Source organism: Phyllobacterium sp. CCNWLW109, from assembly GCF_037203905.1.
Taxonomy (GTDB): domain Bacteria; phylum Pseudomonadota; class Alphaproteobacteria; order Rhizobiales; family Rhizobiaceae; genus Phyllobacterium; species Phyllobacterium ifriqiyense.
In genome coordinates this window covers 399,918-854,231 of the sequence record NZ_JBBCBK010000003.1, presented here as the reverse complement: position 1 = coordinate 854,231, position 454,314 = coordinate 399,918, and the positions used below count along the sequence as shown (strand labels likewise).

The window sequence follows — 454,314 nt, the reverse complement described above, 5'->3', positions numbered from 1 at the left end:
CGCGAAATCGTATTCAGGCGCTGATAGGCGGCGGTCAGGTAACCATTGACGGCAAAGTCATCAGCGAGACCAAATATAAGCTTCGCGACGGCATGAGCATTGAGATCATAATTCCAGAACCGGAAGATGCAGCGCCATCCGGGGAGAACATTCCTCTCGATATTCTTTATGAAGACACAGATCTTATTGTTATCAACAAGCCGGCTGGCCTTGTCGTTCATCCCGGCAATGGCAACTGGTCCGGCACGCTCGTCAATGCCTTGATACACCATTGCGGGGATACGCTATCAGGCATTGGCGGCGTAAAACGGCCCGGGATTGTTCATCGCCTCGACAAGGAAACCAGTGGTGTCATCGTGGTCGCTAAGAACGATCTTGCCCACCGGCATTTGAGTGCACAATTTGCTGATCATGGCCGCACCGGAGACCTTGAGCGTGCTTATCTGGCAATAGTCTGGGGCACGCCCGACAGAACAACTGGTACGATAGATGCCCATCTTGGCCGCTCGCACCGAGACCGGACCAAACAAGCTATTGTTCACGAAGAACGGGACGACGCCCGCCATGCTGTCACGCATTTTGAAGTGCTTGAACGTTTTGGTGCTCGCGAAGATTCCACAGCGCTTGCATCCTTGGTCGAATGCCAGCTTGAGACCGGCAGAACACACCAGATCCGCGTACATATGACTCATATCGGCCATCCGCTGGTAGGCGATATGGAGTATGGCGGTGCGTACAAAACCAAGGCAAATAAATTTGATGAGCCATTGCAATCTATTGTCAAAGGCTTCAATCGCCAGGCATTGCACGCGCGGCTTCTGGCCTTTGAACATCCGGTGACAGGCGATCTTATGCGTTTTGAAGCCCCGCTTCCCACCGATATGGCTGAACTGCTTGAGGCATTTCGCGGATATCAATAACAAGGGAACCTTTCGGCTTCTGGCGCGTTTGGCTCGGTGAACATATATGACACGATTGTTCACATTTATGTGACGCTTTGTTTCATGACGAAATGCACCGTGTTTTTGACAAAATGATACCTATATATGCATAGCATTAATCTGCTCGCGCCAATGTTTCTGGGCGGGTGGTTGCTGCGAACCTGCCGATAATGGAGGTTCATTTCAAAATGAGGAGGGGTGCTCTGTGGCCCAAAATCTTCCAAGTATTCTAGGCGGTGACGGCGGACTTACCCGTTACCTAGAAGAAATCCGCAAGTTTCCAATGCTTGAACCGCAGGAAGAGTACATGCTCGCCAAGCGGTATCTGGAGCATACTGATGCTAAAGCCGCCCATAAGCTGGTAACAAGCCATCTGCGTCTCGTTGCAAAAATTGCGATGGGTTATCGCGGATATGGCCTGCCAATCGGCGAAGTTATTTCCGAAGGCAATGTCGGCCTGATGCAGGCCGTCAAACGCTTCGAGCCTGAGCGTGGTTTCCGTCTGGCGACCTATGCCATGTGGTGGATCAAAGCTTCCATTCAAGAATATGTCCTGCGCTCCTGGAGCTTGGTCAAAATGGGAACGACCGCCAATCAAAAACGCCTGTTCTTCAACCTGCGTAAGGTAAAGAGCAAGATTCAGGCGCTGGATGATGGCGATCTGAATCCTGAACAGGTCAAGGAAATCGCAACCCGCTTGAGCGTGTCCGAGGATGAGGTCATCTCGATGAACCGCCGTCTTTCCGGCGATGCGTCACTTAATGCGCCAATCCGTTCTTCGGATGGCGAGGCAGGTGGCGATTGGCAGGATTGGCTGGTTGATGATCACGACAGTGCCGAAACCATGCTCATCGAACAGGACGAGCTGGAAAATCGTCGCGAAATGCTCTCCGGCGCCATGTCGTCCTTGAATGATCGTGAACGCCGGATTTTCGAAGCCCGTCGATTGGCGGACGATCCAATTACGCTCGAAGATCTGTCTACCGAATTTGGCATCAGCCGCGAGCGTGTCCGGCAGATCGAAGTTCGCGCTTTTGAAAAAGTTCAGGATGCTGTGAAGGCTGCAGCCATTCGCCAGCAGAAAGCGCTGGTTTCCAGTGGTGCCGACGCAAACTGACAGACATCTTTACTCAATTAAAAAAGGCCGCTTAAGCGGCCTTTTTTATACCTATTAACCGCCGACCTTTGTCGCCCATGATTTGAGCACGTCATCAAAGGCCCGTTCGCCCGGCAAACCCTTTTCAAGGGTGATAAGCGCGCGGCGGCCAGTCTTGTATGCGATAGGAATATCAATCCAGGACATGCGCCGCATCAGCGAAGTGTTGGTATCGACAGCCGTTTTTGCATCGTTCATCGCAATAATGAAGAAATTATCCGCGATCTTGGCTGGAATGGCGACAAGCGGGCTGCCCGGCGCTTCTTCCCTGTCCTTGAAAGTCATGCGGGAAACATTGTCGATAGAGCCACCGGCAAAACCTTCAGGCACCGTGAAAATCATCTCGATGAGATGGCTTGCAGGCAGGGTCTTGTCACCATTGCGGCGGATAATCATGCGCAACTTGATCGCAAGCTCCGGAATCGTCACTTCAGCGCGAATCGCAGGCTCCGGCGGCAGATCATTGCCGGGAGATTCCTGGACGACGGACCATACGACGCCACCTTCTTCGCGTCTTTGCGCATCCTGCCCGGATCGTTCCTCATAGAAGAACGCCTTTTGACCAATCGGCAAGGCCGCAGGAGGTTGGGTCTGTCCTGAAGGTTGCTGACCTGACGTTTCCGGTTGCGCTGCCGGATCGGATGTAGAGGTCGCTACAGACGTACCTTCGCCCACTGACGGCGTGTCATTGGCACGGCCGGGATCGATCTCCTGCCCATCAGGCAACAGCCTTTGCGTGAGCTTTGGCTCACCCTTCGGCTCCGTTGAGTTGGGTGTTGCCGTGGGCGTCGTTGCCGGTTGCGTGGGTTTGGCTGGCTGTTGTGGCGCAGGCTGATTGGCAGCCGTCTCAGCCGGATTTGTGGCCGTTTCGGGCTCAGAGCTGGTCATCAGGCTGGCAATATAATCTTTGGCGGCAACAGCCTGCTTCGAGATATCTTCTCGCCAAGTATAACCCGCATAAGCTACACCGGCGACGACAGCGAGCAGGGCAACGATGCTCAAGAGCGGCGCAAAGGACCGTTTCGGCTCAGCTTGTTTAAGCGGCCCGCGGGTATAGACTCCATAATCATTGCGTGAATCTTCAACACTGCTGATGCCAAATTCTTTCTCGTCAATCTCATTGCGAGAAAGGTCCGAACGGGCAGGCGCGCCTGGGAAGTTCTCTTCTTCGTTATCGGCACTTGGCTTGTCCTGGCTGGAAAGAAAATCTTCAAGCGCGTCTGGTTGCGATTCGATCGGCGTAAAGACTGGCGCAGCGGCAACCGGCTCGCTCCGTGACCACGAAGGGGCAGCTTCCTGCCTTGTGTTTGCAGTGGGGGGCGGTGCAAGATCTGGAACGGGTGGTGGTGGAGCAACCGGCAGCGGCTCCGGAATGGTCACTGCCTTTTCCTCCACCGGTGCGAAACTGGCTTCCACTTCGGCAATGGCATCATCAATCGCAGCGATCTGACGCTTCGACACGGCTTCAGGCGCATTCAATGTGACAAGTTTTTGCTCGATCGTTGCACGAGCCTTTGCATATACACGTTGACGGAGCTCGGGAGTTGGGTCCGCAAGCCCGTCAATTGTCTTCCTCAGTACTGCAACGAAATCTGCCATTCACCCAAACCTATGGTTTTGTTGTGAGATTAACCTCAAGCCACCCGCACGACTCTAATCATGAAACGGATCGGTAACAAGTATCGTATCGTCCCGTTCCGGGCTGGTCGACAAAAGTGCGATCGGCGCACCGATCAATTCTTCCACGTAGCGGACATATTTGATTGCCTGTGCAGGAAGCTCGCTCCAACTGCGAGCACCAGCCGTGGTATCTTTCCAGCCTTCCAATGTCACATAGATTGGCTTGACGCGAGCCTGCTGGCCTTGGCCTGCCGGAAGATAGTCAATGACCTCGCCATCCAGTTCATAACCGGTGCAAACCTTGATCTCATCAAGCCCGTCAAGGACGTCGAGCTTGGTAAGAGCGATACCGCTGATGCCGTTATTTGCCACAGCCTGACGAACCAAAACCGCATCGAACCAGCCGCAGCGCCGCTTGCGACCTGTGACCACGCCAAATTCATGGCCGCGCTGACCGAGGAACTCGCCGACCTCATTTTGCTGCTCGGTCGGGAAAGGCCCCTCGCCTACGCGCGTGGTGTAAGCTTTCGTAATGCCAAGCACGTAATGCAGCGAACCGGGTCCGATGCCTGAGCCAGCCGATGCCTGACCTGCCACGGTATTTGACGAGGTAACAAACGGATAAGTACCATGGTCGATATCGAGCAATGTTCCCTGCGCGCCTTCGAAGAGAATTCGCTCACCTGCGCGCTTCTTCTGGTCAAGGACGTACCATACGCGGTCCATGAATGGCAGAATATGCGGGGCTGCATCTTTCAGTTCGGCTAGAAGCTTTGCTCCGTCAACTTCTTCAATGCCAAGGCCACGGCGCAGCGGATTATGATGTGCGAGCAGACGTTCAATCTTTGCAGGCAGTGTATCGGGATCGGCCAAGTCAAGAACGTGAATAGCGCGACGTCCAACCTTGTCTTCGTAGGCAGGTCCAATGCCACGGCCCGTCGTGCCGATTTTGGTGCCCGAATTCGAAGCTTCGCGGCGGCGGTCCAACTCACCATGGATTGATAGAATAAGCGTCGTATTTTCGGCAATCTTCAGCGTCTCTGGCGTAATTTTAACGCCCTGCGCTTCCAGTTTTGCCTTTTCCGCGATGAAGGCGTGAGGATCAAAAACGACGCCATTTCCGATAATGGAAAGCTTGCCCGTACGAACAACGCCCGAAGGTAAAAGCGAAAGCTTGTAGGTGACGCCATCAACAACGAGCGTATGGCCGGCATTATGCCCGCCTTGAAAGCGAACGATGACATCAGCCCGCTCTGAAAGCCAATCGACAATCTTGCCTTTGCCTTCGTCACCCCATTGCGAACCGATCACGACAACGTTTGCCATTCAAAACTCCTTGAGTCGAATCCTACCAACGCATTTTGCTTAAATGCGGTGCTTCTATACAGGCTGGTTTGAAAAAGCGCGACTATTCTTTACGCTTTGCGAGCGACTATTTGGCTTTCTGTGACGAATAAACCTAATGTTGCTCCAAATGGTTGTAGCAATCGTGCAAACAGAAAAGCTGATCCCATGCATCGTACCGCCTATATCTATCTTCTGATCACTGCTTTCCTCTGGGGTGGCAATGCAGTTGCTGGGAAATTTGCCGTTGGACATATTTCTCCAATGCTTTTGACCGTGCTGCGCTGGCTCTTTGCTTTTCTGATCGTTGCCATTATCAGCAACCGCCAATTGCGGCAGGATTGGCCTGTTCTGCGCAAATACATGCCTTTGCTTGCCGCACTCGGTGCTTTCGGATTTACTTTCTTTAATATGGCCCTCTACAGCGCCTTGAATTACACGTCGGCTATCAATGTCACCATTGAGCAGGCAGGTATTCCGATGGTGATCTTCATTGCCAATCTTATCCTGTTTGGGACACGTGTTCGCCTGGGGCAAGTGCTCGGCTTTAGCCTGTCGCTCATCGGCGTCGCATTGACAGCTGGCCATGGCGACCTTGCCAGCCTATCGGGCTTGAAGGTCAATCTTGGCGACGCCTTGATGCTGATCGCCATTCTTGTTTACAGCGGATATACGGTGGCGCTACGTTTTCGCCCGGAGCTAAACTGGCAAAGCCTGATGGCGGCGATGACCTTTTTCGCCTTCCTGACCGCAGTTCCTTTTGCATTTTGGGAATGGCAAGTCGGGGCGGCAATGCTGCCGGACACAACGGGCTGGACTGTCGTGATCTATACAGCCGTGTTGCCTTCAATTGTAGCACAGGTGCTTTTCATCAAGGGTGTCGAATATATCGGCGCAAATCGCGCCGGGCTTTTCATCAATGCCGTGCCAATATTTGGCACTTTTCTCGCAGTCTTTCTGCTCGGTGAAGCGTTCCAGCCTTACCACGCCGTGGCTCTCATACTCGTTCTTGGCGGCATATGGATTGCGGAGCTTAGTGGCCGCAAACATGCAACAGTCAGCCCAGATATCGCACCATGAAACGCGCATCGTCAGAATAGGTCCGAAGCTTCGTTTCGAGCTCCGGTCGATCATCCGGTTCAAATCCCTGCTTTTGCCAGAATCCTGTGGAGCCATTTACCGCAATCAAGGACATTGTTGCGAATCGGGACCTTTGCGCATGATCAGCAAGAATAGACACGATTTCTCGCGCAGCGCCGGTGCCTCGGGATTGAGGCAGCAAAGCTATGTCGTGCAGATAGTACGTCGTGGGTTCGCTGGGTAATTGATCAAGCAGGCTATTGAGCGCCGGCATTCTATAGAGAAGCCATGGATGGGTAAGAGCATATCCAATCAGCTTCCCATCGCCATCCTGCAGGACATGACATCCATCCGGATAAAGCTGCAGCCGTTCTTGATAAACGGCATCCGCCTCGAAGAAATCCGTATGGATAATATTTGCCATGGCGCTGACAGAGGCAAGATCGCTCACCTTCATCGGGCGCCATTGCAATATTTGTGAACCGGATACCATAAATGGCTTCTATACTATCAGGAAACGTCGAACTCCAGCGGCTTGGCGGAAACGATCGCTTTATTGTCGATCAATTCCTGCAGAACTGCCTCTGGAATACGTTCGTCAAGATAAAGCAGTGCGATCGCATTGCCGCCTGGATGATCGCGGCCAAGCGAAAAGTTCGCAATATTGACTGCGTTCCTGCCGCAAATAGTTCCCAACGTGCCAATCATGCCAGGCGTATCATTGTTGGTTGTATAGAGCATGTGTTGGCCCACTTCCGCATCGAGGTTGATTCCCTTGATCTGAATGAATCGGGGCTTGCCGTCAGAAAAACAGGTTCCAGCAATTGAACGCGTGAGTGACGCGGTTTTAACTGTGAGCTTGATATAACCATCGAATACGCCCGACTTGTCGCGGCGCACTTCAGACAGCACAATCCCACGCTCTTTTACCATAACTGGCGCGGAGACCATGTTGACGTCGGCGACCTGCGGGCGGATCAAACCAGCCAGGGCCGCACTGATCAGCGCGCGTGTGTTCATCGCGGCTGTTGAACCATCGAAAAGAACTTCAACTTCCTCAATAGGCTCTTCGGTAACCTGGCCGACAAATGCGCCCAACACTTCCGCCAGTTTGACAAATGGCTTCAGTCGAGGTGCCTCTTCAGCGGTGATCGAAGGCATGTTTATCGCATTGGATACTGCGCCCTTGACCAAGTAATCCGCCATCTGTTCGGCAACCTGCAAGGCGACATTTTCCTGCGCCTCACTGGTTGAGGCACCAAGATGCGGCGTGCAAACCACGTTTGGAAGATGGAATAATTCGTTTTCAGTCGCCGGCTCAACTTCAAAAACGTCAATACCGGCTCCGGCAACCTTGCCGGATTTCAAAGCTGCGACGAGATCTTTCTCCACGATCAGACCGCCACGTGCGCAATTGATAATGCGAACACCATCTTTCATCTTGGCGATAGCATCAGCATTGATGATGCCACGGGTCTTGTCCGTCATCGGCGTATGTAGACTGATGAAATCTGCGCGCGCCAGAAGCTCATCCAGTTCAACTTTCTCAACACCGAGTTCCTCGGCGCGTCCCTCCGAAAGGAATGGATCGAAAGCTATGACATGCATTTTGAGGCCAACACCACGCGTGGCCACGATTGAACCGATATTGCCGCAGCCAATGACACCGAGGGTCTTGCCGGTAATCTCGACACCCATGAAGCGGTTCTTTTCCCACTTGCCTGCACGTGTCGATGCATCAGCTTCCGGCAATTCGCGAGCAACGGCAAACATCAGCGCAACGGCGTGTTCTGCCGTTGTGATCGAGTTGCCGAACGGCGTATTCATCACAATGATACCGCGGCGGGATGCAGCCGGAATATCAACATTGTCGACGCCAATACCAGCGCGTCCGATGACTTTGAGGTTCTTGGCGGCAGCTATGAGCTTTTCCGTAACCTTGGTCGCAGAGCGGATAGCAAGCCCGTCATACTGATCAATGACGTCGAGCAATTTGTCTTTGTCCTTGCCAAGATCAGGAAGGTAATCGACTTCAACGCCGCGATCCTTGAATATTTGCACGGCAGTTGGAGAAAGCTTGTCGGATACGAGTACGCGTGGTGCCATGATGGCCTCCATCTTAAGATCACATGATTGAATGGGAATGGCCGCATGGTTGCGGCCACCACTGAATGAAATCAGGCTGCCTGCTTCAACGCGGCTTTCTGTGACTGGAAAGCCCAGTCAAGCCACAATGTCAGAGCCTGGAGATCCGAAGCCTCAACCGTCGCACCCGCCCATATACGCAGGCCTGAAGGCGCATCGCGATAGGCGCCAATATCGAAAGCGACACCCTCTTTTTCCAGTGCCGTCACGATGTTCTTGGCAAAGGTTGCCTGCGCGTCTGGTTCGAGAGCCGTGATTTCTGGGTCAATAATCATCAGGCAAACTGAAGTGTTGGAGCGCGTTGATGGGACAACAGCCAAATTGCCAAGCCATGGCGAATTTTCAACGAAGGCATCAAGCACCGCAAAATTTGCGTCGGCGCGGCCAACCAGACCATCGAGCCCGCCGATAGACTTTGCCCAGTTCAACGCATCGAGGTAATCCTCGACGCAGAGCATTGAAGGCGTATTGATCGTTTCGCCGGCAAAAATGCCTTCGATCAGTTTGCCGCCAGATGTAAGGCGAAAAATCTTTGGCAGAGGCCATGCGGGCTTATAGGTCTCAAGACGCTGTACGGCACGCGGGCTCAAGATAAGCATCCCGTGCGCGCCCTCGCCGCCAAGCACTTTTTGCCATGAGAAGGTCACGACATCGAGCTTGTCAAAATCCAGACGCTGCGCAAATGCAGCCGATGTTGCGTCACAAATCGTCAAGCCTTTGCGGTCAGCGGGAATGAAATCGCCATTCGGCACACGCACACCCGAAGTTGTGCCATTCCAGGTAAAGACCACATCGCGGTCAAAATCCACCTTGGAAAGATCCGGCAACGCGCCATAACCTGCTTCGATAAGACGGGTGTCGGCAAGTTTCAACTGCTTCACGACATCTGTAACCCAGCCAGAACCAAAGCTCTCCCAGGCAACCATGTCGACACCGCGCTCACCGAGCAGCGACCAAAGTGCCATCTCGACAGCACCGGTATCTGAGGCAGGAACAATGCCGATACGATAATCGGCAGGCACCTGCAGAATTTCACGGGTAAGATCAATTGCCTGTTTCAGCTTGGTCTTGCCGACCTTCGCGCGATGCGAGCGACCAAGCGGTGCGTCGGCGAGCGCTTGGAGCGACCAACCGGGACGTTTGGCACAGGGACCTGATGAAAAATTGGGGTTAGCCGGGCGCTGCGCCGGCTTGGAAAGCGTCGTCATGTTTTCTCCTATCCTCTCAGATAGCTTGCCTCTCGTTGGGGAGAGGTGGCCCACTGCGGGAATTAGGAGAAATGTCGTTTGCAGTCAAGAAATATGTTTAGGTGCGACACAGAAAACAAAAACGGCGAGCCATCCGCCTCGCCGCTTTGTTGAGATTAACCGGTTCTATCAGAATGCGTAACGCACGCCGAGCTTGAAGTCATGCGAAGTAATATCCTTGAACTTCACTGACTCACCACGATTTGATCCATTATTATTGTAGAACGTGCCCGTCTTGGCATCACCGAGATCGACGTAACTATAGCCAAGATCAATAGTCATGCGTTCAGTCGCCTTGATGCCCACACCCGCATGCAGGGCCCATGCAAGGTTCCATTCCGATTCACTAGCTGCATAACCGCCGCCATTTGTCACAACATTGACATCCCGGAACCCGGAGATTGTGTTGCGCGATGCACCGATACCAGCACCGAGGTAAGGTGTTATGCCCGCATAGGTTCCAAGATCGGCATAGGCATTGGCGAGGAACAGCCATTCGGATTTTTTCGCGCTATAATCATTGGTGCCATTATCGCCACCACCAGGAACGCCGTCTGTATCGTAGTAATCCTGCGCACTGAAATCGGTTTTCCCGCGATACTGCGCCGTGACGTCTGCACGAAGCCAATCATTGAACTGATAGCCGACACCGATCTGACCGGTCATCCCAGCGTCAAACTCGCCATCATTGTTCCACCCGAAATCCTCGGGACCAGAAAAAGCTGAGTAGCTGAGGCCTTTCAACCGCTGGTTGCTCATACCGAGATCGCCGCGCAGATACCAACCACCGAATTGCTCTACCTCGACGATGGGTGCCTCCTGAATATCCGCAGCGAAGGCCGGGGCAGCCCCCAGGCAAAGAAGTGCTGCGCTCAGTGCAGCATATTTGTTAAAGGCGCTCATTTCTGTTCCCTCATAGGCCAAAGTCATCGCAGCGGATGCCACCAATAGTTGTGATCCGTACTATGAGTGGAAAAAGTTAAATCACGCTTAACCGTGTTTATTCACCATATCTATTAACGTTAATAAATTCTCACCGCGACAACGGACAATAAAAAAGGCCCACAAGGGGCCCTTTCTTAACTTGGTGAAATTCACATTCTATGCAGCTGACGAAATGACCGAAATAATGTCATTTACAACTGACTCCACCAGCTTGCGATCGTCCCCTTCCGCCATGACGCGGATCAATGGTTCTGTGCCAGACGGTCGAATGACAAGGCGGCCCGATGTGCCCAGACGACCGCGTGCGTCGTCAATCGCGCTTTTCACGTGCTTGTTCTCAAGCGGCTTTGTTCCCGTCGTGCGAACGTTCTTGAGAAGTTGCGGGACAGGTTCGAATTTGCGGCAAACCTCACTGACAGGTTTTTGCAATTGTTGAACGACTGCAAGTATTTGCAAGGCTGATACGAGACCGTCACCCGTGGTCGAGAAATCTGAAAGTACGATATGCCCCGATTGCTCACCACCAATATTGAAACCATGGTTTCGCATATGTTCAACGACATAACGATCCCCCACTTGCGTGCGCGCCAGCGTCAGGCCCCGATTGTCAAGGAAGCGTTCAAATCCAAGATTTGACATGATAGTAGCGACAACCCCGCCCCCGACAAGGCGGTCCGATTCCTGCCATGACTGGGCAATCACTGCCATCAGCTGATCGCCATCAATGATCGCGCCGTTTTCATCAACAATAAGCACACGGTCTGCATCACCATCCAGCGCAATACCAATATCGGCGCGAACCTCATGCACCTTCTTGATTAGGCCCAAAGGATGGGTGGAACCGCAATCTTCGTTAATATTTGTGCCGTTCGGTTCATTGTTGATGGTAACAACCTCGGCGCCCAGCTCCCACAGGGCGGCCGGTGCCACCTTGTAAGCTGCGCCATTGGCACAATCGACAACAATGCGCAGACCAGCCAGCGAGATATTCTTGGGCATGGTACGCTTGGCAAACTCGATATAGCGATAGATGTCACCATCCACACGCTTGGCACGCCCAAGCGCTTCGGAAGCAGATAGCCGATCGGCAAGATTTTCATCCATCAATCGTTCAATTTCGAGTTCGATAGCATCTGAAAGCTTGAACCCGTCCGGCCCGAACAGTTTGATGCCGTTATCCTGAAACGGATTGTGCGAAGCCGATATCATTACACCTATGTCAGCGCGCAACGACCGGCACAGCATCGCCACTGCGGGCGTCGGAATCGGGCCCAGAAGGAAAACATCCATTCCGGTTGACGTGAAGCCAGCCACCAAAGCGTTTTCGATCATATAACCGGAAAGTCTGGTATCTTTGCCGATAACGACGCGATTGCGATGCTCACCGCGTTTGAAGGCGAGTCCGACAGCCATGCCAACTTTCATGGCGATATCGGGTGTCATGGGATAGGCGTTTGCCTGTCCACGAATGCCATCGGTGCCAAAATATTTGCGAGCCATATAAGGTTATCCAGTTGTTGCGACACGTAGGCGTATAACGGCTACGATTATGGTTGAGTGATCTTGCTTATTGCAGAAGGACATCTCTTTCGCAGTTCACAAATTGTGTGAGGATTATACTAGAGCAAGTTTCGTTCACAAATCCCTCCTGCAGAACAATTCTAGTTAAGCAAGAAGGACTCTAAATACCGAGGCCTAAACAATTCGTGCAAAAGCGGCCGGTTTTCACCAGCCGCCTTTTTCATTCTTGTTGCAATCACGATTGCGGTTGAGGTTCTAGACCTTTGTCCGGCTCATCGCCTTTACGTGGTTTCTTGGCTCCGGCCTTGGGCACAGCCGATCCACGCGAAGGCGGTGTATCATCCCCAAGGTCGCGGGCAGGCTTGTTGCCAGCCATCAATGCCTTGATTTCTTCGCCGGTCAGCGTTTCATATTCCAAAAGGCCTTCCGCAATCGCAATCCATTCCTTTTTCTTCTTCGTCAAAATGGTGCGAGCAGCGCTATAGGCATCGTCAATCAGCTTACGCACTTCCGCATCAATCAACTGCGCTGTTTCTTCAGAAACATTCTGCGTGCGAGCGACTGAATGGCCGAGGAACACTTCTTCCTGGTTCTCGCCATAAGCAACCTGTCCGAGTTTGTCGGAGAAACCCCAACGCGTAACCATGGCACGGGCAAGCTTCGTTGCCTGTTCAATATCTGACGAGGCACCGGAGGTGATGTTTTCCTTGCCGAATTTGAGTTCCTCAGCAATTCGTCCACCCATCATGATTGCAAGGCGGGAAATCATCCACTTGTAACTCATGGAATAACGATCCGCTTCCGGCAACTGCATGACCATTCCAAGAGCCCGACCGCGCGGAATGATCGTCGCCTTATGCAAGGGATCTGCCAGTGCTACGTTCAGCGCCACGATAGCATGACCTGCTTCGTGATAGGCGGTCAGTTCTTTTTCTGCCTGCGTCATCGCCGTCGAGCGGCGTTCGGCCCCCATCATGATCTTGTCTTTAGCGTCTTCGAATTCCTGCATGGTGACAAGGCGTTTATTGCGCCGTGCAGCCATCAAAGCACCTTCATTGACAAGATTCATCAAATCGGCGCCCGAAAAACCCGGCGTACCACGTGCCAATACTTTAAGATCGACATTTGGTGCCAAAGGTACGTTGCGCACGTGAACCTTGAGAATTTTCTCACGACCGGCAACATCAGGATTTGGAACAACGACTTGTCGGTCAAAACGACCCGGACGCAGCAATGCTGGATCAAGAACATCCGGACGGTTGGTGGCGGCGATCAGGATAACACCCTCATTGGCCTCAAAACCATCCATCTCGACCAGCAACTGGTTCAATGTCTGTTCGCGTTCATCATTACCGCCACCAAGACCTGCACCACGATGGCGACCTACCGCATCGATCTCGTCGATGAAGATAATGCAAGGAGCATTCTTCTTGGCTTGCTCGAACATGTCGCGAACGCGGGAAGCACCCACACCGACAAACATTTCCACAAAGTCCGAACCGGAAATGGTGAAGAACGGCACATTGGCTTCGCCGGCAATGGCGCGGGCAAGCAAGGTTTTACCGGTACCGGGCGGCCCGACGAGCAGGACACCGCGTGGGATACGTCCGCCCAAGCGCTGGAATTTTTGAGCGTCACGCAGGAACTCGACGATTTCCTCAAGATCTTCCTTGGCTTCATCGACACCAGCTACATCCTGGAAAGTAACCCTGCCATGCGCTTCGGTTAGAAGCTTGGCCTTGGATTTGCCAAACCCCATAGCGCCACGCGAGCCGCCTTGCATCTGCCGCATGAAGAAAATCCACACGCCGAGAATAAGGATCATCGGCAGCCAGGAAATCAACATACCAACCAATGAGGTCGAACCGTCAGATTCAGGGCGGGCAGCGATCTGAACATTCTTGCTTTCCAGACGGCCGACCAGACCCGGATCGCCGGGTGAATAGGTCTGGAAGTTGGAGTTGTTGTCCGTATACGTGCCTGTGATGCGATCACCAGTGATGGTTACCGACTTCACGCGTCCGCTGTTCACATCAGTGATGAATTGCGAATACGGCACATCACTCGATGCTGAACGCGATGTAGGGCTTTGGAAAAGATTGAACAACGCAATCAGAAGCAGAGCTATTATCGCCCACAGCGCGAAGTTCCGGTAGTTAGGATTCATGTCAGGTCCCATCAATTGCACCCGCAAACGCGGAATTTGCATGTAACATAGGTTCGAAGCGCGCCCTTGCCAAGGCTAGCATTCGACTTCAGCTCAATTCTTGTTAATCTGGTTTACAGGATAGCGCTTGTAAGCCGGTATTTTGAGCATTGTAGCAACGCATTGCGCCAATAATTGGTCGTATCCTACGAGAATATTGTCAAACAAGCCAACATAACGCTCGATTATCAATCCTTCAGGCAATTTACCGTGATCATCGAAGACAGGACTGTGCCTGACGCCGTTCATGACAATAGCCGGGCTCGACTGGGCTGACGGACCATGAACATTGTCCATCCGGCTTTTCAATTCAGCAAGTCCCTGCACGCCGCAAGCATCAATGATGACAGAGCGCTTTCCGGCATTGGTCAATCTATAGCGTCCGTCCCAGATCACGGACATTCCCGGCTCAACGGTCAGCGTAGGAATTGAACGCATTTCGCGATAGAGCAAAGTATTTTCTGGTCTCGTTTCAATGATGCAACGCCCGATCGAGAGCTTGCTATGCGTGTCAGCCTCTTCGATAAATTTCAGTGCTTTTCTGCATGATGTTGCAGAGGGCAAAAAAGATTGGCCTCCCATGATAGCAAGCAGCACGCCAACAGCCAATTCTTGCACTTCCAGCTTCTGCTGATCCCAATTTTCCCGGTTGATCTGCGCCTTGATGCCGCCCAATACCGTTATACAGCTCGGCAATGCCGTCGTTACCTCCGCGTTGAGATTCAGCCGCTTTGATGCCTTGTGCTTGATTTTTGATTGAAGTTCGTCGAGATCATTTTCCTGAATGCTTTTTCTAACCCGGACACGTTCATATTTAAGACTATCGTTCGAGGGGTCGTCTTTCCACGTCACTCCAAGCATCCGCAGATAGTCTCGAAGCTCTTCACGGCGCATGTTCAACAGCGGTCGCACCAGCCACACTTCGCGCTCCAGCAAGGTCGCAAGCGCCATGCCTGCCTGCCCACGCTCGCTGCTATCAGCAACGCTGCGATCAGAGCGCATCAGGAATGTTTCAACCTGATCATCAAGCGTATGGCCCGTGAGGATTATCCCTGCTCCGGCATCGCGCGCTGCATCACACAGAAGCTTGTAACGTATCTCACGCGCCTTGGCAGAAAGGCCCGTGTCTGGTTTTTGTCCGTGCCATGACAATATCCGATGGGAAATTCCTGCTTTTTGGCAAAGTTCTCCGACATAATTTGCTTCATCGCGGGATTCTGGTCGAAGCCCATGATCAATTGTTACAGCTACTATTTCGGGAAAGGACGGCCGGGATTTACGATACTCGAGAAGCAGATGGAGCAACGCCAAAGAGTCACTACCGCCGGAAACCGCAACGACGATCGATAGCGAGCCTTCAAAATCAATTGCCGAGAAGATGCCGTTCAGATCGATCGTTTTTTCAGCACTTGTTGGCAGCACGCTCATTCTTCACGCGCTCTTTGATCGCCGCCGAAATGTTTGGATACCTGGAAGTAACAGATGCAAATGTCGCGCAAGCCACATCATGATCTTTCATTTTTGCCAGCGTCATGCCTAGTTTGAGCAGATTCTCCGGACTTTTCTTTGAATCCGGAAATTGCTTGTGATTGTCCAGAAAAACCGATGCAGCCTGTTGGTAGCGGCCCTGCCCGAAAAGCGATTCTCCAAGCCAGTAGCGGGCGTCGGCATCAGCTGGATCATTGGGAAAGCGATCGACATGGCTACGGAATGCAACCTCTGCGCTGCGATAATCGCCCGACAGGAAAAGTTGATAGGCCTGGCTGTACAGCGCTTTCGGGTCATCGGTCTGCGGTAGAGCAGCGACAGTTGTGTTATCCGCCTGCTCAGGATTTTCGTTGCGCGTTCCACCGATTACGTTGCCATTGGCATCAAATTGAATCTGTCCGAGCGTTTGTGGCGGTACGCCAAACACCGAATTGTTGGAAGGATCAATCTGTGGGTCAATAGCAGCGGAATCGGTGGAGGCATCTGTCGATGCCTCCGTATTATGCGGAGCGCGGGGAGCTTCGGCGACCGTCCGGTCGCCCTTGCCGCCAGCGTCGGAACGCTTGCCCTTTTCAAGTTCCTGAAAGCGGAACTCATTATCGTCCTGAACTTTCCGCATTTGCTCTTGCATTTGCAGAAGCTGGAAGTTCAGTTCTTCGATTTTACCGGTCAGTTGCCTGATCTGCTCTTCCAACTGGCTGACACGAGGATCACCCGCTTGTGCCATGAGAACAGGCGCATCCATAGCGCCGACCGTCGCCTTGGGAGCTGGCGGAAAAACCCCGCCGCCTCCACTGGCCGCGTGGCTCGCGCCGGTTGCCAATAATGGCACCAGCGTCATCGCCACTACAAAACTCTTCAATCGTTTGTTCATTCCTTTACCGCCCCTGATATGGGAATTTAACACTGCAACCTTTTGCAGCAGCCCTATCTATCATGAGCAAGGCGACTTCGGCCAAATTTTGTTTCAACATGTTATAAAATACAAAAAGCGGCCCTAAAGCCGCTTTTTATCAACTTTTAACAGTAGGCTTAGCTGCCAGCGCCACCGAGAACGGTGATTGCACGACGGTTCTGCGACCAGCAGGATTCCGAATCGCAAACCGCGACAGGGCGTTCATTACCGTAGGACAGTGTCTTGATGCGCTGGGCTGGAACTCCGCGCGCCGCCAGGAAGTTGCGGGTAGCGGCTGCACGGCGCTGGCCAAGGGCCAGATTGTATTCGCGAGTGCCGCGCTCGTCGGCGTGACCTTCAACAGTGATTGCATAGTTAGGATAACGCTGCAGCCATTGCGCCTGCTTTGACAGGGTCTGCTGAGCATCAGCACGGATAACTGACGAGTCAACGTCAAAGAAAATACGGTCGCCAACGTTAACTGTGAAGTCCTGCGTCGAACCGGGCGTTGCAGCGCCGGCACCCAGGCCGAGGTCGCCGGCACTGTTGACTGGCTTCTTGGCGCAACCCGCGATAGCGAGCGACAGGAAGAGGGCGACGAAAACTGGACTGCGAGCGATCATTTCGAAGCGGCGCATGAGCCTGAACTCCTTGAGAATTGGATTTGTTTCGGTGAACAAGCAGTAACCATATTGAGGTTAAGACCAATTCAAGAAACAGGGTTAATCCACTCTTAACATCAGGATTAACGGCGAAACTTAATGGTTGTGCCGCATCCTTAATGCAAGGAATGCGGCGGAAAAACGACATTCCCGGCGATGTTGGAAAACAACGCCGGGAATCGCCTTAATTCATCAAAACAGGTGCCTTTATTCCAGCAATGGCGACCAAGCCGGGTCAGAAGCCAGATTTGGAGTCTGGATTTGCCGCAAGTTGCGTCCTGTCAGATCGACGGTCATGAGATGCGGACTGTTTGAGCCGGGAGGCATGCGGAAGAACATCAGCACGCGACCGTTTGGCGCCCATGTAGGACCTTCATCATGATAACCGCTTGTCAGAATACGCTCGCCGGAACCATCGGTTTTCATCACACCGATGGAAAATTGTCCGCCGGATTGTTTGGTGAAGGAAATAAGATCACCGCGAGGAGACCAGACCGGAGTTGAATAAGAACCGTCGCCAAATGAGATACGCTGCGGATTGGAGCCATCGGCGCCCATCTTATAAATCTGCGGGCGTCCGCCGCGATCAGACTCGAACACGACCTGCGTTCCATCTGGCGAGTAGGATGCGCCGGTATCGATTGCAGAAGTACTCGTCAGACGTGTCGTCGTGCGGCTGCGCAGATCCATCGCATAAACATTGGCACTGCCGTCTTCCTGCAGAAGACTCATCACAACCTTTTGCCCATCTGGCGAGAAGCGCGGCGCAATCGTCATGCCGGGGAAATTTCCGACAAGTTCGCGCTGGCCGGTCTCAAGCTGCAACAAGTAAATCTGCGGCTTGCCACCTTCATAGGACATATAAGTGATTTCCTGACGGCTTGGTGAGAAGCGCGGTGTCAGAACGAGGTCCTTGCCATTGGTCAGGTAGCGCACATTCGCGCCATCCTGATCCATGATTCCAAGACGCTTGATGCGTTTTTCCTTGGTGCCGGATTCATCAACGAACACGATGCGCGTATCAAAGTAGCCTTTTTCACCCGTCAGCTTTTCATAAATCGCATCGGCGATAATATGAGCAACACGGCGCCAGCTGTCAGGAGCGGTAAAAAACTGCTGACCTTCAAGCTGTTGGCCGGCAAATGTATCCCAAAGCCGGAACTCTGCCTTCAGCCTGCCATCACCTTGCTTGGTCACGCGGCCGGTGACCAGTGCTTGCGCATTGATAACCTTCCAGTCTTCAAAACGGGGTGCAGCATCTGGATTGGATATCTTCTCGATGAAGGCTCCCTTGTCGACCGGAGCAAACAATCCTGAGCGTTCAAGGTCAGCAGCGATAACGCCGGAGATTTGAGCGCCAAGCTGATCGCCGGACAGAAAATCTGTAATCGCGATGGGCATAGGCTCCACAACACCTCTGGTGATGTCGAGTTTAAGCTCAGCGCGGGCTGGCAAAGTTGCAATCATGGACGTCGCCATGACCAGCGCAACTGCGGAGAGGAATAAACGGGATAATTTCAGCATTAGTTCAGGGCCCTCTTTTGGCTGGCCTATGGTGATTTTCAGGTTGCACCCGGATAGAATGTCAATTCGACAGTCGACCAGGTATCATACTTGTCTTGCGGCAGGTTGAACGGCGCAGATCGCATAACAGCTCGCAATGCGCTGCTCTTGACTGCATTCAAAAGTCCGGCATCCGCTCCAGTGCCGCTAACTTCAGGGCTGCCGTCAATCTGGCCGTCCTGAGTAAGGCGGAACCGCACAATAATCTTCATATCCGGCGATTCTTCCGCGCCAACCGGCTTGTTCCAATTGCCTTCAATGATACCACGCAATGCGTCCATCTCGCTCTGGCTGAGAGAACTGCCGCCCGTCGTTTTACTTGCACCCAGCGAAGCTTGGTCGGTTGAGCGTTTTGCCCCGCCAGCTGATGCTTTTTGCTTGTTGAGCAAATCCGCAACTTGATCCGCGATACCGTCCTTTTCCTTTGATGGGGTCGAAGCGGTCTGCGTTTTCGGTTTCTCAGGCGTTTCCTTACGATCAGGTGTCTTGGCGGTCTGCGCTGGCGGCGTTGGCTTGGCTTGCGGCATCGCAACCTTTTCCGGCAACTTGAACTCTTCTTCGGCAGGCTTTTCGGCTTGCGGAGCAGGTTCAGCCTTTGGCGTTTCAGCGGGTGCCGGTACAGGTTTCACATCATTAATTGCTTCCGCAACAGGATCAGGCTTGACCTCCTGCTTGGGCTCCGGCTCTGGCTTGACTTCTGTAGCGGGTACAGGTGTTGGCTTCGGCTCAGGCTTTACTTCCGGCTTTGGTTCAGGCTGAGGGTCCGGTTTGGCGACAGGCGTTTCCGAAGGCTTGGGCGCTTCTGCCGCCTCTACAGGCTTCGCTTTTGTCTCGGTTGCGGGTTTGGTTTCCACATCCGTCTCGCTGTCACCGACATTTTGTGCGTCAGGAATCGTTTGCGGCTTCTGTGTCGGCTTTGGTGCCGGCTTCTCGTTCTTCTCGGCTTTCTTATCGCCTTTTTGCAGCTGGCTCACATCGGACACAATATCAATGGGCATAGATTCCGAGTTAGCCATATCCATCGGGGTTGGCGCAGAAAACGACAACAGACCCCAGCCGAGCAAAGCGGCGTGGATTATTGCTGAAGATGTGATGCTGCCCCGCATAATGGATTAGTTACCTTCCGGCAGACTTACGAGACCGATGTTCTTGAAACCCGAACCCGATATCTGTGCCATAACCTTCATGATCGTACCGTAGTCAGCAGCCTTGTCGCCCTTGACGAAAATGCGTTCTTTATAGCCTGTCTTGGCGATTGCCTGCAGTTTGGGCACGATTTCTTCAAGAGGAATTTCTGTTTCCTGGAGATAGATCTGACCTTGCTGGTTGATCGTTACATAGATCGGATCCGCTTCGCTATTCAGCGTCTGCGCCGATGTTTCCGGCATATCGATCGGCACACCAACGGTCATCATCGGTGCGGTTACCATGAAGATGATCAACAGCACGAGCATGACGTCGACCAACGGTGTCACGTTGATCTCGCTCATCACGCCCTTGCTGTGCCGACCGCGACGGCGGCGACTACCACCAGAACCATTATTTCCTATAGACATGCCCATGGCATCAATTCTCGCAATTGCTGTATCTGTTGCGCAGGCTTATGTACGCGGCAGTTTCTCATCGATTTGCCGCGATAGTATGGCGGAAAACTCATCGGCGAAGCCTTCCATGCGGGCGGTCAATTTACCGGCATCACTTGAAAGCTTATTGTAGGCAATAACCGCAGGAATAGCGGCGACGAGACCAATTGCCGTCGCCAAAAGCGCCTCAGCAATACCCGGTGCGACGACAGCCAAACTTGTCGACTTTGAACCCGCAATACCCATGAACGATGTCATGATACCGATAACAGTTCCGAACAGACCAATGAATGGACCGGCGGAACCGATGGTAGCGAGCGAAGTCAGCCGGGCAGCGAGATAATCGCTTTCGCGGGCAAGTGCCACGTCCATCGCCTTGTCGATACGCATCTGCAAAGCAATGGGTGAGCGGGCGCCCTTTTCGAACGACTTCTTCCATTCGCGCATCGCAGCGATGAAAATAGCGCCCATTCCCGTTGTGCGCTTATCGCCAAGATTGCGATAGAGTTCCTCAAGCGATTGGCCGGACCAGAAAACCTGCTCGAAGCGGTCAAATGCACGTTTGGCCCGCCCAAAGCCGAGACTCTTGTCGAGAATGATACCCCAGGTCCAGATTGATGCACCCAGCAATCCCACCATCACGAGCTTGACGATAAAACCTGCCTGCCAGAACAATCCCCAGAGGGAAACATCTGTATGAACGGCAACGGCTGTTAGATCTTCCATATTTATCCTCGAATCCGAAAACCCGGCTTGTTGACCGGGGCACAATCGTTTCAATCCAGATGAGCCACGTTTAAAAACCGGATTTATTTCCAGTAACCTTAACGCGGCTTCTTTACGTTAATTTTGGTAAAACGAAGGCGTTAACGCCAAACGCCCCGTTTCATAGCCTTATTCATGATTTGTTATGGTTAAGGATCAGTTATGATTCATGGGACTGATCAATATAAATGGCAATATCTTATGTCCGTGGATTGAAAAGCTTGACCCACTCTGCCGGAAATCTTCGCGGACGACCTGCATTATTGACCATCGCTGCCTCGACAACAGCCGAGATGAGCAAATCACCGTTGCGTTTTATAGCCTGATGCATTTCCACCCGTGCTCCCGATATGGCGGCAGTGTGAGTTTCAACCGTTAATACATCGTCGATGCGGGCGGGCGATCTGAAATCGATTTCCATCCGGCGAACGATCCAGACGAGATTTTCACCGAGTTTTCCTTCGGCAAGTTCCGTATGGTGTACCCCCAGCAAGCGCAGATAATCCGTGCGACCGCGTTCCAGAAACTCCAGATAACGCGCGTGATAGACGACACCTGAGAAGTCCGTATCGGCATAATAGACCCGGGCCTCAAGCCTGTGCCCCTCATCTGTCAGCGCGCCAGCCAACCCGCTCATCAGTTGTCATCCTGAAAAAGCGCGATCTGCTGCTGAACAATGTCGGCAGGCGCGGTCAATCCCAGATGTTTCCAGGCATTCACGGTCAATACCCGTCCGCGCGGCGTGCGTTGGAGAAAGCCCTGTTGGATCATGTAGGGCTCAATGATATCTTCAATAGCGTCACGCGGCTCTGAAAGCCCAGCGGCTATTGTTTCAATGCCCACAGGCCCGCCACCAAAATTATGGGCGATCATCGCCAGATAGCGTCGGTCCAGCTGGTCAAGGCCAAGCCTGTCGACTTCCAGCCTTAATAGCGCCGAGTCGGCAGTTTCACGGTCGATCTTGTCTTTACCATCGACAATGGCGAAGTCCCTCACCCGGCGAAGCAAGCGTCCGGCAATGCGCGGTGTCCCGCGTGAACGCCGGGCAACTTCCAGTGCGCCATCATCCGTCATGCCGATTCCCATGATACGCGCACCGCGACGCACAATGTGCTCCAGCTCCTCAACGGTATAGAAATTCAACCGGACGGGAATCCCAAAACGATCACGCAAAGGCGTTGTCAGCAAGCCAAGCCGGGTGGTCGCGGCAACAAGTGTAAATTTTGCAAGATCAATCTTCACGGATCGGGCCGCTGGTCCCTCGCCAATAATCAGATCGAGCTGATAATCTTCCATAGCAGGATAGAGGATTTCCTCGACTGCAGGATTCAACCGATGGATTTCATCAATGAAAAGAACGTCATTTTCTTCCAGATTGGTCAGGAGCGCCGCAAGATCGCCTGCCTTGGCGATCACTGGTCCGGAGGTCGAGCGGAAATTGACGCCAAGTTCTTTGGCCATGATCTGCGCCAATGTTGTTTTGCCGAGACCGGGAGGGCCAACAAAGAGCACATGATCCAGCGCTTCACCGCGCGACTTGGCAGCTTCGATGAATACTTTCAAATTGGCGCGCGCCGCTGCCTGACCCACAAAGTCGGCAAGGGTTTGCGGGCGCAGCGAAGTATCAAGATCTTCCCCGCGCTTTTCCGGTGTTATCAGACGGCTTGCATCACTCATGCGCCTGTCCTCGCATAGACCGAACGTTCAGACAATGCATCACCGCGACAGCTCTTTCAGCCCCAACCGTATCAATTTTGCCGAATCCGCATCCTCGCCGGCATTTTTTAACGCGGCGGCAATGGCATTGGCAGCCTGGTCGCGTGAATAGCCAAGATTGGTCAGCGCTGAAACAGCATCTGTAACTGGCGCAGGGGCGACGCCCTCACCCAGTTCCTGTTTGAGCCCGATGGTTCCCATTGCTTCACCCGCAAAGGCGGGAGCTTTGTTCTTCAGCTCCGTCACGATTCGCTCGGCAACACGCTTGCCGACGCCGGGGGCTCTTGAAACCATCGCAATGTCACGCAGCGCGATCGCGTTGGCAAGATCAGATGGCGTCAGAGTGCCGAGTACACTCAAAGCAACCTTGGCACCAATTCCCTGAACGCTCTGCAAGAGCCGAAACCACTCGCGCTCGAGAGCGGTTCCAAAGCCGAACAAGCGGATAAGGTCTTCACGCACATAGGTTTCAATCAGGAGCACAACCGCTTCACCAGCCGCCGGGAGATTGGACAAAGTGCGCATTGAGCAAAATACAACATAACCAACACCGTGCACGTCGACGATCACGTGATCTTCGCCAATTTCGTCTACAGTACCCTTGAGTTTACCAATCATGCCATTGCCGCCAATTTTTGTTCGATCAAAAGACGGCCGATTGCGCTCTGTCGGTGATGTGCATGGCAAATGGCGACGGCTATAGCATCGGCCGCATCATCCGTATCGAACATTGCCTTCGGCATCAAAACCTTGACCATCATATGAATTTGCTTCTTCTCGCCATGGCCGACACCGATGACGGCTTTCTTGACAGCGTTGGGAGCGTATTCCGCAACCTTCAGTCCTGCAAGCGCGGGAACGAGAAGAGCAATCCCTCGTGCCTGCCCCAGTTTCAGCGTAGCAGTCGCGTCCTTGTTGACGAAAGTGTGCTCGACAGCCGACTCGTGCGGTTTCTGATCGTGGATGACACCGGCAAGCCCATCATGCAACTGGCAAAGCCGGGAGGCGAGATCAAGTTTCGCATCGGACAAAATCGTCCCGGAAGCAACGAAACGCAGCGAATTACCCAGCGTTTCAATGATGCCCCAGCCTGTGCGGCGGAGGCCGGGATCAATACCGATGATGCGAATCGCTTCTTTCATTGCCAAACCTTATCTGCGTGTCATTTAACATGACAGCACAAAGGTGAACAAAAGCGAAACAAACGTTGGAAAAATTATCGATGCCCGAAAGCAGTTGCCAAAAGGCTGATTTGATCCGACACGGGATTCGTCGACATGAAGCGATCATGCTCAATGCCCGCTCCGTCATTGTAGATTTCATCATCCATCTGGCGAACACGCGCTTGCAGTCTCAATGAACGATGAACAATCTCGCAGTAGGAAAGCGGAATCTCATCCCAGCCCTCCACTGTTTCAGGTGCCGAATCCGTATCAAGCCGAACCTTGGCTTTTTCTGACATGACTTGTTCAAGCGTCATCTCGCCACTGCGCGACGCCCTTTGCAGCAAAAGCCACGAAGCGACCTGCATCAAGCGTGTCGTCAAGCGCATCGATTCGGCAGCGTAAAGCGTGGCTGCGGTCCGTGAAAGCCGACGCGCGGCCTCGCGACCCTCGCCGTCAAGATAGGCCGCCGCCTCCTCAACAAGGTTCATTCCTTCATCGTAGATGTGATTGAAACTTTCGGAGCGAACCATACGATCTGCAAGCCGGATCGTGTTGTCTGCCTTGAATTCCTGTTCACCCATCATGTGCCCTGTCATCTAAAATATGCGCTGCCGCAATCCGCTATTTTCGTCAAAGCAGTAGCCCCTTACTGAAGGAGGAGCCGGAACAGCACAACGGTCGGCGGGCAGTAATCCCCGCAACCTGCCCGTATGTGCACAGTGACGCAAGTTTATCCTTAATAAAGGGTTAACGGCAGGGCGATCAGCGAATGGACAGAGGATATAAACATAAAAAAAGAGCCGCAAAAACGAGGCGGCTCTCAGGAGTCTAACAGGGAGGCGTCAAACAAAGTGGCCAAACCACTTGGTAAGAATCCAGAAAACTGGATGACTTATTTATAGATTGTAATGCTTAACGAGTGGTTAACCTGAACAAGTCGAGAAAATTTGCCTAAAAAGCTGCATTCGTTGCTGCTGGTTACAGATCACCTATTTCACGTGCCCTTTTGCGCAATTCAAACTTTTGGATTTTGCCGGTTGATGTTTTGGGTATTTCCTCAAACACCACATGCCTGGGACATTTATAGCCCGCCAGCAACCCTTTACAATGAGCCATCAACTGCTCGGCAGTCGCTGTATATCCCTGTTTCATTTCGACAAAAGCCAAGGGGGTTTCGCCCCACTTTTCATCAAGTCGGGCCACTACGGCACAGGCACCCACACCCGGAAATTTATAGAGCGCGTCTTCTACTTCTATGGAGGAAATATTCTCTCCGCCCGAGATAATGATGTCCTTGGAACGATCCTTAAGTTGAATATACCCATCCGGATAGGTCACGCCCAAATCGCCGGAATGAAACCATCCGCCCGCAAAGGCTTCATCGCTTGCTTGGCGATTTTTCAAATAACCTTTCATAACGATATTGCCGCGAAACATGACCTCGCCAATAGTTTCGCCATCTGCCGGCACTGGCTCCATGGTTTCCGGATCGAGCACTGCAAGGTTCTCCAGCGCTGTATAACGGACCCCTTGCCGTGATTTCTTGACAGCCTGTGACGATGGAGAAAGCAGGTTCCATTCATCCTGCCATTCATTCACCACCGCAGGGCCATAGGTCTCCGTAAGCCCATAAAGATGCGTCACTTCAAACCCTGCCTCTGCCATACCGGCCAGTATGGATTCAGGCGGCGAAGCTGCCGCGGTGTTAAACGAAACCGTCTGGGGGAATGTCCTTTTATCGCTCTCGGCGGCATTGATTAAGGTCGACATGACAATGGGTGCGCCACAAAGATGCGTGACGCCATGATCGGCAATCGCATCGTAAATCGGCTTTGCCCTGACCCAGCGAAGACAGACATGGGTCCCGAACTGCAACGCCAACGTCCAGGGGAAGCACCAGCCGTTGCAATGAAACATTGGCAACGTCCAGAGATAAACGGGATAACGCCCGAGCCCTGAGGCAACAATATTGCCATAACCCATCAAGGCTGCGCCGCGATGATGATATACCACACCCTTGGGATTGCCCGTGGTGCCGGATGTATAATTGAGCGTTATTGCATCCCACTCATCATCAGGCATCGACCAGAGATAGTCCGGATCGCCGCTTTGAACGAAAGCCTCATAGTCCAGTTCGCCAATCCTGGGTCCCTGTGCATGAGGCGCATCCTCGGCATATTCCGTATCCACGAAATCAATGACAATGGGCTTAACCTTCGCCAGCTTGAGCGCTTCGTTGAATACCTTTGAAAACTCGGTATCGACAATCGCGATCTTCGTTTCCGCATGGTCGAGTTGAAAAGCAATAATCGCCGGATCCAGCCGCGTGTTCAGTGAGTGCAATACGGCTTTTGTCATGGGCACGCCAAAATGTGCTTCAAGCATAGGCGGCGTGTTGGAGAGCATCACCGTAATGGTGTCACCTTTACCGATGCCCTTGTGGGCTAAGGCGGAAGCAAGTTGGCGCGTCCGTCGATAAAAAGTGCCGTAATCAGTCTTTTGCGAGCCATGGATTATGGCAGTTCTGCCAGGATAAACACGCGCCGCACGCTCCAGATAGGAAAGCGGCGTCAACGGCTGATGGTTTGCCGGGTTGCGATCCAGATCCTGCTCGAAAATATTGCCCATACAGGTCGCCTCCCACAACGATGAAGCCATCTTAACTTAGCTTTGTCGGCGGGGGCTAGAGCCTTTCCTGCTTAAATGGAAGCAGTTCTGTTTCTAGTTAAACAGGAAAGGCTCTAGTGGCCACGCTCACAACAAAATTACGAGCGCGATCTGATTGGGCTTGGCTGCTTACGTCACGACCTTCAAAGTGGTCACGGCCATGGTTTTTCCGACCAGCACAGGTTTTGCCGGACTCGGTTTTTGAACCGGACGCCCGCCCCAACCAATGCGGGGCAACCATTCCAGATAATAGGCAAGGGCAAATTGGGCCATGATACCACTGGCGACCAGCAATGTGTCATCCAGCAGCCCACCTGGGTTCATGACCTTGACGACCTGGGCAACCATGGCAAGGATCGTCCCTGCCACAAACACTGGCAGTGAATGTTTACCCAGGATCGCTAGTGGATGATCCTGCGAGGTGCGTGCAAGATTGGAAAGCGCAGGCACCGAGACGATCACATAAGCAAGCGCCAGAACATGAGCCAAGCGGGTCAAAGACAAGAATGTCTTGTCAAAGCCTGTCAGAACCATGGGCAGTCCAAGCGACGTATCCACGCCCCAAAGCGGCCAGCGCACCCAAACCAGCGCGATCAGAATATAAGCGATCGACAGACCAAACAGATATTTGTTGAAGGCAATGGCGCCGCCACGACGAACATGCATGACACCCGCAATACCGATGACGAACAGGAATTGCCACGACAGCGGATTGAGGAACCACACACCATCCGTCGGATAGTTTGGTGGTGCGATCTGATAGATACCTGAAACCAGCCACAACACGCCCGAAACACCAATCATGGCGCTCAGACTGATGCTGCCAATTGCCAAGAACAATGGCAGCATCAAAAGCAGCACGCCATACATGGAAAGAATATTATTATAGCCTAGCTGATGGCCCATCGTTGCCAGCCCGATCAGCGCCTTTGCAGGCTGATCCATCAGCGGTCCGATATTGATAAAGGACATGAATTCAGGACGTTTCAAATAAAGACCTGCGGCACAGAAAACGGTGAGCGTCGCTATCGTCGTCAGAATATGTGTGCTGTAGAGCGTGGCCGCGCGCCGCCAAGCCTTCAACGTCATAAGCATACGATTGCCTGGCTCGAATTTGGAGCCGTAAGCTAAACCAACGGCGATACCTGAAATCAGAACGAATGCCTCTGCGGAATCGGAGAATCCCAGATTCTTATGCGTCAAATGCTCGAAAATAGTGCCCGGAATGTGATTGACGAAAATGGTCAGCAGCGCCAAAGCCCGAAAGACGTCAATGCGGGTATCCCGCTGTTTTGTCATGGACTGTGTCATGAAATTCACCATTTCCTATCAATACTATGCAAGCATTGCGTTCCCGGCCTCGTTGGGAACGACTCATTTGGGCAGTTGCGATTTGATAATGCCTAGGTAAGGCAAAAGTTGCGGCAGCGCCGATCAACTTTGGTTCACGAATATAACAACGAGGCAATTCCGTCGTATGTTAACTTGAGCCCCATCAGCAAAATCATCCCATACATGAAGGGGTAAAACACCTCCGGCCGCATGCGTTTGACGATCCATGCTCCCGCAAAAGTCGCCAGTGGCGCGAGCGGCATGAGAACCGCCGATGCTTCAAGATTCGTCGCATCAAATTGCCCAAGCGCGAAATATGGTATGACTTTCACCGCATTCACGACAGCGAAGAAAATCACGCTGGTACCATTATAAACCTTGGGATCTTGACGCAGAGGGAGAGCGTAAACCTGATAGGGCGGCCCCCCGGCATGAGCGACAAAACTTGTGAACCCGGCTATGGCTGACCAGAAAGTCGCTGCTATCGTATTGTGAGGCTGCGCCTTGGCTCGCCGTTCAGCGCTGGCAAAAACATATCGCGCAAAAAAGATGATCGCGACCAGGCCGACGATAAGTTTAACCATGTCGTCAGTTACGACAGAAGCCGTCAGCCAGCCGATTCCAATGCCAAGCAAGCCGCCTGGCAGCATCAGCTTGAGCGTTTTAGCATCGCTGTGGCCGCGCCATGACCAGAGGCTGGCAACATCCATGACGATCAGTATGGGCAACATGATTGCTGCGGCCTGAACCGGCGGCATGACTAAAGCCATGAGCGGCACGCCCACTTGCCCCATAGCGCCACCAAGACCGCCTTTTGACAATCCTATGAGAATAGTCGCAGGCACGGCAGCGGCATAGAACCAAGGGTTTAATAAAAGATCGGACATGGCAGGAAGACCCGTAGAGAGGAGATTTGTCTTAATCCTGATCGCAGATATTGAGAAATGCTTTCTCCGGAAAATCACCGAAAAAAATCAACTTGCCGTTTTCAGAAACCGCGCAGGGTCTGTTCAAAGCACACACCATCCTTTATGCCCGAATTCGATCATGATTTAACAGTTAAAGAAGAACGATAGTCGGGGTAACAGATGAACAGCGAACCGAATCTAAAGCGTTGCCGTATTGTTCTGGTTGCGCCCAATGCCGCCAGTGTCAACGAGCTTGTAGCAAAACTCGGCGCGGCGCTGAGTGGCGGTGACGTGGCTTCGGTGCTGTTGCCTCCCTATGAAATGGACGAAACCACATTCCAGAATTTGGCCGAGGCTGCGGTTCCGCTGATTCAGGAATCGGGAGCGGCTGCCATTATTGTTGGCAACACCCAGATTGCGGGCCGGGTCAAAGCTGATGGGTTGCATTTTGAAGGCCCCGTTGCCGAGCTTGCCGACACTATTACGCGGCTTTCGCCCAAGATGATCGTTGGGACAGGCAACATCAAAAACCGGCACACCGCGCTTGAAATTGGCGAGGCAGCTCCAGATTATGTGCTTTTCGGCAAAATTGGTGCCGACAATAAACCGGAAGCGCATCCGCGAAATATTGATCTGGCTGATTGGTGGGCGTCGATGGTCGAAATCCCCTGCATCATCCAGGCGGGGAACACGCTGGAAAGCATCCCGGATGCAGTTGCCACGCGCGCCGAATTTATTGCTTTGGGTGCCGCGATATTCGACGGTGCGGACCCTGCCGCAGCGATTAAAGAGGCCAATCGCCTGCTTGACGAGCACGCACCCGTATTTGAAGACGGAAACTGATGAAGGCGAAGCAGGACTGATGGAATTGAAGCGCGTTGCTCTCTTAAGTTTTTTTTCGGCAGCTTTGATGGCAGTGCTGGCAGGCTCTGGTTTTGCGCAGCAAACGCCTGACCCATCGCCATCCATCACTAGCCCCACTCAAAATCCAACCGATCCTGCACCCGCACAGCTTGAATCACCCGACACAACTCCCAAGCAAGATAAGCCCAAACCTTTGGGCGCTCCCGTTACCGAACCAATTAATCCCACCCGTTTTGGTAAAGGCGCCGAGGACGAAGCTTTTGGCGCTTATCAACGCGGGCTTTACAAGACCGCCTATAATCTGGCGATGCCGCGTGCCGAAGCTGGCGATGCGACAGCGCAGGTACTCGTTGCAGATATTCTCGCCAGAGGCTTGGGTGTTCCCGCCAGTCTTGCTGAATCGGCAAAATGGTATGCCAAGGCGGCCGAGCAGGGCCAACCGGAAGCACAATTTCGCTACGCAGGCATTCTGCTTGAAGGCAAATATGCAACTAAAGATCCCGTCAAAGCCAAGGAACTAATGAAAGCGGCAGCCAATGCGGGCAATGCCGCAGCGCAGTTCAATCTTGGACAGATTCTCATGCAGGAGCATCCGGGCGAAACCGGGCTGGACAATGCTTATCCGTGGTTCCTGCAGGCCGCAGAAAAGGGCCTCGCTGATGGCGAGTATGCCGTCAGCCAGATTTTAGCCAATGGTACAGTCAAGATTCAACGCGATGAGCCTAAAGCGCGCCAATATCTGATAAAGGCTGCCATTAAGGGTTATGATACCGCCCAGATGGACCTTGGAACATGGCTTGTGGAAGGGCGCGGCGGCAAACGCGACTATAAGTCCGGTTTCGGCTGGATGCTTCGTGCTGCGGTGGGAGGCAATGTTGCCGCACAGGCACGGCTTGCAAAACTATATCGTGATGGCTTGGGCGTGGAAGGCGACAGCATCAAGGCAGCAGCATGGTACATCGTGGCACGACGTGCCGGACTGAACGATCCTGATCTGAATTCTTTCATGGATGGGCTGGATGACGATCAGATGAAAGCAGCAATTACCGAGGCAAATAAGCTCCGTTAGTAGCTGTTTTTGCGCTTTCGCTTGCCTATTGCGCGAATTTGTGGTCTTGGAGCGCCATTATTGGACGCCGCTTTTCATGTTGGCGCCAACTCTCAACTTCAATCCGGATAGACAAATGAAAATCAACGGTAATGAAATCCGTCCTGGCAATGTGATTGAACATGATGGCGGACTTTGGGTCGCGGTCAGAACAAACCATGTCAAACCCGGCAAAGGCGGCGCCTATAATCAGGTAGAGCTGAAGAACCTGATCAATGGCACAAAGTTGAACGAGCGTTTCCGTTCCGCTGAAACAGTTGAAAAAGTTCGCCTTGAACAGAAGGACTTCTCCTTCCTTTACGAACAGGGCGATGCCCTGGTCTTCATGGACACAGCCAGCTACGAACAACTGGAACTGCAGAAAGATTTCGTTGGCGACCGCGCCGCTTTCCTTCAGGATGGCATGATGGTTACCGTCGAGCTTTATGATGAGCGCCCGATTGGTATTTCCCTGCCAGATTATGTCACGCTTGAAATCACGGAAGCTGATCCTGTCGTCAAGGGCCAGACCGCTGCGTCCTCTTATAAGCCTGCTGTCCTCGAAAACGGAATTCGCGTTCTTGTGCCGCCATTCATTTCGTCCGGTGAACGTATCATCGTCGACACCAATGAACTGACATATGTTCGTCGGGCTGACTAAGACCGGACACAAGCGGCAGCACATTGAAAGCGTGTTGCCGCACTCATTCTATACTACGGAGAAATAAGTCGAATGGCGCGTTCAGCGATACTCAATGTGATGGTTCAGGCTGCGATGAAGGCAGGCCGGTCGCTCGCTCGTGATTTTGGCGAAGTTCAGAATTTGCAGGTATCTCTTAAAGGCCCCGGCGATTATGTTAGTCAGGCCGATAGGAAAGCCGAAGAAATCATCTATACCGAGCTGAAGCGTGCCCGCCCCGATTATAGTTTCCTGATGGAAGAAACCGGCGCGGTCGAAGGCACTGACGGACAGCATCGCTGGTTGGTTGATCCATTGGACGGTACGACAAATTTCCTGCATGGCATCCCGATGTTCGCCGTTTCAATCGCGCTTGAACGTCAGGGCCAGATCGTTGCCGGCGTAATCTTCAATCCAGCCATGGATGAGCTTTATACCGCAGAACGTGGCGGTGGAGCATTCCTCAATGATCGCCGGCTGCGCGTTTCGGGACGCACAAAACTTGTGGACTCCATCATCGGCACAGGTGTTCCTCATCTTGGCCGTGGTGACCACGGCAACTACCTGCTCCAATTGCGCAACATCATGGGTGAAGTTTCGGGCGTTCGCCGGATGGGCGCTGCTGCACTTGACCTCGCCTATGTAGCCGCCGGACGTTTTGACGGCTTCTGGGAGGACGGCTTGAACCCTTGGGATATCGGCGCAGGCATCATCATGATCCGGGAAGCTGGCGGCTATGTGACCGACCTTAATGGCGGTCAGGATGTGGTTGAGAGCAAAGCGATCGTGGCTGGCAATGAAGCAGTCCAGAAGGCACTGGTAAAAGCCCTCAAGAAGCCCATCTGATCCGAACCACCGCCTGCGTCACTCGAATGGAATTTATTGTTCCATCGTTGCCCTATTGCGTCTTTCAATTGCAGCGCATTTTCGGTTAGGGTTCGCAGAAATCGATTTGGCACGCGCTTGAAGCGCGCAGCCAACCGAACCGCGGAGACGATATGATGGCTGATTTCAGTTCGACCCGCCAAGGGCTGGACCACGATGATTACGATCCCTACCGGCTTTCAAGCCCAAGGTTCGTTCTTTTGTCGATGGCGATTTTCCTGGTCATCGTTGCATTTCTGGGCGCCATCCTCTTTCGCCAAATATCCGGGTTTTTCACCACCAATCCCGGCTTGAATGGTCTCATCATCGGCGTGCTCGTTGTCGGCATCCTTCTAGGCTTCGGTCAGGTCATCCGTCTGTTTCCCGAGGTGCGGTGGGTCAATTCATTCCGGCGCGGCAATGTTGATCCGGATGCACGACCTGTCATGCTTGCGCCAATGCGCGCGCTGATCGGCCGGCGTCAATCCATGGCTCTTTCAACAAGCGCCATGAGTTCAATGCTTGACTCCATTGCAGCCCGGTTGGACGAAACGCGGGATATTTCGCGCTATCTCATTGGGCTTCTGGTTTTTCTCGGTCTGCTCGGTACATTCTGGGGTTTGCTGGAAACGATCGGTTCTATTGGAACAACCATTCAGTCTCTCGACCCGCGCGCGGGCGACGCCAATAGTGTTCTGGATTCCTTGAAGGCTGGTCTTGAGTCGCCGCTACGCGGCATGGGCACAGCATTTTCCTCATCCCTCTTCGGTCTTTCCGGCTCATTGATCCTTGGTTTTCTCGACTTGCAGGCCGGGCGCGCCCAGAACCGTTTCTATACCGAGCTGGAGAACTGGCTTTCCAGCGTCACTGATCTCGGTTCCGACCTGCACGCAATTGATGCGGTGAACAGCGGGACATCCGACGAATTGCGCGCCCTTTCCGAGCGCTTGCAAAACATCCAGGAAACCGGCGGTTCAAGTCAGCGAACGACGGCTGCCTTGGCCAGCCTTGCCGAAGGTATTCAGGGCCTCGTCAAAAACATGCGGGCAGAACAACAAATCATGCGCGATTGGGTTGAGAAACAAGCCGACGAGCAAAAAGCCATCCGCAAGACGCTCGATAAGCTCGGCGATTCTATCGAACGCAACAAGGCAAGCTGACGATGGGTCTTGGTCGCAAACGCCGCCCCATCCGTCATGTGGATTATTGGCCGGGCTTCGTTGACGCTTTGTCGACGCTTCTGCTCTCCATCATGTTTCTGCTGTCGGTCTTTGTTCTGGCTCAATTTCTCTTGAGTCAGGAAATTACGGGCAAGGACGCGGTACTCAACCGGCTCAATTCTCAGATCAATGAATTGACGCAGCTGCTTTCGCTTGAGCAAGGCAATAAGCAGGATCTGGAAGACACGATCGCAAATCTGCAGGCATCCTTGACCAATGCGCAAAGCGAGCAATCGCGTCTGCAATCATTATTGTCGCAAGGTGCTGGTGCCGGTGCCGCGGCAGAAGGCAAGATCAACGAACTGTCGACCGGGCTGGAGAATGAAAAACAGATCAGCGCCCGCGCACTGTCCCAGGTGGAATTGCTCAATCAGCAAATTTCGGCCCTTCGCAGACAAATCGGTGCGCTCGAAGAAGCACTGAACGCCTCTGAATCGCGTGATAAAGAGTCTAATGCGAAGATCGCTGATCTCGGCAAACGGCTCAATGTTGCCTTGGCACAGCGTGTACAGGAGTTGAATCGCTATCGTTCTGACTTCTTTGGACGGTTACGCGAAATCTTGTCGGATCGTGAGAATATTCGCATTGTTGGCGATCGTTTTGTTTTCCAATCCGAAGTGCTGTTCCCCTCGGGCGCTGCTATCTTGAACCCCGCCGGTTCGGAAGAAATGAAGAAACTGGCGTTGGCGCTGATCGATCTGCAAAAGGAAATTCCCGACGATATCAATTGGGTCCTGCGTGTGGATGGTCACACGGACGATATTGCATTGTCCGGCACAGGCCAGTTCAAGGACAATTGGGAGCTTTCTTCGGCACGCGCAATTTCAGTGGTAAAATTTCTGATCGCGAATGGCGTACCTGCAAACAGGCTTGTAGCAGCCGGTTTTGGCGAATTCCAACCGCTTGAGCCGGGAGAGACACCTGAAGTACGCGCAAAGAACCGCCGTATCGAACTGAAACTGACTGAGCGTTAAATCCCGAACAGGGTAGCCAACAACGCCAGAACGGCTGGGAGAGCCTGTACATAGAGTATTTTTCGGCCGACTGTTGCCGCGCCGAAAAGACCCGCAACGACCACGCAGCCAAGAAAGAATATCTTGATTGCAAAACCATCTTCGCCGAGCCACAGCCCCCAAACAAGTCCAGCAACCAGAAAGCCGTTGTAAAGCCCCTGATTCATCGCCAACGCTTTGGAGGCGGTAGCAAACTCCTGTTTAAGGCGAAATGTTTTTAAACCCAGCGGCTTGTCCCAAGCAACCATTTCCAAATACATGAAATAGATATGAAGCAGCGCCACCAGCGCGATCAGAATATTGGCAATCATCACTCATCCCCTGCTTATTCGGCTGCACCTTTGAAGGCATCCGCCCCGGCTTCAAACTGCAGTTTTGCAAGATTGGCATAAATGCCATTCTTTTTCACAAGCAACTGGTGCGTTCCTTCTTCGACTATACGGCCGTTTTCCATCACCAGAATACGATCTGCTTTCAGCACGGTTGCAAGCCTGTGAGCGATCACCAGCGTCGTGCGTCCTTCCATCAGGTGATCAAGCGCCTTCTGCACGAGCATTTCGCTTGCAGCATCAAGTGCGGAGGTCGCCTCATCGAGCAGCAATATCGGCGCGTTGCGCAAAATCGCGCGGGCAATTGCCACGCGTTGGCGCTGCCCACCTGAAAGCGTTACGCCGCGCTCTCCGACTTGCGTATTATAACCATGATCCAAAGCGCAAATGAAATCATGTGCCAAGGCCGCTTTGGCAGCAGCTTCAATATCAGCCTCGCTCGCACCGGGACGGCCGAAACCGATATTCTCACTGACAGTGGCCGCAAAAATAGTTGTGTCCTGCGGGACAATGGCAATGCGGGCGCGCAAAGCCACAGGATCAACATCCCGAATATCAACGCCATCGACTTCGATCCGCCCAGAAAGCGGATCATAATAGCGAAGCAACAGTGAGAAGACCGTGCTTTTTCCAGCGCCGGAGGGGCCAACAATGGCGACTGTCTCACCGGGCTGGATGGTAAAGTTGAGTCCTCTTAGCGCAGGAGCATCAGGGCGGGCCGGATAGTTGAATTGGACATCACCAAAAGTCACCGAACCCACAGGCGGTTGCGGCAAGGCAACTGGATTGACTGGCGCTGCAATAGCAGGCTGTTCGTTGAGAATCTCGGTCAAGCGTTCCGCGGCACCGGCTGCCTGCGATAATTCTCCCCAGACCTCGGAAAGTGCACCCAAGGCACCTGCAGCAAAAACGGAATAGAGCAGAAACTGCCCCAATGTACCGGGTGTTATGACGCCGGACAGCACATCGCGTGAGCCAAACCAGAGCACCGCGACAACGCTGGAGAAAATCATGAAAATTGCAAACGCCGTCAGCACTGCGCGCGCCTTCACCGACGCCCGCGCCGCCAGAAACGCATCCTCCACCGATGCGCCAAAACGCGATATCGCCAGTTTTTCATTGGTGAAAGCCTGCAATGTTCGCACAGATACAATGGATTCGCTGGCATAGGCTGTGGCATCGGCAAGTGTGTCCTGTGCCCGGCGCGAGCGCCTGCGCACGGAACGGCCAAAGGCTATCAGCGGAATAATGATCACGGGAATCGCCGCGATGACCAGACTGGAAAGTTTTGGGCTTGTGATCACCATCATGAAAATAGCGCCAAGGGCGAGTATCAGATTGCGCAAGGCTATGGATGCTGTTGCACCTACCGCTGACTTGATCTGCGTTGTATCGGCAGTCAGACGGGAAACGATCTCGCCCGATTGCGTGCCGTCGAAGAACGCTGGAGAAAGCCTGGTCAAATGCGCGAATACATCACGGCGAAGGTCGGAAATAATCCTCTCGCCTAATGTGATAACGAAATAATAGCGCCCGGCCGAAGCGACCGCCAGCAAAGCGGCGAGGAGCACCAGCATTCCAAAGTAATTGTCAATGAATGCACCATTGGCGCCGGTGAAGCCGTGATCAATCATGCGCCGGACTGCAAGCGGCAACGTCAATGTCGTCACGGCGGCGAGTATCAGGGAAGCCAAAGCTCCTGCCAGCATGCCTTTATAACGGGACATATAGGGGAAGATCCGGCTCAGCGGCTTTAGCGAGCGGCGCTTTCTCTCTGTCTCATCAAGGCGAGATTGAGCCGAATCTGCCATTAATCAATATCCTCACATCGCTTTGGCGACTTTGCAGCCAGATGGCCTTGTTATTGCTTGAAGGCTGATGTATAGGCTCGCCAACAGTTTTGGAAGCCCCAACCGTCTGCAGTTTCTGTGGCGTTTGGCTTCATCTTTAACAATCGGCTCCTGACCAGCACTACCACAATCAAAGTGGTGCCGGTTTTGCGCCCTCCAGTTTAGGACACTACCGATGAAAGCCAACATTCATCCTGACTACCACAACATCAAAGTCGTCATGACCGATGGTACAGAATACATGACCCGCTCCACATGGGGCAAGGAAGGCGATACGATGAACCTCGATATCGATCCATCCACACATCCAGCATGGACTGGCGGCAATGCGCAGCTTTCCGATCGCGGCGGCCGTGTTTCCAAGTTCAAGACACGCTTCGGCAATCTCGGCATATAATTCTTTTTGCCTTTATGGCATCTTTAAACGGCCCTGCTCTGCGGGGCCGTTTTTGTTTGCGGATTTTTTCGGGGGACACCATTCGTGAAAATTGCTCTGCTGCATACCGCCGAAAGCAATATTGCGGGCTTCGAAGAGGCTGGCATGAAAATCGGGCTTTCTGCCGGGACACTTATGCACAAAGTGCGGGCCGATCTTTTGCAGGCCGCGCGTGAGGCAGGCAAGCTGACGCCATCTATCGCACAGGAGACGGCAGCGGCATTGCAAACCCTGACCGGGGATGCCGACGTGGTTATGCTGACTTGCTCCACACTCGGCCCTTCAGTTGAACAGCTTGGATCAACCGGCGTCCCTGTCCTGCGCGTCGATGCGGAACTGGCAAAACGCTCTGTCCGCAACGGCGGCTTGGTGGTTGCGCTTTGCGCTCTCGATACAACGATCGAGCCAACGACGCGGCTTTTTACACAAGCTGCGGAGGGTACTGATGCAACGATTGATGTGCGCTTGATTCCGGAAATCTGGGACCTTCTTCTGGCCGGTGATCACATCGCCTATTGCGCGGCAATTGCCAAGGCAGCGGATGCTGCATATGAAGCGGGAGCCGATATTGTGGCCTTGGCTCAAGCATCAATGGCGGGCGCAGCCGGCAATGTTACCAAAGGCCCAAGACCTTTCGATTCGCCAAGTTCAGGGCTGGCGGCAGCGATTGCCGCTTGTCGCCCCAGCGTTTGACAAGCTGCTGTTTCGCCAATAGCTTTTCTCATACATCTGCGTGCATAGGGAGGGACCATGCAATGACTGACGTGACTTCCGGAGCCAGCACAGTGCCTGGCGCGAAGATTGAGCCAAGCTTGCATAGGGTGATGGGACCTTGGCTTCTCCTGCTTTTCATTGTTGGCGATATTCTCGGCACAGGCATTTATGCATTGACCGGACAAGTCGCAAAACAGGTCGGCGGCGTAGTCTGGCTTCCATTTTTGATCGCTTTCGTTGTCGCCGTTGTCACGGCATTCAGCTATCTGGAACTGGTAACAAAATATCCGCGGGCTGCGGGGGCAGCTCTCTACACGCATAAAGCCTTCGGAATTCACTTCGTTACATTCCTCGTTGCCTTTACGGTCATGTGTTCCGGCATCACCTCGGCGTCGACAGCCTCGCGCGCATTTGCCGCCAATCTCTCCGGTGCATTCCAACTCAATCTTGAGTCCGGGATAGGTATCTCGCTCGTTGGCCTTGGTTTCATGGCGCTGGTTGCAATCGTCAATTTTCGCGGTGTCGGAGAAAGCGTGAAAGCCAATGTGGTTCTCACAATAGTTGAGCTTACCGGCCTTCTGATCATTATTTTCATAGGCTTATGGGCCATCAGCGCCGGTCAAGGCGACGTTTCCCGCATCACCCAATTTGCCAGCACCCCAGATTCCAGCATCTTCTGGTCAGTCATGGCAGCGACCACCCTGGCATTTTTTGCAATGGTCGGCTTCGAGGATTCCGTCAATATGGCTGAGGAATGCAAAAACCCTTCCGGGATTTTCCCGAAAGTACTCCTCACCGGGCTCTTCATTACCGGCGCCATCTATGTGTTGGTTTCGATTTCAGCCATCACACTCGTTTCGCCTGCCGATCTTGGCGAAGGCGAAACACCTTTGCTCAAAGTGGTACAGGCTGGAGCTCCCAATTTCCCGCTTTGGATTTTTGGTTTCATAACAATGTTCGCAGTAGCCAATAGCGCCTTGATCAATATGCTCATGGCAAGCCGATTGGTTTACGGTATGAGCCGCGAACATGTCCTGCCGCCCATATTCGGTAAGGTGCATCCAACGCGTCGTACGCCCTATCTTGCCATCGGCTTCACGACCCTTCTGGCCTTTGGGCTCATCCTGTTTGTCGGCGAGGTCCCTGCACTGGGCGGGACAACCGCGCTACTGCTGCTGTTCGTATTTACAATCGTCAATATAGCCGTTCTGATCTTGCGCCGGGAGAAAGTCGAGCATGAGCATTTCCGCACACCGACCTTCCTTCCTGTTATAGGTGCCATCTCCTGCGCTTTCTTCGCAGGTCCATGGACTGGCCGCGATCCGGTTCAATACAAGATCGCCGGAGTTTTGATAGCTGTTGGGGTTGTGCTGTGGATCGTCACAGTACTCGTCAATCGCGCTACCGGCGTTACGGAAAAGTCCGACCTCAGTGCTTTGGGCGGCGACGGACCAGTGAACTAAGTTAAATGCAAAAAACCCTGCCGGATTTTCATCCGGCAGGGTTTTTAGCTTGTACGGAACCTCAAATCAGGCGGCGCTTAACTTGGCGAGAACCTCGTCACTAACCTCGAAATTCGCATAAACATTCTGCACGTCATCATCATCGTCCAAGGTCGCAAGCAGACGCAGCACAGACTGTGCCTTCTCTTCATCGACCGGAGCCGTTGTTGCAGGCTTCCAGATGGCCTTGACGGATTCAGCTTCGCCTAGTGCCGCTTCCAGAGCCTTCGATACGTCGCCAATGTCTTCAAAGGCGCAGATAATGACATGGCCTTCTTCATCGCTTGTAACATCTTCAGCGCCAGCTTCGATGGCTGCTTCCATAACCTTGTCGGCGTCGCCAACATCAACCTTGTAGGTGATTTCCCCAACTCGGTTGAACATGAAGCCAACCGATCCGGTTTCACCCAACGCACCGCCCGCCTTCGTAAAGGCTGCACGCACATTGGACGCTGTGCGATTCCGGTTATCTGTCAGCGCTTCGACGATGACAGCAACGCCGCCCGGGCCGTAACCCTCATAGCGCACTTCATCATAATTCTCGGCGTCGCCACCGGATGCCTTCTTGATGGCCCGCTCGATATTATCTTTTGGCATTGATTGCGCGCGGGCGTTCTGTACAGCCAGACGCAGGCGTGGGTTCATCAGCGGGTCAGGCAGACCCTGCTTGGCAGCGACAGTGATTTCGCGACCCAGCTTGGAAAAGATTTTCGACCGCACGGCGTCCTGACGCCCTTTGCGGTGCATGATGTTCTTGAATTGTGAATGGCCTGCCATGGCACCCCTGCATGCTTGTCTGCGGTTTTGGAATGGGGGCCCTTATAAGTAAAAACAGCCGCGCCGTCCAGCACCGCCAAAATTCATTCAACAATGTGCAGTTTTACACTGTCATAGCCGTCTGCGGATACCGTCGTACAAAGTTCGAACCATTCGCAGCCTACACAGGCCGTGCGCGTCGTTCCACCAGCAAAGCTTTGGCGCAATCCTTCAAGCGTCGAAAGATTTATCTTGAGCCGGTCACCGACCTGCAATGTCCGCCCCAGCAGCTTGCCAACGTCGAGCAGCGCTTGCGTATCGCGCTCTGTTACACTCACATTGTGGCAGTGTGGCTCAGTAGTTTCGAGAAGGGGCTGACAAATCTCGTCCGGCCCCTCCCCGATAATTATTTCTTCGCCCCCAGCCAGCCTTTCGATGACCCTGTCGTAATTGTCGGTAAAGGCCTGACTATAGCCTTTGCCGACATAGGTCAGCATGCAAAGCAGATGGTGCGAACGAAGCTTTACCGTCAAGACAAGCGGATACCCGAACGACGCACAGCTTCAAGCATTGCAGCAGCCAATGCAGATTTGAGAACACCGCCAAGAATGAATGGCGCAACGCCCGAAGCCCAGGCGACATCAAATCCAAAAAGACCTGCCAGCCACAATCCGCCGACAGCAAGGCAGAGCGCATTGCCCATAAGCATGACCACTGCCGAACTGAACGGGTTGCGTGTAAACCCGCGTTCAGCCAGATAACCAACCATCGCGGCAACAACTGGGAATGCAAACAAGTAACCTGCCGTGGGCCCGGCGAAGGCCAGTTGGCCGGGCATCCCTTCGGCGAGAACCGGCAGTCCGATGAAGGATTGCAGAAGCCATGCGACCACGGTAATTCCGCCCAAACGCCAACCATACAGTGCGCCAACCATGGTGACCGCAAAGGTTTGCATCGTTATCGGCACGGGAATCATGGGTACGGATATCCATGAACTTACGGCCAGAAACATCGTACCTATAACAACCGCCAAAGCTTGAAAGCCGAGCGAACGATTGGCAAGCTTCAAAGGCACGAAGGCTTGAGCAGGATTAGTCTGTGTCATTTTCACTTTTCCCCAGTGAGGTTGAATAAAGTTCAATGCTTCTTGCGGCGGCGCGCAAACATATTGAGCGCCTCGACAAGAGCAGAGAAGCCCATCGCGGCATAGATATAGCCCTTCGGTACATGGAAGCCGAAACCATCCGCAATCAGTGTCATACCGATCATGAGCAGGAAGCCCAAGGCCAGCATGACAATGGTTGGATTATTGGCGATAAACTTCGACAAGGGCTCCGCTGCAAAAAGCATGACAGTAACAGCAGCAAGAACCGCGATAACCATAATCACGATCTCGTCGGTCATACCCACAGCCGTGATGATTGAGTCGACAGAGAAAACCAGATCGAGCAATAGAATCTGACCAATGGCGGCGCCCATGGTCAAGGTGACCTTTCTACCGATAATGTCATCCTTGGCGTCTTCATGATCGACCGTATGATGGATTTCCTTCGTAGCTTTCCACACAAGGAAGAGACCACCGGCGATCAGGATGAGATCTCGCCACGAGAACCCATGGCCGAAAGCTTCGAAGACCGGTTCTGTCAACTGTACGATAATCGATATGGTAAACAGCAGCGCAATGCGCAGAACCAGCGCGGCGCCAATACCAAGACGGCGGGCGCGGGCCTGCTGTTCTTTCGGCAATTTGTTGGTGAGGATCGAGATAAAGATCAGATTATCGATCCCGAGCACAATCTCCATGACGACCAGCGTTACAAGCGCGATAAGGCCTGCTGGTTGATAAATGAAATCGAAATAAGAAAGGAAGGTTTCCATGGGGTCGTATGTCCCTTGTTAAATGACCGGATGGGATGCAAATATCAATTCACTCCACTGGGAGTGTACGGAACCAAACGTCAACTTATTTCCAGAATGCGGGAATTGTTTCTTCAAGTCGCGGACCGATACGCAATGGAGCGATCTTTTCGGCAAGTCCCGTCCTATCAGAAATTTCAACACCGACACCACATATTGTAGCCTTGCCGCTCGCCGCTTCAAATCGCCCCTTTGGCACCTTGGAAAGAAACCGGTTCAGCGGCTCTTCCTTGTCCATGCCCAGTGACGAGTCGTAGTCGCCGCACATGCCCGCATCAGACATATAGGCCGTGCCGCCATTCAATATCTGTGCATCAGCAGTCGGCACATGAGTATGCGTACCCACAACAAAGCTGGCGCGACCATCAACGAAATGGCCGAAACATTGCTTCTCGCTGGTGGCTTCCGCATGAAAGTCGAAGATCACGGCATCGGCCTGTTCACCCAGAGGGCAGGCTTTGAGAATTTCCTCGGCTATCGTAAACGGGTCATGCAGATCGGGATGCATGAAAACGCGACCCATAATGTTGGAGACAAGAACACGCGCGCCATTCTTGGCAAGAAATACACCAGAACCCTTGCCTGCTGTGCCAAGCGGAAAATTGGCGGGGCGCAGAAAGCGTTGCTCCCTATCGGCGAATATCAGGGCTTCGCGTTGATCCCACACATGATTTCCGGTGGTGACGACATCTGCGCCGGCATTGATCGTATCGTGGAATATTTCTTCGGTGATACCGAAGCCGCCCGCGGCGTTCTCACCATTGACGATGGTAAAGTCGAGTTTCAGATCGGAAATCAAACCGGGCAGTTGTTCGTAAACTGCTGTCCGCCCGGACCGGCCCACCATGTCACCAAGAAAAAGTAATCTCACGCATACATCCTGAATTTCGTTAATTGGCTTTATCGATACTGCCAAAGCTGCGCAACCCGCTTTCCGTCAAGATTGCTTCGAGCGGCACATCATGCGGCTCGTCAGGCACAATTTCGACTTTCTGGCAGTCAAATGCGACCCCAAGCAAGGTGGGATTGGCGCCGAGTGCCAGTAATCTTGCTATTGCCCTGTCATAATAGCCCGCACCATAGCCGATACGATGACCGCGCTCGTCAAAAGCAGCCAAAGGCACCAGCATAAAGGAAGGGTCGACGACAGGTGCATCGTCAGGCGGTCCCGACGTTCCAAATCCTGTTTCAATCATCGGCGCGTCTTGGGTCAGCTCCCGAAATATGATCGTCTGCTTGTCGATAATGACTGGAAGGCAAAGCCGGGCACCCTTATCGCGCAAAGCAAACAACAGCGGACGCAGATCAACTTCCGAACGTATCGGCCAGAAACCCGATACAATTTCGCCCGGTTGCAGCGAGATGCCCGACAGGCCGTGGGTGGCAAGCTGTAATGATGCGTTGCTCCTATAATCTGCGGACAAGGCATCGCGGCGCGCCAAAGCTTCGAGACGCAGCGCTTTCTTCAGTTCTTTGATCGGGGATTGGGTTTGCAAAGCGATAATTTCATGAGGCGCCGGAAACCAGCTCGGGATGAAACAGTGGCGTCCACACAACCGATGGAGAAGTCGATCCCGGGAACCTACAAAGTAGGTGGGTGCCGTGTGAAGAAGCCCACGGGCCTCTCCAGGGACAGCTCCCTAAGGGATCATTAAGGCCCCGGGGAATATGTCTCTCCTGTCGTGAGGCGCAGAGCGCCGATCCGAATATAGGACGCCTGTAGCAATAGCGCCAGTAGATCGAACACGATTTTCTGTTCCTGACACAACATTGTCTGTACCCATGTTGTTGATAGCCGCCTGTCGCGATAGTTTGTGCGCGTTGAGGGGGAGACTCGATATATGACGATCACAATGTACCAGGCATCCGTTCCGGTTTTTCAGCGATTGCTGGATAATTGCATAGCGATTCTCAAGAAGGCCGAGGCTCACGCCATTTCAAGCGGCGGTGACACACGGCAAATGATCGAGGCGAAGCTGGCCTCCGATATGTTTCCGTTGAAAGTTCAAATACAAATCTTGGCCGACGGCGCACGCGGTTGCGTGGCGCGACTTGCAGAGCAGGCTTTGCCTTCACCGGATGCCGGGCAGTTTGCGGTGTTCAACCGCGGGTATCATCAGGATTTCGTCGAGTCCCATCAGACCTTTACATCACTGATTGCCTATCTTCACGACGCAATTGATTATCTGGATGCCATTCCGCCGGCTAAGCTGGAAGGCAGCGAAACCACACCCGTTGAGGTTACATGGCGCGGCAATACCCGCTATTTTCACGGGCTGCCATTTCTTCGCGATTACGCGCTGCCGAACTTTTATTTTCATTTGACAATCAGCTACGCGATCTTGCGTATTGCCGGAGTTCCTCTGGGGAAACAGGATTTCGAAGGCACCCCCGTCTATTCCACCGGGCCAGCAGGCCCACACCAGACTTGGCAGCATTAAGGATGCATGATCATGAGCGTTCAAATACGCCCGTTGCAAAAATCGGACGAAGCAGAATGGCGCCGTCTATGGACCGGTTATCTCGATTTCTACGAAACGAAAGTATCGGAGGACGTTTACCAAACCACCTTCGCCCGTTTGAACTCCGGTGATGATCATGAATATAGCGGCCTGATCGCTGAGGTTGATGGCAAGCCGGTCGGCCTTACTCATTATCTGTTTCACCGGCATAATTGGAGCATTGAAAATGTCTGCTATTTGCAGGATCTCTATGCTGACCCTGAAATACGCGGCAAAGGCGTTGGCCGGGCATTGATCGAAGCCGTTCACGCTGAAGCAAAAAAGGCCGGTGCCCATTCGGTTTATTGGCTGACCAATCAGAACAACGACACCGCTCGCCAGCTTTATGATCGGATCGCGAAAGTAACGCCCTTTATCAAATACGTTAAATCAATCTGACTGAACTCCTCACCTAAGAATTCCAAGCAGTAGTAATCGCCCACCTTGACGCGGGCGATACCCAAGCATATTAATCAAGTCATCAGATGACTTGAGGACTTTGGAATGCAACCTGCCGCGCGAACAAATCTAGCCGACAATGCGGTCAGTAATATACGGGCTGAAATTACCGCCAAACGGTGGCAGGTGGGCGAGCGCATTCCCAATGAAGCGACGCTGGCGGACATGCTGGGCGTCAGCCGCGGAACCGTACGTGAAGCTGTCCGCGTTCTCGTTGCGCAGGGCTTTCTCGATACGCGGCAGGGCTCTGGCACCTATGTCCAGTCTATTACCGGATCGGAAGACCGTCTTTTGCGTATCCGCCGCACGGGCCTGCGTGATCAGGTCGAAACCCGCTGTGCTTTGGAGGTTGAAGCGGCCCGGCTGGCTGCCACGCGCTTCACGCCGGAAACAATCATCAAGCTACGCGACATACTTGCAGATCGCGGCGAGTATAATTCTGCCGCTCATGATCGTTACATTGAGCGTGATCTGAAGTTCCACAAGGCAGTGGTGGCCGCATCGGGCAACCGGGCTTTGATGGAAGTCTATGATTTCTTTTCGCTGTCCATAGGGGAAATCATCAAGGCAACCGTCACGGGCGAATTGCCCGAACCTGATATGGCGGCTCATGCCGCGATCATCGACGCCATTGAATCGGGAAATCCCGAAAAGGCCGAAGCCACCACACGCGCCTTCATGGCACCTATCCTTGCTGAACTTGATCGGCTTCTCACATCATGAACCAACATATGCCTTCCAATGACGCTCAGCCCGCAACGATCGAGCAGTTGATCGACGCCGAAATCGATTCCACGCCAACACCGCGCGCACCGGTTTTTGCAAGCAGGACGATTGAGATCATAACCGGCATGAGTCTCGTCCTGATCGCATTCAACCTGCGACCTCTATTTTCCAGCGCCTCCGCACTCCTGCCGGAAATCATTGCGCAAACCGGATTATCGTCATTCGGCGCTGGCGTTCTGACAACGCTTCCCGTTGTTTGCCTTGGTGCGTTTGCACCCATAGCGCCGAGATTGGCACAACGGATTGGCGCGGAGCGCACATTGCTTGGCGTTCTCCTTTTGCTGGCCTTGGGCACGGCCTTGCGTGGCTTCTCCTCCCTGCCCTTGCTTTTCATTGGAACTGCGCTCGCCGGTGCATGCATAGCCGTCGGCAATGTCCTGCTTCCGGGATTGGTGAAGCGTGACTTCGCCAGCCGCACCGGCATGATGACCGGCCTGTACACAATGGCACTTTGTGCAGGCGCGGCAAGTGCCGCAGGCGTCACAGCACCATTGCAGCATGTATTTGGCGGGTCCTGGTCTTTAGCACTGGGTGCTTGGGCGGTACCGGCTTTGGTGGTTGCGCTCATCTGGTTCCCGCATGCATTTTTCCGTAAAGTTCGAACCAAGCATGCGGGATTTCGCGTTGAAGGTCTTTGGCGCGACCGCCTCGCCTGGCAGGTCACCCTCTTCATGGGCCTGCAATCATCTCTTGCCTATTGCATCTTTGGCTGGCTGTCGCCGATCCTGCGTGATCGGGGAATGGACGGCGTTACGGCAGGTGTGGTGGTTTCAGTTTCCATCATGGCCCAAGTGGTCACGTGCCTTGGCGTTCCCTCCGTCGCCGTCCGGTGCAAGGATCAACGGCTTGTCAGCGTCACTCTCGTCGCATTTGCTCTGATTGGGCTACTGGGAATGCTGTTTGCACCATTGTCAGGCGTATGGCTCTGGGCAGTCATCCAAGGCATAGGCCAAGGTGGTTTGATCGCACTGGCTATGACGATCATCGTTCTGCGCTCTCCGGATTCTCACATTGCTTCTCATTTGTCAGGCATGGCGCAATGTGTTGGCTATACACTTGCTGCGATAGGACCATTGCTTGTTGGCCTCATCCACAAATTGACAGACAGCTATAGCGCCACATCGGTACTATTTGTTTTGCTGGCTCTGGGTGCTGCCTTTTTCGGTTGGGGTGCCGGTCGTGCACTCCATGTCGGCGCGCGCACTGTCGAGCTTTCTGGCAAGCCATCCAATAAGTAGGCGCTTGGAACAAAAACTCCTTACCCGCATTCTTCCAAATGGCGTGTAAGGAGTTGAGCTTTGGCACCGAGAGCAAATTGGAAGGGCTATTTGAAAGTTGGCGAACTGACTTGCCCTGTCGCGCTCTATACCGCGGCTTCGACATCTGACCGCATCGCCTTTCATACCCTTAACCGCACGACCGGCAATCGCGTCCATCGCCAATTCGTTGATAGTGACAGCGGTAAGCCTGTTGGACGGGAAGATCAGGTAAAAGGCTACGAGGTTGGCGACAATGATTATATTGTGCTTGAACCCGAAGAAGTAGCGGCCGCCGTACCCGAAAGCGACAAGACCCTTTCGATTGAGGCATTTGTCGGAGTTGACGATCTCGACGACGTCTATTTTGACAAACCATATTATCTCGCGCCAAGCGATAAAAACGGGGAAGAGGCTTTCGCTTTGATCCGGGAAGGAATGAAAGCCAAGAAAGTTGTCGCTCTTGCCCAGACAGTGATTTTCCGACGCGCTCGAACACTCCTCATTCGGGCTGAAGATCAGGGCCTGATCGCAACAACCTTGAATTTTGACTACGAAGTCCGTTCCGCCAAGGATGCTTTCAGCGATATTCCGGAAATGAAGATCAAGGGCGAGATGCTCGATCTCGCAAAGCATATTATCGAGACCAAAAAAGGCTCATTCGACCCGTCAAAATATGAAGACCGCTACGAGGCAGCCTTGGCCGAACTGGTGAAGGCAAAACTTGAGGGCAAGAAGATCGAAGCCAGAAAACCGGTCAAGTCCGACAAGGTGGTGGACCTCATGGAAGCGCTGCGCGAGAGCGCCAAAGCGCTGGGCGGCAAAAAGCAAGCCACTGCCAGCAAAACCAAAGCCAAAACCAAAGCAGAACCGGCACGACGGAAGGCAAGCTGATCCATGGTTGCGCTTGAAACATACCGCAAGAAACGCGACTTCAACACAACATCGGAGCCTAAAGGACGCAAAGCTCGCAAAGCCGGAAACAGCTTTGTCATACATAAACATGACGCCACGCGGCTGCATTATGATTTACGTCTGGAAATGGATGGCGTTTTGAAAAGTTGGGCAGTGACACGGGGCCCAAGCCTTGTACCAACGGAAAAGCGGCTGGCGGTTCATGTCGAGGACCATCCGCTCGAATATGGCGATTTCGAAGGCACAATCCCAAAAGGCGAATATGGGGGCGGTACTGTCATCGTGTGGGATCGCGGCACATGGGAGCCCATCCATGATCCCGAACGCGGTTATGCCAAAGGCCATTTGGAATTCGAGTTGCATGGCGAAAAACTGAAGGGACGCTGGCATCTTGTACGTATGCATGGAAGGCCGCGCGAAAAACGCGAAAACTGGCTGCTGATCAAGGGTGACGACGATGTGGCCCGTACTTCCAAAGATCCCGATATTTTGAAAGAACAGCCCAATTCTGTGAAGACCGGTCGTGACCTTGCCGCTGTGGCGGGGGAAGAACCCGGCTGGTCATCCAAGACGGGCAAAATTGAAAAGAAGAAACCAACAAAATCCAAAACTGCAAAAGCCGCAAAAACAGAGCTTGTCCAACCCGATGTGCCAGACCCTTCAGATGTTAAAGGTGCCAAAAAGGCTCCGCTTCCCGAATTCGTCGAACCCACTCTTGCAACGCTAACCGCAAAACCGCCGGAGGGAGACCGCTGGATTCATGAGATAAAATATGACGGCTATCGCCTCCAAGCGCGCATTGAAGCCGGACGCGTTAAACTGCTCACGCGCACCGGCCTCGATTGGACAAAGAAGTTTGGCAAAGAGGTTGTCGGCGCATTTCAGGATTTGCCGATAGGTACAGCGATGATTGACGGCGAACTGGTGGTCGAAACCTCTGCTGGCGCATCAGACTTTTCCTCATTGCAAAACGATTTGAGCGAAGGTCGCACCGACCGTTTTATATTCTACGTGTTCGATCTGCTCTATCTCGATGGTTATGATCTACGCGCACTTCCGCTCATTGAGCGCAAGGCAATGCTGGAACAACTCGCGGCCAATTCAACGGACCCCATTCGCTACAGCGGTCACTTCAACGAAAATGGTGCCACCGTCCTCAGTCATGCTTGCCGTCTTAGCCTCGAAGGCATTGTCTCAAAATTGCGAGACGGCCCTTATCGTTCCGGGCGCGGCAAAAGCTGGATGAAGGCAAAATGTTCGTCGCGGCAGGAGTTTGTCATTGCTGGTTACGTCCCTTCAACAACTTCCCGCAGAGCCATCGGTTCATTGGTCATGGGCGTCTATAATGGTAAGAAGCTCGAGCATGTGGGCCGCGTTGGCACAGGCTATAGCGTCGCCGTGGCAGAAGACCTGTTCAAACGGCTTGAGCGCATTCGCTCCCCGGAAAGTCCCTTTGCCGAGCGCTTGAGTGCTGATGCGTCAAGAAAGGTCCGATACACCAAACCACAGCTTGTTGCCGAGGTGGAGTTCCGTGCCTGGACCGGCGACGGTAACCTGCGTCATGCTGCTTTTCGCGGTTTGCGGGAAGATAAAGTGCCAACCGATGTGGTGCGGGAAATACCGAAATCCGCAGTCACTTCACAATCTCAACCTAAGAGGCGCACCGTGAGACTCACCCATCCGGATCGCATTTACTGGCCAGAGGAAGGCGTGACCAAGGAAGGTCTCGCCGATTATTACACCGATATATGGAAATATATCGAGCCATTCATCACCAAAAGGCCCTTGGCATTGCTGCGCAGTCCTGAGGGTATAAATGGACAGGCTTTCTTCCAGAAACATGCGTGGAAAGGGCTGAACCCCAATATCACGCTGGTCAAGGATCCAAAGGACAAGGATGACGAGCCCCTGATCAGCATTAATGATCTCGATGGTTTGATCGGTCTGGTCCAATCCGCAGTTCTTGAAATCCACCCGTGGGGCTCGACCGTGGCGGATTGGGAGCACCCGGATATGATCATCATGGATCTTGATCCGGGCGAAGGTGTGGATTGGGAAACAGTCATTGCCGGAGCTTATGAAACCCGCGACCGGTTACAGCAGGCTGGACTGGCCGCCTTCGTCAAGACATCTGGCGGAAAGGGCTTGCATGTCGTCTCGCCAATCAAGCCCAAAGCAAATTGGCCCGATGTAAAGGCTTTCACCAAAGCTATTGCAGACAGTATGGCAGCCGACAGTCCTGATAAATATGTTTCGACCATCACCAAGTCGAAGCGTAAAGGCAAAATACTCATTGATTATCTGCGCAACCAACGAGGCATGACTGCGGTAGCACCGTATTCCACACGCGCAAGGCCCGGCGCGGCCGTGTCCATGCCGCTCGCATGGGATGAGCTTACCCCCGGGATCGGCCCTGCCTATTTCACAGTGTTGAACGCGCCGACCCGAATGGCATCGATCAAACGCGATCCTTGGGCTGACTTTCGCGCCGCCGCAGCACCAATCGAGAAGACCAAGACCACGCGAGGCAAGAAGCAGGCTTAGCTCTTTTTCTTGCCCTCGCTGGCAATGCTCTTGCGCAGCGCATCCATAATATTGATGACATTGCTCGGCTTCTCGGCCTCGACCTTGGGTTTTAGCGGACGCTTCTTACCCTTTTTCTTGGCTGCGATGATCTCAAGCAATCGATCTTGAACCGGATCATCGACCATTTTTGGGTCCCAAGGCTTGGTACGCTCATCGATGAGGGTTTTGACCAGCGCCATCATCTTGCTCTCGGGCTTGCCATTCTTGGTATCGCCAAAATATTCATCGCGACTGCGAACCTCGTCGCCATATCGCAACGTCCATAAAATGATGCCTTTGCCGCGTGGTTCCAGCATGACTGCCCGCTCGCGCCGGTACATGACAAGTCTTGAAATGCCAACGCGCCCCGTTGCTTCCATGGCATCCCGGATTACTGAAAAAGCCTCCTCGCCGACGGGATCATCCGGCGTCAGATAATGAGGCTTGTCATACCATATCCAATCGATGCTATCGCGCGGGACAAACATTTCAATATCAATGGTTCGGGTGCTCTCCAGACCAACGGCGTCAATTTCGTCCTCTTCGAGCATGACATATTCATCTTCGCCGCGCTCATACCCCTTGACCTCGTCATCCTCGTCGACGGCCTTGCCGGTAACGCCATCCACATATTGGCTGACGACGCGGTTGCCCGTCTTGCGGTTCAAAGTACGAAACTTGACCTTTTCATTGTCGGTCGTAGCCGGAGCCATGGCGACGGGACATGTCACCAGCGAGAGCTTCAGGTAACCTTTCCAGAATGAACGCGGTGCCATGAGCGCAAACCTTTCCCATACGTTTCACGCAACGGATTCATCCTGCATTTTGTTCCGGCAATGGTTTTTTCCAGCTGGCGGAACAGCAGGACCGGATCAGCGTTACACTCCGGCGACAAGGGGAGATAATATGCAGTTCGACCACGCTTACTACGCGAAAAAATTGGGATTGAAGCTGGTCGACCCGGAAACTTTTACACTCAAACGCGAAACGGCAAAAAACGGCGCCCGCTACATTCGCGTGGATGGCCGCCCTGCCGCAAAGAAGCATATTGAACGTATTCTCGCCCTTGCTATCCCACCGGCCTGGACCAACGTTTTATGCTGCGACGACGATTGCGGACATATTCAGGCCATCGGCTACGATGTCCTTGGGCGGCGTCAGTACATCTATCATCCAAACTGGGAAGCTGTCCGCAATAGCACGAAGACCCATCGCCTGCTGGCATTCGGCAAAGCACTGCCGCGAATCCGCAAACGGATTGCGCGTGACATCCAGCGTGCCCCCACATCAGGTAAATCTCTTGCAGCCCTGGCCGTAAAGCTCATCGACAAGAAGGCTTTTCGGGCCGGGCATGAAAAATATGCCAAGGATGGGGGACGCGGCATTGCCACGCTCAAAAGCAGTGACTTGAAGATCAACGGCAATATCGCCAACTTTATTTTCGCCGGGAAATCAAAGAAAACGAACAAGATTTCCATCGCGGATCGCTCTGCCGTCAAGCGCTTGAAGGCGCTGAAACGACGTGGGCGATTGTTTCAGTACAAGGACAATAAACGATGGCGCAGCCTTCATGCTCAAGAGCTCAACGATTATTTACGCGAAGTTTCCGGCTCAAAAGTTAGCACCAAGGATTTTCGGACATTCCACGGATCTGCACGCGCACTGGCATTTCTTGCGGAAGTGGAAGCTGAAACCGATACGCAGAAAAAACGTGCGGTCGCGGCAGCCATGCGCGATGTAAGCAACTTCTTGCGCAATACCCCAGCGGTTACCCGCTCAAGCTACGTCCATCCCCTGGTCACGGAGAGTTTCTTTGCCGGCGAACTGGATCGTTCCTTGCTGCGCGCGCCCCATCGCAAGGGCCTGACAGGACCCGAAACCGGCCTTATGCGCCTCCTTGAGAAAGCTGGCACTTAACCGAAAAAACAGGCCACGCTAAATTTTCTGTTCGGCCGGAAATTTTGCATTGCGGTAAGTAGCGCACAGATAAAGCAAATTAAATGCAGTTTGCGGGACGTGAGAAAATACGCTTAGCTTGGCAGGATTGCCGAGCATCAGGGACGTGTCCCACGTACGCTTGATATGTGCTCGCGCCCAACAATGGAGGCGTATGATGGCACTATTAGATAGAGACAGGCGCATATTTGCAACCAGTGACTGGGAGGTCATGCAGCGAGCACACGACAAGGCTTCGCAAATGTTGGACCGCTGCCCGAAAACCCATTCCCGCTGCAACGAATTGGCGAGAACCGTTATGGCGCTCTTTGACAGTGGTATTCGAGATGTCGACGAATTGGCGGCAATGGCCGCCAATCGTGAACTCGGTCATCTGGCCGTAACGGGCTATTTTCAAAAGCCCTTCGCCTTCAAATCATCATCGGTGATAAGCGAGAATCGTCATTAAAAAGACTGCTGCAGACGGAACATACGATGATTGAATCTTGCCAGCAAGATTCAATCATATTTGCCTGACGTTGAAACGACCATATCAGACAATTCATCCGGACCCCGACATCCGTTGAGGCCCTCGGTCGGCTATTTCACCCTCCCCCTCGCATTTTCACCGCCTCAAGTGCCTTTTCGCCAAAGATTAGTCCGTCTTCCCCCAATATCTTCAGCCGGAAAACTGGTTTGGAACAAATTCTCTGCTACATGCAATTGAACGGCTAAATTCAATACAATCATTGGGGGTGATTACATGCCGACACTTTACTCGATAAAACCGGCTTTTCAGAATTTGCTCCGCCCCTTGGTTGGACGTCTTGTGGCAATCGGCGCCACTGCAAATCAGGTCACTGTCGCCGCTACGCTCATCTCCGTGGCGACAGGTGTTGTGATCGCGCTTTTCCCCGATAACACATTGTTGTTCTGGCTGTTGCCCTTGGTACTTTTCGTTCGCATGGCCCTTAATGCGATTGATGGAATGATGGCGCGGGAATTTGGTCAGGCATCGAAGCTTGGTGCCTATCTTAATGAGATCGGCGACATTGTTTCGGATGTAGCTCTTATACTGCCGTTTACGTTGGTATGGCCCTTCGAACCTGTCGAGGTTGTGGCGTTCGCCATTACCGCAATCATAGCAGAATATGCAGGTGTGCTGGGGGTGATGACAGGCGGTGGCCGCGCCTATGACGGCCCATTCGGAAAAAGCGACCGCGCTCTGGCGCTGGGCATTATCGCCGCCTTGATCGGCAGCGGTCTTGATCTACCTTCGTGGTTTGGCTGGGTCTTCCCGGCTATGGCGCTTCTATCTGTCTTTACCATGATAAATCGTATCCGCGCCGGTCTTCGCCGCGCCAATTCCTGAAATCACCTCTGCCGGAGCAAACCCATGTCCGTTGACTCAACTCTTGATCCCGCAACAGATGGCGTCGAGGAAACTACCTTTCGCACCCACGACGGAACCGAGCTCTTCTATCGCAAGTGGCCAGCGAAATCCAAAAAGCCGAAGGGTGCGATTGTCCTTCTGCACAGGGGGCATGAACATGGTGGCCGTGTTTCCCATCTGGTTGAGGAGCTTGGTCTGAGTGACTTCGCATTCTATGCCTGGGATGCCCGTGGTCATGGCCGTTCACCTGGCGAACGTGGTTATTCTCCATCCTTTGCGGCCTCTGTCCGCGATCTCGACAGCTTTGTAAAACATATATGCGAAACGGGTGGCTTTGCAGTCAAAGATATCGCGGTCATTGCGCAATCAGTGGGTGCCGTTCTGGCGGCAACATGGGTCCATGACTATGCGCCGCCGATCCGCGCGCTGGTGCTCGCATCCCCGGCTTTCAGCGTGAAACTCTATGTGCCATTTGCGCGTGAAGGCATCTGGCTCTGGCAGAAACTGAAGGGGCAGTTCTTCGTAAACTCTTACGTTAAAGCCAAATTTCTCACCCACGATCCAGCGTGTATTGCCTCATTTGACAATGACCCGCTCATCACTCGCGCTATTGCCTCCAATATATTGCTTGACCTGTACACAACTGCCGAACGCGTTGTGAACGATGCGCGCGCCATCATTGTGCCAACGCAAATGCTTATTTCCGGCAGCGACTGGGTGGTCAGACATTCTCCCCAGCATCGGTTCTACGAGAATCTGGCCCATCCTTTAAAAGAACGGCATGTGCTTAAGGGCTTTTACCACGATACTCTTGGCGAGAAAGACCGCGCAATCGCCGTTGCCCATGCAAGGCGGTTCATACTTGAATGTTTTGATGTAAAGCCAGAGGCGCTTGATGTCACAAAAGCCCATCAGACAGGTTTTACCCGCGATGAACAGGACAGATTGTCATCGCCGCATGACCTGCTTTCCTTGAAAGGCCTTTACTGGGCGCTCTATCGCGCCTCCATTCGCTTTAGTGCACTTTTTTCAAAGGGCTTGAAAACAGGCGTTGATACCGGTTTCGATTCCGGTTCCACACTTGATTATGTCTACGAAAATGAACCGCGTGGCATGGGTCCCGGCGGCAAATTAATCGACAAGCAATTTCTGCAAGCCATCGGCTGGCGAGGTATCCGCCAGCGCAAAGTGCATCTGGAAGAGCTTATCGACACTGCTCTGTCAAAGTTGCAGCAAGCAGGCCGAAGCACCAATATTCTCGATATTGCTGCTGGTCATGGCCGCTACGTGCTTGATGCGATTGCTAAATCCACGCTGAAACTGACAAGCGTCCGGCTGCAGGATTATTCGCCGATTAATGTGGATGCCGGGCGGAAATCCATCGCAGAGCGTAAGCTGGAAGAGATCGCAAGTTTCCATCAGGCTGACGCTTTTGATGGCGAAAAACTTGCCGCGATCCAGCCCGCGCCGGATCTGGCGATTGTCTCCGGTCTCTACGAGCTTTTTCCGGATAATGCCCTCATCGAACGCTCGCTTGGTGGCCTTGCCAAATCCATGCAGGCTGGCAGTCTTCTGATCTACACCAACCAGCCATGGCATCCTCAACTTGAAATGATTGCACGAGCGCTCACTTCGCATCGTGGCGGCGAGGCCTGGGTCATGCGCCGCCGCACTCAAGCGGAAATGGATCAACTGGTCGCGGCGGCTGGTTTCAGGAAGATTGACCAGCGCATCGATGAGTGGGGCATCTTCACTGTTTGCGTCGCCGAACGCATATGACGGAACAAACCACACCCATCGGAGCATGGCGCTTCGACCAGACTGTCGCCAAACGGGCACTGATCTGGCTTGTTTGTCTTGCGCCCTTGTTTTATGCAAGTTACGGAACTGCCAATTGGCTGGCATCGCAGCGTGCAGATGTTCCCAACATCACCTTTGCCTGGGAACATGCCATTCCCTTTATTGCATGGACGATCTTTCCCTATTGGTCGATCAATCTGTTTTATGGCCTTTCGCTGTTTTTCAACGACACCCCACTTGAAGTTGATCGTTTGGCAAAACGCTATTTAACAGTGCAACTCATCGCCGTTGCCTGCTTCATCGCATTCCCACTGACCGCAATCTTCCAGAAGCCCGCCACCAGCGGCGCTGCCGGGTTTCTTTTTGATATGCTTGGAGGCTTCGACAAACCATTCAATCAAGCGCCATCGCTGCACATCGCCCTTTTGGCGATTATCTGGTCGCATTGGCGCATACGACTGTCAGGCATCACCCGCTGGATTTGGCATATCTGGTGTGCATTGATTGGGCTTTCGGTTCTCACCACCTACCAGCACCATTTCATCGACATCCCGACAGGACTGCTTCTGGGCCTGTTTGCGCTATGGCTCTTTCCGGCGCGGGCTCCTTCACCTCTCGCGGCGTTCCGCCTGACCAATGATACCAAAGCGCGACGCATTGGCACTTATTATGCAGCGGGGAGCCTGTTGTTTCTGCTAGCTGCCATTTTTGGAACGGCATCATCGCCCGCATCTCTGTTTTGCCTGTGGCCAGCTCTTGCACTCGCAATAGTGTCTCTTGGCTATTTGGGTGCAGGGCCCGATGTCTTTCAAAAGAATTTTCAGGGCACGTTTTCTTTTGCCAGCAAATGGCTGCTGGCGCCCTACCGCTTCGGCGCGATCATCAATAGTCGCATCTGGACACGCAATCTTACGGCCTCTGTTGCCATTCGCAAGAACATTCATCTGGGCCGGCTGCCGCGAAGAGACGAGCAGTCGCGATTTGCAACAATCATTGATCTCACTGCTGAGCTGGCAAAGCCTTCCGGTATAAATGTTGACTGGCAATCAGTCCCACTTCTGGATCTCGTTTCACCGCCATCCGCTGAATTGCAGCGAGCAGCTGACGCTATAGAGTTCGCCCGAAACAAGGGTCCCGTTCTTGTTTGCTGCGCTCTCGGCTTCCAGCGCAGCGCTGCCGCAATTGCCATGTGGCTCATGCAGTATGACGGCGCCAAAACTGCTGCCGATGCTATCCAGATAGTCGCATCCAAAGGCAGGCGCATTCATCTAACAGAAGACATGCTTTTTTCAGCGCCAAATCCGCATGAATGAGCGAGCCGCAGCCTTTGCTTCTCGCCTCCAGCGCCAAGGCATGGGTTTTGGCATCGTCACTATTTGCCTGATGCTGATCCTTCTTTTTGGCGAAGCGCAGCGATGGGGTCATATCGCGACTGCCGCCAGCGGCTTCATCGTCTTGTTTCTCGCCGCCTATATGCTTTTTGAAGCCGCTCTTTTCAGGCTCATAGCTTCAAAGCCAAGCGAAGAAGAAGGCTGCCGTGCCGTGGATAAATTGCTGGCAAAGCTGCATTTGCGAAGGTTTCCGCAGGCGACACGCATGCTGGATGCGCGAATGGCGGGCACAAACCGCCTCTTGTTAAAGCTGCATCTTGCATTTGTTGTTTTTCTTGTTCTATTCGCTGGCATTACAACCTATGGGTTGTGGGGGCACATATGAATTTAAAAGCAATGATGAGACGAAGCTGCGCAATGCTGCTGGCCGGGCTGGCACGCGGTATCACGGGTGTTCGTCCAATCTGGCAAGGATGCTCACCATCAGATCGCCAGCGCATCTATTTCGCCAACCATTGCAGTCACGGCGACTTTATCCTGCTTTCTTCCAGTCTGCCGCCGCGTGAACGCGAGCGCACACGTGCTGTTGCCGGGGCCGACTACTGGAAGCGCAATAAATTGCGGCACATTCTGGCAAAGGACTTGCTGAATACGGTGCTGGTTGATCGCAATTGGGTCGAGCGTGCGGATGATCCGATGGTCATCATGCTCGATGCACTTGCGCAAGGCAGCTCGCTGATTGTCTTTCCCGAAGGCACGCGCAACATGACGGAGGAACCGCTGCTGCGCTTTCGCTCGGGGCTTTACAATCTTGCCCTAGCGCGCCCCGATGTTGAACTCGTGCCCTGCTGGATCGAAAACATGTCACGCGTCCTGCCCAAAGGCGCATTTTTGCCAGTCCCGCTACTATGTCGCGTGGTCTTTGGCACGCCAGTAGTGCTTGAGCCGAATGAGGACCGCAAGGATTTCCTCGCGAGAGCACGCCAATCCCTGCTCGATCTTTCGCCGGAACGGCAGAAGGTGCTTAATCATGGCTGAAACGGTCTGGCTCTTTATCGGCTTGCTCGGCGTGCTCACGCTTGCTAGCGCCATTGCGACCATGCTGACCTGGAAAAGTCGGCGCACAGCGGATGTTCTGCCCTCCACACTGGTCAACCTCAACTCGCGCATCAAGGCGTGGTGGATCATGATTGGCGGCATTTCCGTCGCCTTCCTGTTTGGCAAACAGGGCGTTATCCTCCTGTTCGCTTTCGTCTCATTCGCGGCTTTACGCGAATATGTGACCCTTACCCATACGCGCCGCGGCGATCATCATATCCTCATCGGCATGTTTCTGGTTATCATTCCCATCCAATATTACCTGCTGTGGATTGAATGGTACGGCCTCTACTCAATCTTCGTGCCGGTTTATTGCTTCCTCGCCATGCCAGCCCTGACTGCGATTTCCGGTGATACGGAGCGCTTTCTTGAACGTGTCAGCGAGCAGCAATGGGGCATCATGCTGTCAGTCTATTGCATCAGTCATGTACCCGCGCTGCTGACATTGCCGATCCCAGGCTTTGAAGGCAAAGGCCTGCTTCTCATCGCCTTCCTGATCGCCACAGTCCAAGGCAGTGACGTGCTGCAATATGTATTTGGCAAGCTGTTTGGAAAGCACAAGGTTGCGCCCAAAATCTCCCCTTCCAAAACTTGGGAAGGTCTGATCGGCGGCATTATCAGCGCTTCATTGCTGGGAGCGTCATTGGCGTGGCTGACACCATTCACCGTGATTCAAGCCGGTCTGATGGCCGGTCTTGCCTGTATCATGGGATTCTTCGGCGGCCTCGTTGCTTCAGCTATCAAGCGGGATCGCGGCGTCAAGGATTGGGGCCATATGATTGAAGGCCATGGCGGCATGCTCGACCGGGCGGACAGCCTGATTTTCGCCGCCCCGGTCTTTTTTCACATCGTTCGCTATTTCTGGGTTCCCTAGGTCAGACCCTAGAGCAAATCCGCCTTGGCGAGATCACGCAATAAATGGCTTGTTCCGTAAGTCCAGGCTGCACACTCGGTCGAAAGCCTGACACGGTTCGACAATGTACCCAACGTCGGCGTGGAAATTGAAACCACGTCATTCATCTTATGGGTGAAGCCCTTGCCCGGGCCATCGCGGTCTTTGACCGGTGCGAACATGGTACCGAGATAGAGCACCAGACCGTCCGGATATTGATGGTGTCTGCCAATAGTCGCTTCCACCAGCGATTCCGGCGTGCGCGAAATCTTGGCCATGTTCGACGCACCATCCAGAACAAAGCCATCCGTGCCCTCGACACGCATGCTGAGCTCGGCGTTCTTCACCGTTTCGATTGTAAAATCTCCATCGAAAAGACGAATGAGCGGCCCGACTGCCCCTGATGCATTATTATCCTTGGCCTTGCCGAGAAGCAGTGCCGAACGACCTTCTACGTCGCGCAAATTCACATCATTGCCAAGCGTCGCACCGACAATCCTCCCGGCACTCGAAACCACCAGCACAATTTCCGGTTCCGGATTGTTCCAGCTTGAAATTGGATGGAGACCCACATCAGAACCGTAGCCGACTGTCGACATCGGCTGGCCTTTGGTAAAGATTTCCGCATCGGGTCCAATTCCCACTTCGAGATATTGGCTCCACGCGCCTCGGGCAATCAAGGCTTCCTTGACCTTCATGGCTGCCGGGGAACCTGGCACGATCTGTGATAGATCCGCACCAATCAGATTGAGAACATCGGAACGCAGCGAATCCGCCTTTGCCTTGTCGCCTTTGGCTTGCTCTTCAATGACACGTTCAAGCATTGATGCCACAAAGGTAACACCTGAAGCCTTCACGGCCTGCAAATCGATTGGCGATACCAGAGACGGTGCGCCTGAATTGCTGGTTTCCGACCAGCTGTTTTCAACAATCGTGTTGATATCGCCGATTTCCACGCCTTCAGCCTGCGCCACATAAGCTGCGGGGTTTTCCAGTTCAGCTATATCGCGAACCGTTGGCGCTGATTTACTCGTTATATCGAAGACTGTCCCCCCACGCACAGTGATGACACGCGGATAGTTGCAACCCGGCAATTTGGCTCTACCGAGTAGAATACCCTTGTCAGGAACAGTTGCACTGGACATGGCTCGACTTCCTTCAGACTTGCAATAAGAATTCATGGGCGGGGATAGGCTGGTATCATTTATGCGGCACAAGACTGCGCCAATCAAGGCCGCAGCGTAAACTTTGCCAGAAGCAGATCTGCTGACACCGATATGTCAGCAGGCGTGAGTTTGCTGCTGCCGCTTCATTGCATGTCCAGTCGAACCCGGCTCTAATTGTTTTGGATATACGACAGATGGAACAACCAGAATGATATCTCCATACCGGCTGGGGCTGATATTTGTAACGGCTTCTGCAATCGCCTGGAGCCTTGCCGGATTGTTCACCCAAATCATACCCCTGGACAGTTGGACCATCCTGTCGTGGCGAGGCATATTTGGTGCTATCGGCCTTGCCGTGGTGATCTTGATCACCGAGCGCGGCAAGCATTGGAAAGAAATCTTCCGTATCGGCAAGCCGGGCTGGCTCTTTGTAATTGTGTCGGGCATCTGCATGGTCTTCTTTATAAATGCACTCAAGGAAACCACCGTTGCCCATGTGGCGGTAATCTACGCGACAATTCCTTTCTGTGCGGCGACGCTAGCTTGGCTCGTTATGGGCGAGCAGCCGGAAATCCGCGCGATAGTGGCCAGCTTGGCCGCGCTCGCTGGTGTGGTCATCATGGTCGGCTTGGGCACTGAAGGTACACTCTTCGGCGATCTTCTTGCTTTTGGCATGACGTTGGGAATGGCAGTCCTCATGATTATTGTCCGCCGTCATCCAGATATCGCCGTCATGCCTGCAACTTGTCTATCTGCCCTGTTCAGTTCGGTCATATGCTGGCCGTTTGGCGATGCTCTTGCAGTATCCAATCAGAATCTGCTGCTGATCGCCCTCTTTGGACTGATGGTGTCCGCGGTTGGCGTTGCTCTCTTCGCGCTCGGCGCCAAGCATCTTCCACCCATTGAAACAGCCCTTATCGGGTCGCTGGACGCGCCACTCGCTCCGCTCTGGATATGGATCGCATTCGGAGAAATACCGGGCAGCAGCACCTTGATTGGCGGCAGCATTGTCTTTGGCGCTGTCATGCTTCACATCATTTTCAACGCGTCGAAAAGCAAGCCAGCACCCATTCTAAGTTGAACATCCCTGCTCTCAACGGTTGACGATTGGCCGCTCTCCGGTCATTCCTGAAGCATATCCTACTTGGTGCCAACCGGCGCCTCAGCGTACTGGCAGACAATAATGGCCGCGACCAACATTTCCTTCGCCCGCTCTACCTTGATCATGCTCACCGTGGGGGTTCTTATCCTGCTCGGTATCGTTGCCTCGACGATCTGGCTGGTTACCGAAAGCCGCCAGCGCTTCGATAATGTTGTCGCTGCGCGCAGCATTCGCAGCAACTCAGCCGATCTTCTCTCAACCATGCAGGATGCCGAAACAGGTCAGCGGGGCTATCTTCTCTCTCAAGAGGACAGTTTTCTAAATCCCTATAAAACCGCATTGGCAACCCTTACCGCACGGCAGGAGGCACTGGGGCGAAGCGTTAAAAACAGCCCGAAATTTGCCGCCCGCCTGCCGGAGTTGAACAGGCTCATCACGCTGAAGACAGAAGAAATGAACCGGACATTGGAGCTAGCCGGTAGCGGCAAGACAGCCGAAGCCATTGGCATCGTTCGTGCAGGCTCCGGGCAGAGGTCAATGGACGGCATCCGGGAATTGTTAAGTGCGCTCATGGTCGAGTCTGAGCTTGATCTCCAGCGCGGAATGGACGAGCAGTCCAGTGCGATCGCGGCATTGCAACGGGCGACAATAGTGGGCGCAGTAGCCATTGTGGCTGTACTTGGCGGCGCGATCTTTATTATTTTCCAGCATGTCCGCGACCTGTCGACGGCCCGCCGCGAGGTTGAACTTCTCAATACCAGCCTTGAGGAACGCGTCAATGAGCGCACCGAAGACCTCATTCGGGCCAATCAGGAAATCCAGCGATTTGCCTATATTGTTACCCATGACCTGCGCGCGCCGCTCGTCAATATTATGGGCTTCACCAGCGAACTTGAAACCTCTCTCAAGGCGATCCAGGGCTATATTCTGAACGACGGCGAGCCATTGACTGAAGAAGACGCAAAACTTGCACGGATCGCAGCCAGCGAAGATTTGCCGGAAGCCATTTCCTTTATCAGGTCATCAACGAAGAAAATGGATGGGTTGATCAACGCGATCCTTAAAATCTCCCGCGATGGCCGCCGTGAATTGAAGCCGGAGCCAATCGATCTCAAGGCTCTGCTGGAAGTGAGCGCAGCCAGCATAAACCACCAGATCGCTGAACTGGACGGCAAGGTGGATATCTCTGGTAAAATGCCAAAGATCACAACTGACAGGCTGTCTCTTGAGCAGATTTTTGGAAACCTGTTCGACAATGCCGTTAAATATGCCAGCCCGGACCGACCACTGGAATTATCAGTCCGCGCCTATAATGACGGATACAAATTCATACGCGTAGACGTTTCCGATAATGGACGCGGCATTTCCGAAGACGACCTTGAACGTGTCTTCGAACTGTTCCGACGTTCGGGCCAGCAGGACAAGCCAGGAGAAGGTATCGGACTTGCCCATGTACGCTCTCTTATCCGAAAGCTTGGCGGCGATATCTTCGTAAAATCAACATTTGGAAAAGGCAGCACCTTTGTGCTACGGCTTCCCTCGGATTTGGCTAAAGTAGTAGGAGTTTAGCGGCGTGCAAGGTACTGGCAAAGAAGTCACTATCGTTATGATCGAAGATGATGAAGGTCACGCACGCCTCATCGAAAAGAATGTTCGGCGTGCTGGCGTCAACAATCCGATTGTTCCCTTTTCCGACGGCAATTCCGCGCTCGATTTCATTTTGGGCAAGGAGCGTACCGGCGAAGGAAACAAAAATAATTATCTTCTTATCCTGCTGGATCTCAACCTGCCCGATATGTCTGGCATTGATATTCTGGAGAAAATAAAGAGCAATCCGCATACCAAGCGGTTGCCCGTGGTTATTTTGACGACAACCGATGATGAAGGCGAGATCCAACGCTGTTACGACCTCGGGGCGAATGTCTATATAACCAAACCAGTTGAATATGACAGTTTTGCCAATGCCATCCGGCAGTTGGGTCTATTCTTCTCCGTCATGCAAATTCCTTGATCGATCCGAAAATCATGCCGGGCAAAATTCTCTATGTTGATGATGATCCAGCGCTCGTTCGTCTGGTGCAAAAAGCGCTGGGTCGTTCGGGTTTCGAGATCGTTCATGCCGATAATGTTGCTACCGGGCTGGAAATACTCGGCCAGGGCGACATCGACGTCATAGTCCTTGATCATTATTTGCAAACCACGACTGGCACCGAATTTCTGAAAATACTGCGCGAGAACGGGATAACTGTTCCTGTTGTTTACGTGACAGGGTCGAGTGAAGCGAAGATCGCCGTTGATGCCCTGAAGGCGGGCGCTGCCGATTATGTCATAAAGACAGTCGGCGAAGAGTTTATGCCCTTGCTTGAAAGCGCCGTAGCGCAGGCTATTGCAACTGCGGAATTACGCCGTGACCGTGAGCGGGCCGATATGGAAATTCTACGCGGTAAGGAACGTGCTGAGGTACTGCTTGCCGAAGTCAATCACCGTGTTGGCAACAGCCTTGCTCTCGTTGCGGCCCTGATACGATTGCAAATTTCAAGCATCGACAATGAGGAAGTCAAGCACGCGCTGACCGAGGCGCAAGCACGCATCACGGCCATTGGCGGGATGCATCGCAGTCTCTACAGTTCCGATGACGTGCGTCAGGTTGAGATGGACAAATACCTCGCCAGCCTCACCTCGGAACTTCGCAGTTCGTTGGAACACGCTGATCGTAAACTTGTGATTTCGCTCGATGTGCAAGACATCCGGCTTTCGTCGGATCAGGCTGTATCTGTCGGCATGGTGGTAACGGAACTGGTCACAAATGCCTATAAATACGCGTATCCCGGAACCAATGACGGTGAGATCAGAATATCGTTTCTTCGCTCCGGAGACGACAAGGCAGTGCTGGCTGTCGAAGATGATGGCGTTGGCTTGAAACAAGGCGACCAGCCAAAGGGCACTGGACTTGGCACCCGCATCGTCAAGGCCATGGCTGCAAGTCTCGGTACTAAAATAGATTACACTGCACGCGATAAGGGAACGCGGGCCGAAATGGCCGTCAACGCTGCTGGCTGATCGAAACGCTCGGATTCCGTCATTGCATCGTGCAAATCCATGGGTTAACTCTGTACTCCGCAAAAGCCCCGCTGATATCCGCAAAGGAACTGTGGGCGGCAATAGCGCAGCAAATTCGAGGATCTGCGTAACTGATATGGGAGGGGCCTGAATGTCACCGTTGCTGACTGTCACCGGTTGGATCGACGAACTCAGTCGTCGGATAGGTATTGTTGCGATTTATTTCGTTCTCTTTGCCTCATTGGTTTGTGCGTTTAATGCCTTCTTGCGCTACAGCATCGGAGGCCTGATCTGGCTGGAACAGAATGTGGGCGGTGCCGGGCTTTTCCGCGGAATTCTGGGCGTTTATGGACGCAATTCCAATTCGCTTTCCGAGGCGCAATGGTACCTTTTTGCCGGAATGGTCATGTTAGGCGGCGCTTGGACCTTCAAGCTGAATGAACATGTCCGCGTCGACCTCGTTTATGGTTCGGTCAGCGAAAGAACCAGAACATGGATCGATCTTCTCGGTGGGATCTTCTTTTTGCTGCCGATCTGCGCCTTGATGATCTACTTCACCTGGCCGTGGTTCGTTCTTTCATGGGTCACCAATGAAGCATCGTCAAATTCTGGCGGCCTGCCACTTTGGCCGGTCAAGCTCAGCCTGCCCGTAGGATTTGCGCTCGTGGGCCTTCAGGGCATCTCGGAAATAATCAAATGCTATCTCGCCCTCACATCCGATTACGTGCGTGAATTCGCCTACGAGAAGCCTGTTCAATGATAACATTTTTTGCTGATAATCTTGCCCCGTTGATGTTCTTCGGGCTGATCATCTTTATGGTGATCGGCTATCCTGCCGCCTTCTCTCTTGCAGCTGTTGGCCTGTTTTTCGGGTTCATCGCCATCGAGATGGGGGCTATCGGTCCGGACTTCCTTGGAAACCTGACCTATCAGATGTTTTCGGTGCTCTCCAACGAGTTGCTCCTCGCTATCCCGTTCTTTACCTTCATGGGCGTGATTCTCGAACGATGCGGCCTTGCCGAAGATTTGCTCGATGGTTTCGGACAATTATTCGGCGGCGTACGCGGCGGCCTTTCCTATGCGGTCATCCTTGTCGGCGCCATCCTTGGCGCAATCACCGGCACGGTGGCTGCCTCTGTCATCGCCATGGGCCTCATATCGCTGCCTGTCATGGCAAAATATGGCTATAATATCCGGCACGCCACGGGTGTCATCGCGGCATCCGGAACAATAACACAGCTCATTCCACCGTCGCTCGTCCTGATCGTTCTTGCTGACCAGCTCGGCAAGTCGCCCGGTGACATGTATATCGGCGCCACCGGCGCCAGCATCGTTCAGGTTCTGTTGTTTGCCGGTTGGGTATTCATCCTCAGCATTATCAAGCCGCATTACGTTCCCGCACTTCCTCCGGAAGCTCGCACCCTGCGCGGCTGGCCGCTATTTGTTCGTTGTGCACGCGGCATGATCCCCTCGCTTGCCCTTATCTTCATCGTTCTCGGCACCATTTTCATGGGCCTTGCTACGCCGACAGAAGCTGGCGCGATGGGCGTTGTTGGCGCCATGCTCATGGCTTGGCTGAACAGCCGCCTCACATGGAAACTCGTCTATGAAGCAATGACCATGACCATGCGGCTAACCGCCATGGTTGTCTTCATCCTTCTCGGCGCGCGCGTTTTCAGCCTGGTTTTCCAGGGTGTGGGCGGCAGTCACTGGATCGAAGGCATGCTGACATCCTTGCCTGGCGGTGTTGTCGGCTTCCTCATCTTCGTCAATATCTTTATCTTCGTCATCGCGTTTTTCCTGGATTTCTTTGAAATCGCCTTCATCATTATTCCGCTTTTGGCCCCCGCCGCCAGCGCATTGGGCATCGATCTGATCTGGTTCGGCGTCATGATCTGCGCCAACATGCAGACCAGCTTCATGCACCCGCCATTCGGCTTTGCACTGTTCTACCTGCGAGGTATTGCACCCAAATCAATCAAGACCAGCGATATTTATATGGGCGCAATCCCATGGCTGGTGCTGCAATTGATTCTGGTTGGCCTCCTCATTGCCTTCCCCGGCATGGTGACCTATTTCCTTGATCCTGCTGTGGCCGTGGATATGGAGAACTTCAAGATCGAGCTGCCCAATGCGCCAGCGAATGATCTTGGCAACGCACCATCATTTGACCTCGGCCAGCCACCCTCGTTCAAATGATTGCTATAAACCGGCGAAGTATAAATTTCGCCGATTTAACCTTCCGCAAATTTTCTGCTGAGGAAGCGGGAGCTCTTCGCGCCAAACCGCCAAGGCGTTTCCGCGCCCTTTGTGATGCCGATACGCGGTCCGATGCTTAGTTCAATCGGATCCGCGCGCTGTTCCAGAGAAAAGGGCGCTTCCAGAATAGGCAAACCATCGTGGGACTTGGTAACACCGAGGGCCTGCGCAACCCTGCCCGGCCCCGAGCACAATAGTCGTGGATTGTCGGTTGACCGTCTCTCACTCATCGTCTCCATACCCAGCAAAGGCTCCAATGCTCTGATCAAAACTGCGGAGCCGGGCAGGCAGACAATGTTCAGGCACCAATGAATGCCGTATGATCGGTAGACATAGGCGTTTCCCGCTGGCCCGAACATTGCCTTGTTGGAAGGGCCAGGGCCTCTGAAACTATGCGATGCCGGGTCGTCTTGCGTATAGGCTTCAGTCTCGACAATCCGTCCGCCGACACCATGAAGAAAGAGCTTCGCGCCAATAAGATCTCTTGAAACTGTAACCGCGTCACGTTGAAAGAACTCCGGCGTAATCATCGCACCTCCTTTAAATTAGCCGCCACAGTTTTCATCCTTCAACGCTTTGAAAAAAATTTAAGAGCACTTGTAGGAGATATTACCCATGGTTCGTCCTTGAGGCACTACATCACACTCAAAAGGACGAACGAAGATGGAAAATATCGCATATGCCGGCAACATTTCCGGCAAGAGCCTGTGGGCTGGCCGTATCCTCAGCGGCATTTTTATACTGTTCATGATCTTTGATGGCGGCATCAAGCTCGTACCACTGGATATTGTTATCCAGACAAGCGCTGAAATCGGGCTTCCAACCACGGTGGCATTCGCGCGCGGCCTTGGTATTTTGGGTTTGGTCTGTACCGCTCTCTATGCCTGGCCGCGCACTTCCATACTGGGTGCGATCCTGCTCACAGGCTATCTCGGCGGCGCAATCCTCACACAATTGCGCATTGGCAATCCGCTGTTTACGCATCTGTTCTTCGGCGTTTATCTTGGCCTGATCATGTGGGGAGGTCTTTATCTGCGTGACCGTCGCCTTCGGGCTCTTATCCCATTCAATTAGGAGTGGCGCAAACTTTCGATCGCGTCAGAAATCGGACTTCCCGGCCATTATCCAGCGAGAACATTCCGCCGCGGCCGGGAACCACATCGATAATAAGCTCGGTATGCTTCCAGACATCATATTGCGACGCGCTGATATAAACCGGCGCACCGCCAATCTCACCAAGCTTCACATCATTATCGCCGATGATAAAGTCACCCTGCGCATAGCACATGGGAGACGAGCCATCGCAACAGCCCCCAGACTGGTGAAACAGGATTGGGCCATATTCGGATTGCAAAGTTGCGATCAACTCAAGCGCCGCTGGTGTCGCGCTCACCTTGTTTTCAACCATATGGTCCATGCACACCTCCAACCTCTCCTCGGCTTACCAATCCGGTAGTAAAACCATTTGAGAATTCAGCCTGACAAGGCATGGTACGCCCGTCAGGCTGTATTCACATCGGTTTTTTAGAAGAAGCCGAGTTTCTTTGGACTATAGCTTACCAGCATATTCTTGGTTTGCTGATAGTGATCAAGCATCTTCAGGTGGTTTTCACGGCCGATGCCCGATTGCTTATATCCGCCAAACGCGGCATGAGCCGGATAGGCGTGATAACAATTGGTCCAGACGCGACCGGCCTGAATGGCGCGGCCAAATCGGTAGCACCTGTTAGCATCACGGCTCCAAATGCCTGCGCCGAGGCCGTAAAGCGTATCATTGGCGATAGACAGGGCTTCGTCATCATCTTTGAACGTCGTCACTGAAACGACAGGGCCAAAGATTTCTTCCTGGAAAATCCGCATCCGGTTATGACCCTTGAACACGGTCGGATGCACGTAATACCCCCCGGCAAGATCGCCGGACAGAACATTGCGTTCGCCGCCGATAAGAACCTCAGCGCCTTCCTGTTTGCCAATGTCCATATATGACAGGATTTTTTCCAGCTGTTCACTGGATGCCTGCGCACCAATCATGGTCGCTGGATCAAGCGGATCGCCCTGTACGATGGCTTCCACGCGCTTAAGGGCACGCTCCATGAAACGATCATAGATTGACTCGTGAATGAGCGCGCGGCTCGGGCAGGTACAGACCTCGCCCTGGTTAAGCGCAAACATGACGAAACCCTCGATGGCCTTGTCAAAGAAGTCATCATCCTCAGCCACCACATCCTTGAAGAATATATTTGGTGACTTGCCGCCCAGCTCCAGCGTAACGGGAATAAGGTTCTGGCTGGCATATTGCATGATCAGACGACCCGTCGTGGTCTCGCCGGTAAAGGCGATCTTGGCAATGCGCGGGCTCGACGCGAGCGGTTTTCCTGCTTCCAGACCAAAACCATTGACGATGTTGAGAACACCCGGCGGCAGGATATCGGCAATCAGTTCCGCAAGTACCAGAATGGAGGCCGGGGTCTGCTCGGCAGGTTTAAGCACCACGCAATTGCCCGCCGCCAATGCCGGGGCGAGTTTCCACACAGCCATCAATATTGGGAAATTCCACGGAATGATCTGTCCGACAACACCGAGCGGTTCGTGGAAGTGATAGGCCACAGTATCGTGGTCAATCTCTGAAATTCCGCCTTCCTGCGCACGGATGGCACCGGCAAAATAGCGGAAGTGGTCGATTGCAAGCGGCATGTCGGCTGCCGTCGTTTCGCGGATAGGCTTGCCATTGTCCCAGGTTTCAGCCTGCGCCAACACAGCAAGATTATCTTCCATTACCTGTGCAATCTTGTTGAGCATGACGCTGCGCTCAGCGGCACTTGTCCGGCCCCAGGCATCCTTTGCAGCATGAGCGGCGTCCAACGCGGCCTCCACATCGCTGGCATCAGACCGGGCAATTTCGCACAGCACCTGCCCGTTGACCGGCGATGTATTCTCGAAGTAACGGCCTGCCTTCGGCTCGACGAATTTCCCGCCAATGAAGTTGCCGTAGCGTTTCTTGAAGTTGGGTTTGACGGTTCGGTTGAATTCTACCTTGTTCATTGAACTTCCTCCCTGAAGCAACGCGTCAGGGTAAGGACCGGACGCATTGCACGATTTCCATACCGCCTCCTCGCGGCATATTCAGAGGATCGCGCTTTACAGCTTGAGTGTCATCCCTGGCAGGCAAAGCGAATGCAGGATTTGTCGCAATATTGAGACACATGAAAGTCTCAGTTCAAGCCAAGCCGTTTAAGCTTGCGATGCAGGGTAGCTCTGCTCATGCCCATCATGTTCGCGGCAATGGAAACATTGCCATCTGCTTTTCGCAGAACTCGCTGGATCACGCTGCGTTCGGCGGCTGCAAATCCTCGTTCCGCATCGGTATCCTGCCCGAGCAGATTCGCCGCCGGCAACGGACTGTTCAGGCTTTCGTCAGTCAGCCCGAGAAGTGCACGCGCCGAACGCGATGCGCCAACCACAAGATCGTCTTCGTCCACTGCAATTAATGCGTTCAAAGCCCGGTCATGGCCGCGTTCGCTACCCTGTGCCATGACGATGCGCGCTTTGGGAAAGGCCAATCGGAAATTTTCTGCTTCCACCCGCCGGGCGGCATCCACCACAGCCATGGCAATGAGTTTGACAAAGCCCTCGGTCAGATCGGAACGTGCCGACGATACGTCAATCGCCGCCATCAGCCGCCCGCGATGATCGAAAATCGGTGCTACAGTACAAGAAAGCGCTGTGTTGCGACTGCGGAAATGCTGGTCGCGGTGGATCGTCAGGGCACGTTGTTCAGCCAGCGCTGTGCCAATGCCATTGGTGCCCTCGCACTCTTCGCTCCAGACTGCTCCCGTCCAAAGTCCCGCCTTGCAAAAGGTGGCATCATCGCCCTCATAGCCCCGGCGGTCGACAGGAACACCATTCTTATCTGCCAACAGGACGCAACATCCCGCACCACCCACCGCCGAATAAAGCCGGTCGAGTGCGATTTCTGCGGTTTCTATGAGAGATCCCAGCTCTTCACGCGCTTCACGCAATTCCTGATCGGTTAGCATGTTTGGCGGCGTGCCCTCATCAGGCTTCAAGCCGTAGAGACGCATTGAACGCCCCCACGATGCAACAACCGCTGACTGCGCAGCAGCGTCACCTGTCACGGCAGATTGGATATGCTCGGCATGTAAGCCGTCATCCTGCGTTCCCATGGTCCTCCTCCGAAGTCCATGCACAGGGTGACGCCTGTTCTCGCCTACGTCAAGTCACCTATTGATGGCGGCAACCGGGGCTGCTCTACCGACGCGATTTAAGGGCGTAGGTCCAAAACGCCCCCGGTTATAATCGCAGCTATTCTCCATTCTCGTCATATGACCTTTTCAGCAAATATGTATCCATGATCCAGCCCATTTGTGCGCGCGCAACATTTCGCAACCGCTCAATATCGTCAACGACATCGCGCAGTTTGCCGGACATGAGAATCTCGTCTTCCGTTCCTATGTAAGCACCCCAATAAATATCGACGTCTTCATCAATTGCCTTGAACGCGCCCTCGCCATCGAGCATCACAATCACGCTTTCCGAATTGTTCGGAAAACCTTCGGCAAGCTTGCGCCCTGTGGTTATCGTAATGGAGTCGCCGATTCGATTGAGCACAACCTTATGCTTTGCCGTGAGCGCCTGAATGCTGGTAATGCCGGGAATGACATCATAGTCCAGTTCGAAATTGCCCTTGGCGTTCAGCCGGTCGAGAATACGGATCGTGCTGTCATAAAGCGACGGATCACCCCAGACGAGGAATGCGCCGCATTCATCATCGCCCAGTTCCTCCATCAGCAGATGCTCATAGGTTGCCTCCACCTTATCATGCCAGTCATTGACACTCGCACGATAGGTCGAGGAAGGCTTCTGGCGCAGCGGTGTTTCAAAATCCACCATGCGGTAGTGGGGGGCGGTGATGAAACGCTCGCAAATTTCCCGACGGATGCGGGACAGCTGCTCTTTCTCAGCTCCCTTATCGGGAATGAAAAACACATCGACCTGATTGAGCGCATTGACTGCCTGTATGGTCACGTAGTCTGGGTTGCCCGCGCCAATTCCGATGATGAGCACTTTGCGTTTCACTGGGGCACACGCGAGGCCGACGATAGTTCCGGCCTTTGACTCTCTTCGATCAAAGCACAGAACAGTTCGTGGAGGCGTTTTGCCCCCGCATGTTTTCCGGCAAAGGCCTCAAGCTTTATAAACTCCTGACTTGCAGCTGCAACGATATTGGTGCCGCGAGGCCGGGAAAGCAGCCAGGCAAAAAACACGTCTTCCGGCACAGTTGCCGCGTTGACCGATTGTGGGTTGTTATATTGATTAGTATTGGCGCCGAGTATCATGCTTAACCCCGATTGTTGGGAACAAGGGTCAAGCGCGAAGATTGCAGATAGTCAGCCTGCGGCAAACCATTGCAAGCGACACACCGGGACACCCCGCCCGTGGACGTTCATCATGTTTCGGCAGGTCTCCTGGCTCACAGGTCAGTATTGCTGTCTTGCCTTCCCGGGAAATCCCAGTGACCTTTTGCCTGAACGAATTCAAGCGACAGCAACTCGCTGTTTACAGTTGCGGGGGCAGCGCCGGCATTGGTGAATATCACTTCACCGGCTTCCCTCTTAGCTCCCGGCTTTGCAGCACGGGAGAACCGGAACACTCTTATATGAACCCAGCCCACCTATTGAGGTCAACAGGCAGGCGTAAATTTATCGGGGGGAAACCGGTAAACGGCTGAATGCGGCGCATCACCAATAGAAAATGGCGCAGGCTGGTGCCCGCGCCATTCCAAACTATTCAAACAAGATCAAGCGGCGAGAACTTCTTCCGCATCTTCCGGCACTTCAGAAATTGTCCGCAGGATTTGCGACGCGATCTGGTAGGGGTCGCCCTGCGAATTCGGACGGCGATCTTCAAGATAACCGCGATAGCCATTGTTTACAAAGCTGTGCGGAACGCGGATTGATGCACCGCGATCAGCAATGCCGTAGCTGAACTGGTGGATCGACTGGGTTTCATGCTTGCCGGTAAGGCGCATATGATTGTCCGGTCCATATACGGCGATATGGGCAGCGCAATTCTGCTCAAATGCCGCCATGACCTTTTCGAAGTAATCCTTGCCGCCGACTTCACGCATATAGGTGGTGGAGAAGTTGGCATGCATGCCCGAACCATTCCAATCAGTATCGCCGAGCGGCTTGCAATGATATTCGATATCGATGCCGTATTTTTCAGTCAGGCGCTGCAGGAGATAGCGTGCAATCCAGACCTCATCGGCAGCCTTCTTGGAACCTTTTCCGAAAATCTGGAATTCCCACTGGCCTTTTGCCACTTCAGCATTGATGCCTTCATGGTTGATGCCGGCATTCAGGCAGATATCGAGATGTTCTTCGACGATCTTGCGTGCGATATCCCCAACATTGCTGTAGCCAACGCCTGTATAATATGGGCCCTGCGGCGCAGGAAAACCTGTCTCAGGGAAGCCGAGCGGGCGGCCGTTCTTGTAGAAGAAATATTCCTGTTCGAAGCCGAACCATGCGCCGTCATCATCAAGAACAGTTGCGCGGGTGTTGGAAGGATGCGGTGTCTTGCCATCGGGCATCATGACTTCGCACATGACGAGAACGCCATTCTTGCGTTCACTGTCCGGATAAAGAGAAACAGGCTTCAATACGCAATCCGAGCTTTTGCCCTCTGCCTGCATTGTCGAGCTTCCATCGAAGCCCCAAAGCGGCAATTGTTCCAGCGTCGGAAATACGTCAAATTCCTTGATCAGCGTCTTACCGCGAAGATTTGGCGAAGGGACATAACCGTCGAGCCAGATATATTCGAGTTTATATTTTGCCATTCCGTTTCTCTCATATTTTATTGTGCAGACCGGTTGCGAGGCCTGCATCGTGGAGCGCAGTTCGCAGATAGAATTGACAATGCAAACAGCGTGCCAATTCGCTCAGCCGGATCGCAAAAATTTGAAAAACATATTAGCCGGATATTTTTAGCGGTGCTTTTTGCAGTTTGAAGCTGCCATTGCTATGCTGACGGCTCAGAAAACCGCTTTTACCAATCGCCACGTTGATGCATTTTTAGGCAGGTGCGGAATTTCTAGGCATGATAAGGCGCAAATTCTGTCGCGAGCTTGGAACCAATAACTCACTTCCGGATTAACGATCTGGAATGAACGAAATGGAGAGTATTATGGAAAGTGCCGGAATCGGGTGGATCGCAGCAATCATCATTGGTGGCGTTGCGGGCTGGCTTGCAGAGATGTTCATGAAGAGCAACATGGGCGTCATCATGAACATCATACTCGGGATCGTGGGCGCGATAATCGCCAACGCGATCCTTTCCATGGTCGGCGTCGTCCTTACAGGCTGGCTGGGCTATTTGATTGCAGGCTTTATCGGCGCCTGTATTCTTATCGCTGTTGCCCGCATGTTCAAACGAACAGCCTGATTTGATTAATGAGAAACGGCAGCGAGTATAGCCTCGCTGCGAATTTCCTCGGTCAATTGAAGCCGTATCCGGGCAAACTCGGGTGCGGCTTTAACCGTGTAATGGCGCGGATGTCCCAGCGGTACCGGCGTGATCGACTTGATACGGCCCGGCCGCGCTGACATCGTAACCACGCGTGACGCCAGAAAAATCGCTTCTTCAATATCGTGCGTGACAAAGATAACTGTCTTTTGTTCCCGCTCCCAAATACTGAGCAGCAGTTCCTGCATCAAGCCTCGCGTCTGGTTATCCAGCGCTCCGAAAGGCTCATCCAGAAGTAGTATTTTCGGATCATTCGCCAAGGCGCGGGCAATTGCCGTGCGCTGCTGCATGCCACCGGACAATTGCTTTGGCCAATGGTTTTCAAATCCTTTTAGTCCCACCTTGTCGATGTAAGAGGCGACAATTTCAGCTTTTTCCTTTGCGCCGACGCCGCGTTCTGTCAGGCCGAAACCGATATTCTGTTCGATCGTCAGCCATGGAAACAGCGTATAGGACTGGAACACGACACCGCGATCTGCGCCTGGACCTTTCACCTCTTTGCCATCAAGCGTGACCGTGCCCGTGGTCGGCCGGTCAAGCCCCGCAACAATACGTAACAGCGTGGATTTTCCGCAGCCGGATGGTCCGAGGATGGACACGAAATCATTGTGCGGAACAGTCAAATCCGTCGGTTGCAGCGCCTGCACAGGCTGCCCGCCGCGAACACCCGGAAAGACACGGCTCACGCCTTTAATGATGAGCGTGCTCATGCGAGCCTCCATGCAAAAAGGCGGCGATTGACCGACTTGAACAGGAAATCTGAAATCAAACCGATAATGCCGATAACAATAATGCCGAAAATAATCTGACCTGTAGCGAGCAGCGCCTGACTGTTGATGATCATATACCCGATACCGGAGGATGCGCCGATCATTTCAGCCACGATGACATAGGTCCACGCCCAGCCCAGAACCAGCCGCAATGTCTCAGCCACGTCCGGGGCATTGGCAGGAATAAGCACGCGCTTGACCACACCTCGGTCATTGGCGCCGAGTGTATAGGCCGCTTCCACCAGGTCTCGCCTTGTATTGGCAACGGCAACGGCAACCATGAGAATGATTTGAAAAACGGCACCGATGAAAATCACCAGCAGCTTTTGCAATTCGCCGATACCCGCCCACAAAATGAGAAGCGGAATAAATGCCGATGCAGGGAGATAACGCGCGAAGGATACAAATGGCTCAAGAAGGGCTTCGATCGGTTTGTAAGCTCCCATCGCAATGCCAAGCGGCACGGCGATAATGGCAGCAATGATGAAGCCGCCAACAACACGCCAGATCGTCATTCCGATATCATAGAGAAAGTTCTGCTCCGACAGCAAAATCCAGCCATCATTCACCATGGTCAGAGGGTCTGCAAGAAAGGTGCTGGATACAAAGCCGCCGAAAGTCGCAAAAGACCAGCCACCGACAAAGAGAATGAAAAACAGAATACCCAGAAGTATCCGCGCTTGCGCCCCGATGGGCTGTAAAGGTCTGAACATAAAGTCCCCTTGGCAAAAACGAAGAGCGGACAATGCCCGCTCTTCGCGCAAGCCTCATTATTGTATGAAGCTGGTATCTACAATTGTTGAAAGATCGGGCTTCTTTTTGATGATGCCAATTTCAAGCAGCAATTCTGCAGCTTCCTCAGAAAAGGTCATGAATTCCTTTTCGAAGAAGATCTTGTTTGCAGCCTGATCCTGCCACTTCAGGTATTGGGCAGATTCTGCGAACTTTGCACCGGACTGCTTTACATCTGCTCCCATGATCTCAAAGGATTTATCCTTGTCTGAAGCAATCAAGGCCAATGCATCAAAATAGCTTTTGGCCAGCGCTTTTGCAGCTTCAGGATTCTTCTCCAGAAACTCATTCGTGCAGCCGAAAGTATCCATCACAGCCGGATAATCCAATGTGGTGGCGATGATCTTGCCCTTGTCTGGCGCAGCGCGAACAGTGGACAGATATGGCTCATAGGTCATGGCCGCGTCATTCTGCCCAGCGACAAAAGCCTGTGCCGCCGGTCCAGGTTCCATATTGACTACTTTCACGTCTTTGATCGAAAGACCATTCTTCTTCAGCATCCATGCCAGCACGAAATAAGGCGAGGTGCCAGGTGCAGAGGCCGCAACAGATTTGCCCTTGAGGTCAGCAATCGCGTTGACATCGCTGCGTACCACCATTCCGTCCGCGCCAAAGGATTTGTCCATCTGGAAAATCTGCTTCGTCGCGACACCATTGGCATTCCACGAAATCCATGTTTCCACGGTGGTTGCCGCGCATTGAACATCGCCGGAAGCAAGCGCCAGATGACGGCTGGCTTGCGGAATTTTGGTCAGCGTCACATCAAGACCGTTCTTCTTAAAAATTCCGGCCTGCTTTGCCAGCGTCAGCGGCGCGAAACCTGTCCATCCAGAAAGGCCGACGGAAACTGCTGTTTCTGCAAGTGCAGCGGTGGGAAAAAGTGCAAAAGCAACAGACGCGATTGCGATGTATTTTTTTAAACTCATCGTGACAAAACCCCTTTGTTTATTTTTTTGGCAAGCAGATATCTGACTATATGATAGGCAGGCCGGGTTTCTTTTGTCTACACATATTCGAAGAATTTATGTTAACCCAACTCACCCGAGCCGCGGCGCATAACTTGCAGGATCAATATTTTCTGGCCTACCTGTAAGATCAAGCGCGCTCACCTTTGCCGGTGTTTTCGCGATCACTTTGCCGCCCTTTATAACAGCAAGGCGGGTTGCCTTCAGGCGTATGGCTTCTATCGTATCGGCGGCTTGCAGCAGCACCATGTCGGCCTTGCAGCCGACATCAAGCCCGTAGCCTTCAAGATTCAAAATCTTGGCCGGCTCTGTCGTCACCGCAGCAAAGCACTGGCGCATGGCGTCGCGGCTGGTCATCTGCGCCACATGCAGTCCCATGCTGGCAACGTCCAGCATATCGCCCTGCCCCAGCGAATACCAAGGATCCATCACGCAATCATGGCCGAAGGCGACAGTAACGCCATGAGCCAGAAGTTCCGGAACGCGTGTCATTCCGCGGCGCTTGGGATAGGTGTCATGGCGGCCCTGAATGCCAATATTGATCAGCGGATTGGCGATTGCGGCCACACCAGCTTCTGCAATCAGCGGCAAGAGCTTGCTGACATAATAATTATCCATCGAATGCATGGATGTCAGGTGCGAGCCTGTCGAGCGACCGCCAAGTCCGAGCCTTTGCGTTTCATAGGCCAGAATTTCGATATGGCGTGACAGCGGGTCGTCAGTCTCGTCGCAATGCAGATCGATCATCAGCCCGCGCTCAGCAGCGATTTCGCACAAGGCCCGAACGCTTGCTGCACCATCTGCCATGGTGCGCTCGAAATGAGGAATGCCGCCGACAACGTCGACACCCAAATCCAGTGCGCGCTTAAGCAGATCGACCGCACCGGGATAACGATAGTAACCATCTTGCGGGAAAGCCACGAGTTGCAGATCAATATAGGGCGCAACGCGCTTTTTAACCTCAAGCAAGGCTTCGACGCCAAGCAGGCGCTCATCGCAAATATCGACATGGGTGCGGATAGCAAGCAGCCCTTGCGTGACCGCCAGATCGCAATAGCGCATTGCGCGCTCAATCACGGCTTCATGCGTCAGGAGCGGCTTCAACTCACCCCATATCTGAATTCCGTCCAGCAGCCTGCCGCTCTCGTTCAGACGCGGCTGACCCAGCGACAGCGTTGCATCCATGTGGAAATGGCAGTCGATGAAAGGCGGCGATACCAGGAGACCGGCCGCATCGATCACCTCACCCGCGTCGCCGGTCAGATTGGCTTCAACCGCTGCAATACGCCCGGATATTACGCCGATATCCATGCCTGAGCGACCATCAGGCAGGGTTGCATTGGTTACTTTCAGATCGAACATAATGAAACCTTTATCTTTGACCCTTGAACCAGGGCACGAGCAATGAACGCGGATAGTCAGCCTTGCGGGCAACCAGAACCAGCGCCAGAATGGAAAGGAGATAGGGCATCATCAGGAAAACCTGTCCTGGAACGAATGCTCCCACTTCGGTTTGCAGCCTGATTTGAAACGCATCAAATGCGCCAAACAGCAAGGCTCCGAGTAGCGCTTTTCCGGGTTGCCATGACGCGAATACGACGAGCGCAATGCATATCCAGCCACGTCCGTTGACCATGCCGAAGAAGAAAGCATCAAAGGCTGACATTGTAAGGAATGCACCGCCAAGAGCCATAAGCGAAGATCCGGCAATTACCGCACCTATGCGCAGGCCGCGCACCGAAAGGCCCTGCGCTTCCACTGAGGATGGATTGTCGCCAACAGCCCTCAATGCAAGGCCAAGCGGCGTGCGGTAAAGCAGCCACGCGACCACGCCGACCAGGACGAAAGCCAATAGGGTCAATGCTGTCTGTTGAAACAGCACCGGACCAATAAACGGGATATCGGAAAGAACCGGGATATCAAGCGGCTGAAACGGGACAATGCGCGGTGGCGTCGAAACATTGGGCAGGGCCGTGCGATAGGTGAAATATCCCATGCTTGTTGCCAGCAGCGTTATGCCAATGCCGGAAACATGCTGCGACAGACCCAGCACCACCGTCAGAATTGCATGCAGCAATCCGAAGATTGCTCCTGCCAGCGCCGCGACCAGCACGCCGGTCCATAGGCCGCAGCCCATCCAGACCGCCATCCACCCGGCCATCGCGCCAGCAGTAAAAATGCCTTCAATGCCGAGATTGAGCACGCCGGCACGCTCACAGAGCAATGCTCCGAGCACGCCAAAAATCAATGGCGTTGCGATGCGGATGGCTGCCGCCCAGAAATTTACTGTCAACAGGATTTCGAGAATTTCCATTCTACTCTCCTGCCTGCAGGGGCGAAATGCCACGTTCGAATTTCAAACGGTAGCGCAAGAAAAATCCACCCACGAGAACACAAAGCAGCGACAGCGCGACCACCAGATCAGCAAGATAATTGGACACACCAGTCGCCCGGCTCATGGAATCCGCGCCGACAAAGACTGCCGCCACAAACAGTGCCGCAAGGACGACGCCAAGGGGATGCAGACCAGCAAGCATCGCAACGACAATGCCGGAGTAACCGAAACCGGGAGACAGATCGGCTGAAAGATAACCTTTGACCCCAGCCACCTCGCTCACCCCTGCCAGACCCGCAAGCCCACCGGAGATCAAGGCCACTTTCAGCACAGTCGCATTTACAGGCACTCCGGCAAATCGCGCCGCTGGCTTGTTTTCACCCACAGCCCTGATTTCAAAACCGAGAACAGTTTTGGAAACGGTAATCCACAAAATGAGCGCTGCGACCAAGCCGATAATCAGCCCGCCATGGACACGCATGCGTGCAAACAGCTTGGGAAAGGCAGCTGCATCGGCCAATGGCACCGATTGTGGCCAGCCCAACGCAAGCGGGTCCTTGATCGGCCCCTCTATCAGCATCTGAACGAAGAGTATGACGATGAAATTGAGCAGCAATGTCACCACAACTTCATCGGCACCAAAGCGTAGTTTCAGCAGCGCAGGAACGATCATCAGCAGACCACCGGCAATGATACCGGCAAGGATGATGGCGGGTATCAGCAAAGGTCCCGGCAAGGATAAAAGCCCGCTGCCCACACCAACTGCCGCGAGAGCTCCGGCATAAAGCTGGCCCTCCGCACCAATGTTCCAGAGCTTGGCACGGAATGCGATGGCAGCGGCGAGGCCGGTCAAAACGAGCGGTGTTGCCCGGGTAAGCGTCTCGGAAAAGGCAAATATGGAGCCGAACGAGCCCTTGAACATGAGCCAATAGGCCGTCAGCGGCGATACGCCCGCAAAACTCACCGGCACAGCCACCAAGGCAAAAGCGGCAAGCGCAGCTATAACGGAAATGATGATGCGCGCATTGAGCGAAACATCATTACGAGGCTGCAACGATATCCGCATCACGATGCCACCTGTAGGGTATGTCCCGCCATCATCATTCCTACTGATCCCCGGTCCAGTCCTTCTGCTGGTCCTGCATCCATCACTTCGCCCGTATGCACCACGAGCAGCCGGTCGGAAAGTGCAAACAACTCATCCAGATCTTCCGAGATCAGAAGCACGCCTGCACCACGATCCCGGGCAGCGAGAATACGCTGATGGACCTCCGATTGGGCGCCAATATCGAGGCCGCGCGTTGGTTGATTGGCGAGGATAAGTTTGGGAGAACGCTCCAATACACGCGCCAGAATGAGCTTTTGGATATTGCCGCCCGAAAGAAGCCGCGCCTGTGCATCTGGTCCCTGGCAGCGTATGTCATAGGCCTTGATGGCATCGCTCGCCCTTTTGCGCATGGCCTTGCGCTTGATGAATCCGGCGGTCTGAAACTCTTTGCCGTGCAGATCTTCTATAGCAATATTTTCGGCCACCGACATGGACCCGACCACACCATCATGCTGGCGATCTTCCGGCATGCGTGCAACGCCCGCCGCAACCAAAGCGCGCGGATCGCCAGTTTTCATGGGCTTGCCATAGAGCCGTACCGAACCTTTATCGACTGTCTCAAGGCCTGAAACCAAAGCCGCAATTGCCGATTGGCCATTGCCTGACACACCCGCCACGCCGACAATTTCCCCTGCCTTGATGAAAAAGGAAACCTCGTTGAGCGATTGACGCACCGATCCGCGTTTCAACGACACTTGATCAAATTCCAGCACTGCCGCGCCAATCTGCGATGGCTTGCGCTGCAATGGCGGCACAGCGCGCCCGACCATCATATCAGCGATCGAACGTTTATCCGCAGAAGCCGTAGTCAATTCTCCGGCCTTCTTGCCGCCCCGCAACACCGCGATGCGGTGTGAAACCGCCAATACTTCACCCAGCTTGTGCGAGATGAAAATAACGCCCAATCCGCTTGCAGCAAGCCGGCGTAGAATAATAAAAAGCCCGTCCGCTTCCTGCGGCGTCAATACTGCGGTCGGTTCATCCAGAATCAACACCCGCACATCGCGGTAAAGCGCTTTAAGAATCTCGATACGTTGTTTTTCACCGACACTCAGTTGCGCGGTTTTCACGTCAAGATCGACGGTCAGTCCGCTTTCATGCATGATTGCGTCGATCCGTTTGCGCAAGGCACGACGGCTGCGCCAGACCTGCCATAGCGATTCCGTGCCAAGCACAATATTGTCGAAACCCGTCAGATTTTCGGCCAATGTGAAATGCTGATGCACCATGCCGACACCAGCATCCAGAGCTGCACTCGGCGAGCCTTTGGGCAATTCATGCAGAACACCTGAATCATCCGCGACACGTATCGCCCCCTCTTCCGGTACATAATGCCCGAAAAGAACGTTCATCAATGTCGTCTTCCCGGCGCCATTTTCGCCGAGAAGCGCGAGTATCTCACCCCGTTTGAGGGAAAGGCTCAAATCATCATTGGCAACGAGAGAACCGAAGCGCTTGGTGATGTTGTCGAGAGCCAGGACGACAGAGCCATTCTCCGCCTGTCCTTTTGTCTGTGTCATGTCTCTGCCCCACCAAAAGCGATCTTGTCCATTTCCCATATTATCCTTGGCATACACATCATGCGTGGTTCGACAAGCTCACCATGAGGAAGGTGGCGTTTGGCAAGAAGCAATGATTTGCACAGTCGCGATTATCCACGCAATCAACCCACCTCCCTCATGGCGAGCTTCCTGAGCTTGTCGAAGGGCGAACCACGCAGCGCAAACTGTGCAATTAATCCACCCTCTTCAATGCGTTATAGTCTGCCTTGATTGCCCTATTTCGTCGATTTGGGTTCCGCGTCATTGATCTCGATCTTCAGCGTCCCCGCCTTGATCTCGGCTTCCTTGGCTTTTGCGATCGTGATTGATTCCGGGGTTGCAAGCTTTTCATCGACGACGATGCTGCCGCCGCCGGCACCGAGGAATGAATAGATCCCGAAATCAGCCGCTTTGAAGCTGCCCGCCTTCACCTCCGCGATCGCCTTGTCGGCCGTCGGCTCAAAATGCCAAAGCGCGCTGGCAAGAACTGTTCCGGGATAATCCTTGGATGTATCGATCACATTGCCAATGGCCAGAACGCCGCGCTCCTTGGCAGCATCGGACACGCCGAAGCGTTCGGCATACATAATGTCCGCACCGGCATCGATCATCGCGAATGCCGCTTCCTTGGCCTTGGGCGGATCATACCAGGAATTGATAAAGGTCACGAGGAACTTGACGTCAGGATTGGTTTCCTTGGCGCCTTGAATAAAGGCATTCATCAGCCGGTTAACTTCCGGAATTGCATAGCCACCGACAAGCCCGATTATATTGCTTTTGGTCTTGGCGCCAGCAATGAGCCCGGTCAGATAGGCAGGCTCCTGAATGAAATTATCAAAGGTGGCAAAGTTCGGCTCTACCGGCGGTAGCGAAGAACCCATGAGGAATTTGATATCTGGATATTCGGCGGCAACAGCGCGCGAGGGCTTTTCAACGCCAAATGCCTCGCCAACAATCAGATTTGCTCCCTGTTCGGCATATTCGCGCATAACGCGCTCATAATCCGTATTGGAGACATTTTCCGAGTAGGAATAGTCAATATCGCCACGCTCCTTGGCGGCATTTAGCGCCAGATGAATCCGGCTAACCCATTGTTGCTCAATCGGAACCGTGTAGATGCCAACCACTTTGATTTTTTCCTGAGCTGCCGCCGGTCCAAAAGCGGCCATTGTCAAGGCAGCGCCAGCGACGAGCCCGATGAAAGCCCTGCGGCCTAATTGGAAAACAGTTTTCATATCATTCCCCTTATTGTTTATTTTTTGATCACAACCCCATCACCGCTACTTAATAGGCAATGGCAGTTTTTCGCAATGTGAAAGGGAAAATGACAAGAGGATTATCTAGATTCTGCACAGCTCAACTGCGCAAGAGCACCAAAAGAAATTGGCGCCGTGTCGGGCAGGACAGGCGCCATCTCATGCCGGAAGGTCCGGTATATCATGCAGCTCTATTTCGGGCAGCACATTGAACGCTCTGCCGCACCCGGACGATAAAGCCAATTGGGTGGCATTTTCAGAACGTGAAATGCGCGTTCCTGTCTTTGCGGTGCCTGGCTCAGCCTGCCGACGCGCGCCATTAATGTGCGAACCTCATCCGACTTCACGCCATCACTCGCCATCATTTGACGGATGATCGGTTCAGCCAGCAATTCGTTCAGTGTTGGTTCAATCGCTTCCAGCATGATTCTCTCCTCAAATGATGACAGTGCTGGCAATCTGACCGCGCTCAATGTCGCTTGCATGTCGTTATTATGGCAGTTGTAAGAATTGCTTCGGGCGATCTGGAAAATCTCGCCATAAAGTGGAAAACCCCAAAAGCAATCAATGGACGCATGCCCATGCATCATTTGAATTTTGCTGCCAAGCGGCTTAGGGTCAGGGCTTGTCGCTATAACCAAAAGACGCCCGAAACGGCATATTTTCCCGCAGTTCGAATAATTCAAAGACTGTTCCATGCTCCGTAAGTTTACATTGCGTCGTCTCGGCGTCTTCTCCATTTTTCTCGCACCGAGCCGCTTGCGTGCCTTTGCACGAAGTCATGAAGCAGGTCTTGTTCTGGTGGCCGTACTCGTCGGCATTGTTTCAGGTTTCGTCGTGACTGCGATGAGCCGCATCGCCCAATATCTGCACTTGGTGATCTTCAACCTGCAACCCGGTGAACGTCTGTCATCATCAATGTCCGCAAGTCATACGGCGCTCTTTTTCGCTCCAATTGTGGGAGGCGCTATTCTTGGTGTCCTGCTCTTCCTTCTGGCGCTCTACCGTAAAAAGCCGATTGTCGATCCGATTGAGGCGAATGCCCTGCATGGTGGCCGGCTCTCACTCAATGACAGCATCATTGTCACCGTCCAGAATCTGATTTCCAATGGCTTTGGCGCTTCCGTGGGACTGGAGGCAGGTTATACCCAGCTCGCCTCCGGTTTGGCGTCGAAGTTTGGTCTGTCCTTGCGCTTGAGACGTTCGGATATGCGCATCCTCGTTGGTTGCGGCGCTGCCGGCGCTATCGCCGCCGCGTTCAACGCTCCGTTGACTGGCGCATTCTATGCCTTCGAGCTGATCATTGGTTCCTATACTATTTTAAGCCTGACACCCGTTGTTGCCGCCGCACTTGTATCCAATCTTGTCGCGCGGGCACTTGCCGGTGATAATTTCGTTATCGACATTGGCGAGTTCGGCACCGTTGTTCCCGCCGACTATGTCCCGGCGCTTCTCCTCGGCTTGCTTTGTGCCGGTGCTGGTATCGCGCTCATGAAGGGCGTCGCTTTCGTTGAAGAACTCGCCCGCAAAAGCTTCATCCCATTCTGGATGCGACCCGTCCTTGGCGGTGCGGTTGTCGGCGGACTGGCCTTGATTTCACCGCAGGTGCTGTCGGGAGGTCATGGCGCGCTGCATCTCAATCTGGATTACACAGGACCTATTGCCGGCATTATCGGTATTATCCTGCTGAAAGCGCTTGCGTCCGCCATTTCCATCGGTTCGGGTTTTCGCGGGGGCCTGTTCTTCGGCTCACTTTTCCTAGGTGCACTCCTTGGCAAGCTCTTTGCTTTTTCCGCACCCTATGTCTTTGCCCACGCAACCCTGACGCCGGTGACCTATGCGGTTGTCGGCATGAGCGCTCTGGCAGTCTCGGTGATCGGTGGCCCTTTGACGATGACCTTCCTCGCATTGGAAATCACAGGGGACTTTCCGATAACGGTTCTCGTGCTTGCCGCTGTCATTGCGGCATCCATTACAGTCCGGAATACATTCGGCTACTCCTTTGCCACATGGCGCTTTCACTTGCGGGGTGAAAGCATCCGTAGCGCCCACGATGTGGGTTGGATTCGCAATCTGACAGTGGCCAAGCTGATGCGTACAGATGTGCGCACGGCTTCCGACAAGATGAGGATCAGCGAATTCCGTCAGGAGTTTCCGCTCGGCTCAACGCAACGTGTCATCATTGTCAGCGATGAGAATAAGTATGTCGGCATCATAATCGTTGCGGAAGCGCATTCAGGCATCACGGAGACAACCGATGAAGCGCAACCTATTGGCCCATTGATCAAATATCAGGGTGAGTATCTACAACCGCAAATGAATGCGCGACAGGCCGTACGCCTGTTCGACAATGCCGAAGCCGAAGCTTTGGCCGTCGTTAATGACATTGTGGAACTGAAGGTCGTCGGGCTTTTGAGCGAAAGCCACACGCTGCGGCGATACAGTGAAGAGCTCGACCGGCAACGCCGACACGTCTCCGGCGAAATCTGATCGCTCATCATATTCGCAAATTTTAACCCCATTTTAACCACGGTTTGTTGCAATGCGTAACATTGTGTTACTGTAATTGGAATCAAACCGGGGCAATCTCTTGCAATCAGGCACCAAGTCAGTTGGGAAATCATCTCCCGTCAACGGAAACTCCGCATTGGCATCAATGTGCAGCTTCTGGGGACTGCTTAGGGCGTACTGGACCTCCGAGCGCTGGGTTGAAGCCTGGACGCTGACAATCGCCATTGCGCTTTTGACCGCCGCAGCCAGCAAGGCCAGCGTCTGGATGGCGATGGCGTCGGGCGAGTTGATCAACTCGCTGGTCGATATACACGACCCTTTTGTCGTTAATCCGCTCAATGTGATCCTCGCAAATGCCGGTATTCTCGTTGCAATTGTTGCAGTCAAGGAAATTGGCTTCATCGGTGTCCGTCATCTCCTTTCGACAACCTTGCATCGTAAATGGCGCGGCTGGCTCAATGGCCGCTTCGGTGAGGCGCTGCTTGATGAACAGCACACACATTATCATTTGCAGCAGGGAAGTTCGGCGGAGCAGACTCCCGACAATATCGACCAGCGCATTCAGGAATCCATCAAGGGAATGACCGGCGGCGCCATTGGGCTGGCCATGGGCGTGCTGGGCGTCACAATGTCCATTCTTTTCGTGGGCCAGAAACTCATTGAACTTTCAACGCCAATACCCGGCCTTGATTTTCTTGGAGATTATGGCAGTGCCACGCTGGCCTTTACGGCCATTGCGCTCTACGTGCCGGTCAGCACATGGATTGCCATGCGTATTGGCCGCGCTCTTGAAAAACTCACCCTCGCCATGCAGCAATCCGAAGGCAGTTACAGAAGTGAGCTGACCACATTGTTGCGCCGCAGCTTTCAGGTTGCCGCTGCCAATGGCGAGACTGTTCAAAAGTCGTTAAATGACAAGCTCTACAGAAGCGTCGACAATAATTGGGGGCGTTTCAATGTGTTCGATGCCTGCTATATGTCGTTCACCTCGATCTACAATTTCTTTTCCGCCCGTATTGTCGCCTATATACCCGGTCTTCTGCCCTATATGGGTAATACGATCAGCTTCAAGAACTATATTACCGGTTCCGAGCTTGTTGGTTCGATGATCAATGAATGCTCCTGGTTTATCCATGTCATGCCCGCAATTGCCAATTTGAAGGCAAATGCACGGCGCGTTACCGAATTGGCCCAAGCGGTCGAGCGTGTCAGCCAGCCCTCGGAATATTATCGGTCCACCGGTGTCAGTGAGTTCAAATTTGCAACACAGCATGAAGCCTTTGGCGTCTCGGTGCGGGGACTTGAATTGATGCACCGCGACAGCGAGGCCAAAGCTTTTCTCACGCTTGGAAATATGCGGTTGCGCAAGGGCCAATGGGCTTACATCAAGGGTGATTCCGGTAGTGGAAAAACCTGTTTGCTCAAAGCAATGAACGGGCTTTGGGGCTATGGCCGTGGTGAAATCTTTTACCCGAAAGATGCGGCAACAATGTATGCGGCGCAGGAGGTCAAACTTCCCGGCGTGTCGCTGAAACAGCTCGTATGCCTCCCAATGGATGAAAGCCGTTTTGGCGATTCCTCCGTTGCGGCCGCCCTGCACCGCGCCGGCATGGGCGACTTTATTGAAAACCTTGGTGAAGAATGCCGCGATGGCACGTCTTGGGACCAGCTCCTATCGGGTGGCCAGAAGCAGAAACTGGTGCTTGCGCGCATATTGCTGCACAAGCCTGCGGTTTTGTTTCTTGATGAAGCAACCGGCGCGCTGGACCCGGACTCCAAGATCGCCTTCCATCAGGCCATCAAGGATCATTGTGCCGGAACCACCGTTATCAGCGTGATGCATGAGATCGAAGCGCCACGCTCGGTTTCCGGCGAAAACTTCTATACGCATATTTTGGAGATCAATGGCGGCACAGCTATCCAACGGCCACTTCTGGAGACATTGGTCGAGCCAGATCCGCTACCAACAACAAACTTCCCGCTGATTGCCGCCGAATAGCCCTTTTCGGAACACGGCGCTTTTTGTCCGGTAGAAGCAGTTCTGTTTAAATGAGACTACCGGTCATTTGCGCAAGCCATCTCTAGCGCAAATTGGCTCATATAACGCCGATTCTGTTCCCGACCGAGACATAAAGAAAAACGCTCTTTAATCCTATCCGAAGGAATAGCCTGCACCGCGCACGGTCCGGATCGGATCAAGCGATCTGCCAATATTGATTGCCTTACGCAAACGGCCAACATGCACGTCAACCGTGCGGTCATCGACGTAAATATCCGCGCCCCATACATTGTCCAAGAGCTGTCCGCGCGAGAACACCCGGCCCGGAGACTGCATCAGGAATTCCAGCAGGCGAAATTCTGTCGGTCCGAGCTTGAGTTCACGCTCTTTGCGGAAAACCCTGTGCTGTTCGCGGTCAAGTTTCAGATCTCCAAAGCTCAACACATGCGACAAGAGACTTGGATTGACCCGGCGTAGCATGGACTTGATGCGTGCCAGCAATTCCGGTGTCGAGAACGGCTTGACCATGTAATCATCCGCACCGGTTGAAAGACCGCGAACACGCTCGCTTTCTTCACCGCGCGCGGTCAACATGATGATCGGCAGGATTTCTGTCTCGCGCCGAGCACGCAGGCGGCGGCAAAGTTCAATACCGGAAAGGCCTGGAAGCATCCAATCGAGGATCAGCAGATCCGGCACCTTTTCGCGCAAGGCGATTTCGGCTTCGTCACCACGGCTGATGGTTTCGACAATATAGCCTTCTGCCTCCAGATTATAACGCAGGAGAACACTGAGGGCATCTTCGTCTTCAACGACTGTGATTCTGGGAGCTATAGGCATGGTCTGCTTCCGGCAATTATGGCGTTACTGGCTCGTCAAGAATAACGGTATGCGACTGATCTTCCTTCGGGCGTTCCGCCGGAAGCTGTGTTCCCGTTACAATGTAATAGACCGTCTCGGCGATATTGGTGGCATGGTCACCGATGCGCTCAATATTCTTGGCGCAGAACAAAAGATGCGTGCAAGCGGATATATTGCGCGGATCTTCCATCATATAGGTCAGGAGTTCGCGGAACAGCGACGTGTAAAGCGCATCAATCTCATCATCGCGTTCACGGACGATATTGACCTGTGCCACCGAGCGTGTCGCATAAGCGTCGAGAACATCCTTAAGTTGTGTCAATGCCAGTTCTGCGATGGTCTGCAGGCCGCGATAGACAGAGAGCGTCTGGCGCGTATCGTTGACGGCTACGACACGCTTGGCAATGTTCTTGCCAAGATCGCCGATACGCTCAAGATCGGATGAAATGCGGATCGTGCCGATTACTTCGCGCAAGTCGATCGCCATTGGCTGGCGCTTGCCGATGATGGTGATCGCCTTTTCGTCAATCTCGCGCTGACCGGCGTCGAGGATAAGGTCGTCAGAGATCACGCGCTGGGCAAGCGCATTGTCCGAATTGACCATGGCCGACACAGCCTGTTCGACCATGCGCTCCGCATGTCCGCCCATCTCTGCAATCTTGTGCGTCAGAAACTTCAGTTCATCGTCATAAGAGCGGACGGTGTGTTGTGCTGTATCAGTCATTGTCTAACCCTCTTCCCGTGAGATCAACCGAAACGTCCGGTAATGTAGTCCTGCGTGCGCTTTTCGGTAGGGCTGGTAAACATCATTTCAGTGTCACCGACTTCAACAATATTTCCAAGATGGAACATTGCCGTGCGTTGCGACACGCGTGCCGCTTGCTGCATTGAGTGCGTGACGATGACGATCGTATAGTTCTGGCGCAATTCGTCGATCAGTTCTTCAACCTTTGCCGTCGCGATAGGATCAAGCGCCGAGCAAGGCTCGTCCATCAAAATCACTTCCGGGCTGACCGCAATGGCGCGCGCGATGCAAAGACGCTGCTGCTGTCCGCCGGAAAGACCGGTGCCAGATTCATGCAGACGGTCTTTCACTTCCGCAAACAGGCCTGCACGCTGCAGGCTTTTTTCCACGATTTCGTCGAGATGACTCTTGCTTTTGACAAGACCATGAATGCGCGGGCCATAGGCAACATTTTCGAAGATCGACTTCGGAAATGGATTTGGCTTCTGGAATACCATGCCGATACGGGCGCGCAACTGAACCACGTCGATCTTGGGATCATAGATATCGCGCTCATCAAGCGTGATATTGCCCGTGACCCTGCAGATCGAAATCGTATCATTCATGCGGTTCAGGCAACGCAGGAAAGTCGACTTGCCGCAACCGGATGGTCCGATAAGCGCGGTGACTTCCTTTTCCCTGATATCGAGACTGACTTCAAAGAGCGCCTGTTTGGCTCCATAAAATACGGAGACGTTTTCGCCCTTCATCTTTATCGCAGGCTGGTTCGAGGAGTTATGCAATTTCTTTTCCACATCAACTTCGGATAACATGTTCATGTCCTTGTACCTCATTACCAGCGACGTTCAAAACGTCGGCGCAGCATGATCGCCGCAGCATTCATCACGAATAGGAACACCAGCAACACCAGAATGGCTGCGGCGGTCTTTGCCTGGAAGGCGACTTCAGGAAGGTCGGACCACAGATAAATCTGCACCGGCAGCACCGTCGAAGCGTCGGTTATCCCACCAGGAATATCGACGATGAACGCGACCATGCCGATCATCAGCAGCGGAGCCGTTTCGCCCAGAGCATGCGCCATGCCGATAATCGTGCCGGTCATGATGCCGGGCATGGCCAGAGGCAGCACATGGTGGAAGATGGCCTGCTGATGCGATGCACCGACGCCCAGCGCCGCTTCCTTGATTGAAGGAGGTACGGAGCGAAGTGCAGCGCGCGATGCAATGATGATTGTCGGCATTACCAACAGTGCCAGCACCAGCCCGCCAACCAAAGGGGCGGAACGTGGAAGGTCAAAGAAATTCAGGAACATCGCCAGTCCGAGCAAGCCGAAGACAATTGATGGAACGGCTGCAAGATTGTTGATATTGATTTCAATGATCTCGGTCACGCGGTTTTTCGGCGCAAACTCTTCAAGATATATGGCAGCGCCGACCCCTAGTGGCAGGCAGAGCAGCAATGTTACGGCGAGCGTCCAGAGCGTTCCGGTCAATGCACCGCGAATACCTGCAAGTTCAGGCTCACGCGAGTCACCCGAGGTGAAGAAGCGGGTCGCAAAAGCACGTTCCACCAGGCCCTCGGACTTCATCTTTGTGAGCCAGATTGCAGCCTGATCCTGCACGCGGCGGTTTGATTCCGGCGTGACAAGCGTCAGCATGGACCAGCTGCCGGGAGCAGCAGCTTCGGCGCTTGCAGGTGTTATCAGCTTGACGCCATCAATACCCGAGGGGCTGATCTGGCTCGCCTTGATCGTCCCGCCATTAACGTTGACAAGCAGGCTTGGCAGCTTCTCATCCAACTCAATAGCGACATTAGCGTCGGTGATGCGGGCATTCAGCGTCTGCGCCTCTGCTTTGATCGCATCGATCTGGCTTTGCAACGAGCTTGCTGCATTTGCATCAAGGCCAGGGATCAGCTTTTCAAGACGTGCGGATTCTGTCGTCAACTTTTCCAGACGCTCAAACAGAAAACCCTGCATTTCCTGAAAAGCCTTGGCGAAATCATCACCCGATGAACGCAGCGAATAGGTCTCGCCGTTAAGGGTCTGGGAAAGCGTTCCCGTACCTTCCAGCACGATTTCCGATGTCTGATAACCCTTCAGGAACTGATCTGCATCATCTGAAAGCAGAACAGGGACGGTCACTTCCTGACCGATCAGCGAAGGATTACCCGAAATCATGCGGCGGAAATCGTCGGATGCACCTGAACTGAGCAGGCCATTCAACGCGCGACGTTCCGCACGGGTTGAAACATCAGGAAACTGAGCAGCCAATGCGTCACGAATGATCTTGTCGTAATTACCAGCAAGAAGCGTCACAGGATCGCGGGTATTTTGCGGGTCCAATGCCGCCTGATCTGCGGTAACCTTCAGATCCACCCGATATTCTGAAAACGCGGGCAAGCCCTTGAACAGAACATCGAGCAGAACAACCGACAGAAACAGTGCCGTCAGAATAATTGCCGCGATCCCGTAAAACTTGAAGCGCCGCTCTGCGCGGTAGCGCTTCTTGACCAATGCATCGCGTGGGTAGTCGGTAACGGGAATGCCGTTGGATATGGTGATGTCAGTCATATTGTTCCCGATATCTCTTGACGATCTGGAGCGCGATGAAGTTGAGGACAAGCGTGAAGAAGAAGAGCACGAAGCCGAGAGCGAAAGCCGAGAGCGTTTTGGCACTGTCGAATTCCTGATCTCCAACCAGAATGGTCTTGATCTGCACGGTAAAGGTCGTAACCGCTTCGAGCGGATTGAATGTGAGGTTGGCAGCAAGTCCGGCTGCCATGACCACGATCATCGTTTCGCCGACTGCACGGGAAATTGCCAGCATGAATGCCGACACGATGCCCGGCAAAGCCGCAGGAAGGATAACCTTCTTGATGGTTTCAGACTTTGTTGCGCCCATCGCATAGGAACCATCGCGCAGGCTTTGAGGCACGGCATTGATCACATCATCCGAAAGCGAAGACACGAAGGGGATAATCATCATGCCCATGACAAGCCCGGCAGCGAGTGCCGATTCCGACGAAACCGAGAGACCAAAGGTTTCGCCCCATCCGCGGATGAATGGCGCGACTGTCAAGGCAGCGAAGAAGCCGAGCACAACAGTAGGCACACCGGCCAGAATTTCGAGAATAGGCTTCACAATTGCACGCGTGCGCGGGCTGGCATATTCAGCCATGTAGATCGCTGCAAACAGGCCGAGCGGACCAGCAACTGCAATAGCGATCACAGTGATCAGCAGTGTGCCGACCACCAGCGGCACAATGCCAAATGCGCCGGATGAACCGACCTGATCAGCCCGGATCGCCGTTTGCGGCGACCATTGCAGACCAAACAAAAAGTCGATCGGCGATACTTTGGTGAAGAACTGGATGGTTTCGAAAACCACGGAAAAAACAATGCCGATTGTCGTCAGGACAGCAATGGCCGAACAGGCCAGCAAGACATATTTGATCAGTCGCTCGACGCTGTTTCGCGCGCGAAACTGCGGCCCGATCAGACGAAAACCCATCATTGCGGCGGCCAATGCAAGGGCAACGCCGCCAATCAGCAATAACCAGCCAGTAAGGCTGACAGCGCTTGAATAGGCCGATGCGGCATTGGCCAGTTCGGGCGAGGCAGTGCCTGCATAAGTACCGGCAAGAATTGAATGAATATCGCGAAACACCGCGCTGCGGCCAAGACCATCAGCAATAGTGGCCGGGTCAATACCCGCAAGTGCCTGCGCCTCGACATATCGATTGGCAAGCGGCGCTCCCAGAACATAGACCAGAAGCATGGACAGCGCGATCAAAGCCGCAAGAAACATGCCGTGATAGGACGGAAGCGAATGGAGAGACGAAGGCTCCGCTCCGGCAAGGGATGACGCCCTTTGGCGACCCACCAGAAACAGCGAGACTGTCAATAGCGCGAGTATCAGGAAATATGTTGCGGTCATAGGCCTACCGATCCAGGTCCAAGGCTTGGCTTCAATGTATTTGAATGGCAGCCGGTCAGATCACCGGCTGCCATTCTTGATATAAAGCTTATTTCAGCTTGTCGCCGTTGATGGTCTCCATGGCCAGAACAGCCTTGGCAGCTTCAGCATGGCGCTCTGCTGGCAGTGGCACGAGGCCCTTTTCGGAAAGGTAACCTTCTTCGCCGCTTGCAGTGTCCGACACGTATTCAGCAGCAAACTTGTCCAGACCCGGGATAACGCCGACATGGGCCTTTTTGATATAGACGTAAAGTTCACGAGAAGGCTTGTAAGTACCGTCGGAAATTGTTTCGAAGGTCGGAACAACACCGTCGATTGGCACACCGGCCAGCTTCGATGCATTTTCCTCAAGGAAGGAATAGCCGAATACGCCAAATGCCTTTGGATTTGCTTCAAGCTTCTGAACGATCACATTGTCGTTCTCGCCTGCTTCCACATAGGCGCCATCTTCGCGAAGTGACTTCCAGACAGCTTCAAATGCCTTGGCGTCCTTACCCTTCAATTCCTTCAGAGCAGGAATTTCAAGCGCACCGGCTTCCATGAAAAGCTCATGCATGGAATCGCGTGTGCCGGATGTTGGAGGCGGGCCAAGTACTTCGATCTTCTCGTTAGGCAACGAAGGATCGATTTCAGACCAATTCTTGTATGGGTTGGCAACGAGCTTGCCATCAGCACCCGGAACTTCCTTGGCAAGAGCGAGGAAGAAGTTCTTGCGCGAAAGCTTCAGAGGAATACCGGCCTTTGCCTGGGCAACGGTCAGACCATCAAAGCCAACAAGAATTTCAACGATGTCCTTGACGCCGTTCTTGTTGCAATCGGCAAATTCGCTCTTCTTGATTGCGCGCGATGCATTGGTTGCATCCGGGAACTTTTCGCCAACGCCTTCACAGAAAAGCTTCATGCCGCCGCCTGTGCCGGTGGATTCGACAACTGGCGTCTTCATGCCGGATGTCTTGCCGAAATTTTCTGCAACAGCAGTGGTGAAAGGATAAACCGTCGAAGACCCGACGATGCGGATTTGATCGCGTGCAGATGCAGTGCCGAGCGAGGCTGCAATGCCGATGGCCGCAATTGCCACCGTTGAAAAAAGCTTGTTCATGGGTTTTACTCCTGTTTGAAAACTTTTGAAGTCACCGCTATCTACAGAAGGTTTATAACAGTCATGTGACACTAATATTACGGTTTGATCACAATGAGCGAGCCGCAAAAGCGTTACGATTAAACATTTGTATTTATTATATATTTTAGCCACGCTTATTCCCGTGGCAGCAAATGAAACTTCGGCGGCGAATTTCAACCCTGTTGAATTATATCACGATATCCGGAGCCCGTCGAAAGGGGATGCAGCTCTCCATTTGATGGATGTCCGTTCTTGTCCTGCGCAATGCTGGCAAAAATTTCAGGCCCGTTTTCGCCCTGCCGTTGATATGATTTACAAATTTCCTATTTAAGGATATTGATTATCCTTAAATCGAGCATTTGAGCCCTAAAACTGTCACGGGCAGGATTGAGCAATGATACTGAAAAGTCAGGTCGAATGGGTACTCCATTGCTGCGCCCTTCTGGCCGGGCTGCCGGAAAACCATTATCTTTCAACCAAGACATTGGCTGAGTTTCATGGTGTTCCCAAGGAATATCTATCGAAGGCGCTGCAAAATCTTTCGCAGGCCGCGATTGTCGAGACGACACTTGGGCCAAGCGGTGGCTACCGGCTTGCAAGACCGACCTCAGAAATTACATTTCTCGATATTGTCGAGGCTGTTGAGGGAAAAAGCCCGACCTTTGTCTGCAATAATATCAGAGAGAACAATCCTTGCCGCTCCGTAGACCATTGCGATACGAAGCCATGCTCCGTGGCTCGCATCATGTGGGATGCTGATGAGGCGTGGCGCAGCAAGTTGCGCAGTGTAACGCTGGCCAGCCTGGTCGAAACACTCGCTAAGGACGTTCCAGCTGATCTTTGGAAAAAGAGTTCCGAATGGGTTATGGCCCGCACGTAGATAACATGCGGGCCAACCCGGTTCGGCGTGATCGGCTATTATATCGACAAGAATGTTACTTGATCGGGGTGGTCAAAGGGGTTTTCTCGTTGGTATCGACGACAAATACGGCAAGCAGCCGTGCCGGGTCGGTTTTACTGTCATTCGCGCTCACACCATGGCGATCACCCGGCATTTCAGAAAAGTTTTCCCCGGCTCGATAGACCTTCACGGGGCCGTCATTGACCTGGCTGCGAATGGCCCCTTCCAGAACCGTCGCATAGATAAAGGCGGAGTTCGGGTGGGTATGTCCCGGCGAAGACCCGCCCGGCCCATATTCCACAAGAATGCCCTTAATGCTTTTACCCGGCACATTCGGCAGTTCATGTTCGTAAACAATAGTAACCTTGGCATCCGTCCCGTCGGCATGTGTGGCAGCGCTGTTCATGAGCAGCAAGCCAAGCGCCAATGTGGTGATTGAGGTTTTGATCATTTCAGTCTCCTTCGATTTTCGCTGTCTGGCGGCTCACTTGCGGCGGGGCGCCGTTGCGAACCATTCTTCAAAACCGATGGATCCAAGCCGCGGATCAAGGCCGGGCACGAGCGATTCATCGTTGAGTTCCGCGCCGAAATATCTGGCGTGAGCATCGACCACGACCGACCTTGGATCATTGGTTGCTTTCAGGTAACGGCCAACCAGATCGCTCAGCCGGACCTTTTCCGGGCCTGCGATTTCCACCGTCCCCATGACCGGCGGTGCAAGCGCCACTTCAGCCATGGCGTCCGCCACATCATCAGAAGCAATAGGCTGTACATAGGCAGGTGATAAATGCACCTTGTCGCCGACCGTCCCGGATTCTGCGATGCCGCTGAGAAACTCGAAGAATTGCGTTGAGTGAACAATCGTATAGGGAATCGGCGACTTTCTGATCAGTTCTTCCTGCGCAAGCTTGCCGCGAAAATAGCCGCTTTCCTGCAAACGTTCGGTGCCGACCACGGAAAGCGCGATATGGTGCTTCACGCTTGCCGCTGCTTCGGCTGCAAGCAGGTTCTTACCGGAGGTCTGGAAGAATTCGAGAACATCCCTGTCCGCGAAGGATGGCGAATTGGCCAGATCAAGGACGATATCCGCACCGGCAAGCGCCTCGGTCAGGCCTTCTCCGGTAATCGTGTTGACCCCGGTATTCGGCGAGGCGGCGACCACCTCATGACCCTTCTTGCGCAGGCGTTCAACGGTCTTCGATCCGATCAGACCAGTTCCCCCAATAATAACGATTTTCATGGCAATTGTCCTTCGATGCCCGTTAATCCGGGTGTTAAGAGATCAATGTTCAAAGGTTTAGTTCAGGCCAGCCTTATCGAGACCAAAGGCCTTGTCCGATGATCCGGGCACAGTCCTGAAGGCCACATTGGCGCGGTTCCAGGCATTGATAGCCATGACCGTATAGGTTAGATCAGACAGCTCCTTCTCGGAGAGCTGGCCGCGAACGCGTTCGTAAACATCATCCGGAACGCCCTGCTCCGGCAGCTTTGTCAAAATCTCGGCCCAGGCCAAAGCTGCGCGCTCGCGCGGGGAGAACAGTGTCGATTCCCGCCAAATAGCAATGTGGTAAAGACGAAGCTCGGTCTCCCCATGCATCTTGGCCTGCTTGACATGCATATCGAGACAGAAGGCGCAGCCGTTCATTTGGGAGGCGCGGATATGTACGAGATCCTCGATCTTCTCTTCAATGGCACTGTCCTTGAGCGCCAGGCTGAAATCCATGAACTTTTTGAAAAACTCGGGCGACTGCTGAATGTAGTTAAGGCGTTGGCTCATATGTCTCTCCATTCGTCTATTACGGATATTTGTTATCCTTAAGGATATTTAATATCCTTAATAGAAAAAATGTAAAGTGGGGCGCCTGCAATAAATTGCGCCTGCGCTCGCTCAGCTGCCCACATTTCACGTAAGTATTTGATTTAACGAACTATCGGCGATCCAAAAAATTGCCATCAAGCCGGTTGTTTTAGACCTGTGCCTCCGTCAGTCGCCCTCACGCCTTCGGGATGCTCTATTTTTCACCAGCCGGTCCTGTGATGCATGGTGCCTACAGCAATCAAAGGCAGGCGACATTGAGAGGCCGCCGAAGCGCTGGACAAAGGTTGTGGCTTTGTATTGCTTGAAAGCTTTTAATGGTTGGAACCAAAATTCACCGACACCGGTTACTTTTCGAAAGGAGGTAACCGTAATATCTTTGGCTTTTTGTTGTGCTCGGCGGACCCATTATTCTCGGGATAATAAGGGCCTATGGCATGCTCAGACGCCGGCGGTTGACCCCGTCCGAAAAAGAAACTCGCAACCGGAAAACCAGACAGCTTTACCAGTCGAAAAATTAGACGGATACGACGATGCCAATTGATCCAATTCCGAGATCCAGCTTTTTGTGCCTGATGAAATCACCACTTCGAATGTCATGACATTTACGACCGCTGCGGAAGCATTCGCGGATATTCATTCGGTGTGGAAAGTTCACATCAATGATCATGGTCCCATGACACCGGACGAACTCAAAACCGAGTGTCTGCGATGGAACTGATCGCTATTACGCTCGTTTCGGGACTGCCAGATAGCTGCCACTGGCAGGCAAGCATGAACGGGCTCAGGGCATTGATGTAATGGGTAAAGTCTACAATGAATTTATCGAAAGACTCCGTCTGGCCGTTCAGGAGCATGAAGAGCGCATTGTCCGGTTGGAGGAAGGTGTCGAAAAAGCCTTTCGTAAATCGCGGTCAGGCGAGAAGGAAGACATTTCCCTGCAAACTGCGGACCATTACCGCCGCCTCGCTCACCATCTGCGGGAAGTCATTTCACGGCACGACCTGAAGCTTGCGCAAAAATCTGAACCCGAAGCCCAAAAGAACGCCGCTCTACCGCGAAGGACAGAGCGGCGTTGATCGATTTTTGAAGCGGAACAACTCGTCCGCTCATCTCCACGCCCCTTGAGGGAAAAAACGGAACTTTTGGTGAATTTCAGTGGTGGTAAATTGTTACCGAAGGCCTTGTTATATCCGGCGACAGGGTTGAGCAGCAAAAACACTATTAAATTGGGCCGTCCTGAAGCTCTCTGAGGCGGAGGACATCGTTGGAACTATCGATGCTGGCGAGCAATACCAGTTTATTCGTGTAGGCCGAAGCGGAGCGGGCGATCAAACCCGCGACACCTATCTGAAGGCTCTGCGCGACATTACCCATCTCGAACTGCTGATCGAAACATTGGACGTTTCTCAACCTTTTCAGGAGGCAACCATCCTTTCAACTGCAAGTGCTGACACCGTCCAAGTGAGTCAAGGAGACCGCTATGGGCCAGATTGAAAATCCAAAACTTCCTATGGGAAGAACTTTCGGGCTGTTTTGTTGTTTGGGGCGACAGTGGTCACATCAGGGATGATTTCACTACCAAAGAGGACGCCACTTCATCCCTAGCGCCGCGCCCAAGCAAAAGGACCGTGCATCGCACGATCCCGCATCGTTCACTAAAACCCAACCCGCAGGCTGGCTATCATTCCATACCCAAGGCGTTCATATAAAGTTCAAGGATCGCTTCTTCTTCCTTGCGCTCATTGGCGTCCTTCTTGCGCAGGCGAACAATGGTGCGGATGATCTTCGTGTCGTAGCCGCGGCCTTTGGCTTCAGCCATCACTTCCTTGATATCATCGGAAAGCGTGGTCTTTTCTTCTTCGAGGCGCTCAATGCGCTCGATGAATTGACGCAATTCTGCTGCCGCTACACCTTCGACACCGCCCTGTGCGCCCAAATCATCCATGCTCATATTTCACTCCGTAAAACGTAACTGGCGACTCGGGGTTAAGCCGCGCGGAGCGTTCCGATGCCCGACGAAGGGCTAGGGAGTCAAGGAAATAGAGTCTGCGACCGCAGCCATCCGGACCTTTCAATGCCCGGGCTTGTTTGTCTCGAAGGCTGCCTTGGCTGCGTCACTTGCTTCGCGTTGATATTTTGCCTGCCAATCGGCATAGGGCTCGCCATAGATGATCTCGCGCGATTCATCCTTGCTGATCGCGATGCCGGAAGCTTCCGCCGCTTCGCGATACCAGTTGGAAAGGCAGTTGCGGCAAAACCCTGCCAGGTTCATCAAATCAATATTCTGCACATCGCTGCGGGCGCGCAGATGCTCCACCAAACGCCGGAAAGCCGCCGCCTCCAATTCGGTTTGCTGTTCCCGGCTTAAATCAGTCATGGATGATCTCCTCAATTATTCCCGTTCTTGAGCCATAATGCCGAACCTCATGCATATCGGGTACTGCATTCATGCCTTCAAGGATCGGCCCCAGACGCTCAGCCCATAAGGTCGTGCCCGCATCATCGCCAATCAGGTCCTGGCGTACCTCAATCAACGCATGGGCATAACCCGGCAGGATGCAATGCGTATACATTGTGTCGCCCTTGAGTGCCCCGTCATAGGGCTCATTATCGCCAACGACCAGCAGGGGATCTGCCCGTAAACCCGCCAATAAAGGCAGCACAGCGCGTGGATCCTTGTCCCAAAGTATGCCGGCGTGCCAGGGCCTCGGCGTCGCTTTCCAGAATGCGGTAAACGAGTGAATGGAAATAACCAGGGGCGCCTTGCCGCTCTGTTCCACCGTTTCCGCGATCGCCGCGGCAACCGCATCATGATAGGGCCTGTAATATTGGTCTATGCGCTTCTTCCGCTCATCTTCAGGCATTGGATTGTTGCGCGGTATCACGGCACCATCAGACAGACGCATGATCAGGGTTGGATCATCATCGCCGCGATTTGGATCAATCAACAGCCGCGAAAACCCGCCAAGCACCGCTGGCACACCAAGCATGGCGGCAAGTTTGCGGGTCAACTGCTCGACGCCAATATCATACGCAATATGCCGCTCGAATTGCGCGGCATCCAACCCCAGCGAGCCATATTCTTCCGGCAGCGCGCGGCTCGCATGATCGGCAAGCAGGACAAGGCCCTTGGCATAATCGCCATCAACCAGATGATAGGGAGAAAAGGACATGAAGACAGGCTCTTGCAACGGTGAATCTGACCGCTTTTGTCTTTCATGCCCTAGGCAGCAATGCAAGGCAGATTGTTCGCCGGCCTATTGGAACCACAAGAGCAATAAAGATTGGAGCACGATATGTTACTTCCATTGCGGCGGGTAAGAAGATAATAGCACTGCATGTCCAGTCGAATATCATCGTTAGAAAACGCCACTAAATATCTCACGCCTGCGGACAGAGATCACTTCTTCAAAATAAAACGTGAGATGGAAAAATCCGGAGCCTCGAAGAAGGATATCGAGGAGCGCTTGCACGCCTTTATGTGGAACATAATTGAGTCTGACGATGAAGACGAAGAGGATGAAGTGACCACGGACAAGGCGCCATAACAAATCGATTAGATCGCAGCCTGAGCCGGATCGTCCCAAAAACACCACAGCCGATCACAATCTTGTCGTGGTACCCCTCTACGACTTATTCACGCGTTGACAATGCGCGCGAAACTACCGAAAAGGAACCTCGTCTACCTGCCCTGAAGCCATTGGCTTAATTTTGGTGCTGGCAGGACCCTAAAAGACCGGACGGAGGCAATATTGAGTATGAGCATAAAGCTAAGATGGGGAAGCTTCCTCGCGGCATTTCTGTTCATATTCATTTCGGGAAGCGTTTTTGCGCCGACCCAGGCCCATGCCGATTTCCGCGTGTGCAATTCCACCCAAAATCTGGTCGGCGTTGCTCTGGGCTACCGCGCCAAGACTGGCTGGATCACGGAAGGCTGGTGGCATGTCAACGCCTCTTCCTGCACCACCTTGGTTGTCGGACCGCTGACATCGCGCTATTATTACCTTTACGCCGAAGATGCTCAAAGCGGCGGGCGCTGGGACGGCAAGATCAACATGTGCGTTGCCGAAAACCAGTTCAAGATAACCGGTATCAATGACTGCTTCGCACGCGGTTTCCAGCGTTCCGGATTTCAGGAATATGATACGGGCGAGCAGACGAGCTGGATGGTCCAGCTGACAGAAGAAAATCCTCCCTCATCTCCAATTGTAACGGATACCCCTCCTCAATGAGACGTCGCCGCAAGGTCAAAATTCTCGCCACGCTCGGTCCTGCTTCCTCCGACGAAGGCATGATTCGCAAACTGTTCGAAGCCGGTGCCGATGTCTTCCGCATCAATATGAGCCATGCCAGCCACGACCTGATGCGTGAACTTGTGCGCCGCTTGCGCAATGTGGAAAAAGAGGTCGGACGGCCAATCGGCATTCTCGCCGATTTGCAGGGACCCAAGCTGCGTGTGGGCAAATTTGCCGAAGGCAAGGTGGAACTCGTTGCAGGCCAGACCTTCACCCTCGACAACAATGAAGCGCTTGGCGATAACACCCGCGTTTACCTGCCGCATCCGGAAATTCTCAAAGCCGTTGAGCCGGGTCATCGCCTGTTGATCGACGATGGCAAGCTGGCGCTTGTCGCTGAAGCATCCGATGGCAAGCATATTCGCTGCCGGGTTGTTTCAGGAACGAGTATTTCCGACAAGAAGGGCGTCAGCCTGCCTGACACCACACTTGATGTCGGCGCTCTGACCGAGAAAGACCGCCGCGACCTTGATGCCGTGCTGCAGGAAGAAATCGACTGGGTTGCCCTGTCCTTTATCCAGCGGCCGGAGGATCTTGCCGAAGTCCGCAAGATCTCGCGCGGCCGCGTTGCTCTTCTCTCAAAGATTGAGAAGCCACAGGCCGTTACCCGCCTTGATAAGATCATCGAGCTTTCCGATGCGCTTATGGTTGCGCGCGGCGATCTCGGCGTTGAGATGCCGCTGGAATCAGTGCCTGGCATCCAGAAGCAGATCATTCGTGCTTGTCGCCGGGCAGGTAAGCCCGTTGTCGTCGCCACGCAGATGCTGGAATCGATGATCACTGCCGCCGTGCCAACCCGCGCCGAAGTGTCCGACGTTGCCACAGCCGTGTTCGAAGGTGCCGATGCGGTTATGCTTTCGGCAGAATCTGCAGCTGGCGATTATCCTGTAGAAGCCGTCGCAACAATGGCGCGCATTGCCGAACAGGTGGAGCGCGATCCAAACTTCCCCGGCATCATCCATGCCCAGCGCCCCGAGCCCAATGCGACCGGCGCCGATGCAATTTCGCTCGCCGCCCGCCAGATCGCCGAAACGCTCAATCTTTCTGCTATCGTCACTTATACCGCCTCGGGAACCACTGCCTTGCGCGCCGCGCGCGAACGGCCACTTTTACCCATCATCGCGCTGTCGCCTGTCGTTGAAACCGCCCGCAAGCTAGCGCTCGTCTGGGGGTTGCATTGCGTTGTAACCGACGAGGCCTATGATCTTGATGAGATGGTCGATCGTGCTTGCCACATTGCCTATCAGGAAGAGTTCGGTAATCCGGGTGATCGCATCATCATCTCGGCTGGCGTGCCCCTGCGTACCCCAGGTTCAACGAATATGCTGCGCATCGCCTATATCGGCTCCGACGGTCTGACGAGCGTCTGACGTCTAGCACTGCAAGCAGTTGATTATAAAAATTCCGGCATGCGTAAGCATTGCCGGAATTTGCAATTTTAAGCTGAGTGTATTGCTGGTTGCTACTATAACGAAAGCCACGGCAGAAAAGAGTGCGGACGGCATTGCAACGAGCCGCCAGCGCATCAGCTATGGAGCTTCCCGCTCATTTTCAGCATCTTAAGCAAAATACCCGCAAAGCTAAATGATTTTCCCGAAAAAACGGGCAAATTTGCCGAAGAATTACAATCGATAGTGGTGATTTAGTTGTGATTAGTTGCAATCACCGAAATTACGTGCGTTGGCCGGTTAATTCATCTGCCAGTTCACCGACTTCTTTCTGAGCCTGACGCATCATCGGATAGACATTCAAAACCTGCTCGAATGCGCCCAGCGCTGCCTCTTTGCGGCCCGTTTCCTTGAGAATGGAAGCCATACCGGCCATGGCTCCAAAGTGCCGTGGTTCCAATGTCAGCGTCTTGTGAATATCAGCCATGGCACGGCCGTAATCATTCATCACATAGTTCAATGTGGCGCGGCGGTTCCAGCCTTCCGCATAGTCCGGCTTCATGACGATGACTTGATCGAGAAAATCCAGCGCAACGGAATACTTCTTATCTTCCATGGCCTTAGAGGCCCAGCCCATCATCAGATCGATGCTTGCGCTGCCGGAATTCTGCCACTGGGCTTGGATTTGCGAGGCAATCCGCGATGCTTTCATCGCGTTGGTTTCCCGCTTCAATTGACCGAAAAGCTCATCCAGCCGGGCGGCACGCTTTTCCGCCAATGTTTTGCCGGGCAATGCGGCCTGTTGCGGAGTGAGGGCCTGGCCTTCAGCAGGTTTCCCCTGCGTATCAGCCCTGTCTTCCGTTCCGGTTCTTTCTTGCGCCCAAGCGCTGTCCGCCATTGAAATCATTGGCGAAAGTACCGTTGAGAGCCCGAGTAAAATAGCAAAGACGTTCCGCATGACACGAATGTTAGTCCGTATCAGCAAAACGTCAAATGCAAATAACCGTGAAACGGTAAAGATCAGCCCTGGCGTGCTTTGAAGCGCGGAGCAGTCTTGTTGATGATGTACATGCGGCCCTTGCGACGGACCAGCTGATTGTCACGATGACGGGCTTTGAGGGCCTTAAGGGAGTTCTTGATCTTCATTTCAGCACCGGTATCTTTCGCCCGAAACCGGGCACCAATAAAAAGCGCGCCTTTTAAGCGCGCCGGAAACACGTTGCGGGGAAATAGCCAAGGAATGCCTGCATTGTCAACTCCCATCCCACGATTCATCGCATGATTCAGCGAGAAAACTTATCTTTTCCAGCATTCAGAGGCGTTTGGTTATGCGAGTCACATGCCCCATCTTGCGCCCCGGACGCGCTTCGGCCTTGCCGTAAAGATGCACCACGGCTCCGCTTTCTTTCAATATCTCTGGCACGCGGGCAATATCATCGCCAATGAGATTTTCCATCACACAATCGGAATGCCGCCTCGTATCGCCCAGAGGCAATCCTGTAATGGCGCGTATATGCTGCTCGAACTGTGAAACGGCGCAGGCTGCTTCTGTCCAGTGGCCGGAATTATGCACGCGCGGTGCAAATTCATTGGCAAGCAAAGTTCCATTGGCAAGCGCAAAGAACTCCATGCCGAGCACGCCGATATAATTCAATCCTTCCAGCAGCTTGCGGGCCGCATCCGCTGCCAGGCCCGCCATTGTCGAAGACACGGAAACAGGAACTGTCGAGCTTGCGAGAATTCCATCCTTGTGAACGTTCTCGGCAATGTCATAAACCCGGATATTGCCGGCCTTGTCACGCGCCGCAATGACCGATATCTCGTGAGTAAAGTCCACCAGCGCCTCAAGAATGGAAGGAGCATTGCCAACGGCGGCAAATCCGGCCTTGGCCGTTTCGCCCGGCACGCCGGAAAACTTCGCCTGGCCTTTTCCATCATAACCGAAGCGCCGGGTCTTAAGGATGCCCTTGCCGCCAAAAGCAAGCAGGGCAGCTTCCAGCTCCACCTCATTTTCGACGACGCGCCATTGTGCGGTCTGAATGCCGAGCTTGTTGAGAAACCGTTTCTCGGTGACGCGATCCTGTGAGACTTTCAGTGCCTCTGCTGGCGGAAATACTGACTTCGTTTCACTCAAAAGTTCCGCTGAGTCGACGGGCACATTCTCAAATTCGTAGGTAATGACGTCGCTTAGTTCAGCCAATCGCTCCAACGCGTCATGATCATCATAGGCTGCGGTAATAACTTCATTGGCAACTTGCGCTGCGGGGCAATCTGCTTGCGGCTCCAGTATCACTGTTCTGTAGCCGAGACGTGCAGCAGCTATAGCCAGCATGCGTCCGAGCTGACCACCACCGATTATACCAATCGTCGAACCTGCAGAAATCATTCTCAAACCTCGTCGGAAGGCCGCATCGCAACCTTCTCGCTTTGTGCCTGCCGGAAAGCATCAAGTCGTTTTGCCAGTTCCTTATCGTGCAGAGCCAAAACCGCTGCTGCCAGCAATGCGGCATTGACCGCGCCTGCCCGGCCAATTGCCAATGTCCCGACGGGTATGCCCGCTGGCATTTGCACTATGGAAAGCAGCGAGTCCTGGCCGGAGAGAGCCTTCGATTCAACAGGTACGCCAAAAACCGGCAAAGGCGTCATGGACGCAGCCATGCCTGGCAGATGTGCAGCACCGCCTGCACCCGCAATAATGACCTTGAAACCAGATTCTCTCGCGCTTTTGGCGAACTCGACCAATCGATCCGGCGTTCTGTGCGCCGAAACGATCCGGTCATCATGAGAAATTCCAAGGCTGTCCAACGTTTCAGCCGCATGACGCATGGTCGACCAATCGGACTGGCTTCCCATAATGATTGCTACGTCAGCACGTGTATCAGCCATTGAGCATCCTCTAATAATGGAATGGGGGAATTAGTGTAAAAGCAAAGAGCCTGCAAGCATAAGTCACAGCACCGCAGATTGCTCTTTGATATCAGGCGATTATGTCGGGGATGATTTTGTCTTCCAGCTCGATGAGCTTATCTTTGATGATGAGTTTCTTCTTTTTCATGCGCTGGATACGCAGCTGGTCGCAACCAACTTGGATCATTGCCTGGATAGCTGCATCGAAGTCCAGATGCTCTTGCTTCAATCTTGCGACTGCCAATCGAATGTCAGCCTGATCTTGATCGGACATGCAGTGATTCCCGGTATTTTGCTGTAGAATTATCAAAAGCGGTCCGGAGTAACACTGTCACTTGCCGGTATGCCGCAATATCACATTTCATGTGACAATAAAATCCTGCGAAACATATTCGACAATTGCTTCAAGTAGTGGCAGAGTGTCACGGCTCTGTCATAAAGCCGCTACTTGGCTGACAGGGCATTACGAGCAAGGAAATTAACCAAGGGAGAAGCCGCATGGCCATTGAGTCTCATCTTGAAACGCTTGAACGTAAGCATGGAGCACTTGAGAAAGAAATCTCCGATGCAATGCTAAGTCCAGCTACGGACGATCTTAAGATTAGCGACCTCAAGCGTCGCAAGCTTGTGCTGAAAGAGCAGATCGAAAAAATTCGTACGCTCGTTACTCACCACTAAAACGACTCCGGGTCGCAAGGCAAGATAGACCCCGAATTCCGCCTGAGTATATCACGCGGCAGATCCGAAAACCCGGCACGTCTGGTCAGACAGCCGGGTTTTCATGTCTTTGGATTAGTTTTCTGCCGGTGCTATGGCGGATTATTCATTCCAGAACTGATCAAGCCACAAATTCAAATGGAAAAAGCCGCTATCGTCGACTGCGTAGATGCGGCGGGTGCCTTCTGATTTCACCGAAACCAGTTGCGCATCAAGCAGTGCTTTAAGGTGCTGGGAGACCGCGGGGCGCGATATAGGAAGACCGGACGCCAACTCATTCACGGTTTTTGGACCCCGCCTCAATTCCTCAAGAAGGTATCGGCGGTTGGGATCGGAAATTGCAACAAAAGCATCTGTTTCGACCATGTTGCAGTTTCGGTTTAAACCGCCAGCAATGTCAACGGATTTGTCGCTATTCGGGCAGGGTTTCCGCACGTGGATCAAGCTTTACACCTTCGGGTGTTGCACGTTCCGAATGCACCGTCTGAAAATTATCCCGCAGTTCGATTGGCACCGGTGCGCGCATTCGCGAGCGAATGATTGCATGACACATGATTGCCGCATGAGCCAGTGCCGTGATCGCAAACAATCCTTCGGCTCCGATGGTCTCCATCGCCCAGGCGCCCAGTACCGGGCCGATCATCGTGCCAAAACCATAGAGCAATAACAGGCCACTCGTCACTTTGACGAAGTTTTCGGAGTCCGAAAAGTCGTTGGCATGCGCAACAGCCACGGGATAGAGCGTATAGGCCAAGCCACCATATATCGCCGTCATGATGAGAATGATCGTGGCATGCCTTGGAGCGATGAAGAAAATCAACAGCCCGATCAATGCCGCAGCACCGCCAACGAAGGCCAATACATAACGCCGGTCGGTTCGATCAGACATACGCCCGACCGGAATCTGCATCAGCGCGCCGCCGAGCACCGAGGCGCTCATCATCAAGGCGATTTCACCGACCGAAATCCCTGTCGCAGCGCCATATACAGCGCCCAGCGTACCGAATGCGCCATTGGCAACGCCAATAAGTATGCAGCCAAGAAAGGCCACCGGCGAATTACGGTAAAGCGCACGCAAATCAAGCTGCACTTCCGTCAATGGTTTTGGACTGCTGGCTGTTGAAATAGCTGTCGGAATCAATGCGAGACAGAACAATATGCCGGACAGCATAAAGAACGTGCCATTGTGCACGTCGCCAAAACCGATCATCAGCTGGCCAACCGTTATCGACCCGAAATTGACCACCATATAGAGACCGAATATTTGGCCGCGATTGGCGTTCGTGGCCCGCTCATTAAGCCAACTCTCAATCACCATATAGGAGCCTGCCATGGCAAATCCGGTGAGGGCGCGCAGGACAATCCAAGCCGTTGAATTAACGAGTATTCCGGTCATCAGCGCAACGATTGCCGCAATCGCGGCAAAGGCGCTGAATGCACGAACATGTCCGACTCTTCTCACCAGTCGCGGGGCAAGAAGGCAGGCTGTTATAAAACCACCTGCCCATGCTGTTCCCAGCAAACCGAGCGATGTCGTTGAAAACCCTTCGGCGCCGCCGCGCAAGGGTAGCAATAATCCATGCAGGCCTGAAGCCATGACGAGAAAAGATGTGCCGCAAAGAAGCGCAAAGACCTGAATGAATGAACGAAACACGAGATATCCTTCGGACGAGCGGGGGAAGACGGCTCTGTATTGATAGGGATGCAGCTTTCTCTCGGTTATCAATGCGGAAACTTGATGGCACCTGCACCAAATTGAAATCAATCAGCGAAAGAGCGCCTCTGCAGCAACCTTGCTATCTCCCTTTCGCGAACGCTCCTCCTCAAGACGTACAATCTCCGCACGCAACAAGCCTATACGCTCATCAAGTTCTGCAACAGATAGCAAAGACAAATCCTGGCCGATATCATGAACAGTCTTGCGCCGGGGCTCTTCATCGAAAAGTGACATTTCTTCCCTCCACTTGTCGCCTCCGCGTAGTAAGATACATTCCAACCACTTGGAATTGCAAATTATTCCAATGAATCAATATCAGGGAAGTTCATAATGGCAGAAGAGATTCCAACAGTGATGACGGCGATTGAGATCAGTTCTCCAGGTGGCCCAAGGGTTCTCAAAGCGGGCGAGAGACCCGTTCCTGCGCCCAAATCCGGGGAGCTTCTTGTGCGAGTGCGGTCCGCCGGTGTTAATCGTCCCGATGTTTTGCAACGGCAAGGCCATTATCCACCGCCACAAGGCGCTTCAGACATTCCGGGGTTGGAAATTTCCGGGGATGTTGTCGCAACAGGGGAAGGTGTAACCCGTTTCCGCCTTGGTGAACGTGTTACGGCACTCGTGGCCGGCGGCGGCTATGCCCAATATTGTACGGTTCATGAATCCAACGCCCTGCCGATCCCGGCAGGCTACGGCTACATAGAGGCCGCCGCAATTCCCGAAACATTCTTCACCGTCTGGCACAATGTTTTTGAAAGGGGCGCCCTGCAAAGCGGCGAGACATTTCTCGTCCATGGCGGCTCGTCCGGTATCGGCACGACAGCGATACAGCTGGCCAAGGCCTTCGGGGCGCGCGTATTTACAACGGCTGGATCAGGCGACAAGTGCGAAGCATGCGTCAAGCTTGGAGCCGATCACGCAATCAATTATCGCGAAGAGGATTTTGTCGAGGCTATTAAGCGACTTACGGACGGCAAAGGTGCCAATCTGATCCTCGACATGGTTGGCGGCGACTACGTCGACCGGAACTATGACGCGGCGGCTATTGATGGCCGTATCGTGCAGATTGCTTTTCTCAACGGGGCAAAGGCAACAACCGATATGACCAAGCTGATGGTCAAGCGACTGCAACATACGGGATCAACGTTAAGGGCCCGAACAATCGAGTTCAAAGCCGGAATTGCCCGCGAGCTTGAACTTAACGTTTGGCCACTATTGGCTGAGCGTAAAGTCGCGCCGGTGATCGATATGGTCTATCCACTGCATGAAGCCTGGCGCGCGCATGAGCGTATGGAAGATGGCCAGCATATTGGCAAAATTGTTTTAGATGTAAGCTGAACCAAGACTGTAAAGGCCGCTATATGCGGCCTTTATCTTATTTCCGGTTTTATCAGTTTGTAGCCTGGACCTTACCGATGCCGAAAAACAGGGTTTCCCCCGATGAGTCATCGACACCATCATTGTCAGTAACGGCATAACCATTGCCATCAACGTCAATAGCGAACCCTTCAAGCTTTTCCGAAATGTAGCCATTGGCGCTCTTGAGATCGTCAATGAAATCATGTGCCAGCACCTTTTCAACGACGGGTAGCTTTTCGCCGATCTTGGCAGGTTTCAAACCCTCTAGCGCCACACGATATAACCGTTTGTTGGCAGCCTTATCACCAATCTGGTTATCGCGTTCAACGATATAAAGCTGACCGTCATGAGCGGTAATTTCGGAAAGACCGACCCAACCTGCTCCGCTTTTATCGAGCGGATAGGAAACAGCAGTCCAGGATTTATCCTTGATGTTGTAGTTCAGCAGTTTGACGAAACCTTTTTCGTCATCCTTCCACTCGCGCTGGATCGCCATCCACAATGTGGCGTCATCACCTTCCCCAACACGCGTAATCCCTTCCAGGCCGAAACGAACCTGGTTTGGCAGAAGTTCTTCGGGAAGTGCTATTTCCTTTTTGATCTCGCCTTTCCCGTTTACGTTGAGAATTGCATGGGGCACGAGCTTGGCCTGGTCGCCTTCATTGGCGAGCCAGAAACCGCCATCGCCATCCGTGGTGATGCCTTCAAGATCAAGTTTCTGTGCCGGTTGCCCACCGCGTTTGACGACCAGTGCTTTGGTGATTTTTGCCGGGCTTTGGTTCGCATCAATCGTGAAGATCGAAGGCGCCGCGGAGTAGAAGGAATCCGATACGGCATAGAGCTTGCCCGCTTCCTTTAGATCAGCAACCAATCCCGATAGAGCGCCCCAGCCAAGCGGCGTTCCATCATCCTTCATCGTCGAAACGATCTGCGGATAATTCGGCTTCTGATCCTTGAGTTCATAAATCATAACATGCGAGCGTACGCCGCCATCTTTAATCAAATCAGCCTCATTGGCTGTTACCAGCAGATTGCGTGATGGGATTGCCAATACACCTTCGGGGGCGATGCCTGATGGCAGCAATTGAACAAATTCCGGCTCAGCGCCCGTGTCCTTGTAGACACCGACAATCGAAGCACGCTCACTGGCAACAAACAGGTAGTTTGTATCGCCGAATTTGCCGACCTCAGCCCCTTCAAGCTCAACGCCCTTCTTGTTGCGCTTATCGGGATAGTGACCAGCTTCAGCAATCTTATGCTCAAGCGATGCGCCGGATTCGTAGGCAACTTTTCCGTCTTTGGTGAATATTGTAAAGCTGCGCGATCCGCCTTTGTAATCGCCTTCATTGGCAACAATCACGCGGTTATTGTCGAGCCATTTGATCGTGTCAGGCTCTCTCAGAACACCTTTTGCACTGCCATCAAACTTGAGAGCGCCATCTTTTTCCACGTCGATTTTATCCAGATCGACAGTGCCGGCAGAGAAATGATTTGTAATTTTTCCGCTCGCCGCATCGATAATTGCGATGTGGTTGTTTTCCTGCAGTGTTACCGCAATCTGATTTTCCCGGTTGATGGAGACAAACTCAGGTTCGGCATCTTCCGGTGCGATTTCGGAAAGTCCGGTAAGTTCAACGGTTTTCGCTGTTGCGCAATCCGGAGCACCATCCTTCAGCGAAATTATTTTGATATTACCGCTTGGAAGCTGGGGTATTTCTCCATCATTCAACTCTTCATCACGTTCATTTTCGATTGCTATGGCAGCAAAAGTCTTGTCGGGAGAGATAGCGACAGAATCGGGCTGTCCACCGAGATCACATGTAGCAATCACCTTGCGGGAGGCCAGCTCGACCACATCGAGGCGGCCTGAAGGATTGGCCTTGTCCTTGGAAGTATTGACCGCGGCAAGGACGTTTGCACCGACGGCTGCTACCGATGTCGGTTCGCCGTCCAGCTTAAGTTGTCCCAGCGGCTGCGGCTTGCCTGCTTCAGTGATATCAATAAAACCGATCGCACCATTTGGGCTGTCAGAATAAACCAATGTCTTGCCATCTTCTGATGCTGTGATGATCTCGGAAGAAGTAACCTGCGAGAGATCGGAATCCTTTGGCAGGTTGGAAATCACGGGAAAGCTTGCAATGCGGTTGAACACTGGTTCTGCCATTGCAGGTATTGCTGTGGATGCAGCCAGAATGGTCCAAAGACCGATGGTGAGAAAACGATGCGACATTGGAACAATCTCCGATTGAATTGAAGAGACTGATCGCGTGCGTCTGTTGCAGTGTCATGACATTTACATGACAGTTTGATGAAACACTTGCCCGAGGGAATGTGCGGTTATTTGGAACATGGCATGAATCCCCAAAGCGATTCTTGCTCATCGATTAAAATACCGCTATATAACGGCTCGAAATCCCGGAAATTGTGGTTGAACCCACGTCCCGCCCCTCCGGAGCGGACGAACAAGAGGACTATATCTATGGCCACCCAGCTTCTAATGCCAAAGGCAACGGCCGTCTGGCTTGTCGATAATACGGCCCTGTCTTTCGATCAGATCGCTGCTTTCTGCACGCTCCATCCGCTTGAAGTTAAGGCTATCGCGGACGGTGAATCGGCCCAAGGCATCAAGGGCCTTGATCCATTGATCACCGGACAGCTATCCCGCGAAGAAATTGCCAAGGGCGAAAAAGACCCGAACCATAAGCTCAAGATTTCGGACCCCAAGGTTCGCGTTCCCGAGACCAAGCGCAAGGGCCCTCGCTATACGCCGTTGTCCAAGCGTCAGGATCGTCCGAATGCTATTCTCTGGCTCGTTCGCAATCATCCAGAGCTCAAAGATGCGCAGATTTCGCGCCTGATCGGTACGACCAAATCGACAATTGAACAGATCCGCAACCGCACCCATTGGAACTCCAACAATCTGCAACCAATGGACCCGGTTACACTGGGCCTCTCGTCGCAGATTGATCTGGATATCGAAGTCGAGCGTTCTTCGCGCGGGCGTCCCGTACAGCCGGGCGAAGGTGGCGATACACTTCTGCCAGCTTCCGCGACTGAAAATCTCGACATTCAGCCAACGGTTCGTGAAGAAGACCAGGAGCTTGACGCAGACAAGGTTTTCGCCAAGCTTTCGTCGTTGAAAGGCCGTCAGGACGACGAAGACGAGGAATAATCGTCTCCGCACCATTCGACTGACTATGTAGCAAAAGCCTCGTCCGTGACGAGGCTTTTTACGTCAAGGAGTGAGCAATGCTTCCAGGTTTTGAAACTGAACGTTTGCTGTTGCGACCTCGGACCATGGATCATTTCGAAGATTGCATTGCCATGGATCGCGATCCCGCTGTGACAAAGTTCATCCCCGGTCCATGGACCGATGACACCAGTCACAGACAGTTTCTGACGGATCGGATATTAACCGATTTCGGTATCGGCCTTGGCTACTGGTCAATCTTCGAGAAAACCCGTTCGGATCAATTTCTTGGCTGGGTGCTGTTGATTCCCCATAATGCTATCGGGCCCGATGTGGAAATCGGCTGGCGTCTCAACCGTCTGGCTTGGGGCAAAGGAATCGCAACGGAAGCAGCCAAGCCTGTTCTTGAACATGGTTTCAAGGCGACCACCGTGGATCGAATTATCGCCGCTATTGATCCTCGCAACAGCGCATCAGTCCGAGTCGCCGAAAAGCTTGGAATGGAGCTGATGGGCGAAACTGAGGAGGACGGCTATCATTTCGTAACCTACGCAATACTGCGCGCAACTTTCCAGACCGCCATTGATCAACTGCCCAGTTAAAAGGCTTTATGAAGCACGGGCTTCGGTATTTGGTGTTTCGCTAAGTTCCACCCTGCGGTAGAAATCGGCAAGCGTCCTGCCGCGCTCCTGACGGAAGATGCGATCAGCCTTCTCAACCTTCGTGATGCGATCGATCCGGAAGGTCCGAAAGTCATTACGCAGCTCGCACCAGCTGATCAATGTCCAGACTTTTCCCCAAAACCACAGACCGAGTGGCCTGATATCCCGCGTACTGTCCTTGCCCTCAAGGTCGGTATAGGTGATCGAAAGCACACGGCATTGTTCGGCAGCATTTTCTGCCAGATCAATCAAAGCGCGTGCGCTATCACTAATATTGGTGCCCGATGCGTGAATATGTGTGTTGGTGATACGCGGGCGATCCTCCTTCGGCAGGACGGCTCCGATCTTTATAATCGCCTCTTCGGCCGCGCGCGCCATGGAAGCACCGCCCCAAGCAGTTATCAGCCGCGCGCCAGCAACAAGCGCTACCACCTCATCCCGGGTGAACATCAAGGGTGGGAGGTCAAAACCTTCCCGTAAAATATAGCCAACGCCCGCTTCGCCATCAATGGGAACACCCGTAGACTGCAAATCGGCAATGTCGCGATAGATCGTACGTTCTGACACTTCAAGCTTTTCGGCAAGTTGCCTTGCCGTTACAAGTCGCCCGCCACGCAGCTTCTGCACAATCTGGAAAAGTCGGTCTGCTCTACGCATCGCTCAAGCCTTCTCACTCCGGGAAGTAAATTCTCTTGCAATCATTTCACGCATCTCGGCGATTTGGGGCGCTTGTTCGGGAAAGAGCGCTTCGAGGAAGACGATGGCAAAGGTTCCGGGCGCAGTTCCCGCCGCGCTTACAACATGCCCATCGCGTACTGCATAGGGCACATCCTGATAATGCTCAGACCCGGCATAAGTATCCAGACGCGATTCGATCCAACCGGCTCCATTGCTGGTATGCTTGCGGCCTGAAAACAGGCCCGCACGCGCCAGTGCAAGAGTACCGGCACATATGCCACCGACAATTCCGCCACGCGCCAAAACATCCTTTAACAAGGGCGCAATGTCAGGAGCGTCGGGCTCTGACCATGTGTCCGATCCAATGACGGCAACCGCATCAAGATCAAGATTGTCTGATGGATCGACACCGCGATCCGGGAGCATGCGAAAGCCGCCAATTGATTTTAGCGGACCCGGAGAAGGTGAAAGGCAGACGGCTCGGCCACCAAACCACTCATTGACCGAGCCGGAAAGCATGCCAAATTCCCAATCGGCAAAGCCTTCAACGAAAACAAATCCAACTGTTCGTTTCTTTTCCATTGAAGCCCTCCTCCATGGCAGTCAAATTCAACATCCCAGCTCTAAGGGGCTGGATTTGCGAGCTTTTAAGCTCTCATAGTGTTTTGGCCAATCCAACTGCCATGGCGTAAGCTCATCACTGGTGGCAGGCACGGCAGTGTCGTCTTCGCCTAGGGAATTGCGTTTTGCCAATCGTTCAGCATAGGCATCCGGCCAGCCAATGTCTTTCAAGAGATGCTCGGGAAGCGAGTTAAGATGCCGTTCCGTACGCAGCTCCTGCCGGTGAATTGCAAACTCGGAAAACCAATGCTTCACACTCTGTACGATATCAAAATCGAGGTAAGCCATATCCCTGTCTCCTTCTGACTACGGGAACATAATGGCATACCCCTCCTGACAACCTTCTGTCAGTAGGATGTCAACAGCCTAAAAAATCATCCATTGACCGGCACTGTATAATTCAATGGTAATCGACCACCATCGGCATAGATCGTTTGCCCCGTTATGTAGCTCGCATCATCTGAAGCCAGGAACGCCGCCACAGCAGCTATTTCGGAGGGCTCTCCCACCCGGCCCAGCGGTGTACGGGACAATATCCGCTGTTTTGCGGCCATATCCGAATTGACCGTATCCAGCATCTGGGTTTTGATCGAGCCTGGACCGATTGCGTTCACGCGAATCCCATAGGGTGCGAGCGAAAGAGCCATGACTTTGGTCAATTGACTGACGCCACCCTTCGAAACCGAATAGGCAATTTGCTCCGGCAAACCGACGACTGCATTGATTGACGACATATTGACTATGGAGCCTGCATTACCTCCGTCTTTTATCTTTTTGACCATATACCGGGCTACAGCCTGACCACAAAGAAACGATCCTTTTAGATTAACCCGCAGAACCCGATCAAAATCATCCTCGTTCAGGTCGAGAAAATCGGCCGTGTGTACAATACCAGCATTATTGACCAGTATATCCACATCACCGAATGCCTCGATTGTTCCAGCCACGAGATTGTGCACATCCAGCCTGCTGCTGACATCTGTTGAGGAAAAGCGGACTTTACCCAAAGGGGACAGCTCTTTTACCGCCGCGGCTCCCTGAGCATCATTGATGTCAGCAAGCATAACACTGGCCCCATCTTGAAGAAAGCGCCTTGCAATGGCCAGCCCGATACCCTGAGCGCCACCCGTTACAATTGCGATTTTGCCATCCAATGCCATTGCCAGTCTCCAATTTGACAACAGAGCTTAACCTTGGATGGCAGATGGTCAACCAGTAACCAGACCAATTCCTCGTGCATTGAGCACCAACTGGATTTCCTCAAGAATCGCTGGATCGTCAATCGTTGCAGGCATATTCCACGGCTCCTGATCGGCAATCTTCTGCATGGTGCCCCGCAATATTTTACCGGAGCGCGTCTTGGGCAGACGTTTTGCCGTTATGGCCATTTTAAACGCAGCAACCGGGCCAATCTTCTCCCGCATCAAAGCAACGCAATCTTGCTCAATATCGGCTTCGCTCCTTGTAACGCCGGATTTCAGCACAATGAACCCGCAAGGAACCTGACCTTTCACACTGTCGGCAATGCCGATAACAGCGCATTCGGCAACATCCGGATGGCTGGAAAGAACCTCTTCCATCGCCCCGGTCGACAGGCGATGACCGGCAACATTGATGATGTCGTCGGTGCGGCTCATAATATAGATATAGCCGTCCTCGTCCATGATGCCTGCATCTGCTGTCTTGTAATATCCCGGAAACTCGCTGATGTACGCCTCGCGAAACCTCTGGTCCGCATTCCACAATGTCGGCAGGAATGCCGGCGGCAAGGGCAGTTTGACCACGATATTGCCAAGCTCGCCGCGCTTGACTGGATGACCTGCATCGTCAAGAACCTGCACGTCATAACCGGGCATTGGGACCGTCGGCGAGCCATATTTTACCGGCAACATTCCAAGCCCCGCCGGGTTGGCTGCCATGGGCCAGCCGCTTTCGGTCTGCCACCAATGATCTATGACCGGAACGCCTAGTTTTTGTTCGGCCCATTTGATCGTATCCGTATCGGCGCGCTCTCCCGCCAGGAAAAGATACTTCAACGAAGAAATATCATATCTGCCTATAAGCTCGCCCTTGGGGTCTTCTTTCTTGATCGCCCGAAATGCGGTCGGCGCGGTAAATAGTACCTTGACCTTGTGGTCAGCGATTACGCGCCAGAATGTACCAGCATCGGGCGTTCCAACCGGCTTGCCTTCATAAAGAATGCTCGTCGCCCCAACGAAAAGTGGCGCATAAGCGATATAGGAGTGGCCGACGGCCCAGCCTATGTCCGAAGCCGCCCAGAACACATCTCCCGGGTAGGTGTCATAGATTGCGCCCATCGACCACGCCAAGGCGACCAGATGGCCGCCATTGTCGCGAACAACGCCTTTTGGCTGTCCCGTCGTACCTGATGTATAAAGAATATAAAGCGGATCAGTCGATTTAAGAGGCTCACAGGGAACCTTACGCCCCGCAGAGGCGGCAACTGCTTGGGCATAGTCAATATCCCGCCCCGAAACCAGTTCATGCGGCTGTTGCGGGCGCACAAGGATCAGACAAGTAGCCACTTTGTGCTGGGCCTGTTCGATAGCCTTGTCGAGCATCGGTTTGTAAGCAACCACCCTGCCCGGTTCCAGCCCGCAGGACGTAGCGATAATCATAACCGGCTTGGCGTCGTCTATCCTTGTTGCAAGCTCGTTAGCGGCAAATCCTCCGAAGACAACCGAATGAACTGCACCAATGCGCGCGCATGCGAGCATTGCAACAACGGCTTCAGGCACCATCGCCATGTAGATAATGACGCGATCCCCCTTCCCCACCCCTTTATCGACCAGCACCGACGCCAATGCCTCGATTTCGGCCTGTAAATCACTATAACTTATCTTGCGAACCGTACCTGTTATGGCGCTATCATGGATCAGCGCGTCCTGATCGCCACGCCCTGCGAGAACATGCCTGTCTACGGCGTTGTAACAGGTGTTGCATTCAGCTCCCGCGTACCAACGGCCATAAGGGCCACTGTCTGGATCAAAAACCGTATCCCACGGCTTGATCCAATCGATGGCTACTCCTGCTTTGGCCCAGAATGCCAAGGGATCGGTCTGCCAATCCTGATAGACCTGCGCATATAGTGATGTCATGAAATTCCTCCCGTAAGAAGCATCCTAAATCCGGAAGGCGGAGTCAAAGGGCGAATTGACAATTCTCCGCGCTTGGCACACTGCTCAATTCAATCAACAGGATATTGCAGACAGATCATCCATGACCAAAATCCTGTCCTTTGTTTTCATCGTCATTATGGCGCTGCATCTATTCAAGCCGCTCGGCTTGCCCGGATTGAAAAAGCGCAAGGATTTCTGGAAAATCGCCGTCGGAGCAGTGCTGGCTATTTTGGTCGTTGGCGTCTCAAGACACGTAGGATAGTGCGTTTAGCCGCCAGCGGGGGAAGCGGCATCCTTCTCATCGACCTGGGGGCGATTGAGGATGTAGGGGACGAGATGTTTTGCCCAAGCATCATAGCCCAATGCCGAAGCGTGAAAGCCGTCCGTGGAAAAACCTTCGGCAGATTCCACTGGTAGGCGAAGCGCTGGAATAGCCATTCGCTCGCGGCACAATCTTTCGCCGAGCTTGTTGATTGCGACAGCGCGTCCTTCCAGAATACGCCCGAGCAATGGAGGCATAGCCGGAACATCGCGAAAATCGATCACCTGTGACCATACCACGTGGGCCTCAGGCCATTTCGCTCTCAGTGCATAAAGAAGCCCGCCAAATTCGCGCTTGAAGCGTGGCAGCGAGTGAAAATTCTTTGTGTCATTTGTGCCGGTTGATAGCACGATATGCGTCCACATTCCGCGTTCAAGATTTGGCACGACATGATCGCGCAATTGTCCCGATGTTGCTGAATTGAACCCTGCAGCACGCCAGATGACCTTACGGCCTGTCCGGCCCTGCAGATAGACCGCCAACCGTACACAAAGCCCCTGCCATGCATCAGTGACACCCACCCCTGCGGCAGACGAGTCCCCCAGAACAAGCAGCCGGATAGCCGGATCTTTGCCCGCAATTTCCCCCACGGGCAGGCCAACAGGCGGAATCATTCGCTCTGTCTTCAATCGTACATTTATCCCCTGCCATGCATAGACAGGATAAAGAAACCAACTCAGCAAAGGATGGAATGGCGCAGGTTTCATTCGTCTCTGGTTGTCCCATAAAAAAGCCCGGGCTGATTCCCCGGGCTCCATGAGATACGCTTTTGGATAAAAAATGCTTAAAGGACCCTTAAGCAGCCTTTTCCAGGTCTTTCTTCCAGCCGCCAGTGGCAGCAAGACCATTCATTTTTGCACGATGTGCAAAGGCGCGCTGACCTGCTGCAACATTTTCTGACTTCCCGTTCCAGGCGCTCAACGCTGCTGCCTGCAAGGCACGACCATAGGAGAAAGTCAGCTTCCAAGGCATGGTGAAATTAGCGTTCATCGCCGATAGATGCGCTGTTGCTTCTTCTTCCGTCTGACCGCCGGACAGGAATGCAATGCCTGGTACAGCGGATGGAACAGTCGACTTCAACAGGCGCACAGTCAGCTCAGCAACCTGCTCGACGGAAGCCTTCTGGGCCTTCTGTCCTGCAACGACCATGTTCGGCTTGAGGATCATGCCTTCCAGAACAACGCGTGCATCATAAAGCTCGTCGAATACGGTCTTCAGAACCCATTCGCTGACTTCATAGCAGCGTTCGATCGAGTGATTGCCCGGTGTGCCGTCCATAAGCACTTCCGGCTCAACGATTGGCACAATTCCAGCTTCCTGACAAAGCGCGGCATAGCGTGCCAAAGCTTGGGCATTCTGCTTCACGGCACCCCATGTTGGCAGACCCTCGGAAATCGAGATAGCGGCCCGCCACTTGGAGAAGCGTGCGCCAAGCTTATAATATTCCGCTAGACGCTCGCGAAGACCATCCAGACCTTCTGTGATGGTTTCGCCGGGAAACCCAGCAAGCGGCTTGGCGCCTGCGTCAACCTTGATGCCTGGAATGCAGCCTGCATCCTGCATGATCTTGACGAGCGATGTTCCGTCCTTGGCATTCTGGCGAATGGTTTCATCGTAAAGGATGACACCGGAAATGTAGTTCTTCATCGCCTCATCGGAGCGGAACAGCATTTCACGATAGTCGCGGCGGCTATCGGCGGTGGATTCCAGCCCGATACTATCGAACCGCTTTTTGATTGTTCCTGAACTTTCATCGGCGGCAAGGAGGCCCTTGCCATTGGCAACCATTGCAACCGCTATATCTTCCAGACGTTCGCTCATAGACTGATGTACTCCTTTTTCCCTTATCCGCCCCATAACAGAAGCCTATGACAAACGAAACGGTGCACCAAGTAACTGAAACGATTGAAATTTTTTCAACCGATTTAACCGGATAACATTTTCTTATAATTGGTAATCAAGCCCGATTTCCGGGCTTGATTAGGGAGCAAAACTTACTTCTTCAGCACATCGACGCCGGGCAATGGCTTGCCTTCCATCCATTCAAGGAAAGCGCCTCCGGCAGTTGAAACATAGCTGAAATCATCGGCGACTCCGGCATGATTGAGCGCCGACACGGTATCTCCGCCGCCAGCAACCGAAACCAGATGTCCGGCCTTGGTACGCTGCGCAACGTGACGGGCTGCGGCCACCGTTGCCTTGTCGAATGGCGTCAGCTCAAAGGCACCAAGCGGGCCGTTCCAGACGAGGGTGGATGCATCATCAATTGCCGCCTTTACGCGCTCAATGGATTGCGGACCCACATCAAGGATCATGCCATCATCGGGGATCGCATCGAGCCCATAGGCGTGGAATGGGGCATTGGCCTCAAAATGCCAAGCCACAATGGCATCCACCGGAAGAATGATTGTGCAGTTAGCTGCTTTCGCTTTTGCCATGATCTCGCGCGCGGTTCCGGCCAAATCGTGTTCGCACAGCGATTTGCCGACCTTGACGCCCTGCGCCGCCAGAAATGTATTTGCCATGCCGCCGCCAATGACCAGTGCATCGACTTTTTCTACCAGATTGCCGAGCAGATCCAGCTTGGACGAAACCTTTGCGCCGCCGACAATGGCCACGACAGGGCGTTTCGGTGCGCCGAGACCCTTTTCCAGCGCTTTAAGCTCTGCTTCCATCGTTCGTCCGGCATAGGCTGGCAGAACACGAGCCAGACCTTCTGTCGAAGCATGGGCACGGTGCGCAGCAGAAAACGCATCATTCACATAGAGATCGCCATTTGCAGCAAGCGCTTTGACATATTCCGGGTCGTTCTTTTCTTCGCCTTTATGAAAACGCGTATTTTCCAAAAGCAGCACATCGCCATTCTTCAACTTGCCGACAGCTTCAGCAGCCTTTTCACCGATACTATCGGCAGCAAAATGCACACTGTGGCCAATTATCTTTGCGGCGGCATGGGCGATCGGCTCCAGCGAAAACTGTGGGTCCGGGCCATCCTTCGGGCGACCGAAATGGGCAAGCAAAATGACCTTTGCGCCCTTTTTCGATAGTTCCTGGATAGTTGGAGCTACGCGTTCTATCCGTGTCGCATCTGTCACGACGCCATCGCTCACCGGAACATTCAGGTCAACGCGTACGAGAACACGCTTTCCGGCAACATCAGCATCATCAAGCGTTTTGAAATTTGTCATGAAACTCACCTCATCTGCACACAGCCGCTTGGGAAAGCCCGTATAGCCGACTGTATAACCATCAAAAACAAAAATGGCGGGTGTGTCGACCCGCCATTTGAAATCAAATCACTTCAAAGCCGGTCAGATCAACTTGCCGAAAGCAACGGCTGTGTCGCTCATGCGGCTAGAGAAGCCCCACTCATTATCATACCAAGAAAGGACACGAACAAATGTGCCGTCCATAACCTTGGTCTGGTCAATGTGGAATATCGATGAATGCGAATCGTGATTGAAGTCAATTGACACGTTCGGGGCATCGGTAAAGCCCAGAATGCCCTTCAGCTTGCCATTGGCCGCCGACTTGATCGCATCATTGATTTCCGCAACGCTAGTGGATCTCTTGGCAACGAATTTGAAGTCGACCACAGACACATTCGGCGTTGGAACGCGAATGGAGCTGCCATCGAGCTTGCCATTGAGTTCAGGCAATACCAGACCGACAGCCTTGGCAGCACCGGTCGAAGTCGGGATCATGGACAGGGCAGCTGCGCGTCCACGATAGAGATCCTTGTGCATAGTATCCAGCGTTGGCTGATCGCCCGTATAGCTATGGATCGTGGTCATGAATCCGTGATCAATACCAACGGCTTCATTCAGTACATAAGCAACCGGCGCAAGGCAATTTGTCGTGCAGGAAGCGTTGGAAATGACCATATGGTCTTTGGTCAACTTGTGATCGTTTACGCCAAAAACGACAGTCAAATCGGCGCCATCGGAAGGAGCCGAAACAATAACGCGCTTTGCGCCAGCTTCAAGATGCGCTGCAGCCTTGTCGCGGGCCGTAAAAATGCCTGTGCATTCCAGCGCAATATCGACATTCAACTCTTTCCAAGGCAATTCGGCTGGATTGCGAACAGCGGTGACTTTGATCGGGCCACGGCCCACGTCAATTGTGTCGCCAGCCACTGTTACCGTACCGGGAAAGCGTCCATGAACGCTGTCGTAACGCATAAGGTGAGCATTGGTCTCGACAGGACCCAGGTCGTTGATGGCAACAACCTCGATGTCGGTACGGCCTGATTCTACGATAGCGCGAAGAACGTTGCGGCCAATGCGGCCAAATCCGTTAATTGCAACGCGAACTGTCATGTTTTTTCTCCTGAGGGGTATGGAGCCCTTGAATGGATCATAGAGGAACGAGATGGATTATTTCAACTTTGCTTCAGCAGCAGTGACGATATGTGACGCCGTAATGCCAAAATGCTCGTAGAGTTCTTCAATCGGACCGCTCGCGCCAAAGCCGTTCATTCCGATGAAAATCCCGTCCGTGCCGATAAACCGGTCCCAGCCCATGCGGATCGCAGCTTCAACAGCCACCCTGACCGGCGCATCGCCAATCAATGTGCGCTTGTATTCTTCACTCTGAGCTTCGAAGAGCTCAAAGCAAGGAACCGAAATCACCCGCGTTGGATGTCCGTTTTTCTCAAGCTGTGCTCTTGCACTGAGAGCGATTTCGACTTCCGAACCGGTTGCGAATATGGTCACTTCAGCCTTGCCGCTTGCAGTGGCAAGTTCATAGGCGCCGTAAGCGCATTTATTCTCATCAAAATGCACGTCACGAACCGTCGGCAGATTCTGACGGGTCAGTGCGATGGTTGATGGCGTGGTGCGTGACTTGAGTGCAATTTCCCAGCACTCAGCTGTTTCAACAACGTCCGCCGGACGGAAGACATAATTGTTTGGAATTGCACGCAGGGCTGCCAGATGTTCGACCGGCTGATGCGTCGGGCCATCTTCACCAAGACCGATGGAATCGTGGGTCATGACATAGATAACGCGGATACCCATCAGGCTCGACAGACGCATGGCGCCGCGTGCGTAATCGGAGAAAGTCAAAAAGGTACCAGAATATGGAATGAGTCCACCGTGAAGTGCGATACCGTTCATCGCTGCTGCCATGCCATGTTCCCGGATACCGTAGTGAACATAGCGCTGGCCGTAATCCTCAGGAGTGATCCCCTTGGTCTGGCTGGTCTTGGTGTTGTTCGAACCTGTCAGATCGGCGGAGCCACCAATTGTTTCAGGAACCACGCCATTGATAACCTCAAGCGCCATTTCAGAAGCTTTGCGGGTCGCAACCTTTGGCTTTTCTTCAGAAAGCTTCTTCTTGTAAGCTGTAATTGTTGCTTCGAAGTTCCCCGGCAGATCACCGCGCATGCGCCGCTCAAACTCCGAACGGATTTCCGCGTCAGTCGCATTCAGACGCTCAGTCCATGCGGTATGTTCCTTGGCAGAACGCAGACCGGCAAGGCGCCATTCGTCGAGAGTTTCTGTAGGTACGACAAAAGGCTCCGAAGTCCAGCCCAACGCTTTGCGCGCACCGGCGAGTTCTTCGGCACCAAGCGGCGAACCGTGAACCTTGTTCGTCCCAGCCTTGGTCGGAGCACCAAAACCGATTGTGGTTTTGCAGGCGATCAGTGTCGGCTTGTCGGATTTCTTGGCGCGCTCGATAGCGGTGGCAATCGCATCCTGATCATGGCCATCGACGCTGATTGAATTCCACCCAGAAGCCTCGAAACGGGCTGGCTGATCGGTATTGTCGGCCAATGTAACCGGACCATCGATCGAGATGTTGTTGTGGTCCCAGAAAACGATAAGCTTGTTCAGCTTGAGATGACCAGCAAGTGAAATCGCTTCCTGGCTGATGCCTTCCATGAGGCAACCATCACCGGCAATGACATAGGTGTAGTGATCGACCAGAGCATCACCGAAATGCGCATTCATGATGCGTTCGGACAAAGCCATGCCAACAGCATTGGCAAGGCCCTGACCCAATGGACCAGTTGTTGTTTCAATACCGGCAGCATGACCATATTCGGGATGCCCAGCGGTACGGGAGCCAAGCTGGCGGAAATTTTTGATTTGGTCGATGTCAATATCTTCGTAGCCGGTCAGATAAAGCAGCGAATAAAGCAGCATCGAACCATGACCTGCGGACAGTACGAAACGGTCGCGGTCCGGCCAGTGCGGAGCCTTTGGATCGAATTTCAGGAACTTTGTATAAAGGACGGTCGCAATGTCGGCTGCGCCCATGGGAAGTCCGGGATGGCCGGAATTTGCTTTTTCCACTGCATCCGCAGATAGAAAGCGGATTGCGTTGGCCATTTGATTGGATTTTTCAGAATTGGTCATAGTCACCGTCTTTCGAAGTGGAAAAGAGATGCCGTTTCTGGATGCCGGTTAGACAATATCCAAAAGGCACGCGACAAATAGCAGGTGTCGAGAGGGAGTCAACAAAAGCTGGCCAAATTGGGACGGTATTGCAGGAAGACATTCATTGGAGCACATTATTATCGGTGCATGAGTGCCACGGCGCCGTTCGGATTGATTGACGCAGCATTAATGTAACCACTAGACTCTCTGTCATAAGTCGTTCTTCTTTTTGCGATTCGCTGAAAAGATTGAGACACAGGGGAAACGTCGAAAATGGCATCTGAAGCCACCCTCAAACAAGTACTGGAAAGATTGGCCAAATCCCTCTCCACGCTTGAGAATGCAGTTGAAATGCGTCTTGAGCATGAGGGCGATTTTGCTGAAGCGGAAGAAGAGGTCCAGCGGATGAACATGGACCGGCGTAAGCTGGCTCAGGAGCTTGATGCGTCTGAAGGGCGGGCTGAGCGTCTTGAGGCGGCAAACAAAGAAGTTTCCCGCCGCCTTGTCGCTGCGATGGAATCCATCCGCACGGTCCTTGATCGATAGAACAGGAAGAAACAACCATGGCTACCGTTACCGTAACGATCGATGGCAAAGCCTACAGAATGGCCTGTGACGAGGGTCAGGAACAACATCTGACCGGTCTGGCAGAACGTTTTGATCGTTACGTGACACACCTGAAATCCTCGTTCGGCGAGATTGGCGATCTGCGCCTGACAGTTATGGCCGGCATCATGGTTACAGACGAACTCCATGAATTGCAGTTGCGTCTGACCGGTCTGGAAAACGAAGCGGAAGCCTTGAGAAAGAGCCGGGACGAGGCGTTAGCCAAGGCCGACAAGAATGATTCGGCTATCACTGGCGTCCTGTCCGAGGTGGCTGGACGCATCGAAACGCTTGCAGCGCGTCTCGCTCCGAAGGCCAATTGACGGATTTCCTGCCCTCCTCAAAGACAGCTCCATGACAGATTCTTCCCGCAGCCTCTGAAGGCTTTGTACAAAAGTGCAGAGCAAGGGAGCTTTCAGGGAGGAAATACATGAAACTTCGCACGCTTGCTTTTGCGCTGGCCTTTGGCATGGCCTCATCGGCTCAGGCCGACGCGGTAAAGAATATCGAAATCATCGCTCCGGCAGGTCCGGGAGGCGGCTATGATCAATTGGCACGCTCGACACAACAATCGCTTCAGGACCTCGAGCTCGCTGGCGACATCCAGGTTGTTAATCGACCGGGAGCCGGTGGCACTATTGGCCTGGCCGAATTTGTTTCGAAGAAATATCCCGATACGGGCCTCATTGTTACGGGGATCGGCATGGTTGGCTCGATCCTGACCAATAACGCACCCGTGACAATGGACCAGACCAAGCCCATCGCGCGGATGACAGGCGAGTATCTTACGCTGGTCGTCCCGGCAGATTCGCCATTGAAAAATATGGATGATCTGGTCAAAGCCTTCAAAGCTGATCCGGGATCAGTATCGTTGGGCGGTTTCGCCGCCGGTGGTGTCGACCATTTGCTGTATGGCATGATCGTCAAGGCAATTGGCGGCGATCTTTCCAAGATGAATTACGTCGCCATCGGTGCCGGAGGTGAGATGCTCGGACAGGTAATGGGAGGGCATATTTCCGTTGGTGCAGGCGGCTATTCCGAGTTTGCCGGACAAATTTCAGCCGGAACAGTGCGAGCACTCGGGATTTCTTCTGCAACGCGGCTCGAAGGCATTGATGTGCCAACGATGAAGGAACAAGGGGTCGATGTTGAGTTGGTCAATTGGCGCGGCTTCCTCGGACAAGCCAACCTGTCGGAAGAACAGACGAAGGATCTTGATGCAGCCTTTTCTAAAATGGCGCAAAGCCCGGAATGGCAAGCAACATTGAAAAAGCATGGTTGGGTTGATCTTTACCAGCCATCCGCCGAATTTGCCGCTTATATCAAAGAACAGCAGGCGACGGTCCTCACAACATTCCGTGAGCTGAAGCTCGTAGAATAAACGCTTATTTATGCTGTCTTTCAAATCGGAACGAGAACTGGAATCCCGGTTTTTCGTTCCGATCATTGGGCACAATTGCGAGTTTAATCTAGCCTTCGATTTCCTCGCGCAGCATTTCAAGCTCCAGCCATTCGTGCTCGAGCGCTTCGTGACTTGCACGCTTCTTGCCGATCTCCTCAACCGTCTTGTTGAACAAGGCCGGATTCTTTGCAAAAAGATCGGGATCGGCCAGCTTCTTTTCCAGATTGATAATTTCGCTATGCAGCGCTTCAATTTTAGCTGGAAGCGTTTCGAGCGCAAATTTCTGCTTGTAGGAGAGTTTGCGCTTTTCATCGCGTGCAGCAGGCGCCTTTTCAGCAGCCACACCAGATGAAGCCTGCGGCTTGGCGGCTTTCAATTCCTTCCGGGTCGCAATGGCAGTTTCCTTGCGCTGCGCCAGCATATCCGTGTAGCCGCCGGCATATTCCAGCCATTTCCCACTGCCCTCGGGAGCAATGACTGACGTTACGGTACGGTCAAGGAAATCGCGATCATGGCTGACGAGCAGCACTGTCCCGGCAAAGCCAGCAACCAATTCCTGCAACAGATCCAACGTTTCCATGTCGAGATCATTCGTCGGCTCATCGAGAACCAGCAGATTGGCAGGTCGCGCCAAGACCCGCGCCAGCATCAGACGTGCGCGCTCACCACCCGATAGCTCGCGGATTGGCGTGCGCAACTGCTCCGGTTGAAACAGGAAGTCTTTCATGTAGGAGGCAACGTGGCGCTGCTCGCCATTGACGATAACATTCTCTCCGCGCCCGTCGGTCAAATAGTCTGACAAGGTTTGTTCAAGATTTAGACTGTCCCGCCGCTGATCCAGCACCGCAATCTCAAGATTTGTTCCCAGTTTGACAAAGCCGCTATCCGGCTTGAGCAATCCTGTCAGCATGGAGAGGAGCGTCGTCTTACCCGCTCCATTCGGCCCGACAAATCCCACGCAATTTCCGCGTTGTATACGGGTGGAAAAATCATCCACGAGAATGCGGTCATCATAGCTCTTGGAAAGATGTTCCGCCTCGATAACAAGCTTGCCAGATTCCTTGGCATCGCTGGCCTTGAGAACCGCCTTGCCCTGCGCGCCACGATGGTTACGAAACTCGCTGCGCATGGATTGCAGGTCGCCGAGCCGACGCATGTTACGTTTGCGCCGTGCCGTAACGCCGTATCGTAACCAATGTTCCTCGCGTACAATCTGACGTCCAAGTTTGTGCAGGTCGCGCTCTTCTTCTTCCAGAACCTTGTCGCGCCACTCCTCGAACGAGCCAAACCCTTGATCGAGCCGTTTCGTAACGCCTCGATCAAGCCAGATGGTAGAACGGCTGACATTCTCCAGAAACCGCCGGTCATGCGATATTACCACGATGGCCGAGCGTATCTGGCGCAACTCACTTTCCAGCCATTCAATGGTTGTCAGGTCAAGATGGTTGGTCGGCTCGTCAAGCAGAAGGATATCCGGCTGCGGTGCAAGAACCTTTGCCAAAGCAGCACGACGTGTTTCTCCTCCCGAAAGATTTTCCGGCTTTTCCTCGCCCGTCAGTCCCAGATGCTCAAGCAGGTAACTGACACGGTAAAGATCATCTGCCGGTCCAAGTCCCGCTTCGACATAGGCCCGCACATTGGCAAATCCATCCATATCGGGTGCCTGAGCCAGATAGCGTACCGTAACGGCCGGATGTTTGAAGACTTCGCCGTCCGTTGGGACGACAAATCCGGCGGCGATTTTAAGCAGTGTCGATTTGCCCGAACCGTTGCGTCCTACAAGCGCAATGCGATCATTCTCGCTGACAGAGATGGCCGCATCGGTCAAAAGGGGCGTGCCACCGAAAGTCAGGGCAATTCTATCAAGGCGTAACAGTGGTGGAGCCATCAAACGTATCAATCCGGGAGTTCGAGCAGGTTTTGTCAGGGCTTGTCGATGAGAATATCTGTTCTGTCAAACGAAACAGGCCGGAAATTCCGGCCTGCTTGCGCTAAATCGATATTCTGTGATCAGTAATTGTCGTCGCGGTATGGGTCGGAACTATACCGGCGGCGCTCAGACCGGTATCCATCATCATCCGGATATCGTCCATTTCCATAGGCACCTCCGCCATTGCCTTGGCAGGGAGCATTGTAAATCGATCCGTCAGGCCGCTGATAACGGCATAGATTCTCGTTTCCACCGCGCGGTGTCGTGGCTGTACCAACAGCCGCGCCAAGCAAAGCGCCACCCGCAGCACCGATCACCGTGCTTTTCGTATCACGCCCCAAAGCCTGTCCGGCCAGGGCACCAGCGCCAGCACCAATCAATGCACCCGTCCCGGCACGTTGATTTTGCTGGCTCGTCTCACATCCGGCGATCGTAAATGCCAGAAGTGCTGTGGCTGCTATGGCAGCAAAACGAATTTTCATAATAACCTCTCCATTTAAAAAGTGCGGGAAAATCCTGCTTCCTCAATACGGCAGAAGAAAGATCAACGGAACACGCGTCCGGTACGCACAAAAAAACAGGCCGGAAAACCGGCCTGTTTTTCGAAAACTCTAGCTGCTTAACGGCAAGGTGCGCGATAGCGCTCGCCGTAGCGATTTTCATATGTGCAGTAACGGCGTCCGCCGTCCGATGTGGCTGCGCCAACGACAACGCCTGATGCCCCGCCGATTGCCGCACCGGCCAAAGCACCACGACCACCACCGATAGCGCCACCTGCCAATGCACCAAGTGCTGCACCACCGACACCATATCCGGCTGTCCGCTGTTCACTCGTTGTACAACCAGCAACCGAGAATGCCAAAACTGCGGCAACTGCAACTGTAGATAAACTTTTCAACATGGAAGACCTCTCCCGTTTCTAAAACCAAACTTACCAGCTTGCGTCCCCAATGCTGTGCTGCACACATTACACTTTCCGCTTATATTGACAAGCGTCAGGCAACTGGCGGCGCTGCAATCAGGATTGCTTTGCCCGAATGGAGCGATACGTGGAGGGTTCCACATACGGCATTCGAGACAGTAAGCGATGAACCGAAAGAAAGTTCCACATTTTCAAGCGGCCAGCGTGCTCCATCGATAAAAAGTCCGTGTAATTGCGAAAATGCAACAATGCTGAACTGCGTTTTATCGACGAAATCGAAAGCATATTCACCGCCCACAAGTGGGTGGGCTTCTTCGCTTCCGCTGGTGAGGATGATCTTATGTCCCTGCGCCGCATGGGCGGTCGCCATCGTCAAATGCAGAAGCGTGTGATCGGTGCGCACTCCACCAAATGCACCGCAAAGTACAAGCTCGGTCGCCCCCAGTCGATATGCCTCGTTCAAGGCCAGTTCGCCATCGGTCATATCCTTTGCTGCCGGAAAAACCTGGCGCGGCACATGCGCATATTCTTTTTCCAGCTCGGGCGATGTCGAGTCGAAATCGCCTAGCCAAAGCTCAGGCGTGAGGCCCAGTGGTGCGGCATGGGCGATACCACCATCAGCCGCCAGAACCCTGGCTCCGGCTACCTGTTTCAAAAGGCGATCGGTGACATGGACGGAACCGCCCAAAAGAAGAACGAATTTGCTCATGACCCGCCCATAGCATGCGTCAAACGCTTCCACCAGACAGCTCTGCGTCCGATATCAAACGCTTGCAAGCGCGATAGCAATGCCCTGTCCAACGCCAATGCACATTGTCGCCAGAGCGAGTTTTCCCTCGCGCAATTGCAATTCAAGCGCTGCCGTTCCCGCAATGCGTGCTCCTGACATGCCCAGCGGATGCCCCAGGGCGATAGCGCCGCCATTCGGATTTACGTGTTCCGCATCATCGGGAATTCCAAGATCGCGCAATGTTGCAAGTCCCTGCGAGGCAAAAGCTTCATTGAGTTCGATAATGTCAAAATCAGCTGGCACCAAACCGAGGCGCGCGCAAAGCTTCTTCGTCGCAGGCGCTGGGCCAATTCCCATAATACGGGGTGCCACGCCCGCCGTCGCCCCGCCCAGGATGCGCGCGATGGGATTGAGGCCGTACTTTTTTACAGCCTCTTCGGAGGCAATGATGAGCGCGGCCGCGCCATCATTAACACCGGAAGCATTTCCTGCCGTCACAGTTCCGCCGGATCGAAATGGCGTCGGCAGTTTGGCCAGAGCCTCAATTGTTGTTTGGGGGCGCGGATGCTCGTCTTTATCAACGATAATGGGCTCGCCTTTTCTTTGCGCGATGCGAACCGGGATAATTTCGCTGGCAAGCCGACCATTCTCCTGAGCCCGACCGGTTCGCTGCTGGGAGCGCACAGCAAAAGCATCCTGATCGGCGCGGGAGACAAGAAACTCTTCGGCAACATTTTCGGCGGTATCAGGCATGGAATCCACACCATATTGCTGCTGCATAAGTGGATTGATGAACCGCCAGCCGATTGTCGTATCGTAAATTTCTGCATTGCGGGAAAAGGCGCTGTCTGCCTTGGGCAGCACAAAGGGCGCGCGCGACATGGACTCGACACCGCCAGCAATGGCAATGTTCATTTCACCGGCGCGAATGGCGCGTGCGGCTGTGATGATGGCATCCATGCCGGAACCGCATAGGCGGTTCATCGTGGTGCCGGGCACCTCCACGGGCAATCCCGCAAGCAGTGCCGACATGCGGGCGACATTGCGATTGTCTTCGCCAGACTGATTGGCGCATCCATAAATCACTTCATCGATTGCTGCCCAATCGACCGATTTATTACGCTCCATCAATGCCTTGATTGGAATAGCCCCAAGATCATCCGCCCTAACTCCAGCCAGTGATCCACCAAAACGGCCAATGGGCGTCCGGATATAGTCGCAGATAAATACGTCACCCATCATGCTGCCTCATATGCTTTTTTCTTGCCTGTTGATTTGAGCCGGTCTGTTGCCGCTTCATCAATAGATAATTATTCGGCGGTTGATCGTCCCTGATCATTCATTCTACAGAACCGTACGCACATATCATTCTGGATAAAAGGGAGAGCAAGGTGCAATTTGCCGATATAAATGGTGTGACGCTGCATTATCAGCTGATTGGCGGACCAGCGTCAAAACCTGTGATCGTTTTTGCCAATTCTCTGGGCACTGACTTCCGCATCTGGCGCGATGTCATTATTCGCCTGGCGGGTGATTTTGCTATCGTCACCTATGATAAGCGCGGCCACGGGCTTTCGAGTGTCGGCACGTCTCCCTATTCTCTCGACGATCATGTCGGCGATCTGGCAGGTCTGCTGGATTTCCTCAATGTTAAAAATGCAATCATTTGCGGTCTTTCTGTCGGCGGACTGATTGCGCAGGGGCTTTATGCTTCCCGTCCCGATCTGGTTCGGGCACTGGTCTTGTGTGATACCGCGCACAAGATTGGCAATGCCGATTCCTGGAACGCACGTATTGCCGCGCTTGAGGAAAATGGTATTGAAAGCATCGCCGACACGATCCTCGAACGCTGGTTTACCCCGACATTTCATCGTGAAAGCAGCCCTGCCTTAACCGGCTACCGGAACATGCTGATTCGTCAACCATTGGCCGGATATGCCGGAACCTGCGCAGCAATTCGTGATGCAGACCTGACAGAAGACGCAGGCCGAATATCGGTTCCAACAATCTGTATTGTGGGGGATCAAGATGGTTCGACACCGCCGGACGTCGTGCTTTCAATGGCTAAATTGATTCCGGGCGCGCGCTACGAAGTCATCAAGGATGCCGGGCATATTCCCTGCGTGGAACAACCCGAAATGCTCGTCGCGATCATTCGCGCCTTTATCGATGAGTTCAAACTTGAGGGCAATCCAATTTTGAGCAACTCAACCCTCAACTAGCTCAAGATGACTCGCCGCGAGTGAGGTGGATAAGCTGCATTCGATATAATGCGTGGTTCGACAAGCTCACCATGAGGGAAGTTTTGTGGGTCGCAGCGACAACTTGCTAGCCTTGCAAGAGTTGGCGCCCTGCAATCAATCGACCTCCCTCATCCTGAGCTTGTCGAAGGACGCACTTAGCTTGTGCAAATCAGACTTTCCAAAAATAATCTCGACAAACTTATCCAACAGCACCCGCTCTGCATTATTCTGTTCCTGTCCTTCCCGCGGGGAACAGCTTCCGGAGCCGTTCGAAGTTTGGGGAAGGATGGGCGCCTCCGATGGCGGGTTACGGACCCGCCATCCGGGGACGTTCTGTCCAAGGGTTCCCCTGCCGTTACTAGGAACGGCGCGTGCTGGACGAGCACTTTAAGGGGCGCAAGGCTAACGCATGGCGCGCCGCAAATGGCACTCCTTGGGTAGCCGAGGCCTCCCAAGCGGAACGGACAGAATGCAAAATCGCCGGACGGGCGGTCTTCGGATCGCTTAACCTACTACAAAGACGCGCTTCGATGACCGCCCGTCTTTCCCACCATCTCAATAGCCAGACGCAAAAGCGGGCGTGGCAAGGGGAAGGCATAACAAAAACAACCAGCTAGGCGATGGGCGCTTGCGTTGGCAGGACACAGTCACTAATCTTGCTTTGCTCTAACGGGGTGCCTGCATCAACAGGCTGAGAGACTGGAACCAATCCAGTCAACCCGCGGAACCTGATCCGGTTTGTACCGGCGGAGGGATTAGATGCGGCTTCACAAGCCGGCGCACCTATCCTTTTGAAGTTCAACTTTAGGAGGCGCCTATGCAGCCACTCGAATTTATGAAATTTGCCCTTGTTTCCAGCGCATTGGCATTTGGCCTTTCCAGCCCAGCAAATGCGGATGGCAAGCTGACAGTCTACACCTATGAAAGCTTTACCTCTGAATGGGGGCCAGGGCCAAAAGTCAAAGAAGCCTTTGAGAAGCAATGCACCTGTACTGTTGACTTTGTAGCAGTCGCCGATGGCGTTGCGCTGCTTAACCGTCTGAAGCTTGAAGGCGCATCGACAAAGGCGGATATTGTTCTCGGTCTGGATACGAACCTGACTTTTGAAGCTCAGCAAACCGGACTTTTTGCGCCGCATGGCATAGATACAACTGCTATCGACATTCCTGGTGGCTTCAAGGACAGCATTTTCGTTCCCTATGATTATGGCTACTTCGCTGTCATTTATGACACAGAGAAAGTCAAAGACGCACCGGTTAGTCTGAAGGATTTGGTTGATGGCGATCCGAAGCAGAAGATCGTTATTGAAGATCCTCGCACGTCTACACCGGGCCTTGGTCTCGTATTGTGGATGAAATCAGTTTACGGGGACAAGGCCAGTGAAGCCTGGGCCAAACTCAAGGATCGCGTTTTAACCGTCACGCCCGGCTGGTCAGAAGCCTATGGGCTTTTTACCAAAGGTGAAGCGCCCATGGTGCTTTCCTATACTACGTCGCCCGCTTATCATCTGATCGCGGACAAAACCGATCGGTACAAGGCAGCATCCTTCGATGAAGGACATTACCTGCAGGTCGAGGTTGCAGCGCAAACTGTAAACGGAGCCAAGAACCCGCTTGCTGCGCAGTTTTTGACATTTGTTACCGGCACGGCATTTCAGGATACTATTCCCGAAAACAATTGGATGTATCCTGCAGCTAAAACCTCAAATCCGCTCAATCCAGCCTTTGACACATTGGTAAAGCCAGCAAAGACACTGACTTTCACATCTGAAGAAGTGGCGAAAAATCGCAAAGCCTGGATCGACGAGTGGCTTGAAGCCATGAGCAAGTAGCATAGATGGCCGCCTCTTCGATGAAACCCTTGGCGGGAGGTCTCGCTCTCGCCTTTCTGGGCGTATTGGCGGGCGGCTCTCTCCTCAGTCTCGCCATTGAAGCTTTCCGTGGAAGCACGGAGGGCTTTGCTACTTTTGACAGCTACATTTGGCGGATTGCACGCTTCACAATCCTTCAAGCGCTCCTTTCCCTGGTATTTTCTGTCGGCCTTGCCATCCCGCTTGCCCGTGCATTGCATGCGCAGCAGAGCTTTCCGGGACGCGCAATGCTCCTGCGTCTGTTTGCCTTGCCTCTGGCGCTGCCAGCGCTCGTTGCCGTGCTCGGTGTCACCAGCATTTACGGACGAAACGGTTTGCTGGCTGCTATCCTCGGATGGCTGGGGCTTGATTTGGTTCCCGATATTTACGGGCTGACGGGCATTCTTCTCGCCCATGTATTTTTCAATTTGCCATTGGCGACACGGCTCATTCTCTCAGGTCTGGATTCCATTCCCGAAGATTATTGGAAACTCTCCTCACAACTGGGGATGAGCAACTGGACACAGTTCAAATTAATCGAATGGCCGGTCATTTTACGCAGTATATCGGGTGTGGCTGGCTTGATCTTCATGCTGTGCATTACTTCATTCACCGTGGTGCTGACACTCGGCGGAGGGCCTCGCGCCACGACACTCGAAGTTGCAATATACCAGTCGCTTCACTTCGATTTTGATATAGCCAGAGCGGTGTCCCTGACGCTTCTTCAGCTTTGCCTGACAATTATCGTGCTCGGCCTTCTATCGCTCGCTGGGCGTCCGACAGAAGAAGGCTTCAGCTTGCGTACCACGACCCGCCGCTTCGACATGCCTTCATTGCCGCAAAGACTATGGAACATTACTCTGATTATATCCGGTTTTCTGTTCGTAACCTTGCCCATGGCAGGCACTGTCGTTTCCGGCTTGTCGGCAGATATTACCCGTCTCCTGTCCGAAACAACCGTCTGGCGCGCAATTGTCACCAGTCTTGTTCTTGGCGCAATCGCGGCCGCACTTTCACTGATAATTTCGCTTAGTCTTGTGATTACGCGGGAGTTTTTGGCAACCCGGCGGCGCTACGCCAGAGCTGGAGTATTTGAGCGCTCGCTTGATCTTGGCGCGAGCTTGATCATGGTGGTGCCGCCTATCATCATTGGTGCGGGATGGTTCATTCTTTCCCGCCACTTTGTCGATCCATTCAGCCTCGCACCCTTCATGGTAATATGCGTCAATGCCGCTATGGCCATCCCTTTTGCGTTCCGGATTCTTCGACCGTCATGGGATACAGCGGCAAGCCGCCACAACAGACTGTGCGAGCAATTGGGCATTGCGGGTTGGAACCGGCTCCGAATTATCGATTGGCCAATTTTAAAACATCCGCTCGGCGTAGCCTTTGCCTTTGCCATGGCTTTGTCCCTTGGTGATCTCGGAACAATTGCCCTGTTTGGCAACGACACCGTTCTGACCCTGCCCTATTTGCTGTTGCAACGCATGGGAAGCTATCGTACCGCCGACGCCGCCGGGTTGGCACTAATTCTTGCTGCGCTGTGCCTCATTCTCATGATCATCGCCGATAGAGGCGCAATTCGACTGGCCAAAAGGGACAGCAGTGCAAATGGCTAAGCCCGCAAAAACAAATGGCGTCTCTGTTCGTCTCAACGCCGTGCGTTTCGACTATGGTGACATGGCAATGCACTTTGATGTGTCCATTCAAGCCTCCACAATAACCGCCGTCATCGGCCCGAGCGGATCGGGAAAATCGACGCTGCTTAATCTCATTGCCGGGTTCGAGAAGCCCGTTGGTGGCTCGGTACTAATCAATGAGGTTGACGTGACCAATCTTCCGCCATCGCTCCGGCCAGTCTCCATGGTGTTTCAGGACAATAATCTTTTTTCCCATCTGGATGTAATGTCCAATGTCGGATTGGGCCGCCGTTCGGATTTGAGGCTTGATGAAGTCGACAAAGTGGAAATTCAGGCAGCGATTCGGAAAGTCGGGCTTGCCGGAAAAGAGGGAAGGAAGCCCGAAGCTCTTTCCGGGGGAGAACGTCAGCGCGTGGCAATCGCCCGCGCATTGGTGCGCAACCGTCCCGTATTGCTTCTGGATGAAGCTTTCGCTTCCCTTGGCCCTGCTTTGCGTCACGAAATGCTGGAACTTATTGAGAATCTTCAAAAAGAAACCGGAATGACAATTATCATGGTTACGCATCATCCGGACGACGCTTTGCGGCTGGCATCGACGCTGCTCTTCGTTGATAATGGGCACATTGCTGCTTCCGGCCCGGCCAAGGATCTGCTGTCAGACGATGGCCCTGCCCTGTTGCGAAATTACCTCGGTAGCAAAGAGTCTGGTCTTTGACATATTTTCGACGCCTTGCCCCGGTCAGGAAAACAATGAAATTCTTGCTCCGGGCCGCACATCGGGCTAGCAAGAACAAAGACATACGAGTCTCCTGGCACTTAATACAAAAAGGATATGATTCTGGGTTCGCACACGTCTCCCTTGAATACAGGATGGTTTCAAGCAGCTAAGCAGGGCAGAAAGCCGGCGCAGCTCATGCTGATGCTTGCCTTTCTCTCAGGTTGCCAAGTGCTGAATATTAGCAAGGAAGATGCGGCGCTTGGCCCGTCATCGAACCCGGTCACGGTAGACAATGTTAATAAGAACGACCGACTCGCCAAACTTAGCGCTGAGCAGCATCCCCGTATTCTCGCGACCTATGGCGGCGAGTATAAGGATGCAAAACTGGAGCGCATGGTCGCCAAAGTCGTTGGCAATCTGACAACGGTTTCGGACAACCCGACCCACACCTATCGCATAACAATTCTCAACTCGCCCAACATCAATGCCTTTGCCTTGCCGGGCGGATATCTTTATGTCACCCGCGGCCTTCTCGCCCTTGCCAATGACAGCGCGGAACTGTCCGCCGTCATTGCTCACGAAATGGGCCACGTAATCGCCAATCACGGTATAGAGCGCCAGCAGCGCGAACAGGAAGCCGTTATTGCCGGACGCGTCGTATCGGAAGTTCTGCAGGGCGACACCGCCGGACAGGAAGCCTTGATCCGCGGCAAGCTGCGGATGGCGCAGTTTTCACGCAATCAGGAACTTCAGGCCGACGCGATCGGCATCAAGATGATTGGCGAAGCGGGGTATGATCCATTTGCTGCGCCACGTTTCTTGCAATCCATGGCTTCCTATGCCGATTTCCGTAACGTGTCCGGCGCTACCGATGCCAGCCTCGATTTCCTTGCCAGCCACCCCTCGGCACCGCAGCGAATTGAACTTGCGCGTGGGCATGCCCGCCGTATCGGTGCCCCCGGCGTTGGCACGACCGACCGCGAATCGTTCCTGCAGGGTATAGACGGCATCCTATATGGCGATACGCCGGAAGAAGGCTATGTGCGGGGCCGCAATTTCGTCCATCCACTTCTGGGCGTGAGCTTCACTGTTCCTGAAGGCTTCACCATCGACAACAGCGCCGATGCCGTTATGGCGACGGGCCCGGGAGAAGTAGCCGTCCGGTTTGATGGGACACAAATATCCGGCAATCCGTCAATGACCGACTACATGCGCAGCGGCTGGGTGACCGGGCTTGTCGACGCCAGCGTTACCGCTACGACCTTTAACGGCATGCCTGCGGCCAGCGCCAAGGCAAAGGCCGATCGCTGGGAGTTTGATATTTTCGTGATCAATGCCGGTAATCGCATTTATCGCTTCCTGACTGCGGCTCCAGCGGGAAGCTCAGCGCTATTACCCGCCTCGCAAACGGTTGTTCAGAGCTTCAAGCTCCTGACGCCTGAAGAGAAAGCCGCGATAAAGCCTTTGCGCATCCGCGTTGTGACAGTAAAGCCCGGCGATACTCTTTCATCACTTTCAAGCAAAATCCTGGGTACAGACCGCAAGCTTGACCTCTTTCGCCTGATCAACGCGATGCCGCCCGGCGGAACCGTATCTGTCGGCGACAAGGTGAAGCTTATCAGCGAATAATAAAAAGCCCGGCATCGCTGCCGGGCTGTGTTTTGGCGAGAAAGACAGCTCTTATGCTGCCTCTTCCTGCTCGTCTTCAGCAACTACATCTGCTTCAACTTCTGCCTCAGCATCATCGGCCTTAGCACCGCGCTTAGGACCCTTAGCGAGATTTACCTCGATAAGACGGACAGCTTCGGTTTCTGACATCTTGTTGACGGCAGAAATTTCACGAGCCATGCGATCAAGTGCTGCCTCGTAAAGCTGGCGTTCTGAATAAGACTGTTCCGGCTGATTGTCGGCACGGAATAGATCACGCACAACTTCCGAAATCGAAATCAAATCGCCTGAATTGATTTTCGCATCATATTCCTGCGCGCGGCGAGACCACATGGTGCGCTTGATACGGGCCCGTCCCTGGACGACCTTCAATGCGCGCTCTACATAATCTGTTTCAGAAAGTTTCCGCATGCCGATGGCTGTTGCTTTGGCAACTGGCACTTTCAGACGCATCTTGTCTTTCTGGAAATCAATAACAAACAGTTCAAGCTTGTGGCCCGCAACTTCCTGTTCTTCAATATTGACAATTTGACCAACGCCGTGTGCCGGATATACAATAAATTCGCCCGTTTTAAATCCAATACGCTGGGCGGCTTTTTTCTGCGGAACTACTGTCATGCGCTTCATTACTCCCTGCTGCGCCCGGCAAAACGCACCGGTTAAACCAACCACTGGAAACCGGAACCCGGTTTGTCGGTCGTCAATAGTGTCGCGCAAAAGCAATCCGGACGGATCAGTTGGGCTGAATGACAAACAAGCATACCCTGAACTGTTGCGTCCGAAAAAAATCTAGCCAAGTGGTGATTTATACTTTAGCGCCACGAAATTGACGTCCAATGATCAACATATTTCAGCACCATAACATGAAAACCGCGTAGAATCAAATTTTTGCTGCAATTGCTCAAAAAATGGGGCTCAAAGCCTTGCTTATTGCACCAACTCCAGTTTAGCCAAGTCTGATTCCTGGGCTATTAATCGCCTTCGCCAGGCTCCGGAGAAAAGAATTTCTCGAATTTGCCTGCCACACCGTCCATTTCCTTGGCATCCGACGGGGCGTCGCCCTTTGTGGAGATATTGGGCCACTTCTCGGAATACTCGGCATTCAGTTGCAACCAGCTGTCCAAACCTGGCTCAGTGTCCGGCTTGATAGCTTCCGCTGGACATTCAGGTTCACAAACACCGCAGTCGATACATTCGTCCGGGTGAATGACGAGCATGTTTTCACCTTCATAAAAACAGTCGACCGGACAGACCTCAACGCAATCCATATATTTGCAGCGGATGCAATTGTCGGTCACAACATAAGTCATTTACTGGCTCCAGAAGACACCACGATCAGCGGGGTACAATCGTGAGGTAACGATTTGCTGCCAAACTGACAAGAGGTAAGAACAAGACTGCGGCACCAGAACGCGGGCGTTGGTTTACCGGCGAGCCTTTGATCGCATTGTTCGCACCTTCAACAAGCGCAAACAAGCAATTCATTCCCGGCGAATGGTGTATTATCGGTATAGTGTACTCTACTTAGGTCAAAACCGAGAAAATTTATTTCGATTAAACGTTGGCCACATTATGAGTTGGAATCATCGTTTTTGCCCTGCATCAAACGATCAACTTGCCGGCGCTCCCTTTTTGTTGGTCGGCCGCTACCGGCATCACGCTTTGGCAAAGCGTCCAGACGGCTAATTTCTTTCGGCATGGGCGGCGGAGACAGATCCCTGTAGAGTTTCTTCGCCTCTTCAGCTGGCCCGCGCCTTTCTCCACCCGCAACAACTTCATAAACCAGGACACGACGGTCCAAGGAAATTGTCAGCACATCGCTTACTTTGACATTCTGCGATGGCTGATCAATTTTCACTTTGTTTAGACGGACATTCCCGCTGGATACCAGTTTGGCCGCAAGGGAGCGGGATTTTACCACCCGCGCAAAGAACAGCCATTTATCGATGCGCCGTCCTTTCTTTCCTTCGTTATCGGCCTCTGCCATCATTTTATTTTTTCATTTGTTCCTTCAAAGCGAGCAGCTTGGCAAAAGGCGAGTCCATGTCGATTTTAACTGGACGTTCCTCACGCTCGGGACGCTTGGTTGGAGCCTTATGTTGTCCCTGTGGTTTTCCGCCATGTTTCGCGCCATCCTGTTTAAAGCGCTCATTGCCTGCGGGCTTGCCTTTGCCCCGGAAATGTTCCTTGCGTTCACCACGTTCATTCTGCGGCGCAGCCGGGCGGTTGGGCTGGGCAGCTCTCTGCTCAGATTGGCCGTTTCGTGCTTGCCCACCGCGCTGATGATCGCGTTTCTCGTGATTTCCACGATTATTGCGATTATCGAAACGTGCCTGACGCCACAAGAGAATTGGCTTTGGTGCTTCTTCCGGCACCGCTGGCGTTGCTGTTTCAGCAGTCGGCTGGGATGGTTTGGCTACAGCTTGCACCACTGGTGCATTTGCAAACCCTGGACCAACCGGTTCTGCAGCAGGCACTGCAGTGTCTTTCGTTGGTGCAGCACTTGCGACCGCTTCTAGCTCCGCCAATTTGGCAGCAACAATCGCAGGTTCAACGGCCTCCTGACGATAGCCAAGATTTTTGAGGATCTCCTCCATATCATCGGCAGTTGCACCGAGGATCGACATCATGGCTGGGATTACCAGAAAGCGTGATCCGTCATAGGCGCCATCGGGACGAGTGCCCGTGCCGGGCTTCCAGGCCAGCGCAGGACGGATGAGATCCGCCAGACGTTCAAGGATGTCGATGCGGACAGCTCTGCGACCAAGCAATCTATATCCTGCCAGACGATAGAATGCGGGATCAAAGCTTGCATCGGTCACCACAGAGGTTCTGCCTGCGGACAATACCTGAACGACGTCGCCATACCCGGGACGGTCCTTGGCATCTTCTTTGAGCGCCCAGAGCAGCGTCAAGAGACCAGCAGGGGCCGGTTTCAGCAGAGCCGGCAAGAATACGTGATACGCGCCGAAGCGCACGCCGAGACGGCGCAAGGCTGCTCGGGAGTCCTGATCCAACCCGCGAACTTCTTCTGCAACATCCCGGCGCTGCAAAACACCGAAGTTTTCGACCAGCCGGAAGGCAAGACCTTTCGTGATTCCAACCAGCGCATCCGCATTGGCAAGATCAACAAGCGGCTTTAACACCGTGTCTATATGGTGGTTGAGAAAGCGATCAACCCGCGCGGCAACCTTGTCGCGAGCCGGGCCAGTGAGCTGCTCATCAGCCAGCAATACGGCGCGCGGCTTGAGCGCTTGCTCTCCGGATACAACGGAAGCAATAGTCGCACCGATCCAGCGCAGCGTCCCATCTGACGCCAAAGCAAAATCGCCATTGGCGGATGCCGAAAACCGCTCAGCGCGATTTTCGAACTCTGCCGCCAGCGCTTTTTGCGCTGCAGCTTTGATCGCCTTGGCGTCCGCTCCATCATCTTGAGCATCCGCAGTGAAACGGAACCCGTCTAATCGTCCAACATGGTGCCCCTCGACAACAACGTCCCCGGCAGGGCTAATTTCGGCTTCTAGCATTGTATTCTCTCTCAGGCGCCTCATAAGCACGCTTGTCCTGCGGTCTACGAAGCGTTTCGTCAACCGTTCATGCAGTGCATCGGATAATCTGTCCTCAATTTCACGCGTCTTTTCTTGCCAATGTGCCTGATCTGCCAGCCAACCGGGTCGATGAGACACAAATGTCCACGTTCTGATCTGGGCTATACGCCGCGAAAGAGCGTCGATATCGCCATCAATGGAATCAGCCCGCCGAACCTCTTCTGCCATATAATTTTCGTTCACATGACCTTTTTCAACAAGATCAGTATATACGGACGCAATGATGTCAGCGTGTTGCGCCGGTGCAATCTTGCGATAATCCGGCAAGGCGCAGGCGTCCCATAAAAGTGCTACACGTTCGGGCGTATTTGCGAGTGGAGCAATATCGGGATCACGCGAAAGAAACTCCAAAGCTTGCTGGTCAACCGCCGGAAGAGCTCTGGTCAGACCATCAATCGGTGCCGGAGTGTCAATGGAGCGCTTCAGCGCATCGAGGCTGGAATAGTCAAAATGAGCACTCCGCCACTGCAAAATCTTCACTGCATCGAAAGCATGGGATTCAACACGTTGAACAAGCGCTTCGGAGAAACCTGACACATGGCCCGTCACGCCAAATGTTCCGTCACGCAAATGGCGCCCGGCTCGCCCGGCTATCTGACCGATTTCTGCCGGTGAAAGATCGCGGAACTGATATCCATCAAATTTCCGGTCCTGTGCAAACGCAACGTGGTCCACGTCGAGATTGAGCCCCATACCAATGGCATCGGTTGCCACCAGATAGTCCACATCCCCGGACTGATAAAGCTCCACCTGCTTGTTTCTCGTTCGTGGGCTTAGCGTTCCCATGACCACCGCAGCGCCACCATTCTGCCGCCGGATCAATTCCGCGATTGAATAGACTTCTTCCGCCGCGAAAGCCACAATCGCCGTGCGCGGTGGCAGGCGGGTAATCTTTTTCGAACCGGAATAGGCGAGATTGGACAATCTTGGCCGTGTAACCACGGATATGCCCGGCAAAAGCTTCTCCAGAATGCCACGCATCGTTGCAGCGCCCAGGAGGATTGTTTCCTGACGCCCGCGGAGATGCAGAATGCGATCCGTGAAAATGTGGCCACGCTCAAGATCGTTGGCAAGCTGAACTTCGTCAATGGCAACAAAATCCATATCCGTATGGCGCGGCATGGCCTCTACGGTGCAAACTGAATAACGGGCGCCAGGCGGACTGATTTTTTCTTCGCCGGTAATCAGCGCGACATTGGCAATGCCTGCTCGCTCCACGACACGATTATAAACCTCGCGCGCCAAAAGCCGCAGCGGCAAACCGATCATACCGGATCGGTGCGCGAGCAGGCGCTCAATCGCAAGATGAGTCTTGCCAGTGTTTGTGGGCCCCAAAACTGCCGTAACATCGCGGCCAGTCAGTGTGAGAGGCAGTTCGGTCTTGGGCATAAGGTTCATCAACTACAATCCAGTACCGCCCAAATGAGCAAACCAAAGTTTGGCGTTCATCCAAACAGCATTCTCAGCATCTACAGAACGTAAGTGGCTCAATCCAGATAAACAATCATTAATCGATTCACGGAATATACCGTTAAGAAATAGAACGCGAGCAGAACGAATCGGCTACGAATCAGCTTTAGGCTCATATTCCCGATTTGTTCACGGCGATATATAGATTTTTTCCAAGCATAATCACTACATGCTGAATCACTCAACTTGTTGGAGGCCCACATCGCGCAAAAAAATTAACTTTTGCGCATCGCCGCGAATTATCAGTTTTCATCAAGAGTCAAGCACCTCTGCCGACTGGATTCTCCAGCCGGCAGAGCGCCTGCAGTAAAAACGGTCTTAGCTCAGATATTGTCCGCCATTGGCTGAGAGCGTTGAGCCGGTTATGAAACCGGATTCGTCTGAGGCCAGGAAAACGACACAGCGCGCCACCTCTTCAGGCTCGCCAAGACGACCGACCGGAATCTGCGGGATGATGCGCTCGTTTAAAACCTTTTCATCAATTGCACGCACCATTTCCGTTCCGATGTAACCGGGACAGATCGCATTGACAGTAATGCCAGCCCGTGCACCCTCTTGTGCCAGTGCCTTTGTAAATCCTATATCGCCCGCCTTGGCAGCCGAATAATTGACCTGTCCAGCCTGACCCTTTTGCCCGTTGATCGACGATATATTGATGATGCGTCCAAATTTGCGGTCTCTCATCCCCGTCCAGAGCGGATGAGTCATATTAAACAGGCCATTCAGATTGGTATTGATGACATCCGTCCACTGCCCTGGTGTGAGCTTGTGAAACATAGCGTCGCGCGTGATACCGGCGTTATTTACGAGCACCGAAATGGGTCCCAGATCGGCCTCCACCTTGGCAATACCGGCTGTACATTCTTCGTAACTCGACACATCCCATTTATAGGTCGCTATACCGGTTTCATCACTGAATTTTTTTGCCGCTTCATCATTGCCTGCATAGCTTGCTGCGACTTTGTAGCCTGCATCTTTCAAAGCGATGCTGATTGCAGCACCAATACCGCGCGTACCACCGGTTACGATAGCTGTTTTTGTCATGTTTCCCCTCCCTGAAATAATCTCTCGTAAATGCAGTCAATAAATCACAAGTGTGAAGTGCACGACGCACCGCAGAAACGCCGGCCCCGCTAAGCGCAGAGCCGGCAAAATTTGGTTTAATCCTTGATGCGTTCGACGCAGAGAGCGACGCCCATACCGCCGCCAATGCAAAGTGTGGCAAGACCCTTGGTCCCGTTGCGCCGCTTCAATTCAAAAAGCAATGTATTCAACACGCGCGCACCGGAGGCACCAATTGGATGGCCTATAGCGATCGCCCCACCATTGACGTTGACGATATCCGGGTTGAAACCCAGATCCTTATTGACCGCGCAGGCTTGGGCCGCAAAGGCTTCGTTTGCTTCTACAAGATCAAGGTCTTCTGCCTTCCAGCCAGCCTTTTCCAGTGCTTTGCGTGAGGCCGGAATTGGCCCTGTTCCCATAATGGCCGGATCAACACCTGCCGTTGCCCAAGAAACAATGCGCGCCAATGGCGTGATGCCACGGCGCTTTGCCTCGTCCTCGCTCATGAGGACAACAGCCGCGGCGCCATCATTCAGCCCCGATGCATTACCGGCGGTGACTGTTCCCTCTTTATCGAAGGCAGGGCGCAACTTCGACAGCGACTCCAGCGTTGCGCCGTGACGAATATACTCATCATCGGCAACGACCACATCGCCCTTGCGGGTCTTGATGGTGAAGGGCACGATTTCATCCTTGAATCGTCCGGCTTTTTGCGCAGCCTCAGCCTTGTGTTGAGAGGCCAAGGCGAAATTATCCTGCTCCTCCCGCGTCAACTGCCATTTCCGGGCGATGTTTTCCGCAGTAATGCCCATGTGATAGCCATGAAACGCATCAGTCAAACCGTCCTTGATCATGGTGTCGATCATCTTGAAGTCGCCCATTTTGACGCCTCCGCGCAAATGGGCGCAATGGGGCGCCATCGACATGGATTCCTGTCCGCCAGCCACAATGATGTTGGCATCGCCGGTGGCGATTTGCTGCATGCCCAAGGCGACAGCCCGCAAACCGGAGCCACAAAGCTGGTTCAACCCCCAAGCTGTGGCCTCCTGCGGGATTCCTGCTTCCATCGCAGCCTGCCGCGCCGGATTTTGCCCTTCGCCCGCGCCAAGAACCTGACCCATGATCACTTCATCCACGTCTGCACCATCAACCCCAGCGCGGCTGAGCACCTCTTTGATAACCGCTGCCCCCAGCTCATGCGCGGGCACATTGGCAAATGCACCATTGAAAGAGCCTACCGGGGTGCGCGCTGCACTGGCGATAACGATGGATTGGGTCATAAACGTTTCCTCATTTTTTAATGCTCAATTCAAAATACTTCTGCCGAACAGAATTCCCTCCCTTCGTACATTTGACAAGGCCCAATCCAGCTAGAAGTAGATTTATCCTTCCCGCAGTGCAGCATAAGTTTGGGTGTAACCGGTTGTATGCAGTGCACAAAACACTTTGAAATGATGCGCTTTGCCCCTATCCTTTATTTCTACCGTCAAGCTGGCGCGTGAGTTCGGCAATGGGATATGCTTGGGGAGTTAAGTAATGGCAGCGAAGACCGGCGAAATCATCATCAAGAAATACGCTAATCGACGTCTCTACAACACCGGCACAAGCACTTACGTGACGCTTGAGGACCTGGCTGGCATGGTTAAGCGTAATGAGGATTTCACGGTGCAAGACGCCAAGACAGGTGAGGACATTACTCATTCCGTCCTGACCCAGATCATTTTTGAATTGGAAAACAAGGATGGGCAGAACATGCTTCCCATCCCTTTTCTTCGCCAGCTGATTGCATACTATGGCGACCAGATGCAGGTCGTACTTCCAACTTTCCTCGAACAATCCATGTCTGCCTTTGCCAAGGAACAGGAGCGCATGCGGGAACAGCTGACAACCGCTTTTGGCAAGTCGCCGATTGATATGATGAATGTCAGCACGCCGATTAAACTGGTCGAGGAGCAGGTGCGCCGGAACACTGAGATGCTGCAGCACGCGATGAAGATGTTCACCCCGTTTCCGCTCAACAAGTCCACGAATGCGGTTGAGGCGGACGAAAGTTCCGCCACTGAGAAACCGGCCGATACATCCGGGTTGAATGAACTAAAAGAGCAGATTGCAGCGATGCAGCGCAAACTGGATTCTCTCGACAAATAATTTTCAAAGCACGTGCGGGAGGAAGAATGACCGGGTCAGCCAAAGCAACCGTTTTCATCGATAATGAAAAAGTCATTGTAACCGAATATCGGTTTGACATTGGGGATAATACCGGCTGGCATCGTCATGGCCATGACTACGTTGTCGTGCCATTGATGGACGGAAAAGTGAAACTCCTCACCAAAGACGGAGAATCAATAGCCGAGATGAAGAAGGGCGTTCCCTATTTTCGATCCGAGGGCGTGGAACACGATGTTGTAAACGCCAATGAAGGCGAATACGCCTTCATTGAAATAGAGCTGAAGTAGCCGCTTCTAGCGAAAATTCACGTCGCGGCCCGCTGACCGAAGAGATACGGTGAAGCCCGCAAGAATATCAAAAAACGCCATCGCCATAAGAATGAAGAAGAGTGAGTGCGAAGCGCTTGGCACGAGCAAAAACTCTACGAGAAACGCCACAAACACAAATGTAGAGAGCAGATGATCGACAACTGAGGCATTGCTCGTGCGCGTTGACTTCATGATCTCAAAGAACAGAAGCGCGAGCGACAAAACGATCATCAGGTCGCCGAGCGTCATGACCCAATTGCCACCTGACAGCATCTGCATTGAATAAAGCTGGGTAGCCCAAGGATCAGCGCCACCAATGCCAGCCAATCCGGCAATAACCAGATTGAAGACAATGAGCGGCACGATCATCAACGGTATATTTGAAATCACGAAGCAATCTCCCACAAAAGCCGCTGGCCCCAAAATAAAAGGACCGGCACATGGCCGGTCCTTTTAGCATGCTTTCGAAGGAAAGATCAGCCTTCTTTAGGCGTCAAAACCTGACGGCCACGATACATGCCGGTCTTTAGATCGACGTGATGCGGGCGACGCAGTTCGCCTGAATTCTTGTCTTCGACGTAAGTCGGTGCCTTCAACGCGTCAGCGGAACGGCGCATGCCGCGCTTCGACGGAGAAGTTTTTCGTTTAGGTACAGCCATTGTTCCAGCTCCAGTAATCAGTCAAAATCCGGCACTGGCCCAACTGAGCCTGTCACAATGGACAAAAATCCGGAAAGTTCGGCTGGGCTATACACCGCCAAAGAGCTTTTGACCAGCATGAGTCTCATATTTTTTGTCATGAAGCTGTTAAACGAGGCATTTGACCGCTATTGGCGCCTAACCGATGCATCCGACATAGGCTCCTGCGGCCCGCGCGCGCCGCTCATTCACCCTTGCCAGCATTTGCAAGCCACGGCCAGGTTTAGCCGGGTTTCGCATAATAGGATTAGGAAGCGTGACCGCGAGATAGGCGGCCTGACGTGCAGATAGTTTTGCGGCGCTGGTATTGAAATGGTGCTGTGCCGCAGCCTCTATTCCGTAAATCCCCGGCCCCCACTCTGCAATATTGAGGTAAATCTCCATCAAGCGCCGTTTAGGCAGTATCAGATCTGTCATGACTGCCAGCGGAACTTCCAGCCCTTTGCGAATAAATGAGCGGCTGTTCCACAAGAACAGGTTTTTCGCAGTTTGCATTGGAATGGTCGAAGCGCCTCGCGTTTGCTCCCCATCGATTGTATCGGACACGACCGAATTTAATGCGTCCCAATCAACACCGGCATGCGAGCAGAACTTGGCATCCTCGGACATCATGACTGAATTGACGAGGGTTGGCGATATATCGTCAATGGAAACCCACTGACGGTCATAACCGGAGAACGTCACGAGGTCTTTGACCATCAAGGTGGAAATCGGATGGACAAAGGGCAATCTGTACAAACACAGCAGAATTAAAGGCAGCATCACCAATACAATGCCGATCAGAATCACATAGCGCATGATGCGCCCTAAAGGCGAGCGTCCCGGATCGACAAGATATCCCCTGCCCCGCTTGTTTCTGACCAAAACCCTTGCCACGTAGACCTTCCGCTTGAATTGCCTCCACGGACATAGAGCATCAGGAAGAAGAAGGGAATTCTTTCTGCAAGAATCTGCATAGCATTTGCCAATTGAGCAGAAAATTTATCTCATGCTTGACCAAAAGACCATTTATTGGTCATTGGGCAACCATGCACGATAATGATTTCTCACTTTTTCAGCTAAGTTTGCAGCAACGGGCAGCATCTGTGGAGATGTTGCTGTCAGAGCTCTTATCCGACCGTCCGCAGAGCGGTGAGATTACGCGCCCACCAAGATTGCTCGCGGCAATGAGACATGGGGTTCTCAACGGCGGAAAACGGCTTCGGCCTTTTCTGGTCATGGAAAGCGCAGCATTGTTTGGCGCCGACAATTCGGCGGCTTTGCGGGTTGCAGCAGCGCTGGAATGCATCCACAGCTATTCGCTCGTTCACGACGATCTGCCTGCTATGGACAATGATGATTTGCGCCGGGGACAGCCCACTGTTCATCGTAAATTTGATGAAGCCGCAGCGATACTTGCCGGTGACAGCCTTCTGACTTATGCCTTTGAACTCGTCGCAAGCGAGGCAACCGAAATCAGCGCTCAGGCGCGCCTCTCGCTCATAACAGAGCTGGCGCGTTCCGCAGGAATTGGCGGCATGACAGGCGGTCAGACGCTTGATTTGGAAGCTGAAAAAGTGAAGCCTGATGAGCAGGGTATCATTCGGCTTCAAGCAATGAAAACCGGAGCCCTTATCAGGTTTGCGTGTGAAGCGGGTGCCATTATTGGCAATGCTGACCAGCGCGAGCGCGAATGCCTTGCCGAATATGGCTCTGCAATCGGTCTGGCATTCCAACTTGCCGACGACCTGCTGGACGTGACTTCTGATGCTGGCAATATGGGTAAGGCGACAGGGAAGGACGTGGCAGCCGGCAAAGCCACACTTGTTTCCATTCATGGGATCGAATGGACGAAGCGCCAGCTATCAGGTCTTGTCGAGCAAGCGCAGCTTTTGCTTGAACCTTTCGGCGAGAAGGCCGGGCTTTTAAAGGAAGCGGCCCGCTTTATTGCCGAGCGGAAGAACTAGCCGCCTTTCTATTCGGCGGCCTGGCTGCCCTGTCCAAATCGATTTTCGATATAATCTGCAACCATTTTCTGGAATTCTTGAGCGATGCCTGCACCACGTAGTGTTGCAACTTTCTTGCCATCGACAAACACTGGTGCGGATGGTGTTTCACCGGTTCCGGGCAATGATATTCCAATATCAGCCATTTTGGATTCGCCAGGACCATTGACGATGCAACCCATGACGGCCACGTTCAAAGCTTCAACGCCGGGATATTTCTCGCGCCAGATCGGCATGTTTGTCCGGATATCGCTTTGAATAGACTGCGCCAGCTCCTGAAATACTGTTGACGTTGTGCGGCCGCAGCCGGGACAGGCAGCAACGATGGGAATAAACTGACGAAAGCCCATCGTTTGTAGCAGTTCCTGCGCCACCTGTACTTCCCGCGTACGGTCTCCGCCAGGCTCGGGTGTCAATGAAATGCGTATCGTATCGCCAATACCCTGCTGCAAGAGAATGCCCATGGCGGCTGATGAAGCCACTATGCCCTTTGTTCCCATGCCAGCTTCAGTTAGCCCCAAATGCAATGCATGGTCACATCGGCGTGCCAGCTCAGCGTAGACAGCAATCAAATCTTGGACTTGGCTCACCTTCGCCGAAAGAATGATCTTTGAGCGCGGCAAACCAATTTCTTCCGCCAATTGCGATGAGATCAAGGCAGACTGGACAATCGCCTCGCGCACAACGGCTTCGGCTGTCAGCGGCGAACCTGCCTCACTGTTTTTATCCATCAGGACTGTGAGCAGTTCCTGATCGAGCGATCCCCAATTAACGCCAATACGCACAGGCTTGTCATAGCGGACTGCCATTTCGATAATGGCACCGAATTGCGCATCTTTCTTATCTTTAAAGCCCACATTTCCGGGATTGATCCGGTATTTTGCCAATGCTTCGGCGCACGCCGGATGATCGGCCAGTAATTTATGCCCGATATAATGAAAATCCCCGACAAGTGGCACATTCAAGCCAAGCCGATCGAGTCTCTCCCGAATACGTGGAACAGCCGCAGCGGATTCATCACGATCTACCGTAATGCGCACAATCTGCGAACCTGCACGTGATAGCGCGGCAACCTGTGCAACAGTTCCATCCACATCCGCTGTATCGGTGTTTGTCATGGACTGAACGACAACCGGGGCACCGCCGCCAACCATAACGCCGCCCACATCGACACCAATCGACGAGCGCCGGGCAAAAGGTTGCGAAATATAGTCGGACATCATCAAGCTCCAAAGATGTTGTTCAGGTGGCGCAGACACGGCCATTTGTCAACACCAAGCAACATTAGCCTATTGCCTCAATGGCTGGCAAAAAAACCGCATGACAAAGTGTTCATGATCGCAATCTAGTAATTTTGCTGCAATGCAATATATTCCCCGAACGGGTCGCAGAAACCTATTGCAGTTCAGGAAGCTTAAATCATGGCCAAAAAGACAGCTATTATTACCGGTTCGAATTCAGGCATTGGCCTTGGGGCAGCACATGCGCTTGCGGCGGCGGGTTATAATGTCGTGATAAATTCGTTTACCGACCGGCCAGAAGACCATGCACTCGCCCAGGAACTTGCTGAAAGATACTCAACTGGTGTTGTTTATATCAAGGCCGACATGTCCAATGGCGCCGACTGCCGCGCGCTGGTCGAAAAATCAGCCGAGAAATTTGGCACTGTCGATGTGCTGGTAAATAATGCTGGTATTCAGTTTGTTGCCCCGGTCGATGAATTCCCCGTTGAAAAATGGGATGCAATCATTGCGATCAATCTGACATCTGCCTTCCACACCACTGCCGCCGCCTTACCCCGTATGAAGAAGGCTGGCTGGGGCCGGATCATCAATATCGCATCCGCTCACGGGCTGCGTGCCTCGCCTTTCAAATCCGCCTATGTTGCTGCCAAACATGGTGTCATCGGCTTTACCAAGACTGTGGCGCTCGAAGTTGCTGAACAGCACATCACCAGCAATGCGATTTGCCCCGGTTATGTACTTACTCCTTTAGTCGAAGCGCAGATTCCAGACCAAATGAAAGCGCATAACATGGATCGTGAAACCGTTATTCGCGACGTTATGCTTGAGAAACAGGCAACCAAGGAGTTTGCGACGGTAGACCAGATCGGTGCTACAGTCGTGTTTCTGGCCAGTGATGCCGCCGCACAGATTACAGGAACATCTATATCTGTCGATGGCGGTTGGACTGCTGCATAATGGCCAAGCCCAAAACCATCAATGTTGCCTTACAGGGTGGCGGTTCTCACGGGGCCTTCACCTGGGGCGTTCTTGATCGCATTCTTGAAGACGGCCGGCTGACTATTGAAGGCATCTCCGGCACCAGCGCCGGTGCCATGAATGCCGTAGCACTTGCCGACGGATGGTCACAAAATGGTCCCGAAGGCGCGCGGGCCAAGCTTCACGAGTTCTGGCGGGCGGTTGGTCGTAGCGGGCGCTTCAGCCCTGTGCAACGCACGCCATGGGATGTCTTCTTCGGCAATTGGTCTGTCGAAAACGGCATTGGTTACAATATTTTCGAGAATATCACCCGGATGTTCTCGCCTTATGAATACAATCCGCTCAATCTGAACCCGCTTCGCGATCTGGTGGAGAAAGAAATAGACTTCGAACGGGTGAAAGCCTGTTCGGCGCTTAAGCTTTTCATTTCTGCGACGAATGTCGAAAGCGGACGATTGCGGGTTTTCTCACAGAGTGAGCTCAATGCCGATGTCATCATGGCATCCGCATGTCTTCCCTATATTTTCCAGGCTGTGGAAATTGACGGCCAACCCTACTGGGATGGTGGTTATGGTGGCAACCCGGCCTTGTTTCCGTTTTTCTATTCCGGCGCCAGTGAAGATGTACTCCTGATCCAGATCAATCCTATCGAGCGCAGAGGAACACCGCAGACGGCCCGCGATATTACCGATCGCATTGACGAGATTACCTTCAATGCCGCGCTTTTACGGGAGTTCCGCTCAATTGCCTTTGTCAACTCGCTGATCAAAGCGGGCAGAATCGAGCATGGGGAATACCGCAACATTCGCATGCACAGGATTGATGCGGACGAAGCATTGGCAGGCCTTTCGGCCTCATCCAAAATCAATGCGGAATGGGCATTTCTCGAATATCTTCGCGATCTTGGCCGGGCAGCGGCCGAAGACTGGCTTGAAGAACATTTCGACGCAATCGGCGAACACGAAACACTTGACCTTTCAGATGAACTTGCGCCGGAAATGAATATTGGCTTGAAGAAGAAGAAGCCTGGCAGACGGGTTACCGACTTCCTCATTCAGCGCAAAAAGCCAGCCGCCTAGAGCAGTGTTTGGCGAGGTTTCATAAACTTGCTCTAATTCTTTGCCCGATCGGCGGTAGCGGCAAGGTTAGCCATCAGAAAAACGACAATGAGCAGCGCGGCAAGCACCATATAGATAGGGCCGAAACCTGTGCGTCCACCGACGAATCCGATCGCTGAAGGCGCTACCAATATTCCCGAATAGCCCATCAGCGTTACCATGCTAAGCGCTATGCCGGATGATGTGCCCGGTTGATTGCCTGCGGCGGAAAAGGCGATCGGTACCATATTTGCAATGCCGAGGCCCGAAAATGCAAAGGCGAGAATTGCTATCCATGGCGTCGGTGCAATGCTCGCGACCAAAAGTCCGGAAGCGCCAATGAGAGCGGAGATGCGCAAGGTTCTCACAGCGCCAAAACGGTTACGCACGCCATCGCCAAGGAACCTCATAATTGACATTGTGCCCGAGAATGCAGCGAATGCGAGTCCGGCGGTTGCTATATCCGCCCCTTTTTCCTGCTGCAGATAGAGGGCGGCCCAGTCGAGAACCGATCCCTCAGGGACCATGGAGAACAAGGCCATCAGTCCAATAAGATAAATCAGCGGATTGGTGGGGAAGGAGAGCTTCTGCTTTTCATGAACGACCGGTTTATCTTCAGTGATCATATGCCGGAACGCCACCAGTCCCAGAACAATTGCAATCGCCGTCACCACAATTGCGTGGATCAAATGTCCCTGCGCTTCGATGAGGAAGCCGCCGAGAGCACCTCCCGCAAAACCGCCAAGACTCCAAAAGCCATGCGAGGATGACATGACGGCACGCGATAGTTGTTTTTCGACCTCAACTGCATTGGCATTCATCGCAACATCCATGGCGCCAATGACGGCACCAAAAAGGAAGAGCGCCGGTGCTGCGGTGATGAGATTCGGCGCCAAGGCAACCAGAAGAAGCGAAAACGAACAAAAGAAGGCAAAGCCTTTAACGACGGCACGCGAACCAAACCTGCCTATCAGATAGCCGCACCAAGGCATGGCAACGAGCGCGCCAACTCCGAAAATCAATATCATCAGACCGAGCGTAAATTCACTAATATTCAAACGCGTCATGAATACTGGTATTTGTGGTGCCCAACTGCCGACGAGGAAGCCATTGAAGAAAAACGCGCAGGCAACAGCCCAACGGCCATATATGGCACGTTTGCGATAAACAGAAGCATCCATTGATTTCACAGCCATAAGAAAATTGCGGTCGCCCGAACTTTTAAATCGATTTAATTTCCTGTCAAATCACTCTTTTTGATCATATATGAACAAATTGAGATGAATTCTGCGCAAACCGACTCATTCATAGACGATCATAAGGTCCTTTGCATCGATTTGATCGCCTGAACGAACAAGCACTTCTGCGACCACCCCGTCACGCTCCGCACGCAGTGCAGTTTCCATCTTCATCGCTTCAATCGATAGAAGAACGTCACCCGCATTAACTTTTTGGCCTGCCGAGACGCCAACAGTCGATACAATGCCCGGCATTGGCGCGCCAACATGCTTCTCATTGGTAAGCTCTGCCTTACGTCTTACTCCGGCACCGCTTGCCCCGTGGGTTCTGTCAGGAACTTTGACGCGCCGCGGTTGGCCATTCATCTCAAAGAAGACCGTGCGCATGCCCTTTTCATCCGTCTCGCCCACGGCTTGATTGCGCACAACCAAGGTCTTCCCACGTTCAATGGTAAGAAAGACTTCCTCTTCCTGTCCCAGACCATAAAAATAGACAGGCGTTGGCAAGACGCTGGTTGGACCATATGTATTGTGCGTCACAGCAAAATCAGTGAACACTTTGGGATACATCAGATAGGACGCAAATTCCTGATCGCTGATTTTGCGCTCCAGCTTCTCTTCGATTTCCTTGCGTTCCGCAGCAAGATCCGCAGCCGCCAGCAACGCGCCGGGACGCTCGGTAAAAGGCTTCTCGTCCTTCAATATCTTTTTCTGGATTTCCTTTGGCCAGCCTTGTGGCGGTTGGCCCAGATCACCGCGCATCATCGAGACAACGGAGTCGGGAAAAGAAATATCCTTCTCCGGATTCTTCACGTCTTCGACCGAAAGATCCTGGCTCACCATCATCAGAGCCATATCACCAACAACCTTCGATGACGGCGTCACTTTGACGATATCGCCAAACATCTGGTTGACGTCCGCATAGGCTTGCGCGACTTCGTGCCAGCGCGTTTCCAAGCCAAGCGAGCGGGCCTGTTCTTTGAGATTGGTAAACTGGCCACCCGGCATTTCGTGCAGATAGACTTCCGAGGCAGGCCCCTTCAAGTCACTCTCAAATGCGGCATACTGCGTGCGCACAGCTTCCCAATAGAACGAAATCCGGCGAATCCATTCTGGATCAAGACCGGGATCACGTTCCGTTCCTTTCAGCGCTTCCACAATGGAGCCAAGGCAAGGCTGCGAAGTATTACCTGAAAGCGCATCCATAGCGGCATCGACCACATCGACGCCAGCATCCACCGCCGCCAGAACAGTGGCCGCGGCAATGCCGGACGTGTCATGGGTATGGAAGTGTAATGGCAAGTCCGTAGCTTCTCGCAAAGCCTTGAAAAGCACCTTGGCAGCGCCTGGCTTCAATAGACCAGCCATGTCCTTGACCGCTATGATATGCGCTCCGGCCTTCTCCACCTGCTGTGCCAGATCAACATAATATTTGAGATCATATTTCGGTCGGGCGGAGTTTAGAATATCGCCCGTGTAGCAGATCGCGGCCTCACAAAGCTTGTTCTCCTCCAGCACCGCATCCATGCTCACACGCATGTTTTCGACCCAGTTCAAACTGTCGAAAACGCGGAATACATCAATTCCACCGCGTGCGGCCTGTTGGACAAAATATTTTACAACATTATCCGGGTAACTTTTATAGCCAACCCCATTGGCTCCCCGCAGCAACATCTGGAGCAGGATGTTTGGCGCCTGCTCACGGATTTCCGCCAGCCGCTCCCAAGGATCTTCCGTCAAAAACCGCATTGACACATCAAACGTCGCGCCGCCCCAACATTCCAGTGAGAAAAGTTGTGGCAGAGCGCGCGCATAAGTGCCTGCGACACGCGCAATATCATAGGTGCGCATACGTGTAGCAAGCAACGACTGATGGCCGTCGCGCATGGTGGTATCGGTGAACAAGACGCGTTTTTCGTTGCGCATCCATTCCGCGAATTTTTTCGGCCCTAACTGATCAAGAAGCTGTTTTGTCCCATCCGGAATAGGCGTTTCGATAAATGGAACGCGCGGCAATGCTGCCTCGGCAGGCGGGACTGCCCGTCCTTTGGTTTCTGGATGGCCGTTCACAGTCACATCAGCAAGGTAGGTTAGAAGCTTGGTCGCACGGTCCTGACGTTTAACTTGCTCAAACAGTTCTGGCGTCGTGTCGATAAACTTCGTTGTGTAAGTATTATCCGTGAACTTGGGGTGCGTAATGATTGCTTCTAGAAATGTCAGGTTCGTTGCAACACCGCGAATGCGGAACTCCCGCAAGGCACGATGCATGCGGTGGATGGTTTCCTCAGCGGTTGGAGACCAGGCGGTTATCTTCTCGAGCAGCGGGTCATAGAAGCGTGTGATGACCGCGCCGGAATAGGCAGTTCCACCATCAAGACGTATGCCGAAGCCCGTTGCCCCGCGATAGGCAGTGATACGGCCATAGTCGGGAATGAAATTCTGCTCCGGATCTTCCGTTGTGATGCGGCATTGCAAGGCATGACCATTTAGCCGGATATCTTTTTGGGCAGGAACCCCGGATTCCGGCGTACCAATCGTTGCGCCCTCAAGAATACGGATCTGCGCTTTGACAATATCAATACCGGTTACTTCTTCAGTAACCGTGTGTTCGACCTGAATACGCGGATTCACTTCGATGAAATAGAATTCATTGGTATCTGCATCCATCAGAAATTCGATGGTTCCAGCACCGATATAGGCCGTCTCCTTGGCGATCTTCAGGCCGTAATCGGCGATCTCCTTGCGCTGTTCCTCACTGAGATAAGGCGCTGGGGCACGTTCAACCACTTTCTGGTTACGTCTCTGAATCGAGCAGTCGCGTTCGAACAGATGAACCGCATTTCCATGCGTGTCGCCCAATATCTGTACTTCAACGTGTCTGGCGCGCTGGACCAGTTTTTCCAGATAAACTTCATCTTTGCCAAAGGCTGCTTTGGCCTCGCGTTTGCCTTCGGTGACTTCACGGGCAATATCCTCCGGCTTGAAGATGGCCCGCATGCCGCGACCGCCGCCGCCCCAAGAAGCTTTGAGCATCACCGGATAGCCGATCTTCTCCGCCATCTCCTTGATGGTATCCATGTCATCCGGCAAAGGTTCCGTTGCAGGCACAACCGGGACACCAATTTCAATTGCCAGATTGCGGGCAGCAACCTTATTGCCAAGGCGGCGCATGGTTTCAGGCTTTGGGCCGATAAATGTTATGCCGGCTTCTGCGCACGCATCAGCAAATTCCGGGCTTTCTGACAAAAGTCCGTAGCCAGGGTGGATTGCATCAGCACCCGACAGCCGCGCTACCCGAATTATTTCTTCAATCGACAGATAACTCTCGATTGGTCCCATATCCTTTGCCAGATGCGGACCACGACCAACCTGATAGGATTCATCAGCCTTGAATCGGTGCAAGGCAAGTTTGTCCTCTTCCGCCCATATCGCCACGGTTTTCATGCCAAGCTCATTGGCCGCACGGAATACGCGGATGGCAATTTCTGATCGATTGGCGACGAGGATTTTCTTGATGGGCAAAATGAAAACTCCGGGCGAGAAGCAAATCAAAATTGATTTGAGGTTTTTAAGACGGCTGAAAGATTGCTGCAGTGCAAACAATACATATTGATCACAGGAACAGGAAATTTCCAATAGCAAAATGCCCGGTACAAGACCGGGCATTCGCTAATGTCAAAAGCAGGAAAATTACTGCTGTGTATAGGTATACTTGCCGTCTTCGCCCTTCTTCCATTCGTACATGACGTAGCCTGGAAGCTTTGGATCGCCCTTTTCGTCGAAAGCAATATCACCGAGCACAGTCTTGAATGGTCCCTTTTCCTTCATCGTCTTGGCGACGGTTTCAGGATCATTGGACTTGGCAAGTGTTGCTGCTGCGGCAATAACCTGCGTCGCTGCGTAGGAATACAGCGTGTAAGCTTCTGGTTCGAAGCCCTGTGCGCGGAATTTCTCAACGAGTTCCTTGTTTGCAGGATCCTTGCTTGGATCTGGACCGAACGTATTCAACGTGCCTGCAACTGCATCACCAGCAATTGAAGCCAATTCGTTCGACACGATGCCGTCACCGGAAATGAATGTAACTTTCAGGCCCTGATCGGCGAGCTGGCGAATGATCAGACCAGCTTCCGTGTGCAGACCGCCCCAATAAAGAACAGTTACACCAGCTTGTTTCGCCTTGGCGATAAGCGCGGAGAAATCCTTGTCGCCAACATTGACACCTTCATAAAGGGCTTCTGTTACACCCTTTGCATTCAGTGTCTTCTTGGTTTCGTCAGCAAGACCCTGGCCATATGGTGTCTTGTCATGAACGACAGCGATTTTGGCATCCTTGAACTTTTCGGCAATGTAACCGCCGGCAACGACGCCCTGCTGGTCATCACGGCCGCATGTACGGAATGTGTTCCACAGACCGCGTTCAGTGAATACCGGGTTGGTCGCAGCTGGTGTGATTTCCAGAATGCCGTTTTCCGCGTAAACTTCAGAAGCCGGGATTGAAACGCCGGAGTTGAAGTGACCGACAACAAACTTCACGCCGTCTGCAACAAATTTATTGGCAACCGAAATACCCTGCTTTGGATCGGAAACGTCATCGCCGAGCGAAAGCTTGATCTGCTCGCCATTTACGCCGCCAGCGGCATTGATTGCCGCAACGGCTGCCTCTGCGCCCTTCTGTAGCTGCGCACCAAATGCAGCATTCGGGCCGGTCATTGGGCCACCAACACCGATTAGAAGGTCAGCATAGGCGTTGCTGCTCAGAGCGAGCATCGCAGCGAATGCAACGCCTGAAAACAGTGACTTCTTCATTTGAAAACTCCCATTTTTCTAGGTACTTACCAAACCCCTCGCGACGATTTTTGGCATCGCTTAAGACTACATTTGCCGATTTTCCGGCGGTTGTCACGCTGATTCATTTCGCATCAGCGGGATAGATCAGGCTCCTGTTCTTTCCTTCCAATTGAAAGGAGAAACTTTTTCGTAGAGCCAGTGATATTGCCTCACCATCTGGTTTGTTCTTGTGTACTTATACCCCAGTGTTCCGATGATGATGAGAACGATAGTGTCGATGATGTAATAGTGCAGCGTGACCATTGTGCCGCCGAAAAGGGCAAAATGGATGAAGCGTACGCCGACGCCCAGCAGCAGCATGTAGAAGACAAGGATAGCGATTGGCCGCCACGTCTTGGCGCAAGCCCGTCCAGCCATCCATGCGGCCCAGCCACCCATGACGCAGGTGACCAGAATGAACAGCCAGATGGAAGGTTCTTCGTATAATATGCCCTGCATGGCGAAGTTCTCCTTGCGGCCCTTTTGAGCCGTCTTGTCTTGTCAGTGACGCCCGCCTTCGAGATAGGCCGCCCGCACTTCCGGATTGGCCAGAAGGTCCTTGCTCGCGCCGCTCATCGTGACAATGCCGTTGACCATCACATAACCGCGGTCGGCAAGCTTCAACGCACCAAAGGCATTCTGCTCGACCAGAAACACGGTCAGGCCGGTTGTCTTGTTGAGTTCCTTGATCGCCTCGAAAATATGCTTGATGATCAGGGGAGCCAAGCCAAGCGAAGGTTCATCCAACAGCAGCAGCCGGGGCCGGGCCATCAGCGCGCGGCCAATGGCGAGCATCTGCTGCTCACCACCCGAAAGCGTTCCGCCACGTTGATTGATACGTTCCTTGAGACGCGGAAACAGGTCGAAGACCTTGCGCACGTCCTCATCGAAATATTCCAGCTTGTCGAGACTGGCACCCATCTGCAGATTTTCCTGCACGGTCATGCGCGGGAAAATCCGTCTGCCTTCAGGAGATTGTGCAATGCGCAGCCTTGCGATCTCATGCGTCGGCAACTGCGTGATATCCTTGCCATCGAACATGATGCGGCCCGAGCGCGCGCGGGGCATGCCGAAAATCGTCATCATCAGCGTTGATTTGCCTGCGCCATTGGCGCCGATCAGCGTGACGATCTCACCCGCATCCGCATGAACGGTCACACCGCTCAGCGCACGGATATTGCCATAATAGGTCTCGACATTCTCGATGCTGAGAAGAGCTTTATTCTCCGCCATTATTCAGCTCCTCCGCTCTTCTTGGGTGCCGGTTTCTTTTGGCTTGCCTTGGCCATGGCCTTGGCTTGACCAATCCAGTCTTCGCGAGCAATGCGCCCGTCAAATGCCAGATAGGCCTCGGCCGCAATAACATCCGCTTTCTTCCAGGAAGCAATCTGATCGAAGTGAAATATGCCGTGCTCGTTGAGCTTGCGCTCATTAACCGGCCCAATGCCCTTGATATCGATCAATCTGTCGGCTTTCCCGCCACGTGGTGCCGCCAGCGCATTGGCTGTCGCGCCTGCCTTGATTTGTGAGGCCGAAGCGGCAGCTTTGGCTGGCGCCTTTGGTGCAGGCTTTTTTGCAGCCGCTGGTGCTGCCGCAGCGGGGGCGGCTTTCTTGGGTGCAGCGGGCCTTGTAGCGACGGGTTTTGCTGGTTCAGCTTTGGCTGGTGCAGCTTTCACTGGCGTTTTCTTCGCCGCTGGCTTGGCTTCTGAAGTTCCCGTCGCCGTGGACGCCGTTGTCCGTGCCGGCTTGGCTACAGACTGTTTTTTCGCTGCTGCGGGTTTTGCCGGGCGAGCCGGTCCCGTGGTAACGAGGCTGACAGCCGCCGCATCCGGATGGGTTTCTTCCAATTCATGAATAGCTTCGCTCGACATGAGATCGACGGCAGCAGTCAGGTCGTCAACACCAGCAGCTTCTGCTTGCTCTAGCATCTCGACGATTTCTTCGTCTTCAACGCCGAGATAGGCCGCAATAACCTTTGGATCGTTCTTCACGCTATCCGGCGTGCCGTCAGAAATCTTGGTGCCATATTCGAGCACGACAACATGATCGGAAATTTCCATCACAACCGACATATCGTGCTCGATCAAAAGGATGGATGTGCCTGTCTCGTCGCGAATGTCGAGCAGAAGCTTGTTAAGCTCAGCCGATTCACGTGCATTGAGGCCAGCAGCTGGTTCATCAAGGCAAAGCAATTCCGGTTCGGTGCACATGGCACGCGCAATTTCCAGACGGCGCTGCGCACCATAGGGAAGATCGCCAGCAGGATCATCGGCTCGATCCACAAGATTGATCTTTTCCAGCCAGAACCTGGCTTTCTCAATCGCGTCAGCCGCGGCCTTTTTGTAGGTCGGAAAGCCGAGCAACCCGAGTATCGTATAGCCCGATGACAGCATCAAAGGATTGTGCTGGGCAACGAGCAGATTCTCCAGAACAGTCAGGCCGGAAAACAGCCGGATATTCTGGAAAGTACGCGCCACTTTCGCCTTCTTGGTGATGACAAAATCCGCCATGCGTTCAAGCAGATATTCCTCACCATTCTGGCGGGTCATGGTCAACATGCCTTCAGTCGGCTTGTAGAAGCCGGTGATGCAGTTGAAGACCGTTGTCTTGCCTGCTCCGTTGGGGCCGATCAGTGCGGTGATGGCACCGCGCTTTGCCTCGAAGTTCAGATCGTTGATGGCGATCAGGCCACCAAACTTCATTGACAGGCGCTCTACACGCAAAATTGCGTTGTTATTTTTTTGCACTTCCGAAACCATCAGCCGTGCCCTTCTTTGGTGAATTCGCTCGATACCAGTTTTCGTTTGTGCAGGAATGCACTTGGTTCACGGTTACCCACGAAACCTCGCGGCTTCCACACCATGACCACAATCATGGCCAAACCGAACAACAGCATGCGGTAGAGCTCCGGCGTAAAATCATTGCCGAAAATGTGCTTGAGGAATTCAAGCTCGCGCAATAGTTCCGTACCGCCGATCATGACAGCAGCAGCAATCGCAATACCGACGAGCGAACCCATGCCGCCCAGAACCACAATCGCCAGAATAATTGCAGATTCGAGGAAGACGAAACTTTCCGGGCTGACAAAGCCCTGACGCGCGGCGAAGAACGATCCGGCAAAACCGCCGAACATCGCGCCTGTGGCAAAGGCCGTCAGCTTGGTGGTCGTGGTATTGATACCGAGCGAGCGGCAGGCGATTTCGTCCTCGCGCAAAGCTTCCCATGCGCGACCGATCGGCATGCGGCGCAGGCGTATGGTCACCCAGGCCGTCAAAAGTGCCAGAAGCAGGATCAGGTAATAGAGGAATATTTTGTAATAGACGCCGGAATTGGGCAGGCCGAGCAAATTGGCGAAGCCGCCGGGTCCGGGCGTGAACGGAATGCCGAACAATGTTGCCTTGGCGATACCGGAAATACCGAATGTACCCTTGGTAACGACGGTCCAGTTGATCAGCACAAGGCGAATGATTTCACCGAAGGCCAGGGTTACGATGGCAAGATAGTCGCCGCGCAGGCGCAGGACCGGAAAGCCCAGCACGATACCCCACAATGCAGCGAAGATACCTGCCATGGGCAAGAGAAGCCAGAATGACAGACCAAAATGCGACGACAGCAGCGCGTAGGAATACGCCCCGACCGCATAGAAGGCGACATAGCCAAGATCCAGCAGCCCGGCCAGTCCGATAACAATGTTCAGACCCCATGCCAGCATGACGTAGATGAGAATCTGGATACCGAAATTGTCGACATATTTGAGCGAGCCCTGCAGTCCGCCCATCATTGAGCCATTATAAAGCGCGAGCGTTCCGATCACCAAAAATGGATAGACAAACAGCAGCGCAAGACCGATTTTGGGAAAGCTCTTGCGAAAGGCAGACTGTTCTTTTGCCTCTTTTGCCGCAACGGTTCGCTTGCTCAGCGCGCGTGCTGCATTCCAGGGCGTGACATATGCCGTCAGCAGAAACCGGCCGACACCAGCAACCAGAACAAATATCGCAAGCAGGCCCCAACGCTGGTTTAGCACAAGCTCATTGCGAATATTCTGATCCGTGCGAAAGCCGACAATGAGAAGGAACAATCCCAAGGCAAGGGCGGCAGCGACCAGTCCTTCTTTCACCGCTTTGGCGAAATTAGATTCCGGGTTAGACGTTTGTACATCGGCCATATGCTTAAACCTTTTCGACTTCGGGCCGGCCGAGAATGCCCGACGGCAGGAAGATCAGAACGATCGCCAGGATCGAGAATGCCGCAACATCCTTGTAGTCGATAGAAAAATAGGCCGACCAGAGAGCTTCAATCAGGCCAATCAGCAGTCCGCCGATCACCGCGCCCGGCAAAGAGCCGATACCGCCAAGAACAGCCGCCGTGAAAGCCTTTACACCGGGCGTAAAGCCGTCCGTGAAGGAAATGACGCCATAGAACATCAGGTATAGCGTACCGGCAACGGCTGCGAGCATCGCGCCCATCACGAATGTCATGGAAATTGTTTTATCAACGTCAATGCCAAGCAAGGCGGCCATCTTGCGGTCCTGCTCACAGGAGCGCTGGGCTCTGCCTAACGTCGTCTTGTTAACGAGGTACCAGAAGGCAACCAAAAGGATTGCGGTAACAATGATGATCACCATCTGCTTGTAAGCAATGCTGATATCGGTACCAGGAATTATAATGCCGCCATTGACCAGCGGTGGAATTGGCTTGTTGCGAGGGCCCTGTGTAACTTGCACAAAATTGGACAGCGCAATCGACATGCCGATAGCGGTGATCAATGGTGCCAGCCGGAAGGAACCGCGCAAGGGCCGATAAGCTAATCGCTCGATTGTCCAGCTCCAAAGGCCGGTCAACAGCATGGCGACAAGCATCATCAATAACAGCGCCAGCACAACCGGAACGCCACCGATAAATGTTGTTAATGCAAGAAAAACAATCATCGCCATAAAGGCGCCAAGCATGAATACATCGCCATGGGCGAAATTAATCATACCGATGATCCCATAGACCATCGTGTAACCAATGGCGATCAGGCCGTAAATTGAACCAAGCGTCAACCCATTGATCGATTGCTGGATGAAATACTCCATTGCAACGATACCCCTCGTTTTATTGGGAAGTTTCTTGTCCGGTTTTTTTATCCGGTTACTGTTGCCCCAACATTATTACACCTAGCGCGTGCAATACAGAAAGCAAATGCTTTTTTGCGACCCGCCACACACTTTATATTTGCTGGCACAGATTCTCCAGAATTTTGCACCAAATTTGTCCCAATCCTTGGCGTTTTTTACAGCGTATCCGTCCATTTTAGCAGAAATCACCACCTGAGCCATAATTTTGCAATGCAGCGAAAAGCGTTACTTCACCACAAAACCGTGGGCAAACGGGTCCCGGTCATCTATAAAAATTGTATTGTAGCCGGTCATGCGCGCCCATCCCGCCACGGACGGAACAATCGCTGGCTTTTCTCCCACTGTCACCGCCTCTTCAACCCGCCCATGAAACAATGAGCCTATGATCGATTCGTGCACAAAATCATCGCCCGGCTTGAGTTTTCCCTTGGCCGCAAGCTGCGCCATGCGTGCTGATGTGCCCGTGCCGCAGGGTGAGCGATCAATCGCTTTGTCGCCGTAAAAAACAGCATTCCGCGCATGAGCCTCCGGATGAATCGGGGCTCCGGTCCACAGGATGTGGCTGAGTGTATTGATCCCGGGATTCTGCGGATGAACGAATGTGTAACGCTCATTCAAGCGCTCCCGCAACACAGGACTCCACCCGATCAGATCCAGCGCCCTGTAATCAGCCATATCCCTATAATGGGCCTGAGGTTCTACGATAGCGTAAAAGTTTCCTCCATAAGCCACATCGACAAGGAGCGTCCCCAGATCCGGACACTCGACTTCCAAACCCTCCTCATAAAGGAAGGCAGGTACGTTGGTGATTCGCACGCTCGTTACATATTGCCCCTCTTGTGTATATTCGGCGACGACAAGACCAGCTGGCGTGTCCAGCCGCAAAATACCCGGCACTTTTGGAGTAACCAGTCCATGCTCGATCGCCATGGTCACGGTCCCGATCGTTCCGTGACCGCACATGGGAAGGCATCCGGATGTTTCGATAAACAGGATAGCGATATCGCAATCATCCCGTGTTGGAGGATAGAGTATCGAGCCCGACATCATGTCGTGTCCGCGAGGCTCAAACATTAAACCGGTTCTGATCCAGTCAAATTCGCTGAGAAAATGCGCGCGCTTTTCCATCATGGATGCGCCCGTCAGGTTTGGGCCACCGCCAGCCACCAGCCGAACTGGATTTCCGCAAGTATGGCCATCTATACAGAAGAATGAATGACGTGCCATCTGAGCTAACTCCTGAAGCGTTTGGGACTGTAAGGGTCAATCGATATAGAGGAAGCATGACCACCAATCAGATCGCTGATCAGCCGGGCTGTTACCCCAGATTGGGTAAGTCCGAGATGGCCATGCCCAAAAGCGTAGAGAACATTATCCGCCAATCGGGAAGTACCTATAACAGGAAGTGAATCTGGCGTCGAAGGCCGGTATCCCATCCATTGACGCCCACCCTTTGATTGCAATCCCGGCATGAATTGCTCAGCTTTACTCAACATGATTTCAGCGCGCTTGTAATTGGGTGGCAATTTCAAGCCGCCCAGCTCCACAGCACCACCAACACGCACACCTGTTTCCAGCGGAGTAACCACAAACCCATGCCCGGAAAAGATCAATTGCCGTTTCAGATCGAAGGCGCCAACGGGCAGCGTCGTATTGTACCCACGCTCCGTTTCCAGCGGTATCCGATCACCAAGATTTTGGGCCAGATGATGTGACCAGGCTCCTGCAGCAACCACGATCTTGGCAGCATTGATTGTGCGCCCATCGGCAAAATGCGCAATTGCGCACTGCTCGCCTGCACTTATTGAGGCAACTTCCCCTTGGTAAAAAATCGCACCATTCCGCTGCGCATAATTCCACAGACCTTCACCGACATGTTTTGGGTCGCTGACGGTCTTCCACCCAGGCACAAACGTTCCGGCAATGAACCGGGGGGAAAGGCCCGGCTGACACTCTCGCAACTGACTGCCCCGCAAATGCTCAAAGGCAATCCCGGCAGCGCGTCTCGCATTCCATCCGGATAACGACGCATTCAGTTCATCTTCACTCTCGTAAAGCTCCAATGAACCATCTTCACGGACCATCCGGCCGAGACCGGCGCGCTGCATCAGCCCGAGCATTTCAGGCTCAGCGAGACGCATCATCGCCCCTTGCGCCCGTACTGTATGCTCAAGCATGTCGGCGCTGCTGGCCCGCCAGAATCGATACAACCAGGGCAAAAGTTTTGGGAGGTATGACGGGCGGATAGTAAATGGACCAAGCGGGTCCATAAGCCAGCCAGGGACTTTTGCAAGCACGCCCTTCGAGGCCATCGGCAATATATCCGAAAAAGCCAAAGCTCCGGCATTGCCGGAGCTTGTTCCTTCGCAAATACCCTGACGGTCGACGACGAGTACTTTGCGACCACTCTCTGCAAGAATAGCTGCTGTCGCTACACCGACAATACCGGCGCCGATAATCAGAATATCGATATTGTCTCTTGGCATGATCAATAAAGTGACACGAAACTCAAAGCGACGGCAACGCTGGACGTGAAGCTATTGCATCTCTCACTGTCTTTTCAACGGATGCTCGGCGTTCTCCGCGCAGAGGTTGACGCGGCAAGCGTACACGATCATTCGTTCCAATCTCCAGCACTTCTGCCAGCTTGATATTCTGCACAAGATAGGTTGAAACATCGAGATCCAGAAGCGGGCGGAACCAACGATAGATTTCCAGCGCCTCAGCGTAACGCCCCGCGAGCACAAGCTTGTAGATGGCTACTGTTTCTTTCGGGAAGGCCGTTACGAGACCTGCAACCCAGCCAACAGCACCAGCAGTCAATGCCTCAAAAGCAAGATTATCGACACCCGTGAACAGATCGAAACGTGTGCCGAACTCATTGATAATGTCCGTCGTGCGGCGAATGTCGTCTGATGACTCTTTGATCGCAACAAAATGATCATCCGAAGCAAGCTCGGACAAGATCGCGCTGGTAACGTCGACGCGATAGGCGATACGATTTGAATAAATCATCACTGGAAGATCGCCCGCAGCCGCAACGGCTTTCAATGTGGTGACCGTCTCTTCCGGGTCGGTATGATAGATGGGGCTTGGAACAAGCATCAACCCGTCTGCACCTGCCTTGGCAGCGCGTTTTGCAAGAGCTGCCCCGTCGCGGGTCGCGGCCTCATTGATTGTGAGTAGAACCGGCTTACCCTTGGCTACACCTTGCGCTATTTTCAGAACTTCAAGTTTTTCATCATGGCTAAGCATAGGGCCTTCGCCAAGCGAACCGGCAACAATCAGACCATCGCAGCCAGCTTCCATCAACAGGGAGAAGCAACGTTCCATTTCGCCGTGATCAAGCCTATCATCATCGGTGAATTTGCTGGTAACTGCGGGAAGAACACCTGACCACATGATTATACTCCTTGTTGATATATCAGAAATATATCTGTAGGATGCATTACTGTCAATCGTTTCATTGAAAGATCCTTGCACATGTTTCAAACCACTGCACATACACCCGTCCAATCAGGTGAAAGCCTCGCAGAACTGGCGTACCGGCAGATTGAAGAAATGATCGTCACGCTCAGCCTTGAGCCCGGCGCGATCGTCAACGAACGTGCGCTAACCGATATAACGGGAATGGGGCGCACACCTGTTCGGGAAGCGGTGCAGAAGCTTGCATGGGAAGGGTTGATGGAAATCAGACCCCGCTCAGGGATAGCGATTGCCGAACTGAATCCGCAGGATTTTTCCAAAGTTCTCGATGCCCGTGAAGGGATAGAACGCGTGTTGGCACGCGGTGCAGCGCAATTTGGTGCGCAGTTGCATCACCGCAGGTTAAGAGAAGCCTCCGATGCGATGAGCAAAGCGGTGAGCTCGGAGGATGTTGCCGGGTTTTTGACAGCCGATAAGACGTTCGACACTGTATTGGGTCAGGCCGCTGGAAATCCATTTGCAGCTCGCCTTGCCTCGCCCTTGCAAACCCATAGCCGGCGTTTCTGGTTTCGCCTGCAACGACCCGGCGGACTGCAACAGTCAGTCGCAGCGCATAAAGCGCTGATTGAAGCGATCATCAACCGCAATCCGGAACGTGCCGAAGATGCGGCAAGCAAGCTGATCGAACATCTCAGGGTACTTGCACCATAAAAAAAGCCGCCGGCAAAATTGCAGGCGGCTTGATACTATTCCAGCAAAACAGCTTAATTCATTGTTGGAATAACAAATTCCGCACCATCCTTGACGCCCGAAGGCCAACGAGATGTGACCGTCTTTGTCTTGGTATAGAACCGGAATGCGTCCGGACCATGCTGGTTCAAATCACCAAAGCCTGAACCTTTCCAGCCACCGAATGTATAATAGGCGATTGGAACCGGGATCGGCACATTAATACCGACCATGCCGACTTGCACACGTGATGCAAAATCACGCGCCGCATCGCCATCGCGGGTGAAGATAGCGACGCCATTGCCATATTCATGCTCGTTAGGCAGACGAAGTGCATCTTCATAAGTGTCGGCGCGGACAATACCGAGCACCGGCCCAAAGATTTCCTCCTTGTAGATGCGCATGTCAGGCGTCACATTGTCGAAGAGGCAGCCACCCATATAGTAGCCATTTTCATAACCCTGCATCTTGAAGCCGCGCCCATCAACGACGAGGTTCGCGCCTTCTTTCACGCCAAGATCAACATAGCCCTGGATACGCTCAAGCGCCTGTTTCGTTACAACTGGACCGTAATCTGCCGTCAGGTCAGTAGACGGCCCGACCTTCAGAGCCTCAACGCGTGGAATAAGCTTTGCAACGAGACGGTCTGCTGTTTCCTTGCCCACTGGAACCGCAACCGAAATCGCCATGCAGCGCTCGCCAGCCGAGCCATAACCTGCACCGATCAGCGCATCCACTGTCTGATCCATATCAGCATCGGGCATGATGATCATATGGTTCTTGGCGCCGCCGAAGCACTGTGCACGCTTACCATTTGCCGTGGCACGGCTGTAAATATATTGAGCAATCGGCGTGGATCCGACAAAGCCAACTGCTTTGATGTCCGGGTCGTCGAGCAGCGTGTCCACCGCTTCCTTGTCGCCATTGACAACGTTGAAAATGCCTGCGGGCAATCCAGCTTCGATAAAGAGTTCTGCAAGACGCATCGGCACGCCGGGATCACGCTCTGAAGGCTTCAGGACGAATGCGTTACCCGAGACAATGGCGGGGCCAGCTTTCCACAGCGGGATCATCGCCGGGAAGTTGAAGGGTGTTATGCCTGCAACGACGCCAAGCGGCTGACGCATCGAGTATACATCAATGCCCGTGCCTGCACTGTCGGAAAATTCGCCCTTGAGCATGTGAGCCGCACCCAGGCAAACTTCAACAACTTCCAGACCGCGCTGGATATCGCCTTTGGCATCAGGGATGGTCTTGCCATGTTCGCGGGCAAGGAGTTCAGCCAATGAGTCGTATTCCGCTTCAACAAGTTCAAGAAACTTGCGCATGACACGAACGCGGCGCTGCGGATTGGTTGCTGCCCATGCAGGCTGAGCTGCTTTGGCGTTTTCCACGGCTGCGCGTACTTCGGCCGGAGTGGCCAGTGCAACCGTTCCCTGAATTGTACCATCCATGGGCTGAAAAATTTCGGTCGTGCGACCGCTTGTGCCAGCGACATGCTTGCCACCGATAAAATGTCCAACTTCGCGCATTGCGAGCAACCTCCCTTTGATGATCTTCGTATGCGGCATCATAGGCGCTTCAAAATGTTAAATGCAAGACGTGCAAAAGCGCATCCGTTGTGCAAAAAACAATGTAAGATACATTAGGAGGTGGTTGATGAACTGGGATGATGTCCGCATTTTCCTGAGCGTAGCACGTTCAGGCCAGATACTCGGCGCAGCGAAAAGGCTGGGCGTCAACCACGCGACGGTAGCAAGGCGACTAACGGCTCTGGAGACAGCGCTCAACACCAAGCTGCTGACCAGACGCACAAATGGTTGCGAACTGACGCGCGCGGGAGAAGAGTTTCTTCTTTCAGGCGAGCGTATGGAAGCGGAAATGCTGGCTGCGCGCTCTTCCCTCGGTGATGCCGACGTGGCCATATCCGGTTCAGTTCGCATCGGCGCGCCGGACGGATTTGGCGTAACTTTCCTGGCACCGCGGCTTGCCCGGCTAACGGCGAATTATCCGGATCTCAAGATTCAGCTTGTTCCGGTTCCACGTTCTTTCTCACTGTCACGACGGGAAGCCGATATTGCGATTACCGTGGACCGTCCCGACCAGGGTCGGCTGGTCGCAAGAAAACTCGTCGATTACAGTCTGTGCCTCTACGCCAGCCGCGCTTATCTAGCCGCTCATCCCGCACCCCAATCAATCGAAGAACTACCCCAGCACCGACTGGTCGGCTATGTCGATGATCTGGTGATCAGCCAGTCACTGAATTATGCGCCGGAAATTACCCGCGAATGGCACCCCGGTTTTGAGATATCGAGTGCTTTGGGGCAGGTCGAAGCGGTCAAGGCTGGTGCTGGGATCGGCATTCTTCATACTTTTATTGCGCGCGAGCATGAGGAACTGGTAGCCATTATGCCAGAACGAAAAATCCGCCGCTCCTATTGGCTTTCCTATCACGAGTCAGTGCGTACTCTTCGCCGCATAACCGCAGTATCAGGTTTTATTTCCGATCTGGTTCACAGTGAAGCGAGCCGCTTTTCTTGATCTATTCTGAACTCAAGGCAACCGCCGGCTGTAGCTTGGAGGCGTTTCTGGCCGGCAGATAACCAAAGACCAGACCCGTGAGAAACGAACAGGCAAAGGCCAGCGCAACTGGCCCAACGGTGAAGCTGATGGGCGCGCCCATCAGCTTTGCCAGAACTCCTGTGCCAAGACCCGCTACAACGCCAATGGCTCCGCCTACCGCCGAAACGACCAGCGCCTCTATGATGAACTGCAGCAGAATATCGCGCTGTCGCGCGCCCGTAGCCATACGCACCCCAATCTCGCGCGTCCGCTCACTGACGCTGACGAGCATGATGTTCATCACGCCAATTCCGCCTACCAGAAGCGAAATGGCCGCCACGGCGCCAAGAAACAATTTCAGCGTATTCGAAGTCTCTGTCACAGCCTCACGAATTGAAGCCATATTGGTAATTTGCGTGTCCTGCTTTTTGTGACGCTCATCCAGCAATTGCTGGATAGTCGTTTGCGTGGCGTCTATGAGCGAGCCATCTTTAACCTGCACAGTGATAGAGCGCACATTCCGTTGGCCGAATAGCCGCGTGCTACCCGTCGTCAGCGGCACGATAATCGTATCATCCTGATCATTTCCGCCCGGCCCTGCTCCCATTTCACTCATTACACCAATGATCTGGAAAGGGATTTTGCTGACGAGGACATATTTTCCAAGCGGGCTTTCACCGTCCGGAAAGAGCGTCTTGGCGACCGTTTGGCCAAGTACGGCCACCGGCGCATAATTGGTCATATCCTGTTGATTGATGAACTCCCCCGCTCCGACTTTCCATGATTTGGCATCGGTAAATTGCGGAACTGTCCCATTGGCTGACGTCTGATAATCAACATTCCCATAACGAACAGTCACTGTACTGGTCATTTCAGGAACGGCGAATGACACATTTGGAACGTCCAGAATTGCATCGGCATCGGCCGGAACCAGCGTTACAATGCTGCCGCCCTGCCCCCCGCGAAAATTCGCCATGTTCGGTCGCACAACCAGCAGGTTTGAACCCATTGATGAAATGCGGTCCAGAACCGAGTTTTGGGCCCCCGTGCCAATCGCCAGCATTGCCACCACTGAGCCGACTCCGATCACAATGCCCAGCAGGGTGAGAATTGTGCGAAACAGATTTGCGCGCAAAGCGCGAACCGCCATCTTGATTGCTTCGGATACGTCTGCGATCGCGGCAACCCCATCAACCGCCTTCTGCTTCAAACCAAAAGCCGCTTCAGGATTGCTGCGTCCTTTTTTGGTACGATCAGAGACGACGTGTCCGTCACGCAGTTCGATTAAACGATCCGCCTGCTCGGCCACTTCTCGCGAATGCGTAATAACAATAATCGTGTGGCCGCTCTCGTTCATTTTTCGCAACAGCGCCATGACCTCTTCGCCACTTTGGCTATCCAAAGCGCCGGTTGGCTCATCTGCCAGAATGATCCTCCCGCCATTCATCAAAGCCCGTGCAATCGAAACGCGCTGCTGCTGTCCACCGGACAGTTGGTTCGGCCTGTGATCCAACCGATCACCCAGGTTGAGTGTGTTCAGCAGCGCTTCCGCCCTGTCGTGCCGGTCTTGTGCCGAAGCACCGGCATAGACTGCGGGCACCTCAACGTTTTCTTGCGCACTGGCAGTGGGAATCAAATTATAGCTTTGGAAAACGAAGCCAAAGGTTCGTCGCCGCAATCCGGCCAGTTCATCTGGCTCAAACCCCGAAACACTCTCTCCATCCAGCTGATAACTGCCACTGGTCGGCTGATCCAAACAGCCCAGAATATTCATCAGCGTTGATTTGCCCGACCCGGACTGCCCGATAATGGCAACGAACTCACCCGCCTCTATATCGAGTGAGATGCCATGCAGAACCTCGACTGAAAGGTCGCCATTATAGTAGGTTTTGCTGATGTCCTTGAGCGATATGAGCGCTGTCATATCTAGAACATCCGTGGCATGCGTTGGCCGCGCTGCGAGCGATTGCCGGAACCATTTGCGGCATTGGTGGAATCGCTTGCCTGACCGACAACAACAAGATCGCCTTCCTTCAGGCCGCTCTTGATCTCCACATTCACGCGATTGCGAATGCCAACTTCAACATCGCGTGTGGATGTTTTTCCGGAGGCATCAACGACGCTGACCTCGAACTGGCGTTTGTCATCCGCAGCCGTGCTGGAACCTTTTTTCACGCGAATTGCCGAGCTCGGAACCACCAGCACATCTTTCGCCGCTGATTGCAGGAAGAAGACCTGTGCGCTCATTGAAATCATAAGGTCGCCATCAATATTGGGCACGTCGAATAGCGCATAGTAAAGTACGACGTTGTTTTCAATGTCAGGCGTAGGCTGTATCTGGCGAAGCTTGCCGGTATATCGTTTGCCCGGTTGCCCGAGCAGTGTGAAATATGCGTCCATTCCCAGCTTGAGTTTGCTGACATCGGCTTCTGAAACCTGTGCCTTGACCGTCATCGTAGAAAGATCGGCGATTGTCACAATAGTCGGCGCTGTCTGGCTGGCGTTCAGCGTCTGCCCCTCTTTGACCGGGACGGCTGCGATGGTTCCAGCCATTGGCGCATAAATCTTCGTATAGCCGAGATCGACCTGATCACCGTCCAGGGTCGCCTGTTGCTTTCGGATTTGCGCTTCGAGCGCATTCACATCAGCCTCCGCCGTCGCCAGATCAGCAACAGCCTGATCGAGCGTCGATTGCGAGACTGAGCGGGTTGCCACCAAGTTACGCTGCCGTTCGATATTTGCCTGTTTCAGCACAAGCTGAGCCTTTTTTGACACGAGTTGCGCTTGTAGGTTGGCAAGCTCCGCCTGATCGATCTCAATCCGGTTTTGAATGGTTGCCGGATCGATCTCACCAATCAGTTCATTCTGGGTTACCTTGTCACCGATTTCGACATGCAGAGCTTTCAACTGACCAGAAACCTGCGCACCAGCATCGACTGACTTAATCGAATCCAGCGTGCCAACAGCAGTGACTGCGTTCTCGATGTCGGCTCTCACAACGGGTTGGGTGATCACAGCGGTTGTTGATGTGGAAGCACTGTAAGACGTCCATGCATAGTAACCGGCGCCTGTTGCAAGGATAGCGACGGGCAACCACATCCAAAGACGCGAGCGCTTTTTCTTGCGTCCTGGGGGAACCGCGCCTGGGATAAACGTTACGTTCGAGTCTTCCAGCGTTGGCTTCTCATGACCGGTCACCTTGGCAATTTTAGTCATCGACCCATTCCACCTTCTTCGCAGATGAAGCACTCCACCTCGATTGATACTATCAAGAAATGGACAGGAGTGGTTCGTTCGAAAAGCCTTGAGATCATTATATTTTTGTAATGATCAAGAGCGCCTATTATGAAGTGCTCAGATGAATGATGGCTGAATTACTTATTTGTAATGTTTTTACTCAAAATCTCGCGTCTAAACGCGGTGATACGGGTGACCTGACAGTATTGTTGTGGCCCGATAAAGTTGTTCGGCGACAAGAATACGGACGATTTGGTGCGGCCAAGTCATAGCACCAAGCGCGAGAACGAGGTCCGCACGCTCCCTCAACGCAGCATCATGACCATCCGGCCCGCCAATCGCCAGCAGCAGCTGCCGTTTCCCCTCATCGCGAAATTTGGCGATGCTGGATGCAAATACCTCAGACGCCATGGTTTTTCCGCGTTCGTCGAGAAGCACCAACACACCACCAGCATCAAGAGCTTTCAATAACTGAGCAGACTCTTCCTGTTTTCGCAGGTCTGCCTGCTGCGCACGGCTTTCCACTATTTCCGTCACAGACGAAAATTCGAGGCCCAATGAAGCGCCTGTCTTTTTGAACCGGTCGAGATAGCGGTCCGCCAGCTCACGTTCCGGACCGGACTTCATGCGGCCCACGGCAAACACACTGATACGCATGATACTCCAGTCCGGCAGACCTAAAACTGCTCAACCGGACCTTTCGCCGGCTAAAAAAACACCAGAGCTATTCGGCGCTAGTGTACGGTTTCACCGTCAAGTTCCGGAGCCTGCCACATCTTTTCGATGTTGTAGAACTCCCGCACTTCGGGGCGGAAAATATGGATGATGATATCGCCCGTGTCGATCAGCACCCAATCACCGCTGGTAAGACCTTCGACCTTGGCATTATTGCCATATCCGTTCTCTTTCAGAGTCCGAAGGAGCTGATCCGCAACCGCCGTGACATGGCGATGCGAACGTCCGGACGCGATGACCATATGGTCAGCGATGACAGATTTGCCGCGAAGGTCGATGGGGACAATTTGTTCAGCCTTGGAGTCATCGAGACTGTCAAGCACTGATTTGAGGGCACGAGCGACGGTATTGATACCGCTGATCTCTGCCGTTGAAGGAGCCAAAGCTTCCTTCTTTTGAATTGCTGTTCTCAGTGTAATTCCTTTCCCTTTAAGAACAACGCGCCGCAGCTACTAAACTCACTGCACACGTATAAGATAGGCAGAGTCGCATGGCAGTTTCAAGACGTCATCTTGATCTAACCCGCAACAGGTTCTTTTAGCCGCCTGTTTTCATATTCCCATTGCGTATTTCAGTGGATGAAAGCAATGACCTTGGCCCATGAATGAACGTCCACGCCGGCGCTTGAGCTCGCGCGAGAATGGGCGCATCATCCTCGTCGATACGGGCGTAATCAAATGTCTTGGCCATGCGCGACGACAGAAATGCCAGCGTTGATCCGGGGCGATCAATAACGGCAATCGGAAATGTCGTGGCAATTTGCTGCCATCGCTGCCAATGATGAAAGTCCGCCAGACTATCCGCACCCATTATCCATACGAAATGCACGCCGGGATTCCGCAGTTTTATCAAAGCCAGCGTATCCGCCGTGTAACGAATGTGGTGAGCCGCTTCAAATGCCGTGACCTTCACCCGGGGATCATGAATCAACGCTTCACATTTTTCCAGGCGATCGGAGAGCGGCGCTAGTTCCCGCTTGTCCTTCAGGGGATTTCCCGGCGTGACAATCCACCAGAGCTGATCGAGTTTGAGCCTGCGCATCGCGATTTCTGCAACAAGCGCGTGACCCGCATGCGGGGGATTGAACGATCCACCGAACAAGCCGACAGCCATACCCTTTTCAACAAATGGCATACGCAGATGCGCATCGCTAATGCCGGGGATACTCGCCGGTGTAAATATCACGGACGTATCTGACCCGTGCCGCGGACGAGATATTTGAATGAAGTCAGTTGTTCAACTCCAACAGGACCCCGCGCATGCATCTTGCCGGTGGCGATACCGATTTCTGCACCCATGCCGAACTCACCGCCATCGGCAAATTGCGTCGATGCATTGTGCAACAGAATCGCTGAGTCGATTTCATTGAAGAACCGCTCCACGACACTTTCATCTTCGGCGATGACCGCTTCCGTGTGATGCGATGAATAGCGATTTATATGGTCCAGCGCACCCTCAATACCATCGACCAGTTTCACGGAAATGATCGCATCCAGATATTCAGTTGACCAATCCGCTTCCGTCGCAACTTTCGCTTTGCCGTAAAGCTTGGTCACCTGCTCGTCTCCGCGAATTTCGCAGCCCGCTTCAACAAGATCATTCAATAGCGGCGTGAGATAAGTCGGTGCAATAAGCCGGTCGACCAGAAGCGTCTCCGCGGATCCGCAAACGCCTGTCCGGCGCATTTTAGCATTCACAACAATCTTGCGCGCCAGATTAAGGTCGGCCGATCCATCAATATAGACGTGGCAGAGCCCCTCCAGATGCGCAAAAACCGGAACACGTGCCTCTGCCTGCACTCTTGCAACAAGGCTCTTTCCGCCACGTGGGATGATTACGTCGAGATTGCCATCAAGCCCTTTGAGCATCTCTCCAACGGCGCTACGATCGGTTGTCGATACGAGTTGGATTGCGTCGCGCGGCAAACCCGACAACTCCAACCCCTCTGAAAGGGCCGCATGGATCGCCCGTGAGGAATGCACTGAATCCGAGCCGCCACGCAAAATTACGGCATTGCCGGACTTTAAACACAGCGCTCCAGCATCCGCTGTAACATTCGGTCTGCTTTCATAGATGACGCCGATAACGCCGAGCGGAGTACGGACACGCTCAATATGCAAACCATTCGGGCGGTCCCACTCTGCAATAACCTGACCGACAGGATCAGCCAAGTCGGCAATGACACGGATACTGTCGGCGATACCACTGATCCGTTTGTCATCAAGCTTGAGCCGGTCAAGCAGCGCAGGCGTCATTCCCGCAGCTGCGCCATTGGTCATATCCTGCTCGTTGGCTTGAAGAATTTCCGCTTTGCGGCGTTCAATGCAATCCGCCATTGCCAAGAGCGCAGCCGTTTTGACTTCCGGCGATGCTATAGCCAATGGACGCGCGGCCGCTCGTGCCTTGCGGCCTGTCTCTGCCATCAATTCAACTATGGCTTCAGCCTCTGGAGTGTTTGCACCTGTACGTGTCAACATGTTCTACTCCTTCGCAACAGCAAGCTGTTTTGCTGCGCGCACCACCAGATCATCGCGGTGTATCATCGCTGAGCGGGCATCATAACCCAATATTTCCGCAATCTCGCTCGTCTTGCGGCCAGCAATTTTTACGGCATCTGCCGCATCATAGGCAATCAGCCCCCGTGCCGCCTCTTTGCCATCGGGCCCCACGACGGCAACAGTATCACCGCGCATGAATTGTCCGTAAACCTCGCGAACCCCTGCCGACAGCAGCGATTTGCCTGATTTCAATGCCACCAGAGCCCCATCGTCGATCACCAGTCGGCCTGATGGTTCCAGATTGCCGGAAATCCATGTTTTCCAGGCATTTACCGGTGATGTGCTTGCCCGGAATAAAGTCGAGCGTTCGCCACCGTCAATGGCCGCAAGCGGGTTCAACCGCGTGCCCGAAGCTATGATCATCGCCGTGCCCGCAGCATTTGCAATCTTGCCCGCATCAAGCTTGGTTTTCATGCCGCCACGCGAATATTCGGAAGCTGCGGCTCCCGCCATGGCTTCGATATCAGGCGTAATCGCCTCAACCATTGGTATGAATTGCGCGTCAGGGTTCTGATGCGGCGGAGCCGTATAGAGCCCATCAATATCCGAAAGCAGGATCAGCAAATCTGCGCTCATCATCGTTGCAACACGCGCCGCAAGCCGGTCATTGTCGCCATAACGGATTTCCGTTGTGGCAACCGTGTCATTCTCATTGATCACAGGCACGGCCTTCAATCGTAACAATGTGCTGAGAGTCGCACGTGCATTAAGATAGCGGCGCCGCTCTTCCGTATCAGCTAGCGTAAGAAGGATTTGCCCTGCCCGCAAACTGTGACCACTCAGGACCTCGGCATAGGCCTTGGCAAGTTCGATCTGTCCGGCTGCTGCGGCGGCTTGACTTTCTTCCAGCCGCAACGCGCCTTTTGGCAAACCCAGCACATTCCGTCCAAGAGCGATGGCACCCGATGAGACGATCATCACTTCCACGCCTGAAGCGGCAAGCGCGGCAACATCCGCGCCCAGGCTTTCCAGCCACTGCCTCTTCAATCCGCTGGTCCGGTCGACAAGCAATGCCGAACCGATTTTCACAACAATACGCCGATAGTTCCGCAGCGTTGGCGAAGCGCCCGCTGCGCCATGCTCATTATCACTGCGGTGTTGTGTGGATTTCACAGACATTGCGATACTCAATATTTGTAGCGGTTATCGACCTCTACAGGCGCTTCTGATTTTCGCGATTCAAGAATAATCGCTGACAATGCCCGCAAGACTTGCTCGACGCCCTCGCGGCTGACTGAAGACAAGAGCATCGGCTCAACACCGGATGCTTTCTTCAGCGCGGCAATCTTCTTTTTGCGTGCTGCGGCGTCCAATGTATCGATTTGGCTCAAGGCAACGATTTCCAGCTTTTCCGCCAGTCCTCCGCCATAGGCTTTCAATTCATTGCGCACAGTCTTGTAGGCCTCGGCAACATTTTCTTCCTGAGCTGAGACCAGGTGCAAAAGGACACGTGTCCTCTCCACGTGACCAAGGAACCGGTCGCCGATCCCTACACCTTCATGAGCGCCTTCGATCAAACCGGGAATATCGGCAATAACAAACTCGCGAGCGTCAACACGCGCGACCCCCAAATTGGGATGGAGCGTTGTAAACGGGTAGTCAGCGATCTTGGGTTTAGCAGCTGTGACACTGGCAAGGAATGTCGACTTGCCCGCATTGGGCTTGCCCAGCAATCCAGCATCGGCAATGAGCTTAAGCCGGAGCCAAAGATTACGCTCCTCACCCTCTAGACCGGGATTGGCACGTCGTGGAGCCTGATTGGTTGAGGTTTTGAAATGCGCATTGCCAAAGCCGCCATTACCGCCCTTGGCCAGACGATAGCGCTGCCCCACCACCGTGAAATCGACGATCAGCGTTTCATTGTCATTTTCGAAAATCTGCGTGCCGACCGGCACTTTCAAAACGACATCCGCGCCCTTACCGCCGGTCATGTCCCGGCCCATGCCGTGCATGCCTGTCTTGGCCTTGAAATGCTGCTGATAGCGATAGTCGATCAATGTATTCAAGCCATCGACGGCTTCGGCCCATACATCGCCACCGCGACCTCCATCCCCGCCATCAGGGCCACCAAATTCCAGGAATTTTTCACGGCGAAAAGATACCGAACCGGCACCACCGTCGCCGGAGCGGATATAGACTTTCGCCTGATCGAGAAACTTCATGGAAATTCAGTCCTTTTGTGTCGCTTGCAGGCAATACAGCAATTCCAGCGAGAATAAAACTGGCCAGTTCCCGTCAGTTTGAGCATTCGGGAACCAGCGCGTTGAGTTTTTATTGTCAGCGCTGGAGGTCGAAAATACCTCCAGCACCATCTTACTTCATCCAGGGCGTTAGGAAGTCCAACTCCGAAGACCAATCCAGGTACGTCTATCGAGCATATAGCGCTCCACTGGAACATTGCCCGCATTGATGGAATCCATCATACCCGTATTCGTATACTGGAATCCGCTCTTATAGAGCACCCGGCGCGATGCAATGTTCGACACACGGCACGAAGCGTAAAGCTTTTCGACCTGCGTTGCGCGGAACACCAGATCCACCAGCGCATGAGCAGCTTCGGTCGCATAACCCTTGCCCCAATGCGGCTCGCCAAGCCAGTAGCCTATTTCCAGTTCATCCTTGCCGGCGCCACGTCGATAATTGATTCCGCAACAACCAACGAAGGTTCCATTTTGAGCAAGGGTAATGGCATAGACGCATTTGCCAATCTCGCCCGCATTGGCGCGGCGCACGAAATCAACCGCATGGGCTTTCGTGTAGGGGTGCGGCATGCGTGACAGCATTTCTGCCACGCGCAGATTATCGGCAAGATTGGCAATTGCGTCCACATCCTCAATATGAGGCGCCCGCAAGATAAGGCGGTCCGTAACGAGAACCGGACAGTCTATCAGATCAAGCCGTTCATCATCTTCTTCAAGTATATCAGCAACCATTTTTCATTCCTCCAGATACGAAAAGGGAGACGGGTAGTGCCCCATCTCCCTTTGATCTTTTGGCGGTTGCCATTTTTCACCGGGTCCGATGGGACGCCGGTGCTTCAAGCATGACCGGCTATTCTGCTGCTTCGGCGATCGGGGTGACGATCGACACGAAACTACGGCCGTTGGCTTTGGTACGGAAAGAAACTGTGCCTGCTTCAAGCGCAAACAGAGTGTGGTCCTTACCAAGACCAACATTGACACCGGGGTGCCATTTGGTGCCGCGTTGACGAACGAGAATGTTGCCAGCAAGCACGCGCTCGCCGCCGAACTTCTTTACGCCAAGGCGCTTTGATTCTGAATCACGACCGTTGCGTGACGAACCACCAGCTTTTTTGTGTGCCATGGGATTGCTCCTTTAAACCTGTTCTTATTCGCCCGAAGCGGGCTTCTCAGCCTTGGCAGCAGCCTTCTTGGGCGCAGCTTTGGCCTTTGGGGCGGCTTTGGTCTCTGTCGCGTCAGCAGCAGCAACTTCAGCCTTTGCAGGCTTCTTGTTGGCCGGCTTTTCAGCGGCAGTCTTCGAAGGCTTGGCACCACCGGTAAGAATCTCAGCGATACGGATCGTTGTCAATTCCTGACGATGACCGCGTGTACGCTTCGAATTCTGGCGACGGCGCTTCTTGAAGGCAATAACCTTGCGTGCGCGGCCCTGTTCAACGACTTCGGCTGTGACCAGCGCGCCGCTGACTACAGGAGCGCCGATTGTTGCGTCAGCACCGACGCCAACCATCAGAACTTCTGCGAACTGTACGATATCGCCGGCATTGCCGGAAACTTTTTCGACCTTGAGTAGGTCATTGGCGGCAACGCGATACTGCTTACCACCGGTCTTGATGACTGCGAACATTTTGTGCCCTTTCGGCGTTCGGTTCGGTTTTCTGCCAGTTTCCCGGCAATAACCGTCTTTTTGTCAGTCGTGACAGATTGATCGAAAGGCACTTTTATCCATAAGAACGAAGGCACCCGAATTCAAAAACAAACGGCGCGGAGAATCCCCCACGCCAGTCGTTGCGCGCTTATAAGATCAGGAGCGAGGCGGAGTCAAGAAATTTAACGCAAAATTGCTCTTGTATCTGCGCGCTTTGCCCGCTATCTAGCGCGTCGCACGCTCAAGCCAAGCCCTTTGGGGCATCGCAGCACTAAAAATACGGGTCTTTACGTGGACCCTATATGCGGAGAGGTGGCTGAGTGGTTGAAAGCACCGCACTCGAAATGCGGCATGGGGGCAACTCCATCGGGGGTTCAAATCCCTCCCTCTCCGCCATTTACATTGCGCCAGCAGGCGCGTTCAGAGAGCTCACTTATCACTTGCCTGAGACGTAGTCGGATCGGTCAATCCCGTGACGCTGCAGCTTGTCGTAGAAGGTTTTGCGCGGGATACCGAGCGCCTGGATCGTGGAGCGCACATCCCCGCCATTTGCTGCCAATGCTTGCTGGATAAGCCGCGCCTCATATCGTTCCATGGCTTGCGGCAAACTTGAACCGTCGCTTTCAATATCTGATTTTGTTGTTTCAATACCATCAAGACCAAGTGCAGCACGTTCGGCAAAATGCACCAGCTCGCGCACATTTCCGGGCCAGTCATGCTGCATGAGATAGGAGCGCTGCGCGGCTGTGATCTCTGGCACATCTGTTTTGAATCTTGCCGAAGCGCGATGCAGAAAATGGGTAAACAGAAGCATGATATCATCGCGCCGCTCACGCAGCGGAGGAATTGAAACAGTCACGACATTGAGCCTGTAGAACAAATCCTCGCGAAAATTGACGCGCTGGTCGGCGCTCCCAAGGTCAACCTTGGCCGCGGCCACCACGCGCAAATCGACGGGCCGGTGTTCGTTGGTGCCAAGCGGTGTAATTTCCCGGCTTTCCAAAACGCGTAGAAGTTTTACCTGCGTTGAAAGAGGCATGCTCTCAATCTCATCGAGAAACAAGGTTCCGCCACTAGAGTGCTCAATGCGGCCAACACGCTTCTTTTGTGCCCCCGTGAAAGCTCCGGCTTCGTGGCCAAACAATTCGCTTTCTATGACTGTTTCCGGCAAAGCCCCGCAGTTCAGCGCAACGAAGTTCCCCTGTTTGCGCCTGCTCCATTCATGCAAAAGTCCGGCAACAACCTCTTTCCCCGTCCCTGTTTCACCGGCGATCAATACGTCGACATCGGCACCTGCCACATGGCGCAGGGTCTTTCGAAGGTTTTGCATAACGGGCGTTTGACCGATCAGCGGCAGTGATTCATTGGTGTTTTCCACCGCCAAACGCAATTCGCGGTTCTCCATGACGAGCCGGCGTTTCTCCAATGCTCGCATTATGCTTTGCACAAGGCGATCGGCTGGATAGGGCTTGGCGATAAAATCATAGGCGCCCTTATGGATCGCCTCGACAGCCATATCGATATCACCATGTCCGGTTATAAGGATGACGGGCAGATCGGAGTCCATTTCACGCAAACGGCGAAACAGCTCAAGCCCGTCAATGTGAGGCATCCTCACATCGGTCACGACAACACCCGGAAAGTCCGGCGTCAGGAATCGCAAAGCGAGCATTGCATTGGGAAATGGCTGCACGTTGAAGCCTGCCAGTTCAAGCGTCTGGCAATTTGCAGCACGCAGGTCGTCATCATCTTCAACAAAGGCAATTTGATTTGAATCCATGGTCAGACCACCTTTTTCAGATGCACGGTAAACTCGGTCCCGGCAGAGCTGCTTTCAACCTCGATGCGCCCCCCATACTCCGCAACAATGTCATGGCAGATCACCAGACCAAGCCCCAGGCCCCGATCCTTGGACGTGTTGAAGGGTGTAAAGAGCATCTGCATGATTGAATCGGGTATTCCAGGACCATTATCAGCAACAATCAATCGCAGTTCCTCTTGGTCAACGGAACAGCGCACGCTGATCTTGCTGGCGGGTCCACCTTCCGTCGCTTCAAGCGCATTTTGCATGAGATTGATCAGAACTTGTTCGAGGCGGATGCGGTTGCCATAGACCTTCACTTCGGGAGGAGGCATTTCAGTCAGGATTTGTCCGGCACGCTGGCGAAATCTGCTTCCGAGAAGCAGCATCGCACCTTCGATGATATCACTGACACTGACAGGCCCAGAATCTCCCGTGCCTTTGCGGGAAAAGGTCCTGAGTTCGTCGGTGATGCTTCCGATGCGTTCCGTCAGCCCGGCAATAGTCTTCAAATTGTCTTTGGCGGAATCGACCTGATTGCGCCCCAAAAACGTTGCCGCATTATCAGCATAGGATCGAATGGCCGCCACAGGCTGGTTAATCTCATGCGCCACCCCTGCAGTCACCTGACCGAGAATTGCCAGGCGGTTCGCCTGCACAAGCTCCAATTGGACGGACTGGAGTTTTGTTTCCGTCTTTTGACGTTCTTCCGCCTGCATGACCAGCTCGGCATGCGCCGCACTCAAATCCGCAGTGCGGGCAGCAACACGGCGCTCAAGTTCAACCCTCGCCACTTCCTGTTCGTGCGCCCGGCGCAATGCCAGTCCGCGCCGGCGAAGAATAAAAGCAGTGAGACCCAGCAAGGGAGCAAGAAAGAGCAGTGTAATCAACTGAGCGGTACGGACAGACTCGGTCACCGTTGGTGCGGCAGGCGTCAATGATTGCAATTTCCAACTCGTGGTCGGAACCGAGGTTTGAACCCGTACGAATTCTCTTCGGGACGGGGCGCCCGGCAACCTGGCTTGAACAATATCCGGCTGCGCCGTTGGCATGGGCGGAGAAATATCCAGCGGCTCCAATGGCGCGCCGCCAAATTGCAGACTCTCGCGAAGCGGCCCCATTCGCTCGGCGGGGATGACACTTTCTGTCATAAAACGCCAGTCGGGAAAGCTTGTGACCAGCACGATACCGCGTTGATCAACCACCAAGGTCGGATCGCTGTTGCGGCGCCAGTCCGCTTCGATTTCATCAAACTCCAGTTTGACAACAATGACGCCTAGTGGTCCAGCCGGGCTATCAATGCGCTTTGAAATATAAAGTCCCGGCCGCTTGCTGACAGTGCCAAGGGCGTAATGTTCTGCGCTGCCATTTCTGATGGCGCGTGTGTAATAGGGCCGAAAACTGTAATTGGTTCCGACGAAACTGATCGGCTCGTTCCAGTTGCTCGCAGCGATTGCCAGTCCATTTGCATCAAGCAGGTAAATTACAGCAGATCCGGTGCCATCGATAAGGCTTTCAAATTTATGATTGAGACGTTGGAGCTGGCTCTCGCTGCGAGTGGAAAGCGCACTCATAACATCCCTGTCTTGGGACAGGACAAAAGGAACCGCTCTTTGCTTTTCGAGCACGGTGCGCAGGAGAACTGCATTTAATTCAGCTGTGCTTTTCGCACGGTCCATCACGATCTGATACCCGCGTTCGCGGCCAATATTGCCCGCCACGAAAAGCGCCGCAAAAATTATGATTACAGCAAAGGTGGCTAGAACAGCCTTGCTGGCCCAACCAGATCGCGCTGTCGGGGTGAGGATTTCAGAGGCCTTTTGTGGATGATCATCCATGAACATAGGTGTGCATATATCCGCACAAAATACAATGAATCTGTGCGGCATACCACACAATTTGAGGCGGAGTCGAAGCTTATGAATAAAAAAATGTATTAATTTCAAATAGTTATAGAATTACCAATAACTGGCACGCCATTTGCATTCCATGGCTGCAGACGGTCGGTCCGTCTGTAATTGAGCCTGGGAGGCTAGCAGGTTGGTCCTGTCAGACGAGGCTCGCATCATGGAGGAAGTCATGAGTCCGGTGACACTAACCACGGCCAATGCTGGCCTGCAGCCATCAAAAAAGGCTCCGATCTATAGCCATTTATATTTTCAGGTACTTGTCGCAATCGCCATCGGCATCGCGCTTGGGCATTATTATCCTGACCTTGGAACCAGTATGAAACCGCTTGGCGATGCTTTCATCAAGCTGGTAAAAATGATCATCGCCCCTGTCATTTTTCTGACCGTATCCACCGGCATTGCCGGTATGAGCGATCTTAAGAAAGTCGGCCGCGTTGCTGGCAAGGCCATGATCTACTTTCTGACGTTTTCGACGCTTGCCTTGATCGTCGGACTGGTCGTTGCCAATGTTGTTCAACCTGGTGCAGGCATGAATATTGATCCTGCCTCGCTTGATCCAAAAGCGGTTGCAACCTACACGCAGCAGGCGCATGAGCAGAGCATCATTGGATTCCTGAACAATATCATTCCGACCACGATCGTCGGCGCTTTCGCATCCGGCGATATTCTGCAGGTGCTGTTCTTCTCGGTGCTGTTTGGTCTTTCGCTTGCCATGGTCGGTGAGAAAGCCGAGCCAGTCACCAACTTTCTTCTGACGCTTTCGGCACCGATCTTCAAACTTGTTGCCATCTTGATGAAGGCAGCGCCCATTGGCGCATTCGGAGCAATGGCGTTCACCATCGGGAAATATGGCATCGGGTCTGTCGCCAATTTGATCATGTTGATCGGCACATTCTATTTGACATCACTCCTGTTCGTGCTTGTCATTCTCGGCGCGGTTGCCTGGTATAATGGTTTTTCCATTTTGGCTCTGATCCGCTACATCAAGGAAGAGCTCTTGCTGGTGCTTGGTACCAGCTCTTCGGAAGCAGCGCTGCCAACCCTTATGGCCAAGATGGAAAAAGCGGGTTGCAAGAAGTCCGTGGTCGGCCTCGTTATCCCGACCGGCTATTCTTTTAATCTGGACGGCACAAACATTTATATGACCCTGGCCGCCCTGTTCATTGCTCAAGCAACAAACATCCATTTGAGCATGTCGGATCAAATTCTGCTTTTGCTCGTCGCCATGCTGAGTTCCAAAGGCGCTGCCGGTATCACCGGTGCCGGCTTTATTACCCTTGCGGCGACGCTTTCTGTTGTGCCGGCGGTTCCCGTTGCGGGCATGGCGCTAATCCTGGGTATTGATCGCTTCATGTCAGAATGCCGTGCCTTGACCAACCTTGTTGGCAATGCTGTTGCAACGATTGTCGTAGCGCGTTGGGAAGGCGAGCTCGACAAAGACAAACTGGCCCAGGCGCTTAACGGCGAACTGGCCGAAGAAGAAGCACTGGTCTTGGCAAACTGATTATTCAGTTTGATCTCTTGTCCATGTAATAAAAGTCCTGCGGTGTGCCATTTCCTTTGGTGTCGCCGCAGGCGCTGGGAGGCATCATGAAAACACTTCTTTATGCACTTACATTGGTTGCAAGTGTTCATAGCGGCGTTGCAATCGCTGCAGAACAACCACCGAGGGACGAATTCTTCTGGTTGGGCATGATCAACAAGGCGACGATCATTATCAATTCCGACGAAGGATTGCTCGACAAAGACCTCACGCCAAAGATCGCCGCCGGGCTGAAGAAGGTCCTTGCAGATGGGGCTCAACCTGGAGCAAAGCGGCCCTCAACCGTAATATCATTTGAGCCTTTGCTCATTGAAGCAGCAGGCCCGGAGGTCACGTTAATCCATGCCGGGCGTTCGAGCCAGGATATGCATTCGACCTACAGGGCCGCCATCATGCGGGATGATCTACTAAGACTTGCACATCAGCTGGATAAAACAACAAGCGCCCTCGTTGATCTTGCAGAGCGCCACGTCGATACGATCGTACCCAACTATACCAACGGCGTCGCGGCGCAACCCAATAGTTTCGGACACTACCTGCTTGGCCATGCAGCAGGTCTGGAGCGAGATGCTCAGCGTATCAGGGAAGCCTATGCCCGTGTTGACAGAAGCCCGATGGGAACCACCGTACTGAACGGCACAAGCTGGCCACTCAATCGAACTCGAATGGCGGATTATCTCGGCTTCAGTGGCGTCGTTGACAATGCATATGACGCCTCACAAATATCCCCGGTAGATGAACCGGTCGAAGTTGGAGCGATCGTTACAAGTATCGCACTCCATACCGGACAGTTCATTGAAGATATCATGACGCAATATGCGCAGCCCCGCCCGTGGATATTGCTGCAAACAGGGGGAGGCAACACATATGTGTCCAGCGCGATGCCCCAGAAGCGCAATCCTGGAATTCTCAATTCCACAAGGCAAGCTGCTTCCACCGCAGTGACATTGGCTATGGGACCCATTATCCAAGCGCACAACATTACGCCCGGCATGCCGGATGCAAAAGACGAGGATGCCAACACAGAAATTGTCGAAAGCGCGATCAAAGCGCTGGAAGGCTGGGAAAAAATACTCGGCTCGCTCGTGATCGACCCGAACCGTTCCCTTGAAGAGCTGAACAGCGACTGGACTGCTTCGCAAGAACTCGCGGATGTTTTGATGCGCAAATATAAACTGCCTTTCCGCGTCGGGCATCACTTTGCGTCCGAGATCGTGGATTTTGCCAAATCACAAAATATCAAGCCACTCGACTTCCCCTATGCCGATGCGCAGCGAATCTACAAGGAAGCTGTCAAGGGATCGAGCTTTTCAGACCAGCTCCCTATGAACGAGGAAGAGTTTCGAGCAACGCTCGACCCAGTCGCAATCGTTAGGAATCGAGCCACTAGCGGCGGGCCGCAGCCCAAGGAAATGGCGCGGATGATCAAAACGGCCAAAGAAAAAATCGCCTCGCAAGAAGCTTGGGTCGCAGACAGACGGCGCGTCGTAACCACAGCGCTTAAACGGCTGGATGAGGATTTCGACAAGCTTTCCACAAGCCCAAATTAACAGCATTGGCTGACAGATAGAGCCCGGCGAGTTTGGAATGCTCGCCCGGCTGCAAACGGGCTATTCATCATCATTGATACTAAGATTTTCCAGATCTTTCTGGCCAGCAGCGAGAGCTTGGTCTTCGGTATCGTGCGGCCCCATCAAGGCGCCTGTCTCACTATCGATAACGACGACATAATACCATTTGCCGTCGCTTTTCTTGTCGGTGTGCACATAGCATCTCTGTTCGCTTGTCATGCAGCATTTTCATGTATTGCAAGGCCAAAAGCAAATTGTATAGCGCCCTGGGACGGGCGCACCTTGTCAATAAACGGAGCGGTCTCCATAAATGCCGCTTGGATCGTACATCTGGAACATTTCCAGCTCCACCGCGCTGAAAAACGCCCCGACTTCTTCATCCTGCTCGTCTTCGGAAAGGCCGATCCGAGCCAGATGTTCGAACAGGCCATCAGCGACCTTGTTTCGATAGGCTTCAGCTTGGCGACCGTTTTTTTCCTTCAGCGTGGCCGCAACTTCGCGAACCGTAGCTAGTCTCTTCGTCATCGGAAAAGGGATTATTTGGCAATTCGTAGCAGGGTTAACTTTTTGCATGCTCGCTTATTCCCGGACGGCATTTGCCGCGTTTGCATTGATTCGTGAGCAAGAATACGAGCAAGGTTCCTAACAATTTGTTCAGCATAAATTTTCAGCAAAAAATTCAATGTTTTCAAACGTTACGTAACATTTAACCACACTTTATTGGGCAACAGATTTGTGCGTAACACCTCCTGAATCTTGCCCGTTACGGCATGCAGGCCTATCACAGGTGGGGTAAGTGATTCGTTTGTTAACGGCGTAGACATTCATACATGGCACTGAGCAACGCAGAACGACAGAGACGGCACCGCGAACGGCAGAAGCAAAAACTGGCCGCGGTAGCTCCCGATATCGCCATGCAGTATGAAAATGTGGGAGCCGATCTGCGAGAAAAACTTTATGCTCTGATCGATAAAGAGAATGCTGCACGGCAGCGCGCAGCCGCAGGAAAACCGATCGAGCTTACAGATTTCCGGCGCGTTATACTCGACATCGCCCTCAATGAAAATCAGTCGTCGATAGTCGACGAAGCGCGAATGATCCTTTTGAAAGCACTTTCAATGGGAGAGAGTTCGGAAAGAGAAATCATTGAGGCCCGGCGTCTGAAGTCTGCAAAGGCAGTTATCAAGCCTGAGACGCGGGTGTCGCCAGAAAGCCGCCTGCCCAAGGAACAAATAACCCCGCTTCCTCATTATCTGCGTGTGCCCAATTTCGGCTGATGGCCTCGTAAGTTCAACGCCTTGAAAAGCTCCTTCATTTCGCAACGCATTTGAGGACGACTGTCATGAACCATCCCGCTTTATCCCCGTCCAATGTTGCCGTAATTACTGGAGGGGCCTCGGGTATCGGTCTGGCGGCGGCAAAGCGTTTTGCTGGTTTGGGAATGAAGGTTGCCATTGCCGATCTGGGCGGAGAGAGGTTGGAGCAGGCGTGTCGGGAAGTTGCAGATTTGCAGCCAGCTCATCCGGATGCCGTCATCGCAGTTGCTACAGACGTGACACGCCCCGACGATCTGCGGAATTTGAAACAGATTGTCGATGAGAAATTCGGCCAGACCGACATTTTAATGAACAATGCCGGCATCCAACCTGGAAGCAGCGTCTTCGACGGCAGCAATTGGGATCGCATTATTGCAACCAATTTGATGGCCGTGGTTCACGGCTGTCAGATATTCGGCCCGTCAATGATCAAGCGTCAGACGCCGGGTTTGATTATCAACACGGGATCGAAGCAAGGCATAACCACTCCACCGGGTGACCCCGCCTATAACGTTTCCAAATCAGGGGTAAAGACCTTTACGGAGGCGTTGCAACACGAGTTACGTAACACGAAAGACTGTCACGTAACCGCACATCTGTTCATTCCGGGCTTTGTTTATACGGCCCTTACAAAGGGCGACCGCGTTGAGAAACCCGCTGGCGCGTGGACACCGGAACAGACAGTTGATTTCATGCTGGAGAGCGTGGCGGCTGGCGACTTTTACATTCTGTGCCCTGATAATGACGTTACTCGCGCTTTGGACGAGAAGCGAATTCTCTGGGCAGCAAATGATATTATCCAAAACCGTCCGCCGCTTTCGCGGTGGCATCCGGATTTTGAATCCCGGTTTGCCAATTTTCTCAAACAAAATGCCTGAGAAATCAGTCCGGCGTGTGGGCTGAATAAATCCACACTACCGACTTGAAGAGGGCGGTAAACCCGCTTTATGTTGACGCAAACTTTTTAACCGCATGGGTATATTATGAATTCATCTCAAAAGATCCCTTCCATCGACCCAGTCAAACTCGATCGGCTGGGCGAGGTTGCCGTGAAAATCGGTTTGCAATTGCAGCCGGGACAGGACCTTTTGATCACAGCACCGCTTGCCGCCCTTCCTCTTGTTCGCCGCATCACTGAGCATGCCTATAAGGCAGGCGCGGGATTGGTCACGACCTTTTACAATGACGAAGAAACAACGCTGATGCGTTATCGCAATGCGCCAGAGGATAGTTTCGACCATTCCGCAGGCTGGCTTTACGAAGGGATGGCAAAAGCGTTTTCTGCCAATACGGCGCGCCTCGCCATTTCTGGCGATAATCCCATGTTGTTATCGGCAGAAGATCCCGAGAAAGTCGCGCGGGCGAACAGGGCGCAATCGAAAGCCTATCAACCAGCGCTGGAAAAAATCACTGGCTTCGACGTTAACTGGAACATCGTCTCCTATCCCAACCCCTCTTGGGCTAAGCAGGTTTTTCCCGATCAGGACCCCGATGCAGCTGTCATAATGCTTGCCGATGCCATTTTCTCTGCTTCCCGTGTGGATATTGATGATCCGGTCAGCGCCTGGCGCGACCACAATGCCGCATTGCTCAAGCGCAGGGAGTGGCTGAACGGCCTGAACTTTGCTTCCCTGAACTTCAAAGGCCCCGGCACAGATCTGACCGTAGGGCTGGCCGATGAACATGAATGGCAAGGTGGCGCTTCAAGGGCCAAGAATGGCATCACCTGCAATCCGAATATTCCGACCGAAGAAGTATTCACCACCCCGCATGCTCTTCGGGTTGACGGTCACGTATCCAGCACCAAACCATTGTCATATCAGGGTACTTTGATCGAAAATATTCAGGTTCGCTTTGAAGCTGGAAAGATCGTCGAAGCCAAGGCGACACGCGGCGAGGAAGTATTCAATAAAATTCTCGGTACGGATGAAGGTGCCCGCCGCCTCGGTGAAGTGGCGCTTGTCCCGCATTCTTCGCCGATTTCTGCTTCAGGGCTGCTGTTCTTCAACACGCTGTTCGATGAAAATGCTGCAAGCCATATAGCACTCGGTCAATGCTACTCGAAATGCTTCATCAATGGCGGAACGTTGAGTCCGGAGGAGATAGCATCAAAGGGCGGAAATAAGAGCCTTATTCATATCGACTGGATGATTGGATCTGGAGAAATCGATGTGGATGGCATCCATAAGGATGGCTCGACTGTTCCCGTTATGCGCAATGGCGAGTGGGCATAGTTAAACCACGCAATTCAATCGCCACCGCGAAGGCGGTGGCGATCTATTTGATCTCAAATACTATTAGGCAACGAGACGCCCGGCAGTCTCGGTCTGGGCATAGGCCTTGCCGAAACGGTTAGCCAGAAATGCATCAAGTGCGATGTCTTCCTGTTTGATGAAGCCCTGCTGTGGCAGGTCACCCTTCGCAAGCATGTCCACAACAGCGCAAATGGCCGATGCTGTGGTGATCTGGATACCGCTATAAAGCTGCGATCCGATATGGCCGCTATAGACCTTGTTTGCATAAGTTTCCTGCAACAGGCGCCCCTTCTTGCGGCCGCTGACCGTTACGAAGATCACAACCACGTCCTGCGTGGTTGATGGCAGGGCGTTTTCAAGAATGTCCTTGAAAACATCCCGGCGATCGCGCAGTCCGAGATCGTTCAGCAACGCCTTCATGATGGCGGCATGGCCGGGATAGCGGATCGTACGATAATTGAGCGTACGCACCTTGCCCAAGAGACTCTCGCACAATGTGCCAAGTCCGCCCGATGTGTTGAATGCCTCGTAGGTTACGCCATCGAGCGAAAATTCTTCGCGCTCTTCAAGCGGTGGAACTTCGGTCAGTTCACCGTCGACAATCGCTTCACATGGCTCGCAATATTCATTGATCACGCCATCCGTCGACCAGGTAAGATTATAGTTGAGCGCGTTGGATGGATATTGCGGCAGCGCGCCAACGCGCATGCGAACGCTTTCCAGCGTATCGAAGCGCTTGGCCAGATCATTGGCAACGATGGAGATAAACCCGGGCGCGAGACCACATTGCGGAATGAACGCAGTCTTTGCTGTTGTCGCCAATTGCTTGACAATGCGCGTGCTGGCAACGTCTTCCGTCAGATCGAGATAGTGGACGCCGGATTTGGCAGCGGCCTCAGCGATGCGTGTGGTCAGATGGAACGGTGCCGCGCTCAGAACAGCGAACTTGCCGTCCAGCACTTTTTCAAGCACGCCCGCTTCAGCAATTTCAATACAGCTGGTAGCCACATGCGCTGAAACCTCAAGTGCATCCAATTGTGTCTGCGCGCGATCAACGACAGTTACGTGATATTCCCCTGTCTCGCTCAGCAAATTGGCAATCGTTCCTCCGATTTTGCCTGCCCCTACAACGACGATCTCTTTCATGTGATTCCCCTGAATATGCATAAACCTTTCGGAATTTTCTCATATTGCTCGGCGAAATGCAGTGTATATACTGACGATATAACTCTTAAGTTTAACTAATATGCCGAGTGGATTTGTCATTATGCTGACACAAGCTGATCATGCCCTGCTTTCCCTGCTCCGGGAAAATGCCCGGGCCTCCACAGCCGACCTTGCGCGTAAGCTCGGGCTGTCACGCACCACAGTGCAGAGCCGCATCGAACGGCTCGAAAATCGGGGAATGATCCGCGGATACAGCGTCCAGCTATCGCCGGAATATCAGCAGAATTTGGTCAAGGCGCATGTGCTGGTCACTGCCTTGCCCAAATTTGCTGTACGGGTCGAAGCTTCGTTGCGCAAAATACCATGGGTCAGAACCCTGCATTCGGTTAGCGGGCAGTTCGATATGATTGTTATTGTTGAGGCCCCATCAATCCAGGAATTGGACAGGTTGCTCGACGAAATCGGCGCATTGGAAGGCGTCGAAAGAACGATGTCGTCAATCATCCTTTCCACACGCATAGAACGCTGATCAGACCTATTTCTCAGATTTAGCCAGTGCAACCCTGTCGACCGCGGCAATCATGCACACTTCGAGATCACCCAAACCATCCTTGATCTCAGCTTCGGTGATACCCGCAGCCTCGGCATCGGCAGCACAACGTTCCGCGAGACGCTGAGGGCGACGATCGTGATGCTCCATATCAACTGGCTTGTTGGTATCGATATTAGCTTCAATCCAGTTATTAACGAAATCAATAGCTCGCTGACTCATTTTGTGCTCCTGGAATTATTGCCCGTCGATCCAGTAAAACAATTAGATAGCGATAAGGTTGCGCATTAAAGCATCGGACCGAAAAGTGGGATCCCGGTTTTCGGATAATCCGATGCTAAAATAAAAGGATAGATCGCCATGTTGAGTCCATGAGGACGTCCGGCGATCTAGCGGGCTTCCTTCGCCCATACCTTGAACTTCGTCAGCAAATTCGGGCCAAAAATATTGGTCAAAGGCACGTCTGCCGCGTCTCGGCCATGCGCTACCTTTATCCGGCCGATACGAGGCTTATTGTTGCGCGGATCAAATGCGTGCCAGGCACCGCCAAGATAAACTTCCATCCAGGCACAAAAATCCATCTCGGCATGTGGCGGCGGCACGCCGATATCGGTGATATAGCCGGTGCAGTAGCGGGTTGGAATGTTCAGGCACCGGCAAAATGCAACGGCCAAATGGGTAAAATCACGGCAAACACCACGCCCTTCATAATAGCCAGACGAAGCTGTGCGGGTCGGATTGGAAAACTCATAGCCAAAGGTGATATGGTTGTGCACAAAGTCGCAGACAGCCTGCACCCTCTGCCATCCCTCCGGCGTATTGCCAAACAAGCGCCAGGCCTCGTCACTCAGCAGATCGGTTTCGCAGTATCGGCTACCCATGAGATATACGAGCGTTTCATCCGGCAGGTCCTGTACGCGATGTTGGACAGCATCCAGCACAACAGGGTCCGGCAACCCGCTATCCCGCACAAGAGCATTCGTAGAACAGATAAAGGTGCCTGGCATGGCGACAATGCGGTTGCACCAATTACCGAATTGATCGTGATAGCCTGTGATCGTTGAATCAAAGTTTGTCTGAAAAGTTTCGATACCTTCCAGATCGTCAAAACGTGAATGATGGACATTCAATATCGCTACAAGGGGTGTTTCCTGCGTGAACTCAAATGTTAGCTCGCACCCTACATGTAATATCATCCACGGTTCCCTTGATTATATTTGTGTTGAAACAGCATCGGCAGAGTCTGGCGCAAAAAGCAACCGGCCCAAAAGCGGACCGGTTAAACTTTTCACATTCTTGGACTATCAAGCCTTGTCGACGACCTTCTTAACGGCGTCTTTTGCCTTACCCTTGGCTGATTGCACATCGCCTTTCAGCTCCTGCGCCTTTCCCTCAGCCTCCATCTTCTTGGAACCAGTGGCCTTGCCGGCTGCCTGTTTTACATTACCGGCCATCTTGTTGGCCGCGCCGGAAATCTTGTCGCTAGTGCTACCCATTGGATACTCCCTGAAAGCTTTTTCAACTACATCACTAAACGGGCTTCACGCAGGATTGTTCCCAGAGAAAATCAATTAAGCTATTGATATAAATAGATAAAATATTCGAATAACGAACGACCCGGCACCCACGGGGGAACAGGCACCGGGTCTTATGTTACCGATCAAAGGCTCGATCAGCTTGTGAGAAACGCTGCAGCTATATCTTGGTTCCGCTGAAATCCGTCCCGAAAAAGAAATACATAAAACGACGGCTCAGGAACATAGTTCGCCGATCGCATCCTCGATCGAAGAGGCAAAAATGCAGTTGCGTGTGGAGCCGACAATCTTTGCAGCGTCCACATTTTCGGCATCCTCACCCCAAAAACCGATTATGATTTTTATTCGTGCGTTCCGCCGCCTGATCCGCCGTATCAAATATCGCGCATGGGCAATGGATGAGGTGTTAAGGTAGCTGATGCAGATAGCGCTCACACCGGCAAGTTCGAGCTTGGCGATATTCGCAGCCTCGAGCTCGTCATGGGTGATGTCGTCAACCTCACAATCATTGCGCTCAAGGATGTCACCCATAATAACAGCGGCAGCGTCGTCCAGATTGCCGCGTCCGCCAGCCGATATGATGGTCTTTGGTTTGGTCGGTTCTACCTTTTTAGTCTTTGCCTTGGCGGTTTTGGCTTGCTCATCTACCTTGATCTCTTCTTCGAGAATTTCATGATAGTCAGACAGGTTTTCAACGAGAAACACCATGCTTTGCGCAACGCGATTGCGTCTGGGAGCATCCAGCACCCCGCGCCCGCGATCATGTTCGGCTAATAGAAGTGCAGGAACGGCCACAGACGAATAATAATCGACGATGGAGTTTGACTGGAGGTATTCCTCCGCTTTCTCTGTTGCCTCATCGGGATCCCCCGACAGCAATCGTTGATACAATTGCTGTGGTGGCAAAAGCACAGGCTCGTTGCCAAGCAGCACATCTAGAAACTCAAACTTCGGCACATGCCTGCCGAGGACCACAAGACACACGGTCAACGGCGTCGAAAGAATAAGACCGATAGGTCCCCAAATCCATGTCCACACGATTGCCGCCATGAGAATGGCAACGGGCGAAAGGCCCGTCTTCGACCCATAGAGCAATGGCTCCATAATATTATTGCTGATCAGCTCAAGCACGATGAAAAGGGCTGCGGTCCAGACCAGCAGCATCCATCCCGGATCAACGGCAAGCGATAGCATCAAGGGGAAAAACGCCGCCATAATGGGACCGATATAGGGCACAAACCGCAAGACAATTGCCAGCATGCCCCACAACATCGGATTGGGAATACCTATCAGCCATAGCCCGATCCCAATCGGCACGCCAAAACTGATATTGATGATAAGCTGCATCAGCAAATATTGCCCCACACGTTTGCCGGCATCGTGCAGTGCTGTCGTCGTTCGGTGAATATCACTTGCTCCGACCAGCTTTATGAAGCGATCCCGCAAATCTTCTCGGCGCATGAGCATGAAGATAACCACGACAATCACGATACCGATGGTTGCCAAGGGCTGAATCAACGGTCCGGCAAATGTCTGCAAAAGGCTCAGCGGATCAGGCGGAGGATAACGGATTTCGACGGGCACAGGCTTGTTCGGATCTTGTGCTTTCAGTGGAGTGCCGATTTCCTGATTTTGTACTTCGACATTTTCCGGTGGTTTGCGTGCCTGATCCCGACTGTCAGGGCCATTGTCGACGGGAAAACGCTCCACTTCATCCGATCGCCCGATCTCTTCACTGAATTTTTTGAACATGCGGGCGCCGCGGTCGAAGATGCTGTTACCAGATTGAGCATCCTTGATCGTCCGGATCTTTGTTTCGATATTATACTGATAGCTTGGCAGGTTCTGCGCCAAAACCGTTAGCTGGCTCACGACAATTCCGACAAATATGGCAATCACCATAAAGGCCGTGACAACCACGCTGATGACAGCCGCGGCTTTTGGTATGCCGTTACGATGCAACCGCGTTACCAGCGGCGAAAGAGCAAATGTCAGAAGCAATGCCAATGCCAATGGCACAAAGACATCACTGGCCAGATAAAGCGCTGCAACAATAGCTATGGCGACGATAATTGGTGGAAACTGCGCTCGGGTATCCACTCCAACAATTGCTGGTGAAGAGACAGACTTTCTCGTCACGCGCTCCACGGCACGCGGCGACCGCCCGCTGAAATCTTCAGAAGGCATGAAATACCCCTAATCCAAAATGCATAGAACGCACCTCTCCATTAAATCCCGCCACTCCAACGCCGCCTGAGCAAATTGGTTGCATCGGCATCGGCGTTTCATCTTTAACTGCAAAGGTTTGGAACGAAATTCGCTGTCGCGGTGTTTATTATCCGAAGAATAAATCGGAGGGTTTGAACATGTCGCTAACAACAATTCTTGTCGTCATCCTCATCCTTGCATTGATTGGCGTGTTTCCCACTTGGCCCCATGCACGCAATTGGGGTTATGGCCCTTCCGGTCTTCTTGGCATCGTTCTGGTAATATTACTGGTTCTGCTGCTGATGGGCCGTATCTGATATAAACGAAAAGGAGATTAAACCCATGATGCGTGGCGCTTTACTTTGGCTTATCGGCCTGCCGCTTCCAATAATCATCATTCTTTGGCTGATGGGCTATCTTTCATAAAACCATTCAAATTCAGTCATTTACAAAAACACCAGCTCCCCGTGGGCTGGTGTTTTCCCTTCCGGTGCAAAGGAACATGAATGTTAAAACGACTTATCTCCAGTTCTGCCATAGTGGTGGCTCTCACTATCACGGCAGCAGCACAGGATGGATCCGACATATTTGGCCAACCAATCGTGGCAGCACCCGCACAGGATCGATATCTTGTAGCGGCCCCAGGGCAGGTATTGACCGCCGGTCTTATCGGTCAGACGGTCTATAATAGTTCGAATGACGATGCGGCTTCCATTGGCGAGATCAAAGATGTTGTGCTCAATCCTGAAGGGCGCGCTGAAAGTGCCGTCATTGCTGTGGGTGGATTTCTCGGCGTCGGCCAGAAAGAAGTGGCGGTAAGTCTCGATCAGCTTTCATGGGCGGAAAAGCCGGATAATAAACGGTGGTTGGTAATCGCCGCCAGCAAAGAAGAGCTGGAAAAAGCTCCTGCCTATGACCGCTCCGTATTGTTGACAGATGGCGCCTCGGATCCCGCCAAGGCGCCTGAACCAGCCATCAACGCGACGGAACAAGACATAAAAAAGTCACCCGCTAAACTTCGCAGCGCCCTGAAAGCGGTGCCCTCAAGTGCAATGAGCGCCGATAAGCTGATCGGCTCGGCGGTTTATGGACCGGAAGACGAAACACTTGGAAGTGTTGGTGACGCGCTGATGACACCGGACGGTCAAATTGAGGCCTTTGTAGTGGATGTGGGAGGATTTCTGGGCCTGGGCAAAAAACCTATCGCCGTCTCCATTGAAAATCTCGATTTGCTTGCCGATGACAGCGGCAAAATCTCGGTTTTCACGCCCTTCACAAAAAAGGAACTGGAGGCGCAGCCCGCTTACACCCCAGAAGCCTATAAGGCCGACAGCGAGAAAATTCTGTTACGGGGCACTGCCGAATAATAAAAGCAGTTGCTTTGCGATAACGGCCCGGTCATCGCCGCTTGCGGTGGCCGGCTTCGCATGGAACAAATAGTTTCGAGCAACGTTTCGAAATCATATGCATCTATTTTCCAAGGAGTTATCGTATGGCCACAGTTTCCTCGAAAATTAAAAAAGCAGTCGATGATGCCACCGAAACCAACCCTGATTTGCAGGCGCAGGTCGCGGCGCTGAAGGAAGATATTGCAAATATTGCTGCAACGCTTGCAAAAATCGGTAAAAATTCGACCAAGGATGCGCGCGCCAATGCTGCAAATTCCTTTGAAACAGCCAGGGTTCGCGGCGAGGAAGTGTTCGAAGAACTGAAATCGCAAGCTTTGGACATTGAAGATCAGTTGGCCGAAACTATCCGCGACAAACCGCTGACATCTATAGCAGTGGCAGCTGGAGTCGGCTTTCTTCTCGCTTTGATGTCACGTCGCTGATCATGATGAAACTGCTGACTCCTTTTTTGACCAGTCTCGCCGCCGGTGAGATTGGCCTGACCCTCAGTCGCGTCAAGCGAAGCGCAATCTTCCTGAGCATTATCGGAATATTCGGCGCCATCGGTGCCGTCTTTTTGCTGGTCGCAGCCTATATTGCCTTGTCGGATCGTTTCGGTGAATTGCGGGCTGCCCTTTATATTGGCGGCGGCGCAATCGCTGTGGCGATCATATTGTATATCATCATGAAAATATCCGACGCCATCATTCGAAAACGCCAGCGTGACCGGGCAAAAACCGACACAACAGCCCTATTGACTGTCGCTGCCATCGCTGCTGCACCAATGCTCCTGCGTTCACGTGGCTTGCTGATGCTGGCGCTACCCGTGCTTGCTTTTGGCGGTCTGTCGATGCTCGGGAAAAAACCCAAAACACGGCAACGGCGCCGCCGCGATGTATCAGAGGAACTCAGGGACTGAATTATCCTTGATGGGCATGGAGATAATCGCCTCCATGCCGCTTTCCGAGTAACTTAACCTGACGCTGCTCGATATCACCTTATCAAGGCTCCGCTCAATGAGACGCTCGCCCAGTCCACGTGTCGCAGGTGTGGCTACGGGCGGCCCGCCCGCTTCTATCCAGTGAATAATCACGCGTGATCCGTCCAGTCCCTGCTCAATCTCCCAAGAGATGCGCACCTGGCCCCCAGCCACTGAGAACGCACCATGCTTGGCCGCGTTCGTCGCAAGCTCATGCAGGGCAATACCCAGACCCAAGGCGTGATCAGGCGGCAGGATGACATCTTCGCCAACCAGCACCATTTGACCGGCATCGTAGATCGCATAGGGTTCAACCTGTCTCGTGATCAAATCGACGAGGTTGATTCCACTCCATTCGCGGTCGGACAAAAGCGTGTGCGCTTCAGAAATGGCGCGCAGCCGACCTGAGAAGGCTTCCATGAATTCGGCTGGGTCAGCTGTCCGATTTAAGGTCTGGCGTGCCAGTGATTGCAGCATGGCCAAAGTATTCTTGACGCGATGATTGAGCTCACGAAGCAAGAGCCGTGTTTTCTCGGCAGCATTTTTTGTCGCGGTTATGTTGATGTTTACACCGACAGCAACAGTAGGGCGGTCTGATTCATCGCGTTCAAAGATCCGTCCTCGACCCAGTAGCCATTGGCCTGAAGAGGCGGCGCGGAATTCTCCCGCATAATCCTGGTCATGTGCCAGAGCGCGGGTGATTGACGACTTCATCATTGGAAAATCATCCGGATGCATTGCCCGGAAAACGTCCTCGCCTGTAACGGGGCTGTCTTCGCTCAAGCCCAGCATGGAATAAGCCATCTTATTGCCGGTAAAGATTCCGGTTTTCAAATCCCAAACCCAACTGCCGACGTTTCCCACCTCCAGCGCCATGGCATTGCGATCTTCTTCGAGGTGCAGTTTTTTGACAGCGGTTTCATCAAGGCGGGAGTTGCGCTTCAACTCCATAAGCGATCCCGCCAGACGGGCCAGTTGTATCAATTTTTGTTGCTGCTCATGGGTAAATTCGGAATGCGGCTTGAGCGACAGAATGCTTAGAGTGCCGACACGCTCATTTGCTACATGAACTGGCGCAATAGCCAGAAACCTTATGCGCGGTGCCTGTACGACTGCGCTGGTTTCAGCAAACCGCACATCCCCGGAAGCATCCGGAACAACGAAACATGGTTCCGATGCAGCAATTGAATGCGCCTCGAGCGTCCATATATCGATATTACCTAAGAGCCCGCAAAAAGACAAAACGTGGCTTTGATCGCTGTCAACCAGAGACAAGCGCGCCCCATCAACATTGAAAATCGATAATGCCAGCTCCGTTAGATTGTCCAGATCGCTATCATCTTTGCCTATAGGCCGGAGCGTAGAAAGAACCTCACGACGCGACGATTCCGCCAGGAACAGAAAATTACTCTCGGAAGTGTCGGTCAACTTCATATCCCACGTGACAGCCCGTCTGAAAGGCGCCCCTACTTCACTAAGTTATATATCCAACGACTTCAACGCCGCCACGTTGGCATTGTTCCTCACAGGGAACATTTAATCACCCCATTCGTTTTTAATCTGCCATTACAAGGAGGACAAAATGCTCAACGCAAACGACATTCTATCGGACGCGGGCCTTAGCAAAGTCCAAAAAATTGCAAAGTTGGAAGAACTTCTGTCGGAAGCCCGCGGACTGCAGAGAGCGGCCACTGAGGGCGGGATGGACCCCGATGACGGAGTCACCAGGGATCTGCGTGATATTGAACTTGCTCTGGATCAATTAAACGCGGAGAAGCCTGAAACCGGTGCCGCCACCCTCTGAAATGGAGGTGCCCTTAGATATAAGGCCGGGGTGCAGGCGGTAACCCCTGCCATTTGGCAATATCCAGAAGAATTTGATGATCAATGACTTCACAACCCCGATCAAGCCAACGCAATGCGCCTTTGGCTGCAAGTTTCTTCAAGGTCTTATTCGTGTGAACAATTGATAGACCCAAAGTATCGGCAACATGCTGCTGGCGAAGCGGCACCATCAGCGTGTTGTTTTTCACCATTCCGACCGATTTGGCGCGCTGATATATGAATGCGAAAAGATAGGCTGCCCGCTCGAGCGCCGACCGGCGACCAACGCTTAGCAATATCTCATCAAGCATCTGCTCCTCGCGTGAGGCTAACCAGGTAATGTCGTAGGCGATTGTTGGATAACTTTGAAACAGGGCTGGCAGTTTGTCTCGCTGAAACATGCACATCACCAAGGGCGATAACGCCTCGACCGAATGTTGCATTTCTTTCATCAATGAGCCTTGCAGGCCAATCAGGTCGCCCGGCAACACATAATTCAGAATTTGCCGGCGGCCATCTTCGAGAGTTTTATACCGGAACGCCCAACCGGAAAGGACGGTGAAGAGATGCGCGCTGCTTCTGCCCTCGCCAAGTACGGTCGTGCCGACATCGGCAACCAGCTCGCCCATCTTGAACCCGGACAGAAACTCGACTTCATCTTTTTCATGCTGCTGGAAATGCGGATAATTTTGTAAAGGGCACCTTTCGCAAGGATACTGTCTTACCGTCGATGCTCCATTATTTTTCATTGTTTGTCCGGTTTTTGTTGGGCGCAAGCTAGGGTCCGGACCCTAGCATGCCTTCAAAAATTCATATGAGCTTTCTTCGCAATTGATATGTCTTTGTTAAATGACAGAACTGTCAAGCCAGCCCCATAACCAACTCCAAATTGGAGTATTGGAATATGGAATTGGCTGGCAAACGCCTTTTGGTGCTCGAAGACGAATATTTGATAGGATTGGAACTTGAGCGAATCGCAGAAGAGTGCGGCGCCAAATCTGTTCATGTTGTTTCTACGATCGACCAATTGATGAGCTGGATAAATAGCGGTCAAATATGCGATCTCGCAATACTTGAAGTAGAAGCCCGTGGTGTGTCCTCCCTTAAAGCCGCCTCATTGCTTCGGACGCGTGACATACCTCTCCTGTTCACCAGCGCCTATGATGCCGATCTGAGTGGTATTGCCGAATTCGCAGGTACTCCTGTTGTGGGAAAACCCTACGGCAGAAGCCAGATTATACGGGCAGTCGCTTCGCTCAGTGGCTCTGCAAACGATCAATCGTCGAGCAAAGGCAATTCATCAGGCGAACTTGTTTGAAGTAACCTGTGTAGCGATCGCGTCCGGGCCGTAGTCGACCTCCCCCTCAATTTCCAGAAGTTCCTGCAGCCGGGTTCGGGCACGGCTGACGCGGCTTTTGATCGTTCCGACGGCACATCCGCAGATTTCAGCGGCTTCCTCATAGGAAAACCCAGAGGCTCCAACTAGAATGATTGCTTCGCGTTGATCATCGGGAAGTTTTTCCAAAGCCTTTCGGAAATCCTGCAGATCCAAGGACCCGTATTGCGCAGGGTGAACCGATAATTGTTCCGTGAAAATCCCGTCTGAATCCTGCACTTCTCGACCGCGTTTGCGCATCTGACTATAGAACTCATTACGCAGGATTGTGAAAAGCCACGCCTTGATGTTGGTGCCAAGCTCAAACGAATCCTGCTTGGCCCACGCCTTCATAATCGTGTCCTGAACGAGATCGTCTGCTCTGTCAGGGTTGCCGATCAACGAAACCGCGAAGGCTCGCAATTTAGGCAACGAGGCAATCAGATTTCTTTTGAAGTCCTTCGATTCATGTACCATTCAAGGGCCCGCTTACTTCGAGGATCGCGAATGCAGGCGTTCAGCCTCGTCGAGCTTTTCAAGAAGATCGAGAAACCGCGCCGGTATCTCTTCTTCTTGTACTGACGCATATAGCGCCCTGAGCTTTAAACCAATTTCCGTTTCAGCATTTTTTGCATCGCGGCGAAGAACACGCGCCTTGGCGGACGCAGGGGATGTTTTCATTTTTGCGTTCATTGCTAAATCTTTGCTGATATGTCGACGCGATGTCTATAGGCACATTAATGCCGATAATGTCTGAATGCAGAAAAAGTTCCGAGCGGGGGAACTTTTTTTTTGGATAAGTGTTGTAGGACGGAACTCTCTTTCTATTCTGATCAATATCGCCTGAACAGGAACGCTCACGAATGTCATTATCCACCCGGATAGCCCCCCACCTGCCTTATCTCCGCCGCTTCGCCCGTGCCATCACTGGCTCGCAGTCTTCAGGCGATGCTTACGTAGCAGCGACGCTCGAAATTTTGATAACCGACGTTTCCCTGTTCCCCGACGCGGGATCGGATCGGGTTGGTCTGTACAAATTGCTGGTCAAGCACTTCAACTCGGTCAATGTCCGGCCTTTGGAGATGCAGTCGGAATATGGCTGGGAAAAACACGCCGCTGCAAATCTAACCTCGATTGCCCCGAAGGCGCGTCAGGCATTTTTGCTTATAAGCCTTGAAGGATTCAGCCAATCCGAAACGATGGAAATTCTCGACGTTTCCGATGATGAACTCTACGCACTTCTTGATGAGGCGTCCGTCGGCATCTCCAGGCAGATCGCAACAGATATTCTTATCATCGAAGATGAACCTTTGATCGCTATGGATATTGAGCACATGGTGGAAAGCCTGGGCCATAAGGTCGTAGGCATTGCCCGCACCAAAGATGAAGCGTTGAAGCTATATGCCGAGACGCAACCGAGCATGATATTGGCGGATATTCAGTTGGCAGATGGCAGCTCGGGCATTGATGCTGTCAACGACATCCTCAGTCAGGACGCTGTTCCCGTAATCTTCATCACTGCGTTTCCAGAACGCCTGCTCACGGGCGAGCGTCCCGAACCAACCTTTCTTGTTACCAAGCCATTTAATCCGGACATGGTAAAGGCGCTAATCACTCAAGCTTTGTTCTTCAAAGAAAGCAGTAAGGCAAAAGCATAGGAAAGCAAACAATCTCCCTGAATATTGCGGGAACCAAACGAACTCTGTTTCGTTTCTGATTCAACAATAAAGGGAGATGACAATGCTTTATTATGCAGTAATTTTTCTGATCATCGCGCTTGTCGCGGGTGCTTTGGGTTTCGGCGGAATTGCAGGCGCTTCTGCGGGTATTGCGCAGATTATATTCTATGTGTTCTTGGCTCTGCTTGTTGTGTCGCTGATAGCAAGTATCATACGACGGGCCTGAATCGAGTAAAGCCGCCAGTAAAACTGGCGGCTTTTTGGTAGCCACCTACACTTAAATTCAACTTGATCGCGAGGCGGGATTGCACCTGTCCATCTATCGTAGTAGTCCACCCCAATAAGCAAGCGGTGGGGTTTGGGAGTGACTTGGCGGAAATTCAACTTGGCCTCACTTGACGGGCCGGAAATAAATTGGGCGTGGTTTGCGCGCCGCGCGCCTCGCACAATCGCAGTTTACATTATCCTTCTTCTGGCCGTGCGCCTGTTACTATCCCGCTTCATGGAAATTGATGAAGCCCAGTTTGTCGGCGCTGTCGATTTTTCATGGATATATGGCAATTCACACCCTCCGCTATACAATTGGCTGGTTCGGCTGGCGCTTGAGCTGACAGGTTGGAATTGGGTGCTGTCGCTTGCGCTTGTGCGCCTATCATTGCTCGGTCTTTATCATTGGCTGGTATTTGATTCAGCAAGACGTCTGGCGGGGGACCGGGCGGGCGTATTGGCACTTATAGCTTCGGCGTTTCTGCCGCAAATCGTATGGATGTCGATACAAACGACGGCGCACACCGTTCTTGTTCTCGTCGCCGCGATTGGAACAATTCACTCTCTGGCGCTGCTGAGATCCGGTGCAGGCAACGTTGCTTATGCGTGGTTCGGGCTTTGGGCTGCCATAGGTGCACTGGCCAAGTATAATTTCTTTATATTTCTGATCAGCTTCCTGGTCGCCGCGGTCCTGACATCATCTATCCGCCGCCAGCTTTTTAACCGGCGAATCTGGATATCAATCCTGATCTTCGTGGCGGCGTTCGCTCCGGTTGCTATCGCCTCACTATATGCCCCGCTTACTGCAACGGCAGGGCGTATGGTAAAGTTGAATCAACCCGTAGATTATCTCGATGTGATCGACCTGCCACATATAGGTCTGGATGGGTTTCTTAGCCTTATTGTTTCCGCTGCGCTTTGGTCCGGATGTGCTTTTGCCGTATATGTCATCGGCAGAACCCGGGATCACCCGCGGCCGGCAGCCGACGGCGATGAAGACGTGCGGAAACTGCTCTTGCGCACGATATTGATTGGCCTGGGCGCTTTCGCACTGCTGGTATTGCTGGCCGATTATCACTCGGTAGCCCAGCGTTACATGGCACCCATTCTGGCGCCAACGGCGATCTTGCTTGCATTGCGTTTCCCGCAAGTTCTTGGAGCACGCAACCTTTTGATTCTGGCGGCCTGCATGTTCGTGCTCGCCCCGCTAGGCTTTGCCGGCGTAGCGCTTTTCGGGACGCCGCGATTCACATTTCCTTTTGATGCGATCAGCAGCGCCATTCGCGGTCAAAATCCGGCTCCGGCGACAGTCATCTCAAATCGTCAGGATGATGCAGCCAATATCTCTGTTCTCCTGCATTGGCCGCCCGAGCGGGGTACAGCCAGCGATGTCGTGCTTGTCTGGCAGGGTAATGATGCCCCGGCCGAAAATCTTCTCGCTCAATTACCCGCCAATGCTTTACCCGCGAGCCCAGTTACCCGTGTTACCGCACCAGTCAGAAATTTCAGCGGAGAGTTGCGAACTTTCAGCTTTCAGCGCTTTTCATCTCCGTCACCTGTACCGGATCAGAATAACGGCGGATAAGCCAGAACACGCCAACCGTATCGAGAAAAGCAACAGCGGCCCGATCAAAGAAACCATATTTCGAAACGCCAGCCAGCCTTGGCCGATCTTCTATATCGACCTCGACAACAGGCATCCCGGCGCGTCGTGACAGCGCCGGGATAAATCGATGCATATTATCAAAATAAGGAAAATGCCGCGCAGCGGCAGCCGGCAGGATTTTGAAACCGCATCCCGCATCCCGGCAATCATCCTTCAGAAGACGCTTGCGAACGAAATTGGCAAAGCGAGAAGTGAGAAGTTTGATCAAACCATCGTTCCGACGCTTGCGCACACCTGCAAAAAGCACAGGGGGTGATGCTTCTATACGGCTCCACAGTTTCTTTATATCGGCAGGATCGTTCTGGCCGTCACCATCCAGCGTGGCAATCCACCGACCATTCGCGGCTTGAAAACCGCTGAGCAACGCGCGCGATTTGCCAGCACGCTTTTCGTGCCGCAGCACGCGAACCTTGCCGTCCGCGCGCAAGGCTTCGCTCGCTGATTCATCCGTCGAACCGTCGTCAACGATAATGATTTCATGGGCCGGACCATCGGCCATGACGGCGCTGATCTCTTTGACAAGCAAACCAATATTGCCAGCCTCATTATATACAGGAACAATGATTGTGAGTTCGATCATATCGGGAAACCATTAAACAATACCGGCAGAGTACTGGCGACAGAACCAGTTCACACTCGATACGATAATTTGCTATGTATAGATACGTCGAAACGATTTCCATCCCTTCTAATTGGACAAAATCAGGCCTTTCGCCGTGCAACTATATGGCTCGTTATTTAACGCCGCAATTCCGCCATCCCGATTGCTAGTAGATAAAGGGCTATCGATACGAACCCATCATGGTTAATGCTTCATTAGGCGGAGCTTTCTAGAGTGGTTCAAACAACATCTTGATTCCGGACAGGTAATGAAAGTTGAGCTAACCAGAGCGTTTATCGGTTCGGGGAAAAACATTTCCGGAGCGGTTATTCTTGCCTGCGCCATGGCTTTCAGTCCAGCTACCCGTGCCCAGACGGCGATCACTCCAGCCGAGCAATCTTCAATCGAGGCAAAACGTGCGGAAACCGCAAAAGAGCTTCAGGATCTGACCAGTCAAATATCGCTCTCGGCCGACAAGGTCGCTTCGCTCGATAAAGAAATATCGGGTTTGAAAAAAGACCAGACGACAATTACGGCCGCTCTTATTCAGGCGGCGAAAACAGAAAAAAAACTTAGCGAAGATATAACCAGCTTTACGGACCGGCTCACCGGCCTGCGGGAGCGCGAGGACGGCGTAAGGCTGGTCTTGCGGCAGCGCCGGGGCGCCTTGGCCGAAGTTCTCGCCGCCTTGCAAAGAATGGGCCTAAGCCCGCCTCCAGCCCTCCTGGTACGCCCTGATGATGCTCTGGCATCTGTGCGCAGTGCTGTGCTTTTGGGCGCGGTTGTACCTGAAATGCGCCAACAGACGGAAGTCTTGATCGCTGATCTGAAAGAATTGACCAGGATCAAGACGTCGATCTCAGAAGAGCAAGCCCGGTTGACCGCGGCGCTGTCCAGTCAGGCAGAGGAAAAGAAACGGCTCGACCTGCTGTTGGCTGAAAAGCAAAAGCTGCAAACAACCTCCGAGGCAACTCTTGCCGCTGAAAAACAGCGGGCAGAGAATTTGGCCAAGCGCGCCACTTCGCTGCAAGGTCTTATCGCCTCTATGGAAAAAGATATGGCGGAGGTGCAAAAAGCCGCCACCGAGGCCAGCAGCGAAGAGCAGCAGAGGCTGGAAGCCAGCCGCAAACGGGCCGAAGAATTTGCAGCAAATCAGAACCGCCTGGTTGCGCAGGAAAATTTTGCTTCCTTGCGAGGCCGGCTTGCCATGCCGGCGGCGGGCAAACTCGTTAAGCACTTTGGCGATAATGACGGTCTTGGCGGCGCTCTTCAGGGCGACACGCTGGAAACCAGCCCCGGAGCGACAATAACAGCTCCGGCGGATGCCGTTGTCCTTTATGCGGGCGCATTCCGATCTTATGGTCAACTCTTGATACTTGACGCCGGCAATGGCTATCATGTCGTTTTGGCGGGAATGTCCAGAATCAATGTCTCGCAGAACCAGTTTGTTCTGGCAGGAGAGCCGGTCGGTGTAATGAACGAACAACTTATTGCGAGCAGTGCACCTGTACCGATGGGAAATGGAGCTCCAATGCTTTACATTGAGTTCCGGAAAGATACAAAACCTGTTAATCCCGCTCCATGGTGGGCGGATCGACTTGCTGGAAGGACCGCAAATGATACGTAGACTATCGCTTCTCATGGCTGGAGCACTGATGGGCGCTACGGCAATGGTTGTTGTGCAGGGTGCCCTGCCCACTACCGCTGCAGAGGCTGCGGGCAACGACACCTATAAACAGCTTTCAATTTTTGGTGATATATTCGAGCGTGTCCGCGCCCAGTACGTCACGCCGCCGGATGACAAGAAGCTAGTCGAGAATGCCATTAATGGCATGCTGACCTCGCTTGATCCGCACTCATCCTACATGAATGCTGAACAGGCGCAGGATATGCGTGTTCAGACCAAGGGTGAATTTGGCGGTCTTGGCATCGAAGTCACCATGGAAAACGAACTGGTCAAGGTCATCGCACCGATTGATGACACGCCAGCCGCAAAAGCAGGCGTTCTTGCCGGCGATTACATTTCAAAGATCGATGGCGTTGAAGTTCGTGGACTGACGCTCACCGACGCTGTCGACAAGATGCGCGGCGAGATTAAAACCCCGATTGAACTTACGCTTATCCGCCAGGGTGCCGATAAGCCGATCGTGCTGACGATCATTCGCGACGTGGTTAAGGTCCAGGCTGTCAAATCTCGCGTTGAGAATGATGTTGGCTATGTTCGGGTGATTTCATTCACCGAGCAGACATTTGACGATCTGCAAAAGGCCATCAAAGATATCCAGAGCAAGATCCCCAAGGACAAGCTCAAAGGCTTTGTTCTTGATCTTCGCCTGAATCCAGGCGGTCTTCTCGATCAGGCGGTCGCCGTTTCGGATGCTTTCCTCGATAAGGGTGAGGTTGTCTCGACTCGTGGCCGTGATCCCCAGGACATCACCCGGTTTGATGCCCGTGCAGGGGATTTGACTGATGGCAAGCCGCTGATCGTGCTTATCAATGGCGGCTCCGCCAGTGCATCCGAGATCGTTGCCGGTGCCTTGCAGGATCATCGCCGTGGTACGATTCTTGGCACGCGCTCGTTCGGCAAGGGCTCGGTCCAGACGATTATCCCGCTTGGCGAGAATGGCGCGCTGCGTCTTACAACAGCGCTCTATTACACGCCTGCCGGCAAGTCCATTCAGGGCAAGGGCATCATACCGGACATTACCGTTGAGCAGCCATTGCCGGAAGAGCTGAAAGGCAAGGTTGAGCCAATGAGCGAATCAAGCCTGAAGGGCCATATCAAGGGCGCTCAGGAAGATGCAGAAGGTTCCGGTTCCATTCCTTATGTTCCACCGGAAGCAAAGGACGACCTGCAGCTCATACAGGCAATGAAGTTGTTACGCGGCGAACAGGCCAATGCAGCCTTTCCTGCTGACCCCAAAAAGGGTGTACCCAACTAATATGATAAAAGCGGCCGGGCTTCCTTGATTAGCCCGGTCGCTTTCCTCCCTTATCGCAGCATTTGCTGCCAGCACTTCCTCCCTTTTTCCGGCCAATAAGCGTGAATTCAGAATTGAACAGGCCGCTGGGGCGAACCGGCAAAGGGCCGAACGTCAGAGCGGGCAATAAAACGGCAGGGTCATGGATACTGCCCTCGACTGTTTTTACGCTCATGCTGGTTGCGTCATCCGTAATTTCCTATACCAGCCATCAAGGCTTCCGGCGGCCTGAAGCAAAACCAGCTATCCCCATTGCCACGCAAGCTCCTACTCCCGAGCCGATTTCACCTACCCTGCCGAAAACAACAATCTCCAACCAGTTGCCAGGCAATATATCCAATGAGGTTGCGGGCGGACCAAAGGTCATTGTCGTTGGTGACCCGGCACGACGCGCCCAAGACCCTCGAACCGCGCATCTGCCAGAACCGGATTTGCTCGAGCAGTCCCCGCAAGGGCCGCTTCCGATCATTGCACCAGACGGGCGTCGTCCGCTTGATGCCTATGCAAGACCGTGGTCAGGCGCGCGCGGTGCGCGTGTGGCGATTATTATCGGCGGTTTGGGCCTGTCTCAGACCGGTTCTCAAAATGCTATCCGTGTCTTGCCGCCCGAAATAACTTTGGCCTTCTCGCCTGAAGGCAATAGCCTGGGCCGTTGGATGCAGGCAGGCCGTCAGGAAGGCCACGAAATATTGTTGCAATTGCCTCTGGAGCCTTTCGACTATCCGCGGGTGAATCCCGGCCGCAATACACTGACCGTGGATGCACAACCCGCCGCCACGATTGAGAACCTGCACAAAACAATGGGACGCATTACCAACTACACGGGCGTCATGAACTATATGGGCGCGCGTTTCACGTCGGAGGCTGCGGCAATGACACCTGTCATGCAGGAGATTACCCGCCGTGGCTTGCTTTATCTGGATGACGGCACCTCGGCCCGCAGCCAAGCAGATGCAATTGCCACACAGCAAGGCACGCCCTACGCTGCCGCAGACTTGTTAATTGATGCAACGCAGGAGCGCGGCGGCATCCTGAAGAAACTGGATGAACTGGAACGCATTGCACGCGCCAAAGGCACCGCGATTGCGACTGGCTCGGCGTTCGATGTAACTGTTGAAGCAGTCGCCGCATGGGCGAATGAAGCCAAGGCGCGTGGCATAGAAATCGTCCCCATATCGGCGCTTGTCCGCGATCCGCAAAAGGGCTAGCACTCCTCGAACGCGCGCACTGGAGCATCCGCATGAGCAAGAACAAAAAGCCTGTCGATCCACAATCCCTGCCCTATCGCCCCTGTGTCGGCATCATGGTGCTCAACAAGGAAGGACTTGTCTGGGCCGGTCATCGTATCGTCATACCCAATGACGAGATGGATGGGCAGACCCAGCTTTGGCAAATGCCGCAAGGCGGCATTGATCCAGGTGAAGCTTCGCAACCGGCAGCGCTGCGCGAGCTCTACGAAGAAACCGGCATGAAGTCCGTATCTTTGCTCGCCGAAGCGCCAAACTGGATCAATTATGATCTGCCACCGCATCTGATGGGTGTTGCTCTTAAGGGCAAATATCGCGGCCAGACACAAAAGTGGTTTGCCTATCGCTTTGAAGGCGACGAAAGCGAGATCGCCATCAACCCGCCGCCCGGCGGACATACCCCCGAATTTGACGAATGGGCATGGAAGCCAATGGCGCAATTGCCTGATTTGATCGTTCCATTTAAGCGCGCCGTCTATGAAGAGGTTGTCGCCGCGTTCAAGCATTTGGCGGCAAACCCAGGCTAAAGACTTTTCCGGTCTAAATAGGAAACCGTTCTTTCTCTCGTATGGCGCGACAATTCACGCGCAAGTGGCGAAGTCGATGTTTATTCATCGTCAGATGCCGCCTGACAAAGTGATTGGCTGCGAGCCGGACAGTACCTATCGCACAACCCAAGGCGAACAGCAGACGCTTCAAGAAACCAATACGGCACTGTGGATTCGCGACATCGTGGCTCGCGAAAAAGCATAATAAAAAAGCGGGCCAATGCCCGCTTCATCATTATAGCTCATGCTGAAATACTCAAGCTGCCTTGATGGCTTCCTGCAATGTTGTCAACTGACCGAGCAGATCTTCCGCACGCGACTTCTCTTCGCGTGTAGTCGCATCCTCGAAGTCTTCCTTGGCGTCCTTGATGCGGTTTTGCAGTTCATCAGCCTTTATATCGGTGACGTGTACCGCCGATTCCGCGAGAAGAATGCAGCCATCTGGCGTTACATCAACGAAGCCGCCGAAAACAACATAGCTGTCGGGCTTTCCATCAGGTGTCTTTACTGTGACGACGCCTGGCTTGATCGTTGCCATCAACGGAGCATGGTGAGCCAGGACGGTCATATAGCCTTCCGTGCCCGGAACAACGACTTCAATGACCTGCTCCGAAAGAAGCAGGCGTTCTGGCGAGACGAGTTCAAACTGGAAGGCTTCAGCCATGATATCCACTCAATTCCTGTGATTTAGAGCGCTTGACGTCTTGATGGATCAAAACTGCACTCTAAGCCTTTGTTCCTACGCAACTCCGGACGCAAAACCGTTTCACATTTTTGCTGGTATTGCTTTAGACCCGATCAGTTCAAGCAACTGCAAAACGCGGGAACAGGTTTCCCAATAGAAATTGCCAAATTAGATAGAAAAGGGCGGGCCGTAGCCCGCCATCATTTCCGAATTAGGCTGCTTCTGCTGCCAGACGCTGTGCCTTTTCGATTGCCTCGTCGATCGAGCCAACCATGTAGAATGCTGCTTCCGGCAGGTGATCATAATCGCCATTGCAAAGGCCTTTGAAGCCCTTGATGGTGTCGGCCAGATCGACCAGCTTGCCCGGCGAACCGGTGAAGATTTCAGCAACGAAGAACGGCTGCGACAGGAAGCGTTCGATCTTGCGGGCGCGTGCCACTGCAATCTTGTCTTCTTCCGAAAGCTCGTCCATGCCGAGAATGGCGATGATGTCCTGAAGCGACTTGTAGCGCTGCAGAATTGACTGCACCTGACGGGCAATCTGGTAGTGTTCTTCACCAACGATCAGCGGATCAAGCATGCGCGATGTCGAGTCGAGCGGATCCACAGCCGGGTAAATACCCTTCTCGGAAATCGCACGGTTCAAGTTTGTCGTCGCATCAAGATGCGCGAAGGATGTCGCAGGCGCCGGATCGGTCAAATCGTCGGCGGGCACGTAAATGGCCTGAACCGAAGTGATCGAACCCTTATGCGTCGTGGTGATGCGTTCCTGCATCTGACCCATGTCGGTTGCCAGCGTTGGCTGATAACCCACAGCAGAAGGAATGCGTCCGAGCAAAGCCGACAATTCCGAACCAGCCTGCGTGAAGCGGAAAATATTGTCCACGAAGAAGAGAACGTCCTGGCCTTCATCGCGGAAATGCTCCGCAACTGTCAGACCGGAGAGAGCAACACGAGCACGTGCCCCTGGTGGCTCATTCATCTGACCGTAAACAAGTGCCGCCTTGGAACCTTCGCCGCCGCCAGCCTTGTTCACGCCGGACTCAATCATTTCGTGATAGAGATCGTTACCTTCGCGGGTACGTTCACCCACACCGGCAAATACCGAGTAACCACCATGCGCCTTGGCGACGTTGTTGATCAATTCCATGATCAAAACGGTCTTGCCCACGCCGGCACCGCCGAACAAACCAATCTTACCACCACGAGCATAAGGCGCGAGAAGATCGATAACCTTGATGCCTGTGACCAGAATCTGAGCTTCTGTTGACTGATCAACATATTCAGGCGCTGGCTGGTGAATAGCGCGGGTCAAAGTTGTCTTGATCGGGCCAGCTTCGTCAACCGGCTCACCGATAACGTTCATGATACGACCAAGCGTTTCAGGTCCAACCGGAACCATGATCGCAGAACCCGTATCATATACGACCTGACCGCGAACCAGACCTTCTGTCGAGTCCATGGCGATCGTGCGAACTGTGTTCTCACCGAGGTGCTGAGCAACTTCCAGAACCAGGCGATTGCCGAGATTGTCGGTTTCCAGCGCGTTGAGGATCTTTGGCAGAACGCCGCCATCAAAGGCAACGTCAACCACAGCGCCGATGACCTGGCTGACACGACCGACAACGCCGGTTGCCTTCAGGGCAGTCTTCGGTGCCGAAGGCGCCTTGGCAGACTTTGCTGCAGGAGCTTTCGGTGCTGCTGCCTTGGCGGCAGGTGCAGCCTTGGCTTCAGCCTTTGGAGCTGCCTTCGCCGCTGCTGGCTTAGCGGCTGCCTTGGGTGCAGCTGCTTTTGCGGCTGCGGGTGTTTTCGGGGTCGCTGCTTTTGCCATCGATCCTTACCTTCGCGATTAGAGCGCTTCCGCGCCCGAAATGATTTCAATCAGTTCTTTGGTGATCTGGGCCTGACGCTGGCGGTTATACGACATTGTCAGCTTGTTGATCATGTCACCGGCGTTGCGGGTTGCGTTGTCCATGGCGGACATACGCGCACCCTGTTCCGATGCCGCGTTTTCAAGGAGAGCGCGGAAAACCTGGACAGAAATATTGCGTGGGATCAGGTCGCCGAGAATGGCAGCCGGATCCGGTTCATATTCATAGACTGCATCGCCCGCGGTTTCCGGTTCGGCATCGCCAATGGCGCTGGCCGGAATCAGCTGCTGTGCAGTTGGAATCTGCGAAATCACAGACTTGAACTCGGAATAGAACAATGTAGCGACATCAAAAGCGCCTTCATTGTAAAGTCCGATGATCTTGTGACCGATCTCGTCAGCATTGGTGAAACCAACCTGCTTCACTTCACGCAGATTAACGTGATCGATGATAAGCTTGCCAAGATCGCGGCGCAGAATGTCCGCGCCCTTCTTGCCAACGGTGATGATTTTCACCGTCTTGCCGTCAGCAAGCAAGCGGCGGGTATGGTCACGGGCCAAACGCGCAATCTGCGAGTTGAAACCGCCGCAAAGTCCGCGTTCCGATGTGCAGACAATCAACAGGTGCACATCGTCCTTGCCGGTTCCACTCATCAGTACCGGGGCATCATCACCATCCACATTGGAAGCAATATTCGCCAAAACCGCAGCCATACGCTGCGAGTAAGGGCGCGCGGCTTCCGCAGCTTCCTGCGCACGACGCAGCTTCGCCGCGGCGACCATCTGCATCGCCTTGGTGATTTTCTGCGTCGCCTTGACCGAGGCGATCCGGTTTCTCAGATCCTTTAACGAAGGCATCCGTTCATCCCGTCAGTGGTTAAGCGAAGGACTTGGCAAAGGCATCAACTGCTGCCTTAAGCTTGCCCTTGGTGTCGTCGCTGATCTGCTTTTCTGATGCGATTGTGCTCAGAACATCCTTATGTTCCGTGCGCAGCCATGTCAGCAGGCCCTGTTCAAACTTGCTGACCTGATTGACAGCAAGCTTGTCGAGATAGCCGTTAACACCGGCGAAAATCACAGCAACCTGTTCTTCCGTCTTGAGCGGCGAGAATTGTGGCTGCTTCAAAAGCTCGGTCAGACGCGCGCCGCGATTAAGCAAGCGCTGTGTCGATGCATCGAGATCGGAACCGAACTGCGCGAAAGCAGCCATTTCACGATACTGCGAAAGCTCGCCCTTGATCGAACCCGCTACCTGCTTCATCGCCTTGATCTGCGCAGCAGAACCAACGCGGGAAACCGACAGACCAACGTTAACAGCTGGACGGATACCCTGATAGAACAGGTTGGTTTCGAGGAAGATCTGACCGTCGGTGATCGAAATCACGTTGGTCGGAATATAGGCCGACACGTCATTAGCCTGCGTTTCGATGACTGGAAGGGCGGTCAGGGAACCTGCGCCATTTTCGTCGTTGAGCTTGGCAGAACGCTCTAGCAAACGGGAATGCAGATAGAAAACGTCGCCTGGATAGGCTTCACGGCCCGGAGGACGACGCAGCAAAAGCGACATCTGGCGGTAAGCAACAGCCTGCTTGGAAAGATCGTCATAGGCGATCAAAGCGTGCATGCCGTTATCACGGAAATATTCACCCATGGCGCAACCGGCAAACGGAGCCAGATACTGCATTGGTGCAGGATCAGAAGCAGTTGCAGCAACGATGATCGAATATTCAAGCGCGCCGCGCTCTTCAAGGATCTTCACAAACTGGGCAACAGTTGAACGCTTCTGGCCGATAGCGACATAAACGCAATACAGCTTCTGGTTCTCGTCGCCCGCATCATGCGCTGGCTTCTGGTTAAGGAATGTGTCGAGAATGATTGCAGTCTTGCCGGTCTGGCGATCGCCGATGACCAATTCGCGCTGTCCACGGCCAACCGGGATCAGAGCATCGATAGCCTTGAGGCCGGTCGACATTGGCTCATGCACCGACTTGCGTGGGATGATACCAGGAGCCTTGACGTCAACGCGTGAACGCTGAGTGGCTTTGATTGGGCCCTTGCCGTCGATTGGATTACCCAGAGCGTCAACAACGCGACCGAGCAATTCCTTGCCGACAGGAACGTCAACGATCGCGCCTGTGCGCTTGACCGTATCACCTTCCTTGATGTCACGGTCGGAACCGAAAATAACGACACCAACATTGTCGCTTTCAAGGTTCAGGGCCATGCCGCGAGTTCCGTCAGGAAACTCCACCATTTCACCGGCCTGAACATTGTCCAGACCGTAAACGCGGGCAATACCGTCACCGACGGACAGAACCTGACCAACCTCGGAGACTTCTGCCTCCTGGCCGAAATTCTTGATTTGATCTTTAAGGATTGCGGAAATTTCCGCGGCGCGGATGTCCATCAGCCGACCTCTTTCAGTGCAAGCTTAAGCGAAGAAAGTTTTGTGCGAAGCGAAGTGTCGATCTGGCGGGACCCCAACTTGACGATGAGACCTCCAAGGATCGACGGATCAATGGTGACATTGATTGTCACGTCCTTGCCGGCGACGCTTTTCAGCGTGGCCTTCAATTCTGTCTGCTGCGCCGCCGTCAAGGCATGCGCGGAAGTAACGTCCGCCGCAACTTCACCGCGATGGGCGGTTGCGATCTGGCGGAATGACTGGATCATGGCAGGCACCGAGAAAAGGCGCCGGTTCTGCGCGACAAGACGCAGGAAATTATTGACGAGACCGCTAATCTTGGCCTTGGTCAGAATGGCGGAGATCGCCTTGACCTGATCGCCTGACGAGAAAACCGGGCTAACGATCAAACGCTTCAGTTCAGGACTGCCATCGATAAGAGCCTCGAACCTGCCGAGATCTTTCTCTACCTGCGCAACGGAGTTTGCCTCCAGTGCGAGATCAAACAATGAACCCGCATAGCGCTGGGCAACACCGGAAATGAGCGACGAAGTTTCTGCCACGAACGACAAGCTCTCTGCGTTTTGGCCAAAAATCGGGCGACCTGAAGGGATTTCGGGTCAAATCTTTGGCATTATTGATTTTTTTAACCTCAGAACATGACCCGAAGGCCATCCCTGACGAGATTTGATTGCCGTCTAGCATAGGAATACCGGACTCGCAACACGGGAATCCGGTAAAATGGCGATCAGAATTGCCTGAACTCTGGATAATCTTGAGTCAACTATTCCACTCTGGCCTTTCTGACTATGCGATAAAGCCGAAAGCAAAGAGCAATGGACCTGCGGCAAGGGCCAGTTCAATAATGACCATTACCCAGTTGTAAATCGTATTGCCACGATCTGACATCATCGAGATCAGGCGACCGAAAAGCGTAATTCCCCAGGATACGCCCAAAGCGATCCACAAAAAGGGCTGTGAGAAAATCAAAGCGGAAAGGCCAAGCCCCAGATAAAAACCGGCAAGAGGTCCGCGAACGGCTGAAAGCGCTTCCGGATGCGCGGGAACAGTTTGGAGGCGCAAAACTTTCAAGGCTATGCGCGGCGCAAAAAACAGGATGATACCGAACGCCACAGTGATGGCCGCTGATAACCAGGCCATCCACTCCCCCTGACTTGCCGGCCAGTAAAATTCCATTTCTTGCACCCTTTTCTAGACAAACAACTCGACCGCTTATAGATCACCGGACGTCCTCACGGACACAAGATGGCGATCTATAGTTTTGTATAGCATCGGATTATCCGAAAACCGGAATTCCACTTTCGGTCCGATGCTCTAACAGCCCCTCTTATAGCGCCGCGCTTAAACTTGTCATGGGGCGGCGAAAATGGTGATTTTCGAACCACGGAGCGGAATGTACTTTTGGGTACATGAGCACCGGAGTGCAGAGCGCCATTTGCAGCCCTCCATGACGGGTTTTATAGGAAACTCTGCGGATCAATATCAACCTGCACCCTAATCGACCCTCTTTCTTTTGGACCGGCACCCAGCATCGCGCGAATAAAGCCCTGAATGTCCGCTTTGCGTGTGCCGTGGATAAGCAACCGGAAGCGATGACGGCCCCGCACCAGCGCCAGCGGCGCTTCTGCGGGACCCAGAACATTGATCTGTTGTGATGTGGGCGCGGCGCGGCGCAGGGCGCGCGCATGCGCCTCTGCCTCCGGCCTTGTGGCTGCGGAGATTATTAATGCCCCCAGCCTGCCAAACGGAGGGAGACCGGAACGCTCACGCTCTTCTATTTCCCGGTCATAAAATGCCTGGGCATCGCCTGAGACAATGGCCCGCATCACCGGATGGTCCGGCTGATAGGTTTGCAACAGGCCGGTACTTTTCTTGCCGGTTCGCCCGGCGCGGCCCGTTACCTGATTAAGCAATTGGAAGGTGCGCTCCGCAGCACGCGGATCGCCATTGGCCAAGCCAAGGTCGGCATCGACCACGCCAACCAGCGTCATATTGGGGAAATTATGCCCCTTGGCGACAAGCTGCGTGCCGATCACAATATCGGCCTCGCCGCGCGCAATGGCATCAAGCTCCAGCCGCAGGCGCTTCACGCCCATCAAATCTGATGACAGCACGATAATCCGTGCATCCGGAAACGTCTTTTCGGCTTCTTCCGCGATACGCTCGACCCCTGGCCCGCAGGCGACAAGATGATCGAACGTCCCACAGGACGGGCAGGCATCAGGCTTGGGTTCATGATGTCCGCATTGATGGCAGACTAGTTGCCCGCGAAACCTGTGTTCGACAAGCCAGCTGGAACAACAGGGGCATTGGAAACGATGGCCGCAAACCCTGCAAAGGGTTAGAGGTGCGTAACCGCGCCTATTGAGAAAGAGCAGCGACTGCTCTTTGCGCTGTAATGTTTGATTGACCGCCTCGACCAGTGCGGGCGACAGAAACCCGCCCGGACGCGGCGGCGATTTTCGCATGTCGATGGCGCGTAGATTAGGCATCGCCGCCTCGGCATAACGCCCGGTCAGGCGTATGCGGGTATATTTGCCCTGCATCGCATTGACCTGACTTTCAATTGACGGTGTTGCCGAGGCAAGAATCACGGGAAAATTGCCGATATGCCCACGCACCACAGCCATGTCCCTGGCATTATAAAACACCCTGTCTTCCTGCTTATAGGCAGAGTCATGCTCTTCATCGACAATGATCAGCCCGAGATCATTGAATGGCAGAAATAGCGCTGACCGCGCCCCGGCAACGACGCGGACCTGTCCTTCCATCACCTGCCGCCAGACACGCTCGCGTGTTTTTGGCGCAAGGTCCGAATGCCACTCCGCAGGCTTGGTCCCGAAACGGTCGTGGAAACGATCGAGGAATTGCTGCGTCAGCGCGATTTCCGGCAAAAGGATCAGCACCTGCTTGCCCTGCTCGATCGCCTTGGCAAGCGCTTCGAAATAGACTTCGGTCTTGCCCGAGCCGGTGACGCCATCAAGCAGAGTGACCGAAAAGTCCTTGCTCGATACTGCTTCCACGAGCCTGTCGGCAGCTTCGGCCTGATCGCTGGAAAGAACCGCTTTGGCATAATTGATATCCGGCGCAGCCACGATGGGACGCGGCGGGATCATCACCTGCTCAAACACGCCAGCCGTATGTAGACCATCGATCACGGTAGCGGAAACACCGGCGGCATGGGCAAGGCCGGTGCGGGTCCACGCCATGCCGTCTTCGGCAAGCTCAAGAACGCGGGCGCGTGCCCCCGTCATCCGCTCCGGCTCCCTGCCCGAAAAGCGCAAGCCCGGCACGTGCGGCTCGGGGTCGAATGCAGCGGGAACTCGCAAGACCATGCGCGCCACCATTCCCGGCGGCGAAATCGTATAATCGGCGGCCCAGCGCATAAAGCGCATCATGCCATCATCAACAGGAGGGCAATCGAAAAGCTCCGAAATTGGCCGCAATTTCTTGGCGGAAATATCATCGGTCACATCACTTGTGACAATGCCAGCGACCTCGCGCGGGCCCAGCGGCACACGTACGATTGATCCCGACTTTACATCCATTCCCTCCGGCACGGCATAGCTATAGGGCCGCTCTGCCGGCATAGGCACGAGCACCGGAACGATTTTTTGCGGGAGGCGCGAATCTTCACTCATATGTGCGTGACCTTGACGCGGCTTTGGTCTAAAGAAAAGCCACTTTCCGGAGATATATCCCATCTCCTCTCCAGACCAGCTGTCATATTAGGAAGGAATGCCCCAATGAAGTTTTTTGTCGATACTGCCGATGTTAAGGATATCCGCGAGCTTAACGACCTAGGACTGGTCGATGGCGTTACGACGAACCCTTCGCTCATTCTCAAATCCGGCCGCAGCATTCTCGAAGTCACCAAGGAAATCTGCAGCATCGTCAAGGGACCTGTCTCTGCAGAAGTTGCTGCCGTGGAATATGAGCAGATGATGAAGGAAGCCGCGGTTCTTGCCAAGATTGCCGACAATATCTGCATCAAGGTTCCGCTGACGCTTGACGGTCTTCGCGCTTGCAAGGCGCTTCGCTCCGACGGTCATCTCGTCAACGTCACCCTGTGCTTCTCCGCCAATCAGGCGCTTCTTGCTGCCAAGGCCGGTGCAAGCTTCATCTCCCCCTTCATTGGCCGTATTGACGATATTGGCATTGACGGCATGGAGCTGATCTCCGAAATCCGCACCATCTATGACAATTACGACTATCCGACTGAAATTCTTGCTGCATCTGTGCGCACCGTCAACCACGTCAAGAGCGCGGCATTGATCGGCGCTGATGTCGTCACAGCACCGCCTGCCACTTTGAAGGCGTTGGTCAAGCACCCGCTGACAGATAAGGGCCTCGAAACATTCCTGGCCGATTGGGCGAAGACAGGCCAATCCATCGCTTAGTTTGATCTGATCTATAAATACAAAAACGCCCGTCTTGTTCAATCAAGGCGGGCGTTTTGTTAGGCAAGAGATTTTCAAATCAAAATTTGGAAAGGTCCTGCGCGACACTCAGGTTCAGTGCCTCGGCCAGTTCACGTGCGGCACGATTATTTGCGTCGCGCGCTGCACGGGTGGCCGCAAAACGCTGCCGTGGCGAATCATAATTCGACGTCACAATTCTCGTTCCCTGACCAACAACCTGCCCGTCTGACGTCCGCTTCAAAACATAAGTGCCGGTCATGCGGATCAAGCCCGCTGTCGGCTGGCCTGATTTATCATTGGTCGCGTTCTGGATAAGGGCCAGAGATAGATTCTTTGAACTCACACCGAGCTGCAGCGAATATGCGGGACTTGCTGGCTGACCAGCACCACCTGCAAACAGGAAGATCAAATGGTTCCGCACCTCCTGCGTAACGCGGTCGCCAGGCTGGTTGATGGAAACACTCGCAAGTTTGGAGCGCATGCTGCCATCGACACCGACGCTGCTGCCAACAGCAGGACCGGCATCAGAATAAAGCGGGCGCACCTGACAGCCACTGGCAACCAGCGCCAATCCTACAACGCATAGGGACAACAAACGCTTGGAGCTAAAGCCCTGCATCCAACGATCAGACAACGACATTGATGATCCTCTGCGGTACAATAATGACTTTCTTCGGCGAATTGCCATTCAACGCTGTCTGCACGAAATCAAGTGCAAGCACGGCCTTTTCGACCGTCAATTGATCCGCATCGCGGGCAATTGTCAAATCCCCGCGCTTCTTTCCGTTGATCTGCACGGGCATGGTGACATCGTTCTCGACAATCAATGCCGGATCGAACTGAGGCCACGGACGGTGCGCAATCAAATCCTGCCCGTCCAACGCTTTCCAGCATTCTTCGGCCAAATGCGGCATCATCGGCGCAATCATCGAAAGCAGCATTTCCGTGGCCTGACGGCAAGCGCCGGTCAACGCAGCATCTGCTTCGCCTGCGGCAATTTTTTGCAAGGGACCAGCCAAAAGATTCACCAGCTCATAGAGACGGGCCACGGCTTTGTTGAAGCCCAGTTTCTCCAGGTCTTCGCCAACCAGCTTGACTGTCCGGTGGGCCACCTTGGAAATCTGCAAGGCGTCACCGTCAGTCGCTGCCACTGGCGCCACACCGTTCAGGCTCTCTGCTGCCTCCGATACCAGCCGCCAAACGCGCTGCACAAAACGGTGCGCGCCTTCTGCTCCCGCTTCTGTCCAGATGACATCGCGTTCGGGCGGTGAATCGGACAGCATGAACCATCGGGCTGTATCAGCACCGTAGGAAGCAATAATATCATCTGGATCGACAACGTTTTTCTTCGACTTCGACATTTTCTCGATCGAGCCGATTTCGACTTCCTCGCCCGTGGCAAGCAAGACCGCGCGGCGCTTGCCATCGATTTCTTCCAGTCTGATTTCAGCCGGAGTAACCCAGCCTTCCTTGCCCTTATAAGTTTCGTGCACGACCATGCCTTGGGTGAACAGACCCTTGAAAGGCTCGCTAATGTCCAGATGACCGGCAACTTTCATCGCCCGCGTAAAGAAGCGCGAATAAAGCAGGTGCAAAATGGCGTGCTCGATGCCGCCAATATATTGATCGACTGGCAGCCAATGATTGGCAATTTTCGGATTGGTCGGTTCATTTTCCCATGGCGCCGTAAAGCGTGCGAAATACCACGATGAGTCGACGAATGTATCCATCGTGTCGGTTTCGCGGCGCGCAGCCTTGCCGCATTTCGGGCAGTTGACATGACGCCATGTTGGATGACGATCCAGCGGATTGCCGGGACGGTCAAATTCCACATCGTCGGGGAGCTTCACCGGCAAGTCAGCTTTTGGCACAGGCACCACACCGCAATCATCGCAATGGATCATGGGGATCGGGCATCCCCAGTAACGCTGGCGGGAAATACCCCAGTCGCGCAGACGGAAATTGACCTTGCGTTCGCCTTGCGGGCGATTGCCGATTGTCTGGTTCTCCAGCTTTTTTGCAACCTCGTCAAAGGCCTCAGCAGGTGTCAACCCATCCAGAAAACGTGAATTGATCATCACGCCATCATCCACATAGGCCGTCTCTGTTACCTGGAAGGTCGCAGCATCCGCATCCTTCGGCATGACAACCGGCACCACCGGCAAACCATATTTATTGGCAAAATCCAGATCGCGCTGATCGCCGGAAGGACAGCCGAAAATCGCGCCCGTGCCATAGTCCATCAGGACGAAATTGGCGACATAGACCGGCAATGTCCAGCTCGCATCCAGCGGATGGACAACGCGCAGGCCCGTATCGAAACCCTTCTTCTCAGCCGTTTCCAGGGCAGCAACGGAGGTTCCCGCACGGCGGCATTCCTCATTGAATTCCGCCAGAGCAGCATTGTGCTCAGCGGCTTTTTTCGCCAGCGGATGATCCGCAGCAATCGCAATGAATGAGGCACCGAACAGCGTATCGGGGCGGGTTGTGTAGACTTCGATCTCGCTAGCTTCGGACGTGGCTGACGTCTCATCCAGCGCCCAGCGGATCAGCATGCCTTCCGATTTGCCGATCCAGTTGCGCTGCATCAGGCGCACCTTGTCCGGCCATTGGTCCAGCCCGTCCAGCGCGCTCAGCAATTCTTCGTTGAAGTCGGTGATCTTGAAAAACCACTGCGTCAGCTCACGTTGCTCAACCAGAGCGCCGGAACGCCAGCCGCGTCCGTCAATGACCTGCTCATTGGCAAGCACCGTCATATCCTCCGGATCCCAATTGACCTTGGAGGATTTGCGCGTCACGAGCCCCTTCTCAACGAAATCGAGGAAAAGCATCTGCTGGCGGTGATAATATTCAACATCGCATGTTGCGAATTCACGCGACCAGTCGAGTGACAGGCCCATGGACTTCAACTGTTTGCGCATCGAATCAATGTTCTGATAGGTCCAGGTTTTCGGGTGAACCTTGTTCTGCATCGCTGCATTTTCCGCAGGCATGCCAAAAGCATCCCAGCCCATCGGGTGCAGGACATTGAAGCCTTTGGCACGTTTGTAGCGCGCTACAACATCGCCCATGGCATAGTTGCGCACGTGACCCATGTGGATACGGCCCGATGGATAGGGAAACATTTCCAGCACGTAATAAGGATCACGCGGATCATCATTGCTGGTTTCAAAGAGCTTGGCGTCGTCCCAAACTTTCTGCCAGTGCTTTTCTGCCACACGCGGGTTGTAACGTTCGGTTGCCATGAACGGGATTCTCTTGCAAAGGATACTGGATTAGGGTGCGTCGAAGTTCAGGTCAGGGTGAGCCGAAAATGGTAGTTTTCGAGAACCGGAACGGAGTGAACTTTTGGTTCATGAGTACCGGAAGCACAGAAAAGTGCCATTTGCAGGCCACCATGGCGTGAATCTCGCACACCCTAGTTGGGCGGACCTTCACCACGTATTAAGTGAACCGTCAACCACTTGAGACTTTCGGGCGGGCGAAAACCGGCTCGAACCATATAAATAGGAACAGAACCTGCCATGTCGACTGCTGTTGATCAACTTTTTGCCGTTCGTGCCGCAATAGGAAAAGCTTCCATTGAAGCCGGGCGCAAGATGGATTCGGTACAGCTGGTAGCGGTATCCAAGACTTTCGGTGCGGACGAAATACGTCCCGTGCTTGATGCAGGTCAGCGCGTCTTCGGAGAAAACCGCGTTCAGGAGGCGCAAGGCAAATGGCCAGCCGTTCGCTCTGAGTTTTCTGGTCTTGAACTCCATCTCATTGGGCCGCTGCAATCCAACAAGTGCGAGGATGCTGTCGCGCTGTTCGATGTCATCGAGACTGTCGACCGTGAGAAGATCGCAGGAGCACTGGCGACTGAAATGAAGAAACAAAACCGCTTTCCCAAACTATATGTTCAGGTCAATACCGGCTCTGAGCCGCAAAAGGCTGGTATCGAGCCCAAGGAAGCGGTGGCTTTTGTGCAGCGGTGCCGCGACGTGCATGGCCTCGCGATTGAGGGACTGATGTGCATCCCCCCCGCTGAAGAAAATCCCGGACCTCATTTTGCCCTGCTGCGTAAAATCGCAGGAGAGGCAAAGGTGGAAAAACTATCCATGGGAATGTCGGGAGATTATGAGGTTGCCATTGGTTTCGGCGCGACTTCCGTGCGCGTTGGCTCGGCAATCTTTGGGGGCCGTCCTTTGCCCGCAAAATAACTGTGCCCACACAAATAATGGCCCGTTGTCGCACATCTGCGACGGAACGCCTTCGTTAGATATCATTTGCTGTATTTACGCAGCAATTTGCATGGTGATAATGAAATCAAATGCCTTCCCCCGGGAAGGTTTCCGGGTGGAGGCCCGTCAGATCAGTTTGGAGGAAATGAATGTCCGAGAAGGTATATCCCGTGCTGGCCAGCGCGAAGAAGAACGCGCTTATCGACAATGATACCTATCTCAGCTGGTACAAGCAGAGCATCAAGGATCCAGAGAAATTCTGGGGCAAGCATGGCAAGCGTATCGACTGGTTCAAGCCTTACACGAAAGTCAAGAATACTTCATTTTCCGGAAAAGTCTCGATCAAATGGTTTGAGGATGGCGTCACCAACGTTGCCTATAATTGTATTGACCGGCACCTGAAAAAGCGCGGCGATCAGGTTGCAATCATCTGGGAAGGCGATAATCCCTATCTCGACAAGAAGATCACATACAACGAACTTTACGATCAGGTTTGCCGGCTCGCCAATGTGATGAAAAAGCACGGCGTCAAGAAGGGCGACCGGGTTACCATCTACATGCCGATGATCCCCGAGGCCTCCTATGCGATGCTGGCCTGCGCGCGTATCGGCGCTGTTCATTCCGTGGTCTTTGGCGGCTTCTCACCTGACGCTCTGGCCGGGCGTATCATCGACTGCGAATCGACATTTGTTATCACCGCCGATGAGGGTATGCGGGGCGGCAAGCCAATCCCGCTCAAAGACAATACGGATAAGGCGATCGACATTGCTGCCAAGCATCACGTTATGGTCAAGAACGTATTGGTGGTCCGCCGCACCGGCGGCAAGACGACTTGGGCGACCAGCCGCGACCTTTGGTATCATGAGGAAATCGCCTCTGTGAAAGGCGAGTGCAAACCGGAAAAGATGAAGGCGGAAGATCCACTTTTCATTCTTTATACGTCAGGCTCGACGGGCAAGCCGAAAGGGGTTCTGCATACCACAGGCGGCTATCTCGTCTATGCGTCCATGACGCATGAATATGTCTTCGATTATCATGAGGGCGATATTTACTGGTGCACCGCCGATGTTGGCTGGGTTACAGGCCATTCCTATATCGTCTATGGCCCGCTTGCCAATGGCGCGACGACACTCATGTTTGAAGGCGTTCCCAACTATCCTTCCGTATCGCGTTTCTGGGAAGTTATCGATAAGCACAAGGTCAATATTTTCTACACGGCCCCAACCGCCTTGCGCGCCTTGATGGGCGCAGGTGATGAGCCGGTCAAGAAGACGTCGCGCAAATCCCTGCGCGTTCTGGGTTCCGTCGGCGAGCCGATCAATCCGGAAGCATGGGAATGGTATTATCAGGTAGTGGGCGAGAAGCGTTCGCCTATTGTCGATACCTGGTGGCAGACCGAGACCGGCGGCATCTTGATTACTCCGCTTCCCGGTGCAACGGCCCTCAAGCCCGGCTCTGCAACACGTCCGTTCTTCGGCGTGCAACCACAATTGGTCGATAATGAAGGCGATGTTGTTGAGGGCGCAGCCGATGGCAATCTGTGCATTACCGATTCATGGCCGGGTCAAATGCGCACCCTTTATGGAGATCACAAACGTTTCATCGAAGCCTATTTCTCCACCTATAAGGGCAAGTACTTTACCGGAGACGGCTGTCGCCGCGACAAGGATGGTTATTACTGGATCACAGGCCGTGTTGATGATGTTCTCAACGTGTCCGGCCACCGCATGGGTACGGCAGAAGTTGAGTCGGCACTGGTCTCGCATGATACGGTGTCGGAAGCGGCAGTTGTTGGCTATCCGCACGATCTGAAGGGCCAAGGCATCTATTGCTATGTGACCTTGATGGCTGGCCTTGAAGGGTCGGATGAATTGCGCAAGGAACTCGTCACCCATGTGCGCAAAGAAATCGGCCCTATCGCTTCGCCGGACAAAATCCAGTTTGCGCCGGGCCTGCCGAAAACACGTTCCGGCAAGATCATGCGCCGTATTCTGCGCAAGATCGCCGAGGATGATTTCGGCTCACTTGGCGATACGTCGACACTCGCCGATCCGGCAGTTGTCGATGATCTGATTGCCAATCGCCAGAACAAGAAGGGCTAGGCTGCAGGAATTATCGTGCGTGGTTCGCCCTTCGACAAGCTCAGGAGGGCGAACCACGCATTGTGCGTTTTGCAGCAATTCGCATACAAATTCCTTGAACCAATCAGCAGCCGATCTGCCGCCTGATCTCGTCAACTTGTTCTTTCGAATGACAGATATTCTCACAGGGAATGCCGTCATCATCAGCATCGGCACGGGCATATCCATCGCACCATATCTGCACGGCCTCCTCGCAGGAGTTGACCTGTTTGCAAGTTGTTCTGGCAGACAGCACCAACCAGGGGGATTGCTGTGGTTTTGCAGTCGTTTGTAAAATCGGGGCTGGGAGCGCGCCGGTCGTAGTTACGACTGAACAAGCGACTCCGATGAACACACAGGCAAAACTCGGCAGGCGCATGAATACCCCAAAAAATGGTTCTCATGCCACGATACAACCAGAAGTAGATTTGTCTATCCTACCTTCTATTTATATAAATCAGCCCGCGTTTGCGGCACGGCTGATATCCCGCGCTTGCGTCTGGATGCCAATGTCTGGTTGATCTGTACGGTCCCGCGTTCGAATGCCAGTGCGCAGCCGGTGAGGTAAAGCAGCCAGAGCCGGGCTTTGGGTGCACCTACTTCGGCAATTGCTTCATCAAAGCGTGCATGCAGCCGGTCAGCCCATATGCGACAGGTTTTGCCATAATGTTCGCGCAGATTTTCCGCATCATGCACTTCGAAACCATGACCTTCAAGGTTCTCGACAGTCATGCCAAGATGATCGAGTTCGCCGCCCGGGAAAATATACTTCACCAGCGCCAGATGCTCTGCACTCTTGCGACCGAAGGCTTTTTTATTGCGCTTCATGCGACGGGTGATCGCGTGGTGCAAATAAAGCCCGCCCGGCTTCAAAAGCCTGTGCACGCTCGAATAATAAGTATCGTAATGCGCGATACCAACCGCTTCGAACATGCCGATAGACGAGATTTTGTCAAAGCGCATTTGCGGGTCCTTTGCCAATTCCTCATAGGATTTGACATGGATCGTAATCTTGTCCTCAAGACCTTCCGCCTTGATCCGTTCCCGCGCCAGCGCCGTCTGCGCCTCCGACAGGGAAACACCTGTGCCGGTAATACCATAATGTTTGGCCGCATAGATCAGCATGGCACCCCAGCCGCAACCAATATCCAAAAGCCGCTCTCCGGGCTTCAGGCGCAGCTTGCGGCAGATCAGTTCGAGCTTATCCGCTTGCGCCTGATCGATAGTGTTGTTCCAGTCCGTGAAATAGGCACAGGTATAGACCATGCGATCATCGAGGAAGAGCTGATAGAATGCGTTCGAGACATCATAGTGATGTGTGATCGCCTCTTTATTCGAGCCACTGACATAGGGATTTTTGCCACCGAGGCCGGATGATCCGCTCTTGCCGCCGCTCAAAAGCAGCGCAGGAATGTCCTTTAACAATTGCCATTTCGGCAATGCCTTGATCTTCTCTTTCAGCTTGCCCTTTGGCCCGCGCTCGACAAGATCGAACAATGTGCCATTCTTTACATCGATCTGACCGGAAACCCACAATTCGACAATGGAACCAATGTTCGGCTTGAGTGCCAGCTGGCGCACGGTCATCGGGTCATTGATCACCAGCACAGGCCCGTCAGCACTATCGCCAATACGGGTGCCATCCCACAGTTCGACCGAAAATTGCGGTTCGATCAGATCAATCACGGTGCGGATAATTCGCGCTGCCCGGTGCTCAGCTGCCATTTCTTGCCTCCAGGCACTGAAACAGTGCTTGCATAAATACGAAACCTGATTTGCTCTAAGCAGGTTTCTGAAAACTGTCCAACGGTTTTGCGGTAAAATCCTCGACAAAGAAGCTTGCAGAAAGCCCATTTGCAATCGAACCGGCGCACACGGATGATTTTTCTCTTGAAATCCGCCAAAAGCCACCCCATTCTCTTTGTGTGTTCAACGAACGTAAAGGAGGTGATCCGATGTCTAGTGATTTCGATATGTGCCACAAGGCGTCTGATGCTACTCTGCGGAGATCATCTCTCCGTTGAAAACAGCAGCCCGGTCGCGACCGGGTATAGGCCCTTAGGCCAGACGGAATTACGGGGCCATCCTTCAAGGGTGGCCCTTTCCTTTTGGGGTTGTTGCGGGCGTTCCTTATAGCGCAGATTTGTTGACATGGGCGGTGAGCCCGACATTGAGCGCCTTCAAAACTGCAAGTGTTGTTTCAAGGGTAGGATTGCCATTTTCGCTCAAGGAACGATAAAGCTGCTCGCGCGCAAGTCCCGTCTCCCTGGATATTCCAGTCATCCCTTTTGCTCGCGCGACGACGCCGAGAGCATGCGCGATATAGGCAGCATCATTTGTGTCCAATGCCTCCGTCATAAAAACAGCAACCGCTTGATCGGAAGTAAGATCTTCTGCCGGATCATAGTCGTAAAGTTTTTCGGCCATTTATTCGCTCCACTCTTCTGCAAGACGCTTCGCCATTTTGATGTCTCATGCCTGAGTACTTTTATCGCCACCACACAATAGAATGACAATCACGTCGCCTCTACGCTGGAAATAAATCCGATATCCCGGCACTTCATGGATGCGCGGTTCACTAACACCTTGGCCTACCGGTGCTACATCACCAAAATGGCCAAAAGAAAGACGGTCGAGTCGAGAGGATATCAATGCGCGTACTCTTGGATTTTTAAGACCCAATCGCCGTTTTCTGAAGGTATCTGTCTGCTTCAACTTCATGGTATTGTATTTTTTAAATTGCATATTGCCAATATAAGATCACTGTAATCGGATACCTGTTTAAACGACACCAACTCGCGATTGCAGAGGAAGTGCTTTGCTTCCGATTTTAATAATGATACCACCTGATTTGCCTGAAAATGGTGCATCTCGCCTTTTAAAAAGGCATTCCCTTTTGAAAGACTGAACAATGTCGGTGGTTACAACTCAAGAAGCCGTGCCGCAGCATGCATGGCGTGATGAAATTGTGGCGATGCTCACCTTGAGTTGGCCCATCATCCTGACCAATGTCGCGCAGGTCGCGATGACCGCCACCGACGTGATGATGCTAGGCTGGCTGGGTCCGCATGCGCTGGCTGCAGGTGCTCTTGGTACAAATCTTTATTACGTGCCGATGATTTTCGGTCTGGGCCTCATGACGGCAACAACGCCAATGATCGCACGCGAGCTTGGGCGTAACCGGTTTACGGTGCGGGAAATCCGTCGCACCGTACGGCAGGGTTTGTGGATCGGCGTCACCATTTCCATACCGATCTGGCTTGTTCTGTGGAACGCAACACCCATTCTTCTGGCAATGGGACAGGATGCCGATTTGGCTCAGGAAGCCGGCACTTATGTTCGGGCGCTGCAATGGGCCGTGCTGCCATTCTATTTCTATATCGTCTTGCGCTCATTCATGGCCGCATTGGAGCGTCCCGGCTGGGCGTTGGTCATCGCCTTCCTGGCCGTTGGTTTTAACGCGGTGGCAAACTATGCCCTAATTTTCGGCCATTTCGGATTTCCCAAGATGGGCATTATCGGTTCAGGAATAGCGACTGCTCTCTCCTCGGTCCTGATGTTTTCCGGCCTTGTGGCCGTTATTTCGCTTGATCGGCGGTTCCGGCGCTATCGGCTTTTTGGTCGCTTTTGGCGCGCCGACTGGCCGCGTTATGCGCAATTGATGCGATTGGGCCTGCCGATTGCTGCGATCCTGAGCTTTGAAGTTACAATCTTCAATGCTGCCGCTTTCCTCATGGGCATTATCGGGCCAAGCTCCCTTGCTGCGCATGCCATCGCCATTCAGATCGCATCCATAAGTTTCATGGTCCCGCTTGGCTTTGGGCAAGCGGCCACCGTGCGGGTCGGCCGTGCCTATGGCGCGCAGGATTCCGACGGAATTAAAAGAGCCGGCTGGGTCGCCTTCACTGCCGGTACAGGTTTCATGGCGCTTACCGCCCTGTTGATGATACTGGCACCTTTACAACTCATCCGCGCCTTCATCGATATTCATAATCCGGCCAATGCCGAAGTGATTGGTTTGGCCATATCATTTCTGGCTCTGGCCGCCCTGTTCCAGATTTTCGATGGCGCGCAGGCGGTTGCCAGCGGCATGTTGCGCGGTCTGCATGATACGACTATTCCGATGGTCTATGCCGCGATTGCCTATTGGGGGATTGGCCTGCCCCTATCCGTAGCCTTTGCCTTCTGGCTAGGCATGCAGGGCGTTGGAATCTGGCTAGGCCTTTTGAGCGGCTTGGCTGCCGCTTCTGTGCTGCTGCTGGGTCGCTGGCTAAGACGAGAGAAGCTCGGGATCGAGATTATCCGCTAGCATCGGACCGAAAACTGGAATCCCGGTTTTCGGGTAATCCGATGCTAAAACAAAAGGATAGATCGCCATCTTGCGCCCGTGAGGGCGCCCGGCGATCTAAAAATCGATTGTCCGGCCTTTGATCTCCCAATCGCCAAATCGGGCGGGGTCCTTACCACCTCGTCCGCCGATTTCGCGGGGCTGATCAGATGCAGCTTTTTCCGCCGCATGCCGCGCTTCAGCTTCCTTTAATGCCCGTTGCGCTGCCGGTGGCAATTGGTCAAAACTTGGACGCGGGCGCTGGTCGTCATTATCGGCCTGCGGCGGCGTGGATGACTGTTCACCAAAATTGGACGGGGTCATGTTATACTCATTCCGAATATACTGATCATTGAAGCTTGCGATGCGAAACCCCATCATATAGGCGGAATAAACGCAATAAAAGGAATAACCTTGACTATCCTGCTGTTACTGGAAGAGAGACTTCTATCATGAACGTAATGCGCACAGGCATGCTCCTCGCCTTCATGACAGCGCTCTTCATGGGCGTAGGGTTTCTCATCGGAGGAACCGGCGGCATGATGATCGCCTTTGTTGTAGCTGCGGTCATGAACCTTTTCAGCTATTGGAATTCCGACAAGATGGTGTTGCGGATGCACCATGCTGTCGAGGTCGATGAGGCGAATGCGCCCGAATATTACGGGATCGTGCGCGATCTTGCAGCCAACGCCAATCTGCCCATGCCAAAGGTTTACCTGATCCAGAATGCGCAGCCCAACGCATTCGCGACCGGGCGCAATCCTGAAAATGCCGCTGTTGCCGCCAGTACCGGTCTTCTGCAAGCCCTGTCCCCGCAGGAAGTCGCAGCGGTCATGGCACATGAACTGGCCCATGTGGAACATCGCGACACACTGATAATGACCATCACGGCTACGCTGGCTGGTGCCATTTCCATGCTTGGCAATTTCGCCATGTTCTTTGGCGGCAACCGCCAGAACAATAATCCTGTCGGGTTTATCGGTATTATTATCGCCATGATTGTTGCGCCCTTTGCTGCAATGATTGTTCAGATGGCCATAAGCCGGACCCGCGAATACGCGGCCGACCGGCGCGGAGCGCAGATTTGCGGCAATCCTCTGTGGCTTGCTTCTGCGCTGAACAAGATCGCGCGTGGCGCAAAACAAATCGTCAATGAGGATGCTGAGCGCAATCCTGCCTCCGCCCCATTGTTCATCATCAATCCCTTGAGTGGTCGCGGCGCGGATAGTCTGTTTTCAACCCATCCGGCCACGGAAAATCGTATTGCAGCGCTGGAAGCCATGGTGCAGGAATTTCGCCAGGCTCAACCGGCGCCGCAGCAGGGACGTCCCGTTCAAGCTCCCGCAGAAGACGAAGTGGAGGACGACCGCCCTTCGCCCTGGGGCCGCAATGGCGGTGGGCGTAAAGGCCCATGGGCATGAGTGTGGAGCACGGTACGAAACGGCCATTCGGTAAAAAGCCAAAAGATTATATCGACGCTGAAGACCGTCCGGGTCTTGCTGCCCGGCAATGCGCGACGCGGCTTCTAGGGGCTGTGATTGAAAAACATACGTCGCTCGACGGGCTGACCGATAATCATAATGGCCATCCGCAATATATGGAGCTTGAAGACCGGGACCGTTCGCTTGTGCGGGCGATTCTCGGTGCTGCCTTGCGTAACCGCGGCACGATCGAGACAGCGATCGGCCAGATGATCGACCGGCCATTGCCTGAAAATGCCGTGGCCTTGAAACATCTGCTCCACGTTGCAGCAGCCCAGATTCTTTATCTGGATATTCCCGATCGCGCTGCCGTCGATCTTGCGGTGACCGCTGCGAATAATGATCCGCGCAATCGCCGTTTTGCCTCAATGGTCAATGCCGTTTTGCGCCGCCTGTCCCGTGAGAAAGATACATTCAAAGCGGGCGCCAGCAATGTGCCAGAATGGTTCGAAGAGACACTTATTTCCGCCTATGGCAAGGATAAGGCGAAAGCCATTCTCGACATCCAGGCGAAGGAGCCTCCCATCGATCTGACGGTCAAGGGTGACCCCGCAGAGTGGGCGGAAAAGCTAGGCGGCATTGCTCTGCCCACAGGCTCGGTGCGGCTTGGTACCGTTGAGGGCTCACTGACTGAACTTCCCGGTTTTACGGATGGCGATTGGTGGGTGCAGGACACCGCAGCCAGCCTTCCCGCCAAGCTCTTTGGCGATATTAAAGGCCAACGCGTTGCTGACCTTTGTGCAGCGCCCGGCGGCAAGACAGCACAATTGGCCCATGCAGGCGCTAATGTTACCGCGCTTGATCTTTCCGCCAACCGGCTGAAGCGTCTGCGCGGCAATCTTGAACGTTTGGGCTTGGTAGCTGAAACCGTTGAAGCCAATCTTTCTGCTTATAATCCCGCAGAACCATTCGACGCCATTCTTCTTGATGCCCCGTGCTCTTCGACAGGCACAGTTCGCAGGCATCCGGATGTGCCTTGGACGAAAACGCCGGAGGATGTGCGCAAGCTTGCCAATCTTCAGGCGAGACTGCTTGATCATGCGGTGACCATTGTTCGTCCGGGCGGGATTGTCGTGTTTTCCAATTGCTCGCTCGACCCGCTTGAGGGTGAAACTGTTTCCCGTGATCTTCTTGCAACGAACCCCGCCATTGAACTCGTGCCCGTAACGAAAGATGAGGTCGGCGGCCTTGCGGAATTGATCTCGGCGGAGGGATTTGTCCGCTCGACGCCAGCGGACCTGAGCAACGAAAATCCCGCCCTTTCCGGCATGGACGGCTTCTTTGCAGCACGTTTTCGCCGAAAATACTAAAATTTTAACTCTTCTGGCCGCATAATTGCTGACTGTCGGCAAATTCGAAGCAATAACAATATGGTCGCGTTGAGCGAAACACCGCAACTATGGGGACTTGCAACAGCGCAGCTTTGGCGCCGTTTTCGCAGACGTGTGCGTATGGGCCCGCTTTACCGCTGGCGTTTTACCGGTTTTACGCCCGAGCGTGTGCTCATAGCACCGCAAGATTTACGCCCTGCCGATCCGCAGCTCGCCGAAGAGTTTTACCATGGCCGTTTCGCGCTTGCTGGCCGCGTGGTCGAGACCGGCGGACGCTCGCCCTTCCTTGTCGAGCCACCCAATGCCGCCTGGCAAGCTGCGCTGCATAATTTCGGCTGGCTCCGCAATCTGCGTGCAGCAGGTACAGAACTTGCAACCGCAAATGCCCGCGCGCTTCTCAGTGACTGGATCACCACCCATGGCCGCTCGATCAGCGGACCTGCCTGGGCACCCGAGGTCACGGCCCAGCGAATCATAGCCTGGCTGCAGCACTCCAACCTTATTCTGGCCGGTGCAGAACTTCGCACCTATCGCCAATTTATGCGCTCACTTGCCATGCAGGTGCGTTATCTGCGCACCATGGCCGCCGTTATGGATGATGGCGAAGAAAAGCTGCGTGCGCGCATCGCCTTGGCTCTTGCCGCTCTGGCCCTGCCCGTCTCTTCAAGCACCAGCCGCTCGGCTCGCCGCAATCTGGAATTGGAACTTGTTCGGCAGATATTACCCGATGGCGGCCATATCTCGCGCAATCCGCTGGCGATTCTGGAATTGCTGGCCGATCTGCTGCCCCTGCGCCAAACCTATGCCAGCGGGCAGGAAGCGCCGCCTAAAGCGCTCATCGAAGCAATCGAGCGCATGCTGCCTGCATTGCGCTTCTTCCGTCATCATGATGGTAGCCTGGCGCTCTTCAATGGCGTTGGCGCGACCATGCCGGAACGGGTAATCGCCGTGTTACGGCACGACGATATTGGCGGCCTCCCGCTTATACATGCCGCTCATTCCGGTTACGAACGCCTTTCCATGGATTCGACAACCATCATTGCCGATACGGGCCTTGCGCCTCCCGTTACGGCATCACGTGACGCACATGCGGGTTGCCTATCCTTTGAAATGTCTTCCGGGCGCAGCCGCTATATCGTAAATGCCGGTGTAGACCGTTACGGACCGGCGGAGTTCCGGCCCTTGGCACGCTCCACCGCAGCGCATTCGACAGCAACGATCAACGACACATCGTCCTGCCGCTTCAGCAACACATCCGGCCTTTCGACGATGATCGGCACGCCCATCATTGCGGGCCCGAGCAAGGTCAATATTGAGCGGATTGAAAAACCGGGCGTGATTGGCTTTGTTGCAAATCACAATGGCTATGTTCGACCCTTTGGCATTTACCACGAGCGCCAGATTGTTCTGTCGCACAATGGCAGCGTGATCGAAGGTATCGACAGTTTCTTTGCTGCCGGACGCAATCCCTTGCGCCATACCGGAGCAGAAGAAATCGTCATCCGTTTTCATCTGCATCCATCCGTGAATGTCAGCGTGGATGATCACGGCCTGATTGTGCTGCAAGCCGATAATGACGACATCTGGATGTTCTCATCGACAATCCAGCCCTTCGTCGAAGATTCGCTGTTCTTTGCCGGTTTTCGCGGGCCCGTGAAAACCCGGCAGATCACGCTTTCAGTCAACGCTGCCAATCGCCCGGAAGTTGAATGGCAATTTACCCGCACGACCCTCGGTGTTTACGGCTGATCCGAATTCACCGAATCTTGTATGAGCAAGAGGCGACAAATGCCCGCTGATCGGCTATACGGAACTTAACGCCATCGCCGCATTTTCCGGCACAATCCCATTCTCAGATATATTATCAGGAGCCGATCATGGAGTATCGTCAGCTTGGCCGTTCCGGTCTTAAAGTATCCTCGCTCAGCCTCGGAACCATGACTTTTGGCGGCAAAGGCAATTTTGCCAAAACCGGCGACACCGATATTGAGGGTGCAAGGCGACAGGTCGATATGGCCCTTGATGCAGGCATCAATCTGTTCGATACCGCTGATATCTATTCGAACGGCGCATCCGAGGAAATCCTTGGCCAAGCTTTAAAGGGCAAGCGCGATAGGGTTCTTGTTGCGACCAAGGCGCGTTTCCGCATGGGCGAGGAAATCAACGATGCGGGCCTGTCGCGCTATCATCTTATCCGTGCTGCCGAAGTGAGCCTGAAGCGTCTCGGCACAGATCACATTGATCTTTACCAACTCCACCAGTGGGACGGTATGACACCGCTCGACGAGACCCTCGAAGCACTGGACACACTCGTTCGTTCGGGCAAGGTTCGTTATGTTGGTGTCTCAAACTTCTCTGCGTGGCATCTGATGAAGGCGATGGGCGTTGCCGCACTGGAAAAATTCATCGCGCCGGTTAGTCAGCAAATTCACTACAGTCTCGAATCGCGAGACGCAGAATATGAACTGATCCCAGCCACACTCGATCAGCAGCTTGGTGTACTCGTTTGGAGCCCGCTCGCCGGAGGATTGCTTTCGGGCAAGTATCGCCGCGGCACTCCTACGCCGGAAGGTACGCGTCAGCTTGCCAATTGGGGGGAACCACCTATCCGCGACGAGGAACGCCTTTATGATATTATTGAAGTGCTGATTGGCATTGCTGAAGCCCATAAGGTTTCGGCGGCGCAGGTAGCACTCGCATGGCTTCTTGGTCGCAAGGGAGTGACATCTCTCATTATCGGCGCAAGAACGGACGCGCAGCTCGCAGATAATCTTAAAGCTGCCGACCTGGTGTTGACTGCCGATGAGCGCGCAAACCTCGACAGAGTAAGCCAGCCACCATTGATCTATCCTTATTGGCATCAGGCACGCACTGCATCTGATCGCCTTTCTGCGGCAGATCTATCCCTCATCGAACCTTACCTCAGCAAGTAAAAAGGTCCGGCGGAGGGAGGCCACCGGCAGAGAGAACATAATGGCCTATTCAAACAAGCCCGCCGATCAATCTGATAAATCGGAAGTGGCAGCGGCAGAGCCCAACGGCTTGTCGCCTGCTCTGACCTTCCTGTTTGCCTTCGCCTGCGGGGCGATGGTTGGAAACATCTACTATGCTCAAGCACTGATCGGACTGATCAGCGACGATCTCAATCTGCACGGCGGGATGGCGGGCTTCATCGTTACGGTAACCCAGCTCGGTTATGGCGCGGGGCTTCTGCTGCTTGTCTCCCTTGCGGATCTGTTCGAAAACCGGCGTCTCGTGCTGCTCACTCTCGGTGGCACGGCGCTGGGTCTTGCAGGCGCTGCAGTGTCCGGCTCTGCAACCACCTTTCTTATTTCATCCTTCGCCATCGGCTTTTTCGCCTGTGGTGCGCAGGTGCTTGTGCCCTTTGCCTCCCATCTTGTTCCTGCTGCCTCGCGCGGCAGGACTATCGGCAACGTGATGGCGGGCCTTTTGACCGGCATCATGTTGGCGCGGCCACTGGCCAATCTGGTAGCGTCGGAATTTGGCTGGCGCGCCATCTTCTGGATATCGGCAGCCGCAATGCTGGCAGTACTTGTGCTCCTGCGTATTGCCCTGCCGCAACGCCAGCCAAAGGGTGGAATGCGCTATGGTGCGATCATCAAATCCATGTGGCACCTTTTGATCACGACACCAGCCTTGCAGCGGCGCGCCTTTTACCAAGGGATCATTTTCGCCAGCTTCAACTTGTTCTGGACTGGCATTCCGCTGCTTCTGAGCGAACAGTTCGGGTATAGTCAGCGCCAGATTGCTTTGTTTGCATTGGCAGGCGCAGCCGGTGCTCTTGCCGCGCCCATTGCTGGCAGGCTGGCAGATCGTGGCTATACCCGCCAAGGTACAGCTATCGCGATGGTAACGCTGACCCTGTGGTTTTTGATTGCCGGCTGGGCAGGCACTGCCATCTCAATTGCCGCATTGGTACTTTGCGCGATTTTCATCGACAGTGCAGTTCAGACCAACCAGATTCTTAGCCAGCGCATTATCTTTTCATTGAATGACGCGGCACGCGGACGGCTCAATGCGGTCTATATGACCATCGTCTTTCTGCTTGGCTCGAGCGGATCAGCGATTGCCGCCGCCAGCTATTTTTATGGCGGCTGGTGGGCAACCTGCATGACCGGTGCAATCATGGGGCTTATCGTTCTCGGGGCCTTCGCTACAGAAAAAGCCTCCAAATCACCCGTGTGAACTTGTGCAAAAAGGTAGGATTCCGGCTCGGCCTGTGCTAACGGCCAAGCCAATCCATTGACCCCTACGAAATTTAAGGACGAATCCATGGCCGTCGCCGCGAAATCTTTTCCCGCTCCCAATCTCCATCCGGTCAAGCGGGCGCTTATTTCCGTTTCCGACAAGACAGGCCTGACTGCGCTGGCTCATGCGCTGCATCGTCATGGCGTCGAGATCCTCTCGACTGGCGGCACATCCAAGGCGATTGCCGCCGAAGGCATTCCGGTACGTGATGTTTCCGACATTACTGATTTTCCCGAAATCATGGATGGCCGCGTCAAGACATTGCATCCCAAGGTGCATGGCGGCCTGCTTGCGGTGCGCGATGATCCCGAGCATGTCGAGGCGATGAAGGCCCACGGCATTGGCGAAATCGATCTCGTGATTATCAATCTTTACCCATTCGAAGAAGTCCGCCACTCCGGTGCCGACTATGCCAATATCGTGGAAAATATCGACATTGGCGGCCCTGCGATGATCCGCGCCGCCGCCAAGAACCATGCCTATGTCGGCGTTGTTACCGAAACCGGCGATTATGACATGGTCATTGCAATGCTGGACAAGCATGACGGTTCGCTGCCCTATTCTTTCCGCCAGAGCCTTGCTGCCAAGGCCTATGCGCGCACAGCCACCTATGATGCAGCCATTTCCGGCTGGTTTGCCGAAGCGCTGATGACGGAAACACCATCACGCCGCGCGATCGGCGGGCATCTTCATTCGGTCATGCGTTACGGCGAAAACCCACATCAATCGGCTGGTTTTTATCTCACCGGCGAAAAGCGCCCGGGCGTCGCCACGGCCACCCAGCTACAGGGCAAGCAGCTCTCCTATAACAATATCAATGATACCGACGCGGCCTTTGAACTGGTTGCCGAGTTTGATCCCGCCCGTACATCCGCCGTTGCCATCATCAAACATGCAAATCCATGCGGCGTGGCTGAAGGCGCGACCTTGAAGGAGGCCTATCTGAAGGCCCTCGCCTGCGATCCGGTTTCCGCATTTGGCGGCATTGTCGCGCTCAACAAGACGCTGGATGCGGATGCCGCTGAAGAGATAGTCAAGACATTCACCGAGGTCATTATCGCCCCTGATGCGACGCCCGAAGCGCAGGGCATTGTTGCGGCCAAGAAAAACCTGCGGCTGCTTGTGACAGGCGGCCTGCCTGATCCGCGCGCTGGCGGTATCAGTGCAAAGACGGTCGCAGGCGGCCTTCTGGTTCAGTCCCGCGACAGTGGCGTTGTTGACGATTTGGATTTAAAAGTCGTCACCAAGCGCGCGCCGACCGAGGCTGAAATGTCCGATCTCAAGCTCGCCTTCCGTATCGCCAAACATGTAAAGTCCAACGCAATTGTTTATGTCAAGGATGGTGCAGCGGTCGGCATTGGCGCCGGTCAGATGAGCCGCGTTGATAGCGCTCGAATTGCAGCCCGCAAGGCCGAAGATGCTGCTGAAGCCGCTGGCCAGACAACCCCTTTGACCAAAGGTTCCGTCGTCGCCTCTGACGCTTTCTTCCCCTTTGCCGATGGTTTGCTTTCCGCTGTCGCGGCTGGTGCAACGGCTGTGATCCAGCCAGGCGGTTCAATGCGCGATGATGAGGTGATCGCCGCTGCCGATGAACATGGCATCGCCATGGTCTTTACCGGCATGCGCCATTTCAGGCACTGATCTTTGCGGCTGGATATGGCGTTCTTGCAAGGATCGCCAGACCGATGAGCAAAAAGATCATGATCATCGCCATGCCAAGACGTGGCGATCCACTGAGCACCGTTACGGTCGCTACCATGAAGGGCGCAAGAAAGCTTGTCGCCCTTCCTGACAATGCATAAAGGCCGAAATACCGCCCCGCTTCGTCAGCGGAAATACTGCGCGCCATATAGGAGCGCGATGAAGCCTGCACCGGCCCGAATGCGATGCCTATCAGCAGTCCAAAACCGATATAGGCTTTTTCCGCTGGCGTACCGAACAGGTCACCAGTGTCAACACCAGGCAATTGCAGCAAGCCAAAAAGCGTATAGCCGGGTCCGGTCGAAACAATCCCAAGCGTCGCGATGGTAAGCGAGATCAGCGATGCGATGACCACGGTTTTTGACCCGAACACTGTGTCAAACTTGCTGGCGACAAGGCAGCCGAAAATAGCCACGACATTCAGGATAATCCCGAAAATCCCGATCTCCGCTGTTACCCAGCCAAACATCGTTGCAGCGAAGGCCCCGCCAAGAGCAATCAGCGCATTAACGCCGTCCTGATAGATCATGCGCCCGACGAGAAAGCGCACGATACCCGGCCTCTGCCTTGCTTCCTTCAAGGTGGATTTCAGTTCGCTCAGGCCAGCGCGCACGGCCCTGCCCGCTGGCAAGCCCTTCAGGGAATCCGGCGTAAAGAAAAACATGGGCAGGATAAAAATCAGATACCAGAGCGCCGCCAAGGGGCCGGTGGCCCGATCCCCCTCGGAAAGACTTGGATCAAGCCCGAAAATAGGGCTCGCCCCGAGAAGGGTCTTTCCCGTTTCCGGGGAGGCAGCCATGAAAGCCACGACAAAGATCAGCACAATCATCCCGCCAAGATAGCCAAGACCCCAGGCAATATTGGAAATACGGCCAATGTCTTTTTGCGCCACCAGGCGCGGCATCATGGAATCGTTGAACACGATGGAAAATTCGGCGGCAATGGAGGCCAGCGAAAAGAAAAACAGCGGTGCTATCAGTCCTGAACCCGGCTCGGCAAACCATAGCATGCATAGTGACAGGATTTTGACAGCAGCGAAAAAGCCGATCCAGGGTTTGCGCCGTCCGGTCTGATCCGCAATTGAACCGAGGACCGGCGATAATATGGCGATGAACAGGCCGGAAATAGCGATGCCATAACCCCATGCTGCCTGCCCCATTGCAGGATCGGCAGCCATGCGCGAAACGAAATAAGGCCCGAAGATAAAGGTCGTTACAACTGTGAAAAAAGGCTGCGCCGCCCAGTCGAAAAACATCCAACCCCAGATACCGCGTTTTGGTGCTTGTTCCATGCAGACTCCGGTGATCGGAAGATCAACTTCGCAAATCTATGGCACTGGTTATCTCTCCCCTTGAGAGAGAGAAAGGATTTTCCTGGATTTAGCCTCTTTACTAAATCCTGGAAAATCCAAGTGAGGGGATAGTTCGATGGACACAATCCCCTCTCTTGTAATTTCTAGCACTTAGCAAGAGCTAAGATGCGGAAATCACATTCTCTCCCACAAAGGGGGAGATAGCCACCTCCAAATCACGACAAATCAGACAGCAGCCCCGCTGCGACAGCCAGACGTGACACGGTAAGATCACCGGTTTCGACGATATTTGCCATGCGCTGGCGCACTTCATCCAAACGTGAACCCCGGCTTGCCAGCCATTCCTTGGCTGGGTCGGCCTTCTTGCCATGCTGGGTCAGCGCTGACACCGCAATGCCCCGCCGCGCCTGACTGATCAGATCGGTGGCCCGGGCAAGCGCCAGACCATCATAGTAATCAGCAACAGATACGCCGCGTGCAGCATCCTCGATGCGGCCAATACGGAACGCTTCCGAAATATCGAAATAGGCTTTGGCCGCGGCGGCAATATCGACATTGGCCGCCTGCGCCACCGCTGCGATATCCGGGATGATCGGTGCAATTTCCAGACGCGCCATCTGTTCCGCAAGCGCCTGCGGCGCACCAAGCGCAACATTATTGGCCGTATCTTCGCGAATGAGTGCCATCATTGTTACTGGCAGAAGCTTGTCGAGCCGCGGCAGCAGCGCATTGCGACCAGCCTTGATCTCGGCAATAGCGCCTCCAAGGTCGGCACTCTTGCGATTGCGCAAAACCCAGGCTGTCGTCCAGTTCAACATCTGCGCAACCTTGGCGTAAAGCCCGTTCTGCACATCGCCCGGCATGAGATTATCCAGGCGATCAATGGCGTCGAACAGACCGTCCACTTCAAAACCATCGCGAACGATGACATAGGCGCGGACGATTTCCGGCCCCGATTGGCCGGTCAGGTCCGAAAGCCGGCTGACAAAAGTCGGTCCGCCCCGATTGATCACATCATTGGCGAGCTGCGTTGCAATGATTTCCCGGCGCAGGCGATGCGTACGTATTTCGTCGGCAAAACCTTCCTTCATCTGGATGGGGAAATACTCCATCAGCTCGCGCTCAAAATAAGGATCATCCGGCAGATCGCTGGCCAGAAGCTGGTCCGAAAGCACGATCTTGGCATAAGCCAACAGCACGCCAAGCTCGGCGCGGGTTAGCGGAATGCCTTCGATCTGGCGTTCCTGCAATGCCTTGTCTTCCGGCAAGGTTTCCACCTTGCGGTTGAGCAGCTTTTGCGCTTCCAGATCGGTGATAAAACGGGCCTGATAGGCAAGATCCACAATACCACGCCGCTGTGCCAGCGAAAGCGCGAGTGTTTGCAGGTAATTATTACGCAGCACCAGAGAACCGACCTCATTGGTCATGGATTCCAGCACCTTATCGCGCTTGTCACGCTTCAGCTTGCCGCTGCGCATGGCCTGCGCCAATGCAATCTTGATATTGACCTCAACGTCCGACGTATTGACGCCGGCAGAATTATCGATGGCGTCTGAATTGCAGCGGCCGCCCAAAAGGCCAAATTCGATACGTGCTTTCTGGGTAACGCCGAGATTGGCACCTTCGCCGATAACCTTGGCCCGAACATCGCTGCCGGTAATGCGGATGGCATCATTGGAACGATCGCCAGCTTCCGCATCGGTTTCGAGCGAGGAGCGGATATAGGTGCCGATACCGCCAAACCAGAGCAAATCAACCGGCGCTTTAAGGATAGCCGTCATGATTTCAAATGGTGTCGCTGTGGTCTTGCCAAGTCCAATGGCTTTCGCCGCTTCCTTGGAAAGCGTAATGGACTTTTGCGAACGCGAGAATACACCGCCGCCAGCGGAAATCTTCGACTTGTCGAAATCCTGCCAGCTGGAACGCGGCAGATCAAACAGGCGCTGCCGCTCCTTCAGCGTTGCTTTTACATTCGGTTCCGGATCGATGAAGATATCGCGGTGATCGAAGGCGGCAATCAGCTTTGTCTGTGGCGACAGCAGCATGCCATTGCCAAACACATCGCCCGACATATCGCCGACACCCACAACCGTGAATGGCGTGGTCTGGATATCAGTGCCGATTTCACGGAAATGGCGCTTGACCGCTTCCCAGGCACCGCGCGCGGTAATACCCATTTTCTTATGATCGTAGCCGACAGAGCCGCCAGAGGCGAAAGCATCGTCCAGCCAGAAGTCATGGGCTTGACTGATTGCATTTGCCGTATCGGAGAAAGTTGCCGTGCCCTTATCGGCAGCAACGACGAAATAGGGATCATCGCCATCAAGCCGGATGACGTTTTCCGGCGGTACGACAGTTTCGCCCTGCAGATTATCGGTCACGGAAAGCAATGTCGAAATGAAGGTAATATAGGCCGCGCGCCCTGCTTCGAAGATCGCATTGCGATCGCTTCCTGTCGGCAGACGCTTCGGATAAAAACCGCCCTTGGCACCAACCGGCACGATGACGGCATTCTTGACCTGCTGCGCCTTGACCAGTCCGAGAACCTCGGTGCGATAATCCTGAGCGCGATCCGACCAGCGCAGACCGCCACGAGCAACCGGGCCAAAGCGCAGGTGCACACCCTCGACCTCGGGGCCGTAAACGAAAATCTCGCGATAGGGCCGCGGCGCAGGCAATTCATCCAGAGCCCGTGGATCAAGCTTGAAGGCCAGGGTGACGCGTTCGCTGCCATTTTCTTCCGGCGCAAAGGCATTGGTACGCAATGTCGATTCAATCAGGTTGAGGAATCGCCGCAAAATGCGATCATCGTCAAGGCTCGGCACCCCCTGCAAGCCTTCCTCGATAGCAGCACGAAGCTTTTGTTGCGCCGATTGGGATTTTGCTGCTCCGGCCTTGTTTTTCGCAGGATTGAAACGTTGGTCGAACAGACCAAAAATCTGCTTGGCAATAGCCGGATAACGGTTCAGCGTTGCTGCAATGAAATCCTGGGAATAGGGAATGCCGGCCTGCTGCAAATAGCGGCCATAGGCGCGCAGGATGATGATCTGGCGCGATGAAAGCTGTCCCGTGAGTGCCAGCGCGTTATAGCCGTCATTGTCCGAGGCACCATCCCAGATACTGCGGAAAACCTCCTCAAACAGATCCCCATCATCAGCAAGATCGATTGGGATTTCAGATGTGCTGGTCAGTTCCATATCATGGACAAAGAGCGGGCTGCCATCGGCTGCGGGCAGAGCGAAAGTCTGCTCGCTGATGACGCGAAAGCCCATATTCTCAAGAAGAGGCACGCGCTGTGAAAGCGCAACCGCCGAACCATAATGATAGATCTTCAAGGAAGCGGCGCCCGGACCATCGGTGCGATGGCGATAAAAATCCACGAACAGCGGATTGTTGCGCGTCAGCCCGGCAATACGCCCGGCATCGACAAGCGCTTCTTCCGGTGAAAAGTTTTCACGGTAGCTGTCAGGGAAGGCCGCAGCCAGAGTGGTAAATTCCGCCGCGCCAGTGCGGTCGCCAACCTCGGCAACAGCATCCTCCCAGGTGCGGACGATAGCGCGGACATTTTCTTCCAGCACCTCGCGTTTGACCTTGGGGAAGTCATTTTCCGCATGACCTATGATAAAGTGGACGCGGGCCAGATTGCCTTCCGGAAAAGCCGGATAATAAGCCGACACATGCCCGTCATAGACCGCGGCAAAATAGGACCCCATCTTTTCGCGGACAACAGAATCGTAGCGTTCACGGGGGACATAGACAATGATCGAGGCGAATCGGCCAAACGGATCAATGCGTGGCAGAACACGCACGCGCGGCCGCTCTCCCAGAGCAAGAATGATCTCGGCATTTCGGGTCAGTGTCTTGACGTCGATCTGGAAAAGATCGTCGCGTGGATAGCCCTCAAGAACCTTGATCAGCTGCTTGCCGGAATGATCTTCCCGGTTGAAACCAAGGCGGCTGATAACGCTTTCGGTCTTCGAGCGCAGATAGGGGATTTTCAGCACGGAGCGGGTGTAAGCACCAGAGGTAAACAGGCCGACAAAGCGCAACTCGCCGCTGACCTTGCCTTCCGCATCATAGGTTTTGACGCCGATATAATCCATATAACCACGGCGATGCACCAGCGACTTCGTATTCGCCTTGGTGACAATCAGCGGCTCAGGGCCGGTGAGAAAGGCAATGATCTGCGGCGTGGTGGTTACGCCCTGATTGCCACGCTTGAGCACGCGAACATCCGGATCGCGCAAAATGCCAAGGCCAGGCTTGCCCGAACGTTCCAGCTCGCCCTGGCTGCCATCGCCCTGATAATCATATTCGCGGACACCCAGAAAGGTGAAATTATTGTCGCGTAACCATTCGAGAAATTCGACCGCCTCATCGCAGGCGGCTTTCTTCATCGGTGTTTTGCCGGTCTTGTAAGCCTCGATTGCATCGTCAAGACGAGCCGCCATCGCGCCGCGATCATTGACCGCTTCCCGGACCTGCTTGAGCACAAGATTAAGCGCAGCCAGCATGATCTCACGCGCCGGAGCGTCCAGCGCAGGCACATGGATCTGCATCACCGAGACGCGAGCTTCGTCCTTGCCGGGCTTATCGGGACCAGCGGCACCGATAACGGCACCGCTCTTCTTGTCCACATCCATCACCGGATGCAGCACCAGATAGACAGAGCTGACCCTCTCGCTGATCTCGCCAAGGACAGAGTCGAGCAGGAAGGGCATATTGTCATTGATCAGTGTGATGACGGTGATCGGGCGGCCATCACGGGAAACAGCACTTCCATCGGAAATATCTATGAGGGGTTTGCCCGACTTGAAGCGCCTCAGCGCATCTTCTGCCAGCTTTGCAGAAGCTGTCAGAGCACCCGCATCATAGACCGCCAGATCCTCTTCCGGAGCGCGCACAAACAGCAGTTCCTCGAAGAGCCGGACCTTGTTTTTGGCGTTTGCAGACTTTGCAGTTTTCGACGTCGGTGCGGATTTCTTCGCGGAATTTTCGCTGGAAACCATAAAATACCCCCCTGAATTCTCAAAACTGGCTAATCATAGCTATTAAATAAGGCTTTTCGACCTCAAATTGCATGCAAACGTGAAAATAGCGTGACACGCAAGAATATTACAATTCGACGAGATGATCATCGAGTTCATTGACATCTTCATGACCAATCGGGAAATGTTCCTCCAGCAGCAAACCGGCTCTCTCAATCGCCTGAAGAAATCCTGATGCAACTTCGCCTTTTTTTGCGTGATCCGTAAGCAGGCTGACAATCCCGTTCCACTCTTCCTGTCCAACCTTGGCATTGATTCCGGCATCGGCAATCACTTCCGCATAGCGCTCGGCCTGTGAAACAAACAGCAATATGCCGGTTCGCTCCGTTGTCAGGTGAACATTGCGCGCAAGAAACTGCTGAACGGCATTTTGATGCGCGCGGCGATATCGGACCTGCCGCGGCACGAGCAGCATCGTTATGCCGGGCACAAGCCAAAGCACCAGCACTGCGGTCAGGAATGCGGCAAGAATGGCAAGGCCAAATGTCGGTAGCGGTATGATGAACCAGTACCAATGTGCGGCAAGCGCGACGATCACGGCGGCGAGTAAAATACCGCATGCGGCAGTAAAACCGGCAACGAAGAAGTAGCTGTCGCTCCGCCGTGCAACCACGGCATAGATCTCGCCGCTCGTGCGACTTTCAGCAGACCGGATCGCCTCGGCAATACGTTTGTGATCAATGTCTGTGATTAAGGCCAATCTACCAGCTCCCCGATGCGCCGCCGCCGCCGGAAGAACCGCCGCCGCCCGAAAATCCACCACCACCGCCACCGGACGACCAGCCACCACCACCGGAAGACCAACCCCCGCTGCCGCCACCGCCATTGCGCCTTGATGGCCTTGTATCGATATTCATTCCGAGCCAGCGATATTGGCCGGGTCCGATCTTTTGCCCGAAAACCGGGGCCAATACCGCCATGCCGAAACCGCCGAAGAAAATGATGACCCATACCGTGATGAAGATCACCATGAACCAGTCGATATCGGTATTGGGCTCTTTGATATTGCGCTTGGCGCGAGCCTCAAGCTCGGCTGAATCACCGGAAAGAACCTGGACTATATCATTGACACCGCGCGCTATTCCCCCGGAATAATCACCGGACCGAAAACCGGGAATAATGCTGTTCTCAATTATGAGCTTTGACAGCAGGTCGGTCAGCGTGCCTTCAAGACCATAGCCGACCTCTATCCTGACCTTGCGGTCATTCGGGGCAACGACGAGCAAGACGCCGTTATTTTCCTGCTTCTGTCCGAGTGCCCAATGGCGATAAAGCCGGTTGGAGTAGGATTCAATATCTTGACCATCGAGATCAGGCACTGTCACGACGACGACCTGATCTGAGGATTTCGTTTCAAACGCTTCCAGCTGACGTGTTATCGCTTCGCGAGTTTCAGGCTCGATGACATTTGCACCGTCAACAACACGGCCGGTCAGCGCTGGCAGCTCTGCTGCAAAGGCATGAACGGAAAAGACAGCCAGCAGAACAAGAGCCAGCCAAAGGCGGCTGGCACCGGCAGCTATCGGACGCATTGCTCTCACATCAAATGCCTAGAATTTCACCTGAGGCGTCTGCTTCGCCGAATCTTCGATGTTGAAAGTCTGATAAGGCTCATTGCCGGTAAACCATATCCACGCCCAGATCATTGTCGGCATGGTTTTCAGCGCCGTATTATAGACTCGCACCGCTTCGATATAATCGCGCCGCGCAACGGCAATGCGGTTTTCCGTACCCTCCAGCTGCGATTGCAGGGCCAGGAAGTTCTGGTTGGATTTCAGGTCAGGATAGTTCTCGACCACCGCCAGTAGGCGCGACAGCGCGCCGGTCAGCTGAGCCTGATTCTCCTGGAATACTTTCATCGCATTGGGATCGGTCAATGTCTCCGGCGACACCTGGACCGAAGTCGCTTTGGCACGCGCCTCCACCACGGAGGTCAGCACGTCCTTTTCCTGAGCAGCATAACCTTTGACGGTTTCCACGAGATTGGGGATCAGATCGGCTCGGCGTTGATATTGGTTCAGGACATCGCTCCATGCTGCCTTGGCGCGTTCTTCATTGGTCGGGATCGTGTTGAATCCGCAGGCCGATAGCAGCGGGACAAGCAAGGCCAGTGCCAAGACGGAAAGAACCCGTCCCATTTTGCGACGGGGTGCCAGCGATGAGCTCATATACAGCATAGTCCACTCTCCAATTTCTACTCGTCCCCAAGCGGCCATGACCGCATATGTGCGAGCCTAGCCATTTTTTATTCCAAAAGGAACTGGCAAAGCGCTATGCTGAGTGTGAAGCAACGGGGCCACCATGACAGGCAGCAACAAAGACAATCAGCAGGGCAAGGAAGCGCAGCGTATCCTGCAACGTGTAGGAGATGAAACCGTTTCAAGCGGCCTTTCATTTACTGATCGCACCAAAGGCCATTTTTCGGCCAAGGACGCCGATGCTTCCGACCCTATCGAGGTTCTCGGCACACGCATTGGCAGGGCTTTGGGATTGCTTGTCGTCATTGCCATGTTTATCTGGTTTTTGATCTCGTTCTTCGGCTAGTAAAATGGACCGCCTAGGCCGCCTTTTCCCAACTCGCGCATGAGTACCCAATGAATAATCCCGCTATATCTTCCAATGCCGTCATCGTCATTTCCAGTCATGTGGTGCGCGGCTCGGTGGGCAATCGCGCTGCTGTTTTTGCGCTGGAGACACTGGGGCATCCCGTTTGGGCCGTCCCGACCGTCATCCTGCCATGGCATCCGGGACATGGCCCGGCCAAGCGGATTGTGCCGCCTGCCGAACAGTTCGACGACCTGATTGCAGATCTTGAACGCGCGCCTTGGCTCGGCGAAATAACCGGCATCATGAGTGGTTATCTTGGCAATGCTGCGCAGGCCTCTTCCGTGGCCCGTCTTGTCAAAACCATCAAGGAAAAAAACAAGAAAGTACTTTACCTTTGTGATCCCGTGATCGGTGATGAAAAGGGCCTCTATGTTCCCGAGGCGACAGCGATCGCTATTAGAGACGAACTTATGCCGCTGGCCGATATCTCGACGCCCAATCGGTTTGAGCTTGCGTGGCTGGCCGGAGCCGATCTGCCTGATAACAAGGCTGTCATGCAGGCAGCGCTTCACGCGGGTCCCGCCACAATGCTTGTCACGTCAGCCCATCCCATGCTGGCAGGCGGAACAGGTAATCTTCTGATCAATCACGCGCTCGCGCTTCTTGCCGAGCATCGCCTCGTCACCGGGCCGACCAATGGCCTGGGTGATCTGACTTCTGCCTTGTTCCTTGCCCGTATGCTTTCAGGGATCGAATTGGAACAGGTGCTGCAACGAACCACCGCCTCTGTTTTTGAGATCATGGCGCGATCTGCCAAGCGCGGCGCGGACGAACTCATGCTCGAAGCCGATGCCTCAAGCCTCTCTACACCAATGGCAATGGTGCAAATGCGCCGTCTGACTCATCCTACCAAGGGCATCAGGGCCTGAAGTCATGACAATCGTGCTGAAGAAACTCACAGCAGCACACGCTGATGATGTGGAGGCAATTGACGGGTCATTTCATATTAAGTCCCGCCTATCGCTTTCATCGAGCCAAAACATCGTTGATTTTACGGTTGTTCCTGCAGAGCCGCGCGTAAAACGCTACGAGCATGACAACCCTGACGATCTCGCCAGCTATATTGGAGCCGAAACCAAGCTTGCCATCATTGCCTGTAACAATCAGCGGCCGGCGGGCCTGCTTCTCGTCAGCGAGAATTGGAACGGCTATGCGATTATTGACAGTATCAAGGTGGATATAAGCCACCGCAAGGCTGGTATCGGGCGAATGCTGCTTGACGCGGCAATGGAATGGGCAAGGTCACGCAACCTTTCCGGAATTATGCTCGAAACCCAGGATAACAATGTTGATGCCTGCCTTTTCTACCAGCGTTACGGCTTTATCCTGCGTGGTTTCGACACAGGCATTTACTCCGCTATTCCTGCTACCCACGATGAAACAGCACTATTCTGGTATCTGTTGTTCTAGCACCCAGCCGCTGGTGCCAACCCAATTGAATTTTTGAGCAATCAGGATTAGAGCATGCCCATGACCCTGCTTCCCGAGAGACTCCTCACCGGTTATCGCAACTTCATGGCTCATCGCTTCTCCAATGAGACGATGCGCTACAAGCAATTGGCAGAACAAGGCCAGACGCCCGAAACCCTGGTCATCGCCTGTTGCGATTCGAGATCAGCCCCGGAAATCATCTTTGACACGGCACCGGGCGAAATCTTCGTTGTTCGCAATGTGGCAAATCTCGTGCCGCCCTATTCGCCCGACGGCGAATATCACTCCACCTCGGCCGCACTCGAATTTGCGGTGCAGAGCCTGAAGGTCAAGCATATTGTCGTCATGGGCCATGGCCGTTGCGGGGGTATCAAAGCTGCGCTCAATCCGGATAGCCAGCCATTGTCGCCGGGCGATTTTATCGGCAAATGGATGAGCCTTGTGGCTCCTGCTGCAGAAGCTGTTGCTGCCAATGAGCTGATGACGCCTTTCGAACGCCAGACCGCACTGGAGCGCATCTCCATCCGCTACTCCCTGAAAAACCTTCGCAGTTTTCCCTGCGTGGATATTCTGGAGAAAAAGGGCCGGCTCACGCTCCATGGTGCCTGGTTCGATATTTCCACCGGTGAACTATGGATCATGAATCCTGAAACAGGCGATTTTCTAAGACCGGACCCGGAAGAGAATGGTGTCGCCGAGATTTCAGAGCAGAGTTAAAAAAAGCGGCCTTCGAGGCCGCTCTTTAGTAACAATCTTTAGTTTTATCCAGCTATCAATAGGCGCGGATAATGAAGGCCGCGCGCGGATACCACCAGCCATCATGACCGCGGCGATAGCCATGGCGCTTTTCGCGGTAACCACGGTGACCATTCCAGCGGCGCTCGCGCCTGTTGTCATAATGTGAGCGACGCTCGTAGCGATCATATCGATCACGGCGATCATGGCGTCTCTCGGCACGGTGCTTGCGATTTTCGCGATACTGCGCCTTTTCGACGAGAGAGGTGACCTGAACCTGTGATGGCGCAACAGGTGCTGCGTAAGATGACACCACCGAAGTAAAACCGATAATGACGGCTACAACACCGGCACCAATCGCTGAGATTATTCGTTTCATGAATGCTCCTTGAATTCCACAACCTATGAGTGCGCCTTCACTCATGAACAGAGTGTGAACGATCGGTTATTATTCAAGGATGCGGCTTAGCGTTTCTTTTTACGCTTGGAGGTTTCGGCCTTGGTTTCGAAAAGATCCGTGCCGTCTTCACTCTTATTTACTTCAATAGCCGTGATTTCGGCGTTTTCCGCCAGCTTTGCCTTTAGCGTCGCCTTGCTTTCCGGCGGAGTTTTCGTGTCGGTTGTCTTTTGTGCGAATTTTATCGCCATTTGCCTGATCTCCTTGCCGGTATGTGAGGACATAACGTGACATCCGTCGCATGCCTATCACGCAACAGCCGGATGATCGCGTTAATTCGCAATCTTTCAGCGTCTTTGTTGAGGAATACCGTTGCCAGGCCGGGTATTCTATTGGGTAATTATGCTGCACCTGCTCAGAAATGCACCTTCAATGATTATAATTTCACCGCAATGCATAGCAGCTATGCATTTATAGCGATTGTTGCGCTGCAAAAAGAGGCTTATGTAGCAATCAGTCATCGCGGTACTCCTCCCATTTTGCCGCGATGGCTGTTCCCCTCTGGAGGTTTTTAACCTTCACAATTCAGGCCGGGCTTTTTAGTCCGGCTCTTTTTTTGCCCGTAATTCAAGATCGCATACAAAATTTATACAATAATCATTCACCTTGTTTCGGAAAGGTTTTTTCATGGCTAAAGCCTATGCTTGCCCATGAATGCTGAAAGGTGGAAATGCGTTTTTATAATCTCTGGTCGACACGATTTGCAGGTCTGTCGCCGGTAATGCAAGTTTTGATCATGGTAGTGATTGGCACTGTGCTGGCAGATGCCATGGCTGCAGCGTTCTTTTTGCTTGGCGGTTACAACCGGCTCGATAAGACAATTTATCTCACAACCCTCATTGTCCTCACTGTAGGCGGGCCTCTTTGCGCGTTTCTCGTCAGTTGGAATCACCGGTTGAAACAAATGACCGGTGAGTTGGATACAGCCTTTCGCAAGGACGGGATGACAGGGCTCTTCACCCGGCATGAGTTTTACCTGCGCGTGGACCATTTCATTCAGTCCGGCAATCCCGTTTTGAGTGCAGGCGCTATTCTCTACGTCGATGTCGATCACTTTAAACAGGTCAATGACCGATACGGACATGCGCTGGGAGACGACATCCTTTTGGATATCGGCATATTAATTCGTGGAATGATGGGACGCCGCGACGTTGGCGCACGCTTTGGCGGCGAGGAGTTTGCCGTTTTTCTCGCCGATGCGGATTATGGCCAGGCGGCCTGGGTTGCCAACAGGATACTTGCCGGCTGCCGGGCTGTTACGCGGCGCGCAGGCGAGCGCGATGTATCGGTCACCGTCAGTATTGGCGTCGCATTTCACGCGTCCGGCCAAACTCTCGAGCAGCTTGTTGATAGTGCTGACCAATGTCTTTTTCAGGCAAAGGAACAGGGGCGCGACCGTATTGTCTATGGCCCTTCCAGTTGAGAGCCGCCTTGAGTGACTTGAATTAACCGCAGACTCCCATCATCTTGCAGGGCAGCTATCTCCTTCCGAAAAATCTCCCGAGGTACGATCATGAGCCATTTGTTCCAGCCATTGCGTTTGGGTACGCTAGACCTTTCAAACCGCATTATTATTGCTCCCATGTGCCAATATTCATCCGAAGGCGGCAACGCAGCGGATTGGCATATGATGCATCTGGGCAATCTCGCTTTGTCAGGCGCGGGCTTGTTGATCACCGAAGCAACCGCCGTGACACCGGAAGGGCGCATATCCTACAAGGACCTTGGACTTTATAACGACAACAACGAAGCGGCTCTCGCCCGTGTATTGCTGGCGATAAGGGAACATTCGCCCATGCCAGTCGCGATACAACTGGCCCATGCGGGACGCAAGGCATCGGTTGATCTGCCCTGGAAGGGCGGCAAACAAATAGCACCCGATCATGCGGATGGCTGGAAAACCGAAGCGCCATCAGCAATTCCTTATCTGGATGAATATGATGCACCCGTCGCATTGGACAAGGCTGGGCTTGCGCGCATTCGTGATGCCTTCGCAACTGCAGCCGAGCGTTCCGCCCGGCTGGGAATAGATGGCATTGAGGTGCACGGCGCCCATGGCTATCTATTGCACGAATTCCTTTCTCCGCTTTCGAACCAGCGTGAGGATGAGTATGGCGGCAGCCTGGAAAATCGCATGCGCTTTCCGCTTGAAGTATTTGAAGCGGTTCGTTCGGCCTTCCCTGCCGATAGACCCGTATGGATCCGTGTTTCAGCAACCGATTGGGTTGAGGGAGGATGGGATGCCGATATGACCGTAACTTTTGCCAAGGCGCTGGAGAAACTTGGTTGTGCGGCAATCCATGTGTCGAGTGGTGGTCTTTCACCCTTGCAGCAAATGATGCTGAGCCCCGGCTATCAGGTCAATCTTGCTCGAAAGATCAAGGCGGAAACCGGGATGACAACTATTGCTGTGGGTCTGATCAACGAGGCGGAACATGCCGAGGCGATTGTCGCCAATGGAGATGCGGATGCGATCGGACTTGCCCGCGCAATTCTCTATAACCCGCGCTGGCCATGGCACGCAGCAGCCAAACTCGGTGCCCAGACATTTGCACCACCGCAATATCTGCGCTGCCAGCCCCGTGCTTACCCGAAACTGTTCGCCCACACAGATTGAAGCCTTTCTTGTTCAAATAGAATCGTTCTGCGGGGATCGGCTTGGAAGGCTGTCCCCGGCTTTCGTATAGTGCTGGTGCTTGTCCTCATACATCAGCAGATCAGCCCTTTTGGCAACGGCTTCTAGCTTTTCTCCCATTGCGCTCGTCGCCCATCCAATTGAGACCTTCAACACAATGTTCGAATAATACTGGTTGTTAATCTCGATCAGGCTGCGTATTTCATCGACCATGCTGGCTACACCGAGCTCATCGATTGATGGCAGGAGCACCGCAAATTCGTCACCGCCTATGCGTGCCGCATAGGAAGGAGACTTTACTGCTTCGCCGAGCACCTCGCCCATGCGCCGCAACAGGCCATCGCCAACCCCATGGCCCCACTGATCATTAACGGCTTTCAGACCGTTGAGGTCCAGGATGATGATGGAAACCGGGAAAAATTCGCGTCGCTCAAGCCGGTTCAACTCGTCGACATAGAATGCACGATTGTGCAACTTCGTCAGCACGTCATGCTTGCCCAGATATTCCAGATAAGCTTCCGCTTTCTTGCGCGCGGTAATATCCGTCAGTGAAATCTGAACCAGCGACCAATCCTGTTCATGTCCCGGCAGGACTGAAAACTGCAGAAGAACATGGCGCTCCGTACCATCGAGCGCGTAGTTCACTGTCTCGCGAGTGTGAAACAGATTGCCGTTCCATAATTCTATGAGTTGCTCGCGAAAATGGGTGTTCATGACGTCGCGAAAAACGTCCGGCAGACGGCGCAGCAATGTCATTTTGTCCGGAGCCAGAAAAAGCTTCAGCGTTTCGCGATTAACATCAATGACGCGGATTTCACTGGCACACTGCCCGACAAACTCCGGATGAACGTCTGTAAATATCCGAAAATCCGTTATGCCCCGGTCGCGCACTTCATCCAGCAGCTTCTTTATGCGGCTGAAATCCTCGACCCATAATGAAACGGGAGAATGTTCGAACAGCCCTTCTGCATATTGTTTGCTGGCAACCTGCTGACGGCGCGCATCTTCCCGGTCCGTAACATCCTCGATGGAAAGCAGAACACGTTCCCAGGTCTGTTCGTAGCCAGGCAGTATCGCACCTCGCAACTGAATATCCAGCCGCCCTCCCGACAAAGTATAGTTGACCGTATTACTGGAGAACTCTGTCTCTCCATTCCACAGCGCTGCCAGTTCCTGAACATGGGACTGAAGCATGTCATCGCGGAAGATGGAGCCAAGATTGGCTGTCAGGCTTTCGAAACTTTCTGCCTGAAAAAGCGAAAGCGTCTTCCTGTTGACCTTGAGAACACGGATCCGACGCGAACATTCGCGAATACGCGCAACATCTTCCAGCAGGTAGGCTTTGACGTCCGTAATACCGGCCTTGCGCCACGTTTCGAAAAGAGTCCGGACATCGCTGAAATCTTCCAGCCACAATGAAATAGGCGCGAGATCGAATGTATCGCTCTCGGTACTTTGATCAATATGGTCGTTCATTGCAGTTTGGACTCTTGGGCTTTGAGGAGCGTTCTGCTTGGGTAGACCCGGCGCTTTGCACCGGGTCTACAGGGTCCGACGATGGTTATTGGCCGTCGATCTGTGCACCCATGATGGCGATTGCCTGCTGATAGACGCTCGCGGCATTCCATCCTTGAATAGCCGAATAATTAGGCTGTCCGGGCTGATATCCAGCACCCTTTTGCCATCCATGACCGCGCAGGAAGTTTGCCGTGGAAGCCAGTGCATCGGCCTTGGAACGCACCATGTCGATGCGGCCATTGCCGTCACCATCGGCTCCATACTTCAACACGTTGAGCGGCAGGAACTGGGTCTGGCCGATTTCGCCATGCATTGCGCCCTTTGCATCGGGAGAAAGGGTACCATTGTCGACGAGTTGCAGCGCTGCATTCAGATGCGGGCGGAAATAGTCAGGACGGCGGCAGTCATAGGCAAGTGTAGCGACTGCGGAAAGCGTATTCTGGCTGCCAAGATAAGCGCCGAAGCCTGTTTCCATGCCCCATATGGCCAAAAGAGGACCTGCAGGCACGCCATAGCGCTGTTCAATTCGATCAAACAATGCCGCGTTCTGGGCTTTCTGCTTCTTGCCACGGGAGACAATTGTCTGCGCGCCACGGACCTGCATGAATTTGTCGAGCGAATATTTGAAGCTCTTCATATTCCGGTCGGCATTGATCGTCTTGCTGGCATAAGTAACATTGTCCAGCGCCCGGATGCCACGGCTGCCAATACCCTGCGCCTGTGCTTCCTGCTTGTACTGCTGAATCCATTCGGGGAAACCAGACGAATTGTTGCCACATTGAGCGGCCGCATGCGCTGTACCGGCCAAGCCGAGAAGAGCGGTCGCTACGCCCGCAAAAAATCTGCTTTTGGCAACAAATGCCATGGATATCTCCTTAAAAGTTGAATCGTCTCATGCCTATCTGCCACTTTTCACGTGTCCTGTCATCTGGGTGAATTGCACCATAGCCCCGGAAATGACGCTTGTTTCGGCGGTTTTCAGGCAGTTTTGGCTAAAAGCACACACTTTTGGTCCAAGCACAGACTGTTTCTTGGGCCGCACAAAGTACAATCCTTGGTTGTGCTTGCGGGTGTTTCATCTCTGAACCTTGGACTAATTGATAAGAGCCTGACTGCTTTTCAGTGTGATAATCTATTCTGATAACCGCGAGTTCATCGTATTTTTGTATATACAATAATTATTGACCAAAGCGATTTTTATGAGCGAAAGCATGGTGTGGCCTTCGCCAAAGCTTACGACTTTGAGTTTAGCACGTGCCTGGAGCATGTAGATGACAGGGAGTTTTATGGTGACGCGCATTGTCGCGCTGGGATTTATTGGCGGTACACTTTTTACCCTGACCTACACGGAGCGTGGGGAGAAAATTAGGGTTATTTCGCTTCGAAAATCAACAAAAACGGAAATGGTGAAATATGCACAAAACTATGACTGAGGAAGAGCGCAAGGTTCACCGCGCCCGTATACAACGCGCTATGGATAGCATTACGCGTGAAGAAGATGCCGCTCTGACAAAGGCTGCTCTTGATGATCCTGATACCGTATTGATCACGTCTTTGACCAAACGCCGTCCCGGCCGTCCCATTGCCGATGCGCCCAAGATGCCGGTTTCCATCCGCCTCAGCCCCGACGTGCTCGACTATTACCGCTCAACCGGTCCTGGCTGGCAAAGCCGTATTGATGAAACCTTGCGCAAAGCAGCCGGGTTGAAAAAGAGCGCTTGAGCGTCAGTTGAAGCCAAACATCTTGACTCCGCCTCCTATTTCCTGTTTAAGCCGCGCATCAATCCGCGACGAGCAATAAACTCCGAGCAGCCAACCGGGACCCCGCAAGGGTTCAAACGATCCCGGAGGTCAACACCCGACAGCGCGATGCGCCCTCGGGTGTCATTTTGCTTGTGGCTCTTTGCCTTGGCGCGGTTGGTACTTATCTTTCGGGGAACGGTCTTCGAAGGGATAAAGGAAAGTTTGAATGTTCGAGAGCTTACAGGAACGCTTAGGTTCTATTTTGAACGGCCTTACAGGCCGTGGCGCGCTATCGGATGCCGATGTTTCGGCAGCCCTGCGCGAAGTGCGCCGTGCGCTGCTCGAAGCTGACGTTGCGCTCGATGTCGTCCGCTCTTTTACTGACAAGGTTCGTGCCAAGGCTGTCGGCGCAGATATTCTGAAAAGCATCAAGCCCGGCCAGATGGTCGTCAAGATCGTCCATGACGAACTGGTGGACATGCTGGGCGCCGAAGGCGTCACCATTGATCTGAACGCCCCGGCTCCGGTTGTCATCATGATGGTTGGTCTGCAGGGTTCCGGTAAAACCACAACAACCGGCAAGATCGGCAAGCGCCTTACAGAACGTTCCAAGAAGAAAGTTCTGCTTGCTTCGCTCGATACGCGGCGTCCTGCCGCCCAGGAACAGCTGCGTCAGCTTGGTGTTCAGACTGGCGTCGATACGTTGCCGATCATCGCTGGTCAGACACCCGTAGAGATCGCCGCGCGCGCCGTACAGGCTGCCAAGCTCGGCGGCCATGATGTCGTCATTCTCGATACTGCTGGTCGAACCCATATTGACGAGCCGCTTATGCTCGAAATGGCCGACATCAAAAAGAAGGCCAATCCGCACGAAATCCTGCTGGTGGCCGATGCGCTGACCGGTCAGGATGCTGTTAATCTTGCCCGCTCCTTCGATGAGCGCGTTGGTATTACCGGTCTTGTTCTTACCCGTATGGATGGCGATGGACGCGGCGGTGCTGCTCTTTCCATGCGTGCTGTCACCGGCAAGCCCATCAAGCTGATCGCCACCGGCGAAAAGATGGATGCGCTGGAGGAGTTTTATCCCCGCCGTATCGCTGATCGTATTCTCGGCATGGGCGACATTGTTTCGCTGGTCGAAAAAGCTGCTGAAAACATCGATGCGGAAAAAGCCGCTGCGATGGCCAAGAAGATGCAGTCCGGCAAATTCGATCTGAATGATCTGGCGGACCAGATTGGCCAGATGCAGAAGATGGGCGGCATGGGCGGCATCATGGGAATGATGCCCGGCATGGGCAAGATGAAGGATCAGATGGCCGCTGCCGGTCTTGACGACTCCATCTTCAAACGCCAGCTCGCAATCATTTCCTCCATGACCAAGGCCGAACGCAGCAATCCCGACATGCTCAAGCATTCGCGCAAGCAGCGTATTGCCAAAGGTTCCGGCACCAATGCCGCCGATATCAATAAGCTTCTGAAAATGCATCGCCAGATGGCGGACATGATGAAGTCGATGGGCAAGGGCAAAGGCGGCATGATGAAACAGATGATGGGCGGCCTCGGCGCCAAGATGGGCCTTGGCGGGCTCGGCGGTATGGGAGGAATGCCCGATCTGTCGAAAATGGATCCCAAGCAGCTTGAGGCTTTGCAGAAACAGGCTGAAGCAGCAGGTTTCGGTAAGGGCGGTGGCCTGCCGGGCGGACTTGGTGGACTTCCAGGTGGCCTTGGCGGTCCAGGCGGATTATCCCGGCTTCCAGGACTTGGTGGCGGCGGTCTGCCCGGCTTTCCAAAGAAGAAAGGCTGATCATGAGCTCATCATCCCTGCCAAAAGAATTGCTCGAACTGCGCGCATCCATCGACAATATCGATGCCGCGTTGATCCACATGCTCGCAGAGCGCTTTCGCTGCACCAAGGCGGTTGGCGTTCTCAAGGCGAAGAACGGTCTGGCTCCGGCTGACCCGAACCGCGAAAAACAACAGGTCGAACGACTGCGCACTCTGGCGCTGTCTGCCGACCTCGACCCCGATTTTGCCGAGAAGTTCCTGAACTTCATCGTCAAGGAAGTGATCAGGCATCACGAAACAACAGCTGCCAAAGAAAACGGCAGCTAAGCAATCCCAGGAAAAGCGAATTTCGGTTTTCCATCAGGAATTGCGGCAACAGAAAAGAAAGCTAGGAGACTAACAATGCCATTGAAAATCCGTCTGGCCCGTGCAGGGTCGAAGAAGCGCCCTTACTACCACGTCGTCGTTGCTGACGTCCGTTCGCCACGCGACGGCCGTTTCATCGAAAACGTCGGCTCATGGAACCCGATGCTCCCCAAGGATGGCGATCGCGTCAAGCTTGATGCAGAGCGTATCAACTACTGGATCGGTCACGGCGCACAGCCAACAGACCGCGTTCTTCGCTTCCTTGATCAGGCTGGTATCGCCAAGCGCGACACCCGCAGCAATCCTGAAAAGGCACTGCCAGGCAAGAAGGCGCAGGAACGCGTTGCTATGGCCAAACAGGCTGAAGAAGATGCGAAGGCAAAGGCTGCCGCTGAAGCAGAAGCCGCTGAAGCTGCCAAGGCCGCTGCCGCCGAAGCTGCTGCTGCTCCTGCAGAAGCACCTGCCGAAGAAGAAGCTGCCAGCTAATCGGCAGTTTCACTTATTGAATGCAAACGGGTGGCCTTGTGCCGCCCGTTTTGCTTTCGGCGCATGAATTGTCTTCATTCAAATTGCGACGCGTCGGCTGGCGGCAAATGTAAGCCCTTTCCAATGACCCGGCGTCATGCCGAAGGTCTTCTTGAAGTGCCGTGTAAAATGGGCTTGGTCGGCAAATCCGGAACTCACTGCCACATCGGCAAGATCGGCACCTTTCGATAGCCACGCCTTGGCTTTGTCCAGACGACGCATCAGGAGATAACGATGCGGGCTTGTGCCAAGAAGACAACGAAAATGTCTGGCCAGCGTATATCGATCAAGACCACAGATTGCTTCCAGTTCTCCAGATGAAACAACGCGGTCGCAATTGTCCTGGAGAAAGTCACGGCATAGCAGAACCGCTTTTACCGCAATTCGGTTCGATGTGCGCGATTGTTGGCCGGAATGACGATCAAGTCCTTCAGCGAACCGCCCGATAAGATCGTCAAGCTGAAGGTCATCCAACCTTGTTTCAATCTGACAAAGAGCCTCGGCGAGATAGCGTTGGAATGTTACATCCGAAATCACAGGATCGGCGACGAATGGCAGGGAACGCAATGTATCCGCCGCTTCGATAAGGCGTTCCGGCGGGAGATACAGCATCCGGTAGCTCAAGCCACTATCGGTTCCGGCCGCACCATCATGCACTTCATCGGGATGGAGAATGATAATATTGCCTGGCAGACTGAAGCGCGAAGCGCCGCGATATCGGAAGGTCTGAACGCCTGAAAGGGTTAATCCAAGCGCATAGGTGTCATGCCGGTGTGGTTCGAAACCCTGGCCAGAGAAACGGGCTTCAATCCTTTCAATACCTCGGGAGGGCGGCGCCTGAAGGATTCCATCGCTCCCCGTGTTGCACAAACGTACAAGACCCTCAGTTCCCCCGACTGCTATGGCCGACGTTTCAGCATATCCACGAATGGAGTTTGATTTCATGTCTGATACCAAGATTGTTATCGTTCTGCGCGATGACCTTGCCACTTGGCAAAAGCTCAATGTAGCAGCCTTTCTGACAAGCGGCATTATGGCCCAGTATCCGGCCATCATTGGCGAACCATATAGGGATGGCGCGGGAAATGTCTATAATGCGATGGCAATCCAGCCCATGGTGGTGCTGGCTGCAGATCAAGAGACGCTGCGGAAAATTCACAGACGTTCACTTGAACGCAACATAACCACCTCAGCCTATGTCGAGGAGATGTTTGCAACCGGCAATGACGTTGCCAACCGCGAAATGTTCGGCCGTTTCGAACCAGACAATGCCAAGCTGGTGGGAATCGCATTGCGGGCTGAAAAAAGAGCTGTCGACAAAATCACCAAGGGAGCAATCATGCACCCTTAATGCCGGTCACCCCGAGACCAGACCTTCCCACGCCGCCATCGCAGCTTGGGCGGTCTTGGTCAATTGCTCCAATGTGGCTCCATCACGCGCCGTAATCGACATGCCATGCTGCACGGTCGCATAGAATTCGGCCACTTGCTGAAGATCGACGGAAGCTGCAATTTCGCCCTCACGCACGCCGCGCTCCAGCCTTCCGCGCAATAATGTTACATTGTCGAGCCTGCGCTCGCGCAATAGAGAGCACGGCGTGCCCACGGCCTCGTCACCATGCAGCGCACCGAGCACCACCATGCATCCATGCGGCTGGTCGGGGTCCGTATGCGATATTGCGGTTTGCATGAGAAAGTCGGCAACGCCTTCCTTTGCGGTGGCGGCATTGGGGAGGGAGTTCTTTATGCGCTGTCCAATCTTGTTGGTATAAAGCTCCACGGCCTGCTTGAAGAGATCAGCTTTGCTGCCAAATGCCGCGTAAAGGCTGGGCGCATTGATTTCCATTGCCGCCGTCAGGTCAGCCATTGAGGCGCTCTCATAGCCCTGTTTCCAGAAAACCTGCATCGCGCGCTCGAGCGCAGCATCGCGGTCAAATGCGCGCGGACGGCCTTTCGCTGACATGATGGAATCCTTTCTATAATGATCGATACATAAATCACTTGACCTCTGGATGCAACCGTGAGAAGCATTATGTATCGATCATTACATAAAAGGAAATATCATGTCGCGTTTCGAGAATAAAGTAGCGTTCATCACTGGCGGAAGCCGGGGAATGGGCGCAGCCATTGCGCTTAAACTGGCACAGGATGGGGCAGATATTGCCATCACCTATACCAGCGCCGCAGCAAAAGCCGATGAAACTGTCAAGGCTATCGAGAAGCTAGGCCGCCGCGCCCTCGCCATCAAAGCGGATAACCTTGATGTTAAGGCCCTCGAAAACGCTGTTAACGAAGCCCACGCCAAGCTTGGCCGTCTCGATATCCTCGTCAATAATGCGGGCGTCTACACCATGGACACCGTAGACCAGCTGGAACTGGCTGAATTTGACCGGGTTATGTCCATTCACGTCCGCGCCAGCTTCGTCGCCTCAAAGGCCGCAGCAGTGCATATGGGCGCCGGCGGCCGCATCATTTCCATCGGCAGCAATCTTGCCGAGATCGTTCCCTCCGCCGGGCTGATCGCGTATTCCACCAGCAAGGCGGCACTCATTGGCCTGACTAAAGCGCTTGCCCGGGATCTTGGCCCACGGGAAATCACAGCCAATATCGTCCACCCCGGTTCTACCGATACGGATATGAATCCCGCCAATGGCGACCATGCCGAAGTCCAACGCGCCCGAATGGCGATCCCGAAATTTGGCGAAGCGAAGGATATTGCCGGACTGGTAGCCTTTCTCGCAGGTGAAGAGGGCCGCTTCATCACCGGGTCAAGCTTCGTCATTGATGGCGGCGCGAATATCTGATTTTGCCGCCGCTCTAATAGGCCGCTATCTCTCCGCGCTAAAGAGAGATAGCGGCGTCACGATCCTAGAACATACTGCTTTGCGCAGTAATCGGGTGAAACACCGGGCTTCCGGAAATACCCGCAACTACGCGGTGTTCCAGATCCAGCAAATAGCGTTTGCGATGTTTGCCCCCGCCATATCCGGTCAGGGCTCCATCGGCACCAATCACGCGGTGGCAGGGAATAATAATCGCCAGACGGTTTTGTCCATTGGCCGCCCCGACTGCCCGGCTCGCATTCGGCCTTCCGAGATCGCCAGCGATACGGCCATAGGTGCGGGTTTCTCCGTAGGGAATATCTTGCAGCGCCGTCCAGACCTGTTTTTGGAAAGGCATGGCTGGCAACACCAAAGGTGTTTCAAACTTTGTCAATTCCCCATCGAAATAGGCGTCCAATTCTGCTTGTGTCTGTTCAAGTACGGCATTGCTTCCCGAGGCAATCGAATAGCCGTAGCGTTGCTGCAACTCTTTCAACTCATAAGGCAGGATCGGCCGGTCGTGAAATTCCAGCAGAACCAGGGCTTCGCCGGTAGCCATGGCAATCATTGGACCGATCTTGGTATGGATGGATTTGCTAAGCAGCAGTTTGGACATAGGCGCGCTCCGACTCAGCTTAAGAATAGCTACGAATGTTCCAGAGCCAATCCGTTTCTTGCTCGATAACTATTGGCGCGCGGCTATGGTCAAAATCGCCCCGGCATCAGCCAGAGCCTGGGCTATATCCGCGGGCGGCTCCCGATCCGTCACCAACTCGTCAAACCCATCGAAACCGCACACTTTGACCAATCCGCGCCGCCCGAATTTTGTGGCATCGGAAATCGCCAGTTTGCGGGCGCCCCGCGAAAGCACGGTACGCGCAAATTCTGCCTCCTCCAGATCATAGTCCATAATGCCGCCCGAGGCATCGATTGCGCCTATGGAAATGACGGCGTGATTGACACTGAACCGGTTGACAAATTCCATTGCGGATACTCCGAACGCCGCACCACTATCGCTGCGCAATTCTCCGCCCGCCATGAAAACCCTGTTTCCGTTAACCGTTGCCAGAGTGCGGGCAATATCGGACGAATTGGTAATCACCGTCAGATTGCGATGCTGCAGAAGTTGACGGGCGAGAAAGCTCGTCGTTGTTCCAGTATCCAGCATGACGGATTCGCCATTCTGGATGGTGCGCGCCACATAATGCGCGATCATACGCTTTGCATCGGCATTCTCCCGCATACGCAGCTCAAATGGCGCCTCTCCAAGGTGGAGCGGCAGGCCTATTGCTCCATGGACGCGGGTAATTGCGCCCTCATCATATAAGGGCTTCACGTCACGCCGGATTGTTTCAAGAGAAACACCCAGCTTCAAGGCAAGATCGGCAATCGAAATTGTCCCCTCATCTTGCAAAAGGCGTTTAATTTCACCGCGCCGTTTCGAACTCATGACCGAACCTTTGACGAAAACGTAAGAATACAGGCATAAATATCACAGAATTTCATATTACCAGTCACAAAAACCACAAAATCCCACATAATTCTGTTGACAGACGTCTTGGGATGCGGGAACCTGCCTGGACAAATAAGAAGCGTGGTTAGACAGGCTCATCGTGAGGGGAAGCATCCTCAAATAATAAAAAGCAGTTAGTGGGATGCTACGCAGTACATCTTGAATAGCCGTTCTGTTCATGGAGAGCTCACAATCCCATGAAACAAGTTCGTTGCTCATGATGAGTCTGCCTGACTGCACTTTGCGCTCCGTTAGCGAGCAATGAGGAGCGGATGCATAGCATGAAATCTGTGACAAGCCTTGCCGATAACAGGCTAGCGGAATCGCGGATTGCCGCCTTGCCCTTGTGGAAAGGCGATATAAGCATTGCCCTGCTTAAGGGCGGCATCAGCAATGAAAGCTATGTGGTCGAGGACGATACGGGCAAGTATGTGGTTCGTTTCGGCACGGATTATCCTTTTCATCATGTATTTCGCACCCGCGAGGCAATGACGGCGCAGGCGGCACATCGCGCTGGCTTCGCGCCTGAGCTGTTCCACGCGGAAGATGGCATTATGGTCACCGCCTTCCTTGGTGCGAAAACATGGAATGCCGATGATGTGCGGGCAAACATCCCACGTATTGCCCGGCTCATCCGGCAGTTTCACACCAGCATGCCGGAATATATTCAAGGGCCCGGCTTCATGTTCTGGGCATTTCATGTAATTCGCGATTATGCCCGTACGCTCGAGGTCGGTAAAAGCCGGTTTGTTTCTGAACTTCCCTCCTATCTCGAAATAGCCGAGGAAATGGAAGCAGTACAAAAACCGCTGCCTATTATCTTCAGCCATAATGACCTGTTGCCCGCCAATATTCTCGATGATGGCGAGCGGCTGTGGCTGATTGATTTTGAATATGCAGGGTTCTCTACAGCGATGTTTGATCTTGCAGGCCTCGCATCAAATGCCGGACTTGACGGCGAAGAATCCAATGCCTTGCTCGAGGCCTATTTCAGCGGTCCGCCGGACCCTGAACTCCGGCGTTCTCACGCGGCAATGCAATGCGCTTCTCTGCTGCGCGAAGCCATGTGGAGCATGGTTTCAGAACTTCATCTCAGCGCACCGGGCGTTGATTACGCCGCCTATACCGCTGAAAACCTGCTTCGGCTCGACCAGGCAATGGAGAGGTATCGGACAAGCTATGGATAAATTCCAAACTGCAATCCTAGTTGTGCGTGGTTCGACGCGGCTCACCATGATGGTTTGCTTGCAGGGCGTGAAGTGCACAACGCTGGCGGCTCTCGTTGCAACACTTTGACCTTCCTCATGGTGAGCCCTCCTGAGCTTATCGAAGGGCGAACCACGCAATATCGATATGCAATAAACAGCAGAGTGCTCACATCATGACCCTTCCTTCCCACGCTCAAATTGTCATCATTGGCGGCGGCATTATTGGCTGCTCCACAGCCTACCATCTTGCCAAGGATCACAAGGCTGATGTTATTCTGCTCGAAATGGGTCAGCTGACATCCGGGTCCACATGGCATGCCGCTGGCCTGGTCGGTCAACTGCGCTCCTCGGCATCCATAACGCGCGTTCTCAAATACTCCGTTGATCTGTACAAGCGGCTTGCTGCGGAAACGGGACTTGAGACCGGGTGGAAAATGACCGGGTGCCTTCGGCTTGCCACCAATCAGGACCGCTGGACCGAATACAAGCGGCTTAAAACCACGGCTGGCAGCTTCGGTATGGATATGGAGCTTTTATCGCCGAAAGAAGTCAAGGCAATGTGGCCACTTTTGAATGTCGATGATCTCGTCGGTGCGAGCTGGTTGCCAACGGATGGGCAGGCCAGTCCTTCGGATATCACGCAGTCGCTGGCCAAGGGCGCGCGGATGAATGGCGCCAGGATTATCGAGAACATAAGGGTTACCGGCTTCGAAATGGACGGCGACAGGATCATGAAGGTCAAGACGGACCAGGGTGATATTGCTTGCGAAAAAGTCATTAATTGCGCCGGGCAATGGGCTCGGCAGGTCGGGGATATGGCAGGTATCAACGTGCCTCTGCAGCCGGTAAAACACCAATATATTATCACTGAAAAGATCGAAGGGCTTGCTGCCGACGCGCCGACATTGCGTGATCCGGATCGGCGCACTTACTTCAAGGAAGAGGTCGGCGGACTGGTTATGGGCGGCTATGAGCCCAATCCGCAAAGCTGGATGACAGGCGACGTGCCCAATGACTGGCAATTCCGCTTGTTTGACGATGATTTCGATCATTTTGAGCAACATATGCTTCAAGCCATTGAACGCATTCCGGCGCTGGAAACGGCAGGCGTCAAGCAAATGATCAACGGACCGGAAAGCTTCACCCCGGATGGCAATTTCATCCTCGGTGTCGCACCGGAATGCTCGAATATGTTTGTTGGCGCTGGCTTCAATGCTTTCGGCATTGCCTCCGGCGGTGGTGCAGGCTGGGTTCTGGCGCAATGGGCGATAGATGGAGAAGCACCGCTCGATCTGTGGGCCGTCGATATTCGCCGCTTCTCCAATCTTCATCGCAATCGGGTTTGGGTACGGGACAGGACGCTGGAAGCCTATGGCAAGCATTACACAATCGGCTTCCCGCATGAGGAATATGTCTCTGGCCGTCCCGCTATTGTTTCGCCGCTTTATGAACGTTTGAAAAAGTATCGCGCCGTCTTTGGTTCAAAACTTGGCTGGGAGCGCCCCAACTGGTTTGCGCCGGAAGGCGCGCCTTCCGAAGACGTCTATTCTATGGGTCGCCAGAACTGGTTTGACGCCGTGGGCGAAGAACACCGGCTGGTCCGGGAGAAAGTGGGCATTTTCGACCAATCATCCTTTGCCAAGTTTGAACTTTTAGGCAAGGACGCCGCCAAGGCTTTGGATTACATTTGCGCCAATGATGTTTCCAGGCCCGCAGGCCGCCTCACCTATACCCAGCTCCTCAATACCAGAGGCGGCATTGAGTGCGATCTGACTGTCGCGCGGCTTGCCGAAGACAAGTTCTACATCGTCACCGGAACGGGTTTCCGCACCCACGATTTTGCCTGGATCAGGGATCATATCGGCCAAGATCTCGACGCAGAACTTACCGACATAACTGAAGATTACGGGACGCTTTCGCTTATGGGCCCAATGGCCCGGAAGGTGTTGGCAAAGGTTACCAGTGCCGATGTCAGCAACAGCGCTTTTCCGTTCGGTCATGTTCGCGAAATTGAAATAGCCGGAACGATTATTCGTGCATTGCGCATCACCTATGTCGGCGAACTCGGCTGGGAATTACATGTACCGCTTGCTGCAACCGGAGCGGTATTCGACGCACTCATGTCAGCGGGCGAAGAGTTCGGTATCCGGCCTGTCGGATACCGCGCCATTGAATCGCTCCGCCTCGAAAAAGGGTACCGAGCCTGGGGCTCGGATATTACACCCAATGATTCCCCATTTGAGGCCGGACTTGGCTGGGCGGTCAAGCTTCGCAAGAATACCGATTTTATCGGCCGCGCTCCCAGCGAAGTCATCAATGCCAAACCGCTGAAGAAATGCCTTGCGGCTTTTACCGTCGCAGACAGCAATGTTGTCCTGCTTGGCCGTGAAACAATATTGCGCAATGGAGTCTTTGCCGGATACCTCACCAGCGGCGGCTTCGGATATACGATCGGAAAACCGGTCGGATATGGGTATGTGCGAAATGATGAAGGCGTTACCGGCGACTTCCTTCGGGAGGGCAAATATGAACTCATCATTGCCAATGAACGTTTCGCGGCAGAGTTGCACATCGAACCGCTTTACGACCCGCAGAACGTGAAAGTGAAAGCCTGAACGGAAATTTCACCTCGTTCTTTCCGAGCCCGCAATAAAATTCGGATCAGTTCAACGCTCTTCCAGCGTTTTACGGGGAGAATTTCCTCAAATGGCAGACCATGGCTGGAGTTTCGCCGATTTTTCCCGAAGAATCGTCGATTCTTACCCAATTTTTGCTATTTGTTGGTGTGTTTTGGTTGTGCTCGGTAGCAATGTTCATGCGGGGTTGACTTTCCCTTGCCGCGGAGCCAAATGACGCCATGCAGGGTCCGCATTCCGCGCCTGCTTGTTTTAACCAGGAATCTACTTCCATGCCCAACGACGACAGTAGTCGATTGTTTGCGCCGTCAGCGGTGATCCTGGCCTGATTTGAAATCAGCTCGCCTTGATCCCCCTTGACGGCGGATCGACGGAAAGGCGAGTAAAATGAACAACATCCTCGTACATCAGGATGCGGTAAACGCAGACCTGAACATCACGCAGCGCCTCGCATCCATGCATGCAGCCGATGCGATCGAGCTTCTCAATGAACTAGAACTTACTGATATCATTGATATTTTCAATGATATGCCGCTTGAACATGCCGTGCTTATTCTTGATCAACCCGAGCTGCATTCAGCACCGGCAATCATCAAGAGTCTGCCTGCCGCCAAAGCCCGGGACATGCTTGATGAGATGTCAATTGACCGGGTTACCGACATTTTTCAGGAATTCGGACCAAAAGACCGGGCGCGTCTTGCTGCTGGTCTCGGGCCTGAAACCACCGCTGCGCTTCGCAAGCTCCTGCGCTACCCACCCCATACGGCGGGCAGCCTGATGACGACGGAGTTTGTCAGCGTGCCATCCGGCTGGACCGTTGCGCAAACCCTGCAGCATATTCGCGAGGTAGAGCGTTCCCGCGAAACAATATATGCGATCTATGTTATTGATCCTGCAACGAAAGTTTTGCTTCGCACCGTAGCATTGCGTCGGCTGATCAGCAGTGAGCCCGAGGCTTCCATATTGAGCGTTGGGCGCGATGTTGCTCCTGTCGTGGTTACCCCGCTGACCGATCAGGAAGATGTTGCACGTCTATTCCGCAAGCACGATCTTTTGGCCGTGCCAGTTGTGACCGACAACAATCAAGTCATTGGAATCGTTACTGTTGATGACGTCATTGATACCATGACGCAGGAAATGACGGAGGATACTCTGAAGTTTGGCGGCATGGAGGCTTTGAACAAGCCTTACATGCAAATCGGCTTCTTTCAGATGATCCATAAGCGTGCCGGTTGGCTCGGGATTTTGCTCCTGGGCGAAATGTTAACCGCCAGCGCCATGCAGCATTTCGAGGGTGAATTGGAAAAGGCTGTTGTTTTAACACTGTTTATTCCTCTGATCATGAGTTCCGGCGGTAATTCCGGTTCTCAGGCTACGTCCCTGCTTATCCGTGCCTTGGCCTTACAGGACCTGCGGCTGAAGGATTGGTGGAGGGTCGCCCTGCGCGAAATACCAACCGGACTGGTGCTCGGATCATTCTTGGGCTTGATCGGCGTTGCACGTATTGCCGCTTGGCAAATGCTTGGTCTTTATGATTACGGCCAGCATTGGCAATTGGTTGCCGCCACTGTCGGCGCTGCGCTGGTCGGTATCGTGACCTTCGGCTCGCTCGTCGGTTCGATGCTGCCTTTTGCTATGCAAAGGCTTGGTTTTGACCCGGCAAGTGCTTCTGCACCTTTTGTCGCAACGCTCGTCGATGTCACGGGTTTGGTGATTTATTTCAGCATTGCGCTGGTTATCCTGTCCGGAACCTTGCTGTAAAAAGACAGGCGGAATGCGATCTGGGCGGCATATTCCTGTGCCGCCCCCTTTCGCAATTGCGAAAAAACATGTATGGAGCGCGCAAATGTAAAGCGTCGCATGCAATTTTGCGTCCACAATCCTCCAAAGAGAACCTCATGAAACTGCGCAACATCGCGATCATCGCACACGTTGACCATGGCAAAACCACGCTTGTTGACGAACTATTGAAACAGTCCGGCAACTTCCGCGATAATCAGCGCGTTGCCGAAAGAATGATGGACTCCAACGACATCGAAAAGGAACGCGGGATCACCATTCTCGCGAAGGCCACTTCCGTAGTCTGGAAAGATTCCCGCATCAACATCGTTGATACACCTGGCCACGCCGATTTCGGTGGTGAAGTCGAACGTATTCTTTCGATGGTCGATGGCGCCATCGTTCTCGTCGATGCGGCTGAAGGCCCGATGCCACAAACAAAGTTTGTTGTCGGTAAGGCTTTGAAAGTTGGTCTTCGTCCAATCGTAGCGATCAACAAGATCGACCGTCCTGATGCACGTCACGAAGAAGTCGTAAACGAAGTTTTCGATCTTTTTGCTGCACTGGACGCTACTGACGAACAGCTTGATTTCCCGATCCTTTATGGTTCAGGCCGCAATGGCTGGATGGCAAAAAATCCAGAAGGCCCGCAGGATCAGGGCCTATCGGCCTTGTTTGACATGGTTCTTGATCATGTGCCCGCGCCAACCGTTGGCGAAGGCCCTTTCAAGATGATCGGAACAATCCTTGAAGCCGATCCGTTCCTGGGTCGCATTATCACAGGCCGCATCCATTCCGGTACAGTCAAGTCCAACCAGCCCGTCAAGGTTTTGCACGGCGATGGCACACAGATCGAAACCGGCCGTATCTCAAAGATTTTGACCTTCCGTGGTCTTGAGCGCCAATCGATTGACGAAGCCCATGCGGGCGACATCGTTGCAATCGCCGGTCTGCAAAAAGGAACTGTTGCTGATACTTTCTGCGCTCTTGAAGTGACCGAACCGCTTCATGCGCAGCCTATCGATCCGCCAACGGTTACCATGTCCTTCATCGTCAACGACAGCCCGCTCGCCGGCACTGAAGGCGACAAGGTTACCAGCCGCGTCATTCGTGATCGCCTGATGAAGGAAGCTGAAGGCAATGTTGCGCTCAAGGTCGAGGAATCGGGCGAAAAGGACTCATTCTTCGTATCCGGTCGCGGTGAATTGCAGCTCGCCGTTCTCATCGAAAACATGCGCCGTGAAGGCTTTGAGCTTGGTGTTTCCCGCCCGCGCGTTGTGATGCAAAAGGACGATGCAGGCAATCTGCTCGAGCCTATCGAAGAAGTTCTGATCGACGTTGATGAAGAATATTCCGGTACGGTTGTTCAGAAGATGTCAGAGCGCAAAGCCGAAATGGTTGAGCTGCGTCCCTCTGGCGGCAATCGTGTCCGGATGGTTTTCTACGCACCGACACGCGGCCTCATTGGCTATCAGTCAGAGCTTTTGACAGATACACGCGGCACCGCGATCATGAACCGGCTGTTCCGCGCCTATGAGCCTTTCCGGGGCGAAATCGCAGGTCGCAACAATGGCGTTCTGATCTCCAACGATCAGGGTGAATCCGTGGCATTCGCCATGTGGAACCTCGAAGACCGTGGTCAGATGATTATCGAAGCAGGCGTTAAGGTCTATGCCGGTATGATCATTGGCATCCATTCGCGCGACAATGATCTTGAAGTGAATATCCTCAAGGGCAAGAAGCTGACCAATATCCGCGCTGCCGGCAAGGACGAAGCCGTCAAGCTCACCCCGCCAATCCGCATGACGCTCGAACGCGCTCTGTCTTGGATTCAGGATGACGAACTTATGGAAGTTACGCCGAAGTCCATTCGTTTGCGCAAGCTTTACCTTGATCCGAATGAACGCAAGCGTTTCGAAAAGAGCAATAAGGCTGCCGGCGCAGCTTAATCGCCATAACTTATAGACTTTGGAAAAGCGGCGTTTATCGCCGCTTTTCTTTTTGATGCTCCCAAAAATCGTTCGTAATGCCGTTGCGAAATCGCGTGTCGCAGGTTTATGCTCTTTGCCATGAGCACGCACGTAACCGAGATAAGAAAAGCCGGTTTGGCTGATGCGGTGGCAATTTCTGCCATTCATCTGGCTGCTTGGCGCGGTGCCTACACCGGCATCATTCCTCATCGCGCTCTTAACACCATGCTGGAACGCAGAGGAGCAGATTGGTGGGCACGAGCCATCAAGCGCTCTACGCAAATTCTGGTGGCGGATATTGGGGGCGTCGTCGCCGGTTACGCAACACTCGGGCCTAACCGCGCCCGCCAATTGCCGGAGAAGGGCGAGGTTTACGAACTCTACATCCGTCCGGAATATCAAGGCTGCGGTCTCGGCTCACGATTGCTCGACGCAGCAAGGCGCAGCTTGGGCGACCAAGGTCTTAAGGGTATGGTCATCTGGGTGCTTGAGGACAATGATCTTGCCGTTTCGTTCTATCACGGTGCGGGGGGCCGTGACGTAGCTGAGGGTGTCGAATGTTTCGACGGCAAGATGCTCAAGAAGCGCGCTTTCGTCTGGAGTTAAAATCATCTCTCTGCATCAATCATACTACGATATATCCTGATTTTGCGCCCAATCGTCGCAAGAATAGGTTGGATGACGACCTAAAAGGCGGCGCCTTGTTGCGCAAAGGGCCAAAAATCAGTACAGCACTCCCAAACCAACAAGGACTCCTAGAATATGCGCATCGATGCCATTCCTGTCGGCAACAATCCTCCTGAAGACGTTAACGTGATCATCGAAGTCCCCGTCGGCGGTCAACCTATCAAATATGAACTGGATAAGGATTCCGGCGCGCTCTTCGTCGATCGCTTTCTGCACACGCCCATGACCTATCCAGGCAATTATGGTTTCGTACCCCATACATTATCGGATGATGGGGATCCCATCGACGTTCTTATCTGTAATACCCGCGCATTGATGCCTACAAGCGTGATCAATGTCCGTCCGATTGGCGTTCTTGTCATGGAAGACAATAAGGGCCAGGACGAAAAGATCATTGCTGTTCCCTCGCCGCATCTGACGCTGCGTTACGAGAAGGTCCACAATTACACAGACCTGCCGGAAATCACGCTAAAGCAGATCCAACATTTCTTTGAACATTATAAGGATCTAGAGCCCGGCAAATGGGTGAAGATCGGCGATTGGGGCGATGAAGATGCCGCGCGCCAGTTGATCAGAGAAGCGATTGAGCGCCATAACGCTAAAGTTGGCACTGCGTAATCTATTTAGAGTTTTATTGAACCGGACAGCTTGGCAATCAGGCTGCCCGGATCGCCTTCAAATCTGATTTGTTTAAGCCGCGACGTTGCCCCTGCAACAATCGTGATACTTCGCGGTGCAACATCTAGCCATTTTGCCAATAGCTTTATAAGTGCTGCATTGGCCTTCCCATCTTCGGGAACTGCCCGCACCCGCACCTTGAGATGCGCACGGCCATCATCCGTTGTTTCCACACCCTCCACTGCGTCTTTTGCAGATTTTGGGGTCAACCGCACAAAAACCGTTAGACCGTCAACTTCCTTGCGAAAGTACTGGCTCGTCACTGTTTAAAGCAGGATTGGCGCAATAGTGGTCCATAGCAGCTGACGGATGAAGAAGATCAGCAACAGCAGGACTATGGGAGAAATATCGATCCCACCGAGATCGGGGAGGAACCGCCGTATCGGGCGCAAGGCGGGTTCGGTCACGCGATAGAGAAAATCGCCAATGGAAGCGACGAATCTGTTGCTCGAATTGATGACGTTAAAAGCGTAAAGCCATGAAAAAATCGCGCTGGCAATAAGAATCCAGGTATAGATATCGAGGGCAAGATCTATGGTTCGGATGATAGCGAGCATCTGTTTCTCCTGAAAGTCACAGGTTATGTAGCGATTGACTGGCCTACGAGCAAGAGGCCAATGGCCAGGCGTATTTTCCCAGTTGCTCGTTCAAAGGTCGCTCATAGTATTTCCATGTCGTGTACTGTCTTAGAAAGACTAGAGCCGGTCCATTTACCAAGGTAACCCACTAGATATTGTTGAACCAAAAAAACAGGAATAAATATAGAGCGTGTGATTCGGGCCAATCCGGCCCTTTTTCATCTAGGGGGTTTACCATGCTAAATAGACTATCAGCGGAATTCTTCGGTACATTCTGGCTAGTTCTTGGTGGTTGTGGCAGTGCTGTTCTGGCAGCCGGGCTACCTGACGTTGGTATCGGCTATCTAGGCGTTGCATTGGCCTTTGGTCTTACCGTTCTCACCATGGCCTATGCGGTCGGCGGTATCTCAGGGGGGCATTTCAATCCGGCAGTATCGCTTGGACTGGCTATAGCCGGTCGCTTCGACGTTAAACAGCTGATCCCATACTGGATAGCACAGGTAATTGGAGCAATCGCTGCGGCAGCAGTGCTCTATCTTGTTGCATCAGGGAAGGCCGGATTTGCCGCTGGGGGCTTTGCATCAAATGGATATGATACGCTCTCACCGGGCGGCTATGGACTAACAGCAGTGCTTGTGGCCGAAGTCGTGCTGACGGCATTCTTTCTGATCATTATCCTGGGGGCAACTTCTGCTTCCGTTCCAGCAGGCTTCGCGCCAATTCCTATTGGCCTTGGTCTGACGTTGATCCATCTGGTTTCCATCCCTGTCAGCAACACTTCAGTCAATCCGGCCCGCTCCACGGGCGTGGCCCTGTTTGCCGAAACTGCGGCCCTCGGTCAGCTTTGGCTCTTCTGGGTAGCCCCACTCATTGGCGCTGCCATTGGTGCAGTTATTTGGAAATCTTTGCTCGGCAAAGACTAACAACCTGCCGGAGCGAGCCGCGTAAAACCTGCTCGCTCCCACTTACTTTCACTCTGCAATATAAAGTGCCGCTTTTTTCTCTACTTCCGCAGTAAATTGTTCTAGAAGAAATTTCCATCTCCCGGAGTTTTCCTCACCGAAATGACCATTCCTGCAACGGATGCGGTTCACGATCGTTACGCCGCCTTTCGCCACTCCTCCTTCACACTTTACTGGCTTTCACGATTTTTTGGCTCATTTGCCATTCAGATCATCAGTGTGTCGGTTGGCTGGCAGATATATGATCTAACACGCGATCCCTTTCATCTTGGCATGGTGGGGCTCGTGCAGTTCGCACCAGCGCTCTTGCTGGTTCTGGTTACCGGCGCTGCATCGGACCGTTTCGGACGCCGCCTCATCATGGGATTGTCGATCGGCGTCGAGTTGATCTGCGCTGCGCTGTTGCTTTTGCTTACCGTGACACACAGCTTCAGCCCTGTGCATGTTTTCCTCGTGCTGGCTGGTTTCGGCGTCGGGCGGGCATTTCTCGGCCCTGCCTCTTCGTCACTTGTCGTCAATCTCGTGCCTGCAGAGATATTCTCGAACGCCGTTTCATGGAACTCCTCGGCTTGGCAAATCGCTACGCTGGTTGGTCCCGTCGCCGGAGGGTTGCTCTACGGTATATCGCCTGTGGCAGCATATGGCGTCGCCTGCATCATGTTGCTCATTTCCGTCCTCGCCATATTCTCCATTCCTAAACCCACGCAACATACGTTGAATGAGAAAAAATCTCTTCAAACCCTGCTGGCAGGCTTCCACTACATCTGGAAAGAGAAAGTCGTCCTTGGTGCCATTTCACTCGATCTTTTTGCAGTTTTGCTCGGTGGTGCTGTAGCGCTATTGCCCGTCTATGCGCGCGATATTCTGGAGCTCGGACCATGGGGGCTGGGCATGCTGCGTGCGGCACCCGGTATCGGCGCAATCCTGACCGCTGTCTGGTTGACAGGCCATCCCATCCGCGATCATGCCGGACTTATCATGTTTGTCTTCGTAGCCCTGTTTGGCTTGCTCACCATCATGTTTGGCGTGTCAAACCTTGCCTGGCTTTCCATAGTGGTTCTCGCATTGATGGGCGCGGCAGATATGGTCAGCGTTTACATTCGCGAAACGCTGCTTCAACTCTGGACACCGGATAATGTGCGTGGCCGCGTTAATGCCGTGAATATGATGTTTGTCGGCGCTTCAAATGAATTGGGAGAATTCCGCGCAGGGATCATGGCCTCTATGATTGGAACAATTCCAGCCGTGGTGTTTGGTGGAATTGGAACTGTTGCCGTTGCCGGATTGTGGGCTTGGTGGTTTCCGCAGCTTCGCAAGGCTCGTAATTTGCAGGGCAGGACCTGAAGCTTTTAGGCAGCAACCGGAGCGCCGAAAACAATACCTAAAAAGCGTTGTAGCCAAGCTTTTAGAACAGCGTCATGGATCATCCGGCCTTCCAGATGATCCCGGCCCTGCTGGGCGCCGCAAAGCGAAAACCGTTCCGACCCGCGAACCACCCAGCGCTGCATCATGGCGCGCGTCAACTCCGCATGGAACTGCACGCCCCAGGCATTCTTGCCGTAGCGGAAAGCCTGATTGGCATAGGTGTTGCCCGTAGCCAGCAAAGTGGCTGATTTTGGCAGTTCAAAGCCTTCACGATGAAAGTGATAGACCATGGATGGCCAGTCCATAAGGGTCCTGCCAGCCTCTGTCGGTTCCAAAGGGTACCAGCCTATTTCGACCAGCCCGTCGGGATGAGGGGAAACTTTTCCACCGAGGTGATTGGACAGCATTTGGGCCCCAAGGCAGATACCAAGAAATGGCTTTTCCTCAGCCAACGGTACCGACAGCCAATCTGTTTCCCGCCTTATATATTCTTCTGGATCGTTGGCGCTCATTGGCCCGCCAAAAATAACAGCGCCGGCGTGATTTTCCAAAGTATCCGGCAATGGATCGCCAAGCGGCGGGCGCCGGATATCCAACACAAACCCGGCTTCCAGCAGCAGCTGTCCGACGCGTCCAGTGCTAGATCTTTCCTGATGCAGAACTGCGAGGATTTTTGGGCGCTGTGTATGACCCGCCGCTTCCATCCATTCTGTCTGGAACATCCGCTTTTGTCCTATTCTTCGGGCACATCCCGTTCGGCTCGAACTGCAGCACGTTGCTTCATGGTAACCCGGTCTCGGGTGGATACGCCGATCAGTTCGGCAACCCGCCAGACAACATTGTCCTCAAGTTCATGGGCAACCCCATCTGCAAAAACAACTTCCCACATCAACTCAATGAATTTGATCCGGGCATCCTCGTCAAGATTGCGCTTTATGATGCTGGTAAAGCTGTAAAGATCAACTGCCTCTTGATCGGCCTGCTCACCCTCATTCAAAAGGCGCTTCAGTGCCTCGCCCTTCAGCCCATAAGCATTGGATATGAGTTGTGAGACGCGCTTGCGTTCTTCTTTGCTGCTTGAACCGTCTGCATCCATGACATGAAAAAGGAGGGCAGCGGCCGCAAGACGGGGATCAGATTTTGAAAAATGCTCGGCGCCACTTTCACCGGACGGTAAGGTTTTAAAAAAAGTAACAAGGCGATCAAGCATTTATGGGAGTCTTTCCGCTTTGGTATCACTTTTCAATTGATAGCCCGAGTCGTCCTATCCCGCTACTGTGCATCTTGCCGCAAACAAGACCCGATGGCTTTTACCACCATCAGAACAACTTGAATTTCTTGTTCGATTGCGATGATTTATACTCCGGTTTCACACCTGGATCATCCGGTACCGGTCCAACAAATGGCTCGCTAGTAGATTCCTCTGGCTTCTCCGGCAGCCGTGGCAGAACCGATGCAATTCTCTGGGGCGAATCCGAATTCGCCGAAGATTTGTCCAACGAAGCCTTTGCAGTTTGTTGTGTTGGCGACTCAAACGGCACAATTTCCGCATCCACCACGTCCTGATCCTCAGAAAGCTCCACCGGCTGCGATTTTGTGTCCTGTTTGCGTGGGGGTAAAATCGGTTTTGCCTCTATTGTAGGCTGCTCCGGTCTTGACGGCTCCGTCGCCAACGCTTTGTCAAAATCATCGCCCGCATCGATCACAGGACCAATTTGTTCTACCGGGACTTTCCACACAAACGCGTCCAGCTTTCCCGTTACCGGGGAGGCTGGCGCCCAGCGATCGGAGACGTAGCCATCGGCGGTCCATGCGGGATCGCGTGGCGCTTTTACCGCGCGGGACAGCCATTGCCGGACACGGCCTTGATCGCCGGTCTGCGCTTCCTCAATATCCGCAAGCAGCAAATAGGCACTTTCACGAGGCGTACTGCGCAGAACTGCTTCGGCGGCTTCACGCGCTTCCTTGAGTTCGCCAGCGGCAAGAGCAGCGTGAGCAATTGCCAAATTGGATTCTGCATGATGCGGATAGAGCCCGGCTAAGTGGCGCGCGCGCTTTAAGCGATCAATAGGTGAATCCCCAACCCTGGCATGAACATAGGTATCTGCAACGCCGGGATGCGGCTCCCGCTTCCAGGTATACTCAAGAATTTTCGAACCCTTGCGCAAATCGCCTTGAGCAAACAGCGCCTTGGCCGCAACGATTGCCGCCGGAACAAGATCCGGAGCCAGCTTGTTTGCTTCTATGGCCAGTGGCTTCGCATTCGTCGGATCACTCTCATATGTCTCGATTGCTTTTGCGGTAAGGATGACGGCGCGCTCACGCTTGGCCTTTTCCTTGTCGATCTGCTTGGTCGCTTTCTGCTTGTCGAGCAGCAACAGAGCACCATCCCAATCGCCATGGGTGGTTTTTTGACCAAGTGCTGCGGTAGCCGCCCACTCGACATTGGGAGCCAGCAAGGCAGCCTCTTCGGCATAATGGCGGGACGCATCACGTGCACCCAATCTTTGTGCTTCCAGATAAAGCCCTCGCAAACCGAGCAACTTCGTCTCAGGATCATCCAACATGGCTTCAAACTTGGCTCGCGCATCATCAGTGCGGCCTTCAAGCATTGCAGCTTGCGCATCCAGCAGTTTGATCAATGGCTCCTGATCGACATTGAGAAGCTTTTCAGCCTGCTTGATCATCAAACGTGCTGTTTGCCCATCACCTGCACCAGCGGCAATGAGGCCTGTGGAAAGTGATTGATAACCACGGTCGCGTTTGCGCGCACGGAAATGCCGCCGCAAGGCGTAGGGCGAGGTGACGATGCTTTTCACCAGCCACCAGCTCAGCATGACGCCGGCAACAATAGCAACAATGCTCGTTGCTGCCACCATAAGACTGACTTTATATTGCATGCCAGCGAAGGTCAGAACCAGATCGCCGGGTCGATCTGCCAGCCAGGCAAAGCCGACACCCAGCAACAACACGACAATGAAGAAGAACAGAATGCGCATCATGATCTTCTTACTCCTGACCGGTCGAGGTCTTGATGCCGCTCAGGGCATCGGACAGGGCTTTTGACACCACTGCGCTTGCATTCTGCCGTGCCTTCATAGCACTGCCAAAATCTGCAGACGCCGTTTTAGCTGCATCTGGGAGTTTTTCCCACTCAGCAATCGCAGCGCTCAGATCACCGGCATTTAAATGAGCTTCTATACGCGCCGATATCGCGTCGGCGCCCTCGCCTTCAACCATACCGACTGGTCGCGCCTCGACCAAACCAGATGCACTCGCCCAGAGACGATCCAGAATTCCGGCATTGGGGTCGACAGTGCGAGTGCTTGATATAATCCTGGCGGCGACATCGCCAAATTCGCTTGCCAGCGCATTGACGGTGGGTATGCCTTTAGTTTCTGCTGGCCGCAACGATTCAACCTCTCCTGCCGCCGGAGCAACAGCCAGATAGGTATCAAGCTCGGCTTTGTAAGGCTCGCCTCGATCAACGGCAGCCTTTAATCCCGTTGCGGCCATTGCGAGCGCCATATTGGCTTGTCCGGACGTGTCATTGACCTTCGCTTCGAGCGCGTCAAGCCTTGTTGTTGCGCCCGCAGCCGCACCATCAGCCTGAACAGCCTGCTGCTTGTTGTCACTGATTTCCTTTTCCAGAGTCGCGATGCGTGCATCGATAGCGCTGGTGTCGACAGCAGCACCCGTAGGCGAAGCACCGTTTTGGATCTCAGTAAGGCTCTGTTTTACCGAACTCAACTCTGCCGCTAGCCCAGCAACCTGCTCGGCCGCCTGCTTGGCGCTCGCCAAAGCCTCATTCAGCGCCGTTTGACTGGCTTCATCAAGAGGTTTTGCCGGCGCATCCCGCAACTGCGCGATCTGCTGTTCTAAAGCGGAAACGTCTGTCTTGGGTGAGGGAAATATACCAGCCCATTGAAACGCAGCAGCACCGGCAAGAACAACGACACCGCCAATGAGACCTGAAACGAGTCGCCCCAATGAGTCAGTCGACTTTTGGGGAGGGGCGGCGCTGACGGAACTCATCCTTGGCGGATTTTTGTCCGGCGCCGGATCAGCGCGACCGAAATTTGGCACTGAGGATGGCGGCTCTGCACTTACCTTTCGTTCGACCGTTTCAACTGCCGCTGCTGCAGTTGCTTTAGCCGCTGGATCGAAGCCTACGGGTTCCGGCTCCGGCACATTTTTTGGGGATACGGCGGACTTTTGTATCGAAGAGGGCTCCAGTTCGATCGTCATCGATTTGCGGGTCGTTTTGGAATGACGCGGAACAGTAGATTTGGCCATGGAAACTCTCTTCAGGAACAGATGCTTCGATTGAACTCTAAAGCTAGCAAGGAAGTTCCTCATATGAAACCACCCGTCGTACAAGCTTGGCTGCTAACAGGCGGGATCAAGCATGCAGCAATTCAAATAATCCTGCTTCATCTTGCACTCTGGCAACGTGGACATGGCGGAAACCCTGGTCTGAAACGATGTGCGCTATATTGTCAGACAGACATAAAAACTGTGCATTTTCAAATAGATGATGAGCATTCGCTTTACCAATCTCGGCGAGAAGCGCCAAAGCACCCCTTTTCGAATAGAGTAGACAAATATCGACGGGCGATGACTCGAAAAGCTGCGCCAAATAATCGGCCTCATAATGGTTCAAAATCGTGTCATAGACAGGAATTGCTATCACCCTTCGACCGGACTGCCCCAGAATATCTTCAAACTGAGGCGCCCTGACTCGCCCGGTAAGGTAAAGTATCCGTGCGTTTTCAGACGTTGAATTATTAATCTGTGCAGCCAGTGATAGCCCATCCGCGTTTCCCGAAAGAACCTGTTTGAAACCTTTTGCACGAGCTATTTGCGCGGTGGAGCTACCAACCGCAAAACAGGGAAGGTCATAAAGCGTAGCAAGAAATTCTTCTGGCACATGCCGCAACGCGTTCGCACTGGTAAATGCAACGGCATCATAGTGCCCGGACACTTGTGGTATTGGCAGAGGTTTGATTGCACTAAGCGGTAAAACCAGAGGCTGGAAGCCCAAATCGGCCAGTCGTTGGGCTGTTCTGGTTGCTCCGGGTTCGGGCCGCGTAACCAAAACAGATTTCATATCAGAGCCAATCCGTAAAGAAATGAGCACCCGCCATTTCCCGAACACGCAGCGCCGCATCGCGTCCGATCTGTGCGGCATCGGCAACAGATCCCTCACCGGTAACCTCATGAACCTCGCTACCGTCAGGCAGCAAGATCATTCCATGGAAATGCAATGCCTCACCCGAGATTGTCGCAAGCCCTGCGAGCGGGGTCCGGCAGGAACCATCCAAAGTGCCAAGGAACGCACGCTCGCAAGCCAGGGCAGTCGAAGTTGGCAGATGATTGATCGGAGCGAGCAGGTTGTCGATCCGGTCATCGCCAATACGGCTTTCGACCGTGATTGCACCTTGTCCCGGTGCTGGGGGAAAAGCCCTGGAATCCATCAACTCCGTTACGACATGGCCAAGATCAAGGCGCTTTAAGCCTGCATAGGCCAGAAATGTTGCGTCAACTTCTCCATCGGCAAGCTTGCGCAGGCGCGTTTGCACATTGCCGCGAAAATTGACAAGTTTCAGATCTGGCCGAAGGCGCTTGATCAATGCCTGACGCCGAAGTGATGCAGAGCCCACAATTGCGCCCAAGGGCAAGTCGGCCAGCGATTTAACGTTCCGTCCGATGAAAGCATCCCGGGGATCTTCACGCTCAAGAAACACCGACAGATGCAGCCCTTCGGGCAGGAATGTCGGCATGTCCTTCGATGAATGAACAGCAAAATCAATACGCCCATCGGCAAGCTGTTCTTCAATCTCCAACGTGAAAAGACCTTTGCCGCCAACTTCCGACAGGGGCCTGTCCTGAATCCGGTCGCCACTTGTCGAGATAACGACGATCTCTATATCGGACTCGTTCAAACCATGAGCTTTGACCAACCGGTCGCGTGTCTCATGGGCTTGCACAAGCGCAAGAGCACTCCCACGTGTACCGATCTTGAGCGTTTTTGTTTGCATTGGCCGCAGTCCGTGTTACGCGAGTTCCATGTTCATGGCCTCTACTAACGGGCTTTTATTCGACGGGCAATGCGACGAAGGATATCGATGCGGGTTCTGGGTATTGAAACAAGCTGCGATGAGACGGCGGCAGCCATTGTCGAGCGTGATGAGCTTGGCCATGGCACCATTCTTTCAAACGTCGTCTTAAGCCAAATCGAAGAGCACGCGCCCTATGGCGGTGTCGTGCCGGAAATTGCCGCGCGTGCTCACGTTGAAGTGCTCGACCGGCTTATCGGACAAGCACTGCACGAAGCGCATTTGACGCTCAACGATGTTGACGCCATAGCCGCAACTGCGGGACCAGGGCTTGTTGGCGGACTGATTGTCGGACTGATGACCGGCAAGGCAATAGCCTTGGCAAGCCAAAAACCATTTTACGCAATCAATCATCTTGAAGGTCATGCACTGACACCTCGCCTGACCGATAACATTGAATTTCCCTATCTCTTGCTCCTCGTTTCCGGCGGCCATACGCAAATGGTTCTGGTCAAGGGACTGGGAGACTATGAGCGACTTGGCACGACCATTGACGATGCGCTTGGTGAAGCATTCGACAAAACCGCCAAAATGCTCGGGCTCGCCTATCCGGGCGGACCTGAGGTTGAAAAGGCGGCAACGCTCGGCGATTCGACGCGTTTCTCCCTCCCGCGCCCGTTGAAGGGTGAAGAACGCCTGGATTTTTCTTTCTCTGGCCTCAAAACTGCCGTGCGACAACTGGCCACCAGTCTGGAACCGCTATCTCAAACGGATGTCAATGATATTTGCGCAGCTTTCCAGACCGCCGTGTCCGATACGCTGGACGACCGCGTTGCACGTTCTCTTATGCGGTTTCGCGAAACATTTCCTGCTGTAGATCATCCTGTTTTGGTCGTTGCCGGAGGTGTTGCCGCCAATAAGGTTCTGCGTAGCGTGCTCCAGCAGCTTTGCAACAAGAATGGCTTTCGTTTCATTGCTCCTCCAATGGCTCTATGTACAGATAACGCGGCCATGATTGCATGGGCGGGTGCCGAACGGGCAAACCAGACACCTCCCGATTCCCTCAATATTGCGCCGCGCTCACGCTGGCCATTGGATATGTATTCCGCACCCCTGATCGGCGCCGGCCGTCGTGGAGCAAAGGCATGAATGAGCGGCCACCAATCGCCGTATTGGGCGGAGGCGCCTATGGTACGGCGCTTGGAACAATGGCTGCATCCAATGGCAGCTCAGTGGTGCTTTACGCCCGTGATTCCACCACAGTCGCAGCAATAAATAACACGCATCGCAATGATGCCCATTTGCCGAACATCTCCCTCCACCCATTACTGACAGCCAGCAGCAATGCCCGGACCGCTCTGACACATGGACAGTATATTCTGTGCGCTGTTCCGGCGCAGGCACTTTCGACGGCTTTAAACGAGCTTAAAGATCACATTCCCGCGTCGACACCGCTGATCATCTGCGCCAAGGGAATTGACCGATCCACCGGACTTCTCATGTCGCAGGTGACAGATCAAATATTTCCCGGTCATCCGCTTGGCATACTTTCGGGGCCAAGCTTTGCAAGTGACGTTGCAAAAGGGTTGCCTACCGCAGTAACCGTCGCGTCCCGTAATCAAGCGCTGGCTGACAGCATTGCCGTCGCTCTCTCAGGCACAACGTTCCGTTGTTACTCGACAGATGATGTAACCGGCGTTGAGATCGGCGGAGCACTGAAGAACGTGCTCGCTATCGCCGCCGGTGCCGCTATAGGCAGGGGATATGGTGCCAGCGCACAGGCGGCGCTTGTGACGCGCGGTTTCGTTGAACTGCGCCGGATCGGGCATGCCTTGGGGGCAAGATCCGAGACTATCATGGGCCTCTCCGGGCTTGGCGATCTCATGCTGACTTGCTCGACACCGCAATCGCGCAATTACTCTTACGGTCTTGCATTGGGCAAAGGCGAAGACTTGACGGGGCGTCCGCTGGCAGAAGGCGTCGCAACAGCCTCCATTGCAGTTGAACTCGCCGCGCGCCATGCTATCGATGTCCCGATCATTTCAGCCGTGGCAAGAATATTGGCTGCGGACATTACGGTAGATGAGGCCATGGAAGCGCTGCTTTCAAGACCGCTCAAAAATGAGGACTAGGAGAATAGGATGCTTTTTGCGTTTTTATGCAACGACAAGCCCGATAGCCTGCAATTGCGCCTTGATACGCGGACCGCGCATCTTGATTATCTGAATGGCCTTGGTGATCAGCTAAAATTCGCCGGCCCTTTTTTGGGCGATGACGCAAAGCCAAATGGCAGTCTGGTCGTCGTAGATTCTGTCGATCTGGAGGCAGCAAAGCAGATGGCTGCCAATGACCCCTATGCAAAGGCAGGACTTTTCGCCTCTGTCGATATCCGCCCTTGGAATTGGGCAATCAAGAATCCGGACAACAAATAGGTTTCAACATGGCATATTGGCTGTACAAATCAGAACCCGACGCATGGTCGTGGGAAAAGCAGAAGGCTGCAGGTGCTAAGGGCACAGAATGGACCGGCGTGCGCAACTATCTCGCCCGCAATAATATGCGCGCCATGAAGATTGGCGATAAAGGCTTCTTCTATCACTCCAATGAGGGTCTCGAAGTCGTCGGTATCGTCGAAGTTTGCGCACTCAGCCATCCGGATTCGACAACTGATGATCCGCGCTGGGATTGCGTTGATATCCGCGCGGTTCAAGATATGCCAAAGCCGGTGACTCTTAAGGACGTCAAAGCCAATCCAAAGCTTGAGAAAATGGCACTTGTCACCTCGATGCGGCTTTCCGTGCAACCGGTTACCGAGGACGAGTGGGAAGAAGTTTGCCGGATGGGTGGTCTCGTTCCAGCCCCCAAATGATCACTGAGACTGCGCTAGATCCAACCAGTGAACGCTACCGCCAATTCATACTGGCAAATACGTCAATACAATCACCGCCCCACGTTCCGGAGATAAAGCTTCATCTTGCCGATGAAGCTCATGATCTATGGCAACGCACGGAAGACGAACTCGCAACGATCGGGCTTCCGCCACCATTTTGGGCCTTTGCATGGGCGGGCGGGCAAGGTGTCGCCCGCTATGTAATTGATAACCCGCAAATGGTCAGTGGCCGCTCGGTTATTGATTTCGCTTCAGGCTCAGGTTTGGTTGGTATCGCCGCTGCGATGGCCAATGCGAAACATGTTCTTTGCTGCGATATAGATCCTTTTACTCAACCCGCAATCTTCCTCAACGCCGCTGCCAATGATGTGGTGATGGACGTGCAGATAGCTGATCTCATCGGCACAGATGCGGGTTGGGATGTCGTGCTGGCAGGCGATGTCTTCTATGACAAACCTTTGGCAGACCTGCTTCTTCCCTGGTTTGCCAAACTTGCTTCACGCGGCGCCGAGGTAATCGTCGGCGATCCGGGGCGGTCTTATTTCCCCAAGGGTTCTCTTCAGCCATTGGCTGTTTATTCGGTTCCGGTGACGCGCGTTCTTGAAGATGCTGAAATCAAGAAAACCACGGTCTGGCGTTTTCCAACCTAACGCAGCACACGAATGATTGTTTTATCCGACAGAAGCGGCAAAAGTCGGTTCATATCTGCGCGGCTCAAAGCAATACAGCCCTCAGTTGGTGTATAGCCCGGCCGCGCCAGATGGAAGAATATCGCACTGCCCCCGGTCCTTCTGCGTGGCCGGATATTCCAGTCAAGAACAATACAGACATCGTACAGATCGTCCTTGCGCCACATGGTTTCGTGGCTCGCATTATAGGGTACCTGAACTTGCCTATTATAGTTGCGGTCACTGCTGACCTCGCACCACCCATCGTTTATTTTCAATGGGTTAAGCCGCAATAGCGCCGTAGCCCTCACCTGTTTATCCGGTCTTTTAAACCCATAAAGAAGCCGCATGGATGCCAAGGGAGTTCCACCATCGCCCTCACGTTTCCTCGATGTAATACCGCCCTTGCCAAGTGCGCAACGCAAGACGATCGGGCCAGCAATCAGCTGGCCTTGGCTTTTGTGGCCGGGGCGCGGGCGGACATCGATATACTTCAAAGTGGTTAGTGGCATGCTTGCCTCATAAAAAGCATTTTTATGTCAGACTGATGCGCCGCATAAGCAATATCAAGTCGATGCTCTTTCTTTCCTGTAGAATTCGACTTAAATTCCAACGACTTCTTTCCATCCGCGGGAGATCCCATGACAGCACGTACCATTCTAATCGTCGACGATGATGCAGACCTGCGGGCCATTCTGGTTGAGCAACTGAGCCTTTATGAAGAGTTTCAGATTGTTCAGGAAGACAATGCGACTAAAGGCATACAGGCTGCGCGTAACGGCGTTGTTGACCTTTTGATCATGGATGTCGGCTTGCCGGATATGGATGGGCGTGAAGCCATCAAGCTTTTGCGAAAGGGCGGTTTCAAGGCTCCGGTGATAATGCTGACCGGCCATGATACTGATTCTGATACGATTCTTGGCCTGGAATCCGGCGCCAATGATTATGTCACCAAGCCATTCCGCTTCGCTGTACTGCTGGCGCGCATTCGCGCGCAGTTGCGCCAGCATGAGCAGAGCGAAGACGCTACCTTCGTTGTTGGCCCCTATACGTTCAAGCCCGGCCAGAAAATGCTGATCGATGCAAAGGGCGGCAAAATCCGGCTGACTGAAAAAGAAGTCGCAATTATCAAATATTTGTATCGCGCCGGTGGCAAGGTCATCACACGCGATATTCTTCTGGAGGAAGTCTGGGGATACAACTCTGGGGTGACTACGCACACGTTGGAGACGCATGTTTACAGACTACGGCAGAAAATCGAGCAGGATCCATCGAATTCAACCATACTCGTCACGGAAAGCGGGGGATACAAGCTCATTCCTTGATGCCGATCGGGTCAATCTAGGTATATGTCTGTAATTGCATGGCAATTGAAGATGATATTCGCATTCTGGAGACAGTGGGGCTGTTCGGCACGTTTACGCGCGACCAGTTGCGTCTGCTCGCCTTCGGAACAGAGCGGCTTGTCCTGCGGGAAGGCCGCGAGCTTTACCGCGAGGGTCAGTCGGCTGATTGCGCCTATGTCATTGATCGCGGTACGATTTCCTTGTTCCGCGAAGGTCCTTCCGGTCGCGTCGCTCTGAAAACCGTGGGGCCAGGAGCGGTTCTTGGCGAAATGGCAATCATTGCCCAGACCAAGCGCCTCACCAGCGCAATGGCAGACACTGAAACCGAGGTCATCCGTCTCAACCGCTCATTGTTCCGGCGTATCCTTGAAGAATATCCGGAAATTGCCGCTGCGCTGCACGACCAGATTTCCTCAGATCTGACCGAAATGATCGCCGAAATTTCCAAGTATGAAAAGCTGTTTGGCGAGAGCTAACTCGCCTCTACACAACTGTTTTTCTCGCTACGATTGAAAATCTTCAGCAAGAATCGACCTTTTCTCGGCAAAAATCGCCGCATCTTGTGGAATTGAATGTCAGGTCGCGGAAATCCTGCTCAAAATCGGATTAATCCAGATCAAACCGCGCGATAACCGGAACGTGGTCGGAGGGTCGTTCCCACCCACGTGCTTCGCGCAGGATTGTGATGTCTCTCAGATCGGCCTCAAGGTCGGGCGATCCCCAAATATGATCCAGTCTCCGGCCACGATCCGCAGCCGCCCAATCGGCGGCCCTATAGCTCCACCATGTATAAATTTTCTCGGAGGGTGGAATATGATGGCGCATCAGATCGCTCCAGCCGCCATTTTTGCGCAAGGCTTCCAGACCTTCCGTTTCGATGGGCGTGTGGCTTACAACCTTCAACAACTGTTTATGCGACCAGACGTCGGTTTCAAGCGGTGCGATGTTGAGATCGCCCACCAGCAATGAGGCATGGCCATCCCCATAGACCGCATTCATCGCTTTCATCTCGTCAAGGAACCCGAGCTTGTGCTTGAACTTGGGATTGATCTCCGGATCGGGTTCATCTCCGCCTGCCGGAACATAGAAATTATGGATACGCATCCGCTTTGAACCCGCGGTGACAACTGTGCTCAAATGACGGCAATCGGGGATATTGCAAAAACCAACACGTGCCGGTTCTGTCAAAGGACGGCGGGAGAGCGTTGCTACCCCGTGATACCCTTTCTGGCCGCTGATTTCGATATGTTCATAACCGGCCATGTGGAAAGCTTCCCTCGGAAACAAATCGTCGGGGCATTTGGTTTCCTGCAGGCACAGCACGTCAGGCTGATAATCGCGCAGAAATTGCAGAACGAGCGGCAAGCGCAAGCGCACCGAATTGATGTTCCAGGTAGCAACGGAAAAAGGCATGGAAAATTAGTCTCGCGGGTGGTGAATGAGCAGCAAGACTAAAACAAGTTACGGATGATTGGAACCGGATATCGCCAGCTTGAACGACTGTTCAAGCCTTATTTGTTCTTCATCGCAATGCGGGTGTAGTCAATTGTAAACATATCCTTGGCGAAGCGAACACCGGTACGGACATTGGTGATCATCACTGTCGTATCGAGACCCTGCGCATCGGTGATAGTCCATTGACGCAGTTCGAAAGTCTTCGGATCAAACATCATCGTTATGGTCGAATTACCGAAGATTGATTTGTCGCCAAGAACGATCGTTGTCATATCGGGCTCTTCCTTGACCGATTTGACCGTATTGCCGGTCAAATTAATCTGATCGCTCAGAAGCAGCTTTAATGGCGTCTTCGACAGCGGGACCAAATCCCATGTGTCGAGCTTGCGATTATTGATCACAACGGATTCACCATCCGAAATGACACGAATCGGTGATGGCTTGTTGTAGTTGAAACGTATCTTTCCCGGACGTTCTATATAAAACGTTCCCTCGGTCTGCTCCCCGCGCGGGCCAAACTGGACAAAGTCACCTGTCAGGGTTTTAACGCTCGAAAACTGATTGGCAATTTGCTGGGCTGCACCCGGCACCGCATTCTGAGCAAGAGCCGGTGCAGCAAGGAGTCCCACGCCAAGTATCGAAGCAGTTACAACGCGCCGTGCGAGCGGGCCTGCAACGCGAAACAATGCTGTGATGGTTTTCATGGGTTTAGGGTCTCCTGTCATCTTGCCTTAAGCAATACTCGATCAGTTTGGCTTGAGTATGGCTAAGAAACGGCGGGTTGCGGCACCCGGTTCCATATTTCCGTCACGTAACACCGGACTGCCACAGGAACTGGAAGGACTCAGTTCCATAACGCATGATGTGCCGTTACGTTATGTTTGAATTTTTAAGCAGTCTCAGCAGTTTAATGCCTTTTTGCCTGTTAAAAATCATCATCCTGTGTTGGTACGAGAATCTCACGCTTGCCCGCATGATTGGCCGGGCCGACAAGCCCCTCCTCTTCCATGCGTTCAATAATCGAAGCAGCACGATTATAGCCGATGCCAAGACGGCGCTGGATATAGCTGGTCGAAGCCTTTTTATCGCGCAGCACGACCGCAACGGCCTGATCATAGGGGTCATCGGAATCCTCAAGATTGGACGTTCCTGCAGGTCCTGCCCCGCCATCGTCCTCATCATCTTCCTCGGTGATCGAATCAAGATATTCCGGCACGCCCTGTAATTTGAGGTGCTGAACGATTTTCTCAACTTCATCGTCACCAACGAATGGTCCATGCACGCGCTGAATGCGTCCCCCACCAGCCATGTAGAGCATGTCGCCCATGCCAAGCAGCTGCTCGCCGCCCTGCTCGCCAAGGATGGTGCGCGAATCGATCTTGGAGGTAACCTGGAAGGAGATACGCGTCGGGAAGTTGGCCTTGATCGTACCCGTGATAACATCGACTGACGGACGCTGCGTCGCCATGATCACATGAATACCGGCGGCACGCGCCATCTGCGCCAGACGTTGCACGGCACCTTCAATATCCTTGCCGGCAACCATCATGAGGTCGGCCATTTCGTCGATGATGACCACAATATAGGGCATCGCGGTCAGATCGAGTTCTTCGGTCTCATAGACTGCCTCGCCGGTGGCGCGGTCAAACCCGGTCTGCACTGTGCGGGCAATACGCTCCCCCTTCTGCCGGGCTTGCTCAACGCGCTGGTTAAAGCCGTCAATATTGCGGACACCGACTTTCGACATTTTGCGATAGCGGTCTTCCATCTCCTTGACCGTCCATTTGAGCGCCACAACGGCTTTCTTGGGGTCGGTAACAACCGGAGTGAGCAGATGCGGAATGCCGTCATAGATGGAAAGTTCGAGCATTTTCGGATCAATCATGATCAGGCGGCATTGTTCCGGCGTCATCCGGTAGACCAAGGAGAGGATCATGGTATTGATGGCGACAGATTTACCCGAGCCTGTTGTACCAGCCACGAGCAAATGCGGCATCTTGGCAAGGTCTGCAATGACCGGCTCGCCATTGATGGTCTTGCCCAATGCCAGTGCAAGCTTGGTTTTGGTCTGCTCAAAATCGCGGCTGGCCAGCAGTTCGCGCAGATAAACCATTTCACGTGTCTGGTTGGGCAGCTCAATGCCGATAGCATTGCGGCCCGGAACAACGGCAACGCGAGCAGCGATCGCGCTCATGGAGCGGGCAATATCATCGGCAAGCGTGATGACGCGCGAGGATTTGATTCCAGGCGCTGGTTCCAGCTCATAAAGCGTGACAACCGGGCCAGGCCGGACGTGGATTATTTCGCCGCGTACACCGAAATCCTCCAGGACACCTTCAAGAAGACGCGCATTCTGTTCCAATGCCTCTTTGGAAAGGCTGGGGTTGCGCACGACATTCTTTGGTTCGCTGAGGAAATGCAGCGGTGGCATTTCAAAACCATCAGATTTGATAAGCGAGGCTTGCGCCTCGCGCTGAATGCGCGCTCCAGCCTTTGGAGCTGGCGCCGGGGTTGCGACGCGGGTCGCGGGCTTCGCTGACGGGCGAGCGGGGGCTGCCTGCGGTGCCCAGTCATCCACGGCCTCATCTTCGTCGCTGAAGGCCAAGGGATCAAAGCGGTCAGCTTGGCTGTCAAAATCATCATTGTCGATTTCAATCGACGGCGCTTCAATTTGCGGCGATGCGCTGTAAAAGCCTGGCTCGCGGCGTTCGCCATTATTGCTGACTTTTTGACGCGACACCGGAATGTCATCAAACCCATCATCATGGCGAGCGCCAATATTACGCGCGCTATTATAGATTCCGGCGCCCCTGCCGGAGAGACGGCGGAACAAGGCACGCGTACTGTAAAAGAAATGCGTGACAGCACCCAGAGCAAGCAAGCCTCCGCCTTCGCGCTCATCATCCTCATCCTCGTCATCGTCGAAGTCATCGGCTTCGGCCACGTGACGCGTTGTCTTTTTGGCAATGGCAGGCTCGCTGCCGCGATAGGTAAGACCGCTGGCAAAGGCAAATATCCATAAAGTAGGAACGGCAAGGACACCGACCAGGATCATGGCAAGGCCACCGCGCGGGAAAGTGCCCGTGAAAATAGCAGGAATCTTGAGAACCATATCTCCGAGAACGCCGCCAAGACCAATCGGCATTGGCCAGCTTTCGGGTATGGCAAAACAACCGGCCATGGCTGCAGCAAGCAGCGACGCGCAGAACCAGGCAACAGCGCGCCGCGCCATGCGGTCAACACCGCGACCGGTCATGAACAACCCGCCCCAGAACACGGCAGGCATCAGAGCAACAACGGTCGACAGGCCAAAAAACTGCATTCCAAGATCGGAGAACACTGCTCCAGCATAACCAAGGGCGTTTTGCGTGGGATTGGACGTGGCATGACTGAAGCTTGGATCAAGCACATTCCAAGTTGCCAGACTACCGACAGCCAAAGCGACAAGACAAAGGATCGCCAAGCCGATCAGAATATTTATCTGCCTGCGGAAAAGGCTGTAGAAGCCAGTCCTATCGTCATCGATGGCATAAGAGGCTGAATAACCTTGACGCATGAAATCCGGTCCCACGTGAGTCTATCCCTGTGGCTGTGCAATCCACGGAGCTGATTCCAAACTTACGGGGTGGATGGTTAAGGGGCTATTAACCATGGGCGAATGTCATGGAAATTGTCAGGTTAGCAGAGGATGCTAACGGAGACTTCGCCTCGCCCTGATCTTGGCATGCCCCTTTCTGTCATCCTCGGGCTTGACCCGAGGACCGATCTTGAATGCCCGTTTTCGATTTTGGATATTGAGAAGGTGCTTCGCTGATCTCTGCAAATCGTCCCAATTTGGATTGATTCCTTCAATCAATTCTATCTTCCATTGCCGGTACCAGCGTTTCAAGGATTTTTCCCGCTGAATTGCATCGACAATCCGGTCATGCTCTTCGTGCCAGACCAGACGCTTGCAGCCATATTTCCATGCAAATCCGGGAGTTCTGCGTTCACGATGATCGTAAACACGCGCGACGAGATCGGACGTCACACCGATGTACAGCGTTCCATATTTCTGGTTGGCAAGGATGTAGACATAGCCCGGCATGCAGTCTTCCGCGGGTAAGACTGCACATCAAGTTCGGGCGGGTAAATTCAACGAAGGTCTAACCTCAAAACAAAAGGCCCGGAAAACCGGGCCTTTCGAAATCCATGGGTGCAGCTATCAATTATGATAGGCAGCTTCACCATGTGAGGTGAGGTCGAGACCGATAGACTCGTTTTCGGCCGTTGGACGCAGGCCAACCAGCACGTCGACGATCTTGTAGAGGATGAACGAACCCACACCGCTCCATACGATGGTCACGGCAACTGCCTTGATCTGTACAAAGACCTGGCTGCCCATTGTTACGCCATCGGCGAAACCTGTGCCGCCAAGGGCCGCGCTGGTGAAGATACCAGTGCCGATAGCGCCGACGATACCGCCAATGCCATGCACGCCGAACACATCAAGGCTGTCATCATAACCGAGCTTCGGCTTGACCACTGCGACCATGTAGTAGCAGATCGCGCTGGCAATCGCGCCAAGGGCGATTGCGCCCACCGGTCCGATAGTACCCGCTGCTGGCGTGACTGCGACCAGACCGGCAACAATACCTGATGCTGCACCGAGCATGGATGCTGTCTTGCGAGCAAAGGCTTCAATGGCAACCCAAGCTACGATAGCACCGGCTGTTGCGGTGAAGGTATTGATCATGGCAAGCGCCGCTGTGCCATTGGCTTCGAGCGCCGAACCGGCATTGAAACCGAACCAGCCAACCCACAGAATTGCAGCACCGATCATGGTCAGCGGCATAGAGTGCGGAGCCATCATATCGCGGCCAAGACCTGCGCGCTTGCCGATGACAATAGCGCCGACCAGACCTGCAACACCCGCGTTGATGTGAACAACCGTACCGCCCGCGAAATCAAGAGCGCCCCAGCCGAAGATCAGGCCGTTTGCATCCCAGACCATATGCGCAATTGGGAAGTAAACGAAGGTAACCCAAAGCGCGACGAACAGGATGGTCGCCGAGAACTTGATACGCTCAGCAAAGGCACCGACGATAAGCGCCGGAGTGATACAAGCGAATGTCATCTGGAAGCAGATGAAAACCAACTCCGGAATCTGGACGCCATCGGTGAAGGTGGCAGCGGCAGAATCAGGGGTAACGCCGGCAAGGAAAATTTTGCCCAATCCGCCCCAATAAGGGCTGGTACTGCCGCCAAACGCAAAAGAATAACCATAGACAACCCAGATGATCATCACGACAGCCGTGATACCTGTGCACTGCATGAGCACTGACAAAACGTTTTTGGCGCGGACAAGACCGCCATAGAACAGGGCAAGACCCGGGAGGATCATGAACAGGACGAGGATTGTGGCAACCATCATCCAGGCGGTGTCGCCCTTGTTGATTGTCGCCACGGCTGCAGCTGCAGCTTCAGGAGCGGCGGGCGCTGCTTCCTGCGCAAAAGCGGCCAGCGAGCCGAATGCGGTCAAAGCCAGCGATCCCAGAAGGGAGCTGCCTGCCGCTTTGGTTAAACTGTTTGGAATTTTCATTATGCTCTCCTTGAACCCCAATAATTTACAGCGCTTCGGTGTCGGTCTCGCCCGTGCGGATACGGACGGCCTGCTCGATGCTGAGAACGAAAATCTTGCCGTCACCGATCTGGCCGGTCTTGGCGGCGGCAGTGATGGCTTCGACGGCGGTATCGACGAGATCGGATGCGACAGCGACTTCCACCTTCAGTTTGGGAAGAAAGCTGACGGCATATTCCGCGCCACGATAAATTTCGGTGTGCCCCTTTTGGCGGCCGTAACCCTTCACCTCAGTGACGGTCAGGCCCTGGATGCCGACAGCGGTGAGTGCTTCGCGCACCTCGTCCAACTTGAACGGCTTGATGATGGCCATCACAATTTTCATTGACTATACCCCTGCGCTTTGCGCGGTGCCCCTCAGATGGAATTATCTGAACTCTCAGCAACCGCGTTGAACCCATCGCCTCTGGCCATAGGCCATTGGTGACTGCTCAGGAGTATTCAAGTTCCGTGCCAGATTCGAAAAATACTTCTAATATACTGAAATCAAAAAGATATTTTTTAAGTTCGGCTTACAATATCAGTGCAATGCAGCAATATGCCTAAAATTTAGGCGATTAGCAGGTGGCGATCAGAGTTCACTCCGTACTATGCACACGAATTAGGCCTTCCTGTGCGGTAGAGGCGATTAAAGTGCCGTCACGGCTATAAAGTGCGCCACGATTGAAGCCCCTGGCGCCCGATGTACTGGGACTATCTGCGGTATAGAGCATCCAGTCATCGAAACTGAAGGGCCTGTGAAACCACATGGCGTGGTCGAGGCTGGCAACCTGCAGATCCCGATCAAAAATATTACGGCCATGCGCGTAAAGCGACGTATCGAGCAGCGTCATGTCTGAAAGATAGGCAAGAACTGCTGCCTGGATCGCACGATCCTCCGGCACGGGACCGGTGGCCTTTATCCACACGCTCTGCTCGGGCGGGAGCTTATCGCGGGTCAGATAATGCCGAAGCGAAAGCGGCTTGATCTCGATGGGCCGGTCCTGCTCCCAATATTGCCGGATAATCTTGGGAGCGTTCTGGAGATATTGCTCCTTCATATCTTTGTCAGAGATGAGATTTTCCGGTTCGGGAACATCCAACGGTTTCGGCTTTTGGTGCTCGAGTCCTTCCTCCTCGATCTGGAATGAGGCTTCCAGAGAGAAGATGGCATGGCCGTGCTGGATTGCCACAACGCGCCGTGTGGTAAAGCTCGAACCATCGCGGATACGGTCGACCTCGTAGATAATCGGCACTTTGGGATCGCCCGCCCGCATGAAATAACCATGCAGGGAGTGTACGTGCCGGAGCGGGTCTACTGTCCGCTGTGCCGCAACAAGCGCCTGTCCGATAACCTGGCCGCCAAAAACGCGCTGCCAGCCCACCTGGGGGCTGCGACCTCGAAACAGGTTGTGTTCAAGCGTCTCAAGGTCGAGTATGGACAGAAGCTCGGTCATAGCTGTTGACTTGGGTGCTTCGGACATGATCGGACATCTCCAGTTCGTCTGTTTCATCGCTTGCAACAGGAACAGCCCGACAAGTCAAGTATTCACCATCCGGAGGCAATCATGGACGCAACCCGCACAGACATTATTATCGCCGGAGCAGGTTATGTCGGCATGGCCACTGCTGTCGCGCTGAAGTCTTCTGCACCGCATCTCGGGGTGACCGTTATCGATGCAGCCCCCGCTGGCGTCTGGCGTAATGATACACGTGCATCGGCTATCGCGGCGGCGGCGAGCCGCATGCTGGACAAGCTTGGATGCTGGCAGAGTATCCTGCCGGAGGCTCAACCGATCAATGAGATGGTCGTGACGGACTCACGCACCGCCGATCCAGTTCGGCCCGTATTCCTGACCTTTGATGGCGAGATTGAACCGGGAGAGCCATTTGCGCATATGGTAGAAAACCGGCTTCTGAATGCTTCGCTACGAGAAAAGGCCGACAAGCTGGGCATTGTATTTATCGAAGGCGCGCCGGTGCATGGCTTTGAGCAAGGTGATAACGGTCTGACGGTCCGCTATGGCGATGAAGAATCATTGCAGGCACGGCTGCTGATTGCGGCGGATGGCGTGAAATCACGCCTGCGCGATATGGCAGGCATCAAGACTGTCAATTGGGAATACGGCCAGTCCGGGATCGTGTGCACAGTCGCCCATGAGCGCCCGCACAATGGCCGCGCGGAAGAGCACTTCCTGCCCGCAGGCCCTTTCGCGGTGCTGCCGCTGAAAGGCAATCGCTCGTCGCTGGTCTGGACTGAGCGGACTGCGGATGCTGACCGGCTCGTCAAGGAAGATGAATTCGTATTTGATGCCGAACTCGAACAACGCTTCGGTTTGAAGCTTGGCGAATTGCGCGTGGAAGGTGCGCGCAAAGCTTTCCCGCTAAGCCTGACGCTGGCACGGGATTTCATCAAGCCCCGTTTCGCGCTTGTCGGTGATGCGGCCCATGGTATCCATCCCATCGCCGGTCAGGGCCTTAATCTCGGCTTCAAGGACGCCGCCGCCCTTGCCGAAACGATCGTCGATGCGGATCGGCTCGGCCTCGATATTGGCTCTATTGCAGTGCTGGAGCGCTACCAGACATGGCGCCGTTTCGATACGGTGCAGATGGGAGTAACCACGGACGTTCTCAACCGGCTCTTCTCCAACGACAATGTACCCATACGCGCCTTGCGTGATTTTGGTCTCGGCCTTGTCGAGCGCATGCCGCGGCTCAAGGGGTTCTTCATCCGCCAAGCCGCGGGATTGTCACCGACCGCCCCCAAACTGTTGCAGGGGCAGTCGATTTAACATTTGCACTACAGTCGCCGCCTAAAGCGGGCGCGGATATTTCCGGTAGATCGTTTCGATTTCAGCCAGAACTTCCGGCGAAAGCTTGAGATCGGCCGCAGCTATGTCGGTCTTCAGATGATCCATTGAAGTTGCTCCGATGATCACGGAAGTCATGAATGGCCGGGTGAGCGCGAAAGCAATGGCCATTTGTGCCACGTCAAGGCCGTGTTTCCGCGCCAGTTCCACATAGGCGCGCACCGCTGGCTCGGAATGCTCATTATTGCGCCAGAGCCCGCCGGTCTGGATCGCACCGCGTGTACCCGCCGGAATTTTTCCATCCAGATATTTGCCGGTGAGCACACCTGAAGCGAGCGATGAATAGGCCAATAGGCCCACATCCTCATGGTGACTGAGTTCGGCAAGGTCGAGATCGAACACGCGCTGGATCAGACTGTATTCGTTCTGCACGGAGACAACACGCGGCAAGTCGCTGCGCTCCGCAAGTTTCAGCCATTGACCGATACCCCAAGCGGTTTCATTCGAAAGGCCGATCTGCCTGATCTTGCCTTCCTTGACCATATCGCCAAGACCAAGCAGTGCATCTTCGATCTGATCGAGAACCTCCGTCTGGTTTTGGGTATGCGGCGCGTACTTCCATGCTGTACCGAAATGATAATGGCCGCGCGCGGCGTAATGCACCTGATAAAGATCGATATAATCGGTCTGCAGTCGTTTCAGGCTGCCTTCCACCGCTTCGCGCACACTAGCGCGGCTTGGCTTGTTGCCTTCACGAATCCAGCTATTGCCGCCACCCGAAATCTTCGTCGCCAGAACAAAGCGATCACGCTTGCCGGTCTTCTTGAACCAGCTGCCAATATATGACTCGGTTTTACCATAGGTTTCGGGACTGGACGGAATCGCATAGACTTCCGCCGTATCCATGAAATTGACGCCCGCATCCAGAGCATAATCGATCTGGTTGTGCGCATCGGCTTCAGTGTTCTGTACACCCCAGGTCATGGTGCCGAGGCAGATTTCCGTGACGTCAATATCCGTCCGGCCAAGTTTCTTCAGTTTCAAGGGAAGTTTCCTATCTCGATTGATCAGTCGACCTCAAGGCCAAGCTTTTGTTTGAGCTTCTTGACACGCTGACCGTAAGTGGGAGGAACGGTGACAGCAGCCGCAGCTTTGCCTACCATATCAATCAATTCAAGCTTTTCCATATCGTTTAACCTCTGCCGCAAAAGTGGCGAGGTCTTTTCGATGACGGTGACCGCATCATCGATCTGGCTTGAAGCCCATTTTGCATAGATCACGGCCTCATCTGCCTTGGCAGGATCGCAAATATCGATAATCACATTCCGGACGGCTTCGTAGTGTTTTTCTGTGATCGGAGTATCTTCACAAACAATGGCGAAGATGAGCGTTGCCGCAGCAAGAACCGGATCCTCAATCGCCGTCAACGGCGAGTGTTCATGCTGAATGCGTATCTTTCTGCGACGCAGATAGCCACGCGCCTTTCCGGCAGTATCAATGACATCACTTGCTGCGTCACCCAAGGTGCGCATACGATACCACCAGAAAAGACCGCCCCCGACAATTCCAAGCAAAGCCAGAAGAATATGCATTTACAAGATCCCGTTTGATTTTTTCGTTCTACAGGGAGGATATCCGTTTGTATATTATGCCAAGGTAGGGCCGCCATGGATTTGATACGGAACACTGATAGATATTACACGTTAACGGACGTACACCGATTACATATCTCAACGAGGGAGAGACACTCATGGACAGACAAGCAACGGCAATTTGGCAGGGCGCGCTGAAAGACGGTAAAGGAACGCTGGACACGCAAAGTGGTGCCCTGAAAGCTCTTCCCTATAATTTCAAGGCGCGCTTCGAAGATGAAAGCGGCAAATCAGGCACTAATCCGGAAGAATTGCTTGCTGCTGCCCATGCCGGCTGCTTTGCCATGCAGCTTTCGCATTTTCTGGCTGAGAACGGCACACCGGCCGCCAACCTCGATGCCAAAGCAGTTGTTTCCATCAGCCCTGCAGCGGGCGGTGGCTTTGAGATCACCAAAAGCGCCTTGACGCTTGTCGGCGATGTTCCCGGCATTGACGCCGATACATTTGCAAAGCTTGCCGGTCAGGCCAAGGCAACGTGCCCGCTTTCAAAAGCGCTCGGTGCAATTGAAGTTACGCTGGACGCCAAGCTGGCGTAACCGAAACATTTGGCATCCATATATCCTCGGGAGGGCCCGAGGATATAGAGCAGATTTTATCTGGCAATTGATGGAGAGATCGAGAGCTTTCTCTTGGGCTCTGTGGTCAATTCTGAGAATAGTGCAACTTCATTCGTATAAAACTCTTGAGCTACTGCAAACCTGGTCGAGTTCTTTCGAGTTACCTTTTCTTCAAGGCGCGGCATATTCAGTTCGTGGAATCCATATCGCGATTCCAGATATAATTTCAGGGCTGCTGGAACCGAGCCGAGGCCCATTTCACGGGTCAGCTTCTTTTTCTCAATCAAATCCAGAATATCCAACTTAGCCTTTTCATCAATTTTCAAATCCGAAAGGCATTCGATTATATTCATTGGCGGCAAACGTTGGAAATCGTGTTGGGCCATCCAGTCCAAAGCAACAATCGGTCGTATGAGATAGAATAATTTTTTAAGTTTTACTTCTAATCCCAAACTACCCACGCGAGACAGATGAGAACGCGCAAGGCCAAGATAGTGGCGTGAAACTTTTTCGGGCTCGATAATTTCGTCCAGAACAGCCAGCAAGCGTTTGCGAAATCTCTCATCCTGTTGATAAGTAATTGGTGATTTCGCCCACTCCGCAACGACCGCATTGCCAGCAAAAGCAAGTAATAGAGCCTTCTTCAGGTCCCATCCGCCTGTGTCTATCTCACCAACGATAGGAAACTCGATAACATCCCGTGCCATTTCGAGTTGCAGATGATCTCGCACAGACCGGATATATATGAATCGGCAATCATAATCGCTGTCTGGTGAGGGAAAACCCCAAGCCCGGCTTCCGCTCTCGATAGCCAAGGGTATACTTACGCCGGTGGCCTCAATGTCAGATAGGCGCTGCCGAATTCCGGCAACAGCCTCTTGCGAAAAGCCGGAGGGTAGACTCAAACCCGGCGCTCCACCATCATCTTCTTGATTTCGGCAATTGCCTTGGCAGGGTTCAGACCCTTCGGGCATGTTTGCGCGCAGTTCATGATCGTGTGGCAGCGATAAAGCCGGAAAGGATCTTCCAGATTGTCCAGGCGTTCGCCTGTTGCCTCGTCACGGCTGTCAATCAGCCAGCGATAGGCTTGCAGGAGAACCGCAGGGCCGAGATAGCGGTCGCCATTCCACCAATAGCTTGGGCAGGATGTCGAGCAGCATGCGCAAAGGATGCATTCGTAAAGACCGTCCAGCTTGGCGCGGTCTTCATGGCTTTGCAGCCATTCTTTTGCAGGCTCCGGCGAAACGGTTTTCAGCCAAGGCTCAATCGAGCGGTGTTGCGCATAGAAATTCGACAGGTCCGGCACCAGATCCTTGACCACCGGCAAGTGCGGCAAAGGATAAATCTTCACTGCGCCTTTGATCTCATCCATACCCTTGGTGCAGGCGAGTGTGTTTGTACCATCAATATTCATGGCACATGAGCCGCAAATGCCTTCACGGCAGGAGCGGCGCAAAGTTAGCGTCGGATCGATCTTGTTCTTGATCCATAACAGCCCATCAAGAACCATCGGGCCGCAATCATCCAGATCGACATAATATGTATCGATGCGCGGGTTTTCACCATCATCCGGCGACCAGCGGTAAATCCGGTATTCGCGCAAATTATTGGCACCGGCCGGACGCTCCCAGGTCTTGCCGGGCTGCATCTTCGAATTTTTGGGAAGTGCAAGTTCAACCATAATGCTCTTATTCCCTTAGTACACGCGCGCTTTTGGCGCGATCTTGGCGAGGCTGATGCCGCCGTCCTCTTCCTTGACCAGCGGATCAAGGTGGACAGGACGATAGCCGAGCGTAACTTTGCCCTCAGGCGTCAGCCATGCAAGACTGTGCTTGCGCCAGTTGACATCATCGCGGTTCGGAAAATCCTCATGCGCATGCGCGCCGCGGCTTTCCTTGCGGGCTTCCGCAGCAACAACTGTGGTCAGAGCATTGGCCATAAGGTTTTCCAGCTCCAGCGTTTCCACCAGATCGGAATTCCAGATCATCGACCTATCGGTCACCTTCACGTCAGGCAACTCGCTCCAGATTTTCTCCATGCGGATGACGCCGGACTTCAGCGAGTCCGATGTGCGGAACACAGCAGCATCTTCCTGCATTGTCCTTTGCATCTTCTCGCGCAGCACAGCCGTTGGCGTTCCGCCATTGGCATGACGCAGCCGGTCAAAGCGATCCATGATCTTCGTGACCGAGGCCTCGTTTATTTCCGGGATTTTTGAATTGCGGTCGATCACCTGACCGGCGCGAATGGCAGCGGCACGACCGAACACAACCAGATCGATCAGCGAATTGGAGCCGAGCCGATTGGCACCATGAACCGAAGCGCAACCGGCCTCGCCCACAGCCATCAGACCGGGCTGGATGCGATCCGGATTTTCCGGCGTCGGATTGAGCGCCTCTCCCCAATAATTGGTGGGAATCCCGCCCATGTTGTAATGAACCGTCGGCAGAACCGGAATGGGTTCGCGGGTCAGGTCGACACCGGCGAAAATCTTTGCCGATTCGGAAATGCCGGGCAGACGCTCGTGCAGAACCGCAGGGTCAAGATGATCCAGATGCAGGAAAATATGATCCTTGTCCTTGCCGACACCGCGACCTTCGCGAATTTCCAACGTCATGCAGCGGGAAACCACGTCGCGGGAAGCAAGATCCTTTGCGGAAGGGGCATAACGCTCCATGAAGCGCTCACCTTCGGAATTGACCAGATAGCCACCCTCGCCGCGCGCACCTTCAGTAATCAGGCAGCCGGCGCCATAAATGCCGGTCGGGTGAAACTGCACAAATTCCATGTCCTGCAAAGGCAAGCCAGCTCGGGCAACCATGCCGCCACCATCACCGGTGCAAGTATGCGCCGAGGTTGCGGAGAAATAAGAGCGGCCATAACCGCCTGTTGCCATGACCACCATCTTGGCGGCAAAGCGGTGAATTGTGCCGTCATCAAGGTTCCAAGCAACAACGCCAGTAATCGTGCCGTCTTCATCCTGAATGAGATCAAGCGCGAAATATTCGATGAAGAACTGCGCATTGTGGCGCAATGACTGGCCATAAAGCGTGTGCAGGATAGCATGGCCGGTGCGGTCTGCCGCAGCGCAAGTACGCTGCACGGGCGGACCGTCGCCATAATTCATCATATGGCCGCCAAATGGACGCTGGTAAATCTTGCCTTCTTCGGTACGGGAGAAAGGCACACCATAATGCTCAAGCTCATAAACCGCAGCTGGTGCCTCGCGGGCCAGATATTCCATGGCATCGGTATCGCCGAGCCAGTCGGAACCCTTGACGGTATCGAACATATGCCACTGCCAGGAGTCTGCACCCATATTGCTGAGCGAGGCGGCAATACCGCCCTGCGCCGCAACCGTATGGGAACGGGTCGGGAATACCTTGGTAATACAGGCTGTTTTCAAGCCCTGTTCGGCCATGCCAAGCGTAGCACGAAGACCGGCGCCGCCAGCACCGACGACGACCACATCGAACTTGTGGTCAACGAATGTGTAGGGCTTTGCGGCTTTGTTTTCTGTAGTTGCCATAATAGAGCTTAAACTCCGAAACTCAGCTTGAGGATCGCAAAGAGCGAAACAACACCGACTGCGATGGTGAAGAAGGTATTGAGCATGATGCAGGCGAGCTTTGCGCCTTCTGCATGCACATAGTCCTCAATAACGACCTGCATTCCAAGGCGCATATGGTAAAGGCCGGACAAAAGTACCAGAATGAGAACCAGCGCTGTCAGCGGATGTGAGAGTGCCGCGCGGGTTTCCTCAAAGCTTGCCCCATGCAGCGAAACAATCAGGCCGATGAAAAACAGCATCAGCGGAATGTTTGCGACTGCTGTCAGCCTTTGACGCCAGAAATGTTCGGTGCCTTCTTTCGCAGAACCCAATCCGCGAACTTTGGCAAGCGGCGTGCGCATATCAGCCATTGCTAAAGCTCCTCAACCCAGTGTGAATACGGCGACCCAGACAAGGGCCGTCAGCAGAACGGATGCAATGAGCGACGCCCATGCCATTTTCGTCGTGGTGTCTTTTTCCAGCCCACGCCCTGTATCCCAGATCAGATGGCGGATGCCGCCAATCATGTGATGAATGAGCGCCCAGGTGTAGCCAAGAAGCACCAGAAGGCCGATCCAGGAACCATAGACCATGGAAACAATATCGAACTGCTGTTCGCTCGTCGCGGTTGCGATCAACCACCAGGCAACCAGCAATGTACCGAAATAAAGCGCACAACCGGTAATACGGTGGACAATGGACATGACCATGGTCGGGATTGGTTTGTAGATTTGCAAGTGAGGCGACAAAGGCCGGTTTGCATGCAAATTTGTCTTGCTCATAGCGTCCCCAATGAGAAAAGCCACGCCATAGGGATGACAGAAAGGCGGGCAGGGCCGAAAGGCTGTTAAAGCCAATTTAGAAGGGTTTTAATGCGGTTTTTGCACTGCGTCAAAGCCCCATTCAAAACCCTCATGCGGCGAATTGGCCCGAATAGCAAGTCAATAAGGTTTTTCTATAAAATTCAATCGTTTAAACGCGGAAAATTGACGATCCGAAGGTCAGATTTACCAATCAAAATGCCGTTAAAAATAGTTGAGTGAGTCTATCCAGATTTACCCTAGCGCGGTTGAATTCAGCGCAATATGGGCAAGTTCATCTGCGACGATAAGAGTCGCTCACAGGTTGGAGCGACTCCATCCTCTATTTGCCGACTATTGATTGCCGAAGCGGATGACGAAGCTCGTCCAGTCCGCAGGCGCTGCAACCTGCTCGTATAGCTTGCGGCCATCCTCCGGCACACGCGGCGCATTGAGGGACAGCTTGGTCCAGCCGCGCTCTTCCGCCTTATCGGCAAGCACGTCGATCAACGCCTTGGCGATACCCTTGCCGCGATGATCATGATGTACATAAATATGGTCCACCTGCCCTGCCCGCATGCCTGAAACCGGTTCCGGAAGATCATAGAAAATAACGAACCCGACCAGCTTGCCATCCAGCCGCGCACCAGCAATCTCCGCGGCACGGTCGCGCAAGAGGTTTTCAGCATAGTAATCGTCCGGGCGGCGCGGTGCGCCACGCTTCAGCGCTTGCGCGTAGCTGGCAAGCAGTGGTGAAAATTCATGCGCATCGTTCAAATGCAGCAGGGATATATCAATGGCGTGTTCGTCTGGAGCTTTCTTGGTCATTGTCGCTTCCGTCCCTTTATTACTGCCTACCGTTGCCGGGGTGCTTCAGGATTGGTTGATTGTGCCGTTCGCGTCAACCTTAAGCCGGAATGAAAATCGATTTGAATCCATTCAGGCAGATGACAATCGTTAACAAATGGTTAAAGCTGATGTAACCGCCACCTGTCTTGAGGTCTGCTTCATGCTGCGCACATCACTTCTGGTCTTGTCCGTCCTGTCGGGTCTACCGGGTATCGCGTTTGCTGACGGCAATACCTATGGCGATGAATATGGCAATGTCATCATGCAGGAAGCGGGCGGTCCAAAGATCATCTTCGTCGGGTCAAGAGCGGCAAAGTCCGACGTGATCGGACGGGATGTGCGGCGCACAACACCTGTCTATAAACGCGCCAGCGGACCTTCTGTTATTTACCCTGCTGCCGATCCCCTGGTCGTGGGTGTCATACCTGCTCCCAATACGGGTTGCGATGCGCCGATTGTCATTCAGGGCCTGAGCTATCGTTACGGACTGGACCGGAACGAGATCGCAATCCTTGAACATCCCGGCTGCCCCGACTGATCTAAGGACAGATTTAATTTGCCTCAAATGCGCAGCGCCTGTATGGCACCCGCACATTTGAAAGGTATTGAATATGACTCAGCGCTCCGGGGGCGCCCTCGTTCTATTTTCCGGCGGACAGGATTCCGCCACCTGTCTGGCTTGGGCACTATCGCAGTTTGACCGCGTTGAAACTGTCGGCTTCGACTATGGCCAACGCCACAAAATTGAACTTGAGGTCCGCAAAGGATTCCGTGCGGCGCTGACCAAACAATTTCCCGAATGGACGTTGCGGCTTGGCGAGGACCATATGCTCGACGCCGGCATTATCGGTCAGCTGGGCGGCTCGGCCATGACTGAGAGCATTGCCATTGAAATGGCAGAAAATGGCCTGCCCAATACATTCGTTCCGGGACGCAATCTGCTTTTCTTTACACTGGCGGCGGCATTGGCCTATCGCCGCGGATTGCGGGTGATCGTCGGAGGCATGTGCGAAACCGATTATTCCGGCTACCCTGATTGCCGCGACGACACGCTGAAAGCCCAGCAAGTGGCTCTTTCGCTGGGGCTGGATCGCCGTATCACCATCGAAACACCCCTCATGTGGCTGGACAAGGCGCAGACATTTGCACTGGCCCAAGAACTTGGCGGCCGATCGCTGCTCGATCTGATCGTGGAGAAGAGCCATACCTGCTATCTCGGCGATAGAAGCAAGCGCCATGACTGGGGCTATGGTTGCGGCACATGTCCCGCCTGCGAGCTGCGATCAAGCGGCTGGCAAAAGTTCAAGGCGGAGGCCGCGTGACCTACGCTGTCAAGGAAATCTACCTGACTTTGCAAGGCGAAGGCAATCATACGGGCCGCGCAGCGGTATTCATGCGCTTTGCCGGATGCAATCTATGGTCTGGTCTCGAGCGGGATCGCAAAAAGGCGATCTGCCAGTTTTGCGATACGGATTTTATCGGCATTGATGGACCGGGCGGCGGCAAATTCAAAACTGCCGACGCGCTTGCCGATGCTGTTGCCGCCCAGTGGCCGCAAGGTGGCGGTGGCAAACCCTATGTCATATGCACAGGCGGTGAGCCTCTGCTGCAACTTGATAGCTCCCTCATCGACGCATTTCATGCACGGAGCTTTGAGGTCGGGATCGAGACCAATGGCACGCTGGCGGCACCAGAGGGCATTGACTGGATTTGCGTCTCGCCAAAAGCGGCAGCGCCGCTCGTCCAAACCAGCGGCAACGAGCTGAAACTGGTCTTCCCGCAAAAGGAAAGCGAGGCGCATCCTTCACGCTTCGAGCAGCTTTCCTTTGAGCATTTCTACCTTCAACCTCTTGACGTCATCGGTGATCCAGCGCAAACCGCCGCGCATGTGGCATCTGCAGCGGCCTATTGCCTCGCTCATCCGCTTTGGCGGCTGAGCACGCAGACACATAAGATGAACGGTCTTCCATAGGGCAAACCCTTTCGGTGCCGTGTTTGACTTTGCGGGCGCCTGTATTGCGCCAAGGCTAATGGAGCACTTATGAGAATCTTCAACGAATTTACGTTTGAGGCGGCACATCATTTGCCGCATGTTTTTCCTGACGGGCACGTCAATACGCGACTGCATGGACATAGTTTCCGCGTGCGTGTGACGCTTGAGGGAAAACCTGACAAAAGGACCGGTCTTATCGCCGACCTTGGACAGGTCGAGACCGCTTTCGGCACTGCCCGGGAAAAGCTGGACCATCGCTATCTGAACGAGATCGAAGGGCTCGAAACCCCAACTCTGGAAAACATCGCCATGTGGCTGTGGCGGCATTTCTATCCTGAGTTGCCGAGCCTTGCGCAGATCGGTGTCTATCGCGATACTTGCGGCGAAGGCTGCGAATATCAGGGTGAGTATGAAACGCGGAGGGTCGCAGCATGAGCCATTATGCAGAAAGCTCAACCATGTTGGGCAAGGATGTGAAGCTGCCGCAGCATCCCGATGAGGCAATTCTGGAAGCAGTTCCCAACCCGCAGGCCGGAACATTATTCCTCACACGTTTTGCCTGCCCGGAATTCACCTCGCTCTGCCCCGTGACGGGACAGCCGGATTTCGGTCATCTCGTCATCGATTATGCGCCGGGCGAAACATTGCTTGAGTCCAAATCGCTGAAACTGTTTTTGGGCAGTTTCCGCAATCATGGCGCGTTTCACGAGGATTGCACGGTAAGCATTGGCAAGCGCATTGTTGAGACGGTTAAGCCTCTGTGGCTGCGCATTGGCGGTTACTGGTATCCGCGCGGCGGCATTCCCATTGATGTCTTTTGGCAAACAGGGCCAATGCCGGAAGGTCTATGGCTGCCGGACCAAGGCGTACCGAGCTATCGGGGACGGTAGGATATAGAACCGGCGGCCAATGCCGATTATCTCTCCCCAATGTGGGAGAGAAAGGATTTTCTCGAATTTAGCCCCTTCGCTAAATTCTTAGAAAATCCAAGGGAGGGGAATGGTCTGGATTGTAACTCACTACCCCCTCTCTTGTGATTTCTAGCACTTAGCAAGCTAAGCTGCTGAAATCACATTCTCCCCCACAAGGGGGGAGATAGAAAGAACCTTGACTTACTTCCACTCACGAATATCGACAAAATGTCCGGCAATTGCAGCGGCGGCGGCCATTGCAGGCGACACGAGATGTGTGCGGCCCTTAAAGCCCTGACGGCCCTCAAAATTGCGGTTTGATGTCGATGCGCAACGCTCGCCCGGCTTAAGGCGATCATCATTCATCGCAAGGCACATGGAGCAGCCGGGCTCGCGCCAGTCAAATCCAGCTTCCTTGAAAATCTTGTCGAGGCCTTCGGCTTCCGCCATTTCCTTGACCAGACCGGAACCTGGCACAATCATCGCATCCACAGTTGGGCTGACCTTGCGGCCTTCGACAACCTTGGCGACAGCGCGAAGGTCTTCGATACGACCATTGGTGCATGAACCGATGAACACGCGATCAAGCTTGATATCAGTGATCGGAGTACCTGGCTTCAGGCCCATATAATCCAGAGCGCGCCATTTTGAGGAGCGCTTGGTTTCATCCGCAATATCGTCTGGGTTTGGAACAGCACCCATGACGGAGATGACGTCTTCCGGTGATGAGCCCCAGGAAACGATGGGCGGCAAATCAGCAGCATTCAGAACAACAACCTTGTCGAAATGCGCGCCCTCATCGCTCTGCAAAGTCTTCCAATATTCCACAGCACGATCAAACTGCTCGCCTTTGGGGGCGCGCGGCTTGTCTTTCACATAGGCGAATGTCGTCTCGTCAGGCGCAATCAGGCCAGCGCGTGCGCCACCCTCAATCGACATGTTGCAGATGGTCATACGACCTTCCATCGACAATGCGCGAATGGCTTCGCCAGCATATTCGATGACATAGCCCGTACCGCCGGCAGTGCCGATTTCGCCGATGATGGCTAGAATAATATCCTTGGCTGTCACACCCTCCGGAAGGACGCCATCAACACGCACCAGCATGTTCTTGGCTTTTGACTGAATCAGCGTTTGTGTGGCGAGCACGTGCTCGACTTCCGACGTGCCGATACCATGGGCCAATGCGCCAAACGCGCCATGGGTCGAAGTGTGGCTATCGCCACAGACGATGGTCATACCAGGCAGGGTGAAACCCTGTTCCGGCCCGATAATATGAACGATGCCCTGACGAATGTCTTTTTCCGAATAATATTCGACGCCGAAATCCGCAGCATTCTTCGCCAATGCTTCAACCTGAATGCGGCTTTCTTCATTCTTGATGCCGTTGATGCGATCCGGTGAGGTCGGAACATTATGATCGACCACGGCAAGCGTCTTTTCCGGATGGCGAACCTTGCGGCCGGTCAAGCGCAAACCTTCAAAGGCCTGCGGACTGGTAACTTCATGCACAAGGTGGCGATCAATATAGAGAAGGCACGTGCCGTCATCCTGACTGTCAACCAAATGGTCATCCCAGATCTTGTCATAAAGTGTGCGTGGCGCAATCATCGCGATATCCTGGCAGTGGGGTCTTTTCGATTATTTCGTGGACATATGCACTTGAGGCCTCTCAACGTCAAGAAACAAGCATGAAAAGTGACAATGCGCCGCTACCTGTCAGGTGAAATCACCGGTTGCGTTGCGCAAGACGCCGTTCAACCCATCGCAACAGCAAAGAAAGGCTGATGGTCAAGATGAGATATATATAGGCGACCACAGAATAGGTTTCAAAAAAGCGGAATGACCCTGAGGCATAGACCTTGCCCATCTGAGTAATATCGACAACCCCGAGGACCGATACCAGCGATGAATCCTTCACCATGGCGATGAAATCATTGCCGTAAGGTGGCAAAATAGTGCGGATAGCCTGCGGCATCACAATCAGCCGGAAACGCGGAAAGCGCCGAAGCCCGAGCGCCTTGGCTGCTTCGATCTGGCCTGCATCGACGGCTTGAATGCCGGCGCGGAAAATCTCGGCAAGAAAGGCTGAATAGGCAAGAACGAGCGCAATGATCGCACGCCAGAGCAGGGAGAAATCCCGCACCAGCAGCGGCTCAGTGTAGCCAGCATTTTGCAATGGTTGCGTTATGAAATTCCATGCATAGACCAGGGCCGGGGCGCCGACAAAAGCGATATAGAACAACAGCACCAGCAGTGGAACACCGCGCATGATCTCAACATAAAACCGCGCGATCTGCCGGACGGCGATATATTCCGACCGGCTCATAATGGCCAAAACGAGCCCCAACACCGATGCAAGAAAGAACGCAACGATAGACACCCAGACGGTTATCCAGATGCCTTGCGCAACGGTTGAAAAAACCTGCCCGTAAAGCGGATTGATGAGAATAGCGAGGCCCAAGGCGATAGCGATCCCCGCGGCGACAATGAGCCACCACGGAAAATCCGCCTTTTCCGCCGGGCGTGATGCGGCTTCGGGCTTCAAGAACGCATACTCACCTATTGACCAAGCTTGTAGTCGAGAAACCACTTCTTGTTCAGCGCGTCGAATGTGCCATCCGCTTTCAATGCAGCAATGGCCGCATTAACCGGAGCTACAAGATCGGAGCCTTTTGGAAAGATAAAGCCGAAATCTTCCGCACCGAGCGGCCCGCCAATCAGCTTCAATGCACCGCCGGATGCATCCACATAGCCCTTGCCCGCGGTGCTGTCAGTCAGGACCAGATCAACATCGCCGGTTTTCAGCGCTTGAATGGTTGCGCCGAATGTTTCAAACAACTTGATACGCGGATTCTGCTCATTGCCATCGAGGACATTGTAGACGGCAACATAGAAATTACTCGTTCCCGGCTGTGCCCCGACCAGCGTATCCTTGGACTCCGAAAAGCTCTTGGCGTCCGTGAAGCGTTTCTCATCGCTGCGAACCAGCATGAACTGCTCAGAGCGCATATAGGGCTCGGAAAAATCCACCTTCTGCTTGCGCTCGTCATTGATAGTTATGCCGGTCATACCGATCTGGTATTGATTATCAGACACCGCCTGGATCATCGCATCCCAGCTTGTATTGAGATACTCGATCTTGAAGTTGAGGCGCTTGGCGATTTCGTTCATCGCATCATATTCCCAGCCCACCGGCTTACCGGTCTTGGGATCGACGAATTGTAACGGCGGATAGGCATTCTCCGTAACTACAGTCACCTCTTTGCCGCCCAGATCAGGCAGATCAGCGGAGAAAGCGGAAATGGGAAGCATGGCCAGCGTTATCGCTGCCAGAAAAACGGCCGAAAAAATGGAACGCAAGTTCATCGGAGTCCCCCTTGTCGTGAAATAGTTGGCAAACTGATTTCACCTTGTCACCGGCGCGTCAATCCCCGCAAGCATGTCTGTTTCTTCTAACGGCAGTCACGAGGAAAAAACGCTCAAAAACAAAAAGGCGGTCCAAGGACCGCCTTTTTCAAAATTCATGCATAGCGCTTATTCAGCAGCAGGTGCCTTTGCAACAGTTGCTTCAGTCACTGTTTCGGCAGTGCCTGTTGCAGGAACTGAAGTCTTGTTCTTGCGGTTGTCTTTTTTCTCGACGATACGAGCAGCCTTACCTGTAAGACCACGCAGATAGTAAAGCTTCGCACGACGTACCTTACCGCGACGAACAATATCAACACCTTCGACCAGCGGTGAAATGATCGGGAATACGCGTTCTACGCCTTCGCCATAGGAAATCTTGCGAACTGTGAAGTTCTCATTGATGCCGGCGCCATTACGGGCAATGCAAACGCCTTCATAGGCCTGCACGCGGGTACGTGTACCTTCGGTAACACGAACATTGACACGAACTGTGTCGCCTGGCTTGAAATCTGGAAGCACGCGCTTGGCTTCGATTTTTGCTCTCTGTTCGAGATCGAGCTGACGAATAATATCGACGGCCATTGTCTTATCCTTTTATTGTTCAAACAGTCAGAGCGTCCACACTTGAAAGCAGCATCTTGGCCGCGTTTCTATGTCTCGCGAGAGACAGGGGCGAATTCACCATCCATTGATTAACAGACTTCGGATTTTCCGAGTTGGCGGGCAATTACACCATAAAAGCCGCTTTGTCACCTGTTTTACCGATTCTTTTTATCCCAAAGATCCGGCCGCCGCTCGCGCGTCAGTCTTTCAGCTGCGGCCCGCCGCCATTTATCGATAGCGCCATGATTGCCGGAAAGAAGCACATCCGGAATACGGCGTCCCTCCCATTCCTGCGGTTTGGTGTAGTGCGGATGCTCAAGTAGCCCCGTTTCAAAACTTTCAGTTTCGCCGGAAAGCGCATTGCCCATGACACCGGGCAGAAGCCGCACAATCGCATCAAGCACCACGATGGCCGCTGTTTCGCCGCCAGACAGAATATAATCGCCGATGGAGACTTCTTCGAAATTCCGGCCTTCGATGAGGCGCTCATCCACGCCCTCAAAACGTCCGCAGAGCAGGATCGCCCCCGGCCCTGCCGCAAGTTCACGCACACGCGCCTGTGTCAAAGGTTTGCCGCGCGGACTCATGAACAGTTTCGGACGCTCGTCCGCCACCTGATCAACCGCACGCCCCAGTACATCGGGTTTCATCACCATGCCCGCACCGCCGCCCGCAGGCGTATCATCGACCATGCGGTGTTTGTCTGTCGCATAATCGCGTATTTGTACGGTCTCGAGCGACCATGCCCCCTCGGCCAAGGCTTTGCCTGCCAGCGAAATGCCAAGTGGTCCCGGGAACATTTCAGGGTAAAGCGTCAGGACAGTTGCGCGAAAGCCGGCCATCAGGACTTGTCTTTGCCTTCACCGCCAAGCTGACGGCGGCGCTCCTCATCCTCATTTTCATCGGGAAGAAGACCAGCGGCGGCAGGATCGACAACGATATGTCCGGCCTTGAGGTCAACCTGCGGCACAGCAGCCAATGTGAAAGGGATCAGCATGGGACGTTTGCCCGGAATCGAAAGCTCCAGCAGATCGCCACCACCAAAATCAAACATGGCCGACACCTTGCCATGCCTGTTGCCATCTGCGTCGATTGCTTCCAGCCCGATCAGATCCGAGTGGTAATATTCGTCTTCGTCCAGATCCTGCGGCAGTTGCGAACGCTCAATAAACAGCGTTGTTCCATTCAGTGCCTCGGCCATATTACGGTCATTGACGCCGCGAAAACGCACGACAACGACAGTCTTGGACGGACGGATATCCAGCACTTCGAAAGCCCTGCCGGTCACATCATAAAGCGGCCCATAATCGGCAAGCGCCATGGGGTCGCCGGTAAATGTTTTTACCCTGAGTTCGCCGCGCGTTCCATGTGCCGCACCGATCACCGCCAACTGAACCGGATCATTCAACTTTGCCATTGGTCTATCCATTTAAAATCTGTTCTGCCCGAATTAGAGCAAACGCCGGATAAAACCAAGGCGAAACGTTCTCGTAAGGGTTCCTATGCCATTGTCCGCATAACAAAGCCGAGGAGCGATGCCGTGGGTGTCCAACCGAAAACCGAACAGTTTCTTATTTCCGCGCGCCCCGATCTGATCGATGCGCGCGAAAACTGGCTGAAGTCGCTCAAGAACACGCGCCGCCTCGCCACCAATACGCTTGAAGCCTATGAGCGTGACACGCGGCAGTTCTTTCAGTTCCTCACCGGCCATCTGGGTGAACCTCCGGCGCTGAAAGACGTGGCGACATTACGGATTGCCGATCTTCGCTCATTTCTGGCGCGGCGACGCAATGATGGTGCGGGCGCACGCACGCTCGGACGCGGGCTTGCCGGTATCCGCTCCTTCCTGCGCTATCTGGAAAAGCAGGGGATGGCCAATGCAGCGGCCTCCATCGCCATGCGTGCGCCAAAACAGCCCAAATCACTGCCAAAGCCGCTAACAACAATCGACGCACGGCGCGTTGTCGAGATTGGCGGGCAGCTCAATGAAGAGCCATGGATCGCAGCCCGCAATGCCGCCGTGCTGACACTGCTCTATGGCTGTGGCCTGCGCATTTCCGAAGCGCTCGGATTGGATGGTGGAGCATTGACCGATCCCGATGCCCGCTCAATTCCCATTACCGGAAAGGGCGGCAAGACACGCATGGTTCCCCTGCTTCCGATTGTACACCGGGCGATTGCGGAATATCGCAAGCTTTGCCCCTATGATTTGGAGGAAGGCAAGCCGCTGTTTCGCGGTGCGCGCGGCGGTGATCTGCATTCGGCCATAATCCAGCGCGATATGCAGAAAATGCGTGGAGCGCTGGGCCTGCCTGATACTGCAACGCCACATGCGCTACGCCATTCCTTTGCGACGCATTTGCTGGGTCGTGGCGGTGATCTGCGGACCATTCAGGAACTACTCGGTCATGCCAGCCTTTCAACGACACAGGTCTATACGGGCGTCGATACGGATCGCCTGATGGAAATTTACGACAAAGCGCATCCCCGCGCGTGATTGAAGCAGTTGAGACTATTGATGGACAATAATATTTCGTCTCCATTTGACCGTTATGCCGATGCTTTGTTGCGGCTTTGCGCGGGATTGAGCTGGCTTCTGCTGGCATCATTTTTCGCCGTGGTTTTCAGCGCTGGCTATGCCCGCGCGGACGAAACGTGCGCGGGCAGTAATCTGATAGAGGAAATGGCCAAATCGGACCCTGCAAAACTTGAAACATTGCGCAAAGAGGCCGCCACCACACCCAATGGCCATGGGCTCCTCTGGAAAATCGAAAAGCCCGGCATCAAACCTTCCTGGCTTTACGGCACAATGCATCTGACTGATCCGCGTGTTCTGAAGCTCTCCGATGCGGCTCAAGCGGCTTATAGTGCCGCCGATCCGATTGTGATCGAAACAGATGAAATTCTGGATCCCAAAGGCATAATGAAGGTAATGGCCGAGTCGCCGGAACTGATGATGTTCACAGATGGAACGACCTTGGAAAAGGTCATCCCCGCAGACAAGCTGGATGGTGTCAAAGCCGCCCTTTCAGAACGGGGAATTCCGTTGAGCTCTGTAAACAAGATGCAACCCTGGATGCTCACAAGCATGCTTGCCCTACCCGCCTGTGAAATGGCCCGGAAAAAGCAGGGTGCCGCGTTTCTCGATATCAAGCTGGCACAGGAAGCCAAGGAGAAAGGCAAGCAGATTGCCGGACTGGAAACGATCCGCGACCAGTTGGGGGCCATGGCCTCGCTGCCTGCAAAATTTCATATTGATGGCTTGGTCGAAATGCTGGCGCTCGGTCCCAAGATGAAAGACATATTCGAGACAATGACCGTTCTTTATGTGCAGGGTGATATTGGCATGATATTTCCGCTCATGCGATCAGTGTCGCCCGACGGCACAGCCAGCGGCCAAAATTATGCGGAATTTGAAGAAAAAATGGTCAGCGCACGCAATCGAACCATGGCGGAGCGTGCAGAGCCAATAATTGCCAAAGGAAACGCATTTATAGCTGTCGGTGCTTTGCATCTTCCCGGCGAACAAGGCTTGGTATCTCTTCTCAAAGAGCAAAACTATACAGTGACAGCGCAGTAGAGCGCGGAACAGGCATAAAGGGTTCTGGAACTTTACAGCATGCCATCCGTTATCCATTCATCGGCATCGCTTGAATGCCATGGAGGATAGAACATGACCTACGATCCAAATGTGCAACGACCGGCAAATGATCCGTTGGACCCGGCCAAAACAGATCGGCCTTCTACAGTTATCAACAATAAGTCCGGTAGTGGCGGAACCTATCTGGTTGCTGCCATCATTATCGCTGCAATCGTTATCGGCGGTTATTACTTCCTGAACGGGAATACCGAAATGAACGCTCCGGCGCCGACAGCGCCAGCCACCGATACCACAACGCCGCCAGCACCGGCGCCGGCTGAACCTCCGGCATCAACTGCACCCGCTCCTGCCGAACCTGCGCCAGCTCCCGCCGAGCCCGCACCAGCCCCGGCGCCTGCACCAGCCCCTGCTAATTAATGCGGTGAACCATAATAGAAAGGCCCGAATGTTCGGGCCTTTTTTGTGCAGTTTTTTTGACAAAGTTACATATGGATAGGCTTGGCGAATGTGGCCAATGCGGCTTCGCGCACGGCTTCCGACATTGTCGGATGCGCATGCGTTGTACGCGCCAGATCTTCAGATGAGCCGCCAAATTCCATGAGAACCGTTGCCTCGTGAATCATCTCTCCGGCACCATAGCCAAGAATATGAACGCCCAGAACGCGATCTGTGGCCTTGTCAGCAAGAATTTTAACGAAACCGTCCGTATGCAGCATGGCACGGGCGCGGCCATTGGCAGTGAACGGAAATTTACCCGACTTATATTCGATACCAGCCGCCTTGAGTTCTTCTTCTGTTTTGCCAACAGAAGCAACTTCCGGCTGCGTATAAACAACGCTTGGAATGGCATCAAAATTGACATGACCAGCCTGTCCGGCGAGAATTTCGGCAACCGCGATACCTTCGTCTTCCGCCTTGTGCGCCAGCATGGGACCCTTGACCACATCTCCAATGGCATAAATGCCGGAGACATTGGTCTGCCAATGATCGTTGATGGCAACGCGGCCGCGATCATCCACCTCGACACCTGCCTCTTTAAGACCGAGACCGTCTGTGTAGGGTCTGCGACCTGTGGATACGAGAACAACATTGGCCTCGATTGTCTGGGCATCGCCGCCTTTGACTGGCTCAAAAGTTACCTTTGCACCCTTGCCGGATTTCTCGACAGCGGTCACCTTGGCGGAGAGTTTGAATTCAATGCCCTGCTTTTCGAGCATGCGCTGGAACTGCTTCGAGACTTCGCCATCCATTGGTCCGAGAATCTTGTCAAGGAATTCGACCACTGTCACCTTGGCGCCAAGGCGCGCCCAAACCGAGCCAAGTTCCAGACCGATAACACCGCCGCCAACGACAACAAGATGGTCCGGAACAGCCTCAAGCTCCAAAGCACCCGTTGAAGAAATGATGACCTTCTCATCAAAGGCCACATCAACGCCCGGAATGCCTGCAACATCGGAGCCAGTGGCAATCACGATATTCTTTGCTTCGATTTCCTGAACCTTGCCATCTTCACCGGTTACTGAAACTTTGCCCGCGGCAACGACCTTGCCGGTACCAATGAACGTGTCGATCTTGTTTTTCTTGAACAGAAACGCAACGCCATTCACATTGGCATCCACGGTTGCCTGCTTATGGGCAAGCATGGCCGGTAGATTGAGCTTTGGCGTACCCACATCAACGCCAAGCGTCGCGTGGGAATGCCCAGCCTCGTGGAAAACCTCAGAAGCGTGGAGCAAGGCCTTTGAAGGAATGCAGCCAATGTTCAGGCAAGTGCCACCAAAGGTTGCGCGCTTTTCAATAACGGCGGTTTTTAGCCCGAGCTGTGCTGCCTTGATTGCGCACACATAGCCACCGGGGCCTGATCCGATGACGACGACATCATATGCCATGATTGATTCCTTTGCTTTAACTCACATAATTATTGTTGGGGAACGCATTCCTTGAAGCGGAACACTTCCCACGGAAACGTTTCGATCGGCTTTTCCAGCTTGAAGTTGAAATTGCTCATTGCGCCGGAGAGATTGGGCATCAGCAGAGCTTGCGCTGCCGGCTCTTTGGCTTGTGGAAGATAGTCGGCTTGTGCGCCGTCTTTCAGCGCATAAGGCACGCCCTCCCACACTGTACAAGCCGCCAGTTCATCACCTGTCGAATCGCCGCTTGGGCAATTATACATAATCAGCGCATTCGGCCTTGCGGCTTCGTCACGCATGACAACACCTTGAAGCTTCAAATCCGCGTCATTGCGCTGCAGGACAAACTCGTTTGATGTTGCAACAGGCTGATCTTCGGGAAAGTGCTTGAATGTCAGCGTGTAGTCATCGTCGCGGTCGGTATAGACAGCCCGATCCTGCGTACATGCGGCATAGGCCGAAGAGGCAAACAGAACTCCGAGCGCCGATATGGCAGCAAGACCTTGTTTTCTGGCGTTGGGGAAAAAAACAGTCATAGCTCTCTAGCTTGCCTGGCTGGTCGCGAGCTTGATACCGAGCCCGATAAAAACCATGCCGGTTACGCGATTGAACCACTTGCCCCAGGATACAAAGCGATCCCGCACTGACTGGATCGTAAAGAAGGTGGAAACCGCAACGAACCATGCAACCAGCGCAAGCGCCATGAACACGCCATAGCTAGCCTGAATCAAAACCGGTGTTTCATGACTGACCAGCGCCGAAAACAATGACAGGAAGAACAGGACGGCTTTCGGATTCAGCGCGTTTGTCACGAAACCCATGAGGAAAGAACGCCCATCGGAAATCTTCTTCTGCGGAACATTCTCGACGACATCCGCCGGTGCTTCCATGGCAGGTGCACGCAGGGCCTTGATCCCGAGATAAACGAGATAGGCCGCACCCGCCCACTTCAGCAAGCCAAACAGAAGCAGCGATTTTGATACAAGCAGACCAAGCCCGAGCACAGTGTAGCTAATGTGGAAAAGCAGTGAAGAGCCAATGCCGAGGCTCGTCATGATAGCGCTACGGCGGCCATGCACGATGCTCTGCCGGACAACAATGGCAAAGTCAGCTCCGGGCGAGACGATCATGATCGAAAAGACCGCCATCAGACCAAGGAATTCGTACATGTAGTGCGACATGCTTATTCTCCAGAGACGACATACTGGTGCCGGTCTGCTCCCGACCCGAGAGCAACCGGCACAGTTTTATTGCTTAGAGCGTTTTGCGTTTTGAGATTCAAAACGACGCTCTAAACCTTTATTTTTACGCAATTCCGGACGGAAAACCGCTACACACTTTTCCTGGAATTGCTCTAGAGATCGAGAACGAGACGCTCCGGATCTTCAAGGCTTTCCTTGACGCGAACGAGGAAGGTAACTGCTTCCTTGCCGTCAACAATACGATGGTCATAGCTCAAAGCCAGATACATCATCGGGCGGATGACAATCTGGCCGCCAACCACAACCGGACGATCCTGAATCTTGTGCATTCCAAGAATACCGGACTGCGGTGCGTTAAGGATCGGCGAAGACATGAGCGAGCCATAGACGCCACCATTGGAAATGGTGAATGTGCCGCCCTGCATGTCCGCCATCGACAGCGCGCCATCGCGTGCAGCTTTACCCAGACGGCCAATATCCTTCTCGATTTCCGCAATGGACATCTGGTCGGCATTACGCACGACCGGAACGACAAGGCCCTTATCCGTGCCGACGGCAACGCCGACATGGGCAAAATTCTTGTAGATGATGTCGGTGCCGTCAATCTCGGCATTAACCGCAGGAATTTCCTTCAAGGCATGGGTGACAGCCTTGGTGAAGAAACCCATGAAGCCGAGTTTGACACCATGCTTCTTCTCGAAAATTTCCTTGTAGCGGTTACGAAGGTCCATGACCGCAGACATATCCACCTCATTATAGGTGGTAAGCATGGCAGCCGTGCTCTGCGCATCCTTGAGTCGGCGCGCAATGGTCTGGCGCAACCGTGTCATCTTCACGCGCTCTTCGCGCGAAGCATCATCTGGCGCGGAAGCCGGACGGGCAACGGCCTTCGGTGCTTCGGCAGCAGCCGGTTGCGACGTAAAGCCCTTGGCAACGGCATCAAGAACATCACCCTTGAGAACCTGGCCTCGCTTGCCGGAACCTTCGACCTGCGAAACAGATACACCTTTTTCGCTCAACAGCTTGGAAGCAGCCGGGGAAGCTGGCATTTCACTGGGCTTGCGCTCGGAAATAGGCGTATTGCCTGCAACCTGAGCAGCCTTGTTTTCTGCCTCACCTGTGGTTGCCGCTGAACCTGGGCCGGATGCCTGTGCTACCGCGTCAGGCTTGGCTTCTTCTTTCTTGGCAGGTGCAGCGGCCGCGCCCTCGCCGGAGCCGATCATGCCAAGCAAGGCGCCAACTTCAACCGTATCGCCTTCCTTGGCGGTAATTTCGGCAAGCGAACCAGCAGCCGCAGCGGGCACTTCAATGGTCACTTTGTCGGTCTCAAGCTCGACCAGCGGTTCGTCGACAGCAATAGCTTCGCCGACCTTCTTGAACCATTTGCCGATTGTTGCTTCGGAAACGGATTCGCCCAGTGTTGGGACGCGGATTTCGGTTGCCATATTTTCAGCTCTCGTTGATCTATTTTAACTGCTCAAAGCGACGTCACGTCGCTCTATCTTTGTTTACTTATGAACCCAGAGCATCTTCAAGGAATGCTTCAAGTTGTGCAAGGTGCTTGGACATCAGGCCGGTCGCCGTTGAGGCTGCGGCAGGACGTCCGGTGTAACGGACCCGTTGATGCTTGGCATCAATATGCGCCAACACCCATTCCAGATAAGGATCGATAAAGGCCCAGGCACCCATGTTCTTGGGCTCTTCCTGACACCAGACCATCTCCGCATTGCGGAAACGCGAGAGTTCAGTGATCAGCGCCTTGGCCGGGAACGGGTAAAGCTGTTCGACGCGCAGCAGATAAACATCATCGATACCGCGCTTTTCCCGCTCTTCGTAAAGATCGTAATAGACCTTGCCGGAGCAGAGAACCACACGGCGGATTTTCGAATCCTTCTGCAGCTTGATCGGCTGATCCTTCAGCAGCTGCGCATCATCCCACAACAGACGGTGGAAGGAGGAATCGCCGGTGAAATCGCTGATCGACGATACCGCACGCTTATGACGCAGCAGAGATTTCGGCGTCATCAGGATCAGCGGCTTGCGGAAGTCGCGTTTCATCTGGCGGCGCAGAATATGGAAGTAATTTGCAGGTGTTGTGCAATTTGCAACCTGCATATTGTCTTCCGCACAAAGCTGCAAATAGCGCTCAAGACGAGCTGAAGAGTGCTCCGGACCCTGACCTTCGTAGCCGTGTGGCAGAAGGCAAACCAGGCCCGACATACGCAGCCATTTACGCTCACCCGATGAGATGAACTGGTCAAATATGACCTGCGCGCCATTGGCAAAGTCACCAAACTGAGCTTCCCAAAGGGTAAGCGCGCGCGGATCGGACAGCGAATAGCCATACTCAAACCCAAGGACAGCCTCTTCCGAAAGCATCGAATTGATGACTTCGTAAATTGCCTGACCTTTTTGAAGATTGTTCAGCGGAATGTAGCGTTGTTCCGTGTCCTGATCATAGAGCACCGAATGCCGCTGGCTGAATGTACCGCGCTCGACGTCCTGACCTGACAGGCGAACGGGATGCCCCTCAATTGCCAGTGAGCCGAATGCCAGTGCTTCTGCCGTCGCCCAATCGAAACCTTCGCCGGTCTCGACCATCTTGGCGCGATTATCCTGAAAGCGCTGAATGGTGCGGTGAACATTGAAGCCCGCTGGCACTTCTGCCAGCTTCTTGCCGATTTCCTTGATGGTCTTCAGCGGAAGCCCCGTTTTGCCACGGCGCTGCTCATCAGCATTATCTGCTGTGCGCAAGCCGCTCCAGGCGCCATCCAGCCAATCGGCCTTGTTGGGCTTGTAGTGTTGACCGGCCTCAAATTCCTGCTCAAGGTTTTCGCGCCATGTGGCACGCAGCTTTTCAAGATCGGCTTCAGTAATCAGGCCTTCTTCGATCAGCTTGGAGGAATAGAGCTGTACAGTCGTTTTCTGGCCGCGAATGGTCTTGTACATCAGCGGCTGCGTGAATGCAGGCTCATCGCCCTCATTATGGCCGAAGCGGCGATAGCAGAACATATCAATGACGACCGGCTTGTGGAAGGTCATGCGATATTCGGTGGCAATCTTCGCCACATAAACAACGGCTTCCGGATCGTCACCATTGACGTGGAAAATTGGCGCCTCAATCATCTTCGCCACATCGGATGGATAGGGCGAGGAACGCGAGAAACGCGGATTGGTGGTAAAGCCGATCTGGTTATTGATGATGAAATGCACCGTACCGCCGACGCGATGACCGCGCAGACCGGAAAGGCCAAGACACTCGGCAACAACGCCCTGACCAGCAAATGCCGCATCGCCATGCAGCAGCAGCGGCATGATCTTGGCGCGCTCTGAAAGCGGCACAACTTCATCACGGTCGCGGCCAGCGAGCAGATCCTGCTTGGCACGGGCCTTACCCATGACAACCGGATTTACGATTTCCAGATGCGAGGGATTGGCTGTCAGTGACAGATGCACCTTGTTGCCGTCAAATTCGCGATCCGACGAAGCACCAAGATGATATTTTACGTCACCCGAACCTTCCACGTCATCCGGTGCGTAAGAACCGCCCTTGAACTCGTGGAAAATGGCGCGATGCGGCTTGCGCATGAACTGGCTAAGCACATTGAGGCGTCCACGGTGAGCCATGCCAAGGACGATTTCCTTGAGGCCCATCGAGCCGCCACGCTTGACAATCTGTTCCAGCGCCGGAATCAGCGATTCCGCACCATCAAGACCGAAGCGCTTGGTGCCTTTATATTTGACATCAATGAACTGTTCAAAGCCTTCAGCCTCGACCAGCTTGGAAAGGATCGCCTTCTTGCCTTCTGCGGTAAAGGCAACGCCCTTATCCGGGCCTTCTATGCGTTCCTGAATCCATGACTTTTCCACCGGATCGGAAATGTGCATGAACTCCACACCGATCGTCGAGCAATAGGTGCGCTGCAGGATATCGAGCATCTGCGGAATGGTCGCATATTCAAGACCCAGCACATTATCGATGAAGATCTTGCGGTCATAATCGGCTGGTGAGAAACCGTAGCTCTCTGGCGACAGCTCGTTATAGTCTTCCTTGACCTCGGCCAATCCCAGCGGATCAAGCTTGGCATGTAGATGACCACGCATGCGGTAAGCCCGGATCATCATGATGGCGCGAACAGAATCGCGCGCCGCATGAATGATATCGGAGTCAGAAGCCTTCGCTGCGGCAGCGCCGTTTGTTGCCGCTGCGCCGTTGGCGCCTTTCGACTTCAGCTTGTCCGTAATGTGCTTTTCGACTTCGCCCCAATTGCCATCAAGAGCAGAAACCAGCTCGCCATTACCCGCGATTGGCCAATTTGGCTTTTCCCAGGACGCACCCTTGGCGTTCTTCTGGATATCGTCTTTATTATCGCCGAGATTGGCAAAGAATTCCTGCCATTCAGCATCCACCGATGCCGGATCTTTCTCGTATTGTGCGTGAAGTTCCTCGATATAATGGGCATTGCCACCATAGAGAAATGAAGTGAGGGCAAAAAGATCGTTGGCCTGTTCTTGACGTGCCATATTCGTGACCGGAGCTGTGCCCCGTCTCCCTTGATAAGAGCGCACCGGCCTTCCGGTGCCACCCTGGGTGAGGCTCGCTCAAGCTATGAGCGTCCCCGCGGATTGATCAGGGCAGCAACTGCCCCGATCCTTCTTAGCTCTGATAAAGGCGAAAGTTCGCCTCCTTTAAGGTCTTATCCCTTAAGGACTTCGACCAATGTCTTTCCAAGCTGCGCAGGCGATGGCGAAACGCGGATACCCGCTGCTTCCATTGCTGCGATCTTGTCTTCAGCGCCGCCCTTGCCGCCGGAAATAACTGCGCCGGCATGACCCATGGTACGTCCGGGAGGAGCCGTACGTCCGGCGATGAAACCGGCCATTGGCTTCTTGCGGCCGCGCTTTGCTTCATCAGCAATAAACTGCGCTGCGTCTTCTTCCGCCGAGCCGCCGATTTCACCGATCATGATGATCGACTTGGTTTCTTCGTCAGCTAGGAACATTTCCAAAACGTCGATGAACTCGGTGCCCTTGACTGGATCACCGCCGATACCGACAGCTGTTGTCTGGCCAAGGCCTTCATTGGTCGTCTGGAACACTGCTTCATAAGTAAGCGTGCCGGAGCGCGATACAACACCCACCGAACCCTTCTTGAAGATATTGCCTGGCATGATGCCGATCTTGCATTCTTCAGGGGTGAGAACACCCGGGCAGTTCGGTCCGATCAGGCGTGACGACGAACGGTCAAGGCGAGCCTTGACGCGAACCATATCCATGACCGGAATGCCTTCGGTGATGCAGATGATCAAAGGAATCTCTGCTTCAATGGCTTCCAGAATGGCTTCTGCCGCGCCTGCTGGCGGAACGTAGATCACAGAAGCATTTGCGCCGGTCCGGTCCTTGCCTTCGGCAACCGAAGCAAAAATCGGCAACTGCGCGCTCGAACCGGTAGGCAGATTGCCTTCCCAGGTCTCGCCACCCTTCTTCGGGTGAATGCCGCCAACCATCTGTGTACCGTAATAGGCAAGAGCCTGTTCGGTGTGGAATGTGCCGGTCTTACCGGTCAGGCCCTGAACGAGAACCTTGGTGTCTTTGTTAACAAGAATAGACATGCCTTAGTTTCCCTTCACAGCCTTGACGATTTTCTGCGCCGCATCATCCAGATCATCGGCGGAGACGACATTCAGACCACTTTCATTGATGATCTTCTTGCCGAGTTCAGCATTGGTGCCTTCGAGGCGAACAACCAGCGGCACCTTGAGGCCAACTTCCTTGACCGCAGCGATAACACCTTCTGCGATGATGTCGCATTTCATGATGCCGCCGAAGATATTGATCAGAATACCTTTTACAGCTGGATCAGCAGTGATGATCTTGAACGCAGCCGTTACCTTCTCCTTGCTGGCACCACCGCCAACATCGAGGAAGTTTGCTGGCTCCGCGCCATAGAGCTTGATGATATCCATCGTTGCCATGGCAAGACCTGCACCATTGACCATGCAGCCAATATTGCCATCAAGAGCGACATAGGCGAGGTCATATTTGGATGCCTCGATTTCCTTCTCGTCTTCTTCGGTGGTGTCGCGCAGCTCGACCACATCCGGATGACGGAAGAGAGCATTGCCATCAAATGAAACCTTGGCATCCAGAACACGCAGACGACCGTCTTTCATGACGATCAGCGGGTTCACTTCGAGCAGGCTCATGTCCTTCTCGGTGAAAGCCTTGTAGAGAATCGGGAAAAGCTTTTCGCCATCGGCGCGTGCTTCGCCGCTCAAACCATAAGCATCGCTAATCGTCGCGATATCTTCTGCCGTAACGCCTTTTTCAGGGTCGATTGCAACAGTGATGATCTTTTCAGGCGTATCGTGAGCAACAGCTTCAATATCCATGCCGCCTTCCGTGGAAACCACGAATGCGGGACGGCCAACAGCACGGTCGACCAGGATCGACAGATAAAGTTCGCGATCAATATCAGCGCCATCTTCGATGTAGAGGCGGTTGACCTGCTTACCAGCAGGACCGGTCTGCTTGGTAACCAATGTGTTGCCGAGCATTTCCTTGGCATTTGCAACAACTTCCTCGACGGACTTGGAGAGGCGCACACCGCCCTTTGCATCCGGACCGAGTTCCTTGAACTTGCCTTTACCGCGCCCACCGGCATGAATCTGGCTCTTCACCACATAAAGCGGACCGGGCAGTGTCTTTGCCCATTCTTCCGCCTGCTCGACCGAGTAAACGGCAACACCATTGGCGATTGGCGCACCAAATGTGTGCAGCAGACGCTTGGCCTGATATTCATGAATATTCATATGATATTTCCTCTACGAATAATCCTGAGCCGTAGCTCAGGATCGTTTCAGAATTGTTTCGTGAACCAAATTACTTGAGGTTCGGTGCGATATTGATGCAAGCTTCACAAAGCCCGGCAACCGAAGCCACCGAAGCTTCAAACTGCTTTTCTTCTGCCTTGTTCAAGTCGATTTCGATAACGCGCTCGACACCGCCTGCGCCGATAATGACCGGCACGCCCACATACATATCCTTAACGCCATACTGGCCGGAAAGATGCGCAGCGACAGGAAGAACACGCTTTTTGTCCTTGAGGAAGGCCTCCGCCATCTGAACGGCCGAGGAAGCAGGAGCGTAGAAGGCAGAGCCGGTCTTGAGCAGGCCAACGATTTCGGCACCGCCGTCGCGAGTACGCTGAATGATCTGATCGAGCTTTTCCTGGCTGGTCCAGCCCATCTTCACCAGGTCCGGCAACGGGATACCGGCAACAGTCGAATAGCGCGCGAGCGGCACCATGGAGTCGCCATGACCGCCGAGAACGAATGCGGTGACATCTTCAACCGAAACCTTGAATTCATCGGCAAGGAAATAGCGGAAGCGTGCGCTATCCAGAATGCCGGCCATGCCGACAACCATGTTTTTTGGCAGACCGGAAAATTTCTGCAGCGCCCAGACCATTGCGTCAAGCGGGTTGGTGATGCAGATCACGAAAGCGCCGGGCGCGTATTTCTTGATGCCCGCGCCGACCTGCTCCATGACCTTTAGATTGATGCCGAGAAGATCGTCGCGGCTCATGCCCGGCTTGCGGGGCACACCGGCGGTGACGATGACAACATCTGCGCCTTCAATGGCTGCATAGTCGTTGGCGCCGGTAAGCTTGGCGTCGAAATCATCAACCGGGGAGGACTGAGCAATGTCGAGACCTTTGCCCTGAGGCGTCCCTTCTGCGATGTCGAAAAGAACGATGTCGCCGAGCTCTTTGAGCCCGATCAGATGTGCAAGCGTTCCACCGATCATACCTGAGCCGATGAGGGCGATTTTGTTACGTGCCATGCTGGATACTTCCCTGATCTGAAGTTTTGCCTGAACTTAATGCCTTAACCGACGTCAAAGACCAAAATAACGATTATCAGAAATGCTAGTCGGCAATCTGTCGCCATATGCCTCTGCGTTGGGTGGTTCGAATATTCCTCTTTCAAAAATAACTCAACTTAAAATTTTCCCCTCAATGAATTCAATCGTTTAGATTTGATGGGACTTACGTAAACGTCAATCAGATTTAGCATTTTGAGCTATTTCGAGAGTCTCTTTACACGCCAAAAGTATCAGTCTCATGAAGCCGCGGCCGTTGGGCGGGCGGCATGTTCAAGATAATCTTCGCTTTGCATTTCGAACAGCCGTGATGCGGTACGGTCAAATTCAAAAGCCTCAGTTCCGCGGTTGGCGACATAAAGTTTGTCGGGAGAAGCGGCGGCCGAAATCACGATGTGCACGTGATTGTCATAGAGAATATCGATAAGGATGATGAAACGCTTGGCCTCATTCCTGCGCGCGTGATCGAGCACAGGTACCGCATCGATGAAAATCGTCTTGTATCGTTGGATGATGGCTGCGTAGTCCGCCGCCCCGAGCGGTTTGGAGCAGAGATCAGCGAAGGTAAATCGTGCTGCGTTGCTGCCGGCCTTCGGTATAACCACCGAGCGGCCCTTTACCGTCACGCTGTCGGACGCGACAGTCGCGCCTTCGGTGGCTGCGTGCCATGCCTCATCCATCAAACGATTCGATTCATCGTTAAGAGGGGAAAGATAAACCGGCATACGATTAAGCTTCTCCAGCCGGTAATCGGTGCGCGCATCCAGATTGATGACGTCCACATGGGTTTTCAGCAAATCAATGAACGGCAGGAATAGCTGGCGATTGAGCCCGTCGCGATAAAGGTTATCGGGCAAAACGTTAGAGGTGGCAACAAGGACAACGCCGCGTTCGAACAAGGCTCGAAACAGGCGCGACAGGATCATGGCATCGGCAATATCCGTAACCGTGAACTCATCGAAACAGAGCACCCATGATTGTTCAGCCAGAGCGTCGGCAATAGGCGGTATCGGATCCTCCTGTTTTGTTTCGCCGTTCTTGAGAGCCTTGCGATGCGCATTGATACGCTCATGAACATCGGCCATAAAATCGAGAAAATGGGCACGGCGCTTGCGTTTTACCGGGACAAGTTGATGAAACATGTCCATGAGCATGGTTTTGCCCCGTCCAACTTCACCGTAAATATAAAGGCCTTTGACGATCTCGTTGCGCGGGGATTTTCGACTGAAAAGCCAACCCAGGGCACTGGATTTCGTCGCAAGACGCTTCGTTGCGACATCGCGGATAAGCCGGTCGAAACGCAAGGCCAGCTGCTGTTGCGCGGGGTCCATATCAAGCTCCCCCGACTGAACGAGCGCCTGGTAGCGCTCGTTCACCGAGGGAAACACTTTCAGATTATCATGCGACATGCGGAAAGAAGTCTCTCAAGGCCGCGCCTTGTTTTTAGCGCGAGAGCGTCAGGTTCTGTCCACCGGATGTCTGACCGTCAAATTTTGACCCACCTGACGAATAAAGCCGCGCCACAGTACCGCCTGCTGCATCATACAGGGTAAGCTGCTTGCCACTGACTGCCCACGAGGACAGCGTTGCTAGCTCGCCGGGGCAACGAAGCGGACCGGCGCGATAACCCTGGCCAAATTTTGTTTGCGGGGTCGCAATCTTGCAGCTCTGACCGCCCATACTCGCATTCCATACACCGGCCACGCTGCCAGCGGTAAGGTCAGGCGCGTTTTCAGGCGGCAACGATGCCACTTGCGTATTGGGTTGAGCGCTTGGAGCCGCGCCAGCAGTGGTTGGCGCCGTCGGAAACTGATTGCCGCCGGGCGGTGGAAGCTGGCTCTGCCTGACAGAGCCGGAAGGAGCCGCTTGCAACGGTGCTGGTCCCGAATCCATCGGTTCCATCCGCGAACTCTGGCATCCGGCCAACACCATGCCAACAGCGGCAACGGTCAGCAAATTGACCTTCAAAGTTCCCATAACCTCAGTTCTCCATCTGCATAATCTGATTCGGGAATACCAACCCATTCCCCTGTGATTAACCATGATACAATGGCCATCTGGCCGAAATTCTCAACCCAAATACCAAAAAAACCACCGTTCAACGGCATTTCCATTGGCAAATGCACCCAAAAGCTGGCCGGAATGACAATATCGCCACACATGACCGCGCCAGCCTTTCGGTCAGTTGAGTCGCATTAACCAGTTTAAGCATTTCAAGGTGAATAAAGTCTTATTATGTCGTGCGAAGCTGCTACCAAAATTTAAAGCCCAAACCCATTGAACTTCCACAAGTGCCGACGTATTTCTTGACAATGACAGTCATAAATAAAACACCCCAGAGAATTCGTCACGAAACCCGCCTTCGCGTGCTTGAGGTTCAAGCTGTGAGGCATTTGACGCCGCTCATGTTGCGCGTCACCCTTGCTGGAGATCAACTCGAAGGTTTTACCAGCCCCGGATATGGCGATCACATCAAGATTTTCTTTTCGCCGCTTGGTGAAGAGCCTGTATTGCCGACACTTGGCCCCGATGGCGTTACCTTCCCGGAAGGCAAGCCACGACCGCAAATGCGCGATTATACACCGCGCAATTATCACGCCGCCACCAACACGCTTGATGTCGATTTCGTCCTGCATGGGGATGGGCCAGCCTCAAGCTGGGCTGCTCAGGCTGCTATTGGACAGAAGCTCGTGATCGGCGGGCCCCGAGGCTCGATGATCGTTTCCGATGCCTTCGACTGGTATTTTCTGGCGGGAGACGAGACTGCGCTCCCTGCAATCAGCCGCCGGTTGGAAGAACTCCCTGCTTCATCCCGTGCCATCGCAGTCATAGAAGTGGCCGGTAAGGAAGAAGAGCAATCGATCAACACCGACGCAAATGCCGAGATCATCTGGGTTCATCGCAATGGCGCTGAAGCCGGGAATAATGATCTACTGCTACGGAAAATTGAGACGCTCGATCTGCCAAGCGGCGATTGCTATGCTTTCATAGCCAGCGAAAGCAGCGCTTCAAAAGCAATACGCCAATATCTGGTTGAGCATCGTGGCCTGAACGGCGAATGGGTAAAAGCAGCGGGCTATTGGCTGCGCGGCGTTGCAGACGCGCACGAGCCGCATTGATCTCTTGACGTTGCGACGTTGAAACGGGTCAGTTAGGTTCGTCTGCAACTCTATGGGAGCAGTCATGTCACAGCCAACGAATACCCGTATCGTTCTCGCCTCTCGCCCTGAGGGGCGGGTCAAACCTGGGAACTTCCGGATAGAAGAAGCCGCGATCCCAACGCCCCGTGATGGCGAAGTGCTACTCAAAATCCTCTATCTGTCGCTCGATCCTTATATGCGCGGCCGGATGGATGATGCAAAATCCTATGCAGCTCCTGTCGCGATAGATGCTGTGATGGAGGGCAGCACCGTAGCGGAGGTTATCGAAAGCAGGCATCCCGGCTATAAAAATGGAGATTTTGTTCTCTCGCATTCTGGCTGGCAAAGCTATGCGATTTCCGACGGCGGTGGTTTGCGTAAGCTCGACCCTGAAGTCGCACCACTTTCAACCGCCGTTGGCATCCTCGGCATGCCGGGCTTTACGGCCTATACGGGCTTACTCACGATTGGCCAGCCGAAACCCGGCGAAACCGTTGTCGTTGCGGCTGCCAGTGGTCCGGTCGGCTCCACTGTCGGCCAGATTGCAAGGCTGAAAGGAGCGCGTGCCATAGGCATTGCAGGTGGCCCAGAAAAATGCGCTTTCATCAGGGATGAACTTGGATTCGATGCAGCAATAGACCACCACTCGCCTGACTTTTCCGAACAGTTAAAGCTGGCATGCCCGGATGGAATTGACGTCTATTTCGAGAATGTCGGCGGCGCCGTCTGGGACGCTGTCTTTCCGCTGCTGAATACGTTTGCTCGCATACCGGTTTGCGGCCTCATCGCCCAATATGATGGCCTTGATACGTCCGGTAAGGACCGTCTCCCCCATCTCATGCGCGATGTCCTGAAGAAGAGCCTCCTGATACGCGGTTTCATACAGCGGGAGTTCGTGGATCAGCGCCCAGCCTTCACTGAAGCTATGGGAAAGTGGCTGCAGAGCGGTGAGGTGAAGTATCGCGAGGATATTGTCGAGGGCCTCGCCAATGCGCCAGAAGCCTTTATGGGACTGCTTCAGGGGCACAATTTCGGAAAACTGGTTATCCATGTGACAGATTGAGCAAATGATGCGCGCCGCCAATGCTTGCAGGGACTGGCATTTCTTCACCTTTTCCGCCATATAGACCCGATAGACACGAAAACTGATGGCAGGACCAGACGGCATGACCACGCGCGCACCCTTCGCGAAGATGAACGGGCTTGGCAATGAAATTATCGTTGCCGACATGCGTGGACGTGCGGACAGAATTACACCGCAAGCGGCGATAGCGCTTGATCGCGATCCTGCAACCAAGTTCGATCAAATCATGGCGATCCATTCTCCCCGCAGCGATGGCACGGATGCTTATGTCGAGATCATCAATTCTGATGGTACTCATGCACAAACCTGTGGCAATGGTATGCGCTGCGTCGTGCAGGCGCTCAGTGCCCAGACGGGCAAGCGCGAATTCTCCTTTGAGACAATCGCGGGAATTCTGACCGCAAGCGAGCACCCGGACGGCCAGATTTCCGTCGATATGGGAAAGCCGCACTTTGAATGGCAAGAAATCCCGCTCTCCGAACCCTTCCACGACACGCGTAAGATCGAATTGCAGATCGGGCCTATCGATGCGCCGGTCTTGCATTCGCCTTCCGTTGTCAGCATGGGCAATCCACATGCCATTTTCTGGGTCGATCAGGATGTCTGGAATTATGATCTGGAACGCTTTGGTCCAATGCTCGAAAACCACCCCATGTTTCCGGAACGGGCCAATATTTCGATCGCTCACGTAACGAGCCGTAACGCAATAACGCTGCGCACATGGGAGCGTGGTGCGGGCATTACACGCGCCTGCGGTTCTGCCGCATGTGCCGCCGGTGTATCGGCGGCGCGCACCGACCGGACAGACCGTGCCGTAACGGTAACTGTGCCAGGCGGCCCGTTGGTTATTGAGTGGCTGGAAAACGATCATGTCCTGATGACAGGGCCAGCCGAGTGGGAATTTTCAGGCTCTCTCGATCCTCAAAATGGCAACTGGGCACGCAGCGAAGACGCACAGGGAGCGGCCTGATGGCTGTGGACGTCGTTACCTTTGGCTGCCGTCTTAACACCTATGAATCCGAGGTAATGAAGCGGGAAGCCGACGCTGCCGGTCTTGGCACGCTTGAAAATGGCGCAATTATTTTCAACACCTGTGCCGTAACCAGCGAAGCGGTGCGGCAGGCGCGACAAGCGATCCGCAAGGCACGGCGCGACAACCCGACTGCCCGGATCATCGTGACGGGTTGCGCGGCGCAAACCGGGGCCGATGATTTCGCCGCCATGGATGAGGTTGATCTCGTCCTCGGCAATGAGGAAAAGCTCAAATCTAACTCATATCGCATGCTGCCTGATTTTGGCGTCAACCAGTTTGAAAAAGTGCGGGTTAACGACATCATGGAAGTGCGCGAAACCGCGTCACACATGGTTGATGCCATTGAAGGGCGCGCACGGGCCTTTGTACAAGTGCAAAATGGCTGTGACCATCGCTGCACCTTCTGCATTATTCCCTATGGCCGGGGCAATTCTCGTTCGGTGCCGATGGGCGGTGTGATCGAACAGGTCAAGCGGCTTGTCGGCAATGGCTATCATGAAGTGGTCCTGACCGGCGTCGACATGACCAGCTATGGCCCGGATCTTCCCGGCAATCTGCGCCTTGGCAAGCTGGTAAAGACCGTCCTGAAGGAGGTGCCGGATTTGCAGCGCCTGCGCCTTTCTTCCATTGATTCCATCGAGGCCGATGAGGATTTGATGGAAGCATTGGCCACAGAAAGCCGGTTGATGCCGCATCTGCATCTCTCGCTTCAATCCGGTGATAATATGATCCTGAAGCGGATGAAGCGTCGGCATTCGCGCGAAAATTCCATCACGTTCTGCGAAACTGTGCGCAGTATCAGGCCGGATATCGTGTTTGGCGCCGATATCATCGCGGGTTTCCCGACGGAAACAGAAGAGATGTTCGAAAACTCGATCCGCATCGTTGAAGAATGCGGCCTGACAAATCTTCATGTCTTTCCTTTCAGCCCGCGCGAAGGAACACCTGCCGCGCGCATGCCACAAATGAATCGCAAGATAATCAAGGACCGTGCTGCGCGGCTAAGGGCTGCCGGGAATGCGGCTTATGATAAACATCTGAACAGCCTTGTTGGAACGCGTCAGAAAATTCTCGTTGAACGCGAAGGTATTGGCCGCACGGAAGGTTTTACACTTGTCGGTGTTGATGCCGATGCGGCAGGAACCATCATCGAGCGGACTATAACAGGGCATGATGGTGACAAACTGTTGGCCAACGCCAGTGACAATGGCAGCAATCGCCACGCGGCATAAAAAGTAAAGCAGCATTCATGGCTCTGGGTTTTATCAAGAAAATATTTTCATTCGGCAAGAAGGAGGTTGAGGAAACCCCTGTCGATATTCCTCTTATTGAGTCGGATAAGACCGAAACGGTTGAGCAGACCTATGAAGATACTGCTGCGCAGGAAACATTGCCTGTTGGAGAAGAGACTTCTGTCATCGAGGTTGAAGAGTCTGATGCGCCCGTAGAGTCTGCGGCGCTTGTTGAAGACACCCTGCCCGAACCTAAAATTCTGTCGGAACCTGAGCCCGAGATCATCCCGCAAGCAGATATCGAGTCAACGGAACCTCTCGAACAGGCGATCATCGAAACCGTTGCTCCGGTTGAGATCAAAGTACTGCAGGAAGAGCAGATTGAACCAGAACCGGAGCTTCAGCCTGAACCCGAGTTTGCTCCCGAAACAGCGCCGGAGATTATTTCTGAGCCGGAAGCGGTAATTGAAACGCCCGTTGTCGTGGCACCCGAAGACATGCCCGCGACACCCAAGCCGCTGGTCAAGAAAGTTACGGTGTCAAAGACTGTTCAGGAAAAGCAGGACGAAGAACCACAACCGGTAGAACCGGAAAAACGCATCAGCTGGTTTGAACGCCTTCGCAAAGGGCTATCGCGTTCCTCGCAACAACTTGGCGATTCTATTGGTGGTATCTTCACAAGGCGCAAGCTCGATGAAGATACGTTGCAAGACCTTGAAGACGTCCTGATCCAGGCCGATCTCGGGATGGAAACGGCGATCAGGATTACAGGTGCTTTGAGCGCCACACGCTACGGCAAGGATATCAGCACTGATGAAGTGCGTAGTATCATGGCAACGGAAATCGAGAGGGTGCTTGGACCAGTTGCAAAACCGCTGGAACTGGATCTTTCGCACAAGCCGCACGTCATTTTGGTTGTCGGTGTCAATGGCACCGGCAAGACCACGACAATCGGCAAGCTCGCCGCAAAGCTGACAGCCGGTGGTCTGAATGTCATGCTGGCTGCAGGCGACACGTTCCGAGCGGCAGCAATCGAACAATTGCATATTTGGGGCAAGCGCACTGGCGCGCCGGTCGTCTCCAGCAAGCTTGGTGCCGACGCTGCCGGACTTGCCTTTGACGCGTGGAAGCAGGCCAAGGAAGCGGGAAGTGATGTTCTGATCATCGACACCGCCGGTCGTTTGCAAAACCGCGTAGAACTGATGGAAGAACTGGCCAAAATCGTGCGCGTTCTCGGCAAGCATGATCCTGAAGCGCCGCACACGGTTCTGCAGACACTCGATGCGACGACCGGCCAGAATGCGCTTAACCAGGTTGAAATTTTCCGGAACATCGCGGGTGTCAACGGATTGGTCATGACCAAGCTTGATGGCACGGCACGCGGCGGCATTCTTGTCGCCATCTCGGCAAAGCATAAATTGCCGGTCTATTTTATTGGCGTAGGCGAGCAGGTCGATGACCTTGAGCCATTTGCGGCAAGCGATTTTGCCAAAGCCATTGCTGGAGTTGCATGATGAACGAACCGATTTTCGAGCGCGATCCATCCGATCCCGCACACAAACAGGTCAATCCATTGCTGAAACTGGCGCTGGAAATGGGCCCGCTGATGATCTTCTTTTTTGTCAATGCAAAAGGTGAATGGCTGTTGGAGCAATTTCCGGTCTTGTCAAATATTGGCGAACCGATCTTCGTCGCCACTGCCCTATTCATGGCTGCAACCTTTATTGCCCTCGGAGTATCCTGGGTCCTGACCCGAAGCCTGCCGATCATGCCACTCATTTCCGGCATCGTCGTATTGATATTTGGCGCGCTGACGCTCTGGTTGCACAATGAGACTTTCATCAAAATGAAGCCGACAATCGTCAATGCTCTGTTTGGCATCATTCTGCTTGGCGGGTTATATTTCGGTAAAGCGCTTTTGGGCTATGTTTTTGACAGTGCCTTCAAACTCAATGCTGAAGGCTGGCGTAAACTGACTCTACGCTGGGGTATTTTCTTTCTCTTTCTTGCAGTGCTGAACGAAGTGGTTTGGCGCAGCTTTTCGACAGATTTCTGGGTGGCGTTCAAGGTATGGGGCACAATGCCGATCACCCTGCTTTTCACCTTCGCGCAAATGCCGCTGATCATGAAATATTCGACCGAATCGCTAACCAATGAAAAGGCGGCCAACAAGAAAACATGACGCCACAAACGGTCACAATTTCCGCCTGATCGCGACGAAATCCCGCCGCTATCAAAGCTCAAGAATCACCAATCATCAATGATTCTTGAGAAAGACAACCTCCATGAAAACCGCCCTCATCGTCATGACTCTGATGGGTTGCGACTGCGATGCCAAGGTCTGCGAATATATCAAGACAGCAGATACGGGCTGGAGCAACATGGAGACTTGCCGCGCTGATCTGGAGGCACAGATCCGAAAGGCGGGCAAGGTTGATTACCCGTTGATTACGGCGACCTGTGCTGCTTCAGCGCAGCAAAGCCCGATGATCGCGGGCCATTCGTTCAAAGTGCCAGCGCCGATCCTTGACCGCCCTGTTGAAATCATTGCCATGGGAACATCAGTCGAAGAGCCCGTCCTTATTGAAAAGCGCTCTTTAGGCTACCGACTGATCAGAGTACCTTTGATTGAGGCGGTCGAAGGCACTGCTACGGCGGCAGGCCGTGCGGTGGATTGGGCAAGGCACTACGCCTCGCTCTAATTCGACTTTAGCGCGGCCTCTATAGCAGGCATCAAATCTGTACGGATCGTCTCTTCAGAAAATGGTCCGACATGCTTGTAGGCAATGACCCCGTCGCGTCCGACCAGGAATGTCTCCGGCACACCGTACACGCCCCACTCGATTGCCGCGCGGCCATTGAGATCGGCACCAATTGCCCCATAGGGATTACCGAGATCCTCAAGAAATCCGACTGCGTTTTCCGGCTTGTCTTTATAATTGAGGCCAGTCAGCACAATCCGCTTGTCCTGTGCCAGCTTCATCAACAGCGGGTGCTCCTGACGGCAGGGCAGACACCACGAGCCGAATATATTGACCAGCGTGACCTGACCTTTGAACTTGGACGGATCAAGGCCTGGAACAGCTTGGCCATCCTTCATGAGTCCCGCAACCGCTGGCAGCGAAACATTCGGTGCTGGCTTGCCTAACAATGCGGAAGGGATGACAGATTCATCGCGGCCCGAAGCAAGCTGCAAAGCAAAGATAGCCGCAAGAATGATAAACAGGATCAAGGGCAGAAAAACGAAGATTGGGTTGCGCTTGCGGGGCACGCTTTGCCTCTGAACGTCCTCGCTCATGCTGCACCATCTTTGCCGAAACCTGAACGGCGGCGGACACCACGCGCTTCGAGGTCGCGCAGTGCTTTGAGTTGGTTGCGCTGGTCGAGGAGAATCCAAGCGATCAAACCTGACAGGGCTATGCCTGCGGAAAGATAGGAAGCGAGTACGAAAGCCATATGATTGCTCATCATGTGGCCTTTCGTTCTGCGCTGCGCGCTGCGATACGCCGCATGGCAGTGACCCGGCGACGCCATATCTCATTGCGCATGACCATGATGTGCAATGTGAAGAACAGCAGCGTAAAACCGATTGCCATAACCAATAATGGCCAGAGCAAGGAAGGGTCTATTGTCGAGCCGCCCATGCGAATAACCGACGCTGGCTGATGAAGTGTATTCCACCAATCGACGGAAAACTTGATGATCGGGATATTGACGAAGCCCACAAGCGTGAGGATGGCAGTGACCCTTGCGGATCTCGCCGGATCGTCCATGGCGCGCGTCAGCGCAATCACACCAAGATACATGAGAAACAGCACAAACACCGAAGTCAGGCGCGCATCCCAGACCCACCATGTTCCCCACATGGGCTTGCCCCAGAGCGAACCTGTGATGAGGGCGAGAGCTGTAAAAACAGCGCCGATGGGGGCCGCTGCCTTTGCCGCAACATCGGCCAGAGGATGACGCCAGACAAGCGTGCCAAGCGCTGCAATCGACATGATCGTGTAGCACATCATAGAAAGCCAGGCGAAAGGCACATGGATGAACATGATCTTGACGGTTATGCCCTGCTGATAATCATCCGGCGCCATCATCGACATCCAGAAACCGATCGCAAGCGTGATCAGCGTTGCCCCGGCAAGCCAAGGCAAGACGCTACTCGCAAGGTTCAAAAACCTTGTCGGGTTCGCCAGATCGGTCCACCGCCCAGATTTGGATGCCACATTGCTCATAAATATCTCTTAGCTTTTCATATTTCGTTGCGCAATTCACCAGTCTGTCAGTCGGCGGATGATTTAAGTGCAGCTGCCGCCGCCCACGGACCGATAACCGCAAAGAACAATGTAATCGCACCTAGAATAAGCAAAGGTGCCAGAAATGGGGCCGGATCTTCAATTGCGCCATAGGACGCAGATACACCGAAGATGAGCACCGGAATGGTAAGAGGCAGAACAATCACCGAAACAAGCAGTCCACCACGCGGCAGCGAGACTGCAACAGCCGCACCGACAGCCCCTATAAGCGTGATGGCCGGCGTTCCTATCAGAAGGGTCAATGTGACTGCACCAATTGCCAGCGGCTCCATATTCATGAACAGGCCCAGCAAGGGCGCGGCAATAACCAACGGCAAAACGCTCACTGTCCAATGGGCGAGGCATTTCACCAGCACCGTGATCGCCAGCATGCGGCGTTCGGAGTTCATGATGAGAAGATCAAGCGAGCCATCATCACGATCTGCCTGAAACAGCCGGTCGAGGCCAAGGAGAGTTGCCAGCAGTGCGCCGATCCACAGCATGGCCGCGCCAATGCGTGCGAGGAGCTTGAGATCGGGCCCGACGCCGAAAGGCACGACAGCAATCACAGCCAGAAAAAACAATATCCCGACCAGTGCGCCGCCGCCCGCCCGTAAACCAAGGCGGGCATCTCGCACGAACAATGCGCCCATCAGTGAACAGCCTCGAGTGTCAGTTCTTGCGAATGCGGCAATCCGAGAGGCAGATGCGTGGCCGCCACGATGATACCGCCATTGCCAAGATGAGCCTGCATCAACGCCGAAAACTGTGTTTCGGATGACTTATCCAGTCCAGCGGTCGGCTCATCCAAAAGCCATACGGGCCTGTCACTGGAAAGAAGCCGCGCTATGCTGGCGCGTCGTTTTTGGCCGGTGGAAAGATAGCCAAAGGGCAAATGGCTGATATCGGCCAATCCCACCATTTCAAGCGCTTCGGACACATGCCGCGCTCCGCCGCCATAAAAGGATTGCCAAAACCGCAAATTTTCGTCCAGCGTCAGCGCGGGTTTCATCGCATTCATATGCCCGACAAAATGACATGCCGCGCCCAACGTTTCGAATTGCTCACGATTATCCTGCAGCACTATTTCTCCCTCGGCTGGCCGCAACAATCCTGCCGCGATTCGCAACAAGGTCGATTTGCCGACGCCATTTGGCCCGGTGATGAGTAGGGCTTCGCCAGCCTGAATGGTAAAGTTGAGGTCAGAAAACAAGATTTCCCCGCCCCGCTCTCCGCCCAACCCTTTGGCCACTAACTGCATGAAAAACCCGCTTTTTCTGTTTTGAGCGCAACCAAATGACCATTTCGCCGCAGCCCGTATTTTTGCGCCTTACGGTCTGGCACAAATCGCGGAAAAACTCTATATACCAGTCAACCATGCCAGCGGTCGGCATGGAAACAATTTTGGCCGATCTCAAGCGAATACTTCCCGGTATTTGCTGGGACGGACAGCGGAAATGACTGCACCCGCACCTTAGCGCGTCCTTGAAACGCGGCAAAGGCGTTCGTCCCGGGTTAGGCCGCAGCATAAGGACGAACGCAAAATGTCTCAGATCGATAGTTTTAAATGCCGTAAAACCCTCACCGTAGGGGATAAGGAATATGTTTATTTCAGTTTGACCGAAGCCGAAAAGAACGGCTTGGAAGGCATTTCCGCCCTCCCATTCTCCATGAAAGTCCTGCTTGAAAACCTGCTTCGCTTTGAAGACAACCGCTCGGTTTTCAAGAAAGATATTGAGAATGTCGCCAAGTGGCTTGTTGATCGCGGTTCTGCCGGGGCAGAAATTGCTTACCGCCCTGCCCGCGTTCTCATGCAGGATTTCACCGGCGTTCCAGCAGTCGTCGATCTTGCCGCCATGCGTGATGCAATGGTCAATCTTGGTGGTGACCCTGAAAAGATCAATCCGCTCGTCCCGGTCGATCTGGTTATCGACCATTCCGTCATCGTCGATGAATTCGGCAATCCACAAGCCTTCAAGCGCAATGTGGATCTGGAATATGAGCGCAATGGCGAGCGTTACCGCTTCCTGAAATGGGGCCAACAGGCATTCAAGAACTTCCGCGTTGTTCCGCCCGGCACGGGCATTTGCCATCAGGTCAACCTCGAATATCTGGCACAAGGCGTCTGGACCAAGGAAGAAGACGGCGTGACTGTCGCTTATCCTGATACCTGCGTTGGTACGGACTCGCACACCACCATGGTCAATGGTCTTGGCGTTCTTGGCTGGGGCGTTGGCGGCATCGAAGCCGAGGCTTCCATGCTCGGTCAGCCAGTTTCCATGCTTCTTCCGGAAGTCATCGGCTTCCGCCTGACCGGCAAGGTCAAGGAAGGCGTTACGGCAACCGATCTGGTTCTTACCGTTGTTCAGATGCTGCGCAAGAAGGGTGTTGTCGGCAAGTTCGTCGAGTTCTTCGGCCCTGGTCTTGATTCGATGACATTGGCTGACCGCGCCACCATCGGCAATATGGGTCCGGAATATGGCGCAACATGCGGCTTCTTCCCGATCGACAATGAAACCATCAACTATATGCATATGTCTGGCCGTGACGAAGATCGTCTGGCGTTGGTTGAAGCCTATTCAAAGGCTCAGGGCATGTGGCGTGAAGCGGGCTCTGCTGATCCGGTCTTCACCGATACGCTGGAACTGGATCTCGGCACGGTTGTGCCTTCCATGGCTGGCCCCAAGCGTCCTGAAGGCCGTATCGCGCTGGAAGGAATTGCTTCCGGCTTCCGCGAATCATTGCAGAAGGAATACAAGAAGACTGAACAACTCGATGCGCGTTATCAGGTCGAGGGCGAGAATTATGATCTGGGCCATGGCGACGTTGCCATTGCCGCCATCACGTCCTGCACCAATACGTCAAATCCAAGTGTTCTGATTGCCGCTGGCCTCCTCGCCCGCAACGCAGTTGCCAAGGGTTTGAAATCCAAGCCTTGGGTCAAGACTTCGCTCGCCCCCGGCTCGCAGGTCGTTGCCGCCTATCTGGAAAGCGCAGGTCTGCAGGTTGAACTCGACAAGCTTGGCTTCAATCTTGTCGGCTTCGGTTGCACCACATGCATCGGCAACTCCGGTCCATTGCCTGCGCCGATCTCCAAGACCATCAATGATAAGGGTCTGATTGCTGCTGCTGTTCTTTCCGGCAACCGCAATTTCGAAGGCCGTGTATCGCCAGACGTCCAGGCTAACTACCTTGCCTCACCGCCTCTAGTCGTTGCCTACGCTTTGGCCGGAACGGTTACCAAGGATCTGACAACCGAGCCGCTCGGCGAAGATCAGAATGGCAATCCTGTCTTCCTCAAGGATATCTGGCCTTCCAGCCATGAAATCCAGGAATTCATCACCAAGAACGTTACCCGCAAGCTCTTTTCGGCAAAATATGCGGATGTGTTCAAGGGCGATGAAAATTGGCAGAACGTTAAAGTGCCAGCCGGTCAGACCTATGCATGGGATGACAATTCCACCTATGTGCAGAACCCGCCTTACTTTGTCGGCATGGGTAAAACCCCGGGCATTGTCAACGACATCAAGGGTGCGCGCATTCTTGGCCTGTTCGGCGACAAGATCACGACCGACCATATTTCTCCGGCCGGTTCCATCAAGGCCGCCTCACCTGCCGGGCAGTATCTGACCGATCATGGCGTGGCTCCGCTGGACTTCAACCAGTACGGCACGCGTCGTGGCAACCATGAAGTGATGATGCGCGGTACTTTTGCCAATATCCGCATCCGCAATCACATGCTGGGTGAGAATGGCCGCGAAGGTGGTTACACCATCCATTATCCAACCAAGGAAGAAATGCCGATCTATGATGCGGCAATGGAATATCGCCGCGAGAATGTGCCGCTGGTGATTTTCGCTGGCGTGGAATATGGCAATGGCTCATCACGTGACTGGGCGGCAAAGGGAACAAATCTGCTCGGTGTTCGCGCGGTTATTTCTCAGTCTTTCGAGCGTATCCACCGTTCGAACCTTGTCGGCATGGGCATTGTCCCATTCGTTCTTGAAGAAGGTACAAGCTGGCAGTCACTGGGTCTGAAGGGTGATGAAATTGTCTCCATCGAGGGGCTTGCCACGATCCAGCCCCGCCAGAAAACATTTGCGACAGTGACATTCGCTGATGGTCAAGTGAAGCAGGTTCCTCTGATCTGCCGCATCGATACTATCGATGAACTGGAGTATCTGAAGAATGGCGGCATCCTGCAATATGTTCTGCGCGATCTGGCTGCCTGATTCGACATCATATAATTGATTTTGAAGGGCCGCCGGGCGATCGGCGGCCCTTCATCGTTGAATGGTACAGTATTCGTGATCGAATTCACCTCAAAGTGACTTCCCCTTGAATGAACGGACTCCTATCAATCTTCTGGCAACCAATCTGACAGATAAGATTTATAAATTTCACGAAGAAAGCCCCGCAATCTTGCTTACGCGCACCACTTCAAAACTCTTGGCGATCGGCCTGCCCGTTTTGGCAGCGATTGCTTATGTGGTTCCGGTCTGCGCAGAAGATGCGGGAACCAAGCCGGAAGGCGTCGTCGAGCTTTATACGTCGCAAGGTTGCGGTTCATGTCCCCCTGCCGATGCTATTCTCAAAGAACTGGCGGGGGAAGGAAAGGTTGTGGCGCTGGCTTTCCATGTCGACTACTGGGACTATCGGGGCTGGACCGACAATCTTGCTTTGCCCGAAAACACCGAACGCCAGAACGAATATCGCAAAGCCTTGAGTCTCAATGGCGTTTATACGCCGCAGGTCATCGTCAATGGACGCGAGCATATGAATGGGCAGGACGAAACGAAGATTCGCCGCCGCATTGCCGATATGCGCAATACACCCATGGGGCTGACAGTGTCGGTTTCCATTGAGAAAGCTGCAAAAAACCGGCTTCTTATTGATATAGGCTCAGGATCGGTTACGGCTAATCCTGTCCGTGTCGTCCTTGCATATTTCAATCGCGAGAGCATCGTCTCTATCCCCGGCGGCGAAAATACCGGACGTATGGTGAGTTATGCCAATAGCGTTCGTGCCATGGAAACCGTGGGCATGTGGGATGGCAATGCTCAAAAGATCGAGATCCCAATGAGTGAGCTTGCCAGCAAGAAGGCCTCAGGTTGCGCGGTGCTGTTGCAAGAGATGCTTGGCGACGGCAAGCCCGGGCCAATCATCGGTGCGTCAATCATGGCGTCCAAGTAGCTGAAACAAAAACAGGCCGGATAAATCCGGCCTGAGCTATTGGGGCATGTTGCCAAATATACTGAGATTATTGATCTGATCTGAACAATCCGCTTGGGCGGGGGGCTTGGGTAATCGAACTGCCCTGATCAAACCATCTCTGGCAACACAGCTGGATGTTCGGTTTGAATTTCGGCGGCAATGCGTAAGGAAGATGGCGAGAATGTGTCGCATCATCACCATTGGCTTCACCCCGTATTGGTTCGTGAGGTGCGGAAACGAAGGCACTGTTTTCACAAAATTTGCGCAGCAAGAAAATTGCAAGCTTGTAAAATTGTCCAGATGGGGTCACCTTATTGTCATCCAGGTGTCACACGACAAATTCAAAGGCGGTTGATTGATGGAAAGCAATGCAGGTGGCGACGATTCGCAGCGCCAGGCGAAACTCATCCCCCTCGTTCGAAATAATGATTTGCCGATTACCTTCGACCGGCGCGAACTCAATCAAATTTTGCGGGTTTATGGGTTTATGGTGTCCGCTGGCGAATGGCGGGATTATGCCATTGACCATCTTTCCGACAGGGCAATCTTTTCGGTTTTCCGGCGCACCAGCGAAGTCCCGATGTTCCGCATTGAAAAGAACCCGAAACTGTCACGCAAACAGGGTGCCTATAGCGTTATCGCCGCAGGCGGCCTTATTCTTAAACGCGGGCACGAACTCGACAGGGTCTTGCGCATTTTTGACAAGACGCTGAGCATCGTACGCAGCTAGAGCAGGCCCGCTCGATAGTGCATGCCAAATCTGCCAAGCGCGATCTTTGAAACATTGCTCACGCATGGCTTTATCTTTGAAGCGCATCAGCCCGATATTATCTGGAAAGCTTGCTGATTTTTAGAAATGGCCAGCCGGGCGGTGTTAAGCTCCGCAATAAAGCGCCACCATAACAGAATGCTTGTACTGCCAAAGCCAAGGCACAACCCGAACCAGATGCCATAGCTGCCCCATCCGAACCCGTATGCGCACAACACCATCGCGGGAATGCCGATAAGCCAGTAGCCCACAAGTGTATTGAACAGGGCCACCTTCGTTTTTCCAAGCCCACGTAGCAAGCCGACACAGATATTCTGTGAGCCTTTGAAGAATTGGTGCGCAATGGCGAACCATAATAATGTGGCTGCCGCCCCGAACAGGGATGGATCGGCCCGGCCACCGAGAAATGGAAGCAAAACTATTTCAGGCAGGAACACATAGACAAGGCCGATAATTGCCATTGCACTGAAGCTGATCGCGAATGTTCGTCGTGCAATAGCGCTGACCTGATCTGCCTGCCCCTTGCTGACCGTCCTGCTCACAAGAATTGATGAACCTTGCGAGAGGCCAATATTAAGCTGGTAAACAATATAGGCAAGTTGATTGACGATATTGGAAGCCGCCAATGCTAATGGCCCGAAGGTTCCCATGAAGACCGTTGCTATCGAAGTGATGGCTGCTTCCGAACCATATGTCAGCGTGATCGGCAGGCCCATCCGGGTAATCATCGCCAATGTTGCCGGGCGTGCCCGCCATCCGTCGAGCGCAAGCAGAGGCCTGAGCGCATCATCACGCCGGACGGTTCTCAGATAGACCAGAAATGTCCATGCCTGAACCAGGGTGGTGGCAAGGCCAATTCCAGCCAATCCAAGCGGAGGTATCCCGAGCCAACCATAGATGAAGATCAGGTTCAGGCCAGCATTGACGGCTATGGATATTATCGTAACGGTCAATAAGGAACCGGCGCGGCGCATGCCGACCGCGAACTGCCGCAACACGTTTAGCCACAGCATTGGCAGCAAGCCCGGGGCCAAGGTCAGCATGATCGGCTTGGCCAAAGTTGCCACCGCAGTCGCTTGGCCAAGGAAAGTCAGGATTTGGCTGAAAATCACCAATATGACGCCGGCAATCGTCGCCGCAATTGTTGCAATCAATATTGAGGCACACAGCAGGTCGCGTATTTCGTCAGTCGCGACGTCGTCAATTGCAGATGTTCCGGTACGTTTCTCGCTGCGTCCGACCGAAGCAGCAATGAGATTGCCAACCCCCGTCACCATACCAACGCACATGGTACGCAGCTGGTTATAAAGCAGCAGCGAAAGGCCCCCGGCTGCAACGGCCTGAACACTGATGAAACCCATCATCAGCAGATCGGTGCTTGTCAGGGCAACCTGGGCAAACTGGATACCTGCAATGGGCGCAGCCAAATCCAGAATTTCTTTATACTGTCTGAAATTTATCGGCATCGCTTTAGGCCCACAACGTCGTCGGAGGCACTGATGCCAACCTTATCGATTCAATATAGGCGTCAAAAAGCTGGTCAAGGCGACGATGCGCCGGTTTGTCCAGAAGCTGCCGCTCGTTAAGCCAATCATCATTGAAAACGCTGTCGAGATATTTTTCTCCGGCATCACAAACCAGGACGACCATAATGCTCTTTGGCTCCACGAGCGCCAAACGTTTGAGAGCAACGTGGATGGCAGCGCCTGCAGTGCCGCCAACGAGAAGGCCGGTTCTGCGCGCCACCACACGTGCCGCCGTGAATGCATCAATATCGTTTACTGTAAGGCCCTCATCGATCAGTTCGTGCTCGACATTGGGTCCAACCGTAAAACCGGCCGGCGCTCCGGCCCCGGTCTGCCAGTATTTGCCCGGGGCTCCGCCTAAAATAATCGATCCGGCAGGCTCCACGCCAATGCTTGTCACATGAGAACCGAGACGATGCAGTTCTTTGACCGTTCCACACAGTGTTCCCCCTGTTCCCACCGCGCCAACCAGATAGTCGATATCTGTTCCAACATCCCGAAGCAGTTCCATGGCTAGCCCGGTATAGCCTTCATTATTGCTCGGATTGTAGTGCTGATCCGGCCAGAAAGCGCCGGTAGCCTTTACAATCTCGCCAGCTACACGGCGTCTGGCAACCGTGCTCGGACCCTCGGTATTGCTTTCCACGAATACAAGCTCGGCGCCCATCGCTTGCATGACCCGCAGTTTGTCGCGCGAGGCATGATTATCCACAACGGCCGTAAATTTATAACCACGCTCAAGAGCGATCAATGCAAGCCCGGTTCCTGTATTGCCCGAGGTTGGTTCAACAATATGTCATCCTGGTTTGAGCTTGCCATCGCGCTCGGCCGCAAGAATCATCTCCCGGGCCATCCGCACTTTACATGAGCCGGTTGGATTAAACTGTTCCAATTTCAGCAGCAGCCGGCTGCCCGAACCGGTGCGCGACAGCTCCAATAATGGTGTGTCGCCAATCAGCTCGGAAGATTTGGTTTTAATACGTTCAAAGGAAGGATTGCTATACACATTCATCGGTCAATCCTCCACGTAAAACGCTCATTGTCCTCGGTCACGACGATCTTGGGGGGCAAGGCAAGTTGGTGAAACTCGCTTTCATTTTTATCCATCTGATAGCCGGCAGTATTGGGATAGATGATGTGGTCGCCATAACGAGGTGGCGCAGGGAAATTGATTTTCCGCCACGTCAGGACGTCATATTCCATACAACTCGATCCACCGATCGCCGCGCTGACGGGGTTCTGTGGCCGAGCCTCTCCGTGTTGAACAAGAAATGGTGCGGGCAGAAACTCACTGTTCTTCCATTGCTCGGACAAGCTCATGCTGATCCCTGCAACCGTAACGATCCCGTGTTTGTCGTTCTGTTTATGTCCTTGCACCGGAAAGACGGTCATCCCCGCCCCATCCAGCAGAGCTCTTCCAGGTTCCAGATAGAGCTGAATTTGCGCATCAGCGAGGCGCGAAGCCAAAGTGCCAGTCGTGGCGGGTGATTGGAGTACGGCATCCAGCATCGCGGCGCCGGTTGGCGACTGGTAGTATGGATAAAAGTGGTTAAAGGTCTTCCCGGCGTGAAACTGTGACGGGTCCATTGCTTCAAGAAAGGAATGCCAGTCCTGCTCATCGATATAATGACAGGCAAAGCCGCCGCCAATTGAGATAGCGGCACTGGGAAACCCTTGCTTGCGCGCTTCAAGGCAGCGATCAATGAGCGCCAATGCCAATTCAGCACGCGGAGCGACCGCATAGCCGTCAAGGTGGAAAGAATAGCCATTCATGATGACGTATTCACGGGATTCGGCGCAACGCTTCAGCGCAGTATCCAGGTCTGCCTGGTTCAGCCCAAAACGACTATTGGGCGCATGGGGAGGCAGCACCCGCAGCAAAATCTGCAATGGAACAGAATACTTGGCAATGCTGATTGCCCGCTCCAGTTCGTCCAAGGCGTCAATGGCGACGGTTGCTTTATGGCGGCAAGACAGCCAGAGCAGGTCATTGCTTTTTGCTGCTCCCGTAACACCGATATTACTGCCGCAAATACCGTTTGCCAGAGCGTGGACAAATTCCGGGACACTGGCAACATCAACTGAGCCGTCCAGTTTTGCCACTTCGCGCAACCACGCTCCCGCTTTATTGGCCTTCTTGCCGAAATAGACATGCCCGCTCACATTGCGCTGTTTGAGAATAGTCTGGAATGCCTCGAGATTGGCGGCAAAACTATCCGGGTGAATGAGATGAAACGGGCCCTCGATTGCGTTGCTGATCTGGCGCAGAAGAGCGGAATCCTGTCTTACAGCCAGAGCCCAGGGGCGCTCCAAGGCGCGTACGGAGTTGAGGCCTATTTCCATAGCTCAATCCTGTTTCCGCGTCCGGCGGCGATGGCTCTTGTTGCAAGCGCATGGGCAACAGGAATGTCTGTGATGATCATGCCGCTGCTGAAAGCAAATACGCGGTCCTGCTGTGAACGGCGTCCGCTTTTGCGGCCGACAATGATATCAGGCAGTTCTGCATCAATTCTGGCAATGCCATCGGGTCCGGCAAGTCGTTTTCCCGTGACGCCCAGCTGACCTTCATTTGTCGCAATGGCATAGTCGGCATCTCCCAGCGCTCCGCCTGCGACGCCCTTGCTTGCGACCGAAATCAGCAATCCACCCTGTTTCAGCCATTTGGTCTCAACTTTGGGATGGGCGGCACGACCCGAGGCGGCGATCACAATGTCAGATTCGGCAACTGCTGCGGGAACATCCGTTACCAGCTCGATGCTACGACCCGGAAAATAGCGTGCAAACATTTCCAAGCTGGCAGCTATGCCGTCCGGGTGCGTCCCGAAAAGCCGCAGCGTTTCGAGATCTGGAAGAGCGGTCAAAAGAAAAGGAAGCGTATTGATGCCCTGTGCTCCGGTTCCAATCATCAATGCAGAAATGGCATTCTCTTTCGCGCAACTCCTGGCAATAAGTGCCGTTGTTGCAGGCGTGCGCAGGCCGCCTACGCGATGGCAGTCCATCAACGCAAATGGCAAACCGGTTGTGTCATCGTAAAGGCTGATAGTGGTGTAATATTTTTCCGCGCTCTCGGCTCCTTGACGGTACGAGGTTTTGAACCCGGCCTGTTGGAGTGCGCCATCATAACCAAGCATTGAATAGGCAACGGCATCGCGCTGCTCGAGTGGTAGCGGCATCATAAGCTTTGTCGGACAACGGGATTGTCCATTTGCATAGAATGCGTAAGCATCTTCCACGAGCCGGATAATATCAGCTGGCGGCAGCTCAATGTCGGCAAGATCGGAACGGGTAAGGATGTGAATTGCAGGTGTGTGCATATAGGATTTGGTCAAAATTAATCTCTTTCCAAATGATCTTGTCGCGATGAACAGCAATAATTTCTTGTGTAATCCATAGTCGGCGCATTGATTGTGCCGATGTAAAATAATCAGGTCAGGTGAAGACGTTGCTTAAAAGGGTGGTGCCAACAAAATTGAGGGAGGCCGGACTCCCAAGTACCTCCATGAAGGTTGATCTGAAAACGGGATCAATATGAACGGAACGTCTGGTTACTCGCTTTGCAATATGGAATTCATTGAACTGTAAATCGGACGAGCATTTCAAAAACAACGATCATTATTCGCAACATTATTACATCCCTATTACGTATCGAATACATTTTGGTGACTGGCGGTATTTTCGGGACTTCCTCTTAGAGGTTGCGCACTTCATCTGCCACCGCACCAACCAACTCGTGGTCATGGCTGATCAGCAAAGCACCGCCCCCATTCGCAACAAACCTGCGGACCGCATTCACAACCGTAGCTGTCGTGGCGGGATCAAGCATCGCACTCATCTCGTCGAGAATAATGTAGTTCGGCTTTGCCGCGATGGTTCTGGCCATGGCGGCGCGTTGAAGCTGGCCGTCGGAGACCTGCGCGGGGTATCGCTCTAAGAGGTCGCATGTCAATCCGACAGAAGCAATGAGTTCGTCAACATCAACATCCGGTTTGGCGATCTGCCGGATGGTTTTCCCCAAGGTCAGTTTTGGATTGCATGAGCGGCGGGGAGACTGGAACATCATGCCTATTCTGCCCTGCACCGTTCGGCCGGAGCGGCCACGGACATTTCCGACGCTAAAACCATCACAAGTGACCAGTCCGTATGATGGTTGGATAAGGCCCGACATCACCCGCCCGAGGGTTGTTTTTCCTGTCCCGGATGGCCCGGTCAAACCCAATATCGACCCGGCATGAACAGTGAGGCAAACCTTGTGGAGAATCCGGACGGGACCAGACTGGGAACGCCCGAATTCAACAATTACATTCTCTGCTTTCAAGCAAGCCATCACAGCGCTCCGGCGGCTGAAAGCCGTGCCGCGTAATTATAGGTTTCGGGCAAATCAGTAAGCACGGGTGGCACGCCCGGCATCATGTGCAATCCATTGCGGGGTAATGCGGCAAGCAGGTCGCGGGTGTAACGCTCCTTTGCTCCGCCAGCCAATATATCGCGTGCTTGCCCGCTCTCTACCATTCGGGAAGCATACATGACGCTTACAGTGTCAGCAGCACCGCTATCGATGAGCTCCGCTATATCATGCGTGATGAGGATCACGGCAGCGCCCGCATCTGCGGTCCGGCGTAAAAGGCGCAAGAGCCCCACCGTAAGATCGGGATCCAGAGAAGCCGTCGGCTCGTCAGCAATGATTACTTGCGGATTTCCCGCCAACGCGAAGGCAACCGCGGCGCGCTGGGCCATTCCGCCGGACAGTTCATGCGGATAGAGGCTGAGCGCGGTGGGGCTGAGATCAACATGGCTCATCAGCTCGCTAGGCGTAAGCGGGCCGCCAAGGACAGTGACAGTCTCAGTGAGCTGCGATCCCACGGTGCGCACCGGCGTCAGGAAGGTGGCTGCCGATTGTGGTATAAGCGCAATATTGCGGCCCGCCAGTTCACGTTCCCGCCCAAAAATGCTCTGCCCATCATAAGTAATATTGCCTGTGACCTTGGCCGAGCGTGGCAGCATCCCTGTAAGAGCTTGCGCAATCATTGATTTTCCGCAACCGGATTCGCCCACCACCGCATGAATGCGGCCCCGCTCCAGCGTAAGACTGACCCGTGTAACCGCATGTACGACACCGCCGTTCAAAAGTGGCAGCCGGATGGTGAGATCGTCTATAATTATAGTCATCAAATAGAACCCCGCACGCCATTCATGCGGCCCGTGAGGTTCGTACCCACAATCCCGATAGACAAGGTAACCGCGATTAAAAACAGGCTTGGAAATACAAGCAGCCACCATTGCCCAAGCAGCAAAGCCCCTTGCGCATCAGCAAGGAGCGTGCCGAGCGATGCTTTGTGCACGGGGAGTCCAATCCCAAGGAACGACAAGGTCGATTCATGCCAGATTGCATGCGGTATGAGGAGTACGAGTCCGATCATGCTTTGACCAAGTGATGCAGGCACAAGATGGTACCAAATGATCTGCCAGCGACTCATCCCTGAAAGCCATGCCGCCTCGACATATTCGGCATGTCGAAGCCCCAATATCTGCGCTCTCACGATGCGCGCAATCTGAATCCAATGCGTTAGAACAAGAGAGGCAATAATTGCCAGCAGTGAGCCTCGGAATAGGGACACGATGATCACCCCGAGCAAAACATGTGGCAACGCGTTCATTCCATCCATAAGGCGCGTAATGGTTCGGTCGACCCAGCCGCCCGTCATACCCGCAAGAATTCCAAGCAGCATGCCAAACAGGCTTGATCCGACGGCCGTCGTCAGCGCAATCGTCAACGATATTCGCAGCCCGGCCGCCACTCTGATAAATAGATCATGGCCAGCAGAGTCCGTGCCGAAAAGACCACCTGCACCAGGCGCAAGCCCGCTGCGCGCAAAGTCAGCCGATAGGGGATCAACATTGGTTACCCAAGGCACAATAAACGCATAGCCGCCGATCAGCATAAGTACAGCCCAGGCTATTGATACGGCTGGAGAGGGCAAAAATCGTCGATTCCAGGAGACCTCAAGCATCGGCGTCCACGCGCGGATCGAGAACGACATAGATCACATCCGCCAGCAGATTTCCGATCAGCACCAGCATTGTTATGGCAAGCGTGAGAAAGGTCAGCAGAGGAAAGTCCAGAGATTGCGCGCTTCTGACGAGCGCGCTTCCCAAGCCCGGCCAGGCGAAAATTGTTTCAACGAGAACAGAACCGACAACAAGCTCCGGTAGCCGCGCGCCCACCAGCGCTATGAAAGGTGGCAATGCAGTTGGCAGGACGTGTCGGCGCAGAATCATCGGGTACGGGATGCCGCGAACACGCGCGCCCCGCACCGCATCAGAGGTCAACACTTCGGCAATAGAATCCTTCAGGCTTAAAACCAGCCATGGTATCTGAGTTACGCCCAAAACCAGGCCTGGAAGCAGAAGGTGGCTCACTGTCGATGCAAAGTCTATTGGCTGCCCCGGATATGTCAGCCCTCCAGTCGGCGCCCAATGCAGTGACAAAGCAAAAAGACCAAGTGCGGAAAGCGCAAGGACAAATGGAGGGATTGCCTGCAATATGATCGTCAGAACACCGATCGAGCGACTGATCAGGCTTTGCGGTCGAAAGCCGGCAATGGCGCCCAACAGGAGCGATACAACCACACTGATCATCAATCCTGTTACGCCCAATAGAAGGGTCCATGGCAATCGGTCCCGAAGAACCTGCGCAACCGGCTGATAGTACGATCGGGATATGCCGAGTTCTCCGCGACACAGGCTGCTTATCCACTCCCACCATGTCAGATACCAGGGAGTATCCAGACGCAATTCTGTGACGAGTTTTGCCTGTTGCGCAATGCTGAGCTCTCCGGCACGACCGCCCATATAGGCATCAAGAGGATCATAAGGACTCACCGCCGCAAGCGCAAAGACACCAATGGTGACGAGGACGAGAAGTGGGATCAAAAATCCGAAGCGTCTGGCAACCATGACAAGAATATCGTGGCGCCGACGGCGCCACCTTTCATGCAACATACCCACACTATTGCCTCTGCCAATTTTCGATCGCATACCATGGGCCAAACCCCACTCCATGCGTATGAGGCTCCAGAATCGCAGCATCCCTTGTGAAACCTTGCTGCCGCTTCACATAAACATGATTGAGATAGGCCAGTTGCAGCATGGCAGGCTTCAACCGATATTGCTGCTGTATCTGCCGGTATAAATCGACCCGCTTACCGAAATCCTGTTGAACGCGCGCTTCATCCAGCAAGCGATCGACAGTCGGATTGATGTAATCAGAACCATTGTCCCATTTCGCTCCTACTCCGGACTTGGCATATTTTGAGTGCAGAATATGATAAATCTGGCCGTCAATCGAGTAAGGTATGCCGCCGCCGCCCAGCATGACTGGCGTGCGGGCGTAGACTTCCGCAGTTACTGACTTGGAGTCCTGCGCTACCAGATTGAGCTCAATGCCAATTTTCTTAAGATCACTGGCGGCAGCAAGACTTAGATCCTTGCGCGCACGATCACGATTGGGGAAATAGATAACGTCGAAGGCTGCACGCAGACCGTTCCGAGCGCGCACGCCATCCGGCCCCACGACCCACCCCGCATTGTCGAGAATTTTCTTTGCCTGCTCGGGATCATATGGAAACTCTTGGCCCGAGTCATAGCTGTCACCATAAAACGAAGCCAAAAAGGTGGAATTCGCAACGCCATGCCCTTTCAGCACATGCTTGACCATGCTCTCACGATCCACTGCGAGATTAACAGCAAGGCGCACCGCATCGTCACCGGCAACCGGATCGCCAGCTGGGAGCGTAAGGCCTCGCCAATCGGCAGTAGGAACGGAAATTACTTCAAACTCAGGAGCCTGAAATGTTTGCGCCAGCTCGGCAGCCAGCATACTGCCATCACCCTCACCGGCGCGCAGTTGCTGAGCGCGGGCATTTTCATCGGCCGTGTGGCGGATGATGATCTTGTCGACCTGTGGCTTGCTGTCCCAATAATCGGCACGCGCACTCATGATAGCTTGGTCAGGCCGAAGTTCGGTCAGCACATATGGACCCGTGCCAATAGGCTTGTCATTAAGCGAAGAGTTTTCCGCTTTACCAAGATTGACGAAATCGAACGCTTCGGAAGGGGCGATTGAATTGAGCAAGCGGCGACCAAACTCCGCCAAGGGTTCCTTGAGTGTAAACTTAACTGCGCTACCCTCCGCCTCGACCTTTTCCACTTCGTCCCACGCAGAGATTTCCGACGATGCGGAACGAGGATCAAGCAGGGCCTTGAAGGTGGCCACGACATCCTCGGGACCAAACGTCGTGCCGTCGGAAAAACGCACACCGGAGCGAAGTGGTACCGTCCAGACGCGATTATTGTCGCTTGGGACACTGGGACCGGAAGCAAGGATTGGCGTAAGGGCAGGTTGCTTGTTGAAAACGCCTGTCTCAATCCGATAAAGACCTTGATAGATATGCGAGTCGCCGTTGCGGCCGTGACCAGTGATTGGATTGTACCGGCCCAGCATATCTCCATCGATGATGATAACGGTGTTGACCGAAGGGGACGATGTTTCCGCCAAGGCAGGCGGAATAACCAAAATCATGCTTGTAATTGCAGTAGCGAGCAAGCACCTGACGTTCATTAAAGAGGTCATTAAAAAATCAATCCTTTTAATACAAACTGCAAAATTAATCGGCGCGGCGTGGAGAAAAATTTCCAAACTCAATTCACGCAAATCGATACTTAATAACATAACGTATCTTCTCACAAGCTGTTTTTTTATGGCGTGAAATTTTCCGGTTTTTAGATCTCGGTAGATGCGATCGGCGCGCTGTTATTGACAGCACCGCATACGGATGATAGCCGTATGATAATATGATTGTTTTAGTCAATTTATATGTTAGATGATATATTATTACACATAATCAAGAAGGTCTTATTATGCTTGGCAATGGGCTTAAGTCACTTTGTACAATTGGTTTGATTGGTATTTTGACAGTGGGGTCCGCTACGGCTGACAGCACAAAGACGCAATCCATCGTTGATGAGCGGGGAACGACGGTCCAAGTGCCGGTTGAACCCAAACGCATAGCCGCCATTTCTTATTTCGCTACGGATGTTGCGTTCGCGCTTGGCATCAAACCAGTGGCGACCACCTACATGGCGGCCGGTCGCGACCCCGATTTTCTTCTGGGCATGACAAAGCAGATCAAACAAATCGGCCAGCGGGCCAAACCAAATCTGGAATTGCTGTCGGAAGCCAAACCCGACATTATCGTTGCCATGCGCCGCTACACTATCGGCAATGCCGAACAGTTGCAGAAGATCGCGCCTTATGTGGCTTACAATATGGAGCTTTTGAGCGAAAGCAATCGCGAGATCTCCCAACTTGCAAAGATACTCGGCAAGCCCGAGCGTGGCGATGAACTGAATGCGGCATTCTCCCAGCACCTTGCCGAATACAGTGCCAAAGCGCCGAAAAATGTGCATCCGCGTTTTCAGATCATGTGGGCTGGAGATACCCCGTGGTCTTTCCATACCGAGAATACGACGGCCTCGATTGTGGCGGCTCTCGGCGGTGACAATATCGCAGGCTCAATGCGTCCCGGCGGACCATTCGGGATAGAACTCAGTCTTGAGGCTATGCTGGAAAAAGACCCCGAGGTCATTTTTGTCTACGATTCTGGCCCCGACCGCCCCCACGAGAATAACCCGATCTGGCAGCAGCTTTCTGCAGTCAAGAATGGCAGCGTTTTTTATGTGGCCGATCATTGGGTAGAAACCAACGGTCCAATCGCCCGCGAAATCGTTTTGCGTGAAGCAGCGCACTATCTTTATCCGGACACCTTCCCGAAGGTCGATGTCAGAGCGGAAGCCGCTAAGCTGATACCTTCAGACATTCAGTAGTTATACTTCTTGGCGCAGCGGCAAAAAACGGGGATGGGGCGATCAGCAACTATGACCGCCCTTATTGTGGCAACAGGCCTGCTGGTTGTGGTTGCCGGCCTGCTCGTCGGCTCCAAACCGCTAGGATTGTCCAAGGTTCTATCGGTTCTCGTATCGCCCGATGGCAAGATTGAATCAATCCTTGTTTGGACACTGCGCTTGCCCCGGAGCCTTTCGGCCCTTGTGGCAGGCGCGGGGTTGGCAGTGTCGGGCTATCTGTTGCAGGCGCTAACGCGCAACCCTCTGGCTGGTCCGGATATTACCGGCGTCGCATCGGGCGCCGTAGCACCCATCGTATTCTGCTTTGTATTTCTACCGTGGATTTCGTCGGTCTATCATCCATTTGTCGGGTTGGCTGGCGGTCTGACTGCTGCCTCGGTGACACTTTGGATATCGCGTGGCGGAAGGGGCCGTCCGCTGCATCTTGCTCTTGGCGGCATCAGCGTTTCACTTTTTCTGGGAGCAATAACCACCTATGTTCTGCTGCTCAGCGGACCGCAAACACCTTCCCTCCTTTTCTGGTTATCCGGCGGTTTTCAGGGAAGATCATGGCCGCAGCTTCTGTACATGACACCTTGGGTTGCCGTTGCCGTGGTCGGCGCTTTTGCCTGCCAGCGTGTCATCGGCATGCTGGCACTCAGCGAGCATGCATCCATCGGCATGGGCCTGAATATGAATTTGTGGAAACCGATACTCCTTGTGCTTGCTGTTATGCCCGTAGCCGGTGTCGCGCCGGTCGCGGGGCCAGTTGCTTTCGTTGGTCTTGTCTCGCCCCATATTGCTCGACTGCTCAAGCCGCAGAGCACCCTATGGTCAATTGCCTTGACAACCGCCATTGGTGCTTTGATGGTTGTAACTGCCGATGTGATTGCCCGCAGCATTGCCCTGCCGCGCGAACTTCCTGTGGGAATTATCACCGCATTGCTGGGTGGCCCATTCTTTGTCTATCTCGTCCAAACGCAAAGTTTTTCGCTGAAAGGCGGTCATTGACATGACAATGTCCGCCCCGGTCCAACGCCCATCTCTCATTGCACCGTTATTCGCTTTGCTCGCATTAATGGTGCTGGTATTTTTGGCCGCGGTGTTCTTGGGCGTTGCGGATCTTCCGGCGACTGATGTGGCAGCGGTCATGACGGGCCATGGTTCTGACCAAGCCAAATCAATCATTCTGGATATCCGGCTACCGCGTATTGTTACTGGAATACTTGCAGGTATTCATTTCGCCGTCGCTGGACTCTTGTTGCAAACCATCACCCGAAATCCACTCGCCGATCCCTCAATCATGGGAATTTCGCAGGGTGCAACGCTGGCCGTCACAATTTTCCTTTTGTTTGCCGTCTATATTTACGATCCCGGCTCCAATACTCTCGCGGTACTGCCGGTCGCATGGCTACCAGCTATTGGCACTGTCGGCGGCATCATGGCGGGTGGCATCATTTATCTCCTCGCCTTCAGACTCGATCTGGGACCACTCAGGATTACCTTGTGCGGCATCGCAATCGGCGCCGTCCTGCACGCCGCCGCTATCGGATTGATTGCCGGATGGGGTTCAGCGCGCATTGAAATCCTCCTGGAATGGTTATCCGGCAGTCTTTACGCACGCAGCTGGAATCATGTGCTTTTCCTCCTGCCCTTTACAGTTGCAGGGCTCGCCGTGTTGCCGATCCTGCGGCGCTCCATAGACCTTTTGCGGTTCGATCCGCCGGTTGCACGATCCTTCGGTCTCTCCTATCGCAAACAATTGTCGGTTGTTCTGCTGTTGTCTTGCGCGCTTGCGGCAAGTGCCGTGGGTGCTGTTGGCCCCATCATTTTTGTGGGACTTGTCGTTCCGCATCTTGCCCGTTTTTTGGCAGGAAAACGTTTCGCGCTTGTACTGCCTTTTACCGTTGCTCTCGGCGCATTCATTGTTACCTTGGGCGATCTTCTTGGCCGTCTCCTCGGACAGGCCGAAGAAATCCCCATCGGGGTGGTCACGGCAGTCTTTGGGGTGCCGGTATTGATCGCCCTGCTTCGCAAGATACCTTGAGGATCATAATGCCCCTCTCCTGCTCGCAATTGTCGGTTTTCTATGGATCGCGCAAAGCGTTGAACAGCTTTAACATTGACCTGAAGGCCGGAGAGGTTCGGGCGCTCATCGGGCCCAACGGCTCGGGTAAGAGCACTGCATTGCAGGCACTCTCAGGTTTGATCGTGCCGCGGGAAGGTCGCGTTGAAATCAACGGCAAACCCGCCAAACTAATGTCGCGACGAACTATTGCCAAACAGATGGCTTTCCTGCCGCAACAACCCTCGGCTCCCGACGAGATGACTGTTGAACAGCTCGTCAGGCAGGGTCGCTATCCGCATGTAGGCTTGTTTCGCAGCTACAACAGCCGTGATGAACTGGCCATCGAATGGGCCTTGGAAAGCACAGGGCTGACCGCTCTTGCTGACCGAAGCCTGCTCGAGCTTTCGGGAGGCGAGCGGCAGCGCGCCTGGATATCAGCGGCTCTGGCACAAGAAGCCCAGATCCTGCTGCTGGATGAACCGACATCGTTTCTCGATATCGGTTTTCAGGTGGAAGTCCTCAATCTGGTTCATCGTCTTAGCCGCGAAAGGGGCGTGACAATTATCATGGCCATTCATGACATCAATCAGGCCATCTCCGTCAGCGACCGAATTTCGCTGCTGGAAAAAGGTCAGTTGCTATTCGATGGCGAGCCCAATGTCCTTGCCGAAAGTGGCCTGATCGAAAAAGTATTCCGGGTTAAAGGCAACTTTGTCCGCATCACGCCGGAGAGCCGTCCGCACTTTGATATTGAGCTTGCCCGAATGCCAGACGCCAGGATTTAGAGCTCTTCTGTAGCGGGCAGAACGATTCTATCCAAGCAGAACCTTAAGCCTTTAGCGGTGGCTGATCTGGAAGCGTTGATGCCCCGCCATTCATATCAAGCTGCATCAAAACCGTATCCAGCCAGCGACCATGCTTGAAGCCAGAGGCTTCTATCTTGCCGCAATGCCGGAAGCCTGCCTTGGTATGAAGCTTTACGGATGCAGAGCCTTCGTGACCGTCGCCGATAACCGCGATAAACTGACGGAACCCCAAGGCAGTGCAGTCATCAATCAGTCTCTGGATGAGGATTTTCCCCAAGCCCTTTCCTTTGGCTTCCGGCGCGATGTAGATCGAGTCTTCTACTGTCCACCAATAGGCAGGGCGTGACCTGAAATAGCTGGCATAGGCATAACCAATAACCTTACCGCCCTGCTCGGCCACCACATAGGGAAAGCCATCTGAAACAAGCGAATGAAACCTTTTCGTCATTTCCTGAAGATCGGGCGCGTCGATCTCGTAAGTAGCTGTGCCGTGAAGGACGGCATCGCGGTAGATTTCAGTGATGGTTTCGAGATCGGCAGGCTGCGCGGGGCGGATATGAATGTCAGACATGGCTTCGCTTGATGAATAATTACTGACAGCTTTCATGCACCTATTTGGTACAAACTTAAAGGTACTGACACCCCAAACGGGATCAAAAACCTATATTCAAGGCATAAAAAAAGGGCAGCTTGCGGCTGCCCTTTTCAGTATCACTGCCTGCGCAAAACTATTCGCGGTTGCCCAGGAACTGCAGCAGGAACATGAACATATTGACGAAGTCGAGATAGAGACGAAGTGCACCCATGATTGCCTTGCGGCCATAGGAGTCCGAATCGTCGCCTTCATAGTACATTTCCTTGATCTGCTGTGTGTCGTAGGCGGTCAGACCTGCAAACACCAGCACGCCAATAGCTGAAATAGCGAACTGCAATGCGCTTGACTGAAGGAAGATATTGACCACCGAAGCGAGCAGGATGCCGATTACGCCCATGAACAGGAACGAGCCGAAACCGGAAAGATCACGCTTGGTTGTGTAGCCATAGAGCGAAAGCGCGCCAAACGACGCCGCTGTGATGAAGAACGTCTGCACAATGCTTCCTGAAGTATAGACCAGGAAGATTGACGAGAGCGACGCGCCAACGAGCGCGGCATAGACCCAGAAGGTCGTCTGGGCTGCGGCAACGCTCATCGAGTTAATGCGGAAGCTCAGGAAGAACACTGCAGCCAGCGGCGCGAGCATGACGACCCACTTCAGCGGCGATACGTAGAACGTAACACCGAAGCTGGTCAGCATCTTGCCATTTGGCAAAGTAGCAGCCGCAAGCGACGGATCATTTGTCGTCGTCATATAAACGATTGCGAGGGCGGCAAGACCGGTCACTGCGAGACCGATCGCCATAAGATTATAGACCTTCAGCATGTAGCTGCGCAGACCTTGATCGATCCCCGCGTCCACACGCACTCCGGCCGTATTCTGGGCCTGGATGTTGCGATAGTCAGCCATGGTTTTCCTCATTGCTTCGTCCCGCCCTTGTGTCGGGGACTATCCCCAGGCTCCGCTGGCGGGACCCCAGCATGCCTTGACAAGAATTATGGTGATTAACCCGCCCCATAACAAGTCCTGTTTTACTCAAGATTGCGTGCGCAATCGCAAAATAGGGCTCAAATAGTCAAATATTACATGATTTTAATCATTTCAGAGGTTTCTGAGCACCGGCGCAGCCTTTTGTCCCAATATGCGCCATGTTCCTGCAAGGCCGAATCCCACTGTCAGAATCAGGGCTACTGCAACAGTCATGACCGCAACTTCCGGCTGGAATGAAGCTGGCAGGGACATGACCCTGACGATCACGTACCAAGCCGCCAAACCACCGGCCAGCAGCGCGAACACCGCCGTCGACAGCCCAAGCAGCACATATTCCAGCGTAAAGGCCTTGATGAGCGTACGCCGCGTCGCCCCAAGTGTTTTCAGCACCACAGCATCGTGAATACGAGCCCGGTTCCCTGCCGCCAATGCGCCGCCCAAGACCAGTATCGACGCGATCAAGGCAACGGATGCGGCGGCTCGAATGGCCACTGCCAATTGCCCCACCAGTTCATTGGCAATAGTGATGGCATCCTTGACGCGAACTGACGTGACGGCAGGATAAACGCTGGTTACCTCCCGCATCACATTGGCTTCCTGTGCCGTGGTCGCGGTGGGATCTGACAGCGTTGCCAACCATGCATGTGGGGCGCCTACAAAGGTGTTAGGCGAGAAAACCATGACGAAGTTGATTGCAAGTGATTCCCATTGCACTTCGCGGAAGTTGGCAATCCGCGCCGTCATATTGCGGCCGAGTACGTTAACGGTAACTGTATCACCAAGCTTTAGGCCGAGATTGCGGCCCTCTTCTGCTGAAAAGGACACCAATGGTTCGCCCGTATAGTCGGCTGGCCACCAGCTGCCTTCAGTCAAGGTTGAATTTTCCGGCACGTTTTTCGCGTAAGTAATGCCTCTGTCACCACGCAGCACCCATGCGCCCTCTGGTGAAATAGTCATCTTGGTAATGTCCGTGCCGTTGAAAGCAACGATACGGCCGCGCAGCATAGGCGCGCTTACAATCTTTCCATTGGGCGCTGATTTTTGCAGCAGATCCTTGAACTGATCTATTTCCCTGCTTTGAATATCCACGAAGAAGAAATTCGGAGCCTTTTCTGGCAGATTGCCCGCCAATTGCTGCCTGAGGCTACCATCAATCAAGGCTAGGGAAACAAGCAGGGTCAGACCGAGGCCGAGCGACAAAACCACGGAGGGTGTCAAGGCGCCAGGCCGATGAATATTGCCGATAGCAAGACGGAGTGCTGTCGAGGAGACACGGGGCGCACGACGCGCAAGCCATTGAACCAGGCTGGAAACGGCACGCAGGATAATGAATGAAACGGCAACGGCGCCCACGAATACAATAGCAATGCGCCGGTCATAAGCGAAATAGATCGCCAGGAGACAAAGCGCTCCCATCAGCGCGACGGCAATGCCGATGTAAGTGGGTTTTGGCCAGCCGCGCTGATCGAAACCCTGCTCGCGGAATAAGGCAGTCGCCGGAACGTCGCGCGCCCGCCCTAAAGGTAGGATTGCAAAGGCTAGCGTCGTTAAAAGACCGAACAGGGCAGCCCAGAGCAATGCACCGGGATAAAAACCGCCTGCTCCCGCAATGGGAAGAACGTTTTGAAGTGCGTAGGCTGCAAGATAGGGAATGGCCGCAGCTGCAATCAAACCTACAAGAATGCCGACAATGGCCAGAATGACGATTTGAAAAAGATAGACCGCAATAACAAACCAACCCGGCGCGCCGAGTGATTTGAAGGTAGCGATAACGCCGCGCTTGCCGTCGAGATAGGAACGAACGGCATTGGCGACACCAACGCCGCCAACGACAAGCGCCGTCAATCCGACCAGCGTCAGGAACTGTGAGAAGCGTTCAATATTGGCGCTAAGTGATGGCGCAGCATTGGTGCGGCTGCGAATTGTCCAACCAGCTTGCGGAAACTTTTCCTGCGCTTCGTCGCGTATGCGTGTGATGGTCTCCTCGCTGGAGGCTGCCGGAAGAGAAATTTTATAATTGTGATCGACGAGACTGCCGGGCTGAACAAGTCCGGCGGCGCCGAGTCCTTCAAGCGACACCATGAAGCGTGGTGCAAAACCAAAGCCGTCCGAAAGTGCATCCGGCTCATTCACAATAACCGAGCGAACCTCAAAACTTGCCGAGCCGAGGAGAATGCGGTCGCCAAGCTTCAAGTGCAGACGCTCCAGAAATATCTCAGCTACCGCGGCACCATAGGCGCCTTCTTTTTCATCAAAGAGCGCCCCGTGATCAAGCTTTGGCGTTGTTTCGAGTTTTCCATTCAAAGGATAAGAACCATCGACGGCCTTGACCTCCACCAATGATTGATCGCTGCCATCGGGAAGCCGTGCCATGGAGCGCATATTGGCACTCACGGCCAACTTGCCCTTGCTTTCAAGGAAGGCGCGCTCTTCTGCCGTGACTTCGCGCTGGTTGAGCTGGAAGCGAATATCGCCGCCAAGAATGCTTTGGCCTTGGGTGGAAATTCCCGAAGTTACCGAATTGGCCACCGAGTTGACGCCGCCGATCGCGGCGACACCGAGCGCAATGCAGGCGAGAAATATATAGAATCCCGAAAGACCGCCGCGCATTTCACGCAGCGCAAATCGCAGAGCCAGTTTCAATGTTGGACCCGAACCAAACGACAAATTGCTCATGCGGTTTTTGCCAAGGCCGGCGCGCCTTCATCCGACTCGATCAGGCCCGAGCGCACACGAATTTCCCGGTCGCAGCGACCGGCCAAGCTGGTGTCATGTGTGACAAGGACCAAGGTGATTCCCAGTTCGCGCTGTTTTTCAAAAAGGAGATCGGCGATTTGTCGCCCTGTCGCCGTATCAAGGTTTCCGGTTGGCTCATCGGCAATCAGTATCTTGGGCGACGGTGCAAGGGCTCTGGCAATAGCCACGCGCTGTTGTTCACCGCCTGAAAGTTCGCCCGGGTAATGGGTGACGCGATCTGCCAGACCCACGGCCGCAAGCATGCGTTCTGCAATGGCAAAAGCATCGGAATTTCCGGCCAACTCCAAGGGAACGGCCACATTTTCCAATGCTGTCATGTTCGGAATGAGATGAAATGACTGAAACACAATGCCGATATTCTGGCCGCGAAAAGCTGCCGTGGCATCCTCGCTTAACGTTTCAAGCCTCGTGCCTGATATTTGAACCGAGCCGGAATCCACATGTTCAAGTCCTGCCAAAACCATCAAAAGCGTGGATTTTCCGGAACCTGAGGGACCGACAATCCCAACGGATTGACCCGTATCAATATCGAGGGAAATACCCTTGAGGACATGCACGGCCGAAGCGCCTGTGCCAAGTGTCAACTCAATGTGATCGAGTTTGATAACGGATTTCGTCACGAAAAGACTTCCTTTGCGATATGGTCCATACAACATGCAACGCAGCTGATCTGATATGGGTGTCCCGAAATGATATTCAAACCGTTGATAAGAATTGTTGTTTTTCTAAGTCTTGTTGCCTTGCCTGTTTCGGCTTTGGCCAATCAAAATACCGTGTCCGGACAACCGCTGTCGGTTGTAGGCTTCGGTGACAGCCTGATGTCGGGATTTGAATTACCCGTTCAGGACTCGTTTCCAGCCCAGCTGGAAAAGGCGTTGAAGGACAAGGGGATAAACGTCACAGTCGCAAATGCGGGCGTGGCGGGTGAGACAACAACTGACGCGGTGAGCAGGTTGGACTGGTCTGTACCGGAAGGCACGGGCCTGGTTATTCTTGAATTTGGCGCCAATGACGCATTGCGTGGCATTTCACCGGAGATAAGTGAAAAAAACCTCGCGGAAATCATCGAAAAGCTGCAAAAGCGCAAAGTTCAGGTCATTTTGGCCGGAATGCTTGCGCCACCGAATATGGGCGGTGATTACGAGGACAAATTCAACGCGATCTTCCCCAGATTGGCGCAGAAATACGACGTCCCGCTCTATCCCTTCTTCATGGAAGGCGTGGCCGCGCAGAAATCATTGCAACTTGAAGACGGTATGCATCCAAATACGCAAGGCGTCGCTAAGATGGTGGAAGGGTTTTTGCCGGTCATCGAAAAAACCATCGCCGACGATACATCGTCGTCTAACAAAGCCACAAATTCCAACATATCGCAGTAGAACACATACCGTGACCAATTTGTCGCGCAGGGCAAGAATATGAACTTATGGCTTGCCCCCGGACGGGTTCAATGATTCTCTAGGTGCACAACTCGATTCGGGGAGGATGCCTTATGCCGCGTCTCTTTACTGCCCTCGAAATTCCGCGCGACGCCGCACTCTCGCTGTCGTTGTTGCGCGGCGGGCTTCCGGGAGCCCGATGGATCGATGTCGAAAACTATCACATCACATTGCGTTTCATCGGGGATGTCGAAGGTCACGTTGCCGACGAAGTGGCAAACGCTCTTGATCGCATTCGACGTCCTGAATTTACTCTCCGTCTTTCGGGCGTTAACGCCTTTGGTTCCAAGAAGCCGCACAGCGTGGTTGCTTCTGTAGCGCCCTCGCCCGATATTCAGGCACTGCAAGCTGAGATAGAGCGTATCTGCCAAAGACTTATGCTTGCTCCCGATCCTCGGAAGTTTACGCCACATGTTTCGCTGGCCCGGCTACGCAATGTCCGCAACGAGGAAATAGCCCATTATCTCTCTTCGCGGGGCAATTTCTCCACGGCACCCTTTCCTGTCGGGCGTTTTGTGCTGATGTCATCACGCGATTCAGTCGGTGGCGGGCCTTATATCGTCGAGGAGGCCTGGCCTCTGGAGTCGCGCCGGTCGTCCTATCAGAACCTTGCGGAAAGGCCTTTTGAGGCCGCAAGGATCATCCGGTAAATCGCTTCGAAATCAGAATCTGTGCCGTAATAAGGGTCGGGAATTTGCTTGGCATCGCCGAGGGCAACCCCATAAAATAGTCCTGTTTGCGCGGATGCACCGGCAGGACGGCGCTTTTCAATGGCAGCCATGTTCATTCTGTCCATGCCGACAATCAGGTCAAAGCGATGAAAATCATCGGCCACCAGCTGCCTGCATTGTTGGTTGGAAATATCGATACCATAACGACGCGCTATTTTGATCGATCTCGCATCCGGCGCTTCGCCGGTGTGATAGCCATTGGTTCCGGCAGAATCGATCAACGCTCCTCCGGCTTTGCCTTCTGCTTCCAACACGGCTCGGAATACGCCTTCTGCCAAGGGCGACCGGCAAATATTGCCAAGGCAAACAAAGAGAACGGAACGAAGCGGCAAAGTTTTCATTTCGGCACCATAATAGGCAAGATAGCGTTGACGATCCCACTTACTAAAGAATTCACATCATTGTGAGCAAAACTCTTGCACCGCCCCCTACTCCTTCCCATGTTCTTAACGAACAAATCGAAGGAAAAGGAATGGACGAGATCAAGATCGGCGAAATTCTGGAGCCGGGCAGCGCGCATCAGCAGCGCTCGCGCGAGGAACGTGTTCGCGCTTCTTTCTGGAAAACCGTGCGTAAGGCGGCAAAGAATATTCCGTTTCTTGACGAAGTGGTTGCGGGCTACTTTTGCGCGCTTGATCCTGCCACGCCGACCAAGGTGCGCGGTATATTACTGGCGTCGCTGGCTTATTTTGTCCTGCCGCTGGATATCATTCCAGACTTCCTCCTTGGTCTCGGTTTTACTGACGACGTGGCTGTGATGATGGCGGCGCTAAGCGCTATCCGAAACAATATCACCCCTGCACACAGGGCTGCCGCGCGACAGGCGATCGCCGATCTGGACACGGACGAGAAAGATTGACCGGCATCACAAGAGTGTGAAGTGCCCAAATGCCAAAGTCTCGCCGCTTTTGTTTGGCTGGTGTTACGGCATTGGACTTGAACGAGGCTGTGACCTTTCTAGCTCTAAAAATTGCTTTTTTGACCTGTCTTCACCGTTTGGTAACCCAGATTAAGCCAAATTAAGACAAGCGAACTGGACAATGCGGCACCCGGATTATCTTCCGGACCATTGCCGGTTCATGAGTTATGAAGTGAACAAATAAAACTGGTAGGTAAAATGTTTGGAAAATCGATCGTAGCAACCTCTGTGCTCATGCTTGGGCTGGTGGGGACAGCTTTTGCCCAGACCCCGAGTCAGATCAGCCAGTTTAACGCGTGGGGTGCCTATAGCTATCAGCAGGGCAAGGGCAAGGTCTGTTACGTTCTGTCGGTTCCAGTCGACAAACAGCCTGCGAAAATCGATCATGGTGACAATTTCTTCATGGTAAGCCAGAAGCCCGGCCAGAATGTCAGCTTCGAGCCACAGTTCAAGGCCGGATATGATTTGCAGGAGAATTCAAAGGTTCTGGTCAAGATTGACGAGCGTACCTTCTCCATGTTCACCAGCGGCAGCCATGGCTGGATGGAAAATGCCGCGGAAGAGCCGCAGCTTGTTGCCGCTCTCCGGGGCGGTAAGAACATGACCATTAATGCTGTTTCCAAACGTGGAACAAAGACCAGCTACGCCTATTCGCTGAAGGGCGTTTCAGCTGCTCTTAAAGCGATCTCCACTTGTAAATAATCAACGAAATACCAATCTCCCGCGATGGCCCGGCTCGAATTGCCGGGCCTTTTTGCTTGCAGAGGTGACGTGGCCGCCGGAACGTGGTATGAGCCGCGCTTCCGTTAAGAACGTTAGAAAAACCCATGTCCGTATCGCTTGACCTGACACATCCTGTTGCCCGGGATAAATCCCGTGATGCCGTTCGCGCCCCAGCGGCTGAAAAGCCCTCGCTGATCGGCCTGACACGCCCGGAAATTGCGGAGGCACTGATGGCCGTCGGCGTGCCCGAACGGCAAGTTAAAATGCGCGTAGCCCAAGTTTGGCATTGGCTATATGTGCGCGGCGTTTCTAACTTTGACGATATGCAGAACATTTCGCGCGAGATGCGCGAATTGCTGGATAAGAACTTCGATATTGCCCGGCCTGAAATTGTAGAAGAACAGATTTCCAATGATGGCACGCGCAAATGGCTGTTCCGGTTTCCACCGCGTGGTGCCGGCCGTCCTGTAGAAATCGAGACAGTCTATATTCCCGAAGAAGGGCGAGGTACTCTTTGTATCTCCAGCCAGGTCGGCTGCACGCTGACCTGCTCCTTCTGCCACACAGGCACGCAGAAGCTCGTGCGCAATCTGACCGCCGAAGAAATCCTGTCCCAATTGCTGGTTGCACGCGATCGCCTTGGTGATTTTCCCGATCGCAACACACCGGATGGCACCATGGTTCCGGCAGAGGGCCGCAAAGTGTCCAACATCGTCATGATGGGCATGGGTGAACCGCTCTATAATTTCGAGAACGTCAAAAAGGCCCTGCTGATTGCAGCGGACGATGCCGGTCTTTCACTTTCACGCCGCCGCATCACCCTTTCAACCTCGGGTGTGGTACCGGAAATTTATCGCGCTGGCGAAGAAATCGGCGTGATGCTGGCAATTTCCCTGCATGCGGTGACTGATGATCTGCGTGACATGCTGGTGCCAATCAACAAGAAATATCCTCTCAAGGAATTGCTTGCCGCATGCCGCGCCTATCCAAGCCTGTCCAATTCAAAACGCATTACATTTGAATATGTCATGCTCAAGGGCGTCAATGACTCGCTTGCTGATGCCAAGGAACTGGTAAGAATGCTCAAGGGCATTCCGGCAAAGATCAATCTGATCCCGTTCAACCCGTGGCCAGGTGTCAACTATCAGTGTTCTGATTGGGAGCAGATCGAGAAATTTGCTGACTATGTAAACGCCGCTGGCTATGCATCGCCTATCCGCACACCGCGCGGCCGCGATATTCTCGCCGCATGCGGACAGCTAAAATCGGAGTCGGAACGCATGAAGAAAACAGAGCGTCTGGCATTTGAAGCGGCAATGATTGCCGGTCACGGCGAAGACTGAACCGACGTGTTGTATCTCATACGCTTTGCGCTGATCACTATCGGGTTTGTCTGCGCCACCTTCGCAGCATCGCTGTTTCTGAACATGCTTCTTATCGGCAGCACAGAATGGCTGGGAGGCGAAGGTCCGTTTTTGTATTTGACCATACCTGTCTTCGCTTCCGCGATAGGCCATAGCGTGCTCGTTCCGGCGGCGCTGATTATCATCTACGCTGAACTGACCGCATGGCGTGATTGGCTTTTCTATGCGCTCGGCGGCGCTGCCACAGCAGTTGTCATCATTGTCTGGAAGTGGCGCCCGCAAACCGAGGATATCAGCACCTTCGCTGCAATCCTCGCCACGGGCGTTGTGGGCGGCTTTGTCTACTGGATGATTTCCGGACGCAGCGCCGGTATCATCCCGCCGAGCCCCAATAATCAGATCTGAATCACTTCGCTTGCGCCAACAAAATCTTGGCAGCAAATGCCGAGAACACCCCGGCAAACAACCAGTCCGTAATGCGTGTCACTGTCGGATTTTTCCTCAGCAGCATCGAAAATCTATCGGCAGCAAGGATCATTGGCGCGACCACTGGCAATGACAGGGGTATGAAAAGTACGCCAAGGAAAAACAATTTACCCGGAGCGTGCGGATCGCCCGCAGAAACGAACTGCGGCAGGAATGTCATGAAAAACAGAATGATCTTTGGGTTGAGAAGATTGATACCCAGCCCCGTCAGCCAGTTCTGAAACAATGTATGGGCTTGGCCGGTCTTTTTTTCCGGCGAGAACGCCGAACCATAGCGGATTGCCTGATAGGCAAGCCACATCAGATAGCCGGCCCCCACAACCTTGAGCGCAAGAAATGCGGACGGCGAAGCAACGATCAGTGCCGAGAGGCCAATTGCCACCATGGTCGTGTGTATGACGATCCCGGTGCAGGCACCCGCCAGACAGGCAAAACCTGCAGCCTTGCCCTCGGACAATGCGCGTCCGACAAACAATGTCATATCCGGCCCCGGGGTAATCGAGAGGACAAAAGTGGCAACGATGAATTGCAGTATAATTGGCCAATCAGGAATGAAGGTCATCACAGGGCTCCGGAAAAAACTGCCGGAAGCTAACGCGAAAAACAGCTTCACGCCATACGTATTTGCGCCTGATCTCGTTTTTGCTGTGCTTGCCAATAGCGGCGCAAATGCTACAAGACCCCAACTGAAATTTCAGGATCGCGACGGCGATCGACAGACAGGACATATGCAATGAATAAATGGAAAGACGTCAAGAAAGTCGTGCTGGCCTATTCGGGCGGGTTGGATACATCGATCATCCTGAAATGGCTGCAGACAGAACTTGGCGCTGAAGTCGTCACGTTCACTGCCGATCTTGGACAAGGCGAGGAACTCGAGCCCGCACGCAAGAAGGCCGAAATGCTCGGCATCAAGGAAATCTACATTGAAGATGTCCGCGAAGAATTCGTTCGCGACTTTGTCTTCCCGATGTTCCGCGCCAATGCGGTCTATGAAGGCGTTTACCTGCTCGGCACATCGATAGCCCGCCCGCTCATTTCCAAGCACCTCGTCGAAATCGCTGCCCGTACCGGCGCTGACGCAATTGCGCATGGTGCAACGGGCAAGGGTAACGACCAGGTTCGTTTCGAGCTTTCCGCCTACGCACTCAATCCTGACATCAAGGTCATTGCGCCTTGGCGCGATTGGACCTTTAAATCCCGCACAGATCTTTTGGAATTTGCGCGCGAACACCAGATCCCAATCGCCAAAGACAAACTTGGCGAAGCACCTTTCTCCGTGGACGCCAATCTCCTGCATTCATCCTCGGAAGGCAAAGTGTTGGAAGACCCATGGCAGGAAGCACCCGAATATGTGCACCAGCGCACAATCTCTCCAATGGATGCGCCCGATAAGGTCACAGAAATCGAGATCGCTTTCGAGAAGGGCGATGCAATCGCAATTGATGGCAAGCCTCTTTCACCCGCGACACTGCTGAAGACGCTTAATGATCTTGGCCGAGACAATGGCATCGGACGCCTTGATCTGGTTGAGAACCGTTTCGTTGGCATGAAATCGCGTGGCGTTTACGAAACACCAGGTGGCACCATCCTGCTTGCCGCGCATCGGGCGATGGAATCGATCACACTTGATCGCGGCGCAGCTCACCTCAAGGATGAGTTCATGCCGCGCTATGCCGAACTGATCTATAATGGCTTCTGGTATTCGCCAGAGCGTGAAATGCTGCAGGCCATGATCGACAAGAGCCAGGAGGACGTGGAAGGCACTGTTCGCCTGAAACTCTATAAGGGCAATGTCATGGTTTCAGGCCGTAAATCGAAAAAATCGCTTTATTCCGACGCACTCGTAACATTTGAAGATGATCGTGGCGCATATGATCAGAAGGATGCGGCAGGCTTTATCCGCCTGAATGCCTTGCGGTTACGCACCTTGGCTGCCCGTAAACGGAACAGCTAAAGACAATAAACGGCGGGCTGGTCCCGCCGTTTTCATTTTCGCCGCTTGTGACCCTTGCATCGGTATCTTAGATACTAACGACCCAATTCATACGATGGAGTTCCCATGTCGTCTGCCAAACCGGCCATCAACACTGCATTGACGAACTGGACAGGGCCTCTTGGTCTGCCGGACTTTACAGCTTTTAGCGATCAGGATTTTCCCGCGGCATTTGATATGGCCCTAGCGGATGATCTTGCCGACATTGATGCGATTATCGGCCATCCTGAAGCGCCCACCATCGAAAATACCCTCAAAGCGCTGCAGCTTTCCGGCGAGTCGCTGGATCGGGTGTCTTCCATTTTCTGGACGCTGGCCGGGGCAAATACCAACGACGCGATACAGGCATTAGAACGGTCCATTGCGCCAAAACTGTCGCGCCATTCATCGTCCATCATGATGAATCCGCACCTGTTTGCCCGCATAGACTCACTTTACGAACAGCGTGATCTTCTCGGCCTTGATGCCGAAACAGACCGCGTTCTGGAAAAGATCTGGAAAAGCTTTGTGCGCAGCGGCGCGCGACTGGATGAAAAGGGCAAGGCACGTCTTGCAGATATCAATGAGACGCTCGCCAGTCTCGGTGCGCAGTTTGATCAAAATGTTCTCAAGGATGAGTCGGACTGGGCTTTGTTCATCACAGACGAGGCAGATCTTGCAGGATTGCCGAATTTTGTGCGCGATGCGATGCAAGGAGCTGCCGAGGAGCGTAATCGTACAGGCACCTGGGCCGTTACATTGTCGCGTGAAATCATCGAACCCTTTCTCTCATTTGCCGAGAACCGGGATTTGCGGGAAAAAGCCTTCCAGGCTTGGGCGGCACGGGGCGAAAATGGCGGCGATACGGACAATGTTGCCATAGTTGCCCAGACGGTAGCTCTCAGATCTGAAAAGGCAAAGCTACTCGGGTATAAAAGCTTTGCCGCGTACAAGCTCGACAACACCATGGCAAAAACGCCAAAGGCAGTTATGGATCTGCTGGAGCCCGTTTGGCAAAAGGCAAAGATACGTGCCAGCGAAGAAGAAAGTGATCTACAACAATTGATCTCCAATGAGGGCCGTAACCACAAGGTAGCGCCCTGGGACTGGCGGTTTTACACGGAAAAGCTGCGCAGCGAACGCTTTGCGTTCGATGAAGCCGAGTTGAAGCCATATTTGCAGCTCGAGAAAATTATTGAAGCCTGTTTCGACGTGGCAACGCGTCTGTTCGGTATTACGTTCAAGGAAAAAACCGGCATAGCTGCCTGGCATCCGGATGTGCGGGTCTGGGAAGTCTTCAATCCGGATGGAACAGAATGCGGGGTATTTCTTGGCGATTACTTCAACCGCCAGTCAAAGCATTCCGGCGCATGGATGAGTGCATTGCAGTCACAACACAAACTTGGCAGCGTGCAAAAGCCTATCATCTATAATGTGATGAACTTCGCCAAGCCGCCAAAAGGGGAGCCGGCCCTGCTTTCGCTTGATGGCGCACGTACCTTATTCCACGAATTTGGCCATGCTTTGCACGGGCTGCTGTCAGACGTCACCTGGCCTGCAGTTTCAGGCACATCAGTGTCACGGGACTTTGTGGAGCTACCCTCCCAGCTTTATGAGCACTGGCTGACTGTGCCAGCAATCCTTGAAAAATACGCAATCCATTACCGTACTGGCGAGCCTATGCCGAAAGCTCTGCTCGACAAGGTATTGGCCGCGGATACTTTTAATGCTGGTTTCAAAACGGTCGAATTCACGTCGTCTGCCTTGATTGATATGGCATTCCATGCCGATGGCACCCCTCCAGAGGACCCCATACAGTTTGAAGCGGCAACTCTTCGGCAGTTGGACATGCCAGAGGCGATTATCATGCGCCACCGGACACCGCATTTTAAGCACGTGTTCTCCGGCGATGGGTATTCCGCAGGATATTACTCATATTTGTGGTCAGAAGTATTGGATGCCGATGCATTCAAGGCTTTTGAGGAAACCGGCGATACATTCAACGGTGCCCTCGCCGCGAAGCTGAAAAAATATATCTATTCAGCTGGTGGCAGCAAAGACCCCGAAGAGCTTTACAAGGCTTTCCGGGGCAAGATGCCCACGCCCGATGCGATGATCGAAAAGCGTGGGCTTTAAGCGGTTGTAATCAGGACTTGGCAAAAGCCAGAAGATCCGCGTTCAGCTTGTCCTTGTGCGTCGTAGCCAAACCATGCGGCGCACCGGCATAGACGTTCAAAGTGCCGTTCTTTACAAGCTTCACGGCTTTGCGGGCCGTGTCATCAATGGGCACGATCTGGTCATCATCGCCGTGGATAAACAATGTCGGCACATCAATCTTCTTCAGATCTTCGGTGAAATCCGTTTCTGAAAACGCCTTGATGCAGAAATACGAGGCTGGCATTCCGGCCATCATACCCTGCAGCCAGAAAGCGTTTCTAATGCCTTCAGACTCTTTGGCGCCAGCCCGATTGTAGCCATAAAAGGGCAGCGACAGATCCTTGAAGAACTGTGAGCGATCGGCAATCACGCCATCACGAATGCCGTTGAAAACATCGATAGGCAGACCCTCAGGATTTGCAGCGGTTTTCAGCATCAGAGGCGGCACTGCCCCCACAAGAACGGCCTTGGCGACACGCTTCGTACCGTGACGGCCGATATAGCGGGCGACTTCGCCGCCACCAGTTGAATGCCCAACCATGATCGCGTCTTTCAAGTCGAGCTTCTCGAATAGTTCGGCCAGATCATCGGCATAGGTGTCCATGTCATTGCCATTCCAAGGTTGGCTGGAACGGCCATGGCCCCGGCGGTCATGAGCAATCACACGGTAGCCATTGGACGCAAGAAAGAACATCTGATCTTCCCAGGCATCCGAAGTGAGCGGCCAGCCATGGCTGAAAACTACAGGCTGCCCTGTTCCCCAATCCTTGTAGTAAATCTCTGTGCCGTCCTTCGTGGTGATCGTGGTCATTGTCTTTTGTCCCTTTACTGGCTGATTAGACTTAAGTTGCTTGGATTTATCGGTGGCCATCGCGGGAATGGAAGGGAGGCTGATAGCAGCTGCTGCTCCAATACCCGCCGTCAAAACAGAACGGCGCGAGGTCAATTTCTTCAGGCTGTTGATCATGACGCTGGAGCAAATTTTGCGTCAGTTAATCGAAATGCGTACGTCGAGATTGCTGCGCGTTGCTTCCGAATAAGGGCAAACAATATGTGCTGCATCCACAAGCTCGCGTGCCTGCCCAGCCTCGATACCGGGTAATGTGACAGCCAGAGCAACGTCCAGCCCGAAACCCTTGCCATCTTCGCGAGGACCGATGCCGACGGTTGCTGTTACGGCGGTCTCTTCCGAAAGCTTGATCTTCTTCTGGGAAGCAACGAATTTCAACGCGCCAAGAAAACAAGCCGAATACCCTGCTCCAAACAGTTGCTCAGGATTGGTGCCCTGCGCACCATTGCCGCCCAGTTCCTTGGGGGTTGAGAGCGTTACTTCCAAACGGCCATCTTCGCTCTTCGCGCTGCCGTCGCGTCCACCTGTTGCCGTCGCCTTGGTTGTATAAAGAATGCTCATCTCGTTTTCCTTTCGAAGTTGATTTCCTCAATGCCTGTTAAATTGCACACAATTAAATTGTGTGCAATACTTATTTTATAAATGATGAAAAATTAAATGATGCACAATTGAATACGCGTGGCTATTATAGCTCGAGCCTTTGGGAAGGAAGACAAATGAACGCTGGAACGCAAAAACCGGAATCGCAGTTGAAGCTGGAGAATTTCCTTTGCTTCGCCATTTATTCCACCGCCAACGCCGTGACACGTGCCTATCAGCCTCGGCTGTCGGCGTTAAAGCTGACTTATCCGCAATATCTTGTGATGGTGGTATTGTGGGAAGAAGAGAACCAGACTGTCAGGGCAATCGGAGATAAGCTCAGTCTGGATTCCGGCACATTGACGCCGCTCTTGAAGCGCTTGGAAACAGCCGGTCTCATATCGCGCCAACGTGACAAGACCGATGAGCGTCAAGTGCTGATAAACCTGACAGAAGAGGGGCGCGCCTTGCGAGCCCGCGCCGAATCAGTGCCCCTTGCCATGGGGCAGGCATTTGGCTGCACGATGGACGAAGCACGTGGCATGCGGGCTGAACTTATCAGCTTGCGTGACAATCTCGTGGCAAGTATCGACAACGCATAAAAAAGGCGCTGTCACCAGCGCCCTTTCAGGTTTCCATGTGCGTTTAGATTATGCGGCAATCTTTTTGGGCTGGATAAGCCCACGTGCAACCAGGAGTTCTGCGATCTGAACGGTGTTTAAGGCCGCGCCTTTGCGAAGATTGTCAGAGACGATCCAGAGCGACAGGCCGTTTTCGACCGTTATGTCTTCGCGGATACGTGAAATGTAGGTGGCGTCTTCACCAGCCGCTTCATAAGGTGTGATGTAACCGCCGTCTTCATGACGATCGATAACAAGACAGCCAGGCGCATCGCTCAGAATGTCCCGCGCTTCTTCCGCGCTCATTGGGCTTTCAAACTCAATGTTCACTGCTTCGGAATGGCCGATGAAAACAGGCACCCGCACGCAGGTTGCTGTGAGCTTGATCTTTGGATCAAGCATCTTCTTGGTTTCAGCAACCATCTTCCATTCTTCCTTCGTGTATCCATCTTCCATGAATACATCGATATGTGGAATAACGTTGAAGGCAATTCGCTTGGTAAACTTCTTGGCTTCCACCGGATCTGCAACGAAAACTGCGCGTGACTGCTGGAAAAGTTCATCCATGCCATCCTTGCCTGCCCCAGATACGGACTGGTAGGTGGAAATCACGAGGCGCTTGATGCGCGCCTTGTCATGCAATGGCTTCAAGGCAACGACAAGTTGCGCCGTGGAGCAATTGGGATTGGCAATAATGTTCTTCTTGCTAAAACCGACAATCGCATCAGGATTTACTTCAGGCACAATCAAAGGCACGTTGGAATCATAGCGCCAAGCGGATGAATTATCGATAACGACACATCCCTGTGCGCCAATCTTCGGCGACCATTCCTTCGAAATATTGCCACCTGCAGACATCAGGCAGATATCGGTATCGGAAAAATCATAGGTATCGAGCGCTTTAACCTTCAGCGTCCTGTCCCCGTAGGAAACTTCAGTCCCCTGCGATCGGCGTGAAGCCAGAGCAACAACTTCGCTCACGGGAAAGCCGCGCTCTTCCAGTATTGTCAACATTTCGCGGCCCACATTGCCTGTGGCACCAACAATCGCAACCTTGAAACTCATTATGTATTCTCCTGTCCCTCTCCGCTGCTTCGAACCCGCTGGCCACCGCGGGTCTTATCCCCCGAGCCGGGCTCGGGAGGGGGCGAGCAGGCCAAGGGAAATCAGACCGTTTTAGTGGTCGTTTTCGAGAGTTTTTTGGCCGAAATTTTGGTCTGGAAAGCAGGCACACCGACACATCCGGCGATAATGCCGGAACTGTTCAGCAAAAATAGCGACGTTGATTCGCTGCGCACCGAAGGCTCTCCTGTTCCGCCTGTGCTTGTACGCGGTTTCCAAAAAGAGTCAATTACATCTTTAAAGGGCAAGAATATGTCGTGTTACGCACAATTTTAGACATTTGGTATAAGTTACGGGCTTTGCTTTCTTCAATATTTAGTCAACAATTGAATAGTGCATTGGGTTGTATGACCTTGGGGGGAAAGAAATTCACAAGGACATTGGCTGGCGCGCGATGTGCATTAGCAACAAGCTAAGCAAAAATGACGCGCGAAATTATCGATAGTGGGGACATGACAAAAGGTTTGGGCTGAGCATGTCTCTTTGACTTTGGGCTTAATTGCTATTTACTGGGAGGAATAGAAATGGCATCCACTACCGTGTCCGGCACTACCAGCCGGGGGATGACGCGGGAAGAAAAGAAGGTGATCTTCGCTTCTTCTCTCGGCACCGTTTTTGAATGGTACGACTTTTACCTTTACGGTTCATTGGCTGTCTTTATTGGCGCCGCCTTCTTCAGTGAATATCCGGAAGCAACGCGCAACATTTTTGCCTTGCTTGCATTTGCCGCGGGCTTTCTCGTTCGTCCGTTCGGCGCGCTGGTCTTCGGACGCATCGGCGATCTCGTCGGCCGCAAATATACTTTCCTTGTCACAATCCTGATCATGGGCCTGTCGACATTCCTGGTCGGTATTCTGCCAGGTTCCGCAAGCTGGGGTATCGCAGCGCCGATCATTCTGATCGCTTTGCGCATGCTTCAAGGTCTTGCGCTCGGCGGCGAATATGGTGGTGCGGCAACTTACGTTGCTGAACACGCGCCAAGTAACCGGCGCGGTTTCTATACATCATGGATTCAGACGACAGCAACGCTCGGACTTTTCCTGTCACTTATCGTTATCCTCATCATCCAGAATTCGATGACGAAAGAAGCGTTCTCCGCATGGGGATGGCGCATTCCTTTCATTCTGTCATTCGTTCTTTTGGGCGTTTCGGTCTGGATCCGCTTGTCGCTTAGCGAATCGCCAGCCTTCAAAAAGATGAAAGAAGAAGGCAAGGGATCAAAGGCACCGCTGTCTGAAGCATTTGGACAATGGAAGAATGCAAAGATTGCATTGCTGGCGCTTTTTGGTCTTACAGCCGGTCAGGCGGTCGTCTGGTATTCAGGTCAGTTCTACGCCCTGTTCTTCCTGCAGAACGTCCTGAAAGTTGACGGGCAGTCCGTCAATATCATGATTGCTATTGCGCTCTTGCTCGGCACTGGCTTTTTCGTTTTCTTCGGCTGGTTGTCGGATAAGATCGGACGTAAGCCAATCATCATGGCTGGTCTGGCACTTGCCATTCTTACCTACTTCCCTCTGTTCAAGGCTTTGACCTGGGCCGCCAATCCAGCGCTGGCCTCATCTCAGCAGAATGTGCGTGCAACTGTAACTGCGGCACCTGGAGATTGTAACTTCCAGTTCAATCCGGTTGGTACAAGAAAGCCGCTCACATCCTGCGATATCGCAACTGACTTCCTGGCTAAAAACTCCATTCCTTATGACATCGCAGCAACGGCTCCGGCCGGATCTGCCGCAACAGTCAAAATTGGCCAGGAAACGGTTGAATCCTACGATGCAACCGCTGCGGGTGCTGAAGCTGCCGCGAAGGATGGTGCATTCAAAAAAGGGGTAAACCTTGCACTTCAGGATGCTGGTTACCCGCTGGTTCGCGATCCAGCAAAGGTTGCAGACAGCAAGCTTGATGCCTTGGTTGCAAGCAATCCGAAACTGGCATTGGATGCAGCTGCAATCCGTGCTGGCGAAAAGACGGTTGTGCCTGTGGCTCAAGCTATCAAAGACAAGCTGATCACAGCAGAAGAGGCGGCAGGTGCCACCGAAGTTACCGTTTATAGCGTGCCAAAAGCTGGTGCATTCAAGATGGTAGCCGACCCGGCAGCGGTCAACTGGACAATGATTATCGGTATTCTGTTTATCCTCGTCCTTTATGTGACGATGGTTTATGGGCCGATTGCAGCAATATTGGTTGAAATGTTCCCAACTCGTATCCGCTATACCGGCATGTCCCTGCCCTATCATATCGGCAATGGATGGTTCGGCGGTCTGCTACCGGCGACGGTCTTCGCGATGAGCGCTGCCAAAGGCGATATCTATTACGGTCTGTGGTATCCGATTGTGATTGCCGCGATGACGCTGATCATCGGTCTGCTCTTCGTTCGCGATACAAAAGATACCGATCTGGATGAAGTAAAATAGCATCCTCACAAATACAAAAGCCCGGCGCGATCACTCGCGCCGGGCTTTTTATTTCAGCCGCTATATCAGGCGGCCAGCGCTTTGAACTTCGCAAGAATGGCATCGCCCATTTCGACGGTTCCGACTTTGGTCATACCATCGGACATAATGTCAGCGGTGCGAATTCCGTCATCGAGGACACCTGCAATAGCCGCTTCCAGCCGATCCGCTTCAGCCACCATATTGAACGAATAACGCAGGCACATGGCGAACGAGGCGATCATCGCAATTGGATTGGCCGCCCCAGTACCAGCAATATCCGGTGCAGAGCCGTGTACGGGCTCATACAGAGCCTTACGGCTTCCTGTCTTGCCATCGGGCGCACCAAGCGAGGCTGAGGGCAGCATGCCCAGAGAACCCGTCAGCATTGCCGCAATATCGGAAAGCATGTCGCCGAACAGATTGTCTGTTACGATAACGTCAAACTGTTTCGGCCAACGTACGAGCTGCATGCCACCGGCGTCAGCGAGCATATGATCGAGTTTGACATCCGAATATTTTGCCTTGTGGGTTGCAGTAACAACCTCATTCCACAAGACGCCCGACTTCATGACGTTGCGCTTTTCCATTGAGGTGACTTTGTTGCCACGCGTCCGGGCGAGCTCGAAGGCAACTCCGGAAATCCGCTCGATCTCATATGTATCGTAAACCTGAGTATCAATGCCGCGCTTCTGACCATTGCCAAGGTCGCGAATTTCCTTCGGTTCCCCGAAATACACGCCACCAGTCAGCTCGCGCACAATGAGAATATCCAGACCTTCGACGATTTCCTTTTTCAGGGAAGATGAATCGGCAAGTGCAGGATAGCAAATGGCTGGGCGCAAATTTGCAAACAGCTCCATATCCTTGCGCAGGCGCAGCAAACCGGCTTCCGGCCGAACATCGTAGGGAACGCTATCCCACTTTGGACCACCAACGGCACCGAACAGCACGGCATCCGATGCCAATGCCTTTTCCATATCTGCCTCGGAAATGGCCTTTCCATGGGCATCATAAGCGCAGCCACCGACCAGACCTTCGTCCAGCTCAAAGTCGCTTTTCAACTCGGCATTCATATAGGCAATGATCTTGCGGACCTCGGCCATTGCCTCAGGACCGATACCATCGCCAGGAAGAAGGAAAAGCTTTTTCGATGCCATGCTGGAAACCTCGTTATGTGATTGGCTCTCGTGGGAATGGCGCGTACTTAGCGCAACTTGAGCAAAGAAGAAAAGCGTTTTGGGAAATTATCTTAAATCCCCTCACCGATGTGCGCGCCTGTCAGGCACGAAAAAGCCCGGCAAAAACCGGGCTTTGGTAATACTGACCTAAAAATGGTCAGGCCCAAGGACGCGCTTGCGCATTGGACGCTTCGAAACTGTCGATCTTCGATGCCTTTTCCATCGTCAAACCAATGTCATCCAAACCGTTCAGCATGCAGTAGCGGCGGAATTCGTCAATCTCAAAGCTGATTGTTCCACCGTCCGGCCCCTTGATGGTCAAGGCCTCAAGATCGATTGATACCGTGGCGTTGGAACCGCGCTGCGCATCGTCCATGAGCTTATCAAGATTTTCCTGGCTGACCCGGATCGGCAAGATACCGTTCTTGAAGCAGTTATTGTAGAAAATATCAGCAAAGCTCGTTGAGATGACACAACGAATACCAAAATCCAGCAAAGCCCACGGTGCATGTTCGCGGCTTGAGCCGCAACCGAAATTGTCACCAGCGACGAGAATCTGTGCCTTGCGATAAGCTGGCTTGTTGAGAACGAAATCAGGATTCTCGCTGCCATCTTCGTTGTAACGCATTTCAGCGAACAACCCCGTACCCAAGCCAGTGCGCTTGATCGTTTTAAGGTAGTCCTTGGGAATGATCATGTCTGTATCGACATTGATGATGGGCAGTGGGGCGGCAACGCCCGTGAGCTGGGTGAATTTATCCATAATAGCTGCCTGTACGGTCCATGCGTAGGTGAGATTTATCCTTGGCTTTACACCAGCTCGGCCATGAATCAAAGCTTTTCGCCTGTGGCACTTTATGCTTGGCAAATCTCAGCCCTTGCCTTGCTTCTGTCTTCGGGGCAAAAAGTTGTCATGAGCAAGCTTTTCCGTCCGCGTCGATCTGTACTTTATGTTCCGGCCTCCAATCCGAAAGCCTTGGCTAAAGTGGCGTCGCTCAATGCCGATGCGATTATTTTCGATCTCGAGGATGCGGTCGCTCCGGAAGCCAAGGAAGATGCCCGCGAAGCTCTGCGCGCTTATTTTGCAGCCAATCCTGCAGGCAAGGCTGAGCGCATCATCCGTATCAATCATCTCACCAGCGAATGGGGCGGCGAAGATCTTCTGGCCGCACGCGCCTGCAAGCCCAATGCGATCCTTCTACCAAAGGTAGAGAATCTGCAGGATGTGACCGGAGTGGCGGAAGTCTTGGAAGAAACCGACGCATCAGAAAACGTGCGTTTATGGGCGATGATCGAAACGGCACGCGGCATCATCAATGCCGACGAGATTGCCGAGCTTGGCCTGCGATCAACCTCAAGACTGGATTGTTTTGTCGTAGGCACGAATGACATTGCCAAAGAAACCGGAACTGTTCTGGAAAAAGGCCGGCATTTTTTCACACCGTGGCTCATGCAGATTCTGCTATGCGCCAAAGCCGGTCATCTTGATATTATTGATGGCGTCTACAACGACTTTAACGATATGTCCGGCTTTGAAAGTGAATGCGGCGAGTCTTTCAAAATGGGGTTTGATGGGAAAAGCCTTATCCATCCATCGCAAATTGAACCGGCAAACAAAGCGTTTACCCCCGGTTCCGAGGCAGTGACTGATGCCCGCTCTATTGTCCAAGCCTTCGACCTTGCCGAAAATGCAGGCAAGGGCGCAATTTCGTTGAATGGCCGGATGGTGGAGCGGATGCATCTTGAAACCGCCCAAAAATTGCTGGCAAGGATTGAAACAATCAATCATTCAAATTAGTGCAAATCAGACAAGCACGAGAATGGGAATTCACTATGAAGCTCTACAGATTTTTGACTGGTCCCGATGATGCGAGCTTTTGCCATAAGGTAACAGCCGCTCTTAACAAGGGCTGGCATATTTATGGCTCACCGACATATGCGTTCAATTCTGTAACCGGCATCATGCAATGCGGGCAGGCTGTGGTCAAAGATGTCGATGGCGTCGACTATATACCCGGCACAACAAAGCTCAGCGATCACTAGACACCCAACCGACGCTTGAGCGCCTGATATTGCGGTTCTGACGTATCAGCCATGGCTTCATCGCGCGTGGCTGGTCTGTCCTCAAACGGAATGGGCCGGTCAAACTGGCTAATGGTCATATCCCAGCGAACGCCATCGATCAGATTGTAAAAGTGAGTGCCGCCATAGGTCTTTGTCTTGAGGATCGAGCCGCCAAATATGTCCTGCACAATAAGTGATGTTACGCTGCACTGGCCTTTTGCGGGGTTTTCAGCCGACCGGGAGGCTGAGCTTTCCCTGCTCCATGCGGATTTGAGGCTCTCATATAGCCCGTATGGCGTTGAGTAATCGGCGGTCAAGGCAATCCCCTGTGATAGCTATTCGACGCTAGCCTCTATACGTTCCATCTCCTCATCGGACAATCCGAAATGATGCCCGATTTCGTGGATAAGGACATGCGTGACAATATCGCCAAGCGCCTCTTCATATTCCGCCCAATAATCAAGAATGCCCCGTCGATAAAGCGTTATGCGATTGACCTGGTCGCCTGTCTGCAATGAAAAACGTTCACCGATACCATTGCCCTCAAAAAGGCCCATGAGATCGAAAGGCGATTCCAACCCCATATCTTCAATAATCTGATCATCGGGAAAGTCAGAAACCTGCATGGTGATTTCACCGCACAGACTGCGGAAATTTTCCGGCAGATGGGCATAGGCATCAATTGCCAGTGATTCAATTTCAGCGATTGAAGGCGAAAGGCGGTTCGCCCAGTCAGCCGTTTGGTTACTTCTGGCCATCACAATTCCTGATAAGGTGTTTATGGCCCTATATAGTGCGTCAGCAGCATGTATGCGAGGGCATCAATCCTCAAGCGCACGCGCCTCGGAGGGAAGCATGATGGGAATACCGTCTCGCACGGGATAGGCTAACCGCGCTTTTTTGGAAATCAATTCAGATTTTTTCTTGTCATAGGTGAGTGGTCCTTTTGTCAAAGGACAAACCAGAAGCTCCAGCAACTTGCGATCAAGGGGTGTTTCACGATCAGCTTCTGTCATAGCGGCGTCCTATTGGAGGCTTGATTCATAATCGTCCTGATCCTTCGCAAGAGCTATCTCGGTAATCGCGATCAAGGTTTCGGCTCTTGTTTTCAGATCTGTCGCTTCCAGCAAAGCCTGTTTTTCCGCTGCGCCGAAGGGAGACATCATGGCAAGCGCATTAACCAGTGTTTCATTGCCAGCCCGAGAAATACCTTCCCAATCAGCCTCCAAGCTATTCGCGTCCAGATAGGCGCGGAAAACACGCAGCAATGCAGCCCTGTCCACCTCCCTATCGTCCGCCTCGTCGAGATCCGCACGCAAGGGCGCAATCTTGCACTGACGGAAAGGCGTGCGTGTTGAGAGCTCTTTCACAACTCGGAACCGGCAAATACCTTGGAGCGTAACCAAGATCCGGCCATCACCGGTTTCTGCAAACGAAGTTATTCTTCCAAGACATCCCACTTCGCTCAGCTCAAGACCTTCCTCATCTTCTTGGTCAAGGCGAGGTTGAATCATGCCGATGATACGCTTGGAGGCGAGCGCGGCATCTATCATCGCAAGGTAGCGTAGCTCGAAAATATTGAGCGGCAATTGCCCACCTGGCAGCAGCAACGCTCCCGAAAGAGGAAAAATCGGAACGCTTTCAGGAATATCGTCCAAAGTACGATAGCGTACATTTCCAGCTTGCATAACTAGCTCCGGGCCAAGCCCTTTAATCTGCTTTTCTGTATACTATACTTGTCAGGAAAACAGCAGGGAGGAAAGTTTGCGACGTGCACTCATGGAAGCAGGATCGCCCGCTCCCCACGCATCAAAAAACTGCAAGAGTTGCTTTCGCGCGCCGTCCTCGTTCCAATTACGATCTGCCTTCATGATGGCGAGAAGATGGTCAGCCGCCTCATCACGTTGATCCTTGGCGTTGAGTATCATGGCCAGATCATATCGTGCCTGATGGTCAGCCGGATTGGCCTCAAGGCGAGCTTCCAAGGCCGTTGGATCTCCGAGTTCAGCCACTTGTAGGGCCAGTGCAATTTTGGCTTGAGCGGCCCTGACTCCCGCATCCTCTTTCCCGGCTGGCGGCACCATGTCCAGCGTCGCCTGTGCCGTCGGGATATCCCCAAGCTCGATCAGGCAATTTGCAAGACCTGCAAGTGCCGCCAGATGATCGGGAACCTCGGCAAGCACAGCAGAATAAATCTGGCCGGCCTGTTCAAAATCAGCAGCCTCGACCATTTGAGCCGCAGCAGCAAGCGCATCCTTTATCGCTTCGTCACGTCCACTATTTGGTGAGGAAATCTTATCGATGAATTCCTTCACCTTGGATTCGGGCAAGGCGCCCATAAATCCATCTACGGGTTTGCCATCAGAAAACGCGATCACCGCAGGTATTGATTGAATACCCAGCTGCCCGGCAATCGCCGGATGATCGTCAATGTTCATTTTGACAAGTTTGACGCGACCGCCAGCCGCCTGAACCGCCTTTTCCAGAATTGGAGTGAGCTGCTTGCAGGGCCCGCACCACGGAGCCCAGAAATCAACAAGGACGGGCTGTTTCTTTGATTCAGCAATAACATCGGCCGAAAATGCAGCGGTTGTCGTATCCTTTATGACATCGCCTGCCGGTGCAGAGGCTTCATTGGAACCGAAAGTCAGCGTCGTTGCTGCTGACTCGCTGCCATATCCACCGCTGAACGGATTATCTATATTGCTCATAAAATTCTCCGTCACCTTTGGATGAATTAACTGCCGACATGCCGGCATGTCTAGAACACTCAGTTCGGGTTTTATGCTTCAATTTTCAAGATCAAAGGCGAGTGCCCGGTCTCTTTGAGAAATCTTAAAAGATCGTCCGGGCGTATCGACGTCGTCGCTTCATTGGTCAACGGGTGCGCATTGATCATTTCATGGTGGAACAGGCTTTCGTCAAGGATGACCTTCACATTGCGTTCCACATCATTGATGACACCGAGCACGCTGACAGAGCCTGGAACCAGACCCAGATACTCCAACAGTTTTTCTGGCTTGCCAAAGGACACTCGGCTCGCTGCGCCAATCTTGGTGTGAATGGTTTTCAAATCCACCTCTGCCTCTTCATCGACTGTCAGCAGAAAGAAATTGTCCTTCTTGTCTTTAAGGAAGAGGTTCTTCGTATGGGCACCGGTAATTTTTCCGCGCAGCGCCTGGGCTTCCGCCACGGTAAAAACCGGGGCGTGGCGAACTGTAGATACCTCAATGCCAAGGTCACTGATAAATTGCATCAGTTCTTCATACGACTTCGGCATCTGCATCCTCCTCAAATTCATCATGCATTTGTAAAACTGTCTAATGGCTCGAGAGCCTTGCCTCAAGCAAAACCCTGAGACTTCGTGAGACAATCGGTAAATTTTACGGATATCGAAAGAAAGTCCAATTTTCCCTGTTGCAATTGGTCTGCGCTTGGGTCATATAGCACCCGCTTCGCAAGACTAACTGGCACATGCGGGAGTAGCTCAGGGGTAGAGCACAACCTTGCCAAGGTTGGGGTCGAGGGTTCGAATCCCTTCTCCCGCTCCAGTTGTCCGAAGATCAAAAGGCTCAGGTTTACCTGGGCCTTTTTGCTTTCCGGAATATCTGACACCAAATATTGCTAATCGCTATGCAATGTCCCGGATCGAATCAAATTCATCCGTGGAATGTCGCGCTTCATCCCATCGCGAAGCTATTTGCCATTTCCTTCTGACGGGCCATAGCATTGGAATGATGTTTGCAATGTCCGGCTAAATAGCTAAACCATTGCTCCATGGCACAGAAGAAAGCTCATGAAGTAGATTCCTTTTTAAAGCGTTTGGATCGCAGTTATCCGATCGTGCTTCTTTACGGGCCCGACAAGGGATTGGTTAGCGAAAGAGCCGACCTCTTCATCACGATGACTGGTTTGGCGAAAGATGACCCTTTCGCGGTTATCCGGCTGGATGCTGATATTGTTCAGGCGGAGCCTGGGCGGCTATCTGACGAAGCCAACACAATATCCATGTTTGGCGGAGAGAGGTTGATCTGGGTGCGAAACGCTTCCGGCCAGAAGGGGCTGGCTGATGTTGTTTCTCATTTGGCGAAAAATCCGCCGATTGCGACCTTCATCCTCATTGAAGCTGGCGATCTCAAGAAAGGCGCAGGCTTGCGGGGCATTGTCGAGCAAAGTGCCAGCGCTATGGCGCTCCCCTGCTATAGCGACGACGCGCGCGGCATTGACAGCACGATTGATGACATGTTGACAAAAAACAACCTGCAGATCGCATTGGATGCCCGCAACTTGCTCAAAGAAAGTCTTGGCGGCGACAGACTGGCGACTCGTGCCGAGCTGGAAAAAATCTGTCTTTATGCTCATGGCAAGGAACGGATAACCGTAGAAGATGTTCGTGACATCATAGGTGATGTCAGCGCCACCTCTTACGAAACCATCGTCGATGCAATGATAACGGGTAATCTGAATGATTTTACTTCGGCGTTTGACCGGGTCGTAAACACGGGTAGTCCCAGCTTTTTGATCCTCAGTTCAGCCATACGGCAGTTTCAAGCGTTACAAACGCTCCGTTACGGCATGGAAACCGAAAATAAAAATGCAGCCTCCGCCGTTGCCACGGCGCGCCCGCCCGTTTTCTTTGCACGAAAAAAGCTCATGGAAACAGCCCTTCAGCGCTGGTCCACGGCATCTTGTGCCAGAGCGATCGAGAGGCTGCAAAAGACCGTCCTCGACAGCAGGCGCAATGCTGCTCTCTCGGTTCCAATCATTCGTCAAACAATGATCGCACTTGTGGCAGAAGCTGCCCGGGCTGGGCGCTCAAACGGGCGCTAAGGCTGAAGTCAAATCTCAGGCCAAGCCGCCCCATTTTGTGCGGTTCTGCAAACGCTGGCAAATCTCATCCAACTGCTCAAGCGTGGTGTAGTGAATACGCACGTCACCACCCTTGTTGAGATGATTGACTGTAACGCGCATACCCATCACATCGGAAAGGAGCTTTTCAAGCGCTTGCGTATCAGCATCCTTTTCATCAGCCGTTTTGGCCTTGGGTGAGGGCTGTTTTCCGCCTTCGCCCTGCGCCAAAGCTTCTGCTTGGCGGACCGACAGGCCGTCACGGACGATCTTATCGGCCAAAGCAGCAGGATTGTCCGCAGTGATCAATGTGCGCGCATGCCCTGCAGAAAGCGAACCGTTAGTGATCATATCGCGCACCGGCTCTGGCAATTTCAGCAGCCGAAGCGTATTGGCAACATGACTCCGGCTCTTGCCAATAACCTGCGCCAAGTCAGCTTGCGTGTAGTCGTGATCATCGATAAGTTGTTGATATCCCATACCTTCTTCCAGTGGATTAAGGTCGGCGCGCTGCACATTCTCAATAATGGCAAGCTCGAGGGCAACGCGATCATCGACCTCACGGATGATGACAGGAACTGTGGTAAGACCTGCACGCTGCGCAGCGCGCCACCGGCGCTCACCGGCTATCAGCTCATATCGATCAGCCGAATCCTTGGCCAAACGAACGACCACAGGCTGCACTATTCCGTGTTCGCGGATGGAATTCGTCAGGTCTTCCAAATCGCTTTCCGTAAACAGTCTACGAGGATTGCGTGGATTGCGTGCAATGAATTCAATAGGGATTTGCCGATCCTGCGTTGCGACAGGCGCAGCTGCTTCATCCGGCACACGATCCATCTCTCCGATCAATGCGGCCAGACCACGACCCAAGCGTTTCTTTGAAAGATCTTCATTCATTGTCATAGGCTCTTCAAAAATGTTTCGTTCACGAATCGATTAGGCAGCGCGCAAATGACGCTCTCTCTGTATGACTTCCGACGCCAGCTGCAAATAGGCCTGGCTGCCGGCACACTTCAAGTCATACAAAATGGCAGGAATTCCATAAGAGGGCGCTTCCGAAACACGGACATTCCTCGGAATTACCGTCCGATAGACCTTATCGCCCATAAAGGATCGGACATCGTCGACCACTTGGGTCGCCAAATTGTTTCGCCCATCATACATTGTTAGAACAATGCCTTGAATCATTAGTGCGGGATTAAGCGAAGTACGCACTTGGCTAACGGTCTCGAGCAATTGGCTCAAGCCCTCGAGAGCGAAAAACTCGCATTGCAATGGCACAAGCACCGAATCCGCGGTCGCCATAGCATTCATCGTCAACAGATTGAGCGATGGCGGACAGTCTATAAGGATATAGGTGAAAGCCGATGTTGACGAATTACCTCTAAAAGCCTTCCGCAGCCGGGTCGCGCGATCAGCCGCATTAGCGATTTCCATTTCAACACCAAGAAGATCCAAAGTTGAGGGTATCAAGGAAAGGCTTGGCACAGCCGTGGGCACCGCAGCTTCTTCCACCGTGGCCGTTTGCATCAAGACATCGTAAGATGATATCGCCCGGCTCTTTCGATCAACGCCTAGGCCAGTACTCGCATTTCCCTGCGGATCAAGATCAACAATGAGCACATTTTCGCCGATTGCCGCCAACGCGGTCGCGAGGTTAATCGCGGTCGTCGTCTTACCCACGCCGCCCTTCTGATTTGCTATTGTTATAATGCGAGTCTGGTTATTCATTGGCTTTTCCTGAACACTAAACTGTTCGTTGCCGATAAAATGGAGCATTAGGTGGCGCGGTTTTTAAAGTCTGCAGAGATTGCTTATCTGCAAAACCACAGAATCTTTATCGACAACGCTTCTATGTTCTACCAGATCAAAGGTCCAGTCGTCACGAGTTTCGTCGATTTCCCGGCGGTAATCCCTACCTTTTTGAAAAAGTGCTGTTGCTCCTCCGATTAGCCAAGGTTCAGCGAGCACGAATAACTCTTTCAAAGAGGCGAGGGCGCGGGCCGTTATTATCTCAGGAGTAGCAATCTTCTGCCATACCGCGTCAATTCTGGCCGCGTGAACCGTGCCTGGAGCAGAAGCTTGACCAATAGCTGTACGCAGGAACGCGGCCTTCTTGGAATTGCTTTCGACAAGATCAATCCTGCTACCAACTGACTGCTTCAGAAAAATAGCAAGGACAACACCCGGAAATCCGCCGCCGGAGCCAAGATCAAGCCAGACCTTAGCATCTGAGGCCAGGCGATAGAGCTGTGCACTATCAAGGATATGCCTTTCCCAAAGTTGATCAAGGGTGGAAGGCGACGCCAAATTTATCGCTTTGGACCACTTTCTGAAAAGTGTCTCAAAAGCAAATAAATCCTCCAATGTTTCACGTGAAACATGTGGAAGGATTTCTTGCAGGCTTTTTTCGCGATTTTTGGTCACGCCACATTCCGTGTGGACGTGCGTCTTATTTGCGTAATGATCAGGGCTAGAGCCGCGGGTGTCATGCCGTCAATTCGTTGTGCCTCAGCTATCGACTTCGGTTGCCGTTGCCTAAGCTTTTGTTTTAGTTCATTCGATAATCCGGCGGTGGCTTCGAAATCTATTCCCGCAGGAATCGTCAGCATTTCATCCCGCTGCATGGCGGCGACATCGCTTTTCTGGCGTTCGAGATAAACAGCATATTGCGCCTCAATTTCCAGCGCTTCGCCGATACGTGGCTCGATAGCAGCCAACTCAGGCCAAATATCTTTCACACGCTGCAAATCAATATCGGGAAAAGCCATCAGATCGTAAGCCGAGCGTCGAACGCCATCTTGGTTTAGGCGCAATCCCATATTCGCAGCCGCGGAGGGCGTAATCATCAAATTTTTGGCCAAATCACGCGCAAGGTCGAGCGCCTCAGTACGATGCTTGAAGCGTTGCTCACGCTCTTTCCCCAAAATCCCGAGACGAGAAGCCAGAGGAGTTAGACGCTCATCAGCATTATCAGCGCGCAAAGACAATCTGAACTCGGCGCGCGACGTAAACATGCGATATGGTTCGCTCACGCCGCGAGAAGTAAGATCATCAACCATTACGCCAATATAGGCGTCGGTGCGTTGCATTATAATCGGCTCGGTTCCACTCGCCAGGCGGGCTGCATTGAGACCAGCCAAGAGCCCCTGCGCAGCCGCTTCTTCATATCCGGTCGTTCCATTGATCTGGCCCGCCAGGAAGAATCCCTTGACCCGGCGGGTTTGCAGGGTCCGGTCCAACTCACGCGGATCAATAAAGTCGTATTCGATTGCGTAACCCGGCTGCAGCATTGTCGCATGTTCGAGGCCAGGAATCGTCTTGAGTATATCGAGCTGAACGCTTTCCGGTAGGGAGGTGGAAATTCCGTTAGGATAAACCGTATCGTCGTCTAATCCTTCCGGCTCCAGAAATATCTGATGACCATCCCGATCGCCGAATTTTACGATCTTGTCTTCGATCGACGGGCAATAACGTGGGCCTATCCCTTCGATAGAGCCGGAATACATCGCGGATCGATGAATATTCGTCCGGATCACCTCATGCGTGGCCGCAGTTGTTCGGGTTATGCCGCAGTCTATCTGTGGATTGTTAATCCTATCCGTCATCAAGGAAAATGGCAGAGGATTCTCATCGGCCGACTGGGTTTCAAGACTCTTCCAGTCTATCGACTTACCATCCAGCCGAGGCGGTGTTCCCGTTTTCAATCGTCCTAGTGCGAAGCCTTGTTGAAGCAACGTCTCAGACAATCCAAGGGCAGGGGCCTCGCCCATGCGTCCTGCAGGAATTTTCTTCTCGCCAATATGGATTAACCCTCGAAGGAAAGTCCCGGTAGTTAAAACAACCGCTGCACAATCGAGAACACGTCCATCCATCAACTGGACGCCCTTCACACGGCCATCGCTTATAATGAGGTCATTTGCTCCGCCTTCAATAACAGTAAGGTTTTCCTGCTCTTGGATCGCACGTTGCATTGCCAGTCGATACAGCTTGCGATCTGCTTGTGTGCGAGGGCCGCGTACAGCTGGCCCCTTGCGGCGATTGAGCAACCTGAACTGGATACCGGCAGCGTCAGCCACGCGCCCCATCAGCCCATCCATAGCATCAATTTCCCTGACGAGGTGGCCTTTACCCAGGCCGCCAATCGCGGGATTGCATGACATAACGCCGATAGTGTCTGCGCGGTGAGTGACCAGTGCCGTATTTGCGCCAAGACGTGCCGCAGCAGCGGCAGCCTCACAGCCCGCATGCCCACCACCGATAATGATGACGTCAAATGATCTATGCACGATGCAAAACTTTCTGGATTCGATTTGAACTCTTGATGATCAAAACAGCGCCCTGAGTCAAGTATAACCGGATGAATGGTGTTTCACGTGAAACAATTTGTCTAGTTCTGGATAGATTATCGTATGGCATCGCCGGATGTTTCTCGTCGTCGGCAGCCTGTCCGGAACGGGAGCTAAAGTTACTGCCAAATGTTTCACGTGAATCATTTCCCTATGCAGAATTGCGAAAACACAACGTCCAATATGTCTTCCACATCGACATCCCCGGTTATGCGTCCCAGAGAGTATGAAGCCCGTCTTAAATATTCGGCGCGAACTTCCAGGGGCGCTGCTATATCGTCAATAGCAGCGCGAAGCTCAATACTCGCCTCGTTGAGCAACTCCATATGTCTACGCCGAGTGGGGAGTGGGTCAGAAATGTCCCCCGCTGCTGCTTCGGCCTTTTGCGATAGAAGCCTCAAAAGGGCGTCAACGCCTGCATTAGTGCGTGCGGAAATTACCAGATCATACTCACCGATTTCGGATTCGGTCACCAGATCCGCCTTCGTGCCAATTCTTAGTACGTTCTTTGTCAAAGGCACATCGTCCAACGGGATAGGATCGGACAAATCTGTGACGCTCAAGATCAAGTCAGCGGAGTGAGCTCGGTCGAGCGCTCGCTCTATACCCATCATTTCCACCGCTCCAGTGGTATTGCGAATTCCGGCTGTATCCGTAATCAGGACAGTGATCCCGGAAAGATCGAGCTTAATCTCAATCAGATCACGGGTTGTGCCTGGCTCGTCAGACACAATGGCAACGTCGCTACCGGCCAAAATATTGAGCAGGGAAGATTTACCAGCATTGGGAGCCCCAATAATAACGACTCTGTAGCCATCTCTCACAATTGCCCCGCGCCTTCCGTCGCCCACATGTTTAGTAATACGCCCGGCGAGATCTGCCATTTGTTCCCAAACCAAGTCGGAAACTGAACCGGGGACATCTGACTCGTCGGCGAAGTCCAGTTCAGCCTCTATGAGGGCGCGGGCGCGGATGAGTTCCGAGCGCCAGCCCGAATATAGCTGTGCCTGAGCGCCGGATGATATTTGTAGAGCCAATCGTCTTTGGCTGTCTGTTTCAGCGGCGATGAGGTCTGCCAGTCCTTCTGCTGCTGTCAGATCAAATTTGCCATTTGCATAAGCTCGCCGGGAAAACTCTCCAGCTTCTGCCATTCTGCACCCGTCAAATCCGTACAGAGCGGTAATCATAGCATCCACCACGGCCTTGCCACCGTGAAGGTGAAACTCGGCACAATCTTCTCCTGTAAAACTGTGCGGAGCGGGGAAGAACACTACCAGACCGCGATCAATCAAATCGCCATCGCTGCTCTTGAAGGAGGATAGCTTAGTCAGGCGTGGTTCCGTTAGGCTACCACAGATCGTTTCGACTACGAATCGAGTTCGTGAGCCTGATATTCGTATGACGGCTATGCCCGAGGGCAGGCGCCCACTTGATAGGGCAAAGATGGTATCTTCAAAGATATGCATTTTAATCAGTTCCTACTACACAGGCCTTGATAACCCTCTTAGTGTAGTTGGGAAAGGGTGAGGTGATCCATGTCCGAGGCAGCTAATCTGCTGGGTAATCAATCCAGCCCCTATTTGCGGCAACATGCCGATAATCCCGTTCACTGGCGGCCTTGGGGCAGGGCAGCGCTGGACGAAGCTATCCTGACGAATAAACCAATTCTCCTCTCCGTAGGTTATGCTGCGTGTCATTGGTGCCATGTCATGGCCCATGAATGTTTTGAGGACAATGAAGTCGCGGCGCTAATGAACGAGCTTTACATCAACATCAAGGTTGATCGCGAGGAACGGCCCGACATTGATCAGATTTATATGGCGGCTCTCGGCGCCATGGGCGAACAGGGTGGCTGGCCGCTCACAATGTTTTTAACACCTGAGGGAAAGCCATTTTGGGGAGGTACCTATTTTCCGAAGCATTCCCATTATGGCAGGCCCGGATTTCTTGATGTTTTACGTTCCATTGACGGCGCCTGGCGCAATGACCGTCAACGCGTGGAACAGAACGTTATTGCCCTGACCCAGCACATTGGTGCGCGGCTCAATGCCCAGGCAGAAGAAACAAAGCTTGATCCGGCTTTGATCAACCAGTTCGCGTCTAACATTTTCGGGGCAATGGATACTGTCAAAGGCGGTCTGACCGGATCTCCCAAGTTTCCGAGCGCCCCTTTCATGGACACAATCTGGCTTTCGTGGCTCCGCACTGGCGATTCAACGCACCGGGATATCTTTTTGAAAAGCCTCCAGACCATGCTTCAAGGAGGAATCTACGATCATCTCGGTGGCGGCCTATCCCGATATTCTGTCGATGATGCATGGCTTGTGCCGCATTTTGAAAAAATGCTTTACGACAATGCGCAGCTTATAAGACATGCCACCTATGCCTTTTGCCAGACAGGAAATTATTTGTTTCGTCAGCGAATCGACGAGACGGTTGCTTGGCTCCAGCGCGAGATGATTGTCGATAGCCGATTTGCTTCCAGTCTTGATGCGGACAGTGAAGGCGAAGAGGGACGCTTTTATGTTTGGCAAGACGCCGAAATTCCGACAACAGATGAATTCCAACACTTTCGTGAAGTGTATGATGTTACTGAAGAGGGCAACTGGGAAGGTAAAAACATTCTTAATCGCTTGCAATCCATCAATCTCCTGGATGCTTCGTCGGAAGACAATCTGGCAAAAGCCCGAGACAGACTCTTCAAAGCACGCGAAGCGCGCATTCGTCCTGGCCGTGATGACAAAGCCTTGACCGATTGGAACGGGCTAATGATACGGGCTCTTGCAGAGGCCGGGCGTACATTTGAGAGAAGTGATTGGATTAATATTGCGACAGACGCATACCGTTCCATATCCGAATCGATGGTGGACGGGCGACTGCCGCACTCGGTACTTGGAAATTCGCGTTTGTTTCCTGCGCTGTCATCTGACTACACCGCCATGATAAATGCCGCAATATCACTCCACCAGGCAACACAGAACGCTGATTTTATCAATCATGCAAAGCATTGGAAGGATATGCTGGACCGCTGGCATCAAGACGAATATGGGCTTTATTCCCTTAGCGCCAATGATAGTACGGACACTATCATCCGGGTTCGAGGCGATCAGGACGAGGCCGTGCCAAGCGCCACAAGCCAGACCATCGAAGCTTTGGCGCGGCTGGCATTGGTAACAAGCGATGAGGAGCTGCGGTTGCGCACCATTTCGATCACAGAAAAAGCCCTCGGGCGCATCCTGCAACAACGTTACGGACAAGCGGGAATCCTCAATAGTGCCGGGCTGATGCTCGACCAGATAAAGCTTGTGATCGTAACACCAGACAAAGATCATCCTCTCATGAGGATGGCCGATCGCATTGCCGATCCACGCCGGATTGATCTATGGATCGAACATAGAGAAAACCGGAAGATTGAGCTGGTTGCCGGTGGTGGTGAGGTTACAATAAATAAACCCGCAGCATTTTTGTGCCGCGGGTTTGTTTGTCTTCCACCGGTCGAGACAGAAGCAGAACTCGAAGAGCTGCTGCGATCCAGCTTTTAGGTATTCATATTGTCGAAGAAGTCGCTGTTGGTCTTGGTCTGCTTCAACTTGTCGATAAGGAATTCGATCGCGTCTGTTGTGCCCATTGGAGCAAGGATACGACGCAAGACGAAAATCTTCTGCAAATCCTGACGTGGAACCAGCAGGTCTTCCTTACGCGTACCGGACTTGAGAATATCCATTGACGGGAAGATGCGCTTGTCGGCAACCTTACGGTCAAGCACGATTTCCGAGTTGCCCGTGCCCTTGAATTCTTCAAAGATGACTTCATCCATACGGCTACCGGTATCTATAAGCGCCGTCGCGATAATGGTTAGCGAACCACCTTCTTCAATATTACGGGCAGCACCAAAGAAACGCTTGGGGCGCTGCAATGCGTTAGCATCAACACCACCGGTCAAGACCTTACCGGATGATGGCACGACAGTGTTATAGGCGCGGCCGAGACGCGTGATCGAATCGAGCAGGATGACAACGTCGCGCCCGTGTTCGACAAGACGCTTGGCCTTTTCTATGACCATTTCCGCAACTTGCACGTGACGGGATGCCGGCTCGTCGAAAGTGGAAGAAACAACTTCGCCCTTCACGGAACGCTGCATGTCTGTCACTTCTTCCGGCCGTTCATCGATCAGCAGGACAATCAGATAACATTCAGGATGATTGGCAGTAATTGAGTGGGCAATATTCTGCAAAAGAACAGTTTTACCAGTACGCGGCGGTGCAACGATAAGCCCGCGCTGACCTTTACCAAGTGGTGCCACAAGATCAATGACACGAGCCGAAAGATCCTTGGTAGTCGGATTTTCCAACTCCATCTTGAATCGTTCATTTGGATAAAGCGGTGTCAGATTATCGAAATGGATCTTGTGACGGATCTTTTCAGGGTCTTCAAAATTGACTGTATTTACTTTCAGAAGCGCGAAATAGCGTTCGCCTTCCTTTGGCCCGCGGATCGGACCTTCAACTGTATCGCCTGTCTTCAGGGAAAAGCGGCGAATCTGCGAGGGTGAGATATAGATATCATCGGGGCCCGGGAGATAGTTTGCATTGGCGGAGCGCATAAAGCCGAACCCGTCCTGCAAAATCTCAACCACGCCTTCGCCGATAATCTCAACTTCCTGAGCAGCAAGCTTTTTGAGGATCGCAAACATCAATTCCTGTTTGCGCATGACACTGGCGTTTTCCACTTCCAGCGTCTCCGCGAAAGCCAAAAGATCTACCGCGGTTTTGTTCTTAAGTTCTTGTAGTTTCATTTCCTGCATGTGTGCGGAACTCTAATTCTTGTTGTTTGAAATGGGGAAGGGAAATGACGATGCCTGAATGCAGTGCCATGATGACATGGCCGGTGATGCTATGGCGGTATTTCCGTAGGAAGAGCCCCTATTTAGCTAATAGACCAGCCAAGGGCAAGAGGTTTCATGAGTCCTATTGATATAAGACAGTTGTTTTTATGATGAATCAAAATGGCCTAATAATGACCATGATCACAATAACAATCATGAGCAATGTAGGTACTTCATTCATCAACCGCCAGAAACGCGCAGATTTTTCATTCCGATCTTCTGCAAATAACCGGACCGCCTTTGTGAAAAAGCCATGTACGCCGGATAGAAGAATGACTGCCAGAAATTTCACGTGAAACCAGCCGTCCAGATATGCCTGACTTTGCCAGGCCAACCAGAGGCCTGCAATCCATGTCAGTCCCATGGCTGGATTTATAATCGCTTTGAGAAGTCGATTCTCCATCAGTTTGAATGTCTCAGACTGAACGGAGCCAGTTTCAGCAGCGCAGTGATAAACGAAAAGACGTGGAAGATAGAGCATGCCCGCCATCCACGATATGACCGCAATGACATGGATTGCCTTGACCCAAAGATATGCTCTGTCCGGATAGATTAAAACCAGGCCAACTGCTGCAATAGCCACTGCCGCCATGATCAGGCGCGGTAAAACAGGGACATTTTGGCTTGTGTCTGATGAACTGGTCAAAACTCTCTCCCTATCTATGCGTCAGGCGTACACGATTAATCATTTGTTCGACGTGGGAAACAGGTGCATCGGGTGTAATGCCATGGCCAAGATTGAAGATAAGCGGTCCATGACCCAGCGACTCCAATATGGCATCCACACCGGCATCGATTGCTTTTCCGCCTGCAACAACGCGCAATGGATCAAGATTTCCCTGGACTGCACCATCGCCTTGCAATGATGAAGCCATTGAAAGCGGTACGGTCCAATCCAGTCCAAGCGCGGTCACACCAGTACGCTGCCTATAATTGGTGTAGAGCGCCCCGGCTCCCTTTGGAAAGCCTATAATCGGAACATTCGGATGTACAGCGCGTACCTTTCTGACAATCTTTTCGACTGGCGCTATGCAAAATTCCTCAAAGCAGGCCTCGTCAAGCACACCTGACCAGCTGTCAAAGATTTGAACCGCATCCGCACCTGCATTGATCTGACGTATCAGATATTCTGCCGAAACATCCGAAAGCTCATCAAGCAGCTTCCTGAAGGCTTCAGGTTCGCGATAGGCGAACAACCGAGCCGGAGCCTGATCCGGCGTGCCGTGACCAGCAATCATATAGGTCGCTACGGTCCAGGGAGCCCCACAGAAGCCGAGGAGTGTTGTTTCAGCAGGCAATTGCTGTCTCAGCAGACGAACCGTCTCATAGACCGGCTCCAGCCTGTCTGCAGCACCGGCAGATTCCAGCCAGAATATTCCATCCTTATCGATCGGGGTCATCAAAGGGCCACGCCCTTCTTCAAAACGAAGGTCCCGGCCAAGAGCATGAGGTACAACAAGAATATCTGAAAACAGGATGGCTGCATCAAAACCAAAACGGCGAATTGGCTGTAACGTCACTTCAACTGCCAGATCGGGAGAATAGCACAGGTCGAGAAACGTCCCGGCGTTCTTTCTGACTTCCCTATATTCGGGAAGATAACGACCTGCTTGTCTCATCATCCAGATCGGAGGTGGAAAAACAGTTTCACCTCTCAAGACTTTCATCACTTTGCGATCGGTCATTAGGTGATCCCTCTCCCTGGCCTTTCTTAAAAAAGAAATTCAGATCTATTTTGGATTTTCTGATTCTTAGAGTCTGTTAGTAGCGGGAATTAACACATTGTCAGAATTTTCCCACAGCAAACAATCAGCCCTGTTCCAAGAGGAAATAATTACAACCTAATGGCAGGATAGCAGGGAAAAAACAAAATTATAAACAATTTCAAATTGTTACAATGATATTGGTTCTGAATACATTGTGGATAATGGACCAATAATAGACGAAAAGTCGCAACAATCCACAGTATCCGAATGCCAACGGCGATGCTGCGCACAGGTGAGCTCATTGTGGATGACTTGCCAACAATCCACATGGCTGCCATCTCTTGGGAAAGTTCTGCCTATTTGTCCCCATTCATCAACAGGACATGGAAATTTCTGTGACGAAACCGGTTAACTACTTTCATCTTCACATGATTTCTGATGCGACCGGAGAGACTCTCATCGCAGCGGGGCGGGCCGCATCAGCGCAATATGCCCATGCACGGGCCATTGAGCATGTTTATCCCCTCATTCGGACGGAAAAACAGATACGCAAAGTGCTTGAGGGTATCGATGCGGAACCCGGAATTGTTCTTTACACGATTGTCGACCAAAGGCTTGCGGCGATGATTGATGACAGTTGCGCTGAGCTGGGCGTGCCTTGCGTTTCCGTACTCGAACCCGTGCTCACGCTGTTTCAATCTTACCTCGGCGCTCCCGCTGGACGCAGGGTAGGCGCACAGCATGTGCTCAATGCTGAATATTTTCAGCGAATTGATGCACTCAACTTCACGATGGAACATGATGACGGACAGTTGCCGCCAGATATTGAAGAAGCAGATGTCATTCTGATCGGTATTTCGCGCACATCAAAAACGCCTACAAGCATCTATCTTGCCAATCGGGGCATAAAAACGGTCAATGTGCCAATCGTTGTCGGCGTACCGGTGCCTGATGCTCTTGTGAACTCACAAAAGCCCCTGATTGTGGGACTGGTCGCATCGGCGGAGCGTATTTCCCAGGTTCGCCAACACCGTGTGCTTGGGGCCACTCAAGGCTTTGATGCCGATCATTATCTCGACAGGGCAAATATTATCGAGGAATTGACCTATGCTCGCCAAATCTGTCACAGGCACAATTGGCCAATGATCGACGTATCGAGGCGTTCAATTGAAGAAACAGCTGCCGCCGTGCTCGCTCTGCGGGCGCAAGGTCGGTAGCTGAACATGACACAAGAGAAAAACATGGACATTATACTCGCCTCAAAAAGCCCTTTCCGTGCAATGTTGCTGAAAAATGCCGGGGTGAAGTTCACGGCGCAATCAGCAAACATCGACGAACGCGCAGTCGAAGCTCCTCTCTATAATAGCGGCGCAACACCGGACGATGTTGCTTTGGTACTGGCAGAGGCAAAGGCACTTGATGTCAGTGAACGCAATTCATCGGCGCTGGTTATTGGTTCGGATCAAACATTGTCGCTTGGCGACGAAATCTTGCATAAGCCGGAAGATATGGAGGCAGCCCGCCGCCAATTGTTGAAGCTTTCCGGCCAGACCCATCATCTCAATAGCGCAGTGGTGCTTTGCAAAGATGGTCAGACCCTTTGGAGGCATGTGTCAGTGGCTCGGATGACATTGCGCAGTCTAACACCAGAGTTCATTGGCCGGCATTTGTCTCGTGTAGGGTCCGTGGCATTACAAAGCGTTGGCGCTTATCAGTTCGAGGGCGAGGGGGTGCAATTGTTCGAGAGAGTCGATGGCGACTACTTTACTATTGTAGGATTGCCGCTTCTGCCGCTGCTTGCGGAACTGCGCAAGCAAGGAGCAATTGATGCGTAAAGCTTTCGTAACCGGATTTCCGATCAAACACTCCCGGTCGCCCTTGATTCACGGCCATTGGCTGAAAAAATACGATCTTCCAGGTTCATATGAAGCCATAGAAGCAGCCCCGGACAGCTTCCCTGCGTTTCTCAACAGTTTAAAAGACAATGATTATGTCGGCGGCAATGTCACCATTCCGCATAAGGAAATGGCGTTTGCCTTATGTCAGAGACGCGAACCCGCAGCCGAAGAGATCGGTGCAGTCAATACATTATGGTTTGAAGGCGGACAACTTTGCGGCGGTAATACCGATGCTTACGGGTTTCTCGCAAATCTCGATGCCAGCAGCCCCGGATGGGATAAACACAAAACCGCGTTGGTACTTGGGGCCGGAGGAGCAAGCCGGGCAATTATTTACGCTCTTAAACAACGTGGACTGACAGATATCCGAATCGTCAACCGGACTCTGACAAGGGCTGAAGAATTGGCCGATCGATTTGGCTCAGGGATCAGCGCGCATGAATGGATTGCCGTGCCGGAACTGCTGCAGGATGTCTCCCTCATCGTGAATACAACATCGTTGGGAATGGAAGGCAAGGAGAGCCTGTCAATCGATCTTTCTGATGTAAGGCGCGATGCGCTGGTAACGGACATTGTTTATGTCCCGCTTAAAACGCCATTGCTAAAGGCTGCCCACATGGCTGGATTAAAGACAGTTGATGGTCTCGGCATGCTTTTGCATCAGGCAGTGCCAGGATTTGAACATTGGTTTGGTGTTCGACCAGAGGTGACTGCGGAGTTGCGTAACGTTATCCTCGCCGACATGAATGGCGGCCAGAAACCATGATCGTCCTTGGTCTAACCGGATCAATCGGCATGGGAAAATCCACGACTGCCCAGATGTTTCTGGATGCAGGAGTTCCTGTCTATTCGGCCGATGAAACTGTGCACCGGCTTTACAGTGGAAAGGCCGCTCCTCTGATCGAACAGGATTTTCCTGGCACGACAAGCGATGGCGAGGTTGACCGCGTAAAATTATCGGCAGCCGTTATGGGTAAGCCGGAGGCATTGCAACGGCTGGAGGAGATCGTTCATCCGCTTGTTCGCACCGAAGAGAACAGATTTCGGCAGGACTCAGAAAATAGCGGAGCCAAACTTGTCCTTCTGGATATTCCTTTGCTTTTTGAGACTGGAGCCGAAAAGCGGGTGGATAAGGTTTTGGTTGTTACCGCGCCCAAAGAAGTACAGCGGGAAAGAGTGCTTGCCCGCGAAGGCATGACGGAGGATAAACTCGAGGCCATACTCGCCAGGCAAGTACCGGACGCTGAAAAGCGCAACCGCGCCGACTTTATCATTGATACAAGTCAGGGGCTTGTAGCAGTGCGTGAGCATGTTCAACAAATCATACACTCATTGGTGGATATGTCTGCGGACTGACCACCCTGTGACATCACAGCCTTGCAAGAGTTGAGAAAGTCGTGGAATTTAGGCCAAAGGTGATTCCATGCGCGAAATTATATTTGATACGGAAACGACAGGTCTCGACCGGCTGGATGATCGCATCATCGAAATCGGCGGCGTAGAGCTTGTTAACCGATTTCCGACAGGGCGCACATTTCACGTTTATATCAATCCTGAAGGAAGAGCGGTTAATCCAGAAGCGCTGGCGGTTCATGGAATCAGCAATGAACAATTGCTCGATAAGCCCTTATTTGCCGGAATTCTTCAGGATTTTCTCGATTTCATCGACGGCGCAAAGTTGATCGCGCACAACGCGACCTTCGATATGGGATTCATCAACGCCGAGCTGAACCGGTTGGGACATCCACCAATCCACAATGATCGCGTTGTCGATACGCTGGCGCTGGCGCGTCGCAAGCACCCTATGGGGCCAAACTCGCTTGATGCTTTGTGCCGGCGTTACGGCATCGATAATAGCCATCGCACCATGCACGGTGCGCTTCTGGATTCTCAGTTGCTGGCCGAAGTTTACATTGAGCTTATTGGCGGCAAACAAACGGCGCTGGGTCTGACAGTCTCCGACCAGACAAAAAACCGGAATGAGGCAGGGGAAAGCGCCGCGATCATTATCATGCAACGCAAGGTGGCTTTGCCGTCACGGTTGAGCGAAGCAGAAAAGCTTGCGCATGCCGCCCTTGTGGCCAAACTTGGCGAAAAAGCCATCTGGAACGAGCGCATAGAAGCGCAATAAAAAACCCGGGACCAGCCCGGGTTTAAAACTAATCCTGTCAGATTTTAGCTGACTTTGGCCTTGGCCTGTTCCTCAGCCATGCGCTGCTGGAACATTTGCGCGAAATCAATCGGGTCGATCATGAGTGGAGGGAAACCGCCATTGCGGGTGGCTTCAGCGATGATCTGGCGTGCAAAAGGAAACAGCAGGCGAGGGCATTCAATGAAAAGCAATGGCAGAAGGTGCTCTTGAGGAAAGCCTTCAAGCCGGAACACACCGCCATAAACCAATTCTGCGTTGAACAGAACTTCCTTGCCTTCCGCAGCCTTGGCGGAAAGGGTCAGAACAACGTCAAAATCATTCTCGGCAATAGGATTGGCATTCACGTTGACATTGATGCTGATGCCAGGAGCCTTGTCACGCGGGCGCAGCGACAGCGGCGAGCCAGGGCTTTCGAAGGAAAGATCCTTCACATATTGCGCCAGGATATTCAGGGTCTGTGGCTGGACAGTACCGTTGCCATTGCCGTTCTCTGCGTTTTCATCAGCCATTGTCTGGAAACCTTTTAATGTTGCATCCGCCGTAGCGGTCTAGAAAATCAATGGTGGCTGGCTAGCATGTGTTGTTTGGCGAGGCAAGCTGCCCGCTCTAATCCTATCGTTCCATATATCGGGCAAACCTTACTTATCAGCCTTCCAAGGGGATTCGGGATCAGGCTTGCTGGTATAATCTTCCGGGTTGAGATCAATGACATTTTCCTTGATCCGTGTTTGCCGTGTGCCAGTTGGCCGCCGGCTACCGGAATTCACCACCACGACTCTGTCACTGATGCAGCGCCAACCCAGATCCCGCACAGCTGGAATGAACAACAGCAAACCAATAATGTCCGTGATGAAACCGGGAATTATCAGCAGCAGCGCAGCAAAAAATAGCATCACGCCATGGACAAGCTCTCGTTTTGGAGAGCGTCCAGCAGCCGTTTCCTCGCGTATTTTCTGGATCAGGCCAAAGCCTTGCAAGCGCAACAGGAATACACCGACAAACATTGCCAGAATAATCAGGCCGAGCGTTGCCAGAACACCAATCTCGTTTCCAACGAGGATGAAGCCGGCTATTTCCAGAAATGGCAGCGCCAGCAGGAACAGAGGAATAAGAGATCGCAAACTATTTTACCTTTCAAAGGACATATCCGGCTATTATGGATAGCTCATGTCAATTTCATGCCTATATAGGTAAGCGTGAAGAGTATTTGTATGATTGCAATTGGCAATCTATATGTTTTTGATATTTCGACGAAAGATCGAAAGCGGAAACGAACATCTGGATGAGTGGCAAGCGATATGGAATATCTGGACTTTGGAACAATCTTTTTCTTCGTAGCGGCTGTGGTGATCTTTCTCCAGTTGCGCAAAGTCCTTGGCCGCCGCACCGGAAGCGAACGTCCGCCTTTCAATCCCTATACGCGAACCTCGGAAGCAGACGACAAGGCGAAGCCCGGTGACAATGTTGTTGCATTGCCCAGACGCGGTGAAGCCAAAGCGAACGATTTCGAGAAAATCGATAGTCTGGCAAAGCCGGGGACGCCATTGAACGACGGTTTGCGCGCAATTCAAGCTGCGGACCCCACATTCGAACCGGAAAAATTCCTTGATGGTTCAAAGATGGCTTATGAAATGATTGTTATGTCATTCGCCGATGGTGATCGCAAAACCTTGAAATCCTTGCTGTCGAGAGAAGTCTTTGACGGCTTTGTCTCAGCTATCACCGACCGCGAGTCGCGCGGGGAGAAGGTTCAGTCATCCTTCGTCGGTATCAATAAGGCCGAAATTATTGGCGCCGAGATGAAAGGTAATGAATCCCACGTCACTGTTCGCATCATTAGCGAGCTTATCTCGGCCACGCTGGACAAGGATGACGCGGTCATTGATGGCGATAAGGAAGCCGTTGTTGAAGTGAAGGATGTGTGGACCTTTGCCCGTGACACCAAATCCAAAGATCCGAACTGGAAGCTTGTAGCCACCGAAGCCGAAGACTGACCTTTTGAGATCAGAGAATATGTTATCGCCCCTGTTGCAACCGGTGGACTTTAATAATTGCCCCGGTTGGGAGGAGGATAATCAGCTCGAGGCGTTCAAAGCCTTTCGGCGCTCAGCCCACCATGTTCTGGAAAAGCCCTATAAATCAGGATCGCTTGGCATTTCATTTGAAGCGCTTAAGCCAATTTTTGCTGATTCACGTGAAACAATTGTAGAAACAGACGCGCAAGCCCGCCAATTTTTCGCCAGATGGTTCCGGCCCGCTTTTATAAAACCTGACAGTTCGGCAAGCGGTTTTGTTACCGGGTTTTACGAACCGGAAGTTATTGCATCCCCGATCCGCACCCGGGAATATCCCGTTCCATTTCTCAGGCGGCCTGCCGATCTGATCGATATAGATGATGACAACCGTCCCGCCGGGCTTGATCCCTATTTTGCTTTTGCCCGGCAGACCCGGGATGGACCTGTCGAATATTTCGATCGCCAGGCGATCGAAAGCGGTGCCCTTGAGGGGCAAGGGCTCGAAATCGCTTTCGTGAACAGTATTATCGATGCGTTCTTTATCCATGTTCAAGGTGCCGCACGGCTTAAGATGCTTGATGGCAGTCTGCGCCGTATAACCTATGCGGCAAAGTCCGGACATCGTTTCACGGGCGTCGGCAAGATATTGTTGGATCGCGGCGAAATCGAACCCGAAAATATTTCGATGCAGTCGATCCGCAAATGGCTCGCGGATAATCCGGAACAGGCGCAGGCACTCTTGTGGAACAACCACTCTTACATTTTTTTCCGGGAAGCCCCGGTTGTTGAGAGAGATCTCGGGCCAATTGCAGCGGCAAAGGTGCCGCTCATGGGTGGCCGTTCCATGGCTGTTGACCGGCTTCTCCATACATTCGGCACGCCATTTTATATTCATGCTCCCGACTTGGACGCATTTGGAGGTAAAAGTTTTTCCCGTCTTATGATCGCGCAGGATACCGGATCGGCAATTGTCGGACCCGCCCGCGGCGATCTTTTCGCAGGTTCCGGTGATGAGGCTGGCGAGATAGCTGGTGTTATTCGGCACAATGCAGATTTCTATGTACTGGTGCCGCGTTGCCTGTTGGGTTCAAGCCAATGAAAAAAAAGGCAACACCGGAATTTGCCACGCTTGAAGACCGGATACTTTGGGAAACGGTTGCCAAGACAGCGCGCCCTCTCAAGGGTAAGGATAAGCCGATTTTCTTGGCGGATGAAGCTGACAATACGGAACAGCAACCTTCTGCTCCCGAAAGGCCAAAACAACAGGCACCCGTATTTCCTGCAAAACCGGCACCCAGGCCTCATCTGCTCCATCCAATCGACAAACCTACCCATAAGAAAATCGCCAAGGGCCGCGTGGTCATAGAAGGTCGTATTGATCTTCACGGGCTGACGCAAAGCGAGGCCTATGGTTTGCTGCTCGGTTTCCTGCAACGTGCTCATTTGCGGAAACTACGTCATGTGCTTGTCATCACGGGCAAAGGATCATCCTTCGGAAGTGATGGTGTGCTTCGCCAAGCCGTGCCTTTATGGTTTACAACCCCGGCTTTTCGCATTCTGGTCAATGGCTATGAGGATGCTGCGCGCAATCATGGCGGGACCGGAGCGATTTATGTCCGTCTGCGGCGCGAGGCATCATGACCCCCTTTGGTCAAAGGTTGCGGGATTTGCGCCAGGAACGCGGCGTCTCGCAAAAGGACATGGCGAAAGCCATAGGCGTTTCAGCGGCCTATCTTTCGGCGCTTGAACATGGGCGTCGTGGCCAACCGACATGGGACAAGCTCCAGCGCATCATTCAGTATTTCAATATTATCTGGGATGAGGCGGAGGAATTGCAGAGACTGGCTCTGATTTCGCAACCCCGTGTAACGATCGATACGGGTGGGCTTTCGCCGTCTGTAACTGAGCTTGCAAATCTGCTTGCCATGCGGATTGAGGATATGGATCAGGAAACGACGCAGTTGTTCATTGGCAAGTTGAAACTGCTGCCCCCCAGACGCAAACGCTAGCTTGCCTGCGCCTGTTTGCTTGAAATGCTTTAGAAAAGCGCCTTAAGCTGATCAGCCTTCTCATTGACCAGCCAACCATAATAGTTTTCTTCCGGCATTTGCAGCGGTTCGCCATTGGCAACACGTTGTGCGTTGATATTTGCCAGAGCCCGAGCGCGCGCATCCGCGCCGCCTGTATTATAAAGTGTCGCTGTCAAACCGGGATTCTTGGATATATCGAGATCCGCAACCCGCCTATACACATCGATCGAGTGTTTCAATGTTGCCGCCATATAGGGCAACGTCAGGTCAGGATCCATGATTGTCTTGTAAACTTCACTGGCATTATCCGCATCAAGACGCGGCAATCCCGAATAGCGGTTGACCATGTCCGTCATTTGCAATGCGACAAGCGGGCTGAGCTGGCCTAAGCCGAAACTCTGGCCGGCATAGAATGGCTGGAAGAAAACCGCGCTCAGGCGATTGTTCGGGTAGCTGATCCCGCCGACATTATTCCCGCGAAAAGTAGTATCCCAGACATTCTCCCGGCATGACCAAAGGCGCAGGCTGTCCTTAAACTTATTGCATTCAGCAAACTGGGGTCGCTTGACAAAATCACCAATGGTTTCTCCCTTATAGTCAAAGCTGAGGCCTTGTTTCAGATATGAAACCGCCTTGACGTAATAGGTCTGCAACCTGTCATAGGCATCGACATTGTAGGTGTGTTCACCGACCAAGGCGCCGGCAACATGAACGGGATCAATGCCATAGGTTCTGGAAACGCTGGCAATTTTTGATCGCAGCTTCGTGTCGCTCTTCAGCAGGCCGTAAATTTTTTGATATTTGGCCTCATAGGTGGTGTTCATCTCGCGCGTCCGTTTGGCGGAAGCGGCTGGCACGCCAGGCTGACTTGCATTGCGATTGCCCTCCGGAACCATGGTTACGGCCAATGCGGATTGGGCAGTTACGGAAAACAGCAAAAAACAGCTGGTTGCAAAAAGGCAAAGGGTTCGTTTCATCATCGATCCAGAAATCCAGTCAGAAGCCCGCAATAGCGGCTTGTTCAGACGAAAGCCAGAAAAACCTCAATCTGGATATCAAGTCAGTTCACTGTGCGGGAACTGGGCAACTCATGTCGCCTTCCTCGCACTTCAAATAGGATTTCAGATCTTCGATGCGTGATGCAGTCAAACCGTTCAGACATATGGACTGCATCATAGGGTATACGCTGCCATCTGCACTTCCCGATGTTGAAAAATTGCACTCTGCATCACGAAAGGCAACCCAAGCCTTTTGAGCAGTCACAAGCAGTTTCGTTGTTTGCGCATCGTCTTTCAGGCGAGCAGTAATCTGTCTGTAAAGCGCATTCAACTGGGTGTCTGAGTGCTTATAGGTATTGCTGTAACATTCGTTGAGATCCGCTTGGCTGCTATTAGGCTTGTCACAGGATTCAGCCGAAAGGGCAGCAGGCACGGTCGTGAAAAGTATGATGAGCGTCAGAACGGATTGCAAGAAACGCATGGGATATCTCCTATTGCGACTCGCCCATTAAATAAGAAATCGCGATGGTTTTCCATCGCGATTTCCCTTATTTGCAATGCTAGAGAATGAAACGCGAAAGATCAGCGTTTTTAGCCATGTCGCCGATAGTCTCGCGCACATATTTGGCATCGACCGTGTACTCAGCTCCGGATTTGTCCGGCGCATTGAACGAAATCTCATCCAGCACGCGCTCCATAACCGTCTGCAGACGCCGCGCTCCGATATTCTCGATGGTCGAATTGAGATCAACGGCAATATCGGCCAATGCATCAATTGCATCATCGGTAATATCGAGTTTGACCTCTTCAGTCGCCATCAACGCAATATATTGCTTGAGCAGGCTTGCTTCCGGCTCCGTCAGGATGCGGCGCATGTCATCGCGTGTAAGGGCGCTAAGCTCGACACGGATGGGCAAGCGGCCTTGCAATTCCGGCAACAGATCGGAAGGCTTGGACACATGAAACGCTCCTGACGCGATGAACAGGATGTGATCGGTCTTGATCGGACCATATTTGGTCGCGACCGTTGTTCCTTCCACGAGCGGCAACAGATCGCGCTGCACGCCTTCACGCGATACGCCTGCACCCATTCCGCCGTCACGCGCTGCAATCTTGTCGATTTCGTCAAGGAAGACGATGCCGTCATTCTCGGCGGACCGTAGCGCTTCCTGTGTGATCTGATCCTGATCGAGAAGTTTATCCGACTCGTCATTGATCAAGACACCATAGGACTCCTTGACTGTGGTTTTCACCGTCTTGGTGCGTCCGCCCATAGCTTTACCAAGCATGTCGCTGAGATTGAGGACGCCGATATTTGCACCGGGCATGCCGGGTAGTTCAAAGCTTGGCGAGCCGGAGTCGGCAATCTCGACTTCGATTTCCTTGTCGTCGATCAGGCCATCCCGCAATTTCTTGCGGAAGCTGTCACGGGTTGCAGGGCTGGCAGTCTTGCCGACCAGTGCGTCAAGCACACGCTCTTCTGCGTTGACATGGGCCTTGGCCTTCACATCCTCACGCTTTTTCTCGCGTACAAGCCCGATGGAAACCTCGACCAGATCACGAATAATCTGTTCAACGTCACGGCCCACATAGCCGACTTCGGTAAACTTGGTTGCTTCAACCTTGATGAACGGCGCGCCCGCAAGCTTGGCGAGACGACGTGAGATTTCCGTTTTGCCGACGCCAGTCGGTCCGATCATCAAAATGTTCTTGGGCATGACCTCTTCGCGCATCTGGCCTTCCAGCTGCTGGCGACGCCAACGGTTACGTAACGCAATAGCAACGGCACGTTTTGCGTCATTCTGGCCGATAATATAACGATCAAGTTCGGAGACGATTTCTCTTGGAGAAAATGTTGTCATTGGATTCTCGTTTCTTCCTGCCCGTCTTCGGGCCAAATTTCCAAATTATCCCGTGCCATCATAAGGGCGGGACCATAAATTGACGTCCTCGTATCAAATGCCGCAAAGCCAGCCTTTTCATAGACCCTGATTGCCCGCTTATTGGCCGGGTCCGGATCGACGATCACGCGTGGCACCCCTTCTTCGAAAAGGAGCGATACGAATTCATCGATCAGCCGTGCACCATGCCCTTGGCCGATAAGGTCCGGCTCACCAATCATCAGGTCGATCCCAAGTGTTCCGCCCGGCTGATCCTGGTAGGGATGATCATCCTCAAGATGTGGATCATAGGTCTGGAGATAGCCGATAGGCTCGTCACCAAGCATGATTATGAACGGCTCAACCGAAACACTATCCATATGGTCAGCGATGTCGGCCAATTCCTTTTCAGGATCTTCGTTCCACCACTGTGCCACATGCGGTTCTGCCAGCCATTGCGAAATCATATTCAGATGGCGTGGTTCAACCGGGATGAAGCGGTAACGAAACTTCTGTCCGGATTCTAGTTCAGGCGGCATCAAGCGACTCAAGCGTTACACTTGTATTTGTGTAAATGCAGATATCAGCTGCAATCTGCATGGAACGGCGGGCGATTTCTTCTGCGCTCTTGTCCGTATCGATCAATGCCTTTGCTGCTGCCAGGGCAAAATTGCCACCAGAACCAATGGCCATTACGCCATACTCAGGCTCGAGCACATCGCCATTACCGGTAAGCGCGAGCGTAACCGATTTGTCGGCGACCAGCATCATGGCTTCGAGGCGGCGCAAATACCGGTCTGTACGCCAATCCTTGGCAAGTTCGACACATGCACGCATCAACTGATCAGGATATTGTTCAAGTTTGGATTCGAGCCGTTCAAGCAATGTGAAGGCATCTGCGGTAGCACCGGCAAAACCGGCAATGACATTGCCCTTGCCGATACGGCGTACCTTGCGGGCATTGCCTTTCATAACAGTATTGCCGAGGCTGACTTGTCCGTCGCCGGCGATCACCACCTTACCGTCCTTGCGGACAGTTACGATGGTGGTTCCATACATGGTGGAGGGGTTGTGTTCTTGCATATTAACTCCTTAAGCGCGTTCGCCTGTACCCTAATCAAAGCAGTGCAGCGAACCCCTTCTGTTCCACTTATGTATGATGCCGCTACGGAAATGCAAATGAGTCTATAACCCTAAGCCATCAAAGCATTTGGAGATTCGGCATTCGTGTTTTAGAAGGCCACAATTAAAGGTATTTCTCCAAGCGGGATAGAGGCATGACAAGCGTCAGCACGCGTGAAGCGAAGGTAGAGCGGACAACCAAGGAAACCAGCATTGCCGTTTCGGTCAATCTGGACGGAACCGGTGCATTCAATATTGCAACCGGTGTCGGTTTCTTTGACCATATGCTGGAGCAATTGTCGCGGCATTCCCTGATAGACATGGATATCAAGGCCAATGGCGATCTGCATATCGATGATCATCATACCGTTGAGGACACCGGCATTGCTATCGGCCAAGCCATCGCCAAGGCTTTGGGTGAGCGCCGTGGCATTAATCGTTATGCTTCGCTGGATCTGGCCATGGATGAAACATTGACGCGCGCGGCGCTGGATGTCTCTGGTCGGCCCTATCTTGTCTGGCACGTAAAATTCTCGGCACCTAAGATCGGCACGTTTGATACCGAACTTGTTCGGGAGTTTTTCCATGCTCTGGCGCAAAATGCCGGCATTACATTGCATGTCGCCAATCTTTACGGCGAAAACAATCACCATATTGCCGAGACCTGCTTCAAGGCCGTGGCCCGTACGTTACGGCACGCAATAGAAACCGACCCGCGCCAGAAGGATGCTATTCCTTCAACGAAGGGCAGTCTGAAAGGCTGAGTTATGGCCAGCTTTGTTGTACTGACGCCGCAGTTACGTAACGGTCAACGGGATGATGACCGCACGGTTTTCATCCGTGACGGATTTGCATGGCTTGGGTTCATTTTCCCCGTGCCGTGGCTCGTGCTGCAACGCCTGTGGTTTGAGGCCGCATTGGTGTTTGTGGCAACAATAATCATCTCGCTGGTTGGAAACTATACGGACCATGCAGGTCTGGCGACTCTCATCACTGCGCTTCTTTCCCTGTTCGTTGGGCTGGAGGCGCGCCGCTGGCGTTATGCAAAGCTTGAACGCAATGGATTCGAGCAGCGTGCCGTCATTGATGCAGAAACTGCGGCTGACGCAGAAATCGCTTATTTCCATGGACCTGATTTTATGGCCGAGCCGTTGAGCGAACCGGCGCCAAAGACCGACCTGCCGGCCTATCGTTCAAGCACGACGCCAGCGCTTGATGGAATGGTCGGGCTTGTAAGCCATCGCGGAGAGAACTGAACATGCGCGTTGCGATTATTGACTATGGTTCGGGCAATTTGCGCTCGGCCACGAAGGCCTTTGAACGTGCGGCGCATGAAAATGGGATCAATGCGACCATTGATCTGACATCGGATGCGGAACGTGTGCGAACGGCCGATCGCATCGTACTCCCCGGCGTTGGCGCCTATGCTGATTGCCGTCGCGGGCTCCACGCGGTAGAGGGCATGGTCGAGGCCATTCATGAGGTAGCCGTTGAAAAAGCGCGACCCTTCCTTGGCATTTGTGTCGGCATGCAATTAATGTCGTCACGTGGCCTCGAAAAGACCATTTCAACCGGCTTTGACTGGATCAAGGGCGATGTCCGCGAAATGGTGCCGTCCGACCAGAACTTGAAAATCCCGCAGATTGGCTGGAATACCATTCGTTTGACCCGGCCGCATCCGCTGTTCGACGGTATTGAAACCGGACCGAAGGGGCTGCATGCCTATTTCGTTCATTCCTATTTCCTCGATGCGGAGATAGAAAATGATGTTCTTGCTATTACCGATTATGGTGGACCAGTGACCGCGGCAGTTGCCAACGACAATATGGCTGGAACACAGTTTCATCCGGAAAAGAGCCAAGCCCTTGGCCTTGCGCTTATAGGCAATTTCTTGAGGTGGAACCCATGATCCTTTTTCCGGCGATTGATCTGAAGGACGGAGCATGCGTCCGCTTGAGGCTTGGCGATATGGACCAGGCAACGGTTTACAACACCGATCCCGGCGCGCAGGCGAAGGCATTTGAAGATCAGGGTTTTGAATGGCTTCACGTAGTCGATCTCAATGGCGCTTTTGCTGGTGAATCGGTCAATGGCGCAGCTGTAGAAGCAATTCTCAAGGCGACGAAAAACCCCGTGCAGCTCGGCGGCGGTATCCGAACCCTTGATCATATTGAAGCTTGGCTGGCAAAGGGCCTGTCCCGTGTCATTCTGGGGACAGTTGCTGTGCGTGATCCGGAACTTGTTGTCGAAGCTTGTAAACATTTCCCGGGCAAAGTGGCTGTCGGCATTGATGCCAAGGGCGGCAAAGTTGCTGTCGAGGGCTGGGCAGAGGCATCAACACTTGGCGTCATCGAGCTTGCGAAAAAGTTCGAGGGCGCTGGCGTTGCCGCGATTATCTATACGGATATAGACCGGGATGGCATTCTCGCCGGTATTAACTGGGAATCGACATTGCAGCTTGCAGAAGCCGTTTCCATCCCGGTCATTGCGTCAGGTGGTCTCGCCTCGATTGCCGATATTGTTCGCATGACCATGCCGGATGCTCGCAGGCTTGAGGGCGCTATTTCAGGTCGCGCGCTTTATGACGGTCGCATCGATCCTGAAGAAGCGTTGAATGTACTTCGCCAGGCACGGGAGCGCGCAGCATGACCTTGAAAGCGCGCGTTATTCCCTGCCTGGATGTCAAGGATGGGCGTGTCGTCAAGGGCGTCAATTTCGTTGACCTCATTGATGCCGGTGATCCCGTGGAGGCAGCAAAGGCTTATGATGCGGCAGGGGCAGATGAACTCTGTTTCCTCGATATTACGGCGTCGTCGGACAATCGCGAGACGATCTTCGACGTTGTTGCCCGCACTGCGGAGCAATGTTTCATGCCGCTGACAGTTGGGGGCGGTGTTCGGACCGTAGCCGATATCCGCAAATTGTTGCTGGCCGGAGCCGACAAAGTATCGATAAATACGGCTGCGGTGGTAAATCCCGACTTTATCGCCGAGGCCGCGGACAAATTCGGCAATCAGTGCATCGTGGTCGCCATAGATGCCAAAAAAGTATCAACCGGCAACGAAGTGGATCGCTGGGAAATTTTCACCCATGGCGGCCGCAATGCAACGGGCATTGATGCCGTCGAATTTGCCCGCAAGGTCGTCGATCTGGGGGCAGGCGAGATTCTGCTGACCTCCATGGATCGCGATGGCTCGAAGATCGGCTACGACCTCCCTGTTACGCGTGCCATCGCTGATGCCGTGCGTGTCCCTGTCATAGCGTCTGGTGGCGTGGGCAATCTCGATCACTTGGTTGAGGGCATCAGGGAAGGCCATGCATCAGCGGTGCTCGCTGCATCCATTTTCCATTTCGGAACCTATACGATTGCGGAAGCGAAGGCGCATATGGCCGCTGCGGGAATCCCGATGCGGCTGGACCCCGTTCGTTGACTGGAGAATTTTGATGACTGCATTCACCTTGGCGGATCTGGAACGTATCGTTGCAATGCGCGCCAGCTCCACGGATATCCAGTCTTATACCGCTAGCCTTTATGCCAAAGGCATTGGCAAGGCCAGCCAGAAGCTTGGCGAGGAAGCCGTCGAGACAGTCATTGCGGCAGTTTCCGGCGACAGGGAAGGCGTTGTTTCCGAGAGCGCGGATTTGCTCTATCATTTGCTGGTCGTCCTGGGAATTTCCGGCGTCAAGCTCGATGAGGTTCTGCAAGAGCTGGAACATCGGACAAGACAGACCGGACTTGAGGAGAAAGCTGCGCGGGGGCAGGGCTGACCATGTTCACGGGCCCGGCAAGCGGCAGGCAGGCGATCATAGCTGTGGAGGGCGACGTCGTGGATCAATTGGCACCCAGCGAATTTTCTCCGTACCACTTCTTCAGTGCAGAACGCTGGGCTGAGTTTCGCGCCGATACGCCAATTACTCTCACCAATGAAGAAATCAAGCGCCTGCGTTCATTGAACGATCCGATTGATCTTGATGAGGTGAGCCGGATCTATCTCTCGCTCTCGCGTCTGCTTTCGGCCCATGTCGAGGCCAGTCAATTACTGTTCTACCAGCGCCGCCAGTTTCTCAATACGGGTGACGCATTCAAGACTCCCTTCATCATTGGTGTTGCGGGATCGGTTGCGGTGGGTAAATCGACCACGGCGCGTGTATTGAAAGAGCTGCTGGCGCGCTGGCCCTCAAGCCCGAAAGTTGATCTCGTGACGACGGATGGCTTTCTTTATCCCAATGATGTTTTGCGGACCAAAGGCCTGATGGAACGCAAGGGATTTCCGGAGAGCTATGATGTCGGCATGGTGCTGCGGTTCCTCTCGCAGATCAAGGCAGGCCAGCGCAACGTCAATGCGCCGCTCTATTCCCATTTAACTTATGACGTATTGCCGGGGCAATTTCAGACTGTCGATGCGCCAGACATCCTGATTTTCGAGGGCATCAACGTGCTGCAGGTGCGTGACTTGCCGGAAGACGGCAAGATGGTGCCGTTTGTCTCGGATTTCTTCGATTTTTCGATCTATATTGATGCGGATGAAGAGCAAATTCACAAATGGTACATTGATCGCTTCATGCGCTTGCGTGAGACAGCGTTCAAGGACCCAAGCTCATTCTTCCATCGCTATTCGACAATCTCCGATGATTCCGCCAGGGCAATTGGCGAAAGCCTCTGGGCAAATATCAACCTGAAAAACCTGCGTGAAAACATCCTGCCGACGAGGCCCCGTGCGGACCTTATCCTGCGCAAGGGCGATAATCACCTTGTGGAAGAGGTGGCGCTCAGGAAGCTGTAACGCGCCTGAGTGTCAGATTAATCCGGCCTGTGCTTTTCAGCAAAGTAGAGGTTCCGGGATAAATACGATCTACCCCATGAAATGCCAATCGGCCTTCATCGCCCAGCACAACAACATCGCCACTTGAAAGCTTGATGGATTGCGTCCTGTCGTTCCGGTTCGTTCCACCAAAACGGAAAAGGCACGTGTCCCCCAAGGAAACCGAGACAACGGGTGCCTCAAGATTCTGCTCATCGCGATCCTGATGAAGTCCCATTTTTGCTGTTTCGGAATAGAAATTGATCAAACAGGCCTCAGGAGGCTGCGGATAATCGCCAACGCTGAGCCAAAGCTCGACTAGCGATTGTGGTATCGCGGGCCAAGGTTGCTGCGTGACGGGATGTGTCGGCTGATAACGATAGCCGAATTCTTTGTCAGTAACCCAGCCCAGTGAGCCGCAATTGGTCATGCGCACGCTCATTTCCTTGCCGGTTCTCGGCATTGCCGGAACATAAAGCGGCGCTGCCGCTACTACGGTCCGGATTTCTTCCAGCAGCGCGGTCTGCTGCTGTTGGGTGAAATAATCAGGAAAGTAGCGGATGCCCGGCGCGAGCAATATCATTGACCTGCGACCTCAAAAAAACAAACCCGGCGCCATGCACCGGGTTTGTGGGTTCATGAAGCTTTACTCAGCCAAGTTCAGGAATACGCAGCACCTGACCTGGATAAATCTTGTCCGGATGGCTGAGCATAGGCTTGTTGGCCTCGAAAATCAGGGTGTTCTTGGCACCCTTGCCCTTGCCATATTGGGACTCGGCGATTTTCCAAAGATTATCGCCCTTCTTCACCGTATAGAACACAGGTTCCTTTACCACGGAACCGGTTGTGGTTTGGTCAACCGTCAGGCCTCCTGTATCCACCTTGGAAACGCCCAGCGAATTGCCGACCGCAATAATCGCCTTTTCCAGAATTTCCTGATTGGTGACATTGCCCTTGAGCACTGCCTTGTCACCTTCGATTGCCACTTCAACGTTTTCGGTACCGAGCTTGTGGGAATCGAGTTCCTTCTTCAGATCTTCGGCGCTAGGCTCTTCATCGCCAATACCGATTTTCTTGCCTACGGATTTTACGAAATCAAATAGTCCCATAACTGGCTCCTTGTTGATTGTTCAAATCGACAGGCATTGTTGTGACATTTCATACCTGCTTTGGAAAGGATGATTTGAACCCGAACCATAACGCGGTAATGAGCCAATTGATCCCATCAATCGCCTTGAACCTTCCCGCGCATCTTTTTAACCCCGGAACGGCCCGATTTTTCTTTAAGCCGCCGTTCTATCGATCCTTTTGTCGGGCGGGTTTTTCTGCGCGGCGGCGGTGGTGGTTCAGCAGCTTTCGCAATCAGCGCCACCATGCGCTCGCGCGCATCCTGACGGTTGCGTTCCTGTGTACGAAAGCGATTTGCTTCAATCAGAATCTCGCCGTCTTTGGTTGCCCGCTGACCAGCCAGCGCGATAAGCCTTGCCAGAACTTCCTCCGGCAAACCTGCTTTCACAGCATAGAAGCGCAGTTGAACGGCGGTGGAAACCTTATTGACATTCTGCCCACCGGGACCTGCCGAGCGAATAAAATTCTCTTCCAGATCGCTCTCGTCGATCCAGATTCGGTTGTTGATCTTTATGCGGTTACGGCTTTCTTCCATGACAGATTGGTAGCCCAAACTTTGATTCTCTGGAAGAACCATAAAAAAGCCCCGCATGGTGAGCGGGGCCTTCAGATATGGGACCGCTACCCTTACTCCGCTGCAACCGGCGTGTGTGGGGCAGCGGCTTTAATATCGCTGTCTACATGGCTTTCGAACTTGTCGAAGTTGCGGATGAACATGTCGACAAGCTTGTTCGCCTGCGCATCATAACCCGCCTTGTCTGCCCATGTTGAGCGCGGATCGAGGATCGCATTGTCAACGCCATTTACAGAAACAGGCACCGCAAAACCAAAATTCGGGTCTGTGCGGAATTCAGCGCTTTTTAGTGAGCCGTCTAGGGCGGCGGACAAAAGTGCGCGCGTTGCTTTGATCGGCATGCGCTTGCCAACGCCATAGGCACCGCCTGTCCAACCGGTATTTACCAGCCAGCAATCAACATTGTGGTCAGCGATCAGTTGACGGAGCAAATTGCCATATTCCGAAGGATGCCGAGGCATGAATGGTGCACCGAAGCAGGTAGAGAATGTCGCCTCCGGCTCGGTAACGCCACGCTCGGTGCCCGCAACCTTGGCGGTGTATCCGGAAAGAAAATGATACATTGCCTGGGCGGGTGTCAGCTTGGCAATTGGCGGCATGACGCCAAAAGCATCGGCTGTAAGCATGATGATATTCTTTGGATGGCTCGCCTTGCCGGTTTTCGATGCATTGGGAATGAAATCGAGCGGATAGGCGCAGCGCGTGTTCTCCGTCAACGAACCATCATTGAAGTCGGGCTGGCGCTTGTCATCCAGAACGACATTTTCCAGAACAGTGCCAAAACGCTGTGTCGTTGCGAAAATTTCCGGTTCGGCTTCCGCGGAGAGGCGAATGGTCTTGGCGTAGCAGCCACCTTCGAAGTTGAAAACGCCGTGCTCACCCCAGCCGTGCTCGTCATCGCCAATCAGGGTGCGGGTGGGGTCAGCCGAAAGTGTTGTCTTGCCGGTGCCGGAAAGGCCAAAGAATACGGCGGTGTCGCCATCAGGACCTTCATTGGCAGAGCAATGCATAGGCATGACGCCTTTACCCGGTAGAATATAGTTGAGTGCCGTGAAGACTGACTTCTTCATTTCACCGGCGTAGGCCGAGCCGCCGATCAGAACGATAAGTCGATTGAGGTCGACGGCGATGACCGTCTCTGTCCGCGTGCCATGCCGCGCCGGGTCAGCGCGGAAAGAGGGCAGATCAATAATGGTCATTTGCGGAACAAAATCGGCCAAAGCCTCGCGTTCCGGACGAATGAGAAGATTGCGGATAAACAGGGAGTGCCAAGCAAACTCGGTGATCACACGCGTATTAAGCTTGTAATCTTCGTCAGCGCCGCCGACGAGATCCTGAACAAAGAGTTCCTTGCCCTTTGCCTGCTCCATGAAGTCCGCATAAAGCAATTCGAACGCTTCAGGCGACATTGCCGAATTGTTGTCCCACCAGACATTACCCTCCGTGGAGGCATCGCGAACGACGAACTTGTCCTTGGGAGAGCGGCCCGTATGCTGGCCGGTGCGGGCGACGAGTGCGCCTTGCGCCGTCAAGACAGCTTCGCCGCGGCGCAATGTTTCCTCATAGAGTTCGGCAGTTCCAAGATTATAATAGGCCGCCGAAACGCCCTTTAAACCTGAGTTGCCGAGCGCGATTGCCGCGTTGTGGATGCCGATCTCTCTAATCATCTGTCCGCCATTGTTTAAGAAGGTGCATGGGTCAAACTTTTGGTTAATCTCACTCTACATGTTCAATGTAAAATGCGACATGAATTGGTCAAAAGCAGAAAAATCAAATAGTTTCAAACGTTTAATCGATTTAAAGATTTTAATTTTTTTTAAATCGGTTTAGTTGCGAAGGAGAACGCCCGACTTATTTACCTGCAAAAAACACCTGTAAAAGTGATTGGATGACAAGGTTTGCGATCTGTGCCACATTTTGTACCTAATTTGTCCGGCACAAGCGCACAGGTTTGTAGCACACAGGAAGGCAGGGCATGAGGGAAGTACCCGCAATGCAGACTATTGCGCTCGTTGATGACGATCGCAACATTCTGACATCCGTATCCATCGCACTGGAGTCGGAAGGCTATCGCGTAGAGACCTATACAGACGGTGCTTCGGCATTGGATGGCCTGACTGCACGTCCACCCAACCTCGCGATCTTCGATATCAAGATGCCGCGTATGGATGGCATGGAACTTTTGCGCCGCCTTCGTCAGAAATCGGATCTGCCCGTTATCTTTCTCACATCGAAAGACGATGAGATCGATGAGCTGTTCGGTTTGAAGATGGGCGCGGATGATTTTATCACCAAGCCGTTTTCACAACGCCTGCTCGTCGAGCGTGTGAAGGCAGTTTTGCGCCGGGTCGCCGCACGTGAAAATACCGCCAAGCCAGGCAGCGTACAGGCCAAGTCGCTTGAGCGTGGCCAATTGGTCATGGATCAGGAACGCCATACCTGCACATGGATGGGTGAGCCGGTAACCCTAACAGTCACCGAATTCCTCATTCTGCATTCCTTGGCGCAGCGCCCCGGCGTTGTGAAAAGCCGCGATGCTTTGATGGATGCTGCTTATGATGAACAGGTCTATGTTGACGACCGTACAATCGATAGTCACATCAAGCGCCTGCGCAAGAAGTTCAAGGTCGTTGACGACGACTTCGATATGATTGAAACGCTTTATGGCGTTGGTTATCGCTTCCGCGAAACCTGATTGCGGGCAAGCCTGCTTTCAAAGCCGACCAATCGGCTGTAAAATTCGGTTGTCTCAACGTGATATGAGTGCGATGAGACAACCCGTTCCTGATGTTTTGAGGCAAAGATGGTAGCCGAACTGCGAGGCGGCAATATTACGCGCAAGAGCGCCGTCATGCGCCGGAAGCGCTCGGTTGCCTTGCGTCGGCTGTTCAAGCCGCTCAATCGCGTCTTTGGAAATTATCTCTTCTCAAGTCTGACACGGCGCATTCTTTTCCTGAATCTCGCAGGTTTGGCCGTGCTGCTCTCCGGCATCATGTATCTCAATCAATTTCGCGACGGGTTGATTGATGCACGCGTCGAAAGCTTGATGACGCAGGGCGAGATCATCGCTGGCGCAATTGCCTCATCGGCCACTGTGGATACAAATTCCATTGCGATTGATCCGGAAAAACTGCTGGAGCTCCAGGCAGGGCAAAGCATCACGCCTTCCCCTGACGTTCTCGACAATCTCGATTTTCCCATCAATCCCGAACGCGTGGCTCCTGTCCTGCGCCGGCTGATTTCTCCCACACGCACCCGTGCTCGCATTTATGACCGGGATTCGAATCTCCTGCTCGATTCTCGTCATCTTTATTCACGCGGGCAGGTGCTCCGTTATGACCTCCCACCCATTGATGGGGAAGAGCCCAGTTTTTTCGAGCGTCTTACCAATCGCATGACACGGCTTTTGCGTCGAAGCGATTTGCCGATCTACCAGGAATTGCCCGGCGGTAATGGCTCGTCCTATCCGGAAATCGTTAAAGCCCTGACGGGACAACCGGCAACTGTCGTGCGCATGACGGAAAAAGGCGAGCAGATCGTATCGGTTGCCGTACCGATCCAGCGTTTTCGTGCTGTGCTCGGTGTTTTGCTCCTGTCGACCGAAGGCGGTGACATTGATAAGATCGTCCAAGGCGAACGCTATGCAATTATCCGTGTATTCACGGTTGCAGCGCTGGTCATGGCCATTCTTTCCCTGTTTCTGGCTTCGACAATTGCCAATCCGTTGCGTCGGCTTGCTGCGGCCGCGGATCGCGTTCGCCATGGTGTGAAAAACCGCGAGGAAATCCCGGATTTTTCCGAAAGACAGGACGAAATCGGGCACCTTTCGACCTCAATTCGTGACATGACAAATGCGCTTTACGCGCGGATTGAATCGATCGAAAGCTTTGCTGCCGATGTCAGCCACGAGTTGAAGAATCCGCTCACATCCCTGCGTAGTGCTGTTGAAACCTTGCCATTGGCCAAGAATGACGATTCCCGCAAACGGTTGATGGATGTCATTCAGCACGACGTGCGCCGTCTTGATCGCTTGATCACGGACATTTCCGATGCATCACGGCTTGATGCAGAACTTGCCCGTGAAGATTCCGAGCATGTGGATCTCAAATTCCTGTTGGGCAATCTGGTGGTAGCCGCGCGCGAGGTTCGGCGGAACAAGAAAGATACACGTATCGAGTTCGTCGTGGACAAGCTGCCAAATAACCGAAAGGGGTTTTTTGTCGTTGGCCATGATTTGCGGCTTGGGCAGGTGGTGTCAAATCTTATTGAAAATGCCCGCTCGTTTGTTCCCATTGAAAATGGCGTCATCACAGTCACGCTCCAGCATTTGGGCGACCGAATCCGCATCCTCGTTGAAGACAATGGCCCCGGTATTCGCGTCGAGCAGATAGACCGCATTTTTGAGCGCTTCTATACGGATCGACCAGCGGGTGAGGCCTTTGGACAAAACTCAGGACTTGGTCTTTCGATCAGCCGCCAGATCATCGAAGCCCATGGCGGCACGTTGAATGCCGAAAATATCATTGATCCGAAAAATCCGGAAAATTACCTTGGCGCACGGTTCATAGCGATTTTGCCGGTCGAGGCATAATCGGATGTCCGAACTGATTCATGCCACTGCTGTCGTGATTGGTGATCGGGGTATCATAATCATCGGGGCTTCGGGTTCCGGCAAATCGTCTCTCGCCCATGCTCTTTTGCAAAGAGCCTTTGCCGAGGGCCTCTATGCAACATTGGTCAGTGATGATCAATGTCTGGTGCGAGCCGTTTCCGGACGATTGATTTGCTCGCCTCCCGATACGCTACGCGGTGGAATGGAAGTGCGCGGCTCAGGGTTGCACGCATTTGCCTATGAACCGCACGCGGTGATTCACCTTATGGTACGTCTGGTCGAGCCCGCGCAGGTTGTGCGATTACATGAAAACACCCATATACAACTGCAAGGTGTCGCAATTGCGCATTTGGACCTACCTGCGGGTGAAGTTGAATCCGCCTGCCGTTCGGTTGAAGCATGGTTATTCAAGCCAGAGTGGAAAAATAAGCTGGTGGATTCAGCGGGTTAACGAGTTATCCTGCGATAAAGTGACTGACTGCCATGTGGATGACATTTTCTGCTTGCCTTCGCGATTCGTCCTGCCAGAATGCGACACCTGCCAAACGGGGCATTTTAGAGCGCAGAAAAAGCCTACTCTTGAACGGGCTGGCGCGACAGGAGCAGTTTCAGAATGATCGGACTCGTGCTTGTGACGCACGGAAGACTGGCCGAAGAGTTTCATCATGCGGTTGAGCATGTGGTCGGGCAGCAGGAATATCTGGAGACCGTCTCGATCGGTGCAGATGATGATATGGAGCAGCGCCGGCGGGACATCGTTGATGCTGTCGCTCGCGCTGACAATGGCTCAGGCGTCATTATCCTCACCGACATGTTTGGCGGAACACCTTCCAACCTTGCAATTTCGGTAATGGAAGCTGGACGTGTGGAAGTTATCGCCGGCGTTAATCTTCCAATGCTGATCAAGCTTTCCAGTGTTCGGCTTACCAACGACATGGCTGCCTCCTTAAAGGAAAGTCAGGATGCCGGACGCAAGTACATTAATGTTGCCAGCCAGGTGCTGACAGCCAAATAGAGGTAGTAAATGCGTCTGACTGCCGAAACGACTGGCACATTTAATGCGGAAAACGCGCTCGTTGAATTGTTCGAGATCGTCAACAGGCGTGGCTTGCATGCGCGTGCTTCTGCGAAGTTCGTCCAACTGGTTGACGGATATGATGCTCATGTGCGTGTCGAAAAAGATGGAATGACCGTCGGCGGCACCTCAATCATGGGATTGATGATGCTGGCAGCTTCGCCCGGTTGCTGCATTAAAGTCAGCGCCTCTGGTCGCCAGGCTTCCGAAGTCATGAAAGCGCTTGGCGTTTTGATTGCGGATAAATTTGGTGAAGAAGCCTGAGCCTCGATCGCTGAGAGATCACTTTTCCTGAGCCCGATACGAGGTTTCGATGCGTCTGCGCGATTGCTACAATTTTCATGATTTCAGAGCCTTGGCCAAGCGGCGTCTGCCCGGCCCCATCTTCGACTATATCGATGGAGCGGCTGATGATGAAATTACGCTGCGCCGCAACGCTGCAAGTTTTGAAAATTGCGACCTTCTCCCAAGCGTTCTTCGCGGCGTTGAATCCGTCGATATGTCGGTAACGATTATGGGACAGAAATTGGCCCTGCCATTCTATTTGTCTCCAACAGCCTTGCAGCGTCTCTTCCATCATCGCGGCGAACATGCCGTGGCCAATGTCGCTTCCAAATATGGCACAATGTTTGGTGTTTCCTCGCTTGGAACTGTCGATCTTGAGCAGTTGCGCAAGCAGCATAGCGGCCCGCAGGTCTATCAATTCTATTTTCACAAGGATCGCGGGCTCAACCACGCCATGATGGAGCGCGCCAAGGGTGCGGGCGTTGAAGTGATGATGCTGACCGTCGATAGTATTACCGGCGGAAACCGCGAACGTGACAAGCGGACCGGTTTTTCCATTCCTTTCAAACTCAATCTGGCAGGAATGCTGCAATTCGCCATCAAGCCAATGTGGGCGTTGAACTATCTTTCACATGAAAAGTTCAGGCTGCCGCAGCTTGAAGGGCATGTGCAGATGGAAAGCGGAGCCATGTCGATCAGCAAATATTTTACGGAGATGCTCGATCCGTCCTTGGATTGGGATGATGTGGAAAAAATGGTCAAGCTCTGGTCGGGGCAGTTTTGTCTTAAGGGCATCATGTCGGTGGCCGATGCAAAAAGAGCAGTCGATATCGGCTGCACGGGTATCATCCTTTCAAATCACGGTGGCCGCCAGCTGGATGGATCGCGCGCTGCCTTTGATCAGCTGGCCGAAATTGTCGATGCTGTCGGCGACAAGATTGACGTGATCATGGATGGCGGCGTTCAGCGGGGAACGCATGTCTTGAAGGCGCTTTCCCTAGGCGCAAAGGCGGTGGGTGTCGGCCGGTATTATTTGTTTCCGCTCGCTGCCGCAGGACAGGAAGGGGTCGATCGCGCTGTCGATCTCTTGAGAATAGAGGTTGAAAGAGGCATGAAGCTTATGGGCTGCACCTCCATTGATCAGCTTTCCCGCGAGAACCTGCGCTTCCGGTAAAATCAAAATCATCAACAGAAATGGCGCAGTTGCTTGATGCCGCATATGCACGCATAAGGATTTCTTTATATCCCATTGTGTGCGGATGGCATATCTGCTAGTCAAGCGCATCTCCGGCGGTCTGAAAAACTGGGCCTTGCCGATCCAAATAACAAAGACGGAGCTGAAAAAAGATGGCCGATAAGCAGGATTACGTAGTCAAGGACCTTGAGCTGGCCGCGTGGGGCCGCAAGGAAATGGATATTGCTGAAACCGAAATGCCAGGTCTGATGGCCAGCCGTGAAGAATTCGGCAAGTCGCAGCCGCTCAAAGGCGCGCGCATCACCGGCTCGCTGCACATGACCATTCAGACAGCGGTTCTGATCGAGACTTTGCAGGAGCTGGGTGCAAAAGTGCGCTGGGCATCATGCAATATTTTCTCTACTCAAGATCATGCTGCGGCAGCCATTGCCGCAACCGGCACGCCGGTATTTGCGATTAAGGGCGAGTCGCTAGAAGAATATTGGACCTATACGGATCAGATTTTCCAGTGGCCGGATGGTCAGCCATCCAACATGATTCTCGATGATGGCGGCGACGCCACAATGTATATTCTGATCGGCGCGCGCGCCGAAGCTGGCGAAGATGTTCTTTCGAAGCCGGAAAGCGAAGAAGAGGAAATCCTCTTCGCGCAGATCAAGAAGCGCATGAAGGAAACTCCGGGCTTCTTCACCAAGCAGCGCGATGCGATCAAGGGTGTTACCGAAGAAACCACAACGGGCGTTAACCGTCTCTATCAGTTGCAAAAGAAGGGCCTGCTGCCTTTCCCCGCAATCAACGTCAATGACAGTGTTACCAAGTCGAAATTCGACAATAAATATGGCTGCAAAGAATCGCTGGTTGACGGTATTCGCCGCGCAACCGACGTCATGATGGCCGGTAAGGTCGCTGTTGTTTGCGGTTACGGCGATGTCGGCAAAGGCTCGGCCCAGTCGCTGCTGGGTGCCGGTGCTCGTGTCAAGGTAACTGAAGTCGATCCGATCTGTGCTTTGCAGGCAGCCATGGATGGATTTGAAGTCGTCACGCTGGAAGATGCAGCACCAACGGCTGATATTATCATCACCACGACCGGCAATAAGGACGTCATCACCATCGACCATATGCGTCAGATGAAAGACATGGTCATTGTTGGCAATATTGGACACTTTGACAACGAGATTCAGGTTTCGGCCCTGCGCAATCTCAAATGGAACAACATCAAGCCGCAAGTCGACATGATTTCGTTCCCAGACGGCAAGCGTCTTTTGCTTCTGTCCGAAGGCCGCCTGCTGAATTTGGGCAACGCAACAGGCCATCCAAGCTTCGTTATGTCAGCCTCCTTCACCAATCAGGTTCTGGCCCAGATCGAGCTTTATAGCCGTGGTGATCAGTACAAGAATGAAGTCTACGTCCTACCGAAACATCTCGACGAAAAGGTTGCGCGCTTGCATCTCGACAAGCTCGGAGCGAAATTGTCGGTTCTTTCGGAAGAACAAGCTGCCTATATCGGGGTGACTCCAAAGGGTCCATTCAAGTCTGACCACTACAGATATTGATATAGCTAGAATATACCTACAATATATAGAAGCCGGAGAATTGACAAATTCTCCGGCTTTCTTTTTTGCGCATAGTTCTTCCCGTCGATTCCCTCAAGGTTTATTGTAGTGATTCGGGATGACGTTGCTCTTGATGGGCCAAATGGTGATAAGCCGGATGGAAAAGAGGATCGTCATTCGTCTGGATGGGGCTGCGACGGTTGACATGAGAATTAAAGGTGATGTTCGCAGTGAAGATGCAGCACACAAACGATCCGTGCTGAGCAGGCTGCAAACCCGGGCATTGAGCGCAGTTTCCGCGCTGCCAATCATTTTGACTGCCTCCTTCTCTGCTCACGCTGAAGATATGCTTGGCCTGATCGATACTCCCTTCGGGATGAAAGTCGGCACGTTTGAAGTCGTTCAGTTCGCAATGTTTCTTGGTGCCATGGGTGCTGCCCTGCTCTCCGCGGGCTGGCTCATTCGGGAGCGTAGCCGCATTGCCCATGAGAACCGCCATTTGCGCGACAAGGTTGCCGATCTGAATGTCACGGTTCAACGCAACGAAGCCCTGCTCAATCTTAAGGATCAGCGCGTTATAGTTTGGGAGGGAAGCTCGTCGACTCCCGTGCTCATCGGCAGTCTGCCGCCTGAAATTGGCGTGCCCGAAAGCCGCTCGCTTTTTCTGGCCTTTGGCCGCTGGTTGCGGGTTGAATCCGTCACGCTTCTGGACCGGTCAGTATCGGCGCTGCGCGAGAAAGCCCGTCCTTTCGACATAGCCATCGAGACCTCGAAAGGCACGCCGCTGGAGGTGCAGGGCCGCACTTCTGGCGGATATGCTATCGTGCGCTTCATCAATCCAGGCGAAGTTCGTGCCGCTCAAGCCATGCTTAAAGCCGAAAACTATCATTTGAGCGAAGCTGTCGCGACGCTGCGTGGTCTGCTGGATGCAATCGATATGCCAGCCTGGAGCCGTAGCAGTGAAGGTCAGTTGAATTGGGTTAATCTGGCCTATGCAAAGGCTGTCGACGAGCGCGACCCCAATAGCGCGGTTCGCGATGGTCGCGAGCTTTTCGGTATTCAGGCGCGCGAACGCATAGAGCGCGACAAGACACTGAACCGTAAATTCCACGATCAACTCTCGACCGTAGTTGGCGGCGACAGGCACGTATTCAGCGTTACCGATATTGCCGCAAGCAATGGATCTGCCGGTATGGCAATCGATATCAGCGAAGCTGAGTTGATCCGGGAGGAATTTAAACGGACTGTCCTCAATCATTCGGATACGTTGGATCAGCTGAATTCGGCTGTCGCAATGTTTGATGCCAACCGAAAGTTGCAATTCTTCAATCAGGCATTCGCCAAATTATGGGGTCTCGAGACACCATTCCTTGAGAGCAATCCTGACAATGCCATGTTGCTCGACCGTTTCCGCAGCGATGGCATATTGCCCGAGCAGCCGGATTGGCGGCGCTGGAAGGAACAGGTTCTTTCCGCCTATCATTCTATCGAATCGCAGGAATATGTCTGGCACCTGACCGATGGCCGCACATTGCGGGTTATCGTCAATCCCCAGCCGAAGGGCGGCGTTACCTGGGTGTTCGAGAACCTGACTGAAAAGCTTGAACTCGAAAGCCGTTATAACACGCTGATCAAAGTGCAAGGCCAGACGCTGGACTACCTTGCTGAAGGTGTTGCGGTGTTTGGGTCAGACGGAAAAGTACGTCTTGCCAATCCTGCTTTTGCCTCCCTGTGGTCGCTGAAGAGCGAACAGGTAGCGGAAGGCACGCATATTTCCGCAATCCGGCGGGTGTGCGAACCTGTATCGGACGCGGATAATTGGGAATCCTTTGTAACGACAGTCACTGGTTTTGATGATGAGCGCCGCTCGCTCTCCGGCCATATAGAGCTGACAACGGGTAAAATATTGTCTTATGCAACGGCGCCACTGCCCAATGGCCAGACAATGCTCACCTTCGTCGATGTGACGGATTCTGTTCAGGTTGAGCGTGCGCTGAAAGAAAAGAACGAAGCGCTGGAGCGTACTGACGAGCTGAAGAATGATTTTGTCCAGCATGTCTCTTATGAACTGCGTTCGCCGCTGACCAATATTATGGGCTTTACCGAGCTTCTCCAAACGCCCATGACCGGACCGTTGAACGACCGTCAACGGGACTATCTTGATCATATCGGCACTTCTTCATCAGTGCTTTTGACCATCGTGAATGACATTCTTGATCTGGCCACTGTGGATGCGGGGATCATGGAGCTCGATATCAGCGATGTTTCCGTCACCGATGCCGTCACTGTTGCATCGGAGAAAGTCGCCGACCGGCTCAAGGAACATAATATTCTGCTCGATACGCGTATTGAGACAGGCACAGGTTCGTTCCGTGCCGATGCAGCCCGTATCAAGCAGGTGCTGTCCAATCTTTTGAGCAATGCGGCTAACTATGCTCCGGAAGGCAGCACGATTACGCTCAAGTGCTGGCGCGAACAGACGGAAATGGTGTTCAGTGTTATGGATAATGGCCCCGGAATGCCGGATTATGTGCTCAACAGCATTTTCAAGCGCTTCCAGCCTTACCCGAATGGCGGGCGCAAACGCGGTGCGGGGCTGGGCCTGTCCATTGTGAAGGGCTTTGTCGAATTGCATGGTGGAACAGTTGATATAGACAGTTCTGCAGGCAAGGGCACGCTGGTTACCTGTCGATTCCCGCTGGAGGCACGGTCCTTCAGCCTCGCTGCCGAATAGTCTGAATGCCCCCGCTTTCTGTAGAACTTGCGAACGCTGAAGATACGGCACGCTTGGGCCAAGATGTTGGTCTGTCCCTACGCAAAGGGGATCTCATTGCTTTGAGCGGCGATCTTGGTGCGGGCAAATCGACATTTGCCCGTGGTTTAATCCGTACGATCGCTGATGATGCGGATTATGACGTACCAAGCCCGACTTTTACTATCGTGCAATCCTATCCCGAATTGCGGCTGCCCATTAGCCATGTCGACCTGTACCGTCTTTCCACTGCCGATGAGATTGACGAGTTGGGGCTCGACGAGGCGCTGCTTGATGGAATTGTACTGATCGAATGGCCTGAACGCGCTGACGGGTTTTTGCCGCCGATCAGCTTGAGCATCACGTTGCAGGATCACGAAAGTGGCCGCAAAGCCTTCATCGAGGGCCCCCCGGATGTTCTGGCGCGATTGGAACGTTCTCTGGCCATCCGCTCTTTTCTGGCAAGATCGGGTTTAGCGCATGCTGAACGGCGATATCTTCTCGGCGATGCATCCGCCCGGGGCTATGAGACCCTGTCGACGGGCAGCGGAACCCCGCTCATCCTGATGAACTCACCCTATAATCCGGGCGGTCCAATCCTGCGCGATGGCAAAACCTACATGCAGATTGCGCATCTTTCCCAGTCAGTGAATGCTTTCGTGGCCTTGGATCGTCTCCTGACGTCCAAAGGCTTCAATGTCCCGCATATCAACGCCGAAGATTTGGAGCATGGTTTTCTCGTCATCGAAAATCTCGGCAGTGATGGTATTCTTGATAAGGATGGAGCGCCCATCTTCGAGCGCTATGAGGCTGCTGTGCGCTTGCTGGCCAAACTCCATCAATTCATCTGGCCACAGGATATACCCGTAGGAAATGGAGCTATGCATCGTCTGCATCATTTCGACCGGGATGCGATGATGATTGAAGTTGAGCTTTTGTCGGACTGGTATGTGCCGCGCATGAACGGAACAGTGATAAGTCCCGATTTGAAGAGCAGTTATATCGCTGCATGGGATAATGTATTTAGCCAGCTTAGTAATGCCGAGCAATCCCTGCTTCTGCGCGATGTTCACTCACCCAACATCCTTTGGCAGGCTCATAGATCAGGCATTGAACGCGTTGGCCTGATTGATTTTCAGGATGCGATGCTCGGTCCTTCGGCCTATGATGTCGCATCTCTCATCATGGATGCGCGCGTGACGATTGAGCCCGACATGCAGGATTTGTTGCTTGCGGCCTATATTGAAGAGCGTCGCGCGGGAAGCACAGCTTTTGATGAGACCGGTTTCAAAAAAGCCTTTGCCATTATGGCGGCGCAGCGCAATGCAAAGATTCTTGGCATATTCGTTCGGCTCGATGAGCGCGACGGCAAACCATTTTATTTGAGGCATCTTCCGCGTATTCAAACTTATCTGGAGCGGGTTATTGATCATCCGGCTCTGGCGCCAGTCAAGGATTGGTGCGAAAAGAATGGAATACTCGCCCAAAGGATTAAGGCATGACACCGCATACAGCTATGGTTCTCGCTGCCGGTTTGGGAAAACGCATGGCACCGATAACCGATACAATACCAAAACCTTTGGTAAAGGTAGCCGGCAAATCATTGATCGATTGGGGGCTGGATTCGCTTGCCGGCGCTGGCGTGCGACGCGCCGTGGTCAATGTGCATTATCTTGCCGACCAGCTTGAAACGCATCTGATGGAGCGCACAGCGCCATTGATCGAAATCTCCAATGAAAGAGAGCAGTTGCTCGACTCTGCGGGGGGTATCATCAAAGCCCTGCCGCAAATTGGCTCTGAACCATTCTATGTTTTGAATGCCGATACTTTCTGGACCGATAGCGACAAACCCAATCTTGTCCTGCTTGCCGAAGGGTGGAATGATGCGAGCATGGATATTCTCTTGATGATTGCCCATATGGATCAAGCCGTTGGACGCGAAGGTGGCGGCGATTTCAGCATGAGCAATACCGGGCAATTGCGCCGTTTGAAGCCGGGTGAGACATCGCCCTATATTTATGCCGGAGCGGCGATCATCCATCCGCGCATTTTCGCGAATGCTCCATCGGGTAAAGTATCATTGAACCGATATTTCGATGAAGCGATTGCCGCTGACAGGCTCTTTGGACTGCCGATGAATGGCATTTGGCTGACAGTCGGCACGCCGGATGCAATAGAAGAGGCAGATGCCGCTATTGCCAAGCAGGGGATTCATGGCTGAGCGCCAGAATCCGAATATTTTCTCCATAGCGCCGGGTACGCCTTTTCTTCCGGCGCTTGTGGATGCGCTGCAATCGGGAGCCTTGATTCCGGGTTATCCTGCAAACCGCAATGATCCAATGGCGCTGGCCCATGCTACAATCTATGTGCCGACCCGTCGTGCAGCGCGAACGCTGCGTTCGCTACTTGTCGAGAAAAGCCCGGTTAAATCAGCGATCCTGCCAGTAATCCGAGCATTGGGCGATGTCGATGAAGATGCAGCCATGTTCGACATGGGTTCCGATGCCTTCTTCGACCTTCTGCCGGCAATAGGCAGTGTCGAGAGACTTTTGCTTTTAGCGCGACTGGTCCGGCCTTGGCGCGAACGCCTGCCAGAACATGTGCGTGCCTTGTTTGGAAATGAGGAAATTGCCATTCCGGCAACGACCGCCGATGCGATCTGGCTTGCCCGCGATCTTGCCGGACTCATGGATCAGGTTGAGACTGAAGCTGCCGGATGGTCAACGCTTTCCAATATTGTTTCTGAAGAACTGCCGAATTGGTGGCAGGTCACTCTCGATTTTCTAAACATCGTCACAAGCCTTTGGCCCGATATTCTGGCTGAACGCAGACGTTCCAACCCCGCTGCCCACCGTAACCGCCTGATCGAGCTTGAAGCCGAAAGGCTCCTGCGCAAGGCGTCGCAGGGTCCTGTCATTGCGGCGGGCTCTACTGGATCCATACCTGCAACGGCAAAGCTCTTGGCTGCTATTGCTTCATTGCCCATGGGCGCCCTGGTCCTTCCAGGGCTTGATCGCGATATGGATGCCGTCAGTTGGGATGTTTTGGCAAGCACTGCAGACAATCCTTCGATTTTTGGTCACCCGCAATATGGACTGCGCAAACTGCTCGGTGAACTGGGTGTGCTGCGTCAGGATGTGATTGTGCTGGGCGGCGTCACTCCAGAAAAACGCCAACGCGAAAACCTTTTGGCCGAGGCGATGCGCCCCGCCGACACGAGTGAGGCGTGGGCACAAATTAACCGGAACAGCGGTCAGTTTTCCGCCGCCGTTGCCTCCATTACCTTGATTGAAGCCTCAAATGAGCGCGAGGAAGCGCTGAGCATCGCAGTGGCCTTGCGCGATTCCATAGAACAACCGGGCAAGACCGCAGCTTTGATCACCGCCGATCGCGATCTTGCCCGCCGTGTGTCAACGGAACTCGCGCGGTTCAATATAGCCGCTGATGATTCCGGTGGACATGCCATGCGCGAAACGCAACCTGCGGCTTTGATGCGACTGGTCCTGGATATTGTTTTCAATCCCGGGGATCCGGTTGCGTTACTGGCTTTGCTAAAACATCCACTGACGCGGCTTGGCCTTGATCGTGTCAGGGTTCGCCAGGCTGCAGAAACTATTGAACTGGTTGCGCTGCGTGGTGGTACAGGGCGAGCCACCCTATCGGATTTCCAGCAACATTTCGAAAGACGCCTTGCCGAAACAGGATCTACGCCATTTGAACCGGCCTGGCTTCGCCAGATCAGCGCTGCAAGAATTGAGTCCGCGCATATCGTCTGCAAGGCGCTTAGCGGTGCGATGGAACCCTTGATTCAGTTTGTTGGAGTCACGGAATCTGTACAGCTGCCGCAGATCATTCAGGCGGTTGTTGCCAGTCTGGAAAATCTGGTGCGGGATGATCAGGGAGATATTGCTGCACTTTATAGTGGAGCGGCCGGTGAACAATTCGCCGCCTTCCTGCGCAATCTGATCTCGGCAGATTCGCAGCTCGATTTTTCTGTCGGCGAATTCCCCGCAATGATGGAAGCTTTGATTGCGGGAGAGGTTGTAAAACCAAAAGCGGGCGCGCATCCGCGCCTGTTTATCTGGGGCGCACTGGAAGCGCGATTGCAAACGGTCGATACGATGATTATCGGCGGACTGAATGAGGGCTCATGGCCGGGTAAAACGCGCAATGATCCGTTCATGTCACGGCCGATGAAATCCATTATAAATCTTGATCCGCCGGAGCGGCGCACCGGCCTTGCCGCGCACGATTTTCAGATGGCGCTCGGAATGGATCAGGTCATTCTTACACGTGCACAGCGCTCAGCAAATGCGCCAACGGTTGCTTCGCGCTGGTTGCAAAGGCTGGAGACGGTTCTTGGCAATGACGCTACCGGAGAGCTGCGCAGGCGTGGGGCAAAATATCTTGGATGGGCGCGGGAAATCGACCACGCGCCGGATGAGGATTTTGTCAAACGACCGGAACCGAAGCCGCCTTTAACAGCCCGCCCCAAGCACTTCTCAGTTACAGAAATAGAGACGCTCCGGCGCGATCCCTATGCCATCTTTGCCAAGCGCATTTTGCGGTTGCGGCCCATTGAGCCATTGATCCGTGATCCTGACGTGGCTGAGCGCGGTTCGCTCTTTCACAATATCCTCGCGCATTTCACGGAACAGGGCATTGATCCTCTTGATGCGAATGCCGCCAGACGTCTTCTGGAAATAGGCAGGCAGTATTTTGACGACATCGCGTTACCGGAAGAAATCGATGCAGTCTGGTGGCCTAGGTTCCAATCGCTGGTGCCGGAATATCTGAACTGGGAGCGGCTACGAGACCATCTGATTTCCGAACGTCATCCCGAAATTGCTTCCAAAAAGATTGTCGTCGAAGCAACTGGCGTCACACTTTCAGGCCGGGCAGACCGGGTGGATTTGCGCCGCGACGGTACGGTTGACATCATTGACTACAAGACCGGATCAACACCATCCAAGCGGCAGGCCCATGTTCTTTTGTCGCCGCAGCTAGCGCTGGAAGCCGCATTGCTGGCACGGGGTGCGTTTCATGAGGTTGGGGCACGCAAAGCTGCCGATCTTCTTTATGTGCGGTTACGGCCAAATGGAAAAGTCGATCCGGAATCCATTTTAAGAATCGGCACGGCTGCCAATGGAAGTGAAAAAACTGCGCCGGAGTTGGGCGAATTGTCGTGGCTGCGTCTCAATGAATTGCTGACGGCCTATGGTGATCCGCATAAGGGCTATCTGTCCCGTGCTCTGCCATTCAGGGAAAGTGATTTGACCGGCGATTATGACCATCTGGCCCGCGTTTTGGAGTGGTCGGCTGGTGGCGCTGAAGAGGGAGGGGAGGGCGAATGAGAAAGCCTCGAACCATCCCGCCGGAAACCACGCGCAACCAGAGCAGGGCAGCAAATCCAAAGGACTCTGTCTGGGTGTCGGCAAATGCGGGCTCCGGCAAAACCTATGTCTTGACGGACCGTGTCATCCGCTTGCTGCTGGATGGCACCGACCCGTCGAAAATCCTGTGCCTGACCTATACGAAAGCTGCTGCGGCGGTGATGCAAAACCGTGTCTTTGCACGCCTTTCCGATTGGGCAACCATGGATGGCGACGCGCTGGCAAAAATCATTGAGGACATTGACGGTGCACGGCCCGGACCAAAGCGGCTGGCTCAGGCGCGCCGCTTGTTTGCGCGGGCGCTTGAGACCCCCGGCGGTCTCAAGATACAAACCATTCACGCCTTTTGCGAAGCTATTCTGCATCAGTTTCCGTTAGAGGCGAATATTGCCGGTCATTTCGAACTGATGGACGACATGATGCAGGTTGCGCTTATTGGCGAAGCGCGGCGGCAGGTGCTGCAAGCAGCGCGTCTTGATCATAATGTCGAGCTTGCTTCAGCCTTTGCGGATGTGCTTGACGCTGCCGGGGAGTTCGGCCTGCAACAGCTTCTTGATGAGGCGGTCACCAAGCGCAATGATCTTACCCGCTTTATCCGAGAAGTCGGGCAAGACGACCTGCGCAGGACGGCGTTCTACTCCCATTTCGGATTTACCGGCACTGAAACAGAAGACGATATCCTTTCTGCACTGTGGCCGGTTCAGGAATTTGACCGGGAAATGCTGCGTTCGATCCTCGATATTCAAAAGAGTGCCGCACGAGCGCAGGAATTTGCGATGATCCTGCTCGACGCCAAGTTTGGGCCCGAGTCTGACCAACGCGAAGAGGCATTGCGAACCGCGTTTATCAAGGCGACAGGAGAGCCCAAAAGCGGGTCTTTCATTGGGTCCAAAGGGGTAACAGAGCGGTTCCCGGATTTCATCGAGCGATTCGACCGCGCTGCACAGCGCGTGTTCGAGGGTTTGGACAAATTAAAGCAATTGCGCCTTCTCCGGCTGACTTTTTCAGCCTTGGTGGTGGTCGATGACCTTATCGGCCGCTATGAGCACATGAAAAGAAATCGCGGGCTTCTCGATTTTGACGATCTCATTGTCAGGACCGTGGCATTGCTTGCGCGGCAGGATGCAGGGCCTTGGGTGCAATACAAGCTCGACAAGGGAATTGACCATATTCTCGTCGACGAAGCGCAGGATACCAGCCCAAACCAGTGGAACGTGATAAGGCTTCTCAGCGAGGAATTCTTTACCGGCAATACCGCACGCAATGTGCGGCGCACCCTTTTTGCAGTCGGCGACGAAAAGCAATCGATTTACTCGTTTCAAGGTGCGATTCCGGAGGATTTTGCCAGACACGGCAAGGCGACGGAGCAAAAAACCGGCCAAGCTGAACTGACCTTTGAACGGGTTAATCTCAACTTCTCGTTCCGCTCTGCACCGGACGTTCTGTCTGCAGTGGACAAGGTGTTCGAGCGGCCGGAAGCCCATCGCGGCTTTGGTGTCGATCACGGTCCGACTGTCCATACAGCCATTCGCGACCATGATCCGGGTGAAGTGCAGATCTGGGATATGCTGACACCGGAAACAACACCGGAAGAGGATGACTGGCGAACACCAGTTGATAGTTTGCCAGCACCACCCGTGCGTCTTGCGGAGCAAATTGCCCGAACCATTGAGCACTGGTTGAAGAATGGTGAAATCATTGAAGGGCAGAACCGGCGCCTTGAAGCGCGCGATATCATGGTGCTGGTACGCAAGCGTGACCAGTTCATGCCGGCTTTGTCGCGCGAATTAAAGAAGCGCCATGTTCCGGTCGCCGGTGCAGACCGTCTGAAATTGACGGATCACATCGCAGTCCAGGATCTCATGGCGCTTGGGCGGTTCATGCTTTTGCCATCCGATGATCTGTCCTTGGCGGCACTCCTCAAAAGCCCCCTGTTCAAGTGGGATGACGATCAGCTCTTTACGCTCGGTTATGAGCGGGCAGCTAATGAAACGCTTTATGAGCGGCTATTGGCGCAGGCAAAGGATGATCTGTTGCTGGCTCCGGTTGCCGCGCGTCTTCAGGAGTGGCGCAACCGTGCCGATACTGTACCAGTCTTCGAGTTTTATGCGGATATTCTTGGACGCGGCGGCGCGCGCCGTGAGCTTCTTGCACGTCTTGGCCATGAGGCGGGCGACGTCATCGACGAGTTCCAAAACTACGCAATCGCAACCGAGAAAACCGGTTTGCCGGGCTTGCAGGCATTTTTGGAAACGCTGGAAGCAGTAACGCCGGAAATCAAGCGGGAGCTGGATCAAAGCCGTAATGAAGTCCGCATCATGACGGTGCATGCTGCAAAGGGCCTTGAAGCCGCCGTGGTATTCCTCGTCGATTCCGGCAGTTCGGCTTCTTCAGGCGGGCGTATGTCCAATCTGCTTTCTTTCGATATGAGAGAATATAGCGGCTGGGAGGGCAAAGGGTTTTTGTTCGTACCCGGAAAGGCCTATGCGACTGCTTTCTCGGCGGGCCTTGTCGATAAGCTGAAGGTAAGGGCAGAAGAAGAATATCGCCGCCTGCTTTATGTCGGCATGACACGTGCTGAAGATAGACTCATCATTTGTGGCTATCGTGGATCGCGGCAGGCACCGGACACATGGCATGGGTTGGTGGAAGCCGCCTTGGGCGAATTGAGCAAACCAATGCAACATCCTGTCGAATCCGTCACCGCCAAATTTTACAGGCTGACTGAACGGGCGACCATGGGACCTGTAGAACCTGAGCTTCCCCTTGAGCCAAGGGCCGTTCCCTTTCCTCCTACCTATCGCATACCGATGCCTCGGGAAGCGGGCTTGCCAAGACCCCTTGCACCATCCGGCGTATCGGTCCTGATCGAGCCCGATAATGAGGCGCCGCTGGTCACAGGTTCGCCGGTGCTACTGACAGATGGAAAGAATCCCGCTTTCGCCATCCGCCGTGGCACGGTCATCCACGCGCTGTTGCAGACTTTGCCCGATATTCCGGACGAACAACGTGCGCAGGCGGCTCAGCGTTATCTCAGCCGCGCCGCTTATGATTGGGAACCGGAGGAGATCGAGAAGGCGCTTAACTCGGTCTTTGCTGTGCTGAATTCAGCCGATTTTGCGCCGGTCTTCGCGCCAGGTTCATTGGCGGAAGTCGCAATCATGGGAACGCTGCATATTCGCGGCAAGGATCATGCGGTTTCCGGCGTTATTGACAGGCTTGCTGTGAGCGAAAGCCGGGTTGTAATTGTCGACTACAAGACTAACCGTCCTCCGCCGCAAAATCTGTCGACGGTTCCAGATGCCTATATCGCTCAGCTTGCCCTTTACCGGAAGCTACTTGAGCCGCTTTATCCCGGCAAGACAGTAGAAGCGGCTTTGCTTTTCACCGAAGGTCCGCATCTTATCGACATACCGGTGCACGCCATGCAGATTGCTCTTGAGCGAATGGCTTGAAACTGGACAGGATTGTTCCCGTCTTGGAATTGGCAAGAAAGCTGCTATATTGATTTTGGAGTGTGGGGTGAGCTTTGCCCACCCCACTTCCCTATGATGTTACGAATGAAACCCGGATTGTCAGTGTCCAGCTGGTCCGGGTTTTTCGTACCTCAAAGGTAATAGACATTGGCAGATACCACATATCTATTGCTCCAAGTTTGAGGGCATATGGCCGTATGCCTCAGCCAGGGAGGCCATCTCTCTGGTGCACTGGCTGGATCCGTGCTGCTGCTTCGCCCTCAAACTGCTTGACGAAATACGATTGAAGTAGTGCTTTGAGCAACAAACGCAGGGTTGAAAGCCGTCAGGTGACAGATTGCACTGAATCGTGACATGAGTCGGCTTGACTAGGCACAGCAGACTCACCACATGATGGGTAACACATTCACAAGGTTAAGGAACAGCTTCATGGCTACCACCGTCAAAATTGACACCAGCAATTTCCAGTCCGATGTAATTCAGGCCGGTCAGCCTGTCGTTGTGGATTTTTGGGCAGAATGGTGTGGCCCTTGCAAGATGATTGCACCGGCGCTTGAAGAAATCGCTGCGGAAATGGATGGCAAAGTTACAATCGCCAAAGTTAATATTGATGAGAACCCTGAATTGGCTGCCCAGTTTGGCGTGCGCTCGATTCCGACTTTGCTGATGTTCAAGGATGGTGAGCTCGCTGCCAATCTGGTTGGCGCTGCTCCAAAGAGCAAGCTTTCCGACTGGATCAAAAACTCGGCTGCTTGATCAGTTCTGATATTCATCGAAAAGCCCGCTGTAAAGCGGGCTTTTTGTTATTGGAAGTTACTGCGGCGGCGTTCCGTTTTCTGAAAGCACGTCGCCAGCCAGATAGAGCGATCCGCCAATCAATATCCGTGGAGCGGGCTCGGACTTGTCCCAGCTATCGCGCAGGATTTTCAAGGCGTTTTCCACCGAATAAACAGGCTCGGCGGAAAGTCCGGCTTCTTGCGCCGCCAGAGCGAGTTCCTCATGGGGAATGCCTGCATCGCTTGATCTGATCGGCACCGTGTAAACATGCCGCGCCATGCCCGTAAAAGCCTCAAAATACCCTACAGGGTCCTTGGTATTGATCATTCCGGTAATCAGAAATAGCGGACGCTGGCTGCGATCCTCCAACGTGGCAATTGCCTCAGCGATCACCATGCCAGCTCCGGGATTATGCCCGCCATCGAGCCAGATTTCTGAGCCGGGCACTGCCATATCGACCAGGTTGCCCTTGGTCAGGCGCTGCATCCGCGCGGGCCATTCGACTGTACCCATCGCTGTTTCAACGGCGTGGTCGGGAATGGTAAAGCCCGCAGTCCTGACCGCCTGAATCGCTGCGGCAGCATTTGCCAATTGATGGCGGCCGGGCAGGTTGGGCAGAGGCAGATCCATCAAGCCTACATTGTCCTGATAGACCATGCGTCCGCGCTCTTCGAAACTCAGGAAATCCTGACCATAGACACTATAAGGGCAATCACGGCGCTCGGCAGTCTCGATCAACACTGTGCGTGCCGCATCATGTTCCTGTGCGCCGATAATAACCGGACAACCCGCCTTGATGATACCGGCCTTTTCGGCGGCAATCAGCTCAACTCGATCTCCGAGATAGGACTGATGATCGAGCGAAATCGGCATGATAACGCTGACGGCAGGCTCTGGAATGACGTTGGTTGCATCGAAACGTCCCCCAAGCCCAACCTCAAGGAGGACGGCATCGGCGGGGTGCTCGGCGAAAAGGACAAAAGTCACGGCGGTCAGAATTTCGAAGACCGTAATCTGCTGCCCCGCATTGGCATCAGCCACACGCCGAACCGCCTCGAACAGCGTATCGTCATCGACAATCTTGCCCTTTCCGGGCGCACCAAGGCGATAACGCTCATGCCAACGCACAAGATGCGGGGACGTATGAACATGGACCGTATAGCCCGCCGCTTCCAGCAATGCGCGGGAAAAGGCGGTGGCAGAGCCTTTGCCATTTGTGCCAGCCACATGAATGACCGGCGGCAGGTTCAAATGGGGATTACCGAGCGTATCCAGAAGCCGGGTAATCCTGCCCAGCGAAAGGTCAAAACCTTTAGGATGCAGTCCGAGAAGCCGCTCTATTTCCTGTGACGCGCGTGATGACATCAAAATGCGGTTTCCAATAAACCGAAACCCGTCAAGATTGCGCTTCAGCTATTGCCGGAACTGCTGGCGTTTCCGCTTCCGGCTCAACAACTTTCTCCGTTGCCGGTTCGCCCATCAACATCTTCAAAAGCCTTGCAATTGTCGTTTTCAGCTCCGTGCGGGGAACGACCATATCAACCATGCCATGCGTCTTGAGATATTCTGCCCGTTGAAAACCTTCAGGAAGCTTCTCGCGTACAGTCTGCTCGATAACACGCTGTCCGGCAAAGCCGATAAGCGCACCAGGCTCGGCAATGTGAATATCGCCAAGCATGGCGTAGGAAGCAGTAACGCCGCCTGTCGTGGGGTTGGTAAGAACAACAATATAGGGCAGACCTGCTTCTTTCAGCATTTCCACCGCTACTGTCGTGCGCGGCAATTGCATCAGCGAAAGAATGCCTTCCTGCATGCGCGCGCCGCCAGATGCAGCGAAGAGAACGAGCGGCTTCTTCTGGGCGATAGCAGTTTCGAAGCCTTTGATAATGGCTTCACCGGCTGCCATGCCGAGCGAGCCGCCAATAAAGTTGAAGTCGTGGATGGTTACGACAACAGGCAGGCCTTCAATCGTGCCAAGCGCATTGATGATTGTATCTTCCTGTCCGGTCTTGGAGCGGTGCTCCTTCAGGCGATCGACATAACGTTTTTCGTCACGGAATTTCAGCGGATCGGTTGCAACCTTCGGCTGTTCCAATGTTTCGTAAACGCCATTGTCGAAGAAGAACTTCAGACGATCCTTGGCTGGAATACGCATGTGGTGGCCGGACGATGGCACAACCCACTGGTTCTTTTCCAGATCCGTATGAAAGACCATTTCGCCGGACTCGGGATCTTTGATCCAGAGGTTTTCCGGCATTTCACGACGTCCAAGCATCGAATTGATTTTCGGCCGGACGTAGTTCGTGATCCAGTTCATGATCGGTCCTGTTTTTTATCTATCGGAATGTTGATTTAAGACTTCTATTCGGCTGCTGCAAGTCGCACTGCACGTACGCCGCTCGACAGGCCCTGAACCATCGTCGCTACAGCTTCGGCAGGATCGGCTACCAGCGAACCATCCGGATTAATCGTATTGGCCACCGCGTTTATGATTGCGGTACCGACCACAACGCCGTCAGCGGAAGCCCCCATGACCTTGGCCTGCTCGGCAGTCTTGACGCCGAAACCAACCACGACAGGCAAATCCGTGTGCTGTTTGATCCGGTGAACGGCTGCGGCAATCCTTGTCGTGTCCGGCAAAGCTGAACCGGTAATGCCATTCATCGAAACGTAGTAAACGAAGCCGGATGTATTCTGCAAAACCTTTGGCAGGCGCTTTTCATCAGTCGTGGGTGTGGCAAGACGGATGAAATTGATACCGGCCTTGATTGCAGGAATGCAAAGCTCTTCATCCATTTCCGGTGGAAGGTCAACGATGATGAGACCATCAATGCCCGAGGCAACCGCATCTTTCAGAAAGCGGTCAACGCCATAAATATAGATCGGGTTGTAGTAACCCATCATGACGATTGGCGTCGTATTATCCGTTTCCCGGAACTGCGCCGCCAGATCAAGCGTCTTAGTCAACGACATGCCCTTTTTAAGGGCGCGAAGACCGGCAGCCTGAATGGCCGGACCATCGGCCATCGGATCGGAGAAAGGCACGCCAAGCTCAATAATGTCCGAACCGGAACCCGGCAAGGCCTTCATGATCCTGAGTGAGGTTTCAAAGTCCGGATCGCCACCCATGAAATAGGTGACCAGTGCCGGTCGGCCTTCAGCCTTCAAAGCCGCGAATTTTGCATCGATACGTGTCGCCATTGTCAGATATCCATTCCAAGCAATTGGCCGACAGTATGCACGTCCTTGTCGCCGCGGCCTGAAAGATTGACGATCATGATCTTGTCCTGCGCCATTTTGGGCGCAATTTTCACCGCATGGGCAATCGCATGCGCCGATTCCAGCGCAGGAATAATGCCTTCCGTGCGCGTTGTCAGCGTGAAAGCGTCCAGCGCTTCATCATCGAGGATAGGCACATAGGAGACACGGCCCGTGTCGCGCAGCCATGAGTGCTCGGGACCGACGCCGGGATAATCAAGACCGGCGGAAACCGAATGGCCATCGAGAATCTGGCCATCGGCATTTTGCAGCAAATAGGTGCGATTGCCATGTAGCACACCCGGGCGGCCAGCGCTCATCGAAGCGCAATGCTCTTCGCCGTCCAGTCCACGGCCTCCTGCTTCAATACCGATGATCTCGACACCTTTGTCGTCAAGGAATGGATGGAACAACCCGATTGCGTTGGAACCACCGCCAACAGCAGCGATAATCGTGTCGGGCAGGCGGCCTTCACGCTCCAGGATCTGCTCGCGCGCTTCCGATCCGATGACAGACTGGAAGTCGCGCACAAGTTCTGGATAAGGATGCGGACCCGCCGCAGTGCCAATCAGGTAATAAGTGTCATCAACATTCGAAACCCAGTCGCGCAGCGCTTCATTCATCGCATCTTTCAGTGTGCCGTGTCCCGATGATACGGGCTTCACTTCAGCGCCGAGCAGCTTCATGCGGAAAACATTTGGCTTCTGACGCTCAACGTCGGTCGCGCCCATATAAACAACGCAAGGCAGGCCAAAGCGCGCAGAAACCGTAGCCGAAGCGACACCGTGCTGGCCAGCACCAGTCTCCGCGATGATGCGGGTCTTGCCCATGCGTTTGGCGAGAAGAATCTGGCCGAGGCAATTATTGATCTTGTGGCTGCCCGTATGGTTCAGGTCTTCGCGCTTGAAGTAAATCTTGGCACCGCCAGCAAGACCCTGATCTTTGGCAAGCTGACGGACATGCTTGGTCAAACCTTCGGCATAATAGAGCTTTGAAGGCCGTCCGGCATAATGGGTGGAGAGTTCCTGCAGCTCCGCCTTGAAGGAAGGGTCGTTCTTCGCATCATCATAGGCCTGCTGGAGTTCAAGAATGAGCGGCATCAAGGTTTCGGCAACAAACCGTCCGCCGAATATACCGAACATGCCCTCTTCATCGGGGCCTGTTTTAAATGAATTGGGTTCCGCCACCTTGTCCACCACCATACTCCCTGTCATACCGCATTCACGCTTTGAGCGGCGCGTACCGCCTGAAAAAACTCTTTGATCAGGCTAACATCTTTAACGCCCGGAGCGGACTCCACACCCGATGAAATATCAATACCGCGCGCATTCGTCGCTTGCAGCGCCGCGCCAATATTAGCCGCGTTCAGCCCGCCGGAAAGCATGTATGGAACCTGCCCGTCAAGCGCGCTGAGCAGCTGCCAGTCAAAAGAAACACCATTTCCGCCCGGAAGCTCAGATCCCTTGGGCGGCTTGGCGTCAAAAAGAAACATATCGGCCACGCCATCATAAGGTTTGATCTGGTCAAGATCATCGCGCTCGCGTAAGGCAAAAGCCTTGATTACAGGCAGCCCGAAACGCGCCTTCACCTGGGCAACACGCTCTACAGTTTCGTGCCCGTGCAATTGCAGGAAATCCGGTTTCATCGCAGCAACAATCGCATCAAACGTTGCATCATCGGCGTCAACAGTCACGGCAACTGCCTTTGCCCTGCCAATGGCTGCTTTTCGCAGCCTTCCCGCTTCAACCGGATCGATATTGCGCGGGCTTTTTGCAAAGAAAATAAAGCCAATATGCGATGCGCCACCATCCAGCGCTGCAGCAACTGCATCGTCGGTTTTCAATCCGCATATTTTGATATCAAGGTTCATAGGGCGCAACTCGCATGAAAATGCGTCAAAGTCGAGGATTTTGGTGCAAAACGCTTTTGCAACACTCAATTATAGATGGTGGTCGTAACCGGCTTTAACAAGAAAATCGAACGCATCCGCGACATGCGCCGGGATGGATTGCGTAATTTGATAGCCCTTGGCGGGATAATCGATCAGGCGCTTCACGTCGCCCACCATTTCATTGATGAAATTGTCCAGGGGATAGGCATTGGTAGGCTGCTGCTCGAATGAAGTCGGCGGCGCCGTTACCATCGCCTCGACATTCGGCCATTGCGCCCGAACCGTTGCAAAAGCGCGGCGCTGCGTCTGCGGTTTTGTAACGATGATAATGCGCTTGGTAGCATCGCCCGCCATGTCGCGGGCATAGCGGATATTTTCCCCGATATTGGTTGCATAGGGCTCGACCAATATTGCTTTGCCGGAAACACCAAGCTCCTCGGCGCGCGCGGCAAAGGCTTCTGCCTCCGATGTCGGGTAAAGCCGACCCGTCCAATTGCCTGATTTTCCGGTAAACAAAATCCGGTTGGCCAAACCTTGATGGAATAGCTTTGCGCAATGATCCGCAACACGCAGATCATAACTGCCAAGCCCGATAATCAAATCTGCCGGGGAAAGCTCGTCATAGACAAGGTGAAAATCCCAAAGCACGCGGCTTGCCCCAAGCACGGCGGGTGAAACAACAGCAGACATCAGGTGAAATCGATCGCCTGCAGAGAGCCGCCATTGCGCTTCAGCCAAGCCTTGCAGCGTTCGGTATCGGGGCAAAGCTCGCCGCACAGCTTCCAGAATTTCGAGCCGTGATTCATTTCTTTCAAATGCGCCACTTCATGCGCGACCAGATAGTCGATAATCGGCGGCGGAGCCATCATGATACGCCAGGAAAACGCCAGCGTGCCATCGGATGTGCACGAGCCCCAGCGACTTTTTGTGTCCTTGATGCGGATGACTTTGGCACGCCGCCCAACCGTTGCCGTGTGCCGTGCCACAAGAATTTCGAGATCGCGCTTGGCTTCACGCTTGAGAAAGTCGCCAACACGCCGAGCGAGATGAGGTCTGTCGCCATAAACGACGAGGCGTGGGCCTTCAGCACCGTTTTCCTGCCGCACAGTTCCACGCGCCGCCGGCTCGTGAACGATAAGATGCGGCACACCGCGCACCGGTATTTTTACGCCGGGCCGCACCTTGGGCTGATCCGGCATTTTGGCAATACGCGTTTCAATCCAGCCCTCATGGCGCACAAGAAACTTGTCGATTTCGCGCGATGGAACGCCGGGAGGCACGGTGATGCGCAAACCCTTGCCACCCGCATCAATGCGCAGGGTCAGCCGTGTCGCCCGTGCATTTTCCACCACGCGCAAGGGCAAAATTCGGCCCGCAACTTCATAGCTCCGCTCGGCCCTCAGTGTGGCTGATTTCTTGACCGGTTTGGGAGGTGAAGCCCGAAACAAGGATAGGATCATGATGATGATATTAAATGATTCGGTGGCAAAATCATCGTGCGTGCTTCGACAAGCAAAAGCGGCGACGAAAAAATTTCCGCCGCCGCTTTTTGGATTTTAACAAAGCGGATTATTGCTGGTCTTCATTCACATCCGGCACGGTGCCAGATGGCTTTTTGGAGACTGCGTTGCGTTCTGCCATGAAGCGATCGAATTCTTCGCGATCCTTGGCGCGACGAAGCTCATTGGCATAGTCTTCAAATTCCGCGCGCATTTCGTCAAGCTTGCGGCGCTCTTCCTCAAGACGTTCCAATTCCTTGTCACGCCATTCGTCGAAAGCAGCATTGCCTGTGCCAAAGGGAGCGCGGCCAAAATGTGCCGAACGCTTGTTGCGGCGAAACGCACCGCAGAAACTGTCAGTCTTGCGATTCACATCCTGCTTGAAACCCTCAAGGCGATCGCCCCAGAGAATATAGGCGAGCATGGCAAAACCCAGCGGCCAGAATAACATGAACCCGATAATCATCAGAGCGATGGTCGCGGGAGTCCAGCCCGGCCGGATCAAAGCAGCATTGTTCATATTGAGCCCTTCCTTCTTAAGAACCCCGACCCCAATTGGTCGATTATGAACGACATGGGAAAAACTTTGCGGCTTTTCAAGAAAACGTGATTTCAATTACTCTAAGAGTTTGAAATCAGGCCCGTTTCTTTGCGTGCTCCAGTCCGGCAACGAGTAGTCCTGCCACCAAAGCCCAAAATGCAGCACCAATACCGGCAATGGCAATGCCGGATGCAGTCACGGCAAAAGTGACAATTGCCGCCAGTCTCTCCTCTTCGATTTTCAACGACAGAGTCAGCGCGTTAACGAATGCGCCAATGAGGGCAAGACCAGCCACAAGCGCAATCAAGGGCGCCGGAAGAACCGCGAAAAGCGCAACCAGCGAGGCCCCGAAAATTGCAAATACAAGATAGCTTAATGCATAAAACGGCCCGGTCAGCCAGCGTTTGGCCGGGTCGGGATGAGCATCCGGCCCGGTGCATATCGCGGCGGAAATTGCCGCCATGTTGCTGGTGTGCGCTCCAAAGGGTGCGGTGAGCAGCGATACAAGCCCTGTCACCTGCAGTGCGGCCGCTGTAGGCGGCTCGTAACCTGCAGCACGCATTACCGCAAATCCCGGCAGATTCTGCGAGGCCATTGTCACAAGGTAGAGTGGCAAGGCGAGGCCGATCATCGCCTGCATATCAAATACCGGCATGATAAGCGTGAGCGTGGATAGTTCAATCGCCGGAACGCTGGCCACGCGCCCGCTGAGAAAAGCAAAAATCACGCCGCCGAAAAGAACCGCAAGCACCGCCATGGCCGGGTTGAAAAGCCTGATGACGAAAAACAGCAAAATGAGCGGCAAGACGAACAAGGGATCAATAGGGATCGTGCGGGCGGCTCCCGTCAGAAAGGCAAAGAGCACACCCGCCAGCATTCCGGAAGCGATCGATGCAGGTATCTTCGATACAAAGGTGGATATGGGCTTGATTAGCCCCGTAAGAATAATGGCGATCGCCGTAACGATAAATGCACCAACGGCTTGCGGCATGGTAAAGCCGATTGAGCTGCCGATCAGTGCAAGGCCCGGCGTCGACCACGCGCTGATGATCGGCATTTTATATCGCCAGCTCAGATAGCCCGTGGCTGCAACCATGGCGAGGCAGTTTGCCGTAACCCAGCTTGCTGTTTCGGCCTGGGTAGCGCCCAGAGCGTTGGCTGCCGCAATGACAAGAGCCAAAGTTCCGCCAAATCCGACGACGGCAGCAACGACAGCGGAGGCGATGACGGAAAAGCGCATGGCGGACCTGATTATTGAACAGAGGGAGTGGGCTGGATACTGCCAGCCATTGAAGACACGGTACGACCCAAAAGTTCAAGGTCCTGTGGTCGCGAAAGCCGGTGATCTCCATCGCGAATAAGCGTAATCGTTACATCATCGACGGGAAGATGGTCTACGAGCTTCATTGCGTGGCTATAAGGCACATCTTCATCCTGCATGCCCTGCAGTATGTGCACCGGGCAATCGGTCTGGATAACGCCTTTCAGGACCTGATTGATCCTGCCATCTTCAAGCAAGGCCTTTGTGTAGATATAGGGTTGGTCCGAATATTCGGATGGCTCTTCCATATAACCGCGGTCGGCAATCTGGCGGCGCTGGTCATTGGTCAGTTTTGGCTCGACCAGTTCTGACGTGAAATCCGGTGCCGGTGCAATCAGCACCAGACCGGCAATGCGGCCGCCTTCCCCGAGCCTTTGCAATTCTGCGAGTAGACGCAGGGCAATCCAGCCGCCCATGGAGGAGCCGACGATAATTTGCGGGCCCGATGAGAACTGCCGGAAAACTGCAAGGCTTTGTTCAAGCCAGAGCGAGATGGTTCCGTCGCGAAATTCGCCGCCCGATTCCCCATGGCCGGAATAATCGTGGCGCAGGAAAGCATGCCCGTGTTCCGTGGCCCATTCGTCCAGAAAATTTGCTTTGCTACCGAGCATGTCCGAGCGATATCCGCCCAGCCAGACTATGCCAGGATTGGCTCCGGCACGCTTTCGCAGGGCGATATTGATTCCGTTCAGCTCAAGAAACTCGGGCGGGGATTGTGTCATGGGCGGGACTCACTCTCGATATTCTTCTTCTTGCATGGGAAAACAGAACGATAAAGCCTGCCCCATTGCATAAAACTGAAATATTCCTATCTCTAATTTGAGTGATTTATCCTGAAAATAGTAACATTGATGCCCGCCAGCACAGCATAAGCATTGCGGCGAAGGCCGTGTGATGCTATTTGCGGGTCCGAAATAATTCAAGGAGACTACTGCCATTCGCCGACCCTTTAGAGCCCAGGTGGTCCAGAAAGATGGACCACGTTCCAATCGTGATATCCGGGTACCCCAGGTACAGCTCATTGATGCCGAAGGTGAAAACCACGGTATCGTAACGATTCAGGCAGCGTTGGCGATGGCCGACGAGGCGGGACTCGACCTTGTCGAGATCGTGCCAAATGCTGAGCCGCCGGTCTGCAAGATCGTTGATCTTGGCAAGCTGAAATACCAGGGCCAGAAAAAGGCTGCGGAAGCTCGCAAGAAGCAGAAGACAGTTGAAATCAAAGAAATCAAGATGCGCCCGAACATTGACACGCATGATTATGACGTGAAAATGCGCGCGATTAAGCGTTTCTTTGAAGAAGGCGATAAGGTCAAGGTAACACTGCGTTTCCGTGGCCGTGAAATGGCCCACCAGGAACTCGGCATGCGTCTCCTCGACAAGGTCAAGGAAGACACCGTGGAGATTTCCAAAGTGGAAGCCGAGCCCAAGCTTGAAGGCCGCCAGATGATGATGGTTCTGGCACCTCGCTAAAATCGATCTACTGCCTTTGAAAAGCCGCCTTCGGGCGGCTTTTTCCGTTCATGGCATAATGCCTGGCAAATGGATGACATCCCCATGGCATTGAATTCCCCGAAAGACATGTCGCGTTTTCAGCGGCGCAGACGTTTGGTTGTTGCGGGCATCACTGCACTTGTCCTCATGGCTCTTTTGACAATCCGTTCGGCATGGCTGGATGATTGGGCGCATGAATATATCGAGGATATCGGCGTGGGCATGATCGTCCTGTCAATTCTCGGGCGAATGTGGTGCACGCTCTATATTGGCGGGCGCAAGAGCGCTGAAATTGTGCGGCTCGGCCCCTATTCGATCAGCCGGAACCCGCTTTATGTGTTTTCTGCGCTGGGCGCTGCGGGTATCGGCATGATGACCGGTAGTCTGATCGTGGGGGTGGCTCTTTCCCTCATCTGTTATGCGGCCTTCCACTTTGTCATTCTTGCCGAGGAAGGCTACCTTGAGCGGAATTTTGGCGAGACCTATATATCCTATAAACGCGCTGTGCCGCGATTTTTCCCGAATCTATCCATTTATAGGGAAAGTGAATTATTGAGCGTCAGAGCATCCATGCTGTATAAGACGCTGGCTGACGGGCTGGTATTTTTTGTGTCATACCCCTTGTTGGAATTTGTTGAATATCTGCAATCGACCCATGTTTTGCCGGTTTTGTTGCGGCTTTATTGATAAATTCAGCAGCGCTGCACGATTCAACAGTTGCGCTTTTGGTGTCTTCTGGTAAGAAGCACCCGTTCAAACCGCCCGGCAGGGCATGCCGTGGCGGTTTTACATGCTTTCAGGCTTTGGTCGGCCTGAAGTCAATCAAGAGGTGGTTGTTTCTTTGAAATGACGCAAGCCTCAATAAATCAGGAGTAGCAAAATGCCCAAGATGAAGACCAAATCTGCTGCCAAGAAACGGTTCAAGATTACCGGAACTGGCAAAATCAAAGCCGCCGCCGCTGGCAAACGCCATGGCATGATCAAACGTTCGAACAAATTCATTCGTGACGCTCGCGGAACCATGGTTCTTGCTGATGCCGATGCGAAAATCGTGAAGAAGTTCCTGCCTAACGGTCTCTGATCCGGGCAACGTTATCCATCCTAAGTTAAGGAGATCATATCATGGCACGTGTAAAACGGGGCGTTACGTCCCACGCCAAGCATAAAAAAGTTCTGAAGCAGGCCGAGGGTTTCCGCGGTCGCCGCAAGAATACAATCAAGACCGCCAAGGCTGCTGTCGATCGTTCGAAGCAATATGCCTATCGCGATCGCAAGAACAAGAAGCGCACATTCCGCGCTCTCTGGACACAGCGCATCAACGCTGCTGTGCGTGAGCATGGTTTGACATATAGCCGCTTCATCGATGGTCTGACAAAGTCGGGCATCGAAGTCGATCGTAAGGTTCTGTCGGATCTCGCGATCCACGAGCCTGAAGCATTCGGTGCAATCGTGGCTTCTGCCAAGAAGGCGCTCGAATATCTTAAAGATACCACACCGAACGCTTTTGAAGGCGCTGTCCGCTAAGTCCAGCCGCCGCTCCCAAAGCATTCGAAAATTTAAGTTTGGGAAACCCGCGCTGGCTCGGCTGGCGCGGGTTTTTCGATTTTTAACGCCGCTCTGTTCTGCAAGGAAAAAGCGGCATCCGACATGTCACTGTAGAATAACAGGTGAAAAGCCATGGATGAGCTTACACAATTGGAAAGCGCCCTTGCCGCGCAGATCGATGCTGCCAACGATGAAGCCGCGATTGAGGCCGTTCGCGTAGCGGCGCTGGGCAAAAAGGGGTCTATCTCCGAAAAGCTGAAATCGCTTGGTTCCATGTCGCCGGAAGAGCGCCAGAGCCAAGGCCCGGCAATCAACGGCTTGAAGAATCGCATTACTGAAGCACTTAGCGCTCGCAAGACGATGCTCAAGGATGCTGCAATAACCGAGCGTCTTGCCCGGGAAAAGCTTGATGTGACGCTTCCCTTGCGAGCTTCTCCAGCAGAGCGCGGTCGTATTCATCCGATCAGTCAGGTCATTGACGAAATCACGGCGATCTTCGCCGATATGGGTTTCGCTATTGCCGAAGGTCCGGATATCGAGACCGATCACTATAATTTCACGGCGCTCAATTTTCCCGAAGGCCATCCGGCTCGCGAAATGCACGATACGTTTTTCTTCAATCCAGATGAGAAGAATGACCGGCGTGTGCTGCGTACCCACACGAGCCCTGTGCAGATCCGTACCATGGAAGCGCAGAAGCCGCCGATCCGCATTGTCATTCCGGGCAAGACATACCGGATGGATTCCGATGCCACCCACTCGCCCATGTTCCATCAGGTCGAGGGTCTGGTCATCGACAAGACTGCCAATGTCGCCAATATGAAATGGGTGCTTGAAGAATTTTGCAAAACCTTCTTCGAGGTCCCATCCTTGAAGATGCGTTTCCGTCCGTCCTATTTCCCCTTCACCGAGCCATCGCTGGAAGTTGATATCCAGTGCGACCGCTCCGGCAAGGAAGTGAAGTTCGGTGAAGGCAATGACTGGATGGAGATTCTCGGTTGCGGCATGGTGCATCCAAACGTACTGCGTCATGGCGGGTTGGACCCGGATGAGTATCAGGGCTTTGCCTGGGGCATGGGGATCGACCGCATTGCCATGCTCAAATATGGCATGCCCGATCTTCGCGCCTTCTTCGATGCCGATGTGCGCTGGCTGTCGCATTACGGCTTCCGTCCGCTCGACATGCCAACCCTGTTTGGAGGTCTGAGCGCTTAAGGCGCGGCAGAACCGACCGAGATATCGGGCCTAGCCCGAATAATATTGAGAAACGAGTGAAATCATGAAATTCACACTCTCCTGGCTGAAAGATCATCTTGAGACGCAAGCCTCGCTGGATGAAATCGTCGAAACTCTGACCATGATTGGTCTTGAGGTGGAATCGCTCGACGACAAGGCAGCGCTGAAGCCTTTCGTCATCGCCAAAGTATTGACAGCTGCAAGGCATCCGGATGCGGACAAGCTGCAGGTGCTCACCGTTGATACGGGCGACGGCAAGCCGCTTCAGGTTGTATGCGGTGCACCCAACGCGCGTGCCGGATTGATTGGAGCCTTTGCAGCGCCGGGCGCCTATGTGCCGGGTATCGATATCACGCTTTCGGTCGGCAAGATCAGGGGCGTGGAGAGCCACGGCATGATGTGCTCCGAGCGTGAGCTGGAAATGTCCGATGAACATAATGGCATTATTGATCTGCCTGCTGATGCCCCTGTCGGCACGAGCTTTGCCGCCTATGCTGGCCTTGATGATCCGGTCATCGAGATTAACCTGACACCGAACCGCCCGGATTGTACCAGTGTCTATGGCATCGCCCGCGATCTGGCTGCCGCTGGTCTTGGCAAGCTGAAAACACCGGCGATTGAACCCGTAAAGGGAACAGGCGTACCGCAGGTCGAAGTTGCTCTCGATTTGAAGGGTGAGGATTATCTATGTCCGGGCTTTGCCTGGCGCACTGTCACAGGCGTCAAGAATGGCCATAGCCCGAAATGGTTGCAGCAACGTCTTATCGCTATTGGCCTGCGTCCCATCAATGCGCTGGTTGACATCACCAATTACGTCACGTTCGACCGTGGCCGCCCGCTGCATGTTTTCGATGCGGACAAGGTCAAGGGCCAGCTGACGGTCCGCCGCGCCCGCGACGGTGAAACGATCCTTGGTCTCAATGGCAAGGATTATACTTTGAGCCCGGAGAATGTCGTTATCGCTGACGACAACGGGGTAGAATCCATTGCTGGCGTCATGGGCGGCGAGCACTCCGGTTGCGATGAAAACACGGTCAATGTGGTGATTGAGTCTGCGCTTTGGGATGCAATGAATGTTGCTCGCACGGGCCGCACGCTGGGCATTATCACCGATGCCCGCTATCGCTTTGAACGCGGTGTTGATCCTGAGCAGATGATCCCGGGTGTTGAACTTGCTGCGCAACTCGTTCTTGAGTTCTGCGGTGGCACGCCGTCTGAAACCAAGGTTGTGGGCTACAAGGGCCACACTCCTAAGACGGTCAAGTTCCCCGCATCTGAAGTCAAGCGCCTGACTGGTATCGACGTGCCGACCAAGACCAGTCTCGATATCTTGTCCCGCCTGGGTTTCGTGCCGCAGGGTACAGGCGAATTGGTTGATGTCGTGGTGCCGTCATGGCGCCCGGATGTGGATGGCAAGGCCGATCTGGTTGAAGAAGTCATGCGTATTCACGGTATCAATCTGATTGAGCCGCAGCCGCTGGTCAGCCACGCCGCAGTCAATGGCAAGATTTTGACGACTTTGCAGATCCGCACGCGCAATGCCAAGCGAGCACTCGCGTCGCGCGGTATGATGGAAGCCGTCACATGGTCATTCATTTCGGAAAGCGCTGCTAAAGCCTTTGGTGGCGGAAAGCCGGAGCTTAAATTGAGCAATCCGATTGCCGCCGATATGTCCGACATGCGTCCTTCCTTGTTACCCGGCCTGCTTGCCGCTGCTCAACGCAATGCGGATCGCGGTTTCAACGATCTCGCATTGTTCGAGGTTTCCGGCACTTATGAAGGCAATGCTCCGGAAGACCAGCGCCGCGTTGCGGCAGGTGTTCGTCGTGGCACGGCTCGTTTTGAGGGAACTGGCCGCCACTGGTCAGGCAATGCATCGCCCGTTGGCGTATTCGATGCCAAGGCCGATGCCATTGCGGTTCTGGAGGCATGCGGTGCACCCGTCGACAAGTTGCAGATCGAGGCAGGCGGTCCAGCATGGTATCATCCAGGCCGGTCCGGCACGATCAAGCTTGGTCCAAAAGTCATCCTTGGCACATTCGGCGAATTCCACCCGAAAACTCTGGAAACACTGGATGTCGGCGGCAATCTTTGCGGCTTCGAAATCTTCATTGATGCGATACCGGAGCCGAAGCAGAAAGCCACCCGGACGAAACTGGCGCTCAACCTTTCCGACTTGCAGCTTCTACGGCGCGATTTTGCTTTCGTCGTCGACAAATCTGTCGAAGCTGGCACCATTGTCCGTGCGGCATTGAGCAGCGACAAGAAGCTGATTGTCGGCGTGCAGGTATTTGATCTGTTCGAGGGCGCTTCGCTGGGCGAGGACAAGAAGTCCGTGGCTATTGAAGTGGCGATCCAACCACAGGAGCGCACCTTGAACGATGAGGATCTCGACGCGCTGACCAAGCGCGTGGTCGAAAGCGTTGCCAAGCAGACAGGCGGCGTATTGCGCGGGTAAGCCTTGCTCCCCATCGGGGGAGAGAAATTGTGAGAGAGGGGGCAAATCACCCCCCTCTCTTACCCTGCTGATACTATTTCTGGATCACCTTCCAGTTCTTGTAGAATATCGAGTTGCTGCCTTTCAGGATCACACCCATGAATGTGACGATCGCGGCAAAAAAACCCGGCATGTATGACGGGCGCAATATATCGACAAATAGGCAATAGCGCGTCTGATCGGTCTGGTTGACGGATTGATGCATCAGCGTGTCATCAAAAATAAACAGCTTGTCATCCTTCCAGTAGCTGGTGATATCGCCGCACCAGATATAGGCAGTCCGGTCATTCATATCGTTGATATTGTAAAGCACGCGGATTGTTGCCCGGATCGGGCCGAAATGCTTTGAAGTCGAGTTCTTCTTGTTGAACACAGAAACGCCAATCGTCTTCACGAAGTCATAGTGCTCATAGAATGAAGGGACATTGGCAAAGCTTGGCTGGTCTTTGCCATACCATTTGAAGAAGAACATGCTGCGGCCTTGCTGTTCTGCCCGCTGCTGCAATTGTCCTTTAATGTTTTCCTTCTGTGTCGCGGTGATCAGGCGCTTCACTTCCGCCTGATAGGCTGGCGGCAGATCCTGCAATTTGTAAACGCCCTTGTTCCTGTAGGGCAAAGAAAGAATATCGAGCAGGATGTTCAAGGGCGATAGCAGCCAGGTGAACAGTCCATTGCCAAAGAAATATTGTTCGACGACCTGGAGTTTCAGGTTCTTGTTACGGGCCAGATCATAGAGACCGCAGGCGAGATAGAAAAATTCGAGATAAGGAATGAAGAAGGCGAGAAAGGTGAGAATTACGATTCCGGCAATCCAGCGCCGAAGTGACTTTCTGGTGGATTTTTCCATGATATTCCAGCTTTTGAAGGCCCGACCATCGATGAATATACAGGGGTGGCTGGCGTGTGTTGGGGACAAACAGGACAATAAATTTTTGTATATTGCGCGCTGACTCCAAAGCGAAACAGAACAGCGGCGGCGAATATGAGTGCGGCCGGTTTCTGGCAAGACTAAGGCAGACGAGCGGCTGGTTCGCTCATCTGCCTTAGGCAATTCAGGCCGCTCGCAAATGCTTCAATCCGTTCCATTCGATCAGGGCAAAGACAGCAACCACGGCAGTAACGGCAACAGTTGCGACCACACCCAGCGGCGTAAAGGCAGAGGGCATCAGCACGAGGATCGCCGGGACGCAGATGACCCATAGCAAGTCCGCTATAAAGACAAAGCCGACGAAAGGTCGCGACCGGGTTTTCCACTGAGCTATCATGCCAACGTCAGCGGCGAAAAGCAGAAGCGCAATGCCAAGTCCCAGGACCAGCCAGCTTGGTGCGCCGGGCATGAGATATTGCGTGGCAAGCTCGGAAAATACGGCAAGTCCAAGTCCGGTTACGCCGGTCAAAACGGCATTGGTCATCATGCCATCTTTCAGATTGATCTGTATCATGTCGCTCTCCTTTGTTGCGTTGATGAGGCAAGCATGTCAATTTGACGTAAGCAAAACAATTACCTTGGAGGTAATGGATATCCCAGCGGGCCTAAGTCAGGTTTGCCAAAAGGAGAATGGCATGGAGTTCGGCGATCATCTGAAGCAATGGCGCTCGCACAGGCACCTGAGCCAGATGGACCTTGCCCTTGAGGCGGGCATTTCCTCCCGGCACTTGTCATTTCTTGAAACCGGACGTTCCCGGCCCTCGGAAGGCATGATCATCCGCATTTGCGAAGCGCTTGACCTGCCTTACAGAATACAGAACGAGCTCTTCAGTGCTGCCGGTTTCGCGCCGCGTTATTTCTCGGCGGAGCGGGACGGACTGGCAGGATTGCCTGTTCTGGTCCGCGACACACTGCATCTGATACTGACAAAACATGAACCATGGCCCGCCGTCGCTTTTGATGCCGACCACGATATTCTTGCTGCCAATGCGGGGTTTGCTGCTTTGGCGGGTGCGCTCGGCATATCGGTCGCGCCGGGAATAAACATTCTGGCGCTCGTGCTTGAGCCGGGTCCTGTACGGCAGGCAATGACCAACTGGCCGGAAGTTGCCCTGCTCTTCCTGAAAAGAGCGCGGAATGAAGCCCGTCTTTATGGGCCGAAAAGCGGTTTGGCGCAGCGCCTGGCGGTCTATGAAAATGATACGGAGATTTCCGCTTTATTACGCAACGATGAAGGCGAGAGAAATCCACCGCCAATTATCACAGCCCGATTACGGCTTGGCGATACGGAGACAAATTGGATCACGACGCTTACGTCATTCGGTTCGGCGCAGGAGGTTTTGACGGAGGGAATTTTCATCGAGCAGTATTTTCCTGCCGATGATGCAACGCGCGCCATTGCCGATAGTACGGGCCGCTGATTGTTCAGCGCATTGTCAGCTTGCCGGTGCAGATACACGCCTGAAACCAGGAGTGAGTTGATGCATGTTTTACTATTCGTGCTGGCCGTTACCACGGTGCTTGGAAGTATGATTGGTGCAATCCAGACGGGGGCCCAATTTTGGCAAGGTGGTTTGATCGGCGTGTTCGGCCTGTCTGCCATTGAGCTGTTCTACATCATCATGTCGGTCATTTATCCCAGCCTTGCCTCAAATCCGGTGTTGGCAATTATCGTGTTTCTTGTCGCTGTTGAATTTGCAGCGTCCCATGTGGTTTTAAACAGGAAGCAGACCGCCGGAGTGGCTGGTGGCGCATTGATGCTCACAACCATTTCCGGTGTGTTTCTCGCGGTATAGACAGGTCTTCAAATCGCGCTACCTATTGCCGGACTTGATTGTGACACAAGGTTCGGAAAAGCTTAGCTGCAAATGCTAGAGCAAGGATCTTGGCGACATGCGTATCCGCGAATTGCAGGAAATTCGATATGACGAAAGGACAGCGACATTAAAGTTCTCTGGTCTGAATCCGTTCAAGAAACACAGGAGCGTCAGGGTTGTCATTGACGATCCCGAAATGTTTCTCAACGCCATAAAGAAGGCGCTTGTCGATCCGGACGGCAACAGTATTCCGCTTGATCCGACAGAGATTCAAAAATAAGCAGGGGCGCTGATTGCCCAGCGCCCCGCATTTGTCGTTTAGCCGTTCACCAAGGCCAATGCAGCTTCCGTGTAGCGACTCCCGGCCACCCGATCCGGCGTTAAAGCACCGCCGATGCGGATCAGCTCAGCTTCTGTCAGCTTGATGTCGGCGG

Annotated in this window: 454 protein-coding genes, 2 tRNA genes, 1 other RNA gene, 4 pseudogenes and 2 riboswitches (2 of these 463 running past the window's edge); of the genes and pseudogenes, 198 read left to right on the top strand and 263 right to left on the bottom strand. The window is 53.5% G+C overall.

The features are described 5' to 3' along the window. Both V9K92_RS14720 and rpoH read left to right on the top strand, forming a co-directional pair. Positions 1–920, top strand: the 3' portion of a protein-coding gene (locus V9K92_RS14720; RefSeq protein ID WP_115054229.1) for an RluA family pseudouridine synthase. 82 nt of this gene lie to the left of the window's left edge; 920 of the gene's 1,002 nt are visible here — the last part of the coding sequence; its start codon lies beyond the left edge, outside the window; its stop codon occupies positions 918–920. Positions 921–1,146: 226 nt separating this feature from the next. Further along, positions 1,147–2,058, top strand: coding sequence for an RNA polymerase sigma factor RpoH (gene rpoH, locus V9K92_RS14715; protein ID WP_115054228.1), 912 nt, complete (start codon positions 1,147–1,149; stop codon positions 2,056–2,058). 54 nt (positions 2,059–2,112) lie between these two features. Here rpoH and V9K92_RS14710 read toward each other — a convergent pair whose 3' ends face one another. Both V9K92_RS14710 and V9K92_RS14705 read right to left on the bottom strand, forming a co-directional pair. Continuing rightward, positions 2,113–3,696: a transcriptional regulator gene (locus V9K92_RS14710; protein ID WP_337354295.1), complete on the bottom strand. Its 1,584-nt coding sequence runs from the start codon at positions 3,694–3,696 to the stop codon at positions 2,113–2,115. 54 nt (positions 3,697–3,750) lie between these two features. Next, entirely contained in the window at positions 3,751–5,043 is a 1,293-nt protein-coding gene (locus tag V9K92_RS14705; RefSeq protein ID WP_115054226.1) for an adenylosuccinate synthase, read from the bottom strand. 186 nt (positions 5,044–5,229) lie between these two features. Here V9K92_RS14705 and V9K92_RS14700 point away from each other — a divergent pair, with 186 nt between their 5' ends. Beyond that, on the top strand, positions 5,230–6,141 hold the full coding sequence (locus V9K92_RS14700; RefSeq protein WP_307280645.1) for a DMT family transporter: 912 nt from the start codon (positions 5,230–5,232) through the stop codon (positions 6,139–6,141). Here the strand turns inward: V9K92_RS14700 and V9K92_RS14695 are convergent. The 21 genes from V9K92_RS14695 to V9K92_RS14595 all read right to left on the bottom strand — a co-directional run bounded on the left by V9K92_RS14695 (position 6,119) and on the right by V9K92_RS14595 (position 28,929). Next, a complete protein-coding gene (locus tag V9K92_RS14695; protein WP_337354294.1) occupies positions 6,119–6,634 on the bottom strand; it encodes a GNAT family N-acetyltransferase in 516 nt (171 codons plus the stop codon). The genes V9K92_RS14700 and V9K92_RS14695 overlap by 23 nt on opposite strands. 17 nt (positions 6,635–6,651) lie before the next feature. After that, positions 6,652–8,247: a phosphoglycerate dehydrogenase gene (gene serA, locus V9K92_RS14690; protein ID WP_115054223.1), complete on the bottom strand. Its 1,596-nt coding sequence runs from the start codon at positions 8,245–8,247 to the stop codon at positions 6,652–6,654. A gap of 71 nt (positions 8,248–8,318) precedes the next feature. Further along, positions 8,319–9,494, bottom strand: a complete 1,176-nt coding sequence (locus V9K92_RS14685) for a phosphoserine transaminase (RefSeq protein ID WP_337354293.1) — start codon at positions 9,492–9,494, stop codon at positions 8,319–8,321. Between the two features lie 168 nt (positions 9,495–9,662). Then, entirely contained in the window at positions 9,663–10,436 is a 774-nt protein-coding gene (locus tag V9K92_RS14680; protein ID WP_115054221.1) for an outer membrane protein, read from the bottom strand. Positions 10,437–10,634: 198 nt separating this feature from the next. Beyond that, positions 10,635–11,978, bottom strand: a complete 1,344-nt coding sequence (glmM, locus tag V9K92_RS14675) for a phosphoglucosamine mutase (RefSeq protein ID WP_115054220.1) — start codon at positions 11,976–11,978, stop codon at positions 10,635–10,637. 256 nt (positions 11,979–12,234) lie between these two features. Further along, complete coding sequence (gene ftsH, locus V9K92_RS14670) at positions 12,235–14,166, bottom strand: ATP-dependent zinc metalloprotease FtsH (RefSeq protein ID WP_115054277.1); 1,932 nt, start codon at positions 14,164–14,166, stop codon at positions 12,235–12,237. A 93-nt stretch (positions 14,167–14,259) separates the two neighbouring features. Further along, complete coding sequence (gene tilS, locus V9K92_RS14665) at positions 14,260–15,633, bottom strand: tRNA lysidine(34) synthetase TilS (RefSeq protein ID WP_337354292.1); 1,374 nt, start codon at positions 15,631–15,633, stop codon at positions 14,260–14,262. Further along, on the bottom strand, positions 15,608–16,567 hold the full coding sequence (gene ybgF / locus V9K92_RS14660) for a tol-pal system protein YbgF (protein WP_337354291.1): 960 nt from the start codon (positions 16,565–16,567) through the stop codon (positions 15,608–15,610). Before ybgF ends, tilS begins: the two co-directional genes overlap by 26 nt. Before the next feature lie 158 nt (positions 16,568–16,725). Beyond that, on the bottom strand, positions 16,726–17,226 hold the full coding sequence (gene pal, locus V9K92_RS14655) for a peptidoglycan-associated lipoprotein Pal (RefSeq protein WP_115054218.1): 501 nt from the start codon (positions 17,224–17,226) through the stop codon (positions 16,726–16,728). Positions 17,227–17,457: 231 nt separating this feature from the next. After that, entirely contained in the window at positions 17,458–18,774 is a 1,317-nt protein-coding gene (gene tolB / locus V9K92_RS14650) for a Tol-Pal system beta propeller repeat protein TolB (protein ID WP_115054217.1), read from the bottom strand. Between the two features lie 38 nt (positions 18,775–18,812). Beyond that, complete coding sequence (locus V9K92_RS14645) at positions 18,813–19,919, bottom strand: hypothetical protein (protein ID WP_115054216.1); 1,107 nt, start codon at positions 19,917–19,919, stop codon at positions 18,813–18,815. 6 nt (positions 19,920–19,925) lie between these two features. After that, a complete protein-coding gene (tolR, locus tag V9K92_RS14640) occupies positions 19,926–20,375 on the bottom strand; it encodes a protein TolR (RefSeq protein ID WP_115054215.1) in 450 nt (149 codons plus the stop codon). A 39-nt stretch (positions 20,376–20,414) separates the two neighbouring features. Continuing rightward, positions 20,415–21,122 (bottom strand): protein TolQ, encoded by a 708-nt coding sequence (gene tolQ, locus V9K92_RS14635; RefSeq protein ID WP_008128090.1) that lies wholly within the window; start codon positions 21,120–21,122, stop codon positions 20,415–20,417. A 238-nt stretch (positions 21,123–21,360) separates the two neighbouring features. Next, a complete protein-coding gene (gene ybgC, locus V9K92_RS14630) occupies positions 21,361–21,798 on the bottom strand; it encodes a tol-pal system-associated acyl-CoA thioesterase (protein ID WP_115054214.1) in 438 nt (145 codons plus the stop codon). Further along, entirely contained in the window at positions 21,798–22,838 is a 1,041-nt protein-coding gene (ruvB, locus tag V9K92_RS14625) for a Holliday junction branch migration DNA helicase RuvB (protein WP_337354290.1), read from the bottom strand. The genes ybgC and ruvB overlap by 1 nt, the downstream gene beginning before the upstream one ends. A gap of 39 nt (positions 22,839–22,877) precedes the next feature. Continuing rightward, positions 22,878–23,495, bottom strand: a complete 618-nt coding sequence (gene ruvA, locus V9K92_RS14620) for a Holliday junction branch migration protein RuvA (protein WP_115054212.1) — start codon at positions 23,493–23,495, stop codon at positions 22,878–22,880. Further along, complete coding sequence (ruvC, locus tag V9K92_RS14615) at positions 23,492–24,019, bottom strand: crossover junction endodeoxyribonuclease RuvC (protein ID WP_115054211.1); 528 nt, start codon at positions 24,017–24,019, stop codon at positions 23,492–23,494. The genes ruvA and ruvC overlap by 4 nt, the downstream gene beginning before the upstream one ends. A 74-nt stretch (positions 24,020–24,093) precedes the next feature. Next, positions 24,094–24,627, bottom strand: coding sequence for a protease adaptor protein RcdA (gene rcdA / locus V9K92_RS14610; RefSeq protein WP_443094469.1), 534 nt, complete (start codon positions 24,625–24,627; stop codon positions 24,094–24,096). Between the two features lie 394 nt (positions 24,628–25,021). Further along, positions 25,022–26,671, bottom strand: coding sequence for an acyl-CoA synthetase (locus V9K92_RS14605; RefSeq protein WP_337354289.1), 1,650 nt, complete (start codon positions 26,669–26,671; stop codon positions 25,022–25,024). Between the two features lie 168 nt (positions 26,672–26,839). Further along, a complete protein-coding gene (locus V9K92_RS14600) occupies positions 26,840–28,030 on the bottom strand; it encodes an OpgC family protein (RefSeq protein WP_443094472.1) in 1,191 nt (396 codons plus the stop codon). Between the two features lie 125 nt (positions 28,031–28,155). Beyond that, on the bottom strand, positions 28,156–28,929 hold the full coding sequence (locus V9K92_RS14595; RefSeq protein WP_115054208.1) for a TSUP family transporter: 774 nt from the start codon (positions 28,927–28,929) through the stop codon (positions 28,156–28,158). Positions 28,930–29,130: 201 nt separating this feature from the next. Between V9K92_RS14595 and V9K92_RS14590 the strand changes: the two genes are divergently transcribed. The 6 genes from V9K92_RS14590 (at position 29,131) to V9K92_RS14565 (ending at position 34,638) form a co-directional block, all read left to right on the top strand. Then, positions 29,131–29,793, top strand: a complete 663-nt coding sequence (locus V9K92_RS14590; protein WP_337354287.1) for a thiamine phosphate synthase — start codon at positions 29,131–29,133, stop codon at positions 29,791–29,793. A gap of 25 nt (positions 29,794–29,818) precedes the next feature. Further along, positions 29,819–30,883 carry a tetratricopeptide repeat protein gene (locus V9K92_RS14585; RefSeq protein ID WP_435530126.1) on the top strand — a complete coding sequence of 355 codons (1,065 nt, stop codon included), beginning with the start codon at positions 29,819–29,821 and terminating at the stop codon, positions 30,881–30,883. 115 nt (positions 30,884–30,998) lie between these two features. Continuing rightward, positions 30,999–31,562 carry an elongation factor P gene (efp, locus tag V9K92_RS14580; protein ID WP_115054206.1) on the top strand — a complete coding sequence of 188 codons (564 nt, stop codon included), beginning with the start codon at positions 30,999–31,001 and terminating at the stop codon, positions 31,560–31,562. 72 nt (positions 31,563–31,634) lie between these two features. After that, on the top strand, positions 31,635–32,426 hold the full coding sequence (locus tag V9K92_RS14575) for an inositol monophosphatase family protein (RefSeq protein WP_337354285.1): 792 nt from the start codon (positions 31,635–31,637) through the stop codon (positions 32,424–32,426). A 155-nt stretch (positions 32,427–32,581) separates the two neighbouring features. Beyond that, positions 32,582–33,604, top strand: a complete 1,023-nt coding sequence (locus V9K92_RS14570) for a MotA/TolQ/ExbB proton channel family protein (protein WP_115054273.1) — start codon at positions 32,582–32,584, stop codon at positions 33,602–33,604. A gap of 2 nt (positions 33,605–33,606) precedes the next feature. Further along, positions 33,607–34,638 carry a peptidoglycan -binding protein gene (locus V9K92_RS14565; RefSeq protein ID WP_115054204.1) on the top strand — a complete coding sequence of 344 codons (1,032 nt, stop codon included), beginning with the start codon at positions 33,607–33,609 and terminating at the stop codon, positions 34,636–34,638. On the opposite strand, the gene V9K92_RS14560 is transcribed toward V9K92_RS14565, so the two are convergent. Next, on the bottom strand, positions 34,635–34,988 hold the full coding sequence (locus V9K92_RS14560; protein ID WP_115054203.1) for a DUF1304 family protein: 354 nt from the start codon (positions 34,986–34,988) through the stop codon (positions 34,635–34,637). The two genes, V9K92_RS14565 and V9K92_RS14560, sit on opposite strands and share 4 nt — an antisense overlap. A 14-nt stretch (positions 34,989–35,002) precedes the next feature. Continuing rightward, positions 35,003–36,817, bottom strand: a complete 1,815-nt coding sequence (locus V9K92_RS14555; RefSeq protein ID WP_115054202.1) for an ABC transporter transmembrane domain-containing protein — start codon at positions 36,815–36,817, stop codon at positions 35,003–35,005. A gap of 214 nt (positions 36,818–37,031) precedes the next feature. On the opposite strand from V9K92_RS14555, the gene rpmE reads away from it, so the two are divergent. The 3 genes from rpmE to V9K92_RS14540 all read left to right on the top strand — a co-directional run bounded on the left by rpmE (position 37,032) and on the right by V9K92_RS14540 (position 39,469). Next, positions 37,032–37,253: a 50S ribosomal protein L31 gene (gene rpmE / locus V9K92_RS14550; protein ID WP_115054201.1), complete on the top strand. Its 222-nt coding sequence runs from the start codon at positions 37,032–37,034 to the stop codon at positions 37,251–37,253. 84 nt (positions 37,254–37,337) lie between these two features. Further along, the gene (locus V9K92_RS14545) at positions 37,338–37,985 is read left to right on the top strand and encodes an Asp/Glu racemase (RefSeq protein ID WP_337354284.1); all 648 of its coding nucleotides are present in this window, start codon (positions 37,338–37,340) and stop codon (positions 37,983–37,985) included. Positions 37,986–38,047: 62 nt separating this feature from the next. Then, on the top strand, positions 38,048–39,469 hold the full coding sequence (locus V9K92_RS14540) for an APC family permease (RefSeq protein ID WP_115054199.1): 1,422 nt from the start codon (positions 38,048–38,050) through the stop codon (positions 39,467–39,469). A gap of 66 nt (positions 39,470–39,535) precedes the next feature. On the opposite strand, the gene V9K92_RS14535 is transcribed toward V9K92_RS14540, so the two are convergent. The 7 genes from V9K92_RS14535 to ssrS form a co-directional block, all read right to left on the bottom strand. Then, complete coding sequence (locus V9K92_RS14535; protein ID WP_115054198.1) at positions 39,536–40,285, bottom strand: YebC/PmpR family DNA-binding transcriptional regulator; 750 nt, start codon at positions 40,283–40,285, stop codon at positions 39,536–39,538. A gap of 83 nt (positions 40,286–40,368) precedes the next feature. Next, on the bottom strand, positions 40,369–40,797 hold the full coding sequence (locus V9K92_RS14530; RefSeq protein ID WP_337354283.1) for a DUF1284 domain-containing protein: 429 nt from the start codon (positions 40,795–40,797) through the stop codon (positions 40,369–40,371). Next, a complete protein-coding gene (locus V9K92_RS14525; protein ID WP_115054197.1) occupies positions 40,794–41,369 on the bottom strand; it encodes a biotin transporter BioY in 576 nt (191 codons plus the stop codon). Before V9K92_RS14525 ends, V9K92_RS14530 begins: the two co-directional genes overlap by 4 nt. Before the next feature lie 32 nt (positions 41,370–41,401). Then, complete coding sequence (locus V9K92_RS14520) at positions 41,402–42,142, bottom strand: TerC family protein (protein WP_115054196.1); 741 nt, start codon at positions 42,140–42,142, stop codon at positions 41,402–41,404. An 85-nt stretch (positions 42,143–42,227) separates the two neighbouring features. After that, entirely contained in the window at positions 42,228–43,052 is an 825-nt protein-coding gene (locus V9K92_RS14515; RefSeq protein WP_115054195.1) for a TIGR00282 family metallophosphoesterase, read from the bottom strand. Between the two features lie 19 nt (positions 43,053–43,071). Further along, entirely contained in the window at positions 43,072–43,677 is a 606-nt protein-coding gene (locus tag V9K92_RS14510; RefSeq protein WP_307280711.1) for a 5-formyltetrahydrofolate cyclo-ligase, read from the bottom strand. A 46-nt stretch (positions 43,678–43,723) separates the two neighbouring features. Continuing rightward, a non-coding RNA gene (ssrS, locus tag V9K92_RS14505) (6S RNA) lies at positions 43,724–43,880 on the bottom strand. 142 nt (positions 43,881–44,022) lie between these two features. Between ssrS and V9K92_RS14500 the strand changes: the two genes are divergently transcribed. The 6 genes from V9K92_RS14500 (at position 44,023) to ligD (ending at position 50,642) form a co-directional block, all read left to right on the top strand. Beyond that, on the top strand, positions 44,023–44,622 hold the full coding sequence (locus V9K92_RS14500) for a DUF1993 domain-containing protein (RefSeq protein ID WP_115054194.1): 600 nt from the start codon (positions 44,023–44,025) through the stop codon (positions 44,620–44,622). Positions 44,623–44,634: 12 nt separating this feature from the next. Continuing rightward, a complete protein-coding gene (locus V9K92_RS14495; protein WP_115054270.1) occupies positions 44,635–45,081 on the top strand; it encodes a GNAT family N-acetyltransferase in 447 nt (148 codons plus the stop codon). Between the two features lie 105 nt (positions 45,082–45,186). After that, entirely contained in the window at positions 45,187–45,864 is a 678-nt protein-coding gene (locus tag V9K92_RS14490) for a FadR/GntR family transcriptional regulator (protein ID WP_337354281.1), read from the top strand. Continuing rightward, entirely contained in the window at positions 45,861–47,165 is a 1,305-nt protein-coding gene (locus V9K92_RS14485; RefSeq protein ID WP_443094468.1) for a CynX/NimT family MFS transporter, read from the top strand. Before V9K92_RS14490 ends, V9K92_RS14485 begins: the two co-directional genes overlap by 4 nt. A 60-nt stretch (positions 47,166–47,225) precedes the next feature. Then, entirely contained in the window at positions 47,226–48,077 is an 852-nt protein-coding gene (gene ku / locus V9K92_RS14480) for a non-homologous end joining protein Ku (protein ID WP_337354279.1), read from the top strand. 3 nt (positions 48,078–48,080) lie between these two features. Then, positions 48,081–50,642 carry a DNA ligase D gene (ligD, locus tag V9K92_RS14475; protein WP_337354278.1) on the top strand — a complete coding sequence of 854 codons (2,562 nt, stop codon included), beginning with the start codon at positions 48,081–48,083 and terminating at the stop codon, positions 50,640–50,642. Here ligD and ku (V9K92_RS14470) read toward each other — a convergent pair. Continuing rightward, on the bottom strand, positions 50,639–51,439 hold the full coding sequence (ku, locus tag V9K92_RS14470) for a non-homologous end joining protein Ku (RefSeq protein ID WP_337354277.1): 801 nt from the start codon (positions 51,437–51,439) through the stop codon (positions 50,639–50,641). The genes ligD and ku (V9K92_RS14470) overlap by 4 nt on opposite strands. A 130-nt stretch (positions 51,440–51,569) precedes the next feature. Between ku (V9K92_RS14470) and V9K92_RS14465 the strand changes: the two genes are divergently transcribed. The 8 genes from V9K92_RS14465 (at position 51,570) to V9K92_RS14430 (ending at position 59,094) form a co-directional block, all read left to right on the top strand. Then, positions 51,570–52,580, top strand: coding sequence for a DNA topoisomerase IB (locus V9K92_RS14465; RefSeq protein WP_337354276.1), 1,011 nt, complete (start codon positions 51,570–51,572; stop codon positions 52,578–52,580). Positions 52,581–52,776: 196 nt separating this feature from the next. Further along, complete coding sequence (locus V9K92_RS14460; protein WP_337354275.1) at positions 52,777–53,067, top strand: hypothetical protein; 291 nt, start codon at positions 52,777–52,779, stop codon at positions 53,065–53,067. Between the two features lie 294 nt (positions 53,068–53,361). After that, a complete protein-coding gene (locus tag V9K92_RS14455; RefSeq protein ID WP_115054186.1) occupies positions 53,362–53,970 on the top strand; it encodes a CDP-alcohol phosphatidyltransferase family protein in 609 nt (202 codons plus the stop codon). A 24-nt stretch (positions 53,971–53,994) separates the two neighbouring features. Beyond that, a complete protein-coding gene (locus tag V9K92_RS14450) occupies positions 53,995–55,770 on the top strand; it encodes a bifunctional alpha/beta hydrolase/class I SAM-dependent methyltransferase (protein WP_337354274.1) in 1,776 nt (591 codons plus the stop codon). Beyond that, entirely contained in the window at positions 55,767–57,104 is a 1,338-nt protein-coding gene (locus V9K92_RS14445; protein ID WP_337354273.1) for a phosphatase PAP2/dual specificity phosphatase family protein, read from the top strand. The genes V9K92_RS14450 and V9K92_RS14445 overlap by 4 nt, the downstream gene beginning before the upstream one ends. Further along, entirely contained in the window at positions 57,097–57,507 is a 411-nt protein-coding gene (locus tag V9K92_RS14440; protein WP_337354272.1) for a hypothetical protein, read from the top strand. The genes V9K92_RS14445 and V9K92_RS14440 overlap by 8 nt, the downstream gene beginning before the upstream one ends. Beyond that, positions 57,504–58,160 carry a lysophospholipid acyltransferase family protein gene (locus V9K92_RS14435; protein WP_337354271.1) on the top strand — a complete coding sequence of 219 codons (657 nt, stop codon included), beginning with the start codon at positions 57,504–57,506 and terminating at the stop codon, positions 58,158–58,160. The genes V9K92_RS14440 and V9K92_RS14435 overlap by 4 nt, the downstream gene beginning before the upstream one ends. Next, on the top strand, positions 58,153–59,094 hold the full coding sequence (locus V9K92_RS14430) for a phosphatidate cytidylyltransferase (RefSeq protein ID WP_115054181.1): 942 nt from the start codon (positions 58,153–58,155) through the stop codon (positions 59,092–59,094). Before V9K92_RS14435 ends, V9K92_RS14430 begins: the two co-directional genes overlap by 8 nt. Positions 59,095–59,102: 8 nt before the next feature. On the opposite strand, the gene V9K92_RS14425 is transcribed toward V9K92_RS14430, so the two are convergent. After that, positions 59,103–60,257: a fumarylacetoacetate hydrolase family protein gene (locus tag V9K92_RS14425; protein WP_337354270.1), complete on the bottom strand. Its 1,155-nt coding sequence runs from the start codon at positions 60,255–60,257 to the stop codon at positions 59,103–59,105. A gap of 229 nt (positions 60,258–60,486) precedes the next feature. Here V9K92_RS14425 and V9K92_RS14420 point away from each other — a divergent pair, with 229 nt between their 5' ends. The 6 genes from V9K92_RS14420 (at position 60,487) to V9K92_RS14395 (ending at position 66,639) form a co-directional block, all read left to right on the top strand. After that, a complete protein-coding gene (locus V9K92_RS14420; protein WP_337354269.1) occupies positions 60,487–61,359 on the top strand; it encodes a DMT family transporter in 873 nt (290 codons plus the stop codon). Between the two features lie 102 nt (positions 61,360–61,461). Beyond that, complete coding sequence (locus V9K92_RS14415) at positions 61,462–62,949, top strand: sensor histidine kinase (protein ID WP_337354268.1); 1,488 nt, start codon at positions 61,462–61,464, stop codon at positions 62,947–62,949. A 4-nt stretch (positions 62,950–62,953) separates the two neighbouring features. Next, the gene (locus V9K92_RS14410) at positions 62,954–63,391 is read left to right on the top strand and encodes a response regulator (protein ID WP_115054177.1); all 438 of its coding nucleotides are present in this window, start codon (positions 62,954–62,956) and stop codon (positions 63,389–63,391) included. Beyond that, on the top strand, positions 63,388–64,440 hold the full coding sequence (locus V9K92_RS14405; RefSeq protein ID WP_307280762.1) for a response regulator: 1,053 nt from the start codon (positions 63,388–63,390) through the stop codon (positions 64,438–64,440). The genes V9K92_RS14410 and V9K92_RS14405 overlap by 4 nt, the downstream gene beginning before the upstream one ends. 151 nt (positions 64,441–64,591) lie before the next feature. Then, positions 64,592–65,200 (top strand): TRAP transporter small permease subunit, encoded by a 609-nt coding sequence (locus tag V9K92_RS14400; RefSeq protein WP_115054176.1) that lies wholly within the window; start codon positions 64,592–64,594, stop codon positions 65,198–65,200. Further along, on the top strand, positions 65,197–66,639 hold the full coding sequence (locus V9K92_RS14395) for a TRAP transporter large permease (protein ID WP_115054175.1): 1,443 nt from the start codon (positions 65,197–65,199) through the stop codon (positions 66,637–66,639). Before V9K92_RS14400 ends, V9K92_RS14395 begins: the two co-directional genes overlap by 4 nt. 35 nt (positions 66,640–66,674) lie before the next feature. On the opposite strand, the gene V9K92_RS14390 is transcribed toward V9K92_RS14395, so the two are convergent. After that, entirely contained in the window at positions 66,675–67,229 is a 555-nt protein-coding gene (locus V9K92_RS14390; protein ID WP_307280770.1) for a DNA-3-methyladenine glycosylase, read from the bottom strand. 133 nt (positions 67,230–67,362) lie between these two features. On the opposite strand from V9K92_RS14390, the gene V9K92_RS14385 reads away from it, so the two are divergent. Further along, the gene (locus V9K92_RS14385) at positions 67,363–67,773 is read left to right on the top strand and encodes a DoxX family protein (protein ID WP_115054173.1); all 411 of its coding nucleotides are present in this window, start codon (positions 67,363–67,365) and stop codon (positions 67,771–67,773) included. Here the strand turns inward: V9K92_RS14385 and V9K92_RS14380 are convergent. The 6 genes from V9K92_RS14380 to V9K92_RS14355 form a co-directional block, all read right to left on the bottom strand. After that, entirely contained in the window at positions 67,766–68,116 is a 351-nt protein-coding gene (locus V9K92_RS14380; protein ID WP_115054172.1) for a DUF779 domain-containing protein, read from the bottom strand. The two genes, V9K92_RS14385 and V9K92_RS14380, sit on opposite strands and share 8 nt — an antisense overlap. A gap of 107 nt (positions 68,117–68,223) precedes the next feature. Beyond that, positions 68,224–69,741 (bottom strand): aldehyde dehydrogenase, encoded by a 1,518-nt coding sequence (gene adh / locus V9K92_RS14375; RefSeq protein WP_115054171.1) that lies wholly within the window; start codon positions 69,739–69,741, stop codon positions 68,224–68,226. Between the two features lie 170 nt (positions 69,742–69,911). Next, the gene (locus tag V9K92_RS14370; protein ID WP_307280781.1) at positions 69,912–70,883 is read right to left on the bottom strand and encodes a GAF domain-containing protein; all 972 of its coding nucleotides are present in this window, start codon (positions 70,881–70,883) and stop codon (positions 69,912–69,914) included. Positions 70,884–71,022: 139 nt separating this feature from the next. After that, entirely contained in the window at positions 71,023–71,796 is a 774-nt protein-coding gene (gene cobF, locus V9K92_RS14365) for a precorrin-6A synthase (deacetylating) (RefSeq protein ID WP_337354267.1), read from the bottom strand. After that, on the bottom strand, positions 71,793–72,056 hold the full coding sequence (locus tag V9K92_RS14360; RefSeq protein ID WP_337354266.1) for a hypothetical protein: 264 nt from the start codon (positions 72,054–72,056) through the stop codon (positions 71,793–71,795). Before V9K92_RS14360 ends, cobF begins: the two co-directional genes overlap by 4 nt. A gap of 102 nt (positions 72,057–72,158) precedes the next feature. Further along, positions 72,159–72,381: riboswitch (cobalamin riboswitch) on the bottom strand. A 136-nt stretch (positions 72,382–72,517) separates the two neighbouring features. Then, positions 72,518–73,558, bottom strand: a complete 1,041-nt coding sequence (locus tag V9K92_RS14355; RefSeq protein ID WP_115054167.1) for a glutamine synthetase beta-grasp domain-containing protein — start codon at positions 73,556–73,558, stop codon at positions 72,518–72,520. 347 nt (positions 73,559–73,905) lie between these two features. Between V9K92_RS14355 and V9K92_RS14350 the strand changes: the two genes are divergently transcribed. After that, on the top strand, positions 73,906–74,163 hold the full coding sequence (locus V9K92_RS14350; RefSeq protein ID WP_115054166.1) for a GlsB/YeaQ/YmgE family stress response membrane protein: 258 nt from the start codon (positions 73,906–73,908) through the stop codon (positions 74,161–74,163). 5 nt (positions 74,164–74,168) lie between these two features. On the opposite strand, the gene V9K92_RS14345 is transcribed toward V9K92_RS14350, so the two are convergent. The 9 genes from V9K92_RS14345 to V9K92_RS14305 form a co-directional block, all read right to left on the bottom strand. After that, positions 74,169–74,954: an ABC transporter ATP-binding protein gene (locus V9K92_RS14345; protein WP_307280793.1), complete on the bottom strand. Its 786-nt coding sequence runs from the start codon at positions 74,952–74,954 to the stop codon at positions 74,169–74,171. Next, entirely contained in the window at positions 74,951–75,727 is a 777-nt protein-coding gene (locus tag V9K92_RS14340; RefSeq protein WP_307280797.1) for an ABC transporter permease, read from the bottom strand. Before V9K92_RS14340 ends, V9K92_RS14345 begins: the two co-directional genes overlap by 4 nt. A 57-nt stretch (positions 75,728–75,784) precedes the next feature. Continuing rightward, positions 75,785–76,732, bottom strand: coding sequence for an ABC transporter substrate-binding protein (locus V9K92_RS14335; RefSeq protein WP_115054163.1), 948 nt, complete (start codon positions 76,730–76,732; stop codon positions 75,785–75,787). Positions 76,733–76,843: 111 nt separating this feature from the next. Further along, entirely contained in the window at positions 76,844–78,136 is a 1,293-nt protein-coding gene (locus tag V9K92_RS14330) for an amidohydrolase family protein (RefSeq protein WP_337354384.1), read from the bottom strand. A gap of 7 nt (positions 78,137–78,143) precedes the next feature. Continuing rightward, the gene (locus tag V9K92_RS14325; RefSeq protein WP_115054162.1) at positions 78,144–79,085 is read right to left on the bottom strand and encodes an ABC transporter permease; all 942 of its coding nucleotides are present in this window, start codon (positions 79,083–79,085) and stop codon (positions 78,144–78,146) included. A gap of 1 nt (position 79,086) precedes the next feature. After that, positions 79,087–80,172, bottom strand: coding sequence for an ABC transporter permease (locus V9K92_RS14320; protein ID WP_336442114.1), 1,086 nt, complete (start codon positions 80,170–80,172; stop codon positions 79,087–79,089). Beyond that, entirely contained in the window at positions 80,172–81,734 is a 1,563-nt protein-coding gene (locus V9K92_RS14315; RefSeq protein ID WP_337354265.1) for an ABC transporter ATP-binding protein, read from the bottom strand. The genes V9K92_RS14320 and V9K92_RS14315 overlap by 1 nt, the downstream gene beginning before the upstream one ends. A gap of 257 nt (positions 81,735–81,991) precedes the next feature. After that, positions 81,992–82,990 carry a BMP family protein gene (locus V9K92_RS14310; protein WP_115054159.1) on the bottom strand — a complete coding sequence of 333 codons (999 nt, stop codon included), beginning with the start codon at positions 82,988–82,990 and terminating at the stop codon, positions 81,992–81,994. A gap of 212 nt (positions 82,991–83,202) precedes the next feature. Beyond that, positions 83,203–83,436 carry a hypothetical protein gene (locus V9K92_RS14305; protein WP_115054158.1) on the bottom strand — a complete coding sequence of 78 codons (234 nt, stop codon included), beginning with the start codon at positions 83,434–83,436 and terminating at the stop codon, positions 83,203–83,205. A gap of 271 nt (positions 83,437–83,707) precedes the next feature. Between V9K92_RS14305 and V9K92_RS14300 the strand changes: the two genes are divergently transcribed. Together V9K92_RS14300 and V9K92_RS14295 are read left to right on the top strand one after the other, a co-directional pair. After that, positions 83,708–85,501 carry a chloride channel protein gene (locus V9K92_RS14300; RefSeq protein WP_307280808.1) on the top strand — a complete coding sequence of 598 codons (1,794 nt, stop codon included), beginning with the start codon at positions 83,708–83,710 and terminating at the stop codon, positions 85,499–85,501. A gap of 166 nt (positions 85,502–85,667) precedes the next feature. Next, positions 85,668–87,521, top strand: coding sequence for an ABC transporter ATP-binding protein/permease (locus V9K92_RS14295; RefSeq protein WP_307286250.1), 1,854 nt, complete (start codon positions 85,668–85,670; stop codon positions 87,519–87,521). A 153-nt stretch (positions 87,522–87,674) separates the two neighbouring features. On the opposite strand, the gene phoB is transcribed toward V9K92_RS14295, so the two are convergent. The 6 genes from phoB to V9K92_RS14265 form a co-directional block, all read right to left on the bottom strand. Further along, positions 87,675–88,361, bottom strand: coding sequence for a phosphate regulon transcriptional regulator PhoB (gene phoB / locus V9K92_RS14290; protein ID WP_008128223.1), 687 nt, complete (start codon positions 88,359–88,361; stop codon positions 87,675–87,677). Positions 88,362–88,377: 16 nt separating this feature from the next. Beyond that, on the bottom strand, positions 88,378–89,106 hold the full coding sequence (gene phoU / locus V9K92_RS14285) for a phosphate signaling complex protein PhoU (protein WP_115054154.1): 729 nt from the start codon (positions 89,104–89,106) through the stop codon (positions 88,378–88,380). Positions 89,107–89,129: 23 nt separating this feature from the next. Then, positions 89,130–89,945: a phosphate ABC transporter ATP-binding protein PstB gene (gene pstB, locus V9K92_RS14280; protein ID WP_307280822.1), complete on the bottom strand. Its 816-nt coding sequence runs from the start codon at positions 89,943–89,945 to the stop codon at positions 89,130–89,132. Positions 89,946–89,959: 14 nt separating this feature from the next. Further along, positions 89,960–91,699, bottom strand: a complete 1,740-nt coding sequence (gene pstA, locus V9K92_RS14275) for a phosphate ABC transporter permease PstA (protein ID WP_307280825.1) — start codon at positions 91,697–91,699, stop codon at positions 89,960–89,962. After that, positions 91,692–93,065: a phosphate ABC transporter permease subunit PstC gene (pstC, locus tag V9K92_RS14270; protein WP_115054151.1), complete on the bottom strand. Its 1,374-nt coding sequence runs from the start codon at positions 93,063–93,065 to the stop codon at positions 91,692–91,694. Before pstC ends, pstA begins: the two co-directional genes overlap by 8 nt. 88 nt (positions 93,066–93,153) lie before the next feature. Then, complete coding sequence (locus tag V9K92_RS14265; RefSeq protein WP_115054150.1) at positions 93,154–94,203, bottom strand: PstS family phosphate ABC transporter substrate-binding protein; 1,050 nt, start codon at positions 94,201–94,203, stop codon at positions 93,154–93,156. 415 nt (positions 94,204–94,618) lie between these two features. Here V9K92_RS14265 and V9K92_RS14260 point away from each other — a divergent pair, with 415 nt between their 5' ends. After that, positions 94,619–95,104: an Rrf2 family transcriptional regulator gene (locus V9K92_RS14260; protein ID WP_115054149.1), complete on the top strand. Its 486-nt coding sequence runs from the start codon at positions 94,619–94,621 to the stop codon at positions 95,102–95,104. 55 nt (positions 95,105–95,159) lie between these two features. Here V9K92_RS14260 and V9K92_RS14255 read toward each other — a convergent pair whose 3' ends face one another. The 3 genes from V9K92_RS14255 to V9K92_RS14245 are packed head-to-tail and all read right to left on the bottom strand — an operon-like array spanning position 95,160 to position 96,902. Further along, positions 95,160–95,576 carry a cupin domain-containing protein gene (locus V9K92_RS14255; protein WP_443094467.1) on the bottom strand — a complete coding sequence of 139 codons (417 nt, stop codon included), beginning with the start codon at positions 95,574–95,576 and terminating at the stop codon, positions 95,160–95,162. Positions 95,577–95,609: 33 nt separating this feature from the next. Next, complete coding sequence (locus V9K92_RS14250; protein WP_115054147.1) at positions 95,610–96,365, bottom strand: NAD(P)H-binding protein; 756 nt, start codon at positions 96,363–96,365, stop codon at positions 95,610–95,612. A gap of 57 nt (positions 96,366–96,422) precedes the next feature. Then, entirely contained in the window at positions 96,423–96,902 is a 480-nt protein-coding gene (locus V9K92_RS14245) for a carboxymuconolactone decarboxylase family protein (protein ID WP_115054146.1), read from the bottom strand. A gap of 839 nt (positions 96,903–97,741) precedes the next feature. Between V9K92_RS14245 and V9K92_RS14240 the strand changes: the two genes are divergently transcribed. After that, the gene (locus V9K92_RS14240; protein WP_115054145.1) at positions 97,742–98,020 is read left to right on the top strand and encodes a hypothetical protein; all 279 of its coding nucleotides are present in this window, start codon (positions 97,742–97,744) and stop codon (positions 98,018–98,020) included. Positions 98,021–98,625: 605 nt separating this feature from the next. On the opposite strand, the gene V9K92_RS14235 is transcribed toward V9K92_RS14240, so the two are convergent. The 3 genes from V9K92_RS14235 to V9K92_RS14225 all read right to left on the bottom strand — a co-directional run bounded on the left by V9K92_RS14235 (position 98,626) and on the right by V9K92_RS14225 (position 100,117). Continuing rightward, positions 98,626–98,895, bottom strand: coding sequence for a DUF2312 domain-containing protein (locus tag V9K92_RS14235; protein WP_008128240.1), 270 nt, complete (start codon positions 98,893–98,895; stop codon positions 98,626–98,628). Between the two features lie 120 nt (positions 98,896–99,015). Further along, positions 99,016–99,321, bottom strand: a complete 306-nt coding sequence (locus V9K92_RS14230; protein ID WP_115054144.1) for a DUF1244 domain-containing protein — start codon at positions 99,319–99,321, stop codon at positions 99,016–99,018. After that, complete coding sequence (locus tag V9K92_RS14225; protein ID WP_337354264.1) at positions 99,314–100,117, bottom strand: N-formylglutamate amidohydrolase; 804 nt, start codon at positions 100,115–100,117, stop codon at positions 99,314–99,316. Before V9K92_RS14225 ends, V9K92_RS14230 begins: the two co-directional genes overlap by 8 nt. A gap of 165 nt (positions 100,118–100,282) precedes the next feature. Here V9K92_RS14225 and V9K92_RS14220 point away from each other — a divergent pair, with 165 nt between their 5' ends. The 3 genes from V9K92_RS14220 (at position 100,283) to pyk (ending at position 102,609) form a co-directional block, all read left to right on the top strand. Continuing rightward, a complete protein-coding gene (locus V9K92_RS14220; protein ID WP_337354263.1) occupies positions 100,283–100,492 on the top strand; it encodes a hypothetical protein in 210 nt (69 codons plus the stop codon). A 210-nt stretch (positions 100,493–100,702) separates the two neighbouring features. Continuing rightward, positions 100,703–101,176, top strand: coding sequence for a DUF1036 domain-containing protein (locus V9K92_RS14215; RefSeq protein WP_307286259.1), 474 nt, complete (start codon positions 100,703–100,705; stop codon positions 101,174–101,176). Further along, entirely contained in the window at positions 101,173–102,609 is a 1,437-nt protein-coding gene (gene pyk / locus V9K92_RS14210) for a pyruvate kinase (RefSeq protein ID WP_337354262.1), read from the top strand. The genes V9K92_RS14215 and pyk overlap by 4 nt, the downstream gene beginning before the upstream one ends. A 301-nt stretch (positions 102,610–102,910) precedes the next feature. Here pyk and V9K92_RS14205 read toward each other — a convergent pair whose 3' ends face one another. The 5 genes from V9K92_RS14205 to V9K92_RS14185 form a co-directional block, all read right to left on the bottom strand. Continuing rightward, positions 102,911–103,585: a hypothetical protein gene (locus tag V9K92_RS14205; protein ID WP_337354261.1), complete on the bottom strand. Its 675-nt coding sequence runs from the start codon at positions 103,583–103,585 to the stop codon at positions 102,911–102,913. Positions 103,586–103,647: 62 nt separating this feature from the next. Further along, the gene (ykgO, locus tag V9K92_RS14200) at positions 103,648–103,773 is read right to left on the bottom strand and encodes a type B 50S ribosomal protein L36 (RefSeq protein ID WP_040856283.1); all 126 of its coding nucleotides are present in this window, start codon (positions 103,771–103,773) and stop codon (positions 103,648–103,650) included. A 166-nt stretch (positions 103,774–103,939) separates the two neighbouring features. Continuing rightward, complete coding sequence (locus V9K92_RS14195; RefSeq protein WP_337354260.1) at positions 103,940–105,013, bottom strand: 5-(carboxyamino)imidazole ribonucleotide synthase; 1,074 nt, start codon at positions 105,011–105,013, stop codon at positions 103,940–103,942. A gap of 2 nt (positions 105,014–105,015) precedes the next feature. Further along, on the bottom strand, positions 105,016–105,513 hold the full coding sequence (gene purE / locus V9K92_RS14190; RefSeq protein ID WP_115054137.1) for a 5-(carboxyamino)imidazole ribonucleotide mutase: 498 nt from the start codon (positions 105,511–105,513) through the stop codon (positions 105,016–105,018). A gap of 91 nt (positions 105,514–105,604) precedes the next feature. Continuing rightward, positions 105,605–105,808: a YdcH family protein gene (locus tag V9K92_RS14185; protein ID WP_008128260.1), complete on the bottom strand. Its 204-nt coding sequence runs from the start codon at positions 105,806–105,808 to the stop codon at positions 105,605–105,607. Between the two features lie 224 nt (positions 105,809–106,032). On the opposite strand from V9K92_RS14185, the gene V9K92_RS14180 reads away from it, so the two are divergent. Next, positions 106,033–106,212, top strand: coding sequence for a YdcH family protein (locus V9K92_RS14180; protein WP_115054136.1), 180 nt, complete (start codon positions 106,033–106,035; stop codon positions 106,210–106,212). A 141-nt stretch (positions 106,213–106,353) separates the two neighbouring features. Here the strand turns inward: V9K92_RS14180 and V9K92_RS14175 are convergent, their stop codons facing one another. The 3 genes from V9K92_RS14175 to V9K92_RS14165 form a co-directional block, all read right to left on the bottom strand. After that, the gene (locus V9K92_RS14175; protein WP_008128262.1) at positions 106,354–106,617 is read right to left on the bottom strand and encodes an ArsR/SmtB family transcription factor; all 264 of its coding nucleotides are present in this window, start codon (positions 106,615–106,617) and stop codon (positions 106,354–106,356) included. 46 nt (positions 106,618–106,663) lie between these two features. Continuing rightward, on the bottom strand, positions 106,664–107,905 hold the full coding sequence (locus V9K92_RS14170) for an MFS transporter (RefSeq protein WP_115054134.1): 1,242 nt from the start codon (positions 107,903–107,905) through the stop codon (positions 106,664–106,666). A 111-nt stretch (positions 107,906–108,016) separates the two neighbouring features. Beyond that, a complete protein-coding gene (locus V9K92_RS14165) occupies positions 108,017–108,202 on the bottom strand; it encodes a DUF1192 domain-containing protein (RefSeq protein WP_115054133.1) in 186 nt (61 codons plus the stop codon). 96 nt (positions 108,203–108,298) lie between these two features. On the opposite strand from V9K92_RS14165, the gene V9K92_RS14160 reads away from it, so the two are divergent. Continuing rightward, on the top strand, positions 108,299–109,303 hold the full coding sequence (locus V9K92_RS14160) for an NAD(P)H-quinone oxidoreductase (protein WP_337354259.1): 1,005 nt from the start codon (positions 108,299–108,301) through the stop codon (positions 109,301–109,303). Positions 109,304–109,355: 52 nt separating this feature from the next. Here V9K92_RS14160 and V9K92_RS14155 read toward each other — a convergent pair whose 3' ends face one another. Then, a complete protein-coding gene (locus V9K92_RS14155) occupies positions 109,356–111,554 on the bottom strand; it encodes an esterase-like activity of phytase family protein (protein WP_337354258.1) in 2,199 nt (732 codons plus the stop codon). A 249-nt stretch (positions 111,555–111,803) separates the two neighbouring features. On the opposite strand from V9K92_RS14155, the gene V9K92_RS14150 reads away from it, so the two are divergent. After that, positions 111,804–112,496, top strand: a complete 693-nt coding sequence (locus V9K92_RS14150) for a DUF1013 domain-containing protein (RefSeq protein WP_115054130.1) — start codon at positions 111,804–111,806, stop codon at positions 112,494–112,496. A gap of 77 nt (positions 112,497–112,573) precedes the next feature. Further along, positions 112,574–113,116 (top strand): GNAT family N-acetyltransferase, encoded by a 543-nt coding sequence (locus V9K92_RS14145; protein WP_337354257.1) that lies wholly within the window; start codon positions 112,574–112,576, stop codon positions 113,114–113,116. 6 nt (positions 113,117–113,122) lie between these two features. On the opposite strand, the gene V9K92_RS14140 is transcribed toward V9K92_RS14145, so the two are convergent. The 5 genes from V9K92_RS14140 to V9K92_RS14120 all read right to left on the bottom strand — a co-directional run bounded on the left by V9K92_RS14140 (position 113,123) and on the right by V9K92_RS14120 (position 117,594). Then, positions 113,123–113,833 (bottom strand): helix-turn-helix transcriptional regulator, encoded by a 711-nt coding sequence (locus V9K92_RS14140; RefSeq protein WP_115054128.1) that lies wholly within the window; start codon positions 113,831–113,833, stop codon positions 113,123–113,125. A 3-nt stretch (positions 113,834–113,836) separates the two neighbouring features. Continuing rightward, positions 113,837–114,436, bottom strand: coding sequence for a DJ-1/PfpI family protein (locus V9K92_RS14135; RefSeq protein WP_337354256.1), 600 nt, complete (start codon positions 114,434–114,436; stop codon positions 113,837–113,839). Between the two features lie 27 nt (positions 114,437–114,463). After that, a complete protein-coding gene (locus V9K92_RS14130; protein ID WP_162802576.1) occupies positions 114,464–114,763 on the bottom strand; it encodes a DUF1127 domain-containing protein in 300 nt (99 codons plus the stop codon). Positions 114,764–114,849: 86 nt separating this feature from the next. After that, positions 114,850–115,635, bottom strand: coding sequence for an SDR family NAD(P)-dependent oxidoreductase (locus V9K92_RS14125; protein ID WP_115054126.1), 786 nt, complete (start codon positions 115,633–115,635; stop codon positions 114,850–114,852). A 48-nt stretch (positions 115,636–115,683) separates the two neighbouring features. After that, positions 115,684–117,594 carry a propionyl-CoA synthetase gene (locus V9K92_RS14120; protein ID WP_336442036.1) on the bottom strand — a complete coding sequence of 637 codons (1,911 nt, stop codon included), beginning with the start codon at positions 117,592–117,594 and terminating at the stop codon, positions 115,684–115,686. Positions 117,595–117,649: 55 nt separating this feature from the next. On the opposite strand from V9K92_RS14120, the gene V9K92_RS14115 reads away from it, so the two are divergent. Further along, the gene (locus V9K92_RS14115) at positions 117,650–117,877 is read left to right on the top strand and encodes a hypothetical protein (protein WP_337354388.1); all 228 of its coding nucleotides are present in this window, start codon (positions 117,650–117,652) and stop codon (positions 117,875–117,877) included. A gap of 5 nt (positions 117,878–117,882) precedes the next feature. Here the strand turns inward: V9K92_RS14115 and V9K92_RS14110 are convergent, their stop codons facing one another. The 5 genes from V9K92_RS14110 to tkt form a co-directional block, all read right to left on the bottom strand. Beyond that, positions 117,883–118,644 carry an SGNH/GDSL hydrolase family protein gene (locus V9K92_RS14110; RefSeq protein WP_307280902.1) on the bottom strand — a complete coding sequence of 254 codons (762 nt, stop codon included), beginning with the start codon at positions 118,642–118,644 and terminating at the stop codon, positions 117,883–117,885. An 88-nt stretch (positions 118,645–118,732) separates the two neighbouring features. After that, a complete protein-coding gene (locus V9K92_RS14105; RefSeq protein ID WP_115054122.1) occupies positions 118,733–119,758 on the bottom strand; it encodes a class I fructose-bisphosphate aldolase in 1,026 nt (341 codons plus the stop codon). Positions 119,759–119,931: 173 nt separating this feature from the next. Beyond that, positions 119,932–121,125, bottom strand: a complete 1,194-nt coding sequence (locus V9K92_RS14100; protein WP_337354255.1) for a phosphoglycerate kinase — start codon at positions 121,123–121,125, stop codon at positions 119,932–119,934. A 123-nt stretch (positions 121,126–121,248) separates the two neighbouring features. After that, complete coding sequence (gene gap / locus V9K92_RS14095) at positions 121,249–122,256, bottom strand: type I glyceraldehyde-3-phosphate dehydrogenase (RefSeq protein WP_115054120.1); 1,008 nt, start codon at positions 122,254–122,256, stop codon at positions 121,249–121,251. A gap of 57 nt (positions 122,257–122,313) precedes the next feature. Beyond that, positions 122,314–124,299: a transketolase gene (gene tkt / locus V9K92_RS14090; RefSeq protein ID WP_337354254.1), complete on the bottom strand. Its 1,986-nt coding sequence runs from the start codon at positions 124,297–124,299 to the stop codon at positions 122,314–122,316. A 294-nt stretch (positions 124,300–124,593) separates the two neighbouring features. Here tkt and V9K92_RS14085 point away from each other — a divergent pair, with 294 nt between their 5' ends. The 3 genes from V9K92_RS14085 to V9K92_RS14075 all read left to right on the top strand — a co-directional run bounded on the left by V9K92_RS14085 (position 124,594) and on the right by V9K92_RS14075 (position 126,307). Beyond that, entirely contained in the window at positions 124,594–124,866 is a 273-nt protein-coding gene (locus V9K92_RS14085; protein WP_115054118.1) for a DUF4164 domain-containing protein, read from the top strand. Between the two features lie 17 nt (positions 124,867–124,883). Next, positions 124,884–125,249 (top strand): cell division protein ZapA, encoded by a 366-nt coding sequence (locus V9K92_RS14080; protein WP_115054117.1) that lies wholly within the window; start codon positions 124,884–124,886, stop codon positions 125,247–125,249. 107 nt (positions 125,250–125,356) lie between these two features. After that, entirely contained in the window at positions 125,357–126,307 is a 951-nt protein-coding gene (locus V9K92_RS14075; RefSeq protein ID WP_115054116.1) for a tripartite tricarboxylate transporter substrate-binding protein, read from the top strand. Positions 126,308–126,395: 88 nt separating this feature from the next. Here the strand turns inward: V9K92_RS14075 and V9K92_RS14070 are convergent, their stop codons facing one another. The 5 genes and pseudogenes from V9K92_RS14070 to pcaF form a co-directional block, all read right to left on the bottom strand. Next, positions 126,396–128,216: an ABC-F family ATP-binding cassette domain-containing protein gene (locus V9K92_RS14070; RefSeq protein WP_336442032.1), complete on the bottom strand. Its 1,821-nt coding sequence runs from the start codon at positions 128,214–128,216 to the stop codon at positions 126,396–126,398. A 194-nt stretch (positions 128,217–128,410) separates the two neighbouring features. Next, positions 128,411–128,740: pseudogene (locus tag V9K92_RS14065) on the bottom strand (YMGG-like glycine zipper-containing protein); the annotation flags it as partial. Between the two features lie 137 nt (positions 128,741–128,877). Next, positions 128,878–129,159: a hypothetical protein gene (locus V9K92_RS14060; RefSeq protein ID WP_008128299.1), complete on the bottom strand. Its 282-nt coding sequence runs from the start codon at positions 129,157–129,159 to the stop codon at positions 128,878–128,880. A gap of 94 nt (positions 129,160–129,253) precedes the next feature. Next, a complete protein-coding gene (locus V9K92_RS14055; RefSeq protein ID WP_115054113.1) occupies positions 129,254–129,889 on the bottom strand; it encodes a thiamine diphosphokinase in 636 nt (211 codons plus the stop codon). A gap of 54 nt (positions 129,890–129,943) precedes the next feature. Then, positions 129,944–131,149, bottom strand: a complete 1,206-nt coding sequence (gene pcaF / locus V9K92_RS14050) for a 3-oxoadipyl-CoA thiolase (protein ID WP_337354383.1) — start codon at positions 131,147–131,149, stop codon at positions 129,944–129,946. Positions 131,150–131,301: 152 nt separating this feature from the next. On the opposite strand from pcaF, the gene pcaD reads away from it, so the two are divergent. From pcaD to V9K92_RS14025, 5 genes are all read left to right on the top strand, one after another. Continuing rightward, positions 131,302–132,132 (top strand): 3-oxoadipate enol-lactonase, encoded by an 831-nt coding sequence (pcaD, locus tag V9K92_RS14045; RefSeq protein WP_115054111.1) that lies wholly within the window; start codon positions 131,302–131,304, stop codon positions 132,130–132,132. A gap of 681 nt (positions 132,133–132,813) precedes the next feature. Beyond that, positions 132,814–132,925: riboswitch (TPP riboswitch) on the top strand. Positions 132,926–132,970: 45 nt separating this feature from the next. Further along, positions 132,971–133,984, top strand: coding sequence for a thiamine ABC transporter substrate binding subunit (gene thiB, locus V9K92_RS14040; protein WP_336440442.1), 1,014 nt, complete (start codon positions 132,971–132,973; stop codon positions 133,982–133,984). 5 nt (positions 133,985–133,989) lie between these two features. After that, the gene (thiP, locus tag V9K92_RS14035) at positions 133,990–135,621 is read left to right on the top strand and encodes a thiamine/thiamine pyrophosphate ABC transporter permease (RefSeq protein ID WP_337354253.1); all 1,632 of its coding nucleotides are present in this window, start codon (positions 133,990–133,992) and stop codon (positions 135,619–135,621) included. Then, positions 135,614–136,357 (top strand): thiamine ABC transporter ATP-binding protein, encoded by a 744-nt coding sequence (thiQ, locus tag V9K92_RS14030; RefSeq protein WP_337354252.1) that lies wholly within the window; start codon positions 135,614–135,616, stop codon positions 136,355–136,357. The genes thiP and thiQ overlap by 8 nt, the downstream gene beginning before the upstream one ends. Before the next feature lie 198 nt (positions 136,358–136,555). After that, positions 136,556–137,989, top strand: coding sequence for a M48 family metalloprotease (locus V9K92_RS14025; protein WP_337354251.1), 1,434 nt, complete (start codon positions 136,556–136,558; stop codon positions 137,987–137,989). Positions 137,990–138,040: 51 nt separating this feature from the next. On the opposite strand, the gene V9K92_RS14020 is transcribed toward V9K92_RS14025, so the two are convergent. The 6 genes from V9K92_RS14020 to V9K92_RS13995 form a co-directional block, all read right to left on the bottom strand. Beyond that, positions 138,041–138,655 carry a CarD family transcriptional regulator gene (locus V9K92_RS14020; RefSeq protein WP_336440439.1) on the bottom strand — a complete coding sequence of 205 codons (615 nt, stop codon included), beginning with the start codon at positions 138,653–138,655 and terminating at the stop codon, positions 138,041–138,043. 344 nt (positions 138,656–138,999) lie between these two features. Further along, the gene (gene fdxA, locus V9K92_RS14015; RefSeq protein WP_115054282.1) at positions 139,000–139,338 is read right to left on the bottom strand and encodes a ferredoxin FdxA; all 339 of its coding nucleotides are present in this window, start codon (positions 139,336–139,338) and stop codon (positions 139,000–139,002) included. Between the two features lie 260 nt (positions 139,339–139,598). Then, the gene (locus V9K92_RS14010; protein ID WP_115054759.1) at positions 139,599–140,015 is read right to left on the bottom strand and encodes an RNA-binding S4 domain-containing protein; all 417 of its coding nucleotides are present in this window, start codon (positions 140,013–140,015) and stop codon (positions 139,599–139,601) included. Between the two features lie 4 nt (positions 140,016–140,019). Continuing rightward, on the bottom strand, positions 140,020–143,034 hold the full coding sequence (locus V9K92_RS14005; RefSeq protein WP_337354250.1) for a helicase-related protein: 3,015 nt from the start codon (positions 143,032–143,034) through the stop codon (positions 140,020–140,022). A gap of 390 nt (positions 143,035–143,424) precedes the next feature. Further along, complete coding sequence (locus V9K92_RS14000) at positions 143,425–144,150, bottom strand: beta-ketoacyl-ACP reductase (RefSeq protein WP_115054284.1); 726 nt, start codon at positions 144,148–144,150, stop codon at positions 143,425–143,427. Between the two features lie 116 nt (positions 144,151–144,266). Next, positions 144,267–145,451, bottom strand: coding sequence for an acetyl-CoA C-acetyltransferase (locus tag V9K92_RS13995; protein WP_336440438.1), 1,185 nt, complete (start codon positions 145,449–145,451; stop codon positions 144,267–144,269). 256 nt (positions 145,452–145,707) lie between these two features. Between V9K92_RS13995 and phaR the strand changes: the two genes are divergently transcribed. Continuing rightward, entirely contained in the window at positions 145,708–146,319 is a 612-nt protein-coding gene (phaR, locus tag V9K92_RS13990) for a polyhydroxyalkanoate synthesis repressor PhaR (RefSeq protein ID WP_337354249.1), read from the top strand. A gap of 26 nt (positions 146,320–146,345) precedes the next feature. After that, positions 146,346–146,627: a cupin domain-containing protein gene (locus V9K92_RS13985; RefSeq protein WP_336440437.1), complete on the top strand. Its 282-nt coding sequence runs from the start codon at positions 146,346–146,348 to the stop codon at positions 146,625–146,627. Between the two features lie 6 nt (positions 146,628–146,633). Here the strand turns inward: V9K92_RS13985 and V9K92_RS13980 are convergent, their stop codons facing one another. The 3 genes from V9K92_RS13980 to mtgA all read right to left on the bottom strand — a co-directional run bounded on the left by V9K92_RS13980 (position 146,634) and on the right by mtgA (position 148,144). After that, positions 146,634–147,038, bottom strand: a complete 405-nt coding sequence (locus V9K92_RS13980; protein WP_115054288.1) for a hypothetical protein — start codon at positions 147,036–147,038, stop codon at positions 146,634–146,636. Positions 147,039–147,124: 86 nt separating this feature from the next. Then, entirely contained in the window at positions 147,125–147,307 is a 183-nt protein-coding gene (gene rpmF, locus V9K92_RS13975) for a 50S ribosomal protein L32 (RefSeq protein WP_008121851.1), read from the bottom strand. Positions 147,308–147,484: 177 nt separating this feature from the next. Beyond that, the gene (gene mtgA / locus V9K92_RS13970) at positions 147,485–148,144 is read right to left on the bottom strand and encodes a monofunctional biosynthetic peptidoglycan transglycosylase (protein WP_162802612.1); all 660 of its coding nucleotides are present in this window, start codon (positions 148,142–148,144) and stop codon (positions 147,485–147,487) included. 230 nt (positions 148,145–148,374) lie between these two features. Here mtgA and V9K92_RS13965 point away from each other — a divergent pair, with 230 nt between their 5' ends. Beyond that, complete coding sequence (locus V9K92_RS13965) at positions 148,375–149,292, top strand: polyprenyl synthetase family protein (RefSeq protein ID WP_307280994.1); 918 nt, start codon at positions 148,375–148,377, stop codon at positions 149,290–149,292. A gap of 8 nt (positions 149,293–149,300) precedes the next feature. Here V9K92_RS13965 and ispG read toward each other — a convergent pair whose 3' ends face one another. Continuing rightward, a complete protein-coding gene (ispG, locus tag V9K92_RS13960; RefSeq protein ID WP_163025355.1) occupies positions 149,301–150,551 on the bottom strand; it encodes a flavodoxin-dependent (E)-4-hydroxy-3-methylbut-2-enyl-diphosphate synthase in 1,251 nt (416 codons plus the stop codon). Between the two features lie 201 nt (positions 150,552–150,752). Here ispG and V9K92_RS13955 point away from each other — a divergent pair, with 201 nt between their 5' ends. Next, entirely contained in the window at positions 150,753–151,532 is a 780-nt protein-coding gene (locus V9K92_RS13955) for a 3-hydroxybutyrate dehydrogenase (protein ID WP_337354248.1), read from the top strand. Then, positions 151,532–152,632: a patatin-like phospholipase family protein gene (locus V9K92_RS13950; RefSeq protein WP_307280999.1), complete on the top strand. Its 1,101-nt coding sequence runs from the start codon at positions 151,532–151,534 to the stop codon at positions 152,630–152,632. The genes V9K92_RS13955 and V9K92_RS13950 overlap by 1 nt, the downstream gene beginning before the upstream one ends. Before the next feature lie 32 nt (positions 152,633–152,664). Here V9K92_RS13950 and V9K92_RS13945 read toward each other — a convergent pair whose 3' ends face one another. The 11 genes from V9K92_RS13945 to V9K92_RS13895 form a co-directional block, all read right to left on the bottom strand. Then, complete coding sequence (locus tag V9K92_RS13945) at positions 152,665–153,846, bottom strand: MFS transporter (protein ID WP_337354247.1); 1,182 nt, start codon at positions 153,844–153,846, stop codon at positions 152,665–152,667. Between the two features lie 105 nt (positions 153,847–153,951). Continuing rightward, positions 153,952–157,410 carry a pyruvate carboxylase gene (gene pyc / locus V9K92_RS13940; protein WP_336440434.1) on the bottom strand — a complete coding sequence of 1,153 codons (3,459 nt, stop codon included), beginning with the start codon at positions 157,408–157,410 and terminating at the stop codon, positions 153,952–153,954. Between the two features lie 168 nt (positions 157,411–157,578). Further along, the gene (locus V9K92_RS13935; RefSeq protein ID WP_115054291.1) at positions 157,579–158,694 is read right to left on the bottom strand and encodes a branched-chain amino acid ABC transporter substrate-binding protein; all 1,116 of its coding nucleotides are present in this window, start codon (positions 158,692–158,694) and stop codon (positions 157,579–157,581) included. A gap of 126 nt (positions 158,695–158,820) precedes the next feature. Next, positions 158,821–159,174 (bottom strand): DUF6867 family protein, encoded by a 354-nt coding sequence (locus V9K92_RS13930; RefSeq protein ID WP_115054292.1) that lies wholly within the window; start codon positions 159,172–159,174, stop codon positions 158,821–158,823. Positions 159,175–159,216: 42 nt separating this feature from the next. Then, entirely contained in the window at positions 159,217–159,948 is a 732-nt protein-coding gene (locus V9K92_RS13925; protein WP_115054293.1) for an ABC transporter ATP-binding protein, read from the bottom strand. Next, the gene (locus tag V9K92_RS13920) at positions 159,948–161,474 is read right to left on the bottom strand and encodes an ATP-binding cassette domain-containing protein (RefSeq protein ID WP_337354246.1); all 1,527 of its coding nucleotides are present in this window, start codon (positions 161,472–161,474) and stop codon (positions 159,948–159,950) included. Before V9K92_RS13920 ends, V9K92_RS13925 begins: the two co-directional genes overlap by 1 nt. After that, positions 161,474–162,880 carry a high-affinity branched-chain amino acid ABC transporter permease LivM gene (livM, locus tag V9K92_RS13915; protein ID WP_307281012.1) on the bottom strand — a complete coding sequence of 469 codons (1,407 nt, stop codon included), beginning with the start codon at positions 162,878–162,880 and terminating at the stop codon, positions 161,474–161,476. Before livM ends, V9K92_RS13920 begins: the two co-directional genes overlap by 1 nt. A gap of 4 nt (positions 162,881–162,884) precedes the next feature. Then, entirely contained in the window at positions 162,885–163,793 is a 909-nt protein-coding gene (locus V9K92_RS13910; protein WP_115054296.1) for a branched-chain amino acid ABC transporter permease, read from the bottom strand. 267 nt (positions 163,794–164,060) lie between these two features. Beyond that, on the bottom strand, positions 164,061–165,062 hold the full coding sequence (locus tag V9K92_RS13905) for a 4-hydroxyproline epimerase (protein ID WP_337354245.1): 1,002 nt from the start codon (positions 165,060–165,062) through the stop codon (positions 164,061–164,063). 5 nt (positions 165,063–165,067) lie between these two features. Next, the gene (locus V9K92_RS13900) at positions 165,068–166,321 is read right to left on the bottom strand and encodes an NAD(P)/FAD-dependent oxidoreductase (protein WP_337354382.1); all 1,254 of its coding nucleotides are present in this window, start codon (positions 166,319–166,321) and stop codon (positions 165,068–165,070) included. A 22-nt stretch (positions 166,322–166,343) separates the two neighbouring features. Further along, a complete protein-coding gene (locus tag V9K92_RS13895) occupies positions 166,344–167,237 on the bottom strand; it encodes a dihydrodipicolinate synthase family protein (RefSeq protein ID WP_115054299.1) in 894 nt (297 codons plus the stop codon). Between the two features lie 81 nt (positions 167,238–167,318). On the opposite strand from V9K92_RS13895, the gene V9K92_RS13890 reads away from it, so the two are divergent. Beyond that, positions 167,319–167,972, top strand: a complete 654-nt coding sequence (locus tag V9K92_RS13890; protein WP_307281017.1) for a GntR family transcriptional regulator — start codon at positions 167,319–167,321, stop codon at positions 167,970–167,972. A gap of 53 nt (positions 167,973–168,025) precedes the next feature. Here the strand turns inward: V9K92_RS13890 and V9K92_RS13885 are convergent, their stop codons facing one another. Further along, positions 168,026–169,522 carry a CoA-acylating methylmalonate-semialdehyde dehydrogenase gene (locus V9K92_RS13885; RefSeq protein WP_115054765.1) on the bottom strand — a complete coding sequence of 499 codons (1,497 nt, stop codon included), beginning with the start codon at positions 169,520–169,522 and terminating at the stop codon, positions 168,026–168,028. 127 nt (positions 169,523–169,649) lie between these two features. Here V9K92_RS13885 and V9K92_RS13880 point away from each other — a divergent pair, with 127 nt between their 5' ends. Next, complete coding sequence (locus V9K92_RS13880; RefSeq protein ID WP_115054301.1) at positions 169,650–170,531, top strand: LysR substrate-binding domain-containing protein; 882 nt, start codon at positions 169,650–169,652, stop codon at positions 170,529–170,531. A 1-nt stretch (position 170,532) separates the two neighbouring features. Here V9K92_RS13880 and V9K92_RS13875 read toward each other — a convergent pair whose 3' ends face one another. From V9K92_RS13875 to rplU, 11 genes are all read right to left on the bottom strand, one after another. Then, positions 170,533–172,476 carry a MacB family efflux pump subunit gene (locus tag V9K92_RS13875; RefSeq protein ID WP_115054302.1) on the bottom strand — a complete coding sequence of 648 codons (1,944 nt, stop codon included), beginning with the start codon at positions 172,474–172,476 and terminating at the stop codon, positions 170,533–170,535. Positions 172,477–172,478: 2 nt separating this feature from the next. Then, positions 172,479–173,768, bottom strand: coding sequence for a macrolide transporter subunit MacA (gene macA / locus V9K92_RS13870; protein ID WP_337354244.1), 1,290 nt, complete (start codon positions 173,766–173,768; stop codon positions 172,479–172,481). Between the two features lie 195 nt (positions 173,769–173,963). Next, positions 173,964–174,446, bottom strand: a complete 483-nt coding sequence (gene rlmH, locus V9K92_RS13865; RefSeq protein ID WP_337354243.1) for a 23S rRNA (pseudouridine(1915)-N(3))-methyltransferase RlmH — start codon at positions 174,444–174,446, stop codon at positions 173,964–173,966. A 77-nt stretch (positions 174,447–174,523) separates the two neighbouring features. Next, positions 174,524–174,907: a ribosome silencing factor gene (gene rsfS / locus V9K92_RS13860; RefSeq protein ID WP_115054305.1), complete on the bottom strand. Its 384-nt coding sequence runs from the start codon at positions 174,905–174,907 to the stop codon at positions 174,524–174,526. 154 nt (positions 174,908–175,061) lie between these two features. Next, the gene (locus V9K92_RS13855; RefSeq protein WP_115054766.1) at positions 175,062–175,658 is read right to left on the bottom strand and encodes a nicotinate-nucleotide adenylyltransferase; all 597 of its coding nucleotides are present in this window, start codon (positions 175,656–175,658) and stop codon (positions 175,062–175,064) included. 47 nt (positions 175,659–175,705) lie between these two features. Continuing rightward, positions 175,706–177,001, bottom strand: a complete 1,296-nt coding sequence (locus V9K92_RS13850) for a glutamate-5-semialdehyde dehydrogenase (protein ID WP_337354242.1) — start codon at positions 176,999–177,001, stop codon at positions 175,706–175,708. A 3-nt stretch (positions 177,002–177,004) separates the two neighbouring features. Next, positions 177,005–178,201, bottom strand: a complete 1,197-nt coding sequence (gene proB, locus V9K92_RS13845) for a glutamate 5-kinase (protein WP_307281033.1) — start codon at positions 178,199–178,201, stop codon at positions 177,005–177,007. A gap of 8 nt (positions 178,202–178,209) precedes the next feature. Further along, positions 178,210–179,244 carry a GTPase ObgE gene (gene obgE, locus V9K92_RS13840; protein ID WP_115054307.1) on the bottom strand — a complete coding sequence of 345 codons (1,035 nt, stop codon included), beginning with the start codon at positions 179,242–179,244 and terminating at the stop codon, positions 178,210–178,212. Positions 179,245–179,412: 168 nt separating this feature from the next. Beyond that, complete coding sequence (locus V9K92_RS13835; RefSeq protein WP_337354241.1) at positions 179,413–180,015, bottom strand: GNAT family N-acetyltransferase; 603 nt, start codon at positions 180,013–180,015, stop codon at positions 179,413–179,415. Positions 180,016–180,133: 118 nt separating this feature from the next. Continuing rightward, positions 180,134–180,406, bottom strand: coding sequence for a 50S ribosomal protein L27 (rpmA, locus tag V9K92_RS13830; protein ID WP_115054309.1), 273 nt, complete (start codon positions 180,404–180,406; stop codon positions 180,134–180,136). A gap of 24 nt (positions 180,407–180,430) precedes the next feature. Continuing rightward, positions 180,431–180,907 carry a 50S ribosomal protein L21 gene (rplU, locus tag V9K92_RS13825; protein WP_008121909.1) on the bottom strand — a complete coding sequence of 159 codons (477 nt, stop codon included), beginning with the start codon at positions 180,905–180,907 and terminating at the stop codon, positions 180,431–180,433. Positions 180,908–181,234: 327 nt separating this feature from the next. Between rplU and V9K92_RS13820 the strand changes: the two genes are divergently transcribed. After that, positions 181,235–181,324 (top strand) — tRNA-Ser (locus tag V9K92_RS13820). 40 nt (positions 181,325–181,364) lie between these two features. On the opposite strand, the gene V9K92_RS13815 is transcribed toward V9K92_RS13820, so the two are convergent. Beyond that, on the bottom strand, positions 181,365–182,708 hold the full coding sequence (locus V9K92_RS13815) for a sigma-54-dependent transcriptional regulator (RefSeq protein WP_337354240.1): 1,344 nt from the start codon (positions 182,706–182,708) through the stop codon (positions 181,365–181,367). Positions 182,709–182,710: 2 nt separating this feature from the next. Next, complete coding sequence (locus V9K92_RS13810; RefSeq protein ID WP_443094466.1) at positions 182,711–184,573, bottom strand: sensor histidine kinase; 1,863 nt, start codon at positions 184,571–184,573, stop codon at positions 182,711–182,713. A gap of 235 nt (positions 184,574–184,808) precedes the next feature. Here V9K92_RS13810 and V9K92_RS13805 point away from each other — a divergent pair, with 235 nt between their 5' ends. After that, entirely contained in the window at positions 184,809–186,143 is a 1,335-nt protein-coding gene (locus tag V9K92_RS13805; protein ID WP_115054311.1) for a dicarboxylate/amino acid:cation symporter, read from the top strand. Positions 186,144–186,229: 86 nt separating this feature from the next. Then, entirely contained in the window at positions 186,230–187,732 is a 1,503-nt protein-coding gene (locus V9K92_RS13800) for an argininosuccinate lyase (RefSeq protein ID WP_337354238.1), read from the top strand. 60 nt (positions 187,733–187,792) lie between these two features. On the opposite strand, the gene V9K92_RS13795 is transcribed toward V9K92_RS13800, so the two are convergent. Then, entirely contained in the window at positions 187,793–187,972 is a 180-nt protein-coding gene (locus V9K92_RS13795; RefSeq protein WP_337354237.1) for a hypothetical protein, read from the bottom strand. A gap of 66 nt (positions 187,973–188,038) precedes the next feature. Further along, a complete protein-coding gene (locus tag V9K92_RS13790) occupies positions 188,039–188,326 on the bottom strand; it encodes a DUF6074 family protein (protein ID WP_115054314.1) in 288 nt (95 codons plus the stop codon). A gap of 257 nt (positions 188,327–188,583) precedes the next feature. On the opposite strand from V9K92_RS13790, the gene V9K92_RS13785 reads away from it, so the two are divergent. The 3 genes from V9K92_RS13785 to V9K92_RS13775 all read left to right on the top strand — a co-directional run bounded on the left by V9K92_RS13785 (position 188,584) and on the right by V9K92_RS13775 (position 191,303). Continuing rightward, on the top strand, positions 188,584–189,030 hold the full coding sequence (locus V9K92_RS13785; RefSeq protein WP_307281050.1) for a hypothetical protein: 447 nt from the start codon (positions 188,584–188,586) through the stop codon (positions 189,028–189,030). Between the two features lie 65 nt (positions 189,031–189,095). Beyond that, positions 189,096–189,947 (top strand): SDR family NAD(P)-dependent oxidoreductase, encoded by an 852-nt coding sequence (locus V9K92_RS13780; protein ID WP_115054316.1) that lies wholly within the window; start codon positions 189,096–189,098, stop codon positions 189,945–189,947. Positions 189,948–190,052: 105 nt separating this feature from the next. Further along, entirely contained in the window at positions 190,053–191,303 is a 1,251-nt protein-coding gene (locus V9K92_RS13775; protein ID WP_337354236.1) for an aminopeptidase, read from the top strand. 63 nt (positions 191,304–191,366) lie between these two features. On the opposite strand, the gene V9K92_RS13770 is transcribed toward V9K92_RS13775, so the two are convergent. Next, positions 191,367–192,470: a saccharopine dehydrogenase family protein gene (locus V9K92_RS13770; protein ID WP_115054769.1), complete on the bottom strand. Its 1,104-nt coding sequence runs from the start codon at positions 192,468–192,470 to the stop codon at positions 191,367–191,369. A gap of 121 nt (positions 192,471–192,591) precedes the next feature. Here V9K92_RS13770 and V9K92_RS13765 point away from each other — a divergent pair, with 121 nt between their 5' ends. Beyond that, positions 192,592–193,020 carry an Lrp/AsnC family transcriptional regulator gene (locus tag V9K92_RS13765; RefSeq protein WP_115054318.1) on the top strand — a complete coding sequence of 143 codons (429 nt, stop codon included), beginning with the start codon at positions 192,592–192,594 and terminating at the stop codon, positions 193,018–193,020. 6 nt (positions 193,021–193,026) lie between these two features. Here V9K92_RS13765 and V9K92_RS13760 read toward each other — a convergent pair whose 3' ends face one another. The 4 genes from V9K92_RS13760 to V9K92_RS13745 form a co-directional block, all read right to left on the bottom strand. Then, a complete protein-coding gene (locus V9K92_RS13760) occupies positions 193,027–193,263 on the bottom strand; it encodes a DUF768 domain-containing protein (protein WP_115054319.1) in 237 nt (78 codons plus the stop codon). Positions 193,264–193,430: 167 nt separating this feature from the next. Then, positions 193,431–194,237: a transglutaminase-like domain-containing protein gene (locus V9K92_RS13755; protein ID WP_115054320.1), complete on the bottom strand. Its 807-nt coding sequence runs from the start codon at positions 194,235–194,237 to the stop codon at positions 193,431–193,433. Positions 194,238–194,345: 108 nt separating this feature from the next. After that, entirely contained in the window at positions 194,346–194,537 is a 192-nt protein-coding gene (locus V9K92_RS13750; protein WP_115054321.1) for a CsbD family protein, read from the bottom strand. A 255-nt stretch (positions 194,538–194,792) separates the two neighbouring features. Further along, entirely contained in the window at positions 194,793–196,763 is a 1,971-nt protein-coding gene (locus V9K92_RS13745) for an AI-2E family transporter (protein WP_115054322.1), read from the bottom strand. A gap of 179 nt (positions 196,764–196,942) precedes the next feature. On the opposite strand from V9K92_RS13745, the gene V9K92_RS13740 reads away from it, so the two are divergent. The 4 genes from V9K92_RS13740 (at position 196,943) to V9K92_RS13725 (ending at position 199,091) form a co-directional block, all read left to right on the top strand. Further along, positions 196,943–197,101 carry a DUF3309 domain-containing protein gene (locus tag V9K92_RS13740; protein WP_115054323.1) on the top strand — a complete coding sequence of 53 codons (159 nt, stop codon included), beginning with the start codon at positions 196,943–196,945 and terminating at the stop codon, positions 197,099–197,101. 189 nt (positions 197,102–197,290) lie between these two features. After that, on the top strand, positions 197,291–198,151 hold the full coding sequence (locus V9K92_RS13735) for a PRC-barrel domain-containing protein (protein ID WP_115054324.1): 861 nt from the start codon (positions 197,291–197,293) through the stop codon (positions 198,149–198,151). Between the two features lie 125 nt (positions 198,152–198,276). Beyond that, positions 198,277–198,615: a DUF883 family protein gene (locus V9K92_RS13730; protein WP_115054325.1), complete on the top strand. Its 339-nt coding sequence runs from the start codon at positions 198,277–198,279 to the stop codon at positions 198,613–198,615. A gap of 2 nt (positions 198,616–198,617) precedes the next feature. After that, complete coding sequence (locus V9K92_RS13725) at positions 198,618–199,091, top strand: hypothetical protein (protein WP_337354235.1); 474 nt, start codon at positions 198,618–198,620, stop codon at positions 199,089–199,091. On the opposite strand, the gene V9K92_RS13720 is transcribed toward V9K92_RS13725, so the two are convergent. Beyond that, positions 199,071–200,579 (bottom strand): sensor histidine kinase, encoded by a 1,509-nt coding sequence (locus V9K92_RS13720; RefSeq protein ID WP_337354234.1) that lies wholly within the window; start codon positions 200,577–200,579, stop codon positions 199,071–199,073. The two genes, V9K92_RS13725 and V9K92_RS13720, sit on opposite strands and share 21 nt — an antisense overlap. Positions 200,580–200,733: 154 nt before the next feature. On the opposite strand from V9K92_RS13720, the gene V9K92_RS13715 reads away from it, so the two are divergent. Continuing rightward, positions 200,734–200,955 (top strand): hypothetical protein, encoded by a 222-nt coding sequence (locus tag V9K92_RS13715; protein ID WP_336440415.1) that lies wholly within the window; start codon positions 200,734–200,736, stop codon positions 200,953–200,955. Between the two features lie 13 nt (positions 200,956–200,968). Here V9K92_RS13715 and V9K92_RS13710 read toward each other — a convergent pair whose 3' ends face one another. After that, positions 200,969–201,724, bottom strand: coding sequence for a Crp/Fnr family transcriptional regulator (locus V9K92_RS13710; protein WP_307281080.1), 756 nt, complete (start codon positions 201,722–201,724; stop codon positions 200,969–200,971). A 155-nt stretch (positions 201,725–201,879) separates the two neighbouring features. Between V9K92_RS13710 and V9K92_RS13705 the strand changes: the two genes are divergently transcribed. After that, positions 201,880–202,293, top strand: a complete 414-nt coding sequence (locus V9K92_RS13705) for a response regulator (RefSeq protein ID WP_115054330.1) — start codon at positions 201,880–201,882, stop codon at positions 202,291–202,293. Here V9K92_RS13705 and V9K92_RS13700 read toward each other — a convergent pair. Together V9K92_RS13700 and V9K92_RS13695 are read right to left on the bottom strand one after the other, a co-directional pair. Further along, positions 202,276–202,827 carry an RNA polymerase sigma factor gene (locus tag V9K92_RS13700; RefSeq protein ID WP_115054331.1) on the bottom strand — a complete coding sequence of 184 codons (552 nt, stop codon included), beginning with the start codon at positions 202,825–202,827 and terminating at the stop codon, positions 202,276–202,278. The genes V9K92_RS13705 and V9K92_RS13700 overlap by 18 nt on opposite strands. Positions 202,828–202,839: 12 nt before the next feature. Continuing rightward, positions 202,840–203,031 carry a NepR family anti-sigma factor gene (locus V9K92_RS13695; RefSeq protein ID WP_443094465.1) on the bottom strand — a complete coding sequence of 64 codons (192 nt, stop codon included), beginning with the start codon at positions 203,029–203,031 and terminating at the stop codon, positions 202,840–202,842. Positions 203,032–203,213: 182 nt separating this feature from the next. Between V9K92_RS13695 and V9K92_RS13690 the strand changes: the two genes are divergently transcribed. The 3 genes from V9K92_RS13690 (at position 203,214) to V9K92_RS13680 (ending at position 205,881) form a co-directional block, all read left to right on the top strand. Next, positions 203,214–204,008 carry a response regulator gene (locus tag V9K92_RS13690; RefSeq protein WP_115054333.1) on the top strand — a complete coding sequence of 265 codons (795 nt, stop codon included), beginning with the start codon at positions 203,214–203,216 and terminating at the stop codon, positions 204,006–204,008. A gap of 82 nt (positions 204,009–204,090) precedes the next feature. Then, the gene (locus V9K92_RS13685) at positions 204,091–204,255 is read left to right on the top strand and encodes a DUF1328 domain-containing protein (protein WP_115054334.1); all 165 of its coding nucleotides are present in this window, start codon (positions 204,091–204,093) and stop codon (positions 204,253–204,255) included. A gap of 159 nt (positions 204,256–204,414) precedes the next feature. Further along, positions 204,415–205,881 carry a glycosyltransferase family 39 protein gene (locus V9K92_RS13680; protein WP_337354232.1) on the top strand — a complete coding sequence of 489 codons (1,467 nt, stop codon included), beginning with the start codon at positions 204,415–204,417 and terminating at the stop codon, positions 205,879–205,881. On the opposite strand, the gene V9K92_RS13675 is transcribed toward V9K92_RS13680, so the two are convergent. Then, positions 205,823–206,542, bottom strand: coding sequence for a glycosyltransferase (locus V9K92_RS13675; RefSeq protein ID WP_115054336.1), 720 nt, complete (start codon positions 206,540–206,542; stop codon positions 205,823–205,825). The two genes, V9K92_RS13680 and V9K92_RS13675, sit on opposite strands and share 59 nt — an antisense overlap. Before the next feature lie 289 nt (positions 206,543–206,831). Between V9K92_RS13675 and V9K92_RS13670 the strand changes: the two genes are divergently transcribed. The 5 genes from V9K92_RS13670 (at position 206,832) to V9K92_RS13650 (ending at position 211,544) form a co-directional block, all read left to right on the top strand. After that, positions 206,832–208,190 carry a murein hydrolase activator EnvC family protein gene (locus V9K92_RS13670; protein WP_336440413.1) on the top strand — a complete coding sequence of 453 codons (1,359 nt, stop codon included), beginning with the start codon at positions 206,832–206,834 and terminating at the stop codon, positions 208,188–208,190. Next, positions 208,180–209,505 (top strand): S41 family peptidase, encoded by a 1,326-nt coding sequence (locus V9K92_RS13665; RefSeq protein ID WP_115054338.1) that lies wholly within the window; start codon positions 208,180–208,182, stop codon positions 209,503–209,505. The genes V9K92_RS13670 and V9K92_RS13665 overlap by 11 nt, the downstream gene beginning before the upstream one ends. Positions 209,506–209,600: 95 nt before the next feature. Beyond that, the gene (locus tag V9K92_RS13660) at positions 209,601–210,752 is read left to right on the top strand and encodes a divergent polysaccharide deacetylase family protein (RefSeq protein ID WP_435530124.1); all 1,152 of its coding nucleotides are present in this window, start codon (positions 209,601–209,603) and stop codon (positions 210,750–210,752) included. Between the two features lie 32 nt (positions 210,753–210,784). After that, positions 210,785–211,318, top strand: a complete 534-nt coding sequence (locus V9K92_RS13655) for an RNA pyrophosphohydrolase (RefSeq protein WP_336440412.1) — start codon at positions 210,785–210,787, stop codon at positions 211,316–211,318. A gap of 76 nt (positions 211,319–211,394) precedes the next feature. Continuing rightward, complete coding sequence (locus V9K92_RS13650; protein WP_337354231.1) at positions 211,395–211,544, top strand: hypothetical protein; 150 nt, start codon at positions 211,395–211,397, stop codon at positions 211,542–211,544. A gap of 51 nt (positions 211,545–211,595) precedes the next feature. Here the strand turns inward: V9K92_RS13650 and V9K92_RS13645 are convergent, their stop codons facing one another. The 7 genes from V9K92_RS13645 to V9K92_RS13615 form a co-directional block, all read right to left on the bottom strand. Next, positions 211,596–212,003 carry a F0F1 ATP synthase subunit epsilon gene (locus V9K92_RS13645; RefSeq protein ID WP_115054341.1) on the bottom strand — a complete coding sequence of 136 codons (408 nt, stop codon included), beginning with the start codon at positions 212,001–212,003 and terminating at the stop codon, positions 211,596–211,598. Positions 212,004–212,235: 232 nt separating this feature from the next. Beyond that, positions 212,236–213,855 (bottom strand): F0F1 ATP synthase subunit beta, encoded by a 1,620-nt coding sequence (atpD, locus tag V9K92_RS13640; RefSeq protein WP_337354230.1) that lies wholly within the window; start codon positions 213,853–213,855, stop codon positions 212,236–212,238. 18 nt (positions 213,856–213,873) lie between these two features. Continuing rightward, positions 213,874–214,752: a F0F1 ATP synthase subunit gamma gene (locus V9K92_RS13635; protein WP_115054343.1), complete on the bottom strand. Its 879-nt coding sequence runs from the start codon at positions 214,750–214,752 to the stop codon at positions 213,874–213,876. 19 nt (positions 214,753–214,771) lie between these two features. Further along, positions 214,772–216,301, bottom strand: a complete 1,530-nt coding sequence (atpA, locus tag V9K92_RS13630) for a F0F1 ATP synthase subunit alpha (RefSeq protein ID WP_115054344.1) — start codon at positions 216,299–216,301, stop codon at positions 214,772–214,774. Then, on the bottom strand, positions 216,301–216,861 hold the full coding sequence (locus tag V9K92_RS13625) for a F0F1 ATP synthase subunit delta (RefSeq protein ID WP_336440411.1): 561 nt from the start codon (positions 216,859–216,861) through the stop codon (positions 216,301–216,303). The genes atpA and V9K92_RS13625 overlap by 1 nt, the downstream gene beginning before the upstream one ends. A 244-nt stretch (positions 216,862–217,105) precedes the next feature. Then, the gene (locus V9K92_RS13620; protein ID WP_115054345.1) at positions 217,106–217,495 is read right to left on the bottom strand and encodes an AGROH133_08824 family phage infection protein; all 390 of its coding nucleotides are present in this window, start codon (positions 217,493–217,495) and stop codon (positions 217,106–217,108) included. Between the two features lie 281 nt (positions 217,496–217,776). Then, positions 217,777–219,960, bottom strand: coding sequence for a primosomal protein N' (locus tag V9K92_RS13615; RefSeq protein ID WP_337354229.1), 2,184 nt, complete (start codon positions 219,958–219,960; stop codon positions 217,777–217,779). A 105-nt stretch (positions 219,961–220,065) separates the two neighbouring features. Here V9K92_RS13615 and fsa point away from each other — a divergent pair, with 105 nt between their 5' ends. After that, the gene (gene fsa / locus V9K92_RS13610) at positions 220,066–220,719 is read left to right on the top strand and encodes a fructose-6-phosphate aldolase (protein WP_115054346.1); all 654 of its coding nucleotides are present in this window, start codon (positions 220,066–220,068) and stop codon (positions 220,717–220,719) included. Between the two features lie 79 nt (positions 220,720–220,798). Here fsa and V9K92_RS13605 read toward each other — a convergent pair whose 3' ends face one another. Beyond that, positions 220,799–221,380 (bottom strand): LPS assembly lipoprotein LptE, encoded by a 582-nt coding sequence (locus V9K92_RS13605; protein WP_336440409.1) that lies wholly within the window; start codon positions 221,378–221,380, stop codon positions 220,799–220,801. Further along, the gene (gene leuS, locus V9K92_RS13600; RefSeq protein WP_337354228.1) at positions 221,367–223,985 is read right to left on the bottom strand and encodes a leucine--tRNA ligase; all 2,619 of its coding nucleotides are present in this window, start codon (positions 223,983–223,985) and stop codon (positions 221,367–221,369) included. Before leuS ends, V9K92_RS13605 begins: the two co-directional genes overlap by 14 nt. A 279-nt stretch (positions 223,986–224,264) precedes the next feature. On the opposite strand from leuS, the gene V9K92_RS13595 reads away from it, so the two are divergent. Continuing rightward, the gene (locus V9K92_RS13595; RefSeq protein WP_337354227.1) at positions 224,265–224,942 is read left to right on the top strand and encodes a YggS family pyridoxal phosphate-dependent enzyme; all 678 of its coding nucleotides are present in this window, start codon (positions 224,265–224,267) and stop codon (positions 224,940–224,942) included. Between the two features lie 170 nt (positions 224,943–225,112). Then, complete coding sequence (acs, locus tag V9K92_RS13590; RefSeq protein ID WP_115054350.1) at positions 225,113–227,065, top strand: acetate--CoA ligase; 1,953 nt, start codon at positions 225,113–225,115, stop codon at positions 227,063–227,065. A gap of 462 nt (positions 227,066–227,527) precedes the next feature. Here the strand turns inward: acs and V9K92_RS13585 are convergent, their stop codons facing one another. The 3 genes from V9K92_RS13585 to V9K92_RS13575 all read right to left on the bottom strand — a co-directional run bounded on the left by V9K92_RS13585 (position 227,528) and on the right by V9K92_RS13575 (position 229,804). Next, complete coding sequence (locus V9K92_RS13585) at positions 227,528–228,808, bottom strand: cyclopropane-fatty-acyl-phospholipid synthase family protein (protein ID WP_336440407.1); 1,281 nt, start codon at positions 228,806–228,808, stop codon at positions 227,528–227,530. 405 nt (positions 228,809–229,213) lie between these two features. Beyond that, on the bottom strand, positions 229,214–229,510 hold the full coding sequence (locus V9K92_RS13580; protein WP_115054353.1) for an addiction module antidote protein: 297 nt from the start codon (positions 229,508–229,510) through the stop codon (positions 229,214–229,216). A gap of 45 nt (positions 229,511–229,555) precedes the next feature. Further along, on the bottom strand, positions 229,556–229,804 hold the full coding sequence (locus V9K92_RS13575) for a type II toxin-antitoxin system RelE/ParE family toxin (RefSeq protein ID WP_337354226.1): 249 nt from the start codon (positions 229,802–229,804) through the stop codon (positions 229,556–229,558). A 190-nt stretch (positions 229,805–229,994) separates the two neighbouring features. Between V9K92_RS13575 and V9K92_RS13570 the strand changes: the two genes are divergently transcribed. Next, positions 229,995–231,392 (top strand): MATE family efflux transporter, encoded by a 1,398-nt coding sequence (locus V9K92_RS13570; RefSeq protein WP_115054355.1) that lies wholly within the window; start codon positions 229,995–229,997, stop codon positions 231,390–231,392. A gap of 96 nt (positions 231,393–231,488) precedes the next feature. Here V9K92_RS13570 and V9K92_RS13565 read toward each other — a convergent pair whose 3' ends face one another. Further along, entirely contained in the window at positions 231,489–231,734 is a 246-nt protein-coding gene (locus V9K92_RS13565) for a DUF1674 domain-containing protein (protein ID WP_115054356.1), read from the bottom strand. Between the two features lie 128 nt (positions 231,735–231,862). On the opposite strand from V9K92_RS13565, the gene htpX reads away from it, so the two are divergent. The 6 genes from htpX to purH all read left to right on the top strand — a co-directional run bounded on the left by htpX (position 231,863) and on the right by purH (position 240,132). Beyond that, a complete protein-coding gene (gene htpX, locus V9K92_RS13560; protein ID WP_115054357.1) occupies positions 231,863–232,831 on the top strand; it encodes a zinc metalloprotease HtpX in 969 nt (322 codons plus the stop codon). Next, a complete protein-coding gene (locus V9K92_RS13555) occupies positions 232,828–234,201 on the top strand; it encodes an RsmB/NOP family class I SAM-dependent RNA methyltransferase (protein WP_337354225.1) in 1,374 nt (457 codons plus the stop codon). The genes htpX and V9K92_RS13555 overlap by 4 nt, the downstream gene beginning before the upstream one ends. A gap of 60 nt (positions 234,202–234,261) precedes the next feature. Next, on the top strand, positions 234,262–235,971 hold the full coding sequence (locus V9K92_RS13550; RefSeq protein WP_115054358.1) for a heparinase II/III family protein: 1,710 nt from the start codon (positions 234,262–234,264) through the stop codon (positions 235,969–235,971). A gap of 128 nt (positions 235,972–236,099) precedes the next feature. Then, positions 236,100–237,155, top strand: a complete 1,056-nt coding sequence (locus tag V9K92_RS13545) for an aldo/keto reductase (protein ID WP_115054359.1) — start codon at positions 236,100–236,102, stop codon at positions 237,153–237,155. Positions 237,156–237,195: 40 nt separating this feature from the next. Continuing rightward, entirely contained in the window at positions 237,196–238,428 is a 1,233-nt protein-coding gene (locus tag V9K92_RS13540; protein WP_337354224.1) for an MFS transporter, read from the top strand. An 87-nt stretch (positions 238,429–238,515) separates the two neighbouring features. Next, complete coding sequence (gene purH / locus V9K92_RS13535; RefSeq protein ID WP_337354223.1) at positions 238,516–240,132, top strand: bifunctional phosphoribosylaminoimidazolecarboxamide formyltransferase/IMP cyclohydrolase; 1,617 nt, start codon at positions 238,516–238,518, stop codon at positions 240,130–240,132. Here purH and V9K92_RS13530 read toward each other — a convergent pair. From V9K92_RS13530 to V9K92_RS13510, 5 genes are all read right to left on the bottom strand, one after another. Then, entirely contained in the window at positions 240,122–241,483 is a 1,362-nt protein-coding gene (locus tag V9K92_RS13530; RefSeq protein ID WP_337354222.1) for an MFS transporter, read from the bottom strand. The genes purH and V9K92_RS13530 overlap by 11 nt on opposite strands. A 236-nt stretch (positions 241,484–241,719) precedes the next feature. Continuing rightward, the gene (locus V9K92_RS13525) at positions 241,720–246,513 is read right to left on the bottom strand and encodes an NAD-glutamate dehydrogenase (RefSeq protein WP_337354221.1); all 4,794 of its coding nucleotides are present in this window, start codon (positions 246,511–246,513) and stop codon (positions 241,720–241,722) included. Positions 246,514–246,619: 106 nt separating this feature from the next. Further along, positions 246,620–247,252 carry a TPM domain-containing protein gene (locus V9K92_RS13520; RefSeq protein ID WP_115054364.1) on the bottom strand — a complete coding sequence of 211 codons (633 nt, stop codon included), beginning with the start codon at positions 247,250–247,252 and terminating at the stop codon, positions 246,620–246,622. 1 nt (position 247,253) lies between these two features. After that, the gene (locus tag V9K92_RS13515) at positions 247,254–248,084 is read right to left on the bottom strand and encodes a TPM domain-containing protein (RefSeq protein WP_307281159.1); all 831 of its coding nucleotides are present in this window, start codon (positions 248,082–248,084) and stop codon (positions 247,254–247,256) included. 18 nt (positions 248,085–248,102) lie between these two features. Beyond that, the gene (locus V9K92_RS13510) at positions 248,103–248,720 is read right to left on the bottom strand and encodes a LemA family protein (protein WP_115054774.1); all 618 of its coding nucleotides are present in this window, start codon (positions 248,718–248,720) and stop codon (positions 248,103–248,105) included. A gap of 133 nt (positions 248,721–248,853) precedes the next feature. Here V9K92_RS13510 and V9K92_RS13505 point away from each other — a divergent pair, with 133 nt between their 5' ends. From V9K92_RS13505 to V9K92_RS13490, 4 genes are read left to right on the top strand one after another with little or no spacing between them, the layout of a single operon-like run. Then, the gene (locus tag V9K92_RS13505; RefSeq protein ID WP_307281161.1) at positions 248,854–249,096 is read left to right on the top strand and encodes a hypothetical protein; all 243 of its coding nucleotides are present in this window, start codon (positions 248,854–248,856) and stop codon (positions 249,094–249,096) included. Between the two features lie 50 nt (positions 249,097–249,146). Beyond that, positions 249,147–250,028 carry a pyridoxal kinase PdxY gene (gene pdxY, locus V9K92_RS13500; RefSeq protein ID WP_307281162.1) on the top strand — a complete coding sequence of 294 codons (882 nt, stop codon included), beginning with the start codon at positions 249,147–249,149 and terminating at the stop codon, positions 250,026–250,028. A gap of 4 nt (positions 250,029–250,032) precedes the next feature. After that, positions 250,033–250,569: a GNAT family N-acetyltransferase gene (locus tag V9K92_RS13495; RefSeq protein ID WP_337354220.1), complete on the top strand. Its 537-nt coding sequence runs from the start codon at positions 250,033–250,035 to the stop codon at positions 250,567–250,569. A gap of 60 nt (positions 250,570–250,629) precedes the next feature. After that, entirely contained in the window at positions 250,630–251,307 is a 678-nt protein-coding gene (locus V9K92_RS13490) for a carbonic anhydrase (protein WP_115054775.1), read from the top strand. Between the two features lie 73 nt (positions 251,308–251,380). On the opposite strand, the pseudogene V9K92_RS22865 reads toward V9K92_RS13490, so the two are convergent. Both V9K92_RS22865 and V9K92_RS13480 read right to left on the bottom strand, forming a co-directional pair. After that, positions 251,381–251,464, bottom strand: a pseudogene (locus V9K92_RS22865) (BA14K family protein); the annotation flags it as partial. A gap of 326 nt (positions 251,465–251,790) precedes the next feature. Beyond that, positions 251,791–251,973 carry a hypothetical protein gene (locus V9K92_RS13480; RefSeq protein WP_115054370.1) on the bottom strand — a complete coding sequence of 61 codons (183 nt, stop codon included), beginning with the start codon at positions 251,971–251,973 and terminating at the stop codon, positions 251,791–251,793. Positions 251,974–252,009: 36 nt separating this feature from the next. Here V9K92_RS13480 and V9K92_RS13475 point away from each other — a divergent pair, with 36 nt between their 5' ends. The 3 genes from V9K92_RS13475 (at position 252,010) to V9K92_RS13465 (ending at position 254,399) form a co-directional block, all read left to right on the top strand. After that, the gene (locus tag V9K92_RS13475; RefSeq protein ID WP_337354219.1) at positions 252,010–252,297 is read left to right on the top strand and encodes a hypothetical protein; all 288 of its coding nucleotides are present in this window, start codon (positions 252,010–252,012) and stop codon (positions 252,295–252,297) included. Positions 252,298–252,452: 155 nt separating this feature from the next. Further along, positions 252,453–253,205, top strand: coding sequence for a GGDEF domain-containing protein (locus V9K92_RS13470; RefSeq protein WP_115054372.1), 753 nt, complete (start codon positions 252,453–252,455; stop codon positions 253,203–253,205). Positions 253,206–253,295: 90 nt separating this feature from the next. Then, positions 253,296–254,399, top strand: a complete 1,104-nt coding sequence (locus V9K92_RS13465; RefSeq protein WP_337354218.1) for an NADH:flavin oxidoreductase/NADH oxidase — start codon at positions 253,296–253,298, stop codon at positions 254,397–254,399. Positions 254,400–254,411: 12 nt separating this feature from the next. Here the strand turns inward: V9K92_RS13465 and V9K92_RS13460 are convergent, their stop codons facing one another. Together V9K92_RS13460 and V9K92_RS13455 are read right to left on the bottom strand one after the other, a co-directional pair. After that, complete coding sequence (locus tag V9K92_RS13460; protein ID WP_115054374.1) at positions 254,412–255,893, bottom strand: diguanylate cyclase domain-containing protein; 1,482 nt, start codon at positions 255,891–255,893, stop codon at positions 254,412–254,414. 85 nt (positions 255,894–255,978) lie between these two features. Continuing rightward, positions 255,979–256,800 carry a lytic murein transglycosylase gene (locus V9K92_RS13455; RefSeq protein WP_115054375.1) on the bottom strand — a complete coding sequence of 274 codons (822 nt, stop codon included), beginning with the start codon at positions 256,798–256,800 and terminating at the stop codon, positions 255,979–255,981. Between the two features lie 406 nt (positions 256,801–257,206). Between V9K92_RS13455 and V9K92_RS13450 the strand changes: the two genes are divergently transcribed. The 5 genes from V9K92_RS13450 to rpsP all read left to right on the top strand — a co-directional run bounded on the left by V9K92_RS13450 (position 257,207) and on the right by rpsP (position 260,315). Then, the gene (locus V9K92_RS13450) at positions 257,207–257,368 is read left to right on the top strand and encodes a BrnT family toxin (protein WP_337354217.1); all 162 of its coding nucleotides are present in this window, start codon (positions 257,207–257,209) and stop codon (positions 257,366–257,368) included. Then, positions 257,349–257,657 (top strand): BrnA antitoxin family protein, encoded by a 309-nt coding sequence (locus V9K92_RS13445; RefSeq protein ID WP_337354216.1) that lies wholly within the window; start codon positions 257,349–257,351, stop codon positions 257,655–257,657. The genes V9K92_RS13450 and V9K92_RS13445 overlap by 20 nt, the downstream gene beginning before the upstream one ends. A gap of 247 nt (positions 257,658–257,904) precedes the next feature. After that, complete coding sequence (gene ffh / locus V9K92_RS13440; RefSeq protein WP_337354215.1) at positions 257,905–259,482, top strand: signal recognition particle protein; 1,578 nt, start codon at positions 257,905–257,907, stop codon at positions 259,480–259,482. Between the two features lie 2 nt (positions 259,483–259,484). Next, a complete protein-coding gene (locus V9K92_RS13435; RefSeq protein ID WP_115054378.1) occupies positions 259,485–259,790 on the top strand; it encodes a chorismate mutase in 306 nt (101 codons plus the stop codon). A 75-nt stretch (positions 259,791–259,865) separates the two neighbouring features. Then, complete coding sequence (gene rpsP / locus V9K92_RS13430; RefSeq protein WP_307281193.1) at positions 259,866–260,315, top strand: 30S ribosomal protein S16; 450 nt, start codon at positions 259,866–259,868, stop codon at positions 260,313–260,315. 78 nt (positions 260,316–260,393) lie between these two features. Here rpsP and V9K92_RS13425 read toward each other — a convergent pair whose 3' ends face one another. Continuing rightward, positions 260,394–261,299 carry an AraC family transcriptional regulator gene (locus V9K92_RS13425; protein WP_337354214.1) on the bottom strand — a complete coding sequence of 302 codons (906 nt, stop codon included), beginning with the start codon at positions 261,297–261,299 and terminating at the stop codon, positions 260,394–260,396. Here V9K92_RS13425 and V9K92_RS13420 point away from each other — a divergent pair. Then, complete coding sequence (locus V9K92_RS13420; protein WP_337354213.1) at positions 261,298–261,705, top strand: DUF2000 family protein; 408 nt, start codon at positions 261,298–261,300, stop codon at positions 261,703–261,705. The two genes, V9K92_RS13425 and V9K92_RS13420, sit on opposite strands and share 2 nt — an antisense overlap. Before the next feature lie 6 nt (positions 261,706–261,711). Here V9K92_RS13420 and V9K92_RS13415 read toward each other — a convergent pair whose 3' ends face one another. Continuing rightward, the gene (locus V9K92_RS13415; protein WP_337354212.1) at positions 261,712–262,317 is read right to left on the bottom strand and encodes a TetR/AcrR family transcriptional regulator; all 606 of its coding nucleotides are present in this window, start codon (positions 262,315–262,317) and stop codon (positions 261,712–261,714) included. Between the two features lie 100 nt (positions 262,318–262,417). Between V9K92_RS13415 and V9K92_RS13410 the strand changes: the two genes are divergently transcribed. Then, positions 262,418–263,158: a 3-oxoacyl-ACP reductase family protein gene (locus tag V9K92_RS13410; RefSeq protein ID WP_337354211.1), complete on the top strand. Its 741-nt coding sequence runs from the start codon at positions 262,418–262,420 to the stop codon at positions 263,156–263,158. A gap of 64 nt (positions 263,159–263,222) precedes the next feature. Here V9K92_RS13410 and V9K92_RS13405 read toward each other — a convergent pair whose 3' ends face one another. Further along, entirely contained in the window at positions 263,223–263,792 is a 570-nt protein-coding gene (locus V9K92_RS13405; RefSeq protein WP_307281199.1) for a methylated-DNA--[protein]-cysteine S-methyltransferase, read from the bottom strand. Between the two features lie 69 nt (positions 263,793–263,861). After that, positions 263,862–264,626 (bottom strand): DeoR/GlpR family DNA-binding transcription regulator, encoded by a 765-nt coding sequence (locus V9K92_RS13400; RefSeq protein ID WP_337354210.1) that lies wholly within the window; start codon positions 264,624–264,626, stop codon positions 263,862–263,864. A gap of 344 nt (positions 264,627–264,970) precedes the next feature. Between V9K92_RS13400 and V9K92_RS13395 the strand changes: the two genes are divergently transcribed. The 6 genes from V9K92_RS13395 to ppa all read left to right on the top strand — a co-directional run bounded on the left by V9K92_RS13395 (position 264,971) and on the right by ppa (position 273,587). Next, positions 264,971–265,876 (top strand): choline/ethanolamine kinase family protein, encoded by a 906-nt coding sequence (locus V9K92_RS13395; RefSeq protein WP_337354209.1) that lies wholly within the window; start codon positions 264,971–264,973, stop codon positions 265,874–265,876. Between the two features lie 194 nt (positions 265,877–266,070). Then, the gene (locus V9K92_RS13390; RefSeq protein ID WP_337354208.1) at positions 266,071–268,512 is read left to right on the top strand and encodes a GcvT family protein; all 2,442 of its coding nucleotides are present in this window, start codon (positions 266,071–266,073) and stop codon (positions 268,510–268,512) included. A gap of 408 nt (positions 268,513–268,920) precedes the next feature. After that, positions 268,921–270,294, top strand: a complete 1,374-nt coding sequence (gene mgtE / locus V9K92_RS13385) for a magnesium transporter (RefSeq protein WP_337354207.1) — start codon at positions 268,921–268,923, stop codon at positions 270,292–270,294. Between the two features lie 137 nt (positions 270,295–270,431). Then, the gene (typA, locus tag V9K92_RS13380) at positions 270,432–272,261 is read left to right on the top strand and encodes a translational GTPase TypA (RefSeq protein ID WP_115054778.1); all 1,830 of its coding nucleotides are present in this window, start codon (positions 270,432–270,434) and stop codon (positions 272,259–272,261) included. A 120-nt stretch (positions 272,262–272,381) separates the two neighbouring features. Further along, a complete protein-coding gene (locus V9K92_RS13375) occupies positions 272,382–272,888 on the top strand; it encodes a GNAT family N-acetyltransferase (RefSeq protein WP_337354206.1) in 507 nt (168 codons plus the stop codon). 156 nt (positions 272,889–273,044) lie between these two features. Beyond that, the gene (gene ppa, locus V9K92_RS13370; RefSeq protein WP_115054388.1) at positions 273,045–273,587 is read left to right on the top strand and encodes an inorganic diphosphatase; all 543 of its coding nucleotides are present in this window, start codon (positions 273,045–273,047) and stop codon (positions 273,585–273,587) included. Positions 273,588–273,592: 5 nt separating this feature from the next. Here the strand turns inward: ppa and V9K92_RS13365 are convergent, their stop codons facing one another. Both V9K92_RS13365 and V9K92_RS13360 read right to left on the bottom strand, forming a co-directional pair. Continuing rightward, the gene (locus V9K92_RS13365) at positions 273,593–273,910 is read right to left on the bottom strand and encodes a DUF167 family protein (protein ID WP_115054389.1); all 318 of its coding nucleotides are present in this window, start codon (positions 273,908–273,910) and stop codon (positions 273,593–273,595) included. A gap of 3 nt (positions 273,911–273,913) precedes the next feature. Further along, positions 273,914–274,204 carry a YggT family protein gene (locus tag V9K92_RS13360; protein WP_115054390.1) on the bottom strand — a complete coding sequence of 97 codons (291 nt, stop codon included), beginning with the start codon at positions 274,202–274,204 and terminating at the stop codon, positions 273,914–273,916. Between the two features lie 257 nt (positions 274,205–274,461). On the opposite strand from V9K92_RS13360, the gene aqpZ reads away from it, so the two are divergent. Beyond that, positions 274,462–275,148: an aquaporin Z gene (aqpZ, locus tag V9K92_RS13355; protein WP_115054391.1), complete on the top strand. Its 687-nt coding sequence runs from the start codon at positions 274,462–274,464 to the stop codon at positions 275,146–275,148. A 141-nt stretch (positions 275,149–275,289) separates the two neighbouring features. After that, complete coding sequence (locus V9K92_RS13350; protein ID WP_337354205.1) at positions 275,290–276,531, top strand: MFS transporter; 1,242 nt, start codon at positions 275,290–275,292, stop codon at positions 276,529–276,531. A gap of 5 nt (positions 276,532–276,536) precedes the next feature. Here the strand turns inward: V9K92_RS13350 and V9K92_RS13345 are convergent, their stop codons facing one another. The 6 genes from V9K92_RS13345 to hemC all read right to left on the bottom strand — a co-directional run bounded on the left by V9K92_RS13345 (position 276,537) and on the right by hemC (position 282,593). Then, positions 276,537–277,274 (bottom strand): glutamine amidotransferase, encoded by a 738-nt coding sequence (locus V9K92_RS13345; protein WP_115054393.1) that lies wholly within the window; start codon positions 277,272–277,274, stop codon positions 276,537–276,539. 11 nt (positions 277,275–277,285) lie between these two features. Continuing rightward, entirely contained in the window at positions 277,286–277,762 is a 477-nt protein-coding gene (locus V9K92_RS13340; RefSeq protein ID WP_115054394.1) for a tellurite resistance TerB family protein, read from the bottom strand. A gap of 109 nt (positions 277,763–277,871) precedes the next feature. Beyond that, positions 277,872–279,554 carry a heme biosynthesis protein HemY gene (locus V9K92_RS13335; RefSeq protein ID WP_337354204.1) on the bottom strand — a complete coding sequence of 561 codons (1,683 nt, stop codon included), beginning with the start codon at positions 279,552–279,554 and terminating at the stop codon, positions 277,872–277,874. A gap of 7 nt (positions 279,555–279,561) precedes the next feature. Continuing rightward, positions 279,562–280,848, bottom strand: coding sequence for a COG4223 family protein (locus tag V9K92_RS13330; RefSeq protein ID WP_337354203.1), 1,287 nt, complete (start codon positions 280,846–280,848; stop codon positions 279,562–279,564). A 106-nt stretch (positions 280,849–280,954) separates the two neighbouring features. Next, complete coding sequence (locus V9K92_RS13325; RefSeq protein WP_337354202.1) at positions 280,955–281,710, bottom strand: uroporphyrinogen-III synthase; 756 nt, start codon at positions 281,708–281,710, stop codon at positions 280,955–280,957. Then, positions 281,664–282,593, bottom strand: a complete 930-nt coding sequence (gene hemC, locus V9K92_RS13320) for a hydroxymethylbilane synthase (protein WP_337354201.1) — start codon at positions 282,591–282,593, stop codon at positions 281,664–281,666. Before hemC ends, V9K92_RS13325 begins: the two co-directional genes overlap by 47 nt. An 87-nt stretch (positions 282,594–282,680) precedes the next feature. Between hemC and tsaD the strand changes: the two genes are divergently transcribed. From tsaD to V9K92_RS13295, 5 genes are read left to right on the top strand one after another with little or no spacing between them, the layout of a single operon-like run. Then, positions 282,681–283,760, top strand: a complete 1,080-nt coding sequence (gene tsaD / locus V9K92_RS13315) for a tRNA (adenosine(37)-N6)-threonylcarbamoyltransferase complex transferase subunit TsaD (RefSeq protein WP_337354200.1) — start codon at positions 282,681–282,683, stop codon at positions 283,758–283,760. Further along, positions 283,757–284,743: an NAD(P)H-dependent glycerol-3-phosphate dehydrogenase gene (locus V9K92_RS13310; RefSeq protein WP_337354199.1), complete on the top strand. Its 987-nt coding sequence runs from the start codon at positions 283,757–283,759 to the stop codon at positions 284,741–284,743. The genes tsaD and V9K92_RS13310 overlap by 4 nt, the downstream gene beginning before the upstream one ends. 9 nt (positions 284,744–284,752) lie before the next feature. Then, positions 284,753–285,043, top strand: a complete 291-nt coding sequence (locus V9K92_RS13305) for a YciI-like protein (RefSeq protein ID WP_337354198.1) — start codon at positions 284,753–284,755, stop codon at positions 285,041–285,043. 8 nt (positions 285,044–285,051) lie between these two features. Further along, positions 285,052–285,480 (top strand): EVE domain-containing protein, encoded by a 429-nt coding sequence (locus tag V9K92_RS13300; RefSeq protein WP_115054402.1) that lies wholly within the window; start codon positions 285,052–285,054, stop codon positions 285,478–285,480. After that, positions 285,477–286,151 carry a class I SAM-dependent methyltransferase gene (locus V9K92_RS13295; RefSeq protein ID WP_337354197.1) on the top strand — a complete coding sequence of 225 codons (675 nt, stop codon included), beginning with the start codon at positions 285,477–285,479 and terminating at the stop codon, positions 286,149–286,151. Before V9K92_RS13300 ends, V9K92_RS13295 begins: the two co-directional genes overlap by 4 nt. Here the strand turns inward: V9K92_RS13295 and V9K92_RS13290 are convergent. Next, on the bottom strand, positions 286,148–286,681 hold the full coding sequence (locus V9K92_RS13290) for a L,D-transpeptidase family protein (RefSeq protein WP_337354196.1): 534 nt from the start codon (positions 286,679–286,681) through the stop codon (positions 286,148–286,150). The two genes, V9K92_RS13295 and V9K92_RS13290, sit on opposite strands and share 4 nt — an antisense overlap. A gap of 129 nt (positions 286,682–286,810) precedes the next feature. Between V9K92_RS13290 and V9K92_RS13285 the strand changes: the two genes are divergently transcribed. After that, entirely contained in the window at positions 286,811–287,494 is a 684-nt protein-coding gene (locus V9K92_RS13285; RefSeq protein WP_008122166.1) for a response regulator transcription factor, read from the top strand. A 38-nt stretch (positions 287,495–287,532) separates the two neighbouring features. Continuing rightward, positions 287,533–287,991, top strand: coding sequence for a cyclic nucleotide-binding domain-containing protein (locus V9K92_RS13280; protein ID WP_115054405.1), 459 nt, complete (start codon positions 287,533–287,535; stop codon positions 287,989–287,991). Positions 287,992–288,121: 130 nt separating this feature from the next. Here the strand turns inward: V9K92_RS13280 and V9K92_RS13275 are convergent, their stop codons facing one another. From V9K92_RS13275 to tesB, 7 genes and pseudogenes are all read right to left on the bottom strand, one after another. Beyond that, on the bottom strand, positions 288,122–288,928 hold the full coding sequence (locus tag V9K92_RS13275; protein WP_115054406.1) for an exodeoxyribonuclease III: 807 nt from the start codon (positions 288,926–288,928) through the stop codon (positions 288,122–288,124). 98 nt (positions 288,929–289,026) lie between these two features. Next, positions 289,027–289,674, bottom strand: coding sequence for an outer membrane lipoprotein carrier protein LolA (locus V9K92_RS13270; RefSeq protein WP_443094464.1), 648 nt, complete (start codon positions 289,672–289,674; stop codon positions 289,027–289,029). Between the two features lie 221 nt (positions 289,675–289,895). Next, positions 289,896–292,526, bottom strand: coding sequence for a DNA translocase FtsK (locus V9K92_RS13265; protein ID WP_336440369.1), 2,631 nt, complete (start codon positions 292,524–292,526; stop codon positions 289,896–289,898). A gap of 264 nt (positions 292,527–292,790) precedes the next feature. Then, positions 292,791–293,057, bottom strand: a pseudogene (locus V9K92_RS13260) (GIY-YIG nuclease family protein); the annotation flags it as partial. A 117-nt stretch (positions 293,058–293,174) separates the two neighbouring features. After that, positions 293,175–294,551: an ammonium transporter gene (locus tag V9K92_RS13255; protein WP_115054409.1), complete on the bottom strand. Its 1,377-nt coding sequence runs from the start codon at positions 294,549–294,551 to the stop codon at positions 293,175–293,177. 25 nt (positions 294,552–294,576) lie between these two features. Next, the gene (locus tag V9K92_RS13250) at positions 294,577–294,915 is read right to left on the bottom strand and encodes a P-II family nitrogen regulator (protein WP_008122182.1); all 339 of its coding nucleotides are present in this window, start codon (positions 294,913–294,915) and stop codon (positions 294,577–294,579) included. 253 nt (positions 294,916–295,168) lie between these two features. Continuing rightward, on the bottom strand, positions 295,169–296,053 hold the full coding sequence (gene tesB / locus V9K92_RS13245) for an acyl-CoA thioesterase II (RefSeq protein ID WP_115054410.1): 885 nt from the start codon (positions 296,051–296,053) through the stop codon (positions 295,169–295,171). An 84-nt stretch (positions 296,054–296,137) separates the two neighbouring features. Here tesB and V9K92_RS13240 point away from each other — a divergent pair, with 84 nt between their 5' ends. Then, on the top strand, positions 296,138–297,361 hold the full coding sequence (locus V9K92_RS13240; protein ID WP_337354195.1) for a ubiquinone biosynthesis hydroxylase: 1,224 nt from the start codon (positions 296,138–296,140) through the stop codon (positions 297,359–297,361). 21 nt (positions 297,362–297,382) lie between these two features. Here V9K92_RS13240 and V9K92_RS13235 read toward each other — a convergent pair whose 3' ends face one another. Both V9K92_RS13235 and V9K92_RS13230 read right to left on the bottom strand, forming a co-directional pair. Further along, positions 297,383–298,423 (bottom strand): aldo/keto reductase, encoded by a 1,041-nt coding sequence (locus V9K92_RS13235; RefSeq protein ID WP_336440368.1) that lies wholly within the window; start codon positions 298,421–298,423, stop codon positions 297,383–297,385. A gap of 23 nt (positions 298,424–298,446) precedes the next feature. Next, positions 298,447–298,971, bottom strand: coding sequence for a hypothetical protein (locus V9K92_RS13230; RefSeq protein WP_337354194.1), 525 nt, complete (start codon positions 298,969–298,971; stop codon positions 298,447–298,449). A gap of 158 nt (positions 298,972–299,129) precedes the next feature. On the opposite strand from V9K92_RS13230, the gene V9K92_RS13225 reads away from it, so the two are divergent. Further along, entirely contained in the window at positions 299,130–299,567 is a 438-nt protein-coding gene (locus V9K92_RS13225) for an OsmC family protein (protein ID WP_115054413.1), read from the top strand. A 56-nt stretch (positions 299,568–299,623) separates the two neighbouring features. Here the strand turns inward: V9K92_RS13225 and V9K92_RS13220 are convergent, their stop codons facing one another. The 6 genes from V9K92_RS13220 to V9K92_RS13195 all read right to left on the bottom strand — a co-directional run bounded on the left by V9K92_RS13220 (position 299,624) and on the right by V9K92_RS13195 (position 304,766). After that, on the bottom strand, positions 299,624–300,562 hold the full coding sequence (locus V9K92_RS13220) for a nucleotidyltransferase domain-containing protein (protein WP_336440366.1): 939 nt from the start codon (positions 300,560–300,562) through the stop codon (positions 299,624–299,626). Beyond that, positions 300,490–301,269: a succinate dehydrogenase iron-sulfur subunit gene (locus V9K92_RS13215; RefSeq protein ID WP_115054414.1), complete on the bottom strand. Its 780-nt coding sequence runs from the start codon at positions 301,267–301,269 to the stop codon at positions 300,490–300,492. Before V9K92_RS13215 ends, V9K92_RS13220 begins: the two co-directional genes overlap by 73 nt. A 15-nt stretch (positions 301,270–301,284) precedes the next feature. Next, positions 301,285–303,117 (bottom strand): succinate dehydrogenase flavoprotein subunit, encoded by a 1,833-nt coding sequence (gene sdhA, locus V9K92_RS13210; RefSeq protein ID WP_115054415.1) that lies wholly within the window; start codon positions 303,115–303,117, stop codon positions 301,285–301,287. 8 nt (positions 303,118–303,125) lie between these two features. After that, entirely contained in the window at positions 303,126–303,509 is a 384-nt protein-coding gene (gene sdhD, locus V9K92_RS13205) for a succinate dehydrogenase, hydrophobic membrane anchor protein (protein WP_115054416.1), read from the bottom strand. Between the two features lie 12 nt (positions 303,510–303,521). Continuing rightward, entirely contained in the window at positions 303,522–303,920 is a 399-nt protein-coding gene (gene sdhC, locus V9K92_RS13200) for a succinate dehydrogenase, cytochrome b556 subunit (RefSeq protein WP_337354193.1), read from the bottom strand. A 372-nt stretch (positions 303,921–304,292) separates the two neighbouring features. Then, positions 304,293–304,766 (bottom strand): GNAT family N-acetyltransferase, encoded by a 474-nt coding sequence (locus V9K92_RS13195; protein ID WP_115054418.1) that lies wholly within the window; start codon positions 304,764–304,766, stop codon positions 304,293–304,295. Positions 304,767–304,902: 136 nt separating this feature from the next. On the opposite strand from V9K92_RS13195, the gene V9K92_RS13190 reads away from it, so the two are divergent. From V9K92_RS13190 to queF, 5 genes are all read left to right on the top strand, one after another. Next, positions 304,903–305,325 carry a hypothetical protein gene (locus V9K92_RS13190; RefSeq protein WP_115054419.1) on the top strand — a complete coding sequence of 141 codons (423 nt, stop codon included), beginning with the start codon at positions 304,903–304,905 and terminating at the stop codon, positions 305,323–305,325. Positions 305,326–305,398: 73 nt separating this feature from the next. Next, on the top strand, positions 305,399–306,109 hold the full coding sequence (gene queC / locus V9K92_RS13185; protein ID WP_337354192.1) for a 7-cyano-7-deazaguanine synthase QueC: 711 nt from the start codon (positions 305,399–305,401) through the stop codon (positions 306,107–306,109). After that, on the top strand, positions 306,106–306,759 hold the full coding sequence (queE, locus tag V9K92_RS13180; protein ID WP_337354191.1) for a 7-carboxy-7-deazaguanine synthase: 654 nt from the start codon (positions 306,106–306,108) through the stop codon (positions 306,757–306,759). Before queC ends, queE begins: the two co-directional genes overlap by 4 nt. A 69-nt stretch (positions 306,760–306,828) precedes the next feature. Then, entirely contained in the window at positions 306,829–307,215 is a 387-nt protein-coding gene (locus tag V9K92_RS13175) for a 6-pyruvoyl trahydropterin synthase family protein (RefSeq protein ID WP_115054422.1), read from the top strand. Between the two features lie 23 nt (positions 307,216–307,238). Next, on the top strand, positions 307,239–307,670 hold the full coding sequence (queF, locus tag V9K92_RS13170; RefSeq protein WP_370878842.1) for a preQ(1) synthase: 432 nt from the start codon (positions 307,239–307,241) through the stop codon (positions 307,668–307,670). A gap of 222 nt (positions 307,671–307,892) precedes the next feature. Here the strand turns inward: queF and leuC are convergent, their stop codons facing one another. The 6 genes from leuC to rimM form a co-directional block, all read right to left on the bottom strand. Next, positions 307,893–309,302 (bottom strand): 3-isopropylmalate dehydratase large subunit, encoded by a 1,410-nt coding sequence (leuC, locus tag V9K92_RS13165; protein ID WP_115054424.1) that lies wholly within the window; start codon positions 309,300–309,302, stop codon positions 307,893–307,895. Between the two features lie 118 nt (positions 309,303–309,420). Then, complete coding sequence (locus V9K92_RS13160) at positions 309,421–310,239, bottom strand: amino acid ABC transporter permease (protein ID WP_337354190.1); 819 nt, start codon at positions 310,237–310,239, stop codon at positions 309,421–309,423. 14 nt (positions 310,240–310,253) lie between these two features. After that, positions 310,254–311,006, bottom strand: a complete 753-nt coding sequence (locus V9K92_RS13155) for a transporter substrate-binding domain-containing protein (protein ID WP_435530123.1) — start codon at positions 311,004–311,006, stop codon at positions 310,254–310,256. A gap of 222 nt (positions 311,007–311,228) precedes the next feature. Further along, positions 311,229–311,681, bottom strand: coding sequence for a 50S ribosomal protein L19 (rplS, locus tag V9K92_RS13150; protein WP_115054427.1), 453 nt, complete (start codon positions 311,679–311,681; stop codon positions 311,229–311,231). A gap of 176 nt (positions 311,682–311,857) precedes the next feature. After that, a complete protein-coding gene (gene trmD, locus V9K92_RS13145) occupies positions 311,858–312,544 on the bottom strand; it encodes a tRNA (guanosine(37)-N1)-methyltransferase TrmD (protein ID WP_337354188.1) in 687 nt (228 codons plus the stop codon). Beyond that, entirely contained in the window at positions 312,544–313,119 is a 576-nt protein-coding gene (gene rimM / locus V9K92_RS13140) for a ribosome maturation factor RimM (RefSeq protein WP_307281301.1), read from the bottom strand. The genes trmD and rimM overlap by 1 nt, the downstream gene beginning before the upstream one ends. A 123-nt stretch (positions 313,120–313,242) precedes the next feature. Here rimM and V9K92_RS13135 point away from each other — a divergent pair, with 123 nt between their 5' ends. The 3 genes from V9K92_RS13135 to V9K92_RS13125 all read left to right on the top strand — a co-directional run bounded on the left by V9K92_RS13135 (position 313,243) and on the right by V9K92_RS13125 (position 315,720). Further along, complete coding sequence (locus V9K92_RS13135; RefSeq protein ID WP_115054430.1) at positions 313,243–314,199, top strand: tyrosine-type recombinase/integrase; 957 nt, start codon at positions 313,243–313,245, stop codon at positions 314,197–314,199. Positions 314,200–314,220: 21 nt separating this feature from the next. After that, entirely contained in the window at positions 314,221–315,282 is a 1,062-nt protein-coding gene (locus V9K92_RS13130) for a TraB/GumN family protein (RefSeq protein ID WP_337354187.1), read from the top strand. 93 nt (positions 315,283–315,375) lie between these two features. Continuing rightward, positions 315,376–315,720 (top strand): hypothetical protein, encoded by a 345-nt coding sequence (locus V9K92_RS13125; RefSeq protein ID WP_115054432.1) that lies wholly within the window; start codon positions 315,376–315,378, stop codon positions 315,718–315,720. Between the two features lie 65 nt (positions 315,721–315,785). Here V9K92_RS13125 and lpdA read toward each other — a convergent pair whose 3' ends face one another. The 11 genes from lpdA to V9K92_RS13070 form a co-directional block, all read right to left on the bottom strand. Beyond that, positions 315,786–317,192: a dihydrolipoyl dehydrogenase gene (lpdA, locus tag V9K92_RS13120; RefSeq protein WP_337354186.1), complete on the bottom strand. Its 1,407-nt coding sequence runs from the start codon at positions 317,190–317,192 to the stop codon at positions 315,786–315,788. Between the two features lie 29 nt (positions 317,193–317,221). Next, the gene (locus V9K92_RS13115) at positions 317,222–317,749 is read right to left on the bottom strand and encodes a hypothetical protein (RefSeq protein ID WP_337354185.1); all 528 of its coding nucleotides are present in this window, start codon (positions 317,747–317,749) and stop codon (positions 317,222–317,224) included. Between the two features lie 6 nt (positions 317,750–317,755). Further along, positions 317,756–318,394, bottom strand: a complete 639-nt coding sequence (locus tag V9K92_RS13110; RefSeq protein ID WP_337354184.1) for a LysE family translocator — start codon at positions 318,392–318,394, stop codon at positions 317,756–317,758. A gap of 173 nt (positions 318,395–318,567) precedes the next feature. Next, on the bottom strand, positions 318,568–319,860 hold the full coding sequence (odhB, locus tag V9K92_RS13105) for a 2-oxoglutarate dehydrogenase complex dihydrolipoyllysine-residue succinyltransferase (protein WP_115054436.1): 1,293 nt from the start codon (positions 319,858–319,860) through the stop codon (positions 318,568–318,570). Between the two features lie 67 nt (positions 319,861–319,927). Continuing rightward, the gene (locus V9K92_RS13100) at positions 319,928–322,939 is read right to left on the bottom strand and encodes a 2-oxoglutarate dehydrogenase E1 component (RefSeq protein ID WP_337354183.1); all 3,012 of its coding nucleotides are present in this window, start codon (positions 322,937–322,939) and stop codon (positions 319,928–319,930) included. A gap of 173 nt (positions 322,940–323,112) precedes the next feature. After that, entirely contained in the window at positions 323,113–324,027 is a 915-nt protein-coding gene (sucD, locus tag V9K92_RS13095) for a succinate--CoA ligase subunit alpha (protein WP_115054438.1), read from the bottom strand. A 3-nt stretch (positions 324,028–324,030) separates the two neighbouring features. Next, positions 324,031–325,227 (bottom strand): ADP-forming succinate--CoA ligase subunit beta, encoded by a 1,197-nt coding sequence (sucC, locus tag V9K92_RS13090; RefSeq protein ID WP_307281321.1) that lies wholly within the window; start codon positions 325,225–325,227, stop codon positions 324,031–324,033. Between the two features lie 70 nt (positions 325,228–325,297). Further along, the gene (gene mdh, locus V9K92_RS13085; RefSeq protein WP_115054440.1) at positions 325,298–326,260 is read right to left on the bottom strand and encodes a malate dehydrogenase; all 963 of its coding nucleotides are present in this window, start codon (positions 326,258–326,260) and stop codon (positions 325,298–325,300) included. A gap of 278 nt (positions 326,261–326,538) precedes the next feature. Beyond that, positions 326,539–327,708 (bottom strand): cell division protein ZapE, encoded by a 1,170-nt coding sequence (zapE, locus tag V9K92_RS13080; protein WP_337354182.1) that lies wholly within the window; start codon positions 327,706–327,708, stop codon positions 326,539–326,541. A 34-nt stretch (positions 327,709–327,742) separates the two neighbouring features. Next, a complete protein-coding gene (locus tag V9K92_RS13075) occupies positions 327,743–328,276 on the bottom strand; it encodes a protease inhibitor Inh/omp19 family protein (RefSeq protein ID WP_115054442.1) in 534 nt (177 codons plus the stop codon). Next, on the bottom strand, positions 328,264–328,461 hold the full coding sequence (locus V9K92_RS13070; protein WP_307281329.1) for a hypothetical protein: 198 nt from the start codon (positions 328,459–328,461) through the stop codon (positions 328,264–328,266). Before V9K92_RS13070 ends, V9K92_RS13075 begins: the two co-directional genes overlap by 13 nt. 150 nt (positions 328,462–328,611) lie before the next feature. On the opposite strand from V9K92_RS13070, the gene V9K92_RS13065 reads away from it, so the two are divergent. The 7 genes from V9K92_RS13065 to V9K92_RS13035 all read left to right on the top strand — a co-directional run bounded on the left by V9K92_RS13065 (position 328,612) and on the right by V9K92_RS13035 (position 335,490). Then, positions 328,612–329,418: an SIP domain-containing protein gene (locus V9K92_RS13065; RefSeq protein ID WP_115054444.1), complete on the top strand. Its 807-nt coding sequence runs from the start codon at positions 328,612–328,614 to the stop codon at positions 329,416–329,418. A gap of 64 nt (positions 329,419–329,482) precedes the next feature. Next, positions 329,483–330,502 carry an NADP-dependent oxidoreductase gene (locus V9K92_RS13060; RefSeq protein ID WP_337354181.1) on the top strand — a complete coding sequence of 340 codons (1,020 nt, stop codon included), beginning with the start codon at positions 329,483–329,485 and terminating at the stop codon, positions 330,500–330,502. Positions 330,503–330,605: 103 nt separating this feature from the next. After that, positions 330,606–331,493: a diaminopimelate epimerase gene (dapF, locus tag V9K92_RS13055; protein ID WP_337354379.1), complete on the top strand. Its 888-nt coding sequence runs from the start codon at positions 330,606–330,608 to the stop codon at positions 331,491–331,493. Further along, positions 331,493–332,788 (top strand): tRNA (N(6)-L-threonylcarbamoyladenosine(37)-C(2))-methylthiotransferase MtaB, encoded by a 1,296-nt coding sequence (gene mtaB, locus V9K92_RS13050; protein ID WP_337354180.1) that lies wholly within the window; start codon positions 331,493–331,495, stop codon positions 332,786–332,788. Before dapF ends, mtaB begins: the two co-directional genes overlap by 1 nt. Before the next feature lie 17 nt (positions 332,789–332,805). Next, complete coding sequence (ftsY, locus tag V9K92_RS13045; RefSeq protein WP_337354179.1) at positions 332,806–334,302, top strand: signal recognition particle-docking protein FtsY; 1,497 nt, start codon at positions 332,806–332,808, stop codon at positions 334,300–334,302. Further along, positions 334,302–334,970, top strand: coding sequence for a septation protein A (locus V9K92_RS13040; protein ID WP_337354178.1), 669 nt, complete (start codon positions 334,302–334,304; stop codon positions 334,968–334,970). Before ftsY ends, V9K92_RS13040 begins: the two co-directional genes overlap by 1 nt. Before the next feature lie 103 nt (positions 334,971–335,073). Further along, the gene (locus tag V9K92_RS13035) at positions 335,074–335,490 is read left to right on the top strand and encodes a hypothetical protein (protein WP_337354177.1); all 417 of its coding nucleotides are present in this window, start codon (positions 335,074–335,076) and stop codon (positions 335,488–335,490) included. On the opposite strand, the gene V9K92_RS13030 is transcribed toward V9K92_RS13035, so the two are convergent. The 5 genes from V9K92_RS13030 to ccmA are packed head-to-tail and all read right to left on the bottom strand — an operon-like array spanning position 335,487 to position 338,341. Next, positions 335,487–336,086 (bottom strand): DsbE family thiol:disulfide interchange protein, encoded by a 600-nt coding sequence (locus V9K92_RS13030; protein ID WP_337354176.1) that lies wholly within the window; start codon positions 336,084–336,086, stop codon positions 335,487–335,489. The two genes, V9K92_RS13035 and V9K92_RS13030, sit on opposite strands and share 4 nt — an antisense overlap. Beyond that, complete coding sequence (gene ccmD, locus V9K92_RS13025) at positions 336,083–336,259, bottom strand: heme exporter protein CcmD (RefSeq protein ID WP_337354175.1); 177 nt, start codon at positions 336,257–336,259, stop codon at positions 336,083–336,085. Before ccmD ends, V9K92_RS13030 begins: the two co-directional genes overlap by 4 nt. Beyond that, a complete protein-coding gene (locus V9K92_RS13020) occupies positions 336,256–337,020 on the bottom strand; it encodes a heme ABC transporter permease (protein WP_337354174.1) in 765 nt (254 codons plus the stop codon). Before V9K92_RS13020 ends, ccmD begins: the two co-directional genes overlap by 4 nt. Positions 337,021–337,067: 47 nt before the next feature. Next, the gene (ccmB, locus tag V9K92_RS13015; RefSeq protein ID WP_307281353.1) at positions 337,068–337,733 is read right to left on the bottom strand and encodes a heme exporter protein CcmB; all 666 of its coding nucleotides are present in this window, start codon (positions 337,731–337,733) and stop codon (positions 337,068–337,070) included. After that, the gene (ccmA, locus tag V9K92_RS13010) at positions 337,733–338,341 is read right to left on the bottom strand and encodes a heme ABC exporter ATP-binding protein CcmA (RefSeq protein ID WP_115054453.1); all 609 of its coding nucleotides are present in this window, start codon (positions 338,339–338,341) and stop codon (positions 337,733–337,735) included. The genes ccmB and ccmA overlap by 1 nt, the downstream gene beginning before the upstream one ends. A gap of 283 nt (positions 338,342–338,624) precedes the next feature. Between ccmA and acnA the strand changes: the two genes are divergently transcribed. From acnA to V9K92_RS12995, 3 genes are all read left to right on the top strand, one after another. Then, positions 338,625–341,312: an aconitate hydratase AcnA gene (gene acnA / locus V9K92_RS13005; protein ID WP_115054454.1), complete on the top strand. Its 2,688-nt coding sequence runs from the start codon at positions 338,625–338,627 to the stop codon at positions 341,310–341,312. A gap of 106 nt (positions 341,313–341,418) precedes the next feature. Next, entirely contained in the window at positions 341,419–342,273 is an 855-nt protein-coding gene (locus tag V9K92_RS13000) for a DUF1223 domain-containing protein (RefSeq protein WP_307281356.1), read from the top strand. A 379-nt stretch (positions 342,274–342,652) separates the two neighbouring features. After that, positions 342,653–343,024, top strand: a complete 372-nt coding sequence (locus tag V9K92_RS12995; protein ID WP_337354173.1) for a DUF2794 domain-containing protein — start codon at positions 342,653–342,655, stop codon at positions 343,022–343,024. 86 nt (positions 343,025–343,110) lie between these two features. On the opposite strand, the gene V9K92_RS12990 is transcribed toward V9K92_RS12995, so the two are convergent. From V9K92_RS12990 to V9K92_RS12950, 9 genes and pseudogenes are all read right to left on the bottom strand, one after another. Then, complete coding sequence (locus tag V9K92_RS12990) at positions 343,111–344,490, bottom strand: MATE family efflux transporter (protein WP_337354172.1); 1,380 nt, start codon at positions 344,488–344,490, stop codon at positions 343,111–343,113. A 43-nt stretch (positions 344,491–344,533) separates the two neighbouring features. Continuing rightward, positions 344,534–345,601 (bottom strand): annotated as a pseudogene (locus V9K92_RS12985) (PLP-dependent cysteine synthase family protein). Further along, positions 345,598–346,932, bottom strand: a complete 1,335-nt coding sequence (locus V9K92_RS12980; RefSeq protein WP_337354171.1) for a Y4yA family PLP-dependent enzyme — start codon at positions 346,930–346,932, stop codon at positions 345,598–345,600. Before V9K92_RS12980 ends, V9K92_RS12985 begins: the two are co-directional and overlap by 4 nt. After that, entirely contained in the window at positions 346,923–347,918 is a 996-nt protein-coding gene (locus V9K92_RS12975; protein ID WP_336440348.1) for an ornithine cyclodeaminase, read from the bottom strand. The genes V9K92_RS12980 and V9K92_RS12975 overlap by 10 nt, the downstream gene beginning before the upstream one ends. A 359-nt stretch (positions 347,919–348,277) precedes the next feature. Beyond that, positions 348,278–348,913 carry an ABC transporter ATP-binding protein gene (locus tag V9K92_RS12970; protein WP_337354170.1) on the bottom strand — a complete coding sequence of 212 codons (636 nt, stop codon included), beginning with the start codon at positions 348,911–348,913 and terminating at the stop codon, positions 348,278–348,280. Continuing rightward, entirely contained in the window at positions 348,913–349,755 is an 843-nt protein-coding gene (locus V9K92_RS12965) for an ABC transporter ATP-binding protein (RefSeq protein ID WP_337354169.1), read from the bottom strand. The genes V9K92_RS12970 and V9K92_RS12965 overlap by 1 nt, the downstream gene beginning before the upstream one ends. After that, positions 349,755–350,567 (bottom strand): ABC transporter permease, encoded by an 813-nt coding sequence (locus V9K92_RS12960; RefSeq protein WP_337354168.1) that lies wholly within the window; start codon positions 350,565–350,567, stop codon positions 349,755–349,757. Before V9K92_RS12960 ends, V9K92_RS12965 begins: the two co-directional genes overlap by 1 nt. Before the next feature lie 22 nt (positions 350,568–350,589). Further along, a complete protein-coding gene (locus V9K92_RS12955) occupies positions 350,590–351,543 on the bottom strand; it encodes an ABC transporter permease (RefSeq protein WP_337354167.1) in 954 nt (317 codons plus the stop codon). Between the two features lie 52 nt (positions 351,544–351,595). Then, on the bottom strand, positions 351,596–353,167 hold the full coding sequence (locus V9K92_RS12950) for an ABC transporter substrate-binding protein (RefSeq protein ID WP_337354166.1): 1,572 nt from the start codon (positions 353,165–353,167) through the stop codon (positions 351,596–351,598). Between the two features lie 338 nt (positions 353,168–353,505). On the opposite strand from V9K92_RS12950, the gene V9K92_RS12945 reads away from it, so the two are divergent. The 4 genes from V9K92_RS12945 to V9K92_RS12930 are packed head-to-tail and all read left to right on the top strand — an operon-like array spanning position 353,506 to position 357,342. Continuing rightward, positions 353,506–354,471, top strand: coding sequence for an ABC transporter substrate-binding protein (locus tag V9K92_RS12945; RefSeq protein ID WP_336440342.1), 966 nt, complete (start codon positions 353,506–353,508; stop codon positions 354,469–354,471). Positions 354,472–354,522: 51 nt separating this feature from the next. Continuing rightward, the gene (locus tag V9K92_RS12940) at positions 354,523–355,500 is read left to right on the top strand and encodes a FecCD family ABC transporter permease (protein WP_307281385.1); all 978 of its coding nucleotides are present in this window, start codon (positions 354,523–354,525) and stop codon (positions 355,498–355,500) included. A 1-nt stretch (position 355,501) separates the two neighbouring features. Beyond that, positions 355,502–356,536 (top strand): FecCD family ABC transporter permease, encoded by a 1,035-nt coding sequence (locus V9K92_RS12935; protein WP_337354165.1) that lies wholly within the window; start codon positions 355,502–355,504, stop codon positions 356,534–356,536. A gap of 8 nt (positions 356,537–356,544) precedes the next feature. Further along, the gene (locus V9K92_RS12930; protein WP_337354164.1) at positions 356,545–357,342 is read left to right on the top strand and encodes an ABC transporter ATP-binding protein; all 798 of its coding nucleotides are present in this window, start codon (positions 356,545–356,547) and stop codon (positions 357,340–357,342) included. A 43-nt stretch (positions 357,343–357,385) separates the two neighbouring features. Here V9K92_RS12930 and V9K92_RS12925 read toward each other — a convergent pair whose 3' ends face one another. The 4 genes from V9K92_RS12925 to V9K92_RS12910 form a co-directional block, all read right to left on the bottom strand. Further along, positions 357,386–357,934: a GNAT family N-acetyltransferase gene (locus tag V9K92_RS12925; RefSeq protein WP_115054787.1), complete on the bottom strand. Its 549-nt coding sequence runs from the start codon at positions 357,932–357,934 to the stop codon at positions 357,386–357,388. Between the two features lie 157 nt (positions 357,935–358,091). Then, a complete protein-coding gene (locus V9K92_RS12920; protein ID WP_115054465.1) occupies positions 358,092–358,868 on the bottom strand; it encodes a Bax inhibitor-1 family protein in 777 nt (258 codons plus the stop codon). Positions 358,869–359,060: 192 nt separating this feature from the next. Next, positions 359,061–361,625, bottom strand: coding sequence for an ABC transporter permease (locus V9K92_RS12915; RefSeq protein ID WP_337354163.1), 2,565 nt, complete (start codon positions 361,623–361,625; stop codon positions 359,061–359,063). Then, the gene (locus tag V9K92_RS12910; protein WP_115054467.1) at positions 361,622–362,326 is read right to left on the bottom strand and encodes an ABC transporter ATP-binding protein; all 705 of its coding nucleotides are present in this window, start codon (positions 362,324–362,326) and stop codon (positions 361,622–361,624) included. The genes V9K92_RS12915 and V9K92_RS12910 overlap by 4 nt, the downstream gene beginning before the upstream one ends. Positions 362,327–362,395: 69 nt before the next feature. On the opposite strand from V9K92_RS12910, the gene V9K92_RS12905 reads away from it, so the two are divergent. After that, positions 362,396–363,085 (top strand): arylesterase, encoded by a 690-nt coding sequence (locus V9K92_RS12905; protein ID WP_307281405.1) that lies wholly within the window; start codon positions 362,396–362,398, stop codon positions 363,083–363,085. 113 nt (positions 363,086–363,198) lie between these two features. Then, positions 363,199–363,795: an RNA 2',3'-cyclic phosphodiesterase gene (gene thpR / locus V9K92_RS12900; RefSeq protein WP_115054469.1), complete on the top strand. Its 597-nt coding sequence runs from the start codon at positions 363,199–363,201 to the stop codon at positions 363,793–363,795. On the opposite strand, the gene V9K92_RS12895 is transcribed toward thpR, so the two are convergent. Next, positions 363,747–364,217, bottom strand: coding sequence for a low molecular weight protein-tyrosine-phosphatase (locus tag V9K92_RS12895; RefSeq protein ID WP_115054470.1), 471 nt, complete (start codon positions 364,215–364,217; stop codon positions 363,747–363,749). The genes thpR and V9K92_RS12895 overlap by 49 nt on opposite strands. A 131-nt stretch (positions 364,218–364,348) precedes the next feature. Between V9K92_RS12895 and V9K92_RS12890 the strand changes: the two genes are divergently transcribed. From V9K92_RS12890 to V9K92_RS12875, 4 genes are all read left to right on the top strand, one after another. After that, positions 364,349–364,735, top strand: coding sequence for a YkvA family protein (locus tag V9K92_RS12890; protein WP_115054471.1), 387 nt, complete (start codon positions 364,349–364,351; stop codon positions 364,733–364,735). A 258-nt stretch (positions 364,736–364,993) separates the two neighbouring features. After that, positions 364,994–365,497: an invasion associated locus B family protein gene (locus tag V9K92_RS12885; RefSeq protein ID WP_115054472.1), complete on the top strand. Its 504-nt coding sequence runs from the start codon at positions 364,994–364,996 to the stop codon at positions 365,495–365,497. A 125-nt stretch (positions 365,498–365,622) separates the two neighbouring features. Beyond that, complete coding sequence (gene rlmN, locus V9K92_RS12880) at positions 365,623–366,861, top strand: 23S rRNA (adenine(2503)-C(2))-methyltransferase RlmN (protein ID WP_115054473.1); 1,239 nt, start codon at positions 365,623–365,625, stop codon at positions 366,859–366,861. A gap of 6 nt (positions 366,862–366,867) precedes the next feature. Then, positions 366,868–367,287 (top strand): hypothetical protein, encoded by a 420-nt coding sequence (locus V9K92_RS12875; RefSeq protein WP_162802599.1) that lies wholly within the window; start codon positions 366,868–366,870, stop codon positions 367,285–367,287. 1 nt (position 367,288) lies between these two features. On the opposite strand, the gene V9K92_RS12870 is transcribed toward V9K92_RS12875, so the two are convergent. Next, positions 367,289–367,930: a LysE family translocator gene (locus tag V9K92_RS12870; protein ID WP_115054475.1), complete on the bottom strand. Its 642-nt coding sequence runs from the start codon at positions 367,928–367,930 to the stop codon at positions 367,289–367,291. 171 nt (positions 367,931–368,101) lie between these two features. Between V9K92_RS12870 and V9K92_RS12865 the strand changes: the two genes are divergently transcribed. Both V9K92_RS12865 and V9K92_RS12860 read left to right on the top strand, forming a co-directional pair. Further along, on the top strand, positions 368,102–369,325 hold the full coding sequence (locus tag V9K92_RS12865) for an argininosuccinate synthase (protein WP_115054476.1): 1,224 nt from the start codon (positions 368,102–368,104) through the stop codon (positions 369,323–369,325). Between the two features lie 105 nt (positions 369,326–369,430). Continuing rightward, positions 369,431–371,479, top strand: a complete 2,049-nt coding sequence (locus tag V9K92_RS12860; protein ID WP_337354161.1) for a M3 family metallopeptidase — start codon at positions 369,431–369,433, stop codon at positions 371,477–371,479. 10 nt (positions 371,480–371,489) lie between these two features. On the opposite strand, the gene V9K92_RS12855 is transcribed toward V9K92_RS12860, so the two are convergent. Both V9K92_RS12855 and V9K92_RS12850 read right to left on the bottom strand, forming a co-directional pair. Then, positions 371,490–372,311: an alpha/beta fold hydrolase gene (locus V9K92_RS12855; protein WP_307281420.1), complete on the bottom strand. Its 822-nt coding sequence runs from the start codon at positions 372,309–372,311 to the stop codon at positions 371,490–371,492. A 177-nt stretch (positions 372,312–372,488) separates the two neighbouring features. Further along, positions 372,489–372,911, bottom strand: a complete 423-nt coding sequence (locus V9K92_RS12850; protein ID WP_008127257.1) for an organic hydroperoxide resistance protein — start codon at positions 372,909–372,911, stop codon at positions 372,489–372,491. 155 nt (positions 372,912–373,066) lie between these two features. Between V9K92_RS12850 and V9K92_RS12845 the strand changes: the two genes are divergently transcribed. Further along, positions 373,067–373,531, top strand: coding sequence for a transcriptional regulator, SarA/Rot family (locus tag V9K92_RS12845; protein WP_115054478.1), 465 nt, complete (start codon positions 373,067–373,069; stop codon positions 373,529–373,531). Positions 373,532–373,579: 48 nt separating this feature from the next. Here the strand turns inward: V9K92_RS12845 and V9K92_RS12840 are convergent, their stop codons facing one another. Further along, positions 373,580–374,614 (bottom strand): aspartate-semialdehyde dehydrogenase, encoded by a 1,035-nt coding sequence (locus tag V9K92_RS12840; protein WP_115054479.1) that lies wholly within the window; start codon positions 374,612–374,614, stop codon positions 373,580–373,582. 581 nt (positions 374,615–375,195) lie between these two features. On the opposite strand from V9K92_RS12840, the gene V9K92_RS12835 reads away from it, so the two are divergent. Next, on the top strand, positions 375,196–377,082 hold the full coding sequence (locus V9K92_RS12835; protein WP_115054481.1) for an MFS transporter: 1,887 nt from the start codon (positions 375,196–375,198) through the stop codon (positions 377,080–377,082). A 65-nt stretch (positions 377,083–377,147) separates the two neighbouring features. Here the strand turns inward: V9K92_RS12835 and leuB are convergent, their stop codons facing one another. Together leuB and leuD are read right to left on the bottom strand one after the other, a co-directional pair. Further along, positions 377,148–378,260, bottom strand: coding sequence for a 3-isopropylmalate dehydrogenase (gene leuB, locus V9K92_RS12830; protein ID WP_307281434.1), 1,113 nt, complete (start codon positions 378,258–378,260; stop codon positions 377,148–377,150). Positions 378,261–378,438: 178 nt separating this feature from the next. Then, positions 378,439–379,044 carry a 3-isopropylmalate dehydratase small subunit gene (leuD, locus tag V9K92_RS12825; protein ID WP_115054483.1) on the bottom strand — a complete coding sequence of 202 codons (606 nt, stop codon included), beginning with the start codon at positions 379,042–379,044 and terminating at the stop codon, positions 378,439–378,441. A 150-nt stretch (positions 379,045–379,194) separates the two neighbouring features. Here leuD and V9K92_RS12820 point away from each other — a divergent pair, with 150 nt between their 5' ends. Beyond that, entirely contained in the window at positions 379,195–380,079 is an 885-nt protein-coding gene (locus V9K92_RS12820; protein ID WP_336440335.1) for an HpcH/HpaI aldolase/citrate lyase family protein, read from the top strand. A gap of 35 nt (positions 380,080–380,114) precedes the next feature. Next, positions 380,115–380,324 carry a DUF1737 domain-containing protein gene (locus V9K92_RS12815; RefSeq protein WP_115054484.1) on the top strand — a complete coding sequence of 70 codons (210 nt, stop codon included), beginning with the start codon at positions 380,115–380,117 and terminating at the stop codon, positions 380,322–380,324. On the opposite strand, the gene V9K92_RS12810 is transcribed toward V9K92_RS12815, so the two are convergent. The 6 genes from V9K92_RS12810 to V9K92_RS12785 all read right to left on the bottom strand — a co-directional run bounded on the left by V9K92_RS12810 (position 380,321) and on the right by V9K92_RS12785 (position 383,625). Further along, entirely contained in the window at positions 380,321–380,662 is a 342-nt protein-coding gene (locus V9K92_RS12810; protein ID WP_337354160.1) for a YunG family protein, read from the bottom strand. The genes V9K92_RS12815 and V9K92_RS12810 overlap by 4 nt on opposite strands. A gap of 18 nt (positions 380,663–380,680) precedes the next feature. Beyond that, positions 380,681–381,103: a metallopeptidase family protein gene (locus V9K92_RS12805; RefSeq protein ID WP_337354159.1), complete on the bottom strand. Its 423-nt coding sequence runs from the start codon at positions 381,101–381,103 to the stop codon at positions 380,681–380,683. Between the two features lie 63 nt (positions 381,104–381,166). Beyond that, on the bottom strand, positions 381,167–381,361 hold the full coding sequence (locus V9K92_RS12800) for a Trm112 family protein (RefSeq protein WP_115054487.1): 195 nt from the start codon (positions 381,359–381,361) through the stop codon (positions 381,167–381,169). 9 nt (positions 381,362–381,370) lie between these two features. Continuing rightward, entirely contained in the window at positions 381,371–382,033 is a 663-nt protein-coding gene (locus V9K92_RS12795; RefSeq protein ID WP_115054488.1) for an LON peptidase substrate-binding domain-containing protein, read from the bottom strand. 51 nt (positions 382,034–382,084) lie between these two features. Further along, positions 382,085–383,056, bottom strand: coding sequence for a thioredoxin (gene trxA / locus V9K92_RS12790; protein WP_337354158.1), 972 nt, complete (start codon positions 383,054–383,056; stop codon positions 382,085–382,087). 71 nt (positions 383,057–383,127) lie between these two features. Beyond that, the gene (locus tag V9K92_RS12785; RefSeq protein WP_307281459.1) at positions 383,128–383,625 is read right to left on the bottom strand and encodes a prolyl-tRNA synthetase associated domain-containing protein; all 498 of its coding nucleotides are present in this window, start codon (positions 383,623–383,625) and stop codon (positions 383,128–383,130) included. Positions 383,626–383,821: 196 nt separating this feature from the next. On the opposite strand from V9K92_RS12785, the gene V9K92_RS12780 reads away from it, so the two are divergent. Together V9K92_RS12780 and holA are read left to right on the top strand one after the other, a co-directional pair. Further along, a tRNA-Gly gene (locus tag V9K92_RS12780) sits at positions 383,822–383,896 on the top strand. 226 nt (positions 383,897–384,122) lie between these two features. Further along, positions 384,123–385,175: a DNA polymerase III subunit delta gene (gene holA / locus V9K92_RS12775; RefSeq protein WP_337354157.1), complete on the top strand. Its 1,053-nt coding sequence runs from the start codon at positions 384,123–384,125 to the stop codon at positions 385,173–385,175. A 15-nt stretch (positions 385,176–385,190) separates the two neighbouring features. Here holA and V9K92_RS12770 read toward each other — a convergent pair whose 3' ends face one another. The 5 genes from V9K92_RS12770 to mnmE form a co-directional block, all read right to left on the bottom strand. Then, positions 385,191–386,093 carry a ParB/RepB/Spo0J family partition protein gene (locus V9K92_RS12770; RefSeq protein WP_337354378.1) on the bottom strand — a complete coding sequence of 301 codons (903 nt, stop codon included), beginning with the start codon at positions 386,091–386,093 and terminating at the stop codon, positions 385,191–385,193. A 39-nt stretch (positions 386,094–386,132) separates the two neighbouring features. Then, positions 386,133–386,927: a ParA family protein gene (locus V9K92_RS12765; protein ID WP_115054493.1), complete on the bottom strand. Its 795-nt coding sequence runs from the start codon at positions 386,925–386,927 to the stop codon at positions 386,133–386,135. 63 nt (positions 386,928–386,990) lie between these two features. Continuing rightward, positions 386,991–387,623, bottom strand: a complete 633-nt coding sequence (rsmG, locus tag V9K92_RS12760; RefSeq protein ID WP_337354156.1) for a 16S rRNA (guanine(527)-N(7))-methyltransferase RsmG — start codon at positions 387,621–387,623, stop codon at positions 386,991–386,993. Further along, positions 387,620–389,485 (bottom strand): tRNA uridine-5-carboxymethylaminomethyl(34) synthesis enzyme MnmG, encoded by a 1,866-nt coding sequence (mnmG, locus tag V9K92_RS12755; RefSeq protein ID WP_337354155.1) that lies wholly within the window; start codon positions 389,483–389,485, stop codon positions 387,620–387,622. Before mnmG ends, rsmG begins: the two co-directional genes overlap by 4 nt. Before the next feature lie 203 nt (positions 389,486–389,688). Then, positions 389,689–391,020, bottom strand: coding sequence for a tRNA uridine-5-carboxymethylaminomethyl(34) synthesis GTPase MnmE (mnmE, locus tag V9K92_RS12750; RefSeq protein WP_337354377.1), 1,332 nt, complete (start codon positions 391,018–391,020; stop codon positions 389,689–389,691). A gap of 60 nt (positions 391,021–391,080) precedes the next feature. Here mnmE and V9K92_RS12745 point away from each other — a divergent pair, with 60 nt between their 5' ends. Beyond that, on the top strand, positions 391,081–393,087 hold the full coding sequence (locus V9K92_RS12745) for a thioredoxin domain-containing protein (RefSeq protein ID WP_337354154.1): 2,007 nt from the start codon (positions 391,081–391,083) through the stop codon (positions 393,085–393,087). Here V9K92_RS12745 and rho read toward each other — a convergent pair. The 3 genes from rho to hemE all read right to left on the bottom strand — a co-directional run bounded on the left by rho (position 393,084) and on the right by hemE (position 396,115). Continuing rightward, positions 393,084–394,349 (bottom strand): transcription termination factor Rho, encoded by a 1,266-nt coding sequence (rho, locus tag V9K92_RS12740; protein WP_115054498.1) that lies wholly within the window; start codon positions 394,347–394,349, stop codon positions 393,084–393,086. The genes V9K92_RS12745 and rho overlap by 4 nt on opposite strands. Positions 394,350–394,545: 196 nt before the next feature. After that, a complete protein-coding gene (gene hemJ, locus V9K92_RS12735) occupies positions 394,546–395,022 on the bottom strand; it encodes a protoporphyrinogen oxidase HemJ (RefSeq protein ID WP_336440497.1) in 477 nt (158 codons plus the stop codon). Positions 395,023–395,086: 64 nt separating this feature from the next. Further along, on the bottom strand, positions 395,087–396,115 hold the full coding sequence (gene hemE / locus V9K92_RS12730; protein WP_115054499.1) for a uroporphyrinogen decarboxylase: 1,029 nt from the start codon (positions 396,113–396,115) through the stop codon (positions 395,087–395,089). A gap of 416 nt (positions 396,116–396,531) precedes the next feature. On the opposite strand from hemE, the gene V9K92_RS12725 reads away from it, so the two are divergent. From V9K92_RS12725 to dnaQ, 5 genes are all read left to right on the top strand, one after another. Then, positions 396,532–397,353 carry a pyruvate, water dikinase regulatory protein gene (locus tag V9K92_RS12725; RefSeq protein ID WP_307281482.1) on the top strand — a complete coding sequence of 274 codons (822 nt, stop codon included), beginning with the start codon at positions 396,532–396,534 and terminating at the stop codon, positions 397,351–397,353. A 24-nt stretch (positions 397,354–397,377) separates the two neighbouring features. After that, positions 397,378–397,971, top strand: coding sequence for a Maf-like protein (locus V9K92_RS12720; protein WP_443094463.1), 594 nt, complete (start codon positions 397,378–397,380; stop codon positions 397,969–397,971). After that, entirely contained in the window at positions 397,964–398,800 is an 837-nt protein-coding gene (locus tag V9K92_RS12715) for a shikimate dehydrogenase (protein ID WP_337354152.1), read from the top strand. The genes V9K92_RS12720 and V9K92_RS12715 overlap by 8 nt, the downstream gene beginning before the upstream one ends. After that, positions 398,797–399,390: a dephospho-CoA kinase gene (gene coaE, locus V9K92_RS12710; protein WP_336440328.1), complete on the top strand. Its 594-nt coding sequence runs from the start codon at positions 398,797–398,799 to the stop codon at positions 399,388–399,390. The genes V9K92_RS12715 and coaE overlap by 4 nt, the downstream gene beginning before the upstream one ends. 67 nt (positions 399,391–399,457) lie before the next feature. Continuing rightward, a complete protein-coding gene (dnaQ, locus tag V9K92_RS12705; RefSeq protein WP_336440327.1) occupies positions 399,458–400,165 on the top strand; it encodes a DNA polymerase III subunit epsilon in 708 nt (235 codons plus the stop codon). Between the two features lie 44 nt (positions 400,166–400,209). Here dnaQ and secB read toward each other — a convergent pair whose 3' ends face one another. Together secB and V9K92_RS12695 are read right to left on the bottom strand one after the other, a co-directional pair. Continuing rightward, the gene (gene secB, locus V9K92_RS12700) at positions 400,210–400,695 is read right to left on the bottom strand and encodes a protein-export chaperone SecB (RefSeq protein ID WP_008127318.1); all 486 of its coding nucleotides are present in this window, start codon (positions 400,693–400,695) and stop codon (positions 400,210–400,212) included. Positions 400,696–400,824: 129 nt separating this feature from the next. Further along, entirely contained in the window at positions 400,825–401,307 is a 483-nt protein-coding gene (locus V9K92_RS12695; protein ID WP_115054504.1) for an FxsA family protein, read from the bottom strand. 177 nt (positions 401,308–401,484) lie between these two features. On the opposite strand from V9K92_RS12695, the gene V9K92_RS12690 reads away from it, so the two are divergent. The 4 genes from V9K92_RS12690 to V9K92_RS12675 are packed head-to-tail and all read left to right on the top strand — an operon-like array spanning position 401,485 to position 404,210. After that, positions 401,485–402,180, top strand: coding sequence for a Tim44/TimA family putative adaptor protein (locus V9K92_RS12690; protein WP_337354151.1), 696 nt, complete (start codon positions 401,485–401,487; stop codon positions 402,178–402,180). 19 nt (positions 402,181–402,199) lie between these two features. Beyond that, positions 402,200–403,300, top strand: coding sequence for a murein transglycosylase A (gene mltA / locus V9K92_RS12685; RefSeq protein WP_336440325.1), 1,101 nt, complete (start codon positions 402,200–402,202; stop codon positions 403,298–403,300). Beyond that, positions 403,297–403,842 (top strand): Smr/MutS family protein, encoded by a 546-nt coding sequence (locus V9K92_RS12680; protein ID WP_307281508.1) that lies wholly within the window; start codon positions 403,297–403,299, stop codon positions 403,840–403,842. The genes mltA and V9K92_RS12680 overlap by 4 nt, the downstream gene beginning before the upstream one ends. Then, the gene (locus V9K92_RS12675; RefSeq protein WP_115054508.1) at positions 403,839–404,210 is read left to right on the top strand and encodes a helix-turn-helix domain-containing protein; all 372 of its coding nucleotides are present in this window, start codon (positions 403,839–403,841) and stop codon (positions 404,208–404,210) included. Before V9K92_RS12680 ends, V9K92_RS12675 begins: the two co-directional genes overlap by 4 nt. A gap of 29 nt (positions 404,211–404,239) precedes the next feature. On the opposite strand, the gene V9K92_RS12670 is transcribed toward V9K92_RS12675, so the two are convergent. From V9K92_RS12670 to hslV, 5 genes are all read right to left on the bottom strand, one after another. Next, positions 404,240–405,208: a DUF1402 family protein gene (locus tag V9K92_RS12670; protein WP_115054792.1), complete on the bottom strand. Its 969-nt coding sequence runs from the start codon at positions 405,206–405,208 to the stop codon at positions 404,240–404,242. Positions 405,209–405,296: 88 nt separating this feature from the next. Further along, entirely contained in the window at positions 405,297–405,710 is a 414-nt protein-coding gene (locus tag V9K92_RS12665; RefSeq protein ID WP_307281511.1) for a lysozyme inhibitor LprI family protein, read from the bottom strand. A 79-nt stretch (positions 405,711–405,789) separates the two neighbouring features. Next, positions 405,790–407,091, bottom strand: a complete 1,302-nt coding sequence (gene hslU / locus V9K92_RS12660) for an ATP-dependent protease ATPase subunit HslU (protein WP_115054510.1) — start codon at positions 407,089–407,091, stop codon at positions 405,790–405,792. Continuing rightward, positions 407,088–407,648 carry a GNAT family N-acetyltransferase gene (locus tag V9K92_RS12655; RefSeq protein WP_337354150.1) on the bottom strand — a complete coding sequence of 187 codons (561 nt, stop codon included), beginning with the start codon at positions 407,646–407,648 and terminating at the stop codon, positions 407,088–407,090. The genes hslU and V9K92_RS12655 overlap by 4 nt, the downstream gene beginning before the upstream one ends. Then, positions 407,638–408,192, bottom strand: a complete 555-nt coding sequence (gene hslV, locus V9K92_RS12650; RefSeq protein ID WP_115054512.1) for an ATP-dependent protease subunit HslV — start codon at positions 408,190–408,192, stop codon at positions 407,638–407,640. Before hslV ends, V9K92_RS12655 begins: the two co-directional genes overlap by 11 nt. Positions 408,193–408,386: 194 nt before the next feature. Here hslV and hisB point away from each other — a divergent pair, with 194 nt between their 5' ends. The 7 genes from hisB to coaA are packed head-to-tail and all read left to right on the top strand — an operon-like array spanning position 408,387 to position 413,015. Next, entirely contained in the window at positions 408,387–408,995 is a 609-nt protein-coding gene (gene hisB, locus V9K92_RS12645; protein WP_115054513.1) for an imidazoleglycerol-phosphate dehydratase HisB, read from the top strand. A 3-nt stretch (positions 408,996–408,998) separates the two neighbouring features. After that, the gene (locus V9K92_RS12640; protein WP_337354149.1) at positions 408,999–409,487 is read left to right on the top strand and encodes a DUF2628 domain-containing protein; all 489 of its coding nucleotides are present in this window, start codon (positions 408,999–409,001) and stop codon (positions 409,485–409,487) included. A gap of 2 nt (positions 409,488–409,489) precedes the next feature. Beyond that, positions 409,490–410,140 (top strand): imidazole glycerol phosphate synthase subunit HisH, encoded by a 651-nt coding sequence (gene hisH, locus V9K92_RS12635; protein WP_337354148.1) that lies wholly within the window; start codon positions 409,490–409,492, stop codon positions 410,138–410,140. Further along, positions 410,137–410,880 carry a 1-(5-phosphoribosyl)-5-[(5-phosphoribosylamino)methylideneamino]imidazole-4-carboxamide isomerase gene (gene hisA, locus V9K92_RS12630; RefSeq protein ID WP_115054516.1) on the top strand — a complete coding sequence of 248 codons (744 nt, stop codon included), beginning with the start codon at positions 410,137–410,139 and terminating at the stop codon, positions 410,878–410,880. The genes hisH and hisA overlap by 4 nt, the downstream gene beginning before the upstream one ends. Next, positions 410,877–411,662, top strand: a complete 786-nt coding sequence (gene hisF, locus V9K92_RS12625) for an imidazole glycerol phosphate synthase subunit HisF (RefSeq protein ID WP_115054517.1) — start codon at positions 410,877–410,879, stop codon at positions 411,660–411,662. The genes hisA and hisF overlap by 4 nt, the downstream gene beginning before the upstream one ends. A gap of 13 nt (positions 411,663–411,675) precedes the next feature. Continuing rightward, the gene (locus V9K92_RS12620) at positions 411,676–411,999 is read left to right on the top strand and encodes a phosphoribosyl-ATP diphosphatase (protein WP_115054518.1); all 324 of its coding nucleotides are present in this window, start codon (positions 411,676–411,678) and stop codon (positions 411,997–411,999) included. Positions 412,000–412,001: 2 nt separating this feature from the next. Continuing rightward, positions 412,002–413,015 carry a type I pantothenate kinase gene (coaA, locus tag V9K92_RS12615; protein ID WP_307281530.1) on the top strand — a complete coding sequence of 338 codons (1,014 nt, stop codon included), beginning with the start codon at positions 412,002–412,004 and terminating at the stop codon, positions 413,013–413,015. Here the strand turns inward: coaA and V9K92_RS12610 are convergent. From V9K92_RS12610 to V9K92_RS12595, 4 genes are all read right to left on the bottom strand, one after another. Further along, positions 413,002–413,616, bottom strand: a complete 615-nt coding sequence (locus V9K92_RS12610; protein WP_115054519.1) for an alpha-ketoglutarate-dependent dioxygenase AlkB — start codon at positions 413,614–413,616, stop codon at positions 413,002–413,004. The two genes, coaA and V9K92_RS12610, sit on opposite strands and share 14 nt — an antisense overlap. A 67-nt stretch (positions 413,617–413,683) precedes the next feature. Beyond that, complete coding sequence (lysM, locus tag V9K92_RS12605; RefSeq protein ID WP_307281536.1) at positions 413,684–414,142, bottom strand: peptidoglycan-binding protein LysM; 459 nt, start codon at positions 414,140–414,142, stop codon at positions 413,684–413,686. A 116-nt stretch (positions 414,143–414,258) separates the two neighbouring features. Further along, positions 414,259–414,696: an alternative ribosome rescue aminoacyl-tRNA hydrolase ArfB gene (arfB, locus tag V9K92_RS12600; protein ID WP_115054794.1), complete on the bottom strand. Its 438-nt coding sequence runs from the start codon at positions 414,694–414,696 to the stop codon at positions 414,259–414,261. Positions 414,697–414,788: 92 nt separating this feature from the next. After that, positions 414,789–416,399: a phosphoenolpyruvate carboxykinase gene (locus V9K92_RS12595; protein WP_337354376.1), complete on the bottom strand. Its 1,611-nt coding sequence runs from the start codon at positions 416,397–416,399 to the stop codon at positions 414,789–414,791. Between the two features lie 311 nt (positions 416,400–416,710). Here V9K92_RS12595 and V9K92_RS12590 point away from each other — a divergent pair, with 311 nt between their 5' ends. The 13 genes from V9K92_RS12590 to trxA (V9K92_RS12530) all read left to right on the top strand — a co-directional run bounded on the left by V9K92_RS12590 (position 416,711) and on the right by trxA (V9K92_RS12530) (position 435,832). Beyond that, on the top strand, positions 416,711–417,430 hold the full coding sequence (locus tag V9K92_RS12590; RefSeq protein ID WP_162802600.1) for a response regulator transcription factor: 720 nt from the start codon (positions 416,711–416,713) through the stop codon (positions 417,428–417,430). 108 nt (positions 417,431–417,538) lie between these two features. After that, positions 417,539–419,326 (top strand): sensor histidine kinase, encoded by a 1,788-nt coding sequence (locus V9K92_RS12585; RefSeq protein WP_115054522.1) that lies wholly within the window; start codon positions 417,539–417,541, stop codon positions 419,324–419,326. A gap of 4 nt (positions 419,327–419,330) precedes the next feature. Then, complete coding sequence (locus tag V9K92_RS12580) at positions 419,331–419,798, top strand: HPr kinase/phosphorylase (RefSeq protein ID WP_337354147.1); 468 nt, start codon at positions 419,331–419,333, stop codon at positions 419,796–419,798. A 162-nt stretch (positions 419,799–419,960) separates the two neighbouring features. Further along, entirely contained in the window at positions 419,961–420,362 is a 402-nt protein-coding gene (locus tag V9K92_RS12575) for a PTS sugar transporter subunit IIA (protein ID WP_115054524.1), read from the top strand. Between the two features lie 9 nt (positions 420,363–420,371). Further along, positions 420,372–420,686 (top strand): HPr family phosphocarrier protein, encoded by a 315-nt coding sequence (locus V9K92_RS12570; protein WP_115054525.1) that lies wholly within the window; start codon positions 420,372–420,374, stop codon positions 420,684–420,686. 49 nt (positions 420,687–420,735) lie between these two features. Further along, entirely contained in the window at positions 420,736–421,881 is a 1,146-nt protein-coding gene (locus V9K92_RS12565; RefSeq protein WP_307281547.1) for an alpha-hydroxy acid oxidase, read from the top strand. 173 nt (positions 421,882–422,054) lie between these two features. Then, complete coding sequence (gene ahcY, locus V9K92_RS12560) at positions 422,055–423,455, top strand: adenosylhomocysteinase (protein WP_336440316.1); 1,401 nt, start codon at positions 422,055–422,057, stop codon at positions 423,453–423,455. A 205-nt stretch (positions 423,456–423,660) separates the two neighbouring features. After that, entirely contained in the window at positions 423,661–426,189 is a 2,529-nt protein-coding gene (locus V9K92_RS12555; protein WP_443094471.1) for an ATP-binding protein, read from the top strand. A gap of 5 nt (positions 426,190–426,194) precedes the next feature. Then, positions 426,195–427,709, top strand: a complete 1,515-nt coding sequence (gene tsaE, locus V9K92_RS12550; protein ID WP_337354145.1) for a tRNA (adenosine(37)-N6)-threonylcarbamoyltransferase complex ATPase subunit type 1 TsaE — start codon at positions 426,195–426,197, stop codon at positions 427,707–427,709. Continuing rightward, entirely contained in the window at positions 427,706–428,428 is a 723-nt protein-coding gene (locus V9K92_RS12545; protein ID WP_337354144.1) for a nucleotidyltransferase family protein, read from the top strand. The genes tsaE and V9K92_RS12545 overlap by 4 nt, the downstream gene beginning before the upstream one ends. After that, a complete protein-coding gene (addB, locus tag V9K92_RS12540) occupies positions 428,421–431,561 on the top strand; it encodes a double-strand break repair protein AddB (RefSeq protein ID WP_337354143.1) in 3,141 nt (1,046 codons plus the stop codon). The genes V9K92_RS12545 and addB overlap by 8 nt, the downstream gene beginning before the upstream one ends. After that, positions 431,558–435,055, top strand: a complete 3,498-nt coding sequence (gene addA / locus V9K92_RS12535) for a double-strand break repair helicase AddA (RefSeq protein WP_337354142.1) — start codon at positions 431,558–431,560, stop codon at positions 435,053–435,055. The genes addB and addA overlap by 4 nt, the downstream gene beginning before the upstream one ends. 450 nt (positions 435,056–435,505) lie before the next feature. After that, positions 435,506–435,832 (top strand): thioredoxin, encoded by a 327-nt coding sequence (gene trxA, locus V9K92_RS12530; protein ID WP_115054532.1) that lies wholly within the window; start codon positions 435,506–435,508, stop codon positions 435,830–435,832. A gap of 57 nt (positions 435,833–435,889) precedes the next feature. Here trxA (V9K92_RS12530) and V9K92_RS12525 read toward each other — a convergent pair whose 3' ends face one another. From V9K92_RS12525 to V9K92_RS12480, 10 genes are all read right to left on the bottom strand, one after another. Further along, positions 435,890–437,218: a bifunctional folylpolyglutamate synthase/dihydrofolate synthase gene (locus tag V9K92_RS12525; RefSeq protein ID WP_337354141.1), complete on the bottom strand. Its 1,329-nt coding sequence runs from the start codon at positions 437,216–437,218 to the stop codon at positions 435,890–435,892. Between the two features lie 31 nt (positions 437,219–437,249). Next, positions 437,250–438,170, bottom strand: a complete 921-nt coding sequence (accD, locus tag V9K92_RS12520; protein ID WP_115054534.1) for an acetyl-CoA carboxylase, carboxyltransferase subunit beta — start codon at positions 438,168–438,170, stop codon at positions 437,250–437,252. 44 nt (positions 438,171–438,214) lie between these two features. Next, positions 438,215–439,054: a tryptophan synthase subunit alpha gene (trpA, locus tag V9K92_RS12515; protein WP_115054535.1), complete on the bottom strand. Its 840-nt coding sequence runs from the start codon at positions 439,052–439,054 to the stop codon at positions 438,215–438,217. 2 nt (positions 439,055–439,056) lie between these two features. Beyond that, positions 439,057–440,325: a tryptophan synthase subunit beta gene (gene trpB, locus V9K92_RS12510; RefSeq protein WP_443094462.1), complete on the bottom strand. Its 1,269-nt coding sequence runs from the start codon at positions 440,323–440,325 to the stop codon at positions 439,057–439,059. Further along, positions 440,322–440,981, bottom strand: coding sequence for a phosphoribosylanthranilate isomerase (locus V9K92_RS12505; RefSeq protein ID WP_337354140.1), 660 nt, complete (start codon positions 440,979–440,981; stop codon positions 440,322–440,324). The genes trpB and V9K92_RS12505 overlap by 4 nt, the downstream gene beginning before the upstream one ends. A 69-nt stretch (positions 440,982–441,050) precedes the next feature. Then, the gene (locus V9K92_RS12500; protein ID WP_337354139.1) at positions 441,051–441,692 is read right to left on the bottom strand and encodes a YdcF family protein; all 642 of its coding nucleotides are present in this window, start codon (positions 441,690–441,692) and stop codon (positions 441,051–441,053) included. Next, complete coding sequence (locus tag V9K92_RS12495; RefSeq protein ID WP_337354138.1) at positions 441,692–442,462, bottom strand: M48 family metallopeptidase; 771 nt, start codon at positions 442,460–442,462, stop codon at positions 441,692–441,694. The genes V9K92_RS12500 and V9K92_RS12495 overlap by 1 nt, the downstream gene beginning before the upstream one ends. A gap of 109 nt (positions 442,463–442,571) precedes the next feature. Continuing rightward, complete coding sequence (locus tag V9K92_RS12490) at positions 442,572–443,021, bottom strand: DUF2852 domain-containing protein (RefSeq protein WP_115054540.1); 450 nt, start codon at positions 443,019–443,021, stop codon at positions 442,572–442,574. A 115-nt stretch (positions 443,022–443,136) separates the two neighbouring features. Further along, a complete protein-coding gene (locus V9K92_RS12485) occupies positions 443,137–444,282 on the bottom strand; it encodes a benzoate/H(+) symporter BenE family transporter (RefSeq protein WP_337354137.1) in 1,146 nt (381 codons plus the stop codon). 11 nt (positions 444,283–444,293) lie between these two features. Then, positions 444,294–445,085, bottom strand: coding sequence for an alpha/beta hydrolase (locus tag V9K92_RS12480; RefSeq protein ID WP_337354136.1), 792 nt, complete (start codon positions 445,083–445,085; stop codon positions 444,294–444,296). A 214-nt stretch (positions 445,086–445,299) separates the two neighbouring features. Here V9K92_RS12480 and infC point away from each other — a divergent pair, with 214 nt between their 5' ends. The 6 genes from infC to pheT all read left to right on the top strand — a co-directional run bounded on the left by infC (position 445,300) and on the right by pheT (position 451,096). After that, positions 445,300–445,836 carry a translation initiation factor IF-3 gene (gene infC, locus V9K92_RS12475; protein ID WP_040855885.1) on the top strand — a complete coding sequence of 179 codons (537 nt, stop codon included), beginning with the start codon at positions 445,300–445,302 and terminating at the stop codon, positions 445,834–445,836. A 90-nt stretch (positions 445,837–445,926) separates the two neighbouring features. After that, a complete protein-coding gene (locus tag V9K92_RS12470; RefSeq protein WP_307286297.1) occupies positions 445,927–446,544 on the top strand; it encodes a methyltransferase family protein in 618 nt (205 codons plus the stop codon). A gap of 193 nt (positions 446,545–446,737) precedes the next feature. Beyond that, entirely contained in the window at positions 446,738–446,938 is a 201-nt protein-coding gene (gene rpmI / locus V9K92_RS12465) for a 50S ribosomal protein L35 (protein WP_008127399.1), read from the top strand. A 41-nt stretch (positions 446,939–446,979) separates the two neighbouring features. Beyond that, complete coding sequence (gene rplT, locus V9K92_RS12460) at positions 446,980–447,381, top strand: 50S ribosomal protein L20 (protein ID WP_008127401.1); 402 nt, start codon at positions 446,980–446,982, stop codon at positions 447,379–447,381. A gap of 153 nt (positions 447,382–447,534) precedes the next feature. Beyond that, complete coding sequence (gene pheS / locus V9K92_RS12455; RefSeq protein ID WP_336440306.1) at positions 447,535–448,617, top strand: phenylalanine--tRNA ligase subunit alpha; 1,083 nt, start codon at positions 447,535–447,537, stop codon at positions 448,615–448,617. Between the two features lie 64 nt (positions 448,618–448,681). Further along, positions 448,682–451,096, top strand: coding sequence for a phenylalanine--tRNA ligase subunit beta (pheT, locus tag V9K92_RS12450; protein WP_337354135.1), 2,415 nt, complete (start codon positions 448,682–448,684; stop codon positions 451,094–451,096). A 73-nt stretch (positions 451,097–451,169) separates the two neighbouring features. Here the strand turns inward: pheT and V9K92_RS12445 are convergent, their stop codons facing one another. Further along, on the bottom strand, positions 451,170–451,982 hold the full coding sequence (locus V9K92_RS12445) for an aspartyl/asparaginyl beta-hydroxylase domain-containing protein (protein WP_337354134.1): 813 nt from the start codon (positions 451,980–451,982) through the stop codon (positions 451,170–451,172). Positions 451,983–452,187: 205 nt separating this feature from the next. Next, complete coding sequence (locus V9K92_RS12440; RefSeq protein WP_337354133.1) at positions 452,188–452,577, bottom strand: hypothetical protein; 390 nt, start codon at positions 452,575–452,577, stop codon at positions 452,188–452,190. Between the two features lie 121 nt (positions 452,578–452,698). Here V9K92_RS12440 and V9K92_RS12435 point away from each other — a divergent pair, with 121 nt between their 5' ends. From V9K92_RS12435 to V9K92_RS12425, 3 genes are all read left to right on the top strand, one after another. Then, positions 452,699–453,484 (top strand): helix-turn-helix domain-containing protein, encoded by a 786-nt coding sequence (locus V9K92_RS12435; protein ID WP_307281616.1) that lies wholly within the window; start codon positions 452,699–452,701, stop codon positions 453,482–453,484. Positions 453,485–453,544: 60 nt separating this feature from the next. Beyond that, positions 453,545–453,859 carry a hypothetical protein gene (locus tag V9K92_RS12430; RefSeq protein WP_115054548.1) on the top strand — a complete coding sequence of 105 codons (315 nt, stop codon included), beginning with the start codon at positions 453,545–453,547 and terminating at the stop codon, positions 453,857–453,859. Positions 453,860–453,956: 97 nt separating this feature from the next. Further along, positions 453,957–454,160 (top strand): hypothetical protein, encoded by a 204-nt coding sequence (locus tag V9K92_RS12425; RefSeq protein WP_307281622.1) that lies wholly within the window; start codon positions 453,957–453,959, stop codon positions 454,158–454,160. A gap of 38 nt (positions 454,161–454,198) precedes the next feature. On the opposite strand, the gene V9K92_RS12420 is transcribed toward V9K92_RS12425, so the two are convergent. Then, positions 454,199–454,314: the 3' end of an aldo/keto reductase gene (locus V9K92_RS12420; protein WP_337354132.1), read on the bottom strand. 880 nt of this gene lie beyond the right edge of the window; the window shows 116 of its 996 coding nt (coding positions 881–996); its start codon lies off the right edge, out of view; the stop codon is at positions 454,199–454,201.

Excerpts from the sequence above, each read along its gene's own strand:
- aqpZ (WP_115054391.1), top strand. The coding sequence starts at position 274,462 with ATGCTAAATAGACTATCAGCGGAATTCTTCGGTACATTCTGGCTAGTT.
- V9K92_RS13815 (WP_337354240.1), bottom strand. The coding sequence starts at position 182,708 with ATGGATTCAAATCAAATTGCCTTTGTTGAAGATGATGACGACCTGCGT.
- V9K92_RS13410 (WP_337354211.1), top strand. The coding sequence starts at position 262,418 with ATGTCGCGTTTCGAGAATAAAGTAGCGTTCATCACTGGCGGAAGCCGG.
- V9K92_RS14350 (WP_115054166.1), top strand. The coding sequence starts at position 73,906 with ATGGAAAGTGCCGGAATCGGGTGGATCGCAGCAATCATCATTGGTGGC.
- V9K92_RS12640 (WP_337354149.1), top strand. The coding sequence starts at position 408,999 with ATGGCCAGCTTTGTTGTACTGACGCCGCAGTTACGTAACGGTCAACGG.
- dapF (WP_337354379.1), top strand. The coding sequence starts at position 330,606 with ATGACCACGCGCGCACCCTTCGCGAAGATGAACGGGCTTGGCAATGAA.
- V9K92_RS12970 (WP_337354170.1), bottom strand. The coding sequence starts at position 348,913 with ATGGCTTGCTTGAAAGCAGAGAATGTAATTGTTGAATTCGGGCGTTCC.
- V9K92_RS14295 (WP_307286250.1), top strand. The coding sequence starts at position 85,668 with ATGTGCAGCTTCTGGGGACTGCTTAGGGCGTACTGGACCTCCGAGCGC.
- pal (WP_115054218.1), bottom strand. The coding sequence starts at position 17,226 with ATGCGCCGCTTCGAAATGATCGCTCGCAGTCCAGTTTTCGTCGCCCTC.
- ruvA (WP_115054212.1), bottom strand. The coding sequence starts at position 23,495 with ATGATTGGTAAACTCAAGGGTACTGTAGACGAAATTGGCGAAGATCAC.
- V9K92_RS14220 (WP_337354263.1), top strand. The coding sequence starts at position 100,283 with ATGTCCAGTCGAATATCATCGTTAGAAAACGCCACTAAATATCTCACG.
- V9K92_RS12930 (WP_337354164.1), top strand. The coding sequence starts at position 356,545 with ATGCCCCTCTCCTGCTCGCAATTGTCGGTTTTCTATGGATCGCGCAAA.
- acs (WP_115054350.1), top strand. The coding sequence starts at position 225,113 with ATGTCCGAGAAGGTATATCCCGTGCTGGCCAGCGCGAAGAAGAACGCG.
- V9K92_RS12690 (WP_337354151.1), top strand. The coding sequence starts at position 401,485 with ATGGAATATCTGGACTTTGGAACAATCTTTTTCTTCGTAGCGGCTGTG.
- V9K92_RS13755 (WP_115054320.1), bottom strand. The coding sequence starts at position 194,237 with ATGATATTACATGTAGGGTGCGAGCTAACATTTGAGTTCACGCAGGAA.
- thiP (WP_337354253.1), top strand. The coding sequence starts at position 133,990 with ATGGCCGCCTCTTCGATGAAACCCTTGGCGGGAGGTCTCGCTCTCGCC.
- V9K92_RS13495 (WP_337354220.1), top strand. The coding sequence starts at position 250,033 with ATGACAATCGTGCTGAAGAAACTCACAGCAGCACACGCTGATGATGTG.
- V9K92_RS13460 (WP_115054374.1), bottom strand. The coding sequence starts at position 255,893 with ATGAACGACCATATTGATCAAAGTACCGAGAGCGATACATTCGATCTC.
- V9K92_RS14465 (WP_337354276.1), top strand. The coding sequence starts at position 51,570 with ATGCAGTTCGACCACGCTTACTACGCGAAAAAATTGGGATTGAAGCTG.
- V9K92_RS13580 (WP_115054353.1), bottom strand. The coding sequence starts at position 229,510 with ATGGCCGAAAAACTTTACGACTATGATCCGGCAGAAGATCTTACTTCC.
- V9K92_RS13665 (WP_115054338.1), top strand. The coding sequence starts at position 208,180 with ATGATACGTAGACTATCGCTTCTCATGGCTGGAGCACTGATGGGCGCT.
- V9K92_RS13480 (WP_115054370.1), bottom strand. The coding sequence starts at position 251,973 with ATGGCGATAAAATTCGCACAAAAGACAACCGACACGAAAACTCCGCCG.
- V9K92_RS12580 (WP_337354147.1), top strand. The coding sequence starts at position 419,331 with ATGTCCGAACTGATTCATGCCACTGCTGTCGTGATTGGTGATCGGGGT.
- ligD (WP_337354278.1), top strand. The coding sequence starts at position 48,081 with ATGGTTGCGCTTGAAACATACCGCAAGAAACGCGACTTCAACACAACA.
- V9K92_RS12545 (WP_337354144.1), top strand. The coding sequence starts at position 427,706 with ATGACACCGCATACAGCTATGGTTCTCGCTGCCGGTTTGGGAAAACGC.
- V9K92_RS13885 (WP_115054765.1), bottom strand. The coding sequence starts at position 169,522 with ATGCGCGAAGTTGGACATTTTATCGGTGGCAAGCATGTCGCTGGCACA.
- sucC (WP_307281321.1), bottom strand. The coding sequence starts at position 325,227 with ATGAATATTCATGAATATCAGGCCAAGCGTCTGCTGCACACATTTGGT.
- V9K92_RS14500 (WP_115054194.1), top strand. The coding sequence starts at position 44,023 with ATGACGATCACAATGTACCAGGCATCCGTTCCGGTTTTTCAGCGATTG.
- V9K92_RS13735 (WP_115054324.1), top strand. The coding sequence starts at position 197,291 with ATGTTAAAACGACTTATCTCCAGTTCTGCCATAGTGGTGGCTCTCACT.
- V9K92_RS14570 (WP_115054273.1), top strand. The coding sequence starts at position 32,582 with ATGGCTGATTTCAGTTCGACCCGCCAAGGGCTGGACCACGATGATTAC.
- V9K92_RS12995 (WP_337354173.1), top strand. The coding sequence starts at position 342,653 with ATGGAAAGCAATGCAGGTGGCGACGATTCGCAGCGCCAGGCGAAACTC.
- ybgF (WP_337354291.1), bottom strand. The coding sequence starts at position 16,567 with ATGAACAAACGATTGAAGAGTTTTGTAGTGGCGATGACGCTGGTGCCA.
- ybgC (WP_115054214.1), bottom strand. The coding sequence starts at position 21,798 with ATGAGCGGGTTGGCTGGCGCGCTGACAGATGAGGGGCACAGGCTTGAG.
- V9K92_RS14700 (WP_307280645.1), top strand. The coding sequence starts at position 5,230 with ATGCATCGTACCGCCTATATCTATCTTCTGATCACTGCTTTCCTCTGG.
- mltA (WP_336440325.1), top strand. The coding sequence starts at position 402,200 with ATGTTATCGCCCCTGTTGCAACCGGTGGACTTTAATAATTGCCCCGGT.
- odhB (WP_115054436.1), bottom strand. The coding sequence starts at position 319,860 with ATGGCAACCGAAATCCGCGTCCCAACACTGGGCGAATCCGTTTCCGAA.
- rpmF (WP_008121851.1), bottom strand. The coding sequence starts at position 147,307 with ATGGCTGTACCTAAACGAAAAACTTCTCCGTCGAAGCGCGGCATGCGC.
- V9K92_RS13125 (WP_115054432.1), top strand. The coding sequence starts at position 315,376 with ATGACCTACGATCCAAATGTGCAACGACCGGCAAATGATCCGTTGGAC.
- mdh (WP_115054440.1), bottom strand. The coding sequence starts at position 326,260 with ATGGCACGTAACAAAATCGCCCTCATCGGCTCAGGTATGATCGGTGGA.
- V9K92_RS14140 (WP_115054128.1), bottom strand. The coding sequence starts at position 113,833 with ATGCGTAGAGCAGACCGACTTTTCCAGATTGTGCAGAAGCTGCGTGGC.
- V9K92_RS13635 (WP_115054343.1), bottom strand. The coding sequence starts at position 214,752 with ATGCCTTCGTTAAAGGATCTGAGAAACCGGATCGCCTCGGTCAAGGCG.
- V9K92_RS13750 (WP_115054321.1), bottom strand. The coding sequence starts at position 194,537 with ATGGGTAGCACTAGCGACAAGATTTCCGGCGCGGCCAACAAGATGGCC.
- V9K92_RS14390 (WP_307280770.1), bottom strand. The coding sequence starts at position 67,229 with ATGATTACGCCGGAGTTCTTTCAACGTGACGCGGTTACAGTTTCAAGA.
- V9K92_RS14435 (WP_337354271.1), top strand. The coding sequence starts at position 57,504 with ATGAATTTAAAAGCAATGATGAGACGAAGCTGCGCAATGCTGCTGGCC.
- V9K92_RS14260 (WP_115054149.1), top strand. The coding sequence starts at position 94,619 with ATGATACTGAAAAGTCAGGTCGAATGGGTACTCCATTGCTGCGCCCTT.
- V9K92_RS12915 (WP_337354163.1), bottom strand. The coding sequence starts at position 361,625 with ATGAGCAATTTGTCGTTTGGTTCGGGTCCAACATTGAAACTGGCTCTG.
- V9K92_RS12585 (WP_115054522.1), top strand. The coding sequence starts at position 417,539 with ATGGTAGCCGAACTGCGAGGCGGCAATATTACGCGCAAGAGCGCCGTC.
- V9K92_RS13910 (WP_115054296.1), bottom strand. The coding sequence starts at position 163,793 with ATGGAGTATTTCATCCAGCAATCGATCAATGGGTTGACGCTTGGTTCA.
- tesB (WP_115054410.1), bottom strand. The coding sequence starts at position 296,053 with ATGTCCGAAGCACCCAAGTCAACAGCTATGACCGAGCTTCTGTCCATA.
- V9K92_RS12865 (WP_115054476.1), top strand. The coding sequence starts at position 368,102 with ATGAATAAATGGAAAGACGTCAAGAAAGTCGTGCTGGCCTATTCGGGC.
- V9K92_RS14520 (WP_115054196.1), bottom strand. The coding sequence starts at position 42,142 with ATGGAAACCTTCCTTTCTTATTTCGATTTCATTTATCAACCAGCAGGC.
- V9K92_RS13930 (WP_115054292.1), bottom strand. The coding sequence starts at position 159,174 with ATGCAGGGCATATTATACGAAGAACCTTCCATCTGGCTGTTCATTCTG.
- phoB (WP_008128223.1), bottom strand. The coding sequence starts at position 88,361 with ATGCCTATAGCTCCCAGAATCACAGTCGTTGAAGACGAAGATGCCCTC.
- V9K92_RS14370 (WP_307280781.1), bottom strand. The coding sequence starts at position 70,883 with ATGGGAACGCAGGATGACGGCTTACATGCCGAGCATATCCAATCTGCC.
- V9K92_RS12815 (WP_115054484.1), top strand. The coding sequence starts at position 380,115 with ATGAAGCTCTACAGATTTTTGACTGGTCCCGATGATGCGAGCTTTTGC.
- V9K92_RS13240 (WP_337354195.1), top strand. The coding sequence starts at position 296,138 with ATGGACGCAACCCGCACAGACATTATTATCGCCGGAGCAGGTTATGTC.
- V9K92_RS12555 (WP_443094471.1), top strand. The coding sequence starts at position 423,661 with ATGAGAATTAAAGGTGATGTTCGCAGTGAAGATGCAGCACACAAACGA.
- V9K92_RS12440 (WP_337354133.1), bottom strand. The coding sequence starts at position 452,577 with ATGATACAGATCAATCTGAAAGATGGCATGATGACCAATGCCGTTTTG.
- V9K92_RS13390 (WP_337354208.1), top strand. The coding sequence starts at position 266,071 with ATGACCCTTCCTTCCCACGCTCAAATTGTCATCATTGGCGGCGGCATT.
- V9K92_RS14055 (WP_115054113.1), bottom strand. The coding sequence starts at position 129,889 with ATGAGCAAATTCGTTCTTCTTTTGGGCGGTTCCGTCCATGTCACCGAT.
- V9K92_RS14020 (WP_336440439.1), bottom strand. The coding sequence starts at position 138,655 with ATGAAGCGCATGACAGTAGTTCCGCAGAAAAAAGCCGCCCAGCGTATT.
- V9K92_RS14180 (WP_115054136.1), top strand. The coding sequence starts at position 106,033 with ATGGCCATTGAGTCTCATCTTGAAACGCTTGAACGTAAGCATGGAGCA.
- V9K92_RS12670 (WP_115054792.1), bottom strand. The coding sequence starts at position 405,208 with ATGAAACGAACCCTTTGCCTTTTTGCAACCAGCTGTTTTTTGCTGTTT.
- thiQ (WP_337354252.1), top strand. The coding sequence starts at position 135,614 with ATGGCTAAGCCCGCAAAAACAAATGGCGTCTCTGTTCGTCTCAACGCC.
- ccmB (WP_307281353.1), bottom strand. The coding sequence starts at position 337,733 with ATGGGCGCATTGTTCGTGCGAGATGCCCGCCTTGGTTTACGGGCGGGC.
- V9K92_RS14685 (WP_337354293.1), bottom strand. The coding sequence starts at position 9,494 with ATGACGACGCTTTCCAAGCCGGCGCAGCGCCCGGCTAACCCCAATTTT.
- tolR (WP_115054215.1), bottom strand. The coding sequence starts at position 20,375 with ATGGGCATGTCTATAGGAAATAATGGTTCTGGTGGTAGTCGCCGCCGT.
- V9K92_RS13770 (WP_115054769.1), bottom strand. The coding sequence starts at position 192,470 with ATGAAAGAGATCGTCGTTGTAGGGGCAGGCAAAATCGGAGGAACGATT.
- V9K92_RS13945 (WP_337354247.1), bottom strand. The coding sequence starts at position 153,846 with ATGGCTGTGAAATCAATGGATGCTTCTGTTTATCGCAAACGTGCCATA.
- V9K92_RS13295 (WP_337354197.1), top strand. The coding sequence starts at position 285,477 with ATGATCACTGAGACTGCGCTAGATCCAACCAGTGAACGCTACCGCCAA.
- V9K92_RS13350 (WP_337354205.1), top strand. The coding sequence starts at position 275,290 with ATGACCATTCCTGCAACGGATGCGGTTCACGATCGTTACGCCGCCTTT.
- V9K92_RS13195 (WP_115054418.1), bottom strand. The coding sequence starts at position 304,766 with ATGACCAAGAAAGCTCCAGACGAACACGCCATTGATATATCCCTGCTG.
- V9K92_RS13565 (WP_115054356.1), bottom strand. The coding sequence starts at position 231,734 with ATGACCCCGTCCAATTTTGGTGAACAGTCATCCACGCCGCCGCAGGCC.
- V9K92_RS14005 (WP_337354250.1), bottom strand. The coding sequence starts at position 143,034 with ATGAACCTTATGCCCAAGACCGAACTGCCTCTCACACTGACTGGCCGC.
- V9K92_RS13030 (WP_337354176.1), bottom strand. The coding sequence starts at position 336,086 with ATGAGCGAGGACGTTCAGAGGCAAAGCGTGCCCCGCAAGCGCAACCCA.
- V9K92_RS13415 (WP_337354212.1), bottom strand. The coding sequence starts at position 262,317 with ATGTCAGCGAAAGGCCGTCCGCGCGCATTTGACCGCGATGCTGCGCTC.
- V9K92_RS14385 (WP_115054173.1), top strand. The coding sequence starts at position 67,363 with ATGGAAAATATCGCATATGCCGGCAACATTTCCGGCAAGAGCCTGTGG.
- V9K92_RS13795 (WP_337354237.1), bottom strand. The coding sequence starts at position 187,972 with ATGACAAGCGAACAGAGATGCTATGTGCACACCGACAAGAAAAGCGAC.
- V9K92_RS14060 (WP_008128299.1), bottom strand. The coding sequence starts at position 129,159 with ATGTTGAAAAGTTTATCTACAGTTGCAGTTGCCGCAGTTTTGGCATTC.
- V9K92_RS12870 (WP_115054475.1), bottom strand. The coding sequence starts at position 367,930 with ATGACCTTCATTCCTGATTGGCCAATTATACTGCAATTCATCGTTGCC.
- V9K92_RS13905 (WP_337354245.1), bottom strand. The coding sequence starts at position 165,062 with ATGGCACGTCATTCATTCTTCTGTATAGATGGCCATACTTGCGGAAAT.
- V9K92_RS14235 (WP_008128240.1), bottom strand. The coding sequence starts at position 98,895 with ATGAGCATGGATGATTTGGGCGCACAGGGCGGTGTCGAAGGTGTAGCG.
- V9K92_RS13695 (WP_443094465.1), bottom strand. The coding sequence starts at position 203,031 with ATGAAAACATCCCCTGCGTCCGCCAAGGCGCGTGTTCTTCGCCGCGAT.
- lysM (WP_307281536.1), bottom strand. The coding sequence starts at position 414,142 with ATGGGACTATTTGATTTCGTAAAATCCGTAGGCAAGAAAATCGGTATT.
- mgtE (WP_337354207.1), top strand. The coding sequence starts at position 268,921 with ATGAACAACATCCTCGTACATCAGGATGCGGTAAACGCAGACCTGAAC.
- V9K92_RS14080 (WP_115054117.1), top strand. The coding sequence starts at position 124,884 with ATGGCTACCGTTACCGTAACGATCGATGGCAAAGCCTACAGAATGGCC.
- V9K92_RS14355 (WP_115054167.1), bottom strand. The coding sequence starts at position 73,558 with ATGGCAAAATATAAACTCGAATATATCTGGCTCGACGGTTATGTCCCT.
- V9K92_RS13800 (WP_337354238.1), top strand. The coding sequence starts at position 186,230 with ATGAAAACACTTCTTTATGCACTTACATTGGTTGCAAGTGTTCATAGC.
- V9K92_RS12715 (WP_337354152.1), top strand. The coding sequence starts at position 397,964 with ATGCGTAAAGCTTTCGTAACCGGATTTCCGATCAAACACTCCCGGTCG.
- V9K92_RS12940 (WP_307281385.1), top strand. The coding sequence starts at position 354,523 with ATGACCGCCCTTATTGTGGCAACAGGCCTGCTGGTTGTGGTTGCCGGC.
- V9K92_RS14215 (WP_307286259.1), top strand. The coding sequence starts at position 100,703 with ATGAGCATAAAGCTAAGATGGGGAAGCTTCCTCGCGGCATTTCTGTTC.
- ccmA (WP_115054453.1), bottom strand. The coding sequence starts at position 338,341 with ATGCAGTTAGTGGCCAAAGGGTTGGGCGGAGAGCGGGGCGGGGAAATC.
- ruvB (WP_337354290.1), bottom strand. The coding sequence starts at position 22,838 with ATGAGTGATGCAAGCCGTCTGATAACACCGGAAAAGCGCGGGGAAGAT.
- V9K92_RS12805 (WP_337354159.1), bottom strand. The coding sequence starts at position 381,103 with ATGGCCAGAAGTAACCAAACGGCTGACTGGGCGAACCGCCTTTCGCCT.
- addA (WP_337354142.1), top strand. The coding sequence starts at position 431,558 with ATGAGAAAGCCTCGAACCATCCCGCCGGAAACCACGCGCAACCAGAGC.
- rimM (WP_307281301.1), bottom strand. The coding sequence starts at position 313,119 with ATGGCAAAGTTGAATGATCCGGTTCAGTTGGCGGTGATCGGTGCGGCA.
- V9K92_RS13445 (WP_337354216.1), top strand. The coding sequence starts at position 257,349 with ATGCACAAAACTATGACTGAGGAAGAGCGCAAGGTTCACCGCGCCCGT.
- V9K92_RS14255 (WP_443094467.1), bottom strand. The coding sequence starts at position 95,576 with ATGATCAAAACCTCAATCACCACATTGGCGCTTGGCTTGCTGCTCATG.
- V9K92_RS13265 (WP_336440369.1), bottom strand. The coding sequence starts at position 292,526 with ATGCGTCAAGGTTATTCAGCCTCTTATGCCATCGATGACGATAGGACT.
- V9K92_RS13925 (WP_115054293.1), bottom strand. The coding sequence starts at position 159,948 with ATGGCGGAGAATAAAGCTCTTCTCAGCATCGAGAATGTCGAGACCTAT.
- V9K92_RS14175 (WP_008128262.1), bottom strand. The coding sequence starts at position 106,617 with ATGGTCGAAACAGATGCTTTTGTTGCAATTTCCGATCCCAACCGCCGA.
- V9K92_RS13155 (WP_435530123.1), bottom strand. The coding sequence starts at position 311,006 with ATGCTTCCCATTTCCGCTTTCTCCGCTGATCTGCCTGATCTGGGCGGC.
- rpmA (WP_115054309.1), bottom strand. The coding sequence starts at position 180,406 with ATGGCACACAAAAAAGCTGGTGGTTCGTCACGCAACGGTCGTGATTCA.
- V9K92_RS14575 (WP_337354285.1), top strand. The coding sequence starts at position 31,635 with ATGGCGCGTTCAGCGATACTCAATGTGATGGTTCAGGCTGCGATGAAG.
- V9K92_RS13700 (WP_115054331.1), bottom strand. The coding sequence starts at position 202,827 with ATGGTACATGAATCGAAGGACTTCAAAAGAAATCTGATTGCCTCGTTG.
- V9K92_RS14360 (WP_337354266.1), bottom strand. The coding sequence starts at position 72,056 with ATGATACTCGGCGCCAATACTAATCAATATAACAACCCACAATCGGTC.
- hisF (WP_115054517.1), top strand. The coding sequence starts at position 410,877 with ATGACCTTGAAAGCGCGCGTTATTCCCTGCCTGGATGTCAAGGATGGG.
- mtgA (WP_162802612.1), bottom strand. The coding sequence starts at position 148,144 with ATGCGCTATGTGATTCTGATCGGCATTGTATTGGTGATGCTGCCTTTA.
- trxA (WP_337354158.1), bottom strand. The coding sequence starts at position 383,056 with ATGAGCAATATAGATAATCCGTTCAGCGGTGGATATGGCAGCGAGTCA.
- V9K92_RS13070 (WP_307281329.1), bottom strand. The coding sequence starts at position 328,461 with ATGTGTGGCGATATTGTCATTCCGGCCAGCTTTTGGGTGCATTTGCCA.
- ffh (WP_337354215.1), top strand. The coding sequence starts at position 257,905 with ATGTTCGAGAGCTTACAGGAACGCTTAGGTTCTATTTTGAACGGCCTT.
- V9K92_RS13570 (WP_115054355.1), top strand. The coding sequence starts at position 229,995 with ATGTCGGTGGTTACAACTCAAGAAGCCGTGCCGCAGCATGCATGGCGT.
- trxA (WP_115054532.1), top strand. The coding sequence starts at position 435,506 with ATGGCTACCACCGTCAAAATTGACACCAGCAATTTCCAGTCCGATGTA.
- ahcY (WP_336440316.1), top strand. The coding sequence starts at position 422,055 with ATGGCCGATAAGCAGGATTACGTAGTCAAGGACCTTGAGCTGGCCGCG.
- pstA (WP_307280825.1), bottom strand. The coding sequence starts at position 91,699 with ATGACTGACATCACCATATCCAACGGCATTCCCGTTACCGACTACCCA.
- V9K92_RS14145 (WP_337354257.1), top strand. The coding sequence starts at position 112,574 with ATGCTTCCAGGTTTTGAAACTGAACGTTTGCTGTTGCGACCTCGGACC.
- pstC (WP_115054151.1), bottom strand. The coding sequence starts at position 93,065 with ATGACCGCAACATATTTCCTGATACTCGCGCTATTGACAGTCTCGCTG.
- thpR (WP_115054469.1), top strand. The coding sequence starts at position 363,199 with ATGCCGCGTCTCTTTACTGCCCTCGAAATTCCGCGCGACGCCGCACTC.
- V9K92_RS12860 (WP_337354161.1), top strand. The coding sequence starts at position 369,431 with ATGTCGTCTGCCAAACCGGCCATCAACACTGCATTGACGAACTGGACA.
- V9K92_RS13955 (WP_337354248.1), top strand. The coding sequence starts at position 150,753 with ATGGCCAAAAAGACAGCTATTATTACCGGTTCGAATTCAGGCATTGGC.
- V9K92_RS13505 (WP_307281161.1), top strand. The coding sequence starts at position 248,854 with ATGACAGGCAGCAACAAAGACAATCAGCAGGGCAAGGAAGCGCAGCGT.
- phoU (WP_115054154.1), bottom strand. The coding sequence starts at position 89,106 with ATGACTGATACAGCACAACACACCGTCCGCTCTTATGACGATGAACTG.
- V9K92_RS13920 (WP_337354246.1), bottom strand. The coding sequence starts at position 161,474 with ATGGTTTCGGAAGTGCAAAAAAATAACAACGCAATTTTGCGTGTAGAG.
- V9K92_RS12500 (WP_337354139.1), bottom strand. The coding sequence starts at position 441,692 with ATGTCTGCTGTTGTTTCACCCGCCGTGCTTGGGGCAAGCCGCGTGCTT.
- rlmH (WP_337354243.1), bottom strand. The coding sequence starts at position 174,446 with ATGCGTATCAGTGTGTTTGCCGTGGGCCGCATGAAGTCCGGTCCGGAA.
- V9K92_RS13805 (WP_115054311.1), top strand. The coding sequence starts at position 184,809 with ATGAGTCCGGTGACACTAACCACGGCCAATGCTGGCCTGCAGCCATCA.
- V9K92_RS13725 (WP_337354235.1), top strand. The coding sequence starts at position 198,618 with ATGATGAAACTGCTGACTCCTTTTTTGACCAGTCTCGCCGCCGGTGAG.
- tilS (WP_337354292.1), bottom strand. The coding sequence starts at position 15,633 with ATGAGCGTGCTGCCAACAAGTGCTGAAAAAACGATCGATCTGAACGGC.
- V9K92_RS13270 (WP_443094464.1), bottom strand. The coding sequence starts at position 289,674 with ATGAAAACCATCACAGCATTGTTTCGCGTTGCAGGCCCGCTCGCACGG.
- V9K92_RS13285 (WP_008122166.1), top strand. The coding sequence starts at position 286,811 with ATGACAGCACGTACCATTCTAATCGTCGACGATGATGCAGACCTGCGG.
- tkt (WP_337354254.1), bottom strand. The coding sequence starts at position 124,299 with ATGACCAATTCTGAAAAATCCAATCAAATGGCCAACGCAATCCGCTTT.
- V9K92_RS14705 (WP_115054226.1), bottom strand. The coding sequence starts at position 5,043 with ATGGCAAACGTTGTCGTGATCGGTTCGCAATGGGGTGACGAAGGCAAA.
- V9K92_RS12675 (WP_115054508.1), top strand. The coding sequence starts at position 403,839 with ATGACCCCCTTTGGTCAAAGGTTGCGGGATTTGCGCCAGGAACGCGGC.
- V9K92_RS13395 (WP_337354209.1), top strand. The coding sequence starts at position 264,971 with ATGAAATCTGTGACAAGCCTTGCCGATAACAGGCTAGCGGAATCGCGG.
- V9K92_RS12575 (WP_115054524.1), top strand. The coding sequence starts at position 419,961 with ATGATCGGACTCGTGCTTGTGACGCACGGAAGACTGGCCGAAGAGTTT.
- V9K92_RS14070 (WP_336442032.1), bottom strand. The coding sequence starts at position 128,216 with ATGGCTCCACCACTGTTACGCCTTGATAGAATTGCCCTGACTTTCGGT.
- trmD (WP_337354188.1), bottom strand. The coding sequence starts at position 312,544 with ATGGCCGGCTTTCGCGCAACTGTCCTGACGCTTTACCCTGAAATGTTC.
- V9K92_RS13300 (WP_115054402.1), top strand. The coding sequence starts at position 285,052 with ATGGCATATTGGCTGTACAAATCAGAACCCGACGCATGGTCGTGGGAA.
- rpmI (WP_008127399.1), top strand. The coding sequence starts at position 446,738 with ATGCCCAAGATGAAGACCAAATCTGCTGCCAAGAAACGGTTCAAGATT.
- V9K92_RS13215 (WP_115054414.1), bottom strand. The coding sequence starts at position 301,269 with ATGGTTGAACTTGCACTTCCCAAAAATTCGAAGATGCAGCCCGGCAAG.
- V9K92_RS12895 (WP_115054470.1), bottom strand. The coding sequence starts at position 364,217 with ATGAAAACTTTGCCGCTTCGTTCCGTTCTCTTTGTTTGCCTTGGCAAT.
- V9K92_RS13615 (WP_337354229.1), bottom strand. The coding sequence starts at position 219,960 with ATGAGTGAAGATTCGCGCCTCCCGCAAAAAATCGTTCCGGTGCTCGTG.
- V9K92_RS12890 (WP_115054471.1), top strand. The coding sequence starts at position 364,349 with ATGGACGAGATCAAGATCGGCGAAATTCTGGAGCCGGGCAGCGCGCAT.
- V9K92_RS13115 (WP_337354185.1), bottom strand. The coding sequence starts at position 317,749 with ATGACTGTTTTTTTCCCCAACGCCAGAAAACAAGGTCTTGCTGCCATA.
- V9K92_RS13555 (WP_337354225.1), top strand. The coding sequence starts at position 232,828 with ATGAGTGTGGAGCACGGTACGAAACGGCCATTCGGTAAAAAGCCAAAA.
- gap (WP_115054120.1), bottom strand. The coding sequence starts at position 122,256 with ATGACAGTTCGCGTTGCAATTAACGGATTTGGCCGCATTGGCCGCAAC.
- rlmN (WP_115054473.1), top strand. The coding sequence starts at position 365,623 with ATGTCCGTATCGCTTGACCTGACACATCCTGTTGCCCGGGATAAATCC.
- coaE (WP_336440328.1), top strand. The coding sequence starts at position 398,797 with ATGATCGTCCTTGGTCTAACCGGATCAATCGGCATGGGAAAATCCACG.
- pdxY (WP_307281162.1), top strand. The coding sequence starts at position 249,147 with ATGAATAATCCCGCTATATCTTCCAATGCCGTCATCGTCATTTCCAGT.
- secB (WP_008127318.1), bottom strand. The coding sequence starts at position 400,695 with ATGGCTGATGAAAACGCAGAGAACGGCAATGGCAACGGTACTGTCCAG.
- V9K92_RS13715 (WP_336440415.1), top strand. The coding sequence starts at position 200,734 with ATGCTCAACGCAAACGACATTCTATCGGACGCGGGCCTTAGCAAAGTC.
- V9K92_RS14205 (WP_337354261.1), bottom strand. The coding sequence starts at position 103,585 with ATGCGGAACGTCTTTGCTATTTTACTCGGGCTCTCAACGGTACTTTCG.
- V9K92_RS13060 (WP_337354181.1), top strand. The coding sequence starts at position 329,483 with ATGTCACAGCCAACGAATACCCGTATCGTTCTCGCCTCTCGCCCTGAG.
- V9K92_RS14130 (WP_162802576.1), bottom strand. The coding sequence starts at position 114,763 with ATGGCTTACCTCGATTTTGATATCGTACAGAGTGTGAAGCATTGGTTT.
- V9K92_RS14450 (WP_337354274.1), top strand. The coding sequence starts at position 53,995 with ATGTCCGTTGACTCAACTCTTGATCCCGCAACAGATGGCGTCGAGGAA.
- V9K92_RS12800 (WP_115054487.1), bottom strand. The coding sequence starts at position 381,361 with ATGACAGAAGCTGATCGTGAAACACCCCTTGATCGCAAGTTGCTGGAG.
- V9K92_RS13290 (WP_337354196.1), bottom strand. The coding sequence starts at position 286,681 with ATGCCACTAACCACTTTGAAGTATATCGATGTCCGCCCGCGCCCCGGC.
- V9K92_RS14150 (WP_115054130.1), top strand. The coding sequence starts at position 111,804 with ATGGCCACCCAGCTTCTAATGCCAAAGGCAACGGCCGTCTGGCTTGTC.
- acnA (WP_115054454.1), top strand. The coding sequence starts at position 338,625 with ATGTCTCAGATCGATAGTTTTAAATGCCGTAAAACCCTCACCGTAGGG.
- V9K92_RS14075 (WP_115054116.1), top strand. The coding sequence starts at position 125,357 with ATGAAACTTCGCACGCTTGCTTTTGCGCTGGCCTTTGGCATGGCCTCA.
- V9K92_RS13490 (WP_115054775.1), top strand. The coding sequence starts at position 250,630 with ATGACCCTGCTTCCCGAGAGACTCCTCACCGGTTATCGCAACTTCATG.
- V9K92_RS14555 (WP_115054202.1), bottom strand. The coding sequence starts at position 36,817 with ATGGCAGATTCGGCTCAATCTCGCCTTGATGAGACAGAGAGAAAGCGC.
- V9K92_RS13100 (WP_337354183.1), bottom strand. The coding sequence starts at position 322,939 with ATGGCACGTCAAGAACAGGCCAACGATCTTTTTGCCCTCACTTCATTT.
- V9K92_RS12850 (WP_008127257.1), bottom strand. The coding sequence starts at position 372,911 with ATGAGCATTCTTTATACAACCAAGGCGACGGCAACAGGTGGACGCGAC.
- V9K92_RS13345 (WP_115054393.1), bottom strand. The coding sequence starts at position 277,274 with ATGTTCCAGACAGAATGGATGGAAGCGGCGGGTCATACACAGCGCCCA.
- V9K92_RS14000 (WP_115054284.1), bottom strand. The coding sequence starts at position 144,150 with ATGACAAAAACAGCTATCGTAACCGGTGGTACGCGCGGTATTGGTGCT.
- V9K92_RS13275 (WP_115054406.1), bottom strand. The coding sequence starts at position 288,928 with ATGCCTTTTTCCGTTGCTACCTGGAACATCAATTCGGTGCGCTTGCGC.
- V9K92_RS14335 (WP_115054163.1), bottom strand. The coding sequence starts at position 76,732 with ATGAGTTTAAAAAAATACATCGCAATCGCGTCTGTTGCTTTTGCACTT.
- V9K92_RS12765 (WP_115054493.1), bottom strand. The coding sequence starts at position 386,927 with ATGAATAACCAGACTCGCATTATAACAATAGCAAATCAGAAGGGCGGC.
- V9K92_RS12955 (WP_337354167.1), bottom strand. The coding sequence starts at position 351,543 with ATGGTTGCCAGACGCTTCGGATTTTTGATCCCACTTCTCGTCCTCGTC.
- V9K92_RS14185 (WP_008128260.1), bottom strand. The coding sequence starts at position 105,808 with ATGTCCGATCAAGATCAGGCTGACATTCGATTGGCAGTCGCAAGATTG.
- V9K92_RS12435 (WP_307281616.1), top strand. The coding sequence starts at position 452,699 with ATGGAGTTCGGCGATCATCTGAAGCAATGGCGCTCGCACAGGCACCTG.
- V9K92_RS13305 (WP_337354198.1), top strand. The coding sequence starts at position 284,753 with ATGCTTTTTGCGTTTTTATGCAACGACAAGCCCGATAGCCTGCAATTG.
- V9K92_RS13730 (WP_115054325.1), top strand. The coding sequence starts at position 198,277 with ATGGCCACAGTTTCCTCGAAAATTAAAAAAGCAGTCGATGATGCCACC.
- hemC (WP_337354201.1), bottom strand. The coding sequence starts at position 282,593 with ATGCAAACAAAAACGCTCAAGATCGGTACACGTGGGAGTGCTCTTGCG.
- V9K92_RS12835 (WP_115054481.1), top strand. The coding sequence starts at position 375,196 with ATGGCATCCACTACCGTGTCCGGCACTACCAGCCGGGGGATGACGCGG.
- V9K92_RS14025 (WP_337354251.1), top strand. The coding sequence starts at position 136,556 with ATGCTGATGCTTGCCTTTCTCTCAGGTTGCCAAGTGCTGAATATTAGC.
- V9K92_RS14085 (WP_115054118.1), top strand. The coding sequence starts at position 124,594 with ATGGCATCTGAAGCCACCCTCAAACAAGTACTGGAAAGATTGGCCAAA.
- V9K92_RS12430 (WP_115054548.1), top strand. The coding sequence starts at position 453,545 with ATGCATGTTTTACTATTCGTGCTGGCCGTTACCACGGTGCTTGGAAGT.
- V9K92_RS14495 (WP_115054270.1), top strand. The coding sequence starts at position 44,635 with ATGAGCGTTCAAATACGCCCGTTGCAAAAATCGGACGAAGCAGAATGG.
- rho (WP_115054498.1), bottom strand. The coding sequence starts at position 394,349 with ATGCAGGAAATGAAACTACAAGAACTTAAGAACAAAACCGCGGTAGAT.
- V9K92_RS14400 (WP_115054176.1), top strand. The coding sequence starts at position 64,592 with ATGTCACCGTTGCTGACTGTCACCGGTTGGATCGACGAACTCAGTCGT.
- zapE (WP_337354182.1), bottom strand. The coding sequence starts at position 327,708 with ATGTCGCATGATAATCTGAAAGTGTTTCCCTCGGTGAACGAGCGCTAC.
- hemE (WP_115054499.1), bottom strand. The coding sequence starts at position 396,115 with ATGACCGATCGCAAAGTGATGAAAGTCTTGAGAGGTGAAACTGTTTTT.
- V9K92_RS12770 (WP_337354378.1), bottom strand. The coding sequence starts at position 386,093 with ATGAATGAAGATCTTTCAAAGAAACGCTTGGGTCGTGGTCTGGCCGCA.
- V9K92_RS13605 (WP_336440409.1), bottom strand. The coding sequence starts at position 221,380 with ATGTCGTTGTCTGATCGTTGGATGCAGGGCTTTAGCTCCAAGCGTTTG.
- V9K92_RS13230 (WP_337354194.1), bottom strand. The coding sequence starts at position 298,971 with ATGCATATTCTTCTGGCTTTGCTTGGAATTGTCGGGGGCGGTCTTTTC.
- V9K92_RS14445 (WP_337354273.1), top strand. The coding sequence starts at position 55,767 with ATGACGGAACAAACCACACCCATCGGAGCATGGCGCTTCGACCAGACT.
- phaR (WP_337354249.1), top strand. The coding sequence starts at position 145,708 with ATGGCAGCGAAGACCGGCGAAATCATCATCAAGAAATACGCTAATCGA.
- mtaB (WP_337354180.1), top strand. The coding sequence starts at position 331,493 with ATGGCTGTGGACGTCGTTACCTTTGGCTGCCGTCTTAACACCTATGAA.
- V9K92_RS13255 (WP_115054409.1), bottom strand. The coding sequence starts at position 294,551 with ATGAAAATTCCAAACAGTTTAACCAAAGCGGCAGGCAGCTCCCTTCTG.
- livM (WP_307281012.1), bottom strand. The coding sequence starts at position 162,880 with ATGGCCGATGTACAAACGTCTAACCCGGAATCTAATTTCGCCAAAGCG.
- htpX (WP_115054357.1), top strand. The coding sequence starts at position 231,863 with ATGAACGTAATGCGCACAGGCATGCTCCTCGCCTTCATGACAGCGCTC.
- accD (WP_115054534.1), bottom strand. The coding sequence starts at position 438,170 with ATGAACTGGATCACGAACTACGTCCGGCCGAAAATCAATTCGATGCTT.
- V9K92_RS14105 (WP_115054122.1), bottom strand. The coding sequence starts at position 119,758 with ATGAGCGAACGTCTGGAAGATATAGCGGTTGCAATGGTTGCCAATGGC.
- V9K92_RS13510 (WP_115054774.1), bottom strand. The coding sequence starts at position 248,720 with ATGAGCTCATCGCTGGCACCCCGTCGCAAAATGGGACGGGTTCTTTCC.
- V9K92_RS14380 (WP_115054172.1), bottom strand. The coding sequence starts at position 68,116 with ATGGACCATATGGTTGAAAACAAGGTGAGCGCGACACCAGCGGCGCTT.
- V9K92_RS12925 (WP_115054787.1), bottom strand. The coding sequence starts at position 357,934 with ATGTCTGACATTCATATCCGCCCCGCGCAGCCTGCCGATCTCGAAACC.
- tsaD (WP_337354200.1), top strand. The coding sequence starts at position 282,681 with ATGCGGGTTCTGGGTATTGAAACAAGCTGCGATGAGACGGCGGCAGCC.
- V9K92_RS13705 (WP_115054330.1), top strand. The coding sequence starts at position 201,880 with ATGGAATTGGCTGGCAAACGCCTTTTGGTGCTCGAAGACGAATATTTG.
- V9K92_RS12490 (WP_115054540.1), bottom strand. The coding sequence starts at position 443,021 with ATGAACAATGCTGCTTTGATCCGGCCGGGCTGGACTCCCGCGACCATC.
- V9K92_RS12505 (WP_337354140.1), bottom strand. The coding sequence starts at position 440,981 with ATGAACCTTGATATCAAAATATGCGGATTGAAAACCGACGATGCAGTT.
- V9K92_RS14395 (WP_115054175.1), top strand. The coding sequence starts at position 65,197 with ATGATAACATTTTTTGCTGATAATCTTGCCCCGTTGATGTTCTTCGGG.
- V9K92_RS13880 (WP_115054301.1), top strand. The coding sequence starts at position 169,650 with ATGAACTGGGATGATGTCCGCATTTTCCTGAGCGTAGCACGTTCAGGC.
- V9K92_RS14345 (WP_307280793.1), bottom strand. The coding sequence starts at position 74,954 with ATGAGCACGCTCATCATTAAAGGCGTGAGCCGTGTCTTTCCGGGTGTT.
- sucD (WP_115054438.1), bottom strand. The coding sequence starts at position 324,027 with ATGTCTATTCTTGTTAACAAAGACACCAAGGTTCTCGTTCAGGGCCTG.
- V9K92_RS14595 (WP_115054208.1), bottom strand. The coding sequence starts at position 28,929 with ATGTCCGATCTTTTATTAAACCCTTGGTTCTATGCCGCTGCCGTGCCT.
- V9K92_RS13550 (WP_115054358.1), top strand. The coding sequence starts at position 234,262 with ATGGTCGCGTTGAGCGAAACACCGCAACTATGGGGACTTGCAACAGCG.
- hslV (WP_115054512.1), bottom strand. The coding sequence starts at position 408,192 with ATGCAAGAACACAACCCCTCCACCATGTATGGAACCACCATCGTAACT.
- tolB (WP_115054217.1), bottom strand. The coding sequence starts at position 18,774 with ATGCTGAAATTATCCCGTTTATTCCTCTCCGCAGTTGCGCTGGTCATG.
- V9K92_RS13670 (WP_336440413.1), top strand. The coding sequence starts at position 206,832 with ATGAAAGTTGAGCTAACCAGAGCGTTTATCGGTTCGGGGAAAAACATT.
- tsaE (WP_337354145.1), top strand. The coding sequence starts at position 426,195 with ATGCCCCCGCTTTCTGTAGAACTTGCGAACGCTGAAGATACGGCACGC.
- V9K92_RS13765 (WP_115054318.1), top strand. The coding sequence starts at position 192,592 with ATGCTGACACAAGCTGATCATGCCCTGCTTTCCCTGCTCCGGGAAAAT.
- sdhD (WP_115054416.1), bottom strand. The coding sequence starts at position 303,509 with ATGGCTGATATGCGCACGCCGCTTGCCAAAGTTCGCGGATTGGGTTCT.
- ruvC (WP_115054211.1), bottom strand. The coding sequence starts at position 24,019 with ATGAAAGAAGCGATTCGCATCATCGGTATTGATCCCGGCCTCCGCCGC.
- V9K92_RS12845 (WP_115054478.1), top strand. The coding sequence starts at position 373,067 with ATGAACGCTGGAACGCAAAAACCGGAATCGCAGTTGAAGCTGGAGAAT.
- V9K92_RS13850 (WP_337354242.1), bottom strand. The coding sequence starts at position 177,001 with ATGTTGACACGTACAGGTGCAAACACTCCAGAGGCTGAAGCCATAGTT.
- V9K92_RS13995 (WP_336440438.1), bottom strand. The coding sequence starts at position 145,451 with ATGACCCAATCCATCGTTATCGCCAGTGCAGCGCGCACCCCGGTAGGC.
- V9K92_RS14420 (WP_337354269.1), top strand. The coding sequence starts at position 60,487 with ATGATATCTCCATACCGGCTGGGGCTGATATTTGTAACGGCTTCTGCA.
- purE (WP_115054137.1), bottom strand. The coding sequence starts at position 105,513 with ATGGCTGATACACGTGCTGACGTAGCAATCATTATGGGAAGCCAGTCC.
- V9K92_RS13110 (WP_337354184.1), bottom strand. The coding sequence starts at position 318,394 with ATGTCGCACTACATGTACGAATTCCTTGGTCTGATGGCGGTCTTTTCG.
- proB (WP_307281033.1), bottom strand. The coding sequence starts at position 178,201 with ATGTCTGTGAAATCCACACAACACCGCAGTGATAATGAGCATGGCGCA.
- V9K92_RS12680 (WP_307281508.1), top strand. The coding sequence starts at position 403,297 with ATGAAAAAAAAGGCAACACCGGAATTTGCCACGCTTGAAGACCGGATA.
- V9K92_RS12820 (WP_336440335.1), top strand. The coding sequence starts at position 379,195 with ATGAGCAAGCTTTTCCGTCCGCGTCGATCTGTACTTTATGTTCCGGCC.
- typA (WP_115054778.1), top strand. The coding sequence starts at position 270,432 with ATGAAACTGCGCAACATCGCGATCATCGCACACGTTGACCATGGCAAA.
- V9K92_RS14240 (WP_115054145.1), top strand. The coding sequence starts at position 97,742 with ATGGGTAAAGTCTACAATGAATTTATCGAAAGACTCCGTCTGGCCGTT.
- V9K92_RS13515 (WP_307281159.1), bottom strand. The coding sequence starts at position 248,084 with ATGCGTCCGATAGCTGCCGGTGCCAGCCGCCTTTGGCTGGCTCTTGTT.
- V9K92_RS12945 (WP_336440342.1), top strand. The coding sequence starts at position 353,506 with ATGCTTGGCAATGGGCTTAAGTCACTTTGTACAATTGGTTTGATTGGT.
- V9K92_RS14560 (WP_115054203.1), bottom strand. The coding sequence starts at position 34,988 with ATGATTGCCAATATTCTGATCGCGCTGGTGGCGCTGCTTCATATCTAT.
- V9K92_RS13280 (WP_115054405.1), top strand. The coding sequence starts at position 287,533 with ATGGCAATTGAAGATGATATTCGCATTCTGGAGACAGTGGGGCTGTTC.
- V9K92_RS14415 (WP_337354268.1), top strand. The coding sequence starts at position 61,462 with ATGGCCGCGACCAACATTTCCTTCGCCCGCTCTACCTTGATCATGCTC.
- V9K92_RS14485 (WP_443094468.1), top strand. The coding sequence starts at position 45,861 with ATGAACCAACATATGCCTTCCAATGACGCTCAGCCCGCAACGATCGAG.
- hemJ (WP_336440497.1), bottom strand. The coding sequence starts at position 395,022 with ATGGCGGCAGTGGCTATTGCAGCAGTTGGCCTGGTTTTAATCTATCCG.
- V9K92_RS13710 (WP_307281080.1), bottom strand. The coding sequence starts at position 201,724 with ATGAAAAATAATGGAGCATCGACGGTAAGACAGTATCCTTGCGAAAGG.
- tolQ (WP_008128090.1), bottom strand. The coding sequence starts at position 21,122 with ATGGAAGATCTAACAGCCGTTGCCGTTCATACAGATGTTTCCCTCTGG.
- V9K92_RS14565 (WP_115054204.1), top strand. The coding sequence starts at position 33,607 with ATGGGTCTTGGTCGCAAACGCCGCCCCATCCGTCATGTGGATTATTGG.
- V9K92_RS13405 (WP_307281199.1), bottom strand. The coding sequence starts at position 263,792 with ATGTCCAAACTGCTGCTTAGCAAATCCATCCATACCAAGATCGGTCCA.
- V9K92_RS13470 (WP_115054372.1), top strand. The coding sequence starts at position 252,453 with ATGCGTTTTTATAATCTCTGGTCGACACGATTTGCAGGTCTGTCGCCG.
- V9K92_RS14165 (WP_115054133.1), bottom strand. The coding sequence starts at position 108,202 with ATGTCACTTTTCGATGAAGAGCCCCGGCGCAAGACTGTTCATGATATC.
- V9K92_RS12565 (WP_307281547.1), top strand. The coding sequence starts at position 420,736 with ATGCGTCTGCGCGATTGCTACAATTTTCATGATTTCAGAGCCTTGGCC.
- dnaQ (WP_336440327.1), top strand. The coding sequence starts at position 399,458 with ATGCGCGAAATTATATTTGATACGGAAACGACAGGTCTCGACCGGCTG.
- lpdA (WP_337354186.1), bottom strand. The coding sequence starts at position 317,192 with ATGGCATATGATGTCGTCGTCATCGGATCAGGCCCCGGTGGCTATGTG.
- hisB (WP_115054513.1), top strand. The coding sequence starts at position 408,387 with ATGACAAGCGTCAGCACGCGTGAAGCGAAGGTAGAGCGGACAACCAAG.
- V9K92_RS12795 (WP_115054488.1), bottom strand. The coding sequence starts at position 382,033 with ATGCAAGCTGGAAATGTACGCTATCGTACTTTGGACGATATTCCTGAA.
- V9K92_RS12570 (WP_115054525.1), top strand. The coding sequence starts at position 420,372 with ATGCGTCTGACTGCCGAAACGACTGGCACATTTAATGCGGAAAACGCG.
- V9K92_RS14710 (WP_337354295.1), bottom strand. The coding sequence starts at position 3,696 with ATGGCAGATTTCGTTGCAGTACTGAGGAAGACAATTGACGGGCTTGCG.
- V9K92_RS13950 (WP_307280999.1), top strand. The coding sequence starts at position 151,532 with ATGGCCAAGCCCAAAACCATCAATGTTGCCTTACAGGGTGGCGGTTCT.
- V9K92_RS12920 (WP_115054465.1), bottom strand. The coding sequence starts at position 358,868 with ATGGCTGACTATCGCAACATCCAGGCCCAGAATACGGCCGGAGTGCGT.
- V9K92_RS12840 (WP_115054479.1), bottom strand. The coding sequence starts at position 374,614 with ATGAGTTTCAAGGTTGCGATTGTTGGTGCCACAGGCAATGTGGGCCGC.
- V9K92_RS13790 (WP_115054314.1), bottom strand. The coding sequence starts at position 188,326 with ATGCAAAAAGTTAACCCTGCTACGAATTGCCAAATAATCCCTTTTCCG.
- V9K92_RS14315 (WP_337354265.1), bottom strand. The coding sequence starts at position 81,734 with ATGACACAGACAAAAGGACAGGCGGAGAATGGCTCTGTCGTCCTGGCT.
- V9K92_RS13985 (WP_336440437.1), top strand. The coding sequence starts at position 146,346 with ATGACCGGGTCAGCCAAAGCAACCGTTTTCATCGATAATGAAAAAGTC.
- ku (WP_337354277.1), bottom strand. The coding sequence starts at position 51,439 with ATGGCACCGCGTTCATTCTGGAAAGGTTACCTGAAGCTCTCGCTGGTG.
- V9K92_RS14340 (WP_307280797.1), bottom strand. The coding sequence starts at position 75,727 with ATGTTCAGACCTTTACAGCCCATCGGGGCGCAAGCGCGGATACTTCTG.
- V9K92_RS14320 (WP_336442114.1), bottom strand. The coding sequence starts at position 80,172 with ATGCGGATATCGTTGCAGCCTCGTAATGATGTTTCGCTCAATGCGCGC.
- hisA (WP_115054516.1), top strand. The coding sequence starts at position 410,137 with ATGATCCTTTTTCCGGCGATTGATCTGAAGGACGGAGCATGCGTCCGC.
- pheT (WP_337354135.1), top strand. The coding sequence starts at position 448,682 with ATGAAATTCACACTCTCCTGGCTGAAAGATCATCTTGAGACGCAAGCC.
- V9K92_RS14430 (WP_115054181.1), top strand. The coding sequence starts at position 58,153 with ATGGCTGAAACGGTCTGGCTCTTTATCGGCTTGCTCGGCGTGCTCACG.
- holA (WP_337354157.1), top strand. The coding sequence starts at position 384,123 with ATGGCACAGAAGAAAGCTCATGAAGTAGATTCCTTTTTAAAGCGTTTG.
- V9K92_RS13035 (WP_337354177.1), top strand. The coding sequence starts at position 335,074 with ATGAAAACCGCCCTCATCGTCATGACTCTGATGGGTTGCGACTGCGAT.
- V9K92_RS13935 (WP_115054291.1), bottom strand. The coding sequence starts at position 158,694 with ATGAAGAAGTCACTGTTTTCAGGCGTTGCATTCGCTGCGATGCTCGCT.
- V9K92_RS12855 (WP_307281420.1), bottom strand. The coding sequence starts at position 372,311 with ATGACCACGATCACCACGAAGGACGGCACAGAGATTTACTACAAGGAT.
- queF (WP_370878842.1), top strand. The coding sequence starts at position 307,239 with ATGTTGGGCAAGGATGTGAAGCTGCCGCAGCATCCCGATGAGGCAATT.
- hisH (WP_337354148.1), top strand. The coding sequence starts at position 409,490 with ATGCGCGTTGCGATTATTGACTATGGTTCGGGCAATTTGCGCTCGGCC.
- V9K92_RS14125 (WP_115054126.1), bottom strand. The coding sequence starts at position 115,635 with ATGGCATTGGATGGCAAAATCGCAATTGTAACGGGTGGCGCTCAGGGT.
- V9K92_RS14155 (WP_337354258.1), bottom strand. The coding sequence starts at position 111,554 with ATGTCGCATCGTTTTCTCACCATCGGTCTTTGGACCATTCTGGCTGCA.
- V9K92_RS13785 (WP_307281050.1), top strand. The coding sequence starts at position 188,584 with ATGGCACTGAGCAACGCAGAACGACAGAGACGGCACCGCGAACGGCAG.
- V9K92_RS12785 (WP_307281459.1), bottom strand. The coding sequence starts at position 383,625 with ATGCCGAAGTCGTATGAAGAACTGATGCAATTTATCAGTGACCTTGGC.
- V9K92_RS13130 (WP_337354187.1), top strand. The coding sequence starts at position 314,221 with ATGGACAATAATATTTCGTCTCCATTTGACCGTTATGCCGATGCTTTG.
- rplU (WP_008121909.1), bottom strand. The coding sequence starts at position 180,907 with ATGTTCGCAGTCATCAAGACCGGTGGTAAGCAGTATCGCGTTGCCGCC.
- V9K92_RS14225 (WP_337354264.1), bottom strand. The coding sequence starts at position 100,117 with ATGTCCTTTTCTCCCTATCATCTGGTTGATGGCGATTATGCCAAGGGC.
- V9K92_RS13760 (WP_115054319.1), bottom strand. The coding sequence starts at position 193,263 with ATGAGTCAGCGAGCTATTGATTTCGTTAATAACTGGATTGAAGCTAAT.
- V9K92_RS14440 (WP_337354272.1), top strand. The coding sequence starts at position 57,097 with ATGAATGAGCGAGCCGCAGCCTTTGCTTCTCGCCTCCAGCGCCAAGGC.
- V9K92_RS13595 (WP_337354227.1), top strand. The coding sequence starts at position 224,265 with ATGTCGACTGCTGTTGATCAACTTTTTGCCGTTCGTGCCGCAATAGGA.
- V9K92_RS14695 (WP_337354294.1), bottom strand. The coding sequence starts at position 6,634 with ATGGTATCCGGTTCACAAATATTGCAATGGCGCCCGATGAAGGTGAGC.
- leuD (WP_115054483.1), bottom strand. The coding sequence starts at position 379,044 with ATGGATAAATTCACCCAGCTCACGGGCGTTGCCGCCCCACTGCCCATC.
- V9K92_RS13225 (WP_115054413.1), top strand. The coding sequence starts at position 299,130 with ATGGACAGACAAGCAACGGCAATTTGGCAGGGCGCGCTGAAAGACGGT.
- macA (WP_337354244.1), bottom strand. The coding sequence starts at position 173,768 with ATGACTAAAATTGCCAAGGTGACCGGTCATGAGAAGCCAACGCTGGAA.
- rplS (WP_115054427.1), bottom strand. The coding sequence starts at position 311,681 with ATGGCCGTCGATATTATTCGTCAGCTCGATCTCGAACAGAGAGCAAAA.
- V9K92_RS13835 (WP_337354241.1), bottom strand. The coding sequence starts at position 180,015 with ATGGTTGCTGATATACTTGAAGAAGATGATGAACGGCTTGATCTGATA.
- V9K92_RS13895 (WP_115054299.1), bottom strand. The coding sequence starts at position 167,237 with ATGTGGTCAGGTGTTCTTCCCGCAGTTACCAGCAAATTCACCGATGAT.
- V9K92_RS14590 (WP_337354287.1), top strand. The coding sequence starts at position 29,131 with ATGAACAGCGAACCGAATCTAAAGCGTTGCCGTATTGTTCTGGTTGCG.
- fsa (WP_115054346.1), top strand. The coding sequence starts at position 220,066 with ATGAAGTTTTTTGTCGATACTGCCGATGTTAAGGATATCCGCGAGCTT.
- V9K92_RS13250 (WP_008122182.1), bottom strand. The coding sequence starts at position 294,915 with ATGAAAATTGTGATGGCCATCATCAAGCCGTTCAAGTTGGACGAGGTG.
- V9K92_RS13375 (WP_337354206.1), top strand. The coding sequence starts at position 272,382 with ATGAGCACGCACGTAACCGAGATAAGAAAAGCCGGTTTGGCTGATGCG.
- glmM (WP_115054220.1), bottom strand. The coding sequence starts at position 11,978 with ATGGCTCGCAAATATTTTGGCACCGATGGCATTCGTGGACAGGCAAAC.
- V9K92_RS13330 (WP_337354203.1), bottom strand. The coding sequence starts at position 280,848 with ATGGCCAAATCTACTGTTCCGCGTCATTCCAAAACGACCCGCAAATCG.
- ppa (WP_115054388.1), top strand. The coding sequence starts at position 273,045 with ATGCGCATCGATGCCATTCCTGTCGGCAACAATCCTCCTGAAGACGTT.
- sdhA (WP_115054415.1), bottom strand. The coding sequence starts at position 303,117 with ATGGCAACTACAGAAAACAAAGCCGCAAAGCCCTACACATTCGTTGAC.
- V9K92_RS13435 (WP_115054378.1), top strand. The coding sequence starts at position 259,485 with ATGAGCTCATCATCCCTGCCAAAAGAATTGCTCGAACTGCGCGCATCC.
- leuB (WP_307281434.1), bottom strand. The coding sequence starts at position 378,260 with ATGGCATCGAAAAAGCTTTTCCTTCTTCCTGGCGATGGTATCGGTCCT.
- V9K92_RS12965 (WP_337354169.1), bottom strand. The coding sequence starts at position 349,755 with ATGACTATAATTATAGACGATCTCACCATCCGGCTGCCACTTTTGAAC.
- V9K92_RS13020 (WP_337354174.1), bottom strand. The coding sequence starts at position 337,020 with ATGAGCAATGTGGCATCCAAATCTGGGCGGTGGACCGATCTGGCGAAC.
- V9K92_RS14525 (WP_115054197.1), bottom strand. The coding sequence starts at position 41,369 with ATGACACAGACTAATCCTGCTCAAGCCTTCGTGCCTTTGAAGCTTGCC.
- V9K92_RS13455 (WP_115054375.1), bottom strand. The coding sequence starts at position 256,800 with ATGGCATTTGTTGCCAAAAGCAGATTTTTTGCGGGCGTAGCGACCGCT.
- V9K92_RS14135 (WP_337354256.1), bottom strand. The coding sequence starts at position 114,436 with ATGGAAAAGAAACGAACAGTTGGATTTGTTTTCGTTGAAGGCTTTGCC.
- V9K92_RS13775 (WP_337354236.1), top strand. The coding sequence starts at position 190,053 with ATGAATTCATCTCAAAAGATCCCTTCCATCGACCCAGTCAAACTCGAT.
- V9K92_RS14540 (WP_115054199.1), top strand. The coding sequence starts at position 38,048 with ATGACTGACGTGACTTCCGGAGCCAGCACAGTGCCTGGCGCGAAGATT.
- rpsP (WP_307281193.1), top strand. The coding sequence starts at position 259,866 with ATGCCATTGAAAATCCGTCTGGCCCGTGCAGGGTCGAAGAAGCGCCCT.
- V9K92_RS13340 (WP_115054394.1), bottom strand. The coding sequence starts at position 277,762 with ATGCTTGATCGCCTTGTTACTTTTTTTAAAACCTTACCGTCCGGTGAA.
- V9K92_RS13900 (WP_337354382.1), bottom strand. The coding sequence starts at position 166,321 with ATGCCAAGAGACAATATCGATATTCTGATTATCGGCGCCGGTATTGTC.
- V9K92_RS13075 (WP_115054442.1), bottom strand. The coding sequence starts at position 328,276 with ATGGGAACTTTGAAGGTCAATTTGCTGACCGTTGCCGCTGTTGGCATG.
- V9K92_RS12425 (WP_307281622.1), top strand. The coding sequence starts at position 453,957 with ATGCGTATCCGCGAATTGCAGGAAATTCGATATGACGAAAGGACAGCG.
- pstB (WP_307280822.1), bottom strand. The coding sequence starts at position 89,945 with ATGAACATGTTATCCGAAGTTGATGTGGAAAAGAAATTGCATAACTCC.
- V9K92_RS12590 (WP_162802600.1), top strand. The coding sequence starts at position 416,711 with ATGAGGGAAGTACCCGCAATGCAGACTATTGCGCTCGTTGATGACGAT.
- V9K92_RS13655 (WP_336440412.1), top strand. The coding sequence starts at position 210,785 with ATGAGCAAGAACAAAAAGCCTGTCGATCCACAATCCCTGCCCTATCGC.
- V9K92_RS14455 (WP_115054186.1), top strand. The coding sequence starts at position 53,362 with ATGCCGACACTTTACTCGATAAAACCGGCTTTTCAGAATTTGCTCCGC.
- V9K92_RS13745 (WP_115054322.1), bottom strand. The coding sequence starts at position 196,763 with ATGCCTTCTGAAGATTTCAGCGGGCGGTCGCCGCGTGCCGTGGAGCGC.
- V9K92_RS13360 (WP_115054390.1), bottom strand. The coding sequence starts at position 274,204 with ATGCTCGCTATCATCCGAACCATAGATCTTGCCCTCGATATCTATACC.
- obgE (WP_115054307.1), bottom strand. The coding sequence starts at position 179,244 with ATGAAGTTTCTCGATCAGGCGAAAGTCTATATCCGCTCCGGCGACGGT.
- V9K92_RS13400 (WP_337354210.1), bottom strand. The coding sequence starts at position 264,626 with ATGAGTTCGAAACGGCGCGGTGAAATTAAACGCCTTTTGCAAGATGAG.
- V9K92_RS13575 (WP_337354226.1), bottom strand. The coding sequence starts at position 229,804 with ATGAAGTTGAAGCAGACAGATACCTTCAGAAAACGGCGATTGGGTCTT.
- V9K92_RS12655 (WP_337354150.1), bottom strand. The coding sequence starts at position 407,648 with ATGCCGCCTGAACTAGAATCCGGACAGAAGTTTCGTTACCGCTTCATC.
- V9K92_RS14100 (WP_337354255.1), bottom strand. The coding sequence starts at position 121,125 with ATGACAAATTTCAAAACGCTTGATGATGCTGATGTTGCCGGAAAGCGT.
- V9K92_RS14305 (WP_115054158.1), bottom strand. The coding sequence starts at position 83,436 with ATGCTGGAAGCGATTGAACCAACACTGAACGAATTGCTGGCTGAACCG.
- purH (WP_337354223.1), top strand. The coding sequence starts at position 238,516 with ATGGCCGTCGCCGCGAAATCTTTTCCCGCTCCCAATCTCCATCCGGTC.
- V9K92_RS12720 (WP_443094463.1), top strand. The coding sequence starts at position 397,378 with ATGGACATTATACTCGCCTCAAAAAGCCCTTTCCGTGCAATGTTGCTG.
- V9K92_RS14110 (WP_307280902.1), bottom strand. The coding sequence starts at position 118,644 with ATGAAACCTGCGCCATTCCATCCTTTGCTGAGTTGGTTTCTTTATCCT.
- rplT (WP_008127401.1), top strand. The coding sequence starts at position 446,980 with ATGGCACGTGTAAAACGGGGCGTTACGTCCCACGCCAAGCATAAAAAA.
- V9K92_RS13855 (WP_115054766.1), bottom strand. The coding sequence starts at position 175,658 with ATGCCATTTGTTGAAAAGGGTATGGCTGTCGGCTTGTTCGGTGGATCG.
- V9K92_RS12485 (WP_337354137.1), bottom strand. The coding sequence starts at position 444,282 with ATGCGCTTTTCCGTCATCGCCTCCGCTGTCGTTGCTGCCGTCGTCGGA.
- V9K92_RS12935 (WP_337354165.1), top strand. The coding sequence starts at position 355,502 with ATGACAATGTCCGCCCCGGTCCAACGCCCATCTCTCATTGCACCGTTA.
- rpmE (WP_115054201.1), top strand. The coding sequence starts at position 37,032 with ATGAAAGCCAACATTCATCCTGACTACCACAACATCAAAGTCGTCATG.
- V9K92_RS13190 (WP_115054419.1), top strand. The coding sequence starts at position 304,903 with ATGGTTAAAGCTGATGTAACCGCCACCTGTCTTGAGGTCTGCTTCATG.
- pcaF (WP_337354383.1), bottom strand. The coding sequence starts at position 131,149 with ATGGGTGACGTATTTATCTGCGACTATATCCGGACGCCCATTGGCCGT.
- V9K92_RS13335 (WP_337354204.1), bottom strand. The coding sequence starts at position 279,554 with ATGATGCGCATTCTGTTCTTCTTCATTGTCGTGTTGTTGCTGGGTGTC.
- addB (WP_337354143.1), top strand. The coding sequence starts at position 428,421 with ATGGCTGAGCGCCAGAATCCGAATATTTTCTCCATAGCGCCGGGTACG.
- ftsY (WP_337354179.1), top strand. The coding sequence starts at position 332,806 with ATGGCTCTGGGTTTTATCAAGAAAATATTTTCATTCGGCAAGAAGGAG.
- thiB (WP_336440442.1), top strand. The coding sequence starts at position 132,971 with ATGCAGCCACTCGAATTTATGAAATTTGCCCTTGTTTCCAGCGCATTG.
- V9K92_RS13620 (WP_115054345.1), bottom strand. The coding sequence starts at position 217,495 with ATGGAATTTTACTGGCCGGCAAGTCAGGGGGAGTGGATGGCCTGGTTA.
- atpA (WP_115054344.1), bottom strand. The coding sequence starts at position 216,301 with ATGGACATCCGCGCCGCGGAAATTTCCGCAATCCTTAAAGATCAAATC.
- V9K92_RS12620 (WP_115054518.1), top strand. The coding sequence starts at position 411,676 with ATGACTGCATTCACCTTGGCGGATCTGGAACGTATCGTTGCAATGCGC.
- pheS (WP_336440306.1), top strand. The coding sequence starts at position 447,535 with ATGGATGAGCTTACACAATTGGAAAGCGCCCTTGCCGCGCAGATCGAT.
- V9K92_RS14535 (WP_115054198.1), bottom strand. The coding sequence starts at position 40,285 with ATGGCAGGCCATTCACAATTCAAGAACATCATGCACCGCAAAGGGCGT.
- serA (WP_115054223.1), bottom strand. The coding sequence starts at position 8,247 with ATGGCACCACGCGTACTCGTATCCGACAAGCTTTCTCCAACTGCCGTG.
- V9K92_RS13645 (WP_115054341.1), bottom strand. The coding sequence starts at position 212,003 with ATGGCTGAAGCCTTCCAGTTTGAACTCGTCTCGCCAGAACGCCTGCTT.
- V9K92_RS13220 (WP_336440366.1), bottom strand. The coding sequence starts at position 300,562 with ATGCCCGAAGGGTCTGAACCCTGCCAAGGCAATTGCCGAAATCAAGAA.
- V9K92_RS14300 (WP_307280808.1), top strand. The coding sequence starts at position 83,708 with ATGCTCCGTAAGTTTACATTGCGTCGTCTCGGCGTCTTCTCCATTTTT.
- V9K92_RS13585 (WP_336440407.1), bottom strand. The coding sequence starts at position 228,808 with ATGGCAGCTGAGCACCGGGCAGCGCGAATTATCCGCACCGTGATTGAT.
- V9K92_RS13685 (WP_115054334.1), top strand. The coding sequence starts at position 204,091 with ATGCTTTATTATGCAGTAATTTTTCTGATCATCGCGCTTGTCGCGGGT.
- V9K92_RS12950 (WP_337354166.1), bottom strand. The coding sequence starts at position 353,167 with ATGATTTTGGTTATTCCGCCTGCCTTGGCGGAAACATCGTCCCCTTCG.
- V9K92_RS12905 (WP_307281405.1), top strand. The coding sequence starts at position 362,396 with ATGATATTCAAACCGTTGATAAGAATTGTTGTTTTTCTAAGTCTTGTT.
- V9K92_RS14490 (WP_337354281.1), top strand. The coding sequence starts at position 45,187 with ATGCAACCTGCCGCGCGAACAAATCTAGCCGACAATGCGGTCAGTAAT.
- V9K92_RS14325 (WP_115054162.1), bottom strand. The coding sequence starts at position 79,085 with ATGGAAATTCTCGAAATCCTGTTGACAGTAAATTTCTGGGCGGCAGCC.
- V9K92_RS14605 (WP_337354289.1), bottom strand. The coding sequence starts at position 26,671 with ATGGGCAATATTTTCGAGCAGGATCTGGATCGCAACCCGGCAAACCAT.
- leuC (WP_115054424.1), bottom strand. The coding sequence starts at position 309,302 with ATGATTGCGCCACGCACACTTTATGACAAGATCTGGGATGACCATTTG.
- V9K92_RS12480 (WP_337354136.1), bottom strand. The coding sequence starts at position 445,085 with ATGACACAATCCCCGCCCGAGTTTCTTGAGCTGAACGGAATCAATATC.
- V9K92_RS13690 (WP_115054333.1), top strand. The coding sequence starts at position 203,214 with ATGTCATTATCCACCCGGATAGCCCCCCACCTGCCTTATCTCCGCCGC.
- trpB (WP_443094462.1), bottom strand. The coding sequence starts at position 440,325 with ATGACAGGGAGTATGGTGGTGGACAAGGTGGCGGAACCCAATTCATTT.
- V9K92_RS12665 (WP_307281511.1), bottom strand. The coding sequence starts at position 405,710 with ATGCGTTTCTTGCAATCCGTTCTGACGCTCATCATACTTTTCACGACC.
- V9K92_RS14265 (WP_115054150.1), bottom strand. The coding sequence starts at position 94,203 with ATGAACAAGCTTTTTTCAACGGTGGCAATTGCGGCCATCGGCATTGCA.
- fdxA (WP_115054282.1), bottom strand. The coding sequence starts at position 139,338 with ATGACTTATGTTGTGACCGACAATTGCATCCGCTGCAAATATATGGAT.
- V9K92_RS14680 (WP_115054221.1), bottom strand. The coding sequence starts at position 10,436 with ATGAGCGCCTTTAACAAATATGCTGCACTGAGCGCAGCACTTCTTTGC.
- V9K92_RS13650 (WP_337354231.1), top strand. The coding sequence starts at position 211,395 with ATGTTTATTCATCGTCAGATGCCGCCTGACAAAGTGATTGGCTGCGAG.
- V9K92_RS14160 (WP_337354259.1), top strand. The coding sequence starts at position 108,299 with ATGGCAGAAGAGATTCCAACAGTGATGACGGCGATTGAGATCAGTTCT.
- V9K92_RS13530 (WP_337354222.1), bottom strand. The coding sequence starts at position 241,483 with ATGGAACAAGCACCAAAACGCGGTATCTGGGGTTGGATGTTTTTCGAC.
- leuS (WP_337354228.1), bottom strand. The coding sequence starts at position 223,985 with ATGGCAACCGAACGTTACAACCCGCGTGTGGCAGAAAAGCACTGGCAG.
- V9K92_RS13065 (WP_115054444.1), top strand. The coding sequence starts at position 328,612 with ATGACAGTCATAAATAAAACACCCCAGAGAATTCGTCACGAAACCCGC.
- efp (WP_115054206.1), top strand. The coding sequence starts at position 30,999 with ATGAAAATCAACGGTAATGAAATCCGTCCTGGCAATGTGATTGAACAT.
- V9K92_RS14120 (WP_336442036.1), bottom strand. The coding sequence starts at position 117,594 with ATGACATCACTATATGCGCAGGTCTATCAGGATTGGCAGACCGATCCC.
- V9K92_RS14310 (WP_115054159.1), bottom strand. The coding sequence starts at position 82,990 with ATGAAAACTGTTTTCCAATTAGGCCGCAGGGCTTTCATCGGGCTCGTC.
- V9K92_RS13675 (WP_115054336.1), bottom strand. The coding sequence starts at position 206,542 with ATGATCGAACTCACAATCATTGTTCCTGTATATAATGAGGCTGGCAAT.
- V9K92_RS12610 (WP_115054519.1), bottom strand. The coding sequence starts at position 413,616 with ATGATATTGCTCGCGCCGGGCATCCGCTACTTTCCTGATTATTTCACC.
- V9K92_RS12525 (WP_337354141.1), bottom strand. The coding sequence starts at position 437,218 with ATGTCATCACGCGCGTCACAGGAAATAGAGCGGCTTCTCGGACTGCAT.
- V9K92_RS13545 (WP_115054359.1), top strand. The coding sequence starts at position 236,100 with ATGGAGTATCGTCAGCTTGGCCGTTCCGGTCTTAAAGTATCCTCGCTC.
- hslU (WP_115054510.1), bottom strand. The coding sequence starts at position 407,091 with ATGACAACATTTTCTCCAAGAGAAATCGTCTCCGAACTTGATCGTTAT.
- V9K92_RS13040 (WP_337354178.1), top strand. The coding sequence starts at position 334,302 with ATGAACGAACCGATTTTCGAGCGCGATCCATCCGATCCCGCACACAAA.
- pyk (WP_337354262.1), top strand. The coding sequence starts at position 101,173 with ATGAGACGTCGCCGCAAGGTCAAAATTCTCGCCACGCTCGGTCCTGCT.
- V9K92_RS14250 (WP_115054147.1), bottom strand. The coding sequence starts at position 96,365 with ATGAAAATCGTTATTATTGGGGGAACTGGTCTGATCGGATCGAAGACC.
- V9K92_RS13465 (WP_337354218.1), top strand. The coding sequence starts at position 253,296 with ATGAGCCATTTGTTCCAGCCATTGCGTTTGGGTACGCTAGACCTTTCA.
- V9K92_RS14010 (WP_115054759.1), bottom strand. The coding sequence starts at position 140,015 with ATGGCAGAGGCCGATAACGAAGGAAAGAAAGGACGGCGCATCGATAAA.
- V9K92_RS12885 (WP_115054472.1), top strand. The coding sequence starts at position 364,994 with ATGTTTGGAAAATCGATCGTAGCAACCTCTGTGCTCATGCTTGGGCTG.
- V9K92_RS13540 (WP_337354224.1), top strand. The coding sequence starts at position 237,196 with ATGGCCTATTCAAACAAGCCCGCCGATCAATCTGATAAATCGGAAGTG.
- arfB (WP_115054794.1), bottom strand. The coding sequence starts at position 414,696 with ATGGAAGAAAGCCGTAACCGCATAAAGATCAACAACCGAATCTGGATC.
- V9K92_RS13425 (WP_337354214.1), bottom strand. The coding sequence starts at position 261,299 with ATGAAATCAAACTCCATTCGTGGATATGCTGAAACGTCGGCCATAGCA.
- coaA (WP_307281530.1), top strand. The coding sequence starts at position 412,002 with ATGTTCACGGGCCCGGCAAGCGGCAGGCAGGCGATCATAGCTGTGGAG.
- V9K92_RS13875 (WP_115054302.1), bottom strand. The coding sequence starts at position 172,476 with ATGACAGCGCTCATATCGCTCAAGGACATCAGCAAAACCTACTATAAT.
- V9K92_RS13890 (WP_307281017.1), top strand. The coding sequence starts at position 167,319 with ATGTTTCAAACCACTGCACATACACCCGTCCAATCAGGTGAAAGCCTC.
- adh (WP_115054171.1), bottom strand. The coding sequence starts at position 69,741 with ATGAACAAGGTAGAATTCAACCGAACCGTCAAACCCAACTTCAAGAAA.
- V9K92_RS14195 (WP_337354260.1), bottom strand. The coding sequence starts at position 105,013 with ATGATTTCTGCAGGTTCGACGATTGGTATAATCGGTGGTGGTCAGCTC.
- V9K92_RS13420 (WP_337354213.1), top strand. The coding sequence starts at position 261,298 with ATGTCTGATACCAAGATTGTTATCGTTCTGCGCGATGACCTTGCCACT.
- V9K92_RS13450 (WP_337354217.1), top strand. The coding sequence starts at position 257,207 with ATGACAGGGAGTTTTATGGTGACGCGCATTGTCGCGCTGGGATTTATT.
- atpD (WP_337354230.1), bottom strand. The coding sequence starts at position 213,855 with ATGGCAAAAGCAGCGACCCCGAAAACACCCGCAGCCGCAAAAGCAGCT.
- sdhC (WP_337354193.1), bottom strand. The coding sequence starts at position 303,920 with ATGAGCAAGACAAATTTGCATGCAAACCGGCCTTTGTCGCCTCACTTG.
- V9K92_RS13780 (WP_115054316.1), top strand. The coding sequence starts at position 189,096 with ATGAACCATCCCGCTTTATCCCCGTCCAATGTTGCCGTAATTACTGGA.
- V9K92_RS12445 (WP_337354134.1), bottom strand. The coding sequence starts at position 451,982 with ATGGAAAAATCCACCAGAAAGTCACTTCGGCGCTGGATTGCCGGAATC.
- V9K92_RS13740 (WP_115054323.1), top strand. The coding sequence starts at position 196,943 with ATGTCGCTAACAACAATTCTTGTCGTCATCCTCATCCTTGCATTGATT.
- ykgO (WP_040856283.1), bottom strand. The coding sequence starts at position 103,773 with ATGAAGATCAAGAACTCCCTTAAGGCCCTCAAAGCCCGTCATCGTGAC.
- V9K92_RS13965 (WP_307280994.1), top strand. The coding sequence starts at position 148,375 with ATGCACGATAATGATTTCTCACTTTTTCAGCTAAGTTTGCAGCAACGG.
- V9K92_RS12745 (WP_337354154.1), top strand. The coding sequence starts at position 391,081 with ATGTCCGAGGCAGCTAATCTGCTGGGTAATCAATCCAGCCCCTATTTG.
- V9K92_RS14425 (WP_337354270.1), bottom strand. The coding sequence starts at position 60,257 with ATGTCCAGTGCAACTGTTCCTGACAAGGGTATTCTACTCGGTAGAGCC.
- V9K92_RS12495 (WP_337354138.1), bottom strand. The coding sequence starts at position 442,462 with ATGATCCTATCCTTGTTTCGGGCTTCACCTCCCAAACCGGTCAAGAAA.
- ftsH (WP_115054277.1), bottom strand. The coding sequence starts at position 14,166 with ATGAATCCTAACTACCGGAACTTCGCGCTGTGGGCGATAATAGCTCTG.
- V9K92_RS14230 (WP_115054144.1), bottom strand. The coding sequence starts at position 99,321 with ATGACTGATTTAAGCCGGGAACAGCAAACCGAATTGGAGGCGGCGGCT.
- ispG (WP_163025355.1), bottom strand. The coding sequence starts at position 150,551 with ATGTCCGACTATATTTCGCAACCTTTTGCCCGGCGCTCGTCGATTGGT.
- V9K92_RS14245 (WP_115054146.1), bottom strand. The coding sequence starts at position 96,902 with ATGAGCCAACGCCTTAACTACATTCAGCAGTCGCCCGAGTTTTTCAAA.
- V9K92_RS12980 (WP_337354171.1), bottom strand. The coding sequence starts at position 346,932 with ATGGAAATAGGCCTCAACTCCGTACGCGCCTTGGAGCGCCCCTGGGCT.
- V9K92_RS14645 (WP_115054216.1), bottom strand. The coding sequence starts at position 19,919 with ATGCGGGGCAGCATCACATCTTCAGCAATAATCCACGCCGCTTTGCTC.
- ccmD (WP_337354175.1), bottom strand. The coding sequence starts at position 336,259 with ATGATGAGCAATCATATGGCTTTCGTACTCGCTTCCTATCTTTCCGCA.
- V9K92_RS13175 (WP_115054422.1), top strand. The coding sequence starts at position 306,829 with ATGAGAATCTTCAACGAATTTACGTTTGAGGCGGCACATCATTTGCCG.
- V9K92_RS13810 (WP_443094466.1), bottom strand. The coding sequence starts at position 184,573 with ATGTTCATGGATGATCATCCACAAAAGGCCTCTGAAATCCTCACCCCG.
- rcdA (WP_443094469.1), bottom strand. The coding sequence starts at position 24,627 with ATGATGGGTGAACAGGAATTCAAGGCAGACAACACGATCCGGCTTGCA.
- V9K92_RS13525 (WP_337354221.1), bottom strand. The coding sequence starts at position 246,513 with ATGGTTTCCAGCGAAAATTCCGCGAAGAAATCCGCACCGACGTCGAAA.
- queC (WP_337354192.1), top strand. The coding sequence starts at position 305,399 with ATGACTCAGCGCTCCGGGGGCGCCCTCGTTCTATTTTCCGGCGGACAG.
- trpA (WP_115054535.1), bottom strand. The coding sequence starts at position 439,054 with ATGGCGACACGTATCGATGCAAAATTCGCGGCTTTGAAGGCTGAAGGC.
- V9K92_RS13310 (WP_337354199.1), top strand. The coding sequence starts at position 283,757 with ATGAATGAGCGGCCACCAATCGCCGTATTGGGCGGAGGCGCCTATGGT.
- V9K92_RS14460 (WP_337354275.1), top strand. The coding sequence starts at position 52,777 with ATGGCACTATTAGATAGAGACAGGCGCATATTTGCAACCAGTGACTGG.